We start from the raw sequence: 456,624 nt of genomic DNA, 5'->3' as shown, positions 1-456,624 counted from the left end.
CGGGCGGCGTCGGCCACCGGCCAGGCGGGTCGACCGCCCCTTTACCATGGGCCGTTCACCCGGAGCCCGCCCCCGGCGACAGCCGGAACGGGTCCTGGTCCGCCGACGACCGAGAGGTGTGAGCCTCCGCCCATGTGCGAGCCTCGCCGCACGAGCACCGACAGCCGCGGATATCGCGCCGCCCGCCACCCCCTGACCGATCATGGGACGGAGGTGACCCGATGACCGAAGTTCTCCTGCTGCTGGTGGCCGTGCTGCTCGCGCTGGCCTGTGGGGCCTTCGTCGCCGCCGAGTTCTCCCTCACGACGGTCGAGCGTGGCGACCTCGAACGGGCGGTCGAAAGCGGCGAGCGTGGTGCGGCGAGCGCCATGAAGGCCGTACGCAGCCTCACCTTCCAGCTCTCCGGCGCCCAGTTGGGCATCACGGTGACCAATCTGGTCGTCGGCATGCTCGCCGAGCCGTCCGTGGCGAAGCTGATCCGCGGCCCCGTCGAGGCGGTCGGCTTCTCGCCGTCCGTGGCGTCGTCGCTGGCGCTGGTCATCGGTACGGCCCTGTCGACCGTCGTCCTGATGGTGGTCGGCGAGCTGGTCCCGAAGAACTGGGCCATCTCCTCGCCGCTGGCGGTCGCCAAGGTGGTCGCCACGCCGCAGCGCGTGTTCACGGCGGCCTTCCGGCCGTTCATCAGCCATCTCAACAACACGGCGAACCGTCTCGTACGGCGGCTGGGCCTGGAGCCCGCCGAGGAGCTGGCCTCCGCCCGCGGCCCGCAGGAGCTGGTCGCGCTCGCCCGGCACTCCGCCAAGGAGGGCGCGCTGGAGGCGGACACCGCCGAGCTGTTCGTGCGGACGCTCAATCTCGCGGAGCTGACCGCGGAGAACGTGATGACGCCGCGCGTACAGGTCACCGCGCTCGACGTGCGGGCCACGGCCGAGGACGTCGCCAACGCGACGCGTGCCACCGGCCTCTCCCGTTTCCCCGTCTACCGCGACAGTCTCGACACCGTCGTCGGCGTCGCCCACATCAAGGACGTGCTGGCGGTCCCCGACGAGCGCCGGGGCCGTACGGCGGTGTCCGAGCTGCTGCGTGAGCCCCTGCTCGTACCGGAGTCGCTGACCGTGGACCGGCTGCTGGACCGGCTCTCCGGCAACCGCACCATGGCGGTCGTGATCGACGAGTACGGCGGTACGGCGGGTGTGGTGACGCTGGAGGACATCGTCGAGGAGGTCGTCGGCGAGGTACGCGACGAGCACGACCCGCACGAGACGTCCGATCTGGCCCGCGCCGGGGAGGACGCGGACGGCCGCGACCTGTGGTCGGCGGACGGCGCCGCGCGCTTCGACCAGCTGTGGGACATCGGGCTGCGGGTGCCCGAAGGGCCGTACGAGACGCTGGCCGGTCTCGTCGCCACCGAGCTGGGGCGGATCCCGGTCGAGGGCGACCGCGTCGAACTGGGCGGCTGGCGCGTCGACGTGGTCGACGCCGCCGGGCGGCGCGCCGCCCGCGTACTGCTGCACGCGCCCCTCCCGGCACCCGACACGGGGTTGGACGACGACCACGGCAAGGACAGCGGCGAGGACCACGGCAAGGGTCGTGGCAAGGACCATGGCAAGGGGGCGGGACGATGACCGTGATCCAACTGCTCGTCGGGCTGCTGACCCTGGTCGTGAACGCCTTCTTCGTCGGGGCCGAGTTCGCCCTGATCTCGGTGCGCCGCAGCCAGATCGAACCGGCGGCCGAGGAGGGCGACCGGCGCGCCCGCAGTGTCCTGTGGGGCCTGCGCCATGTGTCGGCGATGCTCGCCGCCGCCCAGCTCGGCATCACGCTGTGCACGCTGGTGCTCGGCATCGTCGCGGAGCCGGCCATCGCCCATCTGCTGGAGCCCGTCTTCGACGCGGTGGGCGTGCCCCACGGGGTGGTGCACCCGATCTCGTTCGTCATCGCGCTCGCCGTGGCGACCTATCTGCACATGCTGCTCGGCGAGATGGTGCCCAAGAACATCGCCCTCGCCGAACCGGTGCGTACGGCGCTGATCCTCGGCCCGGCGCTGGTGGGGCTGGCCCGCGCGCTGCGTCCGGTGATCTTCACGATCAACGCGTTCGCCAACGTGCTGCTGAAGCTCCTGCGGGTGGAGACCAAGGACGAGGTGTCGGCGACGTTCTCCGACGCCGAACTGGCCCGGATGGTCACGGACGCCGGTGACGCGGGGCTCCTCGACAACCGCGCCGCGGAGCGGCTGCACGACGCGCTGGAGCTGGGGCACCGGCCGGTGCGGGACGTGGTCATGCCACTGGAGCGGGTGGTGACGGCGCGGGTGGGGATCACGCCCGTGGAGCTGGAGGCGCTGGCGGCCGAGTCGGGCTTCTCCCGTTTCCCGGTGGTGGACGGGTCCCGGCGGATCCTCGGCTACCTGCATGTGAAGGACGCCCTGGACGCGATGCCGCGCGACGAGGCGTTCGCGGTGTCCGGGATGCGGGCGATCGCCCAGGTGCGGGCGGAGACCCCGATGGACGACGTACTGACGGCGATGCGCCGCAGCCGTACGCATCTGGCCGCCGTGCTGGACGAGGACGGCAAGCTGGAAGGTCTGGTGACAATGGAGGACGTGCTGCGTGAGCTGGTCGGGAGGCATACGCAGGGGACCTGAGGCGCGGTCGCGGCGGGGTCCGGGCGCGGCCGCGGCCGGGGCCGGGGCACGCGATACGATCACCCGGCCATGGAGAACAACGCCACATACACCAGCCTCGTCGCCCTCGGGGACTCGTTCACCGAGGGCATGTCGGACCTCCAGCCGGACGGGTCGTACCGGGGCTGGGCCGATCTGCTCGCCGCCCGTCTCGCCGTCCGTACGCCCGGTTTCCGCTACGCGAATCTCGCCGTACGCGGCAAGCTCATCGGCCAGATCCTCCACGAGCAGGTGGACACGGCAGCCGCGATGCGCGCGGACGTGGTGACGCTGGTCGGCGGCCTGAACGACACGCTGCGGCCCAAGTACGACGCGGGGCGGGTCCTGGGGCAGCTGGAGGAGTCGGTGGAGCGGCTGGCACCGACCTGCGGACGGCTGGTGCTGATGCGCAGCCCGGCCCGCCGGGGTCCGGTGATGGAACGTTTCCGGCCGCGCTGGGAGCAGCTGTTCTCCTTCATCGACGAGCTGGCCGCGCGGCACGACGCGGTGGTGGTCGATCTGTACGGGGCGCGGGTCCTGGGCGAGCAGCGCATGTGGGACGTGGACCGGCTCCATCTGACGGCCGACGGCCACCGCCGGGTCGCCGAGGCCGTGTGGCAGGCCCTCGGCCTGGAGCCGGCGGACGACTGGCACGCACAACTGGCGCCCGAGCTGCCGGTGGGGTGGCTGATGCGGCGTACGGGGGACGCGCGGTTCGCGCGGCGGTATCTGGGGCCGTGGATCGGCCGCCGGCTGACGGGCCGGTCGTCGGGTGACGGCCGGGCGCCGAAGCGGCCGGAGCTGTTGCCGTACGAGCCGCTGCCGGGCGACGCGGGCACGCGGCAGGAGCGGGCGTAGCCGCTTCCCGTACCAGGAAGGGTGCGACAAGGCCGCGGCGCGGACCGGCGGGAACCGCCACGTAGAATCAGCTCACGTGACTGCTGCGTCTGTGAAGCCCCGTATCCCCAATGTCCTCGCCGGCCGCTATGCCTCGGCGGAGCTGGCCGTGCTCTGGTCCCCCGAGCAGAAGGTGAGGCTGGAGCGGCAGCTGTGGCTCGCCGTGCTGCGGGCCCAGCGGGATCTCGGTATCGAGGTGCCCGGGTCCGCGCTCGCCGACTACGAGCGGGTGCTCGACCAGGTCGATCTGGCGTCGATCGCCGAGCGCGAGAAGGTCACCCGCCACGACGTGAAGGCGCGGATCGAGGAGTTCAACGCGCTCGCCGGTCATGAGCAGGTCCACAAGGGCATGACATCGCGGGATCTGACGGAGAACGTCGAGCAGTTGCAGGTCCGGCTGTCGCTGGAGCTGATGCGCGACCGTACGGTGGCGGTGCTCGCGCGCCTGGGGACGCTCTCCGGTCAGTACGCGGAGCTGGTCATGGCGGGCCGCTCGCACAATGTCGCCGCTCAGGCGACCACGCTCGGCAAGCGCTTCGCGACGGCGGCCGACGAACTGCTCGTCGCATACGGCCGTCTTGAGGATCTGCTCGCCCGCTATCCGCTGCGCGGGATCAAGGGCCCGGTCGGTACGGCGCAGGACATGCTCGACCTGCTCGGTGGTGACGCGGCGAAGCTCGCGGACCTGGAGGGCCGGATCGCGGGGCATCTGGGCTTCGCCCACGCCTTCACCTCGGTCGGCCAGGTGTATCCGCGTTCGCTGGACTACGACGTGGTGACCGCGCTGGTGCAACTGGCGGCCGGTCCCTCGTCGGTGGCGAAGACGATCCGGCTGATGGCCGGGCACGAGCTGGTCACCGAGGGGTTCAAGCCGGGTCAGGTCGGCTCGTCGGCGATGCCGCACAAGATGAACACCCGCTCCTGCGAGCGCGTCAACGGACTGATGGTGATCCTTCGCGGCTACGCGTCGATGACGGGCGAGCTGGCCGGTGACCAGTGGAACGAGGGCGACGTGTCGTGCTCGGTCGTGCGCCGGGTGGCGCTGCCGGACGCGTTCTTCGCCTTCGACGGACTGCTGGAGACGTTCCTGACTGTGCTCGACGAGTTCGGGGCTTTCCCGGCGGTCGTGGCCCGCGAGCTTGACCGTTACCTGCCGTTCCTGGCGACGACGAAGGTGCTGATGGCCGCCGTACGCGCGGGGGTCGGCCGGGAGGCCGCGCACGAGGTCATCAAGGAGCACGCGGTCGCCTCCGCGCTCGCGATGCGCGAGCGGGGCGCGGAGCGCAACGAGCTGCTGGACAAGCTCGCGGCGGACGAGCGGATGCCGCTGGACCGGGGGCAGTTGGACGCGCTGATGGCCGACAAGCTGTCGTTCACGGGCGCGGCCGGCGACCAGGTGGCCGCCGTGGTCGCCCGGATCGAGGAGATCGTGAAGCGGCACCCCGAGGCCGCCGGATACACGCCAGGCTCAATCCTCTGAGGGCGGCGAAGTGAGGCCCGAGGAACTGGCCGCCGCCCGCGACCGCGTCATCCCGGACGTGGCGGCGGCCGGTCTGGGGGTGCTGTTCTGCGGGATCAACCCCGGTCTGATGTCGGCGGCGACGGGGCACCACTTCGCCCGGCCGGGAAACCGCTTCTGGCCGGTGCTGCGGCTCTCGGGCTTCACCCCGAGGCAGCTCGCGCCGTCCGAGCAGGACGAGTTGCTCACCTACGGCCTGGGCATCACCAACGTCGTGGCACGGGCGACGGCGCGGGCCGACGAAGTGAGCGACGAGGAGTTCCGCGAGGGCGGCCGGAACCTGGTGGCGCGGGTGGAGCGGCTACGGCCCCGCTGGCTCGCGGTCGTCGGCATCACCGCGTACCGCACGGCGTTCGGCGAGCGGGGTGCGGCGATCGGCCCGCAGACGCGGACGATCGGCACCACCCGGATCTGGGCGCTGCCCAACCCGAGCGGTCTGAACGCGCACTGGACGGCGGAGACGATGGCCGAGGAGTTCGGCGCACTGCGCGTGGCGGCGGACATGCCGGACCTGGCGGGCCGATAGCCGGCCCGGCGGCCGTACGGACCCCAGGAGATGTCTTGTCGATCAGGCCGGGGCGTCTGGTGCGGTGCGTCGTAAGGCGGAGATCAGCGTTGTGGATGGCCCGGCCGTACTCGCATGACTGAAGACAACGCGGCGAGGTGCCGTGCCAGGCGTCCCGGACCCCCGAAGATCCGCCGGACAGACCCTAGGGCGGGTCGATCTCCGTGACGGCGGCCAGTAGTTGGAACGGCTGCTGCTCGCCCTGCCAGGACACGCCGACCGCGACCCAGCGGCCGCCGGTGCGCCAGAGGTGCGCGTGAGCGACGCCGGCGGACAGCTCGCGCCACGGGGCCGGTATCTCCTCGCCCTCGCCGCCGCGCACGCGCGTGCTCCAGAGGCTGACGAGCTGCGGCTCGCCCCACCGGGCGGCCAGCACCGCCGCGAGCGCGGCGCACTCGGCCTCGTACTGCTCCGCCTCCGCCGCGCGGCGTGACCCGTCGTCCTCCCAGAAGCTCTCGCCGCTCGCCAATTCCGCCAGGTGGTAGCCCGGTCCGCTGGTCCCCACATCGGATCCGGCGTGCTCGGCGGGGAAGGACCGGGCACACAGCAGATCGATGGTGGCGACGTGCCGTGCGGTGCTCATGACTCCAGTAAAGCGCCCGGCACTGACAATTGGCACGCCGTCAGGCGTCCCCCGCCGCCCGGTCGCTTCCCGCCGTCGACGGGACCAATGCGCCACAGTGTGGTTCCCGTGTCGCCGACTGTCAGCGGCCCCGGCGTCCACCGAGTACCATCCGGCAGACACGCGCACGAGCTGGGAGGACATACCGTGGGGCGGCTGACCGGCGGGGACCCTTCCTTGTTGCGGCGGATCAACTCCGCAGTGGTGCTGCACGCCCTGCGGGGCGCCGACGCCCACACCTTCACGGATCTGACCCGGATCACCGGTCTGTCCCGGCCGACCGTGGAAGGCGTCGTGGAAGGGCTGATGGAGATCGGCCTGGTCGTGGAAGCGGCGCCGGGCGAGGGCGAGGCCCGCAGACAGGGCCGTCCGGCGCGGAGGTTCCGGTTCCGGGCCGAGGCCGGGCATCTGCTGGGCATCGAGATCGGACCGCACCGGGTCGCCGCGCTGCTGTCGCGGCTCGACGGCCGGATCATCGGCTCCAGTTCGCGCGAGACCACCGAGACCGCGTCGGCGGACGAGCGGCTGGACCGGGTGCGGGTCGTCGTCGCCGATGTGCTGCGTCGCGCGGGGGTGGCGCGCAGTTCGCTGCGGGCCGTCGGGGTCGGCAGCCCCGGCATCGTGGAGGCGGACGGGACCGTACGGCTCGGTACGGCGCTGCCCGGATGGACGGGCCTGGCGCTCGGTGAGCGGCTGCGGCGTTCGTTCCGATGTCCGGTGCTGGTGGAGAACGACGCCAACGCGGCCGCCGTCGCCGAGCACTGGAAGGGCGCGGCCACCGATTCGGACGACATCGTCTTCGTCCTCGCGGGACTCAGCCCGGGGGCCGGCTCGCTGATCGGCGGGCGGCTCCACCGCGGCTTCCACGGCGCCGCCGGTGAGATCGGGGCGCTGCATCTGCTGGGCCGCGAGGTGACGCCGGAGAAGCTGCTGTCGACGACCGACGAGCCGCTGCATCCGCTCGACGAGCGGGCCGTGGCCCGTGTGTTCGCGCTGGCGAAGCAGGGCGACTTCGGGGCGGAGCAGGCGATGGAGCGGTTCACCCAGCGGCTGGTCCACGACGTGGCCGCCCTGGTGCTGGCGCTCGACCCCGAGTTGGTGATCATCGGCGGCTGGGCGGCCGGTCTCGACGGCGTACTGGATCCGCTGCGCGACGAGCTGTCCCGTTACTGTCTGCGTCCGCCGCGAGTGACGCTGTCGCTGCTGGGCGAGGCGGCGGTGGCCACGGGTGCGCTGCGCCTGGCGCTGGACCATGTCGAGGAGCAGCTGTTCGCCGTCGAGGGAACGGTGACGGCCCGCCGTTGAGACGGAGGCGGCGGGCCGGTGGTGGGGTACGAGGACGCGGAGGTCAGGAAGCCCTGCGCTCGCCGGTGTGGTGGCCACTCAACTGCGTGCGCAAAGCCCACCGGAGCACCGAACAGCTGACGTTCGGACCATCACCGCGACACGTTCGAAGACCGGTCCAAGCCACCGGCGGCAAGCAGTGCCTCGTGCGGGAGCTGCCCGCGATCGAGGGCCTGGCCCGGGTCGATGTCGTTTGCATCGACAAGACGGGCACGCTCACCGACGCCACCCGACTCCTCCGGATACGCGTCGATGATCGCCTGGAGGCTGACGTTGAGCCGGGCCGGACGCGCCGAGGGCGCCGAGGGCGCCGAGCACCTTGCGCACGTAGCCCTCGTCCGTGCCGATCAGCAGCCGCAGCTCCGTGACGTCCATGCCGCCCTTTCCGCTGCGGGCTGACCCGGCCGAAGACTGACGCCGAGTCGAGCGCCTGCGCCATCTCGTCGCGGTAGGCGGGCAGTTGGCGCGCGTCGACCGTACGGTCCGCGCCGGACATCCCGAGCTTCGCGGCCACGGCACCGACCGGGACCGCATTTGGGCATCGCCGCGCCGCAGATCGGCATCGGTCGTGCCGTCGCCGCCGTCGTCCCACCCGGCGAAGCCCCGGCCCGATCGAGCTGCTCAATCCCAGCGTTGCCGAGTCACCGGCGGAGGCCGACCAGCAGTACGAAGGGTGCCTGTCATTCTTCGACGTGCGCGGCCTCGTCCCCGTTCCCGGACCGCTCCACATCGTCATCGCTCACACGGACATCGACGGGGCACCGCGGCTCACCCGCTTCGAACACGGCCTGGCCCGCCTGGTCCTGTACGAGATCGACGACCTCGACGGCAAGCTGTACCGCACCCGTATGAGAGCCGGTGTCAGTGGGGTGCCGACGTTCGGCGCAGACCCGACGGTGCTGGGCACGCTCGTTGCAGGATGCGCACGGTGCGCGGGGCGGGGCTTCGGCCCACACCATGACCGGCTGGGGTCCGCCGCCTGCGGCACGGTGCGTGCACGGTCCCTGAGCGAAGCCTGGTGTCGCACACGCCTTCAGCAGGCCTTCAGCACGCACGCTGTGCGCAGTATCGGGCCGGTGCGATCGCCCCGTACGGGCGGCTGTGCGCGACACCGGAGGCGGCCGAGCGCGGTCTGGTCGGCTGGGTGTTCAGCGCGGGGATGCCCGCTGTGTGGGACCACCGCGCGCTGGCCCACCTCGCCCTGCGACCGGTTTCGCAGGCGGTCTCCGAGAGCTACGAATTGGGAGTTGTCGCCCACGGTCCAAGCCGTGAGCGGCTTTGCCCTCCAACTGGCTGATGCCGTCCGTCGCTTCGACCGGCAGGCCAGGCACTCTGAGCCCGTTGTGCGTGCCTACTGGCGCGACGACCCCGAGATTCCCGGCGGGGTGCGTGCCGACAAGCCAAGCACGTGCTTGACGATCGGCTGAGAAGTGGGGCCCGCCCCAAGTGGCCGAGCCCGACAATCCGCGCCGTCCGGTCCGGCGGGAGGCTGAGCACGTCCACTGCGGGCAGCCCCCGCCGTTTCGTGCGGAGGCTGGTGCGGCCCGCCGGCAATTGTTGTTGCCGCACCGGTTGTGGCCTGGTCCTCAGCGCGTTCGTGTCAGATCATCGTCTGGTCGGCTGTGCCGTGGCCGGTGTCCGGGATCACGGCGGCGCCCGTGAGGGTGGCGAGCATGGCGCGGACGTTGGTCAGCTGCGCGTTGATGCTGTCGCGGCGGTTGGCGAGCGCGGCGAGTTCGCGTTCGGATTCGCCGCGGACCCGGTCGGCCATGGTGTTCGCTTCAGAGATGATGTCGTCGCGTCGGTGCTGCGCGTCTTGTGTGCTCTGACGGGCTTGGTGCTCGGCGTCTCTGCGCCGCTTCTCGGCTTCCAGGCGCAGTTGCTCGGCGCGTTGCTGGAGCTGGTGGAGCCGTTCCTCACCTTCGGCCTGGCGGGAGGCGAGGTCGCTCTGCGCCTGTTGGCGGTGTTTGGCGAGCTTGGCCTCGAAGTCGGCCGCGGCGTGTGCCGCCCTGGCACGGGTGTCCTCGAAGAAGCCGTCGGCATCATTACGTGCGGCCTGCGCGCTCGCGTGTGCTTCGGTGTGCAGCCGGGCGGCCTCCGCCTGGGCCGTGTCTGCGATCCGCGTGCCTTCTCGATTGCTGGTGGCCTTGAGCCCGGCCGCGTACGCGGCCGCTTCGGCTTGTATCCGTTCGGCCGCATCGCCGACGACCTTGTGGTGGTCTCGGGCAGCCTCGCGAGCTTCATCACCCAGCTCCGCGGCCTCTTCCTCGGCCAACCGAAGGATCTCCTCCACGCGGGCACCGAGGCCTGCGAAGGACGGGGCGTTTTCGACGAAGTGTGTCTGGGCGTTCCCCGTCTCGGCGGTCAGCTCTTTGACGCGTTGCTCCAGGGCGGTGATGCGGGCCAGAGCCTTGTCCCGGTCGCCGACGACCTGGGTGACGAGGTTGTCCACCTGTTCGCGGTGGTAGCCGCGGCGCACAAGCTCAAAGCGGACAGAGGTGTCGTTCATGGAGTTCCTGTTCGAGACAGAGAGGGATGGGCGTCGCTGACACTCCAACTCCCGTTGGTGCGCGGCACCGGGGGCTGTGTCGATCCGTTCGGCCGGCAGAGGCCGATTTCCCCATGTCAGGTATTCGCGTAATACGCGGGCAGCGTGGTGCTTTCGCCACCCGACGTCGCCGGGTGAGCTGTCAGGACTGTTCTGGTCTGTCACGGTGTGGCCCTGTCGGCGATCGGATATCTGCGCATGGGGGGTCGCTCCAGCGCGCAACGCCGGCTGGGGCGGCAGTCGGAGACGATTACATGATCGTAGCGTCCTGCAATCAGAGAACTGCAACGGGTAGCGCTCCGGGTGAAGCCTCACGCACACGCGTGCGCCAAGTTTGACCCACGGCGCGCCGGACCACATCGATACTTCGTCCGACCGCCAAGCGCGGTACGCAGAGCCGCGTCAGTGGGTCGGTATGCGTCTCCAGGTTCAGAGAGAAGCGGTTTTCGGCCTCTGATACCCAAGGAGGCTACGGCGGGAGCACCCGGTGTTTCACCCCAGGAAAGCGCCTCAAACCGGCCCCGGACACTTCGTCCGGGGCCGCGTCTCCCCCACCCCAGGTCGCACTCGACGGGGTGGTGGTGGGCGTAACTGCCCTCGTTTCTGAGGTGAGGGGGATGGTGATCCAGGCTCAGCACCTGCAATTCGCAGAGTGGTGCAACAGTTCCTCAGTCTGAAATCTTGACGGGCTCCAGCTCGATACTGAAATGACGAAGGATCGGTGACTGGCCTGTGATGCGATATCCCCGCACCGATTCGGGATCCTTGGCAATATCCGCCAGGATGTCGGCGACGTGGTCGTAATGACTGCGGGTGTAAACCCGCCGCGGGAGTGCCAGTCGTACGAGTTCGAACGGCGCGGTCTCTACGCTGTTGCCCTGGGCGTCTTCCTTGCCGAGATACAGCGAGCCCAGTTCCGCCGAGCGGATGCCTCCGCGCAGATAAAGTTCGCAGGCCAGCGCCGTGCCCGGGTACTGGTGCGGCGGGATGTGGGGCAGAAGCCGCCCGGCGTTGAGGTAGAGGGCATGCAATCCGGCTGGTTCAACGATGTCGACGCCGGCATCGCGGATGCGCCCTGCCAAGTAGCGGGCAATGTCCGCGCGTTCTGCGAGATAGGTCGGTTCGGTGACTTCGGTGAGTCCTCGGGCCATCATGTCGAGGTCCCGTCCCGCGAGGCCCCCGTAGGTGGTGAAGCCTTCGGTCGCGATGAGCAGGCCCTGGCACCTCTCGGCGAGTTCAGCGTCCTTCAGCCCGATGAAGCCGCCGATGTGAACGATGCCGTCCTTCTTGGCGCTCATGACGCATCCGTCGGAGAGGCGGAAGGCTTCCTCGGCGACTTGACGGGGCGTGTGGTCCTGATAGCCGGGTTCGCGGCGGGTCACCAGCCAGGCGTTCTCGGCGAAACGCGCGGCGTCCAGAATCAGGGGCACGTCGTGGCGGCGGCACAACTCGGCGGTTTGCCGCAGGTTTTCCATGCTGACCGGCTGTCCGCCGCCGCCGTTGTTGGTGACGGTCATCAGGACGGCGGCCACGGGTGACTGGTGCGCGTTGCGCAGTGAATGCTCAAGAGCGATCAGGTCGATATTGCCCTTGAAGGGGTAGTCGCTGTCGAGGTCTTTGGCTTCGGCGCAGGGCAGGTCGTGTGCTTGGCAGCCGGTCAGTTCGACGTTGGCACGGGTGGTGTCGAAATGGGTGTTGGACAGCACGCTGGTGCCTGGTGTGAGGAGTGAACCGAACAGGATGCGCTCGGCGGCCCGCCCCTGGTGGACCGGCAGGATGTGGGGATAGCCGGTAAGTTCGGTGACGACCTCATGCCAGCGGTAGTACGAGCGGCTCCCCGCGTAGGACTCGTCGCCGTTCATGCCGGCGGCCAGCTGTTCCGCCGAGATCGCGCCGGTTCCGGAGTCGCTGAGCAGGTCGATGGTGACCTCGTCGGCGCGCAGGCCGAAGGGGTTGTAGGCAACCCGCTTCAGTGCTTCCTCGCGCTGGGGCCGGGTGGTGAGGGGGATGGGTTCCACAACTTTGATGCGGTAGGGCTCCACGTGACTTCCTTCTGGCTATCGTGATGGCCGGAGTGCCTGGTGGCGCTGCGGCGAGGGTTCGGGGCGCGTCACGCCGGGCCCGGTCAGCGGGGGCCGGACGGCGTAGGCCTCCGAGGAGAGGTAAGCGGTGATGCGGGGTTGCCGATTTCGCTCATACGCGAGAGCCAGGTAGGCGATCAGCCCCGCACCGTCAGCGAGTTGTCGCTGGGTGAGGGCACACAGAGCCCGGTCCAGTACCGAGGTGTCCATGCCGAATTGGGCCAGCAGGGCCTTCGCCCGCGCGGATGCCTCCTCGTCGTCGCGGACGTAGTCCCTCACAGGGATGTGCAGCGTAAAGCCACTCGGACCGACTCCCCTGTCGCTGAAGGCATGGCAGGTGAGTGCCGGCCGTCTCAGAAGCCGCAGTACGTTCCAGGCGTCCGGCCCGGCGGGCGGGACCGATCCCGCGGCCGCGTGGAAGAAGTCCTTGACGTCGGCGTCCGAAAGACCCGAGGCAGTACGGCTCAGCGCACAGGCGTCGTCTGCCGACATACGCGGGTGGCTCACGTACACCTTGACGCGCGGCTTCTTCCAGCTTCCCAGGTCCAGTGCGACGAACGGGTACCCCGCACCGTCGGGGAGTTCTCCGAAGCCCTGGCCGTAGCCGAGTCGGCGCAGTGCTTCCCGCACTGTTCGAGCCGCTTGTCCGGAGCCCGCGGCCGAGGGGTTCAGATAGACCTTGATTCCGGGTACGCCGCCCGGGCGGAGCTCAAGTGCGTACCACAGCGCCAGCGGTCCCTCGGCGTCAGTGGGGAAGAACAGGTCTTCCAGTGCGTCGAGTTGGTCGGTGGAGAAGTCCCAGCGGCCGGCCATGGCGCGGATGACCCCGAGGCCGGCGCGAGCGCTGTCTGCCATGTCCGCGTGGGCGCAACCGGGCTCTACGAGTACCCGCAGTACCGGATCGGCGTTCGCTGTGCAGGCGAGGGAGAACTCGACCGGGGTGTGGTCGTCGGAGAGGAAACTGGGCGAGGCCGGCGGTAGGGACAGTGGCCGTCGCGCGGTGTCGGAGAGTGAGTCGAGCAGGATCTGCCCGTACAGCGCCGTGTCCGCCTCCCGCAGCCCTACCACGGCGCCCAGGCGCAGCAGTTGGCCGTGAACGTGGTCGCCGAGCGTTGTCCCACTGAGGCCCGCAGCCGGCATGTCCTGCTCCGGCAGAGTGCTCATCGTGCCTCTCTCGTCGCGAGAGGCGGGGAGCACTGGTGTATTCCGGTCGTGCCGGGAGGTGCTGCGCCGTCCGACGAGGGGGCAAAAAGATACCCGCCGGGAGCAGCGGGTATCCGGCCACGCGGTTCGCCAGGGTCAGCGCCTATATATGGGTTCCTTCTCCTCAAAAAAGTGCGCCGCAGCGCGGGTCGCCTGGCGGCAGAACGTTGGGCGGCGGTTGTTGTGGCCCCCACTACCTCTCCTTCACCGTGTGACACTCCAGTCACTCCGCGCAGTCCTACCCCATTGTTTGAACTGTCATGCAGGCGGCAAGAACTCCGTGCCGCCTGCATCACAGCGCGATCCGCCGCTACTCCCCCTTCCACCAGCTCAGGAAGCCGCTCCAGCCACCGCGTCCCGTCTTGCCCTTATGGGCCTGAGACATCGGAGACGTGGGCGTCACGGTCGGCCGCGTTTGATCGTGCTGTGGCTCCGAACGCTTGGGCTGTGCGGCGGGACGCGGTTTGACCGCACCGAAGCGAATGGGCAGGGACACCAGTGCCCGGTTGAAGGGGCCAGGCCGCCAGGCGAGGCTGTCCGCGGGGACCGCGAGTTCGACATCGGGCAACTCGCTGAACAGCGTTTCAAGGGCCGTCAAGGCGATGAGCCGGGCCGGGCCCTTGGAGGGGCATGAGTGGGGGCCCGCGCTCCAGGCCAGGTGCCCGCGGGTGTTGGCGCCCCGGTCCGCCAGGGCCGTGTTGGCGGCACCGAAACTCACCAGTACCAGTTCACCGGCGTGCACCTTGTCGCCGGCCACATCCGTATCGGCGGCCGGATAGTGCGGGGCGTAGTTCGACATGGGCGGATTGCGCCACAGCGTGTCGTCGAGCGCCTTGTCGAACTGGCCGTTGCGCACGTACTGCTCATCGGTCAGCATCGTGTAGAAGGCGTTACCGATGAGGTTGCGTTCCGGCTCGCCGCCCGCGCCGAGAAGGAGCACCAGCGTGTGGACCAACTCCTCGTCGGTCAGTTCCGCCGAATGCCCCATCAGGTGGGACGTGATGTCATCACCCGGCTGTGCCCGCTTCAACGCCACCAGTTCACCGACGGCCTGGACCAAGACCTGGTTGGCCTGCTCGGCGTTGACTCCGTCGAACATGCCGGAGATACCGAACAGCACCCGGTCGCCGATCTCCGCCGGACAGCCGAAGAGTTCGTTGAACACGAACAGGGGCAACTGCTTGGCGTAGTCGTTGAGGAGGTCGGCCGAGCCGCGGGCGCTGAACTGGTTGATGAGGAAGAGGGCGGCCCGCTGGGTGATCTGGCTCAGCCGGCTGCTACTGACCTGGGCAAAGCTGCCGGTGATGGCCTCGCGAAGCCGAAGATGCTCCGCGCCGTCCGTGAACATGCAGTTGGGCCGGTAGGCCAGCAGCGGCAGAATGGGGCTGCCGGGGCTGATACGGCCCTCGTTCAGGGCACGCCAGCGGCGCGAGTCCTTGCGGAAGGTGCTCGGATCCTGCAGCAGTTCGAGTGCCGCGCTGTAGTCCGTCACGAGGGTCGCCTCCACACCGGGAGCGATGGTGACGGGCGCGGTGGGGCCCAGCTGGTGCATATAGCGATAGAAAGCCTGTGGGTCGGCGGCGAACTCCGCCGTATCGAGGGGTATTCGTTGCCCGCTGCCGTGTGCGGGGCAGCCGGGCGGAGGTACGGGGGGCGTTGTCATGCGTGCTCCAGAGCGGCGCGTTCCTGCAACCAGCGCACCAAGGTGATCAGTGCGTTTACTGACGATGTCTTGTCGCGTGCGTCGACGGCGACGACCGGGGTGTCGGGAAGCAGGTCGAGCGCTTCCCGTATCGCTGCTTCCGTGCGCTCCGGGGAGCCGTCGAACCGATTGATGGCAACAGCGAAGTCGAGGCCGTAGGCCTCGATCAGATCCATGACGTCGAAGGAGTCGGCCAGCCGCTCGGGATCCACCAGGATCAGAGCCCCCAACGCTCCACGGGCCATGTCCTCCCAAAGGTTGACGAATCGCTGCTGTCCCGGTGAGCCGAACAGGTAAAGCACGATGCGGTCACCGAGTGTCAGCCGGCCGAAGTCCAGGGCGACGGTGGTGGTGGTCTTCCCCTGGACGCCCTTGAGATCGTCCACCGTCTCGGAGGCGCTCGTCATGTCCTCCTCGGTGGACAACGGCGCGATCTCGGAGAGAGAACCGATCAAGGTGGTCTTACCGACCGCGAAGTGCCCGACGACCAGGATCTTCACCGCGGTCTGCTCCGCGCCGCCACGCACGTACGCGTCCTCAGCCAGAGTGGGTCCGGAGCCCATCGAGCACCTCCTGAAGAAGATTGACATCGGCGAGACGAGCCCGGGGCACCGGCACACGGGCGAGCAGGTACCCCCCCTCTTTGAGGGAACTGAGCAGGACCTTGAGGACCCCGAGAGGAAGCTGGGCGTGCCCGGCGATCTCGGCAACGGAGAGGTAGCCTCCCGAGCACATCTCCAGGAGGTGCTGCTCCTCGGGGGAGAGCCGCCTTGGGCGCTGTCGCTCGTCGGTCGCCGTCGTGACGAGCGTGATGAGCGAGAACTCGTCCTGGGCGGGGAGGGCACGTCCACGGGTGATGACGTAGGGCCGGACTAACTCGGCGGCTTCGGGCTCGGACTGAGGGCGGCCGTCGTCAGTCATGAGCGGTGACCGACTTCTTCGCGGAGGTCGGCCGACAGTTCCTTGCCCAGTTGGCCGACAAGCTGCTGCATACGGAAGGTGATGGCTCCCATGTCGACGTCGGAGGACGCCGCTACCGCGAGGTAGGCGCCGTCGCCCGCGGCTATCAGGAAGACCCAGCCGCCGTTGAACTCGATGAGTGTCTGACGCCACTGCACGCTGGAGTCACCGCAGAAGAACGCGACGGTCCGGCTCAGGGACTGCAGTCCGCTCGTCGCGGCGGCGACCTTGTCCGCGTCGTCGCGGCCGAGGTCCGCTGTGCGGGACATCGACAGACCGTCGCCGGAGACCAGGACCGCGTGCAGGGCTCCGGGAATCTCCAGCGCGCTGGCGAGCATCCAGGACAGGTCTTTGTTACTCACGGGGCATCAGGTCCTTTGTATGCGTCGGCGGAGCTGGGCTTGTGCTCGGTGGCCGGCACCACCGCACCTCGGCCGGTGACAGTGCCGCGCTGAAAGGCGCCCATGACCGCTGCCCTCTCCTCGTTCGACCGGGCGGCCGGCGGGGGGGAGAGGTGATTCCCGTCGCGCACGACTGCCATGGACCGCCTGCGCCTGCGTTTGGGCAACCCATCGGATGTGGTTCCCGCAGGACCCTGTTCGCTGCCGTGCAGGTCAGGATCGGTCGATACGGCCGCAGTGGGCATCTTGGGTGCCGGCGTGGTGGTGAGCAGGTCCTCCGGCACCAGCACCACCGCGCGAACTCCCCCGTAAGGAGAGGTGGTGTCGATCGCCACCGTGAAGCCGTAGCGAGCGCACAAGGCGCCGATCACCGCGAACCCGAACTTGGGAGGGTTGCCCAGCTCGGCAACACTGACCCCGGCTGAACCGGACAGGAGAGCCGAGGCGTTGGTCTTCTCTTCCTCGCTCATGCCGACGCCCGCGTCGTCGATCACGATGCAGATGCCCTTGGGCACCGTTCGCACGTTGATCTCGACCATGGCTTCCGGCGCCGAGTAGCTGGTGGCGTTGTCGAGCAGTTCGGCCAACGTCAACGCGACCGGCTCGACGGCACGGCTGGCCACCGCGAAGTCCACCTGCGAGAGAACGTCAACGCGCTGGAAGTGCCGGATCTTCCCCTGGGCGCCACGGATCACGTCGTAGACCGATGCCGCCTCCCGCTGCCTGCCGAGCCAGCCGTCGCACAGCACGGTGATGGACTGCGCGCGTCTGTTGAACTGGGCGTTCATGTGGTCGACGTCCAGCAGATCCTTCAGGATGGCCGAGTCGCCGTACTTGGTCTGCAGATTGGAGATGACCCGCTGCTGCTCGGCCGCAAGGCCCTGAATCGTCTGCATGGCAGACTTCAGCACGGTCTTCGTGGCGTTCTCCGCCTCCTCCTTGGCCTGCCGGACAACCTCGTCGTAGCTGCCCCGCAGCTCATCGAGGGTGGATTCGACGTGGGCGTGGCGGCTCTGCAGTTCGACCAGCGAACCTTCGAGACCTTGCTTCTGTTGGCGTAACGCTCTGATCGTCCCTCGCTGCCGGAAGACGACCGTGGTCGCGACAGGGGCGCCGACAGCGAGCGCCCAGACTGTCGGGTCCTGCCAAAAATTCGTCATGTGACTCTCTTTGAGCGGCTGAGGTCCAGCTCCCGGAAACCTATCCATGCGGGCCCTCGACTGACGGCGGTATTCGCCACCTGGAGGACCTCTGACTGTAGGCATCGTCTAAGAGAAAAACCCACCTGGCATGTGCCGGAAATCATATCACCGGCCAGCACTGACGCTCCGTCAAGTCATCGTCTCCGTATCCGACTTGACAGAGACCGGCGAGGGTCTCGGTGAAGGAATTGTGGCCATGCTGTGGAGGCTCGAATCGCCTGGTGCTTCCCGAATGACCCCCTCTATACCGAGAGGCGGAACGCCGGCATCGCCGCTCTCTGCGGTGCGACCGGCCAGAAGCGGACTGACCGCAACATCCGTGCGGAATGCCGCCTCCGCAACGTCCCGTTCGCTTGCGCCCAACCTCTTGGGCAGGCCCGCAAGCTCCGCCACGCCCGCCCAGCCCTCGTTCCCAGACCGCTCCACATCGCCATCACCCACCCGGACACCGACGGGACACCCGGTTCGCGTACGGCCTGGCCCGCCTGGTCCTGCACGAGATCGACGACCTCGACGGCAAGCTGTACCGCTCCCGCGGCCGGCTGTCGATGCGGCCGGCGTACATTCCCAGGCTGGTCGTGAAAGCGGCGACGAGATCGTCCCTTTTCGTTCCGTTGCCGATCTCCTCAAAATCCTCGGCTGTCACGTCGAAGGTGCCGGTGAGTCGTTCGGCGAGTCAGCGCACACCGGATGCCACAGAAGGAAATCCGGCCCGCCATACGAATCCTCTGGAGCGTGGCCGGCTGAACTGGACAAATTTGGATCCTTCGAATTGGGCAGGGGCTTGGGCGTTCATGCCGTCTCGCCCAGCGCTCGGCGGGTGGCCGCAAGGGCTGGTGGCACGAGTGTGAGGGGTGTCGGGCCTCAATGACGCGGCCGGTTCCCCCGCACGCGCCCCTCCTGCGGGCAATTCCCCTCCGACCGGCGCGACCAAGCGTCAGGGCTCAACGCCCCACGGCGGAGGGGGGCGAGAACTGTCTCACGGTTGTACCCCGTCAACGGCGCTCGGCCGCCGCCCGAGGAGAAGGCGGGCCTGGCTGGTCTCGGTGATCCTCCCGGAGGGTTCCCACGAGGGTTTGAGGTGTCCGGGCCACCGGTGCGACAGCAGGGCGACGGCCCCTTCGGGCGCCACACGCCGGTCCACGCCTACCGCGCCCGGCGCGACACCCGACACCGCCGGGGGCGAGCCGCACCACCCCCTGCACCCGCCCACCCCATTCGTGCGCGCCCTGCCTCCAGGCTGTGCAAGCCGGAGCCGGCCGCGTACCCGCATCGAACGGATCATCATGGCAGCACGTATCGAGGACTACGGGCTCATCGGCGACACGCACGCTGCGGCCCTCGTGAGCCGGGACGGCAGCGTCGACTGGCTGTGCCTGCCCCGTTTCGACTCCCCGGCCGTATTCGCGGATCTGCTGGGGACCGACGACCACGGCCTCTGGCGCATCGCCCCCCTTAGGGCGTGTTGCGAAAGTCCCGCCTGGCCGACGACGCCTGGCACGCGCACTCGCCGCGTTGTCGGAATCATCCAAGTACGTCCAGTACGAGAACGATCCTCCGCCTTGCGATCGCACGCACCAGACGCCGTCGGCCCCGCCCTTCGGGCGGACGGCGCTACTCTCGCAACACGCCCTAAGGGCCACGAGCGATGAGACCGCCGGCCGCCGCCGCCAGTACCAGGACGGCACACGGATCCTTGAGTCCTACTGGACCATGGCCGAAGGCACCGTCCCAGTCACCGACTTCATGCCAACCCGTGGTCAAGACGTCGGTCGACGGGCGGACTTGCGCCGTGCCCGGCTCTCATGCCCGGTGGCTGGACACCGACGGCCCAGCTGAGACCACCATCGGTCGTTCCGAGTTCACCGTCTCCGAAGGCGACCAGCACTGATCACGCTCAAGGCCCTCACCTACGCGCCGACCGGCGCCATGGTTATCCGCACGTCGCCGGTGTCCCCGAAGGTGAGCCGGCAGGTGTCGGCCCGGTAGGTCGCCACCGAGACGGCCGCCGTGCGGCCCCCGGCCAGGTAGCGGGTGGTGACGACGAGCACGGGCGCGCCGGGCAGCCGGTCGAGCTCCTTGGCGTCGTCCGCGCGGGCCGAGCCCAGTTCCACGGCGCGGTCCTGGCCCTCCATGCCGAGCCGCTGAAGCTCCCGCAGCACGCTGCGTGCGCGGGCGGGGCCCGAGGGGATGTCCATGGCGGGCAGCTCGGGCACCGAGCCCACGGGGACGTACAGCAGTTCGGCCGCCACGGTCTGGCCGTGGGTCACGCGGGTCCTGCGGACCGTGTGGACCTGGTCGGCCGTGTCCGTACCGAGCATCTTGGCCACGGCCGCGGGCGTCGCGGCGAGCACCGAGTCGACGGGCTGCCAGGCGTCCGGGTCCGCACCCGGCCACTCCTGCTGGGTCGTCGACACGTCGACACCCATGCGCGGCGGCGCGACGGTCGTACCGACGCCGCGGCGGCGCTGCAACCGGCCTTCGAGTTCGAGCTGTTCGAGTGCCTGGCGGAGCGTGGCGCGTGCGACTCCGAAGCGGGCGGCGAGGTCGCGCTCGTTGGGCAGCACCTCCCCGACCGCGAAATCGGAGTCGAGTGCCTCGCCCAGAACGGTCTTGAGGTGCCAGTACTTGGGCTCCGGCACCGTTTCGAGCTGCGTGGTCCCCACCGTGATCCTCCGCAATCGCCGTGTCCCCGGCGGCTTTTCCATGCACTTGTTTATTAAAGGTTCCTGCACTAACTCTTCGAGAGTAGGACGGCCGACCGTGTTGGTCAAGACCAATCCTGCGGGCACGGCTCCGAGGAATCGCACTCTGCCACAGTTCGTTCACGCAGAGTTCGCGGAGTTGGCGTGAAACGGCGGCGTCGGCAGGTGACAGACCCGGGGGTGGGCGGCCGTGTATGTCGGGACAGACACATACGGGCACGTCAGGGGGTGGTCACGGGTTCCTTCCCGGCGACCCGGCGGGCGGCGGCGCGCGCTTGGAACGCTCCGGAGCCGAGTGCCACGCCGATGCCCACGAGCAGGCTTCCGGCTGCCTGGGCGGGGCCGTACGCCCCGGTGCCCACCAGGGGCGCGGTGAGCGCCGCCGCCACCGGGATGAGGCCGGAAAACAGCGTGGCCCGTTCCGCGCCGATGCGCTGCATGGCCATGTACCAGCAGATGAAGCCGATCACCGTCACCACCGCCGCCTGCCAGCCGAGCGCGAACGCCTCCTCGCCGGTGGGCATACGGACGAACCCGGCGCCGTCCAGGACGAGTCCGGCGATCGTGGACTCGATCGCGGCGACGCCGGCCACCGTCGCGGAGAGCAGCTTGGGCCCGAGCGGACGCAGCACCGGTACGGCCAGTACGGCGAAGCCGACCTCGCCGGCGAGCGCGGCGACCGACCAGGCGAGGCCGGCCCCGTCCGTGCGGCCCCAGCCCTGGACGGTGAACGCGCCGACGGCGACCAGCAGCGCGCCGTACACGACGGCGCGGGCGGGGCGGCGGCGGCTCAGCAGCGGGAACAGGACGGCGACGACGACCGGCGCGCAGCCGACGAGGACGCCCGGGACGGCGGGTTCGGCGGTGCGCTCGGCGGCGATGACGGACAGGTTGAAGCCGACCATGCCGACGGCGGCGACGGCGGCGAGCCGGCCCCACTGCCGCCGGGTGAGGGCGCGCAGCGGCGCGGCGGCGCCCCGGGCGACGAGCGGGAGGAGCAGCAGGCAGGCGATGCCGTAGCGGACGGCCTGGCCGCCGGCGTACGGGTAGTCGCCGAGGACGCTGTTGGCGGTGAAGGAGGCGCCGACGAGTGTGCAGGCGAGAGCGGCGAGGAGCATCCCGGCCAGGGGGCCGCCGGAGGAAGTGGCTTTCATGAGGACGACGCTAGGGATCGAGGTGGTCCCGTTTAAGGTCCACTTTCATGACGGTATCGGGAACCACTTCGGGTGATCGGGTGCCCCGTGCGGGGGACGCCGGGGCGCGGACCGCGTGGACGGAGACGTGGGACGTGCTGCTCGCGTCCGCGCCGGCCCGGCGGCGTGGGCGTGTGCTCCAGTCGGCGCTGCGTGAGGCGGTGCGGTCGGGGCGGCTGGCGGCGGGCACCCGGCTGCCGTCCAGCCGTGAACTCGCCGCCGATCTCGGCGTGTCGCGTGGCCTGGTCACCGACGCGTACGAACAGCTCACCGCCGAGGGCTATCTGCGCAGCGGGCACGGTTCGGGGACCTGGGTGGGCGATTCCGTACGGGCGGCGGCACCGGCGGCGCGTGACCGGGCGCCCCACACACCGGGCGCGCGGGCCGACTTCGTGCCGGGCACGCCGGATCTGTCGCTCTTCCCGCGAGCCGCGTGGGGCGCCGCGCACCGGGCCGTGCTGGCGCGGTTGCCGCACCGGGCGCTGGGCTATCCGGATCCGCGGGGGCTGCCGGAGCTGCGTACGGCGCTGGCGGCGCTCCTCGTGCGGCGGCGCGGGGTGGTGGCCGATCCGGAGCGGCTGCTGGTCTGCTCGGGGGTGGCGCAGGCGATGACGCTACTGGGGTTCGCGCTGCACCGGCGCGGGGCGCGCACCGTGGGTCTGGAGGATCCCGGCAGCCCCGAGAACATCGCGGTGCTCGGCTCGGCCGGGCTGCGGTCGGTGCTGCTGCCGCTGGACTCCGACGGTCTGGTGCCGGGCGCGGCGGCGCGGGCGGGAGTACGCGCGGTGGTGGCGACCCCGGCGCATCAGTACCCGACGGGTATCGCCTATTCGGCGGCGCGCAGGACCGAACTCCTCGGCTGGGCGCGGTCGGTGGACGGTTTCGTGCTGGAGGACGACTACGACGGGGACTTCCGTTACGACCGGGCCCCGGTCGGCGCGTTGCAGGGTCTGGACCCGGAGCGCGTCGCGTACATGGGGTCGGTCAGCAAGTCGATGGCGCCGGGGCTGCGGATCGGCTGGCTGCTGGCGCCGGAGGAGCTGACCGAGGAACTGGTCGAGCGCAAGCGCACGATGGATCTCGGCAATCCGGTGCTGGAGCAGGCGCTGCTCGCGGACTTCGTCGAACAGGGCGGCTACGACCGCCACTTGCGCCGCTGCCGACTGGCGTACCAGCGGCGCAGGGACACGCTGATCGCGGCGCTGGACGAGCACTTCCCCGGCACGGAGGTCAGCGGGATCGCGGCGGGCCTGCACATCATCGCTCTGCTCCCGGCCCGTTACGGTCCCGAGGCGCGGTTCCTTCAGCGGGCGGCGGGTGCCGGTGTCGCGCTGCGCGCGCTGGCGTACCACGGCACGGCGCGGCCGGACGACGGCCGGGTGCGGCTGGTCATGGGGTACGCGCACCAGTCGCCGTCCGACATCACGCGCGGGGTGCGGCTGCTGGCGCGGGCGGTCGGCCGGGGCTGATTCGCGTGTGGTGGTGGGCAGGTTGTTCATCCGGGGTTCGTGTGCCGGCCGTCGCCGGGCGCTACGTATGGCACGGCACACCGTCCCCCGGGTCACGGTCCCGCCGATCACTCGCCCAGTCCGACGCAGGAGGCACATCGATGACGTACAGCTCCCGGAATCCCGCCACCGACCGCCGTACCGTACTGCGCGGCTCCCTCGCCGCCTCCGCCGCACTGGCCCTGCCCACGACGGCCGCGGCCGTCGCCGGGACGGTCGCCGGCGCCGCGCCCGCCCAGGCGCTCTCCGGCCGGCCGAGCGCCGGCTGGGGTGTCCAGACGGGCGACGTGACCTCGTCGTCCGGCCTGGTGTGGGTCCGCTCCGACCGGCCCGCGCGGATGGTGGTGGAGACCTCGGCGACCAACTCCTTCCGCCGTGCGCGTACCTGGCACGGCCCGCTCCTCGGTCCCGGCACCGACTTCACGGGGACGACGCCGCTGCGCGGACTGCCCGCCGGCGAGCAGGTGCACTACCGGGTGACGCTCGCCGATCCCGACGACCCGCGGCGTACGGGCGAGCCGGTGTACGGCACGTTCCGTACGGCTCCGGCGCGACGACGGCAGGGGGTGCGGTTCCTGTGGTCGGGCGACATCGCGGGCCAGGGCTGGGGCATCAACCCGGACATCGGCGGCTATCGCGCGTACGACGACATGCGCGGGCTCGACCCTGACTTCTTCCTGTGCAGCGGCGACACCGTGTACGCGGACGGGCCGCTGCTGCCGTCGGTGACGCTGGCGGACGGGCGCGTGTGGCGCAACCTCGTCACCGAGGAGAAGTCGAAGGTCGCCGAGACGCTGGACGAGTACCGGGGCCAGTTCCGATACAACCTGCTCGACGACAACGTCCGCCGGTTCAACGCGCAGGTGCCGACGATCGTGCAGTGGGACGACCACGAGGTGCGAAACAACTGGTATCCGGGGCAGATCCTGGACGACGTCCGCTACCAGGAGAAGGACGTCGACGTGCTGGCGGCCCGCTCGCTCCAGGCGTTCGGCGAGTACTTCCCGGTGCCGACGCTCCGGGCGCGTGGCGAGGACCGGCGGGTGCACCGGGTGGTGCCGTACGGGCCGCTGCTCGACGTGTTCGTACTGGACATGCGCTCGTTCCGGAACGCCAACTCCCCCGGCCGGCAGGCCGACGACACGACGGGCATTCTCGGCGTCGATCAACTCGATTGGCTCAAGCGCGAGTTGTCGCGCTCGCGGGCGGTGTGGAAGGTGATCGCGGCCGATATGCCGATCGGTCTGGTCGTGCCGGACGGTACGGCGAACATCGAGGCGATCGCGCAGGGCGACCCGGGCGCGCCGCTGGGGCGGGAGCTCCAGATCGCCGACCTGCTGCGGTACATCAAGCACCGGCGGATCACCGGCACGGTGTGGCTGACGGCGGATGTGCACTACACGTCGGCGCAGCACTACGCGCCGGAGCGGGCGGCCTTCAAGGACTTCGCGCCGTTCTGGGAGTTCGTGTCGGGTCCGCTGGCGGCGGGCGGCTTCCAGGCGAACGCGCTGGACGCGACGTTCGGGCCGGACCGTGTCTTCGTCCAGGCCCCGGACCGGGCGAACGTCTCGCCGATGGAGTCGCCGCAGTACTTCGGCGAGGTCGACATCGACGGCGGGAGCGGGGAGTTGACGGTGCGGCTGCGGGCCGAGGGGAACAGGGTGCTGTTCAGCAAGGTGCTGAAGCCGGGCCGGGTGGGCCAGTAGGGCCGCCTCCTCACGCGCTCCCCTTCCCCCGGCTGCCTGCCGCGCCTCGCTCACCCACTCACTTACTTGCAACTTTGGAAAGTAGATGCAAGAGTGGCACTTGCTGGCATTTCCAGCAACGGTGTGAGATCCGGGGGAAGTCATGACCGAACACATTGACGCCGTGGGCGCGTTGAGCCGGGCGAGCAGCGTGGAGGGGGCCGCACGCCGCGGGACGCGCTGGTACGCCCGGTATCTGGGCGTCTTCGCGGTCGGCCAGTTGGCACTGGTCCCGATGGCCGTGCTCTGGCACGGAGTCACGGCGGCGATCACCTTCGGGATCACCAACGTGCTGTTGGTGGGCGGGCTGAGTCTCTACGCCGCGAGCCGACGTGTCGTCAGCCGCCACTTCGGCGTCCTGCACGGCTCCCTGGTGGGCACCTGGGCGGTGCTGTTCGCGGTCACCGTCGCCCTGTCCACCGGCCCCTTCCGGGACAGCGTGCCGTTCGCCGCGGTCGCCGCCCTGATCTGCGCGTCCCCGATGGCCGTGGGCGCGTGGTGGGAAGTCCGGCGATCGTCATGACCGACGCCGGCAGGCATCCCCGCCACGCGCTCGCGCCGCTGCTCAGCTCTCCCGTACGGCTGTCGGTGGTCGCCGCCCTGGCGCCCACGGACAAGGCCGAGTTCGCTTTCGTACGGGATCTGGTGGAGGTGACGGACTCGGCGCTCTCCAAGCAGGTAGCCTCGCTGGAGGAAGCGGGCCTCGTCTCGGTCACCAAGGGCAGGATGGGGCGCAGGCCCCGGACTTGGCTGGCACTGACCAGCGAGGGGCGGGCTGTTTACCGACGCCATCTGGACGCGCTGCGTGCCATTTCGGGCGGCTGAGCCAGGCCTGGGGGATCACCACCGGTCGCGCTCCTCCAAGTTCGTGGACAACTCGCGCCATAAATCAACCAAAAGTAGTTGATAGGCGAACAGAAACATCTTTTACCCATCAGTCACAGTACGTTCGTGATCGCGCAACACCATTGGGCCACAGTGAGGTCATGACCGATGTGACTTCATCGAAGAGTGCCCGCCGCCCCCACCACTGGCGCCGGGATCTCGTCGAACTGGCCGCCCTGTTCACCGCGGTGGCGGTCGCCGACGCTGTCGCGAACATGATCGCGCACGGGCCGGACGGACCGTTCCTGCTCGTCGCCTCCGCGATCGCCCTGATCATCACGGCCGGATTCCACACCTGGTGGTCACGGCACCACGGCCACGCGCCCCCGGCCGGCGCCCCGTCGGGCACGGCCGGGGACGCCTCGGCCGAGACCGGCGGGACGACCGACACGAACACTCCCACCGCCACCGGCACGCAGACCAGCACCAACATCAGCACCGCCACCGCGCTCTGGCGCATGCGCGCCACCGTGCGGGACGCCCCCGGTTCGCTGGCCGCCGTGTGCACGGTCCTCGCCCGCCGCCGGGTGGACATCCTCACCCTTCAGACGCACCCGCTGGCCGCCGGCACCGTCGACGAGTTCCTGCTGCGCGCGCCCGCCGCGCTGCCCGCGCGGCAGCTCACCCGTGAGATCTCCCTCGCGGGCGGCAGTGACATCTGGATCGAGCGCGCCGACACGCACGACCTCGTGGACGCGCCGACCCGGGTCCTGGGCCTGGCCACCCGTACCGCCCTGGACGCCGCCGAACTCCCTCTCGCCCTGAGGCAGTTGCTCGGCCGCTGCACGATCCATTCGCTGCCCGCCGTCTCTCCCACCGGCCGGCCGACCGGTGAGAGCGCCCCCGTCGAGGGCATCCTGGAGGGCACAACGATGCGCATGCGCGACCCGAACGGCGGCGTGATCACCGTCGAGCGGCACCATCTGCCGTTCACGCCCACCGAGTTCGCCAGGGCCCGCGCCCTGGTCGAACTCGACGCGCGCCTCGGCCCGCGCGTCCCGCGCGGCCGCGACGTCCTGACGCTGCCCGAAGGCAAGATCACCGTGCGCCGCGCCGACCGGAGCGACGTCGACGCGGCGTCGGCGATGCACGAGCGCTGCTCGGAACAGACCCTGGGCCTGCGCTACCACGGTCCGGTGGGGGACGCGGACCGCTATCTCGACCATCTGCTGAGCCCGCGTCACGGGCGGACCCTCAAGGTCCAGACGGCGTCCGGGCGCCTCGTCGCGCTCGGCCATCTCCTGTGGGACGGCGACGAGACGGAGGTCGCGCTGATCGTCGAGGACGCCTGGCAGCGGCGCGGCATCGGCTCCGAACTTCTCGGCCGGCTGGTCGCGCTCGCCGTCGAGGCGGGCTGCGCGAGCGTGTACGCCGTCACCCAGGCGTCCAACACCGGCATGGTCGCCGCCATGCGCGGACTCGGCCTGCCGCTCGACTACCAGATAGAGGGTGGCACGCTGGTCGTGACCGCCCGCCTCAAGGGGACGCACGACCGGCAGGACGACCGGCAGGACGACCGGCGGCAGGCGCCCGCCACGGACGAGACGCCGTACGGAACGCCGTACGGCAGCCCGCGCGGAACGCGGCGGGGAGCTACCTACGGGACCCCGCACGAGGCGCCGTACGGGACTCCGGAGATCGCGGTGCGCGACCAGGCCGGGCGCTGAGCGCCTCGGTCAGATCCCGCCACAGATCCTCGACGTCCTCCAGACCGACCGACATCCGCAGCAGCCTCTCGCTCACCCCGGCCGAACGCCGGTCGCCCTCGGCCACGATCCGGTGGCTGATGGACGCCGGGTGCTGAATGAGCGTGTCCACGCTGCCGAGGCTGACCGCCGGGGTGATCAGCCGTACGCCGGCGATCACCTCGTGCGGGTCGCCGTACACCTCGAAGGAGACCATCGCCCCGCCGATGCTCGGGTAGTGGACGCGGGCGATACGCGGGTCGGTGGCCAGCCTGCGGGCGAGGTCGGCCGCGGTGGCGGAGGCCGCCCGGACCCGCACCGGCAGCGTGGACAGACCGCGCAGCAGCAGATATCCGGCCATCGGGTGCAGCACACCGCCGGTCGCGAACCGCACCTGGCGCAGCTTGCGCGCGAACTCCTCGTCGCACGCCACGACACCGCCGAGTACGTCGCCGTGCCCGCCGAGATACTTCGTCGCGCTGTGCAGGACGAGCCGCGCGCCGTGCTCGACGGGCCGTTGCAGGACGGGCGTGGCGAAGGTGTTGTCGACCAGCAGCGGTATCGAGCCGCAGGCGTGGGCGACGGCGGCGATGTCGACCTCGGCGAGGGTCGGGTTGGCGGGGGTCTCGACCATCACGAGGCCGGTGTCGGGGCGGATCGCGTCGGCGATGCCCGCGGGGTCGGTCCAGGTGACCTCCGTACCGAGGAGCCCGGCGGTCAGCAGGTGGTCGCTGCATCCGTACAGAGGCCGTACGGCGACGACATGGCGCAGTCCCGCGCCCGAGCGGACGAGCAGGACGGCCGTCAGCGCCGCCATGCCGCTGGCGAAGGCCACCGCGCTCTCGGTGCCCTCCAGCCGGGCGAGCGCCGTCTCGAACCGGGCCGTCGTCGGGTTGTCCAGGCGCGCGTAGACCGGCGGCCCGTCGGGGCGTGCGCCGGTGGCGGCGAACTCGTCGATCCGCGCGGCCTCGCCACGGGTGTCGTACGAGGGGTACGTCGTCGACAGGTCGATCGGCGCGGCGTGCACACCGAGCCGGGCGAGATCCTCGCGCCCCGCGTGCACGGCCTCGGTCGCGAGCGCGCGGGGAAGGGCCTGGGGACGGTCCTGAAGGAAGTCCCGGGGGAAGTCCTGGGGACCGGGTACGAGTCCGGGTGCGGTCATGCCATCGGCATCCATGGGGTCCATGCACGCACTGTGAACATTCGGCGGGATTCGCCGGGAAACCTCCGTGCTACGTTCGCCGGATGAGCGAGTCCGTCGTACTTGACGCGGTCGATCTGCACATACTGCGCCTGTTGCAGAACGACGCACGGACCACCTACCGGGAGATCGCCGCCGAGGTCGGGGTGGCCGCGTCGACGTGTCTGGACCGGGTGGGCAGGCTGCGGCGTTCCGGGGTGATTCTGGGACACCAGTTGCGCCTCGATCCGGCCAAACTCGGCCGTGGACTCCAGGCGTTGCTGTCCGTGCAGGTCCGGCCGCACCGCCGCGAGCTGATCAAGCCATTCGTGGAACGGATCCGGAGCCTGCCGGAGTCCCGCGCGCTGTTCCATCTGACCGGACCGGACGACTATCTGGTCCATGTGGCCGTCGCGGACACTGCGGATCTTCAGCGGCTCGTGGTGGACGAGTTCACCTCACGGCCCGAAGTGGCCCGTGTCGAGACGCGGCTGGTCTTCCAGCAGTGGGACTGCGGACCGCTGATGCCCCCTTCATCAGCCATTCCGCCGACGACGCGGCCCTGAGGTGGGGTGACTCGCGGTCCGCGCTCGGAGAGGATGTCGCCATGCCAGACACTTCCAGCAGCGCGCTGCCCCGCCAGGTCGCCGACGCCTATGTCGACGCACTCATCGAACTCGATCCGATCACCGGTACCTTCCTGGGCATCGCGGCCAGCTCCGGCCGTCTCCCCGATTTCTCGCCGGACGGAGCACGGGCGGTCGCCGACCTCGCCCGCGCGACCCTCGCCAAGCTCGACATCGCGACGAAGCTGCCGGGGGCCGACAGCGACCAGGAGCGACGCTGCGCCAGGCTGCTCCACGAACGGCTGACCGCCGAACTCGCCATCCACGACACCGATGAGCACCTGCGCGCGGTCAGCAACATCCACTCCCCCGCCCATCACGTCCGCGACATCTTCACCGTGACACCGACGGCGACGGACGAGGACTGGGCGGCTGTGGCCCAGCGCCTGCGTGCCGTACCGGCCGCGCTGGGCGGGTTCCGCGAGTCGCTGGCCCTCGGTCTGGAGCGGAAGCTGCCGGGCGGGCCGCGGCCGACCGCGACGTTCATCGGCCAGCTCACGGAGTGGGCGGGCGACGGCCGGGGCTGGTTCGAGGAGTTCGCGGCGGCCGGGCCCGACTCCCTCCGTGCGGAGCTGGACGCGGCGGCGGGTGCCGCCACCGGCGCCGTCGTCGCCCTGCGCGACTGGATGCGGGACGTGTACGCGCCGGCCGTCGAGGACGCGCCCGACACGGTGGGCCGCGAGCGTTACGCCCGCTGGTCGCGCTACTTCAACGGCGCGGACCTCGATCTCGACGAGGCGTACGCATACGGCTGGTCCGAGTACCACCGGCTGCACGCCGAGATGACCACCGAGGCCGACAAGATCCTCCCCGGCGCGACCCCCTGGGAGGCGCTGGCCCATCTCGACAAGCACGGCGAGCACATCGAGGGGGTGGAGGAGGTACGCAAGTGGCTCCAGGCCCTGATGGACGAGGCCATCGAGGCGCTGGACGGCACGCACTTCGAACTCGCCGAGCGGGTACGGAGGGTGGAGTCCCACATCGCTCCGGCGGGCGGCCCGGCGGCGCCGTACTACACCGGCCCCTCGGAGGACTTCTCCCGCCCCGGCACCACCTGGCTGCCGACGATGGGCGAGACCCGATTCCCGGTGTACGACCTGGTGTCGACCTGGTACCACGAGGGCGTTCCCGGCCATCACCTCCAGATCGCGCAGTGGACCCATGTCGCCGACCAGCTCTCGCGCTACCAGGCGTCCGTGGGCGGTGTCAGCGCGAACGCGGAGGGCTGGGCGCTGTACGCGGAGCGGCTGATGGACGAGCTGGGCTTCCTGCCGGACGCGGAGCGCAGGCTCGGCTATCTGGACGCGCAGATGATGCGGGCCTGCCGGGTCATCGTGGACATCGGTATGCATCTGGAGCTGGAGATCCCGGCGGACTCCGCGTTCCACCCGGGTGAGCGCTGGACGCCCGATCTGGCTCAGGAGTTCTTCGGGATGCACAGCGGCAGGCCGGCGGACTTCGTGGAGAGCGAACTGACCCGCTATCTGTCGATGCCGGGCCAGGCGATCGGCTACAAGCTGGGCGAGCGGGCGTGGCTGCTGGGCCGCGCGAACGCCCGCGAACGGCACGGCGACACGTTCGACGCCAAGGCGTGGCACATGGCGGCGTTGTCCCAGGGCTCGCTGGGGCTGGACGATCTGGTGGACGAGCTGTCCAAGCTCTGAGCGGGGGCGTGGCGCCCGGCGTGCCGATGCCGGGCGCCTGCCCGTTCGCGGCCTCTCGGTCACGGCACGGACGGATCGGAAGAGCGTGTCCGAGACTGCTCAGGCGAATGATCCGCCGTGGGTCAGGCGCCGTCGGCGGCGGCCCGGTCGCGGGCGGCGCGGCGCATGCCGATGATCTCGGCGACCGAGTCCAGCCAGCGGGCGGCGCCCGCCTCACCCTCCGGCGTGGCGGCGGCCTGTGCGGCGTTTTCCAGCCAGTCGCGCAGGAGCGCCGCCGCGTCGGGCCGGGGCAGGGGCTCGGGCAGCTCCGCGGCGTACACGAGGCCACCGGCCCGCACGACCTCGGCGACGAACGCCACCGAGCGAGGGACGACGCCGAGCCGGTCGAGAGTGATGGCGGCGGCGATGGCGCCGTCACCGGACAGGGCGGTACGGAAGGTGTCCTGGGTGAGGCCGTAGCGCAGGAGGATGGGGATGTCGGTGGCGGCGACGAGTTCGTCGTCGGTGCGCGGGCGGGTGCTGGGGACGGGTGGCATGGGGCCCTCGGCTTCCGAATTCCGGTCCGGATCGGGTCAGGTCGAGTCGAGTCAGGTCAGGTCAGGTCAGGTCAGCGGACGGTGATCTCGTACAGGAAGTACTCCACCCGCTCATTCGGTGCGCCGGTCGCCGTGGGAATGGGGCCGCGAAGGGGGTCGGCGGTGGAGTCGGACGAGGGCCCGGCCGCGGCCTCGGCAGCGCTGTGGCAACGACCGCCCGGGCAGTGCACCAGCTTGACCGTGGCCTTGCCGGACTTCACCGCCGTGAAGTCGAAGTACTCCTCGCCGTCGTCGCCGGCGTCGTTGTCCTCTCGCTTGCCCCCGTAGTCGAGGATGTCCTCGGCCGGCTTCGGGTCGGCGATGTACCAGTTGTCGCCCATGGCCGAACTGGCGGGGACGTTCAGCGTGAACTCGTCACCGGCGTCGACCGTGAGGGTCCGCTCCCGCGTGCCGTACTCGGTCGGCCCGAAGAATCCACAGCCGGTCAGCACGACCGTGGCGAGGAGGGGGAGCACGGCAACTGCCGTGCGGCGGGAAGCTGTTGTTGTCCGTATGGTGCGCATGGTCAGTCCTGGTCGATGTAGACGCGGTTGACGTTGTCGAAACGGTCGTCGCTGGCCGCGCTGAGGTCTCCGTTGATGAAGTCCTCCTCGCTGACCCAGGTGGTGGTGCCCCAGGGGTTGTAGATCTGGAGCATGCCGCCCTCCTGTCCGACGATCATCACGCCGTGGCCGACCCATTCGCCGTCGGTCTCGCCCTCGATGTTGATGGGGACGGGCTTGCCCTCGGCGACGGACTTGTTGATGTCGGTCAGCACATCACGGCGGTCGTTGGCATTGTCCATGTCACGCGACTCGTAGCTGTCGCCGGTGTGGGGGCTCAGCTCCTTGTTGGAGATGTCGACCTGGCCCTCGTCGTCCATGCCGGTCGGCTTGCCCTCCTCCCAGAACCAGCCGTCGTTGGATCCGTCGCCCTCTTCGTGCAACCGCAACTGCTCGTCGGTGAGCCGCTCGCGGAAGGCCGCCGGGTCGTTCTCCTGGCCGCTGGGGCCGCCGGTGAGCCCCAGAGCGTAGACGGGGTCGACCATGGCGCGTGCGGTGACGGTGGAGGAGGGAACACAGGTGAGGCCGTCCTGGCTCCAGGACCGGTCGCCGAACTTCTGGTCTTCCTGCCCGGTCTCGGAATTGGTGGTGACCGGCGAAAGGTACTCGCTCAGCCACGCCGGGTCCTTGCCGTGGATCTTCCCGCCGAACTCCGAGACCTCGTCCACGGAGTAACCCGCGGCGAGGGCCTTCATGAGATACGCCTTCTCCTGTGGCGTCGACGCGTTCGCCAGGAGCGTTTCCATCCGGGCGCTCTCGGCCGGCGACAGTTTCTCCATGGCCCGGCCGGCCCGTTCGAGGTCGTTGGCGCTGAGGATCTCGTTCAGATCGGGATCGCCGCCCACGTTGCTGGTGTCGGCGAGCATGAGACGGTCGACGGCGGTCAGGTTGTCGGTGTCCATCTTCCCGGTGCGGGCCTCGGCCGCCCACTTGTTGAGATCGCGGGCCGCGGCACGCGCGGCGTCGTCGGCGGAGACAGCGGCCGTACGCCTCAACTCGACCCCGTCGGCGGCGACGGTGCGCGCCCTCAGCCGGGCGGACTCCTCACCGTCGTCCTCGTGCCAGTTGTCGAAGGTCCCGTCTCTGCCGCCGAGCGACGTCCTCGCGTCCCGCAACTTGGCTCGGCCGTCGCCGTCCTGCTGCTGGGCGACCCTGACCGCGTCGGCCAGCGCGGTCAGCGCCCGGGCACCGCCCTGGAACGCCTCCGCCAACTGCGACGCCGCCCGCGACGCGGCACTGACCGCGTCCGAGGCCAGCACACTCGTATCACCGGCCCAGACCTCCGGCAGCCCCTTGCGGGCCACCCTGCCCACCCGGTCGTACAGGTCACCCGCCTCGTCGACCTGCGTGCGATACCGCTTGCCCAGCGACTTAAGCGTCGCCGGATCGCCCTCCGGCGCGGCCACCCCGAGCGCCTGGTCGATCAGTTCCAGCAGGCCGTTCTTGCTCCCGGCCTTCGGGATGCTCTCGCACAACCCCTCCAACCGCGCACGACGCTCGGTCGTGGACTCCGCCATCGGGCACCCCCTCAGTACTCGGACAGAGCCGACGGACGGTCGGCATAGGTCGGCATGTTGGTGAGGTGGCTGTCCCCGCTGGGCGCCGGCATCGTGGTCAGGGAGTCGCCTCCCACCTGAACACTGTTCGTCTCCATCTTGACGAGCTCATCACTTCCCGCGTACGCCCCCTTGGCGAGGCGGACCTTGTCCGCCAGCTCGTGCAGGGCGTCCCGCAGTGTGGCGGTCTCGGCCACCCAGGCTTCCGCGAAATCGTTGAACGCCGTCGCGGCGTCGGAACCGCCGAGCACGGACTGCGCGTAACACATCACGGGGTCGACGGCTTTGCGGATCTTCTCCGCGTCGTCACCGGATCCGTCCAGCTCATTGGCTGGTCGGGACATCTTCGCGGTCGCTACTTGATAGCCCTGTCCAACAGACATCCTCGCCCCCCGTACCCCGGATGCCGGCGGCGTCAACGCGCCCTCTGCGCACCCGGCATCGCGACTACCCTCGCAACCGACCAAGTCGCGGGGAGACTAACACCCGACCGCTGTCCACGGCCCACGGATCACGGGCCCCACGCACGCCTCCCACATGGTGTCCACGCCGCGCGGCCTAGGGTCTTTCGTTTGGATCGGGCCGGATGAGGGGGCGGGGTCTGGTGCCGTGGATCGCGAGGCGGAGGAGGGAGGCATGGCGGGAGCCGTGCCTGCCCTTCCGCCATCAACGCGGCGAGGCGCGGCACCAGACCCCGCGAGCCCGGCAAGATCCAAACGAAAGACCCTAGGTCCTGCCGGCGGATCTTCGGGGGTCCGCCGGCCGCTCGTGGGGCCGGGGATCATGCGGGACAGGCGTGAAGTGCCCCCGCCCAGGGTGAATCCGCCCTCGGAGTTGATGACCTGGCCGGTGATCCACTCGGCCTCGTCCGTGGCGAGCCAGGCGATCAGCCTCGCCGGGTCGTCCGGCATCCCCCAGCGTCCGGCCGGGAACATCCCGGCGATCTCGTCGTAGGCCGCGCCGGTGAGGTAATCGGTGTCCACGGGGCCGGGGTTGACAGTGTTGACCGTGATCCCGAGGCTCGCGAGGGAGGCGGCCAGGGTGTGGGTCGCCGAGGCGAGCGCGCCCTTGGACAGGCTGTAGGCGATCTCCTCGGGCATGCCGGACCGGAGGTTCTGGCCGGAGGTCATCATCACGACGCGACCGCCGCGCCGCATCCGGACCGGGTCGGCGGCCCGCGCCCTGGCGTACTCCTGGATCAGCAGGACCACGGAGCGGGTGTTGGTCGCCCAGTGCGCGTCGAGCATCGCCGCGTCGATGTCCTGCAGGGCACCGTCCGAGCCACTGAGGGCGTGATTGGCCACCAGGATGTCGACCTCGCCGCCGAGTGCTTCACGGGCCGCCCCGAAGAGTCGGGCGGGACCCTCGGGGTCGGACAGGTCACCTGGTCCGTGCGCGACGTGCGCGCCCGGATGTCCGAGGGCTTCGCGCACCGCGGCGGCGACCCCCTCGGGGCCGTCGGGATCCGCTCCCCAGGGCTTGGCCCGGTCGTGCGGCACATGGTGGTGGAGGTAGACGCTCGCGCCGTACGCGGCGAGCCGGCGGGCGACCGCGTACCCGATGCCGCCCCGTCTGCTCGCACCGGTGACGAGGGCGGTACGACCCCGCAGGGGCAGGTGCTCGCGGCGCAGGGATTCGCCACTGGGGTCGGGGAGTTGAGGCATGGCCCCGATGGTGACCGACCGTCCGACCGCTGTCACTCGGTTTTCCGCGCGGCGCGGTGGACCGTCCCCGCTCAGCCGTCGGCGCCCCCTGTGCGGAGGCTGACCGTCGAACCCCGGCGGGACTTGGTCACCTCCAGCTGGGTCGGGATCCGCCGGCGAAGGTCCGCGACATGGCTGACTATGCCGACGCTGCGGTCGCGTTCGCGCAGCGAGTCCAGCACGTCCAGCACCTCGTCCAGTGTCTGGTCGTCCAGGCTGCCGAATCCCTCGTCGATGAAGAGGGTGTCCAGGCGCGCGCCACCCGCCTCGTCGGTCACGACGTCCGCGAGGCCCAGCGCGAGCGCGAGGGACACGAAGAACGTCTCCCCGCCGGACAGGGTCGCCGTGTCCCGCGCGTTGCCCGTCCAGGAGTCGAGCACGTGCAGCCCGAGTCCGGACCGCTTCACTCCGCCGCTCCGCGCGTCCGAGTGGACCAGGGTGTAGCGGCCCGAGGACATCCGCAGCAGCCGCGCGGTGGCCGCCGCGGCGACCTGTTCGAGCCGGGCGGCCAGGACATACGACTCCAGGCGCATCTTGCGGTCGTTGTCGGTGGAGGTGCCTGCGGTGAGCGTGGCGAGTCGGGCCACCCGTGAGTACTCCGTACGGAGGGGGCCGAGGCGCCGCACCTCTTCCTCGGCCTGGCGGGAAAGCCTGGCCAGCTCGCCGTTTCGCTCGCGGGCGCCCGCGAGCGCGGCGGACGCGGCGCGCAGGGCGGTCTCGGCCGCCTCGTGGGACAGCAGCGCCGTGTCGAGCCGGGCGGGCGGCTGTTCGGCTGCCTCGCGTGCGTCGGGCTCGGCGAGCCGGTCGGCGACGGTGGCGGCCTCGGCCTGCCAGTCGTCCATCCGGTGGGTCAGATCGCGTTGTTCCGGGCCGGACAGCAGGGCCGCGGCCGCCTCGCGCGGGGTGTCGAACCCCGCCCGGAACGCGGCGCTCGCGAGCCGGTCGTCGCCGTCCTTGAGCCGCTGGGCCGTGGTGTCGAAGTCCCGCACCGCGTCGGCCGCCTCTGCGAGCAGCCGTGCCCGGCCCGCCAGCCGTTCGGCGTGCGCGGCGACGCTGTCGGCGCCGCCGCGGGCGCGGGCCAGTTCCGCTTCGAGGCCGGTCTGTTCGCGGTCGAGCGCCTCGCGCCGTGAGGTACGGGCCGCTACGCGGTTCTCGGCCGACCGCTGTGCGGTGAGCCGGTCCTCCCGCTCCCGTTCGGCGCGGGCCAGCGCCTCGCGGGCGGCGTGCGTACCGGCGGCGAGGCGGTGCGCCGCCCCGTGCTCGCGGCCCAGCCGCTCGGTGAGCGCGGCCAGTTCGGCGAGGGTGGATCCGCCGGCGGCCGACCGGGCCGCCGCGTACTCCTCCCGTACCGAGGCGTGCTCGCGCTCGGCGTCCGCGACGGCCGCCTCGGCCCGGCGGGAGGCGGCGGACGCGGCGTCCTCCGACGCCTGGTCGACCTGGCCCGCCGCGGCCCGCGCGGGCGCGGGGTGGTCGGCGGAGCCGCAGACCGCGCAGGGCTCACCCGTGACGAGGCGGGCGGCGAGTTCGGCGGCGATGCCGCGCAGCCGTCGCTCGCGCACGTCGAGCCAGGTCTGCTTGGCGTCGTTGGCGCGCTCGCGGGCGCTGTTCAGGAGGCGTTGCGACGCGGCGGCGCGGGCGTCGAGCGCGTCGCGTGTGCGGGCGGCGTCGAGCTGCGCGCGGGCCGGTTCGAGCTGTCCCGCGAGCTGTTCGGCGCGGGTCGCCGCCTCCTGGGCCGTCTCGACGCGTTCCTGGTGTGCCCGGCGGGCGCTCTCCCAGCCGGCGAGCCAGCCCGCGGCGTCGGCCAGCAGCTCTTCGTCGGCGCGCGCCTGGCGGTCCAGGTCGGTGCGTTCGCGGCTGATCTCGGCGCTGCGCCGCTCGGCGCCGCGGGCGGCGTCGACCCGGCCAAGCTCCTCCAGCATCTTCCGCTCCAGCGCGGAGAGATGGTCGGCGCCGGAGTCGGTGAGGTCGGCGGGGAGCCGGGCGCGGGCCCGGTCGCGGTCGGTGGCGGCCGTGCGGTGGGCGCGCTCGGCGTCCGCGCGCAGGGCGAGCGCGGGGGCGACCTGGTCCGCCTTGCGTGCCCGCTCCAGTCGGGCCCGCGCCGCCTCGTACGCCGGGCGGCGGGCTTCGAGCGCGTCGGCGCGTCGCCGTCCGTCGGCGAACCGCTGTTGCAGCCGGGCCAGTTCACGTTCGGTGTCGAGCAGCCGGCGCGCCGCCGCCTGCCTGCTCCCGGCGCCCGCGAGGGCCGCTTCGGCGATGTCCCGGCGTTCGTGCGCCGTGGAGCGGGCGACGGCGGCCCACGCCAGGACGGCGGGGGCGAGGCCCGGATCGCCCGGCTGCCGTGCGGGCAGCGGCTGTTCGACGCCGGCGCCGGCCGCCTGGGCGATGCGCTGCGCGACGCCGAGCAGCCGCTCGTCCCCGGCCCGCACCTGTTGTTCGGCGCCCCGGCGCAGCTCGGCGAGGCGGTCCTCCACCGCGGCGAACCGGCGGGTGTCGAAGAGGCGGCCGAGGAGCTTGCCGCGTGCCTCGGCGTCGGCGCGCAGGAAGCGTGCGAAGTCGCCCTGCGGCAGGAGGACGACTTGGCAGAACTGCTCGCGGCTCATCCCGAGGAGCTGGCCGATCTCCTCGCCGATCTCCTGGTGGGACTTGCTCAAGGCGCGCCGGTCGCCGCTGGCGGGGTCGTACTCGCGCAGCCGGCTCTGGGCCTTCTCGGTGGTGACGCCGGTGCCGCGCTTCTTGGGACGTGTCTGCGCGGGGCGCCGGGTGATCTCCAGCCGCCGTCCGCCGACGGTCAGTTCGAGGCAGACTTCCGTGTACGTGCCCGCCGGGGCGTGGTCACTGCGCAGGGAGGCGTCCTTGGTGGCGCCGCCCTTGATCTGACGCGCTCCCGGCACGGCGTCGTACAGCGCGTAGCAGACGGCGTCGAGCACGGAGGTCTTCCCGGCGCCGGTCGCGCCGTGCAGCAGGAAGATCCCCGCGGCGCACAGGGTGTCGAAGTCGATCTCCTGGGTGTCGGCGAAGGGGCCGAAGGCGGTGATGCTCAGCCGGTGCAGTCTCATCCGGTCACCTCGCGCACGGCGGTGTCGACCCGTACGTGGTCGAAGGCGCCGCGCAGCACGGTCCGTTCCCGGTCGTCGGGCCCGGCGCCGCCGCGCACGTGCGCCACGAAGTCCTCGGCGATCTCCTGGTCGCTGCGGCCTTCGAGGCGCTGCGCGTAGGACGCGATCTGGTCCTCGTCGCCCCGGTCGGGGTCGAAGACGAGGCTGAGGGTGTGCGGGAACCGTTCGGCGAGGCGTGCCATGGGGTCGGCGGGTCGTACGGGGTCGGTGAGTGTGGCCTCGGTCCACGCCTGTTCGTGGCGGGTGAGCGCCGGGTCGTCGAGGAGGTCGGCGAGGGTGCCGCGGAGGCGGGCGAGGGGGCGCGGCACGGGGCAGTCGACGCGCTCGGCGTCGATCTCGCCGCCGGGGCCGAGGTCCACCAGCCACATCGTCTTGCGGTGGCCGGTCTCGGAGAAGGAGTACGCGAGGGGCGAACCGGAGTAGCGGACGCGCTCGGTGAGGGCCTGTGCGCCGTGCAGATGGCCGAGGGCCGCGTAGTCGACGCCGTCGAACGTCCCGGTGGGCACGGCGGACACGCCGCCGACGGTGATGTCGCGTTCGCTGTCGCTGGCTGCGCCGCCGACCACGAAGGCGTGCGCGAGGACGACGGACCGGGTGCCGTCGGGCCGTTGTGCGAGGTCGGCCCGTACGCGGTCGAGCGCGGCGGAGAGGACGGCTTCGTGGCTCGTCCTCGCCGCCTTGAACTCGTCGCGGACCAGGGCCGGTTCGAGGTAGGGCAGCCCGTAGAGGGCGACGTCGCCGTGGGCGTCGCGGAGCACGACGGGGGTGGCGCAGCGGGCCGGGTCGGTGCGCAGGTGGATCCCGGCGTGGTCGATGAGGCCCGCGCCGACGCCGAGCCGGCGGGCCGAGTCGTGGTTTCCGGAGATCATCACGGTCGGTACGCGGGCCTCGGCGAGCCGGTGCAGCGCCCGGTCGAACAGCTCGACGGCGGACAGCGGCGGCACCGCCCGGTCGTACACGTCACCCGCGACGAGGACAGCGTCCACCTCGTGCGCCAGGGCGGTCGCCACGAGGTGGTCGAGGAAGGCGGCCTGTGCGTCGAGAAGGCTGACCCGGTGGAAGGACCGTCCCAGGTGCCAGTCCGACGTGTGCAGGAATCTCATGATCCTTGAGAGTAACGGTGGGGTCGGACATCGCGGGTGGCCACCGGTACGGCGCCGGTGGGGCACGGGGCCGCCGGGCGGTTCCGGTGCGGACGGGGGGCGTCAGATGTCGCCGTACGCCTCACCGCCCAGTGCCAGTACGGCTGTTCCGGCCGTGGTGTCGGCGAGCCAGGCGCGGAAGGCGTCGACGTCGGCGTCCGGCAGTCCGATCCCGATGGTCACTATCTCCGCGTACGTGACGTCGCGTACGGTGCGGCCGGTGGCCCGCAGTTCGTTCTCCAGCTTTCCGGCCCGCTGGTGGTCCACGATGATCGTGGCCAGCCGGTGGCGCTGGCGGGTGACGGTGCCGAGCGCGTCGAGGGCTTCGCCGACGGCGCCCCCGTACGCGCGGATCAGCCCGCCCGCGCCGAGCTTGATGCCTCCGTAGTAGCGCGTGACGACGGCGACGACGTAGCGCACGTCGCGGCGGATCAGCATGGGCGGGCCGGCGGTGCCGCCGGGCTCTCCGTCGTCGCTCGCCTTCTGTACGGAGGCGTCGGCGCCGATGACGTAGGCGAAGCAGTTGTGCGTGGCGGTGGGGTGTTCCCGGCGGACGTCCGCGACGAAGTCCCGCGCCTCCTCCTCGGTGGCGGCGGGCGCGAGTGCGCAGAGGAAACGCGACCGGTTGACCTCGGTCTCGTGGATTCCCTGGCGGGCGACGGTGCGGTACTGCTCATGCATCGCGCCACCCTAGGCTCTGCCGCCACCGCGCCCGCATGGCGGGTCGTCGCCACGAGGGCCGGCGGGGGAATTGCCGGGCCGTGCCGTCCGTTGTCCGGGCATGTACGCAGACGATGAGACGATCCGCGGGATTCTGACCTCCACGGGCGACACCTGGGCGGTCGTGGGACTGTCCGGCAACCGGTCGCGGGCGGCGTACGGCGTGGCGGCCGTGCTCCAGCGCTTCGGCAAGCGCGTGGTGCCGGTGCATCCCAAGGCGGAGACGGTTCACGGCGAGCGGGGGTACGCGTCGCTGGCGGAGATCCCGTTCCCCGTCGATGTGGTGGACGTGTTCGTCAACAGCGAGCTGGCGGGGCCGGTGGCCGACGAGGCCGCCGCGATCGGCGCGAAGGCGGTCTGGTTCCAGCTCGGGGTGATCGACGAGAAGGCGTACGAGCGCACGCGGGCCGCCGGTCTCGACATGGTGATGGACCGCTGCCCCGCCATCGAGATACCGCTGCTGGGCTGAGCGGTCCGGGAGCCGTACCCACCGCCGTCGACACCGCCGTCCCCACCGCCCTCCGCACCGCCGCAGGCGTCGACGCTTTCAGCCAGTGGCGATGCCCAGGCCGTCGATGACCACGGCGCCGGGCAGGGCGGCGAAGGTCTTGCCGGGCACGATGAGCTTGCCCCGGCGCCGTCCGCTGCCGATCAGCACCCACTCGGTGTCCACGACGGCGGCATCCACGAGCAGGGTCCAGTCGGCGGGCAGGCCGATCGGGGTGATGCCGCCGTACTCCATGCCGGTCTCGCCGGTCGCGGAGTCCATCGGGGCGAACGAGGCCTTGCGCGCGCCGAGTTGTCTGCGTACGGCTCCGTTGACGTCGACGCGGGTGCGGGAGAGCACGAGGCAGGCGGCGAGCGTGGACTCGCCGCCGCGCTTGCCCGCCACGACGACGCAGTTCGCGGACCTGTCGAGCAGTTCGGCCCCGTGGTGCTCCACGAAGGCGGCGGTGTCGGCGATGTCCGGGTCTGTGTCCACGTAGAGGAGTTGGTCGGCGGGCACGTCGCCCTGCCAGGCCCGTACGGCGGCGGCGACCGGCTCCGTGAGCAGGTCGAGGCAGTCGGGGGCGGGCCGGGCGTTGTCGAAGTCTCCGATGGGCGCGCGCATGGGCGTCAAGCTAACAGGCGGGCGGACGGCCGGGAACGGCCGTCTCGACGGATGAACGCGACCACGGCGGACGGCCGCTCAGCGCGCGGGCGGGATGGAGACGGCCATGGTCATCTCGACGGTCGTCGCGCCGTCGTTGCGGTAACTGTGCGGCAGGTTCGCCTCGTAGACCGCCGACGAGCCTTCGGCCACCTGGTGCGAGGCGCCGTCCACGACGAGGGTCAGTTCGCCGGCGGTGACGTGCAGCAGTTCGGTGGTGCCGTCGGGGTGGGCGTCGGAGTCGCTGTGTTCGCCGGGCATCAGTTTCCAGGACCACAGTTCGAGCGGGCCGCGTGATTCGGTCCCGACCAGCAGCACGGTGGCACTGCCCGCCTCGGTGGACCACATGCGGACGGCCTGGTCGGCCGGTACGACCCTGACCTGCGGGCCCTGTTCGTAGTCGAGGAGCGTGGTGATGCTGATGCCGAGCGCGTCGGCGAGCTTGACCGTGGTGCCGACGCTGGGATTCGTGCGGGCCTGCTCGATCTGGATGATCATGCCCCGGCTGACCCCGGACCGGGCCGCCAGAGCGTCGAGGGTGAAGGCTCTCTCGCCGCGCCACCGTTTGAGATTGCGGGCGAGCGACTGGGTCAGCTGATCGAGGTCCGACACATTCCGTCCAATATATTCAATGACACAGTTCAATGGACTGCACTACGGTGTGGTGCACCAACCGTCCATCACACTGTACTGGCGAGGTTCGCGTCCATGACCGCACTGTTCGCGCTGGCCACCAGCCTGCTCTGGGGTCTGGCCGACTTCGGGGGCGGGCTGCTCACCCGGCGCATGCCCGCCCTGACCGTGGTCGTGGTGTCCCAGTCGATCGCCGTCGCCGTCCTCGGTGTGGTCGTCGTCGTGACCGGCGCCTGGACCGAGGCCGGACCGCGGCTCTGGTACGCGGTCGCCGCCGGAGTCGTCGGCACCGTCGCCATGCTCGCCTTCTACAAAGCGCTCGCGCTCGGCCCGATGGGCGTCGTCTCCCCACTCGGCTCGATCGGCGTGGCGGTCCCCGCGGGAGTGGGCATCGTCGTCGGCGAACGGCCCGGACTCATCCAGGTAGCCGGGATCGCCGTGGCCGTCGCGGGCATCGTGCTGGCCGGCGGCCCCGAGCTGCGCGGGGCGCCGGTCCGGCGCCGGGCGATCGCGCTGACGCTGCTCGCCGCGTTCGGGTTCGGCGCGGTCATGGCCCTGATCGCCGAGGCGTCGACCTCGCTCACCGGCCTGTTCCTGGCGCTGTTCGCGCAGCGCGTCGCCAACGTCGGCGTCGGCGGGACGGCGCTGTACGTGTCGGTGAAACGAGGCGCGCGTGCCCTGCCCGAGGAGGGCGGGTTCCAGGTGATCCGGGCGGCCCTGCCGGCGCTGGCGTTCGTCGGCCTCGCGGACGTGGCCGCCAACGGTACGTACGCGATCGCCGCCCAGTACGGTCCCGTCACGGTCGCCGCAGTCCTGGCCTCGCTGTATCCGGTGATCACGACGGTCGCCGCGCGGGGCGTGCTGAAGGAGCGACTGCGCGCCGTCCAGGCGGCGGGCGCCGGGCTCGCGCTGATCGGCACGGTCCTGCTGGCCGCCGGCTGACCGCGCGTACGCCCTGTGAGGCCTACGTCCGGTCCGGATCCAGCTCCGCGAGCGCCAGCAGTTGCTCCGGTGTGACGCCCTCCGGGATCGGCACGGGCGCGGGCGTACGCAACGGCGGCTGCCAGCCCCGCTCCGGGTCCCAGCTCCGTACGACCCGCGCGGGCGCCCCCGCCACCACCGCGTGGTCGGGCACCTCCCCGCGTACGACGGCTCCCGCCGCCACCACCACGTTGCGCCCCAGCCGCGCCCCCGGAAGGATCACCGCGCCGGTGCCCAGCCAGCACCCGGGCCCCACCGACACCCGCTCCGTGCGGGGCCACTGCTTGCCGACGGGCACCTGCGGATCGTCGTAACTGTGGTTCGTCGACGTGATGTAGACGTACGGCCCGCAGTACGTGTTCGAGCCGATGGTCACCTCCGTGTCGGCGACGACATGGCTGCCGCGGCCGAGGACGACGCCGTCGCCGAGCCGCAGGATCGGCTCCGCGCCCAGGTCGAGGCCGGGCATCATCCCGGCGGTCAGGGTGACGTGTTCACCGATGACGCAGTGGTCGCCCAGCTCGATCCACGGCTCACCGAAGACCGTGCCCTGCGGGAAGGCGAGCCGGGTACCCGCACCGATCCGGCCGAAGCGGAGCCTGCCGGGCTGCTCGGCGCTCACCGCGCCCGCCTCCTGGATCCACCGCCAGCCGCCCTGGACGGCGCGCGAGACGAGGCGGCGGCGCCAGGCGGTCAGTGAGGGATACGTGTCTCTGCTCTTCGGCACCCGCCCACGGTATCGGCGGGGGCGGGCCGGGCCGGCGCCGCGTGCTGTGACGTTCACCCCACGGCGCCACTCCCTCCCGCCAATCCCTTTCTCGCGCATTTACCACGACTTCGCCCACCACGGGGGCGAGTTCGCCGCCAACTCCCTCGTTGGTGGGCACTGCCCCGTGGTGGCCCCGTTCCCCCACCCCTCGTGAGTAGCGTGAGCCCCACACGGCCCGGAAGACCACCGTTCCCGTCGGCGACCGGCGCCGCCCAGCACGGCCGACGCGCGCCGGTCGGCCGGTCTGTTTCCCCCGCACTCGAATACCCGAGGGACCGCGGAATGTCAGTGCCTGTCGCACCGAGCCCCCACCGCGTACTCAAGACGCGCCCCCTGTCGCTCGCCGGGCCGCCCGCCCTGCTGCTGGTGGCGGGAGCCGCGGCCGGCGCGGCGGTCGCGACCGCCCCCACCGCCGCACGCGCCTGGGCGTTGACGACGCTCGCCGTCGCCTGGGCGATCCTCGCCTGCGCCGTCGTCGGCGCCGGGCTGCTGCTGCGGCGCCACCGCCGTGGCTCCGTGGCCGCCGGCGGCGAGATCCAGGCCCTGCACGCGCGACTGGCCAGGAACGGCGCGGAGTCGGCCCACCTGGCGAACGTCACGCTCCCCACCGTGGTCAAGCGGCTCCGCGACGGGGCGGGCACCGAGGAGACGCTCGCCGCCGCTCCCCAGCCGTCCGACCCTCAACTCCAGCGGGTGCTGCGGACGTTCGCCGAAGAAGTCGCGCTCGGCGAGCACCGCGCGGCCACCGCGATCGCCGGCCACGAGACGGCGGTCGCCGGGCTCGGCCGGATCGCCGACGATCTGGACCTCCTGTCGACGGTGACGCTGCCCACCGCACTCGGCGCTCTCCGCGAGGGCCGGGGCGCCGACACCGTACTGGCCGATCTGAAGCGTCCGTCCGATCCCCGGCTGCGCGTCCTGACCGACGCGGTCGTACGGGACTTCGCCATCAGCGAGCGGCGCGGCTCGGCCGCCCAGGCGGCCAGCGCCAAGGCCCTGAGCCGCGTACAGGCGAAGGCCGTGAGCATGCTCGCCGATCTCCGCGAGATGCAGGAACGTCACGGCGAGGAGGTTTTCGGCGATCTCCTGAGGCTCGATCACAACACCTCGCAGCTCGGGCTGATGACCGACCGGCTGGCGCTGCTGATGGGCGGCCGGGCGAGCCGCGCCTGGAACAAGCCCATCGGCATGGAGAGCATCCTGCGCGGCGCCGTCGGCCGGATCGCGGCCTATCAGCGGGTACGGCTGCACTGCTCCAGCACCGCGTCCGTCGCCGGATTCGCCGCCGAGGGCGTGATGCACCTGCTGGCCGAACTGATGGACAACGCCGCCAACTTCTCGCCGCCGATCGACGAGGTGCACGTCTACGTGGAAGAGCGGTCCGCCGGCATCGTGGTGACCATCGAGGACAGCGGCCTGAAGATGGCCGACGCGGCGATGCGGCGCGCCGAGGAGTCGGTGTCGGGACGCTCCAACGACCTGGCGTCCCTCCAGGGCACCCGCCTGGGCCTGGCCGTCGTCGGACGGCTCGCGGCCAAGTACCACCTGAGTGTCAACTTCCGTCCCTCCTCACGCGGCGGCACCGGCGTCGTCGTGCTCTTCCCGCCACAGCTCCTCGCCCAGCGGCGGAGCGCCGCGTCCGGCCTGCCGGGGCGGCACGCCGCGCCCGTACCGGCGGGCACGGTGAGCGAGCCGGCCGTCACACCCCCGTCGGTGCCACTGCCGGCGGTCCTGCCGTCGCCCGCCGCACCGGGCGACGGCCCCCGGGTGGCGACTCCGGGCGGGCTGCCCGTACGGCCGCCGGGGCGCACCATGGCGGCGGCGGACCGCGACAGGCCACCCACGGACGGCGCGGGCGGCACCGGCGGCACGGGCGGCACGGGCGGCACACGGAACGGCACCGGAGGCACCGGCGACGCGTCCCGTACGCGCAACGGCGCGGCACGCGCGGCCATGCCCCCCGGCCGCGACGCCGGATCGCAGTTCGGCGCCTTCCACCGGGCCCGGCTCTCCGTGGACGGCCCCCCGGCGAGCAGGAGCCGGAGCCGGAGCCGGAGCCGAAGTCCGGCGACACCTCCTGAGGTGCCCCTCGTTCCCCGTACGGCGCCGGGAGCACAGGCACCGCCGCCGCCCAGCCCACCCCCGTCAGCGAACGTGCGCAACGCGAGAACCGTGATTGGAGGCACGGGCCGGTGATCCGCTTCCCCCGGCGGACTCCGCCCCACGCAACCCATGCATTCCACGCACCCCATGCCAACGACCGACAACAGCCTGACCTGGCTCCTGGAGAGCCTGCTGGAGCGCACCCCCGGCACCCGGCACGCCCTGGTGCTGTCCCGCGACGGGCTCAAGCTCTGCTGGAGCCGTCATCTCACGCTCGACCAGGCCGACCAACTGGCCGCGATCTGCTCCGGAATCCAGGCGCTCGCGCAGGGCGCCTCCGTCGAGTTCGGCAACGGCACCGGCGGCGTACGCCACTCGATGACGGAGTTCCACGGCGGCCTGCTGTTCATCGTGGAGGCGGGCGACGGCGCGCATCTCGCGGTGGTGGCCGAGGACGGCGCCGACCCGGGTGTGGTGGGCCATCAGATGACCGAGCTGGTCGACCAGATCGGCGAGCATCTGCGGGCCGAGCCCCGGGCCGCGGCGTCCCCCGAAGTCGCCCCGTCATGACCCGCGAGCCGGTCGACACCGGCCGTCCCGACCGGCTGTACATGGTCACCGGCGGCCGCAGCCGTGCCGACCACGACACGTTCGACCTGGTGACGCTGATCGTCAGCGAGTGCGCGCCGACCCCGGGGACGCAGTCGGAGCACCGCGCGATCCTCGAACTGTGCCGCCACCCCACGGCGGTCGTGGAAATCTCGGCGGAGCTGCGGCTTCCCGTGACGGTCGTACGGATCCTGCTCGGCGACCTCCGGGCGACGGGCCGGATCACCGCCCGCCATCCGCGCGTGGCGCGGTCCGTCTCCGCACTGCCCGACCCGGCCCTCTTGAAGGAGGTGCTCCATGGACTCCGCAACCTCTGAACTGCCCGCCCGTACCCCGCTGAGCGACGCCGCCGAGACCGGACTGAAGATCGTGATCGTGGGCGGCTTCGGGGTCGGCAAGACGACCCTGGTGCGGTCGGTGAGCGAGATCCGCCCGCTCAACACGGAGGAGGTGATGACACAGGCCGGTGTCGGTGTGGACGAGACCGCCGGACTCACCACGAAGACCACGACGACGGTCGCCTTCGACTTCGGCCGGATCAGCCTCACCGAGCGGGTGGTGCTCTATCTGTTCGGCGCGCCCGGCCAGGAACGGTTCTGGTTCCTGTGGGACCGCCTCTTCTCGGGCACGCTGGGCGCGGTCGTCCTGGTCGACACCCGGCGGATGAGCGAGTCCTGGTACGCCATCGACCGGCTGGAGCATCACAGGACGCCGTTCGTGGTCGCGGTCAACCGGTTCGACAACGACATCTCCGCGTTCTCGCTGGACGAGATCCGGCAGGCGCTGTCGCTGCCCGCGCACGTCCCGCTGATCAACTGCGACGCGCGGGTCCGCTCGTCCGGCAAGAACGTCATGATCGCCCTCGTGGACCACCTGTACGAACTGGCGATGGCACGGGAGTTGACGCCATGACCGATCCCCGCACACCCTGCCCCGAAGCCCTCGGCGCGCCGGGCGCGCCCCTCGACGCCCAGCCGCCACCCGGCTGCCCCGCCGCCCCTCACGACTCGGTGCCCCTGAGCGGACTCGAATTCCAGCAGACTCCGTCCCAGCTGTACCGCAGCCTGCGCCGGGCGCACGGCCCGATCGCCCCCGTCCTGCTGGACGGTGGTGTCCCCGCGTGGCTGGTCCTCGGCTACTCCGAGGTCAGCTATGTCACCAGCCACGACGAGCTGTTCGCCCGGGACTCGCGCCGCTGGAACCAGTGGGCGGCGATCCCCGCCGACTGGCCGCTGCTGCCGTACGTCGGCTACCAGCCGTCCGTGCTGTTCACCGAGGGCGCCGAGCACCAGCGACGCGCCGGTGTGATCACCCAGGCCCTCGAAGCGGTCGACCAGTTCGAACTGGCCCACGACTGCCGGCAGATCGCCGAACAGCTCATCGACGCGTTCGCGGGCACCGGGGGCGCCGAACTGATGGCCTCGTACGCCCACGCGCTGCCCATGCGGGCCGCCGTCCAGATGTGCGGCATGCCGGCCGGCGGCGCCGACACCGAGGCGCTGGTGAGCGACCTGCGGATGTCGCTGGACGCGGCGGAGGGCGACGACCCGGTGTCGGCGTACCTGCGGGTGCAGGAGCGCATCCAGCGGTTGGTACGGGACAAGCGCGTCCGGCCCGGCTCCGACGTCACCTCGCGGATGCTGGGGCATCCGGCGGGTCTGGCGGACGACGAGATCGTCCAGGACCTGATCTCCGTCATCGCGGCGGCGCAGCAGCCCACGGCCAACTGGATCTGCAACACGCTGCGTCTGCTGCTGACCGACGACCGCTTCGCGCTCAACGTGTCGGGGGGCCGGCTCAGTGTCGGGCAGGCGCTCAACGAGGTGCTGTGGCTGGACACCCCGACGCAGAATTTCATCGGCCGATGGGCGGTCCGCGACACGCAGTTGGGCGGTCGGCACATCAGGGCGGGCGACTGCCTGGTCCTGGGGCTCGCGGCGGCCAACACCGATCCGCAGATCTGGCCGGAGGGTCATATCGGCGCGGAGAACGCGGCGCACCTGTCCTTCGGCAACGGCGAGCACCGGTGCCCGTATCCGGCTCCGCTGCTGGCCGACGTCATCGCCCGTACGGCGGTCGAGACGCTGCTGGAGCGGCTGCCGGATGTCGTACTGGCCGTGGAGCCGGGCGAGTTGAGGTGGCGGCCGTCGATCTGGATGCGCGGTCTGACGGCACTGCCGGTGGAGTTCACCCCGGTGGTGCGGTGAGCCACCGCCGTTGTCATCGGTCGTCGGGCGCGCTGTGGCGCGCCCGCCCGACGACCGATGAGCCGCCCGGCGCTGTCAGTCCGCGACGGGGGTGAACTGAACCGGCAGCGACCGCGGGCCGCGCGTGAACACCCCCTGCTCGACCGGGTCGAACCCGTCCGCCGGCCGCAGGCCGGGCATCGCGTCGAGCAGTTGCCCGACCCCCACCCGTACCTCCGCCTTGGCCAGCAGCGCGCCCACGCAGAAGTGGCGCCCGAGCGCGAAGGCCAGATGGTCCGCGGCGGCGGAGAACGCGGTCGTCGTCGTCAGGTCGTCCCGGAAGAGGTTGAAGGTGTCCGGCTCGGCGAAGCGGTCACCGTCCCGGTTGGCGGCGCCGATGAGGCAGGTGACGGTGGCGCCGGAGGGTATCGTGCCGCCGCTGAGCGTGACCTCTTCGGAGGTCTGCCGCATGATCATGTGCACCGGCGGTGTGTACCGCAGGGTCTCCGCGAACGCCCGGTCCACCAGGCTCCGGTCCTCCTGTACGGCGGCGAGCTGGTCCGGGTGGAGCAGCAGGTTCGCGAAGATCGAGGCGATGGCCTTGTCGGTGGTCTCGCCGCCCGCCGCGAGCAGCAGGCTGCAGAACGCCTTGATGTCCTCGTCGCTCATCCGCACCCCGTCGACCTCGGCGGCGCACAGCGTGGAGAGCAGGTCGTCGCCCAGGTTCTCCCGGCGGGCCCGGATGATCGGGATCATGTACTCGGCGAACTCGATCCGGGTCCGTTCGCCCGCCGCGGTCACCTCGGGGTCGCCGGACAGATTGCCGAGGAAGGCGATCACGGTGGTGTACCAGCCGTGGAAGCGGGCGTGGTCCGCCCGGTCGAGCCCCAGCATCTCGGCGATGACGTTGACGGGGAAGCGGGTGGCGAAGGCGTCCACCAGGTCGACGCTTCCGGTGTGCCGGAAGTCGTCTATGAGGCGGCGGGCGTTGCTCTCGATGACCGGCAGGAACTTCTCCTCCAGGTCGCTGCCCCGGAACGCGGGAGCGACGAGCGCGCGGCGTACGGCGTGCTCCCGGCCGCTCAGTTGGAGGATCGTCCTGCCGTGCACGGGCTCGATCTGCCAGTGGTAGTTCTCGGTGGTGAACGCCGACGCCTTGTCCTTGAAGGCCCGTTCCACGTCCTCGTACCGCGAGATGATGTAGCTCTTGGTGGCTTCGTGCCAGATCAGCGGCGCGCTGTCGCGCATCTGGCGGTAGGCGGGATACGGATTCTCGGCGAACTCCGCCGACAGGATGTCGGGGACCTGCTGTGCGGTGGTCATGGCGCTCCCTCGGTCGAAGCGACGGCAACATTCGACTCGCACCAGGTTATTGACCGGCCGTCGGTTCAGACAGGGTGTGTCCTGGCCGACCTGGTGCCGGAGCGTGGCCGCCCGTCGCCTACGGTTCCGGTACGCGCACGGCACACGGCACACGAGGAGACGGCATGACACAGCGGGCGTTGATCGCGGGTGTGGGCGGACAGGAGCCCGCGATCGATCCGACGGCGTTCGTGGCGCCGACGTCGGTGGTGCTGGGCGAGGTCAGCCTGGCCGCCGGTTCGAGTGTCTGGTACCACACGGTGCTGCGGGCCGACGGGGGCCCGATCGCCATCGGGGCCGACAGCAACATCCAGGACAACTGCACCGTGCACGTCGACCTGGGCTCACCCGTCACGATCGGCGAGCGGGTCTCGGTGGGTCACAACGCGGTGCTGCACGGCTGCACCGTCGAGGACGACGTGCTGGTCGGCATGGGTGCCGCCGTCCTCAACGGGGCGCACATCGGGGCGGGTTCGCTCGTCGCGGCCCAGGCGCTGGTGCCGCAGGGCATGCGCGTACCGCCGGGTTCGCTGGTCGCGGGGGTGCCCGCCAAGGTGAAGCGGGAGCTGACGGAGGAAGAGCGCGAGGGAATCAAGGTCAACGCGGCGGTCTATCTGGAGCTGGCCAACCGCCATCGGGCCGCGCACGAGGACTGACGGCAGGGAGCCTGTCGGGCGTCAGTCGGTGACGGGTACCGGCTCCGGCGTCTGCCCGTGCGCCTGCGTCTGCGTCTGCGCCGAGGCTTTCTTCGCCCGATTCTTGATGACGAGCATCGAGGTGAGGCCGATCAGCACGGCGAGGACGAGACCCAGCCAGGAGAAGCGCTTCAACCATGCCTCCGCGACGACACCCACCGAGTAGATGACGGCGGTGGTGCCCCCGGCCCAGACGATTCCGCCCAGGACATTGGCGACGAGGAACTTCCAGTAGGGCATCCGCAGCACGCCCGCGAGCGGCCCGGCGAAGATCCGCAGCAGCGCGACGAAACGGCCGAAGAAGACCGCCCACATGCCCCACTTCTGGAACGACCGCTCGGCCAGGGCGATCTGCGCCTCGCCGAAGTGGTGCGGGAACTTCCGGCCGAGCCGGGTGAGCAGCGGTCTGCCGCCCTTGCGGCCGATGGCGTACCCGATCGAGTCACCGATGATCGCGCCGGCGGTGGCGCACGCGCCGAGGACGTACGGATTGATGTCGCCGTGCTGCGAGGCCAGCAGCGCCGAGCTGACGAGGACGATCTCACCCGGCAGCGGGATACCGAGGCTTTCGAGCCCGATCACCACTCCGACCAGGACGTACACGCTGATCGCCGGTACGGTCTCCAGCCACTCCTGGACGTGCAAGACCGGTACCTCCTGTGTCGGATGTGCGGCTGCCCGGCGTGCGCCTTCCAGGCGCACGCCGGGCAGCCTACCTGGGCGCGATGCCCTCGCATGACAGCCCCGGTACCGGCCCCGCCCGCCGGTACCGGTCCCGTCCCGTCAGGCGTTGAGCCGCAGCGTCCAGACGTTGGTCATCTCACCGGTGACGGCGCCGTCCTCGCGGGTGAAGACGACGGTGACGGGGATCTCCGGGCGCCCGCCCTCGTCGAGTTCGGCGATGACCTCCGCCACCGGGCGGTCCACGCTGGCGGTCGCCGTGATGACGCCCATGGCGAGCTTCTTGTAGCCGATTTCCGCCTTGACGACGAGCGGTACGGCGCGGGAGAGCTGGTCGCCGAAGGCGGCGAGCACGATCGCCCCGCTCGCGCTCTCGCCGAGTGTGAACATCGCGCCGGCGTGCGGGCCTCCCACGTGGTTGTGGAAGGCGGCCTGGTCCGGAAGCCGTACGACGGCGCGCTCGGCGGTGGTTTCCAGGAACTCCAGGTCGAGGGTCCGCGCCATGGGAACGGTGGCGGCGAGCAGCTCGCCGACGGTCATCTGATCAGAACTCATACGGCGCGATATTACCCGCGAGTAGAGTCAGTTGCCATCCTGCGACAGGGCGGCGTAGCAGTGCGGGGACGACCCATCTATCGTTACTCGCCATGTGGCCAGGACAGCAGCCGCCCGGGGGCGAGCAAAACCCGCAGGATCCGAATTCGAACCCGTACCAGCAGCCGGGGTACCAGCAACAGCCGAATCCCTACCAGCAGCCGGGTTACCAGCAGCAGCCCGGCCACCCGCAGCAGCCGGGACACCAGCAGCCCAACCCGTACCAGCAGCCGACCAGGCCGCAGTACGCGGTCCCGGACCAGGTCGGTGGGTACGGCGGCCCCAGCGGCCCCGATCCGGATCAGGACAAGAAGCGCACGAGACTGGTCGCGATCATCGCCGCCTCGGCGGTCGTCGTCGCGGCGGCGGCCACCGGCTTCTTCGTGATGGGTGACGACGACGGGAGCAAGAACGTCGCCGACGACCCCAAGGCATCCGCGTCGAAGAAGCCGAAGCCGAAGGAGACGCCGCAGGACAACCCGCGCGACGGCTCGGGCACCGGCAAGCCCACCATCGCGGGCTGGAAGGTCGTGACCAACCCCAATCACGGCACGCAGTTCGATGTCCCCGCCGACTGGGCGGTCGCGTCGCCCGACACGTTCTCGGGCTTCGCGGACGCCGAGAAGGGTGACGGCTCGCCCGCCATCACCTTCTCCGCGCCGGCCTTCCTGAAGTCCAACTGGTGCGAGCAGGACAGCGACAAGGACGGCACGATGGAGGATGTCAGCCTCGGCGGCACGGGTACCAAGGGCGGCCAGGGCGCCAAGGACACGGCGACCGGCGCCAGCAACGAGGCCGGCAGCTGGGTCTGGGCCGGGTACGCCCAGGAAGCGACGGACGCACAGGCCAAGAAGGCGATCGAGGTCCAGAAGTCCAAGCCCTACACGACCGAGGCCGGTCTCAAGGGGCACTACTCGACGGCCGCGAGCACGGGCCTGCCCAAGAAGGACAAGTGCGACACCGACGGCAAGTCGATCGCCTTCACCTTCACCAACGCCAAGGGCGACTACACGTCGTGGATCGTGTACGGCGCCAAGGGCGTCGACGACGAGATCCCGGACGAGACTCTGATGAAGATCATGAGCACCGTCCGGCTGGCCAAGTAGTCCGGACCGGCGGACGGTTGAGCCCCACGTGCGCGCGGGACTCAACCGATGCCGAACGCTCCCTCGGGCGGCTCGGGCGACGCCACCGCGCCGGCGTCCCGTACGACCGGCGCGGCTGCGGTGAACCGCCGCAGCGACGCCCCGTGTTCGACGCGCGCCGCGAAGGCGTCCGACGCGGTCCGGCGGGCCAGGGCCACCGTGTCGATGGGCATGTGCGAGGCGAGGAGTACGGCGTTGCCGAAGCGCCGTCCGCGCAGCACCGACGGCTCGGCGATGAGCGCCAGCTCCTCGAACACCGAGGCGAAGGTGGCCAGTTGGGAGGCCAGGAAGGTGAAGGGCGCGCCGTCGGCGAGATTGGCCGCGTAGAGGCCGCCGGCCCGCAGCACCCGTTCGGCGAGGCGTGCGTACTCCACGGACGTCAGATGGGCGGGCACCCGCGAGCCGCCGAAGACATCGGCGATGAGCAGATCCACCGAGCGGGCCGGTGCCGAGGCGAGCCAGGCGCGGGCGTCCGCGTCGTGCACGGCGATCCCGGCCCCGCCGTCCGGGAGCGGCAACTCCTCGGCGACCAGTGCGAGCAGCGCCCCGTCGGCGTCGACCACGTCCTGCGCCGATCCCGGCCGGGTCGCGCTCACGTAGCGGGGCAGGGTGAGGGCCCCGCCGCCGAGGTGCAGCACGGCGAGCGGATCGCCCTCGTCGGCGGCGAGGTCGACGACGTGCCCGAGGCGGCGGGTGTACTCGAATTCGAGATGGGTCGGGTCGTCCAGGTCGACGTACGACTGGGGCGCGCCGTCGACCGTCAGCAGCCACGCCCGTTCGCGGTCCACGTCGGGCAGCAGTCGGGCGGTGCCGTGGTCGACGGTACGGATGACGGGGATGGCTTCGCTCACGGTCCCATTGTGCGTGCCGTGCCGCACCGGGCCGACCGCGCCCGTCTCCCCCCGGAGACGGGCGCGGCGGCCCGAAGGTGGTCAGATCAGCCCGGTCACCGTGCCCGCGCCGACCGTGCGTCCGCCCTCGCGGATCGCGAAGCCGAGCCCGGACTCCAGCGGCACGTCCCGGCCCAGCTCCACGGTCAGGGAGACCGTGTCACCGGGGCGCGCGACGGCCGACTCGCCGAGGTCGATGTCCCCGACCACGTCCGCCGTACGGATGTAGAACTGCGGCCGGTAGCCGGTCGTGACCGGCGTCGTACGTCCGCCCTCCTTGGCCGACAGGACGTACACCTGCGCGGTGAACCGCCTGCTCGGTACGACACTGTCCGGCGCGGCCACCACATGGCCCCGGCGGATCGCGTCGCGCGGCATGCCACGCAGCAGCAGGGCGACGTTGTCGCCCGCCTCGGCGGACTCCATCGGCTTCCCGAAGGTCTCCAGCGAGGTGACCGTACTGAGCTGCGGCCCGGACTCGGCACCGAGCACCTCGATCCGGTCGCCCACGCGTACCGTGCCGCGCTCGACGGCGCCGGTGACGACCGTGCCGCGCCCGGTGATGGTCAGGACGTTCTCCACCGGGAGCAGGAAGGGCGCGTCGGTGTACCTGACGGGGATCGGCACATACGTGTCGACCGCGTCGAGCAGCGCCCGTACGGCCTCCGTCCAGCGCGGGTCGCCCTCCAGCGCCCGGAGCCCCGAGACCCGGACGACGGGGACGCTCTCCCCGCCGTACCCGTGCGCGCTCAGCAGTTCGCGCACTTCCAGCTCGACCAGGTCGGTCAGCTCGTCGTCGCCCGCGTCGGCCTTGTTGAGGGCGACGACGATGTGGTTGACGCCGACCTGGCGGGCGAGCAGCACGTGCTCGGCGGTCTGCGGCATGATCCCGTCGAGCGCGGACACGACGAGGATGGCGCCGTCGAGCTGCGCCGCGCCGGTGACCATGTTCTTGATGTAGTCGGCGTGGCCGGGCATGTCGACGTGCGCGTAGTGCCGGGTGTCCGTCTCGTACTCGACGTGCGCGATGTTGATGGTGATGCCGCGCGCCGCCTCCTCGGGCGCCCGGTCGATCCGGTCGAACGGCACGAACGTGCCGGTCCCGCGCTCGCTGAGGACCTTGGTGATGGCCGCGGTCAGAGTGGTCTTGCCGTGGTCGACATGGCCCATGGTGCCGATGTTGAGGTGCGGCTTGGTGCGCACGTATGCCGTCTTGGGCATGGCTGACGTGTTCCTTCCAGGAACTCGAAGCGTGAAGGGGACCCCGGGGCCTTGCCGACCCTCCCCCTGTGGGGTCCGCCGGACGATCCGGGAAGGGTCAGCTTCGGGCGCCGTCGAGGGGCGCTGCCGCTGCTGCGGCGGCCGCCGCGTGCGCAGCGAGGAATGCGGCAGCCTTCGGCGCGTCCGCGACTGCGGACGGCGCTGCGTGGAAGGCGTACCGGAACATGTCGTCGATGATGTCCGACCGGCGCGGGGGCGTCGACAGGTTTTCCGCCGGGTGCCGCTCAGAGGTTCTTCAGGGCCTCGCGTACGGAGAGCGGGGAGAGCCGGTCGTGGGCGCCCGCGACGAAGTCCCGGACGGCGGCGGGGTCCATCTTGGCGTACTCGCGCAGGGACCAGCCGATCGCCTTGCGGACGAAGAAGTCGCGGTGTCCGGACTGCCGGAGGCAGTAGTCGACCAGCCGCTCGCTGTCGGTCGCCTGCTTGTAGGTGAGCTGGTGCAGCAGCGCGGTGCGCGCGATCCAGAGGTTCTCGTCCTCGATCCAGGCGTCCATCTCGGTCACGAGCGCGCGGTCGGCGGCAACGAGGCCGCCGGCGAGATGGGCGGCGAGTGCGTCGACGGTGTCCCACCAGGAGACGGTGGACACGAGGTGCCGGACGACGAGGAGGAAGCCGGACGACAGGCGCCGGACGTGACGGCGGAGGTAGTCGACCGCGAAGTACTGATACTCCCGCTCGGGCAGCTCCCAGCAGCGCAGCGCGATCGCGGCGCAGTCCGTCTCGTCGGGGGGTGGCAGCGGGTCGAGCACCTGCCGTGACAGCGCGCGGCGTTGGGGCGCGGGGATGCCGAGGAAGGGGGCGACGCCCTTGAGATACGCGGCGGACCGCTCGGCCCGTGCCGGATCGGTGGCTGTGGCGTACCCGACGGTGAGCCGGTCCAGCACGGTGTCGGCGAGCGCGCTGGGCGGCGGTGCGAGGGTCATGACGTGCAGGTTACGCACCGCCACCGACAGTCCCCCGGCGGGCCGCGTACGTCCCGGACAGGCCGGGCGAGCGCCCGAGTGGCGGTTGTCTCGCGGCTCTTGACGACGCTCACAACTCGTCGTCGGTTAGTCTCCCCGAATGCTCGACCCTGTCGACAGGCCGTCCGCCGGCCTCACGGTCCGCTGTACGAGGGTGCTGCTCTCACCTTGGTCCAGGCTCTCTCTCCTCGTGCTCCTTCTGGCGTGCGCGGGGACCGCCGTGCTGGTCTACGAGCCACAGAGATTCCTCTCGGCCGGCTGGCCGCAGCTCAGTGGCGGCGCCGCGGTGGTGCTCTTCGCCGCGGCCTACGGGGTGTGCACGGCGGCCTTCGTGCCGCGTCCGCTGCTGAACCTCGCGGCGGGCGCGCTGTTCGGTACGCAGCTCGGGCTCCCGGCGGCGGTCGCGGGGACGGTGCTGGGCGCGGGCATCGCCTTCGGACTGGGCCGCTTCCTCGGTCAGGAGGCGCTGCGCCCGCTGCTGCGGGGCCGCTGGCTGACGGCGGCGGACGGGCAGTTGAGCCAGCACGGCTTCCGTTCGATGATGGCGGTGCGGCTGTTCCCCGGGGTGCCGTTCGTGGCCGCGAACTACTGCGCGGCGGTGTCGAAGATGGGCTGGCTGCCGTTCCTGCTGGCGACGGCCATCGGGACGATCCCCAACACGGCGGCGTACGTGGTCGCGGGGAGCCAGGCGGGGTCGCCGACATCGCCGGCGTTCCTGATCGCGATGGGGTTCATCGTGCTGACGGGCACGGGGGCGGCGGCGCTGGCCTGGCACAAACGCCACCGGCTGCGCGCCGCGAGCCCGACGCCGACGGAGACCCGGGTCCCTGAACCGGTGGCGTAGCCGGGGCCTGGCCCTGTCCTCAACCGCCGGGCTTCTTAAGCCCGTCCGGCGCTTGAGGACGCCTTTCAGCCCACCCGGCGTTTGAGGGCACCTTTCAAGCCCGTCCGGCGATTGAGGGCAAAGAACAGCCCGCCCGGCGCTTGAGGGCACCCGTCACCGCCCGAGCCCCAGGTCCCCACCCACCGGCACCGCCGAGAAGCCGGCCACGTCGGCCGCAGTGACCGCCGACAGCTCCCCCGGCACCCACCCCGGCATCCGGTCCTTGTCGATCACCTGCGCCCTGATCCCCTCCACCAGGTCCGCCGTCCGCAGTGCCGCGCACGACGCCCGGTACTCCTCGTCCAGCACCTCCTCCAGCGTCCCCAGGCGCCGCGCGCCGCGCACCGCCGCCAGCGTCGCCTTCAGCGCGGTCGGTGACTTCGTGAGGATCGTCTCCGCGGTCTGCTTGGCCGCGTGGTGCCCGCTGCCGAAGAGCCGGTCCACGATCTCCTCCACCGAGTCCGCCGCGTAACACGCGTCGATCCACTCACGGTCGTCGGCCAACTCCCCGACGGGCGGGGCCGATGCGTGGCGCCGGACGGCCAACGGCACTTCCGTGTCGGCGAGTTCGGCCGCCAGTCCGGGCAGCCGCGCGGAGTGGACGAAGTGGTCGGCGAGTCCGCACAGGATCGCGTCGGCCGCGCCGACGGCCGTGCCGGTGAGGGCGAGGTGCGTGCCGAGTTCGCCGGGCGCCCGGGAGAGCAGGTACGTGCCGCCGACGTCCGGCACGAGGCCGATGCCGGTCTCGGGCATCGCGACCCGCGAGCGTTCGGTGACGATCCGGACGTCGCCGTGCGCCGAGACGCCCACGCCGCCGCCCATCACGATGCCGTCCATGAGGGCGACGTACGGCTTCGGGAAGCGCGCGATCCGGGCGTTGAGCCGGTACTCGTCGCGCCAGAACGCGGGCGACGCCGAGCCGCCCGTGCGCGCGTCCTCGTAGATCGCCCGGATGTCGCCGCCCGCGCACAGGCCGCGTTCGCCGGCGCCGTCGATGACCACCGCGTGTACGGACGGGTCCTTCTCCCACCCGGCGAGCGCGGCGTCGACACGCCGCACCATGGCGTGGGTGAGGGCGTTGAGCGCGCGTGGCCGGTTGAGCGTGAGCCGCCCCATGTACCCGTCGCGCCGTACGACAACGTGCGCGTCCTCCGTAGGAGGGTTGTCCGTCATCGTCCCTCTCCCTCGACGTCGGCGGGCAGGTCCAGTGCCTCGACGATCCGTTCGGCGGCCAGCGTGGCCGTCAACGAGCCCTCCCGTACCGCCTGTTCGAGCGTGGGAGCCAGACCGCGGACGCCCGGATGGCTCCGCAGCCGGTCCAGCAGCTGGTCCCGGACCATCGACCAGGTCCAGTCGACCTGCTGGTCGCTGCGCTTGCGCTGGAGGCGGCCACTGGTGTCGAGGACCTTCCGGTGCTGCTCCAGGCGCTCCCAGACGGTGTCGAGCCCCGTGCCGTCGCGGGCGCTGCACGTCAACACCGGCGGTGTCCACGCCGCGTCGGCGGGGTGCATCAGGCGCAGCGCCCCGGCGAGTTCACGCGCGGCGGACTTCGCGTCCCGCTCGTGCGGCCCGTCGGCCTTGTTGACGGCGATGAGATCGGCCAGCTCCAGCACGCCCTTCTTGATGCCCTGGAGCTGGTCTCCGGTGCGGGCGAGGCTCAGCAGGAGGAAGGAGTCGACCATGTTCGCGACGGCGGTCTCCGACTGGCCGACGCCGACGGTCTCGACGAGGACGACGTCGTAACCGGCCGCCTCCATCACGATGATGGTCTCGCGGGTCGCCTTGGCGACGCCGCCCAGGGTGCCCGCGGTGGGTGAGGGCCGGACGAAGGCCGCCGGGTCGACGGCCAGGCGCTCCATGCGGGTCTTGTCACCGAGGATGGAGCCACCGGTCCTGCTGGACGACGGGTCGACGGCCAGGACGGCGACCCGGTGCCCGAGGCCGGTGAGCATGGTGCCGAGGGCGTCGATGAAGGTGGACTTGCCGACGCCGGGTACGCCGCTGACGCCGATCCTGCGCGCCGCGCCCGAGTACGGCAGCAGGGCGGTCAGGAGCCGTTGTGCGAGCTCCCGGTGGTCGGCCCTGGTGGACTCCACGAGGGTGATGGCGCGTGCGACGGCCGACCGGGAGCCGTCGAGTACACCTTTGGTGTAGGTGTCGATGTCGATGCCGATTCGACGGTTCACCGGCTCACCGCTCGTGGCCGAGTGCGGCGGTCAGGGTGGTGAGCAGGTCGTGCGCGGCGTCGGGGATGACCGTGCCGGGCGGGAAGACGGCCGCGGCGCCCGCGCGGTGCAGTTCGTCGATGTCGCCGGGCGGGATGACGCCGCCGACGACGATCATGATGTCCTCGCGGCCCTCCCGGGCCAGTTCCTCACGCAGGGCGGGGACGAGCGTGAGGTGCCCGGCGGCCAGCGACGACACCCCGACGATGTGCACGTCGGCCTCGACGGCCTGCCGCGCCACCTCACCGGGGGTCTGGAACAGCGGGCCGACGTCGACGTCGAAGCCCAGGTCGGCGAAGGCGGTGGCGATGACCTTCTGGCCGCGGTCGTGGCCGTCCTGGCCCATCTTGGCGACCAGGATGCGTGGGCGCCGTCCCTCGGCCTGTTCGAACTCCTCGACGGCGGCCCGGGTCCGTTCGACGGCCGGTGACGTGCCGGCCTCGTTCCTGTACACACCGGAGATCGTACGGATCTGGCCGGAGTGCCGCCCGTACACCTTCTCCAGGGCGTCGGAGATCTCGCCGACGGTGGCCTTGGCGCGTGCCGCGTTCACGGCGAGGGCCAGCAGGTTGCCGTCGAGTCCCTGGGCCGAGCCTGCCTCGGCCGCGCCGGTGAGGGCACGCAGCGCGTCCTGGCACACGGCCTCGTCGCGCTCCTCGCGGAGCCGGCGCAGCTTGGCGATCTGCCGCGTCCGTACGGAGGAGTTGTCGACCGATCGGACCTCGATCCGCTCGTCGGTCTCCACCAGGTACTTGTTGACGCCGATGACCGGCTGGCGCCCCGAGTCGATCCTGGCCTGGGTGCGGGCCGCCGCCTCCTCGATGCGCAGCTTGGGGATGCCCTCCGCGATGGCCTGCGCCATGCCCCCGGCCGCCTCGACCTCCTCGATGTGCTGCCAGGCGCGGCGCGCGAGGTCGTACGTCAGCTTCTCCACGTACGCGCTGCCGCCCCACGGGTCGATGACGCGGCAGGTGCCCGACTCCTGCTGGAGCAGGAGTTGGGTGTTGCGGGCGATGCGCGCGGAGAAGTCGGTGGGCAGTGCCAGTGCCTCGTCCAGGGCGTTGGTGTGCAGTGACTGGGTGTGGCCCTGGGTGGCGGCCATCGCCTCCACGCAGGTGCGCGGGACGTTGTTGAAGACGTCCTGGGCGGTGAGCGACCAGCCGGAGGTCTGCGAATGGGTGCGCAGGGAAAGGGACTTGGCGTTCCGCGGGTCGAACTTCTTGACGAGCCTGGCCCACAGCAGCCGCGCCGCGCGCAATTTGGCGATCTCCATGAAGAAGTTCATGCCGATGGCCCAGAAGAAGGAGAGCCGGGGGGCGAACGCGTCGACGTCGAGGCCCACGTCGAGTCCGGCGCGCAGATACTCGACGCCGTCGGCGAGGGTGTAGGCCAGCTCCAGATCGGCCGTCGCGCCGGCTTCCTGGATGTGGTAGCCGGAGATGGAGATGGAGTTGTAGCGCGGCATCCTCTTCGAGGTGTACGCGAAGATGTCGGAGATGATCCGCATCGAGGGGGCGGGTGGATAGATGTAGGTGTTGCGGACCATGAACTCTTTGAGGATGTCGTTCTGGATGGTCCCGGCCAGCTTCTCGGGCGGTACGCCCTGCTCCTCGGCCGCGACGATGTAGAGGGCGAGTACGGGCAGGACGGCGCCGTTCATCGTCATCGACACGGTCATCCTGTCGAGCGGGATGCCGTCGAAGAGCTGGCGCATGTCGTAGATCGAGTCGATGGCCACGCCGGCCATGCCGACGTCGCCGGTCACGCGCGGGTGGTCGCTGTCGTAACCGCGGTGTGTGGGCAGGTCGAAGGCGACGGACAGGCCCTTCTGCCCGGCGGCGAGGTTGCGCCGGTAGAAGGCGTTGGACTCCTCGGCGGTGGAGAATCCGGCGTACTGACGGATCGTCCAGGGCTGGTTGACGTACATCGTCGGGTAGGGGCCGCGCAGATACGGCGCGATGCCGGGGTACGTCCCGAGGAAGTCGAGCTCCGCCAAGTCCCGCTCGGTGTACAGGGGTTTGACGTCGATGCCCTCGGGGGTGTGCCAGACGAGGTCGTCGTCGCCGCGGCCGGTGCTCTCCTTGACGGCGGTGCGCCACTGGTCCTCGTTCGCGTTCGCCCCGGTGGCCGTGGCGGGCCCCAGGTCGATGCCGGTGAAGTCGGGGACGGTCATCGCGCCACTCCCATGTGGTCGAGGGCGGAGGTGAGTTGGGCGACGGCGTCGTCGCCTGCGGCGACGAACTCGTCGACTCCGGCCCGGCTGAAGGTCTCGCGCAGCTCGCCGGGGCGTCCCGCGAGGTACACGCGGGTGGCGCCCGCCGCGGTCAGTGCCGCGGCGGCCCGTTCGGCCTGCTCGGCGTAGAGCGGATCGCTGGAGCAGAGGCAGGCGATGGCCGCGCCGCTGCGGGTGAAGGCGTCGGCGGCGGTGGCGGGGTCGACGGTGACCGGGTCGTGGACCGGTTCGATGCCGCCGGACTGGAAGAGGTTGGACGCGAAGGTCACCCGCGCCGTGTGCGCGGCTGCCGGGCCGAGGGCGGCCAGGAAGACGCGGGGCCGGGCGCCGGTCGACGCGAGATGCGCGTCGGAGCGCGAGCGCAGACTCTCGAAGGCGTCGTCGCGGTGGACGGTGGGCAGTCCGCCGGTCGCGGCGGGCGGTGGCGCGTCGCGTACGACGGGTGTCTCGGCCAGTTGGGGGAACTCGCTGACCCCGGTGACCGGTTCGCGCCTGCGGGCCAGCTTCTCGGAGCGGGCGGCCCAGGTCCCGGCGAGGCGTTCGGCGACCAGGCCGGAGCGCAGCGCGGCGCGCTGGCCGCCGTCCCGTTCGATCTCCTGGAACCAGGCCCAGGCGGCGTGCGCGAGGTCGTCGGTCAGCCGCTCGACGTACCAGGAGCCGCCGGCCGGATCGATGACACGCCCGAGGTGGGACTCCTCGATGAGGATGGTCGAGGTGTTACGGGCGATCCGCCGGGCGAAGGCGTCCGGCAGCCCGAGGGTGTGGTCGAAGGGCAGCACGGTCACGGCGTCGGCGCCGCCGACCCCGGCGGCCAGCGAGGCGACCGTGGTGCGCAGCATGTTCACCCACGGGTCGCGCCGGGTCATCATCACCGACGAGGTGACGGCGTGCTGGCGCTGTGCGGCACCGGCCGGTCCCGCTCCGCTGACCTCGGCGACGCGCGCCCACAGCCGGCGCGCGGCGCGGAGCTTGGCGATGGTCAGGAACTGGTCGGCGGTGGCGGCGTATCTGAACTCCAGCTGCCCGCAGGCCGCTTCGGCACTCAGCCCGGCGGCGTCGAGGTCGCGCAGCGCGGCGACCCCGGCCGCGAGGGAGCAGCCGAGTTCCTGCGCGACCGAGCCGCCGGCCTCGTGGTAGGGCAGGGCGTCGACGACGAGGGCGCGCAGTCCGGGGTACTCGCGGTGGCACAGCTCCGCGAGTTCGGCGGCGGCGTCCTGGAGTCCGGGGGTCTCGTCGCCGGTACGGGCGAGGCGGCCGAGCGGGTCGGCGCCGAGGGTGCCGCGCGCCTCCCCGTGCGGGACGTCTCGTTCGTCGTACAGGCGCAGCAACTCGGCTGCGGCGGCGGGGAATTCGTCGCCCGCGTCGAGCGCGACGGGGGCGAGGTCGAGATAGACGCCGGCGAGGGCGTCGGCGAGGCCGGCGACGGGTACGCCCGTCTCGCCCACGGCCAGCCACAGCGAGGTGGTCCCGTTGGCCAGGTCGTCGAGTACGGCTTCGTTGGTGCGCGCCGGGTCGGTCCGCGCGTGGCGCTGGCGTACGTCCCAGCCGCCCGGCGCGGGGCCGCCGGGGGTGCCGCCCCGGGTGAAGGGGGCGAAGCCCGGGAGGCCGCCGTCGCCCGGGGAGTCGTCGGAGGTGTAGAGGGGACGGGTGGTCAGTCCGTCTTCGATCGTGGCGGAGAGTGCGTCCTCGGCGGCGGTCCCCGAGACGTTCCGACCGGATTTCCGCAGTACCCCTTCCACCAGACCCTGCCACTGCTCATGGGTCGGTTCGGGGAACTCGGCAGCCAGCGAAAGCCCGCTATCGGGCAGGAGCGTCATGCCGAGATGTTAGGGCAGGGCCTTCGGCGGCCATCAGGTCGAACCGATGTGACCTTGACCTCGCCGCCACACACCCTCTGCGCACCCCCTGCGCGCCCCCTGCGCGCCCTCCGACACGCGCCTCGGCCCGGGTGTTCCTGGCCTCTCCCGAACCTCCCCCGGACCTCCCCCGGACCGAGCCAGGCCCGAGCCAGGCCCGAGCCGGGACCTGACCCCGTCTCGTAACCCGCAGCGGCTACGCTGCCCCCGACCGGCGCGCGACCACCCCTTCCAGGTCCGGGAGGGGCTGTCTGTCGCGCCGTCGGCACCGCACCGCCATCCCTTTCGAGCACCTCTTCCGAGCAGTGATGAGTCCGCGTGAGCACATCCCCGACCCACTCCATATGAACGACTCCGCGCCCCACCCGTCGGCCCACAATCCGCCACCGGCCCGCGTCCGCACCGGCCGGTGCACGAACTTCTCCTGGATGGCGTAGCACCCAATGTCTTGGTTCGAATCACTCATCCTCGGACTCGTCCAGGGGCTGACCGAGTTCCTGCCCATCTCCTCCAGCGCGCATCTGCGGCTGACCGCCGCCTTCGCCGGCTGGCACGACCCGGGAGCGGCGTTCACCGCGATCACCCAGATCGGTACGGAGGCGGCGGTCCTCATCTACTTCCGCAAGGACATCGCCCGGATCGTCTCGGCCTGGTTCCGCTCGCTGACGGACAAGGCGATGCGCTCCGACCACGACGCGAAGATGGGCTGGCTGGTGATCGTCGGTTCGATCCCCATCGGTGTGCTCGGGCTCGTGTTCAAGGACCAGATCGAGGGGCCGTTCCGTGATCTGCGGCTGATCGCGACGACGCTGATCGTGATGGGCGTCGTCCTCGGCATCGCGGACCGGCTGGCGGCGCGTGACGAGACCGGCGGCAAGCACCGGTCCGTCAAGGAGCGCAAGTCGCTGAAGGAACTGGGCGTCAGGGACGGTCTGATCTTCGGGTTCTGCCAGGCCCTGGCGCTGATTCCGGGTGTCTCGCGGTCGGGTGCCACGATCAGCGGTGGTCTGCTGATGGGCTACACCCGCGAGGCGGCGGCGCGTTACTCGTTCCTGCTGGCCGTCCCGGCCGTACTGGCCTCCGGGGTCTTCGAGTTGAAGGACGCGGGCAGCCAGGGCCATATCTCGTGGGGACCCACGATCTTCGCGACGATCATCGCCTTCGCGGTCGGCTACGCCGTCATCGCGTGGTTCATGAAGTTCATCACCACCAAGAGCTTCATGCCGTTCGTGATCTACCGGATTCTGCTCGGTGTGGTGATCTTCTTCCTCGTCGGTACGGACGCCCTGAGCCCGCACGCGGGCGAATCCGGCGGCTGACCGGACCGCGAAGGCCGCGCGGGGGCACACACTGAGGGCATGAGCAACTACCAGGGACCGGCGACCCTCATCGTCGGCGACACCGAGATCTCGGTCGTGGCCACACTGAGCGGTGACCGGTCCGGCGCCCTCGGCGCATGGGGCGGCAGCGTCCAGACCGAAGGGGCCGCGGACGGTCTCTACGAGCCCACCGCCGACGACGGTATGAGGATCCGGCTGCCCGACGGACGGGAAGGCAGCGTCCTGGCGACGCGTACGGCCATCGGCAGCGGGAGGATGCGGATCTCGGGAAGCGGCGACATCCCCTTCTGACGGGTTGTGTACGCATCCGACCGGCGTTGTGTACGGACGGTGTGCTCAAGGACACGTTTGCCGCTCGCCCCGTGTCCGATTGCCGGGCGGCGGCCGAAACCCTTGGGGGAACTGGGCTCATAGCTGACGCACCGTTGGGTTGCCCTCTCGGCGTGTGAGCTATGCCGCTCCCGGAACGGCGCGGGAGGCCTACGGCGGCCCGTACCGTTGCCGTATGTCCACAACTTCCTCCCCCGCTCCCGCGGCGTCCGGCGCCGTCGCGGCCAACGAGCGCATCCGCGCCCTGGTCGACGCGGCAGACGGCACGTGGCCGGCCGAGGAGTACGAAGGCCTGCTGCTCGAATGGGCTGCCGCTCTGCACGACACGGTCGACGAGGCCGCTTAAGGGGCACGTCAAGACCGTCAAACATCAGGCCCGGCCACGCGGTGACACCGCGCGGCCGGGCCTTTCCCGTGAATCCGACGAATCCACTGGGCCGTACGGTCGCCGGGCCAACGCTGACCGCCCGCTGACCGATCGACCGGATGATCGACCCGGATGATCGACAAATCCGCACGGGCCTTGGCCTGGGGCCGCCACTGCCCGAGACTGACCGGATGACGCAGCGTGTGGATCTCGCGACCGTGATGGACCGACTGGCCATCGATGAGGTGATCAGCGGTTACGCGATGGCCGTGGACGATTCCGACTGGCCCGGCTTTCTGGCCCTGTTCACCCCGGACGGGCGGGCCGACCACCGCGCCGCAGGGGGTATCGAGGGATCGGCCGCCGAGATCGCCGACTGGCTCGCCGGTGTCCTGGGCCGCTTTCCCGTGCGCCAGCACCTGATCGGCAACCGCCGGCTGGCCTTCCAGGATCTCGGCGGCTATCCGGGCGACCGCGCCGAGGTGCGGGCCGACTGCCTGAGCACACTGGTCCCGGAGTCCGGCGAACGGACCACCGCCGTCAGCCGCTACACCTTCGGCCTCTCCCGTACGGGCGACGGCTGGCTGCTGCACAGCGTCGTGGCGCGGGAGGCCGTGGCGCGGGAGCAGGCGCCGGACGGGGCGGGTGGCACGGTCGAGGGCTGACGCGGCGCCGGCTGACGTACCGACGACTGACGCGCCGGGTGCGCTCTGTCGTCCGGCACCCTGTCTCGCGCACACTGATCGGGAAGGCACCGCTCACCGGCAGCACCCCGCTCGGGGGCACCGCTGACCGGTGCCGATCCGATCTGCACCGCTCACGAGCGGGACGAGGGGGCGCGGCATGCGGGTTCCGGCCGGCGGGCGGGCGATCTGGGTCCGCCGCTCCACGTCGCCGGTGTGGCGCGGCGTCGTGGCTGTCGCCGCCGGGGCGCTGCCCGCGCTCACCTTTCCCGCGCCGGGCCTGTGGTGGCTCGCGTACGGGGCGCTCGTGCCGTGGATGCTGCTGGTACGTGCGGCTCCGACGGGCCGGCGCGCGGCGCTGGACGGCTGGCTCGGCGGGCTGGGCTTCGTACTCGCCGTCCATCACTGGCTGATGCCGAGCCTGCATGTGTTCACCGTGGTGCTGGCCGCGCTGCTGGGGCTGCTGTGGGCGCCGTGGGGGTGGCTGGTCCGCGCGATGCTCGGCGGGCGCCCGTCTCCCCGGCGTACGGCCGCCGCGCTGGCGGTGGTGCCCTCGGGCTGGCTGATGATCGAGACGGTGCGGTCCTTCGAGGGGCTGGGCGGTCCGTGGGGGCTGCTGGGCGCCGGTCAGTGGGAGGTCGCCCCCGCGCTGCGGCTGGCCTCGGTGGGCGGCGTGTGGCTGGTGAGCCTGCTGGTGGTCGCCGTGAACACCGCGCTGACCGTGCTGCTGACGCTGTCCTCGGCGCGTACGGTCGCCGCCGCGGGGTTGGTGGCGTGCGCCGTCGCCGTGAGCTGCGCGTGGGTGTGGGCGCCGCGGCCGGAGCACTCGGGGCAGGCGCGTGTCGCGGTCGTCCAGCCCGGTGTCTTCGCCGGTCCGGACGGCGTCGAGCGGCGTTTCGAGCGCAGCGAGGAGCTGACCCGCTCGCTGGCCGGGCGGGATCTCGATCTCGTGGTGTGGGGCGAGAGCAGTGTCGGCCACGATCTCGCCACCCGGCCGGATCTGGCGGCGCGTATCGCCGTACTGTCCCGGCTGGTCGGCGCCGACGTCCTGGTCAATGTGGACGCTTCCGGCACGGACGCGGCGGGGCGCACGGGGATCTTCAAGAGCGCCGTGCTCGTGGGTCCGAACGGCCCGACCGGCGACCGGTACGACAAGATGCGGCTGGTGCCGTTCGGCGAGTACGTCCCGGCGCGTGCGGCGCTCGGCTGGGCGACGTCGGTGGGCAAGGCGGCGGGCGAGGACCGCAGGCGCGGCACCCGCCAGGTCGTCATGGTGCTGCCCGGCGAGGGGCGCGGCGGGCTGCGGCTGGGCCCGCTGATCTGCTTCGAGACGGCGTTCCCCGACATGAGCCGCCGGCTGGCCAGGGACGGCGCGCAGCTTCTCGTCGCACAGTCGTCGACGTCGTCGTTCCAGCACAGCTGGGCCCCTGAGCAGCACGCCTCACTGGCCGCGCTGCGGGCGGCCGAGACGGGCCGCCCCACGGTGCACGCCACGCTCACGGGCGTCAGCGCGGTGTACGGCCCGGACGGCGGGCGGGTCGGTGCGCCGCTCGGCACGGCGAGCAGCGCCGGTGCCGTGTACGAGCTGCCGCTGGCGCGCGGCACCACCGCGTACGTCCGGTACGGCGACTGGCCGCTGTACGGCGCGTCGGCCGTGCTCGCGGCCCTCTGCGCCGCCGAGGGCGCGCGGTCGCTCAGACGGCCTGCGCCCGCGCCTCCAGGACCACCCGTTCACACAGCTCGTGCGTCAGCAGAGCGTCCCGAGCGCTGAGCGTCCTCCCGGCGCGTACGGCGTCCAGGAACGCCAGCACGCACTGCTCGATCCCGCGCTGGCGGGCCACCGGCACCCAGTCGCCGCGCCGGCGGACGCTGGGCTGGCCCTTGTGGTCGACGATCTCGGCGATCTGGTGGACGGCCCGCTTGGTGTCCTGTCCGGAGACTTCGAGGATCTCCTCGGTCGAGCCGTTCATCCGGTTCATCATGCCGATGGCGGTGAAGCCGTCGCCGGAGAGCTGGAGCACCACGTGGTGTGCCAGGCCGTCGCGCGTACGGGCGCGGACGTCGATGTGCTCGACGGCGCCGGGGACCAGGAAGCGCAGGGTGTCCACGACATGGATGAAGTCGTCCAGGACCAGGGTGCGCGGGTCCTCGGGCAGGCCGACGCGGTTCTTCTGCATGAGGATCAGGTCGCGCGGATGTTCCAGGCACTGGGCGTACGCGGGCGCGAAACGCCGGTTGAAACCGACGGCCAGGCTCGTCCCGCGCTCCACGGCGAGGGCCACCAGGCGTTCGGAGTCGGCGAGTTCGTACGCGAGGGGCTTGTCGACGAAGGTCGGCACCCCGGCCTCCAGCAGCCGGGTGACGATCTCGGCGTGGGCGGCGGTCGGCGCGTGGACGAACGCGGCGTCCAGGCCCTGGGCGAGCAGCGAGTCGAGGTCGGCGTGGCGCCGCTCGGCGGGGATGTGGTGCCGCTCGGCGACCCGCGCGAGGGTGGCTGGGGTGCGGGTCTGGAGGTGCAGCTCCGTCCCGGGCAGGGTGGTGAGCACCGGCAGATATGCCTTCTGTGCGATGTCGCCGAGCCCTACGCAGCCGACCTTCACGTACGTCTCCCTGTCGCCTCGCCGCAGTCCCGCTCTTAAGCGCCGGAGCGCTTCTGGGCAGCATACGGGCGCTGCGGGGGCCGCCATTCGGCGACGTCGGCGAAACCGCGCAGCGGGACGCCGGGACCCAGCAGGGAGACGGCGGCGATGAGGGTGTTCCGCGCGGCGACGGCCACGGGGTTGCGCAGGGAGGTCATCCGGCCCGTCCGGGCGGACCGCTGGACGAGCGCCGAGGTGCGCGGGAGCCGTGCCTCGGTGTACGCGGCGAGTCCGGCCGCGAGATCGGTGCCGTCGCCGGCGTGGCCCACGTGGTGCGCGAGGACGACGGCGTCCTCGACGGCCTGGTTGCCGCCCTGGCCGAGCGTCGGCAGCATCGCGTGCGCGGCGTCGCCGAGCAGGGCGACGCGGCCGGCGTGGTGGGCGGGCAGGGGGACGACCATGTGGTGGACGTCGTAGCGCAGGACACCGTCGTCGTAGGCCGCCGCGATGATGCCGGGCACGGGGTGGTGCCAGTCGCCGAACCGCCTGAGCAGCTCCGCCTTCTCCCCATCGGGTGCCCGGTCGCCTTCGGGCGCGGGGGCCATGGCGTACGCGTAGACGCGGCCGTCCTTGAGCGGCTGGCTGCCCCAGAGCGCGCCCCGGCCCCAGGTCTCATGGGGTGCGAAGGGCCGGTCGGGCGACGGGACCACGACGCGCCAGGTGGTGAGTCCGGAGTGGCGCGGGCCCGGGTGGCCCGGGAAGAGCACGCCGCGTACGCCGGAGCGGACGCCGTCGGCGCCGATGACGAGGTCGGCCTCGATGTCGCCGTCGGGGGTGCCGACGACGGCCGCGCGGTCGGGGCCGCCGGGGTCCCTGAGCGCGCCGTCCACCCCGGTCCGTACGGCGTCCGGGGGCAGCGCCGAGGTGAGGATGTCCACGAGTGTGGCGCGGTGCAGCAGGACAACCGGCCCGCCGAACCGCTCGGTGGCGGCTCGGGAGTTCGTACGGGAGAGCCAGCGCCCGCCCGGCGTACGCAGGCCGCCGTCGCCCTGCCACGCGGACAGGTCACGGACCTGGTCACCGAGGCCGACGACGTCCAGTGCGCGCTGCGCGTTGGGGGTCACGCTGAGGGCGGCTCCCACGGGGGTGAGGGCGTCGGCGCGCTCCAGGACGGTGACGGCCCAGCCCCGCCGGCGCAGGGCCACCGCGGCGGTCAGTCCGCCGATTCCACCGCCGACGACAACGGCTCGGGTCCGGTCCATGGCTTCTCCCGACAACGTGAACTACACCTGTAGTGACACGGGCAAGCCTACCTCATTCCTCACTACACTTGTAGTGAGGACGTAGATTGGCCCCATGCCCACACGCTCTACCGGCTCCTCCCGCGCCGATCTCATCGCCGACGCCGCCCTGACGCTGCTCGTGGAACGCGGTATGCGCGGGCTGACCCACCGGGCGGTGGACGAGGTCGCCGGACTGCCCCAGGGCTCGACGTCCAACCACGCCCGCACCCGGCAGGCTCTGCTGGAGACGGCGCTGCGCCGGCAGACCGAGCGCGAGATCCAGGTGCTGGAGCCGGACGAGATGCCCGCCGCGGGCAGCGGGGGCACGGGGGTCGTCGACGCACTCGCCCTCGCCCTGGACCGCAATCTCAGTGAGCACCCCGAACTGCTGGTCTCACGCTACGAACTGGCGCTGGAGGCGACCCGGCGCCCCGAGCTGCGGGCGTACTACGACACGGCGGGTGCGCGCTTCCGCGAGCCGCTGGTGGCGATGATGAGGGCGGCCGGCTCCACCGACCCGGAGCGGCACGCGCTGTCGCTGGTGGCCTGGTGCGAGGGGTTGATGTTCTCCTGCGCGGTCGGCGCCTACCACCAGGCGGTCCCCACCCTGGAGGAGCTGCGCACAGGCTTCGCCGAACTGCTGCGCGGCATGCTCGGACCCGACGCCGACGACCCACATCGCCGGAGCGGCGGCAAGAACAGCCCGTCCGTCGATTGAGGACGAACCGGCCACCGCCCGGACCCGGCCACCCCGCCCGGACACCCTCTAGCCGTCCAGCAACTCCCGCTCCAGCCTTCCGATCGCGGTCCGTACGCCGTCGTTCCCGTACCCGTCGTCCCCGAGCGCGTTCACGGCGGAGCGGGCCCAGGAGAGATGGAGCCGCGCCGCGTCGGGGCGCTGGAGTCTTGCGTAGTCGGCGGCCAGGTTGAGGTGGAGCGAGGGGTAGAACGCCCGTACCGCCGATGACGAGCGTGTCGTGGCCGGCTCCTGCGCGGCGGCCAGGGCGCGCAGGTCCCAGGCCAGTTCGTCGCCGGGGTCGTCCTGCGTGTCCGCCATGTAGTGCGCGAGCGTGCAGCGGTGGAGCGCGTCGCCGGACTCGCCGATCTCGGCCCACAGCTCGCCGAACCGATTGCGCGCCTCCTCGCGGTCGCCGCCGTGCAGCAGCATGACCGCCTGCCCGATCCTGGTCAGGACGGCGTCCTCCGACACCTCGCGCTGCTCCATCGCTGCCGCCTCCCGCGCCCGTCCGGTCGATCCCGTCCGCTCGACGCTAACCGCAGCGACCGGCGATCCCGCACAGGCTCACCCGCCCGGCGCGGACCGCCGGGCGGGTGCCCGCGCGGGCCGCACCGGGCGTGGACCGGGCGGCGTGGACCCGGCGGGAGCCGGTCAGCCCAGGTCGGGGATGCGCCAGTCGATCGCCTTGTGCCCCTGCGCGGCGATCGCCTCGTCGATCTGTGTGAACGGACGCGAGCCGAAGAACTTCTTCGCCGACAGCGGCGACGGATGCGCGCCCTTCACCACCACATGTCGCGTCTCGTCGATCAGCGGCAGCTTCTTCTGCGCGTAGGCACCCCAGAGCACGAAGACCGCGGGATCCGGCCGGGCGTCGACCGCGCGGATCACCGCGTCCGTCACCTGCTCCCAGCCCTTGCCCTTGTGCGAGTTCGCCTCGCCGGCCCGCACCGTCAGAACGGCGTTGAGCAGCAGCACGCCCTGCTTGGCCCACGGCATCAGATATCCGTTGTCCGGCACCGGGTGGCCCAGCTCCTCCTTCATCTCCTTGTAGATGTTCCGCAAGGAGGGAGGCGTGCGCACGCCGGGCCGCACCGAGAAGCACAGACCGTGGCCCTGCCCCTCGCCGTGATACGGATCCTGGCCGAGGACCAGGACCTTCACCTCGTCGTACGGCGTGGCGTCAAGCGCGGCGAACACCTCGTCGCGCGGGGGGTAGACCGGTCCCTTCGACCGCTCTTCCTCGACGAACTCGGTGAGCTCCTTGAAGTAGGGCTTCTGCAGTTCGTCGCCGAGGACGCCGCGCCAGGACTCAGGCAGCATGTCGGTGTCGGTCACGTCAACAACCTCCGGTAAGCGATCAGTTGTGCCACCGCTGAACCTACCGGTGACCACTGACAATCGCGGCCGCCGACGGCCGCCGACTGCTTCCGGCGGCTACCAGCTGGCCTTGCGGCTGAGCTCCCAGAGCTGCATGACCGTCTGCGGGTCGAGCGCCCGCTCGCCGCCGCTGATCTCCTCCGACGCCGCGACGTAGAGCTTGCCCTGCCACAGCGGCAGCAGCCGCACATCGTTGACGAAGATCTCCTGGGCGCGCTCGAACTGCTGGATCACCGCGCCCCGGTCACTCTCCCGCCGCGACTGCGGAAGCAGCTCCGTGGTGATCTCGGGGCTCTCGTAAGGGGTGCTGAGCGCGTTGTTCTTGCCGACGAAGGGAGCCACGAAGTTGTCCGGGTCCGGGAAGTCGGGGAACCAGCCACGGCCGAAGACCGGGTACTCGCCCTTCTGGAAGCCCGCCTGGAAGTCTTTCCACGGCTTGCTCTTCAGCGTGATCTTGAAGAGGCCGGACGCTTCGAGCTGGCGCTTGAGTTCCGCGAACTCGGCCACCGTGCCGGAGCCGTAACGGTCGGTCGTGAACCAGAACGTCAGCGGCACCGGGGTGTCGATACCGGCGTCCTCAAGAATCGTGCGCGCCTTGCCGACATCCGGGTCGCCGTACTTGTCGAAGAAGCTCGTGGCGTGCCCGGAGATGCCCTTGGGGACCATCGAGTACAGCGGCTCGGCCGTGCCCTGGTAGACCTTGGCCACCAGCGCGTCACGGTCGATCACCTGGGCCACCGCCTGCCGTACGGGCAGCTTCGCCGCCGCCTCGTCCTTGGGGTTGAACACCAGGTAACGGATGTCGGCGCCGACCGTCTCGATCAGTTGAAGGTGCTCGTTCTCTTCCTTCTTCTGTTCGAGTTCGACGACTTCCTCCGAGGTCAGGCCCCGGTATATGACGTCGATCTCCTTCTTCTTCAGGGCGCCGAACATTTTGTCGGAGTCCTGGAAGTAATGGATCTTGACGGCCTTGTTCTTGCGGTCGGCGAAGCCCTTGTAGCTGGTGTTCTCGGACAGTTCGGCAGCGCTGCCGGCCGTGTACGACTCCAGCGTGTAGGGGCCGGATCCGGTGAGCTTGCCGTCTTCCCTGAGCTTGTCGGCCGGGTACTCCTCCGGGTCGACGATGGACATCGCGGGGGCGGCGAGAACGAACGGGAACGTGGCGTCCGGCTTGTTGAGGTTGAACGTGACGGTCAGTTCGCCGTCCGTGGTGACGCCGTCGAGGGACGCGAGGAGTCCGTTGGGACCGCCGTTCGCGTTGATCTTCACGATCCGGTCGAAGGAGTGCTTGACGGCGTCGGCGTCGAGCTTGTGCCCGTTCGAGAAGGTCAGCCCGTCGCGGAGCGTGCAGCGGTAGACCTTGTTCGTCGAGTCCGTGAATTTGCAGTTGTCGGCGGCGTCGGGCTGTGGAGTCGTGCTTCCGGTGGGGAACGCCACCAGGGTCTGGAAGACGTTGCGGTACAGCTCCCACGAGTTGTCCCACGCGGCGGCCGGGTCGAGCGTGCTCGGCTCACTGGTGGTGCCGACCGTGATCTTCTGATCCCCCTCGGCGCCGTCCGCCGAGAACAGGCCACATCCGGCCACCAGGGATATGGACGCGAGGGCTGCAGCCGCCTGCAGACTGGTCCGGTTGAACACGTGCACGCTCCTTGTTCAGCCACGAGTCGGCCGACCATACCGCAGCGCCCCATCGGTGCAATATGCAAGTCCGATGGGGCACTTGAAGCATTTACTGACAAAACATGTCAGTGCACACCAGCGTTGAGGAAAATTCCGCCGTCGACCACCAGGGTCTGGCCCGTGATCCAGTCGGACTGGTCGGACGTGAGGAACGCGGCGGCGCCTCCGACGTCCTCCGGCATCCCGAGGCGTCCCAGTGGGTAGGAGGCCGCGGCTTCCGCCTCCCGCCCCTCGTAGATCGCCTGCGCGAACCTGGTCTTGACGACGGCCGGCGCGATGGCGTTGACGCGCACGGCGGGCGCGAACTCGTGAGCCAGCTGGAGGGTCAGATTGACCATCGCCGCCTTGCTCATCCCGTACGCCCCGATGAACGGTGAAGCCGACACCCCGGCGACCGAGGCGATGTTCACGATCGCACCGCCGTGCTCCTTCTGCCAGGCACGCCAGGTCAGCTGCGCGAAGCCGAGGGCCGAGATGACGTTGGTCTCGTACACCTTGCGCGCCACGTTGAGATCCAGATCGGCCATCGGGCCGAACACCGGATTCGTCCCGGCGTTGTTCACCAGATAGTCGACGCGGCCGAACTCCTCCATGGTCCGCCCGACCGCGGCGGCCTGGTGTGCCGCGTCGTGGGCCTTGCCGGGAAAGCCGATCACCCGGTCCGCGCCGAGGCGCTCGACGGCCTCCTTGAGCGCGTCCTCGCCCCGTCCGGTGATGCACACCCGGTCGCCGCGGGCGACGAACGCCTCGGCGATGCCGTATCCGATACCGCGGCTGGCGCCCGTGATCAGTGCGACCTTGCCGCTGTCGGGCAGGGGGTCGCCCTTCGGCTGCTTCGTCATGTCCGCCACTCTCCGGTTCAGTTGAGGGGTCCGCCGGCGACGTACAGCACCTGGCCGGAGACGAATCCGGCGTCCTCGCCCGTGAAGAAGGCGATCGCGTTCGCGATGTCGTCGGGGACGCCGACCCGCTGCACCGGGATCTGGGTGGCCGCGGCCGCCTGGAAGTCCTCGAAGCCCATGCCGACGCGGGCGGCGGTCTGCGCGGTCATCTCGGTGACGACGAAACCGGGGGCCACCGCGTTGGCCGTGACACCGAACTTGCCCAGCTCCTTGGCCAGGGTCTTGGTGAAGCCCTGGAGACCGGCCTTGACCGCGGCGTAGTTGGCCTGGCCGCGGTTGCCGAGCGCCGAGCTGGACGACAGGTTGACGATACGGCCGAACGCGGCGTCCACCATGTGCCGCTGGCAGGCGCGGGCCATCAGGAACGCGCCCTTGAGGTGCACGTTCATCACGGTGTCCCAGTCGGACTCGCTCATCTTGAACAGGAGGTTGTCGCGGAGAACGCCCGCGTTGTTGACGAGGATCGTGGGCGCGCCCAGCTCGGCGGCGACCCGTGCGACGGCGGCCTCCACCTGGGCGGCGTCGGAGACGTCGCAGCCGACGGCGAGCGCCTTGCCGCCCGCGGCCGTGATCGCGCCGACGGTCTGCGCGCAAGCCGCCTCGTCCAGGTCGAGTACGGCGACGGCCCGGCCCTCGGCCGCGAGACGTACCGCGGTCGCGGCGCCAATGCCCCGCGCCGCCCCGGTCACGACGGCGACACGCTGCTCGGTGGTGGACATGCTGCTTCTCCTCGCCCTTGGATCGCGGCGCCGGCACAACTGCTGAGCGACCGCTTAGTAGTCAGCTGCCGTGACGCTAGAAGCCCTGCCACCCGGTGTCAACGGCCCACGGGGCGCCCGACCGTATGTCACACCCCGAACACCCGCCGGGCCGCCGCCCGGCCCTACCGCACCAGCAGATCGAGCAGTCGCTCGATCTCGGCCGCCGGGTCGCGCGTCAGCCCCGTGTGTACGGGACCGGGCTGGACGACCGTCGAGCGCGGCGCGATCAGCCAGCGGAACCGCCTCCCGGCGTCGTCGGGCGCGGCCTGCCCGGCGGGGTCCCCGCCGGCGCAGACACCCTCGACGGCGCGCAGCGCGGCCCGTACCCCCGCCACATCGGCGTCCGGCGCCAGCGCCTTGAGCCGGGACTCGTCCAGATGCGTACGGGCGGCCACGAACGACCTGGCGCGGCAGTAGACCAGCACGCCCGCGTTGATGAACTCCCCGCGCTCGACCCTCGGTACGACGCGCAGCGGCGCGTACTCGAACACCTCGCGTCCGCTCACCGGCCCTCGCCTCCGCCGTTCTTCGTGGGATGCGGCCAGGGCGTGGCGTGTTCGGTCAGCCAGCCGGGGGCCTGGGAGGGGCGCACCTTGGTGGGCGCGTCGATGGTGAGGCGTTCGTGGATGGTCGCCGCACGCGGCAGCAGCGCCGCCACGTAGGCGCGGCGCAGCGCGTCGGTCGAGTCGAACCCGGGCTCGTCCACGAGCCATTCGTCCGGCACATCGGCGGCGACCTCGGTCAGCAGTTCCTCGGTGACCAGCGGGGCGAGCTCCGCGGCGGCCGAGGCGATGTCCGGGCGGAACGGCGCGAGGACATGGTCGGACGCGTCGTACGGCTTCGCGGCCGAGGCCTGGGCGCCGAGCCAGTGGTGGTGCCAGATCATGGTGGCGCCGTGGTCGATGAGCCACGGATCGCCGTGCCAGACAAGCATGTTGGGGTTGCGCCAGGACCGGTCGACGTTGTTGATGAGCGCGTCGAACCACACGACCCTGCCGGCCTCGGCCGGACCCACCTCGTAGGCGAGCGGATCGAAGCCCAGCGATCCGGGCAGGAAGTCCATCCCGAGGTTCAGCCCGCCGCTCGCCTTGAGCAGCTCCTGCACCTCCTGGTCGGGTTCTCCGAGCCCGATGACGGGGTCGAGCCGCATGGCCACCAACTCCGGCACCCGCAGCCCGAGCCGCCGCCCCAACTGCCCGCAGATGACCTCCGCGACGAGCGTCTTGCGGCCCTGTCCCGCGCCGGTGAATTTCATGACGTACGTGCCCAGGTCGTCGGCCTCGACGATCCCTGGGAGTGATCCACCCTCCCGCAGGGGCGTGACATAGCGGGTCGCTACGACTTCTTGCAACACTTTCCGAGGCCACCCATCTCTTCAGCCTTACAATCAACGGAGGGCTACTGCCGGGCGCGGAGGCGAAAATCGCCGGTCGACGGCGCTGGGGAGAATCTGGGGAGTTTCGGCTAGCGAGCCGATGCCCCGCCCTTCCCAAGCAGACCGTCGATGGTGCCGCGCCCCTTGCCGCCAGCCTCCGGCATGAAGTGGGCATAGTAACCGAGAGTGATCACTGGCGAGGAATGTCCGAGCCACCGCGCCAAGGTCACGACGGACTCTCCGGCTTCCAGCATGATCGAGGCGTAGGTGTGCCGAAGCACGTGGAAACCGTCCTTCGGGGCCGCCGCCCACTGCCAGGCTTTCGCCCCCTCGGCGCGTGGCGGGATGACACCGGCCTTGGCCAAGGCCGGCTTCCAGGTGTAGGTGTTTCCATGTGTTCACCGCGATGGCGTTGCCGAAGCGCGTGGTGAGCAGCAGGGAGGACTTCTTCCTCTCCCCCTCCGGCTTCCCCCACGGCAACTCCACCTCAACTGGCGGAAACGCTTCAATGTGACGTTTGAGTGAACCGTTCCGGGTTCGCTAGAGACTTCAGCTGTCGAATGCGGTGCGCACGTCGGTCTGCGTGGGTATTCTCACGTTCCGCCTCTCGTGGTCGCCGGTCCCGTGTTCTCGGTCGGATGCCCGCTTCTGGCGTTACGTATCGCGGTTGTTCTCCCCCTGCTGGTGCTGGACGTGGCCGCGGAGATACTCGGCGGTGACGGAGTCCTCGGCGTCCAGGAGGGCGGCGGGCGGGCCTTCGAAGACCACCCGGCCGCCGTCCTGGCCGGGCCCCGGGCCGAGGTCGATGACCCAGTCGGCGTGCCGTACGACGTCCAGGTCGTGTTCGACGACGACCACGGTGTTGCCGCCGTCGACCAGCCGGTCGATCAGGGTGAGGAGGCCGATCACGTCCGCCATGTGCAGCCCGGTCGTCGGCTCGTCGAAGAGGTAGAGACCGCCCTGCTCCCGCAGCCGGCCGGCCAGCTTCAGCCGCTGGCGTTCGCCGCCCGACAGGGTGGACAGCGGCTGTCCGAGGGTGAGATAGCCCAGCCCGGCTTCCTGGAGCGCGTACAGGCGGTCCGCGATGTTCCGCTCGGCGGAGGCGTGTTCGGCGAAGAACTCCCGCGCGTCCTCGACGGTGAGCGCCAGGACCTCCACGACGTTCAGCGGGCCGAGCCGGTGGGTCAGCGCCTCCGGGCGGTAACGCAGTCCTTCGCACACCTCGCAGGTCACGGTGACCGGGTCGAGGAAGGCCAGGTCCGTGCGGATGACCCCGCGGCCGCGGCAGGCGGGGCAGCCGCCTTCGGAGTTGAAGCTGAACAGGCTCGCGTCCACGCCGCCCGCGCGGGCGAACAGCTTGCGCACGGTGTCCATGATGCCGAGATACGTGGCGGGGGTGGCGCGGGACGAGATGCCCGTCGCGGACTGGTCGACAAGGACGGCGTCGGGGCACTGGGCGGCCAGGACGCCGGAGATCAGGGTGCTCTTGCCCGAGCCCGCGACGCCCGTGACGACGGTGAGTACTTCGGTGGGCACGTCGACGCTCACATCCCGCAGGTTGTGCAGGCCCGCGCCGCGGATGCTGATCGCCCCGTGTGCCGTACGCGGATCCTTGTTGACGTGCGGGGTCTGGCGCCGGCACCGGCCGGTGACGGTGTCGGCGTCCCGCAGTTCCCGGGGCGTGCCTTCGAAGACGATGTGGCCGCCGCGTGCTCCGGGTCCTGGGCCCAGCTCGACCACGTGGTCGGCGGCGTCGAGCACCGCGCGGTCGTGCTCGACGACCAGGACGGTGTTCCCCTTGTCACGCAGGCCGTGCAACAGTCCGGTCAGCCGGCTGATGTCGCGCGGGTGCAGGCCGGCGCTGGGCTCGTCGAAGACGTACACGATGTCGGTGAGGCCGCTGCCCAGGTGACGCACCGTCTTCAGCCGCTGTCCCTCGCCGCCGGAGACCGTGGAGGTCCCCCGGTCCAGGCTGAGGTAGCCGAGGCCGATCGACTCGATGTGCCGCAGGATCTCCAGGGCCGCATGCGCGACGGGCTTGGCGACCGGGTCGTCGATGCCTTCCAGAACGCCGATGAGGTCGCCGACCTCCGTGGCGCAGTAGTCGGCGAGGTTGTGAGGACCGATACGTGAGTCGAGCGCGGCGGGGTTGAGGCGGGTGCCGCCGCAGTCCGTGCAGGGGCCCTGGGAGACGACGCGCTCCACGTTCTCGCGCTCGCGGGCCCGCAGGGGCGTGTCGCGTTTGATGAAGCGGCGGGTGAAGCGGGTGACCACGCCCTCGTACTCGTTGCGGAACACGCTGTGCTTCGTACGGCGCTGCACGGACAACCCGCTGCCGTGGAGCAGCAGTTCGCGCTCCTCGGCGGTGAAGTCGGCGATCGGCTTGTCCGGGTCGAAGAGGCCGGACTCGGCGTACTGCTGCCACTGGGCGGTGCCGACGGCGAACGCGGGGAAGGTCAGCGCGCCCTCGTTGAGCGTCTTCGTATCGTCGACGAGAGCCTCGGGTTCCACGGTCGTGATCCGGCCCAGGCCCTCGCAGCGCGGGCACATACCGTGCGGGTCGTTGAAGGAGTAGGCGTTCGACGGTCCGGCGCAGGGCTCGCCATGGCGCGAGAAGAGCACCCGGAGAACAGGATTGACCTCCGTCATCGTGCCGACCGTGGAGCGCGAGTTCTCGCCCGGGGGCCTCTGGTCGACGACGACGGCTGTCGACAGGTTCTTCAACGCCTCGGCCTTCGGCCGCTCCAGGCGGGCGAGCCGGCTGCGGACGAACGAGGGGAACGTCTCGTTGAGCTGGCGCTGCGATTCCACGGCGATAGTGTCGAGAACGAGCGAGGACTTTCCGGAGCCGGATACACCGACGAAGGCGGTGAGTGCCTTCTTGGGGATGGTGAGCGAGACGTCCTTGAGGTTGTTCGTACGGGCACCGATCACCACGATGCCGCCGTCCGCATGCTCCATGGGATCCATACGGCTACCACCCTTCACGCATCGCAGTTCGAGCAGCTACAGGACCTACCGTACCCAGATAATTTCCAGAGAGCAATCATTCGGCTACGCTTGCCGTGTCGAATTCCCAATAGAGGTGGTCATCATGTGGACCTATGAGTACAGCGTCACCGCGAACTGCACCCCACAGGACGTCTGGGCCTGCTACGCGGACCCTTCGGTGTGGCCCGAATGGGACGCGGAGATCAAGGAGTTGACCCTGGTAGGACCCTTCGCGGCGGGTGTCGCCGGCACCATGTCGCTGCACCACCTGCCGCCGATGGCCCTCACGGTGACCGTGGTGCTCCCGCACGCGGAATTCCGTACGGAAACACGCATGCCGGACGGCACTCTCATCCGTTTCGTTTATCTGCTGGCGGCGCCCGACGGCGGCGGCACCCGCATCACGCACCGTGTCGAGATCGAGGGCCCGGCGGCCGGGACCGAATTCGGCGATTCGGTGGCGGCCCCGGTCCCGGACACCCTGCGAAAGCTGGCCCGGGTCGCCGACGCCCGCGCCCGCCGGGCGTGAGGCGGGCTCCGTCACGGAGGTGACGGGCGCGTGACGGCGGCGGCGCGGGGTCAGACGCCCTTCTCCGCCGTCACCTTCGCGGGGCTCGTCGGGCACCCCTGCCGGGAGGCGAGCACGGCCGGCAGGACGGCCGCGAGCGCCGCGAGCGCCATCCCGCAGCCGATCCACAGGGGCGAGACGGTGCCGAGCCCCGCGTCGATGGCCTGGCCGCCCGCCCACGGGCCGAGCACCACGCCGACGTTGATCGCGGAGGCGTTCACCGTGTTCACCAACGGCCCCGGATTGGCGATCTTGATGACCCGGGTGCTCAGCACCGGACTGAGCGGCAGCCCGATGAGCCCGAGCAGCGCCACCGCGACCAGCGTCGGGCCCTGGTGCTCGGCGACCAGCGCGAACGCCGCGAGGACCGCCGCCGTGGCGGCGAAACCCCAGCCGAGCATCGGCATCGTGTAGCGGTCGGAGAACCGGCCCATGACGAGGTTGCCGATGATCGTGCCGACGCCGAACAGGCCGAACAGCCAGGGAACGGTGCCGGGCGAGAACCCGGTGACGTCCACGAAAATCGGTGAGAAGTAACTGTTCGCCGCCATGATCGCCCCGATGACCAGGGCGTTCGTGCCGTAGGCGACCCACAGCCGCCGGTTGCGGAAGACGCCGATCTCCGTCCGTACGTCGATGCCCTCCTCGGCCGGAGTCCGGGGCACCAGCCGGGCCACCGCCAGGGCGCTCAACGCCGCGAGGGCGGCCACCGCCCAGAAGCTCGCCCGCCAGCCGAAGTGCTGGTCGATCAAGGTGGCGGCGGGCAGTCCGACGACGTGCGCGGTCATGAGACCGGCGAAGAGCGTGGACAGCGCCCGTCCCCGCCGCTCCGGCTCGACGAGCTGCGCGCTGACCGCCATGGCGATGCCGAAGAACGCGGAGGCCGCCAGGGCCGTGATGACGCGCGCGACGACGAGCACCCAGAACTCCTGCGCCGTCGCGCCCAGGACCTGCCCCGCCACGAACACCGCGAGCAGGCCCAGCAGGGAAATCTTGCGCGGCAGGCGCAGCAGCGCGACGGTGAGGACCGGGCCGCCCACCACCATGCCCAGCGCATAGACGGAGATGAGCAGGCCGACCGTACCGACGGAGACGCCGAACTCGGAGGACAGGCTGGGCAGCAGGCCCGCGACCATGATCTCCGTGGTGTTGAGGCTGAAGATGGCGATCCCGAGGACAGGGATGGCGAGAGGCATGTTGTTCGCTTTCCTGGGATGCGGCCGGGCGGGCCGCGCGGCTGTCAGTGGACGGAGGAGCGTACGTCCTCTATGTGGCGCGCCAGCTTCTCCGCGCTGTTGTGCACGAAGATCTCCTCCACCCCCATCCCCACCCCGAAGACCACCTTGAGCTGGGAGGCGAGCTGTATGAAGTGCGGTGAGGTGCCGCCCTGTTCGAGGAATCCGTCGGAGACGGCGCAGCTTCCGGAGCGGTCGCCGTCGGAGCCGAGGACACCCGTCCACAGGTGGACCACGGCGGTCTCCAGGGGGCTGCGCGCACCGTCTTCCGCGGCCGTGCCGGGCTCGCGCGCCGGTACGGTCAGCCGGCTCCGGTCGATCTTCCCGTTCACGTTCACGGGCAGCTCGTCGAGACGGTGGAAGGCGGACGGGACCATGTAGTCCTGGACGAGCTCCCGCAGGTGCCGGTGGAGTTCGCCGGAGTCGGGCCGGGCGTCGCCGCGTGCGGCGTAAAAGGCGACCAGCCTCTTCTGCCTCTCGGCCCCGCCGGTGGCGATGACGGCTTCCTGGCCGATGTCGTGGTGGGCCCGCAGCGCCAGTTCTACGGCGCTCGTCTCGACCCTGAATCCCCGGATCTTGACCATCCCGTCCGCGCGGCCCAGCAGGACGATGTCACCGTCGGGAGTGGTGCGGGCCCGGTCACCGGTGCGGTAGATCCGCTCGCCGTGCGGGCCGGGCACGAACTTCTCCTCGGTCAGCGCCGGTTCGTCGACGTAGCCCAGGGCGATCCCGGCACCGCCGACGCACAGTTCCCCGGCGGTGCCGGGCGGGCAGGGCTCCAGTTTCTCGTCGAGGACCTCGGCGATCATGCCCGGCATTGGGCGGCCCACCGGCAGCGGCTCCGTCGCACTGAGGGTCGCGCTCAAGGGGGCCCGCACCCGGTGGACGGCGACCAACGACGAACCCTCGGTGCAGCCGTAGCAGTTGTAGATGCGGGCCGAGGTCGCCGCGACGGCCGCCTCGATGTGGCGGGGCGAGGGGAAGTCTCCGCTGAGGGTGACGACCCGCAGGCCCAGGAGGCTGCTCGGCTCCTGGTCGACCAGGAGGTTGAACAGGCCGCCGGGAAGGCTGAGGAAGGTGACGCCGTGCCGTTGGACGGCCTCCGTCAGCTCCTGGAGCGTGGGCAACTTGGGCGGCAGGATGGCCAGCTTCGCCCCGTGCAGCAGGCTCTGCCAGATCTCGATGGTGGAGGCGGCGAAGGAGAACGCCGCCTGTTGCAGGAAGCAGTCGTCCTGGGTGATCCGCAGTTCGTCGCTGTGCTCCGCGAGCCGGGAGAGGCCCCGGTGCGCGATCCGGACGCCCTTGGGGTTTCCGGTGGAGCCCGAGGTGAACATGATGAACGCGGCGTTCTCCGCGTCCTCGCACAGGTCCACGGCGTCCGCCGGGCACTGTGCCGCGTCGGCGATCAGCTCGTCGGCCACGACGGTGCGCGCCCGGTCGCCGAACCGGTCGGCCGCGTCCGCTTCCCGACGTACCACCAGGTGCGCCCCGGACTCCTCGACGACGCGGCGCACGACGGCCGACGGGTGCGCGGGATTGAGCGGGACCACGCAGCCGCCCGCCTTCAGCACGCCCAGCATCAGCACGAACAGGTCGGCCGAGCGGCCGAGATGGAGGCCCACGGCCGCGCCGGGCGTCACGCCGCGGCGGCCGAGGGCGTGCGCCGCTCGGTTGGAGCGGCGGTCCAGCTCCGCGTAGGTGACGCGTTCCGCTGCCGTCTCCAGTGCTGTCCGGTCGGCGTGCAGGTCCACCACATCGGCGAAGGCTCGCGTGAGGGTGCGGGCGCTGCGAACGTGCGTCGGTGTCGTGGGAAGCATTCCTGGTTCCTTTCCGTTTGCCGTCGGCAGGCTGGAATCCTGACGTCCGGAGTCAAAATCATCTAGTTTCCTAAGAGAAACTACCTTCGCCCCATGCGTGATTGCTGTCAACCCCGTATGAAGCAGCGGACCTCTTGAATCGCATAGCACGTGGAACAAGATGAGCGTGACCATGATCGCGGTCACACATGTTAGCATTCGATTTCCCCACAGAAATTACATTCGGAGGTGCGTCGGCCTGGGTACCGCCGCGTCGCAGGTCTGCGTGAGATGTCGCACCTGGCCTACACGGAGTTCGAGATCCGGGGGCGCGGAGTCAAGGAGGTGGGCGAGGTCCTCAGCCGCACCATGTTCGCCGCGACCGTCACCGGCAGTCCACTCAAGAGCGCGTCCCGCGTGATCCGTGCGCACGAGCCGTCCGGCCGCGGTTACTACGCGGGCGCCCTGGCCCTGTTCGGCCAGGACGCCTCGGGGCAGCGCTGGCCCGACTCGCCGATCACGATCCGTACCGCCGACATCACGCCCGACGGCGCCCTGCGCATCCCCGTCGGCGCGACCCTCGTACGTGACTCGGACCCGCGCTCGGAAGTCGCGGAGACGCACGCGAAACTCGCGGGCGTGCTCAGCGCGTTCGGCGTCACCCCGGCACGGGACGCGGCCGCCAGACCGGCCCCCGGGGCCTCGCTGTGCACTCCCGAGGTCCTCGCGGCCCTCGGCGGCCGTCGGCGGAACCTGGCGCCCTGCTGGCTCGACCCCGACCTGCACGGGTCGCTCAACGACCGGACCGACCACGGTTGCAAGCGCCTCAAGGAGGTGCTGGGCGTGGGCGCCGAGGACGACTTCACCGCGATGCCGGCGCACCTGCTGCAGGCGGCGGGCCTGGGCACCTCCGTGGTCCCGTACGACCACCCCGGCCTGCGCGAGGCACTGCGGCACCACCGGGGCCCGGTCCTGCTCGGGCCGGGGCCCGGCAACCCGAACGACGCCGCCGACCCGCGCATCGGCGCACTGCGGGAACTGACCGCCGAACTGCTCGGCGAGGCGCGCGGCGGCGGCAACCCCCTCGTCGGCGTGTGCCTCGGCTTCCAGTTGCCGTCCGGGGCGCTCGGACTGCCCGTGCTGCGCGGCGAACGCCCCTACCAGGGAACACAGCGCGTCGTGGAGTTCTTCGGCCGCCCGGTGACCGCCGGTTTCTACAGCTCCTTCCGCGTACACGCGGATCCCGGACAGACATCCGCACTCCTGGCGAAAGGAGTGGAGATTTCCCGCGCCCCGGCCACCCACGAGGTGACGGCCCTTCGGGGGCGGGGCATTTCCGGCGTCCAGTTCCATCCCGAGTCGGTGCTCAGTCTCTCCGGCCCGGAAATCCTGCTCGAGCTGCTCAGAAAAGCCGTCGGCCGAGCCCCCGTTGCCGCCTCGCGGAAGGTGTCCGGTCTCCGGCATTGAACCCCGCAGGGGGTGTGCGCACGCGCACACCCCCTGCCAGCCGTAACAAACGGACCGGTCCGGGAACCGGCCTGCTGCGGTAACCTGGTTTCTGTTCGGAAACGACATTCGACTTGCCGCGAACACACCTTGCGCCCCGCACCGCACCGGGGAGAGAGTTCCGACCGCACCAAGGACTTGGGATGGGAGAAGCCCAGATGACCCGATCGCCATCGGCTCCGGCGAAAACACTGGGCCCGCCCCCCAGCCTGGAGGACGCCCTGTCCTTCCTCCAGTGCACCCTGATCGCACGGCGCACGAGCACCACCCCCGAAGCGATCAGCTGGACGCAGTACGACGTGCTGGAGATGCTCCGCATCAACGGCAACATGAGGCCGTCGACGCTCAGCGACTCCCTCGGGATCTCGCGGGCGAGCGTGTCCAAAGCCCTGCGCGTGCTCAAGGACCTCGAACTGATCGCGCAGGCGGCACTCGGCGAGGACAGGCGCGAACAGACCACGACGCTCACGCACCAGGGCCACCTCTTCCTCGCCCGTGCCGCCAAGGGCCGCCGCGAGAACGCCCGGGCGGCCCTCTCCGTACTGAGCGAGGAAGAACAGGACGCCTTCGCGGAAATGTGCCAGCGGGTCGCCACCGCCGTTACGGGTTTGCTGCACGAACGGCCGGACGCGCGGGGCTGAGGCCCTGCTGCCAGTGCGCCGCGACCGCGACGGCCTGGCGCATGTTCAGCCGCGGGTCGCACAGCGTCCGGTAGCCGGGTCCGCGGACGGGGACCGTGCCCGCGCACTCGGCGATGTTCTGGGGCGAGGCCTCCTGGTGTACGCCGGCGCACACTCCGCCGCCCCGCCGGACCGCCGACAGGAAGCCGCGTACCTCCGTCATGATGTCCTCGAGCCGCCGTATCTTGAGGCCGCAGGCATCCTTGACGGTGTTGCCGTGCATGGGGTCGCACATCCACAGCACCGGGTGACCGGCCCGGCCCACTTCCTCCACCAGGGGCTGCAGCCGGCCGATCCTCGCGGTGCCGAAGCGGCGAATGAGCGTCAGGCGTCCCGGCACCCGGTGCGGATCCAGCAGGGCGCACAGCTCCCTGACTTGGGAGGCCGTCGTGTCGGGACCCACCTTGCAGGCCACGGGGTTTTCCAGCCGGGCCAGTAACCGCACGTGCGCACCGGCCGGTTGACGGGTGCGCTCGCCTATCCACGGCCAGTGCGTCGAGGTCAGGTAGTGGCCTCCCGTACCGGTCGGGCGGACCAGGGGGACCTCGTAGTCGAGGAGCAGTGCCTCGTGGCTGGTCCACACCCGCTTCAGCGGATCGGCGCCGGGCCCCCGGCCGAGTTCTTCCAGTGCGCTGCGGGTGCGTCCCGCAGCCGTGTGGCAGGCGAGCATCCGGTCGGGGTCCGCCCGCCGCGCGCTCCGCGTCGCCTCGGGCCCGTTGACGATCGGCCCGCGGAACACCGGGAGCCGGACACCGTCCACGGCTTCGTACGGCTGCGAGCGGGGCTTGGCGAACTGGCCGGCCAGCCGCCCCACCCGTAGGACGGGCCGGTCGGCGCCGACCCGCATGATGCCGCCCAGGACGTCGAGCATCTCGGCTGGCTAGGTAAGCGTCTTCGGGAGGCGTTTGTTGCCCGCTACGGACGGCGTTGTGCGCAGGAGGCCGACACCCGGTGCACCGCCTTGCCCGAGTACGACAGACGCAGCGAGAACAGGTAGCAGCGGGTCGGCACGCCTGCCAGCACGACGTGGACGTCACCGAAGTCGACCTCCGCCTCGTCGCCGGGCATGTGGGTCTGCGGGACGAACATCTCCTCCGGTCCGCGGCCGGCTTCCCAGCGGACATCCATGCGGCGCACCGCCACGTCACCCCGTACTTGCGCTCCAGAGCGCGCATCGAGAGGCCCGCACGGTGGTCACGGCGCATCGCCGCGTACAACTCGACCTTGCTTGTCGATCTGCGCATCCAGCCCCCAACGGGAGAAGCACACCGATCGTCCCACCGCAAGGTCCCAAGTGCCTTCAAAACCAGGGAACATCACCCCACCCGGTACGAAGCCGCCTCCCGCACCGAGCAACAAACGCCTCCCCTACTCACTGATGTAGCCACACGCCCGCCCTCACGGCCCCTCCGGGGAGAATCTGGGGAGTGTCGACGGTCCTGGGGAGCGCGTGGGGAGAATCGACCACGTAACGCAGCAAGATCCCGAAAGAGCTGAAAGACATGTCCGCGCAGGCCAGGGGCGGGTACAGCCGCATCGGTGCAGGTCAGTGCCACCCGGTAGACAACTTCATGACATACGTCCCGAGATCGTCGGCCTCGACGATGCCCGGGAGCGAACCGCCCTCGCGCAGGGGCGTGACATAGCGGGTCGCGATGACCTCACTCAACATTTTCCCAGGCCACCCATCTCATCAACCTTGGAAACAACGGACACCATCAGGGGATGGGGAGCGGCGGAATCCTCCGTCGACGACCCTGGGGAGAAGCTGGGGAGTTCCGTCTGGCATGCCGTTTCCCCCACCTCCCCATCAGCCCGTCGATCGCGGTGCGCCCCTTACCACCGGCCTCCGGCATGAAGTGAGCATTGCAACCGAGGGTGATCGCCGACGAGGAATGCCCGAGCCACCGCGCCAAGGTCACGACGGACTCCCCCGCCTCTGGGGCGTGTAGCGTCGCGGACTCGCGGCGCCGTCTCCAACGGCCAGGCGTCACGGCGCTACGCGGACTTGATCGGGTGATGTCGGATCGTGCCAGGAGCGGGGGTTCTCGCCGATGAGGCGGCGGGCCATGAGGTCGGTCATCGCGAGGTGAATCATGGCTTCGGAGCGGGCGGGGAGGGTTTCGTAGTAGCGGGCCAGCCGACGGTGGATCATGAGTCAGCCGTGGAACTGGGGTTCCAGGCCACGGGGAGCATGGCCGGTTTGGTGAAGAACAGGTCCAGTTCCCAGGGAATGTCGTACTCGGGGACGGCAAGCAGCAGGGTGGGGAAGCGGGCGAAGAGGGCCTGATAGGCGGTGTGGAGGAACATCCGGGACAGCGAGGCGCCCAGGCAGAAGTGCGGGCCGGCGCCGAAGGTCGCGGTGCCGCCCGTGCGGCGGTGGATGTTGAACTTGGCGGGGTTGCGGTAGTGCGCCGGATCCCAGGTCGCGCCCAGCATCGGGGTGCACACGCCGTCGCCCTTGGCGATGCTCACGTCATGGAGGCGTACGTCCTCGGTGGCGATCCTCGGCATGCCCAGCACCCCGTTGTGGTGGTAGCGCAGGAGTTCCTCGACGGCCTTGGGCCACAGGGAGGGGGCGTTGAGGCAGTCCCTGAGTTCGAGGGGGTTGACGAGCAGGGTGACGACTCCGGTGCCCAATGGTGAGACGAGAGGTTCGGAGCCGGTGACGAACAGGTAGGCCACCGTGCCTTGCAGTTCCGTCTCGCTGATCTCCTCGTCCGCCGTCGCCTGGATGAGCGCCTCGATCGGTCCTTCCGCCCGGTTCTCCGTCTTCGTTCGCCGCTTGGCCTCGATGACCTCGCCGGTGAATTCGATGACGGCCTTGGTGGCCGCGGCGACTTCCTGAGGGCTGACCGCGAGGTTGGTCTGGGTCCGGAAGAAGGAGTGGTACGTCTCCCTCTGCTCCACCGGCACGCACAGGATCTCCGAACTCACCTCCAGCGGTAACGGCGCCGCGTAGGCGGGGACCAGATCGGCGGGGTTGGGGCCCTCGGCCATGGCGTCGAGGAGCCGGTTCGCGTGCCGCCGAACCATGGGCCGGTACGCCTCCACGCCGGCCCGGGTGTAGAAGCGACTGATCACGTGCCGCACGCGGGTGTGGTCGGGCGGATCCAGGTTGAAGATCCCGCCGGCCATGGAGGTGAAGTCCTCACCGACGAACCGTGGTGCCCCTTCATGGACAAGGTCACGGGAGAACCGCGCGTCGGTGAGGATCCGCGTGATGTCGTCCTTTCGGGTCACCATCCACACCTGAGTACCTGACGGCAGTCGTACCGGGCAGACGGGCCGGTGCTTGCGCGCCCAGTCCAGAACCGGCGGCGGGGTCCCCAACTCCCCCGGCGTAAAGGGGTATTGCAGAGGCAGGGCCGGGTCGGACACCGTGCTCATGAGTGCGCTCCTCGCTGATCGCTCCCGGCGGGGGTCACCACCGCGTAACCCTGCCCGGGGGCCGGACGCAGGTGGGTGGCCTCGCCAGTGAGAAGAGGTTCGATGAGGTCCATCCGGCGGTGGTAGACGAACACCGAGCTCTCGGTCCGGAGCACCGCGGGTCCGTCGACGACCAGCGGCAGTTCGGCGATCGGGTAACTGACCGCCTGGTCGACCTGCGCCTCGGTGGGATCCTGCCCCGAGGCGTGCCGCACCGCGCCGCGGGCGGTGTCACGGCACGACCGACGTATCGCCGGATCGGTCCGGTACGCCTCCTCGACGCGGGCCCGGGAGGCCGTGTACTGCGGACGATCGGCCAACCGGGTCCAGGTATGGAGATGCCCGTCCGGATCGGCGACACCGGCCAGCGCCAGTGCCTGGCGGGCGGGAGCGCGCAGTTGGCCCACGGCCCGGCGGGCACGGTGTACGGCCTTGGGCGCGGGGAGGCCTGCCGCAGTGAGGGTACGGGCGGCCTCGTAGCCCGGAACGAGGACGTCCACCTGTTTGAAGGACGAGCAGGCCCAGCCGATCAGCGCTTTGATGTTGCGGGGCTTGTAGTAGCCGTTCCACGGGGACAGGCCCAGCAGCACGTGCTCGGCCCGCTCCACCAGCAACTCGCTCTGCGGCGAGCAGGGTTGGACAACGAAGTCTGACTTCATGACGGTGAATCCCTTACTGAGTGTCGGGGGCGGACGGGTCGACCTGCGGGCCGGCCTCCGCCTGGATGATCAACGCGTGCGGGCAGGACAGGTAGTCGGCCCAGTAGCCCTCGCCGTACTCCTCGCGGCCCTTCTCGGAAACCTCGGGCCGGATCCAGGAGATTCGGTCGAAGCCCGCTGCCCGCAAGGCTTGTTCGTGTGCCGCGGCCGACCAGCAGAAGAAGTCCACGTCCAGGACCTCTTGTCCCACCCACGCCGTCATGTGCCCCGAGGAGCCCTCGCGCCGGGGCCGCCGCGCACTGAGCCGCATGCCGTGGGGCAGGTAGTACTGGGGATCTGGTGAGAAGCCGGGGTTGAGAACCGCGGCCACGAACCGCCCGCCCCGCTCGCGCAGGGCGCGTCGGGCCGTCGCGCAGAAGGCCGCCAGCGCCGCGAGGGTGGGGGCGTAGGGAAGTACGTACACGGCCGTGACCACGTCGAACTGCCCGTCGAGTTCCGTCGAAGCGAGGGAAGTCGGCTCCGAGGCGTCAACGGCGAGATATTCCACGCCCAGCCTCTCGCGCTCCTCACGACGGCGCGCGTACTCCACCATCGCCGTCGACTCGTCCATCCCCACCGCCCGTGCCGCGCCCTCGCGGCGCAGCCGACGGGCATAGGCTCCGCTGCCACACCCCAGGTCGAGCACATCGCGTCCGGTGACACCGCCGACCGCCCGTAAGAAGCTGTACGCCTCGATATGTTCGCGGAACGGCATCGCCTCGACGCTTTGCTCGTACGCCGCCACCGCTGTGTCGAACTGGGACTTCACATCTGCCTCCTCGATTTCCGCGCATCCGATTCGCGGGCGGCACGGCCGGGCGCCAGTGGGAAGGGGACAATCCCGTCGGAGCCCTTCCGGCCCGGATACCACTGCCACGTACCGTTGGGGTACGTGCGGTGAGGTTGCAGGGAAGGCCCTTCGTGCTTCTGGGCAAGGCGTGAGGGCCTGGGCGACGGTGCCGTCGCACTCGCGTCGTCGAACTCGACCCCGGTGCGGTCGTCCGAGCCTTGGCAGAGCCTTCGAGCCGGACCGTTGTGCGTCCGGTCGTCCCACCCGCGGATTTCTCTCACCTGTCTCCACCATCGGGGTTACGAGGCGGGTCCGGAAGGGGGTGCGCGGACGGAGCCGTTGCGTGCGTTGCGAGCTTGCGCGCTTGTGAGTCGGCGTCGTCCGTGACGTCATCCCCGGGGGATGGTGATGTCGCGGACACAAGTCCCGGTCCGTACCGCTCCATCCACGGCGTCAGGCCTGCTGTCGCTCCGATCAAACGGGGGCTTCGGAAAACGATTCTTCGGGTGAACACCTACCGCTTGCGTCATCCGTGCGCCGGATCGCGGCCCGGCCCGGACTAGACACCAGTCATGGATGATCCGTTCGCTCTGAGTCCCGTGAACCCACCCAAGAAATCCGGGGCTTCTCGCGGAGAACAGCAGGCAGGACAGAAGCCCCGGAGAAGGACCGTCCGGCTGTGGTGGCCGGCCGTGTGGGCTCCCTGGTGGCCGGGACATACCAAGCGTTCCGGGGGCGCCCGTCGCTGAGTCCCATCTGCCGTCGTGTGTACGACCCTGTGCGGCAGCGAGCGTGAACGGCGCCTGGTCTCAGAGAGTCGCGGCCTCCTCCGTCAGCAGGGCGACACCAGGGTGGGTGCTGTACGGGCGCAGTGACTGACGCATGGTGGTGAGAGAGGCGGTGGCACGGGCTGAGCGCAGACCTGGGTAGTCGATGATGAACCGTTTCCAGGTGGTGATGGACTGTTCGAGGTTTCCCTGGAGAAGCTGTGATTCGGCCAGGAGGGCTGTCGTCAGCGCCCTGGCTCGGCGTGCCTGCGGGGAGCGGGCGCTCAAGGAGGCGTTGAAGGCCCGGTCGGCCGCCCGGTGGTCCCGGAGCGCCGTCAGCGTCCGGGCCCGCTGGTAGTACAGGGCCGCGGTCGGGTAGTTGCCGAAGGGATCGGACGGATCCTGGTCCGCGCGGTTATGGAGTTCCTCCGCGGTGTGCAGGGCCCGGAGCGCCCGAGGTCGGTCGTCGGCCCGTGCGTGGGCCAGGGCCAGGTGGGACTGGGTGAAGGACTGGGTCAGGGGTGAGGAGTGGCGGGTGGCGGTGGTGGCTGCCTGCTCGGTCAGGGTGAGCGCGGGCTGCCCGTGCCCCAGTTCCAGCGCGTGGGAGGCGAGCGCTCTGAGGGCGATGGTGTACGTGTGGGGATCGTCGGCTTCGGCTGCCAGGTGGGCGGCCGTTCGGTGGTAATGCTGGGCCAGGGCGTCGGCGCCGTCGTCGGCGCACATGTTGCCCAGGAGGACGGTGAGTTGTGCCGTTTGCGTGAGGAGTTGTCGGTGCACCTCCTCGCCGGCTTCGGCGAGGAGCCAGGGCGTGACGTCGTCGGCGAGATAGGTGGTGAGTGCGGTACGGGCGTGGCCGCCGCCGAATGCCCCGGTCAAGGACGCGAAGAAGACGGTCATGCCCTGAAGTGCCTCCACCTCCGCGCGTCCCACATGCCGTCCGACCACGGCTCCGGCGCGGCGCGCCGTGGCCCGCGCGAGATGGTCCTCCCAGTCCGGCACCGTGAGGGCGGCGAGACTGTAGACGTCCACGCCCAAGAGCTTTCCCCGGTCGGGGTCCAGTTGGCTGCTGGTGAGCTTGGCCAGTCGGCGCACGGGATGTGCCTCCCAGGTCCAGTCCGGTACGGGGGCGGGGGCTTGGGTGAGCCCGGTGTCGACGGCGGCCAGCGGCCTGCCCAGGCGCCGGACGAGCGCCTCGACCAGGTAGGCCGGCGCGGGGGGACGAGGACGGGTGCCCGCGAGCCAGCGGGTTACCGTCGAGCGGTTCACTGTGAGGTCGTGACCGTGTTCGGACGCGACCGACGAGACGGCATAGGCCAGTTGGGCCGCGTTCCATCCCGCCTCCTCAAGAAGCCGCGCGAGCCGTACGTTGGGTTGCCGAGAGGACACCGCTTCCCCCGTTCTCAGCCCTAGTACTGCAACCGCGTTTGCAGTGACGACGTGACGTCGTGGTCGTTGTGCTTGTCATGGGTGGGGACCTCGAAATCGGTGACGTGCGGCGGTGGGCGGTGGGGCTGGAAGAGGTGCACGAGCGGTTTGTGCACCGTTTTCAGCGTTCGGAGCCCCGCGAGTCGGCGCTGGCTTACATGCGCGGGTTGGTGTCGTCGCTGGAGCGGAAGAACGCGTGGACGGTCGCTGAGCGCGCGGGGCATGACCGGCCGGACCGTTTGCAGAGGCTGCTCAATACGTGTGACTGGGATGCCGACGAAGTCCGCGACGATGTGCGGGAGTTCGTGATGGAACATCTCGGTGACCGGCAGGCGATCCTGGTCGTGGACGACACCGGGTTCTTGAAGAAGGGGGTCCGCTCGGCCGGTGTCCAGCGCCAGTACACGGGCACGGCGGGGGCCTGTGTCTGAATAACTGTCAGAGTTGATCTGCGCAGGTGTCGCCGTGTGACGGTAGGCGGGCTCGGAGTTGGGACAGGGTGCGGGCCGGGGTTCCGGGTAGCGGTGTGACCGCGATGCGGTGCAGGTCCAGAAGGCGGTGACCGTCTTGGAATTGGTTGGACAGGTTGGTGCGGGTGACGTTCAGGAGCTCGGCCAGAAGGGTGCTGGTGACGGCTCGGCGGCGCCGTAACAGGGCAGTCAGTAGGCGGTGGTAGTGGTCGAGGCTGCTGATCTGTGGGTGGAGGTAGCTGCGTGGGCGGTGGAAGCGTCGTTGGAATGCTGCCTCGGCCAAGGCGTCCCAGTACGGTTCCGAGACTGTGACCAGGAGGTCGAACGCGGATCGTGACATCCCGGTCAGGGCCGGGTCGCTGAGCATTGCCGTCAGGGCGGGATCGATCCGCTGTCGGCTCGGTGCCGGCTCGGGAAGCCGGGGTGCGACCGGTGCCAGAGTGTAGTTCCAGCCGCCGTGGAAGGCGTGGGGTGTGATCGGCAGCGCATGGAACTCGGCGGGTGGCACTTCGGTGCCCAGGTCATATCGGCCCGTGTCGAGTTCGGCGCCGATTCTGAGCCCGGCGCGGGTGGTCGTGGCGGCGATCGTCTCGATGACGGTCTTGTAGCTGGTCAGGGGCCTGCCACGCCAGTTCGCGGTGATGTGGCAGAACATCCGGTGTTCGATCTTGTTCCACTTCGATGTGCCGGGTGGGAAGTGGCAGACCGTGATCTCGAGCCCGCTTTCCAAGGCGAAGGCGGCGAGGTGCTTCTTCCATGTCCAGCGGCGGGGGTCGTTGGAACCACCGCAGTCGGCGGTGATCAGCAGCCGGGCGGCGTCCGGGTGGTCGTCCCGTCCACGTTGCCGCCACCAGCGGCGGATGGATTCCACCGCGAACTCGCCCGTGTCGTGGTCGGTCCCGACGTTGACCCAGCCAGTGTTGCGAGCGATGTCGTAGATTCCGTAGGGGATGACCACGGGCTGGTCACTGGTGATGAACGTGTGGCAGTCGACACGGATGGGGTTCTTGCCTGGCCGCCAGGTCCGTCCGGGTCGATCACGGCTACCGAGCCATTCCTTGGCCTTGGTGTCCACGCTGATCACTGGCTGGTCGCCCTCGAGGAACGCCGCGGCGGTGGCGTTGATGTGCGTGAACTGGGCATCACGGTCCGGATGACTGGCGCCTTCCGTGGTCTTGGCGGTGCCCTGCAGGCTGTATCCCAGAGAGTGCAGCAGGCGTCCGACGGTCGCCGCGCCGACCGGGTGGTCCTGCATGGTCAGCGCAGAGGCCAGCGAACGGAGTGAGAGCGTGGTCCAGCGCAACGGCGAGACCGGATCACCCCGGGTGTGCGGCTCGATCAGAGCTTCGAGCGCGGGCAGTAGACCGGGGTCGGTGACCGTCAGCGGTTTGCGGCCGGCTCCTGGAGCCCGGATCCGCCCGGATGGCAAAGGGTGCCCGGACAACTCGGCGATCCCGCGTGCGACGGTGGCCGCACTGGCACCAGAAGCGGCCGCCACCAACGCGATCCCGCCGTGGCCAAGCGCGGCAGCTTCGCTGGCCAGGTAGATCCGCCGGCGTCGCTCATCGAGATGAGGAAGGAACTGGTCGAACTTCGCCCTCAGAGCCACAACCGAAGCCTGAGCAGCCGCACACGCAGTCACGCCTCAGTGTCCCGCCAACACCCGTTCACCGAGCAGTAATTGAAATACAGGCCCCCGGCAGGATCGAGAACAGCCAGGTCGGCACGTTCCTGGCCTACGCCACCGAGGTCGGCCACACGCTGATCGACCGGGAGCTGTACCTGCCCGCGTCCTGGACCGAGGACCGGGACCGCTGCCGCACCGCGGCGATCCCCGACGAGGTCACCTTCGCCACGAAGATCGAGCACGCCAAGGCCATGATCGAACGGACCCTCGCAGCCCGGGTGCCGTTCGCGTGGCTGACGGCCGACGAGGCATATGGGCAGGTCAAGGGGTTGCGCTACTGGCTGGAACAGCGTGGGGTGTTCCACGTGCTGGCCACCCGTCGGACCGACACTGTCGTAACCGCCTCCCGCATGGACCATGTCGTGGAGGAACTGGTGGCGGGCCTGCCCCGACAGGCATGGAAACGCCGCTCGTGCGGGTCGGGCGCCCACGGCGAGCGGGTCTACGACTGGGCCCGGGCACCGATCCGGCCCTGGCGTGAGGAGGGCGTCGAGCACTGGGTTCTGGCCCGTCGCAGCGTCACCGATCCCACCGGGATCGCCTACTACGTGTGCTTCGCACCCGAGGGCACCACCTTGAACACACTGCTGGTGGTGGCCGGCCGCCGGTGGACGATCGAGGAATGCTTCCAGACCGCGAAGAACGAGTGCGGCCTGGACCACTACCAGGTCCGCAAGTACCACGCCTGGTATCGGCACATCACGCTGGCCATGGCGGCCCACGCCTACCTGGCAACGGTCCGTGCGCAGGAGCTGAAAAAGGGGCTCACGATCCGCTGACCAGTACCTTGTCCCACTGAGCCTGCCCGAAATCCGCCGCCTGACCGCCCACCTCACCGCACGCCTCCTGCCCTCACTCGCCCAGGTCCTGCACTGGTCCCACTGGCGGCGACGAGCACAGCACCGAGCACGCGTCAGCCACTACAAACGACGAGGCCACAGCCCGTGACTAAACCATCGTCACAGCAAACACGGTTGCAGTACTAGGACGTGCCTTCGAAGTCCCGTTTGGCCCGGAGGCCCGACGACTCCACTTCCACGACTCGCTCCAGCCAACGTGACGCCGGTACGCCGCCCTTGACGAGAACACACGGATGTACGGCGTCCAGCGCATCCGCTCTCCACCACCCCTAAGAGAGCGCGGAGCCGCAGATCCGCTGATTGGGAGTTACCCGCCCTGATCGGTCACTCAATCCCGGCACGCGCCACGAGGGGTCTCGAAGCCGAATACCGGCTCGCCCGAGCTCGACGCGACTCCGGCGGTGCTGCTCGCGGCTCTCCAGGGCCGGGGGCGGTGGCGATGGCCGCGGCGAGTTCGGCTGACCCCAACTGGGTCCAACCACGGTTGGGCCGGCCGTCCCCGGTGGATGTCGGGGACGGCCGATCAGGCCGGCGCGGCACGTGTCTTGTGGCTGTTCTCCAGGCAAGGGCTTCGTGGCCGTTGTGCGCGGGCGGGGGGTAGCGCGACGAAGCCGGCGACGCGCTGACGTCTTCGATGCCAGGTGGCCAACAGGCCAGTGGCCAGAACAGCCAGCCCAAATGGTGTGCGCCCTGCGCGCTTGGGTGAACCGCCGGATTGGCTTGTACCTTCACGCCGTTCGCGCAGCGCCCGTACGAACGGCCACCTCATGGGCGTCCCGCGTCTTGCTGTCACCGCCCCCCTCGCGTCCGGCGCATGCCGGGTTCAGCGGCTATCGCGCCGGTCGTGAGGCGGGAACGTGACGCCGTGGAGCGGATTGCGCTCCAGGCGGTGGTGGAGGCAGCGCGGGAGCCGCACACCCACGTCGCGCAGGTGCTGGTTGGCGGCTCGGCACGGGGATTCCGGGGCCTCGGTGCCATATGCCCAGGTGACGGGTCTGCGCCTCGTCGGTGACGCCGCGCCGACGCCGGCCGGTCAGGAGCGCGTCCGTGAACTCACTCCTCCAGATCGCCCGCCTTCTCCTTCCCCTCGCGGGTGTACAGCAGCAGGAAGGCGAAGACACCGGCCAGGCCGGCCAGGACACAGGCGACATCGGCGACATCGGAGCCGAAGGTCGTCATCAGTGCGGCGGAGCCGACCGCGATCGCCGCCGTCTGGCCCACGACCACCACGAATCCGCCGATCAGGAAGAGAACGACGAGAACGCGGGTGGCGTTCAGGCAGAACGTATACATCCTCGTACTCCTTATCCGGGAATCCATATCGCTCCCACCACGATCAGGACGCCCATCAGATATGACGGCACGAGGTAATAGAGCGTCACAGGGACAAAGATCCGCACCGGATTGATGGAGGCGATTCCGGCGGCCACGTACAACGGTGCGGCGCCCGGTGGTGAGCAGCCTTCGGAGGAGGCCCACACGATGACGGCGGCGAAGGCGATGTACGGCGGGACGTCGGCCGCCGTCAGGGCAGCGAAGGCGACCGGACCGACAGCCGCGAGGGTGGAAGTGGTGTTGAGCGGGCCCGCGACGATCACGACGATCAGTCCCACCACGAGGGCGGCGACGATCTGCGGCACCCCGTCCAGGCGGTTCAGGTAGGGGGCGAGTTGTTCGCCGATCCCCAGCGTCTCCAGCACGTTGGAGGCCGCGAAGGCCGCGACCATCGTGACGCCGATCAGGCCGAGCTTGGGGCTGATCTCCGACAGCAGCTTCCACCACTCTCCGCCGCCGCGCGGGAGCGCGCCGCGCTCGACGACCAGTCCGGCGATCAGCATCACCACCGGCAGCCAGAGCAGCAGCGGTACGGCGTCGGCGACGTCCAGCCCGCCCAGCCGGTCCCCGATGATGTCGCTCGTCGGGGACGCCGTCAGGACGATCGGTACCGCGATGGCGGCGAGAACGATCAGCGAGGTCCAGCCGGCCGCGAACGTCCGGCGCAGCGGATGGATGTCTTCGGGTGCCATCGCGCCCACGCCGCGCCGTTTGACGATGACGTAGGCGATGACCAGCCGCATCGCGACCATCCAGATGCCCGTGACGAAGATCGTGCCGACCACGTCCCGCGCGCTGAGGACGGGCAGTACGGTCGGCGCCGCGAGCAGGATGAAGAAGGCGCCGCTGAAGGGGAAGGTGGCGCCGACGCCCGCGTTTCCGGCCAGGACCAGTGCCGCGGTCTCGCCGCTCGCCTTGGAGCGCTTCATCCAGGGAATGGTGATGGATCCGATGGTCGCGACGATCGCCGCGCCGTTGTGCGCGACGGCACCGAAGAGACCGGCGGAGACCGTCGCCGCGTAGGCGGAGCCGCCCTTGCGGCGGCCCAGCAGCGAGCTGAGGATGTCGATCATCCGCTGCACCAGGCCCGTTCTCGTCAGCAGTTCGCTGACGACGACGAAGGCCAGTGCGGCGAAAGTGATGTCCGACTTCAGCCCCTCCACGAGGCTGTCCCAGGCGACACGCGGCGCGTCCGTGCCGGCGAACGCGGCGCAGGCGAGGAAGCCGACGACCATCGCCTCGCCGATGTTCCGCTTGACCCATACGTTCCACACGAGGATGGCCCCGATGAAGGCGACCAGGGCGAATATCGCGTTCATGGGCGACACCGGGGGGCGCGGCAGGGCAGCCGGAGCGGGCCGTCGGCCGCGTACGGCTCAGTCCAGCGGTGGGACGTCGAGTCCCGCTTTGCGGTACGCATCTCTGGCCTCCTCTCCGGTGAGGAACGTGTGCAGTTCGCGGGCCCAGCTCCGTCCGGCGCCGGCCGTGCCCAGCGCGACGGAGAACTCGGTGATGTGCTGGGCCCCCTGCGGCAGCGGTCCCACGACCTCGGCCTCGGGAACGAACAGCAGCTCGCTCATCTGCTGTACGGCCAGATCGGCCCGGCCGTCGACCACGGCGAGCGCGGTGAAGCCCTTCTCCACGATTGTGGCCCGCGCGTTCACCTCTTCGGCGATACCGAGCCGCTCCAGCAGTCCGGCGAAGTAGACCCCACTGGCGCCCGTGCGTGAGTAGGCGACGGAGCGGGCCGAGCACAGCGCGGTGACCAGTGCGTCGACCGTATCGATCGCGGGCGGTTCGGCGCCGGGCGGCATGGCCAGTCCGATGCCGGACCGGGCCACGTGCCGCGGCGAGGACCCGTCGATCACGCCTGCCTCGACCAGGGCCGGGAACGAACCGGTCACCCCGACCATGACGTCGGGCCGGGCGCCCGCCTCGACTCTCTTCAACAGCACGTTCGTCGGGTCGTACACGCCTTCCACGGCGATCCGGGTCTGCTGGGTGAACGCCGCGAGGAGCACGTCGTCGAGGGCTTTCTTCACCGCGAGCGCGCTGAAGAGGGACACCGTGTGCGGTGTATCCGGGGACATCTTTGTCCTTTCAGATGGATGGTGGACAGGCCCGGGGAGCTGATCCGGGCAGGTGGCATCGGACCGGGGAGATTCCCGGTCGGCGAAGGGGTTTTCGGGGGTCAGGAGAACGCCGGGCGCAGTGCCCGGCGCTGGGGCGGCGTCAGCGGTCGGGTGGCGGAGCCTCGCAGCAGGAGGAAGATCTTCGCTGTCTCCTCGATCTCCTCGGCCACCTCCAGCGCGCGCTCCGGATCCGCCGCGGCGGCGACCGGCCCGTGGTTGCTCAGAAGCAGCGCGGCGTGCTCGCCGGCCAGCGCTTCGGTGGCGGCGGCCATCCGGCTGTCGCCGGGCGGGAAGTACGGCACCATGGGCAGGCGCCCGACGCGCATCGCGTAGTACGCGGTCAGCGGCGGCAGGACGTCGTCGCGGTCGACGTCGGACAGGCACGAGACGGCCGCCGCGTACGTGGAGTGGGTATGCACCACGGCCGCGTCGCGCGGTCGGGCGCGCAACATCGCCGCGTGCAGGAACGCCTCCTTGGACGGCTTCGCGCCGGACACGGGGTTCCCGTCGGCGTCGATGACCGACAACTCCTCGGCGCGTACGGTGGCCAGGCTCGATCCGGTGGGTGTCACCAGGATGCGCTCACCGGCGCGTATCGAGACATTGCCGGTGCTGCCGTGGGTCAGCGAACGGGCGGCGATGGCCCGCGCGGTGGCGATGAGGCGGTCCCGCTCGCGGTCGTCACTCCGGCCACTCACGCTGTCCGTCCCGGATCTTGAGGGGAGGCGGAGACGTCGGTGAGCAGGTCGGGGCCGCCGAAGTTGCCGGACTTGAGCAGCAGCGCGAGTGGCCGACCGTCCAGAGGGTGGATCCACGGCACCCCACGCGCGGCCTCCGCGCCGACACGTGCTCCGGTGAGCCCGAGTGCGGCGACCACCGCGCCGGAGGTCTCTCCCCCGGCCGCGATCAGCCGGCGCACGCCGCGTTGGGCCAGCCCCAACGCGATGAGCCCGGTCGCCTCCTCCAGCACGGCCGCCGACCGCTCCCCGCCCAGCGCGCGCTGTACCTCACGCAGCCGTTCGGGAGCGACGGAGGAGTACAGCACAGGCGCGCCGGCGCCTGCGGGCAGCGCGTCGTACCAGTCGAGCGCGGCGTCGGCCAGCGCCCCCGGCTCCGGTGCGGCGACCGCGTCCAGGTAGTACATGGGCCTGCCCGCGCCCGCGAGCACCGCGAGTTGCTCCAGGGTGCGGCGCGAGCAGCTTCCGCTCAGTACGGCGGCCGGCCCGCGTGGCGCGTCCCCGGTCTCCTCGGCCGCCTCTCCGCCGGCGGCCCGGTACCACTCGGTGCTCGGCGCGCGGTACGTGCCTGGTGCGAGGCTGCCGTCCGACGTGCGCCAGGCGCTCGATGGGTGCCCGGCGCGATCCTCGGCGTAGGCGTGCGCCAGTCCCGCGGCCAGCCCCGCGGCGCCCGCGACCAGCGGTGCGCCCACGACGGCCCGGCCCAGCGTGCGCAGGTCGCTCTCGTCGATCCCGTCGGCCAGTACGTAGCGCGCTCCCCGCTCTCCGGCGTCCGTGAGCGCGGCGCGTACCACCGCGGGTCCCTGCCGTACCGTGCCGAGCCCGATCAGGGCCACCTGCCCGGACGTCTGCGCGCGCAGCAGCCGGGGCAGATACGAGTCCGTCATCGGGGTCACCGGGTGGTCGCGCATATGAGACTCACCGAGCAGGACGTCGTCCACGAACAGGCAGCCCTGGTACTGCGTCCGCAGGTGTTCCGGCGAACTCGGCGTCAGTGTGACGGGGCCGGCGCCCGTCGCCTCGGCCAGCGCGTCCAGGACCGGGCCGATGTTGCCGCGCGGCGTCGAGTCGAATGTCGAGCAGAACTTGAAGTAGATCTGCCCCGTGCCCTGTCCGCGCAGCCACCGCAGGGCGGCCGTCGAGGACGCGACGGCGTCTGTGGCGGGCATCATCCGGCTCTTCAGCGCGACGACCAAGGCGTCGTGCTCGGGCAGTTGGGACGGGTGGGGCGCGTGAGCCCCCTCGCTTGTACCATCCGGCACGCCGAAGAACAGCAGCGTCCTCAGCCCGGCGCGGCGCAGCGCCACCGCGACGTCGGTCGCGCCGGTGAAGTCGTCGGCGATGACTCCGAGCGGTGCGGTCCCTCCGACCGGTGCGGTCCCTCCGACCGGTGCGGTCCCTCCGACCGGTGCGGTCCCTCCGGCCGGTGCGCCGGCGCCGGCCAAGTCCCTTGACTGGTAGCTGCCCTGACGCTCACTCATGCTCGCCTCCCGGTGAGAGCGGATCGCAGGGCCGCGGCCGCGGCCTGCGGACCGGACACGACGGGCAGACCCAGCGCGGTGGCCAGTGGCGCGGCGGCGGGCGCCAGCGAGTACTGGGCGAGCAGCACCGCGTCGGCCTCGGCCGCGTACGGCAGACACACCTTCCGCAGCGCCTCGACCAGTGCGGGGGTGTCGTTCCGGCGGGCCGCGCCGAAGGCGTCGGGTGCCACCACACCGACCGCCCGCGTCGGCGAGCCGGCCGTGTCGGCGGCTGCCGAGAAACGGGTCACCGAATCGCGCATCGCGGCCTCGAAGGAGGCGACCACCAGTACGCGGCCGAAGCCCGATGACAGCGCCCGCTCGAACGCCGCCGTATCGGGTGCCAGCAACGGGACCGGCGTCTCGAACGTGTCGGTGACCGGTCCGTACAGCGAACAGGTCAGCAGCACCCCGTGGGCCCCGCCGGTCAGCGCGTACCCGATCAGCCGGCGCATCCGGTCCACGAGGACGGGCGGCAGGGGCCCTTCGGCCGGCGCGTCGGCCAACAGGCGGTCGTCCAGCAGGTTCCACGGCTCGGCCGCCGGGAACTCCTCGGCCAGTCCCGCGACCGCGGGCGCGACGGCGGTGGGCGTGGCACTGATCAGCGCGATCCTCGGCGCCGGGCCCGGGGTCGCCTTCCCGTCGTTCATCGGGGCACCTCCGCAGAAGTGCCCGCTGCCGCGGTCAGCCCGGCGAGCCAGGACAGCCCGTTCACCGTGCCGTCGGCCGGGCGGTACTCACAGCCGATCCAGCCCGGGTACGAGGCGTCCAGCAGCGTGCCGAAGACTCGCGGCCAGGAGATCTCGCCGCTGCCCGGCTCCGTCCGGTCCGGCGGGTCGGCGATCTGGATGTGCCGCACCCGGGGCAACTGCTCGCGCAGCGTCGAGATGAGGTCACCTTCCTGGACCTGTAGGTGGTAGACGTCGAGGAGCAGCCCGAGTCCGTCCCCGCCGAGCGCCTCCACGACGGCGGCGGCCCGCGCCTGTGTGTCCAGCAGGAAGCCGGGCGCGTCGCGGCCGTTCTGCGCCTCGATGACCAGGCACACCCCCGTGTCCCGCGCCCGCTCGATCGCCCAGGCGAGGTTGGTGACCAGGGTGGCGAGGGCGCGGTCGTGGCTGACACCGGGCGGCCGTACACCACCCAGTACGTGCAGGAAGTCGCTGCCCAGCTCGACCGCGTATTCGAGGCCGCGCTCCAGGTCGGCGCGGAAGCTGTCCGCGCGGCCAGGCAGACACGCCACGCCCGCCCGCTCCGCTGAACCAGGCTCGCCCACCGGTGTGTTGATCAGCACCTGGTGCAGCCCCGCATCGACGAGGCGCCCGCGCAGCCGGGCGGCCGGGTACGGGTAGGGGTCTGCGTACTCGACGCCGGTGAAGCCGGCGGCGGCCGCGGCGTCGAACCGCTCCTCGAAGGGGACTTCGGTGAACAGCCACTTCAGATTCGCGTCGAAGCGCAGCCCGTTCGGCGCCCGCATCAGCGTGCTCCGGCGCCGACCGCGGCGCTCACGTAGCCGGGGTTGACCAGATTCGCCGGATCACGCCCGGCGAGCAGATCGATCACCTGTGCGGCGGCCATGGCTCCGGACCTGGCGCGGGCCTCCACGGTGGCGGCGCCGATGTGCGCGGTCACGAGGACATCGCCGAGCGCCCGCAGCCGGCTGCCGGTCGGCAGTGGCTCGCTCTCGACCACGTCCAGCGCGGCGCCCGCCAGCCGGCCGGCCTCGATCGCGTCGGCGAGCGCGTCCTCGTCCACGACCCCGCCCCGCGCGGTGTTGATCAGGTACGCGTCGGGCTTCATCCGGCGCAGCGCGGCGGCGTTGATCAGATGCCGGGTGGTCACGTCCAGGGAGATGTGCAGGGTGAGGAAGTCCGCCTCCGCGAGCACCCCTTCCAGGGGCCGCGCCTCGACACCGGTCTCCGCCAGGAAGTCCTCGTCCAGCCGGGGGTCGTGGGCGACGACCCGCATGCCGAGCGCGAGTGCGGCGCGGGCGACGGTCTTGCCGATGGAGCCAAGACCGACGACGCCGAGCGTCGTGCCGTACAACTCCCGCCCGCTGTCCTGCGTCCAGCCGCCTTCGCGCACGGAGGCGAGGTTCTGGGGTATGCGCCGGGCGCAGTTCAGCATCAGCGCCAGGACGTGTTCGGCGACCGATATCCGGTTGGCGCCCGGTGTGAACGTGACCGCGACGCCCTGCCGGGTCGCGGCGGCCACGTCGATGTTGTCGTAACCGACGCCGCAGCGGCCGAAGACCCTCAGTCCCGGCGCCGCCTCGATGACCTCGGCAGGGAAGGCGTCGGTGCCGGCGACGACGCCCGCCACGTCCGCGACGCAGTCCGCCAGGGTGCGCCCGGTGGCCTCCCGATCGGCGCGCCGGGCGAAGACCGTCTCCAGGCCGGCGTCCTGGAGCATCCTGTCGACCGCTCCGCCGGGTTCGAGATACGGCGTGGTCACGAGCACGCGGGGCGCACGTTTCTTCGGGGGCTGCTGTGCCATGAGGAGTCCTTTGTGGTCTGCGTTCTCGCGTCGGCGGTCCATCTCCAACCCTCGGAACTATAATATAGGATTCATTCAAATACTATAGCTCTGCACATCTGTGTGTGATTACGAAGAGAGGGTCGCGCTACCATCGGGCGACGAAGGAGGCTCGCATGGCTAGGCGCCCGTCCGACCGGCAGCCGTTGGCCGACCAGATGTACGACGTGCTGCTCGGGCAGTTCATGGACGGACTGTGGTCACCAGGGCAGTCGCTCAACATCGGCGCTCTGACACGCGAGTTGAACGTCAGTCAGACCCCCCTGCGCGAAGCTCTCGCCCGGCTCGAACACACCGGTCTGGTACGCCGCGAGGCGCTCAAGGGCTACCGGGTCGCCCCCCTCTTCAGCGAGACCGAGCTGATCAAACTGATGGACGCGCGGCTGGTGCTGGAACCGACCCTCACGTACGAGGCGGGCCGCCGTACCACCCCCGAATTCCTCCAGGACGTCGCCGCGAGCATCGAGGAGTTGCGCCACTGCGCGGAGGGGGACGGCTCAAAGTCGGTGCGCGCCTACCTGTCGGCCGACGAACGCTTCCACTTCCTGATCGCCCGGCAGTCGGCCAACCCCTTCCTTGAGTCGGCCTACCGCTCGCTGGGCGGCCATGTGCAGCGCTTCCGCCTGTTCACCGAACTCGGCTCCTCCGACGCGGAGTCACCCGCGCACGACCACACCGCCGTGTATGACGCCCTGGCCGCCGGAGACGCGGAGGGCGCCGCGGATCGCATGCGGCAGCACATCGAGAACGCGAAGGCGCGCGCTCTGAAGGACCGCCAGGCCGTCACGGTCGACTGACGGCCGAGCGACGCCGGCGCAGCGGTCTTCACCATGAGCATGCGCTCCGCACCGGGCCACGGTCCCCGCCGCCCGGTGCGTGGCCGGCACTCATCGGCCGGGAGGACGTTGACCGTCCGCGCGGCGGACGCCTCGCTGGACTCGCCTGTTCGCAGGCACCCGCACGCATGGACCGCGGCGATGCGCACACTGTCACTGTCGGTGTCCCGCAGGGTCGAGGTCGTCGTGTTGACCGCCCACACGCCCGCGTAGGACTTGAACGGCGCTCCGGCCTGCCGGTCCGTGCCGTCGGAGGGGCGGTAGTGGTAAGTGACGGACAGCTTGGGCTGATTGGCCGTGTTGTTCGCGGAGTTGACCCGCTTCCACGCCCTGGTGACGGCGGTGGCCGCGGGTGGCCTTCCCGGACGCCCAGGACTGGACGAGGGTGTCGATGTCCGCGTTGATCCAGCCGTCCGGCTGGGTGGCGGTGCAGTCGGGGTTGCCCATGTCGAGTTCGACGTCGCTCGACCAGTCGACCGTCTCGCCCTGCTGCACATAGGTGTCGAAGGCGTTCGCCAACAAGAAGGCCGAGGGGGGCGACAGTGACCGGGGTGGCGACCAGGTCGACCTGAACGTTCCCCTTGTCGATCACCTTCATGTCGGCGCGGACACGGTTGGTGTGCTCGCCCGAGCGCTTGTCGACCGCAAGGACTGGATGGAAAGCGCCCGCTTCGGCGAGGTGACGGGCTCCCATGGTCTCGGTATCGCAGAACGTGGCGATCGACTGCGCGGATGCCTACGAGTCGGCCCGGTTCCGGAGCGGTGTGATCTGCGCAGCGCGTCCGACCGAGCGGCCGTGGATTCCTGACGCGTTGGTCACCGCGGGTCGACGGGCGCCTGCCCCCGCACGGCCCTCGCTCACCGGCGTCATGGACGCCTACGCCCACGCCCTGCTGAGTTCCTTCGCCGGCAGCGGCCTCTTCCCCGAGTTGCCGCGCGCCCGGGGAACCAAGCCCCTGGACCGCGGGGCCCGCACCATCACCGAGATCCACCGCCTCCTGCTCGAAGCGGCAGCCCCCTACACCGATCAGATCCGGTGCTCCGACCCGAGGACGGCGCTGGACACCGTGGCCCGCGCCGTTCTCGGCGCCTGCTTCCACAACTCCGTACGCCCGGACCCCGCCGCCGGTGAGACGGCCAGGCGCCGGTACGCGGCCGAACTCAGCGACATGGCCATTGCCTATCTCCTCACCCCCGACCGCCACCGCACACACCTGAGCCGCCCACGCCCACGGTGCCGGGTGATGGCGGCTAATACGTCGCGGACGGCGGGTCAACGGTGTCAACGGCCTTGTGCGGGGCGCTCGGCGCGACGGCGACCGCGTGCCCGGCGCCACGGCCGTCCGCGCGTGCCACGATCAGCCCGTCACGTACCCGGATCGCGACCTCCGTGGCGTCGTCCACGCGGTCGCGGCCCATGGCCGTGGCGACCGTGCCCCCGTCGTCGAACACGACGCGCGGCGCGGGTAGTTCACCGGCCGCGAACACCCGTCGCAGACAGGCGACGAGATCGACGATCCGCAGTCGGGCCAGTCGACCGGTCTCGGAGGGGTCGCTCGTCACGACGACGAGCGTCACCTCGTCGCGCAGGCGCGCCGAGCGCACCGCCTCGCCGGCCGCCGACAGACGTCCGACGCCCAGCACGACGACCACGCCGTCGTCACCGAGGTTGACCGGGCGGCCGTTGATCTCGTCGTACAGTCCGCGGGGCGCCGCCCACCGGTCGTCCGCGGTCCGTGCCGGCGCGACGAAGGGCAGGTGCGGCGGCCCCGCGTCGTCGATGAGCGTGATGGCGGCCAAGTGCTCGGCGGCGCGGGCCAGGTCGAACGGGTCGCCGACGCCGGGGGCGTTCTCCGCGAGAGCGGCGGCGCCGTGGAGCAGGGTCAGTGCCAGCCCTGCCAGGCGCACCGTCCGGGTGCGCACAGCGCGGTCCGGTTCGAGGGCGAGAGCGAGCAACAGGGCTTCGAAGCAGACGAGTTCGGCCAGCGCGGCTCGGGCCGGCTCGGTGTCGAGTACTCCGGACAGCGAGCGCAGCTGGAGATGCCCGCTCCCCGGTGTGTCGCCGGCGAGGGGAAGTCGTTCGAGCCAGACCCGGGCGAAGGCGCCGAGTGCTCGCGCGACGGAGTCGGGGGATTCCGGCGGGGGTTCGGCGGAGGCCCGGGCCCGCTCGACGGCGTCGGCGAGCACCGCGAGGTAGAGCGCGCGCTTGCCGGCGAAGTTGGAGTAGACCGCTCCCCTGGTCAGTTCCGCCCGCTCGGCGATCCGGTCGATCTTGGCCTCGCCGTAGCCGTACTCGGCGAACTCCCGCCGGGCCGCGACCAGCACCGCCGCGCGGGTCCGTTCCTGCTGCTGCGCCCGGGTGAGCCGCACCATCGTGTCTCCTTCCGCTCCCGCCGTGCCATGATACAGCTACCATCCAGATGTTGACGTCATCGGAAAACTTTGAGCATTGGAGATTTGGCGTGCGTGACACCGGGTTCGAGATCGACGGGCTTCCCACGAAGCGGGACCGCACAGAGGGAAGCAACACATGAACCGGCCCGACACCCACCCGACGTACACCAATCTGCTGGTGCTGCACGCTCTGCGCTGTGTCGGCGCCTCCGGCCCCACCCGCCTCCACCTGGTCACGGGGCTCGACGAGTCCGATGTCGAGTCCGAGCTGATCGATCTCGGGGCCGCGGGTCTTCTCACGTACACGCCCGGAGCCATGGGTGGTTGGTGGCTCACGGACGCCGGCCGTGCGGCGGACGCCGAGCGGATCACCGCCGAACTGGAGTCGGCCGATGCCCGGGGGGTCGTGGGGGCGGCGTACGACCGGTTTCTCGTGCTCAACCCGGAGCTGCTCGACCTCTGCTCGGCATGGCAACTGCGTACCGTCGACGGCATCGTGATCGCCAACGATCACGGTGAACCCGCCTACAACTCCCGGGTCCTCGGCCGATTCGCCGATCTCGACCGGCGCGCCGCCGCCGTCTGCGCCGAGCTGTCCGCGGCACTGCCCCGGTTCGGCCGCTACCGCGACCGCCTCGCCACAGCCCTCGACCGCGCCGTGTCGGGCGAGTTGGAGTACGTGACCGACAGCACCGCGTCGTACCACACCGTGTGGGCGGAGCTGCACGAAGACCTGCTCGCCACGCTCGGGATGCCGCGATGAGATGGATTCGTACGCTCTCCGGCCGAGTCGAGGAGACGGCGGACATCCTGGGCGGCAAGGCGGTCGGCCTCGTCCTGCTGCACCGTCTCGGGTTGCGGGTGCCGGCCGGATTCGTCGTCACCACCGAGGCATGCCGCGCTCTCCTGCGAACAGGACGCCTTCCCGACGGACTCGACGCCGAGCTGGCGACCGCCGTCGCCTACCTCGAACTCTCCACCGGGCGCGCCTTCGGCGGACCGCACAGACCGCTGGCGGTGTCCGTCCGCTCCGGAGCCGGCGTGTCGATGCCCGGCATGATGAGCACGATCCTCAACCTCGGTCTCACGACCGAAGCCACCGCGGGCCTGGCCGACGAGACGGGCGACCGGCCCTTCGCGCTGGACTCGCGCCGGCGCTTCCTGTCGAGCTTCGGCTCCGCGGTCACGAACGACGTCGCGGACATGGACATGGACGATGGTGCGGGAGGCGGTCAGCCGATTCCGGACGACGCGACACGCCAGTTGGAGCGGGCGGTCCGGGCCGTGTTCTCGTCCTGGGACACCCCACGCGCCCAGACCTACCGTGTGTTGAACGACATCCCGCACGACCTCGGCACCGCCGCGATCGTCCAGACGATGGTGTTCGGGAACCGCGACGAGCACAGCGGCAGCGGAGTCGCGTTCAGCCGCGATCCCAACACCGGTGAGAACGTCCCGTTCGGCGAGGTCCTGTTCGAGCGCCAAGGGGAAGACGTCGTCTCCGGCCGGTCGACGACCCTGCCGCTGCGCGAACTCGCCGAACGGGAACCGTCCGTCTGGACAGAGCTGCTCGACGCTCTGATCCGGATCGAGGGGCACTACCGTGACGCCTGCTACGTCGAGTTCACGTACCAGAGCGGCGAACTCTGGATCCTCCAGGTCCGGCCCGGCCGGTTCGTCGGGGCTGCCGCCGTCCGGGTGGCCACCGAACTCGTCGACGCGCGGGTCATCGACCGCCGCGCCGCGCTGCTCAGGGTCTCGCCGCGGCAGCTGCGGCACGTCCGCACACCACGCATCGCCTCACCCCAGGAGGCCGACGTCTTCGCCCGGGGGCTCGGCGCCTGTCCCGGCGTGGCGGTCGGCCGCGTGGCGACCACCTCGGACACGGCGGTACGCATGGCCCGGCACTCCCCCGTCGTCCTGGTACGCCCGGAGACCTCCCCGAACGACATGCGCGGCCTCGCCGCCGCCGCCGGAATCGTCACCGCCCGCGGCGGGCCGGCCAGCCATGCCGCGGTCATCGCGCGGGCCATGGGGAAACCCGCGGTCGTGGGCGTCGCCGGCCTCACCGTCGGCATCGGCGACGGCGACGGCTCGGTGACGGCAGGATGTCGCACCGTCGGCGACGGCACCCTCGTCACCATCGACGGGACCAGTGGCGAGGTCGTTCTCGGCACTCCGCGCGTCGTCACGGACGCGGCCGGTGACCAACTCCACCGGTTGCTCGCCTGGGCGGACGACATCTCGGGGGACCACTCCGAACGCGAGGAATCCCAGCGCCTCGACGCCGCCCACACCGCGCTGCGCCTTCCCGGGCGGCCCGGCTGACGCCGATCCGCCTCATGACAACGAACCGGTCCTGGAAAGGAATTGACGATGGCAACTCGGCACGTATACCTGCTACGGCACGGAGCGGCGGACCCGTTCGGCGAGCTGACCGACGCCGGGCAGCGGCAGTCGGAACTGGTCGGGCGGCGGCTGGCCGGCCTTCCGGTCGACGTGGTGTGGCATTCGCCCCTTCCCAGGGCGGTGCGGTGCGCGCGGATCGTGGGCGGGTATCTGCCCGGCGTCCCCGTACGGGAAGCGGCCGAACTGGTCGATCACGTACCGCACATACCGGACGAGGCGCCGTCCGCGTGGGCGGCGTTCTTCGACGGGTACAGCGCGGCGGAGGCCGCGGAGTCGGACCGCATCGCCGCTGCCCTGACGGACAGGTTCGCGCGTCCCGCCGAGACCGAGACCCATGAGGTCCTGGTCACCCACGCCTATCCGGTGGCCTGGCTGGTGCGGCACGCCCTCGACGCGCCACCGGCGCGGTGGCTCGGTCTGAACTGCGGGAACACGGCGCTGACGGCGATCGAGTACCGCGACGGTACGGAGCCGACGGTGCTGATCTACAACGACATGGGGCATCTGCCGGCCGATCTGCGCTGGACGGGGTTCGGGGCCGGGACGCTGCCGTGAGGTCGGTGCGGTCATAAGGGCGACGCGGCGGTACGGCGGCGGTCGGCGGTCGGCGGTCGGCGGTCGGCGGTCGTTCAGGGCGTACCACCAGCGATCATTCCCCTTCCGCCTCGGCCACCACTTCCTGCGCGATCGCGAAGGCCGCGTTCGCCGCCGGTACACGGCGGTAGACCGCCGTCTGACGCGCCACATGAGCCCCAGCGAGGAGGGCGCCCGCCTCACCCGGCAACTGATCGACCTGTACGAGGAGGTGGTGCCCGGCACCCTCCTCGACCCGGTGGTCTCCGCGCTCATCAGGCATCTGATCGGTGACACCTCCGCCGACTGGCTGGAGGTGCCCCGCACCCGGTGGGACACGCTCGTCAAGGCGGTCCCCGTGCTTCTGAACGTACTGGAGACCGTCGAGGACCACTCCCCCATCGGAGCCTGGGCCCTGGACCGCCTCGGCCACCTCACGACCATGCTCGAACTCTCCTCCCTGACCCGTGGCCGGGTCATGCACTACGCGATCCCGGAGCAGCTCAAGAAGGAGTACGGCCTCTCCTCCGCCGTCCCGCGCACCCGGCGCTGGACTCCCCCGGGCCCGACTGCCACTTGATCCACCTGGCGGTTCGTCCTGACGGGTACGGTCGAGCGGACGGGGCACCAGGGTGGAGACGCGGACGGCGAAGGGCGCATCGGGTCCGCCCGAACACGGGGCGGGACAATCGGGCCACCGGCCTGCCCACACACCCCAGGGAGATCCGCCCCATGGCACATCCGTATCCGCTGTTCGAGCACCTGGACGCCAAGCCGGTGGAGATCAGCACCCCGGCGGCGAGGGGCTACACCTTGCTCCGCTACCGCGATGACGAGAACCATCGAGGACCGGTGTTCCTCGGGCGGAACAATGCCGTCTTCGCGTTCCGGTCAACCGCCAACCTGGTCGCCTTCCTGCACAGCGGAGAGCCGCACGACCTGGTCGACACCCCGGACTGGGAACCACCCGACCGGGAGGAGGTCCCGCTGGTGGCGGACATCGGGCTCACCCACATCAGGCACGAGCAGTTGGAGGTCTGCCGGCTCGACAACGTCGCCCAGATGTTCGGCGCACGGGCCTCGACAGTTGATCTCGACGGAGCGGAACACGTCTGGGAAACACCGCCGATTCTGATTCATCCGTCGACGGATGTCGTCCTGGACCTGCTGCAGACCCAACGCGTCGCCCGCGAACTCGCCGAATACGCGCTGCTCGCCGAGGTGGTGGACGCGCTTGCTCCCGAGTCGTCACTGGGAACGTTCGAACGGGAGCTGGCGGCAGCCCATTTCACGAAGTCCGGCGACCGCCGGCGGCTGTCTCGTCATGACACGGACCTGCTCGCGGCTCTCTGGTCCGAGTTGGTCGCCAAGATCGTGCCGGTCGTCCACTTCCGCGACTGACATCATCTCGGCACGGGAACCCATACCGACGGCTCGAACACGGCCTGCGCCGCGGCGAGTAATCGGCTTGTTTCGGAGGTCGTTTTCCCCAGGAAGTCCTTGAAACTTTGAGAAAGTTTTTCCGGGGCTTGAACACCGCGTCCCAGCGGTGCGTACCCCCCGCAAGAACCGGCCGCCGGAGCCGGGCACGGACAGGGAGCAGACATGACGGGAACGCAGGGCACCGCGCGGCCGGCCACGGGCCGGACAGTGGCACGCCGTACGGTCGTCGCGGCGGCGGGCGCCGTCGGCCTCGGCGCGGCACTCGTCGCCTGCGGCTCGGACGACTCGCCGGAAGCCGCCGCGGGGAAACCCGCGGACAACAGCGGGGCTGACAACGGCGGCGCGGACGACGGCGCCAACGGCGACAGCGGGGCCGACGGGCAGGGAGAAGTGCTCGCCAGGACCGCCGACATCCCGGAGGGCGGCGGCAAGGTCTTCGAGGCCCAGGGCGTCGTGGTCACCCAGCCGGCGGCCGGGCAGTTCAAGGCCTTCTCCTCCGAGTGCACGCACTCGGGATGCACGGTCGGGAACATCTCCAACGGCACCATCACGTGCCCCTGCCACGGCAGTCAGTTCGACGCGTCGGACGGCAGTGTGAAGAAGGGCCCCGCCACCCGGCCGCTGGGAGCCGCGTCGATCTCCGTGGAAGGGGACGAGATCAAACTCGCCTGACCACGCGGCCCCGGGACACGTACTACGCCATGGCCGCCGCCTTCACCACCCGCGCCCCTTCCTCCAGCGCCTCGACCGCCGCCCTGATCGACGGGCGGCGGTCGGCGTCGGCGCGCCACACCGCGTAGACGTGCCGGAACATCTTCTGCCGTACGGGCACCGCCACGACGCCGTCGGGCAGCCGCCCGCGCCCCATCCGAGGCGCGACGCAGACCCCCAGTCCCCCGCGGACCAGCTCCAGTTGGGTGTGCTGCTCACCGGCCATGTGCTCGATCCGCGGCTCGATCCCCTTCGAACGCAGCGTGAACATCAGCCACTCGTGGCAGAACTCGCCCGTCGGCCAGGACACCCACGAGTCGTGGGCGAAATCCTCCAGATCGATCACCCGCCGGTCCGCCAGCGGGTGATCGGCCGGCATCGCCACATCGGCGGCGTCCTCCAGCAGAGAGGCGGTCGCCAGCCCGCCGGGCACCGGCAGCCGTTTGTTGTTCCAGTCCAGGACGACGGCGAGATCGAGATCGCCCCGCAGGACCTGGCGGATCGCGCTGTCCGGCTCCAACTCCAGTGAGCGCACCCGCAGATCGGGATGCGCCTTGCGCAACGAGGGGAGCGCGACGGGGAACAGGCCGCGGGCGGCCGTGGGGAACGCCGACAGCCGCACCTCGCCCACGGCGTGGCCGCGCTGCGCCTCGATGTCCGACTGGGCCAGCTCCACCTGGGAGATGATCCGCGCGGCGTGGTCGGCGAGCAGCCGCCCCGCGTCGGTGAGCCGCACGCCGCGCCCGTGCTTGGCGAGCAGTTGCTGGCCGACCTCCCGCTCCAGTTTGGTCATCTGCTGCGAGACCGCCGACGTGGTGACATGGAGGCCGTCGGCGGCGCCGCTCACAGAGCCGTGCCGGGCGAGCGCGTCGAGGATCCGCAGTCTCTCCAAGTTCAACATGTAAGCAATGCTACGCGAACGGGTCGAGAAATTCTCGCTTGTCCTAAGAGATTCCAGCCCTCATCGTTGCCGTATGACCACAGCGACCCCGCCCCGCACCGGACGTACCGGACCCACCACCGGATCCTCCTCGGCCACCCCGCCCAAGGCGCCGGCCGGCGCCCCGGCGCCGACGACGGCCGGCGGGCCCGCCCCCGCCGCGGGCCACCGCTCCGCGATCGACTGGCGCATCCGGTTCGGCGTGCTCTCGCTGATCTGGGGCTTCAGCTTCCTGCTCATCAAGGTCGGCACCCACGGCTACGCGCCGTTCCAAGTGACCTTCGGCAGGCTGTTCTTCGGTACGGCGGTGCTGGCCGTCGCGATGCTGGTACGGCGCGAGCGACTGCCCCGGTCCATCCGCACCTGGGGCCATCTCACGGTGGCCGCGTTCATCCTCAACGCCGTGCCGTTCTCGCTCTTCTCCTACGCCGAGCTGACCATCCCGTCGTCCCTCGCGGGCATCTGCAACGCCACGACACCGCTGTGGGGCATGGCGCTGTCGCTCGTCGCGCTCTCCGAGGACCGCCCCACCCGCCGCCGCGTCGCCGGTCTGGGGCTCGGCTTCATCGGTGTCCTGACCGTGCTCGGCGCCTGGCAGGGTTTCTCCGGGCTGGACTTCTCCGGTACGGCCATGGCTCTCCTGGCCTCGCTCAGCTACGCCGTCGGCTGGATCTACGTACGCCGCACCTTGGCGGGCAGCGACAGCTCGCATCTCTCGCTCACCGGAGCCCAGTTGTTCATGGCGACGATTCAACTGGCCGTGGTCACCCCGCTGTTCACCGACCTGCCGACGTCCTTCCCGGTGGTTCCGCTGCTCGCTGTGGTCGCGCTCGGCAGCCTGGGAACGGGCCTGGCCATGCTGATCCAGTACGGTCTCGTCGCCGAAGTGGGCCCGACGACCGGTCAGATGGTCACGTACTTCGTCCCCGTCATCGCGACGGCCGCCGGGGTGGCCGTCCTCAGCGAGCCGCTGCACTGGAACACCCCGGTCGGCGCGGTCATCGTGCTCGCCGGCGCCGCGCTCACCCAGCGCGGGAGCAGCGGCGCCACGCGGAAGTCCGCACCATCAACAGAGCCGGAGCCGAAGCCGGTGCGGGCACCCGCGGCCACCCCAACTCCCGCCCCCACCCCGGCCGATCAGCCGTAACTACGCGCCGGCGCGGCCCCCGCCGCGTCGGCCACCGCGTCCGCGACCGCCTCGATGTCGTCCGCCGTCATGGCCGAGACCGTCAGCCGCACAGCGGGACCCGCCGCCAACCGGAAGCGCGCCCCCGGCGCGACCGCCCAGCCCGCGTGCAGCAGCCGCGCCACCGCGCCCGTCTCCTCGGCCACCGGCACCCACACGTTCATCCCGCTCCGCCCGTGCGCCTCGACCCCCCGCTCGGCCAGTGCCCGCACCAGCGCGTCACGCCGCTCGCCGTACGCGCGTGCCACCGCCCGCGTGTCGACCGCGCCCGCCGTCCACAGCTCCACGACCGCCCGTTGCAGCAGCCTGCTGACCCAGCCGGGCCCGAGCCGCTGACGCCCCGTCACCCGGTCGACGGTCACGGCGTCCCCGGTCAGCACGGCCAGTCGCAGATCGGGGCCGTACGCCTTCGCCGTGGACCGGACGAGCGCCCAGTGGTCCGTGACCCCGGCCAGCGGATTCAGCGGCTCGTCGACAATGCGGTGACCGTGGTCGTCCTCGATGAGGAGCACGTGGGGATGGGCCGCCAGCACCGTACGCAGCTCCCGCGCACGGGCCGCGCCCACCACCGCCCCCGTCGGATTCTGCGCCCGGTCGGTGACGACGACCGCCCGCGCCCCGGCCCGTAGCACCCGCTCCAGCTCACCGGGCAGCGGCCCGTCGTCGTCCAGGGCCATCGGCACGGGCCGCAGCCCGAGCGCGGGCACCAGATCGAGCAGGGCGCCCCACCCCGGATCCTCGACGGCCACGGCGTCCCCCGGCCGCAGATGCGCCGCCAGCACCCGCTCGATCGCGTCCAGCGAACCCGAGGTGACGGCCACCGGCCCGGCGGGCACGCCGTCCTCGTCCAGCCCGGCACGGGCGAGCCGGGCGAACTCGGGCAGGACGGCGGCGTCCCCGTACCGCCCCGGCCGCCGCGCGTGCTCCCGCGCGGCGACCGCGAACGCGTCGTGCAGCGCCGGCAGCAGGGCCGGATCCGGATTGCCGTCCGACACCTCCCGCACACCGGCGGGCGCCTCGACCCCGATCGAGCCGCGCGGCGTACTCGACGGCCGCGCACGTACCCGGCTGCCCCTGCGGCCCGCCGTCTCGATCACGCCGCGGTCGCGCAGCGTGCGGTACGCGGCGGCCACCGTGTTCGGGTTGACCCCCAGCTCCGGCGCCAACTCGCGAAGAGGTGGCAGCAGTTGGCCCGGAGCCAACAGACCCGCGCCGATCCCCCGCTCCACGCTCGCGGCGATCTCGGCGGCACGCCGCCCTTCGATCCGATACTCTCCTAGCACAAAGAACACTATGCACTAGTACATAGGAGAGCGCAATGCCGGAGCCCACGTCCTCCGCCGCCTACCGCCCCACCGACCGCACCGTCCCCACCCGCTCCGCCGACCGCGCCTCGTACGACCGCGAGTCGGTGCACGGAATACTCGACGAGACCTACCTCTGCCATCTCGGATTCGTCCGCGACGGCGCGCCCGTGGTCCTCCCCACCCTCTACGCCAGGGTCGGCGAGACGCTGTACGTCCACGGGTCGACCGGCTCCCGGCCGCTGCGGATGGCCGGCGACAAGGCGGACCCGGGGCTGGCGGTCTGTCTGACGGTCACCCATGTCGACGGCCTGGTGCTGGCGCGCTCGGCCTTCCACCACTCGATCAACTACCGCTCCGTCGTGGTGCACGGCACCGCCTACCAGGTGACCGACCTCGAAGAACGGCGCGCCGCGCTCGACGCCGTGGTCGACCACGTGGTGCCCGGCCGCTCCCACGACTCGCGGCCCGCCAACGCCAAGGAACTGGCGGCGACCGCCGTGCTGCGCCTCGATCTCGCCGAGGTGTCCGCCAAGATCCGCACCGGCGGCCCGAACGACGAGCCCGAGGACCTGTCGCTCCCCCACTGGACCGGTGTGGTGCCCGTCGTACGCGGACACGGCACACCGGTCCCGGCCGACGACCTGGACCCGGCCGTCGAGCTGCCCGACTACCTCTCGGTGCTCTGACCCCGGGGCCGCCCGTCGCGCGGTGGGGTCACCCGCGGCTCACGCGTGGCCTACGCGGGGACGGCCGCCTTGCGCCGGTCCGACGCGAGGCGTGCCTCCGCCGTGGCGAGCCCCACCACGGCGGCGAGCAGCAGCAGCGTCCCCACCACGGTCGCGGCCGTGAGCTGTTCACCCAGCAGACCGACCGCGATGACCGCCGCGCTCACCGGCTCCAGCAGCATGATCACCGAGACCGTCGCGGACCGTACGACGGCCGCGCCCGCGAAGTACAGGGCGTACGCGAGGGCCGTCGGCACCGCGGCGACGTACAGCAACAGCCAGAGCACCTGGGCCGGTTCGGCCATGTGCGGCAGCAGTCCCTCGCCGGCCGCGAGCGGCAGCACGCACAGCGCCGCGACGGCGAAGGCCCAGGCGGTGGTGGTGAGCGAGTCGGCCTGGCCGCCGTCGCGGCCGAGCCGGCGGGTGAGCAGGGTGATGGCCGCGTAGCCGGCAGCCGCCAGCACCGCGTACGCGATGCCCACGGGGCGCACCGTCGCCCCGTCGCCGCCGAGTACCAGGACGGCGAGGCCGGCGAGGGCGCCGACGACGGCGATCAGGCCACTGCCGCCGAGCCGTTCGCCCATGGTCACTCGCGCGCCGAGCGCGATGACTACGGGTCCGGCGCCGAGGGTGACCACGGTGCCGACGGCGAGCCCGGTCTCCTCGACCGCCGCGAAGTACGCGCTCTGGAAGACGGCGAGACCGACGCCCGTACCGAGGACGCGGATCAGCCAACGGCGGCGCGGCTCGGCGCCGGCCGTCAGCGCGCCGGGCGTCGCCGCGGCAGCCGCCGCCACGCGCCCGCGGCGCAGTGCCAGCGCGCCGAGCAGCAGCACGAGCCCGCCGACACAGCGCCAGAAGGAGAGGGAGAGCGGACCGATGTCGCTGACGCGGTAGACCAGCGCGGCGGCGGCGCCGGCGGTCCCCCAGGCGACACCGGCGACGACGAGATAGAACAGGCTGCGGCCGACCGACAGGCCGGGAACAGCGGAGGATGCGGAAATCGACACGTGACTTCTCCGTGTGAAGAACGGGTTGGTGGTCGCTCACTGCGTCTCGCGGGCAGCGACGAGCCGCTCGGGGACTGCCCGAGCCCGGTCTTCGTCAGCGGATGGCCGCCCGCGCTCAGGCGGCGGGAGGCGGAAGCACAGTCAGATGCATGATCGGCAGCCTATGTCGTCGTCCGCCCGGCGGACAACCCGCCCTCCTCGCCGATCACTTCGGGCACCTCGGTCTCGTCAACCCCTTCAGCCGTGCCGGCCCCTTCAGCCACCTCGATCGCGTCGCCGGCCCGCACCGCCGCCGCCGGCGTGGACGTCTGGGCGATGAACGCGCCGACGAGCACCACGAGACCGCCCAGGATCTGCGGTGCAGACAGGTGCTCGCGCAGCAGGACCCACGCCAGCACCGTCGCGATGACCGCCTCCAGACAGGCGACGACCCCCGCCACCTGCGGCGAGAGCCTGCGGACGCTGACGACGCCGGTGCCGTACGCGAGCACGGTCGCCACGAGCACGATCCACCCGAGCAGCAGCGGCGCGGCGACCGGTGACCCGCCCATGTCGACGTCCCCGGCCAGCAGCGACCAGTCCATGCCCCAGGGCCGGGCCACGGCGGTGAGGACGAGCGTGCCGATGAGCAGCCCGTACGCGATGACCCCCAGCGGATCGACGGCGTCGGCCGGGTCCACCGGGTCACCACCCTGGTCGGACAGCAGGAAGTAGCCAACCTGGCAGCAGGCCGCGGCAAGTGCCAGCAGCAGGCCGATCACATCGAAGGAGAGCCCCGCCCAAACCTCCACCACACAGGCGAGTCCGCCCACCGCCAGGACGACGCCGACGGCGGCGGCGCGGGTGACGGGTTTGCGCCGGACGAAGCGCACCCAGAGCAGGACCAGCGCCGGTGCCAGGTACTCGACGAGGAGCGCCACTCCGACGGGGATCCGGGAGAGCGAGGCGAAGTAGAAGGCCTGCACGCCCGCCACGGCGAACAACCCGAAGCCCGCCAGCAACGCGGGCCTGCGGCGGACGAGGTCACGGTGGCGCCACGCGAGAGGCAGCAGGACCAGCGCGGCTCCGGTGATCCGGAGCCAGACCACATGCAGCGGATCGAGCCCCGCTTCGATCAGCGGCTTGGCCGCGACACCTGATCCACCGAACGCGAAGGCCGACACAAGCGCGAGTCCCAGGCCGACGCTTCTCCCCTGAGACGCGTGCATGGACGCATCATGCCAGTCGCCGTCAGGAGCATCAGCACTTTCACGCCTGTCGAGACAGGCTGTGGCTGTCGATGGGCCGCTCCGTCACACTCCGTGAGCCGCGTCCTCGATACGGCTGGTGAGCGCCCCCGCGTCCACGCCGGCCCGCTCCAGCACATCGACCGCTCGGCAGGCCCGGTCGGATGCGAGCGCGGTGAGCAGATCGAGACCGCGGGCCCGCCGCTCGCCGCGCCGCCGGGCCCGCTCGATCGCGCCTTCCATGACGGTGACGCCCGAGGGCGACCAGCCCGCGACCCCGGGAGCCGATACGACGGGGACCGCGCCCGAGTCCTCCACCGTCCCCTGCCAGCGCAGCCCGTAGCCAATGCTCCGCTGGACGAGATAGCCGAGGACACGGGCGACCTGCGGCCCGCCGTCGAACGCGGCGCGCACCTCGGGATCCGACTCCAGCAGCGAATGGAGCAGATGGGCGGTGTCGATCTGCCGGTCGCCGTCGCGGTGCGCCCTCCTGCGGGCCCCTGAGACGACGACGGCCAGCTCGGCGGAGAGTCCGGCGTCGATGTCCGCGCGGATCGATACGGCGGAGACAACGGTCGAATCGGACTGTTCGGGCAACCACGGGATAGGGCTCTGCACACTCCCACCTCATCAGCCGGCCGGTGGCGAAAGCATCCCCGGCGGGGAGCATTCGAGCATCCCACCGAAGGTGGGCACAGCGGTGCGGCGTCTCCTCCTTACGAATGAGATCCGGCCACACCGCGCCCGAGGGGCGCGCGCCGCCTTGCCTCACGCCCACGACGCAACCGCCACGCGGGGCCGCTCGTCCCTCTGGTACAACGATGCCGCGACGACCGCCGGGGGGAGATCCGATGTACTGGATGGTCGCCCTGCTCGCGGTCGACGGGCAGCAGTACGTCTACCGGGTGTACGCGCCGGCCGACGCCCTGCGCGGTGACATCTTCTGGGCCGCGTTCCACTGCCACGACGAGGGGCCGCACCCACGGGCGAGCGACCGTTTCGACTCGGCGGAGTTCTGGCGGCTCCTGCCGGCGGCCCGGACCTGACACCTGGCATGACACCCGGACATGACGAAGGGCCTCATGACGATCAAGGTGATCGTCACGAGGCCCCACAGGGCTTACACGGCCCAGGCCCTGTCCGGACCCAGTGCTGTGGCCGGGAGCGTTGACCGCGTTGCGCGGCCCGCAGGCCGCGCTTGTCCTCAATCGCCGCACGGGCTGCAATTGCAGCCCGTGCGGCGATTGAGGACGAACCGGCCCACCGGACGGACTCGGTGAACCCTTCCGGTCACAGCACCAGGCGCCCGTCACTCAGCCCTCGTCGTCGGCGAGGATCAGGTAGAGCTTCTTCCGGGCGTCGTTGATGACGGCGACAGCCTTCTGTCGCTGGTCGGCGGAGCCGGTCTTCCAGACCTGTCCGAACGCCTCCATCAGACCGAAGCCGGCCTGCCGGATCTCGTTCATCGTCTCCCAGTCGACACCGCGCCCGGCCTCTTCCCACGGGGCGTCGGGCCCCGATTCGGCCTCGGTGCGGCCGGCCTCGGTGAGGGTGAAGAGATTCTTGCCGCCCTCGCTCCGGCTGGCGATGAGACCTTCGTCCTCCAGAAGCTGGAGGGTCGGGTAGACCGAACCGGGGCTGGGGCGCCAGGCGCCTCCGCTGCGCTCGCCGATCTCCTGGATCATCTCGTAGCCGTGCATCGGCCGGTCCTTCAGCAGCGCCAGGATCGACGCGCGCACATCGCCGCGCCGTGCTCTGCCCCTGCCTCCACCGCGGCCTCGGCCGCCACCCCCGAAGGGGGGTCCGAAGTTCGGCCCGAACGGCCCGAAGGCCGCACGGCGCCCCTGGAAGTCGCCCCAACCTCGATGGCCGGGTCCGCACTGCCCATGTCCGTGATCTTGCTCGTGTCCATGTGAACGCATCGCTACGCTCCTTCCATCGTTGATCAGTCGCGAATCTATCGCGATGGGTCAACGATATATCGGAACAGTTCGTTTGGCAACCACCTTCGAGTCCAGTGCTCCCGGATTGGCCTTGGCCTGCGGCTTCCGCCCTCTTCTACGGTCAGGGGCATGCGCATCCGAATCGTCGACGCCTTCACCGACCGCCCCTTCGCCGGCAATCCCGCGGGGGTGCTTGTCCTGGAGTCCGGGCCGTTCCCCGACGACACCTGGCTCCAACGGGTCGCCAGGGAGGTGAACCTCTCGGAGACGGCGTTCGCCCATCCCCTGCCGCCCGGCGGCGACGCCGACTGGGCGCTGCGCTGGTTCACACCGGCGGCCGAGGTCGACATGTGCGGGCACGCCACACTCGCCACCGCCCACGTGCTGCACCACGCGCGACTCGCGACCGGCCCGATCCGCTTCGCCACGCGCAGCGGCGTACTCGGCGCCACGGCGCACGACGCAGGCCGTCTGACGCTCGACTTCCCGACGTCGTCGCTGACCCCGGTCACCATCCCGGACGGCGTCCCCACGGCCCTGGGCGCCGTCCCGGTCTCGGTGCACGACACCGCCGCCCACATCGGGGACCTGCTGGTGGAACTGGCCGACGAGCGGACCGTACGGGAACTGACCCCGGACATCCGGTCGATCGCCGCCCTCTCCCGGCGCGGCATCATCGTCACCGCGGCGGCCGAGGATCCGGAGCGCGGCTACGACTTCGTCTCGCGCGGCTTTTTCCCGAACGTCGGCATCGACGAGGACCCGGTCACGGGCAGCGCGCACACGGCGCTCGCCCCGTTCTGGTCGGCGCGGCTGGGCCGTACCGAACTGACGGGCCTCCAGGGCTCCGTCCGCACCGGCCTCGTCGCCACGTCACTGCGTGGCGCGCGGACCCTGCTCACCGGCCACGCGGTCACCGTCATCGACGGCGAACTCCTCGCGGCCCCCTGAAGCTCGCCGCCCCAGGTCTGCCGCTACGGCGTCGGCAGCCACCCCACATGTCCGGCGAGCAGCGCGTATCCGACGAACGCCACGATGTCGAGCAGCGCGTGCGCCACCACCAGCGGCCCGACCCGCCCCCAGCGCCGGTAGGCAAGTACGAACACCACGCCCATCACCATGTTCCCGATGAAGCCGCCGATGCCCTGGTACAGGTGGTACGACCCGCGCAGCACCGAACTGGCCACCAGGGCGGCCATCGGTGTCCACCCCAACTGCCCGAGTCTGCGCAGCAGATACCCGACGACGATGACCTCTTCGAGTACGGAGTTCTGCACGGCGGACAGGATCAGCACCGGGAACTTCCACCACACCTCGGGCAGCGATTCCGGCACCACGGTCAGATTGAACCCGGCCGCACGCGAGGCGATGTAGAAGGCGAGTCCGGCGCTGCCGATGCCGGCGGCGAGCAGCGCCCCGCGGCTGAGATCGGGCCACGGCCGGCGCCGGTCGAACCCCAGGTCGCGGAGTCCACTGCCCTCCCGGAGCAACAGATGCGCCACCAGTACCACAGGCACCAATGAGCTGGCGATGCCGAACAGTTGCCAGGCGAGATCCAGCCAGGGGCGTCCCGGCGCGTGCGAGCCGTTGAGCGTGGCCGCCTGATCGCTCAGCCCGCCGGGCCTGGTGACCGACCCGACAAAGCTGATCAGCGCCGACACTCCACTCGCCCCCAGCGAGAGCGCCAGGACGATCAGCACCTCGGACCGCAGCATCCTGCGCGACAGGCCCTTTTGGGGAAAAGAATCGGCCACGCCGCCCGCCTCCGACTGCACAGCTGCCTCCAGTTGACTAATAGCGCCTCAAGCCCCTTCCCGTCCCGCTAGGGTCTCGAATGCGGGTACGAAGATCGCGCGACAGGCCGGGGGACGGGCGTCATTCAGCAGGCCGAGGTCCCCCATTTTCCTTGTTCAGGCCAAGGAGGGGCACCACCGCCATGGAACGTCACAGCTTGCCCGACGACGGAGCGACGGACAGCACCAGGGGCCGCCGTCCGCGCCGACGCAACGTACTGATCGCCACGGCACTCGTGCTGAGCCTGGCCGCCGGAACGGGCATCGCGGCGGCGAGCGGTCTGCTGTCCTTCGCCGCCGGCTGTACGGGCTCCGCCGTACGGATCGACCTGGCGGCCTCGCCGGACATCGCCCCCGCCGTGCGGGCCGTCGCCGACGACGCCCGCAGGAACGACGTCACCTCGGACGGCCGCTGCGTCGACGTGCGGGTCGACGCCCGCGAGAACTACGAGATCGCCGACGACCTCGCCACCGGCACGAGCGCACCGGACTACGAGCTCTGGCTGCCCGACTCCGACGTATGGGTCGAGCGCGCGCAGGACGTGGGCGACGACATCGCGCTGACCCCCGCGGGCAACGCGGCGACCACACCGGTGACCCTGGCCGTGACCCCCTCCGCCGGCACGGCACTCGGCTGGCCCGAGAAGACGTACACCTGGGCGGAGTTGACCGCGTCCGCCGCCGGCCAGGACGCGGTACGGCTCGGCGCGGCCGATCCCGCCCGCAGCGCCACCGGGCTGCTCGCCTTCAGCAGCGTCGTCGCGTCCACGCGGAAGGCGGAGCCGGACAGCGACACCCAAATCGCCGCCACCGCCGAGGCGCTGGCCGGGCGCGTGTCCGCATCCGATGCCCAGGTGGTCCGGTCCCTGGCGCGCGGCACGGCGGACAGCGCGCGGGGCAACGAAGCGGTCTTCCTCACCGAACAGGCCGCGTTCACCCACAACTCCGCCGCCGGCCCCGCCGACCTCCAGCTGTTCTATCCGACGGACGCGGCCCCGGTTCTGAACTACCCGCTGAACCTCGTCAACGAGCCCGAGCTGACCACGCGGGAGAGCCGCGCCGCGATGCGGTTCATCTCTCTCCTCAACGAGCAGGGGGCCCAGCGCACGCTGGCGGAGCACGGATTCCGTACGGCCCACTCCATCGTGCCGGGCGGCCTGGTCCGTGCGGCGGGCGGTCGCGCTCCGCAGCCGTACGCCCTGACGAAGGCGGCGCCCCCGACCACGGAGATGGTCGGGGAAGCGCTCGGCATGTGGACGGTCACCGTGCAGGACGCCCGGCTGACCGTCGTCGTCGACACCTCGGACGCGATGGCGGGGCCCGTACCGGGCCGCGGCGGCGAGTCCCGGATGGACGTCACGAAAGCCTCGATGCTCCAGACGCTGGCCCGGTTCACACCGCAGGACGAGGTCGGCCTGTGGGACTTCGCGGCCGATCTCGACGGCTCCAGGGACTACCGCAAGCTGGCGGACACCGCGCCACTGGGCGAGCGGGCCAAGGACGGTGCCACGCACCGCGAAAGCCTCTCCGACGCCGTCTCCGCGCTGGCGACCGTCCCGGCGGGTTCGGCGGCGGCGACCGGTCTGTACGACACGACGCTGGCCGCCTTCAAGGAAGCCCAGTCGTCGTACGTGAGCGGCAAGTGCAACGCCGTCGTCATCCTCACCGGCGGTCCGGACACGGACGGCGCGGCGCGTACGGCCCTGATGGCCGAGCTGCGGAAGCTCGCCGACCCCAGGCGCCCGGTCCCGCTGATCGCGATCGCCGTCGGACCGGAGGCGGACCGTGCGCAGATGGACGAGGTCGCCAGGATCACCGGCGGCGCGGGCTACGAGGTGAGCGACCCGGCCGACATCCAGTCGGTGATGATCGAGGCGATCATGTCGGTGGGCACCGAGCGGTAGCCCGCCGGGCGCCCCCTCGTGTGCCGTCAGGCGCCAGGCGTCCGGCCTCGGGCGGAAAGGTCCGGCATCCGCACCGGAGCCGGGAAGCCCACCGGCCAGGTGTGCACCGGCTCGCCCTGGTGCATCAGCTCGGCGTAGCGCCGGGTCGTGGCGGCGAGCGCCGCCTCCCGGCGGAGCCCCGCCTCCCGGGCCCGGTGGTAGGTGTCCACCTGCCACGAGGCACCGTTCACGCGGCGCTCGCAGCGCCCCTCGATGACCCCGAGGTAGAAGTCGCGGTCGGCCGGTTCCACGTTCCACGCGTCGAGCCCGGCCGCCGCGAGGGGCAGCAGTTCGTCGCGGACGAGCTGGACCGCCGACACCTCGGCGACTCCGTTGCCCACGCGGCCGTTGCGCGGCCACCGGAGCCGGGCCTCGATACCGTCGCGGCACGCGGTCTCGAAGTTCCGCTCGGCGGTGGCGAACGGCAGCCGGGTCCAGACGGGCCTGGGCTCCTCGGCGAGCGCGCGCACCAGACCGTAGTAGAAGGCGGCGTTGGCGACGACGTCGGTGACGGTGGGGCCGGCGGGCAGTACCCGGTTCTCGACCCGCAGATGGGGCAGACCGTCGGCGACGTCGTACACGGGCCTGTTCCACCGGTAGACGGTGCCGTTGTGGAGGATCAGCTCCGCGAGGCGCGGCGTACCGCCGTTGTCCAGGACCTGGAGCGGATCCTCGTCGTCGCTCATCGCCAGCAGCGGCGGGAAGTAGCGCAGATTCTCCTCGAAGAGGTCGTACGCGGAGTCGATCCAGCGCTCCCCGAACCAGGTCCGGGGCCGGACACCCTGCGCCTGGAGCTCCGGCGGCCGGGTGTCGGTCGCCTGGAGGAAGAGCGGCGGCCGGGACTCGCGCCACAGCTCCTTCCCGAACAGGAAGGGCGCGTTGGCGCCGACGGCGATCTGTACGGCGGCGACGCACTGCGCGGCGTTCCACACGTCGGCGAAGCGGTCGGGGGTGACCTGGAGATGCAATTGCACGGACGTACAGGCGGCTTCGGGCGCGATCGAGGGTGAGCTGCACGTGAGCCGTTCCACCCCGTCGATGTCGAGCGCGAAGTCCTCGCCCCGCGCGGCCACCATCTGATCGTTGAGGAGTGTGTAGCGGTCCGCGTCCGAGAGGTTCGTCGAGACCACGTCATCGAGGGAGAGCGTCGGCAGAATGCCGATCATCACGATCCCGGCGTCGACCTCATTCGCTTTGCGATGGGCATATCCGAGACCCGTACGCAGTTCCTCGGCGAGCTGGTCGAGAACGCGTCCGTCGAGTCGGTGCGGGGCGATATTTACTTCCAGGTTGAACATTCCGAGTTCCGTCTGGAAATCACGACTGGCGATCCGCTCAAGTACTTCCGCATTCATCATGCGCGGCATCCCGTCGGGACCGGCGAGATTCAACTCGATCTCCAGACCCATCAGATTCCGGGGGCGATCGAACCGCTTCTCCCCCAGGAGCCGCCCCAGCACCGCGAGGCACTGCTGGAGCTTCCTGCGGTAATTCTGCCGATCGGACAGGCCGGTACCGCCCGATTCGACCTTCTCCCCCATCGGAGGATCCTTCCTTCACGTCGGCGCCCCGGCGGCCCCAGGGCATCGCTTCACGATCGATAGTGCCCAGACTGAGTGATCCATAACGCCCCGTTTGCGCGCCGCGCCCGGTAGAGTCGGCAGAACGGCCTCGCGGCACATTCCTTCGACATGGGGCCAGTGAGCAATTTCACTGTCCGCACGGTCGCGAAAAACGCCGACGAGTTTCGGCCTACCGCGCGAGCTGAATCATCCCAGGCCAGAAGCCTGCGTTCACCGTTCATCTCAGGGTTCATCGATGGCGATTACGTACGAGATGGACCGGATACGACCTTGCAGGCAATGCGTGTGACAGCTAGCAGAAACATTCTGTGAACACGCATCGTATAAACTGTGTGCGAACCAGGCAGAGAGTCGGAGCCCGGCCACGGCCTTGGGCCCTCCTCTGACCACGTCCGACCCACGCGCGCCGACAGCGACGTCTGCACCCGCACCCGCACCACCGACGCTTCACTGTGCCTACTGAGCGAGAGGCAACCCACCATGCCGCTGCATGTCCCCCTGGCTCCAGCGCCCGCCCTGCGCAGCGTCCTCGCGGCACTCGGTTCTCCCACCGCCGTGCGCGAGGCCCGTACACCCGCTCTCCGGTCCGTCCAGGGACCGCTGAGCCCCGAACTGCCCCTTCCGGTACACGTACTGGAACAGATCGCCCCGAGCAGCGACGCGCCACAGACCCGGCTGGCCGGCTGGCGCTTCCTGATCCACAGCGGCGATCGCGCCGTCGCGGCGGCCGACACGATGCTCACCCCGGACGGCTGGGCGTTCTCGCGCTTCTTCGAGGGCCCCTACATCTCCGCCACACAACGGGCGCTGCGCCAGGCCGAGACGCTGAAGTCCCCGTACCAGCCACGGCTGCTCTCCGTGCCGGGGCTCTACATGCTCACGCTCTGGCTGCATCAGGACATCGGCGCGGACGCCTCGGCCGGCGCACCCGCCCCGGCGGACCTGCTGATCCCGCTCGCTCCCGCGCCGCCGGGCATCGTGGCCCACCGGCCGCACCGTGTCGCCGACCTGCTTCCGATGATGGGTCTGCGCCTGACCTCGGGTCTCTCGGCCACCTCGGCTTCGTCCGTAGCGACCGCCCCGCTGCTGCGCACCCCCGCCTGAGCGGTGCCCGCGGTCCGTCGTCGGCCCCGTCCCGGGAGCCGCCGGCGGATCCGCCGGCGTCCGGACCGTCTCCCGGCCGCCCCACGCGCCTTACACTGCCCCGTGACCTCTCAGCGGTCACGGGGCTCTGTGTTGGCCCGCGCGGACTAGTCCGTACGGGCCACCCCGAACCACCCGAAGGGACAGCCAAGTTGGGCTGAACCGTTCGGGCGGGTGACACGTCCTTAAGCAGAGAGCAAGCGCTGCCGCGAAATCCCTGCGGATCGACGCCCGTGGGGCAACACTGGGGTACGGATCAATAGAAATCGGGGGGCGGCCATGAATCCATCGAGCCGCAGGACACTCACCACGACGCAGCGAAAGAACCCAGCCATGTGCCAGCACCAGCCAGCCTGCCCGACAGCCGACTCAGCCGACCGGGAAGCCGCCCGGCTCGCGGCTCACCACCCGGAACAGGGCTGGAGCCTGCTGTGCAACGGCGTCCTGCTCTTCGAGGACACCGGTGAGCTGCTGCCCGACGGCCAGATCATCGCTCCGCACCGGCCGTCCGGGAGCGGGCAGGTGAAGACGGCGGCCTGACGCCGTCCGTACGAAGGGGGCCGGCCCGGAGAGTTCACTCCGCACCGGCCCCGACGCATAGGTGCCGTACGTGCCGCTGTTGCCGTACGCGCCGTACGTGTCCCGCCCCGAACCGAGCCGGCCCGGGTACGCCGTCCGTCCGCGCACCGTCCGGCCCGGCGGCCGTACGCAGTCCGTCAGTTGTCGTACTCGTCCAGCGGCGGGCACGAGCACACGAGATTGCGGTCGCCGAACGCCCCGTCGATCCGGCGGACCGGCGGCCAGTACTTGTCGGCCGCCGAGACCCCGGCCGGGAAGACGGCCTCCTGACGGCTGTACGCGTGCTCCCACTCCCCGCCCAGCGCGGCGGCCGTGTGCGGGGCGTTGCGCAGCGGATTGTCGTCGGCCGGCCAATGACCGGACGCGACCTTCTCGATCTCGGCACGGATCGCGATCATCGTCTCGCAGAACCGGTCCAGTTCGGCCAGATCCTCGCTCTCGGTGGGCTCGATCATCAGCGTGCCGGCCACCGGGAACGACATCGTCGGCGCGTGGAACCCGTAGTCGATGAGCCGCTTGGCGATGTCGTCCACGCTGACGCCGGTCGCCTTCGACAGCGGACGCAGGTCCACGATGCACTCGTGGGCCACGAGCCCGTGCGGACCCGCGTACAGGACCGGGAAGTGCGGCTCCAGACGCTTGGCGATGTAGTTGGCGGCCAGGACGGCGACCTGTGTGGCGCGCTTCAGGCCCTCGCCGCCCATCAGCCGGACGTAGGCCCAGGAGATCGGCAGGATCCCCGCCGAGCCCCACGGAGCCGCGGAGATCGGCCCGACGCCCGTCGCGGGTCCCGCGGCGGGCTGGAGCGGGTGGTTGGGCAGGTACGGGGCGAGGTGGGCGCGTACGCCGACCGGGCCGACACCGGGACCGCCGCCGCCGTGCGGGATGCAGAAGGTCTTGTGCAGGTTCAGGTGCGACACGTCCGAGCCGAACCGGCCCGGCTTCGCCAGCCCCACCAGCGCGTTGAGGTTCGCGCCGTCGACGTACACCTGACCGCCGGCGTCGTGCACGGCCGCGCAGATGTCGGTGATGTGCTCCTCGAACACGCCGTGCGTGGACGGGTAGGTGACCATCAGGACGGCCAGTTCGTCGCCGTACCGCTCGATCTTGGCGTGCAGGTCCTCGACGTCGACGTCGCCGTCCTCGCGGGTCTTCACGACCACGACCTTCATGCCCGCCATGACCGCGCTCGCGGCGTTCGTACCGTGCGCGGACGACGGGATGAGGCAGACGGTGCGGCCGGTGTCGCCGTTGGCGCGGTGGTACGCCCGTACGGCCAGCAGCCCCGCCAGTTCGCCCTGGGAGCCCGCGTTGGGCTGGAGGGACACCGCGTCGTAGCCGGTGACCTCCGCCAGACGCTCCTCCAGCTCACGGATCAGCGTGAGATAGCCCCCGGCCTGATCGGCCGGCGCGAAGGGGTGCAGCGCGGCGAACTCCGGCCAGGTCACCGGCTCCATCTCGGTGGTCGCGTTGAGCTTCATGGTGCAGGAGCCGAGGGGGATCATGCCGCGGTCCAGCGCGTAGTCCCGGTCGGCGAGCCTGCGCAGATAGCGCAGCATCGCGGTCTCCGAGCGGTGCTGGTGGAAGACCGGGTGCGTGAGGTAGTCGTCGGTGCGCAGCAGGGTGTCCGGGAGCGCGTCACGGGACGCGGCGTCCAGAGTCTCGATGTCGCCCTTGACGCCGAAGGCGGTCCATACGGCGGCGAGTTGGGCCCGCCCGGTGGTCTCGTCGCAGGCGAGCGAGACGAGGTCGGCGTCGACGAGGCGGAGGTTGACCCCGCCCTCGCGGGCGGCGGCCACCACGTCGGCGGCCCGGCCCGGGACCCGTACCGTCAGCGTGTCGAAGTAGGCGTCGTGCACGACCTCGACGCCGCCGGCGCGCAGGCCGTCGGCGAGGACGGTCGCGTAGCGGTGGGTGCGCTCGGCGATCGCGCGCAGCCCGTCGGGGCCGTGGTAGACGGCGTACATTCCGGCCATCACGGCGAGCAGCACCTGGGCGGTGCAGATGTTGCTGGTGGCCTTCTCGCGCCGGATGTGCTGCTCGCGGGTCTGCAATGCCAGCCGGTACGCCTTGTTGCCGTCGGCGTCCACGGAGACCCCGACGAGCCGGCCGGGCAGGCTGCGGGCGAACTTCTCACGTACGGCCATGAATCCGGCGTGCGGTCCGCCGAAGCCCATGGGGACGCCGAACCGCTGGGTGGTGCCGACGGCGATGTCCGCGCCCAGCTCGCCGGGTGAGGTGAGCAGCGTGAGGGCCAGCAGGTCGGCGGCGACGGTGACGACGGCGCCGAGTTCGTGCGCCTGGTCGATGACGGGCTTGATGTCCCGTACGGCACCGGAGGCGCCGGGGTACTGGACGAGCACGCCGAAGACACCGCGCTCGGCGGCCTCGGCCGGAATCCCGTCGGCCAGGTCGGCGACGACGACGTCGACGCCGGCCGGCTCGGCCCGGGTGCGGATCACGGCGACGGTCTGCGGCAGCGCGTCGGCGTCGACCAGGAAGACGCCGCCCTTCACCTTGCCGACCCGGCGGGCGAGCGCCATGGCCTCGGCGGCGGCCGTGCCCTCGTCCAGCAGGGAGGCGCCGGACGTCGGCAGACCGGTCAGATCGGCCACGACGGTCTGGAAGTTGAGCAGCGCCTCCAGACGGCCCTGGGAGATCTCGGGCTGGTACGGCGTGTACGCGGTGTACCAGGCCGGGTTCTCCATCACGTTCCGCAGGATCACCGGCGGCGTGAACGTGCCGTAGTAGCCCAGACCGATCATCGGGGCGAGCACCTGGTTGCGGTCGGCGAGCGACCGCAGCTCGGCCAGCACCTCGGCCTCCGTGCGCGCGGCGGGCAGCCGCAGGGCCTCGGTGCTCTTGATCACGTCGGGCACCGCGGCGGCGGTCAGCTCGTCGAGCGAGCCGTAGCCGACCTGCGCGAGCATCTTCGCCTGCGCGGCGGCGTCGGGGCCGACATGGCGCCGCTCGAAGGGGGTGCCTCGCTCCAGCTGGGAGAGCGGCGTGCGGTGGGCTGTCATAACGGGAGGCCTCCTGGTCTGGCGCGACCTGCGAGGGGCACCGATACACGGGTGCCCGGACGGCCTCCCCCTCTGTCACATCAACCTGAGAGTTTCACCGGTCCACCGCGAGGCGGGCCGACTTTCACCGTCGGTGAGAGCCGATGCCGTCCGACACCTGCTCTGCTTTCCAGAGTGACCTCGTCCATGCGGTACGGGGGCCTGAGAGTTTCCGGGGAGGATTTGCTCCTTCGGCGCCTCCGGCAGACTCACCGGACGGCTCTCCCGCACGGGGTCGACAGCCACTGGCCAGCCTACCAGCGAGGTCTCGCCATGGAGTTCGAGTGGCCGATACCCCGGATGTGCCCTTTCGTAGGGTGAGGGAGCATGTGCGACCAGTTGGAGGGACCGTGCAGACCGACATCGATCCGCGCAGCCTGATCGGCCGCAAGGCGTACGACCGCGACGGGCACAAGATCGGCACCGTCGACGAGGTGTATCTGGACGATGCCACGGGCGTGCCGGAGTGGGCGGCGGTACGGACCGGGCTGTTCAGCCGGGACGCGTTCGTGCCTCTGGCCCCCAGCACCTACCGCAACGAGTCCCTGCACGTCCCGTACGAGCGGGGCCTGATCAAGGACGCCCCCGACTTCGGTGTCGGCCGCCATCTCTCCCCCGACCAGGAGATCCAGCTCTACCACCACTACCAACTGGCCCTCCCGGCGCCGGCGGCCCCGGAGCGCCCGCCCCACCCGGCCGACCGCGACTTCGGCCACGTGGCTGGCCACGACAATTCAGGCCCGTCCAGCGACTGAGGACGAACCGGCCGCCGGACGGACCCGGCGCTCCCGACCCGGCCCCTCACGAGGACGACGGCCCCACCAGAGGCACCAAAGGCAGCGGCTCCGAAAGCTCCAGGTCGGGATCGTCCGTACGGAACGTCCGCACCCGCCCCGGGACCACCGACGTGGGCTCCTCGAACCGTACGGTGACCCGCCCCACCCCGCTGCCCTGCACCCACCCCGCGCCGAACTCGGCATGGCGCACGTCGTGCCCGGCGGGCCAGTGCCGCTCGACAACGGCGGCGTCGTCGGACTCCGGCAGCGGCTCCTCCGACGCCTCGGCGGCCTCGGGCTCGGGAACGACGCCCCCGCCGTCCGCGTCCGCTTGCGCTTCCGCCGCCGCCTGCGCGAACAGATCCTCCTGCGTGTAGTCGGTCAGCCCCGTCACCCCCACCCCCAGCAGCCGCACCCCTCCGGTGGTGTCCAGGGACTCCAGCAGCCTCCCCGCGGCCTCTCGCACCACGCCGGGGTCGTCCGTGGGCCCGCGCAGCGTCTCGGAGCGGGTGAGTGTCGAGAAGTCGTACCGCCGCACCTTGAGGACGATGGTCCGGCCCGAGTGCCCGGACTGCCGGAGCCGCTGGACACACCGCTCGGCCAGCCGGTCCACCTCCGTCCTGACCCGCACGCGGTCGTGCAGGTCGACGTCGAAGGTGTCCTCGACGGAGACGGACTTGGTCTCGCGCTCGGCCACCACCGGCCGGTCGTCGTGCCCCGACGCCATCCGGTAGAGCGACGTGCCGTGCGCCTTACCGACGAGCCGCACCAGCTCGTCCTCGCCGGCCTCCGTCAGATCGGCGATGGTGGTCATCCCTGCCCGGCGCAGATGCTCGCCGGTGGCCGGCCCCACGCCGGGCAGCGTCCGTACGGTCATCGGCCCCAGCAGCTCGCGCTCCGTGCCCGGCTCCATGAGCACCAGGCCGTCGGGTTTGGCCTGCTCGGAGGCGATCTTGGCAAGCATCTTGGACCCGGCGAGACCCACCGAGCCGGTCAGGCCGGTCACCGCTCTGATGTCGCGGCGCAGCCGCTCACCCGTCGCCCGCGCGGAGACCGAGTCACGAGCCGAGCCGCCCGCCTCCAGATCGACGAACGCCTCGTCGAGACTCAGCGGCTCCACCAGCGGCGACAGCCGGCCGAGCAAGTCCATCACCTGCTCGCTGACCGTGCGGTAGAGGGTGAAGCGCGGCACCAGATACGCCGCGTTCGGCGCGAGCCGCCGCGCCTGCGCCATCGGCATGGCGGAGTGGATGCCGAACCGCCTCGCCTCGTACGACGCCGTCGAGACGACCCCGCGCGGACCCAGACCCCCGACGACGACCGGCTTTCCGCGCAGGCTCGGCTTCGCGGCCTGCTCGGCGGCGGCGAAGAAGGCATCCATGTCCAGATGCAGGATGGTCGGTGCGGGTCTCACCCCACCGATGCTCCCCTACGGCACTGACAATCGCCCCGGACCAGGGGTTCAGACGGCCCGGTCACGGCGCCGGCGGGCCAGTTCGTCGGCGGGGTTGTGGCCGATCAGGGTCTCGCCGGTGTCGACGCGCTCCCCGTGCAGCTGCGAGAGCGCCGCTTCGACGTCCCGCCACACCACCCCGACGGCGATCCCGAAGATGCCCTGGCCGCCCTGGAGGAGATCCACCACCTCGTCCGGCGACGAGCACTCGTACACGGTCGCGCCGTCGCTCATGAGCGTCATGCGCTCCAGGTCCCGGACCTCCCGCCCGCCCAGATGCTGGACGGCCGCCCGGATGTTCTGAAGGGCGACACCGGTGTCCAGGAAGCGCTTCACGATCTTGAGGAAGACGACGTCCCGGAAGCTGTAGAGCCGCTGGGTGCCCGATCCCTTCGCGGGGCGCACACTCGGCTCGACCAGCCCGGTGCGCGCCCAGTAGTCCAACTGGCGGTACGTGATGCCCGCCGCCGCGCACGCGGTCGGCCCCCGGTAGCCGACCGTGTCGGTGGTGGGGTCGGACGTACTGCCGTGAAGCGGGTACGGGCCGTTCGCCGTACCGTCGCCGCTGCTTCTCACACCGACCTCCGTCCTTGACCTGCCCCGTCGACGGTAAGCAGTCCCTCCAGGTGCGTCAACGATCGCCACGCTAGGCACGCCGAGTGATAATCACCCTGAGAGTGGTTTCGCGTGTCCCGTTGCCGGGAAAGGCTGATCGAATGCGCGGACAGAGTCCGATATGGCCGGTATGACGGTCTTCGACCGTGCACCGCTCACTGGCTGTTGGTCCCGAAATCCTCCGGAGAGATCTGGTCGAGGAATTCGCGGAACTTCTCCACCTCGTCCTCCTGCTCGTCGGGGATGGCGATACCCGCATCGTCCAGCACCCCGTCGCTGCCGTAGATGGGCGTGCCGGTGCGCAGGGCCAGCGCTATGGCGTCGGACGGCCTGGCACTGACCTCCACACCGCTCGCGAAGACCAGCTCCGCGTAGAAGACTCCTTCGCGCAGGTCGGAGATGCGCACCTGCGTGAGTTCCTGGCCCACTGCCTCAAGGACGTCCTTGAAGAGGTCGTGGGTCAGTGGTCGGGCCGGTGCCATGCCCTGTTGGGCGAAGGCAATAGCGGTAGCTTCCCCAGGCCCGATCCAGATGGGAAGGTACCGGTCGCCTCCCACTTCACGCAGGAGCACGATCGGTTGGTTGGAGGGCATTTCCACCCGGACACCCACGACGTCGAGCTCGTTCACACAGCAACCCTAGGACGTGCCCGGTCGGTTTGGGTAGTCGGACTCCCCCAAGATCAGGTAAGCCGCACTCCGAGAGCCGTCTGCACCAGTGCCGCGTGCAGGCGCACCGAGAGCGCGGCGAGCTCCTTCGTCGCCGCCTCGGCATGTGCTCTGGTCTGCGGATTGCGGTGCCGGCGCAGGGGAGCGACGACCTGCTCGACCAGTCCGGCCTCGCGGTCGGCGGCGGCTTTCACGGCTCGCAGATGCCTTGGTTCGAGTCCGAATCTTCCGAGTTCCGCGACAAGTCTCGCCACGGTCACGGTCTCGGAGTCGTAGCCGCCCTCCGCCATCGGGGCGATGAGACCGTACGACTCCCACTCGTCCAGCTCGCTCTCGCCCGCCCCGGTGGCCGCCAGCAGCTCCGCGCGGCCGATCCTCGGGGCGGTGGGCAGCTCGGGCTCCGCGTCCCACGTGGAGCCGAGGTGCTTGCGCTGGGCGCCCTGGGACGCCTGTGCGGGCAGCGGGAGCCGTTCACCGCGTGCCACGGCGTCGAGATGCTCCCTGATGACCTTGAGGGGCAGATAGTGGTCCCGCTGCATGCGCAGGACCTGGGCGAGGCGCTCGACATCCTCGGGGCTGAACTTCCGGTACCCCGACGGGGTACGCCGGGGTTCCACGAGGCCCTCGGCCTCCAGGAACCGGATTTTGGAGATGGTGACCTCGGGGAACTCGTCCCTGAGCTGGTTCAGCACCATGCCGATGCTGGCCAGACGGTCACCCGTGGGGGCGGTGCCGTGACCGGCACCGCCCGTCGGTGGTCGCAGCATGGACCTTCCCTGAAGGGTCACACGCCCCGCTGGCTCGCGTAGAAGACCAGCCGGTACTTGCCGATCTGGACCTCGTCGCCGTTCGACACGGCGACGGCGTCGATCCGCTCCCGGTTGACATACGTGCCGTTGAGGCTGCCGACGTCGGAGACCGTGAAGTGACCTTCCGGGCTCCTGCGGAACTCGACATGCCGCCGGGACACGGTGACGTCGTCCAGGAAGATGTCGCTCTGCGGATGCCTTCCGGCCGTCGTCAGGTCGCCGTCCAACAGGAACCGGCTGCCCGAGTTGGGGCCGCGGCGCACGACAAGCAGCGCGGAACCGAGCGGCAGCGCGTCCACCGCGGCCTGCGCCTCCGGCGAGAGCGAGGGAACGGCCGTCTGACCGGTGGCTTCCGCCTCGTACGCCTCAAGGCCCGAGATGGAGATGGTCGAGGTCGTCTCCGAAGGACGCTCCGCGGGGGCTCCGGCCCTCAGCGGCGCACCACAGTTGGAGCAGAACCGACTGTCCTGGGTGTTGCGGTGCCCGCACCTCGTACAAACCGGCAAGGCCGACATGGACGGACCCTCCTGAGCGGGGGAAAACCCTCCACCCGTACTTGAGGTTGATGGTCCACCGAAACCTATTCCGCCTGAACTGGCGGGGTCAACAGACGACGCGCCGTGACCGCCCGGATTGTCCCCACCGGGGCTGCCGACCTCGTCGCGGAAGAGCGGACGCTCGCCGCCCTGCTCCGCCTCCTGGCCGTGGCGCGGTGCGCGATGCCGGGCGTTCCCGCCGTCCTCGCGTGCACTCCTGCCGAACAACTTTCCAAACAACTTCACGGGCGATTCCCCTTGACCTGAACAGACCCGCCCGTGGGGCAGGACGAACCCTGAATGAACACACCTGCCGACTCGGACATCTTCACAACGTCCGTATCCACCAGACAGTTTCCACCACGCACCACGCGGAATGTGCGCCGACCCCCCGGAACCTTCTGCCCTGGTCCCCCGGTCCGCATGCGCCCCCGCCCCACTACGACGACGACCGAGCGTAGTCAGGCCGAAGCGCCGGTCGCAAGGCGTCGACCACGATCTCGTCGGCAGCCGCCACCGTGGCCGTGGCCTGCTCTTTCTCCAGTGTCTGCACCACACCTCCAGGGATGTTGAGCGCCGGCTCCAGATCCTGCGGTTTGCCGATCACCTTGAAACGGTACGGCGCGCTGATGCGTTTCCCGTCCACCTCGATGTCGCCGTCACTGCCGGAGAAGTATGTCGCGGCGACCACCCGGACCCCGTTCACCTGGATCGCCTCGGCGCCGGCCGCCCGCAGCTCCTGGATCGCGTCGAGCAGCATGTCGGAGTCGATCGAGCCGCCGTCGTCCTGGACCGTCAGCGTGATGCCGGGGCCCTGAGCGGCGACCGTACCGGCCAGGATGCCGAGCTGCTGCTCCTTCTCCCGCGTCTGCTTACGCGCCTCCTCGGCCTGGTCGGAGCTGGTCTCCAGCTCCGTCTGCTGATCGTCCAACCGCTGCTTCTCGTCCTCCAGCCGCTCGGTGCGGCCGTCCAGCTCGTCCAGGATCCGTACGAGGTCCTCCTGGCGTGCGCCGCGCAGGGCGCTGTCGTCGTTGGTCGACCGGACCTGGATGGCGAGACCGAGTCCGAGCACGAACAGCAGGACGGCGACGATGAGTTGGGCCCGGGTGACTCGCGGCGGCCACAGCCCGGCGGCCAGGCGCTGACGGCCGGTCAACTGCGGCGGCTCGGGGGCCCGCTGGGACTGCTGAGGCTCTTCGCTGTTCATCGGCCTCACGCCCGGAAGACGTGTCGGCGGATCGCGGCGGCGTTGGAGAAGATCCGGATACCGAACACCACGACCACTCCGGTGGACAGCTGCGCGCCGACACCGAGCTTGTCACCGAGGAAGACGATGAGCGCGGCCACCACCACGTTCGACAGGAACGACACGACGAACACCTTGTCGACGAAGATCCCGTCGAGCATGGCCCGCAGTCCCCCGAAGACCGCGTCGAGAGCGGCCACGACGGCGATCGGCAGATAGGGCTCGACCACCGCCGGCACTTCGGGTCGAACCAACAGTCCGACCACGACTCCCACGACGAGGCCAAGTACCGCGATCACGATGTGCCCTTCCCTGTGTCTGCCGTGGCCGCTGCGTCGCCCTTCCCCGGGTCGGCGGCCTTCGGCTCTGCTGTACGTACGATCAGGCTCGGCGCGGCAGGAAGGCGCACCGTCTCCTGGTCGGAGATGCTGGTACGGACACCGAAGTTCTCCTGCAACGAGTGCAGGTACTGCCCGTCGGCACTGTCCTGGAACGCGGTGCTCAGGTTTTTCCCGTCCCCCACGGCCAGCACCGTGTACGGCGGCACCAGCGGCTTGTTGTCGACCAGTATGGCCTCACCGGCGGCCCTGATCGCCGAAAGGGCCGTCAGACGCTGGCCGTTGATGGACACCGCCTCGGCCCCGGACTCCCACAGACCGTTGACGATCTGCTGCATGTCCCGGTCCCTGACCCGGCCCGTGTCCGAGAAGTTGGTGCTTTCACGGGGGCCGCCGGCACTCTCGTCGGCGGACTTGGCGTCGTCGACGACCAGCTTCACGCCCGGCCCCTCGACCTCCGTGGCACCCGACAGGAGGGCCACCAGCTCACCCTGTTCGCCCCCGTGGTCACGCAGCGCCTCGCGCTGCTGGGCGCCCACCTCGTCACGGAGCTTGTCCACCGTGCGTTCGAGGGTGTCCGCCGAGGACGTCTCGGCGTCGATCCGGTCGATCAGCTCTTCGCGTTCCTTGGCGACGACCGGCGCCGCGATCCGCGCCTCGGCCGCACCCACGGTCACGACCAGCGCGGCCAGTACGAGCCCCGCAGCCAGGCCGAGCTTGGCGCGGAGTGTGCGGGGCAGCCCGCCGTCCTCGGCGTCCCTGCGGGCCGCCGCCTCGGCGTAACCGTCGTCCAGGCTGTGGTCCATCACGTTGTTCAGCAGCGACATGGACGCGTCGGGACGCCGGGGTGGTGAAGGTGTGCTCCGAACGGGTGGGGGCTGCGGCATGCCGCACATCGTCGCACGGCGCGGGCGCTACCGCCGAATGGCCCCACCGGTGTGCCGAAGGGCCTTGGCCAAGCGCCTTCGGCACACCGTCATCAGGTCACTGACCTGCGCTGTCCACAACCGCCGACCACTCGTCGAGCAGCGCCTGAGCGGAGGCGTCGTCCGGTCCTTCGGCCCACAGATGGGTGACAGCCTCGGCGGGCGCGGGAAGCACCATCACCCACCGCCCGTCGGCCTCCACGACCCGGACGCCGTCGGTCGTGTCGACATCCCGCTCACCGGCCGCCTCCACGACCCGCCGCATGACGAGCCCCTTCACGGCCCAGGGGGTCGCCAGATCCCTGCGCAGCACATGGGCGCGCGGAATACGGGCGTCGATCTGGCTGAGCGTGAGCTGCGTACGGGCGACCAGACCCAGCAGTCGTACGAAGGCGGCCGTGCCGTCCAGGAGACTGCTGAACTCGGGAACGATGAACGCGCCTCGGCCGTCGCCGCCGAAGATCGTGGAGTCCTCACGGCCGACCCGGGTCAGATCGTCGGGCGATGTCGTCGTCCACTCCACCTGGGTCCCGTGGTACGCGGCCACCTGCTCGGCGATCCTGGTCGTCGTCACGGGCAGTGCCACCCGCCCGCTGCGCCGCTCGGCGGCGACCAGGTCGAGCAGCACCAGCAGAGCGCGGTCGTCCTCGATGATCCGCCCGCGCTCGTCCACGAGCGACAGCCGCTCACCCACGGGGTCGAACCGCACCCCGAACGACGCCCGCGCCGACGCCACGATCTCGCCCAGCCTGACCAGGCCGGACCTGCGCGACTCGACGGTCTCGGTGGGCCGCGCCTCGTCGAGACCGGGGTTGATGGTCAGCGCGTCCACGCCGAGCCGCCCGAGCAGACTGGGCAGAACGAGCCCGGCACTGCCGTTGGACGCGTCGACCACGACCTTCAGCCCGGCCTCGGCGATCCCCGTCGTATCGACGTTCCTGAGCAGTGAGCCGGTGTACGAGTCGAAGACGCTCGCCGGGAAGTGCAGGTCCCCGATCTCGCCCGGGAAGGCCCTGCGGTACTCCTGCCGCGCGTACACCCGGTCCAACTTGCGCTGCCCGCCCTGCGACAGGTCGGCGCCCCGTTCGTCGAAGAACATGATGTCGACGGAGTCGGGCACACCGGGCGTCGTCCGGATCATGATGCCGCCGGCGCTGCCCCGCCCTGTCTGCTGCCGGGCGACGGGCAGCGGGACGTTCTCCAGGTCGCGTACGTCGATGGCACTGGCCTGGAGCGCGGAGATCACCGCTCGTTTGAGAGCCCGCGCACCACGCGAGTGGTCGCGCGCCGTGGTGACCGTGGAGCCCTTCTTGAGCGTCGTCGCATACGCGCCCGCCAGCCGCACGGCCAGTTCGGGCGTGATCTCGACGTTGAGGATCCCGGAGACCCCGCGCGCTCCGAAGAGGTGCGCCTGTCCTCTGGACTCCCAGATCACCGAGGTGTTGACGAACGCGCCGGCCTCGATGGTCTTGAACGGATACACCCGGACATTGCCCTGGATGATCGATTCCTCGCCGACAAGGCACTCGTCACCGATGACCGCGCCGTCCTCGATACGGGCGGCGCGCATGATGTCGGTGTTCTTGCCGATCACGCAGCCACGCAGATTGCTGTGCTGCCCGATGTACACGTTGTCGTGCACGACGGCCCGATGAAGAAACGCCCCCGTCTTGACGACCACGTTGGACCCGATGACGGTGTGCTCGCGAATCTCGGCGTCCGCCTCGACCTTGGCGTAGTCACCGATGTAGAGCGGGCCGCGGAGAACGGCGTCCGGATGGACCTCGGCGCCCTCGGCGACCCATACGCCGGGGGAGATCTCGAAGCCGTCGAGATCGACGTCGACCTTCCCCTCCAGGACATCCGCCTGGGCCTTCACATAGCTCTCGTGCGTCCCGACGTCTTCCCAGTAGCCCTCGGCGATATAGCCGTAGATGGGCTTGCCCTCCTTCATGAGCTGGGGGAAGACATCGCCCGACCAGTCGACCGAGGTGTCGGCCTCGACATAGTCGAAGACTTCGGGCTCCATCACGTAGATGCCCGTGTTCACCGTGTCCGAGAACACCTGACCCCAGGTGGGCTTCTCCAGGAAGCGTTCGACCTTCCCCTCTTCGTCCACGATCGTGATGCCGAATTCCAGTGGATTCGGCACCCGAGTCAGACACACCGTGACCAGCGCGCCCTTCTCCTTGTGGAAGGCGATGAGGTCCGTCAGGTCGAAGTCGGTGAGAGCGTCACCGGAAATGACGAGAAAAGCGTCGTCCTTCAGCGCCTCTTCGGCGTTCTTCACACTCCCCGCAGTGCCGAGCGGCTTCTCCTCATTGGCATAGGTGAGCTCCATTCCAAGCTCTTCGCCGTCACCGAAATAGTTCTTCACGAGGGAGGCGAGGAACTGTACGGTGACGACGGTCTCACTGAGCCCGTGCCGCTTGAGCAAACGCAGCACATGCTCCATGATTGGCCGATTTGCCACCGGCAACAACGGCTTGGGCATGCTTGAGGTCATGGGACGAAGACGAGTGCCTTCGCCGCCAGCCATCACGACGGCCTTCATGTCGGAAGCGTCCTCCTTGAAGAGACGGTCTCGCCGACGTCACCCATCTGGACAGGCCGTATGGCAGGCATCAGGTGCGGGCCGGCGACTCTGCACGGCACCACATCGACGAGCTCAATCGGCCACTCTGTCCGCTCTGACGAGCCGGCGGACCTGGACCACGTAGAGGATCCCTGCCCACCAATAGAGAGTTGTACCCCATCCGGCGAACGCCCATCCGAAAACTTCGGCGAGTGATGCAAGCCATCCGCTCCCGTCACTGAGTAGCAGCAACGGGAAGGCATACATCAAGTTGAAGGTAGCCGCCTTTCCCAGGAAGTTCACCTGGGGAGGCGGATAGCCATGCCGGCGGAGGATTCCCACCATCACCAGCAGCATCAGCTCACGAGCCAGAAGCGCCGCGGTCAGCCACAGGGGCAGGATCTCGCGCCAGGTCAGGCCGACCAGGGTGGAAAGGATGTACAGCCGGTCGGCCGCGGGGTCCAGGAGGCGTCCCAGGCGGCTGATCTGGTTCCAGCGGCGAGCAAGGTAGCCATCGAGGTAGTCGGTCACCCCGCTGAGCATCAGGACGAGCAACGCCCAGCCGTCGCTGTTCGGCCCCCCGAACTCCGGACGGAGGATGAGCCACAGGAAGAGCGGCACGCCCAGGAGGCGAGCCATGCTCAGGATGTTGGGGATGGTGAACACCCGATCCGTCTGGACGCGGGTCTCCTGAACCTCCACCCGGGGGCCTCCTGTGCGGGTATGTGCCGACGATGCCCCCTGACCCTACCTGGGCCGACCGCCGGCGAACGCCGTGGGGTTTGGGGTCGGTCCGCCCGTCGTGAAACGGCCCCTGAACGCAGAAATGCCTCAGCCCCCGGACATGGTCCGGGGACTGAGGCTAAAGATTGTTCGGCGGCGTCCTACTCTCCCACAGGGTCCCCCCTGCAGTACCATCGGCGCTGAAAGGCTTAGCTTCCGGGTTCGGAATGTAACCGGGCGTTTCCCTAACGCAATGACCACCGAAACACTATGAAACTGCTGAACAACCGGATGATGTCACGGACTGTTCGTTGTCTCAGAACTAACACAGTGGACGCGAGCAACTGAGGACAAGCCCTCGGCCTATTAGTACCGGTCAACTCCACACCTCACGATGCTTCCATATCCGGCCTATCAACCCAGTCGTCTACTGGGAGCCTTACCCCATCAAGTGGGTGGGAGTCCTCATCTCGAAGCAGGCTTCCCGCTTAGATGCTTTCAGCGGTTATCCCTCCCGAACGTAGCCAACCAGCCATGCCCTTGGCAGGACAACTGGCACACCAGAGGTTCGTCCGTCCCGGTCCTCTCGTACTAGGGACAGCCCTTCTCAAGACTCCTGCGCGCGCAGCGGATAGGGACCGAACTGTCTCACGACGTTCTAAACCCAGCTCGCGTACCGCTTTAATGGGCGAACAGCCCAACCCTTGGGACCGACTCCAGCCCCAGGATGCGACGAGCCGACATCGAGGTGCCAAACCATCCCGTCGATATGGACTCTTGGGGAAGATCAGCCTGTTATCCCCGGGGTACCTTTTATCCGTTGAGCGACGGCGCTTCCACAAGCCACCGCCGGATCACTAGTCCCGACTTTCGTCCCTGCTCGACCCGTCGGTCTCACAGTCAAGCTCCCTTGTGCACTTACACTCAACACCTGATTACCAACCAGGCTGAGGGAACCTTTGGGCGCCTCCGTTACTCTTTAGGAGGCAACCGCCCCAGTTAAACTACCCATCAGACACTGTCCCTGATCCGGATCACGGACCCAGGTTAGACATCCAGCACGACCAGAGTGGTATTTCAACGTTGACTCCACCTGAACTGGCGTCCAAGCTTCACAGTCTCCCACCTATCCTACACAAGCCGAACCGAACACCAATATCAAACTGTAGTAAAGGTCCCGGGGTCTTTCCGTCCTGCTGCGCGAAACGAGCATCTTTACTCGTAGTGCAATTTCACCGGGCCTATGGTTGAGACAGTCGAGAAGTCGTTACGCCATTCGTGCAGGTCGGAACTTACCCGACAAGGAATTTCGCTACCTTAGGATGGTTATAGTTACCACCGCCGTTTACTGGCGCTTAAGTTCTCAGCCTCGCCACACCGAAATGTGACTAACCGGTCCCCTTAACGTTCCAGCACCGGGCAGGCGTCAGTCCGTATACATCGCCTTACGGCTTCGCACGGACCTGTGTTTTTAGTAAACAGTCGCTTCTCGCTGGTCTCTGCGGCCACCCCCAGCTCACACCGTAAAGATGATCACCAGAAATGGCCCCCCTTCTCCCGAAGTTACGGGGGCATTTTGCCGAGTTCCTTAACCATAGTTCACCCGAACGCCTCGGTATTCTCTACCTGACCACCTGAGTCGGTTTAGGGTACGGGCCGCCATGAAACTCGCTAGAGGCTTTTCTCGACAGCATAGGATCATCCACTTCACCACAATCGGCTCGGCATCAGGTCTCACCCTCAACAAGAGACGGATTTGCCTATCTCTCGGGCTACACCCTTACCCCGGGACTACCACCGCCCGGGCTGGACTACCTTCCTGCGTCACCCCATCGCTTACCTACTACAAGTCTGGTCCGACGGCTCCACCACTCCCCTTTGCCCGAAGGCTCCAGGACGGCTTCACGGTCTTAGCATCGCCTGATTCGATACTGGGCGTTTCAAAGCGGGTACCGGAATATCAACCGGTTGTCCATCGACTACGCCTGTCGGCCTCGCCTTAGGTCCCGACTTACCCTGGGCAGATCAGCTTGACCCAGGAACCCTTAGTCAATCGGCGCACACGTTTCCCACGTGTGTATCGCTACTCATGCCTGCATTCTCACTCGTGAACCGTCCACCCCTCGCTTCCGCGGAGGCTTCACCCGGCACACGACGCTCCCCTACCCATCCGCACGCCCGTTGAGGCTACATGTACGAATGACACGACTTCGGCGGTACGCTTGAGCCCCGCTACATTGTCGGCGCGGAATCACTTGACCAGTGAGCTATTACGCACTCTTTCAAGGGTGGCTGCTTCTAAGCCAACCTCCTGGTTGTCTCTGCGACTCCACATCCTTTCCCACTTAGCGTACGCTTAGGGGCCTTAGTCGATGCTCTGGGCTGTTTCCCTCTCGACCATGGAGCTTATCCCCCACAGTCTCACTGCCGTGCTCTCACTTACCGGCATTCGGAGTTTGGCTAAGGTCAGTAACCCGGTAGGGCCCATCGCCTATCCAGTGCTCTACCTCCGGCAAGAAACACACGACGCTGCACCTAAATGCATTTCGGGGAGAACCAGCTATCACGGAGTTTGATTGGCCTTTCACCCCTAACCACAGGTCATCCCCCAGGTTTTCAACCCTGGTGGGTTCGGTCCTCCACGACCTCTTACAGCCGCTTCAACCTGCCCATGGCTAGATCACTCCGCTTCGGGTCTTGAGCGCGCTACTATGTCGCCCTGTTCGGACTCGCTTTCGCTACGGCTTCCCCACACGGGTTAACCTCGCAACACACCGCAAACTCGCAGGCTCATTCTTCAAAAGGCACGCAGTCACGACTGTATGCGCAAGCACATACAGCGACGCTCCCACGGCTTGTAGGCACACGGTTTCAGGTACTATTTCACTCCGCTCCCGCGGTACTTTTCACCATTCCCTCACGGTACTATCCGCTATCGGTCACCAGGGAATATTTAGGCTTAGCGGGTGGTCCCGCCAGATTCACACGGGATTTCTCGGGCCCCGTGCTACTTGGGAAATACGCAAGAGAGCCGCACAGATTTCAGCTACGGGGGTCTTACCCTCTACGCCGGACCTTTCGCATGTCCTTCGCCTACCTGTACGGTTTCTGACTCTCCGACCAGCCGGCAGACTGATCAAGTGCACTCCCACAACCCCGCATGCGCAACCCCTGCCGGGTATCACACACATACGGTTTGGCCTCATCCGGTTTCGCTCGCCACTACTCCCGGAATCACAGTTGTTTTCTCTTCCTGAGGGTACTGAGATGTTTCACTTCCCCTCGTTCCCTCCACACTGCCTATGTGTTCAGCAGCGGGTGACAGCCCATGACGACTGCCGGGTTTCCCCATTCGGACACCCCCGGATCAAAGCTCGGTTGACAGCTCCCCGGGGCCTATCGCGGCCTCCCACGTCCTTCATCGGTTCCTGGTGCCAAGGCATCCACCGTGCGCCCTTAAAAACTTGGCCACAGATGCTCGCGTCCACTGTGCAGTTCTCAAACAACGACCAACCACCCGCCACCCCACCGCATACACAGTGAGTTCACCGGGGCCGGCAACCGAAGACACAAGCGATAAAGCCCGTACCCTCAGACACCCAACAGCGCGCCCGGCCCAGCAAACCCACCGCATCCACTTTCCACGCCCCCGAAAGGGCAGTACTCGCAAACACCACAGACTCACTGTGCCGAATAGTCAACGTTCCACCCATGAGCGACCACCGTCGGACAGGTGCCGACGAAATGGTTCCTGGACCACCCGACCCAAGGGGTCCGATGGTCTAGATGCTCCTTAGAAAGGAGGTGATCCAGCCGCACCTTCCGGTACGGCTACCTTGTTACGACTTCGTCCCAATCGCCAGTCCCACCTTCGACAGCTCCCTCCCACAAGGGGTTGGGCCACCGGCTTCGGGTGTTACCGACTTTCGTGACGTGACGGGCGGTGTGTACAAGGCCCGGGAACGTATTCACCGCAGCAATGCTGATCTGCGATTACTAGCAACTCCGACTTCATGGGGTCGAGTTGCAGACCCCAATCCGAACTGAGACCGGCTTTTTGAGATTCGCTCCACCTTGCGGTATCGCAGCTCATTGTACCGGCCATTGTAGCACGTGTGCAGCCCAAGACATAAGGGGCATGATGACTTGACGTCGTCCCCACCTTCCTCCGAGTTGACCCCGGCGGTCTCCTGTGAGTCCCCATCACCCCGAAGGGCATGCTGGCAACACAGAACAAGGGTTGCGCTCGTTGCGGGACTTAACCCAACATCTCACGACACGAGCTGACGACAGCCATGCACCACCTGTACACCGACCACAAGGGGGGCACCATCTCTGATGCTTTCCGGTGTATGTCAAGCCTTGGTAAGGTTCTTCGCGTTGCGTCGAATTAAGCCACATGCTCCGCTGCTTGTGCGGGCCCCCGTCAATTCCTTTGAGTTTTAGCCTTGCGGCCGTACTCCCCAGGCGGGGAACTTAATGCGTTAGCTGCGGCACCGACGACGTGGAATGTCGCCAACACCTAGTTCCCAACGTTTACGGCGTGGACTACCAGGGTATCTAATCCTGTTCGCTCCCCACGCTTTCGCTCCTCAGCGTCAGTAATGGCCCAGAGATCCGCCTTCGCCACCGGTGTTCCTCCTGATATCTGCGCATTTCACCGCTACACCAGGAATTCCGATCTCCCCTACCACACTCTAGTCTGCCCGTATCGAATGCAGACCCGGGGTTAAGCCCCGGGCTTTCACACCCGACGTGACAGACCGCCTACGAGCTCTTTACGCCCAATAATTCCGGACAACGCTTGCGCCCTACGTATTACCGCGGCTGCTGGCACGTAGTTAGCCGGCGCTTCTTCTGCAGGTACCGTCACTTTCGCTTCTTCCCTGCTGAAAGAGGTTTACAACCCGAAGGCCGTCATCCCTCACGCGGCGTCGCTGCATCAGGCTTTCGCCCATTGTGCAATATTCCCCACTGCTGCCTCCCGTAGGAGTCTGGGCCGTGTCTCAGTCCCAGTGTGGCCGGTCGCCCTCTCAGGCCGGCTACCCGTCGTCGCCTTGGTAGGCCATTACCCCACCAACAAGCTGATAGGCCGCGGGCTCATCCTGCACCGCCGGAGCTTTCAACCGTCCCCCATGAGGGGCACAGTATTATCCGGTATTAGACCCCGTTTCCAGGGCTTGTCCCAGAGTGCAGGGCAGATTGCCCACGTGTTACTCACCCGTTCGCCACTAATCCACCCGAAGGCTTCATCGTTCGACTTGCATGTGTTAAGCACGCCGCCAGCGTTCGTCCTGAGCCAGGATCAAACTCTCCGTGAATGTTTACCCGTAATCGGGTGACACCACGAGAGCGGAACAGTCGACCGGAATAAGGCCAACCGTTCACAGCGTCCTCGCTGTGTTTCTATCAAAGGAACCTCAACCCAATCCACAACAGTGGACGAGGTCGGGGTATCAACATATCTGGCGTTGACTTTTGGCACGCTGTTGAGTTCTCAAGGAACGGACGCTTCCTTTGTACTCACCCTCTCGGGCTTTCCTCCGGGCTTCCCTTCGGTCTTGCGTTGCAAACACTATCAGGACTTTCCGCCTTCCCTGACCACACCTTCCGCAGGCATGCGGAAGTCATAATCCGGGAGAGTTTCTGACTTGATAGATGCTGCCGACCGGCGGCTGAAAGTCGCGTAAGGGCCAGGCAGGAGTACGACAGTACACGTCGCCCCGTCTGGCAGGCAAATCATTTTCGGCTCGGCGCAGGGCCGCCAACTGGCAGCTCTCGGGCGGAACCGTCACTTCATATGACTTACGCTTCTGAACGGTACGCCGTCCATGACAGGTAGTGACGGCGGCAGACGAATCTCCGCCCCCTGGGAGGCTCCCCATGACCAGCGTGACGTCCCCACTTGCTGGACGCGCCATCGGACTCGCGGCTGTGCCGGATCCGGTGTTCTCCGATGCGATGGTCGGGCCAGGTACCGCGATCGACCCGGTGCGTGAGCTGTCCGAGGCCGTATCGCCGATCGACGGGACCGTCGTCTCCCTGCATCCGCACGCTTTCGTCGTCCTCGACTCCGAGGGGCACGGGGTGCTGACACACCTGGGTATCGACACCGTCCAGCTGAACGGCGCCGGGTTCGAGCTTCTTGTCGGTAAGGGGGACACCGTGACGCGTGGTCAGGCAGTCGTGCGCTGGGACCCCGCCGCCGTCGAGGCCGCCGGGAAGTCGCCGGTCTGCCCGGTGGTGGCGCTGGACGCGAGTGTCGACGCGCTGTCCGATGTCGTCCAGGACGGCGAAGTGAAGTCCGGCGACGCGCTCTTCGGCTGGAAGTGACCTCCCCGACATAGTCGTTACGGCCGTCGGCCGTCTTGACCGACGGTCCAGTTCATCAACCGCGGCGATCCCGTCGGTCGCCGCACAACCGGAGACGGGTGCAATGCAGACAACGCTGCGAGGCGTCGGCGTCAGCCACGGGGTGGCTGTCGGCGAGGTTCGGCACATGGGTACAGCGGTTCTGGAACCGCCGGCCAAGCAGATCCCGACCGAGGAGGCCGGGCGCGAACAGGGGCGTGCCCGCCAGGCCGTCGAGGCCGTGGCCGCCGACCTGATCGCTCGGGGCAATCTGGCCGGCGGTGAGGCGCAGGGGGTGCTCGAAGCGCAGGCCATGATGGCCCAGGACCCGGAGCTCATGTCCGACGTGGACCGGCGTATCGCTGTCGGGAGCACGGCGGAGCGTGGCGTGTACGACGCGTTCGCGTCCTACCGGGCCCTGCTCGCGAACGCCGGTGAGTATCTGGCGGGGCGGGTCGCCGACCTGGACGACGTGCGGAACCGGATCGTGGCGCGGCTGCTCGGGGTGCCGATGCCCGGCGTACCCGACAGTGACGAGCCCTATGTACTGATCGCGCGTGATCTGGCCCCCGCCGACACGGCGCTGCTGGATCCGACGCTGGTGCTCGGGTTCGTGACCGAGGAGGGCGGGCCGACCAGCCACAGCGCGATTCTCGCGCGCCAGCTCGGAGTGCCCGCCGTGGTGGCGCTGCCCGGTGCCGGTGAGCTGGCCGAGGGCACGATGGTCGCTGTCGACGGCAGTACCGGTGAGGTCTTCGTCGAGCCGAGCGCCGAGAAGCGGGCGGAGCTGGAGGAGTCGGCGGCGGCGCGGCGGGCCGCGCTGTCCGCGTCCTCCGGGCCGGGCGCGACCTCCGACGGGCACAAGGTGCCGCTGCTCGCGAACGTGGGGGGTCCCGCCGATGTGCCGGCGGCCGTCGAGGCGGGCGCCGAGGGTGTGGGGCTGTTCCGTACCGAGTTCCTGTTCCTCGACGACAGCAAGCAGGCGCCGTCGGAGGAGAAGCAGATCGCGGTGTACCGGCAGGTACTGGAGGCGTTCCCCGAAGGCCGGGTGGTCGTACGGGTGTTGGACGCGGGTGCCGACAAGCCGCTGGACTTCCTGACCCCGGCCGACGAGCCGAATCCGGCGCTGGGCGTGCGGGGGCTGCGGAGCCTGCTCGATCACCCGGATGTGCTGCGGACGCAGCTCACCGCGCTTTCGAAGGCCGCCGCCGGCCTGCCGGTGTATCTGGAGGTCATGGCGCCGATGGTGGCCGACCGCACCGATGCCAAGGCGTTCGCCGACGCGTGCCGCGAAGCGGGGCTCAACGCCAAGTTCGGTGCGATGGTGGAGATTCCGTCGGCCGCTCTGCGGGCGCGCTCGATTCTTCAGGAGGTCGAGTTCCTTTCGCTGGGAACCAACGACCTCGCCCAGTACACCTTCGCCGCCGACCGGCAGGTGGGTGCGGTGTCACGGTTGCAGGACCCGTGGCAGCCGGCGCTGCTCGATCTGGTGGCGATGGCGGCGGACGCGGCCGGTGCCGAGGGCAAGAGCTGTGGTGTGTGTGGTGAGGCAGCCTCCGATCCGCTGCTGGCGTGTGTGCTCACCGGGCTCGGTGTGACGTCGTTGTCGATGGGCGCCGCGTCGATCCCGTACGTGCGGGCGACGCTGGCGAAGTACTCCCTGGCGCAGTGCGAGCGGGCAGCCGCCGCCGCGCGTGCGGCCGACACCGCCGACGGGGCGCGGTCGGCCGCCCGTGCGGTGCTGTCCGGCGAGTGACCGGTCCGTATGGGGAGGAGCTTCCCGCCGTACCCCGGCGGGAAGCTCCTCTCGTTCAGCGGTGGGTGTCCGCGTCCTCGATGCCGAGGTCGAAGCCCGCGCGATACTCCACCCCCGGCTCGGGGGAGAGTGGCTCGCCCGTGTCGGCGTCGGTGCAGTAGGCGCTGAAGACCTGGCCCTCGCTGAGCGGTACGAGGCCGCTGTCCCTGAGCCGCCAGCCGTGGAGCCGGTCCGGGGTGCCGGGTCCTGTCGTACGGAGCACGACGCCTCCGTGGCTGTCGAGCGCGATGCCGGCGGCGAGGACGGTGACGAACTCCGCGCTCTCGGACGCGTCGAGCCGGGCGGGCCCGGTGTCGGGCCGGTCCACATGGAGGGCCGCGAGGAGTTGTTCGTCCGGCGCCGGGATGCTGCACACGAGATGGTGCGTACCCGGTCCGACCCGCTCGATCAGATGGGTCAGGAGCCGTGAGGCGCGGTCGAACGAGGCGCGTCCGATGTCCACGCCGCAGTCGGCGCAGTCCCCGAGGTCGGCGAGGACCATCGTGGCGTACTCCCATGTGGCCCTGCGGACGGCGGTGTTGATGAGTTGCGGGACGAGTCGCTCCACGGACTGTCCGGTGTAGGGCACGGCGGCGCCGCCCGTCGCCGCGATCCGTGCCGTGAAGCGGCCCCGGCTGACGGCGTCGTCCGGGTCGATTCCGGTCTCCGCGCAGTACTCGGCGAACTCCTGCGGGTCGAAGAGCGCGACCGAGGTGTGCGCTCCCTCGGTGGCGAGGGAGCGGAGCAGTCCGTCGATGCGCCGTAGATATCGCTGGTGGTCGTCGAAGGTGAAGGTGCGGTAGCGCCGCATGGTGGTGAAGTCCTGCTCGTCGGCGAGCAGGCCGACGGTGCGGGGCACTTCGCGGCGTAGTGCGCGCAGTTCGCTCCGTGCGCGCCGCGACGTGCCTGCCGGGCCGGTCCGGCCGGGCCGTTCTGCCCGTCCCATGGTCCTGCGGTGTTTGCGGTTGGTGTGTGCCATGACTCCCCCTGAGCACTGTCGATCACTGCTCACTCAGAGTAGTCGGGGGGTCTGACAATGGCGTCTCGGGCCAGGAACCGCGAGCCCGGCAAGATCCAAACGAGAGGCCCCTAGTACTCCAGCCGTAGATCGTGATCTTGTGAGTGGGGGCGCCGCTGATATGGCGCGGCCACCATTGACCATCTCGACGAGACCGGCCGCGCCATCGGCGGCGTCCATCCCTCTGTGCCTACTTGAGTCCACCGAGACGAAGGGCATCCTCGATCTCGCTGAGCTTCGCGGACGGCAGGACGCCCGCCTGCCCGATCAGGTCTTCCCTGGCCAGGGTGACCAGCCAAGTGCAAGGGATGAAGTCGGGACGTGGAAGTGCGACTCTCAGGACGCCTTCGAGAGGCAGTCCTTCGGGGGCACCTACTGCCACCTCAACGGCCACGCCGCTGAGATCGGTGCCCGCGGGAGCGACGACCTGCATCGCCAAGAAACCGGACGTCTCTTCTCCCGACAGCAGTACGACTGCCCGCTGCTCGTTGAAATCTGCCCACCAGACTTCGCCACGTCGCATATGTCCTCCTGATACGGGACGGCGCGCCTGCGTCGCCCCTTCGACCGCCGCCTACTCCAGGCACAGATCGTAATGTTGGCTGGTCAGGGCCGACGATAAGACGGCTGCGGCCACCGTTGATCATCGTGAGTTGTGTGGACTGACGAAGAGACGGTGGCCGCAGGTCACAGCATAGAACCCGCCCGTTGGCGGGACGCGTTCGAGGGTCTGATGGGCCGGATCGCGGGGCGCTTCGCGCGGGTCGAACCCCGGCGCAGGGCGGCGCGGTTGGTGCTCGGTCTATTGGCCGACCTGCCACGCAAGAACTGCTGGACAATCGCGGAGTGGGCCGGCGAGACCACTCCGGACGGTATGCGGCACCTGTTGGGCCGGGCCAAGTGGGATGCCGATGCGGTACGCGATGACGTACGGGAGTACGTGGTGGAGCATCTGCACGACGACCGGGCGGTACTGGTGGTCGACGAGACCGGGGACGTGAAGAAGGGCACCAGCACGGTCGGGGTGCAGCGCCAGTACACCGGCACCGCCGGGGCCTGTATTTCAATTACTGCTCGGTGAACGGGTGTTGGCGGGACACTGAGGCGTGACTGCGTGTGCGGCTGCTCAGGCTTCGGTTGTGGCTCTGAGGGCGAAGTTCGACCAGTTCCTTCCTCATCTCGATGAGCGACGCCGGCGGATCTACCTGGCCAGCGAAGCTGCCGCGCTTGGCCACGGCGGGATCGCGTTGGTGGCGGCCGCTTCTGGTGCCAGTGCGGCCACCGTCGCACGCGGGATCGCCGAGTTGTCCGGGCACCCTTTGCCATCCGGGCGGATCCGGGCTCCAGGAGCCGGCCGCAAACCGCTGACGGTCACCGACCCCGGTCTACTGCCCGCGCTCGAAGCTCTGATCGAGCCGCACACCCGGGGTGATCCGGTCTCGCCGTTGCGCTGGACCACGCTCTCACTCCGTTCGCTGGCCTCTGCGCTGACCATGCAGGACCACCCGGTCGGCGCGGCGACCGTCGGACGCCTGCTGCACTCTCTGGGATACAGCCTGCAGGGCACCGCCAAGACCACGGAAGGCGCCAGTCATCCGGACCGTGATGCCCAGTTCACGCACATCAACGCCACCGCCGCGGCGTTCCTCGAGGGCGACCAGCCAGTGATCAGCGTGGACACCAAGGCCAAGGAATGGCTCGGTAGCCGTGATCGACCCGGACGGACCTGGCGGCCAGGCAAGAACCCCATCCGTGTCGACTGCCACACGTTCATCACCAGTGACCAGCCCGTGGTCATCCCCTACGGAATCTACGACATCGCTCGCAACACTGGCTGGGTCAACGTCGGGACCGACCACGACACGGGCGAGTTCGCGGTGGAATCCATCCGCCGCTGGTGGCGGCAACGTGGACGGGACGACCACCCGGACGCCGCCCGGCTGCTGATCACCGCCGACTGCGGTGGTTCCAACGACCCCCGCCGCTGGACATGGAAGAAGCACCTCGCCGCCTTCGCCTTGGAAAGCGGGCTCGAGATCACGGTCTGCCACTTCCCACCCGGCACATCGAAGTGGAACAAGATCGAACACCGGATGTTCTGCCACATCACCGCGAACTGGCGTGGCAGGCCCCTGACCAGCTACAAGACCGTCATCGAGACGATCGCCGCCACGACCACCCGCGCCGGGCTCAGAATCGGCGCCGAACTCGACACGGGCCGATATGACCTGGGCACCGAAGTGCCACCCGCCGAGTTCCATGCGCTGCCGATCACACCCCACGCCTTCCACGGCGGCTGGAACTACACTCTGGCACCGGTCGCACCCCGGCTTCCCGAGCCGGCACCGAGCCGACAGCGGATCGATCCCGCCCTGACGGCAATGCTCAGCGACCCGGCCCTGACCGGGATGTCACGATCCGCGTTCGACCTCCTGGTCACAGTCTCGGAACCGTACTGGGACGCCTTGGCCGAGGCAGCATTCCAACGACGCTTCCACCGCCCACGCAGCTACCTCCACCCACAGATCAGCAGCCTCGACCACTACCACCGCCTACTGACTGCCCTGTTACGGCGCCGCCGAGCCGTCACCAGCACCCTTCTGGCCGAGCTCCTGAACGTCACCCGCACCAACCTGTCCAACCAATTCCAAGACGGTCACCGCCTTCTGGACCTGCACCGCATCGCGGTCACACCGCTACCCGGAACCCCGGCCCGCACCCTGTCCCAACTCCGAGCCCGCCTACCGTCACACGGCGACACCTGCGCAGATCAACTCTGACAGTTATTCAGACACAGGCCCCCGGCAGGATTGAGAACTCCCAAGTCGCTGTCTATCTGGTCTACGCAGGTCAGCGCGGCCACGCCGCCGTGGACCGGGAACTCTACGTTCCGCGCTCCTGGACCTTGGACCCCGACCGCTGCCGGGCTGCGGGCCTGGACGAGGACACCGTCTTCGCGACCAAGCCGGAGCTGGCCACTCGTATGGTCGCCCGGTTCCTGGACGCCGGCCATCAGGCTGCCTGGGTGGCGGGGGACGAGGTCTACGGCGGCAACCCGAAGCTGCGAACCGCACTGGAGGAACGCGGCACCGGCTACGTCCTCGCGGTGGCCTGCTCGCACGAAGTCACCACCGGTGCGGGGAAGTTCCGTGCGGACATCTTGTCCAAGAAGGTGCCCAAGCGGGCCTGGCAGAAGCTATCGGCAGGGGCCGGGGCCAAGGGGCACCGCTTCTACAACTGGGCAGTCATCGACCTCGCCGACCCCCGCCCCGGGAGTCGTCAGCTGCTGATCCGCCGTAACCGCAGCACCGGTGAACTCGCCTACTACCGCTGCTACTCGCCCGCGTCCGTGCCGTTGGCCGTGCTGGTCAGAGTCGCTGGATCAAGATGGCGGGTGAAGGAGTTCTTCCAATCCGGAAAGGGCCTGGCCGCACTCGACGAGCACCAGGTTCGCCGCTATACCTCCTGGTCTCGCTGGGTCACCCTCGCCATGCTCGCTCACGCCTTCCTCGCCGTCGTCCGCGCCGACGAACACGCACGCCATCCCGCCCCGGACGAGCTGATCCCGCTCACCTGCAACGAGATCCAGCGACTGTTCACGACGCTGATCGTCCGGCCCGTGCACGATGCAGCCCACCGGCTCCGCTGTTCCGCCTGGCGCCGCCGCCACCAGGCCCGAGCCCAGGCCAGCCATTACCGCCGACAAGCCGCGAATCAGACATGAAGATCACGATCTACGGCTGGAGTACTAGCCGCGGGCCTCGCGGCGCTGCTGTGCCAGGGTCTCGTAGAAGTGGAGCAGTTCGAGATTGTCGACGGATCCGGGGTTGACCGCCTTGGCCAGCTCCGTGCCCTGGAGCAGGCGCTTCACCGGGACCTCGATCCGCTTGCCGGTGAGCGTGTGGGGGACCGCCGGGACCTCGATGATCGTGTCCGGGACATGGCGTGGCGAGAGTTCCCGGCGGATGGTCGTCTTGATCCGGGCGCGCAGGGTGTCGTCGAGTACGGCGCCTTCGGCGAGATGGACGAAGAGCGGCATCCAGTAGCCGCCGTCGGGTTCTTCGAGGCCGATGACCAGGGATTCGCGGATCTCGGGGAGGCGTTCCACGGCTTCGTAGATGTCGGCCGAGCCCATCCGTACGCCCTGGCGGTTGAGGGTCGAGTCCGAGCGGCCGTGGATGACGACCGAGCCTCGGTCGGTGAGGGTAATCCAGTCGCCGTGACGCCAGACGCCGGGGTACATGTCGAAGTAGCTGTCGTGGTAGCGGCTGCCGTCCGGGTCGTTCCAGAAACTGACGGGCATCGACGGCATGGGGTTGGTGACGACGAGTTCGCCGACCTCGTCGATGACGGGTTCACCCTGCGCGTCCCATGCCTGGAGGTCGGTGCCGAGGCAGGCGGCCTGGAGTTCGCCGATGTGGACCGGGAGGGTGGGGACGGCTCCGGCGAAGCAGGTGCACACGTCGGTGCCGCCGCTGACGGAGGCGATCCACAGGTCGTCGGCGACCTCGTCGTGGAGCCAGCGGAAGCCGTCGGGCGGGAGGGGCGATCCGGTGGTGGCGACGCAGGCGATCTTGGAGAGGTCGTGGTCGCGTGCGGGGTGTACGTCCGCCTTGCGGCAGGCCATCACGTACGCGGCCGAGGTGCCGAACAGGGTGGCTCCGGTCTGTTCGGCGATGGCCCACTGGGCTCCGGTGCCGGGGTAGCCGGGGCTGCCGTCGTACAGGACGATCGTCGTGCCCGTGAGCAGGCCGGAGACGAGGAAGTTCCACATCATCCAGCCGGTGGAGGTGTACCAGAAGAAGCGGTCGCCGGGGCCGAGGTCGCAGTGGAGGCCGAGCTGCTTGAAGTGTTCGAGGAGGATGCCGCCCTGCGACTGGACGATGGCTTTGGGGAGGCCGGTGGTGCCGGAGGAGTACAGGACCCAGAGCGGGTGCGCGAACGGCAACTGCTCGTAGACCGGTTCGGTGTCGGCGGAGGTGAGGGCGGACCAGTCGAGCGCGCCCTCGGGGGCCGGGGTGCCGAGCAGCGGGATGTGAACGACGGCGCGCAGGGTGGGCAGTTCGGCGCGGAGTTCGGCGACGGTCCCGGTGCGGTCGTGTTCCTTGCCGCCGTAGCGGTAGCCGTCGACGGCGAACAGGACGACGGGCTCGATCTGCTGGAAGCGGTCGAGGACGCTGCGGGCGCCGAAGTCGGGTGCGCAGGAGGTCCAGACGGCTCCGACCGCGGCGCAGGAGAGGAAGGCGACGACGGCCTGCGGGACGTTGGGGAGGTAGCCGCTGACGCGATCGCCGGGGCGTACGCCGATGGCGCGCAGTTCGGCGGCGAGTGAGCCCACCTGGCGGCGCAGTTCCGCCCAGCTGAGCGGCGTCGGTCCGTGCGTCTCGTCCACGTGCAGCAGCGCGGGTTCGTCGGCGCGCGCAGGGTCCTCGGCGGTGCGCAGTGCGTGCTCGGCGTAGTTGAGGGTGGCGCCGGGGAACCACTCGGCGCCGGGCATGGCGCGTGAGCCGAGTACGCGTTCGTACGGGGTGGAGAACCGTACGTCGAACCAGTCGGCGACAGCCGCCCAGAACGTCTCCAGCTCCGTGACCGACCAGCGGTGCAGCGCCGCGTAGCCGCCGTCGGCGGGGGCGCCGTGGCGTTCGGCCGCCCACGCCTGGAACCTGGTCACGTGCGCCGCCGCGATGCGGTCGGTGTCCGGCTGCCACAGTGGCGCTGGGCTGGCTGCTGAGGTCATGCGGTGGCTCCCGGGCTGGCTCGACGCGTGTGTGCGTGGGGCGCGCACGTGAGAGGTGCGCCCCGGCTCCCACGGACGATGCCATGTGATCGTCTTTCGCACCAGATGTCCCGCTGACGTGCCCGGAAGCGGCCTCGGCGACATGTGGCCCCACCCCGGGTGAACGGGAGTTGAACGCGGCCCGTTCGCTCGCCGCCGAATGGCAGGCTGAGCGGCATGGACGGTCGTGAGCTGCTGCGCTCGATGAAGAATGCCGGTTCGGTACGGGGATTGCGGACGGTGCGGTCGGCCTGGCGCCGGCGGCGTGCGGACGAGCGGGATCTGCCGGCGCGTGGCGCGGAGCGGGCCAGGGTGCCCGGACCGGTGAGCGGTGCGGAGCCGTTGGCGGGCGGGGGGATCGTCCGGTTCGCGCGGGCCGAGCTGCGGGTGTGGGTGGCGGTGGGCGGCGCCGTCTTCTGGGGCTGGGACGGTGACGGCCCCGCGCCGTCGTACGCGCTGGCGGGCGATCCGCCCGAGCCGGATCCGCGGGCCGTGCTGGAGCCCGACACGGACGGCGGCTGGCGGGTGGTGTCGGAGCGGGTGACGGTGGTGGTCTCCCGGCACGGTGGTGTGGAGGTGGCGACGCCGGGTGGTGTCGTGCTGCGCCGTGAGCTGCCGCCGCGCTGGTGGGAGCCGGTGGACGGGGGCGGGGCCGGCCCCGCGCGGTGGGCGCAGCGGACCGAGGTGGCCGCCGACGCGCGCTTCTTCGGGCTCGGCGGGCGGGCGTCGGGGCCGCGGCTGCGCGACGGCGTGTACCGGCTGTGGAACACCGATCCGCGGGGCGGCTTCGGTCCCGGCGACGATCCGCTGTACCTCACGATGCCGGTGCAGTTGGTGGTGGCGGACGCGGGCACGCACCTCGCGTTCTACGACAACTCGTGGGACGGGCGCGTCATCCTTAAGGAGGGTGAGGAGGGCGCGGGTTCCGGTCATGACCGGCCGGGCACGTCCGAGTTGCGGATGGACGGTGGTCCGCTGCGCTGCTGGGTGCTGGTCGGCGCGCCCGCGCGGGTGCTGCACGGCTGGACGTCGCTGACCGGTGTGCCGGCGCTGCCGCCTTCGTGGGCGCTGGGGCCGCAGCACGCGCGGTGGGGTTTCGGCAGCGCGGACGAGGTACGGCGGATCGTGGCGGGCTACCGCGAGCGGGGGCTGCCGCTGTCCGCGCTGCATCTCGACATCGATCACTACGACCGGCATCAGGTGTTCACCGTCGACCGGCGGAACTTCCCCGATCTGCCCGCTCTGGCCGAGGAGTTGCGGACCGAGGGGGTGCGGCTGGTCTCGATCGTCGATCCGGCGGTGAAGGCGGAGCCGGGGAACGAGACGTACGACAGTGGCTCGGCGGCCGGTGCGTTCGTGCGGGACGCGCGGGGTGACGACGTACGGGGCGAGGTCTGGCCCGGCGAGTGCGTCTATCCGGACTTCACCGATCCGGCGGTGCGTGAGTGGTGGGGCGGTCTGTACGAGGAGCGGCTGGCGCAGGGTTTCTCGGGGGTCTGGCACGACATGAACGAGCCGGTGTCGTTCGCGCCGTTCGGGGACATGACGCTGCCGCGGTCGGCCAGGCACGCGCTCGACGGGCGTGGTGGCGATCACCGGGAGGCGCACAACGTGTACGGGCTGACGATGGCGATGGCCGGGTACGAGGGGCTGCGGCGGCTGCGGCCCGGCGAGCGGCCGTTCCTGTTCTCGCGGTCCGGGTGGGCGGGGATGCAGCGGTACGGCGGCACCTGGTCGGGCGATGTGGAGACCGGCTGGCCGGGGCTGCGCGCGTCGCTCGCCCTCGTGCTGGGGCTGGGGCTGTGCGGGGTGCCGTACTCGGGTCCGGACGTGGGTGGCTTCACCGGGAGTCCGTCGCCGGAGCTGTATCTGCGCTGGTTCCAACTGGGCGCGTATCTGCCGCTGTTCCGTACGCACGCGTCGATCGACGCGGGCCGCAGGGAGCCGTGGGAGTTCGGTGTCGAGGTGCTGGGGCACGCGCGGGCGGCGCTCGTGGAGCGGGAGCGGCTGGGGCCGTACTTCATGACGCTGGCCCAGTTGGCGCGGCTGACGGGTGCGCCGTACGCCCGTCCGGTGTGGTGGGGCGCGCCTGAGGACCGGGCGCTGCGGGACTGCGGGGACGCGTTTCTGCTCGGGGACTCGCTGCTGGTGGCACCGGTGCTGGAGGCCGGTACGGACCGGCGCGCGGTGCGGCTGCCGCGCGGGCGGTGGTACGACACGGCGACCGGGGCCGCGTACGAGGGTCCCGGTCAGGTGCTGCTGGACGCGCCGCCCTCCCGGATTCCGGTGCTGGCGCGGGCGGGGGCGGTGATCCCGGTCCGGGGGCGGGCGGGCGGCGGGGCAGGTGGCGGGGCGGAGGCCGGCGGGGCGTTCGGGGGTGTCGAGCTGGAGGTGTGGCCTCCGGCGCGGGGTCGTACGGGTGGCGGGCTGGTGGTGCGGGACGCCGGGGACGGGTGGGCGCGTCCGGAGGTGGAGCGGTACACGTCGCGGCTGGTGGGCGACGAAGTGGTGGTCGAGCGGGTGACGGACGACGGGGTGGTGCCGCCGGAACTGCCGGTGCGGGTACGGGGTTAGGTCCTGTCCGGCGGGGCGGGGCTGCGGCCGGGCAGGGTCAGGCGCGGCGTGCCGGAGGTTCCGGGGCGGTGTCGTACCGGCCGGCGAACCAGGACCGTACCGCCTGTGTGTGCAGCGGGAACGCCAGCTCGGCCGGGGCCCGCAGCAGATGCCAGCCCGTCGTCTCGTCGGTGGGCACCGAATCGGGCAGTTCGGCGGCGGGGCGTTCGGGCAGCAGCGCGAAGAGCAGCAGATGGCCGTCCGGCGCGCTGATGGCGTCGGCCAGTCGGACGTCCCGCACGGCGGCCTCGATGCCGCTCTCCTCCCGCAACTCGCGTACGGCGGCGTGCCGCCAGTCCTCGGCGTGGTCGACGAAGCCGCCGGGGAGGGCGACGTGGCCGCGCCGGGGTTCGATGGTGCGGGTGATGACGACGAGCGCGGTGCCTTCGTCGTCGGTCACGGGCAGCAGGGTGACCGCGACCGGCCGGGGGTTGCGGTAGGCGGTGGCGCCGCAGACATGGCAGGTGCGGGGCCAGCCGACGCCGGCGGGGTAGCGCGAGCCGCAGCTGTCGCAGTGCGAGTTCTTCACGAAGTGGTTCTTGGGGTCGGCCACTCGCGGACTGTAGCCGATCACCCTTTCCCGCCGGCCGTGGAACTGATAGACGGTGTGCCCATGACACGACTCGCTTCCGCACTCCGCACGCTGGCCGCCACCGCGGCCACCCTGCTCGCCGTGACCGCCGCAGCCCCGGGGGCGTCCGGCGCGACCGGGACCTCCGGGGTGAGCAAGGGCTCCCGGACGGCCGGAACCACCGCACCCGAGGAGTTCGTGGCGCTGCCGACCGTGGCACCGACGATCATCCACGACATGCGCTACCTCACCCCGCACAACTTCATGGGCGAGCGGGTCGACGGTTACGACCAGCCGCTCTGCATCCTCACGCGCCCCGCCGCGCGGGCTCTCGCGCGGGCGCAGTGGAAGCTGCTGCTGAAGGGCTACTCGCTCAAGGTGTACGACTGCTACCGCCCGCAGCGGGCGGTCGACCACTTCGTCCGCTGGGCGAAGGATCTTCAGGACGAGAGGATGAAGCCGGAGTTCTACCCACAGGTCGACAAGTCGAGGTTGTTCGCCGACGGCTACATCGCCGAGAAGTCCGGGCACAGCCGCGGCAGCACGGTGGACCTGACGATCGTCGAACTCCCTGCCAGGCCGACCCGGCCGTACGTGCCGGGCGAGAGGCTGATGCCCTGCTACGCACCGCAGGGTGAGCGGTTCCGGGACAACTCCATCGACATGGGGACCGGTTACGACTGCTTCGACACGCTGTCGCACACCGACGACCCCCGTGTCCAGGGCGAGCAGCGGGCGAACAGGCAGCTGCTGAAGAGCACGCTGGCCGATGTCGGTTTCACCAACCTCCCGGAGGAGTGGTGGCACTTCACCCACAAGCCGGAGGTCTTCCCCGACACCTACTTCGACTTCCCGGTGTCCTGGCGCGCGGTCGCCGGTCACTGACGGCGCGAGACCATCAGCAGGTGATGGGCCGGTGATCGGCCGGCCGGGACCACCCCCGTGGGCTCCGGCCGACCGCTCACTACTCTCGGACGCGTGGCGCCCGTTTCTGGTTCTCCTCCTGCCCGTTTCGGGTTCCTGGCGGAGCCGTTACGGTGCCCGTATGGCAACGGAGACCACGCAGACATACGAGTCGTACGACGAATTCTGGCCCTACTACGTGGCGATGCACTCCCGCGCGGCGACCCGCTGGGGGCATCTGACGGGGACGCTGACCGGCCTCGCCGTCAGCGTCTACGGGCTGGCGCGCGGCCGGAAGCGGTACGCGGCGGCGCTGCCGTTGATCGGCTACGGAACGGCCTGGCCCGCGCACTTCTTCATCGAGAAGAACAACCCCGCGAGTTTCGGGCATCCCGCGTGGTCACTGCGCGGCGACGCGCGGATGATCCGGATGATGCTGGCGGGGCGGGACGCGGAATTGGCCGAGATCGCGGCGAAGTGGCTCGCCGAGAACCGGTGAGCCCCCACACCGATGACTCACCGACGGACACGTGGTGTCCGCGCCCCGCGGGAGGGCTGGGGCGGGCGGTAGTCGGAGCCGTACATCTGTGAACTCTCCGAGAACTCACGGTCCGTACCCCTGTCGGCGGGGGTACGGACCGTGTTCCGTGCGTGTCTTCGGCCGGCGGCCCGTCAGGTGGTGACCGCGGGCTCGCGCTGTCGCCGGGCGCGGACCATCGCGTGCTCCACGACCGCGACCAGGACGTCCTTGACGGACTCGCGGCGGCGCGCGTCGCACATCATCAGCGGCACCTCCGGGTCGAGATCGAGCGCCGTGCGGACCGTCTCGGCGGGGAAACGGGCCGCGTCCTCGAAGCAGTTGACGGCCACGGCGAAGGGGATGTCCCGGCGCTCGAAGTAGTCGACCGCCGCGAAGGAGTCCTCCAGCCGCCGGGTGTCGGCCACGACGACCGCGCCGAGCGCGCCCTGCGCCAACTCGTCCCAGAGGAACCAGAAGCGGTCCTGGCCCGGCGTACCGAACAGGTAGAGCACGAGGTCGTCGCGGAGTGTGATGCGCCCGAAGTCCATGGCGACGGTGGTGGTGGTCTTGCCCTCGATGCCGGCGATGTCGTCCACGGGCCGGCCCGCCTCGGTCAGCAACTCCTCGGTGCGCAGCGGTTTGATCTCGCTCACCGCGCCGACGAGGGTGGTCTTGCCCACCCCGAAGCCGCCTGCCACCAGGATCTTCAGCGTCACCGGCTCGATCGGCCGCTGTCCACGGCTAGAGCGCCCGAAGACCATTGATCACCTCGCGGAGAATGTTCACGTCCGGCAGTTCGGCCGGCGGAACGGGACGGGTTACGTGCACCAGTTCGCTCTCGACCAGGTCTCCCACGAAGACTCTGACCACCCCTACGGGGAGGTCGAGGCCCGCGGCGAGTTCCGCGATCGACTGGGGGCTGGCTCTGCAGAGTTCGACTATCTCCACATGCTCGGGAGACAGTGTCCGGTCACCGGCCGGGTCGTCGGCGGCGGGCGCCGGGATGACGATGGCGATCAGGTCGAGCCGGTGCCGGGTCGCGCTGCTGGTCCGGCCGCGTGTCATGGCGTACGGGCGCACCACCGGTCCGGCGTCGCCATCGAACCAGTGCTTGGGATCCTCGCCTGTTTGGCTCATGACATTCAACTCACCCTGCGGTGGGCTGTCCGGCGCGGGGTGCGGCACCGAGGTGGACGCCGACGCGCTTGACCATGAGCGTCATCTCGTAGGCCACCTGCCCGACGTCGGAGTCGGAGTCGGAGAGTACGGCGAGGCAACTGCCGTCGCCCGCCGCCGTCACGAAGAGGAAGGCGTCGTCGAGTTCGACGACGGTCTGGCGGACCTTGCCCGCCTCGAAGTGGCGTCCGACGCCCTTGGCGAGGCTGTGGAAGCCGGAGGCTACGGCGGCGAGATGCTCGCCGTCCTCGCGGGTGAGTTCCTTGGACGTGCCCGTGGCGAGGCCGTCCCCTGAGAGGACGATCGCCTTACGTATGCTGCCGACCCGTTCCACCAGCTCGTCCAGAAGCCAGTTGAGGTCGCCAGGAACGGATCCGCGGCGCGCGGAATCGGATGCTGCGGCTTTCGGTGCGGTCATCGACCGTCCCCCTCCGGTGTCGTTCCTGTGGTGTCGCCGGGGCCGTTGATGCCATCGGTGCCATCGGTGTCTTCGGCGCTGTTCTGTTGACGGCCACGCTGCCAGCCCCGTTGAAGGGAGGCCATACGGTTGCGGACTTCGTCCGCGTCCCGCTCGTAGTCCCGCTCCGTCGCGTCGGCCGGCGGCGCCTCGACGTCTTCGCGTACGGCGTCCTTGAGCTGCGGCGCGAGGCTGGCCTGCCGGACGCGCCGGGGAAGGCCGCCGAGCGGGGCGGCGGGATCGTGAGCGGGATCGGCGGGCGACGGTGGCGAAGACGGTGTGTCCGAGGGCTCGGTCGGCGACGGCGACGGCGCGGGCGGTGAGGTTTCGGACGCCGGGTGGGCGCCGCCCCGCTCGTCCAGGCGCTTACCGTGGTCGGCGACCAGCTTCGGGGTCTTGCGGCTGCGGCGGGGCAGTTGCGCCGGGAAGTCGAGCGAGTCGTCGTCACGACCGTCGCGCCCGTCACGACCGTCGCGCGCCTCGCGACCGTCACGGCCCGGTCCGTCCTCGTGGGCGGTCTGGCGGTGCTGCTCGTGAAGGTCTCCGGCACCGGCGCCGCGCGGAGCGCGCGGCAGGCCCGCCTCGCGCGCCTCGTGTCCGCGGGTGCCGCGGCCGGTGTCACGCAGATGTTCACGGGCGCGGAAGATTCCGCCGCGCTCGCTCTCCGTGTCCTCCAGGTCGGCGCTGCCGAGATTACCGAGGTCACCGAGCTCGGTGACGGCGTCGATGGAGTCGAGGGAGTCACCGAGGGTGGGCCGTTCCTCGAATTCCCGTCCGGTGAGCGGCGGTTCGAGCTCGATGGGGCCGTCGAGCACGGAGCGGTTTCCACTGAGCCCGGTGGGAACCTGCGACAGCGAGGCCAGCCTGCCGTCGGCGCGCCCACGGCCGTTCTCGGCCGGGAGGTTCTGCCGGTCCAGCCGGAACCCGGAGCCCTGTGTCTCGGGCGCCTCGGTGAGCAGGGCGGCCGGCAGGAACACGATCGCGGTCGTGCCTCCGTACGGAGACGGCTGGAGCGAGACCCGGACGTTCTGCCGCTGCGCGAGCCGGCTGACGACGAAGAGGCCGAGGCGGTCGGTGTCGGAGAGCTCGAACTCGGGCGTCTCCGCGAGCCGCAGATTCGCGTCGAGGAGGTCGTCGGAGTTCATGCCCAGGCCGCGGTCGTGGATCTCCAGGGTGAAGCCGTTGGCGACGCGTTCGCCGTGGACCTGCACCGCCGTGTGCGGGGGCGAGAACACCGTGGCGTTTTCGAGGAGTTCGGCGACGAGGTGGGTGAGGTCCGCGACGGCGGGACCGCCGACCCCGATCCGCGGCAGCCTGCGGACCTCGACGCGCTCGTAGTCCTCGACCTCGGCGACCGCGGCCCGTACGACGTCCATGAGCTGGACCGGCTTGCGCCACTGGCGGGACGGCGCGGCTCCGGAGAGGATCACCAGGCCCTCGGCGTGGCGCCGCATGCGGGTGGTCAGATGGTCGAGGCGGAACAGGTCGGCGAGTTCGTCGGTGTCCTCGGTACGGCGCTCCATGGTGTCCAGGAGCGTGAGCTGGCGGTGCAGCAGGACCTGGTTGCGGCGGGCGAGGTTGACGAACACCTCGGAGACTCCGTGCCGCAACTCGGCCTGTTTCACGGCCGCTTCGACGGCGGCGCGCTGGAGTGTGTTGAGCGCCTGGCCGACCTGGCCCAGTTCGTCGCGCTCGTAGTCCAGTCGCGGGGCTTCCGTCTCGACGTCGACCTGCTCGCCCGCCGCGAGGCGGCGCATGACGCTCGGCAGCCGGACACCGGACACCTCGTGGGCCTCCTTACGGAGGCCGGAGAGGTCGCGGATGAGGCTGCGGCCGACGCGTACGGAGACGATCAGGGAGACGAGCAGCGCGAGGAAGCCGAGTACGCCGGCGATTCCGGCCAGTACGAGGACGTTGAACCCGGCCGGTTCGACCCGGTCCTGGTAGCGCTCGTCGGCCGCCTCGCTCTCGCGGGCGAGGCCTTCGAGGACCGGATCGGCCATCTCCTGCCAGCGTGTGGCGTCCAGCGACGCCAGGTCCTTGCCCGGGCCGGCGGCGATGAGCTGTTCCTCCGCCTCGCGGAGCGGCTGGGTCCCGGGGCCGCCCCAGTACTGCTCGAAGATCTCACGCTCGGAGGCGGGCAGGACGTCGAGGTTGGTCTCGTAGAGCAGGGTGCGGTTGGCCACCAGGTCGGAGACCAGGCGGATCTCGTCCGATGTCGTACGGCGTGTGATCAGCGAGGAGACGACCAGCGCGTCCTCACGGGAGAGCATCTCCTGGGCGCGGTCGACGCCGACCAGCGCGCGGGCCTGCTTGTCCAGGTCCACGTCCTCCAAGGCGTGCAGCGTGGAGAGGAAGCTGTGGCAGGGGTCGACGAGTCTGTTGTAGAAGTCGAGCGCCTGGCCGCGGGTGACGGTGCTCTTCTCGACGGAGCGGCGCAGCGCGCCGAGGCCGTCGAGCGCGTCGGTGAGCGAGGTCAGCCGTGCGGAGGTGGTGTCGCTCATCTCGTCGCGGACCGAGGGGTTCTCGGCGTTCGCCTTGATCTTCGTGACGGCGCGGTCGGTGGCCGCGCGCTGTCGGCGCAGTTCGGCGAGGGAGTCGGAGTCACGGGGGTCGGCGAGGTAGATGAGGGTCTGGCGGCGTTCCCGCTGGACCACTCGGACCGTGTTCTCCACGGGGTCGCCGACCTTGTCGATGATGTAGGCGACGTCGAGGAGCTGGTTGGCCTCGCGGCCGGTGAGTGTGGTGGCGAATGCCCACAGAGCCGTGAGGGAGACGAGCGGCACAAGGAGCAACGCCACGATCTTCCGGCGGATGGACTTCCCGCGAAAGCGCATGGCCTCCCCCAGCTCGACCTTCCACCCGATGTGGAAGGCGTCTTCGTCAGAATCGACAACCTCGTCAACAAACGGCGCGAGCCTACTACTGCCACACCTGCAACTCGAAGACACGTCCGGGCGAATTTCGGCCCCAACCAGGCGAGTTGTTCACGAGTTGTCCCGGTATCGACTGATACCACTTTCGCCGCTGTGGCGCACAGTACCTGGCGGGAGGTCAGTTGTCGCAATCGATCAGATGGCCGGAACCGTATGCGTGCGGGAATCTTCCGGATCTGTCGCTCGTCTATGTGTATGGGTACTGACGTACGGAAGTACCGGCTCAGGGTGGGGAATTCGGGGCGAGGGACAGGGCGGGCGGAGAGCGTTGCGGCGCTGTTCGCCACACATTCGGTGCCATGGTTCGCGTGAAGCGGCCGGGGCCGGGCAGTCACCCTGATGTCGGACAGTGGTGGGGAGTTGCGGTCCATGAACACGAAGTCGGACACGTCGAACGCGTCGAACGCGGAAGCGGTTACGAAGGCGGGCAAGAAGGCACAGGCACGCGCGGCGGGGCGCGAGAACGACAAGGCAACGACGCGGGCGCCCGCGGAGGTCGAGGTCGAGCTGCCGGCCCCGCGCGGTACGGGCCTCTCGCGACGGCTCTGGGTGGAGGAGCCGGCGATACGGCGCCGGATGCCCGACCCGGTGCGGACGGCGGCGGTGCGCGCCGTGATCATCGCGTCGGTGACGCTGACGCAGGCGATGGTGGCGTTCTTCTGTACGCTCGCGGGCTCGTGGCTGGCCTTCCCCATGGTGCTGAGCAGCGTGGGCAGCACGGTGGTCGCGACATGGGGGGTGCTGGACGTGTGGGTGACGCGTCAGGTGTGGAACCAACGCCATGGCGTGGTGTCGGTGCCGAGCAGCACGGCACGGCAGTTGCGCCGGGAGCGCCGCAGGGCGAGGCGTACGGCGCGGACGGCGGAGCGTGACGGCGCGCGGATACGACGCCGGGGCGCCGGCAGGCTCTCCGAAGCCTGAACGCGTGTGCTGAGCCCGTCCGGCGATCGACGACCGGCCGGACCCGGGCGGGTCCGGCCGGTGCCTACTCCTCGTCCGGTGACGGGGCTGTCCTCGCCGTGGCGGTGCTCGCGGCCGTCGCCGTGGGCGTGGCCGTCGCCGTGGGCGTGGTCGCGGCCGTCGTCGCGGACTGGCTGCGTTTGAACATGCGCGTCGCCGTGATCTCGCCGTGCACCGTCTCGCCGTCCGGGTCCTGTTGGGGAAGCCCCGGCCGCAGATGCTCCTCGACGCTGATGTATTTGAGTCCCGCCCGCAGATCGGCGTCGTTGCGCAGCCGGATCACCAGGGGGAATTCGGCCAGTGCTGTCGTGTCGAAGAGGCCGGTCGTGTAGAGGAGTTGGACGCCCAGCGCGTCGGAGACGGCGCGCTGGAGCTCCAGCAGATAAGTGGCGTTGGCGCGGCCGATCGGATTGTCGAGGAAGAGCGTGCCGGCGTGCCGGTGCTTGTCGCGGCCCCGGTCGTTGCTGCGCAGCGCGGCCATCGTGCAGTAGAGGGCGATCGCGGCGGTGAGCAGCTGGCCGCCGGAGAAGACGTCGCCCATCTGCCCGACCGGGACCCGCTCGGCGCGCAGCACGGCGTCCGGCTTGAGGATCTCGACGGCGATGCCCTTGGGCTGGAGGGCCGCCTGGACGCCGCGCAGGAGCAGGGACATGCCGTCCCTGCGGAGGTCGGAGTTCTTCTTCAGGGCGGCGCGGGTCGCCTCGTCCACGACCTCGCCGAGCCGTTCGGTGAGGGTCGCCTGGTCGGGTTCCTCGAAGCGGATCCGGAGGAATTCCTGGCCGGACCACTCCCCCAGCCCTTCGGGCAGCCGGGACAGCCGCTGCGCCGAGCGCAGGGTCGTGAGCGCGGATTCCACCAGTCCCCGCAGCCGGTCGACGATGGAGTCGCGGTTGCGTTCCAGCTGCTCCAACTCGTCGGTGAGCACGCGCAGCCGGGGCGCGAAGGCGCCGGCCCACTTCGCGGCGTGGTCGGGCAGCGCCGCCGCCGGCAGTTCGCGGATCTGCTGGCGGGCGGGGGTGCGTACCTGCTCGTAGCGGGTGGCGTTGGCGTGCCGTACGAGAATGTCGCTCGCCTCTCGGACGGCTGCCTCGGCGGCGGACAGGTCCGTGGCGCAGCCGCGCAGCGAACGGCGGGCCTCGGCTGCGGCGTTCCGGGCCTCTTCGATCGTTCCCGGGTAGGGCTCCGGCTCTTGAGGCGCCTGGTCGGTGTCCTCGTCGGCCGAGCCCCTGAGCAGATCGCTCAGGAGGGCCGCCGTCTCGTCGAAGCCGCCTGTCGCGTCCTCGGCGGTGCGGTGGGCGTGCAGCAGTTCGCCGTGCGCGGCGCGGGCGGTGTCCAACGCGTCGGTGCGGGTGGCGAGTTCGCCGGTGGCGGTACGGAGCAGGGTCTGGGCCTGTTCCACATCGGTGGGGACCTGGCTGTCGGGCAGGTCGGTGTGCGTCCCGCCGTCGGCGGGGGCGAGCCGCTCGGCCTCGCCGCGCAGCCGCCCCAGGTGCTCGCTGGCGGCCGAGGCGCGTGACTCCAGCATCTGGACGAGCGATTCGGCGCGGGCCGCCGCGGCCTGCCGGGACGGCCCGTCCGCGCCGTCCGTGCTCTCCAGGAGCTGGGCGGCGCGGGTACGGACCTTGTTGCTGAGCCGGTCCAGTTCGGCGAGGGCGGCGCCTTCGTCGCTCTCGGCGTGGGCCTGTTCGGCGCGCAGGTCGGCGCCGACGCCGACCTTCTCGTACAGCTGCGAGGCGGCGCGGTAGGCCTCGCGCAGCGCGGGCAGAGCGGTACGCGGCGCGTCTCTGTCGGGCTCCGGCAGATTCTCGGGCGCGCCGGCGATCTCGGCGCGTTCGGCCCGCAGCGCGCGGGCCGTACGGCGGGCGTCGTCGGCGGCGCGCTGGGCGGCGCGGCGGTCCTCGTCGGCGGCGCGGGCCCGGTCCAGGCAGGCGGTGGCGCGGGCTTCGGACTCCGCCGTGTCGTCGGCCAGCGCGCGGAGCTTGACCTGCCAGCCGGCCCGTTCACGCAGCCGGAAGGCGAGGCCCGCGAGTGCGTCGGCGACCCGGCGGGCGCGCTGGGCGGCCTCTTGGCGTTCGTCGCGTGCCCGCGCGGTGTCGGCGGCGGCCTCGTCCGCCTCCGTCCGGACCGTACGGGCCTCGGCGAGCTCGGCCCCGGCTGTCCGCGCGACGTCGTCGGCCGTCCGCGCGGTCTCGGCGAGTTCGGTGAGTCTGCCGGGCGCGCAGGTGGCCCGCCAGGAGCCGAGGCGCGCGGCGATGGCCCGGTCGGCGGAGAGCCGGGCCGACAGGGTGCGGATCTCCTCGTCGCGTGCGGTCGACTTGGTGCGCAGGGACTGCCGTTCGGCGTCGGCCGCGTGCTCGTCGTGCATGGCCGGGTTGGGCGGGACGAGGAAGACGCCGGTGTCCTCGCCGCCGGCCTCGCCGCCGTACGGGCCGGGGCCCGGCACCGGCGCGAGCAGCGCCGCCGCCGTACCGACGGCGACGGTCGAGCGCGGCAGGAGGGCGGCGCCGGAGAGGACTTCGCGTGCGCGGGCGTGCGAGGCGGGTTCGGTAATGACGACGCCGTCGACCAGCTCGGGCCGGGCGGCGAGGACGGCGGCGTGGTCGGCTGGGTCGACGGCCTGGGCGAGATAGCGCCAGCCGGGGAGGGCCGGGATGCCGTGTTCGCCGAGATATTCGACGGTGGCCAGTACGTCGGGGCCCGGCGGCAGCAGTCCGCCGTCGCCGAGCGCGCCGAGGATGCGGGAGTCGTCGGCGGCGGCCGTACGCAGGTCGAACAGCTGGCGCTCGGCGGCGGCGACGCCCTGGTCGAGGAGTTCGCGCAGTTCGTCGGCGTACCTGTCCAATTCCTCGGCGGTGAGGGGTCCTTGACCCGTGTGGGCCGGCGCGCCGGCCGTCCGGGACAGTTGCCCGACCGCGGTGCCGGTCCCGTCCGTGGTACCGGTCCCGTCCGGTCGCTTCGTGCCGCCCGTACCGCCGCTGCCCTGTGGGGCCGCTTCCGAGGAGGCGCCGGCGCCCGGTCCCGCGGCGGGACCGGGCGGGCCTTCCGCGCCACCCTGGGCGGCGCTGCGCGGCCCTGGAACGCCCGCTCGTGGTGGTGCGCCGGGCAGGCCGAGGAGTTCGGTGAGGCGTTCCTCCTCGGCGATCGACTCGGCGGTACGGCGCTCCGCCTCGTACTCGTGCTCGGCGGCGCGGGCGGCGTCGACGGCGCGGGCCTCGGACAGTTCGGCGCGGGACTCGGCCGCCGCCGCTTCCCTGGCCCGGTCCGCCGCCGTACGCGCGGCCTCCCTGGCCGTGTCCCAGGCGGCGACCGTGGACTTCTCCGCGTCGCTCGCCGCGAGCGCGGCGCGTGCCGGGTCGGCGTCGGGGGCGGTGTCGTCGAGCCAGCCGGCCCGTACCGCCTCGGCGGTCTCCTGCTCGACCTCGGTCAGCCGCTGGCGCAGATGGCCGGTCTCACTGCGGGCGCGCTGCGCCTCGGTGGCCGCCGCCGTCGCGTCGCGGTGCGCGGCCTCGCCGACCTCCTGGAGGGCGGCGGAGCGCTCCTCCTCCTCGTTGGCCAGGCTCTCGCCGTCGGCGGCGGCGGAGTGCAGCGCGCGGACGAGGTCGGCGGCGGCGGTGGCGCGGGCGGCCAGGGCGGGCGCCGCGTCGCGCTCGGCCTCGCGGATCGCGACGGCGACGCGCGCCGAGCGGTCGGCGGCGGCACGGTGCCGCAGGACGTTCTCGGCGGCCTGCCAGGCGGAGTGGAGCGTCCGGGCGTCGCTCAGCTCACGCCGCTGGGCCGCGGCGGCCTTCTCGGCGACGGTGAGGGCCAGGGAGGCATGCCGGTAGGCCAGTTCGGCGGCGATGAGCGCGCTGCGACCGCGCGCCCGGTCGGCCTCGGTGACGGTGTGGGCCGCGGCGGTGACCTGTTGGGCGAGGTCGCCCACGCGGTCGCGTTCGACGGCGGCGCGGGCCGTGAGCCGACGGGCGAGCGTGCGGGTGCGGCGCTCGGCACCGGCATGGATGTCGCGGGCGCGGGAGCGGGAGTCGGCGGCGTCGACGATCCGGCCGAGCAGATCGACGGAGCCCGCCGTGAAGTCCCGCTCGGCGGTCAGCTCGGCGCGACGGCCCAGCTTGTTGCCGAAGCCGCCGACGAGGTCGGCGAGCCCGTCCGTGTCGCGGGTGTCGGTGACGGCGCGCAGCAGCAGATCGGTGAAGTCGGAGTCCTTCTTCACCGCGAAGAGCCCGGCGGCCTCGCCCTCGTCGGCGTTCATCTCCCGCTGGTAGCGGAACAGTTCGGGGTCGAGGCCCAGCTCTCCGAGGTGCTCGATCCAGCGGTCGTGGATCTCTTCCCAGTGCACGTCCAGGTGCGGATACGCCTTGCCCGCCTCGGTGATGGCGTCCCGGAACCCCTTCATGGTGCGGCGCCGGCCCTTCGCGCCGGAGACGCCCTCCACCGGCCTGCGGACGGCGGTCGACTCGGCGACCGGCAGCGAGTCGAGGCTCAGCCCGGGGCCCGGCCGGAAGGAGTACCAGGCCTCGGCGAACTTGCGCGGGTCGTTGGACACCTGACGGCCGCGCCACTCGCTGGCCTTGCCGACGACGACCAGCTCACCGGTGAGGGTGTGCTGCCATTCGAGGGCGACGTGGCCGCAGTCGTCGGCGAGCAGGAACTTGCGCAGGACGCCGGAGCTGGCGCCGCCGAGGGTGTTGCGGTGGCCGGGCAGCATGACCGAGAAGATCAGCTTGAGCAGGACGGACTTGCCGCCGCCGTTCTCCAGGAAGAGCACACCGGCCGGGGCCGGGCGGCGCGGCGGGCCGACCGGCTCGTCCTCGAAGAACTCCGCCTGGGTGGGGGCGGGGTGGGGCACCGGCTCGCCGACTCCGCGCAGGTCGAGCACGGTGTCGGCGTAGCGCGCACCGGCAGGCCCGATGGAGTAGAGGCGGACCCGGGACAGCTCGTACATGGCGGCGGACTCTCGTCGTGGTCAGGGCCGGATGATGACCGGCGGGGTGGGGGCGGGGGCTGCTGGGCCGCGGCGCTGCCGGGCCGCTCAGGAGTGGAACGGCAGTCCGGCGTCGGCGACCAGGTCGAGGTCGTCCGGGTCGGGTGGGGGGAGCAGCGTGGCCGAACCGTCGGTGACCGGGACGACGCCCAGGGCGAGCAGTTCGGCCATGGCGGCGCTGCCTGCCATGTCGCGGACCTGGAGCTGGTAGCGGGCCGTGGTGCGGTACGCGCCTCCGGCGTCGTCGCCGGTGCGGTGCAGGAAACCGGAGTCGGTGAGGAAGGCCATGGCCTTGCCGATGATGCCGGTGGTGGAGCCGGCGAGGCGGCGCGCGTCCTTGGTGGCGCCGGTCGCGCTGCGGCGCGCGTAGATGCGCCAGGCCGATTCGAGGCCGGGGGCGTCGGTCGCCGGGTCGGTGTTCTCGCCCTGTTCCTCGGCCTGTTCCTCCAGCCTGCGGCAGGCCTGCCGTACGAAGGCGTCGACGCCGTTGACGGTGATGCGGCCGATGTACCCGTCGTCGGCGAGATCTTCGGGACGGGGGAAGGCCATGGCGGCGACGGCGAGATGTGCCAGGCCGTGCAGGAATCGGTCGGCGGAGTCGGTCGAGGCGCGGCGGGCGTAGTCGCCCATACGGACGGCGAACACGGAGTCCTCGCCCGCCGTCACGGCCATTCCGGCGCGCGGCGAGACTTCGAGGACGACGAGACCGAGGCCGGTGGCGACCGCGTCGGCCAGCCGCGCGAAGGCCGGCTCCTCGCGGTAGCGGCGCAGCAGGTCGGCGTATTCGGCGTCACGCGCGGGCAGCAGTTTGGGCTGGAGTCCGAAGGAGACGAGGCGGGCGGCGTCGGCCGCGTCGGCGGGGGTGACGGCCCCGCCCGGCGCGGGGACGGCCGCTCGGGCGGCCTCCGTGCTGCCCGGCTCGCCCCACGCGGCGGCGTGCTCTGCCTGGTGGTCGCTCACGGGCGGTGCTCCTTGCTGAGGGTGGTCCTGTCGCGTTTGGTACCAGGGCCGGGCCGGGGGCCGGGGGCGGTACCGGCTTGCGTCGCACGGGGCACGACCGGGCCGGCCGGCCCGGTGCGCGTCATGCCGCCTCCGTACGGTCGGCCGTCATGCCCGCGGCGTCCAGCAGAGCCGTGCCCACTATCAGGTCGGCACCGCCGAACTCCTCGTCGTCGAGGGGAGTGCCGTCGTCCACGGCGAACAACAGCCGCTCCTCGCCCTGCCGGTAGGCCGTACCGACCGGCGGACTGGCCGCGTGGATCGCGAGCAGCGCGACCAGGTAGGGCAGGTCGGGATCGCGGCGGCGGGCCTCGGCGAGCAGGCCGGAGAGTCTGCGCGGCGCGTCGTGCTCCAGGTCGAGCAGCTCCATCGCGCCCGCCAACTGCTCCTCGCTGAAGCGGCTGTCGTCGGGTGTCGCGATCAGATCGGGCTCGGGCATCTCCGCGCCGAGGTGCTCCCGCTCCACGGGAGGGGTGAGCAGCAGGTCCACGAGGTCGCCGACCCGCACGGACGCGGGCGTGCGCAGCCCGGTGCCACGGGCGAAGAACGCGTCGGTGACCCGGCTCGCCCGGTCGACCGACAGCGGGAGGAGCGGGGCGACGAGTTGGCCGTACAGATCGAGCCCCGTGCGGGTCGTGGGCTCGGCGAACGCCTGGCGGTCCTGCTCGGCGCGGAACAGCGGGCCGGCCTCCAGCAGCCGGGACTGGAGCTGGGTGTGTCTGCGGATGCAGTCCTTGACGATGTCGACCAGCTCGGCGGCACGCCGCTTGTGCTCGGCCGTCTTCGGGTCGGCGCCGGTCTCCGCCTCGTCACGGGACTTGCGGATGTTGTTGAGGATCGCGTTCTCGTGGCGGTAGCGGTCGGCGACATGGTCGAGCGCTTCGGCGATCATGTCGGGCACGGCGTTGAGCCAGTCGACCGCGCGGACGTTGCGCCGGGTGGCCTCCAGGGTCCTGCGCAGCGTCTCCGCGTACTGCACGGTCCGGTACCGGGCCTGTTCGGCGGCGAGTTGGGCGTCGGCGAGCCGCCCTCTGTTGATCAGCACCTCCAGCTTGACCTCGGCGGCGATCTGCGCGCTGGTGACATCCGTGTCCAACGCGCCCACCAGCACGTTCACCGCCTCGTCGGTGGTGCGCAGATAGACGCTGCCGCCGTGGCCGGGGACTTCCTCGATGAGTTTGAAGTCGTAGTCGCGGCGGGTGTAGACGCCGTCGGCGCCGAACGTGCCGTACACGGCGCGGAATCCGCGGTCGACGCTGCCGACGTTGATCAGATTCTCCAGCACCCAGCGGGCCACCCGCTCGTGCTCGGTGGCCGGGCGGTGCGGCGCCTGGGCGGCGACGCGCGGCAGGAGTCTGGCCACTATCTGCTCGTGGTCCGCGCCGGTGTCGAAGTCCATGTTGAGCGTCACGAGGTCGATCGCCGAGAGCGCGACCTCCGCCATCGCGTAGACGGAGTACTCCCCCGCGAGATTGGCCTTGCGGGTGTCGAGGTCGTGCAGCGGGGCGGTGCACGCGAGCGCGCGCAGTCGCCGCGCCAGCCCTTCGTCGGCGGCCGGGCCCTGGGCGAGCCGCGGCCCCGCGCTGAGCTGGGGCGGAACGGGGTCCGTCGAGGCAGGCGAAGTCACGTTGCACAGATTAGGTCCTCGGACTGACAACGGTCGAAACGACGCAGAAGCCCCAGCGACTCGCGCGGTCGGCCCGCGGTGCGGGCGACCGGCCACCGGCCCGCCGTATCCCGCGAGTTCACTCCGGCGTGCCGTATCCCCCGCCGCCCGGGGTGCGCAGCACCAGTACGTCGTCCACGGCCACGGCCACCGAGTCGACCCCCCTCAGCGGCATCCGGGTCCCGTCGGCCCGCTCCACCTCGTTGCCGCCCACCTCCCCGGGTTCGCCGCCCGCCATGCCGTACGGCGGAACCGTGCGGTGCCCGGTCAGCAGCGTGACCGTCATGGGCTCCAGGAAGCGGATGCGCCGTACGACTCCGTTGCCGCCGGTCCAGCGGCCACGGCCGCCGCTGCCGTCCCGGACGGCGAACGCGTCGACGCGCACCGGATAGCGCCATTCGAGTACTTCGGGGTCGGTGAGACGGGAGTTGGTCATGTGGGTCTGGACCGCGTCGGCGCCGTCGAAGCCCTCCCCCGCGCCCGATCCGCTCGCCACCGTCTCGTAGTACTGGACCCGTTCGTTGCCGAAGGTGAGGTTGTTCATCGTGCCGGAGCCTTCGGCCTGCACGCCCAGCGCCGCGTACAGCGCTCCCGTCACGGCCTGCGAGGTCTCCACGTTGCCGGCCACCGTCGCCGCCGGGAACGCGGGCGACAGCATCGAACCCTCGGGCACCCGCACGTCCAGCGGCGCGAGACAGCCGCTGTTGAGCGGGATGTCGTCGGCGATCAGTGTCCGGAAGACGTACAGGACCGCCGCCATCACCACGGATTTGGGCGCGTTGAAGTTGCCTTCCTGCTGCGGTGAGGTGCCGGTGAAGTCCACGACCGCGCTGCGGGCGTCGCGGTCGACGCGCACGGCGACCGCGATGACGGCGCCGTTGTCGGTCTCGTAGCGGTAGGTCCCGTCGCTCAGCCCGGTGATGATGCGGCGTACGGACTCCTCCGCGTTGCGCCGTACGTGCCCCATGTAGGCGTTGACGACGTCGTAGCCGAACTGCTCGGTCATCCGGCGCAGTTCGGCGATGCCCTTCTCGTTGGCGGCGATCTGGGCGCGCAGGTCGGCGAGGTTGGTGTCCGGGTCGCGGGAGGGGTACGGCGCGGTGGCGAGCAGTTCGCGTGTCTCGGTCTCACGGAGCCTGCCGTCGCGGACGAGGAGCCAGTTGTCGAAGAGCACGCCCTCCTCGTGGATGGTCCGGCTGAAGGCGGGCATCGAACCCGGCGTGATGCCGCCGATCTCGGCGTGGTGGCCGCGCGAGGCGACGAGGAAGCGCAGGTGTTCGCCCTGTTCGTCGAAGACGGGTGTCACCACGGTCACATCGGGCAGATGGGTGCCTCCGTGGTAGGGGTCGTTGACGGCGTACACGTCGCCGGGACGGAGCGAGTCCTTGTCGCGCTTCAGCACCTCCTTGATGGATTCGCCCATGGAACCGAGGTGGACGGGGATGTGCGGCGCGTTGGCGATCAGGTTGCCGTCGGCGTCGAAGAGTGCGCAGGAGAAGTCGAGCCGCTCCTTGATGTTGACGGAGTGGGCGGTGTTCTCCAGCCGTACGCCCATCTGCTCGGCGATGGCCATGAAGAGGTTGTTGAAGACTTCGAGCAGTACCGGGTCCACGTCCGTGCCCGCCGCGACCCTGCTGGGGCGGGGGCGTACCCGGGTCAGGAGCAGGTGCCCGAGGTCGCCGACCGCCGCCTGCCAGCCGGCGTCCACCACGGTCGTGGCGTCGGCCTCGGCGATCATCGCGGGGCCTTCGACGGTGTCGGTGGGCCGCAGGTCGGCGCGCCGGTGGAGCGGGCAGTCGCGTTCGGTGCCGTCGACGAACATCCGTACCCGCGCGGGCGGCGCGGACCCGTCGCCGCCTTCTACCGAGGTCGCCTCTTCCGCTGACTCTTCCGCTGACGTCGCCCCGGCCGCGTACGTACCGTGCGACTCGGCCTTCCCGACGGCTTCGACCGACACGGCCTCGACCACCAGGGGCTTGTCCATGGTGAAGGCGTAGCGCGAGCGGTGTTCGCTCTCGAAGGCCGCCGTAATGTCGGCGACGGTGCCGAGGGGCACCGCCAGGCTCGCGTCCGTCCCGGCGTACCGGAGCAGCACACGCGCGTGGGTGGTGATCGCGGCATCCGGGACGGAGTCGGCGCGCAGTTCGGCGCGGGTGCGCTCCGCGAGGGCGGCGCACATGTCACGTACCCGGCCGGGCGTGTCACCGTCCACGCCGCCCTCCCCGGCGCCGAGTTCGGCCTCCACCGACTGCTCGCGCATGGCGGTGGCGTCGGCGAGCCCGATGCCGTACGCGGAGAGGACCCCGGCGAGCGGCGGCACGATCACCGTGTCGACGCCGAGCGCGTCCGCGACGGCGCACGCGTGCTGGCCGCCCGCGCCGCCGAAGCTGGTGAGGGCGTAGCGGGTGATGTCGTGGCCGCGCTGGACGGAGATCTTCTTGACGGCGTTGGCCATGTTCAGCACGCCGATCTCCAGGAAGCCGGCGGCGACCTGGGCCGGTTCGCGCCGTACGCCGGTGGCCTTCTCGACCTCGTCGGCGAGCGCGGCGAAGCGCTCACGCACCACGTCGGCGTCCAGCGGCCGGTCGCCGTCCGGGCCGAACACCGCGGGGAAGTGGTCGGGTTGCACCCGGCCGAGCATCACGTTGGCGTCGGTGACGGTGAGCGGGCCGCCCCTGCGGTAGCAGGCGGGGCCAGGCACGGCGCCGGCCGAGTCGGGGCCGACGCGGTAGCGCTGGCCGTCGAAGTGCAGCACGGAGCCGCCGCCGGCCGCGACGGTGTGGATGTTCATCATGGGCGCCCGCATCCGGACCCCGGCGACCTGGGTGCCCAGCTCGCGCTCGAACTCCCCGGCGTAGTGGGAGACATCGGTCGAGGTGCCGCCCATGTCGAAGCCGATGACACGGTCGAAGCCCGCCTGTCCGGAGGTACGGGCCATGCCGACGACGCCGCCGGCCGGTCCGGACAGCACGGCGTCCTTCCCACGGAAGTGGGCGGCCTCGCGCAGCCCTCCGTTGGACTGCATGAACATCAGCCGGATGTCGCGGAGTTCGGAGGCGATCTCGTCGACGTAGCGCCGCAGGATCGGGGAGAGGTACGCGTCCACGACGGTGGTGTCGCCGCGCGGCACCAGTTTGATCAGGGGGCTGACTTCGTGGGAGGAGCTGACCTGGGTGAAGCCCGCCGCGCGGGCCGCTTCGGCGACGGCGCTCTCGTGGCCGGGGTGACGGTAGCCGTGCATGAGGACGACGGCGGCACTGCGGAAGCCGTCGTCGTACGCCTCCCGCAGCCGCGCGGCGACGGCCGCCGTGTCCAACGGCCGCACGGTGGCGCCGTGCGCGTCGACACGTTCGGGAACCTCGATGACGCGCTCGTAGACCGCTTCCGGCAGCACGATGTGACGGTCGAAGAGACGGGGGCGGTTCTGGTAGGCGATCCGCAGCGCGTCGCCGAAGCCCTCCGTGACGAGGAGGACGGTCGGCTCGCCACGGCGCTCCAGCAAGGCGTTGGTGGCGACGGTGGTGCCCATCTTGACGACGTCGATCCGGTCGGCGGGCACCGGATCGTCCGGTGCCACGCCGAGCAGCAGCCGGATCCCGGCCACCGCCGCGTCGTCGTACCGCTCCGGGTCGTGCGAGAGCAGCTTCCGTGTGACGAGACGTCCGTCGGGCCGCCGCCCCACCACGTCGGTGAAGGTGCCGCCACGGTCGATCCAGAATTCCCAGCGCCCAGTCATCCGCCCATTCTCGCAAGCGGAGCGTCCGGCGGCAGCGCTGCCGGCGCGCGGGACCGGGTGTGCTCGGCGCGCGGGACAGGCTGTCTCCCCCGTGGTGTCGCCGCCCCCGCCCGGTGCGTCCGGGCGGGGGGCGCTGTCAGACGGCGGGCGCGTCCGGCCCGATCCGGCTCCGTACGGCGGTCTGCACCTCGGCCTCCTCGGCCGGATCCGCGGCGAGCCGCCGCAGCCGGTCGGCCACCCGCACGTCGCCGGTCTCGGCGTGGAGCGCGGCGACCTCTCTGGTGGTCTCCTCGCAGTCCCAGAGGCATTCGACGGCGAACCCCGTGGCGTACGAGGGGTCGGTGGCCGCCAGTGCCCTGGCCGTACGCCCGCGCAGTTGTGAGGAGGCCGTCTCCCGGTACACATGTCGCAGTACGGGTGCGGCGCAGCCGATGCCGAGCCGTCCGGTGCCGTCGACGAGGGTCCACAGCCGGGGCGCGTCGGGTCCGTCGGACCGTACGGCCTCGCGCAGTGCGCCGAGGACGAGTTGGGTGTCCTGCGCGCCGCCACGGGAGGCGAGGACACCCGCCGCAGAGGCGCCGAGGGCGTCGGGCCGGTGCACCCAGCCGCGGGCCCGGTCGACAGCCGCCTCGCCGCACATCCGCTCGAAGGCGGCGACGGCGGCTTCGGCGAGGGACTGCGACGGGTCGGTCGCCGCGGTCTCGATCAGGTCCAGCACGGCGGGGTCGCGGGCCTCGGCGAGATAGTGCAGCGCGGCCGAGCGTGCGCCGTCGGGGGCGCTGCGGCCGGCTTCGACGATCGCGGCGCGGTCATCGGGTCCGGCGACCGCGGTCAGGCAGCGGGCGGCGGGTACGTGCAGGGTCGTGCCCCGTTCGAGGCCGTCCTGCGCCCATTCGAAAACGGCCTGGACGCTCCAGCCGGGGCGCGGTCCGGTCGGCCGCATCTGCTGCTGCCACCGGTCGAAGGAGCCCTGTTCCTGGGCCGCCCTGACGCGGGTGGCGACCGCCTCGCGCGGGTCGTCGGCCCAGAGCCGCCAGGGCCGGGGCTCGAAGGCGCCCTGGACGGCGGTCGCCAGCTCCGCGTCGCCCTCGGCCGTCGCGGGGAATCTGGCGAGGATCGGCGGGGCGAGCGACCGCAGACCCGCGTCGTCGTCGCGCAGCGCCAACTCGTCGAGCGCCCAGGTCCAGTTGGATCCCGACCTGGCGTACCGGCGCAGCAGCTCCAGGGCGTCGTCTCTTCCGTAGGAGGCGAGGTGGCCGAGTACGGCGAGGGTGAGCCCGGTGCGGGATTCCTCCGTGTCGAAGTGGTCCTCGACACGGAAGAGGTGGTGTTCGAGCGGTTCGAGATCACCGTGGAGGTCCAGGTAGAGACGTGCGTAGTAGAGGGAGCGGTTCTCGACCTGCCAGTCGTGGCGCGGGTCGTTCATCACGCAGTGGTTGAGGGCGGTGAGCGCCTCGGCGCGGGGTGCGGCCAGCGCGTGCAATGTGCCGTCGCCGCGCCCCCTTTGCAGCAGGCCGAGCAGCGTGCCGCTCGGCGCTATGACTGGATCGAACATGGGGAGTGCCTCACATCAAGCTGTCGACGCAACCGGAGGGTGGGGATGCCTAGGCTGCCTAGGCCCTGTCGTCGAAGTCCCGCCTGGCCTGCGGGCGGACGGCGCTACTTCGAAGACAGTGCCTAGGCCGCGCGACAACATCGCTCGACCGTCGTCTCCTGCTTGGTGTAGACCATCTTCCTCTGCCTCTCGTCGGTGGCCCTTTCCGGACCCGACGTCATGATGACCCACCCATTTCGCCACCGCGACCACATTTACGACGCCTCCTTTCACCGTGCTCCGAACAGCTCCAGCAGGTCCGTCTTCCCGAACATCCGCGCTGTATCCACGGCGGAGGGTGTTCCGGCCGCCGGGTCGGCCCCGCCGGTGAGCAGCGCGCGGATCACGGCGTCCTCGCCCTTGAAGACCGCGCCGGCCAGTGGCGTCTGCCCGCGGTCGTTGGCCCGGTCGGCCTCGGCTCCGCGCGCCAGCAGCGCCGCCACGGCGGGTGCGTGGCCGTGGTAGGCGGCGAGCATGACCAGTGAGTCGCCCCGGTCGTTGGTGAGGTTCGCGGGGACGCCCGCGTCCACGTAGGCGGCGAGCGTCTCGGTCTCGCCGCGGCGCGCGAGGTCGAAGACCTTCGTGGCCAGTTCGATGACATCGCTGTCGGGAGCCTCACCGTGGGAAGCATCACCTTCCGGTGCCGCGTCGGCCGGGGCCGCGTCGTCCGGTGCCTCGCTCATCGGTGAACCGCCTCTCACGCCGTTGACCTGGGACGCACGGCTGTGGAGCCGTACGAGTGAATCGACAGATTACTGCCCTGTGGACCGCTCCGGGGCGACGGAGGCCGCACTAAGCGGTACGCGGGCTTCCGCTGTCCGCCGGTTCAGTGAAATTCGACGGATTTCACCCACTTGCACCTTTTATCACATAGATACTTACTGTGAGCATGGAAGAACTCATGGTGACTGTCCCCCTCGACCAGGAGAACCCCTCATGATCCTGTCCATGTCAGGCGTCGTGCTGCTCGGAATCATCGTCTTCCTCTTCTTCAGGAAGGACGGACTCAAGGCGTCCCACGCGCTCGTCTGCGCACTCTTCGGCTTCTATCTCGCGGGCACAGCCATCGCCCCGAGCATCACGGCCGGAGGCGCCAGCCTCGCCGGCCTGCTGGGCGGGATCAAGTTCTGACCGCTTTCCACCCCTCCAGCACCTCCAGCACCTTTCGCACCTTCAGGAGACAGACGTGGCCCGGCGACCACTCCCCCGCATTCTGAGCAGCGGCAGCGCTCACATCGCTCGCAGCCGAGAGATGGCCCGCTCGGCCGCCGACAGCGCCACCGACGTCCTCCATCCGCTGATCACGATCACACGTGGTCTGCGTCTGCTGGCCGGCACCGGACGGCAGAAATGGGCCGCTACGCCCAAGGACCGGCGTGGTCCCGCGCTGTTCCTGGTCGCGGCCTGCGTCCTGGTGGTCGCGCTCGTCCCGAACGGACCACTGCTCGCCCTCATCTCGGTGATGGCGGTGGCCGGCTGGAAGGGCCGCGACCGTACGCCGGTGCGCACCGGGCCCGACGACGCGGAGCTCCAGCGCCTGCGCTCTCTTTACGAGGCGCTGGTGCCGTACTTCTCCGTGCCCGAGGACCCGAGTCCCCTCTTCGCCCACGGCGGCGAGTGGGACAAGGCGTTCGACGAGTACGAATTCGACGCCGACGGGCGTCTCACCCGGCTGCGGGTGTCGTACCCGCCGTACTTCCCCGACGGTGAGGACTCCTCCCGTGTCCGGATCGAGCACCTGCTGTACGCGAAGTCCGGGCGCGGCCGGGAGTATCTCTTCGACTGGAACGAGGAGGGCAACGTGCTCGTCATGAGCGTGCTGCCGCCGCTTCCCACCGCCATCGCCGCCCAGCGCTTCGTCACCGCCCCCGGCGAGACCGTGCTCGGCTTCACCGACGCCGACGCGGTCCGGCGCACCGTGCCGGTCGTGGAGGGCGACGAGACCCGTGACGCCCCTCCGGTGGTCTGGCGTACGGGAGCCCGCTCGACCGAGCCCCATCTGCTCGCCGTCGGGCGCCCGGGGAGCGGCACCACGAGTCTGCTCCGCTCGATCGCCCTCCAGGCGCTCGCGCACGGCGACGTCGTGATCGTGGAGGGCAACGGGACCGGCGAGTACGCCAGCCTCAGTGGGCGTACGGGCGTCCTCGCCGTGGAGTGCGGGCTCTCGGGCGCGCTGTCCGGTCTCGAATGGGCCGCCAACGAGACCGAACGGCGGCTGATCGCCGCCAACCGCGCCCGGCAGTCCGGTCACGCCGTGCCCGAGGACACCAAACGCCCGCTGTGGCTCCTGCTGGACCGGCCGAGCGCCTTCGCCCATCTGGCGGCCGCCGACGGGCGGCCCGATCCGCAGGAGCTGCTCCAAGTGCCGTTGCGGCACGGCCGGGCCGCGAATGTGACGGTGGTCGTGGCGGAGCAGTTCGACACCCTGGACGCGCTCAGCGAGACCGTACGGACGCACACCCGCGCCCGGGTCGTGCTGGGCGCCGCCACGCGCGAGGAACTGGCGGCGGTCCTCGGAGCGCCGCCGCACACGACTCCCACGCCGGAGATCCCGACCGGCCGGGGTTACGCGCGGCTCGGCACCGGACCGGTGCTCAGGCTCCAGGTCCCGGCGACACCCGATCCGTACGACGACGCCACGAGCGACGCGCACCGCCGGGCGGTGCTGGATCTGCTGCCGGAGCGGCACACGCCGCTCGACGGAACGACGGCCACCGCCGCCGGAGCGCCGGAATCGGACCCGGAGTCAGACCCGGAATCCGGCCCACCGGCCGAGGACGAGACGCAGGCGCACGCTCACGTCCAGGTGCAGCCGCAGCCGCAGCCGCAGCAACCGCGGCAGAGCCCCGCGCCGATGCCCGCCGCCGTACCGGCCGAGGGCTGACCGCCCCAAGCCGCACACGCGCCGCGCCCCGGTCAGGCGACGAACGTGCGCGGCATGTCCGTGCCGGCCCGCGCCCCGCTCTCCACGAGGCGGGCCGCCGCCGCCAGCCGGACGGCCGCCTCGTCGGCGACGGGGCCGCCGACGGTGAACGGCAGCCGCACGTACCCCTCGAAGGCCCCGTCGACCCCGAAGCGCGGCCCGCCCGGCACCCGTACACCGACCCGCTCGCCCACCTCGGCGATCCGCGAGCCGGACAGTCCGCCGGTGCGCACCCACAGCGTCAGCCCGCCGCGCGGCACGTCGAACTCCCAGCTCGGCAGCTCCCTGCGGACGGCGGTCACCAGCGCGTCCCGGTTCTCCGCGGCCTGGGCGCGCCGGATGCCGACCGCCTGCTCCCAATCACCGCCGCCCATCAGCCAGTTGATCGCGAGCTGTTCCAGCACGGGGGTGCCGAGGTCGGCGTAGGCGCGGGCGGCGACCAGGGAACGGATGACCTCGGGCGCGGCCCGTACCCAGCCGATGCGCATGCCCGCCCAGAACGCCTTGCTGGCGGAACCGACCGTGAGGACCGTGCTGCCCGCGGGGTCGAACGCGCAGACCGGCGGCGGCAGTTCGTCGCCCGGCCGGTCGCCGTCCACCTCCCCGTCCAGATACAGCTCGGACATCGTCTCGTCGACGACGAGCACGGTCCCCGCCGAACGCGCCGCCTCCACCAGTTGTCTGCGCTGGTCCTCGGTGGCCAGGGCGCCCGTCGGGTTGTGGAAGTCGGCGACGACGTAGGCGAGTCGGGGCGCCGCGTCCCGCAGCACCTGGCGCCAGCGCGGCAGGTCCCAGCCGGCCAGTCCCTCGGCCATGGCGACGGGAACGAGCCGGGCGCCCGCCTCGCGCATCAGTTGGAGGATGTTCGCGTAACTGGGCGACTCGACGGCGACGCGTTCACCGCGCCCGGCGAAGAGATGACAGATGGCGTCGATCGCGCCCATCGCGCCGGTGGTGACCATGATCTGCTCGGGCATGGTCGGAATACCGTGCGCCGTGTACCGGTCGGCGAGCGTCTGGCGCAGCGCGGGCAGCCCCGCCGGGTAGTCGCCGTGGGTGTGCGCGTACGGCGGCAGCTCCTCCAGCGCGCCCCGCACGGCGCGGGTGAGCCAGGGCTCGGGCGCGGTCAGGGCGGCGCAGCCGAGGTCGATCATCGAGCCGAGGGAGTCCGGCGGCAGCGGTTCGAGGCCGCGGGCGGGCAGCGGGTTCCCGGCCGGTACGGAGGTCCAGCTGCCGGCGCCCCTGCGTGATTCGAGAAATCCCTCGGCGCGCAGGGCCTCGTAGGCGGCGGCGACGGTCGTACGGCTGACGGAGAGCGCGAGGGCCAGCTCGCGTTCGGCGGGGAGCCGCGCGGCGACCGGCACGCGGCCTTCGAGGACGAGCAGCCTGACGCCGTCGGCGAGGGCCCGGTAGGCGGGCGGTTTGCGGGTGCCGGGGCCGGCGGATCGCGGCTGCTGGGCGTTGAGCTGCCGCGCGAGCTGTGCCGCTCCGACCGCCGAAGTCCACTGCGTCATCGAAATCAGTCCACCTTCCCCAAATTGGCCATGGTCGGCCTTCGCCACCCCGCCACAGAGTGACACGGACCAGTCCACTCGTTCCACTCCTGGAGGACAGCGCCTTGTCCATCACGCCCGCTCTCCGTGGGAAGCGGCTCCCCCGCCGGCTCGTCCAGCTCTACATCGGTCTGACGCTGTACGGCGTGAGCGCGGCCCTGCTGGTCAGGGCCGGTCTCGGGCTGGAGCCGTGGGGTGTGCTGCACCAGGGCCTGTCCGAACTGACCGGTCTGACCATGGGCGTCGTGTCGATCGTGGTCGGCGCGGTCGTGCTGCTCCTGTGGATCCCGATCCGGCAGCGTCCCGGGCTGGGCACGGTGTCCAACGTGTTCGTGGTCGGCATCGCGATGGACGGCGCACTGGCCCTCGTCCCGGCCGGCCACGGCCTCGCCGTACAGATTCCGCTGCTGATCGCCGGCATCGTCCTCAACGGCGTGGCCACGGGTCTCTACATCGCCGCCCGGTTCGGCCCCGGCCCCCGCGACGGTCTGATGACGGGGCTGCACCGGCTCACCGGCCGGTCGGTGCGGCTGGTGCGGACCGGGATCGAGGTGGCCGTCGTCGCCACCGGTTTCGTTCTCGGCGGTTCCGTCGGGGTCGGCACGATCGTCTACGCGCTGGCGATCGGGCCGCTCGCCCAGTTGTTCCTGCGCGTCTTCGTCGTCCCGCCGGCGGACGACGGCGGCACGGCCGTCGCCGGGGACTCCGCGGAGCGGGCCATACTTCGGCCGTGACTCCCGTACACCATCCCTATCTGGACCATCCGTCGCCGATCCCCTTCGCCCACCGGGGCGGCGCCGCCGACGGGATCGAGAACACGGCGGCTGCGTTCCGGCGCGCCGCCGGACTCGGTTTCCGCTACTTCGAGACCGATGTGCACACCACGGCCGACGGCCGGCTCGTCGCGTTCCACGACGCGACCCTCGACCGGGTCACCGATCTGCGCGGCCGGATCCGCGAGTTGCCGTGGAGCGAGGTGAGCCGGGCCAGGGTCGGCGGACGTGAACCGCTCGCGCTCTTCGAGGATCTTGTGGAGGAGTTCCCCGACGCCCGCTGGAATGTCGACATGAAGGCGGAGCCCGCCCTGCGCCCGCTGATCGAGCTGATCCGGCGGACGGACAGCTGGGACCGGGTGTGCGTGGGCTCGTTCTCGGAGGCTCGGGTCGCGCGGGCGCGCCGGCTGGCGGGCCCCCGGCTCGCCACTTCGTACGGCGTGCGCGGGGTGCTCGGCCTGCGGCTGCGCTCCTACGGAGTACCGGCGCCCGTCCGCGAGGGCGCCGTCTGCGCGCAGGTCCCGCCGGACCGGAGCGGTGTACGGGTGGTCGACGAGCGCTTCCTGAGGACGGCGCACGCCCGCGGTCTGAAGGTGCACGTCTGGACGGTCAACGAGGCGGATCGGATGCGGGCCCTCCTGGACCTCGGCGTGGATGGCATCATGACCGATCAACTGGATACGCTGCGCGCGGTGTTCACCGAGCGCGGGATCTGGCACTGACGGGTACGGATGCCCCCTACGGGGACGAATGAGGGGGCGCGGGGTGACCGCCGACACCGCGGACCTGACCGACGACGAGACGGGCCGCATACGTGAGCAGCGCGGCTGGTACTTCTACGACTTCGCGTGCTCCGTCTACTCGACGAGCGTCGTCACCGTCTTCCTCGGCCCGTATCTGACGTCCGTGGCGAAGGCCGCCGCCGACGCCGACGGTTTCGTCCATCCGCTGGGCATCCCGGTGCGGGCCGGTTCGGTCTTCGCGTACTCGGTGTCCCTCTCGATCGTGCTGGCCGTACTGCTGATGCCGCTGGCCGGCGCGGCGGCGGACCGGACGGGGCGCAAGAAGCCGCTGCTCGCCGTCGCGGCGTACGTTGGTGCGGCGGCCACGGCGGGCATGTTCTTCCTGGGCGGTGACCGCTATCTGCTGGGCGTCGTCCTGCTGATCGTGGCGAACGCCTCGCTGTCGGTGTCCATGGCGCTGTACAACGCCTATCTGCCGCAGATATCCACGCCCGGGGAGCGCGACGCCGTGTCCTCACGGGGCTGGGCGTTCGGCTACACCTCGGGCGCCTTCGTCCTCGTACTCAACCTGATTCTCTACACCGGCCACGAGTCGTTCGGCGTCTCGGAGTCGACGGCCGTACGGATCTGCCTGGCCTCCGCCGGTGTCTGGTGGGGCGCCTTCACGCTGGTGCCGCTGAGCCGGCTGCGCGACCGGCGGGTGGCGAAGGACGGAGGCGGCGCGGGCGAAGGATCGATCGGCACGGGCTGGCGCCAGTTGACGGCCACGCTGCGCGACATGCGCCGCCACCCCCTCACGCTCTCCTTCCTGCTCGCCTATCTGATCTACAACGACGGCGTGCAGACGGTGATCTCCCAAGCGTCGATCTACGGCTCCGAGGAGCTGGGGCTCGACCAGACGACCCTGATCACGGCCGTCCTGCTGGTGCAGATCCTGGCGGTGGTGGGCGCGCTCGGCATGGGCCGGCTGGCGCGGATCCACGGGGCCAAACGGACGATTCTCGCCTCGCTGGCCGTCTGGACGGCGATCCTGGGGGCCGGGTACTTCCTGCCCGCCGGGTCTCCCGTGTGGTTCTTCGGTCTGGCCGCCGCGATCGGCATGGTGCTCGGCGGGAGCCAGGCGCTGTCGCGTTCGCTGTTCTCGCATCTGGTGCCGCGCGGCAAGGAGGCCGAGTACTTCGCCGCGTACGAGATGAGTGACCGCGGGCTGAGCTGGCTGGGCCCCTTGGTGTTCGGCCTCGCCTATCAGGTCACCGGCAGCTACCGGGACGCGATTCTCTCCTTGGTGATCTTCTTCGTGATCGGGTTCGTGCTGCTGGCGAGGGTGCCGGTCCGCCGGGCCGTCGCCGAGGCGGGAAACCCCGTGCCGGAGCGGATTTAGACGTTGAAGTGAAAGCGCGGTAGTGTACGCCGTTGGCCTGTCAGCCGGACCGTTACTGCGTGTCACAGAAACGACAACGTCGGCTGACATCCAGCACCAGATGTGACAAACCGGGCGCTGGTGGGTACAACAAGGGGCGGCACGACGGCGACGTATGACCCGCGACGGGAATCTTTACCGCCGACCGGACGTTGACCGGATGACGACGACAGCGACACCTGTCCTGTGGGCGACAAGCCCGGGAGGCACGATTCATGAGTGAGCGAGCTCTCCGCGGCACGCGACTTGTGGTTACCAGCTACGAGACGGACCGCGGCATCGATCTGGCCCCGCGCCAGGCGGTGGAGTACGCATGCCAGAACGGCCATCGATTTGAGATGCCGTTTTCGGTAGAGGCGGAAATTCCGCCGGAGTGGGAGTGCAAGGCGTGTGGCGCCCAGGCACTCCTGGTGGACGGGGATGGTCCCGAGGAGAAGAAGGGCAAGCCTGCGCGTACGCACTGGGACATGCTCATGGAGCGGCGCACACGCGAGGAGTTGGAGGAGGTGCTGGCCGAACGGCTGGCCGTCCTGCGCTCCGGCGCCATGAACATCGCGGTGCATCCGCGGGACAGCCGAAAGTCGGCCTGACCCGCTCGGTACCGCCACAACAGCACATGCGAGAAGCCATGGGCCGCGACACACACAGTGTCGCGGCCCATGGCTTTCCGTGACTCTCCCCTGCGCTCTCCCGTTCGTGGCTCTCAGGGCGTCAGGGGCGGGCGGGGTCCGTCCTGGTCCGGGCCGCGGGGTGGCCGCGGCTCGTCGTTCTTGATGACCTCGCCCTGTACGACCTTGCCGTCCGGGCGGTTCATCCTGGCCTGCTGAGCCTGCTGGAAGGCGTCGCCGAGCCCGCCGGGCCCGGCGGCGCGCATACGGCGCTCCAGCGACCGCTCGGCCTTCCGGCTCAGTATCGACCGCACCGGCGGCAGCAGCAGGACCAGACCGACCGCGTCGGAGATCAGCCCAGGCAGCATGATCAGCAGGCCGCCCAGCATCAGGAAGCCGTTGCCTGAGCTGGTGTTCGCGCTCTCGTCGGCGTTCTCGGCGGCGCCGGGGTTCTGCTGCTGCCGCTGCGCCTGCTGAAGGGTCTCGGTGAGATTCCGGAAGGCCCGGCGGCCCGCCCGCTTCACGACCACCGAGCCCAGGATGCCCGCGCCGACCAGCAGCAACAGCACGGTCAGCCCGTTGGTCGCGCCGGCCACGACGGTCAGCAGCCAGATTTCGAGCACCAGCCAGAGAGCGATGCCCAGAGGGACAATTTTTCGAGCGCGTGAGCGCTGCGGAGCCACGGGGGGCGTTGCGCCGGTCGTCATGATTCCAGTGTGCCTGGGAGCCGCCCGCGTTGTCGTACGAAGGGTGGCCGGAATCAGCGGATTCAGAGGGGCTTTCGGCCGAGCATGCGGTTCGCCCGCGTCCCGACGCCCCATGCGGTGACCCGCCAGAGCGCCTCCACGAGGATGTCCCGGCTCATCTTGGAGTCGCCCAGCTCGCGGTCGACGAAGGTGATCGGCACTTCCACGACATGGCAGCCGGCCTCGACGGCGCGGCGGGCGAGGTCGACCTGGAAGCAGTAGCCCTGGGAGGCGACCTCGTCCAGGCCGAGCCGGTCGAGCGTCTCCGTACGGAAGGCGCGGAACCCGCCGGTGATGTCGCGCAGTGGCAGGCCGAGCAGCGCCCGTGAGTACGTGCTGCCGCCGCGGGAGATCATCTCCCGGGTCCTCGGCCAGTTCACCACCCGGCCGCCGGGCACCCAGCGCGAGCCGAGCACGAGGTCGGCGGCCTTGAGCGCGGTCAGCAGCCGGGGCAGTTCCTCGGGCTGGTGGGAGCCGTCGGCGTCCATCTCGACCAGAACGCCGTAGCCATGCTCCATGCCCCAGTGGAAGCCCGCCAGATAGGCCGCCCCCAGCCCTTCCTTGCCCTTGCGGTGCAGGACGTTGACCTGGCTGTCGTCGGCGGCGAGTTCGTCGGCGACCTTTCCGGTGCCGTCGGGGCTGTTGTCGTCGGCCACGAGGATGTCGGCCTCCGGGACCGCCGCGCGCACGCGGCTGACGGTCCGTTTGATGTTCTCCGCCTCGTTGAAGGTCGGGATGATCACCAAGGCTGCGCCGAGCGGGCCGTACTGCCTCTGACCACCGTCGTTCACAACTGCCCCTTAATCGCCGTACGCAGAAGTACCACCTTAGCGAGCACGGGAGGGGTGACGGTCCACACAGCGGTGGGGTGTCGTACGGGGAAACGACGCGGACGGCCGGAATCCGACCGTGGGCCGGCCGGGCAGCAGATCCGGGGTCTGCGGATCGGGTCCCGGCGTCCTTCGGGCCGACCTGGGACCCGCCGGCTGCGAGTCGACCGAAAGCCGTTGTCTACTGAACGCCGGGGCCCTACCCGGGTCGCACCCGCCGGCCGGCAGAAACCTTCCCTCGCCCCCGAGGCGCGGGCGCTGAACCTGGCTCCCAGTGGTGGTGCGCCGGTGCGGCACACCACCCCATGACCCAGCGGCGTTCGACGACTGCGTGGGAGTTGCCGGTCGGACGTCCTTTGGTGGACCCGGCCGAACCTACCGGCCCGTGTGTGCTTGCTGTCAATACTCCCCCGACCTGCGGCAATTACCTGTTTCAGCAGGTCAGCGGGGAAGATCCGCTGGTCGCGACAGTGGCTGGGAAGCATCGGTCGGCGGTACGGAAACGCGGGTACATCACTCGTTCGGTCGCACGAACACCGTTCGTCCGCCCACCACGGTCCGCAGACAGACCGGCAGGGCGGCGCCCGGGGTGAGATCGGGCAGGCCGGGCGTGCCCGAACGCGGGTCCGTGGACCAGCGGGAGACCCGGTCGTCGGGGGCCTGGACGATCAGCTCCTCGGTGCGCCAGAGCGCGTAGTCGGCGGGCGCGCCGGGCACAAGCACCCCCGTGTCGTCCCGGCCGACGGCGCGCCCGCCGCCGCGCGTATGGGCGGTGAAGGCGGCGCGTACGGAGATCCGGTGAGCGGGGGTGCGGTGGAAGGCGGCGGCCCTGATCGTGCCCCACGGGTCGAGGGCGGTGACCGGGCTGTCCGAGCCGAAGGCGAGCGGGACGCCCGCGCGCAGCAGGGCGGCGTACGGGTTGAGCGTGCCGGCGCGCGCCTGGCCGAGCCGGTCGGCGTACATGCCCGCCGTACCGCCCCACGCCGCGTCGAAGGCGGGCTGGACGGAGGCGGTGAGGCCGAGTTCGGCGAAGGCGGCGACGGTCTCGGGGGTCAGCATCTCGGCATGCTCGACCCGGTGGCGGGCGGCCCGGATCCGGGCGAGGCCGAGCGTCTGGGCGGCGGTGCGCGTCCCGGCGACGACCGCGTCGATCGCGGCGTCCCCGATGGCGTGAAAGCCGGCCTGGAGCCCGGCCTCCGTGCAGGCCGTGACATGGGCGGCGATGTCGGCCGCGTCGAGATGCGCGGCGCCGGTGTGGGGCGCGTCCGCGTACGGCTCGCGCAGCCAGGCGGTGTGCGAACCGAGGGAACCGTCCACGAAGAGGTCGCCCGCCGCGCCGACGGCGCCGAGTTCGCGGATCCGTGCCGCGCCCTTGGCGTCGCTGATCCGCTCGGCCCAGTAGCCGTGAACGCGCGGGCCCGGCTCGTCCTCGGCGAGCCGGAGCAGCCCGGTGAAGTCGTCCTCGGCGGAGATGTCGGGGCCGGCGCACTCGTGGAGCGTGCCGACGCCGAGCGACGCGGCGCGGGCGCGGGCGACGCGCTGCGCCTCGGTGCGCTGGGCGGGGGTCACGGCGGCGTGTGCGGCGGCGCGTACGGCGTGGTGGGCGTCGCCGGTCAGCGGTGCGTCCAGATGGAAACCGGCCAATTCGGTGATGCCCGGCACCCGGTCGAGGAGCGCGGTGGTCACCACGGCCGAGTGGACGTCGACGCGCGTCAGGTAGAGCGGCCGGCCGCCGGCCGCCTCGTCCAGTTCGGCACGGGAGGGGGCACGGCGCTCGGGCCAGCGCGCGGCGTCCCAGCCGTGTCCGAGGAGCACCCGGTCGCCGGGGTGCGCGGTGTGGTGGGCGCGTACGAGGGCGAGCGCGTCGCGGAGCGTTCGGGCGCCGGACAGGTCGAGTCCGGTGAGGGCGAGGCCCGTGGCGGTGGTGTGGACGTGCGCGTCGGTGAACGCGGGGGTGACGAGGGCGCCTTCGAGGTCGACGGTCTCGTCCACGCCGGAGGCGAAGGAGTCGGCGGCGCCTTCGGAGCCGACCCAGGCGACGTGGCCGCGTTCGACGACCATCGCCGTGGCGAAGGGATCGGCGGGGCTGTGGACGTCTCCACCGCGCAGCAGCACGGTGCGGGGTTCGCTCTGGGGGGCGGCGCGATCGTTCATGCCGACCAGTCTCCCGCCTCGCGGGACGTGCGGGGCACGCAGGGGTACGACGTGACCGGGTCCGCCCGGTGGGCGGTTTCGCCCTCGAACGCGGGACGGGCCGGATCTGCCCGCCTGCGAGTCCCCCCGGCGAGTGAGCCGAGGGCCAGGCGCCCCGGCGAGTGAGCCGAGCCCCTAAAAGTGCGGCCCCCTCGCCTCGTACGGGGTGGACAGGACGACCGTCGTACGGGTGGAGACGCCGGCCAGCGTGCGGATGCGGGACAGCAGGTTTTCCAGGTCCAGCGGCGTGGCCACCCGCACCTTCAGGATGTAGTTCTCCTCACCGGCCACGCTGTGGCACGCCTCGATCTCGGGGATCGGGGCGAGCCGGTCCGCGATGTCGTCCGGCGCGCTGGGGTCGAACGGTTTGACCGAGATGAACGCGGTCAGCGGCAGGCCGACGGCTTCCGGGTCGACGACGGCGGCGTAGCCCCGTACGACTCCGCGCTGCTCCAGCCTGCGGACGCGCTGGTGCACCGCCGAGGTGGACAGGCCGGTGGCCTTGCCCAGGTCGGTGTAGCTCATCCGCCCGTCCTTGACGAGCAACTCCACGATCTGACGATCCAACTCCTCCATGCGGATCAACCTATTGCCCGAGGTCGCTTCCGGCACAGTCGACGGCGTACCGGATCGTCACCCGCGCCGGTCATGTGACGAACACCACAGGCATGTCACGGGGTCGGTCGAGACCTCACGGTTACCCGCGTCGCGCGACGGGAATTGCTTGCTGTGGTCGAGGCCGCACGTGGCTGGTCGGCCCACCCGAGGGGGAGTGTCTCCATGCAGAGCCTGAAGCGCGCCGGACGTACCGAACCGGAGCCCGTTGATCCCGTCGAGGCCGATGAACTCGACTTCTACGACACCTTCGAGATGTTCCGGGTCGTGTGCCCGGACTGCTCCCAGCCGATCGCCCTGCTGGCGGACGAGGACAGCCTGCCGGAGCACGCGCTGTGCCCCAGCCCGTGGAATCCGTTCGTGCTCACCGTGTGCGCGGGTACGGGCCGTTCGGCCGCGGACGCCCGGCCGGCCGACGAATCGCTCGATGCCCAGGAGCAGGACACCGCGCTGCTGCTGACGCTCCCTCAGGGCCTGGACTGGCGGACGCAGCCGTTCTCCCATGCGGGCGGCCCGAGTTCACGCCCGTTCAAGATGCCGCAGCCGCTCAGGCACGCCGCCTGACGCCCCATCACCTGCCGTTCGAGCTGACCACTCGTCAACCCACCTGATCCGTCCGCCGGTTGACCGCGACCGACGGACGGGGCCGGTATGGCTGACGGGAGTTCAGCGGGTCTCGGGCGGCCCCGTGAGGTGCCGGGCGATCACCATGCGCTGGATCTGGTTGGTGCCTTCGACGATCTGGAGCACCTTCGCCTCGCGCATGTAGCGCTCGACGGGGAAGTCGGCGGTGTAGCCGTAGCCGCCGAGCACCTGAATGGCGTCCGTGGTGACCTGCATCGCGGCGTCCGTGCAGAACAGCTTCGCCATCGCCGCCTGCCGGGAGAACGGCAGGCCCGCGTCGCGCAGTCGCGCCGCCGCGAGGTACAGGGCCCGCCCCGCCTCGATACGGGTGGCCATGTCGGCGAGCATGAAGCGCAGCCCCTGGAAGTCGGCGATGGGGCGGCCGAACTGCCGGCGTCCCGTCGCGTACTCCACGGCCTCGTCGAGGGCCGCCTGGGCGACGCCCACGGCGCAGGCGGCGATCCCGAGGCGGCCCGAGTCCAGCGCGGAGAGGGCGATCGCGAATCCCTGCCCCTCGTCGCCGATCCGGCGGTCGTCGCCGATCCGGACGCCGTCGAAGTGGAGTTGGGCGGTGGGTGAGCCCTTCATGCCCATCTTCTTCTCGGGCGCGGCGGCGACCAGCCCGTCCGCGTCGCCGGGCACCAGGAAGGCCGAGATACCGCCGGCGCCCTGGCCCCCGGTGCGCGCGAGCACGGTGTAGAAGTCGGCGACGCCGCCATGGGTGATCCAGGCTTTGGTGCCGGTGATCACCCAGTCGTCGCCGTCCCTGACGGCCTTCGTGGACAGGGAGGCCGCGTCGGAGCCGGAGGCGGGCTCGGAGAGGCAGTACGCGCCGAGCAGGCCGCCGCCCAGCATGGCGGGGAGGTGCTTGGCCCGCTGGCCGGGGGTGCCGTACGCGGCGAGCGCGTGGCAGGCCAGCGAGTGGACGCTGACGCCGAGGCCGATGGTGAGACGGGCCGCGGCGAGCTCTTCGAGGACCTGGAGGTAGACCTCGTACGGCTGGTCGCCGCCGCCGTGTGCACCGTCGTACGGAAGGCCGAGCAGACCCGATTCGGAGAGGAGGGAGAAGTTCTCCCGGGGGAAGTGCCCCGCCTCCTCCTCTTCGGCGGCCCGGGGGGCGATCTCCCGCTCAATGATGTCGCGTACGAGTGCGAGCAGGTCCCTGGACTCCTCGGTGGGCAACTGACGTTCCACCGGTCGCGGGGCGCGGTCGGGCATGGCGGCGCTCTCCTCCCTGTCGGGCACTACGGCGGTCGCGCACGCAGGGTGTGGCGGCGCCGCCGGTCGGGGCCCGGGGGTGTCCCCGGACCGGGAATACTGCCCAGCCGATGCTGCCTTCCCGGATCACGGGCGCGGCTGACCAGCGGCTGTGGCGCGTTGAGTATGCCCGATCGGCGGGGTGCAGTCACGGGAGGCCGGTCCTCGCCCCTGCCCTCGCCCCGGCTCCCGGGAAATTGGTCCGAACCATTGACCCACTGGTCTAGTCCTTCTACCGTCCCCGTGAACACATTTCGCGTTCATGCCAAGTCAATGGCATGGACCTCGTTCTCCCTCCCCACGAGGAGACCTCATGTTCGGACCCCACCGTCCCCGCGCCCGTTTCCGGGCGCTCATCGCCGCGGCGTGTACCGCCGTTCTCGGCGTGTCCCTGCTCGCCGGCGCCGGTACCGCGGCGGCGGACCAGGAGAAGGCCCCGGCGGCCCCCACTGCCGCCGGCGAGAAAGTCATCGGATACTTCGCCAACTGGGGTGTTTACAACCGCAATTACCACGTCAAGAACATTCAGACCTCCGGGTCGGCCGCCAAGCTGACGCACATCAACTACGCGTTCGGCAACGTCCAGGGCGGCAAGTGCACCATCGGTGACGCCTTCGCCGACTACGAGAAGTCCTACACCGCCGACCAGAGCGTCGACGGAGTCGCCGACACCTGGGACCAGCCGCTGCGCGGCAACTTCAACCAGCTGCGCAAGCTCAAGGCCGCGAACCCCGGCCTCAAGGTGATCTGGTCGTTCGGCGGCTGGACCTGGTCCGGCGGCTTCGGCGAGGCGGCGAAGAACCCCGCCGCGTTCGCCAAGTCCTGCCACGACCTGGTCGAGGACCCGCGCTGGGCCGATGTCTTCGACGGCATCGACATCGACTGGGAGTACCCGAACGCCTGCGGCCTGACCTGCGACACCAGCGGGCCCGACGCCTTCACGAACATGGTGTCGGCGCTCCGTACGCAATTCGGCGGCGCCAGCCTGGTCACAGCGGCCATCACCGCCGACGGGTCCGAGGGCGGCAAGATCGACGCCACCAACTACGGCGCGGCGGCCCAGTATCTCGACTGGTACCTGCCGATGACGTACGACTTCTTCGGCGCCTGGGCCGCGCAGGGTCCGACGGCTCCGCACTCGCCGCTCACCTCCTACCCGGGCATCCCGCAGGAGGGCTTCAACTCCGACGCGGCGATCACCAAGCTGAAGGCCAAGGGCGTTCCCGCCGAGAAGATGCTGCTCGGCATCGGCTTCTACGGGCGCGGCTGGACCGGGGTCACCCAGTCCGAGCCGGGGGGTACGGCGACGGGCGCGGCTCCCGGCAAGTACGAGGCGGGCATCGAGGACTACAAGATCCTCAAGAACAGCTGCCCGGCCAACGGCACCGTGGCCGGTACGGCGTACGCGCACTGCGGCAACAACTGGTGGAGCTACGACACCCCCGCCACCATCGGCACCAAGATGCGGTACAAGAACCAGCAGGGCCTGGGAGGCACCTTCTTCTGGGAGCTCAGCGGCGACACGGCCGACGGTGAGCTGATCAAGGCGATCAACTGACCTGACAGGTCAGCTGTCCCGTCCTCGGGCGCCGGACGGGCTCATCGCCCCGTCCGGCGCTCGGCCACGCACCGGTCACCGGCCCGTGTACGGGTGGAAGTCCGGGTCCGGCGGGGGTGCGGGGCACTCAGGCGCGAACTCCGCGATCGTGTCGAGCGTGTGCCGCAGCATCCGCACCAGCAGATCGCGCGGGATCTCCCGGGTCAGCTCCTCGCGGTGCTCCAGCCATTCGAGAGTCAGCCACTCGACGCTGCTGAGCCAGCCCAGCAGGGCGAGTTCGGCGATCGTCGGGATCTCCTCGCGGCCGTACGCGCCTTCGACGACGGTGGCGACCAGTCCCGTACGCACCGTGTCGCGGATCGCCTGCACCTCGGTGTCGAAACCGACGCCACCGGTGACGATCGTCCGGTAGGCGGCCTCGTTGAACTCGGCGAAACGCAGATACGCCTCGACGGTGCGCCGTACGCGCTGGGTGGTCGGCAGGTCGCCGCCACCCGACGCGAGCGAGACCAGCTCCAGCACCGAGTCCTCGATGATGGCGAGGTAGTAGCCGCGCTTGCTCTTGAAGTAGTAGTAGATCAGCCCTTTGGCGACGCCCGCGTGCTGGGCGATGTCGTCCATCGACAGCGCGTCGTACGACGTGTTCGCGAACAACTTCCGGCCGGTGGCGATGAGTTCGGAACGGCGCTGCTGCGCCCGCTCGCTCTCGCCACGCCGCTGCCTGTCGCTCACGTCCGCGTGTCCCAAGTCTCGTCCGGCACAGAGGATCCGAAGTATCGCAGACCGCTGTCGGCGGCCGGCCCGGCCGGCGCGGAGAAGCCGGACCGGCCGGGCTGGTGGGACGGCTCGCTCAGCGCACGCCGACGGCCTGAAGCGCCTTGCGCTGCGCGGCGGTGGGCTCCACGGGCCAGTAGAGGTAGCAGACGCCGCCGGTGCCGGACACCACCTTGCCCGAGGCGTTGTACCGCTTGGTCCGCAGCCAGATGTTCTCCCACTCGCGGCGTTTGTAGACCCTGCGTACGGCCGCGTTGCTCGGCGAGGCCGGGTCGTTGGCGATCACGTCGCCGGCGGCCGTGAAGCCGATCACGGTCATCAGGTGGCCGGAGGTGCCGTAGCCCGCGCCGGTCAGCTCGGCGGCCAGGAAGGACTGCGAGGTGATGACCGGGATGCCCGCGCGGATCAGCCGCTCGACGTCGGTGAGCGAGCCGAGCCGGGTCACGACGGCGTTCATGTCCTTGTAGCTCGTCGCGTACGCGGCGTTGAACGGCCAGTTGCCGCAGCCGTCGTACTGGTAGTCGAAGGTGTAGCGGGCCGCGTGGCAGACCTGCGGATCGGCGAAGTCCGGGTTCACCCACGCCAGATCGGCGGCGGTGGGCTTCCGGCCCCAGTACTCGATGATCATCTGCGAGGAGGTGGGGCTGCACCAGGCCTCGCCGCCGTTGTCGTACTCCGGATACTGGCCGATGTGCGTGTTCTGCGAGTAGCGCGGCACGGTCAGCTCGCGCGCCATCTGGTGCGCGGCGGCCGGGACGGTGAAGCGGTCGGGGATGTCCGAGGCCATCGCGCCGACCCGCCGGACCGTGGGCGTGAGCGTCGTGCCCGGCTTGCGGTGGAGCGTGAGGCGGAGCTGGTACGACGCGAGGCGAAGGCCGCTCGCGACGTCGTCGATGCCGAACGTGTCGGTCCAGATGGTGCTGCGGTCGTCCGTCTGGCCGTCGACGGACGTACGGCGGATGTCGCCGTCGCCGGACGCCCAGCGGCCCATGACGTACCAGGGGGTCGCCGTGCCGTCGGAGTAGGTGCCGCGCAGCTCGGTCTGGATCCAGGTGCCCGCGGGGGTCTCCGCGTTCCAGGAGGCGATCGCCTCGGTGGCCGGGACCTTGGAGCGGTGGACGGGCGAGGTCCAGGTCGCGTACTCCCAGGTGCTGGTCTTCCCGGTGTGCGGGTCCAGGTAGTCGGTGCTGCCCGCGGGGGTGGCGATGACCAGGCCGGACCGGCTGCCGGAGAGGACCTTCGTACCGTTGGCCTTGCCGCCGCGCCAGTCGGTGTACGAGCTCCAGAACCGGTTGTCCACGGGGGTGCCCGCTCGGTGGTGGGCGGCCGGAGGGCCGGAGCGGGCGGGCGGTGCGGAGGGCGCGGCGGCCAGGGCGGGCGCGGCGGCGGAGAGCGCTCCGGCGCCGGCCGCGACGAGGGCGGTGGCGAGCACCGTACGGCGCGACGCCGGGCCGTTCGGGGAGGAAGCTGGACTGTTCATGGGACCCCCGGGTCACTGGTCTGGTGCACGACAGTTCCGTCAACTATCGCGGGTCCCGGACGGCTTCGGCCAGCGATTCGTCTCGCGTCGCCGGACCAATATTGGTCTCCACCATTGACATGCACACACCTCATGAGCCCGCGCCGGACCGCGCCTGACGGCCACCGATCCCGGGCCGCCCGGGTCCCGGCCCGCCCGTGCGTAGGGTGGGCCGGGTGGACGACCTCACCGAAGCCGCCCTGACCCTGCGTGCGCTGCCGCCCTCCTGCGGCCCGGTACGGATGGTCGCGGTCGACGGCCACGCCGGCTCGGGGAAGAGCACCTTCGCCGCGCGGCTCGCCGCCGCGCTCGGCGGCGCACCCGTGCTGCACCTGGACGACCTGGCCACACACGACGCGTTCTTCGACTGGACGGAGCGGCTCGCCGACGACGTGCTCGGTCCGCTCGCGCGGGGCGCGACCGCGCGGTACGCGCCGTACGACTGGACGCTGCGGCGCTTCCGTACGCCCCGCCCGCTGCTTCCCGCGCCGGTCGTGCTGATCGAGGGGGTGGGCGCGGGCCGGGCGGCGGTGCGGCCGTGGCTCGCGAGGCTGCTGTGGATGGACCGGGGCGCCGAGGAGTCCTGGCGGCGGGGCCGCGAGCGCGACGGATCGGACCTGTCGGCCTTCTGGGACGGCTGGACGCGGGCGGAGACGCGCCATTTCGCGGCCGATCCCTCGCGTCCGTACGCGGATGCTCTGGTGCGTGAGTGGCAGCAGGGGTACAAGTGGCTCCCTGGAACTCCTGCGATAGCGCCACAGGTTGAACCTGTCACCTACGGTGACCGGTTGTCCCCACCGTACTGAGCAGTCGGAAATCAGCCTCGAAGGTGCCTCAACTCGGCTTGACCAAGGGGTGGGACAGGTCTTACGTTCTCAATGTGCGGCTTTTCGGAGCCGCCCCCAGACGCGAAGCCCCCGGTTGTTCCCCCGTGATCGGGGGCTTCGTTCTGCCCTCTTCGCCTCCTCCCGGCGCCGTCTCCCACTCAGCGATCACCCTGGGTCACCGGTGCGGGCGGGACGGCCGCTCCCTTAGTCGCGCACCCTCTGCGCAGGTACGATGCCGCTTGGTGGGTTGGTCAGGGTCAATTCCCGTCCACGACAAGGTGGTTCAGCACGCTCTGCCGACGGGCGCCCGCCCGGCGGGACATCACGGGGGCATGGTTTGTGGGGGGCCGGATGGACATCGGCACGCAGGGCGCTCAAGCCCCGGCCGATCTCGCGTGGGTGCGTGGTGTGGATGCCTACACGATGGGGGCGTATCCACAGGCGGAGGAGGAGTTCCGGGAGGCCGTACGGCTCGATCCCGGAATGGCCGACGGCTGGCTCGGGCTGCACGCGCTCCGGGTCGACACCACGACCGCGCTGCTGCACATGTACCGCCACCGTGACCGCTTCGGCGAGCAGCGCTCGCGCCACCGCCGCACGCTCAACTCCTGGTACTGGCTGGGCTGGTGGGTGCAGCCCGTGCTGGAGAGCCGGCGCGATCTGCTGCTCGCGCACGCCTCGCACTGGCTCGACGGCCGGCATGTGCCCGAGCTGGACCGGGCACTCGCCGGGCTGCCGCCCGTGGACGCCGACCCGCATGTGCGCTTCCTGCACGCCTGCCGCGCCTATCTGGTCAAGGACTGGGACCAGTTGGTGCGCCACACCGAATCCCTCGTCAACGACCCGCTGCTGGGCATCGAGGCGGGCCTCTTCGGCGGTATGGCGCGGGTCCGGCTTGAGATGTACGGGCAGGCCGAGCCGCTGCTCTCGACCTCGCTGATGCGCTGCCGCAGCGAGCAGCCGCAGCGCAAGGAGCTGCGCTACTGGCTGGCCCGCGCGCACGAGGGGACGGGGCGCAGCGCCGCCGCGCTGCCGCTGTACCGGGCCGTGCACCGTATCGACCCCACCTTCATGGACACCGCCGCCCGGCTCGCGGCTATCACCGACTCCGACGGGTACGACGGAGCGGACGAGTCGGCCGGTCTCGCGTCGGTCGCGCCCGCCCGCTTCGGTCAGGACACACTGGACGCGCAGGCCGACGGCGAGTTCCCGCAGAACCCCGACCCGAGGCCGGGCGTCGACAGCCAGTCCCCCTTCGGGGTGGGTGTCCCGGCGGATCCGGTGGACCCGGCGGACGGGATACGCGAGAAGGCGGTCGTACCGGCGCAGCCCGCTCCCCCGCAGTTCCCCGACCGCCCGACCGACCCGGCCCTGCTCGCCGAGGCGCTGGCCGAGCTGGAGCGGATGGTCGGGCTGGAACCGGTGAAGCGCCAGGTCAAGGCGTTGTCCGCACAGCTCAACATGGCGCGGTTACGGGCCGGCCAGGGGCTGCCCGTGCAGCCGCCGAAGCGGCACTTCGTCTTCTCCGGGCCCTCGGGCACCGGCAAGACGACCGTCGCGCGCATCCTCGGCCGGGTCTTCTACGCGCTCGGGCTGCTCGGCGGTGACCATCTGGTCGAGGCCCAACGGGCCGATCTGGTCGGGGAGTTCCTGGGCCAGACGGCGGTGAAGGCGAACGAGCTGATCGACTCGGCGATCGGCGGGGTGCTGTTCGTCGACGAGGCGTACAGCCTCGCCAACTCCGGTTACAGCAAGGGCGACGCGTACGGCGACGAGGCCCTTCAGGTGCTGCTGAAGCGCGCGGAGGACAACCGGAACCATCTCGTGGTGATACTGGCCGGCTACCCGGAGGGCATGGACCGGCTGCTCGCCACCAACCCCGGTCTCTCCTCCCGCTTCACGACGCGCGTCGACTTCCCGAGCTACCGGCCCCTCGAACTGACCGCGATCGGCCAGGTGCTGGCCGCCGAGAACGACGACGTGTGGGATGAGGAGGCGCTGGACGAGCTGCGCAGCATCAGCGGCCACGTGGTCGACCAGGGCTGGATCGACGAGCTGGGCAACGGCCGCTTCCTGCGCACGCTGTACGAGAAGAGCTGCGCGTACCGCGATCTGCGGCTCTCGGGCTACAGCAGCACACCGGGCCGCGACGATCTGGCCACGCTGCGGCTGCCGGATCTGATGCAGGCGTACGGCGAGGTGCTGTCGGGCCGGGGGCCGGCCGGCCGGGGGCGCGGGCCGGTGGATCCGCCGCCCCCCTGACCCGGGGGCCGAGAAGGGCGGCGGGCGCTCAGTGCGCCAGGACCTGGTCCGACGGGTCGGGCGGGCCGGCGGTACCGGCGGTGCGCAGCGGCACCGGCCGTGCCGCCGCCCGGTGGGACGGGTCCCGTACCTCCCCTACGAGCGTTTCCAGTACGTCCTCCAGCGCGACGAGCCCCAGCACCCGGCCCGACGCGTCGGCGACCTGGGCGAGGTGGGTGGCGGCCCGGCGCATGACGGTGAGGGCGTCGTCCAGCGGCAGCTCGGCCCGCAGGGTCGTCATCGGCCGCCAGACGTGCTGCGGTACGGCGCGCTCCCGCTCCTCCAGGTCGAGGACGTCCTTGACGTGGACGTACCCCATGAAGACCCCGGTGTTGTCGGCGCAGACCGGGAAGCGGGAGAAGCCGGTGCGTACCGTCAGCTCCTCGATCTCGCGGGGTGTGACGGCGGGCGTGACCGTCACCAGTCCGGCCCGGGTGAGCAGGACGTCGGTGACCGGCCGGGAGCCCAGCTCCAGGGCGTCCTCCAGCCGCTCCTGCTGCGCCGGTTCGAGGAGACCGGCCTGGCCGGAGTCCTCCACGAGGCGGTTGAGCTGTTCGCTGGTGAAGACGGCCTCCACCTCGTCCTTCGGCTCGACGCCGAAGGCCCGCAGGACCAGGCCGGCGCAGGCACCGAGGGCCGCGGTGACGGGGCGGCAGAGCCGGGCGAAGCCGACGAGACCGGGGCTGAGCCAGATCGCGGTCTTCTCCGGCGCGGCCATGGCGAGGTTCTTCGGGACCATCTCGCCGATGACGAGGTGCAGGAAGACGACCGCGGCGAGGGCGACGAAGAAGCCCAGCGGATGGATCAGGCCCTCGGGCACATGGGCCGCGTGGAAGAGCGGTTCGAGGAGACGGGCCACGGTGGGCTCGGCGACGGCGCCGAGCGTCAGGGAGCAGATGGTGATGCCGAACTGCGCGGCGGCCATCATCTGCGGAAGGTTCTCCAGACCGTGCAGCACCTGCCGGGCGCGCGCCGAACCCTGGGCGGCCAGGGGTTCGATCTGGCTGCGGCGTACGGAGACGAGCGCGAACTCGGCTCCGACGAAGAATCCGTTGGCGAGGACGAGCAGGACGGCGAAGAGAAGCTGGAGGACGCTCACCGGGCCGCCTCCGCCTTCGCCGGGGCGGGTGCGGAAGGGAGTGCGGAAGCGGGGGCGACCGTCGCGGCGGCGGCCGCTGTGACCGTCGCCGTGGCCGGGACTCCGGCCGGGGTCGGCGGGGGTTCGGCCGATACGGCGGCCGACGCGGCCGAGGCCGCGACCGGGACCGGGACCGGGATGTCGCCGGTGCGCACCATCCGCACCCGCTCCGCCCGGTAGCGCCCGACCTGCCGGACGGACAGCCGCCAGCCGGGCAGCTCCGCCCGGTCGCCCGGCGCGGGGATACGGCCCAGCAGGTCGGCGACCAGTCCGGCCACCGTCTCGTACGGCCCGTCGGGCACTTCGAGCCCTATCCGCTGGAGGGTGAGGACGCGGCAGCTGCCCTCGGCGTCCCACGTGGGGCGTCCGTCGTCGGTGGCGACGGAGGCGAGTTCGGGCCGTCCGTCGCCCTCGCTGTCGTGCTCGTCCAGAACCTCGCCGACCAGTTCCTCGATGATGTCCTCAAGGGTGACGACTCCCGCCGTACCGCCGTACTCGTCCACGACGACGGCGATGGGCTGTTCGCTGCGCAGCCGCTCCAGGAGCTGCTGCACGGGCAGCGTCTCGGGCACGAGCTGGGCCTGCGCACAGATCCGGCCGACCGGCACCCGCTGCCGCTCGTGCGCGGGAACGGCGAGCGCGTCCTTGAGGTGGGCCATGCCGACGATCTCGTCGATGCGCTCGTGGTAGACGGGGAAGCGCGACAGACCGGTGGCGCGGGTCAGGTTGAGTACGTCGGCCGCGGTCGCGTCCGACTGGAGCGCTATGACCTTCACGCGCGGGGTCATGACGTGCTGGGTGGTGAGGTGGCCGAGGGACAGGGTCCGTACGAACAGGTCCGCCGTGTCCTGTTCGAGGGCGCCGGCCAGCGCGGAGTGGCGAGCCAGCGAGACCAGTTCACCGGGGGTACGGGCCGAGGCCAGCTCGTCGGTCGGCTCGACGCCGAACAGCCGCACCAGCCGGTTGGCCACCGTGTTGAGCAGGGTGATCACGGGCCGGAAGACGGTGGCGAACAGGTGCTGCGGTCCCGCGACGAAGCGCGCGACCTGCAACGGCCGGGAGACCGCCCAGTTCTTCGGTACGAGTTCGCCGATGACCATCTGGACGGCGGAGGCGAGAAGCACGCCGATCACCACGGCGACACCGGGCACGGCCCCTTCGGGGAGACCCGTGGCCGTGAGCGGGCCGTCGAGCAGCCGGGCGAGCGCGGGCTCGGCGAGCATGCCGACGACGAGTGAGGTGATGGTGATGCCGAGCTGGGTGCCGGACAGCTGGAAGGACAGCTCCCGCAGGGCGCGGACGACGGCGCGGGCGCGGCGGTCGCCCGCCGCCGCCGCGCGCTCGGCGTCCGGCCGGTCCACGGTCACGAGACCGAACTCGGCCGCCACGAAGAATCCGTTGGCGAGGATGAGAAGGAATGCCGCGGCGAGCAGCAGAAGGGGGATGGTCATGCCGCCGCCTCTTCGAAGGCGGCGGCGCAGGTACTACCGGATGATCCGTCCATTGCTGGAGGGAGTCACTCCTCGGGTCGCAGGATGCCCCGCGGGCCGGTACTCACGGCCGTCGGATGCGGGGCGGGGCGCGCTCGGCGCCTCCGTCCCCAGGGTAGCCACTGGGACGGGCACCGCAATGTTCACGCGGGACCGGTGTCCGTGGCGGTGTCGGTGGCGCTGTCGGTGTCCGCCGCCTTACCCGCGCCGGTACCGCGCGACTCCGCGAGGGCGCGCAGGGTCCGCGCGTCGCGTACCGCCTTCTGCTTGGCGACACCTGGCTGGATGCCGAGCGCGGGCAGACTGGTGCCGTCACTCAGGTCCAGGAAGACCCACGCGTCGCCGACCCGCAGATTGACGCGGACGATCTCCGCCCACTCCAGCCGCCGGGTACGGGTGAGATTGACCACGGTGACGCCCGTGTCGTCGGCGACGACCTTGGGGCGGCTCAGCAGGACCAGCACGCCGAAGAAGAGCAGCCCGACGAAGACGAAGCTGACGCGCTCGCCCGCGTTCAGCTTCTCCAGCAGCAGGGACATCGCCGTGATGACGACGAGCATGACCGTGCCGACGGACAGCAGGACGGCCCGGGTGCCGTTCGGCCGGAACGTCACGGGCAGGGCGGGCAGGGCGGGGAGTTCGGGGCGGGGGGCCGGCACGGGCATCAGGTCGGTGTCCTTCACAGGCGGCAGGCGTGGATGGCCGTGGTGAGGATGGCGCGGGCGCCCAGCTCGTACAGGTCGTCCATGATCCGCTGCGCCTCCCTGGCCGGGACCATCGCGCGGACGGCGACCCAGCCCTCGTTGTGCAGCGGCGAGATGGTCGGCGACTCCAGGCCGGGTGTGAGGGCGACGGCGCGCTCCAGGTGCTCGGCGCGGCAGTCGTAGTCCATCATCACGTACGTACGGGCGACCAGGACGCCCTGGAGGCGGCGCAGGAACTGCTGGACCTTCGGATCGTCGGCGTCCGCGCCGTTGCGGCGGACGACGATCGCCTCGGACTTCATGATCGGCTCGTCGACGACTTCGAGTCCGGCGTTGCGCATCGAGGTGCCGGTCTCCACCACGTCGGCGATGATCTGCGCGACGCCCAGCTCGATCGCCGTCTCGACGGCGCCGTCGAGGTGGACGACGGAGGCGTCCACGCCCTTGTCGGCGAGGTACTTGACGACGATGCCTTCGTAGGAGGTGGCGATCGTCAGCCCGCCGAAGTCGGCGACGGAGCCGGCCGTGCCGGGCTTCGCCGCGAAGCGGAAGGTGGAGCGGGCGAACCCGAGCGGCAGGATCTCCTCGGCGCCGGCGCCCGAGTCGAGCAGCAGGTCACGTCCGGTGATGCCGATGTCGAGCCGGCCGGAACTCACGTAGATCGCGATGTCACGCGGGCGGAGGTAGAAGAACTCGACCTCGTTCTCGGGGTCGACCAGGACGAGTTCCTTGGACTCCTTGCGCTGCTGGTAGCCCGCCTCATGGAGCATCGCCGACGCTGCCCCGGAGAGTGATCCCTTGTTGGGGACGGCGATACGCAGCATGAGAGCGGCTTCCTTACGTATGCGTGGCAGCGGGGGAACGAGCGCACGGTGAACGGTGATCGGGGTGGGACCCGGGCGGCGCGGCTGTGCGCCCGCGCGCCCGGAGCCGTACGTCGATGAGGGTGGTGCTCAGAGATGGGAGTAGACGTCGTCGAGCGAGATCCCGCGGGCGACCATCATCACCTGGACGTGGTACAGCAGCTGCGAGATCTCCTCGGCGGTGGCTTCGGGGCCCTCGTACTCGGCCGCCATCCACACCTCGGCGGCCTCTTCGACGACCTTCTTACCGATGGCATGCACTCCCTTGTCCACCAGTTCGGCGGTGCGGGAGGTGCTGGGGTCGCCCGTGGCGGCCTTCTGCTGGAGCTCGGTGAAGAGCTCCTCGAACGTCTTCGACATGGTGACGCCTAGCCTACGCGGTCCGGCCGGGCCGTCAGCGCCAGGGTTCGGCGACGGTACGCAGGGTGGCCGCCGTGGCGACGGCGGCGGTGACGGCCTCGTGCCCCTTGTCCTCGCGGGAGCCCTCCAGTCCCGCCCGGTCCAGCGCCTGTTCCTCGGTGTCGCAGGTCAGTACGCCGAATCCGACCGGGACCCCGGTGTCGATCGAGACCTTGGTCAGGCCGTGGGTGACGCCCTGGCACACGTAGTCGAAGTGGGGGGTTCCGCCGCGGATGACGACGCCGAGGGCGACGACGGCGTCGTAGCCGCGGTCGGCGAGGACCTTGGCGACGACGGGCAGCTCGAAGCTGCCGGGGACCCTGAGCAGGGTCGGCTCGTCGATGCCCAGTTCCCGCAGCGCGCGCAGGGCGCCGGCGACGAGTCCGTCCATGACCTTCTCGTGCCACTGGGCCGCGATGACCGCAACCCGCAGGTCGCCGCAGTTGCGGACGGACAGTTCGGGTGCACCCTTGCCGCTCATGTCTCTCCTGTTGTTCCGGTACTTCGATGGGGGCTGGTGGTTACTGGTTGCCGCAGGCCGAGGTGGCCGCCGGGTCCAGCCAGGGCAGTTCGTGCCCCATCCGGTCCCGCTTGGTCCGCAGGTAACGCAGGTTGTGCTCGCCCGCCTGGACGGGCATGGGCTCGCGGGCTGTCACGTCAAGGCCGTGCCGGGTCAACGCGTCGATCTTGTCGGGGTTGTTGGTCATCAGCCGCAGGCTGCGCACGCCGAGGTCGTCGAGGATCCGCGCCCCGGCCGCGTAGTCCCGCGCGTCGGCGGGCAGACCGAGTTCCAGGTTGGCGTCGAGGGTGTCGCGCCCGCGCTCCTGGAGTTCGTACGCGCGCAGCTTGGACAGCAGGCCGATACCGCGTCCCTCGTGGCCGCGCAGATAGACCACGACGCCGCGGCCGGCCTCCGTGACGCGCCGCATCGACGCCTGGAGCTGCGGGCCGCAGTCGCAGCGCTGCGAGGAGAAGATGTCGCCCGTCAGGCACTCGGAGTGGACCCGGACGAGCACATCGGCGCCGTCGCCGATGTCGCCGTGGACGAGGGCGACGTGTTCGACGCCGTCGACGGTGGACCGGTAGCCGAACGCGGTGAACTCGCCGTACGCCGTGGGCAGACTGATCTCGGCCTCGCGGCGGACGGTGGGCTCCGCCGTACGCCGGTACGCGATCAGGTCCTCGATGGAGATGATCGTCAGACCGTGCTTGCGCGCGAACGGGATCAGCTCCGGCAGCCGGAGCATCACGCCGTCCTCGCCGGCGATCTCGACGACCACCCCGGCCGGGCGCAGCCCCGCCAGGCGCGCCAGGTCGACCGCCGCCTCGGTGTGGCCGTTGCGGGCGAGCACCCCGCCGGGCTTGGCGCGCAGCGGGAAGATATGGCCGGGGCGGACGAAGTCACCGGGTCCGGCGGCGTCGCCGGCGAGCAGGCGCAGTGTGGCGGCGCGGTCGGCGGCCGAGATGCCGGTGGTGACGCCGTGGGCCGGTGTCGCGTCCACGGTGACGGTGAACGCGGTGCGCATCGACTCGGTGTTGTGGTCGACCATCTGCGGCAGTTCGAGCCGGTCCAGGTCCGCGCCGTCCATGGGGGCGCAGATCATTCCGCGGCACTCGCGCATCATGAAGGCGACGATCTCGGGGGTCGCCTTCTCGGCGGCGATCACGAGGTCGCCCTCGTTCTCGCGGTCCTCGTCGTCCACGACCACGACGGGCCGGCCCGCCGCGATGTCGATGATCGCGCGTTCCACGGGGTCGAGGGCGAAGTCCTCGATGTTGTCGGTGGAGTACCAGGTGGGCTGTGCGGTCATGCTGCTGCTCCTTCCAGAGCCGGGGCGGAGACGCGGGTGCGCAGCCACCAGTCACGCAGTCCCCACAGGACGAGGCCGAGGTAGACGACGTACACGAAGCCGGAGAAGGCGAGTCCGCTGCTGAAGGCGAGCGGTACGCCGACGAGGTCGACCAGGAGCCAGGCGAACCAGAACTCCACCAGGCCGCGTGCCTGGGCGACCATCGCGGTGAGGGTGCCGACGAAGATGTACGCGTCGGGCCAGGGGTTCCAGGACAGGTCGGGTACGGCGGTGAACAGGGCGCCGACGGCGAGGGTGCCCAGTGCCGTAGCGCCGAGGAGCAGCCAGCGCTCGGGCCAGGTGGCGAACCGTACGGCGATGGTGCCGATCGAGCCGTCGGTGTCTCGCTGCCTGCCGCGCTGCCACATCCGCCAGCCCCACAACGCCACGCCGATGACGAGGAGTTGTTTGCCGACGCCGCCGCTGAGGTGTGCCGAGGCGTAGGCGGCGACCAGGATGAGGCCGGACAGGAGCTGCGCGGGCCAGGTCAGGATCGAGCGGCGCCAGCCGAGTGCGAGGGCGATCAGGCCGATGGAGTTGCCGATCATGTCGGACCAGATGATGTGCTGGCCGAAGGCCGTGAACGCCTCCGCGTTCAGCCATGGCAGGTCCGGCCAGGAGGGCAGGGCGCTCACCGGACCGGCCCCTGACCGTCCGGGGCGGGGAAGGTCAGCAGCCGCTCCACGTACTTGGCGATGACGTCGACTTCGAGGTTGACCGGGTCGCCGGGCTTCTTGATGCCGAGGGTGGTCAGCGCGAGGGTGGTGGGGATGAGGCTGACGGTGAAGTGGTCCGCTCGCGCGTCGACCACCGTGAGGCTGACGCCGTCGACGGTGATGGACCCCTTCTCGACCACGTAGCGGGTGAGGTCGGCGGGCAGCGAGATCGTGACGATCTCCCAGTGCTCGGACGCCGTGCGGTCCACGACCGTGCCGGTGCCGTCGACATGGCCCTGGACGATGTGTCCGCCGAGCCGGCCGCCGACGGCCATGGGCCGTTCCAGGTTGACCCGTGAGCCGGGGGCGAGCGCGCCGAGGCTGGAGCGGTCGAGCGTCTCGGCCATCACGTCGGCGGTGAACTCGCCCTCGGCGAGGTCGACCACGGTGAGGCAGACGCCGTTGACGGCGATCGAGTCGCCGTGTTTGGCGCCTTCGGTGACGGCGGGGCCGCGCAGCCGGAAGCGGGAGGAGTCGCCGAGGTTCTCGACGGCGGTGACCTCACCCAGTTCTTCGACGATTCCGGTGAACACTCAACGCTCCTTGGGAGTTGACACGGCCGTTGTTCCGGCGACGGCCGCCGGGACGGATTCGGGTGTGGCGGTGACGCGGAGATCGGGGCCGACGCGCACGGTCTCGGTCATCCGCAGACGCAACGCCCGCGTGAGGGTGGTGATTCCGGCGTCGCCGAGAGCGGCGGGTCCCGCGCCCAGCAGGACGGGCGCGAGATAGCCGACGACCTGGTCGACGGCCCCGGCCGCGACGAAGGCACCGGCCAACGTCGGTCCGCCTTCGAGGAGTACGGAGCGGACGCCGCGGGCGTGCAGCTCGGCGAGCAGCGCGGGGACGGACAGACCCCGCTCGGCGCGCGGCAGCCGTACGACGTCCACGGGTTCCCCGCCGGGCGGCCCGGCGGCCTTGAGGTGCGTCGTGTCCGCGTCGTCGGCGACGGCGATCAGGGTGGGCGCGGCACCGTCCAGGACGCGGGCTCCCGGCCGTACGGCGGTGGCCTCGGTGTCCACGACGACCCGCAGCGGCTGGACGGCGCCCTCGACGCCGCGCACCGCGAGGTGCGGGTCGTCCGCGCGTGCGGTGCCCGAGCCGACGACGACCGCGTCGGACCCGGCGCGCAGCCGGTGGACGTCGGCGCGGGACTCGGCGGAGGTGATCCAGCGGCTGGTGCTGTCGGCCGCCGCGATCCGGCCGTCGAGCGTGGCGGCGTACTTCCACCGGACGTGGGGGCGGCCGAGCCGTACGGAGGTGAGCCAGGCCGCGTTGCCCGCCTCGGCCTCGTCGGCGAGCAGCCCCCGCTCGACCCGTACGCCGGCCGCCCGCAGGGTGTCGGCGCCGCCGGTCGCCCGGAGGTCCGGGTCGCCGACCGCGTACACGACGCGGGCGATCCCGGCCGCGATGAGCGCCTGGGAGCAGGGCCCGGTGCGGCCGGTGTGGTCGCACGGTTCGAGGGTGACGTACGCGGTGCCGCCGGCGGCCCGGCCGCCGGCCGCGCGCAGGGCGTGGACCTCCGCGTGCGGGCCGCCGGCCCGCTGGTGGAATCCCTCGCCCGCGGGCTGTCCGGCGGCGTCGAGGATCACGCATCCGACGACCGGATTGGGGCTGGTGGCGCCGAGTGCGCGGGCGGCGAGCGCGATCGCTCGGCGCATGGCGTCCATGTCGGCCGTGGTGGTGGCCACCGGGTCCTCCCTGCCTCTGGGGCACGGACTCCGGGGCCTGTCGATGACGACAGAGAAACGGGCAGCGCACACGGCGACGCCAAGACCGGTGAACGGAACGCCCGAGGACGATCCGCCGACGGCGGCATACCGGTGACGGCCCGCCGCGCACTGCCTCCCATCCGGACTTTCACCGTCGGTCCAGGAGTTTCACCTGGTCAACCGGCCGCTGGAAGCGGTCGGGTCGCGGACTGTAACCGCCGGTTCGGAATTGCACCGACCCCGGAGTGCGCTGCTGCTGGTACGCGACCAGTGTGCCACGCCTGATCGCCGGCCATCGAGGGCCGGTCTGTGCCCTGACTCACAGACGCCGGGCGGCGGGGGCGGACGATCCGGACACGGAGCGGACGGGCGTGACCTGGCGCCGCGGCGCGGAGTCGCACCCTGTCGTCGCCCGGTGCGTCACACGCTGGCAGGCTTGGGCCATGGCAACAATCCTCGTGACCGGTGGTACGGGAACAGTCGGCAGACAGGTCGTGGACCGGCTGCGCACGGACGAGCACAACGTCCGGGTGCTGAGCCGCAGTTCACAGCCGTACGCCGTCGATCTGCGCGACGACGACAGCAGGAGGCTGGACGAGGCGCTGAGGGGCGTGGACGTGGTCGTCCACTGCGCCTCCTCGCAGCGCGGCGGTGACGACAGGGCGGCGGCACATCTGGTGGAGGCGGCCGTACGGGCGGCGATTCCGCATCTCGTCTGCATCTCGATCGTCGGGGTCGACCGGCTGCCGCTCGGCTACTTCCGGACCAAGCGGATCGTCGAGCGGATGATCGAGGATTCGGGGCTCGGCTGGACGATTCTGCGCACGACCCACTTCCACGACCTGGTGCTGCGGATGCTGGAGGGCGCGACGAAACTGCCGCTGGCCGCCCTGCTGCCCGCGCAGGTCAGTCTCCAGCCGATCGGCTCGGCGGAGGTCGCTTCGCGACTGGCGGACCTGGCCACGCGCCCGCCGTCGGGCCGGGTGCCCGACCTCGGGGGGCCCGAGGTCCGCACGCTCCAGGACCTGGCCGAGGCGTATCTGCGGGCGACGGGCCACCGGCGACGGCTGCTGGCGATGCCGCTCTTCGGCAAGGCGTACGCGGGCTACCGCCGGGGCGATCATCTGACGCCCGAACGGGCCGTGGGCAAGGAGACGTTCGAGGACTTCCTGGCGACGCGGAAGGTGTGAGCGCAAGGTGTGAGCGCAAGGTGTGAAGGGGGGATCCGGGTGGGCCGGTTCGGGGTGGCGGAAGGACGCCGCCGCCGTCAGACCGGTGGGGCGAACAGCTCGTTCTGGGCCGCGTCCCGCGCCGTGAGCAGCGCCCCGCGCAGCACGGCCGCGCCTCCCAGGGAACTCGCCACAACCTCCGTACGGAGGGGGGACATCTCCGCCAGGCGGGCCTCGACGCGCGATGCCAGCGCCGCACCGCCCGCCTGGCCGACCTCGCCCCCCAGGACCACCCTGCCCGGGTCGAGTACGGCGCTGATGGCCGCGACGCCGACCGCGAGCGACGCGGCGAGGGCATCGAGGAAGGCGTCGCCCGCGGCGCCCGCCGTGAGCGCGGCGCGCACGACGGCCGCGGCGGGCGGCTCCTGCGGGCCGGGGGCGGCGAACAGACCGTGGCGCGCGGCGAGTTCACAGATGGCCGCCGAGCCGGCGAGCGTGTAGAACCCGCCGTCGCAGCCGGTGGCCGAGGGCAGCGCCGAGGTCCCCGGCACGGGCAGGAAGCCGATCTCGCCGGCGCCGCCCGACGCGCCTCGCCGGACCTTGCCGTCCAGCACGAGCGCGGCGCCCACGCCGAAGCCCAGCCACAGCAGTACGAAGGTGCCCGCGCCCTGATCGCGGGCGGCGCCGACGCGCTGTTCGGCGACGGCGGCGAGATTGGTCTCGTTCTCCACGAGGACGGTGGCGGGCAGGCGTTCCTGGAGCGCGGCGACAAGTCTGCGGTGCCAGGCGGGCACTCCGGTGGATTCGCGGAGTTCGCCGGTCACCGGGTCGATCAGGCCGGGCGCGCCGATGCCGACGCTGTGCAGCCGTACGGCGCCCGCTTCGCGGGCCGTGCGCTCCAGCAGGGCCGCCGCGCCCTCGACGGCCGGTTCGATGCCGGTGTCGCTGCCGATGGGGAGCACCGCCTCGGCGAGGGTCGCCCCGAGGAGGTCGCTGACGACGACGGCGACGCTCTGCGTCCGTACGTCGAGCGCCGCGAGGTGGGCCCGGTCGGCGACCAGCCCGTACAGGCGCGCGTTGGGGCCGCGGCGGCTGCCGCCGGCCTCGCCGACCACCCTGACCAGGCCGGAGCCTTGCAGCCGCTCCACGAGGTCGGCGACGGTGGGCCGGGAGAGCCCGGTGAGTATCTTGAGCTGCCCCGCCGTCAACGGGCCTTCGTCCTGGAGGAGTTCCAGGGCGAGGCGGTCGTTGATGGCCCGTGCAGTGCTCGGGGATGCGGCCATGCGTGGATCCTTCCAGATCGCTGCGGATCTCATTGCCCATACTGCCGCCTATTTATCAGGCAGGGTTCCTGATAGTTTACTGCCGCACTGTTGGAACGGCGCCGGCGCGCCATACGGGGAGGACGATTCCGCATGCCGACTGGACCTCCGGTCTTCGACAAACAACGACTGCGTCAGGCGCGGATGGCCGTGGCCGCGGTCTTCTGTGTGCACGGCTCCGTCACCGGCAGCTTCGCGACCCGCATCCCCTGGATCCAGGACCACGCGAGCCTGAGCGCGGGGCAGTTGGGCCTCGCGCTCGCCTTCCCGGCGATCGGCGCCTCGATCACGATGCCGCTGGCCGGCGCGATCAGTCACCGCTTCGGCGCCCGTACGGCGCTGCGCGGACTGCTCGCCCTCTGGACGCTCGCCCTCACGCTGCCGTCCCTCGCCCCGAACCTGCTGACGCTCTGTCTGGCGCTCTTCGTCTACGGCGCCACGGCGGGCATGTCGGACGTCGCGATGAACGCGCTCGGTGTGGAGATCGAGAACCGGCTCGACAAGTCGATCATGTCCGGCCTGCACGGCATGTGGAGCATGGGCGCCCTGATCGGCTCCGCCGGCGGCACGCTCGCGGCCCACATGGACAGCGACGCACGCGTGCACCATCTGATCGCCGCCCTCGTCCTCACCGCCGCGGGCCTGATCGCCTGCAAGTGGGTGCTCGACCTGCGCAGCACGCCGGACGACGAGCCACCGCCGCGCTTCGCCCTGCCGCCCAAGTCCGCTCTGTTCATCGGCGCCGTGGGCTTCTGCGCGGTCTTCGCGGAGGGCGCGAGCCTCGACTGGTCGGCGGTGTATCTGGAGGACGTACTGGACACATCCCCCGGTCTCGCCGCCGCGTCCACCACGGCCTTCGCGCTCACCATGGCCATCGCGCGGCTGCTCGGCGACCGGGTGGTCGACCGGTTCGGCGCGGTGCGGTGCGTCAGGGTGGGCGGCGTCTCCGCCACCCTCGGCGGCGCGTTGGTGGTCCTCGCGCCCGGTCCGCTGGTCGCCATGGGCGGGTTCGCCCTGGTCGGGCTGGGGGTGGCGGTCGTCGTACCGCTGGCCTTCGCCGCCGCCGGGCGCAGCGGGCCCAATCCCAGCCAGGCCATCGCGGGCGTCGCGACCATCACGTACACGTCCGGGCTGATCGCCCCCTCGGCGATCGGCGCGGTGGCCGACGCGACGTCGCTGGTGGTCTCGTTCAGCCTGGTGACCCTGCTGGCCTTCGGGCTGGTGCTGGGTGCGAGCGTGCTGAGGACCGGGGACCGGCGGGTGGCTCCGGCGGCCGGTGCGGGCTCGGGGGAGCCCGCACCCGCCGTGCAGCAGGACTGAACGTCCCCGAGGTGGTGGTGCGGTGACCGGGTGCGGCGATTGGGTGCGCGGCCCGAAGGGGGCCGGACGGCGCCTCAGCGCTCGGGTGCGCGGCCGGGGTCGCGCTCGGGTTCGTGCTCGTGCTCGGGTTCGTGCTCGCGGAGGTACGCCTCCAGTTCCGCGGCCCCGGTCAGCATCGCCCGCCCCCGGGCGGAGAGCCGGCCGCGCCAGTCGCGCAGCGCGGCCTCCAGCGGCTCCAGACCCCCCGCCGCCCGCACCTGGGCGAGCAGCGGCGCGATCCGCTCCAACAGGTAGCCGCCCCGCCGGAGTTGGTGGGCCAGCCGGGCGTCCCGTACGTCGGCCTCGTCGTAGACCCGGTATCCGGTCAGCGGGTCGCGGCGCGGGCGCACCAGCCCTGCGCGCTCCCATTTGCGCAGCGTCGCGGGCCGGATTCCCAGCTCCGCCGCCAGCGGACCGATGAACGTGCCGCCGGGCCTGGACACCGCGGCGCCGGACACCGCGGCGCCGGGTTCCGGCGCGGTGGGTTCCGGCGCGGTGGGTTCCGGCGCGGTGGTCCTCGCCAGGTCGCGCAGGGCGCTCTCCACGGCCTGGAGTGTCCGCCGGTCGTCCAGCAGTTGGGCGTGGCTCTCGTCGATGAGGCGGAACGCCTCGTCGGCCGCGCCCTCGTTCACGGCCCGCATGATCGACGTCGCCGTCCGGTGGCCGTGGCCGGGCACCAGGGCCAGGAACGCGCCCAGGGCCCGCGCGTGCTGCGGGGTGTAGGTGCGGTAGCCGTGCGGGGTGCGAGCGGCGGCCGGCAGGATGCCGTCCTCCTCGTAGTTCCTGACGGCTTGCGTGGACAGACCGTGCCCGCGCGCCAGGTCGATCGGCCTCAGCTGCCCGCCGTTTTGAAGGTTTTGTGCCACAGGACCCACGATATCCTGGATCCTGCGCGGAAAAGTCTCAACCGGGTGTTCAACGATACCGTTTAAGGCATGGTTACAGACATCAAGAACGCCGTCCATGCCGTCGAGGCCGCCGCCGTCATGGGGCTGCTTCCGCTCCGGCCGCGGCTGCTCGCCCTGGGCGAGCCCACCCACGGCGTGGACGCTCCGCTCGACCTTCGCAACGAACTCTTCCGGCAGCTCGTGGAGGAGGAGGGTTACCGGACCATCACGATCGAGAGCGACTGTGTGCGGGGCCTGGTCGTGGACGACTACGTCACCCGGGGCACAGGCACCCTCGACCACGTCATGGAGCACGGATTCAGCCACGAGTTCGGCGCGTCCGCAGCCAACCGTGAACTCGTGCGCTGGATGCGGGACCACAACGTCCGCGCCGACAACGAAGGACGGCCCGCGTCCGAGCGGCTCCGCTTCGCCGGTTTCGACGGCCCGCTGGAGATCACCGGCGCGGAGAGTCCCCGGAAGGCCCTCACCGCACTCCACGGCTACCTCACGGCCCAGTTGGACCCGGAACTGCTCCCCTGCACCGCTCAATCGCTCGACCGCCTGCTCGGCGCGGACGGCCGGTGGACCGATCAGGCCGCGATGACGGACCCGTCCGCGTCCACGGGGGAGTCGGCCGAGGCGTACGAACTGCGGCTGCTCGCCGACGATCTGGTGGCGCTGCTCGACGCGCAGACGCCGCACCTGATCGCGGCGACCTCGCGGGACGACTGGGACCGGGCGCGCCTGTACGGGCGTACCGCCATCGGCCTGCTGCGCTACCACTTCTGGATGGCCGACTCCTCGCCCGGCCGCATGACGCGGCTGCTGGGCGTGCGGGACCAGATGATGGCCGACAACCTCCTCGCCCTCGCCGAACGGAGCCCGGTGCTGGTCCACGCCCACAACGCCCATCTCCAACGGGAGAAGAGTTCGATGCGGATGTGGCAGGGGCCGGTGGAGTGGTGGGGCGCCGGCTCGATCGTGAGCGCCCGGCTGGGCGAGGAGTACGGCTTCCTGGCCATGGGCATCGGCACGATGCGGCACCAGGAGGTGGACGTACCGGCGCCGGACACCGTCGAAGGACTCCTGTACGCGCTCCCGGAGGACCACTGCCTCGTCGACACCGCCCTGCTGGCCGACACCATCGGCGAGACACCGCCCGCCCCCCGCGTGTCCCCCTACTTCGGCTACTTCCCGCTCGACCCGGCCCACCTGACCTCGTACGACGGGATCGTGTTCCTCAAGGACGTCCCACAGAGTTAGGGCCTGTCGGTTGGCACCCACCCGAGACCGGACGGCAGCGGGCCGGCCCATACCATGACGCTGGTCTTTTCTGCGGCGGAATCGGAAGTGGAGCCACCCTCATGAAGCTCGGTGTGCGCTGGACCCTGCACGGCGACGGGCGGACGCCCGCGCCCGGCGCCGTCGTACGACCCGACGAACGGCTCTCCTGGCCCCGTACGGCCGGGCTCGGCGCCCAGCACGTGGTCGCGATGTTCGGCGCGTCGTTCGTCGCGCCCGTCCTGATGGGCCTCGACCCCAACCTCGCGATCATGATGTCCGGCGTCGCGACGATCATCTTCCTGCTGGCCACCCGTGGGCAGGTACCGAGCTATCTCGGCTGCTCACTGTCGTTCGTCGGGGTCGCCGCCACCGTCCGGGCGTCGGGCGGCGACAGCGCCACCGTCACCGGCGCGGTGTTCGTCGTCGCCGTCGTGCTGTTCCTCTCGGGGCTGGCCGTACGACGGTTCGGCGCCCGGATCATCCACGCCGCGATGCCGCCCGTCGTGACGGGCGCGGTGGTGATGCTCATCGGGTTCAATCTGGCGCCCGTCTCCGCCAAGACGTACTGGCCGCAGGATCAGTGGACCGCGCTGCTGGTGATGGTGTTCACCGCGCTGGCCGTCGTCTGTCTGCGCGGCTTCTGGTCACGTGTCGCGATCTTCCTCGGGCTGCTCTTCGGCTACGGCGTCTCGTGGGTCTTCGACACGGTCTTCGGCAAGATCCACTCCCCGGCGGGCGGCGCCGAGGCCGTGGACCACTGGCGGCTGGACCTGTCCCTGGTCGGGGACGCCGACTGGATAGGGCTCCCCGACTTCCACGCGCCGAGCTTCGAGTGGTCGGCGATCCTGGTCGCGCTGCCGGTCGTCATCGCGCTGATCGCGGAGAACGCCGGGCATGTGAAGGCCGTCGGTGAGATGACCGGCGACTCCCTCGACGGCAAGCTGGGTACGGCGATCGCCGCCGACGGCGCGGCGTCGATGCTCTCCACCGCCGTCGGCGGGCCGCCCAACACCACGTACTCCGAGAACATCGGCGTGATGGCCGCGACCCGCGTGTACTCGACCGCGGCGTACTGGGCCGCCGCCGGCTTCGCCCTGCTCTTCGGACTCTGCCCGAAGTTCGGCGCCGTCGTGGCCGCGATACCCGGCGGAGTGCTCGGCGGGATCACCGTCATCCTCTACGGCATGATCGGCCTGCTCGGCGCGCAGATCTGGATCAACGCCGGGGTGGATCTGCGCAATCCGCTCAATCTGGTGCCCGCGGCGGCCGGCATCATCATCGGCGTCGGCGGCGTCAGCATGAAGTTCACCGACAGCTTCGAACTCGGCGGCATCGCGCTCGGCTCGCTCGTGGTCATCGTCGGCTACCACGTGCTGCGCGCCTTCGCCCCGCCGCACCTGAAGGGCGACGGACCGCTGCTCGACTCGGGTACGTCCACGTACGACAGCGGGAACGAGGACGACCAACCGCCGGCCGCGAAGCCGTAATCGGCGGGACGCGCCTTTCCCCGTTCCCCTCGCCGCTTCTTTCCCCCGTTCTGACGAAGTCCCGGTCCTCCGGCACCTGCCGGGCTCCCGGGCTGGGACGCTCCCCCCATGGCGGAGATCCAGCTGTTCGCGGCCCGGCCCGACGACGACACACGCTCACCCGATTCCGCGTGGCGGCGGATGCGGGCGCTGCGTTCCGCGTGGCCGGAAGATGACGGGGTGGCCGTGTTCAACCGGCTCCGCGTGTCGGCCGTTGACGACATCGAGGCGCCGTACGGAGGCGGATACGCCGCCACCCGGGACGCGTTCGCGCTGCACGGCGCACTCGTCGAGCGGTATCTGGCGGCGGTCGACGCGGTGGCCGTGGGCGGGCGGGCACCGGCCGGCTGGCGGCCCCTCTTCCAGTACCGGCGCCATCCGGGCGTACGGCCCGCGCAGTTCGCGCTCGCGGGCGTCAACGCGCATGTCGGGCACGATCTGCCGCTCGCGGTGGTGGACCTCTGCCGGACGCGTCCCTGTGAACCGGCCGCGCTGGAAGCGGCGTTCGCACGGGTCGGCGACACGCTCGCGCTCCTCGCGGAGCGCGTCGGCGACGAAGGCCCGGCCGAGGCGGACACCCTGCGGATCGAGGACCCGCTCACGCATCTGCTCGGTTCGTGGAATCTGGAACGGGCGCTGGAGTCGGCCTGGTCGTCGGCGCTGGTGCTCTGGGGGCTGCGCGAAGTGCCGCCGCTGGCCGAGGAGTTCAGGGAGCGGATGGACGCGGGGGTGGGACTGGTGGGGCGGTGCCTGCTCACGCCGTACGGCTGAACCGCCCCACGTACACCCCCAGCGCCCCCACGCCCCCGCACCCCCCAGGCCCCCGACAAACGCTCAGTCCTCGGGCAGTTCGACCGGCGCGATCTCGTCGTACACATCGCCCGGCCCGGGATTCGTCGCGTCCGTGGCGCCGCCGAAGTGGGTCATCACACCCCACACGGCGTTGAGCGCGGTCTGTACGGCGCCCTCCGCCCACCCCGCCGTCCACGAGATGTCGTCGCCCGCCAGGAAGATCCCACGCTTGTCCGCAGGCAGCCGGTCCTGCATGAAGTGGGCGAACAGGCGGCGCTGGTAGCGGTAATGACCAGGCAGGTTGGCCTTGAACGCGCCCATGAAATACGGCTCGTTCTCCCACGACACCGTCACCGGGCTGCCGATGACATGGTCGCGGATGTCCACCTTCGGATAGATCTCGCCGAGCGACTTGAGCATGACCTCCATCCGCTCGTTCGCCGACAGCGGCAGCCACTTCAGGCTGTCGTCGCACCAGGTGTAGGAGAGGCAGATGACGGCCGGCTTGTCGGGGCCGTTGTCCAGGAGGTAGGTGCCGCGGGTCATCCGGTCGGTGAGGGTCATCGACATCGTGTCGCGGCCGGTCGGGTCACCCCTGTCGTCGACGGCCTCGTCCAGCCAGAACGGCCGGTCCACCGGCACGAACAGCTTGGACGACTCCATGTAGTGGGTGCGCTCCATCGCCGTCCAGTGGTCGATCGGGAAGAGCGAGTCGGCGCAGTCGATCTTCGACAGCAGCATCCAGGACTGTGCGGTGAAGACGGCGGCTCGGTAGGTGCGGATGTCCCCCGAGGCGTCGGTGACGGTGATCCGGTCCCCCGCCGTGCGGCGCAGCCGGGTCACGGCGCCGCGCGGCTCGCCGCCGTGCAGGGAGGAGAGCGAGGTGCCGAGGGGCCAGTGCGTGATCTTGGCGGGTTCGCGTTCCCAGAGCCGCAGCGGCAGTTGGCTGCTGCCGCCGACGATGCCGCGGTGGTGGTCGTCGGCCTCGGAGTAGACGACGCGCAGGATCTCCAGGATGGAGTTGGGGAAGTCGGTGTCCCAGCCGCCCGTCCCGAAGCCGACCTGGCCGAAGATCTCGCGGTGCCGGAAGGAGGTGAAGGCGTCGGAGTCGCAGAGGAAGCCGTAGAAGGTCTGGTTGTCGAGCTTCGCCACCAGCCGCGCCCAGATCTCCCGGATGCGCGGTACGTCGCGTTCGCGCATGGCGCGGTTCATGCCGGAGAAGTCGGCACCCTCCTCCAGGCAGGTGTTCCAGGCGTCCATGACGTCGCGGTAGACCTGCGGCAGGTCGTCGATCGTCCGCGCGTAGTGCGACTCGCCCTTGAGGTCCACGACGGTCGAAGGGGTGCCGGGGGCGAGGGGGTTGGGGAACGGCTCGGTGACCAGGCCCACCAGGTCGATGTAGTGCTGGAGCGCGGTGGACGACGGCGGGAAGCGCATCGCGCCCAGCTCGGCGGTCAGTTCGGGATCGCAGCCGTCGAAGCCGACGGTACGCAGCCGGCCGCCGATCCGGTCGGCCTCGTACACGACCGGCCGCAGGCCCATCTTCATCAGCTCGTACGCCGCGACGATGCCGGACAGCCCACCGCCGATGACCGCGACCTCGGCACCGTGCTCGGTCGCGGGCACCTGGCCGATGCCCGCGGGGTGGGCGAGGAAGTCGTCGTACGCGTAGGGGAAGTCCGGGCCGAACATGGTGATCGGCGGCAGGCCGGCTGGCGGCTGCGCCTCGGTGTGCGGGACGGAGGTGGGCACCGTGGACGTCATGGGGTACGGGCTCCTTGCGGGAAGAGCGGACGCGGGGTCGGGGTCGGTGGCCGCCGCCTCACGAGCCGGGCAGACCGGAGCTCCGGTGCGGGGCGGTACGCGACGACGGCATGGCAGACCTCGGGACGTCATGGTGTTCGGGGGGACATCCAGACGGTACGGCTCCGACTTCCGCCGCGACAAGGCGCCTGTGTTGCGTGTGGGCGGGGCAATCGTTGCGTCTTCGGGGCCGTGGGCGGCGATTCGTTGCGCCGCTGCTCGCATCGGGCTCCGCGCCGTGCGGCGCGGTGGGTGCAGCCGTGGGTGGAGCCGTGACAGGGCGGGACGGGGCACCCGGCGGTCTCAGCCGGGCGCGCCCGACGAGAAGCGCCTGAGCAGGGGCGAGAGCACCAGCACGGACTTCGTGCGTTCCACGTACGGCTCCCCCGCGATCAGTTCGAGCACCCGCTCGAAGTGGCGCATGTCGGAGGCGAAGACCTGGACCACGGCGTCGGCGTCACCCGTGACGGTCGACGCGGCCACCACCTCCGGGTAGCGCGAGAGGCCACGCCGGATGTCCTCGGGCGAGGTCTTGTGGCGACAGTAGATCTCGACGAAACCCTCGGTCTCCCAGCCGAGCGCCGCCGGGTCCACCCGTACGGTGAAGCCGGTGATGGCGCCCTCGGCGCGGAGCCGGTCGACCCGCCGCTTCACGGCGGGCGCCGAGAGGCCGACCTCGGAGCCGATGTCCGCGAAGGAGCGGCGGGCGTCCTGGGCGAGGGCGTGCACGATGCGTTCGTCGAGCTTGTTCAGTCGCACTGCGGGTGGATCACTTCTCTGCGGGTGGTGGTCCTGCCGTGGCCGGCCGGGCGCGACGCGCCCCGTATCCGAAGTAGACCACGGTGGAGGGGACGGCCCGGAAACCCGGGCCGTCCCCTCCACCGTGCGTCGTGCGTGGTCGCGCCCGGCGACCGGCCGGTCACTCGACGGCCAGCATGCCTTCCCGCAGCCGTCCGGTGATCCGCGACAACAGGCGCGACACATGCATCTGCGAGACGCCCAGTTCCTGCCCGATCTCCGACTGCGTCATCTCCGCGCCGAAGCGCATCTGGAGGATCCACTTCTCGCGCTCGTCCAGCTCCTCGATCAGCGGCTTGAGCGCCTGCACGTTCTCCGCCGCCTCCAACTGCGCGTCGGGCGCGCCGAGTCGGTCGGAGAGCGGCGAGGAGGACTCGGCGGTGTCGTCGGACGGCATGTCGATCGAGCCGGCCGTGTAGCCGTTGCTCGCGACGACGCCTTCGATGATCTCGTTCTCGTCGAGGTCGAGGAACGCGGCGAGTTCGGCCGTCGTCGGGGCGCGGTCCAGCCGCTGCGACAGTTCGTCCGTCGCCTTGGCCAGGTCGATCCGCAGCTCCTGAAGGCGGCGCGGCACGTGCACGGCCCAACTCGTGTCACGGAAGAACCGCTTGATCTCACCGACGATGTACGGGACGGCGAACGTCGCGAACTCCACCTCACGGCTCAGCTCGAAGCGGTCGATCGCCTTGATGAGGCCGATGGTGCCGACCTGGACGATGTCCTCCATCTGGTCCGAGCGGTTACGGAAGCGCGTCGCCGCGTACCGCACCAGGGCCAGGTTCAGCTCGATCAGGGTGTTGCGCACGTACTGGTGCTCGTGGGTGCCTTCCTCCAGCTCCGCCAGCCGGACGAAGAAGAGGCGCGAAATCTCCCGGGCGTCCTTGGGTGCCACATCTCCCGGGCACTCCACATACGGAAGTCCCAGTTCCGCCATGTCGGCCTGGTGGGTTCCGTACTGCGTGCTCTCGGTCGGGACCGTGATCGCCGTGGACACTGTGTCCTCCCCTTGCTCTGTTGACAGTGCACAGCCCGTGTACCCAGACGTAACCCGGTCATGTCTCCCGGATCCCGACCGGAATATGCCGCTCCCGGTCGCCGCGGCCGCGGCAACCGGGGACAGCGTCTCGCGTACGACGGAAGAATGCCTGGTCACAGGGGTGCGAGCGGCCCGCAGACGACCGTCACGGGCCGACGTCGCAACGGGGCGGATCCCGGAAAGATCCGCGAAGATAGGCCGGACAGGCCCTAACTCCAGCTCGCGTGCAGGGGCTTGCCCTCCGCGTAACCCGCCGCGCTCTGCACCCCGACGATGGACTTCTGGGCGAACTCCTCCAGCGAATTGGCCCCGGCGTACGTGCACGCGGAGCGGACCCCGGCGATGATCGAGTCGATCAGGTCCTCGACACCCGGCCGGGAGGGGTCCAGGAACATCCGCGAGGTGGAGATGCCCTCCTCGAAGAGCGCCTTGCGGGCCCGGTCGTACGCCGACTCCTCGCTGGTGCGGTTGCGCACGGCGCGTGCCGACGCCATACCGAAGGACTCCTTGTACAGACGTCCGTCGGCGGCCTGCTGGAGGTCACCGGGCGATTCGTACGTACCGGCGAACCAGGAACCGATCATCACGTTCGACGCGCCGGCGGCCAGGGCCATCGCGACGTCGCGCGGGTGGCGGACACCGCCGTCCGCCCACACGTGCTTGCCGTACTTCTTCGCCTCGGCGGCGCACTCCAGGACGGCGGAGAACTGCGGCCGGCCCACGCCGGTCATCATGCGCGTCGTACACATCGCGCCGGGGCCCACACCGACCTTGATGATGTCGGCGCCGGCCTCGATGAGATCGCGTACACCCTCGGCGGCCACGATGTTGCCCGCGACGATCGGCACCTTCGGGTCGAGCGCCCGGACGGCCCTGACGGCCGCGAGCATCGACTCCTGGTGGCCGTGCGCGGTGTCGACGACGAGCGTGTCGACGCCCGCCGCGAGGAGCTGCGCGGCCTTGCCCGCGACGTCGCCGTTGATGCCGACGGCGGCGGCGATACGCAGCCGGCCGGACGCGTCGGTGGCCGGGGTGTAGAGCGTGGCGCGCAGGGCGGCCTTCCGGGTCAGGATGCCGACCAGCTTGCCCTCGGCGTCGACGGCCGGGGCCAGCTTGCGGTTGGCGCCGTCGAGCCTGTCGAACGCCTCGCTCGGGTCGATGTCCGCGTCGATGAGCAGCAGATCCTTCGACATGACCTCGGACAGCTGGGTGAAACGGTCGACCCCGGTCAGATCGTGGTCGGTGACGATCCCGACCGGACGCAGGTCGCCGTCGACCACGACGCCGGCCCCGTGCGCCCGCTTGTGCAGCAGGGACAGGGCGTCACCGACGGTCTGCGTCGGCGCCAGGATGATCGGGGTGTCGAGCACGAGATGCCGCGTCTTGACCCAGGAGACGACCTCGGTGACGACCTCGATCGGGATGTCCTGGGGGATGACGACGAGGCCACCGCGCCGGGCGACGGTCTCCGCCATCCGGCGGCCCGCGATCGCCGTCATGTTGGCGACGACGAGGGGGATGGTGGTGCCGGTGCCATCGGGGGCGGCGAGATCCACGCCCTGCCGGGAGCCGACGGCCGAACGGCTCGGCACCATGAACACATCGTCGTACGTGAGGTCGTACGGCGGCTTCAGATCATTGAGGAAACGCATGCTAACTCTCTCACCAGCAGGTATACGTACAGGGCGGGTGGGAAGTCAGCACCGAACCAGCAATGGATCGGGCTGCGGCTCCTAGGCCATCATCGCCGATGCCACCCCGTCCCAGCGAACCGGCACCCCTTCTGTGTAGCATCCGCCAACCTTCGGCACCGGCGCCTGTACGTTCGACCGTCGTACGGGTGACAGTTGATCGCTAAGGTGTGCGCCATGCCAGGACCCGCCGAACTCCCGCGCGCTCCGGGGCTGTCCCTGCACCTCCTCGGCGGGTTCGGGGCGGTCCGTGACGACGGCGTGGAGATCCCCGCCGGTGGCGGCGCAGCACCGCGCGGACCTTGGTGAAGTTGCTGGCGGTGGCTCCGGGGCTGCGCCGTCATCGCGAAGAGGTGATGGACCTGCTGTGGCCGGACGCCCCCATGGACGCGGCGGTACGGAACCTTCGCGTCACCCTCCATGCCGCACGCCACGCGCTGGAGCCGGAGCTGGTGCCGCGGGTTCCTTCCTCCTGTCTGGTGGCGGAGGGCGATCTGCTCTTCTCTGGCCCCGGACCGGGTGCGGGTCGACGCCGACGAGGCGGAGGAGGCCGGGCGCGCCGCGCTGGCTTCGGGGGACGCCGACGCGATCGGCGGGGCGCTGGAGACCCTGAGCCGGGAGTTCCTGCCGGAAGACAGGTACGCGGACTGGGACGGGGAGCGCCGTCGCCGTATCGAGGTACTGCGCGAGCAGCTGGTCCCGGCCCTGGCCGGGCGGCTGTTGGCCGACGGTCGCGCCGATGAGGCGGTCGGTGTGCTGTGCGACGCGGTGGACCGCTCCCCCGCCGACGAGTCCCTGAATCTGCTGCTGGCCCGCACCTGGTGCGACATGGGCCGGCCGCGTCAGGCCATCCGTCAGTATCACGCCTGCCGTGAGGCGCTCACCGATGAGCTGGGGGTGCGTCCCGGTGCCGGGCTGGAGGAGCCGCACCGTACCGCCCTGTCCGCACTGGACGCTCTCGGCGCCGCGCCGATCGCCCGGAGCGTGCCGCAGCCCGCACCGTTGCCTCCCGCGATCCGCCGTCCCGAACGGCTCCCGCTGTTCGGCCGCGAACGCCCGCCGGCGCTGCTCGCCGAGCATGCCTCGGCGTCGGCCGGGGGCACCGCGCTCGTCGTCGTGCGAGGTGAGGCGGGCATCGGCAAGACCCGGCTCGTCGCGGAGGCGGCGCGACGAGCGGCGGCGCGGGGTGTGTGCGTGCTCTGGGGTACGAGCCACGAGGCGGAGGGGCAGACGCCGTACGGGATGTTCGCGGACGCGCTGGACGGGCACCTCGCGGGGTGCGGCGTCCAGGAGCGTTCCCGGGTCGGTGCCGAACACGTTGGCCTCGCCGCCCTGTTGCCCTCGCTGGGCGGCGGGCCGCCGGCCGCCGCGAGCCCGGAGGAGGAACGCGCCCGGCTGTTCCGGGCCGTCGCCGGTGTCCTCACCGATCTCGCGGCCACCCGGCCGGTCCTCGTCGTCCTCGACGATGTGCACACCGCCGACCCGGGTTCACCGAGCCTGCTCCTTCACCTGGTGCGGACCGCGCAGGCCAGGCGCTGGCGGTTCATCGCCACCTGCCGCGACGACACTCTTGAGTCCGACGACGTCCGGCGGCAGGTGCTGGACGTCATCCTGCGGCAGCGGATGGCGGTGGAGATCGATCTGCCGCGTCTGAGCCGCGCCGACCGCGCGGGGCTCGCCACGGCGGCAGCCGGCCTCGACCGGCGTGCGGAGGGCCGCCACACCGCCTCTCGTATCCTTCAACTCTCCCTCGGAAACCCCCTGTTCGCCCTGGAGCTGACCACCAGCCCGGAGGCGGACCTGGAGCACATGGAGCCGCGCCACCGCACCACCGCCGAGCCGGACGGCGACGCCGTTCCGGACAGCATCCGCCGGCTGATCGCCGGCCGGCTGGCCCGGCTGCCCGGGGACGCCCGGCGCACGCTCGCCGCGCTGTCCGTCGCGGGCGGCACCGCGGTCTCGCTCACCGAGCTGGAGGCCGTCGCCTCCGGCGGTCTGTATCCACGGCTGGCCGCGCCGGAGGTCACCGCGGCGCTCGACGCGGCGGGCCGGCGGCTCCACCAGTCGTACACCGACACGGTGCTGCGGCTGCGGCCCGACGCCCTCGTCTTCCCTATGACGGTGGCCGACCCTATGACGGTGGCCGACGACGAGCGGCCCCGGTCTTCCTGCGCGCCGCCGCCGACCGGGCCCGCCGCCCTGCTGGCCCAGGAGCACCCTGACTGGCCCCCGGAGCAGCTCAAGCACACGCTGACGGGCACCGCGTCGGCCCTGCGGGCCGGCCAGACGGTGCACGACGTCGGCAGTGGCGTGGTGAACCTTCCGGCCGCCCTGAAGCAGACCGTCGTCGCCGACACCGGCGCCGTCGACTTCGGGCGGCTGGACGCGTCCGGCGGCACCGCCACCCGTACCGTCGAGGTCACCAACAAGGGCGGCGCGGCCGTGACGCTGGACCTCAAGGGCACGCTCGCCACGAACGGTGGAGCCACACCGGACGGTCTGCTGAAGGTGCCCGCCTCCACCGTGGCGCTGGCCGCCGGTGAGACCACCGAGGTCACCCTGACCGTCGACGCCACGGGCACCGCGACCGGTACCTGCAGCGGCGCGCTGACGGCGCTCCCCACCGATGGTGGCCAGGCGCTGCGCATCCCGCTGCTCCTGGACCGGGCACAGACCGTCAAGGTCACCACGCTCGACCGCGCGGGCAAGCCCGCGCCCGCTCAGATATCCCTGCTCAACGCGGACAGCGGCGCCGCGATGAACGCGGAGATCAGGGAAGGCACCCGAGACCTCCGGGTTCCCGATGGCCCCTACCTGGGCCTGGCGATGATCCGGATGAACATCGACGGAGCCCGGTCGCGTTCAACGAGCGCTGGCGCCTCGCGGACGCCGACAGTGACATCACTGTGGGTGATACCGACACCCTCTACGACGTGGCCTACGCCCAGGACAAGGTGAGCGGCGACGCGGAGCGCAAGGTGACGCGCGGCGAGATCAGGAAGCTCGCCAAGGTCCGCATGACGTACAAGGGCATGAACGAGAAGCTCCGCTACCAGGAAGGCGCCACGGTCTACGCACGGGCCTCAGCGGTCTCAACACGACCTCGCCGTCCTACCTGACCGTTCCCAAGGAACGCACCGAGTACATCCAGGCCGAGGGCACCACCTGGATGCGGTTCACCTACCGTCATCTGTCAGGTGTGGAGATGGACTACGCCCCGCGCGTCATCACCTACAAGCCGGGCCGCTCCACCAAGGAGACCTGGTTCACCGGCCCGTTCTCGGTCGCCGCGAAGGGACAGCCCACCGGCGCCCGGCTTCAGTTGAGGATCGACGACAACGTCGACCCCAAGGGACTCGTCGGTGAGTACGCCGACGTCAACTTCCCGATGCGCCTGACGGGCACGACGCAGCTCCACCGCGACGGTGTGCTCGTCGCCGACCGCGGCACCACGATCGACAAGAACTTCGAGGACGCCGAGAAGGCCTCGTACGAGTTGAAGCGCACCTGCGCCTCCGCCGGGATCTTCCCGATGGGCGGCGAGGCCACCGCCAAGTGGCGCTTCACGGCGGGTGGTACGGGTGACACGCCGACATCGGTGAAGCTGCTCAACGTGGCGTTCGACGCACCGCTGAACGACCTGAACCAGGCCCGCGCGGGCCGTTCCCTGACCATGACGGCCGACGTCTCGGGCGCGGTCGGCGGGCTGCGCGACGTGCGCGCCTGGGTGACCTCGGACCTCGGTGCCACCTGGCAGCAGGTGTCGGTGCACCGTGACGACGACGGCGAACACCGTTTCACGGCGCCGCCTTCCGCGCTCAAGTCCGGTGGTTTCGTGGGCGTCCGCGTGACGGCCACGAACCGGCGGGGCAACACCGTGGACTCGACGCTCCCCCGGGCGGTCCCGGTCGGGTGATCAGGGCCGGCCACCTGACGGTGCCACCGCCTCTCCGGGGGCGGTGGCACCGCGGCGTCCGATCGACGGGAGACGTCGCACGGCCGGTGTGAACATTCATGCCGGCCGTCCCCACCGGTCCCGCTACGATCGGCCGTCCGTGATCTTCGCGGACCGGCCGATCCGCCGCGGGTACTGGAGGAACGCACCCATGAAGCACGCCCCGAAGCCCCGGGAAGACGATCAGGAGGGCAATCCCGCGCGGCTCGAAAGGGGACATCCGTTCCGTCAGTGGAAGACCTGGCGGATACCCGGCACCACGTTCACCCTCACCGGCTACTCGCGTGCGAACGACAAGACGTTCTTCCACATCCCCGAGCTGCGGTGCGGCTTGGACGCGGGGCTGTGCGAAGGGCGTCAGGTGGACACCGTGCTGCTCACCCACACCCATCACGACCATGCGAAGGATCTGGACTTCCTCGCCTCCCGGGCCGGTACCGACATCTATCTGCCCGCCGACACCGTGCCGTACGTGGAGGCGTTCCTGCGGGCGTCGGCGGAGCTGAACCACGGCGCGGGGTACGACCCGGCCCTCGGTGGCGGCCACCGCTTGCACGGGGTGCGGCAGGACGACGAATTCACCTTCGGCCGGCGGGCGCACCGTGTGCGGGTGGTGGAGTGCGAGCACAAGGTGCCCTGTGTGGGATACGCCGTGTCCGAGGTGGGCAAGGCGCTGCTGCCCCGGTACGAGGAACTGCGCCGCTCACTGGTCGAGGAGGGGCGGGGCGGCGAGTTCGGCCGGATCATGGCGCGAGAGCGCGAAGAGGGCGTCGAGGTCGAACAGGAGGTGCAGCGGCCCCTGTTCGTGTTTCTCGGTGACACCGACGTCACCGTGTTCGAGCGCAATCCATGGTTGTTCACGTATCCGGTGGTCATCACCGAATGCACGTTCCTGCACGACAGCGAGCTGGGACGGGCCGACCGGGACGGGCATACCGTCTGGAGCCGCCTCAGACCGGTGGTCGAGGCACATCCCGAAACCTTGTTCGTCCTGACCCATTTCAGTCTGCGCCACTCGGAGCAGGACATCCTCGACTTCTTCGAGAAGGAAGGCACGAGTTCCGGCGGCGGGCGTCCGGACAACGTCCTGCTGTGGGCGCACCCGGAGAGTCTGCTCCCCGAACAGCACCAGCACAGCGGCACAAGAGCCGGGTAACGGGCCGTCGCCGGAAATACCTCCGGGCCGAGAACCCCAGGCCGCGCCTACTCGCTGTCCGGGTCCGCACGCTCCAGGGCCGGGCGCGGACCTGGCGCGAAGTCGTGCAGCAGGAAGTCGGCGGCCGCGGTGTCGGTGACCAGGCTCGTGACGAGTCCGGATCTCAGTACGGCTCCGATGGCCGCGCCCTTGCGCTGTCCGCCCGCGATGGCGACGACCTCGGGGATACGGCGCAGCCGGTCGGCCTCGACGGTGATGCACCGCTCGCCCAGGTCGCGGCCGACCCGCCGGCCCTCCGCGTCGAAGAGGTGCGCGGACATCTCGGCCTCGACGCCGAGCGAGGCGTAGTGTGAGCGCTCCTCGTCGGTGAGCATGTCGTGGACCGTGGAGATCCCCGCCTCCCAGGAGCCGATGGACACCGCGGCGACGGTCACCTTGTCGAAGTACTCGAAGGCGCGGGCGATACCGGGCTGGCCGCGCAGCGCGGCGGCCGTCGCCGGGTCGGGCAGCAGCATCGGGGCGTAGATCGGGTGCGCCTCGCCGCCGGAGACCTGGGCGGCGCGCCGTACGGCCTCGACCGAACCGCGCTCGGCGGTGCCCGCGTCGTACACGCCGGTCAGCTGGACGACGGTGCACGGCGGCAGCCGGTCGAGGGCGGCGGCCATGTGGATGGTGGAGCGGCCCCAGGCAAGGCCGAGGACATCGCCCTCGACCACCAGTTCGCCGAGGAGGTCGGCGGCCACCTCGCCGAGGTTCTCGGGGTCGGGCGACTCGTCGGCGGCCTCGGCGGGCGACTCCACGACGACGGCGTGCCGCAGGCCGTAGCGGGCGCGCAGGGCGTCGGAACGCTCGGCGTCCAGCTCGGCGGGGACGCGGATCTCGATCCGCACGAGGTCACGTTCGAGCGCGGTCTCCAGGACCCGGGCCACCTTGAAGCGGCTGACGCCGAACTCCTCGGCGATCTGGATCTTGGACTTGCCCTCCAGATAGAAGCGGCGGGCCATGGCCGCGGCCTGCACCAATTCCGCGGGTCCCATGCGCAGGGCCGGCCGACCCGCCGACATACCAGACACCGCGATCTCCTCACTGCTGTTCACACTCTGGACGCGCTCTCATCCTGTCAGATTCGGGCGGTCCTTGATCAGCCCGGTTGGGCGGCGTTCATGTAGCTGTGGCCCGGTGGCCCGTGTGCGGTCGCGCGCTCAGTGGGCGCATGCCCAGCCGGCCGAGGCGGTCGCCTCGTCGGCCTGGTGGCGCAGCATCCGTACGGCGGCTGCCGGGTCGTCCGTCCCGTACACCGCCGAGCCCGCGACGAAGACGTCGGCGCCCGCGTCGGCGCACCGCTCGATGGTTTCGGCGGAGACACCGCCGTCGACCTGGAGCCACAGCTCCAGGCCGTGCTTGGAGATCAGCTCCCGGGTACGGCGGATCTTGGGCAGCATGATGTCCAGGAAGGCCTGACCGCCGAAGCCCGGCTCCACCGTCATGATCAGCAGCATGTCCAGCTCGGGAAGCAGATCCTCGTACGGCTCGACGGGGGTCGCCGGCTTCAGCGCCATCGAGGCGCGCGCACCCTTGGCGCGGATCTCGCGGGCCAGCCGTACGGGGGCCGCCGCCGCCTCCGCGTGGAAGGTGACCGAACCGGCTCCCGCCTCCACGTACCGCGGCGCCCAGCGGTCGGGCTCCTCGATCATCAGATGGCAGTCCAGCGGGATCTCCGTGGCGCGGGCGAGCGCTTCGACCACCGGCACGCCGAGGGTCAGATTGGGCACGAAGTGGTTGTCCATGACGTCGACGTGGAGCCAGTCGGCGCCTTCGGCCGCTGTCGCCTCCTCGGCCAGACGTGCGAAATCGGCGGACAGGATGCTGGGGTTGATCTGAGCCATGTGCCAAGCCTGCCATGCTCCGGGCGACTTCCCCGCCTCGATGCGCGTCATCGGGCCGGCGGGAGGGGCACAGTCCGCGCAATCCTCGCGTTTCCGCTCCGTCGGCGATGGCGGCGGGCGCTCCCACCGCCCTGCCGCCGTCGCCGTGCCACCGTCCCCCTGCCGCCCGATGCCTCTCAGGCGGTGCGCCGCAGCAGCGCCAGATACATCGCGTCCGTGCCGTGGACATGCGGCCACAGCTGGACGTCGGGGCCGTCCCCCAGCGCCGCGACACCGGGCATCAGCGGCCGGGCGTCGACCCACTCGGCCTCGGCGGCGGGGCCGCCCCTGCCCTTCAGCACGTCCTCCACGACGGTGCGCGTCTCGGCCAGGTGCGGGGAGCACGTGGCGTAGCCGACCACTCCGCCCACGCGCACGGCCTTCAGCGCCTCGCGCAGCAGTGCCCGCTGGAGCGGCGCGAAGCCCTCCAGATCCTCGGGGCGCCGCCGCCAGCGGGCCTCGGGGCGGCGGCGCAGGGCGCCCAGTCCGGTGCACGGGACGTCGACCAGGACGCGGTCGAAGACGCCGGGCCGCCACGGCGGGCGGGTGCCGTCGGCGGTGATCACCTGGTACGGGCCGGGGTTGCCGGTGAGCGCGCGCTCGACGAGGCGCGCCCGGTGCGGCTGCTTCTCGGAGGCGAGCAGCCACGCGCCGCGCTCGGCGGCCAGCGCGGCGAGGAGCGCCGCCTTGCCGCCGGGCCCCGCGCAGCCGTCGAGCCACCGGGTGTCGCTGCCGTCCAGCGGCGCGTTGGCGAGCGCCACGGCGACGAGCTGGCTGCCCTCGTCCTGGACTCCGGCCCGGCCCTCGCGTACGGCGTCGATGGCGCCCGGTTCGCCGCCCTCGGTGAGCCGGACCGCGTACGGGGACCAGCGTCCCGGCAGTGCGGACTCCTCGCCCAGTGTGTCGAGGAGTTCGCCGGCCGTGGCCCGGCCGGGGCGCGCGACGAGTGTCACCTCGGGGCGTTCGTTGTCCGCTTCGAGCAGATCCTCGATGCCGGCCCGGCCGCCGCCGAGCGCGTCCCAGAGCGCGGAGACGATCCAGCGGGGGTGCGAGTGGACGACGGCGAGGTGGTCCTCGGCGTCCTCGTCGTACGGCGGCGCGACCCGCTCCAGCCAGGCGTCGAGGTCGTCCTTCGAGATCTTCCGCAGGACGGCGTTGACGAATTTCGCCCGCCCGTCGCCGAGCACGACGCGGGCCAGCTCCACGCTGGCCGACACGGCGGCGTGGGTGGGGATACGGGTGCCGAGCAACTGGTGCGCCCCGAGGGCGAGTACGTCGAGCACGGGCGGGTCGACCTGCTTCAGCGGCCGGTCGATACAGGCCGAGATGATCGCGTCGTACGTGCCCTGGCGGCGGAGCGTGCCGTAGACGAGTTCGGTCGCGAGCGCCGCGTCACGGGTGTCGAAGTCCCCCGCCTCCCTGGCCTTCTTGAGGAGGGGCGGGAGGACGAGGTTGGCGTAGGCGGCGCGCTCGTCGACGGCCCGCAGTGCCTCGAAGGCGAGGATCCGCACGGGATCCTTCTTGGGACGGCGGTAGTTCTTGGAGGGACGGCGACGGGCCTGCTCGTTCAAAGGTGCTCCGCAAAGGTTCTACGCGTGAAGGGTGGCGCTTGCTGGAAGGTCGGACGGTTTCCGGACGGTGTCAGCGTACGTCCGCGGCCCCGTCGACCGCGCCGAGCCGCTCGCCACGGGCGATCCGCACTCCGCGTGCCCAGTCGGCCGCGCGCATGGGCTTCTTGCCCTGCGGCTGGACCCAGAGCAGTTCGACGGCGTACGAGCCGGTGCCGACATGTACGGAGTTCTTGCCGACGGCCGGTTCCCCGGGGGCCAGATCGGTGCGGTCGGCCGTCGGCGAGAGCTGGACCAGCTTGAGGCGTTCGCCGCGGAAGACGGTCCAGGCGCCGGGCGCGGGGGTGCAGCCGCGGACGACACGGTCGACGCGCAGCGCGGGCGCCGACCAGTCGACCCGGGCGTCCTCGACGGTGAGTTTGGGGGCGAGCGAGATGCCTTCGGCGGGCTGCGGTACGGCCTTGAGCGTGCCGTCCTCGATACCGTCCATGGTCGCGGCGAGCAGCCCGGCACCGGCGAAGGCGAGCCGGGTCAGCAGGTCGCCGCTGGTGTCGGTGGGCCGTACGTCCTCGGTGATCACGCCGTACACCGGTCCCGAGTCCAGCCCTTCCTCGATGAGGAAGGTGGCGGCGCCGGTCGTGCCGTCACCGGCCATGACCGCGTGCTGCACGGGGGCGGCGCCGCGCCACGCGGGCAGCAGCGAGAAGTGCAGATTCACCCAGCCGTGCGCCGGGATATCGAGCGCGACGCGGGGCAGCAGCGCCCCGTAGGCGACGACGGGGCAGCAGTCGGGCGCGATCTCCCGCAGCCGGGTCAGGAAGGCTTCGTCGCGGGGCCTGGCGGGCCGCAGGATCTCGATGCCGGCCTCTTCGGCACGCTGCGCGACGGGGCTGGCGACGAGCCTGCGGCCCCGGCCCGAGGGTGCGTCGGGGCGGGTGACGACGGCGGCGACCTCGTGCCGGTCGGAGGCGATCAGTGCGTCCAGGGCTGGTACGGCGACCTCGGGGGTGCCTGCGAAGACGAGCTTCACTGCGGGACTTCCTCGCTCTCTCGTGCGGCTTCCGATCCGTCGCGGCCGGGCGGGCGGCGGGCACCGGCGCGGCCGATGACGGACAGCGCACCAGTCTATGGGCCGGGACGGCAGGGGGCGTACGGGAGCCCGCGCGCCCCGCGCATATGCGCATACGCCCCCGCAGCGTGACCACAACGGCGGGTGGCGCGTTGTCAAGGGAGATTGACCCCAATCGGGCCGCCCGGTGCGGCCCGATCCGTTTCAACGCCGGTTCGAGAGGCTTGTTCATGGCCGACCACGCAACCCACGACGCACAAGCCCGGGCAAATCTGCACCTGTTGGTGCGGGACATCGAGCGCGTCCGCCGGCAGGTGGACGCACTGCGCACTCTCACAGCCCAGTTGGGCAACGTCTACCGCCCGCGCCGCTCAGGCCCCTCGACGGGCTTCGTCGTCTACGGCCGGGCGCCAGCCCCGACCGTCCGTCTCGCGCAGGAACTGCGGGACAGTGTCGAGAGCCTGGTGACGGCGGCCGTGGACTTCGATCGCTCGCTGGGCTTCTCGTGGGACGCGGTCGGCTCGGCGCTCGGTGTCACCAAGCAGGCGGTGCACCGCCGTTACGGCACGAGGCGCGCGGCCCAGCAGGCCGCCGCCGCGGAGGGCGACCGTCCGCAGGAAGCCGCGCAGCCACGCACGCTGGGCGGCCCCGTGCCGGGTGTCCCGGCCGTACCCGCCGTACCGGCGGCCCGGTCGATGCCACCGCAGCCGACGGTGGCCGCGCAGCCGCTCCGCGAGGAGGCGCGCCCGGGGGCGTTCCCGGGGCCGCGCAACGGCTGACGAGGCGAGTCGTGGCCCCCGCCGGACGGGGGCCACGGGTACGGGCCGTCCGACGCGCGGGGACGGGGCGGCCCGCGCTGCGCCCGGCAACGCGGCGGGCGGCCCGTCAGCCGATGTCGGGGGGATCGATCCGGATACGCACCGGGTCGCCGCCGCCCCGGGCCAGCCGGCCCGCCTGGGCCGCCTTCAGGGCCGCCGCCAGTGCGGCACCGCTGCCCGGCGGCACCCGCAGCAGCGCGCGCTCCCACACCTCGCCCGGCGGCGCGTCACCGGGCCTGCGGGGCCGGGCCGGGTCCGTGACCGGCAGCGGGACGGGGCCCAGCACCTCGGCGTCGGGCGGCAGTTCGGCGGCGGCCAGGAACGCGGTCACCGCGTCGGGCCCGCCGGTCACCGCCGCCATCCGGGACACCGGCGGAAAACCCAGCTCCGCCCGCTCCGCCAGCTCACGCTGGGCGTGGCCCACGGGGTCCCACCGCACGAGGGCCTGCACGGGCCGCAGCGTCGGCTCCGCCACGACCACGACCGTGCCGCCGTCGCCCTGCCCCCGGACCAGCGACGCGGCGTGCAGCCAGCGCCGTAGCGCCTCCTCCCCCGCCCGCAGGTCGGGCCGGCCGAGCATCGCCCAGCCGTCGAGGAGCAGCGCCGCCGCGTAGCCGCCTTCGGCGACGGGCTCGGCACCGGGCGTGCTCACCACCAGCGCGGGGCGGCCGGGCACCGTGTCGAGGATGTGGTCGCGGCCCGACGTGCGCACCGGGACCGCCGGGAACGCCCGGCCCAGCTCCTCCGCCGTACGCCGCGCCCCCACGACGCTGGCGCGCAGCCGCGTGCCGCCGCACTCCGCGCAGCGCCAGGCGGGCTCGCCGCGTCCGCACCACGCGCAGTGCAACTCCCGCTGCTCGGGCGCCTCCAGGGGACCCGCGCAGTGGCGGCAGCGGGCGGGCGTACGGCAGCGCTCGCACCCGAGCCGGGGCACATAGCCGCGCCGGGGCACCTGCACCAGGACCGGGCCGGTCTTCAGTCCGTCCCTGACGGCCTGCCAGGCCAGGCTCGGCAGCCGGGCCGCGCGGGCGGCCCCGTCGCGCGCCAGCTCACCGTCCCCGACCGTCCGCACCAGGGGCGCGGCCGTACGCAACCGCTCCCGGTCGGCCGTCATGGGCAACGCCCAGCCCGTCTCGACCAGTTGGGCCGCCTCGACGGTGCAGCCCGTACTGCCCAGCAGGAAGGCGCACTTGTCGTGCGCGGCGCGCAGCAGCAGAACCTCGCGGGCGTGCGGCAGCGGCGCGTGCTGCTCGCTGTGGCTGGAGTCGCCGTCGTCCCAGATGGCGACGAGCCCGAGATCCCGTACGGGGGCGAACATGGCCGCGCGGGTCCCCACGACGGCCCGCACCGCGCCGCGCCGGACGGCGAGCCACTGGCCGTACCGCTTCTGCGGACCCGCCTCGGCGGTGAGCAGCGCGTGGTGTCCCTCGCCGAGCAGGGCGGTGAGCGCGGTGTCGACGCGCGCCGCGGCCCGGCCGTCCGGGACGACGACGAGCGCCCCGCGCCCCGACGCGAGCGTCGCCCCGACGGCCCGCGCCAGCTCGTCCGCCCAGTGGGGGCCGGGCAGCGCGGTCCACACGGCGCGCGGGGCGCCGCCGTCGGCGAGCGCGTCCAGGAAGGCCGCGCCCCGCGCGTACCGCTCCCAGGTGGCCGTCCGGGGTCTGCCCGGCGCGGGCAGCGGGTCGGGCGACGGCTTGGCCTCCGCTCGCGCGTTCCTCGGCGGCACCGCCAGTTGCAGTACGTCGGCGAGACTGCCCGCGTAACGGTCGGCGACGGCCCGCGCGAGCCCCAGCAGCTCGGCGCTGAGCACCGGCTCCGGCGACACCACCCCGGCCAGCGCGGCGAGCGGCCCCGCGTAGTCCGACTCGGCCCGCCGCTCGACGACGAACCCGTCGATCAGCCGCCCGCCCTCGCGCCGCCCACCCCGCACCTGATGCGCCCCGGCCCCGAATCGCACCCGCACCCGCACCCCCGGCTGCGCGGCCTCGGCCAGCTCCTCGGGCACGGCGTAGTCGAAGAACTGGTCAAGATGCAGCACCCCCTTGTTCACCACGACCCGCGCGACGGGCAACTCCCCCGCCAGCGGCGCCCCCCGCCACGTCCGCGGCTTCGCCCGGGGCACCTTGGCGGCCCGCACGGTCTCCCGAATGAGCGCGAGCTGCTCCGGCCCACCGTCCCCGGCGGACTCCTCGGGCTGCTCGTCGTCGCTGCTCACAGCCAAATTCTTACCAGACACCACTGACACCCGGCTGCGGACCGAGCGCCCCGGGATCTTGGTGCCGACCGGCGCGGCGGGCGAGCCGGCCGGTGCCGATCCCTCCGGTCCGACAGCCTGATTGACTGTGCGGCGTGGCTGAGATGATCAACCTTCCCGACCCGGAGACCGATTGGGCGCCCGCGACGTCCCCGCAGACCGAGGGAGGCAATCCGGCATGGCAGTGCTCGATGTTCCGGGCGGCGACCGAGCCGCTGATCTCGCTGGCGTTGCTGGCGGTGGAGCTGGACGCGGTGGCCCGGCGGCTGAGGTTGACGGTCGAGGAGTCGTGGGACGGGCACGGAGCCGTGCGTGCCGCGTTCTTCACGCTCGGTGGGACGGACTTCGTCGTCACCGGTCACGAGGGTGACCCGCCGGGGACATACGTCTGGGTGAGGAGGTCCGGACCTGTCGATCCGGCGGCACGCATGGCGGTGCTCCTCAGGGCGCTCGGTGTGGGAACGGAGGCGGTGACGTACTCCACCTGGGGTGTCGGCACGGACCTGTCCCGGCTGCCGGCCGCCTGGACACGGCCCCGGAGCAGGCCGGTCGAGTCGCACCAGAGGTTCTGGGAGGGCTTCAGGACACGCACGGGCATGTATCTCGGTCGCGTCACCTACGAGGCGGTGGCGGCCTACCTCGACGGTTACGACCATGCCTGCGGCGGCGCGCTGTTGACCGGACTGCGGGAGTGGCTCGCGGACACGCATGGGGCCGGCCGCAATCTCGTCTGGTCCGCCCAGGTCGTCCAAATCACCTTCCCCGAGGGCCGTCCGGAGAGTCCGTGGTCACCGGACGAGCAACGGCAGGCCGTCGACGGGCTCTTCACCCTGGTGGAGGAGTTCTTCCAGCACCTCGCGGACGGCAACGTCCCCGCCCCGTCGGCCGGTTGACGTATATCGACGGGGCGGACCCCGGACACCGGTGGTGTCCGGGGTCCGCCCCGTCGATATACGCGCCGAACGCCTTACAGACCGGCCGCCGCGCGCAGTGCGTCCACGCGGTCCGTGCGTTCCCAGGTGAAGTCCGGCTCCTCGCGGCCGAAGTGGCCGTACGCCGCCGTCTGGGCGTAGATCGGGCGGAGCAGGTCCAGGTCGCGGATGATCGCGGCCGGGCGGAGGTCGAAGACCGTGGCGATGGCCTGCTCGATCTTCTCGACGTCGACCGAGGCCGTGCCGAAGGTCTCGACGAACAGGCCCACCGGCTCGGCCTTGCCGATCGCGTACGCGACCTGGACCTCGCAGCGCGAGGCGAGGCCGGAGGCCACCACGTTCTTCGCGACCCAGCGCATCGCGTAGGCCGCCGAGCGGTCCACCTTGGACGGGTCCTTGCCGGAGAAGGCGCCGCCGCCGTGCCGGGCCATGCCGCCGTACGTATCGATGATGATCTTGCGGCCGGTGAGGCCGGCGTCACCCATGGGGCCGCCGATCTCGAAGCGGCCGGTGGGATTGACCAGCAGGCGGTAGCCCTCGGTCTCCAGCTTGATGCCGTCTTCGAGGAGCTGCTTGATCACGTGCTCGACGACGAACTCGCGGATGTCGGGCGCCAGGAGCGAGTCCAGGTCGATGTCCGACGCGTGCTGCGAGGAGACGACGACCGTGTCGAGACGGACGGCCTTGTCGCCGTCGTACTCGATGGTGACCTGGGTCTTGCCGTCGGGGCGCAGGTACGGGATGGTCCCGTTCTTGCGGACCTCGGAGAGCCGGCTGGAGAGCCGGTGGGCGAGGTGGATCGGGAGCGGCATCAGCTCGGGCGTCTCGTCGCAGGCGTAGCCGAACATCAGGCCCTGGTCGCCGGCGCCCTGCTTGTCGAGCTCGTCGTCCTCGCCGCCGACCCGCTTCTCGTAAGCGGTGTCGACGCCCTGGGCGATGTCGGGGGACTGCGCGCCGATGGACACCGAGACGCCGCAGGAGGCGCCGTCGAAGCCCTTCTTCGACGAGTCGTAGCCGATTTCGAGGATCTTGTCCCGGACGAGCTTGGCGATGGGCGCGTAGGCCTTGGTGGTCACCTCACCGGCCACATGCACCAGGCCGGTTGTGATCAGGGTCTCGACGGCCACCCGGGAGGTGGGGTCCTCCCGCAGGAGTGCGTCGAGAATGGTGTCGCTGATCTGGTCAGCGATCTTGTCAGGGTGACCTTCGGTCACGGACTCCGAAGTGAACAGACGGCGCGACACATCGCTCCCTGGGGTTGCAGCGGCTGCTGGCTAGATCCTTGGCGGAACGACCGGGGAGCTGCGCCCCGCGACGTTCCTCTGCCAGTTTATCCGGCCGACGGCTCGGAAGGTCCAGACGTCTCGGACTGTGGGAGTGGAGTTAGGGGTGTCACTCCGTCCTGCGATACGACGATCACCCCCCGTCCGGACCAGGAACACCGGGTTTGCGCTGTTTTTGTCCACCCGGGAGGGCGAATGAAGAATTAACTTCCCGTTCGTCTAAGCGGAGCCGAGTGCGGGTACGACCAGGTCCCAGACGGTGTCGGCGAGCGCTTCTTTGGGGCCGTACGGCACCGGTGTCTCGCCGCCGTCCGCGGCGAGGATCACCGCTTCGCTCTCCTCGGCGCCGAAGGTCTTGCGCTCCCCCACCTCGTTGACGACCAGCAGGTCGCAGCCCTTGCGGCGCAGTTTCGCGCGGCCGTTGGCGAGCACGTCGTCCGTCTCGGCGGCGAATCCGACGATCACCTGTCCGGGCCTGGCGCGCGCCGCGCCGATCTCCGCGAGGATGTCCGGGTTGCGGACCAGCACGATCGGCGCCGGCTCCTCGCCGTCCTTCTTCTTGATCTTGCCTTCGGCGTAGGAGGCGGGGCGGAAATCGGCCACGGCAGCGGCCATGACCACGGCGTCGGCGTCGGCCGCCGCCTTCAGCACCGCCTCGCGCAGTTGTACGGCGGTGCCGACGCGCACCACGTCGACGCCGGCCGGGTCCGGCAGTCCGGTGTTGGCCTCGATGAGGGTGACGCGGGCGCCGCGAGCCGCCGCCGTACGGGCCAGGGCGTATCCCTGCTTGCCCGAGGAGCGGTTGCCGAGGAAGCGCACGGGGTCGAGCGGTTCGCGTGTCCCACCGGCGGAGACGACGACATGCCGCCCGGCGAGGTCGGGCGCGGTCACGCCGCGCGCCAGCACCCGGCGGCAGGCCTCGAAGATCGCGTCGGGGTCGGGCAGCCGCCCCTTGCCGGTGTCGACTCCGGTGAGGCGGCCGACCGCGGGCTCGATGACGACGGCTCCGCGCTCGCGCAGGGTCGCGACGTTCGCCCGGGTGGCGGGGTGCTCCCACATCTCGGTGTGCATGGCCGGGGCGAAGACCACCGGGCAGCGGGCGGTGAGGAGCGTGTTGGTCAGCAGGTCGTCGGCCATGCCCTGGGCGGCCTTGGCCAGCAGGTCGGCGGTGGCCGGGGCGACGACGACGAGGTCGGCGGACTGGCCGATGCGCACGTGCGGCACCTCGTGGACGTCCGACCAGACCTCCGTGGAGACGGGGTGGCCGGAGAGCGCGGACCAGGTCGCGGCGCCGACGAAGTGCAGGGCGGACGCGGTCGGCACGACCCGTACGTCATGGCCCGACTCGGTGAGGCGGCGCAGCAGCTCGCACGCCTTGTACGCGGCGATCCCGCCGCTCACCCCCAGGACGACCTTGGGCCTGCCGCCCGTCTTCCCCGGCTGCCCCGTCTGCCCCGTCTGCCCCGACCGCTCCGCCTGGTCCACCGTGTCTCCCGCGTTCGGATGGATACGTCTCCCCTATGACACACCACAGGCCCGGCAGTCACGCTGCCGGGCCTGTGGAAAAGAGAACTGTCGCCGTTACTGCGCCGGGCCGTCGATGGCCTCGGACGTCAGCAGACCCGCGTTGATCTCGCGCAGCGCGATCGAGAGCGGCTTCTCGTGCACGTGCGTGTCCACCAGCGGACCGACGTACTCAAGGAGGCCCTCGCCGAGCTGCGAGTAGTACGCGTTGATCTGACGCGCCCGCTTGGCCGCGTAGATCACGAGGCTGTACTTCGAGTCCGTGGCCTCGAGCAGCTCGTCGATCGGCGGGTTGATGATGCCCTCGGGCGTGGAAATGGAAGAGGACACTCTCTTGCCTTCCGAAGATAAATCAGGGAAATACAGGAAATACCGGGTGCTACCGACGGCTGCGCGAAAGCAGACAGAGGTCAGGCAACTGCCATCAAGGCTAGCAGCTCGCGCGCCACGTCCTCGACGGAGGTGTTCACCAGGCTGATGTCGAACTCCGACTCGGCGGCCAGCTCCACCTTCGCGGCCACCAGCCGGCGCTCGATCACCTCGGGTGACTCGGTGCCCCGGCCGGTCAGCCGGCGGACCAGCTCGTCCCAGCTCGGCGGGGCCAGGAAGACCAGCCGCGAGTCCGGCATCGAGTCCTTGACCTGCCGCGCGCCCTGGAGATCGATCTCCAGGAGCACGGGCTCACCCGCCTCCAGGCGTTCGAGCACCGCGCGACGCGGCGTGCCGTAGCGGTTGCCCGCGAACTCCGCCCATTCCAGCAGCTCGCCGTTGGCGACCAGCTTGTCGAACTCCTCGTCGGTGACGAAGAAGTACTGGACGCCGTGGCGTTCACCGGGACGCGGTTTTCTGGTGGTGGCCGACACCGAGAGCCATACCTCGGGGTGGACCTTGCGCATATGCGCGACGACCGTGCTCTTGCCGACCCCCGAGGGGCCGGAGAGCACGGTCAGCCGCGGACGTACCTCTGGTGCCATGCACCGATTATCCAGGTTCCCGGGAGTGCCCGGGAACGTCAGGCGGGACCGCCGCCGAACTCGCGTTCAAGCGACGCGATCTGGTTGGAGCCGAGACCCCGGACACGGCGGCTCTCGGAGATGCCGAGTCGCTCCATGAGCTGCTTGGCGCGCACCTTGCCCACGCCGGGCAGGGATTCAAGGAGGGCGGAGACCTTCATCTTTCCGATGACGTCGTTCTCCTGGCCCGACTTGATGACCTCGTGGAGGGAGGCGCCGGAGTGCTTGAGTCGATTCTTGACCTCGGCCCGCTCCCGGCGAGCCGCGGCGGCCTTTTCGAGCGCGGCTGCGCGCTGTTCAGGGGTAAGGGGCGGAAGAGCCACGCCTACGTCACCTCGGATGTCGAACTGTCGGATACGGACCGGTGAGGAACTGGTTCGCCCCACACCAGGTGAGCAACGAGCGAAGGTTCCACGCGTTGACTCTCGACGGAGACTAGCGGTGAAGACCGCTCTCGTCAGCGAGAACAGCCGAAAAGTCCTGGTCAGCATCGCTCGACCGGGACATATCCGGCAAAACAACCCGCTTTTCTTTCTGGATCCGCGCTCGATCCGCGTCAGCGCGCTCCGTGAGCGTCCCCGACCGCCGTCCGGACCTCGTCGCTGAACCGCTCCGCCGCCGCACGCAGGGCGTAAACATCCGGACCATGACGGAGTACTCCCCGGCTGACGCTCGGCACCACATTGCCGACGGCCGCGCCGAACACCCCGGGAAGATCCGCGGGGGTCGCGCCCTGCGCCCCGATGCCGGGGGCGAGGAGCGGGCCGTTGATCGCGAGATCCACCCCGGTCTCACCCAGGGTCGCCCCGACGACGGCCCCGACCGAACCGAGCGGCGTCGCACCGGCGTTCTCCTGTGCCGCGTGGTCGAGCATCACCTGCGCGACCGGGACACCACCTTCGGTGGTGGCCCGCTGGACCTCGGCGCCCTCCGGGTTGGAGGTGAGCGCGAGCACGAAGAGACCGGCCCCACTGACGCGCGCCGCGTCCAGGGCGGGGCGCAGCGAGCCGAAGCCGAGGTACGGCGAGACCGTGACGGCGTCCGAGAAGAGCGGGCTGTCCTGGTCGAGGTACGTCGCCGCGTACGCGGCCATGGTGGAGCCGATGTCGCCGCGCTTGGCGTCCATCAGGACGAGCGCTCCGGCGGCCCGCGCCTCGGCGACCGCCTGCTCCAGGACGGCGACACCGCGCGAACCGAACCGCTCGAAGAACGCCGACTGCGGCTTCAGCACGGCGACTTGGCCGGCCAGCGCATCGACGACCGTCCGGGTGAAGGCCGTCAGGCCCGCGACGTCGTCGCTCAGGCCCCAGGCGTGCAGCAGCGAGGCGTGGGGGTCGATGCCGACGCAGAGCGGCCCCCGGGTGTCCATGGCGCGGCGCAGGCGCGCCCCGAAGGGCTCGGGCTCCGTGTCCGCGCCGACGGCACCGACGACTGCGGCGTTCATGCGTGCACCTTCCTGGTGTCGGCGCCGACGGCCTCGGCGAGAGTCGCGTACTCGCTGGTGGCCAGCCGCGCGGCGAGCCCCTTGTGGATGGAGCGGCTCCAGAACGGGCCCTGATAGATGAAGGCGCTGTAGCCCTGGACGAGCGTCGCGCCCGCCAGGATCCGCTGCCAGGCGTCCTCGGCGTTCTCGATGCCTCCCACGCCGACCAGGGTGATCCGGTCGCCCACACGCCCGTACAGCCGCCTCAGGACCGCCAGCGAGCGCGCCTTCAGGGGTGCTCCGGACAGTCCGCCGGCCTCGGCGAGCAGCGAGGGGGCCGTCTTCAGGCCGAGACCGTGGCGCGCGACGGTGGTGTTGGTGGCGATGATGCCGTCCAGGCCCAGCTCCACGGCCAGGTCGGCGACGGCGTCGATGTCCTCGTCGGCGAGGTCGGGGGCGATCTTGACCAGCAGCGGGACCCGACGGCCCGTCACGACCCGGTCGGCGGCCTCGCGTACGGCGGTCAGCAGCGGGCGCAGCTGGTCGACGGCCTGGAGGTCGCGCAGGCCGGGGGTGTTCGGCGACGAGACGTTGACGACGAGGTAGTCCGCGTGGGCGGCCAGGCGCTCGGTCGACGTCACGTAGTCGCCGATCGCCCCGTCGTCCGTCACGGCCTTGGTCTTGCCGATGTTGACGCCGACCGTCGTACGGAAGATCGCGCGGCGGGTGGCCAGCCGCAGGGCGACGGTGGCCGATCCGTCGTTGTTGAAGCCCATGCGGTTGATCAGCGCCCGGTCGGCGGGCAGGCGGAACAGGCGCTGGGGCGGGTTGCCCGGCTGCGGCTGCCCGGTGACCGTGCCGATCTCGACGTGGTCGAAGCCGAGCATGGTCATGCCGTCGACGGCGACGGCGTTCTTGTCGAAGCCGGCGGCGAGACCGAAGGGGCCGTGCATCCGCAGCCCGAAGGCCTCGGTGCGCAGCTCCTCGTAACGAGGAGCGAGCGCCGCGGCGACGAAGGTGCGCAGCACCGGGACGCGGACGACGCACCGGATCCAGCGGAAGGCCAGGTGGTGCGCCTGCTCCGGGTCCATCCGTCGGAAGAGGAGCTGGAAGAGGAGTCGGTACATGGAGGTGGGCTCTCCTAGGGCGTGTGGCGAAAGTGGCGCCGTCCGCCCGAAGGGCGGGGCCGACGGCGTCCGGTGCGTGCGACCGCAAGGCGGATGATCGGCGTTGTGGATGGCCCGGCCGTACTCGGATGCCTTCGAGAACGCTGTCAACGCGGCGAGGGCGCGTGCCGGACCCCGCTCCCTGATCCGGCCTGATCCAAACGAAAGACCCTAGTCCTCGCGGGCGGCGATGAGGTGCTGGGCGTGCTCCTGGAGTGAACGGACGCCGACGTCGCCGCGGTTGAGGGCGTCGATGCCCTGGACGGCCGCCGCGAGCGCCTGCACCGTGGTCAGGCAGGGGACGCCGCGCGCCACGGCGGCGGTGCGGATCTCGTAGCCGTCGAGCCGGCCTCCGGTGCCGTACGGGGTGTTGACGATGAGGTCGACCTCGCCGTCGTGGATGAGCTGGACGATGGTCCTCTCGCCGTTCGGTCCGGTGCCCTCGAACTGTTTGCGTACGACCGTGGCTTTGATGCCGTTGCGGCGCAGGACCTCGGCGGTGCCGGAGGTGGCGAACAGTTCGAAGCCGTGCGCGACCAGTTCACGCGCCGGGAAGATCATCGAGCGCTTGTCGCGGTTGGCGACGGAGATGAAGGCGCGGCCCTTCGTGGGAAGCGGACCGTACGCCCCCGCCTGCGACTTGGCGTACGCCGTGCCGAAGACGGAGTCGATGCCCATGACCTCGCCGGTGGAGCGCATCTCCGGGCCGAGGACGGTGTCGACGCCGCGCCCGTGGATGTCGCGGAAGCGCGACCACGGCAGCACGGCCTCCTTGACGGAGATCGGCGCGTCCATGGGCAGGGTGCCGCCGTCGCCGTTCGCCGGCAGCAGGCCCTCCGTACGGAGGTCGGCGATCGTGGCGCCCAGGGAGATCCGGGCGGCGGCCTTGGCCAGCGGCACGGCGGTGGCCTTGGAGGTGAAGGGCACGGTGCGCGACGCGCGGGGGTTGGCCTCCAGGACGTAGAGGATGTCCCCGGCCAGCGCGAACTGGATGTTGATCAGGCCGCGGACGCCGACTCCACGCGCGATGGCCTCGGTGGAGGCGCGCAGCCGCTTGATGTCGAAACCGCCAAGGGTGATCGGGGGCAGCGCGCAAGCCGAGTCGCCGGAGTGGATGCCTGCTTCCTCGATGTGCTCCATGACGCCGCCGAGGTACAGCTCCGTGCCGTCGTAGAGCGCGTCGACGTCGATCTCGATGGCGTCGTCCAGGAAGCGGTCCACCAGGACGGGGCGGGTGGGGCTGATCTCGGTGGACTCGGCGATGTACGAGGAGAGCCTGGTCTCGTCGTACACGATCTCCATGCCGCGTCCGCCGAGGACGTACGAAGGCCGGACGAGGACCGGGTAGCCGATCTCGTCCGCGATCGCCTTGGCCTCGTCGAAGGTGGTGGCCGTGCCGTGCTTGGGCGCGGGCAGGCCCGCCTCGGCGAGGACGCGGCCGAAGGCACCGCGGTCCTCTGCGGCGTGGATCGCCTCCGGGGGCGTGCCGACGACGGGGACGCCGTTGTCCTTGAGCGCCTGGGCGAGGCCGAGCGGTGTCTGGCCGCCGAGCTGGACGATGACGCCCGCGACGGGACCGGCCAGGGTCTCCGCGTGGACGATCTCCAGGACGTCCTCCAGGGTCAGCGGCTCGAAGTAGAGCCGGTCGGAGGTGTCGTAGTCGGTGGAGACGGTCTCCGGGTTGCAGTTGACCATCACGGTCTCGTACCCGGCGTCGCTGAGCGCGAAGGACGCGTGCACGCAGGAGTAGTCGAACTCGATGCCCTGGCCGATGCGGTTGGGGCCGGAGCCGAGGATGATCACGGCGGGCTTCTCGCGCGGCGCGACCTCGTTCTCCTCGTCGTAGGAGGAGTAGAAGTACGGGGTCCTGGCGGCGAATTCGGCGGCGCAGGTGTCGACCGTCTTGTAGACGGGGCGCACGCCGAGCGCGTGCCGTACCTCGCGTACGACGTCCTCGCGCAGCCCCCGGATCTCGGCGATCTGGGCGTCGGAGAAGCCGTGGCGCTTGGCTTCGGCGAGGAGTTCGGGGTCGAGCCGGCCGGCGGCGGCCAGCTCGTCCGCGTACTCCTTGATCAGGAAGAGCTGGTCCACGAACCACGGGTCGATCTTCGTCGCGTCGAAGACCTCCTCCGGGGTGGCGCCGGCGCGGATCGCCCGCATGACGGTGTTGATCCGGCCGTCGGTGGGGACCTTCGCCAGTTCCAGCAACTCGGCCTTGGTACCGAGGTCACCGGGATCGCCGCTGAAGGAGAACTGGCTGCCCGTCTTCTCCAGCGAGCGCAGCGCCTTCTGCAGCGCCTCGGTGAAGTTACGGCCGATGGCCATGGCCTCGCCCACGGACTTCATGGTGGTGGTGAGGGTGGCGTCGGCGGCGGGGAACTTCTCGAAGGCGAAGCGCGGGACCTTCACCACGACGTAGTCGAGGGTCGGCTCGAAGGACGCCGGGGTCTTCTCGGTGATGTCGTTGGGGATCTCGTCCAGCGTGTAGCCGACGGCGAGGCGCGCGGCGATCTTGGCGATCGGGAAGCCGGTGGCCTTGGAGGCGAGCGCGGAGGAGCGCGAGACGCGGGGGTTCATCTCGATGACGATGATCCGGCCGTCGGCCGGGTCGACCGCGAACTGGATGTTGCAGCCGCCGGTGTCGACGCCGACCTCGCGGATGATCGCGATGCCGATGTCGCGCAGCCGCTGGTACTCGCGGTCGGTGAGGGTCATCGCGGGCGCGACGGTGATGGAGTCGCCGGTGTGGACGCCCATCGGGTCGAAGTTCTCGATGGAGCAGACGACCACGACGTTGTCGTTCCGGTCGCGCATCAGCTCCAGTTCGTACTCCTTCCAGCCGAGGATGGACTCCTCCAGGAGCACCTCGGTGGTCGGCGAGAGCATCAGGCCCTGTCCGGCGATCCGGCGCAGCTCGTCCTCGTCGTGGGCGAAGCCGGAGCCGGCGCCGCCCATGGTGAAGGAGGGGCGTACGACGACGGGGTAGCCGCCCAGCTCATCGACGCCCGCAAGGATGTCGTCCATGGTGTGGCAGATGACGGAGCGGGCGGACTCGCCGTATCCGATCTTCGCCTTGACGGCTTCGACGACGCCCTTGAAGAGGTCGCGGTCCTCGCCCTTGTTGATGGCCTCGACGTTGGCGCCGATCAGCTCGACGCCGTACCTCTCCAGGACGCCGTTGTCGTGCATGGAGATCGCGGTGTTGAGCGCGGTCTGGCCGCCGAGGGTGGGCAGCAGCGCGTCGGGGCGCTCCTTGGCGATGATCTTCTCGACGAACTCGGGGGTGATCGGCTCGACGTAGGTGGCGTCGGCGATCTCCGGGTCGGTCATGATCGTGGCCGGGTTGGAGTTGACGAGGATGACGCGCAGGCCCTCGGCCTTGAGGACGCGGCAGGCCTGGGTTCCCGAGTAGTCGAACTCGGCCGCCTGGCCGATCACGATCGGACCGGAGCCGATGACCAGGACGGACCGGATGTCGGAGCGCTTAGGCATGCTGGCCCTCCATGAGGACGGTGTTCATCAGAGACGTGAAGCGGTCGAAGAGGTATGCGGCATCGTGCGGGCCGGCCGCCGCCTCGGGGTGGTACTGGACGCTGAAGACCGGCCGGTCGAGCAGCCTGAGCCCTTCGACCACGTTGTCGTTGAGACAGACGTGGGAGACCTCGGCGCGGCCGTAGGGGGTGTCGGTGATCTGGTCGAGCGGGGCGTCGACGGCGAACCCGTGGTTGTGCGCGGTGACTTCGACCTTACCGGTGGAACGATCCTGCACCGGCTGGTTGATGCCGCGGTGCCCGTACTTGAGCTTGTACGTGCCGAAGCCCAGCGCACGGCCCAGGAGTTGGTTGCCGAAACAGATGCCGAAGAGCGGTGTGCCGCGCTCCAGTACGCCCTTGATCACGGTCAGGTCGGCGGTGGCGGGGTCGCCGGGCCCGTTGGACAGGAACACGCCGTCGGGCGCGACCGCGTACACGTCGTCCACCGTGGCGGTGGCGGGCAGGACGTGCACCTCGATCCCGCGCTCGGCCATCCGCCGGGGGGTCATGCCCTTGATACCGAGGTCGATGGCGGCGACGGTGAACCGCTTGGTGCCGACGGCCGGGATGACATACGGCTCGGTGGTGGCGACCTCGGCGGAGAGGTTCGCGCCCTTCATCGCGGGCGCCTCCCGCACACGTGCGGTCAGCGTCGCGTCGTCGTTGAGGGCGCCGTCGGCGAGCGCGTCGCCGGAGAAGATGCCGACGCGCATCGCGCCGCGCTCGCGCAGATGGCGGGTGAGCGCGCGGGTGTCGACCCCGCTGATGCCGACGATGCCCTGCCGGACCAGTTCCTCGTCCAGGGAGCGCCGGGAGCGCCAGTTGGACGGGAGGCGGGCGGGGTCGCGTACGACGTAGCCGGCGACCCAGATCCGGGCGGACTCGTCGTCCTCGTCGTTGACGCCGGTGTTGCCGATGTGCGGGGCGGTCATGACGACGACCTGGCGGTGGTACGAGGGGTCGGTGAGGGTTTCCTGGTAGCCGGTCATGCCGGTGGAGAACACCGCCTCGCCGAAGGTCTCCCCCACGGCCCCGTAGGCACGGCCGCGGAAGCTCCGGCCGTCCTCCAGGACGAGTACGGCGGGAGCTTTGGCGGCTCCCCGGGTGGAGAGGGTCATCGTGCGGTGCCTTCCGTCGTGAATGGTGCGTCGTTGGTCGCGGCGGCCGACGCGTCGGTGGTCGGCGCCTCGGTGGTCGGCGCGGCGTTCGTGGCCGTCGCCTGGTTCATGAGGTTGACCGCGTCGACCCAGGCGGTGTGCTCCGCCGCGCGGTCGGAGCGGAAGCCGGAGTCGAGCAGCCGGTCGCCGTGCTGCCAGGTGAGGATCAGCAGCCCGCCCTCGGCGAGGACCTTGCCGGCGATGCCCTTGTCGAGCCGGGCGGCGCGCAGTCGGCCCGCCGGGACGAGGAAGTCGGTGGCCCCGGGTCGTACGACGGCCACGCCCGCGTCGGTGAGCGTCAGCTCCACCCGGCTGCGGACGCCCAGGCCGTGCGCGACGATCCGGTCCAGCCACTGACCGGCGGTCGTGGAGCCGTGGTACCTGCCGCTGAGCCGCAGCGTCACGTCCCCTTCGGGGACGGCCGTCCCGGGGATCGCCGGCAGCTCCGGCAGATCGGCCTGGAGGCTTCCGCGCCACTTCCAGCCCTGGCGCATCAGCCAGTACACGAAGGCGATGAACACAAGCAGACCCACCACCCAGCCGATGCGGGCGGCCCAGTCGGTCACGTCGGCCGACTTCTGCTCGGCGGCGATATTGATCAGTACAGCGCTCACGCAAGAATCCCGTCGACGACCGTGGCACGGCCCCGCAGGAAGGTGTGGGTGACGCGTCCCGGCAGCTCACGGCCCTGGTAGGGGGTGTTACGGCTGCGGGAGGCGAAGCCCGCGGGGTCCACCACTCCACGGTAAGCGGGATCGACGAGCGTGAGGTTGGCGGGCTCACCTGCCGAGACGGGACGGCCGTGACCGGTGAGCCGGCCGATCTGCGCGGGCCGCACCGACATGCGGTCGGCGACGCCCGCCCAGTCGATGAGACCGGTGTCGACCATCGTCTGCTGGACGACGGACAGCGCGGTCTCCAGACCGACCATGCCCATGGCCGCCGCCGCCCACTCGCAGTCCTTGTCCTCGTGCGGGTGCGGCGCGTGGTCGGTGGCGACGCAGTCGATCGTGCCGTCCGCCAGGGCCTCGCGCAGCGCCAGGACGTCGGCCTCGGTGCGCAGCGGCGGGTTCACCTTGTAGACGGGGTTGTAGGACCGTACGAGCTCGTCCGTCAGCAGCAGGTGGTGCGGGGTGACCTCGGCGGTGACGTTCCAGCCCTTCGACTTGGCCCACCGCACGATCTCGACCGAGCCGGCCGTGGAGAGATGGCAGATGTGGACGCGGGAGCCGACGTGGGCGGCCAGCAGCACGTCGCGGGCGATGATCGACTCCTCGGCGACGGCGGGCCAGCCGCCGAGCCCCAGCTCCGACGAGACGATGCCCTCGTTCATCTGGGCGCCCTCGGTGAGCCGGGGCTCCTGGGCGTGCTGGGCGACGACACCGTCGAACGCCTTCACGTACTCCAGTGCCCGGCGCATGATCACCGCGTCGTCCACGCACTTGCCGTCGTCGGAGAAGACCCGCACACCGGCGGCCGATTCGTGCATGGCGCCGAGTTCGGCGAGCTGCTTGCCCTCCAGGCCGACGGTGACGGCGCCGACGGGCTGTACGTCGCAGTAGCCGGACTCCCGGCCGAGCCGCCAGACCTGCTCGACCACGCCGGCGGTGTCGGCGACGGGGAAGGTGTTGGCCATGGCGTGTACGGCGGTGAAGCCGCCGACCGCCGCCGCCCTGGTGCCGGTGAGGACGGTCTCGGAGTCCTCGCGGCCGGGCTCGCGCAGATGGGTGTGCAGGTCGACCAGGCCGGGCAGCAGGATCTGCCCCGCCGCCTCCACGACGGTGGCGTCGCCCGCGTCGATGCCCGTGGCCACCCGCTCGACGACCGCGCCGTCGATGAGGACGTCGCTCACTTCGCCGCCGAGCACCTTGGCGCCACGGATCAGGATCTTGCTCATGGTTACTTGCTCTCCTCGGTGGCGGACGCCGGGCGGGAATGGGTGACGGCGGGTTCGTTGCCGCCCAGAAGCAGATACAGGACGGCCATGCGGGTCGAGACGCCGTTGGCGACCTGTTCGACGGCCGTGCAGCGGTCGGAGTCGGCGACCTCGGCGGTGATCTCCATGCCGCGGTTCATCGGGCCGGGGTGCATCACGATCGAGTTCCCGGGCATCCGGGCCATCCGCTCGCCGTCGAGCCCGTAGCGCCGTGAGTACTCGCGCTCGGTGGGGAAGAACGCGGCGTTCATCCGCTCGCGCTGGACGCGCAGCATCATCACGGCGTCGGACTTGGGCAGCACCCGGTCCAGGTCGTACGACACCTCGCACGGCCACTCCTCGACGCCGATCGGCACCAGGGTCGGCGGGGCGACGAGTGTGACCCGCGCGCCGAGCGTGTGCAGCAGCAGGACGTTGGAACGGGCGACGCGGCTGTGCAGGATGTCGCCGACGATCGTGATGCGGCGGCCTTCGAGGTCCCGGCCGATGCCCGTGTCGGCGCCGACCAGCCTGCGGCGCATGGTGAAGGCGTCGAGCAGCGCCTGGGTGGGATGTTCGTGCGTGCCGTCACCCGCGTTGATGACGGCGCCGTCGATCCAGCCGGAGTTGGCGAGCCGGTAGGGGGCGCCCGACGCGCCGTGCCGGATGACGACGGCGTCGGCGCCCATGGCCTCCAGCGTCAGCGCGGTGTCCTTGAGCGACTCTCCTTTGGAGACCGACGAGCCCTTGGCCGAGAAGTTGATGACGTCGGCGGACAGGCGCTTGGCGGCGGCCTCGAAGGAGATCCGGGTGCGGGTCGAGTCCTCGAAGAAGAGGTTGACGACGGTGCGGCCGCGCAGCGTCGGCAGCTTCTTGATGGGCCGGTCGGCGACCCTGGCCATCTCCTCGGCGGTGTCGAGGATCAGCACGGCGTCGTCGCGGGTGAGGTCGGCGGCGGAGATGAGATGGCCGGGGGTGCGGGGGCTTGCCCCGGTGAGGCGCAGCATCGGGTGTGCTCCGTTGTGTGGAGGCGGTTCTGGGTTCCCGGGTCTCCCCGGGCTGGCGTGGCGGCTTCGGGGCGCGCCGACGCGCGGCCGTGTGCGGGCCTGTGGCGTACGGAGGGCCGGACGACGGCCCGCTACTGCTCGCCGGCCGGGGCGGGCTTCCTCAGGCCCAGCAGCACGGTGTCACGGCCGTCCTCCTCGGCGAGCTGGACCTTGACCGTCTCGCGCAGCGACGTGGGGAGGTTCTTGCCCACGTAGTCGGCGCGGATGGGCAGTTCGCGGTGGCCCCGGTCGACGAGGACGGCGAGCTGGACGGCGCGTGGCCGGCCGATGTCGCCGAGCGCGTCGAGGGCGGCGCGGATCGTGCGGCCGGAGAAGAGCACGTCGTCCACGAGGACGACGAGCCGCCCGTCGACCCCGTCGGGCGGGATCTCGGTACGGGCCAGCGCGCGGGCGGGCCGCATGCGCAGGTCGTCGCGGTACATGGTGATGTCGAGGGATCCGACCGGGATGCTGCCGCCGGTGATCTCTTCGAGCTTGTCCGCCAGCCGTCGGCCCAGGAAGACGCCACGGGTGGGGATGCCGAGCAGAACCACGTCGTCGGCGCCCTTGGCACGTTCGACGATCTCGTGGGCGATACGGGTCAGTGCCCGTGCGATGTCGGGTGCCTCCAGCACGGGGCGGGCGACATCAGAGCTGTGCGTGTCCATAAGAAACGGACCTCCTTCTCCGCCTCACGGGACGGACGTTAAAGGACGTCGGATTTGCGCCGTCGACATTACCAGGTCCGGCGGCCTTTTCCGGACTTGTGGAGGGGTGGGCGCGGACCATTCGGCTTGACGCATCCAAGTCACGCTGCGTAACCTCACAGTGAGTTACCAGCCACGCGGCGGAGCCGCAGATTGTCCCAGCGTCCGGGGAGCCTTATGTCCAGCGAATACGCAAAGCAGCTCGGGGCCAAGCTCCGCGCCATCCGCACCCAGCAGGGCCTCTCGCTCCATGGCGTGGAGGAGAAGTCACAGGGCCGTTGGAAGGCCGTGGTGGTGGGGTCGTACGAGCGCGGTGACCGCGCGGTGACCGTGCAGCGCCTCGCCGAGCTGGCCGATTTCTACGGGGTTCCGGTGCAGGAGTTGCTGCCGGGCACGACACCGGGCGGAGCGGCCGAGCCGCCGCCGAAGCTCGTCCTGGACCTGGAGCGGCTCGCCCATGTCCCGCAGGAGAAGGCCGGCCCGCTCCAGCGTTACGCGGCGACCATCCAGAGCCAGCGTGGCGACTACAACGGCAAGGTGCTGTCGATCCGCCAGGACGACCTGCGCACCCTCGCGGTCATCTACGACCAGTCGCCGTCGGTCCTCACCGAGCAGCTGATCAGCTGGGGCGTGCTGGACGCGGACGCGCGCCGCGCCGTGGCCCACGACGAGGGCTGACAGCCCGGTACAGAACAGCAGAAACGTCACATCCGGAAGGGGCGGACCGCAGCCGGCGGGCCGTCCCTTCCGGGGCGTCCGGGCATCCGGACACTGCCGCCGGCCGTCCGGCGGCAGCGGGGGCGTCAGGCCGCGCCCGCGTCGTACAGCCTGCCGATGACCTCCGGGAGCAGCCGCTCCGTCAGGCGGGGCGGCAGCGCCTGGAGCACGGCGAGCACCGGCGCCATCCGCTCCGGCAGCCGCCCGTCGGCGCCGATGCCCGCGAGCCCGAGGGCGAGAGCCACCTCGTCGGGCCCCAGGAGGTCCGGGTCGAGCAGCGCCGCCGCCCGGACCAGACCGGGGTCGACGCGGGCCGGTCCGTGCCGTACGGCGGCGCCCACGGCCCGCTCCAGGGCGGCGAGCAGCAGCCGTACGGTCTCCGGGTCGGCGACCGCCGCCGTCACCGTCAGATGGAGGTTGGCGGGCGAGCCCCCGTAGGCGGGCTGCGGCTGGAGATACCACCCCTGGCTCCGCATCTCGTCGCCCACCACGAACGGGTCGACGCGCGGGTCGTCGGCGGCCAGCGCCAGCAGCGACGCCTCGGGGCGGGCCAGCAGCCGTACGCCGTCGATGCGGTCGATGCCCTCGGCGAGGGCCGTGGTCGCCCCGTGCACGCGCGTGGCGAGCGCCGCGTAGCCGTCGGTGCCGATCCGCTCCAGGACCGCCCAGGCGGCGGCCAGCGGCCCTGCGGGCTTGGTGCCCTGGAGGGTCGCGTTGACGACCGGGTAGCCGGGCCAGGACGCGTGGGCGAACCAGCCGTGCCGGCGCAGCTCCGCGTCGCGCGTCAGCAGCACCGAGGCGCCCTTCGCCGTGTAGCCGTATTTGTGCAGATCGACCGAGAGAGATGTCACTCCCCGCACCGACAGGTCGAACGCGGGTACGGCCGGTCCGGCGGGCGGCCCGGGCCACGCGTCACCCGGACGGCCCAGTCGCAGATGACCGAGGTACCAGCCGCCGATGCACGCGTCCACATGGCACAGCACCCCGCGCCGGTCGGCCGCCGCCGCCACGTCGGCCACCGGGTCGACGACACCGTGCGCGTACGAGGGCGCGGAGACGACCGCCAGCGCCGTGTCGTCGGTCAGGGCGGCGGCCATCTCGTCGGCGCGCACGCGGTACGTGGCCGGGTCGACCGGCACCACCACGGTCCGCAGCCCGAAGAGCTTCGCCGCCTTGTGGAAGGCGGGGTGCGCGGTGCTGGGCAGGAGCAGTTCCGGGGCGGTGACGCCACGGGTGTGCCGGGCGTGCTCGCGCGCCGTGAGTACGGCGAGCAGGCAGCTCTCGGTGCCGCCGCTGGTGAAGGTGCCCGCGGTACGGTCGTCGCCGCCGAGCAGCCGGGCGGCGCGCGCCACGATGTCGTTCTCCAGGGTCACGACGCTGGGGAAGGCGGTCATGTCGAGCCCGTTGACCCCGGCGAAGCGGGCGGCGGCCTCGGTGGCCAGCTCCTCGATGCCGTCGAGGCCGGAGTCGTAGACGTACGCCATGGTCCGGCCGCCCCGTACCGGCAGATCCCCGGCGCGCAGGGCGGTGAGGCGCGCCAACAGGGCTCGCGCGTCACGGCTTTCGGGGTCGGACTCGGGCTGGTGTGCGGCGCTCACGGCTGCTCCACGGTCGGTACGGACAGGTCGCCGCGGTTGTCGGGATCATCGCGGTCATCGCGGTCATCGCGGTTGTCGAGGTCGTCGGGATCGTCGTCGCGTGCCGCCGACTCCTCGCGCAGCCGCACCAGTTCGGCCTCGGGCAGCCGGTAGCGGCCCAGCAGCGGCAGGCTGACGAGCAGCAGGAGCGCCGGCAGGGCGCCGAATCCGACGACGATCGCCGTGAGCGCGGAGCCCGGCTGGTCGACGCGGTGGGTGGCGTCCGAGGAGACGAAGCCCCCGATCGACAGGACGAGCCCGAACAGCCCCGGCCCGACGGCGAGTCCAAGGGTCTCCCCCGCCGTCCACAGCCCGGTGAAGAGCCCGGCCCTGCGCCGACGGCCGGTGTACGCGTCGGCGGCGACGGCGTCCCCGAGCATCGCCATCGGCAGCATCTGCATGCCGGCGTAGCCCACCCCGGCCAGTGCCACGCCCCCGTACACCGCGACTTCGGGCAACTCCCTTGCCAGCGAGGCGAGTACCGCTCCGGCGAGGAAACAGCAGGACGCGGCGACGGCGGCGGCCCGCTTGCCGGTGCGCCGCCCGGCCGCCAGCCACAGCGGCATCGCGAGCAGCGACGGCACGATCAGGCAGGCGAACAGGAGTGTGGTGGCGGCGGGCCGGCCGAGGATGTACGTGGCGAAGTACTGGGCGCCCGCGAGCATCAGGCCGGTCGCCGCCGCCTGCACGACGAACGCGGCGAGCAGCCACAGGAACGGCCGGTTGGACCGGGCGGCGCGCAGTTGGGCGACCAGTCCGCCGGGAGCGCCGGTGGTGGTGCGCAGCACGTCGGGCGTACGGGCGGTGGCGGCGAACGCGGCGAGCATCCCGGCGCAGAGCAGCGCGCCGATGACGACGCCCATCAGCCGGTAGCCGCCCGGCGTGCCGGGGCTGTCGGCGGTGGAGCCCGCGATGAGCGGCGCGACGGCGCCGGACAGCAGGATCGCCGCGCCGAGGAAGGCGACGCGCCAGGACATGACGCGGGCGCGTTCGTCGGGGTCGGCGGTGAGTTCGGCGGGCAGCGCGACGTACGGGACCTGGAAGCAGGCGTAGCCGGTGGCGGTCAGCAGGAAGAGGACGGCCACGTAGCCGGCGGCCCAGCCGCGTTCCAGGTCGGGCGCCGCGAACATGGCGGCGAAGCAGACCGGCATGGTGAGCGCGCCGGCGAGCATCCAGGGGCGGCGGGGTCCCCAGCGGTGCCGCGTACGGTCGGAGAGGCTGCCGATCCAGGGGTTGAGCGCCACGTCCCACGCCTTGGGCAGGAAGACCAGCAGACCGGCGATCCCGGCGGCGACGCCGAGGATGTCGGTCAGGTAGTAGAGCAGCATCAGCCCGGGGACGGTGCCGAAGGTGCCGGTGGCGAACGACCCGAGCCCGTAGCCGATCCGGACCCGGGCCCTCAACGCGGCACTTCCCGGGCGCGGTTGGTCCATGCGCGGCAACTTAGGCCACAGCTCGGAACGGGCACCAGGCCCGAAGCAGAAGAATGTTCATCTTCGCCGGGTCCCCCTCAAGCGCGATACGGGCCGCCCAGACGGGCCGCGCGGCGCTTGGGGGCAGACCTGCGGCGCCTGTCCTCAATTGCCGGACGGGCCGCATGCGCGGCCCGTCCGGCGCTCGATGAGGAACCGGCCACCGCGCTAGTCGGCGCGCAGCAGGCTCGGCTTGAGGTCCTTGAAGCGGCCGAGGAGGCCGTTCACGAAGGACGGTGACTCGTCGGTGGAGAACTCCTTGGCGAGCTGTACCGCCTCGTCTATCACCACGGCGTCGGGCGTCCCGTCCACCCATACCAGCTCGTACGTGCCGAGCCGGACGATGTTCCGGTCGACGACCGGCATCCGGTCGAGCGTCCAGCCCACCGAGTAGGTGGAGATGAGCTCGTCGATCCGGTCCGCGTACCGCGCGTACCCCTCGACCAGCTCCATCGTGTATTCGCTGACCGGCGGCTGGCGGTCGTCGGTCCGGGCGTGCCGGAGCCAGTCCGCGAGGACCGTCTGCACGGGCGCCCCGCGCTGGTCGGCCTCGAAAAGGATCTGGAAGGCGCGCTTGCGGGCCTTGTTGCGGGCAGCCACGGTTAGCTGTTCACCCGGCCGAGGTACTCACCGGAGCGCGTGTCGACCTTGATCTTCTCGCCGGTCGTGATGAAGAGCGGGACACCGATCTCGTAACCGGTCTCCAGCTTGGCGGGCTTGGAGCCGCCGGTGGAGCGGTCGCCCTGCACACCGGGGTCGGTGTGCTCGATGACCAGTTCGACGGCGGCGGGCAGCTCGACGTAGAGCGCGTTGCCCTCGTACATCGCCACCGTGGCCTCGAAGCCCTCCAGGAGGAAGTTCGCGGCGTCGCCGACGACCTCCCGGCTGACGTGGATCTGGTCGTAGGTGCCCATGTCCATGAAGACGAAGTACTCGCCGTCCATGAATGAGAACTGCATGTCGCGGCGGTCGACGCTGGCCGTCTCGACCTTCACGCCGGCGTTGAAGGTCTTGTCGACGACCTTGCCGGAGAGCACGTTCTTCAGCTTGGTGCGGACAAAGGCGGGGCCCTTGCCGGGCTTGACATGCTGAAACTCGACGACGGACCAGAGCTGGCCGGAGTCGAGCTTGAGAACCATGCCGTTCTTGAGGTCGTTCGTGGAAGCCACGGTTGCGGAATCTCCTGGACTGAAGCGGGGTGGGACCACGGGTGCGCGCCACCACCGCGACCGGCGAAAAGCTTGCCGGAGCACTAGAGCGCGAGCAGTTCCTTGGTCGTGATGGTGAGTAGCTCGGGTCCGCCGTCCGCCTCGGGGCGGACGACGAGCGTGTCATCGATCCGGACACCGCCCCGGCCCGGGAGGTGAACCCCCGGTTCGACGGTGACCGGCACACAAGCGTCCAGTTTACCCATGGCGGTGGGTGCCAACTGCGGGTCCTCGTCGATTTCGAGTCCCACACCGTGTCCGGTACGGGCCGCGAGCCCCTCCCCGTACCCCGCCGACTCCAGCGGGCGGCGGGCCGCGCGGTCCACGTCGCGGTAGGCGGTACCGGGCGTCAGAGCCTCCCGACCTGCCCGTTGTGCGGCGAAGACCAGGTCGTACAGCTCGATCTGCCAGTCGGCGGGCGACGATCCGATGACGAAGGTGCGGCCGATCTCGCAGCGGTATCCGTGGTAGTTGGCACCGAGCCGTACGGAGAGGAAATCCCCCTCCTCGACCCTGCGGTCCGAGGGCCGGTGGCCGGGGCGGCCCGCGTTCGGCCCGGTGGCGACCGAGGTCCGGAAGGCCGGTCCGTCGGCGCCGTGGTCGACCAGGCGCCGCTCCAGTTCCAGCGCGAGATGCCGTTCGGTGCGGCCGACGAGGATCGATTCGAGCAGTTCGCCGAGTGCCTGGTCGGAGATCTCGGCGGCGATCCGCAGCTGGGAGATCTCCTCCTCGTCCTTGACCGTCCGCTGCTGTTCGACGGTGCGGCCGAGGTCGGCGAGGAGCAACCGGGGGGCCACGGAGCGCATCGCGCGGTGGCGGGCGACGGTCAGGTGGTGTTCCTCGACGGCGAGGGTCCGGGCCGTGGACGGGTCGATGAGGTCCGCGGCGGCGACCGCCGGATCGCCCGTCGCGGTGGGCAGCACACTCAGGCGCAGCCCGTCGTCGGGGCGGCCTTCGGCGGGGTCGCCGGTGGGGGTGCGGGGGCAGAGCAGTACGTCGCGCTGGTCGGCGACGCCGAGCAGCAGGACGGCGCCCGGCGGGGCGCCGCCGGCGAGATAGCGGACGTTGGCGGGGAGTGACACCAGGGCGGCATCGCTGCCGGCCGCCGAGCACCGGTCGCGCAGCCGCCCGCGACGGACCGCAAACACCTCAGACATGTATCGAGCCTATGAGCGCGGGCCCGGCTCGGCGCGGCCGACGCGGCCGACCGGGGCGGCGGGGCGGGCGCGGGCAGCCGCCCGGCGGCCTGCGGGCGCGGCCCCCGGCGGGCCGCCACTACCAGTTCGGCGGGCTCGCGATCGACCGGGCGAGGACGTCGTCCAGCACGCGGGCCGTCGTCTCGACGTCGTACTTCGAGTTGTCGATGATCGGCAGTCCGGAGCCGTACCAGCCGGCCATCCGGCCGTGGATGCCCGCCACCTCCTCGTCCGAGAGCCTGCGGTTCCCGCTGCGTTCCGCGTTCCGCTCCAGGACGATCTCCAGGCCGGGCAGCAGGACGACGGGCAGCAGACCGGGGCCGACGTGGCGCTTCCAGCCGCCGAGTCCGACGACGGGGCGGTCGGGGAAGACCGCGTCGTCGAGGATGCAGGAGATCCCGTTGGCGAGGAAGTTACGGGCGGCGAAGCCGCAGGTGCGGCGGGCGAGGCGGTACTGCGCCTCGGAGTGCTCGTTCCACCCCGACTGGGGGTCGGCGAAGCCGGAGCAGACCCATTCGCGTACGTCGTCCAGACTGATGTGCGCGGTGGGGACCTGCCGGCGGGCCGCCCAGTGCCGGGCGACGGTCGTCTTGCCCGCGCCGGCGGGACCGATCAGCAGGACGGCGAGCGTGGCGGCGCCCGTACCGCTGTCGGCGAGATGCGGCACGGGCAGCGGAACGGGCCCGCCCGGCGGCAGCTGGATGTGCCCGGTCGAGTCCGGCGGCGGCGCCGGGGGTCCCTGCTGGGGCACGGGGGTCTGCTGCCGCACCGGCGGTATCCGCTGCGGTCCGCTGGGGCGTCCGCCGCCCGGCGGCGGACCCGGATGCGGCGGGCCGTGCGGGGGCGGACCGTTGTGCGGTGGTGGGCCGTTGTGCGTGTGCGGCCCCGGCTGTCCGCCGGGCACCGGCGGTGCGCCGTACGGCGCACCGCCCGGGACGGGCGGGTGCCCGTGGGGCGCGGGAGGGCCTGGTGGCGGGCCGGAGTGCGGTGCGCCGTGCGGGGGCGGACCGTGGGGCGGGGAGCCGTGCGCCCACGCGCCCGCGCCCTGTCCGCCCGCCCCGTGCGCCGAACCATGGGGAGGCGGAAACGGAGCCCCCACTGCGTGCTGCATCCGGTGCCACTCCGTCTCGTACGTCTGACGCTGATCGCTCGGCCGCCCGGCCGACTTGCATTCGAACGGTACCGTCCCCGGCCGTCCCCGGAAGAACGTCAGAAGCCCGCCCCGAGTGCCCGCCGCCCGTTCGGGATTTCCCGTCAGCCGTCGTCGGCCCGCGTCAGCCGTCCAGTTCCTCGGCGACGGCGCGCAGCGCCAGTCGGTACGAGCCGATGCCGAACCCCGCGATCGTGCCACTGGCGACCGCCGCGACGACCGACGTGTGGCGGAATTCCTCGCGGGTGTACGGGTTCGAGATGTGCACCTCGATCAGCGGCGCGGTGCGCTGCGCCGCGGCGTCCCGCATTCCGTACGAATAGTGGGTGAAGGCCCCCGGGTTGAGCACGACGGGGATCGATCCGTCGGCCGCCTCGTGCAGCCAGCGGATCAGCTCGCCCTCGTCGTTCGTCTCGCGCACCTCGACGGCCAAGTCCAGCTCCTTGCCCGTCGATTGGCAGGTCTCCACAAGACCGGCGTACGAGACGGAGCCGTAGACGTCCGGTTCGCGTGAGCCGAGCCGGCCCAGGTTGGGGCCGTTGAGCACCAGCACCCGACGCGTCACTCGGACACCTCCCCGTACGCGGCGAGCAGCACCGCCGGGTCGGGTCCCTCCAGCACGGTCGGCTTGGCCAGACCGTCGAGGACGATGAAACGCAGCAGGTCACCGCGGGACTTCTTGTCGACCTTCATCGTTTCGAGCAACTTGGGCCACTGGTCGCCGCGGTAGGTCAGCGGCAGACCGACGGACTTCAGGACGGCGCTGTGCCGGTCGGCGGTGGTGTCGTCCAACCGGCCCGCGAGACGCCCCAGTTCGGCGGCGAAGACCATGCCGATGGAGACGGCCGCGCCGTGCCGCCATTTGTAGCGTTCGTTCTTCTCGATGGCGTGGGCGAGCGTGTGGCCGTAGTTCAGGATCTCGCGTACGCCGGACTCCTTGAGGTCGTTGGACACGACCTCGGCCTTGACGCGGATGGAGCGCTCGATCAGCTCGGCGGTGTGCGGTCCGGCGGGCGAGCGCGCGCCTTCGGGGTCGGCCTCCACCAGATCGAGAATGGCCGGATCGGCGATGAAGCCCGCCTTGATGATCTCGGCCATGCCGCTCACGTAGTCGTGCACGGGCAGCGAGTCCAGCGCCGCGAGGTCGCAGAGCACCCCGGCGGGCGGGTGGAAGGCACCGACGAGGTTCTTGCCCTCGGCGGTGTTGATGCCGGTCTTGCCGCCGATCGCCGCGTCGACCATGCCGAGGACGGTCGTCGGTACGGCGATCCACCGCACCCCGCGCAGCCAGGTCGCCGCGACGAAGCCCGCGACGTCGGTGGTGGCGCCGCCGCCGACGCCGACGATGACGTCGCTGCGGGTGAAGCCGGTCTGGCCGAGCGCCTTCCAGCAGTAGGCGGCGACCTCGACGGTCTTGGCCTCCTCGGCGTTCGGCAGCTGGATGGCGACCGCCTCGTACCCCTGGTCCGCCAGATCCTGGCGCAGTGTCTCGCCGGTCTCGGCGAGCGCTTCGGGGTGCAGCACGGCGACGCGCTTGACCCGGGGGCCGATGAGTACGGGCAGCTCGCCCAGCAGTTGGCGGCCGACCAGCACCTCGTACGGGTCGTGGCCCGCGGTGCCGCCGACCTGGATGCGGGTGACCGGCTGGGCCTGGTCCGTCGTCATGCCTGGTTCTCCTTGCCGGGGGTGATGGACGGATCCGCGCCGGGAATGGCCGCCGCGCCCAGCTCCAGCGCCTCGATGACGGCTTCGGCGACCTCTTCGGGCGCCCGCTCGTCGGTCGGGACGACCGCGCGTGCGACCTCCGTGTACAGGGCGCGGCGCTCCTCCATCAGCAGCTTCCACTGCTGGCGGGGGTTGATGGCGAGCAGCGGGCGGGCGAGGCCGAGGCCGGTACGCCGAACCGCCTCGTTCGCCTCCATCGAGAGGTAGACGACGGGGAGACCGGCGAGCAGTTCGCGGGTGTCCTTGTCGAGGACCGCGCCACCGCCGAGCGCGAGGACGCCGGCGTGTTCGGCGAGCGCGCCGCGTACGGCGGCCCGCTCCAGGTCGCGGAAGTGCTGCTCGCCGTCGTCGAAGAAGATGTCCGAGATCTCGCGGCCCTCGGCGGCGACGATGTCCGCGTCGGTGTCCCGGTAATCGGTGTCGAGGCGTTCGGCGAGCAGCGCGCCGACGGTGGTCTTGCCGACCCCCATGGGGCCGACCAGGACGATCAGCGGGCCGCTCATCGGATCACCAGGTTCTCAAGGTACGACTCGACGTTGCGCCGGGTCTCGGGGACGCTGTCGCCGCCGAACTTCTCGGCCACGGCGTCGGCGAGGGTCAGCGCGACCATGGCCTCCGCCACGATGCCCGCAGCGGGCACCGCGCAGACGTCGGAGCGCTGGTGGTGCGCCTTGGCGGGCTCGCCGGTGGCGACGTCGATGGTGGCGAGCGCGCGGGGCACGGTCGCGATGGGCTTCATCGCGGCCCGTACGCGCAGCGGTTCGCCGGTCGTCAGACCGCCTTCGGTGCCGCCGGAGCGGCCCGAGGCGCGCCTGATGCCCTCGTCGGTGATCATGATCTCGTCGTGCGCCTGGGAGCCGGGCACCCGGGCGAGACCGAAGCCGTCGCCGACCTCGACGCCCTTGATGGCCTGGATGCCCATGAGGGCGGCGGCGAGCCGGGCGTCGAGCCTGCGGTCCCAGTGGACGTGCGAGCCGAGGCCGACCGGCACGCCGTACGCCAGCACCTCGACCACGCCGCCGAGGGTGTCACCGTCCTTGTGGGCCTGGTCGATCTCGGCGACCATCGCCTCGCTGGCCTCGGGGTCCAGGCAGCGCACCGGGTCGGCGTCGAGCCGCTCGACGTCGCCGGGAGCCGGGTAGACGCCGTACGGGGCCTTGGCGGTGGCCAGTTCGACCACGTGGGACACGATCTCGATCCCGGCCGTCTCCTTCAGATACGACCGCGCGACCGCGCCGAGCGCGACCCTGGCCGCCGTCTCCCGGGCGCTGGCACGCTCCAGGATCGGCCGGGCCTCGGTCGCCCCGTACTTCTGCATGCCCGCGAGGTCGGCGTGGCCGGGGCGCGGCCGGGTCAGCGGCTCGTTACGGGCGAGCCCGGCCAGGATCTCGGGGTCGACCGGGTCGGCCGACATGACCTGCTCCCACTTGGGCCACTCGGTGTTGCCGACCATGATCGCGACCGGCGACCCCATGGTCAGGCCGTGCCGGACACCACCGAGGAAGGTCACCTCGTCGCGCTCGAACTTCATGCGCGCGCCACGTCCGTAGCCGAGGCGCCGCCGGGCGAGATGGTCGCCGACGATCTCCGTGGTGATCGGTACACCCGCGGGAAGGCCCTCCAGGGTCGCGACGAGTGCGGGTCCGTGCGACTCCCCCGCGGTCAGCCAGCGCAACCTGCTCAACGGTGCTCCTCGGTAACTCTCGACAGCTTCGACGGTACGACTGCGGTACGCATCCTCGGGCCCCGATCCTGCCATGACCGGCCACCCGCCCCGCGACTCCGTCCAGCCTGCGGATACGAACCTGGATACGGAACCGGACACCGACCCGGACAGGGCCTAGTGAGCTCCGAGCGCCTGTTCGCCGGCCTTGCGCATCACGGCGAGCGGCGCGGGCGCCCGGCCGGTCATCCGCTCGACCTGGAGGACGGCCTGGTGCACGAGGAGGTCGAGGCCGCCGACCACCGGGCCGCCCCGCGCGGACCAGCCGGCGGCGAGTGGGGTGGGCCAGGGGTCGTACAGCACGTCGAAGAGAGTGCCGGGGCGGTCGGGGAGCCGGTGCGCCAGCGTGTCGGTGGCTCCGGCGGGGGTCGTCGCGATCACCAGCGGCGCGCCGAGCGCGTCGGCCGCCCGCGACCAGTCGGCGGTGCGGACGTCGACACCGAGGCGGGTCCCCCAGCCGCGCATCTCGGCGGCGCGGGCCTCGCTGCGTACGTAGGCGGTGACCGGCCCCGTGCAGACACGCGAGAGCGCGGCGAGCGCGGACGACGCGGTCGCGCCGGCGCCGAGGACGGCCGCCGACTCCACCGTGCCGACGCCGCGCTCGCGCAGGGCGGCGAGCATGCCGGGGATGTCGGTGTTGTCGCCCGTACGCCGGCCGTCGCCGTCGATGACGACGGTGTTGACGGCCTCCACCGACGCCGCCGTCCCGCTGACCTCGTCGAGCAGCGGGATGACGGCGCGCTTCAGCGGCATGGTCAGGGAGAGCCCCGCCCAGGACGGATCGAGGCCGGTGAGGAAGGCGGGGAGCTGGGCCTCGGTCACTTCGAAACGGTCGTACGACCAGTGGGTGAGGCCCAGTTCCGCGTATGCCGCCCGGTGCAGTACCGGGGAGAGGGAGTGCGCGATGGGCGAGCCGAGGACGGCCGCCCTGCGTTCGGTGGTCCTACTCGTCCGCATTCTTCTGTCGATCGTTGAATTCCTTGACCAGCTTCTCGTGCTCGGCCAGGGTCTTGGTGAATTGGGTGGTCTTGCCGTCGATGGAGATGAAGAACATCCAGGCACCCGAGTCCGGCGCCTTCGTGGCATTCAGCGCGTCGGCCCCCGGATTTCCGATCGGACCTGGCGGAAGACCCTTGTGGAAGTACGTGTTGTACGGGTCGGAGTTGCCCCTGATCTCCGCCGTGGAGATATCGATCTCGCTCTCGTTCTTCAGATAGTTGAACGCCGAGTCGAATTCGAGCTTCTGATTGGTGGCCGTGTTCGTCGGCTTCAGCCTGTTGAAGACGACGGCCGCCATCTTCTTGAAGTCGTCGTGCGTCATGCCTTCGGCCTGCACCAGGCTGGCCACGGTGACGACGTCGAGCGGCGAGTCGAGGCCGAGATCCTTGGCCGTTTTTTCCAGGTCGTACTTCTTGTACTCCTGGTTGGAGCGCGCGACCATCTGCTTGAGGATGTCCTCGGGCTTGGTCTTCTCACCGATGTCGTAACGCGCGGGGTAGAGGAATCCTTCGAGCGGATCCTTTATGTTCTTGTCGTCGTCGGCCCACTCGGGCAGGCCGAGTTTGCCGGCCTTCGCCTTGGCGACATCCGCGGTGGTACCGGGGTCGAGCTGGAGCTTCGTGTCGATGAATCCGTACACCGTGACAGCACGCGTGCCCTCGCCGATGGTCAGCGAATTCAGATTGGCCGGGTCGGTCATCAGGTCGACCGCCGACTTGGCCGACATCTCCTTCTTCAGCGGATAGACGCCGGGCTGGATCGCCTTGCCCTTGGGGTGCTCACCCGCCGCGTCGATGAACGCCTGCGCGCTCTTGACCACACCGGCCTTCTTGAGCAGATTGCCCATTTCGGCGAGGCCGGCGCCCTTCGGGATCTCGACCTGGACGGTGCCCGTACCGGCACCCGCGAAGTCGGCGGGGGGACCGAAGCGTTCCTGCCAGAACTGGTAGGCGTAGTACCCGCCGCCGGCCACTCCTGCGACGAGGACGAGGGAGGCCACCAGACAGGCGCCGCCGCCGCGGCGCTTCTTCTTCGACTTGCCGCGGCGGTCACGTCCGCCGCCTCCGCCGCGCCGGCCGTCACCCGAGTCGTCGTAGTCGTCCCGGTCGTCCCGGTCGTCGCGGTCATCCCGGTCGTCAAGAAGACGGGGCCGGTCGTCGTCGCGGTCCTCGCCGGTGAAGAACGGGTGCGTCTCCTCGGGCTGCGGGCCGTCCCAGTCGCTCTCGGGCTGTGCCGGGGACGGGGGCTCGGCCTGGCGGTGTCCCGGCGGGCGCGGCGGCGGGTACGCGTCGGAGGTGCCGTACCGGTCCGGGTTCTCGCCGCCGTAGCCACCGCTCTGCTGGCCGGCGTAGGGGTCGCCCGGATTCTCGCCGTACGGCATGGCCGCCTGCTGGCCGGTGTCCCAACCGCCGCCGTACTGGGGGTCGTTGGGATGCCCGCCGGTGTAGGGCCGCTGGTTGCCGTACTGCTGCTCGTTGTACTGCTGCTGCGGGTACTGGGACTGCTGATGCTGGGGGTCGTACTGCTGCTGCGAACGCTGTTGCTGCTGATGCTGGGGGTGCTGCTGGGGCTGGTGCTGCTGGACGTACTGCTGCCCCGTGTCCCAAGCGCCCCCGTCGTACTGGGGGTCGTACTGCTGCTCCGGGTGCTGCTGGGGGTGCTGTTGCTGGGGGTGCTGTTGCTGGGGGTGCTGTTGCTGCGCGTACTGCTGCTGACCCGTGTCCCAGCCACCGGTGTCGTACTGGGAGTCGTACTGCTGCTGCGGGTGGGGCTGCTGCGGCTGAGCCTGCGCGTCGTAAGGAGGCCGGCCGTCGGCGGCCTGCTGCGCTCCCCACCCCTGGTCCCCGTACAAGGGGTCCTCGGGGTGCCACGGTTCAGGGCCTCGGCCCTGGCCATAGTCAGTCATCGATCCCCTAGAGCCGCGAGGCGCCCGGTGCCGGGCGCGGATGGCCCGGTGTCCGTAACGCCTCTCTCTGTGCGGCAGTTGTTCGAATCCCACCGCATCGCGCGGAACGTTACCGTATCGCGATCAGACAGCCGCCATCCACGCACACAGATAACCGTAAGTATGTTCCGCTTTCGCCCGATTGGGCGTCTCAGGTCTGAACCCGCACACCCTCACCGGGCGGTGCGCCCGAGGCTCGCTCCGACTCCAGCGCGTTCTGCAGAATGATGACGGCCGCCACCTGATCGATGACGGACCGGCCCTTCTTGGCCTTCACACCCGACGCACGCAGGCCTTGACCTGCGGACACCGTGGTCATTCTCTCATCCACGAGGCGTACCGGGACGGGCGCGATACGACGCGCCACCTCCTGCGCGAACGCCCGCACCTTGACCGCCGCCGGCCCCTCGCCGCCGCTGAGCGACCGCGGCAGACCGACCACGACCTCGATCGGCTCGTACTCCTCAACCAGTTGCGCCAGCCTCCGGTGGGCAGCCGGCACATCGCGTCCCGGAACGGTCTCCACCGGTGTCGCGAGGACCCCGTCGGGGTCGCACGAGGCGACCCCGATCCGGGCGTCCCCGACGTCGACGGCCAGTCTGCGGCCCCGGCGCGCGAGCGCCGTCACGCCGTCACGTCCTCGGCCACGTCCTCAGGCCGTCTCGGCGACAAGGCGCTCGACAGCGGCCACGGCGTCGCCGATGGCCGCCGGGTTCTGACCGCCGCCCTGGGCGACGTCCGGCTTGCCGCCGCCTCCGCCGCCGAGGGTCTTGGCGGCGGCGCGCACCAGGTCACCGGCCTTGAGGCCACGCTCACGGGCGGCCTCGTTGGTGGCGATGACCGTCAGCGGGCGCCCGTTGGCCGTCGTGAACAGCGCGACGACCGCCGGCCGGCCGGCGGTGATCCGGCCACGCACGTCGAGTACCAGCTTGCGCAGGTCATCGGCCGACGTGCCGTCCGGCACCTGGCCGGTGACCAGGGCCGTACCCCGTACGTCCTTGGCGCCCTCGACCAGTCCGGCGGCGGCGGCCAGCACCTTCTCCGCGCGGAACTTCTCGATCTCCTTCTCGGCGTCCTTCAGCTTGCCGAGCATGCCGGCGATCTTCTCGGGCAGCTCCTCGGAGCGGCCCTTGACCAGCTCCTGGAGCTGGGCGACGACGGTGTGCTCCCTGGCGAGGAAGTTGTAGGCGTCCACACCCACCAGCGCCTCGATACGGCGCACCCCGGAGCCGATCGAGGACTCGCCGAGCAGCTTCACCAGACCCAGCTGGGCGGTGTTGCGCACATGCGTGCCGCCGCACAGCTCCTTGGAGAAGTCGCCGATGGTGACGACACGGACCCGCTCTCCGTACTTCTCGCCGAACTCGGCGATGGCGCCCTGCTTCTTGGCGTCCTCGATGGACATGACCTCGGCCTGGACGTCGAGTTCCCGGGCGAGGACTTCGTTGATCTTCTGCTCGACGTCGGTGAGAACCGTGCCCGGTACGGCGGCGGGCGAGCCGAAGTCGAAGCGGAAGCGGCCCGGCGAGTTCTCGGAGCCGGCCTGGGCGGCCGTGGGGCCGAGCGCGTCGCGCAGCGCCTGGTGCGTCAGATGGGTGGCGCTGTGGGCGCGGGCGATGGCCCGGCGGCGGTGCGTGTCGATGGCGACGAACGCGGCGGAGCCCACCGTGACCTCACCGACCTGCACGGATCCCTTGTGCACCGAGACGCCGGGGACCGGCTGCTGAACGTCGCGCACCTGGATGACGGCGCCGGTGTCGAGCTTGATCCGGCCCTGGTCGGCGAGCTGGCCGCCACCCTCGGCGTAGAACGGGGTGCGGTCGAGTACGACCTCGACCTCGTCGCCCTCGGTGGCGGCGGGCGACGGCACGCCGTCCACGAGCAGGCCGACGATCCGCGACTCGCCCTCGGTGCTGCCGTACCCGGTGAACTCGGTGGAGCCGGAGGTGTCGGCGACCTCGCGGTAGGCGGAGAGGTCGGCGTGGCCGGTCTTCTTGGCCTTGGCGTCGGCCTTGGCCCGGTCCCGCTGCTCCTTCATGAGCCGCCGGAAGCCGTCCTCGTCCACGGCGAGGCCCTGTTCGGCGGCCATTTCGAGGGTGAGGTCGATCGGGAAGCCCCAGGTGTCGTGGAGCAGGAACGCCTTGTCGCCGGCCAGGACCGAGCCGCCGGCGGCCTTGGTCTCGGTGACGGCGGTGTCGAGGATGTTGGTGCCGCCCTTGATGGCCTTGAGGAAGGCTGCTTCCTCGGCGATGGCGACGGTCTCGATGCGCTTGCGGTCGGTGATCAGCTCGGGGTACTGCTCACCCATGGACCCGATGACCACGTTGAGCAGATCGTCGACGACCGGTCCGGTGGCGCCGAGCAGCCGCATGTTGCGTACGGCACGGCGCAGGATACGGCGCAGGACGTAGCCGCGGCCCTCGTTGCCGGGGGTGACGCCGTCACCGATGAGCATCACGGAGGTGCGCATGTGGTCGGTGACGATACGCAGCGAGACGTCCGAGGCGGGGTCGGCGCCGTAGCGGACGCCGGTCAGCTCGGTGGCCTTGTCGATGACGGCCATCGACGTGTCGATCTCGAACATGTTGTTCACGCCCTGGAGAACCATGGCGAGGCGTTCGAGGCCGAGACCCGTGTCGATGTTCTTGGAGGGGAGATCGCCGAGGATCTCGAAGTTCTCCTTGCCCTCACCGGCGCCGCGCTCGTACTGCATGAAGACCAGGTTCCACAGCTCCACGTAGCGCTCGTCGTTGACGGCGGGGCCGCCCTCTTCGCCGAACTCGGGGCCGCGGTCGTAGAAGAGCTCCGAGCAGGGTCCGCAGGGGCCGGGCATGCCCATGGACCAGTAGTTGTCCTTCTTGCCCAGGCGTTGGATCCGCTCGACGGGGAAGCCGACCTTGTCGGTCCAGATGCCGGCGGCCTCGTCGTCGTCCAGATAGACCGTGACCCACAGCCTCTCCGGGTCCAGGCCGTAGCCGCCGTCGGCCACGGACTTGGTCAGCAGCTCCCAGGCGAGCGGGATGACCCCTTCTTTGAAGTAGTCACCGAACGAGAAGTTGCCGCACATCTGGAAGAACGTGCCGTGCCGGGTGGTCTTGCCGACCTCTTCGATGTCCGGCGTACGGACGCACTTCTGAACGCTGGTCAGGCGCGGGGCGGGCGGCTTGACCTCACCGAGGAAGTACGGCTTGAAGGGCACCATGCCCGCGGGGACCAGCAGCAGAGTCGGGTCGTCCGCGATGAGCGACGCCGAAGGCACAACGGTATGCCCGCGCTCCTCGAAGAAGCTCAGCCAGCGGCGGCGGATTTCAGCCGACTCCATCAGTGGTCCTCATTCCGGTTGTGCGGTGTACGCGAGTTGAATCTGTCGCTGTGGTCGTGGTCGTGCTCGTCGGACCGCCGCCGCGCTCGGGCCTCGACGGCGAGGCGGCGGCCTGCGGGGAGTTCGGGGTCGGCGGGTGCGTCGAGCCCCAGCACCTCGCCCAGTTCGGACTCGCGCTGGGCCATGCCCGCCCGGACGTCGAGTGCGAAATCCTTGAGCCGGTGTCCGGCGTCGACGGCCTTGTCGGCCGCCTGCGCGGCAAGACTCTCGGGCGTCAACTGCCGGAGCTTGGTGTGGACCTTGGTGGTGGCCCACACGCCGGCCGCCGCACCCGCGGTGAACCAGAACGTACGGCGGAACATCGCTGCCTCAACCCTTCTGCTTCCTGCTGCGTCGGGCGGACGGAACGGTCCTGCCCACGATGACGGTGCGGCGAACGCGCGCCGCCCGTGCCGGTGCCTCGCGGTCGGCGGGTGCCTGCTCGGCCGGGGCCTTGCGGCCCATCGCCCGCCGCACGCCGTAGCCGAAGGCCGCGACCTTGACCAGCGGGCCGCCGAAGGTCGACGCCACGGTCGTGGAGAGCGCCGACGCGTTGGAGGTGACCTCCTGGACGTCCGTCGCGATGGCGTCGACCCGGTCGAGCTGGGTCTGCGCCGCGCGTACGGTCGCAGACGCGTCCGCCAGCAGCGGTACGGCCTGGTCGGTCACGTCCGCCACGAGTCTGGTGGTCGCCTTGAGCGTCTGGGCCAGCCTCACCAGCACCACGGCGAGAAGGGTGACCAGAACCGCCCAGAAGACGGCCACCAGGATCCCGGCAACCTCTCCACCGGTCACGCTGCACCGCTCTCTGCCGGACCATCCCCGCGGGGTACGGGGAACAAGTCGTTGTCGGCCGACTCAGAACCGGGCGATCCTGGTCGGTCTTGAAAGTCGTCCCTCGACCTTATCGCGCCCGGAGTGGCTCCCCATACCGCTTTACGGCGGTCGCGGACCATACCTCATCGGCCGGGGTACGGAGGGGGAGTTGCCGCAGCTGATTGTACGCAGCGCTTTCGGATGAGTACTGTGCGTGTCCCATGCGACCTGTCCCCGGCAATCTCCCCGCGGAGCTGAACCGGTTCGTGGGCCGTGCCGACGAACTGGCCGAGCTGACGCGTCTTCTCACCGAATTCCGGCTGATCACCCTGGTGGGTGTGGGCGGTGTCGGCAAGACCCGGCTGGCCGTGCACGCGGCCGGCCGAATCCTGCCGTCACCGGACCTGAAGAAACGCTACTGCGACGGTGTCTGGCTCGCCGAACTCTCCGCGATCCGCGACCCCGGGCTGCTCGACCACGCGTTGGCCGACGCCCTGCGCATCACCGACCACAGCGGCCGGCCGCCCCGTGAGGTGCTGCGCACCCACCTCGCCGACCGCCGGCTCCTGCTGGTGCTGGACGGTTTCGAGCAGTTGGTCGACGCCTGCGCCGAGCTGGTACGGGATCTGCTGAGGCGCTGCCCCGGCCTCCAGGTGCTGGCCGTCGGCCGCCGGCCGCTGCGGCTGGCGGGCGAACGGACCTTCCCGCTGGCCCCGATGTCCGGGACCGACGCGGCGCGGCTCTTCGCCGACCGGGCCGTCGACGTGGCGGCCGGAAGCCGGCTCTCCTACGAGCACGGCGAACACCGCGACGCCGTAGGGGAGTTGTGCCGCCGCCTCGACGGCATCCCGCTGGCGCTCGAACTGGCCGCGGCCCGGCTGCGCGCCCTGTCCGTCGAACAGATCCTGCGGCGGATCGACGACCGCTTCCAGCTGCTCACCGGGGGCGCACGCGGCGAACTTCCGCGCCACCGCACGCTGCGTACCGCGATCGGCTGGAGCCACGAACTGTGCACCCCCACCGAGCGGTTGCTGTGGGCACGGCTCTCGGTCTTCGCCGGACCCTTCGACCTGGAGGCCGCCGAGTACGTGTGCGCCGGCCCCGATCTGCCGGACGAGAGCGTCCTGGACGTACTCGGCGAACTGATCGCCCAGTCCCTGGTCGTACGCGAGGAGACTGCCGCCGGGCCGCGCTACCGGATGCTGGACACGGTGCGCGCGTACGGCGCCGAGTGGCTGGACGCCCTGGCGGACAGCGACCGGATGCGCAGAAGACACCGCGACTGGTACATGGGCCTGGCCACCTGGTGCGAACTGGACTGGTTCAGCCCGCGGCAGGCGGAGATCGCCGCCTGCGCCGACAGCGCGCTGCCCAATCTGCGGGCCGCCATCGAACTCTGCCTGGAGACGGAGGGCGAGGCGTATCTGGGCCAGTATCTGGCGGGCACGCTCTGGTTCTACTGGGCCGGCTGCGGACGGCTCACCGAAGGGCGGCACTGGCTGGACCGGGCCCTCGACCCGGCCGCCCGGCCCGACGACCCGCCGCCCGAGGGGTCGCGGCACGACGAGTCACGGCTCAAGGCTCTGTGGGTGCTGGGCTATGTGGCGATCCTCCAGGGGGACAACGCCGCCGCGGTGGGCGCGCTGTACGAGTGCCGGGAAGAGGCCGACCGGACGGGAAACGCCCTCGCGCACGCGTACGCGGTGCACCGGCTGGGCTGTCTCGCGCTCCTCACCGACGACATGCCGCGCGCCGAGCGGCTGCTGCGCTCCGCGCTCGGCTCGTACCGCGAGCTGGGCGAGATCAACAGCAATGTGCTGATGGGCCAGGCGGAGCTGGCTCTCTCGCTCGTCTTCCAGGACGACCTGGACGCGGCCGTGGCGCTGTGTGCCGATGTGCGGGAGATCTGCGAGGACAGCGGCGAGCGCTGGGCCCGTTCGTACGCGCTCTACGTCCACGCGTACGCGGCCTGGACACGCGGCCGGCTCACCGAGGCGCGCGCCCTGCTGGCCGAGGCCATCACCATCCACCACACCTTCAACGATCTGGTCGGCCTGGTGCTGGCGATGGAGCTGATGGCACTGGTGACGGCGGGCGAGGGGGACCCGGCGGAGGCCGCGGTGCTCCAGGGCGCGGCCGGCCGGCTCTGGCGGGCGGTCGGGACGCCGCTGTTCGGCTCCGCCGCCTTCGGGGCACCGCACGAGGAGTGCGAACGGCGGGCGAGGGAGGTGCTGGGGGCCGAGCGGTACGGCGCCCGGGTGGCGGAGGGGCACGCCCTGCCACCGGCGGCGGCCGTCGAGCGGGTGCTGGCCGGGCCGCGTGGGGCGTCCGTGCCGCCGGGCCGGCCGGCGGGCGACCGCAGGCCGGCGCCGGACCGGGCGACGGCACCGGAGACGGACCGGGAAGCCACGCGGGAAACGGGCCTGGAGACAGATCGGGAAACGGGTCGGGAAACGGGTCGGGAAACGCGAGAGCCCGCCGGCTCCCCCGGCCAGATCGGCGGGGAAGCGGCGGGCTGAAGCGCGGTCGCTCGCGCGAACTACCCCTGGATCAGCGGGCGTAGTACTCGACGACGAGCTGCTCGTCGCAGATGACCGGGATTTCCTTGCGCAGCGGGTCACGGTCCAGACGGAACGCCAGCGCCTTCAGGTTGACCTGGAGGTAGCGCGGGGTCTCGCCGTCCGTGTCGTAGCCACCCTCGCGGGCGACCTGGAAGGGAACCTTCTCGCGGCTGCGCTCACGGACCATGATGACGTCGTCGGGACGGACGCGGAACGACGGCTTGTCGACCTTGCCGCCGTTGACCTCGATGTGGCCGTGGACGACCATCTGACGGGCCTGGTAGATGGTGCGGGCGATGCCCGAACGCAGGACCAGGGCGTCGAGACGACGCTCCAGCTCGACGACCAGGGCCTCGCCGGTCTTGCCGCCGGCCTTGCGGGCGCGGTCGTAGGCGCGGGCCATCTGGCGCTCGCTGATGTCGTACTGGGCGCGCAGCCGCTGCTTCTCGAGCAGACGGACCTTGTAGTCACTGTTCTGCTTGCGGCCGCGGCCGTGCTCGCCCGGCGGGTAGGGACGGGCCTCGAAGTACTTCACGGCCTTCGGCGTCAGCGCGATGCCGAGCGCGCGTGACTTCTTGACCTTGGGACGCGACTGGTTAGGCACGTTCTCCAGACCTCCGTTGTAGGTTAGGTTAGGCTCACCTTACTCAAAGGAGATCGCATGTCTCGTCGCCCTGGGAACACCACACGCATCACAGACAGTCTCGACGCGCAGGGCATCGATACGACGGAGGTCCGATCAGCTCATGGTCAGCCGCGTCCCAGCGGGCTTGAAATCGCGCGGATGCCGTCAGCAGCCGAGCGCACACGAACTCTCGTACAGAGTACATGCTCAGCGGTGCTGCTCGTCCCGGGCCTGGACGCCCTGCGACCCGACCAGTTGATGCCCGACGCGCGGACCGTGGACACCGACGGTGACGTGCTGCTGGCCTTCGCCGCGGAGTCCCCCGTCGTCAGGGCGGCGACGCACGCGCAGGCCGACGAGCTGGCCGCGGTGCTGGAGGTCACCGATGTCGCACCGGTCTCCGTGCCCCACCGTATCCGGGGCCGGGCCTGGGTCTCCGGCTGGCTGACGCGCCTTCCGCACGTGGCCGAGCCCGGCCGGACGACGCTGCGGCTGGAGGTCGGCGAGGCGTACGTGGACGACCTGTGGGGCGCGGAGCCGGTGGAGGCGGACGAGTTCACCGCTGCCGTACCGGACCCGCTGTCGGAGCACGAGGCCGAACTGCTCCAGCATCTGCACGCCGCGCACAGCGCCGAGGTACAGACGCTGCGCTCGCTGCTCGGCGAGCGGACCGGCGGGACGGCGGCCGTACCGGTCGGCGTGGACCGCTTCGGACTGCGGGTGCGCTTCACGGGCGTCAACTGCTTCGACGCCCGCTTCGACTTCCCCGAACCGGTGCGTGACGTGACCGAACTGCGCCACGCCATGCACGCGCTCTTCGAGGCCGCGAGCAGCTGAGGCCTCCCCACCGGGCGCTCAGTTCGAGAGGGCGTCGCCGCGCAGGCGCTCGCGGACCTTCTCCACCACGTCCGCGTAGCGCGCCTCCGCGCCGTACCGCGTCGGTTCGTAGTACCGCTTGCCCCGCACTTCGTCCGGGGCGTACTGCTGCGCGGCGATACCGCCCGGCACATCGTGCGGGTACACGTACCCCTGCGCGTGACCGAGCTTGGCCGCGCCCTTGTAGTGACCGTCGCGCAGATGTGGCGGTACGGAACCGGCCAGGCCCTTCTTCACATCCTCCAGCGCGGCGGAGATCGCGAGCGTCGCCGCGTTCGACTTCGGGGCCAGCGCCAGGGCGATGGTGGCGTGGCTCAGGGTGAGCGCGGCCTCCGGGAAGCCGATCATCGCCACAGCCTGGGCCGCCGCGACGGCGATGGGCAGGGCCGTCGGGTCGGCCAGGCCGATGTCCTCGCTGGCCGAGATCATCAGCCGGCGGGCGATGAACCGGGGATCCTCGCCCGCCTCGATCATGCGGGCCAGATAGTGCAGGGCCGCGTCCACGTCGGAGCCGCGGATCGACTTGATGAGGGCGCTCGCCACGTCGTAGTGCTGATCGCCGTCGCGGTCGTACTTCACGGCGGCGCGGTCGACCGTCTCCTCAAGAGTGCCGAGGCTGATCTCCCGCTCACCCTTGGAGATCGCGGCGCCCGCCGCCGCCTCCAGGGCGGTCAGGGCCCGCCGGGCGTCGCCGCCCGCGATCCGCAGCAGATGCGCCTCGGAGTCGTCGGGCAGGGAGACCGCGGCGCCGAGCCCGCGCTCCTCGGTGAGCGCGCGCCGCAGCAGGGCGCGCAGGTCGTCGTCCGTCAGCGGCTCCAGCGTCAGCAGGAGGGAGCGCGAGAGGAGCGGGGAGATGATCGAGAAGTACGGATTCTCGGTGGTGGCCGCGATGAGCGTGATCCAGCGGTTCTCGACGGCGGGCAGCAGGGAGTCCTGCTGGGCCTTGCTGAAGCGGTGGATCTCGTCCAGGAAGAGGACCGTCTCCTTGCCGAAGCCGCCGGAGGCCCGCCGGGCGCCGTCGATGACGGCGCGGACCTCCTTGACGCCGGCGGTGATCGCGGACAGCTCCACGAAGCGCGCGTCGGTCGCCTTGGAGACGACATAGGCGAGGGTCGTCTTGCCCGTGCCGGGCGGGCCCCAGAGGAGCACCGACGAGGGGCCGGCCGGTCCCCTGCCCCGGGCGGCCTGTTCGACCAGTCGCCGCATCGGGGAGCCGGGCTTCAGCAGATGCCGCTGCCCGACGACCTCGTCGAGGACGCGCGGGCGCATCCGGACAGCGAGCGGGCTGCTGGACGGGTCCTTCTCCTGGCGGTCTTCGGCCGCTGCCGTAAAGAGGTCGGGCTCCACATCCGAACCCTATGTCAGCCCACTGACAGCGCTACCGGCGCCGTCAGCTGGTCCAGAAGTCCCACCAGCGGGTCAGGATGAGCATCCCGATGATCCCGATCCACAGCACCGGCGGCACCCAGTGGAACTCCCCCACCGCGGTGCGCAGTCCGGCGGGCGCGGGAAGGATCCGGTGCGTGATGTTGTGCGTGGTGACGTAGCTGAACATGACGATCGTCGCGACCCAGGCGAGACAGCACCACAGGCACAGTGAGCTGATGTTGTACAGCGACTGGTACTGGAGCCAGGTGCAGAAGCCGACGCCGAACAGCATCCCGGCGTTGAGCCCCAGCCAGAACCACCGCCGGTAGCGCGCCCCCGCCAGCAGCCCCGCGCCGACGCACACCACGATCCCGTACGTCACCAGCCCCAGCATCGGGTTGGGGAACCCGAAGGCCGACGCCTGCTCGCTGGTCATGATGTTCCCGCACGACACCACCGGGTTCAGACTGCACCCCGGCGTGAAACCCGGATCCTCCAGCAACTTGAACTTGTCGATCGTGATCACCCACGACGCCAGCACACCCGCCGCACCCGTCACCACCAACAACCACGCCAGCACCCGCCCCGCCCCGAAGAGGCCCGGGGTGCCGTACCCCTCCCGGTCGGCGGTCACGTCGTCCAGCGCTGCACTCGTCATATCGCCGTTCCATCAGTCGTGGCCCGCACCTTGCGGAGCGCTCGGTCATTCTGCCGCACCCGTACCCGTGTCCACCGTTCGATGGACATAAGGAGGTACGGACGGTCGTCCCGGAGCCGCCGGTTCCGCACGAGGCTCGATGACATGACGAAAGCAGTGACAGCGAGACCACCGACGGGGGATCTCGCGGTGAACGTGACCGGGCTCCGTAAGCGGTACGGCGACGTGACGGCGGTGAAGGACCTGGACCTGCGCATCGGTCGCGGCGAGGTCTTCGGCCTCCTCGGCCCCAACGGCGCGGGCAAGAGCACGACGGTGGAGATCCTTCAGGGCCACCGCGACCGGGACGGTGGTGAGGTGACGGTCCTCGGGGCGGATCCCGCCACCGGCGGCAGGCTGTGGCGGTCCAGAATCGGCATTGTGTGGCAGGACGAATCCGCGCCCGCCGAGTTGACGGTCCGCGAGACCGTGTCCCATTTCGCCGCCTATTACCCGACGCCGCGCGACGTCGGGGAGGTCATCGACCTGGTGGGCCTCGGCGCGAAGGCGACGAGCCGGGTCAAGGGCCTGTCCGGCGGGCAGCGGCGCCGGCTGGACGTGGCGCTCGGCGTGATCGGTGGCCCCGAACTGCTGCTTCTCGACGAGCCGACGACCGGTTTCGACCCGGCGGCCCGCCGGCAGTTCTGGGAGCTGATCCGCAGGCTCGCGGACGAGGGCACGACGATCATCCTCACCACGCACTACCTGGACGAGGTCGAGGCACTGGCCGACCGGCTCGCCGTGATCGCGGCCGGCCAGGTGGTGGCCGAGGGCACGCCGTCCGGTCTGCGCGCGGAGTACGACGCGGCGGCGACGGTCGCGTGGACGGAACCGGACGGCTCGCCGCGCACCGAGCGGACGACGACCCCGACCCGTACCGTCGGCGAGCTGACGCGGCGCTTCGGCGGCGAGATCCCGGGCCTGCTGATCAGCAGACCCACTCTGGAAGACGTCTATCTGCGGCTCATCGGACAGGAGGCCGCGTGATGACGACCGTCACCGACCGGATCGGCACCACCCGCACCAACGGCACCGGCGCGGCGGCGCTGCCCGGCGCCTGGACACTGGGGCTGCGGCGCGGCGGCCTGGAGCTGCGGCAGTTCTTCCGCCAGCGCGACCAGGCGATCTTCACCTTCGCCTTCCCCATCGTCTTCCTCTTCCTGTTCGCCTCGATCTTCAGCAACGACGTCGAGGGCGCGGGCATCACCGCCTCCCAGCTCTACGTCCCGGCGATGATCGCCGCGGGCATCATGTCGACGAGCTTCCAGTCGCTGGGCATCTCCATCGCGATCGAGCGGGACGACAAACAGCTGCGGCGGCTGCGCGGTACGCCGATGCCGCCCGCCTCGTACTTCCTCGGCAAGGTGTGGCTCGTCCTGGTGACCGGGCTGCTGGAGACGGTGGCGCTGCTCGCGGTCGGCGTGGTGTTCTACGGCATCGAGCTGCCCACCGGCGCGGTCGACTGGCTGAACTTCGGGTGGATCTTCGGCCTCGGACTGACGGGGTGCGCGCTGCTCGGGATCGCGATCAGCAGCGTTCCGAAGACCGGGCAGAGCGCGTCGTCCGTGGTCGTACTACCGTTCCTGGTGCTGCAGTTCATCTCGGGGGTGTACATCGCGATCGACACCATCCCCGACTGGCTGCTGAACATCGGCGCGCTGTTCCCGCTGAAGTGGATGTGCCAGGGGCTGCGCGGGGTGTTCCTGCCCGAGACGGCCGCCGTGCTGGAACAGGCGGGCGGCTGGGAGTACGGACGGATCGCGCTGGTACTGGGCGCCTGGTGCATCGGAGGACTGGTGCTGTGTCTGCTGACCTTCCGGTGGAAGAGCCGGCGCGAAGGGTGAGCGAGCCGCCGGGCGGGGCGCTCGACGCGGACGTGTGGGACCGCAGTTTCCGGCCCTGGGACCTGTACTTCGGTGTCGTGTGGGCGGCGATGCTGGTCTTCACGATCGCCGCGCCGAACTCGGCGCCCGTGCGGGCGACGGCGTTCACGCTCTTCGCCCTGTTCGCGCCCTGGTACATCTGGGTCGGGCGCCCGGAGCTGATGCGAACGCCCGATTCCCGGCGGTCGCTGTACTACATCGTCGGCGCGGTCCTGCTCTTCCTGCCGCCGGCGATCCTGTTGGGCGAGATGCGCTCCGCGGCCTTCGCCCTCGTACCGCAGTGCTTCATGCTCCTGTCGATGTCCCGTGCCCTGTGGGCGGTGACGGTGCTCAACGTCGTCCCGGTCGCCGGGTGGGCGCTGGTGTGGCGGCCACCGGCCGAGGCGATCTTCTTCAACGCGCTGTTCTCGGTGGTCACTCTCGCCTTCTCCGCCGTGCTCGGGAGCTGGATCATCCGGATCATCGCGCAGAGCGCCGAACGCGCGGATCTGATCGCCGAGTTGGAGGCGAGCCGGGAGGAGGTCTCGCGGCTCTCGGCGGAGCGGGGTGCGCTGGCCGAGCGCGAGCGGATGTCCCGGGAGATCCACGACACGCTGGCCCAGGGCTTCACGAGTGTGCTGATGCTCGTGCAGGCCGTGGACGCCGAGCTGGAGCGGGATCTGCCGGGCGCCCGGCGCCATCTGGATCTGATGGCGGACACGGCCCGGCGGAATCTCGCCGAGGCACGTGCCCTGGTGGCCGGTGGGGCGCCCGCCGACCTGCACGGGAGCTCGCTGCCCGACGCGCTGCGGCGACTCGCCGCCCGGCACGGTCCCGGTCCCGGTCCGGCCGAGGTGTCCGTGTCCGTCGAGGTGACGGGCGAGGCCCGGCCGCTGGCCCCCGCGCTGGAGGTGGTGGCGCTGCGGACGTGCCAGGAGGCGCTGTCCAACACCGCCAGACACGCGGGGCCGGGCGCGACGGCCGCCATCTCGCTGGCGTACACGGACGCCGCGCTGTGTGTGGAGGTACGGGACACGGGCCGCGGCTTCGACGCCTCGGCGCCGTCCGACGGGTACGGGCTCAGCGGACTGCGGGCCCGCGCGGTGGAGGTGGGCGGCAGCGCTGAGGTGCGCACCGATCCGGGCGGGGGCACGCTCGTCGCCGTACGCCTGCCACTGCCACCGACACCGACGGCGCCGCCGACACCGCCGCCGTCATCGCTCACCGGGAGTCCCGCATGATCCGCGTCCTGCTCGCCGACGATCATCCCGTCGTACGTGAGGGGCTGCGCGGGATGCTCGGCGCCGAGCCCGATCTGACGGTGGTCGGCGAGGCGTCGAGCGGCCCGCAGGCGGAGGCGCTGAGTGCCGAACTGAGCCCGGACATCGTGCTGATGGACCTGCGGATGCCGGGCGGCGGAGGTGTGGAGTCGATCGGCCGGATGCGCGCGGCGGGGCTGCCCTGCCGGGTCATCGTGCTGACGACGTACGAGACGGACACCGACATCCTGCGGGCGGTGGAGGCGGGCGCGGCCGGCTATCTGCTGAAGGATCTGGCGCGGGCGGAGCTGGCGGACGCCGTACGGGCCGCCGCCCGGGGTGAGACGGTGCTGGCGCCTTCGGTGGCCGCGCGGCTGGTCGACCAGCTGCGCAGCAGGCCGGAGCGGCCGAGGCTGTCGCAGCGCGAGACGGCGGTGCTGCGGCTGGTCGCCGAGGGGTGTACGAACGCGGAGATCGGGCGCCGGCTGTTCATCGGCGAGTCGACGGTGAAGACCCATCTGCTGCGGATCTTCGGCAAGTTGGGCGTGGACGACCGGACGGCGGCCGTGACGAACGCGATGCGGCACGGGCTGCTGGCCGACTGAGCGCGGGCGCCGACACCCCGAATGCCCCGGACGCGTGAAGCGTCCGGGGCATTCGGCCTTGTCGGCCGGAGTCAGACGAGCTTCGCGGTGAGGTCGGCCACCAGCGCGTCGAGCGGTACGGGCTTCTGCTCGCCGCTCTCCATGTCCTTGACCTGGGCCACGCCCTCGGCGAGATCGCGCTCACCGGCGACGATCGTGAACCGCGCGCCCGAGCGGTTGGCGTTCTTCATGGCGCCCTTGAGCCCCTTGCCGCCGTAGCTGAAGTCGGCCGCGACCCCGGCCCGGCGCAGCTCGGTGACCACGCCGAACAGCAGCCGGCGCGCCTCCTCGCCCAGCGGCACCGCGAACACACTGGTGGCGGGCGGCAGTTGGAGCGTGATGCCCTCGGCCTCCAACGCCAGCACCGTACGGTCCACGCCGAGCGCCCAGCCGACGGACGGCAGCGCGGGGCCGCCGATCATCTCCGAGAGCCCGTCGTAGCGCCCGCCGCCGCCCACCGCGGACTGCGCGCCGAGGCCGTCGTGGACGAACTCGAAGGTCGTGCGGGTGTAGTAGTCCAGTCCCCGTACGAGCCGTTCGTCGTCCTCGTACGCGACACCCGCCGCGGTCAGCAGGTCGCGCACCTCCGCGTGGTACTCCCGGCACGCGTCGCACAGGTGGTCGCGCAGCTTGGGGGCGTCGGTGAGCTGGCTCCGCACCTCCCGGCGCTTGTCGTCGAGGACCCGCAGGGGGTTGATCTCGATGCGCCGGCGGGTCTCGTCGTCCAGGTCGAGATCGCGCAGGAAGCCCTGGAGCGCCTCCCGGTAGGCGGGGCGGCACTCTTTGTCGCCCAGGGAGTTCAGCAGGATAAGGAAGCCGCGTAGTCCGAGCGAGCGGTAGGCCTGGTCGGCGAGGATGATCAACTCGGCGTCGAGCGCCGGGTCCTCGGCGCCGATGGCTTCCGCGCCGACCTGCGAGAAGTGCCGGTAGCGGCCCTTCTGCGGGCGCTCGTAGCGGTAGTACGAGCCCGAGTACCAGAGCTTGACGGGGAGGTTGCCGGCCTTGTGCAGGTTCGCCTCCAGCGCCGCGCGCAGCACGGAGGCCGTGCCCTCGGGGCGCAGCGCCAGCTCGGAGCCGCCCTTGGTGGTGAGGGTGTACATCTCCTTGGTGACGATGTCGGTGGACTCGCCGACGCCGCGGGCGAAGAGTTCGACGTCCTCGAAACCGGGCGTCTCGATGTAGCCGTAACCGGAGTTCTTCAGCGGTGCGCAGATCGCGTCGCGCACCGCGAGGAACACCGCGGAGTCCGGCGGAAGCAGGTCGTACGTGCCCTTGGGGGCCTGAAAGCTGTTCATGGGATTCGCCGCGTCACATTCCTCGTCGCGGAGCGGCGCTGTGGCCGCTTCCGTGGCCGGGAGCCGCCTCCCGCAGATACGGGTTGGTGGCTCGCTCCCGGCCGATGGTCGTCTGGGGGCCGTGGCCGGACAGCACCACGGTCGAGTCGTCGAGCGGCAGGCACACCCGGCCCAGCGATTCGAGCAACTCGGCCGGATCGCCGCCAGGCAGGTCCGTACGTCCTACGGAGCCGGCGAACAGCAGGTCACCCGAGAACAGGACGGGCGGAATGTCCGCCGCCTCGGGCATCCCGAAGGTCACCGACCCCTTCGTATGGCCGGGTGCGTGCGCGACGCCGAACCGCAGTCCCGCCAGCTCCAGTTCGGCGCCGTCGCCCAGCTCCTTGACGTCGTCGGGCTCCCCCACGGTCAGCTCGCCCATCAGCGGCATCCCGATGGAGCGGCCGAGGGCCTTCTCGGGGTCGCTCATCATGTACCGGTCCGACGGGTGGATCCACGCGGGCACGTCATGGGCACCGCAGACGGGGACGACCGACGCGACGTGGTCGATGTGGCCGTGGGTGAGGATGACGGCGACGGGCTTGAGACGATGCTTCGCGAGGGTCTGCTCGACGCCCTCGGTGGCCTGGTGGCCGGGGTCGATGATCACGCACTCCTCGCCCGCGGCGGGGGCGACCAGGTAACAGTTGGTCCCCCAGGCCCCGGCGGGGAACCCGGCAATAAGCACGATCGTCCTCAAATGTCGTCCGTCGGGAGATTGCGGCAGACCAGAGCCTACCGGCGCTCCTCATTCCACAGGTAACCCATATACCGTACGGGGCTAGTCAGGCGTTCATAGGACTTGGTTCCGAGCACCGCCTCAGCAGCGCCTTCAACAGGGCCCACGAAGACACGAGGAGACGACCCGGTGGTCAACAGCGAGCAGCGCCGGCGCCAGCTTGCCAGGGAGAAGTTCGAGCGGCAGCAGCAGCGCCGGGCGGAGAACCGCAACAAGGCCAGGCGCCGTAACGCGGTCATCGCCGCGGCGCTGGCCGTCGTGGTGGCGGCGGGCGGCGGCGCGTACGCCATCGCGGGTCTGACGGACGACGGCGGCAAGAAGGACAGCGCGGCGGACAATCCGTCGGCGCCGCCGTCCCCGAGCGAGAGCAAGCCCGCCGGGCCGAAGATGACGATCGACGTCAAGGCCAAGTACACGATGTCCCTCAAGACGAACGAGGGTGACATCGGGATCGCGATGGACGCGGCGAAGACGCCCGAAACGGTGAACTCCTTCGCGTCGCTCGCCGGCGAGAAGTTCTTCGACGGGACGAAATGCCACCGCCTGACCACGGAGAACATCTTCGTCCTCCAGTGCGGCGACCCCAAGGGTGACGGCACGGGCGGTCCCGGCTACACCATCGCGGACGAGAATCTCGACGCACTCGGCAAGCCCGGCGCGGACGGCGCTGTGACCTACCCCGCGGGGTCGGTGGCGATGGCGAATACCGGCCAGCCGAACAGCGGTGGCAGCCAGTTCTTCCTTGTGTTCAAGGACACCAAGCTGCCGCCCTCGTACACCCCGTTCGGGACGATGGACGCCGAGGGCCTGAAGACGGTCAAGGCCGTGGCGGCGGCGGGTGTCGCCGGTGACACCAAGGGTGACGGTCCGCCGAAGAAGACCGTCACGATCGAGAAGGGCACCGTCGACAAGACGTGACCGCAGGTGACCGGCGGCGCGGCGGGTGGCGCGCCCCTCGGCGCACCCCGCCGCCGGAGCCCGCGAATTTCGGCCGTGCGGAGTGCGGACAGCCGGGCCGCCGGTCACCTAGATTGGCGTTGTGCGGCGCGCGGATCGGCTTCGGCGGATCGGCTCTCGCGTCGCGGAAGACGGGCGAGGCCCGTCCAGGAAACTGTGGACGATGCCCGGGGGGCACCCCTCGCAGGCATCAGGTGGAGGAGGCGCTGTGAGCAGCGACCCGTGGGGCCGTGTCGACGAGACAGGCACCGTGTACGTGCGCACGGCCGAGGGCGAGCAGGTCGTCGGATCGTGGCAGGCAGGCTCTCCCGAGGAGGCACTGGCCTACTTCGAGCGCAAGTACGAGGGCCTGGTGGTCGAGATCGGCCTTCTCGAACGGCGGGTGAAGACCACCGATCTCTCGGCCAAGGACGCGCAGACCGCCATCGATCATCTGCGGACGCAGGTGGACGAGCATCACGCCGTGGGGGATCTCGCCGCGCTGCGTACGCGTCTCGACGGGCTCGTCGCCACGGTCGAGGCGCGCCGCGAGGAGCGCAAGGTCCAGAAGGCCAAGCAGACGGACGCCGCGCGTGAGTCGAAGCAGGCTCTGGTCACGGAGGCCGAGGAGCTGGCGGGCAGCGACCAGTGGCGGGCCGCCGGTGAGCGGCTGCGCGCGCTGGTGGACATCTGGAAGGGCCTGCCGCGGCTCGACCGGAAGTCCGACGACGAGCTGTGGCACCGGTTCTCGCACGCGCGCTCGGCGTTCTCCAAGCGCCGCAAGGCGCACTTCGCCTCGCTCGACGCGCAGCGCGAGGAGGCCCGTAAGACCAAGGAGAAGCTGGTCACCGAGGCCGAGTCACTGTCGGGCTCGACGGACTGGGGCGGGACGGCGGCGCGGTACCGCGAGCTGATGACGGAGTGGAAGGCCGCGGGCCGCGCGCAGCGCGAGGCCGAGGACGACCTGTGGAACCGCTTCCGCGGCGCTCAGGACGTCTTCTTCGCCGCCCGTGGTGAGGTCTTCGCCGAGCGGGACGCGGAGCAGACCGAGAATCTGAAGCTCAAGGAGGAGCTGGCGACCGAGGCCGAGCGGCTGCTCCCGGTGAAGGATCTGAAGGCGGCCCGTGCCGCGTTCCGGACCCTCAACGAGCGCTGGGAGGCGATCGGGCATGTGCCGCGCGACGCCAGGCCCCGGGTCGAGGGCCGGATGCAGACGGTCGAGCGGGCGCTTCAGGAGTCCGAGGAGAACGAGTGGCGCCGTACGAACCCGGAGGCGCTGGCGCGTGCGACGGGTCTGACGGGCCAGCTCCAGGCGGCCGTCGACAAGCTGCGTACGCAGATCGACACGGCACGCGCCGCGGGCAACAACGCCAGGGCGGACAAGCTGGCGAAGGAGCTGGAAGGCCGGCAGGCGCTGCTCGACCAGGCGCTGAAGGGTCTCCAGGAGTTCGGCGGCTGACACGCGGCATACGGGGAGCGGCCCGGCGGTGGAATCACCGCCGGGCCGCTCCCTTGTGACGTATGCCTTACGGCCTGCGGGCGGACGTGACCCGGTAGACGTCGTACACGCCCTCCACGCCCCGTACCGCCTTCAGCACATGCCCCAGGTGCTTCGGGTCGCCCATCTCGAAGGTGAACCGCGACGTGGCGACCCGGTCGCGGGACGTCTGGACGGCCGCCGACAGGATGTTGACGTGCTGGTCGGACAGGACGCGGGTGACGTCGGACAGCAGCCGGGACCGGTCCAGCGCCTCGACCTGGATGGCGACGAGGAAGACGGACGACTGGGTGGGCGCCCACTCGACTTCGAGGATCCGCTCCGGCTGCTGCGACAGCGAGTCGACGTTGACACAGTCCGCGCGGTGCACGGAGACGCCGCTGCCGCGTGTGACGAAGCCGATGATCGGGTCGCCCGGGACCGGCGTACAGCAGCGGGCGAGCTTCACCCACACGTCGTCGACGCCCTTGACGACCACACCGGGGTCGCTGCTGGAGCGGCGCTTGGAACGTCCGCGCGAGGGCGGCGCGCTCTCGGCGATGTCCTCGTTGGCGGCCTCCTCGCCGCCGAGCGCCTGCACGAGTTTCTGTACGACGCCCTGCGCGGCGACATGGCCCTCGCCGATCGCCGCGTAGAGGGACGAGATGTCGGGGTAGCGCATCTCGTGCGCGAGCGTGACGAGCGAGTCGCCGGTGAGGATCCGCTGGATCGGCAGGTTCTGCTTGCGCATCGCCTTGGCGATGGCGTCCTTGCCCTGTTCGATCGCCTCGTCGCGGCGCTCCTTGGAGAACCAGGCGCGGATCTTGTTCCTGGCTCGGGGCGACTTGACGAAGCCCAGCCAGTCCCGCGAGGGTCCCGCCCCCGACGCCTTGGAGGTGAAGACCTCCACCAGATCGCCGTTGTCGAGGGTCGATTCGAGGGGGACGAGCCGCCCGTTGACCCGCGCTCCTATGGTGCGGTGGCCGACCTCTGTATGGACGGCGTAGGCGAAGTCGACGGGGGTGGCCCCGGCCGGCAGCGCTATGACGTCGCCCTTGGGCGTGAAGACGAAGACCTCGTTGCGCGACAGGTCGAAGCGCAGGGACTCCAGGAACTCGCTGGGGTCCTCGGTCTCCTTCTGCCAGTCGAGCAACTGCCGCAGCCACGCCATGTCGTTGACGGTGTCCTGGCCTGCGCCCTTGCCGACGTTCTTCGGGATGTCGGTACGGACCTTGGACGCCCCGGCGACGGCCTCCTGCTTGTACTTCCAGTGCGCGGCGATGCCGTACTCGGCGCGGCGGTGCATGTCGAACGTACGGATCTGGAGCTCGACGGGCTTGCCGCTGGGTCCGATGACCGTCGTGTGCAGCGACTGGTACATGTTGAACTTGGGCATCGCGATGTAGTCCTTGAACCGCCCCGGTACCGGATTCCACCGGGCGTGGACGGTGCCGAGCGCCGCGTAGCAGTCGCGGACCGTGTCGACGAGGACGCGAATGCCCACCAGGTCGTAGATCTCGGCGAAGTCCCGGCCCCGCACGATCATCTTCTGGTAGACGCTGTAGTAGTGCTTGGGCCTGCCGGTGACGGTTGCCTTGATGCGGGCGGCGCGCAGATCGGACTGGACCTCGTCGGTCACTATGGCCAGATACTCGTCACGCTTGGGCGCCCGCTCGGCGACGAGCCGGACGATCTCGTCGTACATCTTGGGGTAGAGGATCGCGAAGGCGAGATCCTCCAGCTCCCACTTGATGGTGTTCATGCCCAGGCGGTGGGCCAGCGGCGCGTAGATCTCCAGCGTCTCGCGGGCCTTCTTCTCCTGCTTCTCCCGTTTGAGATAGCGCATGGTGCGCATGTTGTGCAGCCGGTCGGCGAGCTTGATGACCAGGACGCGCGGGTCCTTGGCCATGGCGACGACCATCTTGCGTACGGTCTCGGCCTGGGCGGCCTCGCCGAACTTGACCTTGTCGAGCTTGGTGACGCCGTCGACCAGGAGGGCGACCTGGTCGCCGAAGTCCTTGCGCAGTGTTTCCAGGCCGTACTCGGTGTCCTCGACGGTGTCGTGGAGCAGCCCCGCCATCAGCGTGGCCGGGTCCATGCCGAGCTCGGCGAGGATCGTCGTCACGGCGAGGGGGTGCGTGATGTACGGGTCGCCGCTCTTGCGCTTCTGGCCGCGGTGCCAGCGCTCGGCGACCTGGTAGGCGCGCTCGATCTGGCGGAGTGTGGCGGTCTCGATCTTGGGGTCGTTGATGCGTACGGTCCGCAGCAGCGGTTCGAGGACCGGGTTGTACGGGGACGAGCGCTGGACGCCGAGGCGGGCCAGCCGGGCTCGTACGCGGTTGGAGGAGCCACCGGAGCGCGAGGGGGCGGCGGGGGCGGGCTTGGGGGCGGTGACGGGGACCGGGAGCGTGCTCTTCGCGGTCGTGGAGCCAGGGGTGGGGGGCGCGGCGGGGCGCGACCCCGGGGCAGGGGCCGAGTTGGTCGCGGGGTCGGCCGGCTTCGACGCCGGGCTCCGCTTCGGATCGGACCCGTTGGTTCCGGACCCGTTGGTTCCGGACCCGTTGCTCGCGGACCCGTTGCTCGCGGCGGGCGGCTGCGCGGCCGTCCTCGCCCCGTCCGCCGGCTTCTGCGGCGTGGCAGGCGCCACCGTGGCCCGGTCCGCGTGCGGATCGGGCTGGGCGGCCGCGAGTGGCTGGGCCTCGTCTGGCAAGAGCGCTCCTCGTGCTTTCCGGGTCCCCCGGTCAGGTCCGGAACAGCCATGGTATCGACCTCGTGGCGCCGGTGCTCACGAGACCGGTGCCCCGCGCGAGCGGGCGGGGACACCGGAGGGACCGCGGGCGGACGAATTCCGGGGTGATGGACGGAAAACGCGGACGCTCCGGGTGGAATTCCCGGAGCGTCCGCTTTCGTCACGTTTCGGTGCACGCGAGCGCTGGTCAGACCTTGATCAGTGCCTCCAGCGGAGCGCCCCGCAGGTGCGGCTCCAGATGTGCCCTTCCGTCGAGGAAGCCCAGCTCCAGCAGGACGGCCACGGCCACCACCTCGGCGCCGGCCCGGCGCACCAGCTCGACCGAGGCCCCGGCGGTGCCGCCGGTGGCGAGTACGTCGTCGATGACGATGACGCGGTCGCCCTCCTGAAGGTCCTCCGCGTGGACCTCCACCTCGGCGCTGCCGTACTCCAGGTCGTACGTCTGCGACAGCGTCGCACCGGGCAGCTTCCCCGCCTTGCGGATGGGGATGAAGCCGATGCCGGCCCGGACCGCGACCGGCGCGGCCAGGATGAAGCCGCGCGCCTCCAGACCGACGATCTTCGTGGCGCCGTGCCGCACGGACAGCTCCGCGAGCGCGTCGGTCAGCGCCGTGAAGGCCTTCGGATCCGCGAGCAGCGGCGTGATGTCCTTGAACATCACGCCCGGCTTCGGATAGTCGGGCACATCACGGATCCGGCTGAGGAGCAGTTCCCTCGTGCTGTCGTCGGTCATCGACGCTTCCCCGACGGACGGCCCCGGCCACGGCCGCCGTGGCTCCGGGGACCCGCGACAGCGGCGGCCGGCGGGGTCTCCGCGGGCGCCTCGTCGTCGTCCGGCTCGGCGTCCCTGGGCGCGTCCGCGCCTTCGTACGCGAGGTCGGGCGACTCGCCCTTGGCCGCGGCGGCGGCCCGCTTGGCGAGCACGCGCTTCCTCAGCGCCTTGATCTGCGGCTCGCGCTCCTTGAGGTCCGCGACCAGCGGGGTGGCGATGAAGATCGACGAGTACGCGCCGGCGGCGAGGCCGACGAACAGCGACAGCGAGATGTCGTTCAGCATGCCGGCGCCGAGGACACCGCCACCGATGAACAGCAGACCGGCGACCGGCAGCAGCGCGACCACGGTGGTGTTGATGGAACGCACCAGGGTGGAGTTGATGCTGCGGTTGGCGACCTCGCTGTAGGTGAAGCGCGTCTGCTTGGTGATGTCCTTCGACCCCTCCTTGAGGCTGTCGAAGACCACCACTGTGTCGTAGAGCGAGTAACCGAGAATGGTCAGCAGACCGATCACCGTGCCCGGTGTGACCTCGAAGCCGACCAGCGCGTACACACCGACCGTGATGGTGAGGTCGTGGATCAGGGCGATCAGCGCGGCGACCGCCATTCTCCATTCGAAGGCGATCGCGAGATAGATCACCACCAGGACCATGAAGATCCCGAGTCCCATCCACGCCTTGTTGGCGATCTGCTTGCCCCAGCTCGGACCGACCAGGTCGGCGTTGATCTTCTCCTGGGGGATGTTCAGATCTTTGGCGAGCTGGTTCTGCACCTTGTCGGCCTGCGCCGTGTTCAGCTCGGTGACCTGAATACGCAGTCCGCCGTTGCCGAGCTTCTGGACGATCGCGTCGTGGCCGGAGGCCTTCTCCGCGTGCTCCTGCGCCGCTGCCACGGAGACGCTCGTCTTCGGGGTGTTGAAGACGGCACCGCCCTTGAACTCGATGCCCATGTTGAGCCCCTGCACCGCGAGGCCGGCGATGGCCGCGATGGTGATGAGGATCGAGAGCGCGTACCAGAACATGCGCTTCCCGACGAAGTCGTAGCCGACTTCGCCGCGGTAGAGCCGGGCGCCGAGATCTCCGAGTCGCGACATCTCACGCCTCCTTCGGGTCGGTGGGGGCGCTGAGACGGCGGGGGCTGCGGCGCAACGGTGGTTTGGCTCCGAGGCGCTTCGGGTCGAGACCGGACCACGGACCACCGCCCGAGAAGAACTTCGTGCGGGCGACCAGAGTCATTATCGGCTTCGTGAAGAAGAACACGACGACGACGTCGAGCACCGTGGTCAGGCCGAGCGTGAAAGCGAAGCCCTGCACCTTGCCGACGGTGACGGTGAACAGCACGGCCGCGGCGAGGAACGACACGAAGTCGGACACCAGGATCGTGCGCCGGGCCCGCGGCCAGGCCCGTTCGACGGCGGGCCGCAGCGTACGGCCCTCTCTGATCTCGTCACGGATCCGTTCGAAGTACACGATGAACGAGTCCGCGGTGATACCGATCGCGACGATCGCACCACAGACCGCGGGCAGGTTGAGGGCGAAGCCGATACCCGGTCCGAGCAGCGTCATGATCGCGTACGTCATGCCGGCCGAGGCCAGCAGGCTGATGATGGCGATCAGCGCGAGACCCCGGTAGTAGAGCACCAGGTAGATGATCACCAGGATGAGTCCGATGGCGCCGGCGATCAGACCGGCCTCCAGCTGCTCGCCGCCGAGCGCGGCGGTGACCGTGGTGACGGTCTCTTCCTGGAAGGTCAGGGGCAGCGCGCCGTACGACAGGATGTTGCCCAGGTCCTGCGCGGACTCCTGGGTGAAGTTGCCGGAGATCTCGGCGTTGGCGCTCAGCGTCTGGCGCACCGAGGGCGCCGAGACGACCTCACCGTCGAGGACGATGGCGAACTGGTTCTGCGGGGCCTGCTGCTGCGAGAGCTTGCTGGTGATCGCCTGGAACTTCTTCGAGCCACCGCCCGTGAAGTCCATCTGGACGATCCACTGGCCGGTCTGCTGGTTGATGGTGGCGTTGGCGTCGTCGACGTCCTTGCCGCCCACCTCGGCCGGGCCCAGGATGTACTTTTCCCACACGCCGTCGTTCTCGCCGCAGGCGAGCGTCGGCTCACCCGGCTTCGCGTTGTCGCCGAGGGCACCCCTGACCTTCTTGTTCGTGCAGTCGAGCGCGGCGAACTCGGCCTGGAGCTTCTCGGTGGCGGGATCCACGGGCGGCGTCGCGGGCTCGCTCGGCGCCGGGCTGCCGGAGGGGTCGGGCTTGCCGGTGGCCGAGCCGCTGGGAGTGGGCGTCGCGTCGGCCTTCAGGTCCTCCGTCAGGGCGCGGCCCTGAGTGGTCTCCGAGGGGCTGGGAGCACCGGCCGGCGGGTTGGCCGTCTCCTCGTTCGGCTTGTCGCTGCCGGAGGGGCTGGGGCTCTTGGACGAGTCGGCGCTCGGCGCCGGGCTCGCGTCCGGCGGCGGCTGCTGCGCGGCGGGGTCACCCGGTCCGAGGGTCAGGACCGGCCGGAAGTACAGCTGGGCGGTGGTGCCGACCTGCTCGCGAGCCTGCTCGGAGTTCGTGCCCTTGGGGATGTTGACAATGATGTTGTCGGATCCCTGGGTCTGAACCTCCGCCTCCTGAACGCCGAGACCATTGACACGGCGCTCGATGATGCCGACCGCGGTGTTCATGTTGGTCTCGTTGACCGCGTTCGCCTGGCCCGGCGAGCTCTTGGCCTTGAGCGTGATGGTCGTACCGCCGGCGAGGTCGATGCCGAGGCGCGGCGTCAGCTCGCCCGCCCCGAACATGCCTGCGACGAGGGCGATCAGCGCGATCAGGAACAGAATCAGGGTGCGCCCCGGCTTTCCCGGGGCCCCCGTCTGCCTTCGGCCCTTCTGAGGTGCTGCCACCTTTTCGTTTCTCCCTGTCCAACCGCTCCACGCCGGGTGAGCGACGGAGCGGCAACGAAGTGTTGTGGGGACCTGCCCACGCGAATGTCGGCATGGTCCGGGAGCCGCGGTGCGCTCGGGGGCGCGTCGCGGTGCCGGACGTGACTACTTCGCGCCGCTCTCGCCGTCGGCCTTGCCGGCGGTGTCGTCGGAGCCGGCCTTCTCGGCGTCCGCGTCGGCCTTGGCGTCGGCCTTGGGCGCGTCGACGTCGGTCGCGTCGGCCTCGGGCGCCTCGGCGGTGGCAGCGGCGTCGGCGTCGTCCTTCTTGCCCAGGTCGATCTTCGCGGCGTCGGCGTCCTCGGTCAGCGAGGAGGCGTCGTCGGGGACGACGGGAGCGTCGTCCTCCAGCTCCTCCTCGTCGCCGTGCACGATGCGGTTGTACTCCGCGTCGGTGAGGACCGCGCCGATGGAGTTCTTCGCGTACACGGCGTGGACGGCCGGGGCGACCTCAAGGAGGACCGTGTCGTCGTGAACTTCCTTGACGGTGGCGTACATGCCCCCGATCGTCCGGACACCGGTGCCGGGCTGCATCTCATTGCGCATCTGCGCAGCCGCCTGCTGCTTCTTCTTGGCGGACCGGGTCATCAGGAACATGGCCCCGATGAGCACGATGAAGGGGAGGAGGGTCACGAGACTCACGGGAGGGAACTTCCTTCGCACGACCGCTGTCGAGCGGCCTGATATACGGGGGTGGGTAGCCGTCCTTTAAGGGCGGCATCGGCGGAGTCTAAGCGAGTCCGCATCATTGGAACAACGCCCAGCATGGCACCGGGGTTCCTGCCGGGGCGAGTGTCCGCGCGCTCACGCCCCGAACAACCCCGGTTGTCCGCTTGCGCCCGGCCCCGGCCGGGGCGGCGTGAGCCCCAGGTGCGCCCAGGCGGCGGGGGTCGCGACCCGGCCGCGCGGAGTACGGGCGAGCAGGCCCTCCCGTACGAGAAACGGCTCGGCGACCTCCTCGACCGTCTCGCGCTCCTCCCCCACCGCGACGGCAAGGGTCGACAGACCGACCGGGCCCCCGCCGAACAGCTTGAGCAGGGCCTGGAGCACGGCCCGGTCGAGGCGGTCGAGGCCCCGTTCGTCGACCTCGTACACCCGAAGGGCTACGGCGGCGATGTCGCGGTTGATGTAGCCCTCGGCCTTGACCTGCGCGTAGTCACGGACCCGGCGCAGCAGACGGTTGGCGATACGGGGCGTGCCCCGGGAGCGCCCGGCGATCTCGGCGGCCCCGTCCACGTCGATCTCCAGGTCGAGCAGGTGGGCGGAGCGGTGGATCACCCGTTCCAGCTCGACGGGCTCGTAGAACTCCATCTGCGCGGTGAAGCCGAAGCGGTCGCGCAGCGGGGGCGGCAGCAGTCCGGCCCTGGTGGTGGCGCCGACGAGGGTGAACGGCGGCAGCTCCAGCGGGATGGCCGTGGCGCCGGGGCCCTTGCCGACGATGACGTCGACCCGGAAGTCCTCCATGGCCATGTAGAGCATTTCCTCGGCGGGCCGGGACATCCGGTGGATCTCGTCGAGGAAGAGGACCTCGCCCTCCTGGAGGGAGGAGAGGATCGCGGCGAGGTCGCCCGCGTGCTGGATGGCGGGGCCCGAGGTGATGCGGATCGGGGCGCCCATCTCGGCGGCGATGATCATGGAGAGGGTGGTCTTGCCCAGGCCGGGGGCGCCCGAGAGCAGGACATGATCGGCGGTGGCGCCACGGGCGAGAGCCGCCTTCAGGACGAGGTCGAGCTGTTCGCGTACGCGCTCCTGCCCGACGAACTCGTGGAGCGACTTGGGCCGCAGCGCCGCCTCGACCGCCTGGTCCTCGCCGTCGGCCGACGCGGCGACGAGCCGGTCGGGCCCGTCGGCGCCGTCCGCCGGCGGCGGGCCGCCTCCCGGCGTCCCGTTGCTGCTGTCGTCCCAGTTCACTGTGATTCACCTCGTGGAATCGGGGCGTCGGTGGACGTCCCGTGGAGTTCGGCCCCGGCGCGGGCCCGCCCGCGCGTGCGTGCGGGTCGATGTGTGCGGGTCGACGTCTGCGGGTCAGCGTGTCCGGTTCAGCGACTGGAGCGCGGCGCGCAGAAGTCGCGGTACGGCGGGCGCCTCGCCCGCCTCGATCGCCGCCTCGGCCTGGGGCGCGACCAGCGCGACCGCCTCGTCGGCCTCCCTCGTCGCGTACCCGAGACCAATCAGCGCCGAGTGGAGCTGATCGTTCCAGGAGGCGGAGACGGGGGCGCCGACGCCCTGTCGGCCGATAGGGGTGCCGAGCGGTTCGCCGAGCCGGTCCTTCAGCTCCAGCAGCAGCTTCTGGGCGCCCTTCTTGCCGATGCCGGGGACGGCGGTCAGCGTCTTCTCGTCCCCCGTGGCGACGGCGACGCGCAGCGTGTCCGGCGGGTGCACCGCGATCATCGCCTGGGCGAGGCGCGGACCGACGCCGCTGGCGGTCTGGAGCAGCTCGAACGTCTGGCGCTCGTCGTCGTCGGCGAAGCCGTACAGCGTGAGCGAGTCCTCCCGGACGACCAGCGACGTGGCGATCTTCGCCTCCTCGCCGATCCGCAGCCCGGCGAGGGTGGCCGGGGTGCACTGGACCAGCATGCCGACGCCGCCGACCTCGATCACCGCGGAGGTCGGGGCGAGGGCGGCTACCGGGCCGCTGACGAAGGCGATCATCGGGGGACCTTCCGTACGGATACATGGCTGGAGGGGCGGGCCGCCTTGGCCGCGGCGTGCGCCTGCTGGAGGCGGTTGGCCGCGGGGGCGCGCCAGATGTGGCAGATGGCCAGGGCGAGGGCGTCCGCCGCGTCGGCCGGTTTGGGCGGGGCGTCCAGCCGCAGCAGCCGGGTCACCATGGCACCGACCTGTGCCTTGTCGGCGCGCCCGCTGCCCGTGACGGCGGCCTTGACCTCGCTGGGTGTGTGCAGGGCGACGGGGATGCCGCGGCGCGCGGCGCAGAGCATGGCGACGGCGCTCGCCTGGGCCGTCCCCATCACCGTACGGACATTGTGCTGGCTGAACACCCGCTCCACGGCGACCAGTTCGGGCCGGTGCTCGTCCAGCCAGGCTTCCACGCCCTGCTCGATGGCGACCAGGCGCGATCCGAGGTCCGCGTCGGCTGCCGTACGCACCACACCGACGCCGAGCATCGTCAACGGCCGCCCCGCGACACCCTCGACGACGCCGACACCGCACCGCGTCAGTCCGGGGTCCACGCCCAGTACCCGCATCGCGCCCCTCCCCCTCACACTCTCGGTCCCGCTCGATCACGCGTTCTGCCGACGAGTCAGAACCCCTGATCAGCACAGTATCGGTCGGCACCGACAACACGGCGGGCCGACGGGGGGTGTGTCCCCGTCGGCCCGCCGCGTACAGCCGAGTTGACGCCGGCGACCATGCGCCGGCGCACCCGCGGATCAGGCGTCGACCTTCTCCATGACGTCGTCCGAGACGTCGAAGTTGGCGAAGACGTTCTGTACGTCGTCGCTGTCCTCCAGCGCGTCGATCAGCTTGAAGATCTTCCGTGCGCCGTCCTCGTCCAGCTCGACCTGCATGGTCGGCACGAAGTTGGTGTCGGCCGAGTCGTAGTCGATGTCGGCCTGCTGGAGCGCCGTGCGGACCTCGACCAGGTCCGTGGCCTCGCTCAGTACCTCGAAGGACTCACCGAGGTCGTTGACCTCTTCGGCGCCCGCGTCCAGGACCGCGCCCAGGACGTCGTCCTCGCCCAGCTCGCCCTTGGGGACGATCACGACGCCCTTGCGGTGGAACAGGTACGACACGGAGCCGGGGTCCGCCATCGAGCCGCCGTTGCGGGTCATCGCGACGCGGACGTCGGACGCGGCGCGATTGCGGTTGTCGGTGAGGCATTCGATGAGCACGGCGACACCGTTGGGTCCGTAACCCTCGTACATGATCGTCTCGTAGTCGGCGCCACCGGCCTCCAGGCCGGCACCGCGCTTGACGGCCGATTCGATGTTCTTGTTCGGCACCGAACTCTTCTTCGCCTTCTGGATGGCGTCGAAAAGGGTCGGATTGCCGTCGACGTCGGCGCCTCCGGTGCGGGCCGCGACCTCGACGTTCTTGATCAGCTTCGCGAAGAGCTTGCCGCGCTTGGCATCGATCACGGCCTTCTTGTGCTTCGTCGTAGCCCATTTAGAGTGGCCGGACATCTGCCTGTCTCCTTCGCGTAACCAAATCCTGCTCCGTTCGGCAGAGATCCTACCGGGATCCCCTCACCGCGCGGAGCGCACCATCTCGGTGAAGAAGCCGTGCAGCCGGTGGTCGCCGGTGAGTTCCGGGTGGAACGCCGTCGCGAGGGCGTCGCCCTGTCGTACGGCGACGACATGCCCGCCGTGCTCGGCGAGCACCTCCACCCGGGCGCCCACGGACTCGACCCACGGCGCCCGGATGAAGACCCCGTCCACGGGGCCCACACCCGCGACGTCGACGGCCGCCTCGAAGGACTCGTTCTGCCGTCCGAAGGCGTTCCTGCGGACGATCATGTCGATGCCGCCGACGGTCTCCTGACCGGAGCGCGGGTCGAGGATCTTCTCGGCGAGCAGGATCAGGCCGGCGCAGGTGCCGTAGACCGGCATCCCGGCGCGTACCCGCTCGCGCAGCGGCTCCAGCATCCCGAACAGGACGGCCAGTTTGGACATGGTCGTGGACTCGCCGCCGGGGATCACCAGGCCGTCGACGGCGGCCAGTTCGTCCGGCCGCCGTACGGTCGTGGGCACCGCGCCGGCCGCCGCGAGGGCGGTCAGGTGCTCGCGTACGTCGCCCTGGAGGGCCAGGACGCCGATCAGCGGGCCGCTCGCGGCGCCCTGGTCACCAGCCACGGTTCGCGTAGTGCTCGGACTCGGGCAGGGTGTCGATGTTGATGCCGACCATGGCCTCGCCGAGGTTGCGTGAGGCGTCCGCGACGATCTTCGGGTCGTCGTAGAAGGTGGTGGCCTTGACGATGGCGGCGGCGCGCTTGGCGGGGTCGCCGGACTTGAAGATGCCGGAGCCCACGAAGACGCCCTCGGCGCCGAGTTGACGCATCAGCGCGGCGTCCGCCGGGGTGGCCACGCCGCCCGCGGAGAACAGCACGACGGGCAGCTTGCCCAGCGCGGCGACCTCCTTGACGATCTCGTACGGGGCACGCAACTCCTTCGCGGCGGCGTACAGCTCGTTGTTGTCGTAGCCACGCAGCCTGGCGATCTCGTTCTTGATCTGGCGCAGGTGACGGACGGCCTCGACCACGTTGCCGGTACCGGCCTCGCCCTTGGAGCGGATCATGGCCGCGCCCTCGGCGATACGGCGCAGGGCCTCGCCCAGGTTGGTCGCGCCGCAGACGAACGGCGTGGTGAAGGCCCACTTGTCCGCGTGGTTGACCTCATCGGCCGGGGTCAGCACCTCGGACTCGTCGATGTAGTCGACACCGAGCGACTGGAGGACCTGGGCCTCCACGAAGTGGCCGATGCGGGACTTGGCCATCACCGGGATCGAGACGGCCTCGATGATGCCGTCGATCATGTCGGGGTCGGACATCCGCGCGACGCCGCCGTCCTTACGGATGTCGGCGGGAACGCGCTCCAGCGCCATCACGGCGACCGCGCCGGCGTCCTCGGCGATCTTCGCCTGCTCGGGCGTGACGACATCCATGATCACGCCGCCCTTGAGCTGCTCGGCCATGCCACGCTTCACGCGTGCGGTGCCGGTCTCGGGGGTCTGGCCGGGGGTGGAGAGCGTGCTGGACATGGTGACGACCTCACTGGGAACTGGGACGGGAGCGGTTCGACAGGCCGAGCAAACCTCTGCGGACCAGTCCACAGCAAGGGCCAATGGAAGGCCGGTGGATCGTTCTCGCGGGCCGGCCCCTACGTACCGGGCCGGTCCGCGAGGGCGACCGGCGGCTCGTCGTCCATCTCGAAGGCCAGCGGGAACGGCGCGTGGCCGGCCAGCCGGAACCAGCGGACCGTACGGTGCCGGCGCAGGGCGCGGGCCGCGCGTACGGAGTCGTTGTGGAAGCGCCGGGCCATGGGCACGCGGCGTACGGCGGCGGCCAGCTCGGTGGCGGCCTCCTCGCCGCCCGGCGCCGCCCGTACCGCCTCGACCTGCGCGACCTCACCGAACACCGCCCGCAGGGCCTCGCTCAGCTCGCTCTCGGCGACCTCGCGCTGCTCCTCCTCGGCCTGGCGCGCGGCGTGGGCGCCCTGGTAGAGCACGATCGAGGCGGCGGGATCGAGGACACCGGCGGTGGCCAGCTCCTGGGCGACCGAGGCGCGGCGCAGCAGTTGGGCGTCGAGGGAGGCGCGTGCGGCGTCGATCCGCGAGTGCAGTCGGTCGAGGCGGCCGGCGGTCCAGCTGAGGTAAAGGCCGATCGCCAACAGCCCGGCGAAGATCCAGATCAGGGTTTGGGTCACGACCGGCAGGCTACTGCCGACGGGACCCGCTCCCCCCACCCCGCCCCTTCCCCAAACCAGGGGCGGACGGGCTGAAAATCAGCCCGTCCGGCGATTGAGGGCACAGGAACCAGCCCGTCCGCCGCTTGAGGACCCGGCCTTCCAAAGAGGCAGGCACGCGCCGGCTCAGTCCCGGGGCGTCAGGCCGAAGCGGGCACGCAGCCCGACGCGCTCGTCCGTGGCCACCGACGCCGCCCCGTCGGTCACCGTCTCGTAGACCGCCAGAATGTCCGCGCCCACGGTCGACCAGTCGAAGCGCCGCACATGCGCGCTGCCGCGCCGGCGCAACTCCTCGCGGCGCTTCGGGTCCCCCAGGAGCCGTATCGCCGCCTCGGCGAGCGCGTCCGCGTCCTCGTTGGCGAACAGTTCGCCCGCCGCGCCCTGGTCCAGGACCTGGGAGAACGCGTCCAGGTCGCTCGCCAGTACCGGCGCGCCCGCCGACAACGCCTCGACCAGGATGATGCCGAAGCTCTCGCCCCCGGTGTTGGGCGCCACGTACACGTCGACACTGCGCAGCAGGCGTGCCTTGTCCTCGTCGCTCACCATGCCGAGGAATTCGACGCGCTCACGCATCTCCTTGGGAAGCGACTCCACGGCTTCCTTCTCGTCGCCGCGCCCGGCGACCAGCAGCCGCGTCCGCGGGAAGGCTTCGAGGATCTTCGGCAGGGCCTTCATCAGGACGGGCAACCCCTTACGGGGTTCGTCGATGCGCCCGATGAAGCCGATCGTGCCGCCCTGCCAGTCGGGATTGGCCTCGGCCCCGGCGAAGAAGCCGACGTCGACGCCGTTGGGGATGACGACCGCGTCGCCGCCCAGGTGCTCGACCAGCGTGCGCCGCGCGTACTCGCTGACCGCGATCCGCGCGCTTATCTTCTCCAGCGCCGGCTGGAGGATCGGGTACGCCGCGACCATCGCACGCGAACGCGGGTTCGACGTGTGGAACGTCGCGACGATCGGACCCTGCGCCGCCCAGCAGGTGAGCAGCCCGAGCGAGGGCGCGGTGGGCTCGTGGATGTGGATGACGTCGAAGGTTCCGTCGTGCAGCCACCGGCGTACCCGGGCGGCGGACAGGAAGCCGAAGTTGAGCCGGGCGACGGAGCCGTTGTACGGGACGGGCACGGCCCGCCCGGCGGAGACCACGAACGGCGGGAGCGGCGTGTCGTCGTCGGCCGGCGCGAGCACCGAGACGTCGTGGCCCAGCCGGATCAGGTGGTCCGCGAGATCCCTGATGTGGAACTGCACTCCGCCCGGTACGTCCCAGGAGTACGGGCAGACGATGCCGATCTTCACCCGGTCCCCCCGTCGCTGTCGGCCGGACGTGGTTCGAGGTCGGCGAGCCAGAGACGTTGCAGCATGTGCCAGTCCTCCGGATGCTCCGCGATGCCGGCGGCGAACACGTCCGCCACGGCCTGTGTCATCACGGACGACTTCTCGGCCCGTCTACCCGTCTGCGGTACCTCGACGGCCGGATACACCTGCCCGCGCATGAACGCCGGCCCGTCGAAGTGGAGCGTCACCGGGAACAGCAGCGCCCCGGTCTGCTGCGCCAGCATCGCGGGGCCGGCCGGCATCCGGGTCTTCTCGCCGAAGAACGTCACCTCGACGCCCGACGCCGACAGATCCCGGTCGGCGACCAGACACACCAGGCCACCGGCCCGCAGCCGTCTGGCGAGCGTCCCGAAGGCGCTGCCCCCGGTGTGCGGCAGCACCTCCATACCGAGGCTCTCGCGGTACGCCACGAAGCGGTCGAAGAGCGACGCGGGCTTGAGCCGTTCCACGACGGTGGTGAAGGGAACGCCCATCCCCCGGGTCAGCCACGCCCCGGCCAGATCCCAGTTGGCCAGGTGCGGCAGGGCCAGCACGACGCCCCGCCCGCTCTCAAGGCCCTCCGTCAGCAGGTGGATGTCCTTGATCTCGACGCTGTCGCGCACCCGGTCCGCGCTCCAGACCGGCAGCCGGAACGACTCCATCCAGTACCGCATGTAGGAGCGCATCCCGGCCTTCGACAACTCCGCCAGGCGCTCGGGGCCCGCGTCCGGCACCACTCGGGCCAGATTCGATTCGAGCCGCAGCACATTCGCGCCGCGCCGCTTCCACACGGTGTCGGCGATGGTCCTGCCGAGTGCGGTGGCCGCCGGTTCGGGGAGCTTCTTGACCGTGCTCCAGCCGACCCCGTACAGCCCGTCGACCAGCCGGTCCCGCGCGCCGCTCATGAGGCGGACTCCCGCGCGCCGGCCGCGTCCGCCTCGGCGGACTCGCGCCGTACGGTCACCACGCGCTGCCCGAGTGTGACCAGACTGCCCACGGCCACCACCCACAGCGCGATCGGCAGCAGGATGTCGATTCCGGGAACGCCGAACGCGTGCAGCCCCGCGAGGCCCGCCGCCACCAGCGAGATGACCAGCCGCTCGGCGCGCTCGATGAGCCCGTTGACGGCCACCGGCAGGCCGATGGACTCGCCGCGGGCCTTCGTGTACGAGACGACCTGGCCGCTCGCCAGGCAGAAGATCGACACGGCGCACAGCACGTTGTTGTCGCCGCTCCCCGCGTACCAGAGCGCGAATCCGCCGAAGACGGCGCTGTCGGCGACCCGGTCGAGCGTGGAGTCCAGGAAGGCCCCCCACCGGCTGGAGATCCCGGCCTGGCGCGCCATGTTGCCGTCGACGAGGTCGGAGAAGACGAAGATCGTGATGACGATGGTGCCCCAGAAGAACTCTCCGCGAGGGAAGAAGAACAGCGCGCCCGCCATCACTCCCGCCGTACCGATGAGCGTCACAGCGTCGGGACTCACCCCCCGGCGGAGCAGAAACGCGGCGAACGGGGTGAGGACACGCGTAAAGAATGCACGCGCGTACTTGTTCAGCATGGCCTTCCCGACGGTCGGTGGCCCGGCGGCCCCATCGGCCGCCGGCTGGCCCATCGTAGCCAGGACGGAGGCCCTCCACCGCCGGGGCGCCCACGTGGTGCCACCGCCGGGAACGTCGGCCGTTCACGCGGCTCGTGACCGCGCCCGTCCTCGGTCGCCGTACGGAACGTGGTGGTGGTCCCCGACGAGTACATGGGCCCCGTGATGAGCGACCTGTCGGGGCGGCGCGGCCGGGTGGTCGGCACCGATCAGGCGGGGCGGGGCCGGACGGTCGTACGGGCCGAGGGGCCGGAGATCGAGATCGGCCGGTACGCGATCGACCTGCGGTCGGTGTCGCGCGGCACGGGCCGGTTCAGCCGTTCGTACACCCGGCACGAGGCGATGCCGTCCCACCTGGCCGACCGGTTCCGCGAGGGCGCCGGGGCGTGGTGGTGGCCTGAACCCGTGAGACGGTACGGTGCCTGGTCCGGTTTCTCCCTGACGCGGAGCGTGTGCCCCGGTTACGCTGTGATGCGCCCCCAGCTCAGCAGGTGTGCGGGGCGCGGTAGTTGGGAACAGGGCGCAGCAGCGGATGCTCGCGGCGATGGGGGCGGACAGTGGCGCACGAAGGATTCGATTTCTCTCCTGGGGCTCAGGTTCCGCTTCAGGGGTCGGCGGGTCAGACGGCGGCGACGCATGCCCTGGCCTCGGCGGCGTACCGCGACAGTCCGGTGGAGGAGATCCTCAAGGCGGACAGCGAGTGGCACAAGTCCTCGGTGAGCAAGGGCAAGGCGTCGCTCTTCGAGCCGAATCTGGGCGAGGCGTTCTCGCGTGCGGTGCAGACCCGGATGCTGGGCGGCGGCCGTGGTGACCTCATCCAGTCCTTCGGCATGGAGCCGCAGACGGTGGTCGAACACGCGCTGGCGGCGTCCCGCATCCGTAAGGAGCGTGACATCCGGCTCACCCTGGTGACGGTCGTGTTCGGCTTGCTGTTCCTGCCGGGCACGCTGCTGTGGATCGGTGTCTTCCAACTGCGCAGGACACTGGCGGGGGCGAAGGACAAGAAGGCCGGGGCGATCGGTGGCGCCCTGTTGCTCGGTGTCGCAGCGCTGGCGGTGGTCTTCTTGGTCGCGCTGCCGTTCACGGGCTTCCTGGGCTGGTATCTGCGCGGCGTGATCGTCGCGCCGGTCCTCGGCTGGCTGCTCGCCAAGCAGATCTGCGAGACGACGGCGAAGGATCTGCGGCTGCGCTGGAGCGACTTGCTGTCGGGCGGCGGTCTCGGCGCCAAGGTGCCCGAGGCGGTGCCGGGGCATCCCGACGAGACCGCGCGGGAGGAGCTGCGCAGCGGGCTGGAGAAGCTGACGGCGGAGCAGCGCTCCAACGCGGTCTTCTACGCGGGCCCCAAGGGCATATTGGGCATGGGCACCCGTTGGGGCAGTTGGCAGCTCGCGGAGGAGCTGGTTCCCAAGGAGGCCGGCAAGGAGATCCACCAGTTCCGCAGCTACGACGTGATACGGGCGATGCACGACCAGCTGAAGATGCTGGAGCGCGGCCCGCTCAACTCCGGTGGTTTCCCCAAGCCCGAGGTGAAGCACTGGATCGTGCGGCCGGTCGGTGAGAACGCCGGGTCGGTGAGCCGGCCGGAGGGCCAGGACGTCGAGGCGTACCAGGTGAAGCCGCACGAGATACAGCGGATCTGCAACCACCAGCAGTTCGGCGCCGGGGACCGGCACTATCTGGGCGTGCAGTTCGTGCTGTGGGACGGCCAGTTGATCATCACGATGATGATCACGGTGACGGTCCTGCACGAGACGCTGCGCATCGAGGTGACCGGTCACGCCCTGGGTCCTGTGCACTCCCTGTTCACCTCGAAGCCGTCGCCCAAGACGGTCACGACGGCCAAGACGGTCCGGTTCTGGGAGACCAAGACCCGCAGCCTGCCGCTGGTGGAGCCGCGTGAGGCGGTACGGCTCGCCGTCCGCGCCCCGTTCACCTGGTATCCGCCGATCCTCGACTTCCTCGGCGGGAAGCTGTCGCTGCCCGAGCCGTTCGGCCTGCGGCACGCCTGGGCGGAGAAGCCGTGGCGGCACCGCTTCATGGCGGACGACGCGATGCGGGCGGCCACGCCGGTGCTGCGGGTGGCGCACACGGCGGCGCTGCGCGTGCTGAGCGACAACGGCGTGGACACCGACCGCTTCGGCAGTCGCTCCTCGTCCCTCAGCGGCGCGGTCCAGGACCCGTCGCCGAGGAAGGTCGACGTGTACGACGCGTAAGCGTGGGGGCGGCGGCTGCGAGCGTTCGCCGACTCGCTCGTCCGCAGGCGCCGGTCGGGCTCTTCCGGCGCCTGCGGACACGACAGGGACGGCTACTGCGCCGGCCAGGCGTCCGCCAGCATCTCCCAGGTGTCCGCGAGCAGTTGGGGCAGCACCCGGGTGTGCGCGATGACCGGCATGAAGTTCGCGTCGCCGCCCCAGCGCGGCACCACGTGCTGGTGCAGATGCGCGGCGATGCCGGCGCCCGCCACGGTGCCCTGGTTCATGCCGATGTTGAAGCCGTGCGCCCCGGAGGCCGTACGCAGCGCGGTCATGGCCCGCTTGGTGAACGCGGCCAGTTCGACGGTCTCGGCGGCGTCCAGCTCCGTGTAGTCGGCGACGTGCCGGAAGGGCACGACCATGAGATGGCCGCCGTTGTACGGATAGAGGTTGAGCACCGCGTAGACCGACTCGCCGCGGGCGATGACGAGCCCGTCCTCGTCGGACTTGCGCGGGATGGAGCAGAAGGGACAGCCGTCGTCCGCGTTCGGGCCGGTGGGCTTGTTCTCGCCCCGGATGTAGGCCATCCGGTGGGGCGTCCACAGGCGCTGGAACGCGTCCTGGGTACCCACTCCGATCTGCTGCTCCGGATCACTCGTCATGCTGTGCAGCATATGACTTCGGCCCGGTGGAGCGTGTCGCCGGGCCTGGTCCGCGCACGTCCCGGCCATGCTGGCGCGATGCATGTCCGGAACCGAACCGACCGGCTGCGCGAGTGGGAGCGGCGCGTCGAACTGCCGCTGCTCGTCGCGTCGCCGCTCTTCCTCGCCTGTTACGCGGTGCTCGTGCTGAACGACAGCCGCGACCCCGCCGTGGGCGACGCCGCGCTGTCCCTCCTCGTCGCGATCTGGGCGCTGTTCGCGGTGGACTACGCGGTGCGGCTGTGGCTGAGTGGGCAGGGCGCGCACTTCGTACGGACGCACTGGCTGGACACGGTCGTCCTGCTGCTGCCCCTGCTGCGCCCGCTGCGGATCGTGAACACGTACGTGACGCTCCAGCACCGCCGCGACCGGCCCCGGCTGAGCCTGTACGGGCGGGTGATGGCGTACGCGGGGATCACGGCCGGCCTGCTCAGCTTCGCCTCGGCCCTCGCGGTGTACCAGCAGGAGCGCGGTGCGCCGGGCGCCACCATCCGGACGTTCGGGGACTCGGTGTGGTGGGCCTGCTCGGCGATCACCACGGTCGGGTACGGCGACGTCACCCCGGTGACGCCGCTCGGCCGGCTGTTCGCGGTCTTCCTGATGGTCTGCGGGCTGGCGCTGCTGGGCGCGGTGACCGGCTCGTTCTCGTCCTGGCTGATCCAGGTCTTCGGCCGGGAGGACCGGGCGAGCGGGGGCGAGCGGCCCCCGGACGAGTCACGGCCCCCGGGAAGCTGACGCCTCCCCGAGGGCCCCTCCCCGAGGGCCGTGAACGGACGCGCCTCAGACCTGTACGCGGCGCTCCACGACGTCCAGCAGCTCGGCCAGCGCCTCGTCGGCGGGGATGCCGTTCTTCTGCGTCCCGTCCCGGTAGCGGAAGGACACCGCGCCGTTGGCGACGTCCTCGTCACCAGCGATGATCATGAACGGTGTCTTGGCCTTCTGGTGGTTGCGGATCTTCTTCTGCATCCGGTCCGCGGACGCGTCCACCTCGACCCGCAGCCCCTTGGCCTTCGCCCGCGCGGCGAACTCCCGGAGGTAGGGCACGTGCGCGTCGCCGATCGGGATGCCGACCGCCTGGACGGGTGCCAGCCAGGCCGGGAACGCGCCCGCGTAGTGCTCCAGGAGCACGGCGAAGAAGCGCTCGATCGAGCCGAACAGCGCCCGGTGGATCATGACGGGCTGCTGCTTGCTGCCGTCCGGCGCGGTGTACTCCAGCTCGAACCGCTTCGGCTGCTGGAAGTCGACCTGGATGGTGGACATCTGCCAGGACCGGCCGATGGCGTCCTTGGCCTGTACGGAGATCTTGGGACCGTAGTACGCGGCGCCGCCCGGGTCCGGGACCAGCGGCAGGCCCTGCTTGTCGGCGGCGGCCTGGAGCGCCGCCGTGGCCTCCTCCCACTCCGCGTCCTCGCCCATGAACTTGTCGGACTCCGGGTCGCGGGTGGACAGCTCCAGCTCGAAGTCGGACAGGCCGTAGTCCCGCAGCAGATCGAGCACGAAGGTGAGCAGGGAGTCCAGCTCCTGCGGCATCTCCTCCTTCGTGCAGTAGATGTGGGCGTCGTCCTGGGTGAAGCCGCGCGAGCGGGTGAGGCCGTGCACGACGCCGGACTTCTCGTACCGGTAGACCGTGCCGAACTCGAACAGGCGCAGCGGCAGCTCTCGGTAGGACCGCCCGCGCGCCTTGAAGATCAGGTTGTGCATCGGGCAGTTCATGGCCTTGAGGTAGTAGTCCTGGCCGTCGAACTGCATGGGCGGGAACATGCCGTCCGCGTAGTGCGGCAGGTGCCCCGAGGTCTCGAAGAGCTTCTTCTTCGAGATGTGCGGGGTGTTGACGAACTCGTACCCGGACTCCTCGTGGCGGTGGCGCGAGTACTGCTCCATCTCCTTGCGGATCACCCCGCCCTTGGGGTGGAAGACCGCGAGACCGGAGCCCAGCTCGTCGGGGAAGGAGAACAGGTCCAGCTCGCTGCCCAGCCTGCGGTGGTCGCGGCGCTCGGCCTCGGCCAGGAAGTCGAGGTGGGCCTTGAGTTCGTCCTTGGACGGCCAGGCGGTGCCGTAGATCCGCTGGAGCTGCGGGTTCTTCTCGCTGCCGCGCCAGTAGGCGGCGGCGGAGCGCATCAGTTTGAAGGCCGGGATGTTACGGGTGGTGGGCAGGTGCGGACCGCGGCACAGGTCCTTCCAGCACAGCTCGCCGGTCTTGGCGTCGAGGTTGTCGTAGATCGTCAGCTCACCGGCGCCGACCTCGGCCGACGCGCCCTCGGCGGCGTCGGCGGCCTTGCCCTTGAGCCCGATCAGTTCGATCTTGTACGGCTCGTCGGCCAGCTCGATCCGCGCGTCCTCGTCGGTGGTGACCCGCCGGGAGAACCGCTGGCCGCGCTTCTGGATCTCCTGCATCTTCTTCTCGACGCGCTTGATGTCGTCGGGGGTGAAGGGCTCGGCGACGTCGAAGTCGTAGTAGAAGCCGTCCTTGATCGGCGGGCCGATACCCAGCTTGGCCTCGGGGAACAGCTCCTGGACGGCCTGCGCCATGACGTGCGCGGTGGAGTGGCGCAGGATGTTCAGGCCGTCCGGGGAGGACATCTCGACGGGCTCGACGCTCTCGCCGTCGGCGACCTCGTAGCTGAGGTCCTTCAGCTCGCCGCCCACCCGGGCGGCGATCACGGTGCGCTCGCCGGGGAAGAGCTCGGCCGCCGTAGTGCCCGTCGTCACCACGCGCTCTTCCCGCTCGGAATCGCGTTCGATGGTCACGCGGACATCTGACACCGGTCTCTCCTTCACTCATGGGGCGCGCACGCTCGTTTCCGTACGCGACGCGAATCGTACCGAGCCGGAGGGGCCACTCGCTAAACGGTTGAATTGTGCCGTCGTCTGCGGCGTACGCCGCGAAGGGCGCGGGTATCACCGATGCGGGCGGTCGGCCTGATGCCATCTGCCAAGCGTGCGCGAGGAGTTCAGGGATGACGCACTGGTACGAGGGCCCCCTGGCCGCATTCGACATCGAGACGACGGGCGTCGACACCGAGCGGGACCGGATCGTGTCGGCCGCCCTCGTCGTGCAGGACATCTCGGGCGCCCGCGCCCGGGTCACCCGCTGGCTGGTCAATCCGGGCGTCCCGGTGCCGGTCGAGGCGACCGAAGTGCACGGCCTCACGGACGCGTTGGTGCAGCGCTCCGGCCGCTGGCCGGCGCCGGTGATCGAGGAGGTCGGCCGGGCGCTGGCCGAGCAGTGCACGGCGGGCCGGCCGCTGGTGGTGATGAACGCGCCGTTCGGCCTGACGCTGCTCGACCGCGAGATGCGGCGCCACCGCGACTCGTCACTGGCCCGCTATCTGGAGAACGCCCCGCTCTGTGTGCTGGATCCGAGTGTCCTGGACCGGCATCTCGATCCGGTCCGCAAGGGCCGGCGACGGCTGGTGGATCTCTGTTCGCTGTACGGGGTGGTGCTGGACGGCGAGCACGACGCCGTGGCCGACGCGGCGGCGGCGCTCGAAGTGGTCCGGTCGGTGGGGCGCCGGTTCGCGACCACGACGCAGCAGTTCAGCGTGGCGCAGCTGCACGCGCGGCAGGCGGTCTGGCACGCGGCGCGGGCGCGCGGCCGACAGGAGTGGTTCGCCCGCGGCGGCCCACGGGCGGCGGTCGACCCGGCATGGCCGCTGCGACCCCAAATACCGGCCGTGGCCTGACCGTTGGGCCACCGGGCGGCCCGGACAGCGACCCCCGGCCCGGACAGCGGCAAGGCCGGTCCGTCATCGACGGACCGGCCCTTCCCGGTGGGCGATACTGGTTTCGAACCAGTGACCTCTTCGGTGTGAACGAAGCGCTCTCCCACTGAGCTAATCGCCCGGGAACGGACTGAACCATACAGGTCTCGGCGGGTTTCGTTCAAACCGAATGAGAGCGTGCGAGCACCTTCCGCAGCCCCCGCCGCCCGGCCCGCATCATCAGCGCGTGATTGGCGAGGAAGAAGGGCCGCCCGGCCACGGCGAGGCGCCGCAGCAGCGGCTTGTTGATGTCGACCTCCTGCTCGTACAGGGCGCGTGTGCCGCCGCCTTGGGCGCTCAGGGTCCAGCGCGCCCAGCCTTCGAGGTCGCCGGCCATCTCCACTTCGAGGACACGGGCGCGCGGGTCGTTGCGGCTCTCGCGGGCGCGGACGACGAGGTCGTACGGAATCACGGACCGGAACCGCGCGGTCCCCGTCCGCTCGTCGACCGGGGTCACCTCCCGGACCTGAGGCCACCAGTCGGGGTACTCACCCGCCCGCTCCAGCACGCCGAACACGACGTCAGGGTCGGCGTCGAGCTCCCAGACGCTGCGGAAACGGTAGTGATACCAGTCCATGGGCCAAGTGTGCGCCCCGCGCACATACTCACCCGGGTATCTGAGTACGAGAGCCGATGGCCCGTCCTGTGGCACGGACCACACTCCGGACCATGGAGAACGTTCCGCGTCCGGCCGAGGAGCTCGCGGTCCTCGATCGCGAGCTGGCCCAAATCGAGTCGCGCAGGGCGCAGTTGCTCGCCCGCAAGTCCTATCTGTTGACGCTGCTGACACCGCCGGTTCCGCCGGTTCCGCCGGTGCCGTGGACCGCCGCCCGCACGCCCGAGACGTCCCCGCCGAGCGTGCAGAACGCCCTGCTCGCGCTGGGCGGTGTGCTGCTGACCATCGCGGCGATCGCCTTCACCGTGGTCAGCTGGGGCGCCATGGGCATCGGCGGCCGGTCCGTCGTACTGGGCACCGTCACCGCCGCCGCGCTCGCCGCCCCGGCCGTCCTGCCGCGCCGCGGTCTGACCTCCACCGCCGAGGCCGTCGGCGCGCTGGCCCTGGTGCTGACCGTCCTCGACGCCTACGCCCTGCACCGGGTCGCGCTCGCCGGCACGGACCCGCTCGGCTACACGGCCGCCGCGTGCGCCGTACTGGCCACCGGCTGGGCCGCGTACGGGCTGCTCCTCGGCCGGCTCCGTACGCCCCTGCCCGCCGCCGTCCTCACCGCCCAACTCCCGCTGCCGCTCTGGGCGCTGGCCGCCGACGCGAGCCTGGTCACGCTCGCGTGGGCGCTGCTCGTGACGGCCGTCGCGGACACGGCCATCGCGCTGTGGGCGAAGCCCGCGCCGGCCCGGTCGATCGCGGGTGTCACCGCCTGGGTGACGGGCGGCTCGGCACTGCTGATCGCGGGCGGCCTCTCGGTGACCGCCGACTCCCCGCTCGACGCCGCCTGGCCCGGCGTGCCGCTGCTCGCCGGGGCCGGTCTCGGTCTGTTCGCCGCCGTCCGCGTTCCCGGCGTCTCGTTCGCCGGTGCGGCGGTGGCCGGTCTGGCCGCGGTCACCGCGACCGGCGGTGTGGTGCGGCCCTCGGTCCCGCTCAGCTGGGCCGTCGTCGGGTATCTGCTGTGCGGCGCGGCCCTGTTGACGGCCGTACGGGCTCCGCTGCCCCGCGCGGCGGTGGGCGGGCTGTGCACCGCCGCCGGGGCCGTCGTGGCCGGGGCCGCCCTGTGGGCGCTGCGCCCGGTGGTCGTGGCACTGCTCGGCCCCCTCTCCCGGGTGGGCGACATCTGGGCGGGCACACCGGCCAGCGCGCGGGAGGCGCTCGGGACGGATCCGGGGTGGTCGGAGACGACGACGGCGCCGCTGGTACTGCTGATCGCCGCCGGACTGCTCGCCGTCGCGTACCGCCAACTGCCCGCCGCCGCACGAGCGGCCGCGCTGTCGGGTGCGACGGTCCTCGGCTGGGCCGCCGTGCTGGTGCTTCCGGCGGCGCTGGACCTCGGGCACGCGGTGGACGTGGCGACGCGCCTCGCGCTGACGGCGACCATGCTGACGCTCGCGGTGTACGCGCACCTGCCGGCCGCGCGGCGGCGTCCCGGGCTCGCGGCGCCGCCCGCGGTCTCGACGGCGGCCATGATCTGCGCGTCGGCGGGCGCGGCCGCTGTCTCGGTGCTGGCCCTGGCCACCGAGACGACCACGCTGGTCACCCTCGGAGTGCTGCTCGCCCTGCTCTGCGCCGCCGCGGTGGTCCTGAACGCCGCCGTGAGCGAAGCGGAGGCCGACAGTGGCACGGAGGTCTCCCCCGAGGCGCGGGCCGCGTTCCAGGTACGCGCCTTCCAGGCCGTCCTCACCTGCGCCGCCGTCGTGACGGCCGTCGCCCTCCTGTGCGCCCTCTGCGCGTCGGCCGGGCTGCCGCGCGAGCACATCGCCCTGGTCGTCCTCGCGGTACCCGCCGCCTGCGCGCTGCTCGGAGCGCGCCTGCGCCGCCATCCCGTGGCCCTGCCGATGGAACTGACGGCGGCCGGAGCCGGTCTGCTCGCCGTCGGCCTGGCCTCCGGCCACCCGCCGACCGTCGCCCTCGTGCTCGCCCTGAGCGCGGCGGTCGCGGCGGGGACCGCGCTGCGACCGGACCGCCGCCCGGCGGCCGGGTATCTCGCGGCGGCGCTGTTCGTCCTGGCCACCTGGGTGCGGCTGTACGCCTCCGACGTGTCCACCCCGGAGGCGTACACCCTGCCGGTGACCGTCCCGGCGCTCGTCGTGGGTGTCCTGCGGCGTCGCGGCGACCCCGAGGCGTCGTCCTGGACGGCGTACGGCCCCGGCCTCGCCGCGACGCTCCTGCCGAGCCTCGCGGCCGCCTGGGGCGACACGCAGTGGCCGCGCCCGCTGGCGCTGGGGGTCGCCGCGCTCCTCGTCACCCTCGTCGGCGCCCGGCTGCGGCTCCAGGCACCGCTGGTCCTCGGTGGCGCCGTGCTCGCCCTGGACACGCTGCACGAGCTGGCGCCGTACCTCGTCCAGGTCGTGGGCGCCCTGCCGCGCTGGGTGCCGCCGGCGCTCGCCGGACTGCTGCTCCTGGCGGTGGGCGCGACGTACGAACGGCGCCTGCACGACGCCAGACGGCTCCGGAAGTCCCTGGGCCGGATGCGCTGACGGGCCGGGCGCCCGGGAATCACGTACCGGAAACGACCGATGCCCCGGAGACGGTGAAGTCTCCGGGGCATCGATTCCGGGTGGGCGATACTGGGTTCGAACCAGTGACCTCTTCGGTGTGAACGAAGCGCTCTCCCACTGAGCTAATCGCCCGGGCGCGGGGCAAACATTACCCCATGCCCGTACCCCCACCGGACCGCTCCCCGCTCACGCGTCGATCTTCCAGGGCATGGCCAATCCGAACTTCCAGAGGTAAATGGCGCACAGTACGGCGATGATCACGACACCGATGGTCGTGAGGATGACGTTGCGCCGCCGCACCTTGGGATCGAGCGCTTTCTGCGCCGCTTCGGTGACCTTGCGCCGCGTCCACCGGAGCACCAGTTGGGCCCAGACGAATTCGGTCGCCCAGATCGCCATACCGCCGAAGATCACGAGCCAGCCGGGACCGGGCAGCACCAGCATCGCCGCACCCGCCACGACCACCGCGAGCCCGACGACGAATACGCCGACCTGCCAGCTCATATGGAGCGTCTTCGATCTCTTGATAAAGCGTGGAGCACGTGAGCCGAGCTCACGCTCCGCCCGCTCCGCCGTCATTTCCTCAGCGGTCTTCTCTGCCGTCGGTACGACGACATCCCCCCGCTCGTCACTCTCCGCATGCATGTCACCCAACCTACCGGACGGCGAGTCGTCACCGGAATGGCGGCATAAGCCGAAGTTACACGCCGCTGTACGAGCTACCTGAAGGATCACAAAACAGACAGAGGGGTTTACAACGACACCGTAGGTGGCATGTCGATTTCGCCGACGTGCGAATCCCCGAGCGCACACTGAGCGAAAGGCCCTGGCGCTTATGAACACCACGGTCAGCTGCGAGCTGCACCTGCGCCTCGTTGTATCGAGCGAGTCCTCACTGCCTGTACCCGCGGGCCTGCGGTATGACACGGCCGATCCTTATGCCGTGCACGCCACCTTCCACACCGGAGCCGAGGAGACGGTCGAGTGGGTGTTCGCCCGCGACCTTCTGGCCGAGGGGCTGCACCGGCCCACCGGCACCGGCGACGTCCGAGTCTGGCCCTCACGCAGCCAGGGCCAGGGCGTCGTCTGCATCGCGCTCAGCTCTCCGGAGGGAGAAGCCCTGCTGGAGGCCCCGGCGCGAGCCCTGGAATCCTTCCTCAAGCGAACCGACGCCGCGGTGCCACCCGGCACCGAGCATCGCCACTTCGACCTCGACACAGAGCTGTCTCACATCCTGGCCGAGAGCTGAGCCAGGCCGAGAACTGCTCGGCGCCGTCCGACTCGGGGAGACGGCGCCGCGCGGACAACCACATACGGCGGACAGCGACGCCGTCGCCGCGGAAACCACCGCGACGACGGCGTCGTCACGCTCACGGACCCCCCGGGCCACGAACACGTCCTTAGGGGGTGTCTTGTCGGTCTTGCCGGGCTCGCGTTCCCCGGCACCGCGCCTCGCCGCGTTGACGGCGGAAGGGCAGGCACGGCTCCCGCCATGCCTCCCTCCTCCGCCTTGCGATCGCACGCACCAGACCCCGCTCCCCGCTCCCTGATCCAGCCTGATCGGCAAGACACCCCCTAGGATCTGCGGAACCCGGCGGGCACCGGTCCGCAGCAGGCCAGGGAGCGAATCGTGCAGATCCCCCACGACACCCGCATCGCCCTAGAGACCGTCGTCAGTCTCGTGAACACGATCCCCGAGGCCGACGGCCCGGACGGACTCGCCGACGTCGAGGCCCTGCACGGCTTCGCACGGACCCATCGGGTCAGTGGCGTCGGCGACCTGGGCCCCCGCGATCTGCGGGCCGTACGGGAGGTACGTACGCGACTGGCCGAGGTGTTCGCCGCGCCCGGTCCCCGCGCGGCCTCCGAGCTGATCAACCAGCTGGTGGCCGCCGCCGGGACGACCCCGCAGCTCACGGACCACGACGGCTACGACTGGCACGTGCACTACTTCGCGCCGGACGCGTCGGTGGCCGACCATCTCGCCGCCGACTGCGGCATGGCGCTGGCGTTCATCGTGGTGGCGGGCGAACAGGAGCGGTTGCGGCGCTGCGAGGCGCCGGACTGCGGGCACGCCTTCGTCGACCTGTCGCGCAACCGCTCCCGCCGTTACTGCGACAGCCGCACCTGCGGCAACAGGCTGCATGTGGCCGCCTACCGGGCACGCCGCAAGGAAGCGGCCGGCTGAGCGTCACAGCAGGAACAGATCATGGACCGCCGCCATCAGCAGCAGGGTGCCGATCACCGCCAGGAAGATCATCAAAGGCGGCTGGGAGAGCGCGAAAAGACAACCGCGCGGCTCTTCGGTGGGTGCGGGATTTGAGCCCCGTGAGGTATCGAGCATCTCGGGGTGATCATGACGCAGGCGGCGGTCCGCCGAACAACCAACACGCGTCCCGATGAGGCCAGTTCGTCAGATTCCCGGCAAACGTCCACCCCCTGAGACGGACCGGTCTCCGGGAGCCTTCCGGTCAGATGCCGTGCTTCTTGAGGATGGCCTCGACATCGCTGAAATCGTCACCGGAGTCGGCGCCGTGGGACTTCTTCGCCTTGGTCGCCTTCGGCTGCGCCACGGGGGCCGCGGACGCGCCGAGCGAGGGTGCGGAGGCCGCCGGTGCGACCGCGTCGCGCTGCGCCGCCTTGGCCGCCGCCCTGCGTTCCCTACGGCTGACGCCGCCGCGCCGCTCCACCATCCGTGTCGTCATGAACAGCAACCAGGAGACGCCGAGGAGCCCGACACCGATCCAGGCGGCCGGGCTGAACGCCTTGTCGGAGACCCACTGGACCACTCCGGTCATCACGAGCGCGACCGGCACCAGCGAGTAGGCCGCGATCCGGGTCGCCGTCAGGAAACGCTTGCGGTACGCGGTGATCGCCGCGATACCGAGGCCGGCAGCGGACACCGCGGAACAAATGGTCTCGGCAATCATCCGGTCCTCCAGGCGTGGGCGCCGTCGTCGTTCAGAGCAGTTCTCGTCGCGCATGTCGGTGTGCACCGGCATGCCGACCCCTTCCATCCTGCACCTACCGGCGGGGTGGAGGCCACGGTCCGGGGGCACCTCAGGGAGATCTCGGGGGTTCGTCTCCTCCCCAGGTCCCGGTCGGGAGCGGGTACGGGGACCTGGGAGACTGCCCCCATGAGTGACTCCCCCCTCGCCGGCCCCGTCGTCCTCGACGTCTGGTCCGAGCTCCAGTGTGCCGACTGCCACACCGCCCTGGCGGACCTGCGCGCGCTGCGGGCGCGCTACGGCGACCGGCTGGACGTACGGCTGCGGCACTTCCCCCTGGACAGGCACCAGCACTCCTTCGCCGCCGCGCAGGCGGCCGAGGAGGCGATGGAGCAGGGCCAGGGCTGGGCCTACGCGGAGGCCGTGCTGGCCCGCCACGCGGAGCTGACCACCCGGGGCGAACCCGTGCTGCTGGATGTCGCCCGCCAACTGGGCCTGGACGACGAGGAGTTCGACACCGCGCTGATCGACGGCCGGCACACCCTGATCGTCGACGCCGACCATGCCGAGGGCAAGGCGATCGGCGTGACCGGCACGCCCACGTACGTCATCGGCGGCGAACGGCTCGACGGCGGCAAGAGCCAGGACGGGCTGCGCGAGCGCGTCGAGGAGATCGCCGACCGGCTGCTCGCCGAATCCTGAACACTCGCGCCTGGGTGTTTCGTCAGAGCAGCGATTTGAAGACGTTGCGGTGCGTGGTCGTGTACCCGAGGGATTCGTAGAGGCGGATCGCCGGGGTGTTGCCCGCGAAGACGTGCAGGCCCAGCACGCCGCTCCCCGCCCCGTGGGCGATCCGCTCGGCGTGCAGCATCAGCGCGCGGCCGTAGCCCTTGCCGCGCCGCTCCTCGGCCACCTCCACGTCGTAGACGAACGCGCCGACCACACCGGGGCTCACCTCGCGGCTGCTCACCCACACATGGCCGACCACGTCCCCGTCGTGGACCAGGACGTCGATCGAGACGCCGGGGGTGGCGAGGCCGTTCGGCAGGTTCTCCAGGCGTCCGGACTCGGCTTTGGCGTCGGCCTGGTCGGGCGGCAGTCCCCGGTCGATCCAGCTCTGCCGGAAGCCGTCGCGCGAACGCTCCTCCCAGACCGCGTACTCCGGCTCGTCCATCCGTCTGCCGACGAGTCCGGGCGGCAGGGCCGGCGCCTCCCGGCCCAGATCCTTGAGCATGTTGCTGCTGCGTTGGGTGTAGCCCAGGGCCTGAAGCAGCCGCAGCGCGCCTTCGGCCTCGGCCGGGACCGAGGCGATCACCTGGCCGCAGCCCCAGCCGCGCAGCACCTCCTCGGCGGCCAGGGCGGCGATCGTGCCCCGGCCGCGGCGCCGGACGCCCTCGTCGATCCGCAGTTGGCGCAGGACACCCGCCGGGGTGCCGAAGGCGCCGTCCGTGCCGAGTTCGATCGCGCCCACGGGACGGCTGTTGTCGCACACGTCGTAGCTGCGTGACGGCATGCCGTCATCGGTCCGGTGAAGCGGCCCGGTCGGCCGCAGAGTCGTGGTCATCAGGGGAGGTGTACCCATCTCACCGCCCCGCGGCATCTGGTTTCACGGATCGAGGTCGGCCGCCGCGCGCTCGTCGAAGACGCGCATGGCCTTGGCGGTGACCGGCCCGGGGGCGCCGGGCAGCCCACGGCCGTCGACGCGGTGAACGGCCTGTACGTCGCGCAGTGACGACGTCACGAAGATCTCGTCGGCCCGGTCGAGCGCGTCGAACGGCAGCCGGGTCTCGTGCGCTCCCGTCCACTCCACCGTCAGGGCCCGGGTGATACCGGCCAGAGCGCCCGAGGAGACGGGCGGGGTGTGGAGTTGTCCGTCCAGTACGACGAAGACGTTGGAGCCGGTGCCCTCGCACAGGTCCCCCACCGTGTTGGCGAACAGCGCCTCGGAGGCGCCCTGTTCACGGGCGCGGGCGAGGGCGACGACGTTCTCGGCGTACGACGTCGTCTTGAGCCCGGTCAGCGCGCCGCGTTCGTTGCGCGTCCAGGGGACGGTGATCACCGCGGTGGTGTCGGGACGGCGCGTGGTCTCCCCGACGGCCACGACCAGCGTCGGGCCGGCTTCGCCGCGGTCCGAGCCGAGCGGCGACAGACCGCCGGTGTACGTGATCCGCAGCCGGCCCATGTCCACCGGGTTGGCGTCCAGGACGGCGGCGCAGGCCGCGCGTACCTCGTCGTGGTCGGGGTCGGGCAGTGCGAGACCGCGCGCCGAGCGGGTCAGCCGGTCCAGATGCCGGGTGAGGGCGAAGGGCCGCCCCTGGACGGACTTCACCGTCTCGAAGATTCCGTCGCCCACGGTCAGCCCGTGGTCGAGCACGGACACCTGCGCGGCGTCGGCCGCCCGCAGTCCGCCGTTGACCCAGATCATCATCTAGCCGGTCCTTCCCGTCGCCTCGTACACTCCCGACGCTACCGCCAGCAGCCGCGACGCCTTCAGTTCGGTCTCCCGCCACTCGCGCTCGGGGTCGGATCCCCAGGTGATGCCCGCGCCGGTGCCGAAGCGGAGGACGGGGCCGCTCGGCGGGTCGCGTTCGATCCAGAACGTCCTTATGCCGACGGCGAGTTCGGCCGTCCCCCGGTCGGCGTCCACCCAGCCGACGGCGCCGCAGTACGGCCCGCGTGGTGTGGTCTCCAGCGCCTCGATGATCTTCAGCGCACTGGATTTCGGGGCGCCGGTGACCGAGCCTGGCGGGAAGGTCGCGGCCAGCAGCTCCGGCCAGCCCGTCCCTTCGGCGAGTTCGCCGCGCACCGTCGACACCAGGTGGACGAGTCCGGGGTGGGGCTCGACGGCACAGAGGGCGGGCACGGTCACCGACCCGGTGGCACAGACCCGGCCGAGGTCGTTGCGGACGAGGTCCACGATCATCACGTTCTCGGCGTGGTCCTTCTCCAGCAGGTCGGCGGCGGTACGGCCGGTGCCCTTGATGGGCCCGGACTCCACGGTGCGGCCGGTACGCCGCAGATAGAGCTCCGGCGACGCGGTGGCGATCTCCACGCCGTGCGCGGGGAGCCGGATCGTGCCGGCGTACGGGGCGGGGTTGCCGCGCGCCAGGAGGGCGGTCAGCGCGTCGATGTCGGAGGCGTCCGGGTCGGGCAGCGGGGCCGTCAGGACGCGGCAGAGGTTGGCCTGGTAGACCTCGCCCGCCGCGATGAGTTCGCGGACGCGGCGTACGCCGGAGACGTACGCGGCACGGTCGAGCGACGACGTCCAGTCGCCCGCCTCGGGGGTCGGCCCCCGCCACTGTCCGGGGACGGGCGCGGGGACCGGTTCGGGGCGCACGTCGCCGAACCGGGCGCAGGTCAGACGGCCCTCGAAGTCCATGGCTACGGCCCAGAAGCCGGCGGAGTCCAGGGCTTGCGGGTCACGGGTGACATCGCGCAGATCGGTGGCGACGAGGCCACCGAAGCGGGCCAGCGGAGGAAGGTCGGGCACGATGCCGAGTCTAGGACGGCTCAGCGGACGCGCCGCGAACGTGTCATGAGGGTGTCGCGAAGGTGCCGCAGTGTGAACGCACGGCAGCACGCTGCACAAACGCGTTTTTGTGCTGGCCCCGTAATCCGCTAGAGTTCACCACGTCGCCGGGCCGCGCAGTACGGACCGGGAAACGGCACGCGGACGTAGCTCAGTTGGTAGAGCGCAACCTTGCCAAGGTTGAGGTCGCCAGTTCGAACCTGGTCGTCCGCTCGATATGGGGGATTCATTCCCGGCCCCCGTACTCCTGGTGGAGTGGCCGAGAGGCGAGGCAACGGCCTGCAAAGCCGTCTACACGGGTTCAAATCCCGTCTCCACCTCCAAGGACGATTAGCTCAGCGGGAGAGCGCTTCCCTGACACGGAAGAGGTCACTGGTTCAATCCCAGTATCGTCCACACAGATCAGGGGCCGTTTCCCATTACGGGAAACGGCCCCTGATGCATGCTGCGTAACTAATTGCGTGACTGTCCCGGCGGATCATCGTCAAAGATCCGGTCCATGGTCACAGCTCCAGTCTGGATCACCGGACGAATCTGCTTCCGATAGATCCGCTCCGTGACGGACGTGCCCGAGTGACCGACCAAGCGCGAGATGTCCTCGATAGGCACTCCGCTGTCCGACAGCAGCGACACGAAGCTATGCCGAAGTTCCCGAGGCGTCCAGTCGGCAGCGTCGATGCCATCCACATCTGCCAGCACGCGGCGGAAAGCCCGGCGGACGTTGGCCGCGTCCAGTTCGGTGCCAGCGTCCGAGGCGAAGACGAGCCCGTGTTCCCCCCACCTGTCCCCCGCAGCGAGACGGTCCCAACCCTGGTCTTCCCAGTGCTGCCAAAGCGCCCCCACGCACCGCACGGGCAGCGCGAGCGTCCGCCGTGACTTCCGGGTCTTGGTGTCTCCCCCGGCCCGCACAGAGCGCCACACAGCCATGTAGGGCGGGACCGCAGGGACCGCGTCCGCGTCCCCCGTCAGATACACGTGATCCCAGGTGAGCGCTCGCAGCTCCTCAGTACGCGCACCCGTGAGCAGAGCCACCACGATGTAGGCGTGCATGGGCGAACCGGCAGCGGCCTCAAGCACCGCCTCTGCCTGGACGAGGTCCAACGCCTTGGACGGTCGCCCGGATCGGCCAGCGGGGATCGCGCAGAGCTCCACGACGTTCCGCTTCACCTTGTCGCGGGCCATGGCGCGCTTCACGGCACGGTTCAGGCACGATCGGATCACTTGGAGCGTGCTGGTACTGAGCGTCTTGGCCTTGGCGACAAGCCACTTGTCCACGTCATCGGCGCTGAGGTCACGGAGCTTCCGGGCGCCCAAGGCCGGGATGATGTGGGACCGGCACAGACTCGTGTACTTGTTCATGGTCTCCTCATCCAGCCCGGCCAGACCGTAGGCAAGCCAGTCGTTCACCGCGTGCGCGACCGTGTAGCTGGCCGGGGCAATGGCGAGACCATCCTCATGGTCCCGCATCACCTCCTTAAGCTTGGCTTTCGCCTCCGTCTTGGTCTTGCCGCTTCCACGCTTGACGATCCGCTTGCCAGCCGGGCAGTACCCGAGTGTCACGCTCGCGATCCAGCGTTCCCGCGTCTTGTCCCAGTGGAGACCGCCATCACCACGGCTACGACGTGCAGTCACCGCACTCCCCCGGCCTCGCGCTCAAGGAGTGCCACGTACTCCCGGAGTGCCGACACCGGGATGCGACAGGCCCGCCCCTGATGGACCGTGCGAAGACGCCCCGCGCGAATCTGCTCATAGATCACAGTCCGACTCAGGTTGAGCACCTCCATGGCGCCCTCGATCCGGTAGAGCAGGAACTCGCCTGCCTGTCCCCCTTCAACCGCAGTCGCCATGGTCACCACTCCCCCTCGTCGTCTTGCAGGTCGGCCAGCACTTCGCGGGCCATGTCGCGGTTGGTTCGGATGTCGCGCGCCATGTTGGCGGCGAGCCAGGACTCTCCCGGCGTGTGGCCGTGTCCGGCGTAGGTCCAGTGCGCGAGGACCAACATGGAGCCCTCCGGGGCGTCGTCGGGGTCGGGCAGGCCCCGTGTCTGGCGTTCCTGGCGGGCGCGGTAGTCGGCCCGCACCTGGCGCAGGGCACCGAGGGTGGTGGAGTAGCGGCGGGACTTGGTGGAGAAGTGGCCCCGGAAGCCGAGCATGTGCGCCCACTGCCAGAGCTTCCGCTCCGGGTACGTCTCGTCCAGGCGGTAGCAGGCTTCGATCAACTTCCGTGCGTGCTGCGGTAGTTGGGTGAGCTTGTCGAGTTCGGAGAGTTCCCCGATCCGCCGGTCCACCGTGCCCGTCGTCTCGGCCGCTTTGGTGGCGTACTTCGCGACGTACGCGGCCACCGCTTCCTCGCTCAGCTCCTGCCCGTCATCGGTACCGATGGGGCGCACGTCGACCTGGGCACCCCAGCGCAGTTCGCGGGCGGGCTGCGAATCGGCCGGCACGACCGGCACCGAGACACGGGCAGCCGCAGCCTGGATCGCATCGGCCAGCAGCTCGACACCGGCCCACGGCGGCGGAATGTCGTCCGGGCCTTCGGGACCATCCAGGCGCACGATGGCGTGGAAGTGGACCGCACCGCGCTTCTGGAACTCCGCGACCTTCCCGAACGACACCCGGCAGACCTCCGTGAGAGCCGCTTGCGTGAGGCCCGCGCGGTGGGCGATCTCGCGGCGGAGGTAGATGGTGAAGCGGCGCCACAGGTCCCCGGCATGGTTGTTCCACAGCACCGCACCCGCGTAGTCGTACGTCGAGGGGTCCAGCGCCGTCCCCAGCTCCGGGGCACCGTCCGCGTGGGAGCTCCCGCAGCGGCAGCGGCCCGAAGCCGGTTGGTTGTGGACCGGACCGAACGACGGAGCCGTCAGCGTCGCGAACACCTTCGGATGCGCCCGCACCGTCACCGGGGTGCCCTTACGCGGGTCACCCGTCAGCCCGGCACGGATCAGGTGGAAGGTGTCCCCCGCGTACATCCAGGCGCACGAGGGGCAGCGCGAGGCACGGCGGTTTCCGCACGCCACCCGCAGCGACCCGCCCGGCTCACCCTGCGTCGAGTACGAGTAAAGGAGGGTGCCGGTACGGGCATCACGCGTCGTCGTCATACCCTGCAACCGGATCGGATCAGCACACCCACCAGTACGGCGTACCTGCTCCTGCCACCGGTCGAAACCAGGCTCGTTCGCCACCCGCAACAGGTCGGCGAGGGTGGTGGGGTCAACCCCGACCGAGGCAGCCACCGGGGCCACCCCAGCCGGGGACACGGGGAACACGCTCACGCGTAGTCCTCCCTCGGGTAGCCGTGCCCCAGAGACGGGTAGAGGCCCCGGAGCTTCGCGTCGTCCTCCGCGAACAGCGCGTCATCCACCACGGCGTAAAAGGCCGTGTACGGGCGGACGTCGTGGCGGTCCAGCCACACGGTGATCCGCTCCGAGCGCTCCTCATCGGCCGCTTCATGCGCGTGCAGAGGGTCGGGAAAGTACGTCACGCCGCCACCGCCACGGAAGCCACACGCGTACGCAGGCGGACGACGTGGCCCGCGTGACGGGCCTTCGCGCGGTCGCTGACACCCCCGGCAGGCAGGCTGTAGGGCCAGTACTCGACCAGGCCCGAACCGGCGCACCCCTCGCAGAAGAGGGACAGCGAGCCCTCTTCGGACCATCCGGAGCCGTCACACTGGTCACAGTCCGCCCACACGTTGACCATCAGGAAGTGCAGGCACTCGGCGGGGTTGAAGCAGTAGGAGTCAAGACAGGCCGGGCAGCCACGACCCGAACGCACCAGGCGCACCGGCCCCGGAAGCGGAACGGACACCGGGGCGACAAGCGCGAGAACGACAGAAGCAGGCATGATGGAAGCTCCCTCTATGGGATCAAGGGAGCGGCGCGACTACTTGGCGGTGGGAGCGCCGCTCCCGGCTTGTCACCCCCGAAGGGGCAACCTCTTATCCTCTTTAGGACTTCCATCAATGTAACCGACCGGGCTCAAGTCCTCAATAGGACATGAGGATAAATCTTCATGAGGTCGTTAGGTAGGCGTAGCATGCTCTTGAGGTCAGGAGGAGCGGATGACTGAGACCGCCGCCGGGGTCCCGAAGTACCACCGGTTCGCCAACGCGCTACGCCAAGCCATTCAAGAGGGCACCTACGGTGCTGGGCAGAAGTTGCCCCCCGAAGACCAGTTGGCCCAGCAGTACCGCATGAGTGTTCCGACGATTCGCCAGGGGCTGGGCGTTCTGGTGGCGGAAGGTCTGATCGACCGCCAACACGGCAAGGGCACGTTCGTCAAGAACGAGCGCCCGCTCTTGCGGAAGTCGCGGAACCGCTACGGGCGCGCTCGGCATGACTCCAAGCTCTTGACTCGCGATCTCCGGCACTCGATCACCTTCGCTGGACGAGCGCCAGTGCCGACCTCGGTCGCGGAAGCCATGGGGATCGAGCCGGACGCAGAGGTAGTCATCCGTCGACGCTTGCTGTCGGACCGCGAAAGCGGACGCCCCGAAGAGGTCGGAGCAAGCTACCTCCCGATTGAGGTGGCAGGCGGAACGTACCTTGAGGAGCCAAAGGTGGTTCCCAAAGCCCTATTCTTGTGCGTCGAAGAAATCAGCGGAAAGCGGTACCAGGAAGCGCGCGATCTTTGGCGCTCTAGAATGCCGACACCCGAAGAGGCGGATGCGCTAGAGATTCCTACGGGAATGGCTGTCATGCATGTAATGCACACGGCCTATTCCGGCGATGGTGAAGTGCTTGAGGTGTCAGAGTCAATCTGGCCAGCCGACCGCATCATTGTGGTAGACGAATACGCTATTGAGCAGGACGCAACCGAGCTCGACTCTCCGTCTGGAGTCTGAACATGAGCTACGTCGATCTAGCGCCAGGGACGCACGCCGAGCGGATGCATGACCACTGGTGGTGGCGGCCGGGATGGCATGTTGGCCAGCGTGCGTACACCTGGCACATCACGTTCGAGGGTCAGGAGAAACTACACGAGATCGCTCGCCAGTACCAAGGCGCCCTGTCGAGCACTCCGAACCTCGACCCCATTCCGTTGGAATGGCTACACCTCACCATGCAGGGGGTGGGGTTCCTGGGGGAGATTGGAGAGGAGGAAATCGAGCGAGTGATTGAAGAGGCTCGGCTCCGCCTTGCTGAATTGGGAACTCTTGATCTGGCCTTCGGTCCGGCAATCGTGGCAGACGAAGCGATCGTGCTCCCTGCCAAGCCGGAAGGTGCAGTAGAGAGTCTCCGGAAGGCGCTTAGGCGAGGGATTAGCGATGTGCTGGGTAACGAAAGGCTTAGTGAAGACCCGGAGCGTTTCCGTCCACACGTCAGCGTGGCCTATAGCAGCGGAGACCATGACGCTCGGCCGCTCATTGATTTGCTAGAACGTAACTTGGCCCAACCAGTGACGATCCCTGTCCCTAATGCGTCCCTGATCGCCATTCACCGTGATCACCGCGTCTATCAGTGGCACATCGTTGAGCAAGTGCCGATCGGTCGATGACTCCGCATCGGGAAGCCTGTTACGGGTTTCTCTACCTCATCAAGCCCCACCCTGCGGGTGGGGAGGGGGAGGGGACGCTCCGGGAGCTCCCGCGCGGGTGGGCCGCTGATTCGGGACCATCGGAGCCCGGCGCGCTGCGGACGGTCAACACGGACCCCCCCCCGTGGATCGTGGGGGCGAATCGGCCGGCGGGCACCCGAGCACCACCACGGGGAAGGTCGACGGGGAAGCCGCAGGCGCCTTCGGCCTCCAGGGTCTGCTGGTGGTTCGGGGGCTCCTGCCCTGTCGGGCATCCGGCACGCAGGCCACGTCTTCTCGCAGAAGCCGCCGCTACGGAAAACACCCAGTCGGCCCGTCTCCGGGCCGCTTGGGGCTCGGGGCTGGGCGCCGCTCCTGCCTTCGGCCCGCTCCGCCCGCCCCGGCCCCGCGCCGCGATGCGACACGAGGTATCCCGCTTCACGCTTCGCCTGTAAACCGCCGCACCGGACTCCGAGAACGGAAACCCCACCACCACACAACCCGTGCGCCTGCACACCCAGGCCCACCGAACCACCCCAGGACAGCAGGAACACACGGCCAGGCGCACACAGCCCAGGGGACAGGACCTCTCCCGGCGAGAACCCGAAGACGGCAAGGAAGGTGATGGGGAGAGAGGGAAGGAGAGTAGGGGCGGGGGTCCAAGCGGGGCGCGGGGCTGGGGCGGTCGGCTCCACGGCTTTAGGCAGCCACCATGGGGCGAGCCTCTAAGATCATGGCCCCAGATCGGGCTATTGCGGGCAGGTCCAGGGACTGCCCGATTCGCGGCCAGCGTAAGGGGCCATAATCTCTCGCCCCATGGCAGCTCCCGCCCAAAGCCGCTCCACCAACCTCACACCGTGCCCAACCTCAGCGCCGACGCGGCAAGGAGGTTGGAGGGGGAGAGTGTGAGGGTCGTGGTGCCTCGCCGTGGGCCAGATCGACCGTGAGGAGACCCTGCGGGTGAGTGACTACCTGAGTGACAACCACGACGCACAACGGCGAACACCCACGGACGTTCACGGATTTGCGATGCAGGCCAGCGGCATGTCAATATCTGTCCACCGGCCGAACAAGCCGCCTGCGCGATTAGCTCAGCGGGAGAGCGCTTCCCTGACACGGAAGAGGTCACTGGTTCAATCCCAGTATCGCGCACAACCCGAAGCCCCCGGCCTTTCCGGCCGGGGGCTTCGTCGTGCGTGCGGGGTGCTCAGGACGAGAAGAGCATCCGGCCGAAGCCCTTCTGGCGGTGGTGACCGCCGTGGTGACCGCCGTGCGGCGCGCCCCACGCGGGAGCCGGCGCCGCCTGGGCGGGATAGCCGGGGGCCCCCTGGGCGGGGTAGCCGCCGGGGGCCGCGGGCGGGGGCGGGGCCTGCTGTCCCCACTGCGCCTCAAGACGGGTCAGGGACTCCAGCTCGCCGTAGTCGAGGAAGATCCCCCGGCAGCCGCTGCACTGCTCTATCTGGACACCGTTTCGGTTGTATGTGTGCATCGCTGCGTGGCACTTGGGGCACTGCATCGGTCGGCTCAGCTCCTCGCCGTTCGGTCGGCATCGCCGGAATGCCTTCCGGCGACGGTCCGTTCACCTTACGACGACGGCCCGGCCGCCAACTCCGTTGGGAGTACGGCAATTCGGGCGCAGCTCTCGATCATCGTCCCCTCCACCTCGTCCAGTTCACGGCCCTGCTCGGCCGACTTGGCGACGGCCAGCGCGGCGGTCTGGACGGTGAGGGCGCGGGCGGCGACGTCGAGCCGGGGCCACGGGTCGCCGGCGGGCGGTACGGCGGGACCGCCGGCCGCCCGGTAGGCGCCGAGGAAGCGCCGCCACTCGTCGGGGGCGAGCAGTCCGGCGGCGTACCAGGCGGCGGGGCGGGCCAAGTCCCAGGCGGCGTCGCCGAGTCCGAGGTCGTCCACGTCGATCAGCAGCCAGGGGCCGTCCGTCGCGGGGTGCCGTACGAGCTGGCCGAGGTGGAGGTCGCCGTGGCACAGCGCCCCGCCGGCCGGTGCGGGCGCCTCGCCCCTGGCCCAGGCGGGCAGGCCCGCCCAGGCGCGCTCCACGTCGGCGGCGGCCGGGTGGCATCCGGCGGCCCGCATCCGGGAGAGGGCCTGTGCTGCCTTGAGGGGGCCGCGCACGGGCGGGACGGACAGCGGCGCGAGGGCGGCGGGCGGTACGGCGTGCAGCCGGGCCAGCAGGGTCGCCGCCGCCTCCCAGGGCGCGTCGTCGGGACGGTCGGGGTCGACGGGGCTGCCGTAGGGCCAGGTGGTGACGGGCCGGCCCGCGATGTGCCGGGGGGCCGCCGGGAGCGGTGGCAGCAGGATTCCGGCGAGCAGCGGATGCGCGGCGACGGTGAGCCGGGCGCGGTGTCCGGCCGGGTCGGTGGCGGGCGCGTGGGCCTTGGCGACGGCGGCCCCGTGCCGTACGACCACGCCGTCGGACCGGTCGGCCAGCACGGTCTCGTCGCGCCCGCAGGCGCGGCAGGGGTGTGGGGGTCCGGTGGGTGGGCGGGCGGTGTCGGGGTGGGCGGCGTGCCGGGCGGCGACGGTGAGCGCGCGTACGACGGACGCGGTCGTGGCAGTGGTCGCGGATGTGGTCACGGCGGTGTCCCCCGGTGCGGTGTGTTTCCCGCCGGGAGCCTACGCGCGGCGCGTCGGCGAGAGGGTCGGATCGGTCACGGAAACGGGTCCGGACAGCGCGATGGCCGGTCAGCTCCCCAGCTGACCGGCCAAACGCTGCCGTCCGCCGCACCCCCGTCCCCACGGGGTTGTTGGCCGGATGTCTTGGCCCGGGCCGCTCTCCCGAACCTGGGGCACCGCTCAGCGCCCCAGCATCACGCCCACGGACGACGCTTGTGTGACCACTGCTTCCCAGCCGCCGAATACGACGACCAGCAGGGCCGCGAGAGGCAGGACCATGACTGTCGCCACCAGGGGGTGGCGCGAACCGGAATTCCGCCCGCCGAACGCGTCGAATGCCCTGCGTCCCTGCGTGCGGATCATCGCTCGCGATGCCGTGTCGGCCATGGTCCTTCTCCTGTCGTGATCTGGCAGCGGCGAGTGTGTGACCTCGGGGGACGAGTGCTGCACTCGCCGCTTGAGAACAACCTTAGGGACGCGCCGCGCCCGGGTCGTCATGCCCGCGTACCGATTGCCGGGCCTCCCGGAGGATGAGCGGTACCCCCAGCGCGTACTCCCCTGGGTGGAGAGGAGGGTCTAGGCCTTGGGGTCTTCCCGGAGGGGACGCTCCGAGAGCTCCTCCCTGGGCACCGGTTGTTCGACCAGAGCGAGCACGCGCGTGGCCATGAAGCGCGCCGTGCGCACCACCGAGCCGTTGCGGGTGACTTCACTCACTTCCACCACTCCTCGACGCACCGCCGTCTCCACCCGGCGGCCTGCCCGACTTGCCACGACTTCGTACGTACGCGTCGTGTCACCCGCGTCCACCACTATCTCCACGCGGTCACCCTTCATCGATCCAATCCCCCTTCTGCGACGGACCTTTGAGATCTCGCACGGGCCTGGGGACCTTGGATCCGCGGTCCCCTGACCACCCCTCAAGTTTCTCACCCGGCACTGACAATCGATCGGTTCGCGAGGGCGCGGCCTATGAGCGCCCCGGGGCGTGGGTACGTAAGCTGTGCCACGTCACACGGACGACCGGGCAGCGGGGATGGACATGGCGATGATGCGGCTCCGGCGCGAGGACCCGCGTGTCGTCGGTTCGTTCAGAATTCACCGGCGGCTGGGCCAGGGCGGCATGGGCGTCGTGTATCTGGGTTCCGACCGGCGTGGGCAGCGGGTCGCGCTGAAGGTGATCAGGCCCGATCTCGCCGAGGACCAGGAGTTCCGCTCCCGGTTCGCCCGCGAGGTCTCGGCTGCCCGGCGGATCCGCGGGGGCTGTACCGCCCGGCTGGTGGCCGCCGATCTCGACGCGGACCGGCCGTGGTTCGCCACCCAGTACGTTCCGGGACCGTCGCTGCACGACAAGGTGGCCGAGGACGGCCCGCTGTCCGCCGCCGAGGTCGCCTCCGTGGGAGCCGCCCTCGCCGAGGGGCTGCTGGCGGTGCACGAGGCCGGGGTCGTCCACCGCGATCTGAAGCCGTCGAACATCCTGCTCTCCCCCAAGGGCCCGCGCATCATCGACTTCGGGATCGCCTGGGCGACCGGGGCGAGCACGCTCACGCACGTCGGTACGGCGGTCGGGTCGCCCGGTTTCCTGGCGCCCGAGCAGGTGCGCGGCGCGGCGGTGACACCGTCGACCGACGTCTTCGCGCTCGGCGCCACGCTTGCCTACGCCGCGACGGCCGACTCGCCCTTCGGACACGGCAGTTCGGAAGTCATGCTCTACCGGGTGGTGCACGAGGAGGCGCAGCTGTACGGGGTGCCGGACGCGCTGGCGCCGCTGGTGCGGGCCTGCCTGGCGAAGGACCCCGAGGAGCGGCCGAGCACGCTCCAGCTGTCGATGCGGCTGAAGGAGATCGCGGCGCGGGAGGCGCAGGGGCTGCCGGACGGACGGCCTCCGGCGCAGCGGGAGCGGACCGGGCACGACGTACCGACGGGCCGGATGCCGGAGCGTACGGCGCGGATGCCACAGCGGACCGAGCGCACCGAACGTGCGGAGCGGGCCACTCAGGGCCGTACGGCGGGCGGGCCCGACTCCCGTGCGCACGGCTCGCGTGGTTCGGCGCCGCGCACGGGTGGTGGCGGGCGTCCGCCGAGGCCCCGTGAGGGCTCGCGTACCGGTTCACGTAACGGTTCGCGTACCGGCGGCGGTCGTCAGGGCAGCAGGCCCGGGGCGCGTGCGACGTCGGGTGGGCGCGGCGGGCGCGGCGGGCGCAGGCCGGCCAATCCGCGGCTGCTGCGGCAGCGGCTGATCGTGTTCGTGGTGGTGACGCTGATCGTCGCGCTGGGGATCGCGGCGGCGCAGAAGCTGTAGGGCCGATCAGGCGCGGGGCCGCGTCATGGCAACGTCATGGCCGGGTCATGTAGAAGGCGACGGCCGAGGTGGCGGCGACGTTGAGGGAGTCCACTCCGGCGTCCATCGGGATACTCACCCGCAGGTCGGCGGTGGCGAGGGCGCCGGCGGTCAGCCCGTCGCCCTCGGTACCGAAGAGGAGCGCGAGCCTTTCGTGGCGCTGCGCGGCCAACTCGTCGAGGGTGATCGACTTCTCGTCCAGGCAGAGGGCCGCGGTGACGAATCCCGCCGCGCGCAGCAGGTCCGCGTCCTTCGGCCAGGACTCCAGCCGGGTCCAGGGGACCTGGAGGACGGCGCCCATCGAGACCTTCACGGCCCGGCGGTAGAGCGGGTCGGCGCAACGCGGGGTGAGGAGGACCGCGTCGACGCCGAGCGCCGCCGCGTTACGGAAGGCGGCCCCGAGGTTGGCGTGGTCGACCATGTCCTCGAAGACGGCGGCGCGGCGTGCCGTGCGCAGCAGGTCGGCGGGCGGCGGCAGGGGCTTGCGGCGCATGGAGGCGAGCGCGCCGCGGTGGACGTGGTAGCCGGTGACGCGTTCGGCCAGGTCCGGGGCGACCTCGTAGACGGGTGCGGTGGTCCCGTCGATGACGTCCCGCATGACGTCGGTCCACTTCTGCGTCAGGAGCATGGACCGCATCTCGTAACCGGCCGCCACGGCGCGGCGGATGACCTTCTCGCCCTCGGCGATGAACAGGCCCTCGGCGGGCTCGCGGCGGCGGCGGAGTTCGACGTCCGTGAGGTCGGTGTAGTCGGCGAGACGGGGGTCGGCGGAGCCGTCGGGGGCCGCTTCGACGGTGATGGTCTCAGCCACGGTGGACGCTTCCGGGGCCGACGGGGACCACGTCGCCGATGACGATGACGGCCGGGGGCCGTACGTCCTGGGCACGGACGGCTTCGGCGGCCGTTTCGAGCGTCGCGTCCACGCGTCGCTGCGTCGCCGTGGTGCCTTCCTGGATCAGCGCCACGGGGGTCGACGGCGGCTTGCCGTGGGCGATGAGGGTCCGGGCGATGGCGCCGATCTTGTCGACGGCCATCAGCAGGACGAGCGTGCCGCGCAGCCGGGCGAGCGCCGGCCAGTCGACCAGCGAGCGCGGGTCGCCGGGCGCCACATGGCCACTGACCACCGTGAACTCGTGTGCCACGCCCCGGTGCGTGACGGGGATACCGGCCGCGCCGGGCACGCTGATGGAGCTGGAGATACCGGGCACGACGGTGCAGCCGATGCCCGCATCGGCGAGCGCCTGGACCTCCTCCATGCCGCGGCCGAAGACGAAGGGGTCGCCGCCCTTGAGCCGTACGACCGCCTTGCCCGCCCTGGCGTGCTCGATCAGCGCGTGGTTGATCGCCTCCTGGGCCATGTAGCGGCCGTACGGGATCTTCGCCGCGTCGATCACCTCGACGTGCGGCGGGAGTTCGTCGAGGAGGTCGCGCGGGCCGAGGCGGTCGGCGATGACGACGTCGGCCTCGGCGAGGAGGCGCCGGCCTCGTACGGTGATCAGCTCCGGATCGCCGGGGCCGCCGCCGACGAGGGCGACGCCAGGGGTCCTGGTGCGGTGGCGGGGGGCGGCGAGGGTGCCGTCGCGCAGGCCCTCCACGATGGCGTCACGCACGCCGGCGGAGCGGCGCGGGTCGCGCCCGGTGAGGACGGCGACGGTGACGCCCTCGCTGCGGCCGGTGGCCGGGGTCCAGGCGGTGGCGGCGTCGGCGTCGTCGCTCCGTACGCACCAGGTCCTGTTCCGCTCGGCCTCGGCGGAGGCACGGGCGTTGGCCCCGGTGTCGCTGGAGGCGACCAGGACGTACCAGGCGTCGCTCAGGTCGCCGTCCGCGTACGGGCGCCGTTCCCAGCGGAGTTCGCCCGCGTCCGCCATGGCTTCGACGGAGGGGGTCGCGGACGGCGACACGAGCACGATGTCGGCGCCGGTCGCGATGAGGGCCGGCAGCCGGCGCTGGGCGACCTGCCCGCCCCCGATGACGACGACGCGCCGACCGGCCAGACGGAGTCCGACCGGGTACGCGGGATGCTCGGCCATGGCGCTGCGGGCTCCTCTGACGGGTGGGGTGAAAGGGCTGGTGGGACGCGGTTCCAGCTTAGTGGGGGGGGCGTGGGGGGCTCGGGTCGGCGCCTGTCGCCGGGGTGGGCCGGGCGTCACCGTCCGTACCCGGTGTGCGGGCGGGGGGCTGTTCCCCTACCCGCCCCTTCCCACAACCGGGGCTCCGCCCCGGACCCCGTACGGCAACGGCCGTGCCCTCAAACACCGGGCGGGCTGGGATTCGGGGCTCCGCCCCGGACCCCGCGCCTCAAACGCCGGCGAGGCTGGATGTGGCGCCGGAGAGACTGAAGAATGCCCGACCCCGCGCCTCAAACGCCGGGGGGGGCCGGATGTCGCGCCGGAGGCGCTGGAGATGCGCGGTTCGGCTACTTCTCCGTCACTCCCGCCGAGTCGAACGTCGCCACCTCGTGCATCGCCCGCGCCGCGCTCTGGACCACCGGGAGCGCCAGCAGGGCGCCCGTGCCCTCGCCCAGGCGGAGATCCAGGTCGACCAGGGGCCGCAGGCCCAGCTTGTTGAGGGCGGCCACATGGCCCGGTTCGGCGCTGCGGTGGCCCGCGATACAGGCGGCCAGGGCCTCGGGGGCGATCGCCCGCGCGACGAGGGCCGCCGCTCCCGCGCTCACGCCGTCGAGGATGACCGGTGTACGCAGCGACGCGCCGCCCAGCAGGAAACCGACGAGCGCCGCCTGCTCCAGGCCGCCGAAGGCCGCGAGGACACCGATCGGGTCGGCGGGGTCGGGTCGGTGGAGTTCGAGACCGCGCCGGACGACGTCGATCTTGCGGGCGTGCATCTCGTCGTTGATGCCCGTGCCGCGCCCGGTGACCTCGGCGGGGTCCAGGTCCGTGTAGACGGAGATCAGCGCGGCGCAGGCCGTGGTGTTGGCGATGCCCATCTCGCCGGTGAGCAGGCCCTTGTTGCCCGCCGCCACCAGATCGCGGGCGGTCTCGATGCCCACGTCGATCGCGGCCAGCACCTCTTCGCGGGTCAGCGCGGGCCCGGTCGTGAAGTCGGCCGTGCCGGCGCGCACCTTGCGGGGCAACAGGCCGGGGGTGGCGGGCAGTTCGCCCGCGACGCCGACGTCGATGACACAGACCTCGGCGCCGACCTGATTCGCGAAGGCGTTGCAGACCGCGCCGCCGCCGAGGAAGTTGGCGACCATCTGCGCCGTCACCTCCTGGGGCCAGGGGGTGACGCCCTGCGCGTGCACACCGTGGTCGCCCGCGAAGACCGCGACGGCCGCGGGCTCCGGGATCGGCGGCGGGCACATCCGGGACAGACCGCTGAGCTGTGCGGAGATGATCTCCAGCATGCCGAGCGCCCCCGCGGGCTTCGTCATCCGCTTCTGCCGCTCCCACGCCTCGCCGAGCGCCTTGGCGTCGAGCGGGCGGATACCGGCGATCGTCTCCTTGAGGAGGTCGTGCGGCTCCTCACCGGGCAGGGCCCGGCGGCCGTACGTCTCCTCGTGGACGACCCAGGACAGCGGGCGGCGCTTGGACCAGCCCGCCTGCGTCAACTCGGGCTCCTCCGGGAACTCGTCGACGTACCCGACGCACAAATACGCCACGACGTCGAGGTGTTCGGGGAGGCCGAGCGCGCGGACCATCTCGTGCTCGTCGAAGAAACTGACCCAGCCGACGCCGAGTCCCTCGGCGCGGGCGGCGAGCCACAGGTTCTCGACGGCGAGGGCGGAGGAGTACGGGGCCATCTGCGGCTGGGTGTGGCGGCCGAGGGTGTGCCGGCCGCCGCGCGTGGGGTCGGCCGTGACGACGATGTTCACCGGGGTGTCGAGGATGGCCTCGATCTTCAGTTCCTTGAACTGCTTGGCCCGGCCCTTGGGGAGCGACTTGGCGAACGCGTCCCGCTGGCGCTGTGCCAGTTCGTGCATGGTCTGCCGGGTCTCGGCGGAACGGATGACGACGAAGTCCCAGGGCTGCGAGTGGCCGACGCTGGGAGCGGTGTGCGCGGCTTCGAGGACGCGCAGCAGCACCTCGTGCGGGATCGGGTCGGAGCGGAAGCCGTTGCGGATGTCGCGGCGTTCGCGCATCACGCGCAGGACGGCCTCGCGCTCGGCGTCGTCGTAGCCGGGGGCGGGGGGTGACGCGTCGTCGGCGACGGCGGGGGGCTCGGGCTCGGCGTCGGGCACCGGAGTGGGGGGCGGGGGCGTGCTCAGCGCCTCGACGGGAACGGCTGCGGGGGTGGGATTGGGATTGGGATTGGGAGTTGGGGTGGGGGTGGGGTTCGGGGAGGGTGCGGGGTCCTCCGCCGCTGCCTCCGTCTCCGCGACCGGTACGGGCTCCGGCTCGGGCTGTACGGGCGCGGGTTCCGGCTCGATGACCGCCACCGGCTCGGCCGGTGCGGGCGCCACCGGGTCGGCGCCGGGCAGCGCTATCGGCTCGCGCTTCTCCTCCGCCTCGACGGGCTCGACCGGTTCGGCAACCGGGGCCTCGGCCACGACCACCGCTTCGGGCACGGGGACGGGCTCGGGCTCAGGCGCGGGCTCGGGATCCGCAACGGGCTCCTCGGCGGCCACCGGCTCAGGCGTCGGCTCGGGCTCGGGCTCGGGAGCCTGCTCGGCCACCGCGTCGAGCACCGGTTCGGCTTCCGGCTCCGGTGCCTGCTCCGGTGCCGCTTCCTGCACCGGCACGGGCACGGGCTCCGGAACCGGCTCCGGAGCGATCTCCGGTCCGGCATCGGGGACGACCGTTTCTGCGGAGGCCTCGGGAACGGCTTGGTCCACCACCTCGGCGACGGCTACCGCGACCGCGGCCTCCGCCACCGGTGTCTGCGACTGCGGCGGCACCGAGGCCCATGGGTCCGCGCCCTGCACGGGAATGGCGCCGAGTTGCGGCCCCGGCAGCGCGGCGGCCTCCTCGCTCGGGATGTCCAGATACTCAAGGCCGGCCGTGGGCGGCCCCTGTGTCCGTACCCGAACCGGGGTCGGCGGCGCACTTGTAGGACCGCGATCGGCGAGCGAACGCACCACCCCACCCGTGGAGTCGGGCATCGGCGGACCCATGTGCAGGGGGCGACGCGCGGGGGGCGGGGTCGGCGTGGACGTGGCGGTCGGGGCGCGTACGGCACCGAGGTCGACCGAGCCCGAGTCCCGGCCGCCCGCTTCGTGCGCGCCCGGCTCGGGCACGGGCGCCGGCGCTTCCCGAACCGCCGCCGCCGGCTCCGGCTCCGCCGCCGGCTCCGGCTCCGGCTCCGGCTCCGGCTCCGCGACAGCCTGCGGCGCGGGGGCCTCGGCGACCTCCTGCGGAGCCGCCGCTTGCACGGCCTCAGCCGTCAACTCCGGGGCCGGTTGCGGCACGGCCTCCGGAGCCGGGGTCTCCACCACGGGCTCCGCCGGCGCGTAAGCCTGGGCCACGGGCTGCACGGGCTGCACCTGCATATGGGCCATGTCCGGCGCCGGATACTCCGGCAGACCCTCGGGTCCGGGCGCCGACTGGTACTCGGGCGGTGGCTGGTACGACACCGGTCCCTGGCCCGGGGCATCGGACTGGTACTCGGGCAGCGAGTACGTCGCGAGCTGAGACTGCGGCTGTGCCTGTTGCTGGGCCTGTGCCTGTGGCGCGAACTCGGCCTGTCCCACCTGCTGCGGGATCTGCGCGGCGGGTACGGGCTCCGGCTCCGGTACGGGCACGGCATGGGCGGCGGGCGTGAGCGGATCAGCCGGAGGCACCGGCTGTGGATCGCCCCACGCGCCCTGCGAACTCGGCATCAGCAGAAGGTCGTCGTCCTCGGAACCACTCTCGGAGGGGCCCAAGTAGGCATAGGAGTCGGCAGCGGGGTCGCCCGGCTGCTCCACCATGCCCGCGTTCTCAGGCAGTCCCTCGCCCGGGACCTGGCCGGTGTCAGTCATGCGTACCCCTCGCCCATTGGTTGTGCTCCTTCGGCCCTTCGACCGGGGCGCCCGATTCGGCGGCGCGTCCGGCGCCCGTCAATGACAACGAGCGTGGGCGCCGCGCGGCACGAATCGAGCCGCGGCCCACACGTATTCTCGTGGCCGTTCGAGATCAGCACACGGTGATCTGCGGCGGCCTTCTGTGGGCTGCGCCACGTTGCGCGTCCCCCGTTGCGGCCATACCACATGAGGGTCCAAAACGACCATCTTTTCCGGACATTGACGAACGAAGCGACGAACGACCGGCTGCGGTACAACGATCGGTCAGCCTACCTCGCACCCCTGACAACGGGGTCAGGGGGCGCGGTCCGGCCGCCGCCCGGAGACCAGGAAAACCACGGAGCGTTCGCGCTCCGACCACGCTCCGGTGTCCATGCCGACGGACTGGAGCAGCACGCACTCCACCACGTAACCACCCTCTCGGAGGGCGGTACAGATGGCCTCGGCCTCGTCCCGCGTCGCCGCGTGGGTCACGATGTGCGCGGGCCTGCGGTCGGCGCAGGCGATGACGACGTCCACTCCCCCGCCGCCGATCCGTACGACGTCGGGCTCGGGAAGATTCTCCAGCACGTGGGGCGCGCGGCCTTCCACGACTTCCAGTTGTACGCCGGCGCGCCGGGCTGCTGCGGCCGTGCTCGCGCACGCCCCCGGCTCCGCGTCCACGGCGATCACGGCGGCGCCGAAGCGCCCCGCCTCGGCGGCGAGTGCGCCGCTGCCGGACCCGATGTCCCAGACCAGGTCGCCGGTACGGGCTCCCAGGCGGGCGAGTTGGGCCGCGCGCAGCCAGGTCGACTCGCCCTCGTCGAGGTCGACGCCGTACTCCTCGGAGGGCAGCGCCCACCCTCTTACGGAGGGTGGGTACTCGGGGTCGTGGCCCGCGATCCAGCCACCGGTACGGACGGGTGCGGTGCCGGTTCCGCCGACGACGATCACCACGTTGGGGTCGCGCCAGACGTGGTCGGCGGCCTTGTCGGAGGTGAGGACGGTGACCTGTTCGCGGTCGGTGCCCAGCTCCTCACAGATCACGAAGGTGCGGTGAACTCCCTGGAGCAGCAGGGCGAGTTCGGCGGGCCCGGCGCCCGGGGAGGTGAGGACGGCGACTTTGGTGTGCGCCCGGCATACGTTGACGGCGCGACGCAGTGTGCGCTGGTGGGCGACCACCACCTGTGCGTCGTCCCACGGCATTCCGGCGCGGGCGAAGGCGGTGGCCACCGCGGAGACTGCGGGAACGACTTCGACCTCCAGTCCGTGCTCGGGGGCGCGCAGGGTGCGTACGACGCCGAAGAAGCCGGGGTCGCCGTCGGCGAGTACGACGGCGCTGCCGCGGTGCCCGGCGATCCTGCGGGCGGCGAGGTCGACGCTGCCGAGGCGGATGCGTTCGGCGGCCGGCGGGACCTCGGGGAGGTCGAGATGGTGGGCGGCCCCGGCCACCAGGGTGGCGGCGGCGAGGGCGGACGTGGCCGCGGGCGCGAGGGGCGAGCCGTCCCAGCCGATCACCGTGACGCGGTCGGCCATCGTCGTCAGTCTCCCCAGAGTTCGTCAGGTCTTTGTGTCGCGGGTCTTTGTGTCGCGGGTCGTTCTGCCGCAGGCCGGATTCGCCGCGGATCGTGTGTGCCGTGAGGGGGTCCGCACCGGGGCGGTGCGTGTGAGCGTACCCGTCGCGCCGTCGCGCCGTCTGCCGGGGCCGGAGGCCGGGGCGGGACAGTCACTGGGTGTCGCGGGCCGCCGCGGGGTCAGTTCCAGTCGGTGAACGACGCGTAGCCGCCCGCGTCCGCCATCTGTTCGGCCACGCCTTCGAGGTCTTCGGGCAGCAGGCTCCAGACAATGAGGTCGGTCCGGATCTCGATCCAGCCGCCGGCCTCGGTCTGCGTACGCGCTATCCACGCGTTGCGCAGAACACCCTCGCTGATGCAGCCGGCCTTCTGCGCGACCTGCTGGGCCGCCGTGTTGTCGGCGGCGGTGCGCAACTCGACGCGCTCGAAGGACTGGTCGCGGAAGAGCCACTGCGCGATGGCGAGCACCGACTCGGTGGCGTAGCCCTCGCCGCGCGCCCAGGGGGCGGTGATGTAGGAGATCTCGGTCGCGCGGGTGCGCCAGTTGGTGTTCGTCAGGCGGGCGAGACCGACCAGGCGCTGAGTCAGGAACTCGGTGACGGCGAGGACCAGTCCGTGCCCCTCGGTGCGTTCCGCCGGGGCGATCGCGCGTACCCATTCCTCGGCGTGCTGGGTGGTGTACGGCTGCGGCGTCGACGTCCACGCGATGACCGGCTCGTCGTTCATCATCTCGATGTGCGCCGGGATGTCCGCGGCCTCGAACGGGCGCAGCACCAGCCGCTCGGTGCTGATGGAGACGTCCGGAAAGGTGGTAGTCATGCGCAGCTCCATGCCTCAGTCCGTCGTAAAGGCACAGCATGCAGCATCGGGCAGGTGGTGCGCATGGCCGGGTCCGTACGGCCCCCACGGTCGTGGGAGCCGTACGGGCGCGGGCAGTTGACTACTCGGCGGCGCCGAAGGCGGGCGCGACCGAACCCTGGTAGGTGTCCTCGATGTACTTCTTGACCTCCGGGGAGTTGAGGAGCTTCGCGAGCTTCTCGACGCGGGGGTCGGTCTCGTTGCCTTCCTTGACGGCGAGGAAGTTGGCGTACGGGTTGCCCTCGGCCCTCTCCAGCGCCAGCGAGTCATCGGCGGGCTTGAGGTCGGCCTCGATGGCGAAGTTGCCGTTGATGACCGCCGCGTCGACGTCGTTCAGGGCGCGGGGCAGTGTGGCGGCCTCCAGCTCCTTGAACTTCAGGCCCTTGGCGTCCGCGACGTCCGCGAGCGTGGCCGCGGCACCGACGCCGTCCTTGAGGGTGATCAGGCCGTTCTCGGCGAGCAGGTTGAGGGCGCGGCCTTCGTTGGTGGTGTCGTTGGGCACGGCGACGGTCTGGCCGGGCTTGATGTCCTTGATGTCCTCGACCTTCTTGGAGTAGAGGCCGAGCGGCTCCAGGTGGACGTTGACGACCGGCACGATGTGGGTGCCGTTCTTCTTGTTGAAGTCGTCGAGGTACGGCTTGTGCTGGAAGAAGTTCGCGCCGACCTCACCGGACTCGGTGGCGGTGTTCGGCAGGACGTAGTCCGTGAACTCCTTGATCTCCAGCTCGAGACCGGCGTCGTCGGCGAGGTTCTTCTTCACGTACTCCAGGATGTCGGCGTGCGGTACGGGCGACGCGGCGACGACCAGTGGCTTTGACTCGGCCTTGGCTCCGGAGGCGGCCTTCGCCGGGTCGGAGTCCGTACCGCAGGCGGTCAGGCCCAGCGCGAGGGCGGCGGTGGCGGCGGCAGCGGTGATCTTGACGATGGTGCGCACGAAGAGTGCCTCTTTCCGGTGTTGCGGTGGTGGGCCCGGACAAGGAGTGCGGGCCGGTGGTGGGTCGGGTGGTCTGCGGGTCCGCAGGTCTGGTAGTCCGTGGGTCTGCGGGTCCGCAGGTCTGGTGGTCCGTGGGTCTGGTGGTCCGTGGCTCGGCGGGTGTACGAGGCGGCGGGACCGGGACGGGTCAGGAGCTGGTACGTCCCCGGCGTGCGAGGAGCCGTACGGCTCCGTCGCCCAGCAGCTGGACGACCGTCACGACGGCGATGAGGATCACGACCGTGGCGAGCATGAACTCGTTCTCGAAGCGCTGGAATCCGTAGGAATAGGCCTTGGACCCGAGCCCTTCGCCGCCGACCGCGCCCGCCATCGCCGAGTAGCCGATGAGCACGATGACGGTGGTGGTGACGGCGGAGACGATCGACGGCAGGGCCTGCGGCAGCAGCACCTTGCGGACGATGGTGGGGATCGAACCGCCCATCGCCTGGACGGCTTCGACCAGGCCCTGGTCGACCTCCCGTATCGCCGTCTCGACGAGGCGGGCGAAGAACGGGATCGCGCCGATGGCGAGCGGCACGATCATCGCGGTGGGGCCGATGAAGGTGCCGACGACGAGGGTGGTGAAGGGGATCAGCGCGATCAGCAGGATCATGAACGGCAGCGAGCGGCCGATGTTGACGATCACACCGACGACCTTGTTGACAGCGGCGTTCTGGAGCAGGCCGCCCTTGTCGGTGAGGACGAGCAGGACACCGAGCGGCAGCCCGCCGACGACAGTGACGAGCGCCGACCACAGCACCATGTAGAGGGTGTCGATCGTCCCCTGGCTGAGCAGTGGCTGCATTTCGGACCAGGTCACTTGGCACCTTCCTTGGTGAACGCGACGGGAACCTCGACAGCGGCCGGCTCGGCTCCGGGCTCGACCACCTCGACCTGGAGTCCCTGTTCGCGCAGGAAGCCGACGGGCACGACGTTCTCCTCGAAGAGGCCGGGCAGTTCGATGCGCATCCGGCCGATCTGGCGGCCCCCGACGGTGTCCATGGCCGCGCCGAGTATCGAGATGTCGATGTTGTAGATACGCGACAGCTGGGAGATGACCGGCCGGGTGGCCGCCTCGCCGTGGAAGGTCACGTCGACGACCGTGCTGCCGGGGCCGGTCCCGGCACCGTCCACCGGGAACAGCTCGTGTGCCAGCCGGGAGCCGGGGGTGGCGAGCAGTTCGCCGACCGTGCCGGATTCGGTGACCCGGCCCCGCTCCATGAGCGCGGCCGAGTCGCAGATCGTCTTGACGACCTCCATCTCGTGCGTGATCAGCAGGACGGTGAGGCCGAGCTGCTGGTTGATGTCGCGCAGCAGTCGCAGGATGGAGCGGGTGGTCTCGGGGTCGAGCGCGCTGGTGGCCTCGTCGGAGAGCAGCACCTTCGGGTTGCCGGCCAGGGCGCGTGCGATGCCGACGCGCTGTTTCTGGCCGCCGGAGAGCTGGGCGGGGTAGGCCTTGGCCTTGTCGGCGAGGCCGACGAGGTCGAGCAGTTCCCGTGCCCTGCGGGAACGTTTCTGCGCGGAGTGGCCGAGGATCTCCAGCGGCAGTTCGATGTTGTCCTGGACGGTGCGCGAGGACAGCAGGTTGAAGTGCTGGAAGACCATGCCGATGGAGCTGCGGGCCCGGCGGAGTTCCCTGCCGGCCCGTCGGCCGCGCCCCACGAGCGCGGTCAGGTCGGTCCCGTCGACGGTCACGGTGCCGGCCGTGGGGCGTTCGAGGAGGTTGACGCAGCGGATGAGCGAGGACTTTCCGGCGCCGCTGCGGCCGACGACTCCGAAGACCTCGCCCTCGCGTACGTGCAGGTCGACGCCGTCCAGAGCGGTGACCTCAGGGCCGCGCGACCGGCCGGGCCGGCCGGCCCGATAGACCTTCGTCAGACCAGTAGTGGTGATCACAGGGGGTTCCGTCACTGTCGGGTGCGCGGCGCGGTGGCCGCCGGGGCGGGGGGAAGTCGGGGAGGTGCCGACAGGGCGTGGCGCGCCGCGGCGCGCCGGCTCACGGCCGGTCACGTGTGGTGCGGTGGGAAGCCGTGCGGCGCTGTGCGCGGGCTGGCGTCATCCGCGTGCGTGACGTACGTACGGGAGGTACGAGGCGTACGAACGGACGCGGCGCCGCTTCTGTCAGGTCTCGCTTCGGGGCGCGAGGCTCAGGCAGGGGCCCTCAGTGGGCGCACATTCGGCACAGACAGCGAGCACCGGGCGTCGTGATCGCCTCGGTCGCAAGGATGCGGCTGCTCGTCGTGGTCATGTCGGCAAGTAAAGCAGACACCTATCCGCACTCCGGTCAGCCGTCCGAATACCGGATACACCTTCCGGGCTTTTCGTGAGGTGCGGCAGTGCGGTCAGACAGCGATGCCGATCTCCAACTCCACTCCTCTGACCTGCACGGATATGGCAGCGAGGTCGGCGACGACCACGTCTCCGGTCAGCTCCGAGCGGTCGTGCGTTGTGGCCAAGGCCACGGTCCGCATGCCCGCCGCCGCTCCGGAGCGCAGTCCTGCCGGGGCGTCCTCGAAGACCACGCAGCGCGCCGGGTCGACGCCGAGGCGGCTCGCCGCGAGCAGGAACGGCTCGGGGTCGGGCTTGCCTCGGGTGCTGTCGTCGGCTGCGATGAGCGTCTTGGGGTGGATGCCGACCTCGGCGAGCCGGGCTTCGGCGAGCCGCCGGGAGGCGGAGGTCACGACGGCCCAGCGACCTGCGGCGGCTTCGGGAGCCGGCTGACAGGGGTGAGCGCGCCGGGGCGGGCGCACCGGGCCCTTCGGGCCGTAATACTCTCGTCGTCATGCTTGTCGCCCTGACGGTCGCGGTCTCCGTGGCCGCTCTCGCCCTCGCCGCCTGGTGCGGTTTCGCCGCGTACCGGGACCAGCCCACCAAGGACTGGCACTTCGTCGGCATGGCCGTGGTCACGGTGCTGGCACTGGCCCAACTGATCGTCGGGATCGTTCAGTTGGCGCGCGGCGAGGAGCCGGCCGAGGGCTCGGTGATCTTCGTCTCGTATCTGATCGGCGCGGTCGCCGCCGTGCCCGCGGCCGGGTTCCTGTCCCTGGCCGAGCGGACCCGGTGGGGTTCGGTGACGGTCGCCGCGGGCGCCGTCGTCCTCGCCGTACTCGAAGTGCGGCTGTACGACATCTGGGGAGGCTGACGGTGGAAGCCGGGGCGGGGACAGGGGCGGACACGGCGGGCCAGGACGAGCGGCCGGAGAAACGGCCGGACGAGCAGCCGACCGGGCGGACCAGGCTGGTCCAGGGACCGGGACTGCTGCTGGTGTGGCTGTACGGGGTGATGTCGGTCGGCGCGGTGTCGCGGACCGCCTTCGAGATCTCCACCAAGTTCGACCGCGCACCGCTGGCGTACACGCTGTCGGCCGTCGCCGCCGTCGTCTACGTGTTCATCACGTACACGCTCGTACGGGGCGGCGAGACGGCCCGCAAGGCGGCGCTGGTGTGCTGCGCGGGCGAACTGGTCGGCGTGCTCACCGTCGGGACCTGGACGATCGTGGACCCCTCGGCCTTTCCCGAGGCCACGGTCTGGTCGGGATTCGGCTGGGGGTACATCTTCATTCCCGTCCTGCTGCCGGTCACGGGAATGCTGTGGCTGCGCAGGTCCCAACGGGGTTGAGCGGGTAGGGGCGTGCGTCGCTCGCGCCGTCGGAGGTCAGGCGCTGGCGACGAAGGCTCCGGTGGCCGCCTCCTTCTCCAGCGTCACGAGCGTGAGACCGGGACCGGCCGCCTCGCTGGCCACCGGCGCGTACCCCTTGCTCCGGTACAGCCGCAGATTGCCCTCGCTGCGCTGGCCGGTGAAGAGCTGGAAGCGCTTGGCGGCCTTGTCGCCGGCGAAGCTTGCCTCTATCGCGTCGAGCAGCCGGCCGCCGAGCCCGTGGTGCCGCATCCGCGGATGGACGATGAGCTTGCCGATCCTGGCCGTGCCCTCGGTGTCGACGACGCCCCGCACGGAGGCGACGACTTCGCCGCCGAGCCTGGCCACCAGCGCGTGGCCGCGGGCGATTTCGTCCGTGAGGTCGTCGAGGGTCTGGGTCAACGGTTCGATGGTGTAGTCACCGTAGAGCTCGGCCTCGCTCTGGTAACACAGGTACTGGAGCTTGAGGATGTGCTCCGCGTCCTGCGCACCCGCTGCTGAGATGGTCACGCTCATGCCCATGTGTGCATGCCTCCCGCTCACCTGCTGCCGCCGGTTGTCTACCGCTCCTTTCCCCGGAGTTCAGGAGCTGCAACCTCTGTGGTGAGCATTCTGCTCAGGCTTCACAGCCATCGGGAATGTACCGGCCCCGAACTCCGCTGTGAGATACCCAACTCTCCTGCGAAATCACGGCTGCTGGGGCGTTGTGGCGACAACTTCGCAGCCGACGGGCCCGGGCGGCGGCCAGGTGTACGTTCCGCCGCCCCACGCCCAACTCGCGCTCCCCCGCGACCTGTTGTGCCCCGGCCGCACCAGCCGGACGGAACGAGCCGGGCGGGGCGGGGCACGACAGGGCGGGCACAATCGAGTACCCGCCCGGCGGACTCAGTCCTTGGTGAAGTCGGCGGCGGCCAGCAGACCCGTGTCCGGGTTGTCGGTGAAGATGCCGTCGATGCCCTGCTCGAAGTAGACCTGGAAGGCTCCGAAGGCGTCGCCGTACGCGTCCGGATCCGTACCGATCCGGAACTCGGCCGGCAGGAAGCTGTTCTCGTTGCGCATCGTGTAGGGGTGGAGGATCAGGTCCTTCGCATGGGCGTCACGCACCAGCGTGGTCGGCTCGCCCAGCCTGCCGTCCTCGTCCCTCGGAATGATCAGGTCCACCCACGGGCCGATGCCCTGCGCGAACGACGCGATCCACTTCAGACCCTCGGGCGTGACGAGGTCGGCGACGAAACGCGGGTCGCCCGACTCCTTGAAGTCCCACGGCTGGGTGTCCGCCGCGTCGAACAGCACGACGCGCGGCGTCGAGACCAGCTTGGCCATGCGCCGCATGCTGGTCGGCTCGAAGGACTGGAGGAGGAGCGGGGAGTCGTGGCGGTCCCTGCCGTACCGCCGCAGCAGCTTCGCGAGCCGCTCCTCCAGACCGAGGCCCAGGCCCCGGAAGTAGGTGGGGTGCTTCGTCTCGACGTACAGCCATACGGGCTCACCCCGGCGGCGGCCCTCGTCGTCGGCCCAGCGCAGCACCTCATCGAAGGTGGGGATCTCCCAGCGGCCGTTGTAGAGGGTGTTGTGCTGACGGATCTGCGGGATGCGCTCCGTGGCGCGCAGCGTCTTCAGCTCGGCGAGGGTGAAGTCCTCGGTGAACCAGCCGGTGAGGCTGACCCCGTCGACACTCTTGGTCGTCCTGCGCCCGGCGAACCCGGGGTGGTCGGAGACGTCCGTGGTCGCCGTGATGTCGTTCTCGTGACGGCAGACGAGATGGCCGTCCTTCGTCGGCACGAGATCCTGCTCGATGACGTGCGCGCCGAGGTCGAGCGCGTGCTGGTACGAACCGAGGGTGTGCTCGGGCCGGTATCCACTGGCGCCGCGGTGTCCGACGATCGTGGGCACGGGCAGGCGCTTGTACGGCGGGCGGGGCCGGCCGCCGCGCCCGTCGGGCTGCGCCGCCCGCGCCGTACCGGCCGTACCCGCGGAGAGACCGAGTGCCGCCGAGCCGAGCACCGCCGCTCCCAGTACGGTCCTTCGTCCCGGGATGTTTCCCGCACCCTGTGTCATGAACGCTCCTTCATGTGTCTCACGCGAAGTCCCTGTGCTGTCCCGCACCTGTCAAGCGAGGGCTTGATCGTAGGCAGTCACCCCCTACAGGGGGCAGACCCGGCGCGAACACAGCGGAAACTCGTGTCAACACCGCGTATCCGATCGATGAACCCGATGTGCGCGGGGCACCGACCCGCGAGTATCGTCCTCACCTGCAGAGAGTTAGTCGGCTCGAACACGACCGCTCACCAACCGGAGGACCCCGTTGTCCCGCTTTGCACTCGTCAAGGCAGTGCTCGGACCGATCTTGCGTCTGATGTTCCGGCCACGGGTGGAGGGCGCCGAGAACATTCCGGGGACCGGTCCGGTGATCCTCGCCGGCAACCACCTCACCTTCATCGACTCGATGATCCTGCCGCTGGTCTGCGGCGGCCGTCAGGTCTTCTTCATCGGCAAGGACGAGTACGTCACCGGCAAGGGGCTCAAGGGCAGGCTGATGGCCTGGTTCTTCACCGGCTGCGGCATGATCCCGGTGGACCGTGACGGCGGGCACGGCGGCGTCGCCGCGCTGATGACCGGCCGCCGGGTGCTGGAGGACGGCCATATGTTTGGCATCTACCCGGAGGGCACCCGTTCCCCCGACGGGCGGCTGTACCGGGGCCGTACGGGCATCGCGCGGCTCACGCTGATGACCGGCGCGCCCGTGGTCCCCTTCGCGATGATCGGCACGGACAAGATCCAGCCGAACGGGTCGGGCATGCCGCGGCCGAGCAAGGTGACGGTCCGCTTCGGCGCGCCGATGGAGTTCTCCCGGTACGACGGCATGGACCGCGACCGCTATGTGCTGCGGGCGGTGACCGACTCCGTGATGACCGAGGTCATGCGGCTCGGCGGCCAGGAGTACGTGGACATGTACGCCACCAAGGCGAAGGCGGCCTGACCCGGGCGGACCCGGCCCGGGACGGGTGCGCCGGGCCGGCCGGTCGTCGGGTCGTCCTCCATCGCCGGACGGGCTTACGCCGGCTCCTCCGGGCTCTCCTCCAGCTTCTGGCCGCGCAGCAGGAACCACGCCACCACCGAGGTCGCGAGCAGCACGACCGCCCCGGCGCCCGCCGCGATGCGCAGGCCGTGGACGAAGGCTTCCTGTGCCGCGGCGAGCAACTCCGCGGCCTGGTGGGCGGGGATGCCGCCGGCCGCGTCCACCGCGCCGCCCAGTGACTCGTGCGCGGCGGCCGCCGTCCCGGCCGGTACGCCCGCCGGGGTGTGGAAGCCCTGGTAGACGCTAGTGACGATGGAGCCGAGGAGCGCGATGCCGAGCGCGGCGCCCAGTTCGTACGCCGTCTCCGACACCGCCGACGCCGAGCCCGCCTGTTCCTTGGGGACGCTGGAGAGGATCACGTCCGCCGTCACGGTGAAGGAGAATCCCGCGCCGACGCCGACGACGAGCAGCACGGCGCCGAGCATCGGGTAGGCGGTGTGCTCGGTCAGGACGACGAGCGAGGCGGTCGCCAGGCCGACCCCGGCGAGGCCGCCGGCCACCACGAGCCGTACGGAGAACCGCCGAGCGGCCCGGCCGGCCAGCAGGCCCGCCGTCACGGCGCCGATGGCGGCGGGCAGTTCGGCGACGCCCGCCTCCAACGGGCCGCGCCCCTGGACGAGTTGCAGATACTGGGAGAGGAAGAAGACGAGCCCCGACAGGCCGAGGATGGTCAGCAGATCGGCCAGTACGGCTCCGGAGAAGCCCCGGTTGCGGAACAGCCGCATGTCGAGCAGCGGGAAGCGGATCGTGAGCTGTCTGCGGACGAACCAGACAAGCGCCCCGACGCCGACGACCGCCGAGGCGGCGATGTCCCAGCGCAGCCCGTGCGCGGCGGCTTCCTTGATGGCGTACACGACGCCGACGATCCCGGCGAGGGACAGCACCACACTGAGCACGTCCCAGGGGCCGGGCTCGGGGTTCTTCGACTCGGGCAGGAGTTTGGCGCCGACGACGACGAGGACCGCCATGACGGGCAGGTTGATCAGGAAGACCGAGCCCCACCAGAAGTGCTCCAGCAGGAATCCGCCGACGACCGGCCCGACGGCCGCGCCCGCCGACGCCGCGGCGCCCCAGATGCCGATGGCGAGGCTGCGCTCCTTGGGGTCGTGGAAGATGTTGCGGATCAGGGCCAGCGTGGACGGCATCAGCGTCGCGCCCGCCACACCCAGCAGCGCCCGCGCGATGATCATCATCTCCGGGCTGGTCGCGTAGGCGTTGAGTACGGAGACGGCCCCGAAGGCGACCGCGCCGGTCAGCAGCAGCTTCTTACGGCCGATCCGGTCACCGAGGCTGCCCATGGAGACGAGCAGGCCGGCGATGACGAACGAGTAGATGTCGCCGATCCAGAGCAGTTGGGTGCCGGACGGCTTGAGGTCCTCGCTGAGGAACGGCGTGGCGAGGCCGAGCACCGTGGCGTCGACCGCCACCAGCAGTACGGCCAGGACGAGCACGGACAGGGCGAGCCAGCGCCCGGGGCGGGGCCGTGGGTCCGTCTCCGTCGCCGGCCGTTCGGTCCTGATCATTGCTCCACGCTCCGTCGTGCGCCGCCGAGCAGCAACTCGGCGATCATGTACTGGAAGTCCTTCGCGGCGACCCGTCCGTCGTGAACGGACCAGAAGCCGGAGCTGACGAGTCCGTAGAAGGCGTCGGTGAGCCAGGCGGGGCTCAGGTCGATGCGGAACTCGCCCCGCTCCTGTCCGCGCCGGAAGAGCACGGCCACGCGGGTGTCGAGCCGGTCCCAGCCTTCGTTCATCTCGCCCTCGAAGAGCTGGTTCTCGGTGACGAGGAAGGCGAGAAGCCCGGCGGACGGCTCGATCTCGGTGATGAGCCGGCGTACGGCGTCGCTCGCGGCCCCCTCGTCGGTCCTGGCCGCGTCGAGCGCCGCTTCGAACTCCTGGATGCCCAGCTCCTCCAGGGCCCTGACCAGCGCGTCGCGTCCCGCGAAGTGCCGGTGCAGGGTGGCCCGGCCTATGCCGGACGCCCGCGCGACCTCGTCCATGGTGGCGGTGGCCTTGCGGGTGAGGAGGGCGGCGGCCGTGCGCAGCACCTGGTCCCGGTCGACTGTCATGAGACGACCATAGACCGAATGAGACGCTGTTGTCTCATTCAATACGAGTGGCGCTCATCTCGGACAACGTCAGGCCACTTGGGACTGCTTCCGACTACTTCGGACCACTTCGGGCCACTGTCGAGCGCGACCTGGCGAGGAGATATCTTGATGTCGAGCAATGTTGCAGACGTGGAGCGGAGCACCCGGTGACAGACTCGACCATCATTTACACGCATACCGACGAGGCCCCGGCCTTGGCTACGTACTCATTCCTGCCTGTGGTCGAGGCCTATGCCTCGACGGCCGGGGTCACGGTGGAGCGCCGTGACATCTCCCTGGCGGGGCGGATCATCGCCGGTTTCGCCGACCGTCTCGAAGAGGGACAGCGGATCGATGACGCGCTCGCGGAGCTGGGCGCCCTCGCCAAGACCCCCGAGGCGAACATCATCAAGCTGCCGAACATCTCGGCGTCGATCCCGCAGCTGAAGGCGGCGATCACCGAGCTCCAGCAGCAGGGCTACGCGCTGCCCGACTACCCGGACGACCCGAAGTCCGACGAGGACAAGGACGTACGGGCGCGCTACGACAAGGTCAAGGGCAGCGCCGTCAACCCGGTGCTGCGCGAGGGCAACTCGGACCGCCGCGCCCCTGCCTCGGTGAAGAACTACGCCAAGGCGCACCCGCACCGGATGGGCGCCTGGACGCCCGAGTCGAAGACGAACGTCGCGCACATGGACGCCGACGACTTCCGTTCCACCGAGAAGTCCGCCGTGATCGCCGAGGCCGGCTCGCTGCGGATCGAGCTGGTGGGCGACGACGGGAACACCACCGTCCTGCGCGAGTCGGTGCCCGTGCTGGCCGGCGAGGTCGTGGACGTGTCCGCGATGCGCGTGGCCGCGCTGCGTGAGTTCCTCACGGCGCAGATCGCCCGTGCCAAGGCCGAGGACGTGCTGTTCTCGGTGCACCTGAAGGCCACGATGATGAAGGTCTCCGACCCGATCATCTTCGGTCACACGGTGCGCGCCTTCTTCCCCAAGACGTTCGCGGAGCACGGCCACACGCTCGCGGCGGCCGGACTGACCCCCAACGACGGTCTCGGCGGCATCCTCAAGGGCCTTGAGTCGCTGCCCGAGGGATCGAAGATCGCCGAGTCCTTCACCGCCGAGCTGGCCGAGGGCCCGGCGCTGGCGATGGTCGACTCCGACAAGGGCATCACCAACCTGCACGTGCCGAGCGATGTCATCGTCGACGCCTCCATGCCGGCCATGATCCGCACCTCCGGCCACATGTGGGGCCCGGACGGCGGCGAGGCCGACACGCTCGCCGTCATCCCGGACAGCAGCTACGCGGGCATCTACCAGGTCGTCATCGACGACTGCCGCGCCAACGGCGCCTACGACCCGTCGACCATGGGCTCGGTGCCCAACGTCGGCCTGATGGCGCAGGCGGCCGAGGAGTACGGCAGCCACGACAAGACCTTCGAGATCCCCGCCACCGGCACGGTGCGCGTCGTGAACGCGGCGGGCGACGCCGTACTGGAGCAGACGGTCAGCGCCGGCGACGTCTTCCGGATGTGTCAGACCAAGGACGTGCCGATCCAGGACTGGGTCAAGCTGGCCGTCAGCCGCGCTCGCGCCACCGGAAACCCGGCCGTGTTCTGGCTGGACGAGGGCCGCGCGCACGACGCCAACCTGATCGCCAAGGTGAACGCGTACCTGCCCGAGCACGACACCGACGGTCTGACCATCGAGATCATGACGCCCGTCGAGGCGATCGCGTTCTCGCTGGAGCGCATCCGGCGCGGCGAGGACACCATCTCGGTGACCGGCAACGTCCTGCGTGACTATCTGACCGACCTCTTCCCGATCCTGGAGCTCGGTACGAGCGCCAAGATGCTCTCGGTCGTACCGCTCATCAACGGCGGCGGGCTCTTCGAGACGGGCGCGGGCGGCTCGGCTCCCAAGCACGTGCAGCAGCTCGTCAAGGAGGACTACCTCCGCTGGGACAGCCTGGGCGAGTTCCTCGCGCTTGCCGTCAGCTTCGAGCACCTCGCGACCACCACGGGCAACGCGCGCGCCCAGGTGCTGGCCGACACGCTCGACCGCGCCACCGGCACGTTCCTGAGCGAGAACAAGTCGCCCAGCCGCAAGGTCGGCGGCATCGACAACCGCGGCAGCCACTTCTACCTGGCGCTCTACTGGGCGCGGGAGCTGGCGAAGCAGACCGAGGACGCGCAGCTCGCCGACGCGTTCGCGACGCTCGCCACGACGCTGGCCGAGCAGGAGCAGACGATCGTGGCCGAACTGGTCGCCGTGCAGGGGGCGCCGGTCGACATCGGCGGCTACTACCAGCCGGACCCGGCCAAGGCCGAGGCAGTGATGCGGCCGTCGAAGACGTTCAACCAGGCGATCTCCACGCTGGGTTGATCCTGATGCGCGTATGAGAGTGCCGGGCGGGCCGCTTCCGCGGCGCGCCCGGCCTTCTCGTACCCGCTACTTCTTGGCCGTCGCCCACGCGTGCTGGATCGCCAGGTCCGTCTTCACCTCGGCGAGCTGGACCGCGACCGCCGAAGGCGCCGTACCGCCGCGGCCGTCGCGGGAGGCCAGCGCGCCGGAGACGTTGAGGACCGTACGTACTTCCGGTGTCAGATACGCGGAGATCGACGCGAACTGATCGTCCGTCAGATCAGCCAGCTCGATCCCCTCCTTCTCGCACACCTTGACGCACTCTCCCGCGACCTCGTGCGCGACCCGGAACGGCACACCCTGCCGCACCAGCCACTCGGCGATGTCGGTGGCCAGCGAGAAACCGGCCGGGGCCAGCTCCGCCATCCGCTCCCGGTTGACGGTGAGCGTCGCCATCATCCCGGTGAACGCGGGGAGCAGGACCTCCAGTTGGTCGCAGGAGTCGAAGACCGGCTCCTTGTCCTCCTGGAGATCGCGGTTGTACGCGAGGGGCAGCGCCTTGAGCGTGGCCAGCAGCCCCGTCAGATTGCCGATCAGCCGGCCCGACTTGCCGCGCGCCAGCTCGGCGATGTCCGGGTTCTTCTTCTGCGGCATGATCGACGAGCCGGTGGAGAACGCGTCGTGCAGCGTGACGAAGGAGAACTCCTTCGTGTTCCAGATGATGACCTCTTCGGCGATGCGCGAGAGATTCACGCCGATCATCGCGGTGATGAAGGCGAACTCGGCAGCGAAGTCCCGTGCGGCCGTGCCGTCGATGGAGTTGGCGGCGGAGCCGTGCTCGAAGCCGAGGTCCGCGGCGACCGCCTCCGGGTCGAGACCCAGCGACGACCCGGCCAGCGCGCCGGAGCCGTACGGGGAGACCGCCGTCCGCTCGTCCCACTGCCGCAGCCGCTCCGCGTCCCGCGACAGGGCCTGCACATGTGCCAGCACATGGTGCGCGAAGAGCACCGGCTGGGCGTGCTGGAGATGCGTACGGCCCGGCATGGCCACGTCCGGGTGCGCCTCGGCGAGACCGACGAGCGCCTCCTGGAGGTCGGCGATCAGCGCGCCGATGATCCGCGCGTGGTCGCGCAGATACATCTTGAAGAGGGTGGCGACCTGGTCGTTACGGGACCGGCCGGCGCGCAGCTTGCCGCCGAGGTCCGCGCCCAGCTGTTCGAGGAGCCCGCGTTCCAGGGCGGTGTGGACGTCCTCGTCGGCGACGGTCCCGGTGAAGGAGCCGTCGGCGACGGCCGCCTCCAGCCGGTCGAGCCCGGCGAGCATCCGGTCCAGCTCGTCCTCGTCGAGGAGATCCGCCTTGTTGAGCACGCGCGCGTGCGCGCGGGAGCCCGCGATGTCGTACGGCGCGAGGCGCCAGTCGAAGTGCACGGACGCCGACAGCTTGGCCAGGGCCTCGGCGGGGCCGTCGGCGAAACGGCCACCCCAGAGCCGGACGTCACCGGTGTTGCTGCTACTCACTGCTGGGTCGCTCCTTGCGTGCGGTCACAACTATGGGCGGGGTGAGGGATTCTCTCCCCTGCCCCGCCCCTTCCCGAAATCGGGGCTCCGTCCCCGAGCCCGTCCTCGGCCCCGCCCCGAGCCCGTCCTCGATCGCCGGACGGGCTCAAGGTGATCAGGCCTGGTCGCGCTTGGCGGCGATCTTCGCGGAGAGGCCGAACAGCTCGATGAAGCCCTGCGCCTTGGACTGGTCGAAGGTGTCGCCCGAGTCGTACGTCGCCAGGTTGAAGTCGTACAGCGACTCGTCCGAGCGCCGACCGGTGACGACGGCACGGCCACCGTGCAGCGTCATCCGGATGTCGCCGGTGACGTGCTGGTTGGCCTCGTTGATGAAGCCGTCCAGGGCGCGCTTGAGCGGGGAGAACCACAGGCCGTCGTAGACCATCTCGCCCCACCGCTGCTCGACCTGCCGCTTGTAGCGGGCCAGTTCGCGCTCGACGGTGACGTTCTCCAGCTCCTGGTGGGCGGTGATCAGCGCGATCGCGCCCGGGGCCTCGTACACCTCACGGGACTTGATACCCACGAGCCGGTCCTCGACCATGTCGATCCGGCCGATGCCCTGGCCGCCGGCCCGCTCGTTGAGCTGCTGGATCGCCTGGAGGACCGAGACGGGCTTGCCGTCGATGGCGACCGGGACACCCTCCTTGAAGGAGATGACGACCTCGTCGGCCTCGCGGTGCTCCGCCGGGTTGGAGGTGTACTCGTAGATGTCCTCGATCGGACCGTTCCAGATGTCCTCCAGGAAGCCCGTCTCGACGGCCCGTCCGAAGACGTTCTGGTCGATGGAGTACGGGGACTTCTTGGTGGTCGCGATCGGGAGGTTCTTCTCCTCGCAGAAGGCGATCGCCTTGTCCCGGGTCATCGCGTAGTCGCGGACCGGGGCGATGCACTTCAGCTCGGGGGCGAGGGCGACGATGCCGGCCTCGAACCGGACCTGGTCGTTGCCCTTGCCGGTGCAGCCGTGGGCGACGGTGTCGGCGCCGTGCTTCTTGGCGGCGGCCACGAGGTGCTTGACGATCGCCGGCCGGGAGATCGCGGAGACCAGCGGGTAGCGGTCCATGTAGAGCGCGTTGGCCTTGATCGCCGGGAGGCAGTACTCCTCGGCGAACTCGTCCTTGGCGTCGGCGACCTCGGCCTCGACGGCACCGCAGGCGAGCGCGCGCTTGCGGATGACGTCCAGGTCCTCGCCGCCCTGACCGACATCCACGGCGACGGCGATGACCTCGGCGCCCGTCTCCTCGGCGATCCAGCCGATGGCGACGGAAGTGTCCAGGCCTCCTGAGTAGGCGAGTACGACGCGCTCGGTCACGGGTTTCTCCTTACGGTGCATACGCTGATGGGTATAACTATGCAGTGCACCGTATGTTTTGTCAACGTGACCCCTGAGTGGTCCCTCAGCCGCTCTCCGTGATCTCCGTGGCCAGCACCAGGGGGTGGCTGTGCTCCAGGTCCTTGGTGGCCGTGAGCAGTGTGAGCGTGCCCTCGGCGGCCAGCGTCCGGAGGCGTTCCAGGGCATCGGAGGCGGCCGATCCGGGCTCCGCCAGCTCGGCCCGGTAGCGGTCGGCGAACGCCGCGTACCGGCCCGGATCGTGGCCGTACCACTTCCGCAGCTCGGCCGAGGGCGCCGCGTCCTTCAGCCAGTCGTCGAAGACGGCGGCGCTCTTGGCGAGCCCGCGCGGCCAGAGGCGGTCGACCAGCACCCGTGTCCCGTCGTCCGGCGCCGCCGCCTCGTAGACCCGGCGGACCCGTACCTCGTGTGTGGGCTTCGTCCTGTCCGTCATGCCTTCCGCCCCTCGGAAACATCTCGACGTGTGCGAGCGTCGGCGCCGACAATAGATGCCATGGGAAAGCACTACGAACGGATCGACGGACGTATTCGCACCTTCATCGAGGAACAGCCCGTCTTCTTCACCGCAACGGCCCCACGCGCCGACGACGGTCACGTCAACGTCTCGCCCAAGGGACGCTCCGGCAGTCTCGTCGTGCTGGACGAGTCGACGCTCGCGTATCTCGACTTCGGCGGCAGCGGCGCGGAGACCATCGCCCACCTGCGGGAGAACAGCCGCATCACCCTCATGTGGTGCGCGTTCGACGGCCCGCCGAAGATCGTGCGGGTGCACGGGCGCGGGGAGCCGGTGTTCCGGGACGACCCGCGCTGGGGGGAGTACATCGCGCGCTTCGCGGACGCGGACGGGCCGAGCGCGCGGGCGATCATCCTGGTCGGCGCGGTACGGATCAGCGACTCCTGCGGGTTCGCCGTCCCCTTCATGGAGTACCGAGAGGAGCGCACGCAGCACGCCCAGCACTTCGCCAGGAAGAGTGACGAGGAGTTCGCGGCGTACTGCGAGAAGAAAGAGCACGTGGGCGTGAGCCTGGACGGGCTGCCCGCGCTCCCCCTGCCGCTGCCCGCGCGCCCCGACCTGCCCGCCGAGGTCACCGAGATCGCCCGTTCGGCTTAGGTCCTGTCCGGCGGAGCCGGGACCTGAGAGGCCGTCACCCGGTGACCGGCATACCGTCCGAGCATGCGCACCCTTCTCTCGCTCGGCTCGGTCCTGCTCGCCGTCGTCGCCACCGTCGCGGCCGGGCCGGTCGCGCCCGCCGAAACCTCCGCGCCGCTCCCCGAGCGGATGGCCGACACCGGCGGCGGCAGCCAGCTGATCACCGCCGAGGCCGCGACCACCGGCGCGACCACCGGCCGCGTCACCTGGTGGGACCGGCGCGGGGACCGCTGGGTGGCGGCGGGGTCGGCCGACGCGCGGTTCGGCGCCGGCGGGCTGGTCCGGGGCGGCGCACGCGAGCAGGGCACCTCGACCACGCCGACCGGGCTGTACGACCTGCCGTACGCCTTCGGCATCCGGCCGGCGCCGGCCGGGACCCGTTACGCGTACCGCCCGGTGACCGACCGGTCCTGGTGGTGCCAGGACAACGACTCGCGTGCGTACAACCGCTGGGTGGAGGGGCTGCCGGCCGACTGCCGCGCGGCGGAGGCCGAGAAGCTGACCGATTACGGCACCCAGTACGCGCACGCCCTGGTCATCGGCTTCAACTACGACCGGCCCGTACGCGGCCGGGGCGCCGGGATCTTCCTGCACGTCAACGGCAAGGGCGCGACGGCCGGTTGTGTCTCCGTGCCGGCCGGGGCGATGAGCCGCATCCTCGCGTGGGCCGACCCCGGGCGCGCACCGCACATCGCGGTGGGCACGGCCTCGGGGCGTACGGCGATCACCAACTACTGACCGGCCCCGCGAGGTGTCAGCTGTCCTTCTGGGCCAGCCGCAGCAGGTGGTCCGCGAGTGCCTGCCCGCCCGCCGGGTCGCGGCTGATCAGCAGCAGCGTGTCGTCCCCGGCGATGGTGCCGAGGATCGGCCGCAGTTCGGCCTGGTCGATGGCCGAGGCGAGGAACTGGGCGGCGCCCGGCGGCGTACGGAGCACCACGAGGTTGGCGGACGCCTCGGCGGAGATGAGCAGTTCGCCGGAGAGGCGCCGCATCCGCTCCTCCTTCGCCGACTCGCCGAGGGGGGCGTGCGGGGTGCGGTAGCCGCCCTCGCTGGGGACCGCGTAGATCAGTTCGCCGCCGGTGTTGCGGATCTTCACGGCGCCCAGCTCGTCCAGGTCGCGCGAGAGCGTCGCCTGGGTGACGTTCAGACCGTCGTCGGCGAGGAGCTTGGCGAGCTGGCTCTGGCTGCGGACCGGCTGCCGGTTGAGGATGTCCACGATCCGGCGGTGCCGTGCCGTGCGCGTCTGCGGGACGGAGGGGCCGATGTGCTCGGCCCCGCCGCTCGTCCCGGTCGCTCCGTTCGCGCCGTCCGTGTCGATCCCGTTGTGCTCGGGTGCCTGCGCCTCGGTCATCGTCGTCTCATTCCCCGGTTCGTCCGTCCCCGTTGGTCCCGTGGGCGGTGTCGAGGACGCCGGGCAGGGCTTGGAGGAACGTGTCCACCTCGTCGTCGCCGATGATCAGCGGTGGCATGAGCCGTACGACGTCGGGAGCTGGCGCGTTCACCAGGAGACCGGCATCCTGAGCCGCCTGCTGCACCTGTGGCGCGAGCGGCTCGGTGAGCACGATACCCAGCAGCAGTCCCGCGCCGCGGACATGCGAGACCAGCGGGTGCCCGAGCGCCTCGATTCCGTCCCGCAGCCGCTCCCCCAACCGCTTCACGTGGTCGAGCGCGCCGTCGGCGCCGAGTGTTTCCAGTACGGCGAGTCCGGCCGCGCACGCGACGGGGTTGCCGCCGAAGGTCGTGCCGTGCTGACCGGGCTTGAGCAGGTCCGCCGCCGGGCCGAACGCGAGCGTCGCGCCGAGCGGCAGACCGCCGCCGAGGCCCTTGGCGAGCGTCACGACATCGGGCTCGACGCCCTGGTGCGCCTGGTACTCGAACCAGTGCCCGGTCCGGCCGACACCCGTCTGGACCTCGTCGAGCACCAGCAGGGTGCCGGTGGCGCGGGTGATCTCCCGGGCCGCTTCGAGATAGCCCGCGGGTGGCACGACCACGCCGTTCTCCCCCTGGATCGGCTCGATGATCAGCAGCGCGGTCTCCTCGGTGACGGCCGCCCGCAGCGCGTCGACGTCTCCGTACGGAATGTGGGTGACGTCGCCGGGCAGCGGCAGGAAGGGCTCCCGCTTGGCCTGCTGGCCGGTGAGCGCGAGCGCGCCCATCGTGCGGCCGTGGAAGCCGCCCTCGGTGGCGACCATGTGACGGCGGCCGGTGAGCCGGCCGATCTTGAACGCGGCCTCGTTCGCCTCGGCGCCCGAGTTGCAGAAGAAGACGCGGCCGGGGCGGTCGGCGAGGGCGATGAGCCGTTCGGCGAGGGCGATGGGCGGGCCGGCGACGTACAGGTTCGACACATGCCCGAGGGAGGCGATCTGCCGGGAGACGGCGTCGACCACGGCGGGGTGGGCGTGGCCGAGGGCGTTCACCGCGATACCGGCGACGAAGTCGGTGTACGCGGTGCCGTCGGCGTCCCAGACTGTGGCCCCCGCGCCGCGCACGAGGGACAGCGGCGGGGTGCCGTAGTTGTCGGCCATGACGTGCTGCCAGCGCCGCGTGAACTCCTGGTTGCTGTCGTCGGTCATGCCGCTCCCCCTGTCGTGGTCTCCGGTGTGCCCGCCGTCCCGTCGGGGACGACCATCGTGCCGATGCCTTCGTCGGTGAAGATCTCCAGCAGGATCGAGTGCTGCACGCGGCCGTCGAGTACGCGGGCGGTGTTGACCCCGTTGCGTACGGCGAACAGACAGCCCTCCATCTTCGGCACCATGCCGCTGGACAGCTCGGGCAGCAGCTTCTCCAGCTCGGTGGCCGTGAGCCTGCTGATCACGTCGTCGTTGTTCGGCCAGTCCTCGTACAGACCCTCGACATCGGTGAGGACCATCAGCGTCTCGGCCCCGAGCGCCGCGGCGAGCGCGGCGGCGGCGGTGTCTGCGTTGACGTTGTAGACGTGTCCGTCGTCGGCGCTGCGCGCGATGGAGGAGATGACCGGGATACGGCCGTCGGCGAGCAGTGCCTCGATGGCGCCCGGGTCGATCGCGGTGATCTCGCCGACCCGGCCGATGTCGACCAACTCGCCGTCGATACGCGGCCGGTGCCGGGTCGCCGAGATGGTGTGCGCGTCCTCGCCCGTCATGCCGACGGCGAGCGGGCCGTGCTGGTTGAGCAGTCCGACGAGTTCGCGCTGGACCTGGCCGGCGAGCACCATCCGTACGACGTCCATCGCCTCGGGGGTGGTGACCCGCAGCCCGGCCTTGAACTCGCTGACCAGCCCGTGCCGGTCGAGCTGCGCGCTGATCTGGGGGCCGCCGCCGTGCACGACGACCGGCTTGAGGCCGGCCTGGCGCAGGAAGACGACGTCCTGGGCGAAGGCGGCCTTGAGGTCGTCGTCCACCATGGCGTTGCCGCCGAACTTGATGACGACGATCCTGCCGTTGTGGCGGGTGAGCCAGGGCAGCGCCTCGATGAGGATCTGCGCCTTGGGCAGCGCGGTGTGCTTGCGGGCGGTGTGTTTGGGCGCGATGTGCTCGGGCGCGGTGTTCTCGGGCGCGGTGTTCTCGGGCGTGGTCATGAGCTGTACGCGCTGTTCTCGTGGACGTAGTCGGCGGTGAGGTCGTTGGTCCAGATGACGGCCGACTGCGGACCGGCGGCGAGATCGGCGGTGATCCGCACCTCCCGGAAGCGCATGTCGACCAGGTCACGGTCCTCGCCGACTGAGCCGTTCTTGCAGACCCAGATGTCGTTGATCGCGACGTTGAGCTGGTCGGGGTCGAAGGCGGCGGAGGTCGTGCCGATCGCGGACAGGACGCGGCCCCAGTTGGGGTCCTCGCCGTGCAGCGCGCACTTGAGGAGATTGTTGCGGGCGATCGAGCGGCCCACCTCGACGGCGTCGTCCTCGGTCGCCGCGTTGATCACCTCGATCCGGATGTCCTTGCTGGCGCCTTCGGCGTCGCCGATGAGCTGGCGGCCCAGGTCGTCGCAGACCGTACGGACGGCTTCCGCGAACTCCTCGTATCCGGGCGTCACTCGGGAGGCGCCGGAGGCGAGCAGCAGCACGGTGTCGTTGGTGGACATGCAGCCGTCGGAGTCGACCCGGTCGAAGGTGGTCCGGGTGGCGGCGCGCAGGGCAGAGTCGAGCGCGGGGCTGTCGACATCGGCGTCCGTGGTGAGCACGACGAGCATGGTGGCGAGGCCGGGGGCGAGCATGCCCGCGCCCTTGGCCATACCGCCGACGGTCCAGCCGTCGCCGCCCGCGACGGCCGTCTTGTGCACGCTGTCGGTGGTCTTGATGGCGATGGCGGCCTTCTCGCCGCCGTGCGGGGAGAGTTCGGCCGCGGCCTTCTCGACGCCGGGCAGAAGCTTGTCCATCGGGAGGCTGATACCGATGAGCCCGGTGGAGGCGACGGCGATCTCGCCGGGGCTGTGGTCACCGGGGGCCGTGGAGTTGAGAACCTCGGCGACCTTCTCGGCGGTGGCGTGGGTGTCCTGGAAGCCCTTGGGGCCCGTACAGGCGTTGGCACCACCGGAGTTGAGGACGACGGCGGAGATCTGGCCGCCCTTGACGACCTGTTCCGACCACAGGACGGGTGCGGCCTTGACGCGGTTGGAGGTGAAGACGCCGGCGGCGGCGCGGCGCGGGCCGGTGTTGACCACGAGGGCCAGGTCCGGGGTGCCGCTGTCCTTGATCCCGGCGGTGATGCCCGCCGCCGTGAATCCGCCTGCTGCCGTGACGCTCACTGCATCTCCTTGGTCGGGTGGAGCTTCGGGTGGGGGTGGGTGTCCTGCGCCGCGGGGCCGTGCGGGGGCCGGTTCACGGTGCGACGCCGGTGGCCGGGAGGCCGGTCTCCTCGGGCAGCCCGAGCGCGATGTTCATGCTCTGGACCGCGCCGCCGGCCGTACCCTTGGTGAGGTTGTCGATGGCGCTGATCGCGACGACACGCCGGGCGTTCTCGTCCAGGACGACCTGGACCTGTACGGCGTTGGAGCCGTACACGGACGCGGTGGCCGGCCACTGCCCCTCGGACAGGAGCCGCAGATACGGCTCGTCGGCGAACGCCTTCTCGTACGCGTCGCGCACGTCCGCCGCGGTGACGTCCGGCCTCGCCTTCGCCGAGCAGGTGGCGAGGATGCCGCGCGACATGGGCGCGAGGGTGGGCGTGAAGGAGACGCCGACACGCTCCCCCGCCACCGCGCTGAGGTTCTGGATCATCTCGGGGGTGTGCCGGTGTCCACCGCCGACGCCGTACGGGCTCATCGAGCCCATGACCTCGGAGCCGAGCAGATGCGGCTTGACCGCCTTGCCCGCCCCGGAGGTGCCGGTGGCGGCGGTGATCACCGCTTCGGGCTCGACCAGGCCCGCGCCGTACGCGGGGAAGAGGGCGAGCGAGACGGCAGTCGGATAACAGCCGGGCACCGCGACCCGCCTGGAGCCCTCCAACGCGGCGCGGGCGCCGGGCAGTTCGGGCAGGCCGTAGGGCCAGGTGCCGGCGTGGGCGGAGCCGTAGAACGCCTCCCAGTCGGCGGCGTCCCGCAGCCGGAAGTCCGCGCCCATGTCCACGACGAGCACATCGTCACCGAGCCGCTCGGCGACGGCGGCGGACTGTCCGTGGGGCAGGGCGAGAAAGACCACGTCGTGCCCGGCGAGCACATCGGGGGTGGTCGGCTCCAGAACACGGTCGGCCAGCGGCCCGAGGTGCGGCTGAAGGGCGCCGAGGCGCTGGCCGGCGTTGGAGTTCCCGGTGAGGGCGCCGATCTCGACGCCGGGGTGCCCCAGGAGCAGCCGGAGCAGTTCCCCACCGGCGTATCCACTGGCTCCCGCCACCGCTGCACGTACTACCATCGAAGCCCTCCTCGTCGATGGCATGACTATACGTAGCTTCGCAGCTTTATGCAATGACAGGGGAGCCAGTGCCCGCGCCGGTTGCACCGAAGCCGATCACCAGGCTCCGCGTCATGACCAGTGATCTCGGATTCGCCTGCTCGTGCTGCGGCGCGCACCACCCTGAGCTGCCCATGAACTACACGGCCGAGGCCCCAGCTGTCTGGGATCCGACCTTCACCGACGCCGACGACTGCCTGCTCTCGTCGGACCGGTGCGTGATCCAGGCGCGTGGCCGGGTGCCGGCGGGCGCCGCGGTGAGCGTTGTGCCCCTGGTGGGACGCGGCGGGTGGGCATGTATGGCGGGCTGCGGTGTCGGCGGAGGCCGGGTTTCTTGACCTGGTAGCTGCTGTGGCGGGCGCGTTTGACCGCGCGGGGGCAGCCGCGGTGCCGGCGGGGTGGGTTGAGCCTGACGGTGATCTCGCCGTGCACAGCCGGCAACGCGCTCGTCCGGTCCTCAGGGGAAAGGCCCGCCGTCCCGGTCGGCGTCGACATCAGTGGCCTCGGCCGCCCGGGTGATCAACGCCGCCCCGGCGTAGTGGACGATCAGCCAGGCCCAGGTCTCCTGATACGAGCGCGCTGCCGCCGGTCGATGCGCGTCTGCGCCCGCACAGCCGAAGCCGGTGCGATGTCAGCAACCGGCGCGGCTCAGCGGGTCCGGTAGCGCGCGTAGATCAGTCCGCTGTCGAAGGCACGTTCCTCGACCAGCTCAAGTTCGAGGCGTACGCCGTCGGGCAAGAACCGCTTGCCGCCGCCGACCACGCTCGTGGTGATGAACAGGTGGTACTCGTCCACGAGGCCGGCCGCGATTGCCTGGGCCGCGAGGTTCGGGCCGTCGACGGGTGTGGGACACCGGCAGAACGTGGAGGGGGCGGTGGACGAAGGTGGTGCCGGGGCGGAGAAGGCCGAGGGCGGGAGGATCCCAGCCGTCGAACAGAGCCAGCAGACTCGATCGCACCGCCTCGGCGTCGGCCAGGTCCACGCTCGTGGCCCAGTCCAGCGGTGCGCGGAACTGGGCGTACACCTTGACGTGGCCGCCGCTGTTGCGCTGGGCGACGAGCGCTCGGTTCACGCCGTACACAGCCACCGAACCCGTCGCCGATCAGCCGGGCGAGGTCGGGGTGGCGGGTGTCGACGTCGTCCAGGGAGGTCTCGACGAAGGTGACGCCGGTGTAGTGCGGCGGCACCGGCGAGACCGCCGGGCGGACCCGGGACCAGGCGCCGTCCGCACCGATCACGAGGTCGAACGTCTCCCGCCGCCCGTCCGCGAAATCGACGCGTAGCGGCGTGGTCGGCGGAGGTTGCCGCTGACGCGGCCGGAGTCGCGGGGGGCTGGGGCCAGACCGGCGTAGCCGGCGAGGCGGTCGGCGCTGCCGAAGGCGTCCATGTCGCCGCCGGTGGCCGCGATGAACACGGACCCCATCCGCTTGCCCATGCCGGGCAGGCTGAGGATCACTTCGGCGTGCGGGTGCTCGCGAAACCGGGTCTCGATGAGGGCGTCGGTTTCGGCGATCTCCTCATCGAGGGTCATCACCCCCTTCGCGAGGCGGGCCACCATGGAGGCGGCCAGCTTCTCGCCGGGCAGGCCGGTGTGCTGGGCCTCCGCGGCCTCCACCGGATTTCCCGGCCCCGTGCGGCGTGCCGCGTTCCGGCGGGCCGGTCCGGCGTGGTGCGGCCTGGTGCGGCCTGGTGCCGTCTCCGAATGCCGCCGGGCATAAGGTCGTCGACGGTGGAAGACCCAGGACGGGGCGGGGACAATGACGACGCATCACGCGATGGACGGACTGGCCGGCAATCCGGCGGCGCCCGCCGACGTACTGCTGCGCCTGCTGGCGCTGAACGACGACTGGATCATGAGTCGGCTCTCGTGGCGCGCGGCGCTGCCCGAAGAGGTGGCCGAGGCCATGCTCACCCATCCCGACCGCCGGGTGCGTCACAAGCTCGCCGCGAGCGCGTCAGCCGACCCCGAACTGCGGGCGCGGCTGCTCGACGGACCGGCGTCGGACGCCGCCGCGGTGGCCTGTGGCCCGACGGTGTACCGGATGAAGGCGCCGCCTCTGCCGGACTGGGCGTACGAGCGGCTGCTCAACCACGAGCGTGGCATCGTCTGGTCCGAGACCCTCAACGCACCGGGCGTACCGGAGCACATCCTGGTCCCGCTCGCCGGGCACGCACACCCGCCGTTCCGGGTGGCGGCCTGCCGCCGTGTCTGGGACGCGCTCACCGACGACGTACGCGCCGCGCTCCTGGACGACGAGGACCAGACGGTGCGTCAGGCCGCGGCGTTGCAGGTCATGCGGGACGACGAGGAGCGCACCACCGAGCTGATCGAATCGCTCGCGGACAAGTGGACGCTGGCGCGGGTGGTGGAGCACGGCCGACTCGGGCGGGCCGTGGCCGAACGTCTGCTGGCCGCGGGGGAGATGCCCATACTGCTCGCGCGCAACCCCACCTTCCCGGCCGACCTCGCGTCCCGGCTCGCCGACCACGAGCAGCCCGCGGTGCGGCTCGCGGTCTCCGCCCGCCCGGAACTGTCGGAGGAGGAACGCGCCGCGATCGACTGGGAGGTCGGGCCCGAGGACCGCCTGGACACCCTGCGCTGGGTGTGGGACGCGCGCAAGGACGCGGAGGTCATGCGCCGGTGCGCGACGTCCGCGCACACCTGGCTGCGGCGCAGCGCCGCCGTATGCCCGGAACTGCCCGTGGACTGTGTGCAACTGCTCGCGGGCGACGAGGACTTCGCCGTACGGCTGCTGCTCGCCGAGTTCCACCCTGAGGCGCCGCCGGAACTGCTGCTCGATCTGTATCTGCACGGCACGCACCGGGCGGTCTCCATGCTGACCGCCAAGCCGCGATTCCCCGCGGCGGGCCTCGCGGCCCGTTTCGCGCGTACGCCGGACCCGCGCGCCCGCGCACTGGCCGTACGCGACCCGGACGCGACACCCGAACTCGTGGAACGGCTGAGCCACGACCCCGCCCCGGAAGTACGGGCAACAGCCGCCCGGGACCCGCGACTGCCGGTGCGCCGACTGGTGGAACTGCTGGAGGATCCGCGGGCGGGTTCGGCGGCCGCCGCCAACCCGTCCCTTCCGGTCGCGGAGATGACGGCGCTCCTGGACCGGGCGGGGGTGCCTGGCTGAGGGCACGGGGCGGCGCGGCGCCGCCGTGCGGGTCCACCTCGATCAGTGCCCGCCTCTGGCCACGGCTGTCCAGGGACCGGATCGCCCGGGCGGCGGTGGAGTCGCTGGACGCCGAGGGGGTGGCGGGTCTGTCCATGCGCCGCCTGGCGGCCCGTCTGAATGCCGGAGCGATGTCGCTGAACGAGTACGTCGGCGGCAAGGAGGACGTACTCGATCTCGCGCTCGACGAGGTCATGGGAGAGATCGAGCCGGACGACACGGCGCTCCCCCACGACATCCCGTGGCGTGCCGCCCTCACCCGACAGCCCGTCCGGGCCAGGGACGCCATGCGGCGCCACCCGCGGCTGCCCGCCCTGATGGCCACGCGCCCGCTGCTCGGCCCCAACTCCCTCGCGCGGGCTGAGTACCTCTACTCCGTACTCGATTGCGCCGGGCTCGAAGGCCCCCGGCTCACCGCCGGCACGCCCGCCCCGCGGACGGCGACTTCGACGGCTCGTTCACGCTCGGTCTGGAGACGCTTCTCGACGGAATCGAGGCTCGACTCAGCCGCTGACGGACGCGGCGGGCGATGTGGTACGGAATCGGGCCCGGTAGGCGGTCGGGGCGACGCCCAGGGTCTGCTGGAAGACGCGTCGCATCGTCTCGGACGAGCCGAAGCCGGACACCTCTGCCACCGTGTCCACGGTGTCGTCCCCCGATTCGAGGAGCGCCCGGGCGGCTTCCAGCCGTACGGATTCCAGATACTGGCCGGGCGTCGTACCGGTCTCGCCCCGGAAGAGCCTGCTGAGGTGGCGGGCGCTGACCCCGGCGGTGGCCGCCAGGGACTCCAGGCTGTGCGGGGCGGCGGGGTCGGCGCCAACGGTGTCCAGCACCCGCCGTACCACCGGCTGCTTCGCCTCGTGCGGCGCCAGGCGCGCGCTGAACTGCGACTGCCCGCCGGGGCGGGCCATGAAGACGACCAGTTCGCGGGCCACGTCGCGCGCCACCCCGGCGCCGTGGTCGTCCTCGACCAGGGAGAGCGCGAGATCGATACCGGCGGTGACACCGGCGGACGTGACGACGTCGCCGTCCTTCACGAACACCGGATCGGACTCGACGCGCACCCGTGGGTACGCCGTGGCGAGTTGCCCGGCCAGCCTCCAGTGTGTCGCGGCGCGCCGCCCGTCCAGTGCGCCCGTCTCCGCCAGGACGAATGCGCCGGCGCACACCGAGGTGATCCGCCGGGAGCGCCGCCGCAGGTCCTCTACGAGGTCGATGAGCGGCCGGTCGGCGACCGCTCGCCGCCAGTCGCTCCGGCCGGGCACGACGAGCGTGTGCGGCCGGGCGGGCAGCGTCCGCGGCCCGCCGTCCACGCCGACGCGCAGCCCCGACGACGTACGGACGTCCGCACCGTCCGGGGAGACGATCCGGACGTCGTAGCGGGCACCGAACATGTTGGCCGTGGTGAACACCTCGGCCGGGCCCGTGACGTCGAGAAGCTGCACCCCGTCGAAGGCGACCACGGCCACCACCACGACAGCGGGGGCGTGTGCGGGTGCGGGGGCGTGTGCGGGGGCGTGTGCGGGGGCGTGTGCGGCAGCGGTCACTCGGGCCACGGGGAGTCCAGGATCGTGCGCACGAAGTCGCCGCGCTCGAAGCCGGGCACGTAGTGGGCGAGGACGTCGGCCTTGACGTTGCCGAAGGTGGTCTCCGGCTTGTGCCGGACGCCGTCGGTGAACGCGCCGAGGATGCGCTGCTTGAAGCCGGGGCGCGGGTGCAGCGCGACGACGGCGGTACGGTCGGCCTCGTCGATGTCGTGGTAGCCGATGCCGAGCACGTCGTACTCGACGCCCGCCGTCACCAGCGCCACCTCCGGCTCCATGAACTCGGGCACGCCGGGGGTCGTGTGCAGGGCGATGGCGGTCCACACCCGCCGGACGCTGTCTTCCGGCACCTGGTGCGACCGGAGGAAGCGGCGCGCCTCGTCGGCGCTGTCCACCTCGAAGCGCCGCCCGCTGCCGTGGAAGGGCTCGCCGAGGCCCAGATCGTGGAACATGGCCCCGATGTACAGGAGTTCGGGGTCGAAGCTGAGATCCCGGTCGCGCCCCTGGAGGCTGCCGAAGAAGTAGACGCGGCGGGAGTGGTCGTAGATCAGCTCGCTCACGGTGTCCCGTACGAGTTCGGTCGCCGCCCGTGCCAGTTTCGTGTCCGGTACGGGCACGCCCGCCGGTGCGGAGAGGTCGTCGGTCATCCTCATCACCTGATCCTTCGGTTCGCCGGCCGATGTGTCCGCCGGTGACTCGCCGGTCTCTCCGGCGGCTCCTCCAGTCTCCGGAGCCATGGGCCGGTGTGCCATGGCCACAGGGCCGTATGACCCACAGATACGGACATCCGTACCGCCGCACGGTGGACGGAGCCAGAGAATTCGTGCCGGATCTCCTCCGCGTGTCGATCCGAGACCGGGCCGTCCGAGACCGGGCCGTCCACGATCGAGCGCGTCTTCCGTACGGAGTACGGCCGGGCGGTGTCCGTCCTGGTCCGCGTCTTCGGCGACATCGACATCGACATCGCCGAGGAGGCGGTCCAGGACGCGTTCACCACGGCGGTCCTGCGGTGGCCGGTCACCGGGGTGCCGCCGAGTCCGGCGGGCTGGATCATCACCACGGCGCGCCACCGGGCGATCGACCGGCTTCGCCGGGAAGCCTCCCGGGCGGACCGGTACGCGCAGGCCGCGCTCCTGTACGCCCCCGACGAACCGGCCGGGGATGGCCGCCCCGTGCGCGACGACAGGCTCCGGCTGAATCTTCACCTGCTGCCACCCCGCGCTCGCCCCCGCGGCCCGGGTCGCCCTCACCCTGCGGCTGCTGGGCGGGCTCACCACCGCCGAGATCGCCCGCGCCTTCCTGGTGCCCGAACCGACCATGACGCAGCGGCTCGTACGCGCCAAGGGCAAGATCCGCGACGCCGGGATCCCCTACCGGATCCCGCGCGACGCCGATCTGCCCGACCGGCTCGACGCGGTCATGTCCGTCGTGTATCTGATCTTCAACGAGGGCTATACGGCCGGTTCGGGCGACCGGCTCGTACGCGACGACCTCTGTACGGAGGCCCTCCGCCTCGGCCGGCTGCTGGTCGGCCTCATGCCCGACGAACCCTCACAGGTCGGGCAGGTTCTCCCGTACGTACTGCTCCGTCCACCGCGCGTCGCGCCCACCGATGTCCACGCTCAGCACGTGCCAGTCCGTCCGGGCCAGCAGGCGCACCGTCAACTCCTCTTCCCGGCGAAGGTGTTCGGCCGCCGACGCGAGATCCTTGACCGACCGGGAGCCGGGCGAGCCGCCGAGTTTGGTGACGAACCAGTCCACCCAGTCCGGCCCTTCGCGCTCGACGGCGCGCCGCAGAGCGGTGTCCGGGTCGTCCCGCAGATAGACCACGGTCACCCGGGTCGGCCGGACCGCGTCCGCCAACTCGGCCAGGACGGCTGCGATCGCGCTCTCCTCGTGGCCCCAGGCGACCAGTGAGGGGATGAAGGGCAGCAGCGCGTCGGTGATCAGGACGTCCACGCCTTCGGCGCGCGCCTTCGCCACGTATTCGCGGGTGGACTCCACCAGCGTGCCGGGCCGCACGCTGCCGCTTCCGTCGGCGAACTCCTCGGCGACGGGGCGGAAGGACGGGCGGCTGAGGATGTCCGCCTCCTCGAAGTGGTCCACCGTGGCGCCCGATTCGGCAGCCCGGCGGGCGAGGGCGCGGCAGAGGGTCGACTTGCCGACTCCGGGGCTGCTGCCGACGACTGCGATCAGATGTCCGGTGGCCATGGTCATCCCGGCAGTCTCGCACGCGGGTCACGATGGGTCACGACGGGTCAGGAGGGTCACGGGGTGGTATGCGCCACCGTCACGACGCGCGGGCGTCGAGGCAAAGGCTCCAGCGGCCGGGGCCGCCCATGAGGGTGACCGTGGAGAGCGGGCGGACGTCCACGTTCCAGAAGGCCGGGGCGGGGGCGTGCAGCGCGTAGACGAGCGCCGCCCTGATGACCGCCGGTTCGGCGACGGCCACGATGGCCCCGATGTCGTCGGCCGGGCGGGTGTCCAGCCAGCCGCCTATGCGGGAGATGAACGCCAGCAGCGGCTCGCCGCCGTGCGGGGCCGAGCGCGGGTCGGCGAGCCAGGCGTCCACGGCGGCGGGTTCACGGGCTGCGACGTCCGCGAACGTACGGCCACGCCAGCGGCCCATGTCGCAGTCCCGGAGCGCCGGCTGGACGAGGGGCGCGTAGCCGAGGGCTTCCCCGGTGGCGCGGCTGCGCGCGGTGGGCGAGCAGTAGCGCAGGTCGGCGGCGGCCAGCGGCACGAGCGCGTGCGCGACGAGCTGCACTTCGTGCCAGCCGGCCTGGTCGAGGGGGCGGTCGTCGTCGAACCGTTCGGCAAGTGGGGCTGAGCTGCGCGCGGCGGCGACCAACGTGACCCGAACACTCATGCCGGGATGGTGCGGCCGAAAGCCGCACAGGTCAAGAGGGGCGCTGAAGGTCCAGAGTCATCCACATCCCGGGGTTTTCGAGCGGCTTGAACCCCACCTTCGCGTAGACGCCGTGGGCGTCCTCCGTGGCCAGCATCATGCGGCGCAGCCCCAGCGGAGCGAGGTGGTCGCGTGCGGCGACGACCAGTTCGGTGCCGAGCCCCTTGCCACGGGCGCCGGGGTCGACGTACACGTCGCAGAGCCAGGCGAAGGTGGCGTGGTCGGTCACGACGCGGGCGTAGGCGACCAGTTCACCCGACGCGGCGTCGTAGACGCCGAAGTTGAGTGATCCGGCGATCGCCCTGTCCTGGACGTCGCGGGCGCGGCCGAGCGCCCAGTACGCGTCCGTGGACAGCCAGCGGTGGATCCGTTCCGCGTCGAGGCGTGCGGGGTCGGTCGAAATCTCGTACGCGGCGAAGGTCGGCATCTTGGTCATGGCGGAAGGTTGCCAAATGGCGGGCCGATTGTCAGTGGCGGATGCCACGATCGGCTCATGTGGTCAACTCGGACAGGTCAGTCAGCTCGGACAGGCCGGTCAGCTCGGGCAACTCGGGCAGGCCGGTCAGCTCAACACCTCGTCGCAGGCGGTGCGCAGGCGCCGCACGCCGTCGGCGATCTCCTGCGCTCCCGCGACGGCCGCGAAGCCCAACCGCAGGTGGCCGGCGGAGGGTTCGGCGCAGAAATAGGGACGGCCGGGGGTGACGGCGACGCCCGCGCGCAGCGCGGCGGAGACCAGGGCCTGTTCGTCGGTGCCGTCGGGCAGGCGCAGCCACAGGTGGTAGCCGCCGGGCGGGATGTGCGGAAGGGCCAGTTCGGGGAGGTCCCGGCGGACGGCGGCCGTCATGACTTGCCTGCGGTTCTTCAACTCCCTTGAGGTGAAGCGGAGATGACGGTTCCAGGCGGCGGAGCCGACCAGTTCGAGAGCGGCTTCCTGGAGGGGGCGGGCGACGAAGAAGCAGTCGACGACATGGATGGCGCGGAGCCGTTCGAGCACTGGGCCGCGGGCGGCCAGCACCCCCACCCGGAGGCTGGGTGAGGTCGCCTTGGTGAGGGAGCAGACATGGACGACGACTCCGTCGGGGTCGTCCGCGGCGAGGGGGCCGGGCAGCGGGCCCGCGTCCTCGTGGATGAGGCGGCGCACGAAGTCGTCCTCCACGACGAAGGCTCCGGCCTCGCGGGCGATACGCAGCACCTCGGGCCGGCGCGCGGCGGAGAGGATCGCTCCGGTGGGGTTCTGGATGAGGGGCTGGCAGACGAACACCCGTGCGCCGGTGGCCCGGAAGGCGTGGGCGAGGAGTTCGGGGCGTACGCCGTCGGGGTCGACGGGTACGGGGACGGGCCGCAGTCCGGCGGCCCGTGCGATGGCGAGCATGCCGGGATAGGTGGGTGATTCGACGAGGACGGGCGCGCCGGGCGGGGCGAGCGCGCGCAGTGCGGTGGTCAGGGCGCTCTGGCCGCCGGAGGTGACGAGCACGTCGGCGGCCGTCCAGGTGTCGCCGATGCCGCGGGCGAACCATTCGCGGAGTTCGGGCAGTCCGTCGGTGGGCGGGCGGCTCCAGGCGCCGGGGCGTCGGCCGGCGCGGGCCAGGGCGGCGGCCATGGCCTGTTCGGGCTGGAGGGAGGAGTGGAGATAGCCGCCGTTGAATTCGATGACTCCGGGCGGCGGCTCGGCAAGGGTCATCAGTACGGCGGAGGAGTCGACGCTGCGCGGAACGAGTTCGGTGGTGGCGTCGGCGCTGAGGGCGACCTCCTGCCAGGAGGTGTCCCCGGCCCGCGGGGTGCCGGGGCGGGCCGGTGCGCGGAAGGATCCGGCGCCGGGGCGGGTGACGACCAGCCCTTCGGCACAGAGCCGGGCCAGCGCCCGGGAGACGGTCACCGGAGAGACCCGGTGGCGCTCGACCAGTTCTCTGCTGGATGGCAGCTTTCCACCTGGTGAGTAGCGGTTGAGCTCCGCCCGGAGAGAATTCGCCAGTTCAACCACACTGCTACGCTCTTGCATGACAGCACAGGATAGCGCTACTCGTCCGGCTCCGATAGCGGTCACCGGCGGCACCCTCCTCGCCGCGGCGGGTGTCCTCGCCTTCTCGCTCACCTTCCCCGCGACGGTCTGGGGGCTGGAGAGTTTCGGCCCCTGGTCCCTGGTGGCGATCCGCAGCGTGCTCGCCGCGCTGATCGCGGGCGGCTTCCTGCTGGCGGTGCGCGTACCGGTCCCGGAGCGGCGGCACTGGGGCGCCGTCGCCGTGGTGGCCGCCGGTGTGGTCCTCGGCTTCCCGATGCTCACGACCCTGGCCCTCCAGACGTCGACCACGGCGCACGCCGCCGTCGTGGTGGGGCTGTTGCCGCTGAGCACCGCCGCGTTCTCGGCGCTGCGTACCGGCAGGCGCCCTTCGGTCACGTTCTGGTGCGCGGCGCTCGCGGGCGCGGCCGTGGTGATCGTCTTCACCCTCCAGCAGAGCGGCGGGGCCGTCTCGACGGGCGATCTGTATCTGTTCGGCGCGCTGCTGGTGTGCGCGGCCGGCTACACGGAGGGCGGCAGGCTGGCGCGGCTGATGCCGGGCTGGCAGGTGATCGGCTGGGCGCTGGTCGCGTGCCTGCCGCTCAATCTGGTGGTCGCGGCCGTCGCCCTGCCCTTCGAGCCGGTACGGCTGACGGCCCAGGGCGTGACCGGCCTGGTGTGGGTGGCGGCGGGGTCGACCTTCTTCGGTCTCTACGTCTGGTACCGGGGCATGGCCGCGATCGGCATCGAGAAGGCCAGCCAGCTCCAGCTCGCCCAGCCGCTGCTGACGCTGGTCTGGTCGGTGCTGCTGCTCGGGGAGGGGCCGGCGACGGCCGCGCCGTTGGCGGCCGTCGCCGTACTGCTGTGCATCGTGGTCACTCAGCGCGCCCGCGCGTAGCGGGTGTCCGCGAGCGCCGTACGGGCCCATGGAGCCCGTACGGCGCTCGCGGACGTAAGGCCCGCGGCCGGTGTCAGCCCTGGCGCGGCGGGCGTACCCGCGACTTGTAGTGGTCGGCCACCGCCTTCGTGAACGCCCCGTTCTTGTCGTGCACGCACTCCAGCGCGGAGAAGTAGCAGTGTCCGCGCACTTCGCGGTACTGCTTCGCGAAGGTCAGATGGCGGGAGACCTCCGCCACGTCCTGCCACGGCGCGGGCTGGGCGGGGTCACCCGCCTTGTAGAGGGCCTCACCGATGTAGAGGTCGACGTCCGTGCCCTTGACCACCTCGCTCCACCAGGGCACGAGCTTCGCGTAGTCGGCGGCGGCGAAGCCGATGTTCCAGTAGACCTGCGGGGTGATGTAGTCGATCCAGCCCTTCTTGACCCACTTCTTGGTGTCGGCGTACAGGTCGTCGTAGGTCTGCACACCGGCCTTGGTGTCGGAGCCGGCCGGGTCGGTGGCGATGTTGCGCCACACCCCGAACGGGCTGATACCGAAGGCGACATGCTTCTTGATCTTCTTGATCCGCTCACCCGTCTCGCGCACCAGCCGGTCGGTGTTGTCGCGTCGCCAGGCGGCCTTGTCCGGGAAGCCCGCGCCGTAGCGCGCGTACTGCGCGTCGTCGTCGAAGACCTGACCGGCGACCGGGTACGGGTAGAAGTAGTCGTCCCAGTGCACGGCGTCGATGTCGTAGCGCCGTACGGCGTCGAGCATCGCGTCCTGGACGAACTTCCTGACCTCCGGGATGCCCGGGTTGTAGTACAGCTTTCCGCCGTACGGCAGGATCCACTCCGGGTGCTTGCGCGCCGGATGGCTCGGGATGAGCCGGGAGGGATCCGTGTGATTGGCCACCCGGTACGGGTTGAACCAGGCGTGCAGTTCGAGACCGCGCTTGTGCGCCTCCTTCACGGCCGTGCCCAGCGGGTCCCAGCCCGGGTCCTTGCCCTGTACGCCGGTCAGACACTCGGCCCACGGCTCGAACGGCGAGGGCCACAGCGCGTCGGCGGTCGGCCGGACCTGGAAGATGACCGCGTTCAGCTTCCGGTCGACCGCGGTGTCCAGGAACTTCAGCAGCTCCGCGCGCTGTTGGGCGACGGGCAGTCCGGGCTTCGACGGCCAGTCGCGGTTGACGACCGTGGCGAGCCACATCCCGCGCAGTTCACTGCGCGCGCTGTGCCGGCCACCGGACCCGGCGGCGCCCTCCGCGCCCGCCGCCGCTCCGGTGGTGGCGACGGCGTCGCCCGCTGTCGCCAGTGCCGTGAGCGCGCCCGCCGTGACCGCCACGAACCCTCTTCTACCGATTTGCCGCATTTACTGACCCCTCGTCGGTGATCTCGGACTGAACGTTGCCGCACAGCATGCCCGCCCCGGCCCGTCCTGCACACACCTGCGCGGAGTAACGTCGGGGGCCGAAGCGGGCGCCGGAATCACCCGGAGGCCCGCGGAACAGGGACCAGCGAAAGGCACGGTGTGACCGACATCGAACGCGTCGGAGTGGTGGGCTGCGGCCAGATGGGTGCGGGCATCGCGGAGGTGTGCGCCCGCAGCGGCCTCGAAGTGATGGTCGCCGAGACCACCGGCGAGGCCCTGGAGATAGGGCGTACCCGCCTCTACAACTCCCTCTCGAAGGCCGCCGAACGCGGCAAGATCTCCGAGGAGGAGCGCGACGCGACGCTCGGCAGGCTCAACTTCACCACCGACCTCGGCGAGTTCGCCGACCGCGATCTGGTGATCGAGGCGGTCGTCGAGAACGAGCAGGTCAAGACGGAGATCTTCCAGGTTCTCGATCAGGTCGTGACACGCCCCGACGCGATCCTGTCCTCCAACACCTCCTCCATTCCGCTGGTGAAGCTGGCCGTCGCGACGTCCCGTCCCGACCAGGTCATCGGCATCCACTTCTTCAACCCGGCACCGGTCCAGCAGCTGGTCGAGCTGATCCCGGCACTGACCACGTCCGAGGAGACGGTCAAGCGCGCCGAGGCCGTCGTCCAGGACGTGCTGGGCAAGCACGCGATCCGCGCCCAGGACCGGTCCGGTTTCGTGGTGAACGCCCTGCTCATTCCGTATCTGCTCTCGGCGATCCGGATGTTCGAGTCCGGCATCGCGAGCCGTGAGGACATCGACAACGGCATGGAGATGGGCTGCGCCCACCCCATGGGCCCGCTCAAACTCGCCGATCTGATCGGCCTGGACACGGTGGCCTCGGTCGCCGATTCGATGTACGCGGAGTACAAGGAGCCGCTGTACGCCGCTCCCCCGTTGCTCCAGCGCATGGTGGACGCGGGGCGCCTCGGCCGTAAGACGGGCTCGGGCTTCTACCCGTACGGCTGACCCCCGGACAGGGCGTACGGCATCGGCGACTACCCGCCGCCCAGGCGCAGGTGATGGAGCATCAGCAGACCGGCCGCCATGTTGGCGGCCGGCACCTCGCCCCGCGCGATCATGTCGGGGACGAGCTTGAGCGGTATCCACTCGCGGCGCGAGGACTCGAAGTCGTCCTCGGGGTGGCCGGTGTAGCTGGCCGTCTCCGACCAGTAGAGGTGGTGCCGGGAGTCGGTCAGTCCGTTGGACGGCTCGACGGTGAGCAGATGCCGGAGGCGGCCGGGGCGCCAGCCGGTCTCCTCCTCCATCTCCCGCGCCGCCGCGTTCTCGACACACTCGCCGTCCTCGACGACGCCCGCGGCGAGTTCCCAGCCCCAGCTGTCGGTGATGAAGCGGTGCCGCCACAGCAGCAGCACCTCGTTGGCCTCGTTGACCGCCGTCGCCACGGCCACCGGGCGGAGCCGGATGAGGTAGTGGTCCAGATGCCGGCCGTCGGGGAGTCGGACGTCCGCCAGATTCACCTGGAACCAGCGATTCTCATACATGGTCTGTTCGCCTAAGTTCGCCCACTGCACGGTTTTGCCACCTTCCGATTGGGAGTTGGCAATATGGCAGCAAGCGCCTCCTCACAGGGGAACGCGCAGGGCCCGCGCGATGAATCCGGCCACTTCCGTCGCGTCCGCACAGCCGCTCTCCAGCAGCCCCAGCCGCACCACGGTCATCCGGTCCCTGAGCCGCAGGGACTCCATTCCCCGGGCCCGCTCCGCCATCTCCCGCGCGGTACGGGCCGCCCGGTCCGGCTCGCCCTGACGCAGCTCGATCTGGCTGAGCATCGCGAGCCGGTGCACCCGCCCCCGGTCGTGCGCCGGGGCGCCCACCGCCTCGGCGGCGTACGTCCGCGCGGCCGTCAGGTCACCGAGCCCGAGCAGCGCCTCGGCCACCCGCACACTGACCAGGCCGGGCTCCACATAGCCCGTCTCGTCCGGCTCCTGGCCCGGCCTGATCCGGCCCGCCGCCGCCTCCGCCCGTCCGATGCACGCCCGCGCGCCGCTCCCGTCCCCGAGCAGGGCGTACGACTTGGCCTGCATCGCGTACAGATCGGCGGCCAGCGCCGGGGTGATCGCCCGGCCCGCCGTGCGCAGCGCCGCCTCGGCGAAGGCCACCGCCTGCCGGTACTCCCCCATGAACAGCGACTGGTTGACGAGCAGCGCGATGGCGTACGCGCCAAGTCCGGTGTCCCCACTGGCCTTTGCCAGCCGAAGCGCCTGGTGGAAGTAGCGCTGGGCGAGCCCCTGGGCATCGGAGTCGTACGCACAGATACCGGCCACCGCCACCAACCCGCCCGTGGCACGGTGCAGTTGGCGGCCCATCGGGTCGCTGTAGCCGCCGCGCAGCAGGGGCGCCGTCTGGGCGCTGAGGAAGCCCACAACCCTGGCGTGGGTGGCGAGACCGCCCGCTCTGCGGTACATCAGCTCGTAGTGCGTCCTGGCCGTCCGCAGCAGTTCGACGTCCGCCGGGCCGACACGGTGGTGGCCGCCGCGTGAGACGTCCGCGTCCCCCGGCGGGTTCTCCCACTCCCAGACCGGCATCACCGCGTGCGTGCCGGTCACGGCGGGCGCCGCCACGACATGGCCCCGCCGCTGCTGGTCGGAGCGCCACAGCGCGGTGGCACGCTCCACGTAGACCGAGAGCGTGACATCGCGGCCCGGCGACCCTGGGGTCGCGCCGAGGCCGATGTCGTCCAGCGTGAGGGTGCGACCCAGCCGGTCGCCCAGCACCTGGCAGATCAGCTCGGGCACCGGGCCACGCGGTCGCTGGCCCCTCAACCACCGCAGCACAGAGGTGTGTTCGTACCGCAGCCCGAGTCCGCGCGACCGGCCGGCCCTGTTGACCCGGGCGGCGAACCCGGCATGGGACATGCCCGCCTCGTCGATCAGCGAATCCAGCAGGGTGTTGGGCTGCATGTGCCCCTCCGGAAGCTCGGCGACCTCAGCGTAGTGGAGCGGGACATCGCACGGGGTGTGAACCTAATGCCCGGATCGGTCCGTTGTGCACCCTGCCGGGCCGGGCGCCGGGCCGGTTGACTGGGTGGTCTCGCAAGGAGCGGCCGGGCCGTCGCACTCCCCCTCGTGCGGTACGGCGGCCCACACCGCGTCGTCCGTTCCGCCCACCTGCCCGACACTCCGCGGGCGGGACGGACGGCGCACGGCCGACAACCGATGCCGGCAGCGGCGAACAGGAGGTCGCGAGGCGGATCCACGGCGCAGTGTTCGTCCCCCCGGCCTGCGCCGTATCCGCGCGGGTCCCGCCCTCGGACGCGGCGATTGGCACGACCCGCCCGCCCGCACCGGTCCGCTGTACGCCCTGCCGCGCCCAGGGGGTGTCCTGCCGACCGTGCCGGGCTCACGGCCCCAGGCACCGACGTGTCATCAGCCGCTCAGCGGCAGGCAGAGCACGCTACGTGTCGGACACGGCAGAGGGGCGTCACCGGCCCTGAAGCCGGCGACGCCCCTCGGTCCCGTGCGCTCAGCCGCACGCGGCTCACGCCCCGCGCAGCACCGCCCCGGTGCGCTCGGCGGCCAGCGCCACTGCGGCGTCGCGTGCGGCGGACGCCTCGTCGACGGTCAGGGTCCGGTCGGCGGCGCGGAACCGCAGCGCGTACGCCAGGGACTTGCGCCCCCCGCCCAGCTGCTCACCGGTGAACACGTCGAACAGCCTCACCGATTCGAGCAGTTCACCGGCGCCCTCACTCAGCGCCCGCTCCACGTCGGCGGCCGGCACGTCCTCGGCGACCACCAGCGCCACGTCCTGGGTGGCGACCGGGAAGGTCGAGATCCGCGGCGCCCGCAGCGCGCCGGTGCCCGCCCGCTCCACGAGATCCAGCTCGATCTCCATGGCGCAGGCGCGCTCCGGCAGGCCGTACGCCTTGATGACGCGCGGGTGCAGCTCACCGGCGTGGCCGACGAGGGTCCGGTCGCCGTCCACCGTGGCGTACAGCGCCGCGCAGCGGCCCGGGTGCCACGGCGCGTGCTGATCGGCCTCCACCGTCAGCTCGACGCCCGCCTCGGCGGCGACCGTACGGGCCGCCTCGACCGCGTCCGCCCAGTCGGTGGGACGGCCCGCGCCCCACCAGCCGGCCCGCTCGCGCGCACCGGCGAGGACGGCGGCGACACGGCGCGGCTGCCGGGGCAGCGCGGCGTCGAGCGCGGCGATCTGCTCGTCCGTGGGCCGCCGGTCGACGGGCAGCCGGACCGGCACCCGCTCCTGGCCCGTGGGCCGGAAGACCAGGCCGCTCTCGTACAGCGCCAGATCGTGCGAGCCACGGCCGTCGTTGCGGCGCAGCGCGCCGAAGAGACCGGGCAGCAGCGTCGTGCGCATCGCGGGCTCGGTGTCGGCGAGCGGGTTGACGAGCGTGACCGTACGGCGCCGGTCGTCGTCGGCGGGCAGCCCGAGCTGGTCGAGCTGCGCCGCACCGATGAACGGGTAGTTCAGCGTCTCGACATAGCCCGCGCCGGCCAGCGCGCGGCCGACCCTGCGGTGCAGCCGCTGCCGCTCGGTGAGCCCGCGTCCGGCCGGGGGCCGGGGCAGCGTGGAGGGCAGGTTCTCGTACCCCTCCAGGCGAATGACCTCTTCGGCGAGGTCGTTGATCTCGCGCAGGTCGGGGCGCCAGCTCGGGACGGTGACGATCAGCTCGTCCTGTCCGCGCACGTCGCAGCCGACCTGCTGGAGGCGGCGCACGACGGTCTCCCTGCCGTACCCGAGACCCGCCACCTTGTCGGGGTGGTCGGCGGCCATCGTGATGGTGTGCGGCCCGGCCGGGGCCACCACCTCGGTGACGCCGGCCTCCGCCGAGCCGCCCGCGAGCAGCACCAGCAGATCGACGGTCCGCTGCGCCGCGGCGGGCGCGGCGTGCGGGTCGACACCGCGCTCGAAGCGCTTGGACGCCTCGGAGGGCAGCTTGTGCCTGCGCGCCGTGCGGGCGATGGAGATCGGGTCGAAGTGCGCCGCCTCGATGACGACTTCGGTGGTGCCGCGCGCCGCGCGCTCGGCGGCGGACGAGGACAGCGGGCTCGCCACGATCTCGCCGTCGGCGATCTCGGTGTCGGCGCCGCCCATCACACCGGCGAGACCGATCGGCCCCCGGTCGTCGGTGATGACGAGGTCGGCCGCGTCCAGGACGCGCTTGACGCCGTCGAGCGTGGTCAGCTCCTCGCCCTGCTCGGCACGCCGGACACCGATCGCCCCGTCCACCCGCTTGCGGTCGTACGCGTGCAGCGGCTGGCCGATCTCCAGCATCACGTAGTTGGTGATGTCGACGGCCAGCGAGATGGGCCGCATCCCGGCCTTCTGGAGCCGGCGCTTGAGCCAGATCGGGGAGCGCGCCTCGGGGTCGAGCCCGGTGACCGTACGCGCGGTGAACGCGTCGCAGCCCACCGGGTCGGCGATCTCCACTCGGTGGCCGTACGAGTTGGGCGCGGGCACGTCCAGCAGCGCCGGGTCGCGCAGCGACAGCCCGTAGGCGATGGCGGTCTCGCGGGCGATACCGCGCATCGACAGGCAGTAGCCGCGGTCGGGGGTGACGGCGATGTCGAGGACTTCGTCGACGAGCTGGAGCAGTTCGACGGCGTCGGTGCCGACCTCGTACTCCGGCGGCAGGACGATGATGCCGCCGCTGCCGTCGTCGCCCATGCCCAGCTCGCCGCTGGAGCAGATCATGCCGTGCGAGGTCCGGCCGTACGTCTTGCGGGCGGAGATCTCGAAGCCGCCGGCCAGGACGGCGCCGGGCAGGACCACGACGACCTTGTCGCCGACGGCGAAGTTCCGCGCGCCGCAGATGACTTCCTGCGGCTCGCCGGTGCCGTTGGCGTCGCCGACGTCGAGCGTGCAGAAGCGGATCGGCTTCTTGAACTCGGTCAGCTCCTCGACGGTGAGAACCTTGCCGACGACGAGGGGGCCCTTGAGGCCGGCGCCGAGCTGTTCGACCGTCTCGACCTCAAGACCGGCGGGGACGAGCCTGGCCTGCACATCGCGGCCGGTCTCGGTGGCCGGCAGGTCGACATACTCACGCAGCCAGGAAAGCGGGACGCGCATCAGATCTCCATCCCGAACGGCCGGGTGAACCGGACGTCACCCTCGACCATGTCTCGCATGTCCTCGACGTTGTGACGGAACATCAGCATCCGCTCGATGCCGAACCCGAAGGCGAATCCGCTGTACTTCAGGGGGTCCACACCGCAGGCGACGAGCACCTTCGGGTTGACCATGCCGCAGCCGCCCAGCTCGATCCAGCCCTCGCTGCCGCAGGTGCGGCAGGGCCGGTCCGGGTTGCCGACGGACTCACCCCGGCACACGTAACAGACCATGTCCATCTCGGCGGACGGCTCGGTGAAGGGGAAGAAGTTCGGCCGCAGCCGGGTCTTCATGCCCTCACCTCCGAACAGCTCCTGGACCATGTGATCGAGGGTGCCTTTGAGGTCGGCCATGGTCAGGCCCTCGTCCACGGCGAGCAGTTCGACCTGGTGGAAGACCGGGGTGTGGGTGGCGTCCAGCTCGTCCGTGCGGTAGACGCGCCCCGGACAGATGACATAGACGGGCGGCTCACGGTCGAGCAGGGCGCGCGCCTGGACCGGCGAGGTGTGCGTACGCAGCACGACTCCGGACTCGTCACCGGACGTGCCGTCCGGGCCCTGGACGAAGAACGTGTCCTGCATCTGGCGGGCCGGGTGGTCGGGCACGAAGTTCAGGGCGTCGAAGTTGAACCACTCCGCCTCCACCTCGGGGCCGTCCGCCACCGCGTAGCCCATGGCCGTGAAGATGTCGGCGACGCGCTCCATCAGGGTGGTGAGCGGGTGCCGGGCGCCGGGCGGGACACGGTCGTAAGGCAGGGTGACGTCCACCGCCTCCTCGACCAGCACCCGCGTGTCACGCTCGGCCTCCAGCTCCACCTGCCGGGCGGCGAACGCCTTGTTCACGGCGCCGCGGGCCTGGCCCACGCGCTTGCCCGCCTCGGCCTTGGCCTGCGGCGGCAGCGCGCCGATCTCGCGGTTGGCGAGCGACAGCGGTGAGGTGCCTCCGGCGTGCGCGGTCTTCGCGTGAGCGAGCGCGTCGAGGTCGCCCGCGGCGGCGAAGGCGGCGAGCGCCTCGTCCCGCATGCGCTCGATCTCTTCCGGTTTCAGCGCCTCGACCTCGACTGGGTCGTACGACTTGTTGGGTGCCGACATCTCTTCCCGTACTTCCGGTTAGCTGGGCGAAAACGACCCCGCTCGATGGCCGAGGACGCAAAGGTGCCAAGGGTCGAGTCTAAAGGCCGTACGGAGTGCGGAAGCCCGTGGGCTGCCGGGGCCTGTCCTAGGTCAGGTAGGCCGGGGCGCCGACGGGCAGGATAAATCGGAACTGGGCACCGCCGCCGGGTCCGCGGCCGACGGTGATCGTCCCGCCGTGCGCCTCGACGATGCCCTTGACGATGTACAGCCCGAGGCCGGTCCCACCGCGCTTGCTCCCCCGCCAGAAGCGGGTGAAGACACGGCCCATCGACTCCTCGGGGATACCGGCGCCTTCGTCGCTCACGGTGACCGCCGTTCCTTTCGCGCCGCCGTCGGCATGGGTGTGCTCCGCGTTGGCGTGTTCCGCGTGCGCGTACTCCACATGCTTGACCTGCGCGGGCGCCACCTCGATGGTGACGGTTCCCGCGCCGTGGCGCACCGCGTTTTCCAGCAGGTTGCCGAGTATCTGGTCGATCTTGTCGGGATCGGCCCACAGCGCGGGCAGCGGCTGCTGGATCCGTACGAGGAAACGGTCCGGGGACTGCCCGGACGCGGTGATCGACTGGATGTGCCGGCCGACGGCGGTGCCGATGTCGACCGGCTGGCGGCGCACCTCAAGGCGTCCGGAGTCGATCCGGGAGATGTCGAGCAGCTCGGCGATCAGCCTCGTGACGCGGTTGGCGTCGGCGTCGACGGTCTCCAGCATGAGCCGCTTCTGGTCGTCGGTGAAGCGTTCCCACTTGGCGAGCAGCGTCGCGGTGAAACCCTTCACCGAGGTGAGCGGGGAGCGCAGTTCGTGGGCGACCGTGGCGATCAGCTCGGCATGGCTGCGCTCGGTACGGCGGCGGGCCTCGGTGCCGCGGATGCTGATGACGAGCCTGCGTACGGGCCCCTGGGGGTGCGCGCGCACGTAGCGGACGGAGACCAGGACCTCACGGCCGCCGGGCAGCAGCAGATTGCGCTCGGGCTGGCCGACGCGGGTGAGGAGACCGCCGTACGGATCGGTGAGCGCCCACCAGCGGCGGCCTTCGAGGTCTTCGAGGGGCAGCGCGCGCTCCAGCGGGCTGCCGACGGCCTCGGCGGCGACGACGGCGGTGATACGGGCGGCGGCGGCGTTGAAGCAGATCACGCGGCCCGTCTCGTCGGCGACGACGAGACCGTCGGGGAGGTCGTCGGGATCGATCCCGAAGTCCTGACCGAGGTCCTGACCCAGATTCTGACCCAGATCCTGACCGAGGTCCGCGTGTCCGCCGGCGACGCGATCGCCGGGATCGGGCCTGACGAGTCCCCGTGTGATGGCCGACCCGCTCGCCCCGACCGTCATGCCCGCATCCCACCTCTTCCGAAGAGCACAGTGGGCCCCCGAGTTTCCGGTCACCCTACTCGCTCTCATCGCTCAAGGTGACTGCGCGGACCCCCTCAGCTCGCGGTGCGCACACGCTGCGCCCGAGCCGAGGCGTAGAGACATACGGCTGCGGCGGTCGCCAGGTTCAGACTCTCCGCCCTGCCGTGGATCGGCACCCGTACGACGGCGTCCGCCAGCGCCCGCGTCTCGGCGGGCAGCCCCCACGCCTCGTTGCCGAAGATCCAGGCGGTCGGACCGCCCATGGTGCCCGCGTCCAGCTCGTCGTCGAGGTCGTCCTCGCCCGCCCCGTCCGCGGCCAGGACCCGTACTCCCACACCCCGCAGGCCCGCCACGGCCTCTTCGACGGGGACGCCGACGGCGACCGGCAGGTGGAAGAGCGAACCGACCGACGCCCGGACCGACTTGGGGTTGTACAGGTCGACGGACGCGTCGGTGAGGACGACGGCGTCGGCGCCCGCCGCGTCGGCGCAGCGCAGCACGGTGCCCGCGTTGCCGGGGTCACGTACGTTCGCGAGGACGGCGACGAGACGGGGCCGCGCCCGCAGGATGGACTCGAACGGCGAGTCCAGGAAGCGGCAGACGCCGAGCAGGCCCTGCGGGGTGACGGTCTGCGAGACGTCGGCGACGACATCGGCGTCGGCGAAGTGCACCCGGACCCCGGCGGCGCGGGCGGCGTCCACGATGTCGGCGTACCGCTCGGCGGCCTCGACGGTGGTGAACAGCTCGACCAGCGTCGGGACACCGTCCTCGCCCCGGTGCTCGACCGCTTCGCGTACGGCCTGCGGGCCCTCGGCGATGAACCGGCGTTCCTTGCCGCGGAAGGCCCGCCTGACGAGCCGCCGGGCGGCGGTGACACGCGGGGAACGCGGAGAGATCAGCTCGGGGGTGCCCATGGGCGGCGGCTCGCTTCTCGTGCGGACGTGGCGGACGTACGTGTGGTGGAACGCGGTACGGGGGTGGAACGCGCCGGACCCGCAGGCGGTGTGCCTGCGGGTCCGGCGGGAAGTGCTGTGATCCGTGATCCGGCAGGGGATCAGGCAGCGGCCTTCGGGGCGTTGACGTCGCTCGGGAGCGCCTTCTGGGCGACCTCGACCAGCGCGGCGAACGCGTTGGCGTCGTTGACCGCGAGCTCGGCCAGGATCTTGCGGTCCACCTCGATGTTGGCGGCGTTGAGACCCTGGATGAGGCGGTTGTAGGTCATGCCGTTCTGGCGGGCGGCGGCGTTGATCCGCTGGATCCACAGCCGGCGAAAGTCGCCCTTGCGCTTCTTGCGGTCGTTGTAGTTGTAGACCAGGGAGTGGGTGACCTGCTCCTTGGCCTTGCGGTACAGGCGCGAGCGCTGGCCGCGGTAACCCTTGGCCTGCTCCAGAATCGCCCGGCGCTTCTTGTGGGCATTGACTGCCCGCTTGACGCGTGCCACTTGTTAACTCCTTGTAGCTGGGTCACGGGCGTTGACGTGACCCGAGAACGGCGTGGTCGGTACGGCGGCTGGAGCCCCGCGCTCGGCGGGGCTCGCGCCTACAGGCCGAGAAGCTTCTTGGCCTTCGCGGCGTCACCCGGAGCCAGCTGCACCGTGCCGGCGAGACGGCGCGTCAGGCTGGACGGCTTGTGCTCCAGGTAGTGGCGACGGCCCGCACGCTGGCGAAGGATCTTGCCGGAGCCGGTCACGCGAAAGCGCTTCTTCGCACCGCTGTGCGTCTTGTTCTTCGGCATAACGCCGTTCTCCTCATCAGTGGCACTCCCCACCGGCCGAGGCCGCTGCGCGGGAGCGTCAAATCGCTATGTATGGAATCCGGACGGGACTCCGGGGGCGCCTGGCCGGCGGCCCGTGGATCACGCCTCGGAGGACGACTCGGCCGGAGCCTCCGCGTCGGCGCCCGCTTCGGCGTCCGCGTCCGCACGGGCCTTCGCGGCGTCCGGGGACTCGTCCACGTGGTCGTCGGGCGCGTAACCCTGGCGCTCCGCCTTGCGGGCCGCCTGGGCCTCGCGGGCCTCGGCCATGGCTTCGGTCTTCTTCTTGTGCGGGCCGAGCACCATGATCATGTTTCGGCCGTCCTGCTTCGGGTTCGACTCGATGAAGCCGAGCTCCTCGACGTCCGAAGCGAGACGCTGGAGCAGCCGGAAGCCCAGTTCGGGGCGGGACTGCTCGCGACCACGGAACATGATCGTGATCTTGACCTTGTCACCCTGCTTGAGGAACCGGACGACATGACCCTTTTTGGTGTCGTAGTCGTGCGGGTCGATCTTCGGCCGGAGCTTCATCTCCTTGATGACCGTGTGCGCCTGGTTCTTGCGCGCCTCACGGGCCTTCATGGCCGACTCGTACTTGAACTTCCCGTAATCCATGAGCTTGCACACGGGCGGACGGGCGGTCGCCGCGACCTCGACCAGGTCCAGGTCGTACTCCTGCGCGAGCTCCAGGGCCTTCGCAAGCGGCACGATGCCGACCTGCTCGCCGCTGGGACCGACAAGGCGGACCTCGGGAACACGAATCCGGTCGTTAATGCGGGGCTCAGCGCTGATGGATCCTCCTCGGTAGCACCACACGGCCGCCTGGCAGACAGCCGCGTAACGTCTGTTTCGTCAGACCAACCGCAGGGGGAACGGAAAAATGCCCCGGACGGGACACAGGCGGGAGCTCCATGAATACCGGAACACCGCCGCGTCGAACCACGGGGCGTATCGGGCGGCTCCATCGTCCGTACGGAACGATGGGGACCACCTGACCGGTGACCCGCCACCCCGAGGGGCGGCCAGGTGGGAGAACGGAGCCTCCACTTGTGGGTCGGCCACACACGTGTCCGACCGGTCGTAACGCAAGGTTAGCAGTTCCCGCGCGGGTGAGCTAACCGGCTGTCTCCGCCTCCGGCGCCGGGGCCTATCGTGTGCGGAATGAGCGACACGACCCCTCCCCAGGAACCAGCCGACTTCGACGCCATGACCCGTGACATCGCGGAGGTACCGGCCGTCGAGGTGATCGTGACGGTCGCCGTCAATCTGATGAGCGCCGCCGCGGTGAAGCTCGGTCTCACGGAGGACGGCGACGCGCACAAGGACCTGGACGAGGCCCGCAAGCTGGTGCACGCGCTGGCCGGACTGCTGGACGCGAGCGCGACGGAGATCAGCTCCTTCCACGCGGCGCCGCTGCGCGACGGCCTGAAGTCGCTCCAACTCGCCTTCCGCGAAGCCTCGATGGTCCCGGACGAGCCGGGCCAGGGCCCCGGCGAGAAGTACACGGGGCCGGTCTACGGCAAGCTCTAGGGTCTTTCGTTTGGATCAGGCCGGATGAGAGAGCGGGGTCTGGTGCCGTGGATCGCGAGGCGGAGGAGGGAGGCATGGCGGGAGCCGTGCCTCCCCTTGCGCCATCAACGCGGCGAGGCGCGGTGCCAGGGACCGCGAGCCCGGCAAGATCCAAACGAGAGGCCCTAGGGTCCGTCGGGTCCGTCGCGTACGAACAGGGGCTCGCCCGGAGGTGAGGCGCCGGCCGGCAGCAGTGCCAGGTCGAGACCGCGCACCAGGCGGGCCCTCAGCACGTCGTGAGCCGCCAGCGCGGAAGCGATCCGCCGGACCGCGTCCGCCGGGGCGGCGTCCGGCAGCAGGACGAGCGCGAGGGTGCCGTCGGCCTCCCCCGGGCCGAGATGCGCCCTCAGTACGGAGGGCTCGGCGGCGGCCACCTCCTCAACGGCAGCGACGACGGCCGGGTCGTCGAGCGGGTCGGTGCCGATGCGCCCCTCGGCGAGCGCGAACAGGGCCGGTCCGGCGAGTTCGTACGGCACGGGCCCCGCCAGGTCGATGACGACCGTGTCGGCCTTCTCGTGCGCCGCCGCGCTCAGTGCCTGGTGCAGCGGTACGGCGACGGGGCGCGCGGCGGGGTCCCAGCGGGCCAGCGAGGCGGTCGAGGTGAAGGCGGGCAGGGCGCGCCGGCCGCCGGCCCGCAGTGTGGGGACGGCCATGTCGCTGCTCTTCTCGCGCCGCAGCCCCCGCTCGTCCTCCTCACTCTCGCCGAGCACGGCGACGACGGGGACCAGCAGCCGGGCGCCCTTGAGGGCGGCGAGGACGCGCGGCTCGGCGGACCGGTCGGCGGACCAGGCGGCGAGGGCGTCCGTGAGGGCGGGGTCGGCGGTGCCGTCGTCGTCGGAGAAGCCGGAATCGGGGATGTCCTTGAGAGCCACGGGGCGAGCCTAGTGGGCGTGGTCGCCGCTCAAGCGCCGGGCTGTTCTCGAAGCCCGTCCGGCGATTGAGGGCAGAATCAGGGGCGGGACCGAAGGGGGACGCCATGCAGGCGCGCAGGGAACCGCTCGTCGACGCCGCCGACGCGAACGTCACGTACAGCGTCGCCGTCCGCGACACGGCCACCGGCCGTACCACGGCCCACCACCACGGCCCGGACCCCACCCACCCCTCCGCCAGCGTCGTCAAGGTCGGCATCCTCGCCGCGCTGCTCCTGCGCGCCCAGGACACGGGCCGCGAGCCGACCGCCCGGGAACGTGGATGGGCCGCCGAGATGATCGAGCGCAGCGACAACGACGCCGCCACCGCGCTGTGGCAGGTGATCGGCGGAGCAGACGGACAGGACGAGGCCCACCGGCGGCTCGGTCTGCGCGAGTCGGCCGCGACCCCGGACTGGGGGCTCTCGCGTACCACCGCGACGGATCAACTGACGCTGCTGGACGCCGTGTTCAACGGCGGTGCGACGCCTCTGGACGAGCGCTCGCGCGCCTTCGTGGCGGATCTGATGACGCGCGTGGTGGCGGACCAGGCGTGGGGCGTCTCGGCGGCGGGAGGCGCACCGGCGCTCAAGAACGGCTGGATGCCGTTGAGCGCCACGGGGCTGTGGGTCATCAACTCGGTCGGCCGGGTCACCGCCGGGGGCCGTGACCTTCTCGTGGCCGTCCTGTCGGGCGGACATCCTACGAAGGACGCGGGCATCGCCCTGGTCGAGGCGGCGGCGCGGGCCGCCGTCAGCGCGGTCGGCGGCGCCCGATGACCGGTCCGCCGCGCCAGAGCACCACCGCGCCGGCCAGCAGCAGCGCGCCGAGGCCGCCGGCGAGCGGGGCGAGCCAGGCGGCCGGCTCCGATCCTCCGGAGGCGTTGTCGGGGCCGCGGCCGAAGTACTCCTTCGTGTAGCCGGCCGTCTCGCTCTTCGCGTCGGCGGTGTCGGGGCTCAGCCTTCCGCCCGCCTTGATCGCCGCGGCCGGATCGACGATGCCGTAACCGGTGGAGTCGTCACGGCCGTTGTCCGGGGCGTCGCGGGCGGTGTCGGCGAGCAGTTTCTTGATCTGGGCGGGCCGCAGTTCGGGGTGGGCCGCGCGGACGAGGGCGACGGCGCCGGAGACGAACGCGGAGGCGGCGCTGGTCCCCCAGCCTTCGTAGTAGCGGCGGTCGGGGTCGGCGATGACGACGTCGACGCCTGGCGCGCTGACGGTGGCGTACCAACGCCGGGTGGAGAACGCGGCGTGCGTGCCGTACCGGTCGACGGCCGTCACGGCGATCACGCCGGGGTACGCGGCCGGATACGAGACGCGGTCGCCCTTCTCGCCGCCGTTGCCGGCCGAGGCGACGAGGACGGCTCCCTTGGACAGCGCGTACTGGACGGCGGCGTCCTCGCCGGGCTCGGGGTGGGCCGACTCGCTGTCGTCGCCGAGGGACATGTTGATGACGTCCGCGCCCTGGTCGGCGGCCCAGCGGATGCCGTCGGCGAGTGAACCGCCGCGCGACTTGCGGGCCTTGGCCCGGTCGGGGTCGGTGCCTTCGAGGATCACGCGGACCGGCAGGATCTTTGCCCGGGGGGCGATCCCGAGGACACCGGCCTCCTGGCCGGGGCCGTGCCCGCGACCCGCGATGATGCCCGCCATGGCCGTGCCGTGCCGGGCCCAGGCGCGGTCGCCGCTCTTGGCGCCGAAGCCGATGAGGTCCTTGCCGGACAGCACTTGTCCGGCGAGGTCGGGGTGCGTGGGGTCGACGCCGGTGTCGAGCACGGCGACGGTGATGCCGTCGCCCTTGGTGGTGCGCCAGGCGTCGTCGGTGTGCATCGCTTCCAGTGCCCACTGCTGGGCGCGGATGACGTCCGCGTGGGCGGGTGTCGCGGGGACGGCGGCCAGGAAGGAGGCGGCGGCGAGGGTGGCGGCAACGCGGCGCCCGCGGCGCCGTGACGTCGGCGTCGGCGTCCGCGTCGGCGTCCGCGTCGGCGTCCGCGTCGGCGTCGGCGTCGTTCGCGTGGCCGGTGTCGGGGGCGTCGTCATCGGGGCGGCTCCGTTGCCGTGCTGACTGATGTGCGCAGACCGCGTTCGACCCGGTCGGCGATCCCCTTGGCGTCGTGGCCGAGCCCGGCCTGGGCCGCCGCCGTCTTCGCACCGTCGGCGGTGGCCTTGGCGACCGGCTGCGGGTCGGGGACCCGGCGTGCGTCGGCGAAGCCGGAGACGGCGTACACGACGACGGGAGCCTCGGTGAGGACGTTCACCGTCCAGCTCGCGCGCTGTCCGTCGCCGAAGCCGGCGGCCACGGTGCCCTTCACCGGATAGGTGCGGGGCATCAGGTCGGTGCGCTCGGTGAGCTTCTCGCCGGTGAACCGGGTGTCCAGCGCCTTCATGCCCGACGGTTCGCCTTCCGTGAAGACGAGGCCGACGGTGGTGACGGTGCTCTGGGTGGCGTCCACGTAGGTCGCCCGCAGGACCCGCTCGCAGCCGACCGGACGCAGCGTCTTGAGGAGGAGTGGATCGAGCGCCCGCGCGCAGGTGCTCTCGGGTGCCACGGCGACCCTGGTCCAGGTGCGGTCGGCGCCGCCGGGACCCGCGCCGTCGCCCTTGAGGGTGCGCGGGAAGAAGGTGTCGACGGGGGTGCTGTGCCACAGCGTACGGAGCGGTGCGTAGCCGGCGCCCGACGCGGGGTCGGCGGAGGAGTCTCCGGTCAGCCAACTGCCGGTGACGGCGCCGCCGATCAGGCCGAGGCCCAGGACGACACAGCCGATCGCGGCGGCCGTCCTGCCGGGGTGGCGGGCGGGCACGGGACGCAGCCGGGTGGTCGTCTCGGCCGGGGTCTCGGGAGGCACGGCCGGCCGGTGGTAGGGCGGCAGCGGGGCGGAGAACCCGGCGGGGCGCCGGGGGACGTCTCGCGCCGCCTTGAAGGCGGGAGGTGGTGGCGGCAGCCGGGGGGCCGTGCCCGTGGCGGTGAAGGTCGGCGCCGACAGCGGTGGTGCTGGTGTAGGGCGCCGGGTGGGCCGGGGCGGGACCGGGGCGGCCGGTGGGGCCGGGGGGACGGGGCGCAGGCGGGCGGTGTCCTCGTCGGGAGGCACGGTGGATCGCGGGGCCGCACGGCGCGGGGCCGATTGCTGTGGGGCGGTTCGCTGTGGGGGAGGTCCGGCCGGGTGCGGGGGTATGGCGGGCTCCCCGCCCGACGACCCGCCCGATGACCCGTCCACCGAGCGGCCAGATGTCCCGCCGGGCGTCCTGGTTTCGGCGGTTCCGGCGCTTTCGGCGGTTCCGGCCGGCTTCGGGGCCGGCGTTCCGTTGTTCCTGTCGTCGCCGCGCCGTTCGTCCGGCGTACGAGGGCCGTCCGGGGCGGGCGCGGGGCCGCCACCGGTCGATTCGGCGAGGGCGGCGGGCTGTGCGATCGGGGGTCCCGACGGCGGTGGTGGCGGTGGTGGTCCTGCGGGGCGGGGTGGCACGGGCGCGCGCCGCGCTTCGGTACTCATCCGCCCCCCTGTGATCACGGCCTTGTCCACGGCGGATCGCCGCCCGGGGCAGGCCCGTTCGTCGCCGCGTGGGCGTCACTCTACGGGCTTCGGAGCACCCCGCGGGAACAGCTCCGCAGGTCGGGGCGGATCTGACCAGAACGTCCCCCTACCGTCGGGTAGGCCCGTCTGGCAAGCTCGGACGATGACTCCCCGCGCCGCCGACCGGGCCCGGTACGACCGGGCCACCGCCCATCTGGACGCCCCGCTCGCCGTGGTCGATCTCGACGCCTTCGACGCGAACGGGGACGATCTCGTCCGCCGGGCGGCGGGCAAACCGATCAGGGTGACCAGCAAATCGGTGCGCTGCCGCGCGCTGTTGGAGCGGGTTCTGGCGCGCGACGGTTTCGCGGGCGTCATGTCGTTCACGCTTGCCGAGTCGCTGTGGCTGGCGCGTGCCGGTTTCGGGGACGTGCTGCTCGCCTATCCGTCAGCGGACCGGGGCGCGTTCGCCGAACTCGCCGCCGATCCGAAGCTGGCCGCGGCCGTGACGGTGATGGTCGACGATCCGGCGCAGCTGGATCTCGTGGATCTCGCGCGGGCGGGCGGCACGGAGGAGATCCGGGTCTGTCTGGAGCTGGACACCGCGTTCCGGTTGTTCGGCGGGCGGGTACGGATCGGGGCCCGGCGTTCGCCGCTGCGTGAGCCCGCGCAACTGGCCGAGCTGGCCAGGTCGATCGCCCGCAGGCCCGGATTCCGGTTGGTGGGGCTGATGGCGTACGAGGGGCATGTGGCGGGTGTCGGTGACTCGGTCGCCGGCCGGCCGCTGCGCTCGCGTGCGGTGCGGCTGATGCAGTCGGCGGCGCGCAAGGAGCTGGCGGAGCGGCGGGCGGCTGTGGTGTGCGCGGTGCGGCTGGTGGCGCCGGAGCTGGAGTTCGTCAACGGCGGTGGCACGGGCAGTGTGCAGCACACGGCGGCCGACGGGTCGGTGACGGAGATCGCCGCCGGTTCGGGGCTGTACATGCCGCGGCTGCTCGACAACTACACATCGTTCACGGGCCGTCCGGCCGCGCTGTTCGCGCAGCCGGTGGTGCGCAGGCCGGGTGTCGGCGTGGTGACCGTGCTCGGCGGCGGCTACCCGGCGTCGGGCGCGGCGGGCCGGGACCGGCTGCCTGAGCCGTATCTGCCGGAGGGACTGCGGTACGACCCGCTGGAGGGCGCAGGCGAGGTGCAGACCCCGCTGCTCGGGGCCGCCGCCGACGATCTGCTGATCGGCGACCGGGTGTGGTTCCGGCACGCGAAGGCCGGGGAGCTGTGCGAGCGGTTCGACGAGCTGCTGCTGATCGAGGGCGACCGGGTGACGGCGGCGGTGCCGACGTACCGGGGCGAGGGCCGTACGTTTCTCTGAGGCGCCCGCACCGCCCCGGATCCGGATGGGGACCGCACGGGGCCGGGTCGGGGCCGGGGCGGGCTCAGGAGGGGCCGATGGAGCTGCCGACGCCGCCCGTCGAGTCGCCGATCGCCCGGATGCCCTTGGTGATCGTGTCCATTCCGCCGAGCGGTGGACCCTTGGGTCCCGCGTCGAAGGCGAACCGGACGACGATCAGCGATTCGGCGCCGATGGTGGAGGGGAAGGCCAGCGACTGGACGTAACCGCCGGGCCCCGAACCTGTCTTGACCTTCCAGCGCACGAGATATCCGGTGCGTCCGGCGACGGTGACGCTCGCGGACTTCTCCACGGTGTGCGAGGTGACACCTCCGTAGAAGGAGGTGCCGAGGGAGTCCTCGTCGTACAGGGAGTCGGACGCGTCCTGGATGTCCTCCTTGGCGAGGGCTTCGGGGGTGGCCGCGTCGGTCTGGGTGGCGGTGGCGGACATGACCCGGCCGTGCTGGCAGTACCGGTTCTTCTGGCCGGGGCACTCGTAGTCCCCGGCCGTCGTCATGGTGACCGCCCGGTCGACCAGGCTGTCCGACTTCTCCCAGCCGTCCGGGATGGGCAGCGTGATGCCGTTCAACTGGTCGACCAGCACGTCCGGGTCCTCGCTCGGATCGGGCGTGGGGCTCGCGTCGTCGGTGGCGCCCGTCGGGCCGGGAGCGGGCTCGGTGGGAGTTCCGGTGGGCCGGGGCGCGGCCTTCGTGCCGTCGTCGCCGAGCAGCGTGACACCGGCGACGATCGCGGCTACGACAAGCCCGGCGGCGATGGCGGCGACGGCCCGGCCCCGGCCGCCACCGCGTCCACCGCCCCGCCCGCCGTGCGGCGCGAGCGGGACGGCGGGCGCCGACCGCGGTTGCTGGTAAGGGTGTTGGTACGGCTGCTGATAGCCCTGCTGGTACGACGGCTGCTGTTGGATCGGCTGGGGCTGCTGGATCGGCTGCGGCTGCGGCTGCGGTAAGGGAGCCGCCGCGCCGAGCGGCCGGGTGTGCGCGGTCCAGGCGTTCCCGTCCCACCAGCGCTCGGTGGCGGGCACGCCCGGATCCGCGTACCAGCCGGGCGGGGTCGACATGCTCATCCCGTCACTCTAGGCCGGTGGCCGGACTACAGCGGGGTCACGTACGCCCCGCCGATGCCACCGTCCACCATGAAATCCGTCGCGTTGACGAACGACGCGTCGTCGCTGGCGAGGAAGGCCACCGCCGCGGCGATCTCCTCCGCCTCCGCGAAGCGCCCGCCGGGAATGTGCACGAGTCGCCGCGCGGCCCGCTCGGGGTCGCTCGCGAACAGTTCGCGCAGCAGGGGGGTGTTGACCGGCCCCGGGCAGAGCGCGTTGACGCGGATGCCCTCGCGGGCGAACTGCACGCCCAGCTCACGCGACATGGCGAGCACGCCTCCTTTGGAGGCGGTGTACGAGATCTGGCTGGTGGCCGCGCCCATGGTCGCGACGAACGACGCGGTGTTGATGATCGAGCCGCGCTTCTGCTGCCGCATGTAGGGGATGACGGCCTTGCAGCACAGATACACGGAGGTGAGGTTGACCTCCTGGACGCGGCGCCAGGCGTCGATGCCGGTGGTGAGGATCGAGTCGTCCTCCGGCGGTGAGATGCCCGCGTTGTTGAACGCGATGTCGACGCTGCCGTACGTGTCGAACGCCGTCTTGAAGAGGGCGTCGACCTGTTCCGCGTCGGTGACGTCGACCCGTACGAAGGTGCCGCCCACCTCGTCGGCCACCGCCTGGCCCGCCGTCGCGTCGATGTCGCCGCAGACGACGTGCGCGCCTTCGGAGGCGAGCCGGCGCGCGGTGGCGAGACCGATGCCGCTGCCCGCGCCGGTGATGACGGCGGTGCGGCCGACCAGCCGGCGGCAGACGGGGCTCTCGGCGTTCTGGTTGATCTCGTCGGGCATGGGTCAGGCCTCCGTACTGATGAAGATGTTCTTGGTCTCGGTGAACGCGGTGAGGGCGTCGGGACCCAGTTCACGTCCGACGCCGGACTGTTTGTAACCGCCGAACGGGGTCGAATAGCGCACGCTGCTGTGGGAGTTGACGGACAGGTTGCCCGCGGCGACGGCGCGCGAGACGCGCAGCGCGCGGCCGAGGTCGCGGGTCCACAGGGAGCCGGAGAGGCCGTACTCGGTGTCGTTGGCGAGGCGGATCGCGTCCTGTTCGTCGTCGAACGGGACGACGACGGCGACCGGCCCGAAGATCTCCTCGGTCACGGCGGGGTCGTCGGCGGCGACATCGGTGAGGACGGTCGGCGGGAACCAGAAGCCGGGCCCCTCGGGGGCGGTGCCCCGTACGGCCGCCCGGTCCTCGGGGACGTACCCGCGTACGCGCTCCAGTTGGGCGCGCGAGATGAGCGGTCCCATCTGGGTCCTGTCGTCCGCCGGGTCGCCGACGACCACCGACCGCACGGCGGGGGTGAGGAGTTCGAGGAACCGGTCGTACGCGGTGCGCTGGACGAGGATGCGGGTACGGGCGCAGCAGTCCTGTCCGGCGTTGTCGAGGAAGGCCATCGGGGCCTCGGCCGCCGCGCGCTCGATGTCGGCGTCGGCGAAGACGATGTTGGGGCTCTTGCCACCGAGTTCAAGGGTCACGCGCTTCACGAGCCGCGCGCCCCTGGCCATGATCTCCTTGCCGACGCGGGTCGAGCCGGTGAAGACGATCTTGGCGACGCCGGGGTGCTCGACCAGTGCCCGGCCCGCGATGTCCCCGGCGCCGGGCAGCACCTGGAACAGGTGCTCGGGAAGGCCCGCCTCCAGGGCGAGTTCGGCCAGGCGGAGCGCGGTCAGCGGGGTGGTCTCTGCGGGCTTGAGGAGTACGGCGTTGCCTGCCGCGAGGGCCGGTGCGGTGCCCCAGGCGGCGATGGGCATCGGGAAGTTCCAGGGGGCGATGACCCCGACGACACCGAGCGGTTCCAGGAGGGTGATGTCGAGGCCGCCGGCCACCGGGATCTGCCGGCCCGTCAGGCGTTCCACTCCCCCGGCGGCGTAGTCGAGGAGGTCGCGGACGTTGCCCGCCTCCCAGCGGGCGTTCCCGAGGGTGTGGCCCGCCTCCCTGACCTCCAGCCGGGCGAGTTCTTCGAGGTGGTCGTCGACCGCGGCGGCGAAGCGGCGCAGCAGCCGCGCCCGGTCGGCGGGGGCCGCGGCGGCCCACCGGCGCTGGGCGGCGGCGGCCCGTGCGACGGCCGCGTCGACCTCGGCGGCGCTCGTCGCCGGGACGGTGGCGATTACCTCCTCCGTCGCCGGGTTGAGGATCTGGTGGGCAGAGGGCCGGTCTGCGGTCTGGTGGGCAGAGGGCCGGTCTGCGGGGGGCTGGTCGGGCACGTCTCGATTCCTCACATGCGTTCGAAGGAGCGGCGAAGCTCCCAGTCGGTCACGACGGCGTCGAAGGCGGCCAGTTCGACACGCGCCAGATTGAGGTAGTGGGCGACGACCTCGTCCCCGAAGGCGGCCTTGGCGATGGGGCTGTGCTCCCAGAGGTCGGCGGCCTCGCGCAGGGTGGTGGGGACCTGCTCGTACGCGGAGGTGTAGGCGTTCCCGGCGCAGGGCTCGGGGAGTTCGAGCTGGTGCTCGATGCCGTAGAGCCCCGCCGCGACCAGGCCCGCGACGGCCAGGTGGGGGTTGACGTCGCCGCCGGGCAGCCGGTTCTCGAAGCGCATGGAGCGGCCGTGACCGACGACCCGCAGGGAGCAGGTGCGGTTGTCGTTGCCCCACGCGACGGCGGTCGGGGCGAAGGAGCCGGGCGCGAAGCGTTTGTAGGAGTTGATGTTCGGCGCGTACAGCACGGAGAAGTCGCGCAGCGCGGCGAGCTGGCCGGCCAGGAAGTGGCGCATCACGGGCGACATGCCGTGGGCGTCGTCGCCCGCCATGACGTTCGTGCCGGGTGCGTCGGCGGACTGGAGCGAGAGGTGGATGTGGCAGGAGTTGCCCTCGCGCTCGTTGTACTTGGCCATGAAGGTGAGCGAGACGCCTTCTTGGGAGGCGATCTCCTTGGCGCCGGTCTTGTAGATGGCGTGCTGGTCGCAGGTCAGCAGGGCCTCGTCGTAACGGAAGACGATCTCGTGCTGTCCCGGATTGCACTCGCCCTTGGCGGACTCGACGGTCAGACCGGCGGCGGTCATGTCGTTGCGGATCCGGCGCAGCAGGGGCTCGATACGGCCGGTGCCGAGGACGGAGTAGTCGATGTTGTACTGGTTGGCGGGGGTGAGGCCGCGGTAGCCGCTGTCCCACGCCTGCTCGAAGGTGTCCTTGAAGACGATGAATTCGAGTTCCGTGCCGACATGCGCGGTGTAGCCGTGCTCGGCGAGACGCTCAAGCTGGCGACGCAGGATCTGGCGGGGCGCGGCGACGACGGGTGAGCCGTCGTTCCAGGCGAGGTCGGCGATGAGCATCGCCGTCCCCTCGTTCCAGGGGACGCGGCGCAGGGTGGCGAGGTCGGGGCGCATGGCGAAGTCGCCGTAACCGCGGTCCCAGGAGGACATCGCGTAGCCGTCGACGGTGTTCAGCTCGACGTCGACGGCGAGGAGGTAGTTGCAGCCCTCCGTGCCGTGTTCCAGTACGTCTTCCAGGAAGAACGGCGCGGCGAACCGCTTGCCCTGGAGTCTGCCCTGCATGTCGGGGAAGGCCAGGACCACGGTGTCGATCTCGCCGCTCGCCACGAGGGCGCGCAGCTCCTCGACGGAGAGCGGGGGTGTGCGGTCTGCCACGGGACAACTCCTCCATCGGCCAGCCGGGGACCTTAAGGTATTCCGGGAGACCATTGCTTGGGAAGGGGAAACGGCGACGTGGCGAAGAAGGATGCGGCGAAGAGGAGTGAGCCGGCCGACCGGCTGACGCCCGTCCTGCGCCCCGTGCGCGCGGGCAACGGCTTCGAGGAGGCGCTGGAGCAGATCATGCAGGTGCTGCGCCTCGGTCTGGTCGCGGGCGGCGAACGGCTGCCCGCCGAGCGGGAACTGGCGGAGCGGCTGCGGATCAGCCGGGTCACGCTGCGCGAGGTGCTGAAGGTCCTCACCGACCAGGGGCTGGTGGAGAGCAGACGGGGGCGCTACGGCGGCACGTTCGTCCGGCCCCGGCCCGACACCCCGCCGCAGGGGGTCGGGGAGGAGCTGCGCCGCCGGGTCTCCGGGGTCGACATCGAGGACGTACTGCGCTTCCGCGAGGTGCTGGAGGTCGGCGCGGCGGGCCTGTGCGCGGCGCACGGCCTCACCGCGCGGGAGGCGGCCCGGCTGCGCGGGGCGCTCGCGGCCACGCACGACGCCCCGCTGGGCGACTACCGCCGACTCGACACACTGCTGCATCTGACGCTCGCGGAGCTGTCCGGCTCGGCGCGGCTGACCGAGCAGTACGCGTCGGTCCGCGCGACCGTGAACGACCTGCTGGACTGCATCCCGCTGCTGGTAAGGAACTTGGAGCACTCCCAGCAGCAGCACACGGCGCTGGTGGAGGCGGTCCTGGACGGCGACGCGGACGCGGCGCGCGAGGCGATGCGCGAGCACTGCGGCGGGACGGCGGCGCTGCTGCGGGGATTTCTGGCCTGAGAGCCGATCGAGCCCGACCGGTGACCGGGGACGGCCAGTGATCGGGAACGCGGCACCGGGCCGGGCCGGGTCGGGTCGGGTCGGGCTCGTAACAGTCGCTTAACGCACAGGGCTTGCGCGCGGGCGATTCCGGCCGCAATGGTGTGGCCTCACACCTTTACCCGAGGCAGGAGCGGCTCATGGCCGAAGGCACGGACTCCCGTATCCCACCAGCCAAACCGTCGGGTCCGGCGGGTCCCGCGGGTCCCGCACCGGGCGGCTCCGCCGACGACACGGCCTATCTGAGCCGCCGTACGCTCAAACGCGGCAGCGCCGGCTGGCTGCTGCTGACCGGCCTCGGCGTCGCCTACGTCGTCTCCGGGGACTTCTCCGGCTGGAACATCGGCCTCTCCGAGGGCGGCTTCGGCGGGCTCGCCATCGCGACCCTCCTGATGGGCGCGATGTACGCCTGCCTCGTCTTCTCGCTCGCCGAGCTCTCCGCGATCCTGCCCACGGCGGGCGGCGGTTACGGCTTCGCCCGCCGCGCGCTCGGCACCTGGGGCGGGTTCCTGACCGGCACGGCCATCCTCATCGAGTACATCCTGGCGCCGGCCGCGATCTCCATCTTCATCGGTGACTACGTCGAGTCGCTGAACCTCTTCGGACTGGACGCGGGCTGGCCGGTCTATCTCGCCTGCTTCGCCATCTTCATCGGCATCCACCTCTGGGGTGTCGGCGAGGCGCTGCGCTTCAGCCTGGTCGTGACGGCCATCGCCGTCGCCGCGCTGCTGATCTTCGCCGTGGGCGCCTTCACCGAGTTCGACAGCGGCGGCCTCAACGACATCCCCGTCCAGGAGGACGCCTTCGGGTCCAACTCCTGGCTGCCGTACGGCCTGCTGGGCATCTGGGCCGCGTTCCCGTTCGGCATGTGGTTCTTCCTGGGCGTCGAGGGTGTGCCGCTGGCGGCCGAGGAGGCCAAGGACCCGGTGCGCTCGATGCCGCGGGCTCTGTCGATCTCCATGGGCGTGCTCGTCCTGCTGGCCCTGATCACGTTCTTCGCCGCGACGGGCGCCCGCGGCTCGGCCGCCGTCATGGAGGCGGGCAATCCGCTGGTCGTCGCGCTTCAGGGGGACGGCGAACCCACGGCGCTCAGCCGGTTCGTCAACTACGCGGGGCTCGCCGGACTGGTCGCGTCCTTCTTCTCGCTGATCTACGCCGGTTCCCGGCAGTTGTTCGCCCTCTCCCGCGCCGGCTATCTGCCCCGCTTCCTCTCACTGACCAGCAGCCGCAAAGCGCCATATCTCGGCCTGCTGATACCGGGCGCGATCGGCTTCGCCCTCGCCGCCGGCAGCGGCAACGGCGGGCGGATGCTGAACGTCGCGGTCTTCGGCGCCACCATCTCCTACTCCCTGATGGCTCTGTCGCACCTGGTGCTGCGGCGCCGCGAGCCCGATCTGCACCGTCCGTACCGGACACCGGGCGGCATGGTCACCTCCGGTGTGGCGTTCGTGCTGGCCCTGTCTGCGCTGGTGGCGACCTTCCTGGTGGACAAGGACGCCGCGTTCATCGCCCTCGGCGTCTATGTCGTGGCTCTCGCCTACTTCGCCTTCTACAGTCGGCACCGGCTGGTCGCCGCCGCGCCCGAGGAGGAGTTCGCCGCGCTCGCGGAGGCGGAGGCGGAGCTGAAACGGGACTGAGCCGGAGAGGCACCACGGCAGGACAGCACGACAGCACGAGCACAGCACCACAACGGAGGAACTTTCGGTGAAGCCACTCATCGGCGTCAGCACGTATCTGGAGACGTCGGCCAAGTGGGGCGTCTGGGACCTGCCCGCCGCTCTGCTGCCCACCGGGTATCCCCGGCTCGTCCAGCGCGCGGGCGGCCTCGCCGTCATGCTCCCGCCGGACGAGCCGGCCACCGCCGCCTCGGTGGTCGCCCGGCTCGACGGGCTGGTGATCGCCGGTGGTCCGGATGTGGAGCCCGTACGGTACGGGGCCGAGCCCGACCCCCGTACCGGACCACCCGCCAGGGAGCGCGACGACTGGGAACTGGCCCTGATCGAGGCGGCGTTGGCGTCCGGAACGCCGCTGCTCGCGATCTGCCGGGGGATGCAGCTGCTGAACGTCGCGCTCGGCGGGACGCTGATCCAGCATCTGGAGGGCCATACGGCGGCGACCGTCGGCGTGTTCGGCGAGCATCCGGTGAAGCCGGTACCGGGCACGCGGTACGGCACCGCCGTGCCGGAGGAGTCGGCGGTGCCGTCCTCCCACCACCAGGCGGTGGACCGGCTGGGCAAGGGCCTGATCGTCTCGGCGTACGCCGGCGACGGAACGGTGGAGGCGGTGGAGCTGACGGACGAGCGGTGGGTGCTGGGGGTGCAGTGGCATCCGGAGATGGGCGAGGACGTCCGCGTGATGACGGCGCTGGTGACGGCGGCCACGCGTGAGACCCTGCCCGGCGGATCTTCGGGTCTCAGCGCGTGCCCGTCGCGGAGCGGCTGATGTGACGCTGGCGCGATGCGGTGCGAGGCGCGGGGATCGACGTTGCGGATGGCCCGGCCGTTCGTGGCCGACTGACGACAACGGGGGCACCTCCCGTGGCCCCCTCGGGCCTACGGGAAGGGCGCCGGGCCGGGCGTCCGGTGCGTGCGATCGCAAGGCGGAAGAGGGAGACAGCGCGGAAGGGGCACCGCCCGTGCCCGAAGGGCCAGGTCCTGTCCGGCGGATCTTCGGGGATCAGCCGGGCGTCTGGTGCGGTGCGTCGCAAGGCGGAGGATCGTGCTCGTACCGGACGTACTCGGATGCCTTCGAAAACGCTGTCAACGAAGCGAGGTGCCGTGCCAGGCGTCCCGGACTGATCCCCGAAGATCCGCCGGACAGGGCCTGTTCGACGTCCACGTCTGCGCGTGGCGGCCCGCCCTCCGGGCGGCGCAACCGGCTACGGTCCGCCCGCCGCCTAAGTCCTGTCCGGCCTGCGCGCCTTGCCACGTTCCTGGCCCCCGGACGGGCCGGGCCAAATCGGCCGTGTTCGATCCCCACACCGCCGGTCGGCGGAAGGACACGACCGGCCGGACGAATCTGCTCTTCGAGCAGGCTTGGTCTTCGGAGGTGCGAGTGACGGCGTGCGACCAGCCCGAGCGAGCCTGACGGGCGCCGCTGGCCGCAGTGCCGTCCGACACGCAGACCTGACCGAACGCGTGTGACCGCCCGGCGAGCGTGGCCGACGCGCGAACAGTCCGCCCCAGCCGGCCTGACGACTGTGGCTGCGGACGGGCCCGACCGCCCGGCAGGCCAACGCCGTCCTCACTCGCCCGGCACTTCCGCTCCCCCGTCGCCGCGCGTCAGCGACAGGAGTTCGCGCGCCGGGCCGCTCGGCCGGTGGCCCGTCGGCCAGACCGCCCGGAGGTCGCGGCGCAGTGACACTCCCGTCACCGCCACCTCCGTCAGCCGGCGCGATGCCAGCTCCTCCCCCACGGCGAGTTCGCTGAGTACCGAGGGTCCCGCGCCGCTGACCACCGCCGCCTTGACCGCCGTCGTCGAGGACAGTTCGAGCAGCGGCGCGGCGAGGCCTCCGTAGGAGGCGAGTGCCGCGTCCAGCACCTGGCGGGTGCCCGAGCCCTCCTCACGGAGGATCAGCGGGGCGGCTGCCAGCTCCTCGGGCGTCAGGGCCGTACGGCGTCCCCACGCGTGCGCCGGCGCGACCACGACCACCAGCCGGTCACGGCCGATCACCGTGCCGTCCAGCCCGGTGGGCACGGCCAGGCCCTCCACGAAGCCGAGATCCGCCTCGCCGCCGATCAGCCGCGCGGCCACGGCGCCCGAGTTTCCGGCGAGGAGCGAGACGGCCGTGTCCGGTCGGGCCGCGCGGAGTGCGATGAGCCAGCCGGGCAGCAGATACTCGGCGATGGTCATGCTCGCGGCGACCCGCAACCGTGAGTCGCGCCGGTCGCGCAGCGCCTGCGCGCCCGCGTCGAACGCCTCCGCCGCCTCCATGATGCGCCGCGCCCAGTCGGTGACGAGCGCGCCGGCGCCGGTGAGCCGGGAGCCGCTCGGTGACCGGTCGAAGAGGCTGACGCCGAGCTGTCGTTCGACCGACCGTATCCGGCTGCTCGCCGCGGGCTGGCTGATGCCCAGCTCACGGGCCGCCCCGCCCATGCTGCCGTGCCGGGCCACGGCGATGAGCAGTTCCAGCGCGCCCAGTTCGGGCACCCGGTGGGCGAGGGACACAGCGGGCTCGTCAGTCATACATGCAGGTTATGGCCTCATAGAACCAAGGGGCCTGGTGAGGAGGGCGCGGAGCGACGAGGGTGCCGATATGGCCACCCTCGCCACCACCCCGACCACCCCGACCACCCCGACCGCCTCGGTCACCCCGACCGCACCGCACGCCGCGCCCCAACCCCGGCGCTTCCCGGCCCTGCGCCATGTCGGACCCAACTGGTACGCGAGCGTGATGGGGACCGCGATCGTCGCGAGCGCGGGCGCCACTCTGCCCGGGGACCCGGCGGGGGTCCCCGGACTGCGCGCCGCCTGCGTCACCGTCTGGGCGCTGTCGGCGGTGATGCTCCTGCTCGTCCTGGCGGCCCGCGCCGGGCACTGGATCCACCACCGCGACCAGGCGCGCGCCCATCTGCTCGACCCGGCGGTGGCGCCCTTCTACGGATGTCTGGCGATGGCGCTGCTCGCGGTCGGCGGCGCCACCCTCACCGTGGGCCGGGAGGTGATCGGCGAGCGCGCGGCCGTGGCCGTGGACGCCGTCCTGTTCACGACGGGCACGCTCGTCGGCCTGGTGGCGGCCGTGGCCGTCCCGTATCTGATGGTGGTACGCCACCGGGTACGGGCCGCCGACGCGTCCCCGGTGTGGCTCCTGCCGGTGGTGGCGCCCATGGTGTCGGCGGCGCTCGGCCCGGCGCTGATCCCGTATCTGCCCGCCGGGCAGTGGCGCGAGTCGCTGCTGCTGGCCTGTTACGCCCTGTTCGGTCTGAGCCTGCTCGCCACGCTCACCCTGCTGCCGCTGATCTTCGGCAGGCTTGTCCTGCACGGTCCGTTGCCGCTCGCCCTGACGCCCGCGCTCTTCCTCGTCCTCGGCCCGCTCGGGCAGTCCACGACGGCGGTCGGCCATCTCGCGCGGGAGGCGCCCACGGCGCTCGGTGCGGACGCTCACGTCTCCGCCCTGGACGCCTTCGCCGTGCTGTACGGCGTCCCGGTGCTGGGCTTCGCGCTGTTGTGGCTGGCGCCGGCGGTCGCGATGGTGGTGCGGGCGGTCCGGCGCGGGATGCCGTTCTCGATGACGTGGTGGGCCTTCACCTTCCCGGTCGGTACGTGCGTGACCGGCGCCGCCGGGCTCGCCCGAGCCACGGGGCTGACCGCCCTGGTCTGGCTGGCGCTCGCCCTGTTCGTCCTCCTGACGGCTGCCTGGGCGGTGGCGTGGACCCGTACCGTCCACGGTGTGATCAGCGGAGCGCTGCCCGCAGCGCCGCCGGCGCCCCGGCCAGCGACGGCCCGTACCACGTGAGGAACCGCCCGTCGACCAGCGCCGCCGGCAGGCCGGGAAACGCCTCGGGCCCGTCGTCGGCGGTGAAGCGGTACGGCTCGTCGGGCAGGACGACCAGGTCGGCCCCCGAGGCCCGCAGCTCGTCCAGCGGGATGCGCGGGTAGCGCTCGGCCCGGTCCGCGTAGACGTTGTGCACGCCGAGCCTGGCGAGCAGGTCGCCGGCGAAGGTGTCGCCGCCGAGCACCATCCACGGCCTGCGCCAGATCGGTACGACCGCCCGGCGCCCGTCTCCGTACGGAGAAGGAGACGGGCGCTGAGACTGGGACGGCACCGCCGCCCAGGCGTCGCGCGCCTCATCGAGCCAGCGCGGCACGGCGAGCCCACAGCCCGTCACGAGCATCCGCTCCAGTTCGGCGAACGCCTGGTCGAGGTCGCGCACCTCGGTGACCAGCACCTCGATGCCCGCAGCCCGCAGCGCGGCGAGATCCGGCTCACGGTTCTCCTCCTCGTTGGCGACGACGAGGTCCGGGCGCAGCGCGGCGATCGCGCCGACGTCGGGATTCTTGGTGCCGCCGACGCGTACGGCGTCGAGGTCGGCGGGGTGGGTGCACCAGTCGGTGGCGCCTACCAGGAGTCCGGGCGCGGTGACCGCGACGGCCTCGGTGAGCGAGGGGACGAGCGAGACGATCCGGGGTGCGGCGGTCACGGCGCGCGGCCCGCCACTCAGCGCCGGGTGTCGAACGTCGCGTCGATGTGTTCGGCGACGGCGACGACCAGGATGCGGGTGCCGGGCTCGGTGGCGCGCCAGCGGTGCCTGACCCCTCCGGAGAGGTACAGCGTGTCGCCGCGCTCCAGGCGGTACGCGCGGCCTTCGGCCTCGACCTCCACCGAACCGTCGGCGATGTACATCACCTCGTCGTTGCGGTGCTGGTACTCGCGCCCGGTGTCCTGCTCGCCGGTGTACTCCTTGGCGTGCAACTGGTGTCCGCCGCGGGCCACCCTGCGGACGCCGGGGCCGCCGCCGTCGGCCCGTACGACGTCGACCGTGCGCGCCGAGTCGGCCGCCGCGTGCAGCGCGGCGATGGTGGTCTCCAGGGCGCCCGCCACCCGCTCCAGGGAGCGGGCGCTCGGCCGGGCGCGTTCGTTCTCGATCTGGCTGAGGAAGGGCACGGACAGCCCACTGCGGTCGGCGACGGCCGCGAGCGTGAGGCCGAGGGACCTGCGCCGCCTGCGGACGGCCGCGCCCACCCTGAGCGCTTCCTTGTCGTCCATGTCTGGGCTCCCTCCCGGCCGGATCGTCATCTTCTCAGAGTTGACCGCCGTACAAGGGCGGTCTGCCTCACCCGCCGCCGATCCGCGCCCGGTGCGAACAGGCGGGCGAGCGGCGCGACGGAGCGATCCTGTTACCGACCCGTAGGGTCACACGGTCCAACCTACGACGCGCGGGCGTCGAACGCGCCCGCGAGCGGGCATCGGAAAATGGGCGGGCACTGTGGCGACAGGTCGCGCACCGTGGCGACAGGGCGGGCACCGTCACTCACGGTGCCCGCCCTGTTGTCGATGCCGCCGGGCGGCGGCTCTCAGGCCGTTACTGCGGGGCGATCTGTTCGTCGATGCCGGGGTTCTCCGCCATCCAGGCCCTGACCGCCTCTTCCTCGTGACCCGTGCCGCGCTTCTGGATCTCGTTCTCCAGGCCGGCGAGTTGTTCCTCGCTCAGCTTGAAGTCCTTGAACCACTCGGTCAGTTGCGGGTAGTTCTCGGGGAAGTCCTTGTTGGCCACGGTGTGGAGCCGGTCCCCCTCGCCGAATGCCTTCCGCGGGTCCTTCAGCTTCGTCAGCTCGTACTCGTTGTAGGCCCAGTGCGGGGTCCACAGCATGACCGCGATGGGCTCCTTCTTGGCGTACGAACGCTCCAGCTCGGCCAGCATGCCGGGCGTGGAGCTCTCGACGATCTTGTACTCGCCGTCCAGGCCGTAGCCCGGCAGCACCTTGTTCTTAAGGATGTTCATGGTTTCGGTGCCGGGCTCGATGCCGACGATCCGGCCCTTGAACTCGTCCCCGCGGCCCTTCAGGTCCGCCAGCGAGTCGACGCCCTTCACATAGGAGGGCACGGCGATCTCCAGTGACGTCGGCCCGTACCAGGAGCCGAGGTCGGAGAGTTTGTCGCTGTACTTGTCCCAGTATCTCTTCTGCGTGTTGGGCAGCCAGCCGTCGAACTGGACGTCGATCTGCCCCCGGGCCAGCGCCGTGTACATCGGACCGACCTCGAACTGCTTGAGGTTCATCTTGTAGCCCCGGTCCTCCAACACCGCCTTCCACAGATAGGTGGCGGCGATGTCCTCCTCCCACGGGAACCAGGCGACCTCGATGGGCCGTTCACGCTCGTCCTTGCCGTTCGCGCCCTTGCTGACGCCGGTGACCGGGGCCCACTTGTCGGCCAGTTCGGGGTTGTCCTTCAGCCAGGCGCGTACGGCGTCCTGTTCCTTGCCCTTGCCCGCGCCCTGGATCTCGGCCTCAAGGCTGGTGAGTTGTTCCTCGGTCATCTTGAAGTTCTTGAGCCACTTGGCGATGCCGGGGTTCTCGGCGGAGAAGCCCTTTCGGGCGAGCATGTGCACGCCGTCGCCCTCGCCCCAGGTGCCCTTGGGGTCCTTGAGCTTCTTCAGGTCGTAGGTGTTGTACGCCCAGTGCGGGGACCAGAGCGTGACGACGACCGGTTCCTTCTTCTCGTACGCGCGCTTCAGCTCGGCCAGCATGCCGGGTGTGGAGCCGTCGACGACCTTGTACTCGCCTTCGAGGCCGTACTCCTTCAGGACCTTGTCCTTGAGGATGCCCATCTCACCCGCGCTGGGCTCGATGCCGATGATGCGGCCCTTGAACCGGTCGGCCTGGCCCTTGAGGTCCGCGAGGGAGTCGACGCCCTTCACGTACGAGGGTACGGACAGCTCCAGGGACGTCTCGTCGTACCAGGCGCCCATGTCCTCCAGCTTGTCCTTGTACTGCTCCCAGTAGGTGGCGTGGGTGGTCGGCAGCCAGGAGTCGGTCTGGAGGTCGATCTGGCCGTTCGCCTGGCCGGTGTAGAGCGCCCCGGCCTCGTACTGGGTGGCCTCGACCTCGTAGCCGCGCCGCTCCAGCAGTTCCTTCCAGAGGAAGGTGGAGGCGATGCCCTCGTCCCAGGGGATGTAGCCCATGCTGATCTTCTTGCCCTTGCCGACGTCGCCGTCGGTGGCGACCGTGGCGGACTTGTCGGCGCCGAAGATGCTCATGCCGCCCGCGACGAGCGCGAGGACGACCACGCCGACCACGGCGACCGAGGGGCGCGGGCGGTGGTCCGAGATCTTCCACGAACCGCGCAGCGCCTGCGCCTTGGCCAGCGCGCGGCGGCCCAGCGGCGAGACCTGCCGGCCCAGCGCGCCGGTGAGCCGGTCCAGGTACATCGCCAGGATGACGATGGAGATGCCCGCCTCGAAGCCGAGCCCGATGTCGACGTTGCCGATGGCGCGGTAGACGGCGCCACCGAGGCCACCGCCACCGACCATGCCCGCGATGACGACCATCGACAGGCCCAGCATGATCACCTGGTTGACGCCGGCCATGATCGTCGGGAGCGCGAGCGGAAGCTGGACGCGCAGCAGGGTGTTGCGCGGGCTGGTGCCGAACGCCTCGGCGGCCTCGACCAGTTCGGCGTCGACCTGCCGGATGCCCAGTTCCGTCATACGGACGCCGGGCGGCAGGGCGAAGATGATCGTGGCGATGATGCCGGGGACCACGCCGACGCCGAAGAAGATGATGCCGGGGATGAGATAGACCATCGCGGGCATCGTCTGCATGAAGTCGAGCACGGGCCGGATGACGGCGCTGACGGTGGCCGAGCGCGAGGCCCAGACGCCGAGCGGTACCGCGATGACCAGGATGACGATCGTCGCGACGAGTACCAGCGAGAGCGTCGACATCGCCAGTTCCCACAGCTCGATCGAGTCGATGAGCGCGAAGCCGACGTAGGCGAGGCCGGCCGCGAGCAGCCCGCGCAGCCACCAGGCGAGCACGGCGAGGATGCCGGCCAGGAGAAGCGGTTCGGGGCCGTTGAGCACGGCGTCGACGACGTCGTACATGCCGGTGACGAGCGAGCTGATCGCGTCGAACAGCCAGGAGAGGTGCTTCTGGAGGAAGTCGACTCCGCTGTCGACCCATTCGCCGAGCGGGAGCCTAGGCACTGGCGGCCTCCTTGCCGACGGACAGCGTTGTCGGACCGGCGTCGGCCACGGGTGGTGACGTCTTCGCGAGGGCATCGGCGGGGGCGTCGGCGGGGGTCATCGGCTCGCCGAGCACGGCGAGGAGCCTGGCGCGCGGTACGACTCCGACCAGCCGCCCCTCGTCGTCGGTGACGGCCACGGGGACCGAGCTGGTCGAGCACGGGGTGAACAGCTCGATGATCGGGGTGCCGACGGTCACGGTGGCGGGCGCCGCCGCGAGCACGTCCTCGTCGGTACGCAGCTCCTTGCCGTCGTCCGTCCGGCTGCCATGGGCGGTGTCGGCGTCCGCCATGATCGCGCCGGCGGTCAGGACACGCGAGCGGTCGACGTCCTGGGTGAAGGAGGCGACGTATTCGTTGGCGGGGGTGACGAGGATGTCCTCGGCGGTACCGAGCTGGACGATCGCGCCGTCGCGCATCACGGCGATCCGGTCGCCGAGCCGCATGGCCTCGTTGAGGTCGTGGGTGATGAAGACGATGGTCTTCTTCAGCCGCTTCTGGAGCTCCAGGAGCTGGTCCTGCATGTCACGGCGGATCAGCGGGTCGAGCGCGCTGAACGACTCGTCCATGAGCAGCAGGTCCGCGTCGGTGGCGAGCGCGCGGGCCAGGCCGACGCGCTGCTGCATACCGCCGGACAGCTCGTCGGGCCAGGCCTTCTCCCAGCCGGCCAGCCCCGCGAGTTCAAGGGCCTCGGTGGCCCGTCTGTCGCGCTCGCGGCGTGGGACGCCCTGGACCTCCAGGCCGTATCCAGCGTTCTCCAGGACGCTGCGGTGCGGGAAGAGCGCGAAGTGCTGGAACACCATGCTGATCTTGGTGGAGCGCACGGTGCGCAGCTCGGCCGCGCTCAGGGCGGTCAGATCCTGACCGTCGAAGAGCACCCGTCCCGCCGTCGGCTCCAGCAGGCCGTTCAGCATGCGCAGCAACGTGGACTTGCCGGATCCGGAGAGGCCCATCACGACGAATATCTGACCGGGATCGACGGAGAACGAGGCATCGATCACCGCTGCGGTCGTACCGTCGGCGCGCAACGCGTCGCGGTCCGTGCCGCTTTCGAGCTTCCGCACCGCTTCACCGGGTCGTGCGCCGAACACCTTGTACAGGTGTTCCGCCGTCAGCCTGGACACATATACCTCACGCCGTCGAAACGAGAAACGGCCCGCCACCCCCGCCGGCGGGCCGTGGAGCGGTACGGGTTCGGCCCGCGTGGCCGGTCGACGGTCTGTGGGTGTCCGCGCCCGGGTCCGCTCCGAGTCCGCGCCTGCCCTCGGGGGCATGGACCAAACATTTGTGTGGTCCACACCACTCGGGCGTACCGCCCCGCAGGTCAAGCGGGGGCCGGCGGTGACGGGGCGCCGTTGTCCGGCCGCTGTCAGTGGGATGCGGCATCATCGGGGATGTGACGCGACGCCTGATGCTCCTCGACACCGCTTCCCTCTATTTCCGTGCCTATTTCGGGGTCCCCGACTCGGTGCGGGCTCCCGACGGCACGCCCGTCAACGCGGTCCGGGGCCTGCTCGACTTCATCACCCGGCTCGTCCAGGACCACCACCCGGACGATCTCGTGGCCTGCTGGGACGCCGACTGGCGGCCGCAGTGGCGGGTGGATCTGATCCCGTCGTACAAGGCGCACCGCGTGGCGGTCGAGACGCCGGAGGGGCCGGACGAGGAGGAGACCCCGGACACCCTCGCTCCGCAGGTGCCGATCATCGCGGCCGTGCTGGACGCGCTGGGCATCGCCCGGGTCGGTGTGGCGGGGTACGAGGCGGACGACGTGATCGGCACCCTCACCGGCCGCGCGTCCGGCCCGGTGGACATCATCACCGGCGACCGCGATCTCTACCAGCTGGTGGACGACGCCCGGGGGGTGCGGGTGCTGTATCCGCTCAAGGGGGTCGGTTCGCTCCAGGTGACGGACGAGGCGTGGCTGCGCGAGCGGTTCGGGGTGGACGGCTCCGGCTATGTCGATCTGGCGCTGCTGCGGGGCGATCCGAGCGACGGACTGCCCGGCGTGCCCGGCATCGGCGAGAAGACGGCGGCCAAGCTGCTCGACGCGTTCGGCGATCTGGCGGGGATCATGGCGGCGGTGGACGATGCGCGTTCCGCGCTCACCCCCTCGCAGCGCAAGCGGCTGGACGAGTCCAGGGCCTATGTGGCGGTCGCGCCGACGGTGGTGCGGGTCGCCGGGGACGTTCCGCTGCCGGAGTTCGACCCGGTGCTGCCCGCCGAGCCGCTCGATCCGGAGACATTGGAGGCCCTGGCCGAGCGGTGGGGTCTGCACAACGCGCTGCACCGGCTGCTCACCACGCTCGGGAAGTGACGGCGGGGGCTGATGGGACGGGAACGCCAAGGGGTGCGGGCGACGGCAGAGTGTTAGGTTAGGTAAACCTAAGCAACGCCTGCCCGTTGAGGGGCGGCCGTTACGAGTCAGGGGAGACCGCCGTGGCAGCACAGCCGGCCCGCAAGTCACCGAAGGTCCATGAGGCGCGGGTGATGCGCAGTCGGCGCATCACGCCGCACATGGTGCGCCTGGTCCTCGGCGGCGACGGACCCGCCGGGCTCGACGCGGGCGAATTCACCGACCACTACGTGAAGTTGCTCTTCGCGCCCGAGGGTGTCAGCTATCCCGAGCCGTTCGACATGGACCGCGTCCGCGCGGACTTCCCTCGCGAGCAGTGGCCCGCCACCCGCACGTACACGGTGCGTGAGTGGGACCGGGCCGCCGGGGAGATCACGATCGACTTCGTGGTGCACGGCGACGAGGGCCTGGCGGGGCCGTGGGCGGCTGCCGTACGCCCCGGTGATCCGGCGCTGTTCCTGGGTCCCGGCGGGTCGTACGCGCCCGACCCGGCCGCCGACTGGCATCTGTTCGTCGGGGACGAGAGCGCGCTGCCCGCGATCGCCGCGTCGGTCGAGCAGGCTCCCGAGGACGCCACGATCCACGCCTTCATCGAGGTCGAGGGGCCGGACGAGGAGCAGAAGATCGCCGCTCCCGCCGGGGCCGAGATCGTCTGGCTGCACCGTGGGAGCCGTCCGGTCGGCGAGGCGCTGGTCGCCGCCGTACGGGCACTGGAATTCCCCGCCGGTGACGTGCACGCGTTCGTGCACGGCGAGGCCGGTTTCGTGAAGGAGCTGCGCCGCCATCTGCGGCACGACCGGCAGATCCCGCGCGAGCGGCTGTCGATCTCCGGCTACTGGCGGCTGGGTCAGAACGACGAGGCGTGGCGCGCGGTCAAGCGCGAGTGGAACGAGCAGGTGGAGCGCGAGCAGGAGGACACGAAGGGCTGAGGCCGGGACTGTCCTCGGTGGCCGGACGGGCCGCGTACCCGACCCGTCCGGCCACCGCTGTCCAGACGGCCACCGCTGTCTCACCCGGTCGTGGCACGATGGCGTAACGCACCAATCCGCCGTGGCTCCTGTTCCGAATACCAGGTGAAACCGTCCGCCACCCCGGACGGCACGCCCGCCGCACCGTGAAGGAACAGCCGCGTGAAACAAGCCGTACATATCGGCGGACCCGCTTCTGCCGGGCCGGACCTGCAGGAATTGCTGGGCCAGGTGGCCCGGGGCGACCAGGAAGCGTTCGCCCGGGTGTACGACATGGTCTGCGGGCCCGTCCTGGGGCTCGTCCGCTCCGTACTGCGTGATCCCGCCCAGTCGGAGGAGGTGGCCCAGGAGGTGCTGCTCGAAGTCTGGCGCAGCGCCCCGCGCTTCCAGGCGTCCCGCGGCAGCGGCATGACCTGGGTGCTGACCCTCGCGCACCGGCGGGCGGTGGACCGGGTCCGCTCGGCCCAGGCGTCCAGCGACCGCGAGCACCGGGCGGCACTGCTGGACCGGACACCGGCCTTCGACGAGGTCACCGAGCAGGTCGAGTCCCGGCTGGAGCGCGAGCAGGTGCGGCGCTGTGTCCGTACCCTCACCGAACTCCAGCGCCAGTCGGTCACGCTCGCCTACTACCAAGGGCTCGCGTACCGGGAAGTGGCCGAACTGCTCGCCGTGCCGCTCGGCACGGTCAAGACACGACTGCGCGACGGGCTCATCCGGCTGCGCGACTGCCTGGGGGTGAGCGCATGAGCACCGCTGAACTGCACACGCTGACCGGCGCGTACGCGCTGCACGCTCTGGCGCCCGACGAGCGCGCCGAGTTCGAGAGGCATCTGGAGGTGTGCCCGGCCTGCGCCCAGGAAGTCCGCGAACTGGCCGCCACCACCACGCGGTTGGGGCTGGCCGCGGCCGTCACGCCGCCACCCGAACTCAAGGCGCTGGTGATGCGGCGGATCGCCACCGAACGCCAGGAGCCGCCCAAGGTGACGCGGGAGTCCCGCGGCACGGGCGGAGGAGGGGCCAAGGGGCGCGCGCTGTCGCGCTTCGCGCTGGCCGCCTGCCTCGCCGCCGCGGCCGGCTTCGGCGGGATCGCCGTGTGGCAGCAGCAGGAGGCCCAGGACGCCCGCGCGCAGGCCCAGACCTCGCAGCGGCAGTCCGAGGCACTGGCCGCCGTACTCGCGGCGCCCGACGCAAAGATCAGGACGGGCGGGCTGACCGACGGGGCGACCGGCACGGTCGTCGTGTCGCGCGACCGGGACAAGGCGGCGTTCATCGCGTCCGGCATGCCGAAACCGCCGAGCGGCAAGGTCTACCAGCTCTGGTTCAACGACGACGGCACGATGCGGGACGCCGGTCTGATGGATCCCTCCGCGACGTCGGACTCGGTGCTGATGGCCGGTTCCGTCGGGGCGGCGTCGGGCATGGGCATCACCGTCGAACCGGCGGGCGGCTCTGCGCAGCCGACCTCCGACCCGTTGGCGCTGATGAACTTCCCGACCTGAGCTGCCCTGAGCAGACCGCGTGGGAGCGGCCCGCACCGGACAGCGAGGGTGCGGGCGTTCCCACCCGGTCTGCTCAGGTCGCCTTGCGCGGCGGGCGCGGAAAGAAGCCACTCGTACGGGCGGCGTACGCGGCGTAGCCCGGCCGCGCCGCCATGTGCCGCTCCAGCAGCCGTTTCCCGCTGCCGTTGACCAGCAGAGAACTCATCACGAGCGGGCTCACCAGAGTCGCCGCCGCGACCGCCGGATCGTCGCAGACGATCAGGAACAGCCCCCACCAGACACAGAAGTCACCGAAATAGTTGGGATGCCGGGTCCAGCTCCACAGACCGCGGTCCATGATCCGGCCCTTGTTCGCCGGATCGGCCTTGAACCGGGCGAGTTGGGCGTCGCCGACCGCCTCGAAGAGCAGGCCGACGAGCCAGAGGGCGCAGCCCGCGAACGCGACCGGCCCGAGGGGGCCGGGCAGGTACTGCGCGGCCTGTACGGGCAGCGAGACCAGCACGACCAGCAGCCCCTGCGGCAGGTACACCATGCGCAGCGCGTACAGGTTCCGGGCGCCCGGCGCCCTGGCGAGCATCGCCTCGTACCGCGCGTCCTCGCCGTGCCCCCGCCCGCGCCGGGCGATGTGGCCGGCCAGCCGCAGCCCCCACACGGCGGTCAGTACGGTCACCAGCAGCCGCCGCGCGTCGTCCCCCTGCCCCGCCGACACCGCGTAGCCGGTCACGGCCACCGCCGTGAAGCCGATCCCCCACGCGATGTCCACGATCCGGTGCAGACCCTTCGCGACAGCGATCGCGAAGGTCACGAGCATGACGGCCAGTGCGGCGAGCGCCGCGAAGCCGATCCCCTGGCCGAACGCGCCCCAGGGATATCCGTTCACCGCGTGTCCCCTTCTCCGTACCAGTGCCGCGGGGTGGGCGGCAGGTCACCGCGCCCCCGGTCCGTGGGGCGTACGGCCAGGATCTGGTCCACGCCCATCCTGCCCTCCTCGAACGCGAGGGCACTGCCCACCAGGTACAGCCGCCAGACGCGCGCCGTCTCCTCGCCCACCAGAGCACCGAACTGCGCCCAGCGCTCCTCCAGCGTGCGGTGCCAGGCCCGGATCGTACGCGTGTAGTGCTCGCGCATCGCCTCCACGGCCCGCACCTCCAGACCCGCGCCCTCCAGCAGCGAGACGGTGTCGCCCAGCGGGCGCATATGCATGTCGGGCGCGATGTACGACTCGATGAACGCGCCGCCGCCCGGCGCCACCGCGCCCCGCGACATCTGCTGCACCAGCACCCGGCCGCCGGGGCGCAGCATCCGGTGGAGCGTGGCGGTGAAGCCGGGGTACTCGGCGTCGCCGACGTGCTCGCCCATCTCGATGGTCGACACCGCGTCGTACGAACCGGCCTCGATGTCCCGGTAGTCCGACAGCCGCACCTCGACCAGCTCCGTCAGACCGCGCGCCGTCACCTGCTCGGTCACGTACCGCGCCTGCTCGGCGGCGAGCGTCACGGCGGTGACCCGCGTCCTGTACGTCTCGGCGGCGTACAGGGTGAGCGATCCCCAGCCGCAGCCGATGTCCAGCAGCGTCGAACCGGGTCGGAGGCCCAGCTTGCGGCAGACCAGCTCCAGCTTGTCGCGCTGGGCGTCGGCGGAGCCGTAGCCGGCCGCGCCGCCCTCGCCCTCAACCTCGCCCTCCCCCGTGGTCCAGTAGCCGCAGGAGTACGCCATCGTCTCGTCGAGCAGCAGGGCGTAGAAGTCGTTGGAGAGGTCGTAGTGGTGGCTGATCGCCGCCCGGTCCCGTGCCTTGCTGTGCAGGGCGCCGCCGAGCCTGGCCTGCGAGGACGGTACGGGCGGGCGCGGGCCGATCGCGCCCAGCCGCAGCATGGTGCCGACGGCGCGGGCCCGGTCGGCGAGGGTGAGCTCCGGCGGACGCGGGCCGCGCTCGCGCGCCGCGCCCCACACGGTGCGCAGCCCGTCGGTGAGGTCGCCGTCGATGTCGAGATCGCCGGTGATGTACGCCTGGGCCAGGCCGAGTTCGTCGGGTTGCCAGACCAGTCGGCGCAGCGCGCGGCGCGAGCGCAGGACGACCACCGGGGCGCCCTCGGGGCCGGCGGTGCTGCCGTCCCAGGCGCGCAGCCGCAGCGGCAGCCGGGCGCCGAGGATCTGTTCGGCGAGCGGCAGGAGCTGGTGGGCGGCGCCGGTGCCGGTACCGGTGCGCCGCCGTGGCGGCCGGCCGGCCGTCGCCGGTCGGATTCCCGTCATCGGGTCGTTCCTTCCCTGGCCAGCACCATCTGCTGGACGTCGAGATAGCCGGAGCGGAACCCGGCCTCGGAGTAGGCGAGATAGAAGGTCCACATGCGCCGGAACGTCGCGTCGAACCCCAACGCGTCGACCTCCGCCTCCTGTTCGGTGAACCGCTCGCGCCACAGGCGGAGCGTCTGCGCGTAGTGCGGCCCGAAACCGTCCCGCTCGACGACGCGCAACGACGTGTGCGAGGCGGTCAGTTGCTCCATCACCTCGACCGAGGGGATCAGTCCGCCGGGGAAGATGTACTTGCCGATCCAGGTGTGGGTGGTGCGGGAGGCGAGCAGCCGGTCGTGCGGCATGGTGATCGCCTGCAGCGCGATCCGGCCGCCGGGCGCCAGCAGCCGGTCCAGCGTGGTGAAGTACTCCGGCCAGAACTCCTCCCCCACCGCCTCGATCATCTCCACGCTGACCACGGCGTCGAAGGTGCCGCGCACCCGCCGGTAGTCGCGCAGTTGTACGGTCACTCGGTCCTCCAGGCCGGCCGCCCTGATCCGTTCCTCGGCCAGGGCCAACTGCTCCCGCGAGAGCGTGACGGTGACGACGCGCGCCCCGCGCGCCGCCGCCCGGATCGCCAACTCGCCCCATCCGGTGCCGATTTCGAGCAGTCGCGTGCCTGGTCCCACCCGCGCCTCGTCCAGCAGCCGGTCGATCTTGCGGTGCTGGGCGGCGGGCAGCAGCGACGCGTCGGCGGGGAATCCCCGGAAGAGGGCGGCGGAGTACGACAGGGTCTCGTCCAGGAAGAGCGAGAACAGCTCGTTCGACAGGTCGTAGTGGTGGCTGATGTTGTCGCGCGAGCCCTCGGGGGTGTTGCGCTGCGCGTCGGGACGCTTCAACGCCCAGACCCGGCGCAGCCGTTGGAGCGGCGCGGGGACGAGAACGGGGGCGTTCTCGGCGAGGACGGTCAGGACGGCGACGAGATCGTCGGCCTCCCACTCGCCCGCCATGTACGACTCGCCGAAGCCGATCAGGCCGGTGGCCCCGATCCGCCGGAAGAACGCGTGGGGATCACGCACCACCATCAGCGGCCCGCCGAGGCCCAGCGTCTCGCCCTCCCCGAGCCTGACCCGCAGCGCCAGCCGGGTCAGCGCGTGGCGGACGACGCGCTCGGCGAGGGCCGTACGCAGCCACGAGGCGCGCGGCAGCCGGGCCACGTCCGGCCAGCGCCGCGCGTCGACGGCGGAGGCCGCCGGGGAGACCGGGGCCGCCGGGGACGAAGGGGCCGCCGGGAACGGCGACGGCGACGACGACGGCGACGGCGACGGCGACGACGGGGACGACGGGGACGACGGCGGGGAGACGTGCACGCTCATTTCACACCCTCCTGGGGGCGGTGTCGGGGACGCGGCCGCACGGGAAGCCCGCGCAGGTGGAGACGGATGCCGTGGTAGCGGATGCCTGCGGAGACGACGGCGGTCGACAGCGGGTGGCGCAGCGCGGCCCGCAGCACCGTCCAGGGGGTGGCCGCGCGCCGCTCGCCGCGTACGGTCGCGGTGAACGGCCGCCCCCCGTCGCGTTCCAGATGGACCGTCAGCTCCAGCCGCGCCGCCGGCTCGGGCAGCCGCATCCGGTAGCCGCCGTCGACGGGGAAGAACGGCGAGACGTACAGCTCCTTGTCCACCCAGAAGGTGTTCTCGTCCGCTCCGGCGGCCCGGTCACCGGGCCGCAGCAGGTAGCAGTGCCGCTCGCCGTACGTGTTGTGCACCTCGGCCACGACGCACAGCGGTTCGCCGCCGGGTCCGTGGCACCAGTAGAGCGTCAGCGGGTTGAAGACATGGCCGAGGACCCGGGCGTGCGCGAGCATCACCACCCGCCCGCCGCCCAGTTCCACGCCGTGCGACGCGAGGTACCGGTCCAGTCCGGCGCGGATGGTCGGCGACGTACCGCCGAAGTGGTCGCGGGCGTCGAAGCCCGCCAGCGGACGCAGCACCCGGGGCAGCACTGGCGGGCGGTCCGGGTCGATCAGCCACATGTAGGTGCGCAGCCGCAGGCCGTAGCGGAGCGGCGCGGTCCGTACATGCGTGACGGTGCACGGGTACAGCGCGGGAACGGGGGCGGTCACGGTGCTCACCACGGCACCCCCAGCGCGGCGGCGGCCTCGACGCCCGAGCGGCAGCCGTCCTCGTGGAATCCCCATCCGTGGTACGCCCCCGCGTACGCCGTGACGGGTCCGCCCAGTCCGGGCAGCCGGCGCTGGGCGGCCACCGACTGAGGTGTGTAGACGGGGTGTTCATACGTCATCCGGGCGAGGACGCGGTCCTCGGCGACACGGTCGGCGCCGTTCAGCGACACCACGAAGTTCTCGGGGGCGTCCAGGCGTTGCAGCCGGTTCATGTCGTAGCTGACCCGTACCCGGCCGGCGTCCGCCGCGCAGGACGGCATGGTCAGGTTCCACGAGGCGCGGGCGCGCGGGCTGCGCGGCAGCACGCTCGGGTCGGTGTGCAGCAGGGTGGCGTTGCGCGAGTAGCGGAAGGCGCCGAGCACCTGGCGTTCGTCGTCGGTCGGGTCGGCGAGCAGCCGCAGGGCCTGGTCGGGGTGGACGGCGATGACGACCGAGTCGTAGCGGCGGGTGGTGCCGTCGGCGGTGGTCAGCTCCACCCCGCGCGGGCCGCGCCGTACGGACCGCACCGGCGCCGCCGTGTGGACGGCGTCGAGTTGCCCGCAGACGCGGTCGACGTACTCGCGGGAGCCGCCGCTGACCGTGCGCCAGACCGGTGAGCCGCTGACGGACAGCAGGCCGTGGTGGTCCAGGAAGCGGAACAGGTAACGGGCCGGGTAGCGCAGGGCCGTTCCGGCGTCGCAGGACCAGACGGCCGAGACGAGCGGTGTCAGGAAGTGGGACACGAAGTACGGCGAGAAGCCGCCGTCCGCGACGAAGCGCGCCAGCGTGGTGTTCTCGTCGGCACCGGCACCGGCACCGGCACCGGCACCGGGCGCGGTCGCGAGTGCGGTGTCCGTCTCGTCCGCGAGCAGCCGTCGCGCCCGGCGGTGGAAGGCCGGCACTTCGGTGAGCATCCGCAGATACCGCCCGCGCAGGACATGTCCGGGGCGCGGGAACAGCCCGGACAGCCCCCGGGCACCGGCATACTCCAGCCCGCAGCCGTCGCACCGTACGGACATGCTCATCTCCGACTCCTGGGTGGTCACACCCAGTTCCCGGAACAGCCGCAGCAACAGCGGATAGGTACGTTCGTTGTGGACGATGAACCCGGAGTCGACGCGGTGCGCCCGGCCGTCGGACGACGCGAGGTCGTGGGTGTGGGCATGACCGCCAAGACGCTCGTCCGCCTCGTACAGCGACACCTCGTGCGAGCGCCGCAGCACGTACGCGGCGGTCAGGCCGGCCACTCCACCACCCACGACCGCGGTACGCCGGCGTTCGCCTTCCCCGCTCATAAAGCTCCCTCCGATGCGGCTTGGGGCACAGCCCCTCATGGAGGATTCGAGCCACACCGGCCGACGGATTGGTGTCGGGAGCGATCTTTCTTCCAGCAGTCGTACTTTTAATTCTTACGGGTGACAGACCAATCCGCCTTGCATCTCGCACCGAATGGCCGGTGTGAGCGAAGATCAGCAAGATCCGAAGAGCGAGGCCGGCCATGGGCCGCGTGGCGTACAAGTGGTGCGCGGCACCCTGGCCGCGCTCAGCGGGTTGATCGCCGGGCTCGCGGCGCTCTGCGTCGCCGAGCTGGTTTCGGCGGCCGTACGGCCCGAGGCGAGTCCCGTCACCGCGGTGGGCGGCGCGGTCATCGACCGCACACCGGCACCGGTGAAGGACTTCGCCGTCCGCAATTTCGGGAACGACGACAAGCTGGTCCTGCAACTGGGCATCCTGGCCCTCCTGGCGCTTTTCGCCATGACGGTCGGAGTGGCCTCGCTGCGGTACCGGAAGGTCGGCGCGGCGGCGGTCCTGGTCTTCGGCGCGATCGGGGCATGGGCGGCGGTGGAGCGGCCCGACGGCCGCGTCCCCGATGCCCTGCCCTCGGTCGTGGGCGGACTGCTGGCCTGCGGAGTGCTGTATCTGCTGGTCGGCAGGCTGACCTCCCGTCCGTCCCCGCATGGGGATGCGGGGACGGACGGGACCACCACGGAAGCCTCGGCGACATCCGCCGACAGGCAGGACGCAGACGGGCAGCAGGACGCCGGCGAGCAGGACGCCGACGGGCAGGACCCAGGCCGCCGGGGCCCCGGCGCCTTCGACCGGCGCGGATTCGTCATCGCCGCGACGGCCGCCGCCGCGGCATCGGCGGGAGCTGGCCTCCTCGGGCGGCGGTTGAACGCGTCAGGGGCGGCCGAGGCCGCCGCCTCACGCCGCACGGTCGTCCTGCCCACCCCGGCCTCACGGGCCCGTGCGATACCGGCGGGAGCGGATCTGAAGATCCGCGGCCTGAGTTCCTTCGTCACCCCCAACAAGGACTTCTACCGGGTGGACACCGCCCTGGTCGTGCCCCGTGTGGACGCCGACAGCTGGCGCCTGCGCATCCACGGCAAGGGCGTCACCCGGCCGCTCACCCTCAGCTTCCAGGATCTTCTCCAACGGGAGCTGATCGAGCGGGACATCACGCTGACCTGTGTCTCCAACGAGGTCGGCGGCCCGTACGTCGGCAACGCCCGCTGGATCGGTGTTCCCCTGGCGGGCCTGCTGCGCGAGGCCGGGGTGCGGCCACCGTCGAAGGGCGGTCCCGCCGACCAGTTGGTGTCCCGCTCCGTGGACGGCATGACCATCGGCACCCCTGTCGACGCGGTCATGGACGGCCGCGACGCGATGCTCGCGGTCGGCATGAACGGCGAACCCCTGCCGTTCGACCACGGCTTCCCGGTCCGGATGGTCGTCCCCGGCCTGTACGGATACGTGTCGGCGTGCAAGTGGCTGGAAGACCTCGAACTGACCACGTTCGCCGACTACGACGCGTACTGGGTCAAGCGCACCTGGTCCCGCCAGGCGCCCATCAAGACCCAGTCGCGGATCGACACCCCGCGCCCCTTCGCCTCGCCCAAGGCGGGCCGGGTGCCCGTCGCCGGAGTGGCGTGGGCGCAGCACCGCGGTGTCGAGCGGGTCGAGGTCCGGGTGGACGGCGGGGACTGGAACCCGGCCCAGCTGGCCGCCGAGGACAGCGAGGACACCTGGCGCCAGTGGCGGTGGGAGTGGCCCGCCACCTCCGGCAGCCACACGCTCGAAGTCCGCGCGACGGACCGGGACGGCAACACCCAGACGGACAAGCGCGTGGGGACCGTACCCAACGGCGCGACCGGCTGGCACTCGGTGGTGGTCGCCGTCGACTGAGCCCTCTCCACCGCGTAGCGCACGTCACCGCTTGTCAACAGCACCACCTTCCAAGGAGATTCACATGAAGATCACCCGTTTCCAGCGTGCCGCCGTCACCGTCGTCGCCGCCGTCGCCCTCCCGCTGGCGCTGACCTCCTGCTCCAGCGACGACAGCAAGGACACCAAGGCGGAGTCCTCGACCGCCGCCGAGGAGAAGGCCCCGGAGGACACGGCCGACGACGCCGCGGGCGACACCACGGACGCGCCGTTCGGCCCGGCCTGCGCCTCGGTGCCCAAGACCGGCCCCGGCAGCTTCGACGGCATGGGCCAGGCCCCGGTCGCGACCGCCGCGTCGAACAACCCCGAGCTGTCCACCCTGGTCACCGCAGTGAAGAAGGCCGGTCTGGTCGACACCCTCAACACCGCCGAGAACATCACGGTGTTCGCGCCCACCAACGACGCCTTCGCCAAGATCCCGAAGGCCGACCTGGACGCCGTCCTCGCCGACAAGGCCATGCTCACCAAGATCCTCACCTACCACGTCGTGGGCGAGAAGCTGGCCAAGAAGCAGCTGGCGAGCGGCACGTACGACACCCTCCAGAAGAGCACGCTCACCACGGCCGGCTCGGGCGACTCGTACAAGGTGAACGACGCCGCCAGTGTCGTCTGCGGTGACGTCCCGACCGCCAACGCCACGGTGCACATCATCGACACGGTGCTGATGCCGAAGTAGTCCCGCACCCACGGGCGTTGTCCGGCCTCCCTATCCTGGCCGGATGACCCCCGTGGATCCGCTGTCCCCTCGGGACGGCACAGCTCGACACGACCGGGTGCTCGGAGCGGTCGTCGGCTCAGCGGCCGGCGACGCGCTCGGAGCACCTTTCGAATTCGGCCCCGCCGGTGTGTTCACCGCCCGTTTCCCCGACGGCGTGGGCGAGATGTGCGGAGGCGGCGGCTGGGATCCGGGCGAGGCCACGGACGACACGCAGATGGCCGTACTGATCGGCGAATCGCTCCTGGAACAAGGCGGCCTCGACCTGCCCGACATCTTCGGCCGATTCCGTCACTGGGCGGCGGCCGACCCCAAGGACATCGGGCTCCAGACCGAACAGGTCCTGATGAGCGGCGACGCGTGGGATCTCGCCGCCCCGATCCACTTCCGGCGCTCCGGACGGGCCGCCGGCAACGGCTCGTTGATGCGCGCCGCCACCCCCGCCGTGCACTTCGCGGCGGCGGGCCGCGAGGCCACCATGTCGGCCGCCCGCCGGATCGCGGCGCTCACCCACGGCGACGGCGCGGCGTGGGAGGGCACGGCGGTACTGCACGAGCTGATCCGGGTGGCGCTGGACGGCGGCGATCCGGTGGCCGCCGTGCCCGGCGCGCTGCGTGCCGTACGTGAGGAGCACCGGCCGCGCTGGGCCACCGTGCTCGACCCCGGCTGGCACCCCGACGACGCGACGGAGTTCAACGGAGCGGTCTGGCCCTGCCTGGGCTCGGCGCTCTGGGCGCTGCGGACCACCGGCTCGTTCGAGGCGTCCCTGGCGGCGGCGATCGATCTGGGCGGCGACACGGACACGGTCGCGGCGGTCACCGGCGCGCTCGCGGGCGCCGTCCACGGCCTCACCGCGATCCCCCGCCGCTGGACGGACCCGCTCCATGTGCCCCTGCCCGGATACGGCGACCGGGTGCTGCGTACGCCGGAACTGGCCCGCCTCGCGGAGCGGTTGACGGCCTGACGCCGATGCCCGGCACGGCGCGGGGTCCGGACATCCGATGTCCGGACCGCGCGTCGGACTCCCCGAGGGGCCGCCCGCCGTCACCCCACCGAGCTGTACGCCACCACCCCGCGCAGCACCTCGTCGACCGCCTTGCGGGCGTTCTTCGCGACCGTGCTGTTCTCGCGGGGCGCCGCCGCGGCGATCTGCCCGAGAACGTCGATCACCTGCTTGCACCAGCGGACGAAGTCACCCGCCGGCATCTCGGCGTCGCGCAGCACCTCGTCGAGGCCCTTGCCCGACGCCCACATGTGCACGGGCCAGGCGAAACCGAGGTCGGGTTCCCGCTGGCCGACACCCTCCGCCTGATTGATCGCGAAGTCCTCCTCCAGCGCGTCGAGCCGGCCCCAGATACGGACCATCTCGCCGAGCGCGGCCTTCACCGCGCCGCTGGGCACCCGGGGCGCCACCGCGTCGTCCGACTGGCGCGCCTCGAAGACCAACGCCGAGACGCACGCGGCCAGTTCAGCAGGAGAGAGCCCTTCCCACACGCCTTCGCGCAGACATTCGCTGGCGAGCAGGTCCAACTCGCCGTAGAGCCGGGCGAGCCGCTTGCCGTTGCCCGTGACCTCGTCGCCGCGCAGATAGTCCATCTCCGTAAGGAGGGCGACGATACGGTCGAAGGTGCGGGCGATGGTGTTCGTACGGCCCTCGATCCGCCGCTCCAGCTGACGGGTGTCCCGGTGCAGCCGGTGATAGCGCTCGGCCCACCGCGCGTGGTCCTCACGCTCGTCGCACCCGTGGCACGGGTGCGCGCGCAACTCCGCGCGCAGCCGGGCGATCTCGCGGTCGTCGGCGGCCGGCGCGCGCCCCTTGCGGTGCCGCTCCGGCACCAGGTGACCAGCCTTCGTACGGAGCGCGGACGCCAGGTCGCGGCGCGACTGCGGCGAGCGCTGGTTGAAGCTCTTGGGGATCCGCATCCGGTCCAGCGCCGCGACCGGCACGGGGAAGTCCATCGACGCGAGCCGCTTCACCTGCCGCTCGGCGGTCAGCACCAGCGGCCTCGGGCCGTCGTGATACTCCACGCCCCGGTGGCCGTTGGCCCGCCCGGCCGGCAGTCCGGGATCGAGCACCAGCGCGAGACCGGCGAACTTGCCGGTCGGGACATGGATCACATCGCCGGTCCTGAGCTTCTCCAGCGAGGACGCGGCGGCGGCCCGCCGCTGCACCGCCCCCTGCTTGGCCAGCTCCGTCTCGCGGTCCTTGAGGTCGCGGCGCAGCCGCGCGTACTCCTCGAAGTCCCCCAAGTGGCAGGTCATGCCCGCCCGGTAGCCGTCCAGCCCCTCTTCGTTCTTCTGGACCTGCCGGGAGATCCCGACGACCGACCTGTCCGCCTGGAACTGCGCGAATGACGTCTCCAGCAGCTCGCGCGAGCGGTGCCGGCCGAACTGCTGCACCAGATTGACCGCCATGTTGTACGACGGCCGGAAGCTGGAGCGCAGCGGATACGTGCGGGTGCCCGCGAGGCCGGCGAGCCCGCCCGGGTCCATACCGCGCTGCCACAGGACCACCGCGTGACCCTCGACGTCGATGCCGCGCCGGCCCGCCCGGCCGGTGAGCTGGGTGTACTCACCGGGTGTGATGTCCGCGTGCTGCTCGCCGTTCCACTTGACGAGCTTCTCCAGGACGACCGACCTGGCGGGCATGTTGATCCCCAGCGCCAGGGTCTCCGTGGCGAACACGGCCTTGACCAGACCCCGTACGAACAGCTCCTCGACGACTTCCTTGAACGTCGGCAGCATGCCGGCGTGGTGGGCGGCGATGCCGCGCTCCAGGCCCTCCAGCCACTCGTAGTACCCCAGGACATGCAGATCCTCGGTGGGGATGGACGCGGTGCGCGCCTCCACGATCTCGCGGACCCTGGCCCGCCTCGCGTCGTCGTTGAGCCGCAGCCCGGCGTACATGCACTGCTGTACGGCGGCCTCGCAGCCGGCCCGGCTGAAGATGAAGGTGATGGCGGGCAGCAGATCCTCGGCGTCGAGCCGCTGGATGACCTCGGGCCGGCTCGGCGTCCAGATCCGGCCGCGCTGTCGGCGCTCGCGCTCCCGGTCGGCCTCGCGGACCATCTTGCCGCGGCGGCGGTCCCGGGGGTTGTACGTCTTCTGGTTCTCCATCCGGGCCAGCCGGACGAGGTCGGGGTTGACCTCGCGGCGCGCCCCACCGCGGCCTCCGTGGTCGGTGCCCTCCTCGAAGAGGTCGTACATCCGGCGGCCCGCGAAGACGTGCTGCCACAGCGGCACGGGGCGGTGCTCGGAGACGATCACCTCCGTGCTGCCACGGACGGTGTCCAGCCAGTCACCGAACTCCTCGGCGTTGGAGACCGTCGCCGACAGGGACACCAGGGTCACGGACTCGGGGAGGTGGATGATCACCTCTTCCCAGACGGCGCCGCGGAAGCGGTCGGAGAGGTAGTGCACCTCGTCCATCACGACATAGCCGAGTCCGGTCAGCGACTGCGAGCTCGCGTAGAGCATGTTGCGCAGGACTTCGGTGGTCATGACGACCACCGGGGCATCGGAATTGACGCTGTTGTCGCCGGTGAGCAGGCCCACCTTGTCGGCGCCGTAGCGCTTCGCCAGGTCCGCGTACTTCTGGTTGGACAGCGCCTTGATGGGGGTGGTGTAGAAGCATTTGCGGCCCTCGGCGAGGGCCAGGTGCACGGCGAATTCACCGACGATCGTCTTGCCGGAGCCGGTGGGCGCCGCGACCAGGACGCCCTTGCCGGACTCCAGCGCCTGGCAGGCCTCGATCTGGAACGGGTCGAGGCCGAATTCGTACATCTCGCGGAACGGCGCGAGTGCGGTGGCCTGCTCGGCTGCGCGGATCCGAGCTGCGGTGTAACGCTCGGCCGGTGTGAGGTCCTCTGTCATCTTGCTCACGAGCCTACCCGCCACCTCTGACAGTCAGGCGATCTTTATTGCCGGGGGCAGGGGGGCCGTCAGGGGCCTGGTGTGAGTACCCGTACGGCCCCGGCGACGCACCGCGCGGTAAGCGGCAGCGGGCCGAGCGGCTCCCCGTCCGCGTAGCCGGTGAGACCCGGGGCGGCGAGGGTGATCTTCGAGGTGCGGTGGACGGTGACCTTGGGGTGGCTGAGATGCGTGCCCCGGTAGACGCGCGGAAAGACCTTCAGCAGCGTGGCGCGGCTGCAGTCACCGACGACGGTCACGTCGAAGAGCCCGTCGTCCAGGGCGGCGCCCGCGCAGATCCGCATGCCGCCTCCGTAGGAGGGGCCGTTGCCGACGGCTATCAGGGTCGCCTCGATCCCCCGCTCGGTGCCGTCGTCCAGGGTCACGCGGTAGGGGACGGGCTTGAAGGCGGCGAGTTCGGCCACCATCGCCAGGTCGTACTTGACCCGGCCGCCCGGCCACCGCATGCGGTTGCCCCGGTCGTTGACGCGTGAGTCGAAGCCGGAGGCCAGGACGGTCCCGAACCACCGCCCCGCGGCCCGCCCCAGGTCCACGTCCCGGATCCCGCCGTGCTTCAGCGCGTCGGCGGCGATCCGGCCGGCCGCCGCCGGGTCCCGTACGGGCAGGCCGAGCGCCCGGCCGAAATCGTTGCCGGTGCCGACGGCGACGACGCCGAGCGGGGTGTCCGTACCGGCCACGGCCTGGAGGGCGAGGGAGACCAGACCGTCCCCGCCCACGGCGATCAGCGCGCCCGTGCCCGCCGCGACGGCCTCGCGTGCGCGCCGCAGCGCGTCCTGGGCGTCGGACCCCAGCACCGTACGGACGGAGTACCCCGCGTCCCTGAGCGCGCGGGCGGCCGGCTGCGCGGCACGGGCGCCCCTGCCGCGCCCCGCGGTGGGATTGACGAACAGGGTGATCTCACCGGTCACGGTCGGGCTCGGTCCGATCGGGGATCAGGTGATGTCGTCGTAGCCGTTGACACGGCTGGTCCGGCTGCTGTCCGCCTGCTCGGGAAGGGCGGGCACCGCGGCGACCGTTTCGACACTCCCCACGCTCTCCGGGGTGTGGTCCAGATCGGACGCCTCGTCGTCGTCCAGCCCGGCGTCGGGGTTGTTGCGGCGCCTGCGCCGGTCGTTGATGAGCGAGAAGCCGACCGCGCCGAAGTAGAGGACGATGATGGGTCCGGCCAGCGCGATCATGCCCACGGGATCGGTCGTGGGGGTGATCACCGCGCCGAAGACGAAGACGCCCATGACGACGCCGCGCCACCATCCGACCATCCGGCGGCCGGTGACCATGCCGGTCATGTTGAGCATGACCAGGATCAGCGGCAGTTCGAAGGCGAGACCGAAGACCAGCACCATGCGGGTGGTGAAGTCCAGGACCTCGTCCAGCGAGACAAGGTTTCCGGAGCCGGTCGGCGTGAGGCTGATCAGGACCTTCATGCTGATCGGCAGAATGATGTAGGCGAGGTACGCACCGGCCGTGAAGAGCGGCACGGCGGTCGCGACGAACGCGTACGTGTACTTCTTCTCGTTCTTGTGCAGGCCCGGGGCGATGAACGCCCACAGCTGATAGAGCCACACCGGGCTGGCCACGATGATGCCCGTAGTGAGGCTGATCCGGATCGTCGTGGTGAACGGCGAGGTCAGGGTGTTGAACACGACATCCGCACAGTTGCCGCCGTCGCTTTCCTCGCCCTTCCCGCACTTGGGCACCGACTCGGAGAGGAACGACATGATCTGCTCGCTGTAGAACACGGCCACGATCGTCACCACGACGATCGCGAGCAGCCCCTTCGACATCCGGTTGCGCAGCTCACGAAGATGCTCCACGAGCGGCATACGCCCCTCGGAATCCTTCTCTTCTGTGCGGGCAGACTTGGGCAACCCACGTCCTCATCTCGTGCGGCAGGCCGTCACCGTGCCCGGTGCGTGCATCGGCCCAGGGGTCGGATCAGCGCTTCGTGGTCGAGTCGGTGGGCTCGGCGACGGGCCGCGAGCTGGTGACATCGCCGGGCGCCGCCTGGATGGTCCTGGGCGCGGGCTGGTCCGGGTCGGCGGAGGCGGTCGGCGGGTCCGTCGGAGCCGTGCCGGTCTTGGTCTCGTCGGACTTCATCGCCTTGGCCTCGCTCTTGAGGATGCGCGCCGACTTGCCGAGCGAACGGGCCATGTCGGGAAGCTTCTTGGCGCCGAAGAGCAGGATGATGACGACGAGGATAAGGATGATCTCGGTGGGGCCGAGCCTACCCATAGCATTACCTTCTTCACCGAGGCGACAGAGTCTGGAACGACAGCCGGACAGTTGTCTGACCGTCGCGCTGGCAGCGATCGTAACCCGCAGGGGTAAACGCAGGGCAATGCCTGTGCGTACTCCGTACGACGGCCCCCGCCCCCAGCCCGAGACCGCTTCGTCACCCTACCGCCCGAACTGGTGATGGAGGGAGGGTGCATTCATTTATCGGATGGCGTCGCCGGTCTTCGCGAGATGGGTGGCGGCCAGCTCCAGCTCCTCGGCCGCCCGATTGATCCGCCGCGTCGTGGAGGCGACCTGGTGACCGAGGCGCTGGGCCTCGACGAAGACACGGATCGCGAGGACGCCGAGTACGGCGATCCCGCAGAACCCGAGGGCGATGGCGAGCATGGGCCAGAACATGGAGGAGCCTTTCCGCTGGATCGTCCGGGTCGCCTAGATCGTCGAATGCAGGCGCAGTGTCCGGACGCCGCCCCCGCTGAGCAGTTCGACAATGCGCTCACCCGCGGGTTTGCGCACCGCGCTCTCGCACTCGGGGCAGGTGAACGAGTAGAAGGTCGTACGGCGGCTGGCGCCGATCGCGAGCCGCAGCGCACCGGCCGACAGCTCGAAGCGGGCCCGGCACTCGGGGCAGGCAGCCCGGAAGAGGACCGGCACCATGGATGCCGACGCAGAGAAACCACCCATACGGACATATCCCCCAAATCCTCTAGTTCTGGTGGTCCGTAACGTCACGGTCGTACGCCGCCAGCGCCTCGCGTGCCGCCAGCCGCGCGCTCTCCGCGAGATCCCGCGGGGCAGCGATACGCCCGTCCCGGCCCAGCCGCAGCGCGAGCCGCCGCAGCGAAGCCGGCGCCGGCGTGCGCAGCGTGATCCGCAGCCCACCGTCGGCAAGCTCCTGCGCACTGTCGTGCGGGTAGTACTCGGCGACCCAGCGCCCACCAGGACCGACATCGACCACCACCTCGGGATCGTCCGCCGACGGCTGCACCAGCCCCTCCGACAGATCACGCAGCTCCAGCTCCGGCGGCGACGACGGCTCGTCCAGCAGCTTGATCTCGGCGACCCGGTCGAGCCGGAACGTACGCCGCGCCTCGGACAGCCGGCACCACGCCTCCATATACGTATGGCCCACCGCGAACAGCCTGATCGGGTCGACCTCACGCTCGGTCAGCTCGTCCCGCGCCGGAGAGTAGTAACGCAGCCAGAGCCTGCGCCGCTCCGAGATGGCCCGGTCCACATCGGCGAAGACACCACCCTCCGACTCGAAGGTCACCGACAGCCGGGAACTGGCGCCCGCCGCCTCCCCGGCCGCGGCCTCCAGCTTGGCCGTCGCACGCAACAACGCCTGCCGGTCGCTCTCCCGCAGCCCCGGCAGCGTGGCGACCGCGCGGGCCGCCACCAGCAACGCCGTCGCCTCGTCCGCCGCCAGCCGCAACGGCTCGGCCACATCGTCCGGGTTGTGCCACCAGATACGGTCGCCGTCGGTGTCGATGTCGAGAAGGTCACCCCCGCGGAAACTCGTCCCGCACATGGGCAGGACATCGAGGTCGGAGATCAACTCGTCCTCGGTGATCCCGAAAGCACGGGCGACATCACTGACGTGCGCGCCGGGGCGCTCCCGCAGATAGGTCACCAGCGAGAGCATCCGGCGGGTCTGATCGATGGCGTTGGCTGCCATGGTGTGTACGAGTTCCCCTCAAACCTTGGCCACGGCGCGCAGCCGGTCCACGACATCGGCCCGCAGATCCGCGGGCTCCAGCACGACCACGTCGGGGCCGAACTCCACCAGCCAGGCGTCCAGACCATGGCCGTACGGGATCTCCAACTCGTCCCAGCCGTCCCCCAGTTCCCGCGACGACACCGCCCTGGCACGCAGCGGGTAACCGCAGCCGGAGCGCAGCCGGATCAGCGCCGAACGCGTCGCCGTCTCCCCCGCCCAGCTCTCGACCGTCTCACGCACCGTGACCACATCGGGCACGGGAGCGGTGAACCCGCCCGTCCGGGACCGGACCCGACCGGTGATCCGCGAGAGCCGGAAAACCCGCTCGGCCCGGCGCTCCCGGTCCCAGCCGGCCAAATACCAGTGACCGCGCCAGCACTCCAGGGTCCACGGCTCGACCTGACGCTGCTCGGGCTTGGCGGCATTCGCCTTGCGGTAGTCGAAGACGACGGCCCTGCGGTCACGGCAGGCGAGCATCAGCGGCTCGAACGCGGCCTCATGGACCGGGATACGAGGTTCGAGGGCGCTGTGGTGCGCCTCGTACGAGTCCTCCGCCTCCGGCATCCCCGCGGCCCGCAGTTTCTGGAGCGCGCCACTGGCGGCCCCCGCCAGCCGGGCCTGCTGCCAGACCTTGGCGGCGAGCCCGAGCGCGGCGGCCTCCTCGGCGTCCAGCGTGATGGCCGGCAGCCGGTTGCTGTCACGGCGGGCGACGTAACCGGTCTCGCCGTCCAGATTCTCCACCGTGTCGATGACCAGCCCGAGTTCGCGCAGATCGTCCTTGTCCCGCTCGAACATCCGGTTGAAGCCGTCATCGGAACCGGCTTCCAGATATGCCTCGATGGACTCGCGCAACTCGCGCTTGCTGAGCGGGCGCCGGGTACCGAGCAGGCACAGCGCGAGATTCATCAACCGCTCGGCCTTGGCAATGGCCATCGACGCCCTACACCTCATTTGCTAGTGCCGGATCCGCGCGTCGACCGTACCGCCCGGGGGTCCCGCGGTAAAAGCCGAGGGCCCACGCCGAACAGCATGGGCCCTCGGTGTGTCCGTGTGTGATCGGACAACGACATCGATCGGTCGACGATGTCGACAACGACATCCGTCAGACAGCGACCAGATCACAGACGAAGATCAGCGTCTCGCCCGGAGCGATCGCGCCACCACCCGCGCCGTGCTCGCCGTAGGCGAGGTGCGAGGGAATCGTCAGCTGACGACGACCGCCGACCCTCATGCCCTGGACACCCTGGTCCCAGCCGGAGATGACCTTGCCCTGACCGAGCTGGAACTTCAGCGGCGTACCGCGGTTCCAGGAGGCGTCGAATTCCTCACCGGTGGAGAACGCCACACCCACGTAGTGGACGGAGACGGTGTCGCCCGACTTGGCCACGGCACCCTCGCCCTCCCAGATGTCCTTGATCTCCAGGTCGGCCGGCGGCTCGCCACCCGGGAAATCGATCTCGGGCTTCTCGATGCTCACTGAACTGCTCCTCTAAATGATGAACGGGGCAACCGGGACAGTCTTACACCTTCGCCAGGATGTCCACGGCGAACACCAGAGTGGAGCCCTTCGGGATGCCCTGCTGCTCCTTGTCACCGAACGCCTCGGCCGGCGGAATGACGACCAGCACACGGCTGCCGACCTTCTTGCCGACGACGCCGTCCTTCAGCCCCTTGAGGGCGAGCTGCGGCAGCGGGAACGTCACGGTCTTGCCGTTCTTGTACGTGCTGTCGAACGTCTTGGCGTCCTTCCACAGCAGCGCCTCGTAGTTCAGCACCACCGAGTCGGTGGCCTTGACGACCTCGCCCTTGCTCTCCAGCACGTAGTTGGACACGAGCTTCTTCGGCGGGTCCGTCTTCGGGATCGTGACCTTCGGAGCCTTGCCGTCGGTGTTGACCCCGACCTTCGGCAGGTCGATGTTGTCCTGCGCGACCTCACTGCCCTTGGCCGAGGTCAGAACCTGAGTCGCCTTCAGGATGTCGACGACGAAGACGAGTGTGGAGTTGGGCTTGATGTCGCCCTGCCCCTGCGCGCCGTAACCCAGGTCCGGCGGGATGACCAGCTCGACACGGCTGCCGACCTTCTGGCCCTCCAGGCCCTTGTCCCAGCCCTGGATGACCATGCCCGCGCCGAGCGTCAGATCGAAGGGGGCCTTGCGGTCGTAGCTGTTGTCGAACGGCTTGGTCGAGTCCCAGGACTGGCCCAGGTAGTTCACCTGGATCGCGTCACCCTTCTTCAGCTTCGCGCCGTCACCCTCACTGATGACGTCGGTCTGCAACTCCTTCGGCGGGGTCCCCTCGCCCTTCGCCAGAGTCGGCTTCTCACCGAACTTGGCACCCGCGGTGATCTCGGGAAACCCGCTCTTGGACGAAGTGGAGTCGGTGCCTCCGTCGTCACCACAGGCCGCTGTGGACAGCAGCAGTAGGGGGATGACGATGAGGCCGGCAAGTCGGCGCACGAATTCCTCAGATCTCAGACGGAAGGTTAAGTTCCACGACACTCTAGGGCGTGGCAAGGGCCCCGCACGAAGAACGTACGGGGCCCGAGTCGCGTTCCGGACGACAGATGTCGACCGTCGGCGATCACATACCGGCGATCAGCTTTTCGACCCGGTCGTCCACCGAACGGAACGGGTCCTTGCACAGCACGGTGCGCTGCGCCTGGTCGTTGAGCTTGAGATGGACCCAGTCGACGGTGAAGTCCCGCCGCTGCTCCTGTGCCCGCCGGATGAAGTCACCGCGCAACCGTGCCCGAGTCGTCTGCGGGGGCACGGACTTGCCCTCGAAGATCTTCATGTCGTTGCAGATCCGGGCCGCCTGGCCACGCTTCTCCAACAGGTAGTAGAGCCCGCGGCGGCGGTGGATGTCGTGGTAGGCGAGGTCTATCTGGGCGACCCGGGGATGGGACATGGTCATGTTGTGCTTGGCCCGGTAGCGCTCGATGAGCTTGTACTTCATGACCCAGTCGATCTCGGTGCCGATCCGGTCCAGATCCTCGGCCTCGATGGCGTCGAGCGTACGACCCCACAACTCCAGCACCTGCTCGACGGTGCCGGTGCGGATGCCCCGGCGGTCGACGAAGTCCACGGCCTTCTCGTAGTACTCCCGCTGGACCTCGATGGCCGACGCCTCGCGCCCGCTGGCCAGACGCACCTTGCGCTGACCGGTGATGTCGTGACTCACCTCGCGGATCGCCCGGATCGGGTTCTCCAGGGTGAGATCGCGCATCACCGTGCCCGCCTCGATCATGCGCAGCACGAGATCCGTGGCGCCGACCTTCAGGAGCATGGTCGTCTCGGACATGTTCGAGTCGCCGACGATGACATGCAGCCGGCGGTAGCGCTCCGCGTCGGCGTGCGGCTCGTCACGGGTGTTGATGATCGGACGGGAACGGGTGGTGGCGGAACTGACGCCCTCCCAAATGTGCTCGGCGCGCTGACTGACGCAGTAGACCGCGCCACGCGGAGTCTGCAGCACCTTTCCGGCACCGCAGAGCAACTGCCGGGTGACGAGGAACGGAATGAGGATGTCCGCGAGCCGGGAGAATTCCCCATGACGGGCGACGAGATAATTCTCGTGGCAGCCGTAGGAGTTTCCCGCCGAATCGGTGTTGTTCTTGAACAGATAGACGTCGCCCGCGATTCCCTCCTCGTGCAGGCGGCGTTCGGCGTCGACGAGCAGGCCTTCGAGAATGCGCTCGCCCGCCTTGTCGTGCGTGACCAGTTCGGTCACGTTGTCGCATTCGGGTGTCGCGTATTCCGGATGCGATCCCACGTCGAGGTAGAGGCGGGCGCCGTTCCGCAGGAAGACGTTGCTGCTGCGGCCCCATGACACAACACGGCGGAAGAGGTAGCGCGCCACTTCGTCAGGTGACAGCCGGCGCTGTCCCCTGAAGGTGCACGTGACGCCGTACTCGTTCTCCAGCCCGAAAATGCGGCGGTCCATGTCTGAACATTACGCCTGATGGCCTGAGCTGAAACCGTGTTGGGCCGCACCGTTGCGATCATTTTCGTAACCGGCCTCCCCGGTGACGTCACCTCCGGCGTCACCGCCGGGAACCGCGAGGACCCGCTGGGTGGCCAGCAGAACGAGCAGCGCGGCGACACCACCCGCCCCCGCGACGGCGAAGCTCGCCGATGTCCCGGCGAGTTCGATGGCCGGGCCCGCCGCCCCCGTACCGAACGCGGCACCGACACCGAAGGTCGTCACCAGCCAGGAGAACGCCTCCGTGACGGTGCCGCGCGGGGCGTGCCGGTCGACCACGACGAAGGCACAGGCCAGCGCGGGCGCCAGGAAGACACCGGACAGGGCGGCGAGCGCGGTCATCGCCACGACGCCGGGGGTGAGCATCAGGGGCAGATAGCCCACGGCGAGCAGCGCGGTGATCCACAACAGCCTGCGCTCGGGCGTACCGGTCCACTGCCTGGCTCCGTACCCGAGGCCACCCACCAGCGCGCCGAGCCCCAGGGCCGCCATCAGCCAGCCGTACACGGACTCACGGCCCTGATCGTCGGCGTACGCGACGCCGGCGACGGTGATGGAGCCGAGCGCCAGCCCGATGAAGAGGAAGGCGGCGAGGAGCGCGAGGAGGCCCGGTGAGCGCAGGGCGCCGAGCCAGTGCGCCTCCCGCGGTGCCGAGCGCCAGGCACGCGAGGGCTTGGAGAGCACGACCGTGAGCGCGCCGAGGACACCGATGGCGTTGATCACCAGCAGGGCGGCGCTCGGCGACCGGACGGCGACGAGGAGCGTGACCAGCAGCGGGCCCGCCGTGAACATCACCTCCTGCGCCACGGCGTCCATGGCGTACGCCCGGTGCACCCGGTCCTCCCGGCCGAGCACACTGGGCCACAGCGCCCGCAGACCGCCTTCGAGCGGCGGGGTGAAGAAGCCGGCGACGACGACCGCCGCGTAGGCGAGGATCAGCGGGTCGATTCCGGTGACGGCCAGGAACACCATGCCCAGAGCGGAGAGGAACGCGGCGGGGAGCTGTACCCGCGGCTGGCCCACCAGGTCCACGGCGCGGCCGAGCAGCGGCTGGCCGATCGCGGTGGAGAGCCCGTAGACGGCCGCCAGGGCCCCCGCGAGGGTGTAGCTGCCGCCCGCGTCGCGGGTGAACAGGACGATCGCGATGTGCCCGGTGGCGCTGGGCAGCCGTCCGACGAGCGTGCCGGTGAGCAGTCGTGCGGCGTGCGGTGCCTTGAGAATGTCCACATAGCCTGCGGCCATGACTCCCCTTCTCTTCCCCCGGTTTCACCCGGCACAAGCAAGTTTTACGTATAACTTCGAGCGTCATACGTACCATGACCGCAGCCCGCGGGTCCACCCCCTTCAGGGGCGCACGGCCCGGTGCCCCCACCCGCGACAGCCACCACGGAGGACGACACCCATGGCACAGCCGCCCGGCACGGACCGCCCCGGCCCCGGCACCGCCGCCCGCCCCGCCCGGCCCACCAGCAAGGACGTCGCACGCGTCGCCGGGGTCTCGCAGGCCACCGTCTCCCTCGTACTCGCCGACAAATGGCCCGGCCGCGTCTCCGAACGCACAGCAGAACTCGTCCGGGACACGGCACGCGAACTCGGCTACCGGCCCAACCTCGCCGCCCGCAACCTCCGCCTCGGCCGCACCAGGACCGCACTCCTCGTGGTCCCCGCACTCACCAACGAGTTCTTCGCCCGCGTCTACACCGGCGCCGCGACCGTCGCCGCCGAGCACAGCTTCGGCGTGGTCCTCTACCCGTCACCCGAAGGCATCGGCCCCGCCAAGGACCCGTTCTCGTCGGCACGCGCCGCACTGGACGGAGTGATCGCCTCCTCCATGGCGACCGAGGCGCTCGCCACCATCCGGGGAGCCGACCTGCCCCTGGTCATGCTCGACAGCGACCCCACCGGATCCGGCGCCGCCGCACACGTCAACCTCGACATCGCGGACGCCATGCGGCAGGTGACAGACCATCTGCTCGCCCTGGGCCACCGCCGCATCACCCACCTCGCCTCCGCCGTGACCTCCTGGACCTTCACCGTGCGCGCCGACACACTGGCCGAAGCGGTACGCGACATCCCCGGGGCACTCGTACGCACCGTGCCCTCCCCCCTGGAAGTGCACGCGGCACGCGCAGCGGCCGAACGGGCCCTCAGCGGCCCCGGCCCCCGACCCACCGCCCTGATCTGCGACAGCGACGTCCTGGCGGCGGGCGCCGTCAAAGCCGCACGGAAACTCGGCCTGCGAGTACCCGACGACCTCTCCGTCACCGGCTTCGACGACCTCGCCCTCGCGACAGCGGTGGAACCGGAACTGACCACCGTCCGACTGCCCGCCGAGCAGGTCGGCGAGCACGGGATGTCGGCGCTCCTGTCCATCCTCGACGGACAAAGGCCCGAGAACACCGTCCTGCCCGTCTCGCTGGTCCTCCGCGGCTCGACCGCACCCCCACCGGCCTGAGCACGGGCCTCGCCACCCCGGACAGACCGGTGCCCCGAACCCCGCGCAGGCGGTTCGGGGCACCGTCACAGACCGCGCCACTCACTCCTCGGCGTCGCCGGACTCCTCCGACCCCTCGATGTCCGAGGGAGCGTCCGTCGGCGTGGACGCCGCACCGTCCGCCTCCAGCAACCGGGCAAGCTGCCGGCCCACGACACGCTTGAACTTGCGCTGCTGCGGCCGAGTGCGATCCAGGACCGCCACCTCCAGCCGCTCCGCGGGGATCTCCCGCTCACTCCCGTTGGTGTCGCGGGACAGGGCCTGGACCGCCAGCTTCAACGCCTCGGCGAGCGACATCCCGTCGCGGTGCTGCTGATCCAGGAACGTGCTGATCTGCTCCGAGCTGCCACCGACAGCCACCGAGCCGTGCTCGTCCACGATCGACCCGTCATGCGGCAACCGGTAGATCTGGTCGCCGTCGGCCGTCGGACCCACCTCGGCGACAACCAACTCCACCTCGTACGGCTTCTCACCGGCACTGGAGAAGATCGTGCCGAGCGTCTGCGCGTACACATTGGCGAGCCCACGGGCCGTCACATCGTCACGGTCGTAGGTGTATCCACGCAGATCCGCGTAACGGACACCACCGATGCGCAGATTCTCGTACTCGTTGTACTTACCGGCGGCGGCGAAACCGATCCGGTCATAGATCTCGCTGAACTTGTGCAGCGCGCGGGACGGGTTCTCACCGACGAAGACGATGCCGTCGGCGTACTGCAGCACAACCAGGCTGCGACCGCGGGCGATGCCCTTACGGGCGTACTCCGCCCGGTCGGCCATGGCCTGCTGGGGTGAGACATAGAACGGCGTCGACACCGGCTATCCGTCCCTTCCTGTCAGTGACATGTCTATTCAGCGGGGACCGGCGTCAGAGCAGTTCGGCGCGCGGGCCGTCGGGCTGCTCCAGCCGGCGCTCGATGATCGTGCGGGCGACCCGGGACGACTCCTCATCGGTCACCCTGCGGAAACCCTCGTCGCTCATGATGTTGACGATCGGATAGATCTTGCGGGCGACATCCGGACCACCGGTGGCCGAATCGTCGTCAGCCGCGTCATAGAGCGCCTGGATGACGAGAGTGATGGCCTGCTCCTCCGTCAGCCCCTCACGGAACAGCTTCTTCATCGCACCACGCGCGAAGAGCGAACCCGACCCCGTGGACGCGTACCCGTGCTCCTCGGAACGGCCGCCCGTCACGTCGTACGAGAAGATGCGGCCCTTCTCCCGGTCCACGTCCCAGCCGGCGAAGAGCGGAACGACGGCCAGCCCCTGCATGGCCATCGCGAGATTGCCGCGGATCATGGTGGACAGCCGGTTGGCCTTGCCCTCGAACGAGAGCTGCGCGCCCTCGACCTTCTCGAAGTGCTCCAGCTCCAGCTGGAAGAGCTTGACCATCTCCACGGCCAGACCCGCCGTACCCGCGATGCCCACGGCCGAGTACTCATCGGCCGGAAAGACCTTCTCGATGTCGCGCTGCGCGATCATGTTGCCCATGGTCGCCCGCCGGTCACCGGCGAGGATGACCCCACCCGCGAACGTCACGGCGACGATGGTCGTCCCGTGCGGCGCCTCGATCGCACCCTGGACGGGCGGCAGCACCCGGTTGCCGGGCAGGATCTCCGGCGAGTGGACGGACAGAAAGTCCATGAACGAGGCCGACCCGGGCGTCAGGAAGGCAGCCGGTAGACGCCCGGTGCTACGAGTGTTGGCTTCCACGCGTTTCCCTCCAGGTATGCGATGGCACGGCGCAGGGTGTCGGGATCATCGCCCAACTTGCCAATGGCCGAATTGCAGTTGAAGCACAGTACGCCCCGGACCCTACCCGTCTCGTGGCAGTGATCCACATGTGCGGCGGGGGCGGACAGACAGATGACGCAGATGCCCATCTGCGAGGCGATCATCTCGTCGCGCTGGGCCTCGGTGATGCCGTACTGCCGCTTGAGGTGGCCCGCGCGACCTTGGGCTGCCCGGCATGACTTGCACCGCGTGGACAATCCGTCCGACGCGCTGGAATTTCGGTGCCATTCGCTGTGCGGTTTGACCACGCCGCAAATCCAGCAAAGCTTGTGGCCCGTAGGCACGTCCACCTTCTCGCGGACGACCTTGCCTTCGGCCTGCTGGCGGCGCCGGTAGCGCATGGCGCTGTACTCCGCCACACACTGCCGACACCGCGTTTGGAGACCGTCCCGCCTATTCCTGTCCGCCGCGAAGGAGCTGAGTCGCAGGGTGCGGCGACAACCCGCGCACTGCTTCTCGTCCGGCGGATCGCCCATCGTTCACTCTCCGCCTTTTTGTACGAAGCTTCGAACAAAGTCCTCGGCATTCTCCTCGAGTACGTCGTCGATCTCGTCCAGCACGGAGTCCACGTCGTCCGACAGTTTCTCCTGGCGTTCCTTGAGGTCCTCGGACTGCTGTACGTCCTCGGTCTGCTCCTCGACCTCCTCGGTGGAACGCGTCGCCTTCTGCTGCCCGCCGTCGGTGTCCTTGGTCGCCATAACCCTCACCCCGCTCGGTTCGCCCCGCTCGATGTGACCTTCAAGATCCGACCCTACAAGCAGGGTCCGACATCGGCCCCGCAGTTCGTACAACGTCCGGGGGCCATCTCCATGATTCCCGGGCCGGGACCATTTCAGCCGCCCGAGAGCACCCGGACCAGGTCTTCGGCCGTACGGCACCGGTCCAGGAGCGCTTTCACGTGGTTACGGGTGCCCCGGAGAGGTTCCATGGTGGGCACCCGCTGGAGGGAGTCCCGGCCCGGCAGGTCGAAGATGACCGAGTCCCAGGAGGCCGCGGCCACGTCGTCCGCGTACTGCTCCAGGCAGCGGCCGCGGAAGTAGGCGCGGGTGTCCTCAGGGGGCTTCGTCTCGGCCCGTTCGACGTCCGGTTCGTCCAGGAGCCTGCTCATCTTGCCGCGGGCCACCAGGCGGTTGTACAGGCCCTTCTCGGGGCGTACGTCCGCGTACTGGAGATCCACCAGATGCAGCCGTGCCGCGTCCCACTCCAGGCTGTCGCGGCGGCGGTAGCCCTCCAGGATCTCCTTCTTGGTGACCCAGTCCAGTTCGCCCGACAGGCTCATCGGGTCGTTCTCCAGCCGGTTGAGCGTGTCTTCCCAGCGGCCGAGGACATCCCTGGTCTGCTCGTCGGCGTCGGCGCCGTAGCGCTCCTCGACGTATTTGCGCGCCAGTTCGAAATACTCCATCTGGAGCTGCACCGCGGTGAGTGTCCGGCCGCTGCGGAGAGTGATCAGACGGGCCAGGGACGGGTCGTGCGAGACCTGGTGGAGCGTGCGCACGGGCTGGTCCACGGCCAGGTCGACGTTGATGAACCCGTCCTCGATCATGGACAGGACCAGCGATGTCGTCCCGAGCTTGAGATAGGTGGAGATCTCCGAGAGATTCGCGTCGCCGATGATCACGTGGAGCCTGCGGTATTTCTCGGCGTCCGAGTGCGGCTCGTCCCTGGTGTTGATGATGGGCCGTTTGAGGGTGGTCTCCAGGCCGACCTCGACCTCGAAGTAGTCGGCCCGCTGGCTGATCTGGAAGCCGTGTTCGTGGCCGTCCTGGCCGATGCCCACCCGGCCGGCGCCGGTGACGACCTGTCGCGAGACGAAGAACGGCGTGAGGTGGCGCACGATGTCCGAGAACGGGGTCTCCCGCTTCATCAGGTAGTTCTCGTGCGTGCCGTACGAGGCGCCCTTGTTGTCGGTGTTGTTCTTGTAGAGGAGGATCGGCTGGGCGCCGGGGAGTTGTCCGGCGCGCTCGGCGGCCTCGGCCATGACGCGTTCGCCGGCCTTGTCCCACAGGACGGCGTCACGCGGGTTGGTGATCTCCGGGGAGCTGTACTCGGGGTGCGCGTGGTCGACGTAGAGCCGCGCGCCGTTGGTGAGGATCACATTGGCCAGCCCGATGTCCTCATCGGTGAGCTGGCTGGACTCGGCGGCCTCACGGGCGAGGTCGAAGCCTCGTGCGTCCCGCAGGGGGTTCTCCTCCTCGAAGTCCCAGCGGGCGCGGCGCGCCCTGTGCATCGCCGCCGCGTAGGCGTTGACGATCTGGGACGAGGTGAGCATGGCATTGGCGTTCGGTTGGCCGGGGACGGAGATGCCGTACTCCGTCTCGATGCCCATTACTCGCCGTACGGTCATGCGGCCCTCCTTGCCCGGCGGCGCTCCCCTTCGGGAACGGCGCTCAAGTACCGCTGTCTCTCCGGTGCGTGTGCGGTGCCCGTCCCCGCACTGCGCGACGCGGCGGTACCGAAGAGCCTAGAACGCCATTGCACTGGTGGGGAGATCGTTTCCGTCATTGCCCTGGTGTCGTGAAAGGAACGGGGAAAGCAGCCGGCTGCGGATGCCCGTCCGGACATCCGCAGCCGGTCTGTGTCTTACAGGTACTGTCCGGTGTTCGCCACGGTGTCGATGGAGCGTCCGGTGTCCGCGCCTTGTTTTCCGGTCACCAGGGTGCGGATGAAGACGATCCGCTCGCCCTTCTTGCCGGAGATGCGGGCCCAGTCGTCGGGGTTGGTGGTGTTGGGCAGGTCCTCGTTCTCCTTGAACTCGTCCACGCAGGCCTGGAGGAGGTGGGCGACGCGGAGTCCTCGTTGGTTCTCGTCGAGGAAGTCCTTGATGGCCATCTTCTTGGCCCGGTCGACGATGTTCTGGATCATCGCGCCGGAGTTGAAGTCCTTGAAGTAGAGGACTTCCTTGTCGCCGTTCGCGTAGGTGACTTCGAGGAAGCGGTTCTCCTCGGACTCGGTGTACATCCGCTCGACGACCGACTGGATCATGGCCTGGACGGTGGAATCGGGCGAGCCCTTGTGTTCGGACAGGTCGTCCTCGTGCAGGGGCAGGGAGGAGCGGAGGTACTTCGCGAAGATGTCCTTCGCCGCCTCCGCGTCGGGACGCTCGATCTTGATCTTCACGTCGAGTCGGCCCGGCCGCAGGATCGCGGGATCGATCATGTCCTCGCGGTTGGAGGCGCCGATGACGATGACGTTCTCCAGGCCCTCCACACCGTCGATCTCGGCGAGAAGCTGGGGGACGATGGTGTTCTCCACGTCCGAGCTGACGCCGGAGCCGCGGGTGCGGAAGAGGGATTCCATCTCGTCGAAGAAGACGATGACGGGGGTGCCTTCGCTGGCCTTCTCGCGGGCGCGCTGGAAGACCAGGCGAATGTGCCGCTCGGTCTCGCCGACGTATTTGTTGAGGAGTTCGGGGCCCTTGATGTTGAGGAAGTAGCTCTTCCCCGCGGGCCTGCCGCTCACCTCGGCGACCTTTTTGGCAAGGGAGTTGGCGACGGCCTTGGCGATGAGGGTCTTGCCGCAGCCGGGGGGGCCGTAGAGCAGGATGCCCTTCGGTGGGCGCAGTTCGTGCTCTTTGAAGAGGTCGGGGTAGAGGTAAGGGAGCTCGACGGCGTCGCGGATCATTTCGATCTGGCCGCCGAGACCGCCGATCTTGCTGTAGTCGACGTCGGGGACCTCTTCGAGGACGAGTTCTTCGACCTCGCTCTTGGGAACCACTTCGTAGACGTAGCCGGAGCGTGGTTCGAGCAGGAGGGCGTCGCCGGAGCGGATGGTGATGTCCAGCAGCGGCTCCGCGAGCCGTACCACCCGTTCTTCGTCGGTGTGCCCGACGACCAGGGCGCGCTCGCCGTCCTCAAGGATTTCCTTGAGGGTGACGATGTCCCCGGCCCGCTCGAATTCCATGGCCTCGACCACGTTGAGGGCCTCGTTGAGCATGACTTCCTGGCCGCGTCGGAGCTCTTCGAGCTCGACGCCGGGGCTGACGTTCACCCGGAGCTTGCGGCCCCCGGTGAAGATGTCGGCCGTACCGTCCTCGTTGGCGTGCAGGAAGACTCCGAAGCCGGCTGGCGGCTGTGCGAGCCGGTCGACCTCTTCCTTGAGGGCCACGATCTGGTCGCGGGCCTCACGGAGCGTGTTGGCGAGCCGCTCGTTCTGCGCGGACACGCCTGCCAGGTTTGTCTGCAGTTCGACGATCCGCTCTTCGAGAATTCTCGTATGACGCGGAGAGTCGGCGAGCTTACGTCGCAGGACGGCGATTTCCTGCTCGAGATAGGCAACCTGGCCGGCTGGGTCTTCGGACCCCCGCCCGGGCCGGATGCCGCGGTTGATGTCGTCGTCGTGGGCTGCCACGGTCCTCACCTCCTCCAAGGGGAGCTGGACGCTTCCTGACCCTACCTGGGTAGGTGGTGATTAAAACCCCTAGATCACAAAGACTGTCGGGGTGTGTCCGATCTTCACCCTTGCGCTCTCCCTCACGCCAGGGGAATACCCACCGTTCAACATCGGAAAGCGGCCGGTTGTATCGTCGGAGTGTTCAACACCCGTCAGGGCTGGCGCGACTTGCCCCAGATTGCCTCACCCCACGCAGGAAACGGCAGGAGATATGACCGTGCAGCAGCAGGCTCCGACCGACGCCGTCACCGAGGGCGGCGAGCCGCTTGAGGTATGGATCGACCAGGACCTGTGCACCGGGGACGGGATCTGTGCCCAGTACGCGCCCGATGTCTTCGAGCTGGACATCGACGGGCTCGCTTATGTGAAGAGTGCCGACGACGAGTTGCTTCAGTCGCCCGGTGCCACTACGCGGGTGCCGCTGCCGATCCTCAAGGACGTGGTCGACTCGGCGAAGGAGTGCCCGGGTGACTGCATTCATGTACGGCGCGTCTCGGACAGTGTCGAGGTGTACGGTCCCGACGCCGAGTGACGGGTCAGACGGGGCGTGACGCGTTCTGGGCGCTCCGTGTGAAGCCGCCGTTCTTCCATTCCCAGGTCAGGCGCCGGTCCTCGTCGGGGCAGCAGCCGGGTACGTCCGGTCCTGAGTAGCCGAGGAGCCGTGCCTGGACGAGGCCGTCGCGTATGTCCAGGTCGGTGACGCTCTGCCGGTCGGCGGGGTCCACGAGGGTGGCGACGATGCGGGGCGCGCCCGCGTCTTTCGTCGCGGTGAGTACGTAGAGGCCGCTGGGCGGGGTGCCTGATCCGGCGTCGCAGCGGGCGGCTGCCACGGTCTCGGGGTGGCCGTCGCCGTCGAGGTCTCCGGTGGCTTCCTTCGTGACCAGTGCTTTCGCGCCACCGCATGCGAGTGGGAAGTCGACGGTGGTGGTGTCGGGCGCGGGTGGTGGTGCCGTGTTCGGGGTGGTGCGTGCGGTGGTCGTGGAGCCGGGCTGGTTGGCGGTGGCGGCGTCGGGCTGGAGCAGGCCGGCGGCGGCCACGACGGCGGCCATCGCGGTGGCTGTGGCGAGCCAGTGCACCGGGCGCGGGCGGGTGTGCGCGAGGTCCGGGAGGTCGGAGATCTGCACGCGGTGTCTCCTGTGAAGGCGTTGCCGGTGGGGGTGGCGAGAATGGTGCCACACGTCACAGTGCGGCGGAACAGCGGGGTCCGTAAGGCCAACGTGAAGATGCCGCCGCCGAGTTCGCGTTGGGCGGACGTGAACTGGGCGGCGGCGCTGAGGTGTTGTGGTCGTCCGGGCTTTCGGGCCGGGCGGTGACGCCGGCTCAGGTTCGGGAGCCGCTGCCGCTCCCCGGGCCGTCGTAGTCGTCGCCGTAGGCGCCCTTGGAGGGGCGGCGGCGGCGCAGGGGCGGCTCGACGCCGTCGGCGAGGCGGCGGGCGGTGATCAGGAAGCCGGTGTGGCCGATCATGCGGTGGTCGGGGCGTACGGCGAGTCCTTCGACGTGCCAGTTGCGGACCATCGATTCCCAGGCGGCCGGTTCGTTGAACGAGCCGTGTTCGCGGATCGTCTCGACGGTGCGGGCGAGCTGGGTGGTGGTGGCGACGTACGCGCAGAGGATGCCGCCGGGTACGAGCGCCTTCGACACCGGTTCGACGCATTCCCACGGCGCGAGCATGTCGAGGATGACCCGGTCGACCTCGGTGTCGCTGAGGTTGTCCTGGAGGTCGCCGACGGTGAGCTGCCAGGCGGGGTGCGGGCCGCCGAAGTAGCGTTCCACGTTCTGCTGGGCGATGTCGGCGAAGTCCTGCCGGCGCTCGTAGGAGTGCAGCATGCCCTGGTCGCCGATGGCGCGCAGCAGGAAGCTGCTGAGCGAGCCCGATCCCACTCCGGCTTCGACGATGCGGGCGCCGGGGAAGATGTCGGCGAAGGCCAGGATCTGGCCCGCGTCCTTGGGGTAGACCACGGCGGCGCCGCGGGGCATGGACAGGACGTAGTCGGGGAGCAGGGGGCGCAGCGCGAGGTAGGCGACGTTTCCCGTGGTGCGGACAACACTGCCCTCGGGAGCACCGATCAGCTCGTCGTGGGGGAAGGAACCCTTGTGGGTGTGGAAATTCTTCCCCGCTTCGAGCGTGAAGGTGTAGTGGCGTCCCTTGGGGTCGGTGAGCTGAACCTGGTCCCCGACCTTGAAGGGGCCGCGACGACGGGCGGCACCGGTCGGTTCGGACATGCGGTCAGACTACCTGCTCCATTTGGGGCTTCCTCACCTGGCGTGGGGGGCCTTATTTGGCGTCGGGCCTGGCCATGGCGGCGACGAAGGCGCGTTCGACGTCGGCGGTGGACAGGACTCCGTAGATCTCGCCGGTGTCTTCGACGACGAGGTATTCGGTGGCGGGGTTGGCGCGGAGGCGGTCGAGGAGTGCTTCTCCGGCGAGTTCGGCGGGGACTTTCATGCCGTCGGTGAGGTCGTGGGCGAGCCCGCTGACGGCGACCCAGGGGCGGCGGTGGGGTGGGACGCCGACGATGGCCGCCTCGCGGACCAGGGCGGTCGGTTCGCCTTGTCCGTCGACGACGACGAGGGCGCGGGCGCCGGCTTCGTTGGCGCGGCGCAGTGCCTCGGAGAGGGGGGTGGCCGATTCGACGGGGACGGCGCGGCGGGTGAGGGCGCGGGCCTGGAGTTCGGGCAGGTGTTCGCGTAGGCGGGCCATGCGCAGGCTGTTGCCGGCGCCGGTCCAGATGATGGCGGCGAGGATGGCCGCGAGGAGTGCGTCGGTGACGGTCTCCATGCCGCCGATGTCCTTGGTGGAGTTGCCGAGGGCGCCGGTGTGGGTGAGCAGCGGGAGGCCGATGAGGACGGCGACGGCGAGGGCTCTGCCGACCCAGGCGGCGGCGACGGTGCCTGCCATGGGTTTGCCGGTGATCTTCCAGACGACGGCGCGCAGCATCCGGCCGCCGTCCAGTGGCAGGCCGGGCAGCAGGTTGAAGGCGGCGACGATGAGGTTGGAGATCATCAGGCCGGCGAGGAGGACGCCGGGGACGGTGCCGGGTTCGACGGCCGCCATCGTGAGGTAGAAGAGGCCGGCGAGGACGAGGGAGAGCAGGGGGCCGACGAAGGCGAGTACGAATTCGCGGCCGGGGGTCTCCGATTCCTTCTCGATTTCGGAGACGCCGCCGAAGAACTGGAGCTGGATGCGGCGTACGGGGAGTCCGTAGCGCAGTGCGACGACGGTGTGGGCCAGTTCGTGGACGAGTACGGAGGCGTAGAAGGCGACGGCGAAGAAGAGTGCGACGAGGTAGCGGAGGTTGCCGAGTTCGGGCAGGACGCGGTCGAGCTGGCCGCCGAAGACCCAGGTGATGAGGGCGGCGACCAGGAACCAGCTGGGGGCGACGTAGACGGGTACGCCGAAGGGGCGGCCCATCAGGATCCCGCCGCCGGGGTCTTCGGGCCGCTTCCGCTTGCCGCCGGGGGGCGCGTCCTCAGGACCGGACCGCGGCCTCTTGCTCTCGCCGCTCTCGTCGTCCTTTTTCACGTCTTCCCTTCGTTGCGGCGCCGTCGCTCGCTCGATCATGCTGTGTGCGAGGGTCTTGCGTCGATGGTATTCCGCTCGCTGTCGGTGGCGGGCCGTAGGGTCTGCGTCATGAGTACGAGTCAGCAGCCCACGTCGCTGTCGCCGTCGCGTGCGAGTGACTTCATGCAGTGCCCTCTGCTGTACCGGTTCCGGGTGATCGACAAGCTGCCGGAGAAGCCGAGCGAGGCGGCGACGCGCGGGACGCTGGTGCACGCGGTGCTGGAGAGGTTGTTCGACGATCCCGCTGTCGAGCGTACGGCGCCGCGGGCCAGGTCGATGGTGCCCGGGCAGTGGGACCGGCTGCTGGAGTCGAGGCCGGAGCTGGGTGAGCTGTTCGCGGGGGACGAGGGCGGTGAGCGGCTGACGCGCTGGTTGTCGGATGCCGAGCGGCTGGTCGAGCGGTGGTTCTCGCTGGAGGATCCGACGCGGTTGGAGCCGGCGGAGCGTGAGTTGTTCGTGGAGACGGAGCTGGAGTCGGGGTTGCGGCTGCGGGGGGTGATCGACCGGGTGGATGTGGCGCCGTCGGGTGAGGTGCGGATCGTGGACTACAAGACAGGAAAGGCGCCGCGTCCTGAGTACGCGGAGGGCGCGCTGTTCCAGATGAAGTTCTACGCGCTGGTGGTGTGGCGGCTGAAGCGGGTGGTGCCGCGGCGGCTTCAGCTGGTCTATCTGGGCAGTGGTGATGTGCTGACGTACGACCCGGTGGAGGCGGATCTGGAGCGTGTCGAGCGGAAGCTGCTGGCGCTGTGGGACGCGATCAGGCAGGCGACGGAGACGGGCGACTGGCGGCCCAGGCCGACGAAGCTGTGCGGCTGGTGCGACCATCAGGCGGTGTGTCCGGAGTTCGGTGGTACTCCCCCGGTGTATCCGTTGTCGGTGCCGCCGGCGCAGGACGCGGAGCCGGTTCCGGCCGCCGGGCCGGTCGTCTCCGCCGAGCCGGCTCGGGGGGTGTAGCGGGGGCGGTGTGTGCCCGCCGCGTCCGTGGACGGGTGCTCAAGGCAGAATGGATCGGGATCGGTCTACCGAAGGAGATCCCGTGGCGATCCGCGTCCTACTGGTCGATGACCAGCCGCTGCTGCGTACCGGCTTCCGGATGATCTTGGAGGCCGAGCAGGACATCGCGGTCGTCGGCGAGGCCGGTGACGGCCTCCAGGCGATCGACCAGGTCCGGGCGCTTCAGCCCGATGTGGTGCTGATGGACATCCGGATGCCGCGGATGGACGGTGTCGAGGCGACGCGTCAGATCACCGGTCCCGGTAAGGACGGCCCGGCGAAGGTGCTGGTGCTGACGACGTTCGATCTGGACGAGTATGTGGTGGAGGCGCTGCGGGCCGGGGCGAGTGGCTTTCTGTTGAAGGACGCGCCCGCGAACGAGCTGGTGCAGGCGATCCGGGTGGTGGCCGAGGGTGAGGCGATGCTGGCGCCGAGCATCACGCGCAGGCTGCTCGACAAGTACGCGGACCATCTGCCGTCCGGCGACGAGCAGGTGCCGGACACGCTGCACACGCTGACCGAGCGCGAGGTCGAGGTGCTCAAGCTGGTGGCGCGCGGGTTGTCGAACGCGGAGATCGCGGCGGACCTGTTCGTCAGCGAGACGACGGTGAAGACGCATGTGGGTCATGTGCTGACCAAGCTGAGTCTGCGTGACCGCGTCCAGGCGGCCGTGTACGCGTACGAGAGTGGTCTGGTGCGCCCCGGCGCCCAGTCGTAGGCGTCGGCAGCGCGTAGGAGCTGTACGGGAGAGGTCCCCGGCATCACATCGATGCCGGGGACCTCTGTCCGACTGCCGGTACTTGCTGTCGGGCCGGTCAGACGGCGCTGCCGGTGCCCAGTTCCCAGACCAGCAGTTCACCGGAGGGGTTGAGGGCCCATTCCACGCCGGAGATGTCGTCGGCGGCGGCCACGTACTGCTTGCCCTGCCACAGGGGCAGCACCGGCACGTCCTCGGCGACGATGTCCTGTATCCGCGCGAAGTCCTTGGCGGCGGCGCTGCGCTCGGCCTCGCTGCGTGACTGCGGGATGAGGTGCCCGCTGACCTGCTTGTTCACGTACGGCGCGTTGAGGAAGTTGTCCTCGTCGAGGAACGGCGCGATGTAGTTGTCCGGGTCGGGGAAGTCGGGGAACCAGCCCATGCCGTAGACGGTGTAGTCGCCGCGTGTCTGGGCGGGGCGGAACTTGGACCATTCGGTGCCCTTGATGTCGACGTCGAACAGTCCGCCGGCGTTGAGTTGCCTCTGGAGTGTCTCGAACTCCTTGGCGGTGGCTTCGCCGTAGTGGTCGGTGGTGTAGTTCAGGGTGAACTTCACGGGTGTGTCGACACCGGCGTCTTCGAGGAGCCGCGCGGCCTCGGCCCGGTCGGGCTCGCCGTACTTGTTGAAGAACGAGTTGGTGTGGGAGGTGATGGTCGCCGGGATGAGCGAGTAGAGCGGTTCGGCCGTGGAGCCGTACACCTCGGAGGCGATCTGGCCGCGGTCGACGAGGGAGGCGACGGCCTGGCGTACGGCCTTGTCCTTGACGACGGGCTCGTCGGTGTCGAAGGCGAGGTAGCGGATCTCCAGGCCGGGCATCTCGGTGAGTTCGACGCCGGCCTTGGGTTCGGCGGACATCTCCTCGATCTGGCCGGGTGACATGGTGCGGGCCATGAGGTCGATCTCGCCGGAGTCGAGTGCCTTGCCCATGGCCGCCGCGTCGGGGTACGAGCGCAGTTCGACCTTGTCGTTGCGGAGTTTGAGGTCGCCCTTGTACGAGGTGTTCTTGGTGAAGACGGCCTTGACGACGCGGTCGCCGTCGACTTCGGACGTGACGTGGTACGGGCCGGAGCCGTTCACGTCGAAGCCGTCGCGGAGTTTCCTGCCGTCGTACGAGGCGGGGTCGACGATGCCGGTGACGGGTGTCGAGAGCTTGTACGGGAACGTGGCGTCGGGGGTCTTGAGGTGGAAGATGACTTCGGAGTCGCTGGGTGTCTCGATGGTGTCGATGTTCTTGAGCAGGCCCACCGCGCCGGCCTCGGAGTTGATGTCGATCACGCGCTGGATGGAGAACTTCACGTCCTGCGAGGTGATCCCGGCGCCGCCGACGAACTTCAGCCCCTGGCGCAGCTCGCAGCGGTAGCTCTCGTTCTGGTTGTCCGAGAAGCGGCAGTTGGAGGCGGCCTCGGGGACGGGGGCGCCGCCGCCGCGCGGGATGTGCATCAGTGTCTGGAGGGACTGGCGCAGGACGTTCCAGGCGCCGGTGTCGTAGGCGAACGCCGGGTCGAAGGGTGCCGGGGAGTCCGCGGTGGCGGTGAACTGGTCCGTGGTGCCGACGACGATCACGTCACCGCTGCCGGACGCGCCGTCCGAGCCGCCGCAGGCGGCGAGTAGCGGGGCGAGCAGACCGGCCGCTACCGGCAGCACGAGACTTCTGCGCTTCATCCTGGACGCACTCCTCATCCGAACACCCTTGGATACAACGGTGGTTGAGAAATTCGCGACGTGATTGACCGTCGGAACAACACACCGTTGAGGCGGTGAACGTGTAGCGAAGTTCTCGCGAGGAGATTAGTCGGCGGGTGCTGATGTGATGAACGGGGTCGACTTCGGGCGTAATCGCAAGGCGATCAGGAATGGTCATGAAGCGGCATCGGCGCGCCGGAATGACTCGTACATCAGGCCATGAAACCGGACAGATCACTGCCCGTTTCGGCGCGGTGAACGGGCGGGTCGGGAGTGCGGGACGGGCGTGGTCACCTTCGGTCGCGGCGTGAGGGTGATAAAGGTCACCCGCGTTTCCGGCCGGCCTTTCATGATCACTTCTCGATGATCACTCGGCGGCCACCGAATTCGCGTACCGCAATACCCCGGACTTTCGATAGTTTCACAGGCCACGCTCTGTGGGTCTAGGAACGCCGGTGCGTAATCAGACCGCGCAGGAACAGCAGATCGACCTCTTCGAGGGAGTTCACGATCACCCTGCCCGCGGCGGCGGCGATCGGCGCGACCGAGGGCACGGCCACCACCCGGCAGCCCGCCGCCTCGGCGGACGCCACGCCGGTCGCCGTGTCCTCGATGACGGCGCACCGGGACGGGGCGGCGCTCAGCCCGCGTGCGGCGAGCAGGTACGGGTCGGGGTGCGGCTTGGTGTTCGCCACCTCGTCACCGGCCACGGTGAGCGTGAAGTGGTGGCGTCCGACCGATTCCAGCACCCGGTCGATGATGCGCCGGTGGGAGGCGGAGACCAGGGCCGTGGGCACGCGGTGGTGGGCCAGCTCGGCGAGCAGCCTGGCGGCTCCCGGCATCAGCGGTACGTCCCGGCCGATGCGCTCCTCGAAGCGGTCGTTGAGCAGCACGGTCAGCTCGGCGAGGGTGATGTCGGCGCCGGTCGCCTCGATGAGGTAGCCGGCGCTCCTGGTCATCGGCCCGCCGACGACGATGTCGCGCCAGGCGTCGTCCAGGGGGTGGCCGAGATCCTTGAAGACCGCGACCTCCGTGTCCCACCAGAAGCCCTCGGTGTCCACCAGGGTGCCGTCCATGTCGAGCAGAACGGCCTGAAGGGCCGATCCTTCGGCCGTACGGGTCAGGGACACGGGAACCGTACTGGTCATCCGGCACACCTCCGAGAGGGACGAGAAGGCCGGTCGCCTTTCCTGACGGGATTCCCGCCGGGTGCGGCGACCGGCCTGCACTGGACGGACAAGTGTACGACTCGTCCGGGGATGGCGCGCGGTGGGCGCTATCGCGCGTTGAAGTACTTCGCCTCCGGGTGGTGGATCACGATGGCGTCGGTGGACTGCTCGGGGTGCAGCTGGAACTCCTCGGAGAGTTCGACGCCGATCCGGCCGGGCCGCAGGAGGTCGGCGATCTTCGCGCGGTCCTCCAGGTTGGGGCAGGCGCCGTAGCCGAGCGAGAAGCGGGCGCCCCGGTACTTCAGGGCGAACATGTCCTCGACCTCGGAGGGGTCCTCACCCGCGAAGCCCAGCTCGGAGCGGACGCGGGCGTGCCAGTACTCGGCGAGGGCTTCGGCGAGCTGGACGGACAGGCCGTGGAGTTCGAGATAGTCCCGGTAGGCGTTGCGCTCGAAGAGTTCGGCGGTCGCGCCGCCGATCTTCGAGCCGACGGTGACGACCTGAAGGCCCACGACGTCCGTCTCGCCGGACTCCTCGGGGCGGAAGAAGTCCGCCAGGCAGAGCCGCCGGCCCCGGCGCTGGCGGGGGAAGGTGAAGCGGGTCCGCTCCGAGCCGTCCTCACCGAGGAGGATCAGGTCGTCGCCCTTGGAGACACAGGGGAAGTAGCCGTAGACCACGGCGGCCTCCAGAAGGTTCTGGGTCTGGAGCTTGTCCAGCCAGCCCCGCAGATGCGGCCGGCCCTCCGACTCCACCAGTTCCTCGTACGACGGCCCGCCCTTGCGGGCCTCCTTCAGGCCCCACTGGCCCTTGAACAGCGCGCCTTCGTCCAGCCAGGAGGCGTACTCCTTGAGCTGGATGCCCTTGATGACGCGGGTGCCCCAGAACGGCGGCTCGGGAATCGGGTTGGTGGTCGACACGTCGGAGCGGGCGGCGCCTTCCTCGGGGTGCTCCTCGGTCACCGTGGCGGTGGCGACCGGCTTGACCCGGCGCTGCTTCAGCTCGGGCAGTACGGCTCCGGGGACGCCGCGTTTGATGCCGATCAGCGCGTCCATCAGCCGCAGGCCCTCGAACGCGTCGCGGGCGTAGCGGACTTCACCCTCGTAGATCTCGTGCAGGTCCTGCTCGACATAGGCGCGGGTGAGGGCGGCGCCGCCGAGGATGACGGGGAAGTCGGCCGCCATCTTGCGCTGGTTGAGCTCCTGAAGGTTCTCCTTCATGATCACCGTCGATTTCACCAGCAGTCCCGACATGCCGATGACGTCCGCCCGGTGTTCCTCGGCGGCCTCCAGGATCGCGGAGACGGGCTGCTTGATGCCGAGGTTGACCACGGTGTAGCCGTTGTTGGAGAGGATGATGTCGACCAGGTTCTTGCCGATGTCGTGGACATCACCGCGGACGGTCGCCAGGACGATCGTGCCCTTGCCGACAGCATCTTCGCCATCCGCGACTTTCTCCATGTGCGGTTCGAGGAAGGCGACGGCCTTCTTCATGACCTCGGCCGACTGGAGTACGAACGGCAGCTGCATCTGGCCGGAGCCGAACAGCTCGCCGACGACCTTCATGCCGTTCAGCAGGGTGTCGTTGACGATCGCCAGCGCGGGCCGTTCGGCGAGGGCGGCGGTGAGGTCGTCCTCCAGGCCGTTCTTCTCGCCGTCGATGATGCGCCGCTCCAGGCGCTCGTTCAGCGGCAGCGCGAGCAGTTCCTCGGCCCTGCCGTCCTTCATCGACTTGGTGTTGACGCCCTCGAACAGCTCCATCAGCCTCTGGAGCGGGTCGTAGCCTTCTTCGCGCCGGTCGTAGATCAGGTCGAGGGCGACCTTGACCTGCTCCTCCTCCAGCCGGGCGATCGGCAGGATCTTCGACGCGTGCACGATCGCGGAGTCGAGTCCGGCCTTGACGCACTCGTCCAGGAACACCGAGTTGAGGACGATGCGGGCGGCCGGGTTGAGCCCGAAGGAGATGTTCGACAGGCCGAGCGTGGTCTGTACGTCGGGGTGGCGCTGCTTCAGCCGCCGGATCGCCTCGATCGTCGCGATCCCGTCCTTCCGCGACTCCTCCTGGCCCGTGCAGATGGTGAAGGTCAGGGTGTCGATGAGGATGTCCGACTCGTGCACCCCCCAGTTGCCCGTCAGGTCCGCGATCAGCCGCTCGGCGATGGCGACCTTGTGCTCGGGAGTACGGGCCTGGCCCTCCTCGTCGATGGTGAGCGCGATCAGCGCCGCACCGTGCTCCTTGGCCAGCCGGGTGACCTGGGTGAAGCGGGAATCCGGCCCGTCACCGTCCTCGTAGTTGACCGAGTTGATGACGGCGCGCCCGCCGAGCTTCTCCAACCCCGCCCGCAGGACGGGCAGTTCGGTGGAGTCCAGCACGATGGGCAGGGTGGAGGCGGTGGCGAATCGGCCCGCCAGTTCCGCCATGTCGGCGACGCCGTCGCGGCCGACGTAGTCCACACACAGGTCGAGCAGGTGCGCGCCCTCGCGGATCTGGGCGCGCGCCATCTCCACGCAGTCGTCCCAGCGGCCTTCCAGCATGGCCTCGCGGAACTTCTTCGACCCGTTGGCGTTCGTCCGCTCGCCGATCGCCAGGTACGACGTGTCCTGGCGGAACGGCACGCTCTGGTAGAGGGAGGCCGCGCCCGGCTCCGGCTGCGGCACCCGCTCCGTGATGCCCGCACCGCGTACCCGCTCCACGACCTGCCGCAGATGCTCCGGGGTCGTACCGCAGCAGCCGCCGACCAGGGAGAGGCCGTAGTCACGGACGAAGTTCTCCTGGGCGTCGGCGAGTTCGCCCGCGGTCAGCGGATAGTGCGCGCCGTTCTTGCCCAGGACGGGCAGGCCGGCGTTGGGCATGCAGGACAGGGGGATACGCGAGTGGCGGGCCAGATAGCGCAGGTGCTCGCTCATCTCGGCGGGGCCGGTGGCGCAGTTGAGGCCGATCATGTCGATGCCCAGCGGCTCCAGCGCCGTCAGTGCCGCGCCGATCTCGGAACCGAGCAGCATCGTGCCGGTCGTCTCGACGGTCACCGAGCAGATGATCGGCAGCTTCGTGCCGGTGGAGTCGAGCGCGCGCCGGGCGCCGAGGACGGCCGCCTTCGTCTGGAGCAGGTCCTGGGTCGTCTCCACCAGCAGCGCGTCGGCGCCGCCGGCGATCATGCCCTCGGCATTGCGCTGGTAGGCGTCGCGCAGCGTCACGTAGTCCACGTGCCCGAGGGTCGGGAGCTTCGTGCCCGGTCCCATCGAGCCCAGTACCCAGCGCTGCTGTCCGGTGGAGAGAGTGAACTCGTCGGCGACCTCGCGGGCGATGCGCGCGCCGGCCTCGGAGAGTTCGAAGACCCGCTCGGAGATGTCGTACTCGGCCAGCGCGGCGAAGTTCGTACCGAAGGTGTTCGTCTCCACGCAGTCGACGCCGACCGCGAAGTACTCCTCGTGGACCGAGCGCACGATGTCCGGGCGGGTCACATTGAGGATCTCGTTGCAGCCTTCCAGATCCTGGAAGTCCTCCATGGTCGGGTCCTGCGCCTGGAGCATGGTGCCCATCGCCCCGTCGGCCACCACCACGCGGGTGGCGAGCGCCTCGCGGAGGGCTTCGACTCGGGTCCGGCTGTCGGCGGAAACGCTGGAGGACGGGGCCATGAAAATACTCCCGGGGATGCGACGGCTGTCGGCTTTGCGCCTTCCGGTGGAAGGGGCACCCGGCCAGGGTAGCGGTGCCCGGCTCCGTGCGGCGTTCCGTTTCACGGGGCGGACGGTCGCGCCGTGGGCGGGGGTGGAATCGGCTGTCCGTAACACCGAGTCGGCATGGGCCGATATTGTTCAGCATTGTCGAACAACTGCGTCAGGGAGGTCCGGGCCGATGGCGAAGAGCATTCAGTCGCTCCAGCGCGCGGCGGCGGTGCTGCGGCTCCTCGCGGGCGGCGAGCGCAGGCTCGGCCTGTCCGACATCGCCTCCTCGCTCGGTCTGGCCAAGGGCACGGCGCACGGCATTCTGCGGACCCTCCAGGAGGAGGGGTTCGTGGAGCAGGACGCCGCCTCCGGGCGCTACCAGCTGGGGGCCGAGCTGCTGCGGCTCGGCAACAGCTATCTGGACGTCCACGAGCTGCGGTCCCGCGCCCTGGTGTGGACGGACGATCTGGCGCGGTCCAGCGGCGAGAGCGTGCATCTGGGCGTGCTGCACCTGGAGGGCGTACTGATCGTGCACCATGTCTTCCGGCCGGACGACAGCCGGCAGGTCCTCGAAGTGGGCGCGATGCAGCCGCTGCACTCCACCGCCCTGGGGAAGGTGCTCGCGGCGTACGACCCCGTGGCCCGGGGCGAGGCCGTCAGGGGCGCCCGCCGGGAGCTGACCTCGCGCACCGTCACCGATCTGGAGCAGTTCGAGAAGATTCTCGAACTCACCAGGTCGCGCGGCTGGGCGACGGATGTCGAGGAGACCTGGGAAGGGGTGGCCGCGGTGGCCGCGCCGATCCATGACCGGCGGCGGATGCCGGTGGGGGCCATCGCTCTCACCGGTGCGGTGGAACGGCTGTGCGAGGGTGGCGAGGTCCGCCCGGAGCTGATCACGGCGGTGCGCGAATGTGCCCGTTCGGTGTCCAGGGATGTCGGCGCCGGGCGCTTCTGAGCCGCATGGCCGATGATCTGAACAGAACGAGGTTCCGGCTACGGAACCCTTGACTGCGTATCCACCCCAGGATGACACTGCCGTTCAGCGGTCGGCATTGTCGAACATTGATCGACGGGTCATCTTGTGTGCACGACAACGCCAAGGGCCGGCAACGCCCTCACCTGAGGGCGCGGACCAACGGCGCGAGCCGCGGGTCCGCCTTTCCCTGGACGAAGGAGTCTCGGGTGTCTCACTTCGACATCTTCATCGGCGAGACCGTAGGTACGGCCCTGTTGATCCTGCTCGGTGGTGGCGTGGTCGCCGGCGTTGTCCTCAAACGCTCGAAGTCGCAGAACGCGGGCTGGCTCGCCATCAGCTTCGGCTGGGGTTTCGCCGTCCTCACCGGCGCGTATCTCTCCGCCGGCGTCTCCGGCGCCCATCTGAACCCCGCCGTCACCCTCGGTCTGGCGATATCCGGCGGGACCGAGTGGGGCGACGTACCGCTCTACATGGCCAGCCAGATGCTCGGCGCCGTCATCGGCGCCTTCCTGGTCTGGGTGGCGTACATGGGCCAGTTCAAGGCCCATCTGACCGACCCGGAGATCCTCGCCGCGCAGCCGGCGATCGAGGGCATGGTCGACCAGGAGTCCGCGCCGAAGGCCGGTCCGGTCCTCGGCATCTTCTCGACGGGCCCGGAGATCCGGCACACCGCGCAGAACGTACTCACCGAGATCATCGCCACCTTCGTGCTGGTGATCGCGATCCTCACCCAGGGACTGAACGACGACGGCAACGGCCTCGGCGTCCTGGGCGTGCTGATCACCGCCCTGGTCGTCGTGGGTATCGGTCTGTCGCTCGGTGGCCCCACCGGATACGCCATCAACCCGGCGCGCGACCTCGGTCCCCGTCTGGTCCACGCGCTGCTGCCGCTGCCCAACAAGGGCGGCTCCGACTGGACGTACGCCTGGATCCCCGTCGTCGCCCCGCTGATCGGCGGCGCCGCCGCGGCCGGTCTCTACAACTGGGCCTTCAAGTAGGCGCGGATGATCCGCCGAGAGTGCGCGATCCCTCGCCGCTTCCCCTCCGCCTTCCGTCCGCCTTTCCTCCGCACCGAGCAGGAGCAGACACCGTGAGTGACGCACAGAGCACCGGGACTTCCTCCCACGGCACGGGACCGTTCATCGCGGCCATCGACCAGGGCACGACGTCCAGCCGCTGCATCGTCTTCGACGTCGACGGGCGCATCGTCGCCGTCGACCAGAAGGAGCACCAGCAGATCTTCCCCAAGCCCGGCTGGGTGGAGCACGACGCCAAGGAGATCTGGACCAACGTCCAGGAAGTCGTGGCGAACGCCATCGAGAAGGCCGGCATCACCAAGGGCGACGTCCTGGCGATCGGGATCACCAACCAGCGCGAGACCACCATGCTCTGGGACAAGAACACCGGTGAGCCCGTCCACAACGCCATCGTCTGGCAGGACACCCGCACCAGCGGCCTCGTGAAGGAACTCGGCCGCAATGTGGGCCAGGACCGCTTCCGGCGCGACACCGGACTGCCACTGGCGACCTACTTCGCCGGGCCGAAGGCCCGCTGGCTGCTGGACAACGTCGAGGGGCTGCGCGAGCGCGCCGAGAGCGGCGACATCCTCTTCGGCACCATGGACTCCTGGGTGATCTGGAATCTGACCGGCGGCGTCGACGGCGGTGTGCACGTCACGGACGTCACCAACGCCTCGCGCACGATGCTGATGCGCCTCGACACCCTGGAGTGGGACCCGAAGATCTGCAAGTCGATCGGCGTCCCGATGGCCATGCTGCCGAAGATCCGTTCCTCGTCCGAGGTGTACGGAACGGCCAAGGGCGGCCCGCTGAACGGGATCCCGGTCGCCTCGGCGCTCGGTGACCAGCAGGCGGCCCTGTTCGGCCAGACCTGCTTCGCCGAGGGTGAGGCCAAGTCCACGTACGGCACCGGCACGTTCATGCTGATGAACACCGCCAACAAGCCCATCAACTCCTACAACGGCCTGCTGACCACGGTCGGTTACCGCATCGGGGACCAGCCGGCGGTGTACGCCCTGGAGGGCTCGATCGCCGTCACCGGCGCGCTGGTGCAGTGGATGCGCGACCAGATGGGCCTGATCAACTCCGCGCCCGAGATCGAGACGCTGGCCTCCTCCGTGGAGGACAACGGCGGCGCGTACTTCGTGCCCGCCTTCTCCGGGCTCTTCGCACCCCACTGGGACTCGGCGGCCCGCGGCGTGATCGCCGGTCTCACCGGCTATGTCACCAAGGCGCACATCGCCCGCGCCGTGCTGGAGGCCACCGCCTGGCAGACCCGCGAGATCAGCGACGCGATGACCAAGGACTCCAAGGTGGAGCTGACGTCACTGAAGGTCGACGGCGGTATGACCGCCAACAACCTGCTGATGCAGACGCTGTCCAACGTCCTCGACGCGCCCGTGGTGCGGCCGATGGTCGCGGAGACCACCTGTCTCGGCGCCGCCTACGCGGCGGGGCTCGCCGTGGGCTTCTGGCCCGACACCGACGCGCTGCGCGCCAACTGGCGCAGGGCCGCCGAGTGGACACCCGACATGGACGCCGCCCGGCGCGACCGCGAGTACAAGAACTGGCTCAAGGCCGTCGAACGCACCAAGGGCTGGCTGGAGGACGACGACAGCTGACCGGGCTGTTCCGTCACGGCTGAGCCGTCACAGCTGAGCGAGGAGACACCATGACCACCCTGCACAGCGGTCCCGCCCTGGGCACGCACCCGGCCGGCGGCTCCCTCCCGAGCCGCGCCGAGACCCGGGAACAACTGTCCCGCGCCACCTACGACCTGCTGGTCATCGGTGGCGGCATCCTGGGCATCTCCACGGCCTGGCACGCCTCCCAGTCGGGACTGCGGGTGGCCCTGGTGGACGGTGGCGACTTCGCGGGCGCCACCTCCTCCGCCTCCTCCAAACTGCTCCACGGCGGTCTGCGCTACCTCCAGACCGGCGCCGTGAAGCTGGTCGCCGAGAACCACTTCGAGCGCCGCGCGGTCTCCCGCCGGGTGGCGCCCCATCTGGCGAACCCGCTCACGTTCTATCTGCCCGTCTACAAGGACGGGCCGCACAGCGCGGCCAAGCTGGGCGCCGGTGTCTTCGCGTACTCGGCGCTCTCCGCGTTCGGCGACGGTGTCGGGCATCTGCTGAGCCCGGCCAAGGCGCGGCGGGCGGTGCCCGAGCTGCGGACGGACAATCTGCGCGCCGTGGCCGTGTACGGCGACGACCAGATGAACGACGCGCGGATGGCCGTCATGACGGTCCGTGCCGCCGTCGAGTCGGGCGCCGCCGTCCTCAACCACGCCTCGGTGACCGGGCTGCGGTTCACCGGCGGGCGGGTGACGGGCGCCGACCTCAAGGACGCCCTGGACGGTACGGAGTTCGGGGTCGACGCCCGGCTCGTACTGAACGCCACCGGCCCGTGGGTCGACCATCTGCGCAAACTGGAGGACCCGCGGTCCGAGCCGTCCATCCGGCTCTCCAAAGGCGCGCACCTCGTGCTGCGGCGCACCGCCCCGTGGAACGCGGCGCTCGCGACACCGATCGACAAGTACCGCATCACCTTCGCCCTCCCCTGGGAGGACATGCTGCTGCTCGGCACGACGGACGAGGTGTACGAGGGCGACCCGGCGGACGTGGCGGTCACCGACGCGGACATCCACCAGATCCTGGACGAGGCGTCGCTGTCCGTCCGGGACCAGCAGCTCTCGCGCGAGCTGATCACCTACTCGTTCGCCGGTCTGCGGGTGCTGCCCGGCGGTCCCGGTGACACGTCCACCGCCAAGCGCGAGACGGTCGTCACCGAGGGCAGCGGGGGCATGCTGTCGGTGGCCGGCGGCAAGTGGACGACGTTCCGCCATATCGGCCGTACGGTGCTGGACAAGCTGGAGACGCTGCCGGGCCGTCCGCTCGGCTCCGACATCGAGCCCACGTCACGGCTGCCGAAGATGCTGCCGCTGCCCGGCATCGCCAACCCGCACGCGGTCACGCACCGGCTGCTGATCGACGGCGGCGCGCACGGCGACGGCATCGCACGCGACACCGCGCACCATCTGGCCACGCACTACGGGTCGTTGGCGTTCGACATCGCCCGGCTGGCGTACGAGCGGCCGGAGCTGGGCGAACGTATCCACCCGGACGCGCCGGAGATCTGGGCGCAGGTGGTGTACGCACGCGACCACGAGTGGGCGCAGACCGCGGACGACGTGCTGCGGCGCCGTACGACACTGACGATCCGCGGTCTCGACACGGACGGGATCCGGGACCGGGTCGAGGAGCTGCTGAGCCGGCGGGACACCTGACGGGACACCTGATGTCACGCCTCGAATCAACTTCCGAAACACGGCGGGGAGAACTCCGGTGGAACGGGGCGCCGGGCGCGTACGGAGACGCATAATGGAGACCGATACATCGGATGTATGGAGGTCGCCCATGGCTGTCACCGACGAGGCCATCGAGAAGATCAAGGGAATGATCGTCTCGGGCGCGCTGCGCCCGGGGGACCGCCTTCCCAAGGAGAGCGAGCTCGCCGCCGAACTGGGCCTGTCGCGCAACTCGCTGCGCGAGGCGGTACGCGCCCTGTCGCTGATCCGCATTCTCGACGTACGGCAGGGCGACGGGACGTACGTCACCAGCCTCGATCCCCAACTGCTCCTCGAAGCGCTGAGTTTCGTCGTGGACTTCCACCGCGACGACACGGTGCTGGAGTTCCTGGCGGTACGCCGGATCCTGGAGCCGGCCGCGACGGCGATGGCCGCGTCCCGGATCAAGGACTCCGAACTGGACGTGCTGGGAGAGCAGTTGGACGCGCTGGGGGCGGATCCCTCGGTGGAGGAGCTGGTCGCGTCCGACCTGGATTTCCACCGCGGCATCGTGCAGTCCTCGGGCAACTCGGTGCTCTGCTCGCTGCTTGACGGTCTGTCAGGGCCGACCACGCGGGCCCGGGTGTGGCGCGGGCTGACCCAGGAGGACGCGGTCAGCCGCACCCTGCACGAGCACCGGGCGATCCTGGCGGCGCTGCGCGACCGGGACGCGGAGGCGGCCAGGTCGTGGGCGACGGTGCACATCGCGAGCGTGGAGCAGTGGCTGCGGTCGACGCTCTGACGGTCCCACGCACCACCACGGATACGGGCCTCCCGGGAGATGAATCCATCCCGGGAGGCCCGCGTCCGTGGTGGTGCGGGTGGCCGTCAGTCCTGCTTCTCGCCGCTCGCGAACCGCGAGATGACCAGGGCGACGATGATGATCGCGCCGTTCAGGAACTGGTTCCAGAGCGCGGGCACCCCGCCCAGCGTCATCACGTTCACCACCAGCTGGAGCGTCAGCACACCCGTCAGCGCGCCGAAGAGCGTGCCACGCCCGCCCTTGAGGCTGATGCCGCCGATCACGGCGGCGGCGAAGACCTGGAAGATCCAGCCGTTGCCCTGGGTGGCGGCGACGGAGCCGTAGTGGCCGGTGTAGAGGATGCCGGCGAAGGCCGCGAGGACGCCGCCGACGGCCAGCACGATCCAGGTGATCCGGTCGACCCGGATACCGGCGGCGCGCGCCGCCTCCGGGTTGCCGCCGATGGCGTACAGCGAGCGTCCGTGCCGCAGCCAGGCGAGGGTCGCGCCGCCGATGGCGAACAGGGCCAGACAGATCCAGACGGCGGCGGGTGCCCCCAGCCAGTCGGTCTTGCCGAGGTAGCGGAAGGACTCCGGGACTTCGGTGATCGACTTGCCCTCGGTGATGCCGATCTGGAGGCCGCGCAGCATCGTGAGCATGCCGAGAGTGGCGATGAACCCGTTGACCCGCAGTTTCAGTATCAGGAAGCCGTTGACGACGCCGACGATCATGCCGACCAGCAGACACGCCGGGATGGCCATCCAGACGGGCAGCAGATCGAGCCCGGCGAACCGGCCGCCGTCGCTCGGCAGCACCATCCACATGGCGATGACCGGCGCGATGCCGATCGTCGACTCCATCGACAGGTCCATCCGGCCGCAGATCAGGACCAGTGCCTGGGCGAGCACCAGCAGGCTCAGCTCGGACGACTGCTGAACGACGCTGATCAGGTTGGTGGAGGTGAGGAAGACCGGCGAGACGATGAAGCCGATCACCATCAGCACCAGGATCACCGGCACGAGCGAGAAGTCGCTCCATCGGATGAGCTTCAGCCGGCTCAGCGGATGGTCGTCGGTGCCCTCCTTGTCGAGCACCGGCGGTCGTATCGTCTCGGTCATCGGCTCTCCCCCACACCTTCCATGGCGGCGACCAGTTCCCGGTCGGTCCACCCGCTCCCGAACGTTGCCACCACTCGCCCGTGGAACAGGGCCAGTACGCGGTCGCAGACCCGTAGATCATCCAGCTCGTCCGAGATGATCACGGCCGCGTTTCCTTCGTCGGCCACCCGGCGTACGACGCCGAGCAGCGAGTCCTTCGACTTGACGTCGACGCCCGCCGTGGGGCGCAGGGCCACCAGCACGCTGGGCGCGCGGGCCAGCGCCCGTGCGACCACCACCTTCTGCTGGTTGCCGCCCGACAGGCCCGAGACCGGCTGCTCGGGTCCCGTCGTCTTGATGTCCAGCGAGTCGATCATGGACCGGGCGAACTCCCGCGTACGCGAGGGCAGTACGGTCCCCCACGGGCCGAGCTGGTCGGCGACCGTGAGTGTGGCGTTCTCGGCGACGCTGCGGTTCAGTACGAGCCCCTGGAGGTGCCGGTCCTCGGGGATGTAGCCGATCCCGGCGTCCAGCGAGTGCGGGACGCTGCCCGGCCGCACCGTCCGGTCGCGTACCGCGATCCGGCCCGCCGTCGCCTTGCGCATTCCGACCAGGGTCTCGCCCAGCGCGGTGTTGCCGCTGGCCGCGGACCCGGCCAGGCCGAGGACCTCACCGGGCCGCACTTCGAGGTCGAGCGGTTCGAACTCGCCCTCCAGGGACAGTCCTTCGGTGGTGAGTACGGGCTCCGCGGCCCGGTCCGGCGCCACCGCGCGCACGGCGTGCCAGTCGGCGGCCGAGCTTGCCGCGTCACCGGTCATGGCCGTCACCAGGTCCGCCTTGGCCAGCTCGGCGACCGGTGCGGTCAGGACGTGGCGGGCGTCGCGGTAGACGGTGACGGTGCTGCACAGCTCGTACACCTCCTGGAGGTGGTGGGAGATGAAGAGGAACGCCACCCCCTGGCTCTGGAGGTCGCGGAGCTTGTCGAAGAGGCTGTCGATGCCGCGGGCGTCGAGCTGGGCCGTGGGCTCGTCGAGGATGATCAGCCGGGCACCGAACGACAGGGCGCGGGCGATCTCCACGAACTGCCGCTGTTCGACGGCGAGATCCTTGGCCCGGGCGTTCGGGTCGACGCTGACGCCGTACTCGGCGAGCAGTTCCTCGGCGCGGGTACGGAGCCGGCGCCAGCTGATGAGGCGACCGCCGGTCCCCGAACGGCCCTTGCCCAGGCCGTAGTTGTTGAGGAAGAGGTTCTCGGCGACGGTCAGGTCGGGCACTACCATCGACTTCTGGTAGACGCAGGCGACCTTGGACTGCCAGGCCGAGATGTCACCGAAGGCGGGCGCCGGTTCGCCGCCGAAGCTCACCCGGCCCGCGTCGGCCTCGTGAAGTCCGGTGAGAACGCTGACGAGGGTGGATTTGCCGGCGCCGTTGCGACCGACGAGTGCGTGGGACTCGCCGGGCGCGACGGTCAGCCGGACCCCGTCGAGCGCCACGGTGGGACCGAAGCGCTTGACGATGCCTTCCGCGTGCACGGCGGGCGCCTGGGCGGGGGCGGGGTCGTGATGCATGGCTAGCTCTTCTTCTCCAGCTGGTTGGCCCACAGCGCCTTGTCGTCCACGTTCTCCTTGGTCACCAAGGGCGCGGGGAGCTGGTCCTCGTAGCCGTTCGGGATCTTGATGATGTTGGAGCCGTGGTCGGTCGGGCCCTCCTTCGGGGTCTTCCCGGCCAGCGCCTCCTTCGCGTAGTACAGCGCGTACTTGGCGTACAGGTCGGCCGGCTGCGAGATCGTGGCGTCGATCTTGCCCGCCCGGATGGCGTCCAGCTCCTCCGGGATGCCGTCGTTGGAGATGATCGTGATGTGGCCCTTCTCCCCCGGCGC

Annotated in this window: 400 protein-coding genes, 6 tRNA genes, 3 rRNA genes, 18 pseudogenes and 2 riboswitches (1 of these 429 only partly in view); of the genes and pseudogenes, 142 read left to right on the top strand and 285 right to left on the bottom strand. The window is 70.8% G+C overall.

All coding sequences use genetic code 11. The annotated features are described in order from the left end of the window. The first annotated feature begins 221 nt into the window (after positions 1–221). From OG700_RS34570 to mug, 5 genes are all read left to right on the top strand, one after another. The gene (locus OG700_RS34570; RefSeq protein ID WP_405620550.1) at positions 222–1,625 is read left to right on the top strand and encodes a hemolysin family protein; all 1,404 of its coding nucleotides are present in this window, start codon (positions 222–224) and stop codon (positions 1,623–1,625) included. Then, entirely contained in the window at positions 1,622–2,644 is a 1,023-nt protein-coding gene (locus OG700_RS34565; RefSeq protein WP_405620548.1) for a hemolysin family protein, read from the top strand. The genes OG700_RS34570 and OG700_RS34565 overlap by 4 nt, the downstream gene beginning before the upstream one ends. A gap of 69 nt (positions 2,645–2,713) precedes the next feature. After that, positions 2,714–3,520, top strand: coding sequence for an SGNH/GDSL hydrolase family protein (locus tag OG700_RS34560; protein WP_405620546.1), 807 nt, complete (start codon positions 2,714–2,716; stop codon positions 3,518–3,520). Between the two features lie 76 nt (positions 3,521–3,596). Beyond that, positions 3,597–5,039, top strand: coding sequence for an adenylosuccinate lyase (gene purB / locus OG700_RS34555; protein ID WP_405620544.1), 1,443 nt, complete (start codon positions 3,597–3,599; stop codon positions 5,037–5,039). Between the two features lie 10 nt (positions 5,040–5,049). Continuing rightward, positions 5,050–5,604 (top strand): G/U mismatch-specific DNA glycosylase, encoded by a 555-nt coding sequence (gene mug / locus OG700_RS34550; protein ID WP_405620542.1) that lies wholly within the window; start codon positions 5,050–5,052, stop codon positions 5,602–5,604. A gap of 184 nt (positions 5,605–5,788) precedes the next feature. Here mug and OG700_RS34545 read toward each other — a convergent pair whose 3' ends face one another. Then, a complete protein-coding gene (locus tag OG700_RS34545; RefSeq protein ID WP_405620540.1) occupies positions 5,789–6,226 on the bottom strand; it encodes a hypothetical protein in 438 nt (145 codons plus the stop codon). 186 nt (positions 6,227–6,412) lie between these two features. Here OG700_RS34545 and OG700_RS34540 point away from each other — a divergent pair, with 186 nt between their 5' ends. After that, on the top strand, positions 6,413–7,570 hold the full coding sequence (locus OG700_RS34540) for an ROK family protein (RefSeq protein ID WP_405620538.1): 1,158 nt from the start codon (positions 6,413–6,415) through the stop codon (positions 7,568–7,570). A 255-nt stretch (positions 7,571–7,825) separates the two neighbouring features. On the opposite strand, the gene OG700_RS34535 is transcribed toward OG700_RS34540, so the two are convergent. Beyond that, complete coding sequence (locus tag OG700_RS34535; RefSeq protein ID WP_405622286.1) at positions 7,826–7,984, bottom strand: hypothetical protein; 159 nt, start codon at positions 7,982–7,984, stop codon at positions 7,826–7,828. A 119-nt stretch (positions 7,985–8,103) separates the two neighbouring features. Here OG700_RS34535 and OG700_RS34530 point away from each other — a divergent pair, with 119 nt between their 5' ends. Next, the gene (locus OG700_RS34530) at positions 8,104–9,036 is read left to right on the top strand and encodes a peptide deformylase (protein WP_405622191.1); all 933 of its coding nucleotides are present in this window, start codon (positions 8,104–8,106) and stop codon (positions 9,034–9,036) included. A 173-nt stretch (positions 9,037–9,209) separates the two neighbouring features. Here OG700_RS34530 and OG700_RS34525 read toward each other — a convergent pair whose 3' ends face one another. The 8 genes from OG700_RS34525 to OG700_RS34490 all read right to left on the bottom strand — a co-directional run bounded on the left by OG700_RS34525 (position 9,210) and on the right by OG700_RS34490 (position 17,664). Then, positions 9,210–10,118 (bottom strand): cellulose-binding protein, encoded by a 909-nt coding sequence (locus tag OG700_RS34525; RefSeq protein WP_405622189.1) that lies wholly within the window; start codon positions 10,116–10,118, stop codon positions 9,210–9,212. A 707-nt stretch (positions 10,119–10,825) separates the two neighbouring features. After that, complete coding sequence (locus tag OG700_RS34520) at positions 10,826–12,199, bottom strand: tryptophanase (protein ID WP_405620536.1); 1,374 nt, start codon at positions 12,197–12,199, stop codon at positions 10,826–10,828. Between the two features lie 15 nt (positions 12,200–12,214). Beyond that, positions 12,215–13,402, bottom strand: coding sequence for a tryptophan dimethylallyltransferase family protein (locus OG700_RS34515; RefSeq protein ID WP_405620534.1), 1,188 nt, complete (start codon positions 13,400–13,402; stop codon positions 12,215–12,217). 349 nt (positions 13,403–13,751) lie between these two features. Then, the gene (locus tag OG700_RS34510) at positions 13,752–15,104 is read right to left on the bottom strand and encodes a cytochrome P450 (RefSeq protein ID WP_405620532.1); all 1,353 of its coding nucleotides are present in this window, start codon (positions 15,102–15,104) and stop codon (positions 13,752–13,754) included. Next, a complete protein-coding gene (locus OG700_RS34505; protein ID WP_405620530.1) occupies positions 15,101–15,706 on the bottom strand; it encodes a GTP-binding protein in 606 nt (201 codons plus the stop codon). The genes OG700_RS34510 and OG700_RS34505 overlap by 4 nt, the downstream gene beginning before the upstream one ends. After that, entirely contained in the window at positions 15,681–16,064 is a 384-nt protein-coding gene (locus OG700_RS34500; protein ID WP_405620528.1) for a DUF742 domain-containing protein, read from the bottom strand. The genes OG700_RS34505 and OG700_RS34500 overlap by 26 nt, the downstream gene beginning before the upstream one ends. Further along, a complete protein-coding gene (locus OG700_RS34495; RefSeq protein WP_405622187.1) occupies positions 16,061–16,441 on the bottom strand; it encodes a roadblock/LC7 domain-containing protein in 381 nt (126 codons plus the stop codon). Before OG700_RS34495 ends, OG700_RS34500 begins: the two co-directional genes overlap by 4 nt. Positions 16,442–16,461: 20 nt before the next feature. Beyond that, positions 16,462–17,664 carry an ATP-binding protein gene (locus tag OG700_RS34490; RefSeq protein ID WP_405620526.1) on the bottom strand — a complete coding sequence of 401 codons (1,203 nt, stop codon included), beginning with the start codon at positions 17,662–17,664 and terminating at the stop codon, positions 16,462–16,464. A gap of 1,328 nt (positions 17,665–18,992) precedes the next feature. On the opposite strand from OG700_RS34490, the pseudogene OG700_RS34485 reads away from it, so the two are divergent. Then, positions 18,993–19,169: pseudogene (locus tag OG700_RS34485) on the top strand (trehalase-like domain-containing protein); the annotation flags it as partial. 447 nt (positions 19,170–19,616) lie between these two features. Here the strand turns inward: OG700_RS34485 and OG700_RS34480 are convergent. Further along, on the bottom strand, positions 19,617–20,372 hold the full coding sequence (locus tag OG700_RS34480; RefSeq protein ID WP_405620524.1) for a GntR family transcriptional regulator: 756 nt from the start codon (positions 20,370–20,372) through the stop codon (positions 19,617–19,619). A 260-nt stretch (positions 20,373–20,632) separates the two neighbouring features. Continuing rightward, entirely contained in the window at positions 20,633–21,565 is a 933-nt protein-coding gene (locus tag OG700_RS34475) for a DMT family transporter (protein ID WP_405620522.1), read from the bottom strand. Between the two features lie 47 nt (positions 21,566–21,612). Between OG700_RS34475 and OG700_RS34470 the strand changes: the two genes are divergently transcribed. The 5 genes from OG700_RS34470 to OG700_RS34450 all read left to right on the top strand — a co-directional run bounded on the left by OG700_RS34470 (position 21,613) and on the right by OG700_RS34450 (position 27,409). Beyond that, entirely contained in the window at positions 21,613–23,073 is a 1,461-nt protein-coding gene (locus OG700_RS34470) for a PLP-dependent aminotransferase family protein (protein ID WP_405620520.1), read from the top strand. A 140-nt stretch (positions 23,074–23,213) separates the two neighbouring features. Further along, positions 23,214–24,818, top strand: coding sequence for an alkaline phosphatase D family protein (locus OG700_RS34465; RefSeq protein ID WP_405620518.1), 1,605 nt, complete (start codon positions 23,214–23,216; stop codon positions 24,816–24,818). A 142-nt stretch (positions 24,819–24,960) separates the two neighbouring features. Next, on the top strand, positions 24,961–25,380 hold the full coding sequence (locus OG700_RS34460; protein ID WP_405620516.1) for a hypothetical protein: 420 nt from the start codon (positions 24,961–24,963) through the stop codon (positions 25,378–25,380). After that, positions 25,377–25,682 (top strand): winged helix-turn-helix domain-containing protein, encoded by a 306-nt coding sequence (locus OG700_RS34455; RefSeq protein WP_405620514.1) that lies wholly within the window; start codon positions 25,377–25,379, stop codon positions 25,680–25,682. The genes OG700_RS34460 and OG700_RS34455 overlap by 4 nt, the downstream gene beginning before the upstream one ends. A gap of 161 nt (positions 25,683–25,843) precedes the next feature. After that, positions 25,844–27,409, top strand: a complete 1,566-nt coding sequence (locus OG700_RS34450) for a GNAT family N-acetyltransferase (protein ID WP_405620512.1) — start codon at positions 25,844–25,846, stop codon at positions 27,407–27,409. Here OG700_RS34450 and OG700_RS34445 read toward each other — a convergent pair. After that, a complete protein-coding gene (locus OG700_RS34445; RefSeq protein WP_405620510.1) occupies positions 27,336–28,613 on the bottom strand; it encodes a trans-sulfuration enzyme family protein in 1,278 nt (425 codons plus the stop codon). The genes OG700_RS34450 and OG700_RS34445 overlap by 74 nt on opposite strands. A gap of 59 nt (positions 28,614–28,672) precedes the next feature. Here OG700_RS34445 and OG700_RS34440 point away from each other — a divergent pair, with 59 nt between their 5' ends. After that, a complete protein-coding gene (locus OG700_RS34440) occupies positions 28,673–29,173 on the top strand; it encodes an Lrp/AsnC family transcriptional regulator (RefSeq protein ID WP_405620508.1) in 501 nt (166 codons plus the stop codon). Positions 29,174–29,214: 41 nt separating this feature from the next. Beyond that, positions 29,215–30,897 (top strand): DUF885 domain-containing protein, encoded by a 1,683-nt coding sequence (locus OG700_RS34435; RefSeq protein WP_405620506.1) that lies wholly within the window; start codon positions 29,215–29,217, stop codon positions 30,895–30,897. A 122-nt stretch (positions 30,898–31,019) separates the two neighbouring features. Here OG700_RS34435 and OG700_RS34430 read toward each other — a convergent pair whose 3' ends face one another. From OG700_RS34430 to OG700_RS34395, 8 genes and pseudogenes are all read right to left on the bottom strand, one after another. After that, positions 31,020–31,433 (bottom strand): hypothetical protein, encoded by a 414-nt coding sequence (locus OG700_RS34430; RefSeq protein ID WP_405620504.1) that lies wholly within the window; start codon positions 31,431–31,433, stop codon positions 31,020–31,022. 71 nt (positions 31,434–31,504) lie between these two features. Next, positions 31,505–31,996, bottom strand: coding sequence for a hypothetical protein (locus OG700_RS34425; protein WP_405620502.1), 492 nt, complete (start codon positions 31,994–31,996; stop codon positions 31,505–31,507). A 2-nt stretch (positions 31,997–31,998) separates the two neighbouring features. Next, a complete protein-coding gene (locus tag OG700_RS34420) occupies positions 31,999–33,552 on the bottom strand; it encodes a peptidoglycan-binding protein (RefSeq protein ID WP_405620500.1) in 1,554 nt (517 codons plus the stop codon). Between the two features lie 11 nt (positions 33,553–33,563). Beyond that, positions 33,564–33,935: a hypothetical protein gene (locus OG700_RS34415; protein WP_405620498.1), complete on the bottom strand. Its 372-nt coding sequence runs from the start codon at positions 33,933–33,935 to the stop codon at positions 33,564–33,566. Positions 33,936–34,409: 474 nt separating this feature from the next. Next, positions 34,410–35,255 (bottom strand): annotated as a pseudogene (locus OG700_RS34410) (SDR family oxidoreductase); the annotation flags it as partial. A gap of 71 nt (positions 35,256–35,326) precedes the next feature. Then, positions 35,327–38,350 carry an AAA family ATPase gene (locus OG700_RS34405; RefSeq protein WP_405620497.1) on the bottom strand — a complete coding sequence of 1,008 codons (3,024 nt, stop codon included), beginning with the start codon at positions 38,348–38,350 and terminating at the stop codon, positions 35,327–35,329. Then, entirely contained in the window at positions 38,347–39,513 is a 1,167-nt protein-coding gene (locus OG700_RS34400) for an exonuclease SbcCD subunit D (RefSeq protein ID WP_405620495.1), read from the bottom strand. Before OG700_RS34400 ends, OG700_RS34405 begins: the two co-directional genes overlap by 4 nt. A 102-nt stretch (positions 39,514–39,615) precedes the next feature. After that, the gene (locus OG700_RS34395) at positions 39,616–40,233 is read right to left on the bottom strand and encodes a YigZ family protein (RefSeq protein WP_405620493.1); all 618 of its coding nucleotides are present in this window, start codon (positions 40,231–40,233) and stop codon (positions 39,616–39,618) included. Positions 40,234–40,333: 100 nt separating this feature from the next. On the opposite strand from OG700_RS34395, the gene OG700_RS34390 reads away from it, so the two are divergent. Beyond that, positions 40,334–40,741, top strand: coding sequence for a CoA-binding protein (locus tag OG700_RS34390; RefSeq protein WP_405620491.1), 408 nt, complete (start codon positions 40,334–40,336; stop codon positions 40,739–40,741). Between the two features lie 78 nt (positions 40,742–40,819). Here the strand turns inward: OG700_RS34390 and OG700_RS34385 are convergent, their stop codons facing one another. Then, complete coding sequence (locus OG700_RS34385; protein ID WP_405620489.1) at positions 40,820–41,383, bottom strand: YbaK/EbsC family protein; 564 nt, start codon at positions 41,381–41,383, stop codon at positions 40,820–40,822. Between the two features lie 78 nt (positions 41,384–41,461). Continuing rightward, positions 41,462–42,034, bottom strand: coding sequence for a helix-turn-helix domain-containing protein (locus tag OG700_RS34380; protein ID WP_405620487.1), 573 nt, complete (start codon positions 42,032–42,034; stop codon positions 41,462–41,464). 96 nt (positions 42,035–42,130) lie between these two features. Here OG700_RS34380 and OG700_RS34375 point away from each other — a divergent pair, with 96 nt between their 5' ends. Then, a complete protein-coding gene (locus OG700_RS34375) occupies positions 42,131–42,997 on the top strand; it encodes an EamA family transporter (RefSeq protein ID WP_405620485.1) in 867 nt (288 codons plus the stop codon). Between the two features lie 22 nt (positions 42,998–43,019). Here the strand turns inward: OG700_RS34375 and OG700_RS34370 are convergent, their stop codons facing one another. After that, positions 43,020–43,763, bottom strand: coding sequence for an acyltransferase (locus tag OG700_RS34370; RefSeq protein ID WP_405620483.1), 744 nt, complete (start codon positions 43,761–43,763; stop codon positions 43,020–43,022). A 324-nt stretch (positions 43,764–44,087) separates the two neighbouring features. Here OG700_RS34370 and OG700_RS34365 point away from each other — a divergent pair, with 324 nt between their 5' ends. From OG700_RS34365 to OG700_RS34345, 5 genes are read left to right on the top strand one after another with little or no spacing between them, the layout of a single operon-like run. Then, entirely contained in the window at positions 44,088–46,001 is a 1,914-nt protein-coding gene (locus OG700_RS34365) for an ATP-binding protein (protein WP_405620481.1), read from the top strand. 54 nt (positions 46,002–46,055) lie between these two features. After that, on the top strand, positions 46,056–46,478 hold the full coding sequence (locus OG700_RS34360; RefSeq protein ID WP_405620479.1) for a roadblock/LC7 domain-containing protein: 423 nt from the start codon (positions 46,056–46,058) through the stop codon (positions 46,476–46,478). Then, on the top strand, positions 46,475–46,834 hold the full coding sequence (locus OG700_RS34355) for a DUF742 domain-containing protein (protein ID WP_405620477.1): 360 nt from the start codon (positions 46,475–46,477) through the stop codon (positions 46,832–46,834). Before OG700_RS34360 ends, OG700_RS34355 begins: the two co-directional genes overlap by 4 nt. Beyond that, positions 46,815–47,429 carry a GTP-binding protein gene (locus OG700_RS34350; protein ID WP_405620475.1) on the top strand — a complete coding sequence of 205 codons (615 nt, stop codon included), beginning with the start codon at positions 46,815–46,817 and terminating at the stop codon, positions 47,427–47,429. The genes OG700_RS34355 and OG700_RS34350 overlap by 20 nt, the downstream gene beginning before the upstream one ends. Then, entirely contained in the window at positions 47,426–48,724 is a 1,299-nt protein-coding gene (locus tag OG700_RS34345) for a cytochrome P450 (RefSeq protein ID WP_405620473.1), read from the top strand. Before OG700_RS34350 ends, OG700_RS34345 begins: the two co-directional genes overlap by 4 nt. Before the next feature lie 75 nt (positions 48,725–48,799). Here OG700_RS34345 and OG700_RS34340 read toward each other — a convergent pair whose 3' ends face one another. Continuing rightward, positions 48,800–50,026: a cytochrome P450 gene (locus OG700_RS34340; RefSeq protein WP_405620471.1), complete on the bottom strand. Its 1,227-nt coding sequence runs from the start codon at positions 50,024–50,026 to the stop codon at positions 48,800–48,802. Positions 50,027–50,190: 164 nt separating this feature from the next. Here OG700_RS34340 and OG700_RS34335 point away from each other — a divergent pair, with 164 nt between their 5' ends. Then, on the top strand, positions 50,191–50,721 hold the full coding sequence (locus OG700_RS34335; protein ID WP_405620469.1) for a gamma carbonic anhydrase family protein: 531 nt from the start codon (positions 50,191–50,193) through the stop codon (positions 50,719–50,721). Between the two features lie 21 nt (positions 50,722–50,742). On the opposite strand, the gene OG700_RS34330 is transcribed toward OG700_RS34335, so the two are convergent. Next, positions 50,743–51,405 (bottom strand): DedA family protein, encoded by a 663-nt coding sequence (locus OG700_RS34330; RefSeq protein ID WP_405620467.1) that lies wholly within the window; start codon positions 51,403–51,405, stop codon positions 50,743–50,745. A gap of 138 nt (positions 51,406–51,543) precedes the next feature. After that, on the bottom strand, positions 51,544–51,996 hold the full coding sequence (locus tag OG700_RS34325) for a DUF4442 domain-containing protein (protein ID WP_405620465.1): 453 nt from the start codon (positions 51,994–51,996) through the stop codon (positions 51,544–51,546). A 92-nt stretch (positions 51,997–52,088) separates the two neighbouring features. On the opposite strand from OG700_RS34325, the gene OG700_RS34320 reads away from it, so the two are divergent. Further along, positions 52,089–53,141 carry a hypothetical protein gene (locus OG700_RS34320; protein WP_405620463.1) on the top strand — a complete coding sequence of 351 codons (1,053 nt, stop codon included), beginning with the start codon at positions 52,089–52,091 and terminating at the stop codon, positions 53,139–53,141. A 41-nt stretch (positions 53,142–53,182) separates the two neighbouring features. Here OG700_RS34320 and OG700_RS34315 read toward each other — a convergent pair whose 3' ends face one another. The 3 genes from OG700_RS34315 to OG700_RS34305 form a co-directional block, all read right to left on the bottom strand. After that, a complete protein-coding gene (locus tag OG700_RS34315) occupies positions 53,183–54,031 on the bottom strand; it encodes a spermidine synthase (RefSeq protein WP_405620461.1) in 849 nt (282 codons plus the stop codon). Positions 54,032–54,112: 81 nt separating this feature from the next. Then, complete coding sequence (gene tuf, locus OG700_RS34310) at positions 54,113–55,291, bottom strand: elongation factor Tu (RefSeq protein ID WP_405620459.1); 1,179 nt, start codon at positions 55,289–55,291, stop codon at positions 54,113–54,115. Positions 55,292–55,575: 284 nt separating this feature from the next. Then, positions 55,576–56,274 (bottom strand): DNA alkylation repair protein, encoded by a 699-nt coding sequence (locus tag OG700_RS34305; RefSeq protein ID WP_405620457.1) that lies wholly within the window; start codon positions 56,272–56,274, stop codon positions 55,576–55,578. Positions 56,275–56,413: 139 nt separating this feature from the next. Here OG700_RS34305 and OG700_RS34300 point away from each other — a divergent pair, with 139 nt between their 5' ends. Further along, positions 56,414–57,157 carry a TVP38/TMEM64 family protein gene (locus OG700_RS34300; protein WP_405620455.1) on the top strand — a complete coding sequence of 248 codons (744 nt, stop codon included), beginning with the start codon at positions 56,414–56,416 and terminating at the stop codon, positions 57,155–57,157. 153 nt (positions 57,158–57,310) lie between these two features. Here OG700_RS34300 and OG700_RS34295 read toward each other — a convergent pair whose 3' ends face one another. From OG700_RS34295 to OG700_RS34280, 4 genes are read right to left on the bottom strand one after another with little or no spacing between them, the layout of a single operon-like run. Then, entirely contained in the window at positions 57,311–58,369 is a 1,059-nt protein-coding gene (locus tag OG700_RS34295; protein WP_405620453.1) for an enoyl-CoA hydratase/isomerase family protein, read from the bottom strand. Then, complete coding sequence (gene meaB, locus OG700_RS34290) at positions 58,366–59,382, bottom strand: methylmalonyl Co-A mutase-associated GTPase MeaB (RefSeq protein WP_405620451.1); 1,017 nt, start codon at positions 59,380–59,382, stop codon at positions 58,366–58,368. The genes OG700_RS34295 and meaB overlap by 4 nt, the downstream gene beginning before the upstream one ends. 4 nt (positions 59,383–59,386) lie before the next feature. Beyond that, positions 59,387–61,594, bottom strand: a complete 2,208-nt coding sequence (gene scpA / locus OG700_RS34285; RefSeq protein WP_405620449.1) for a methylmalonyl-CoA mutase — start codon at positions 61,592–61,594, stop codon at positions 59,387–59,389. Further along, a complete protein-coding gene (locus OG700_RS34280) occupies positions 61,591–63,471 on the bottom strand; it encodes a methylmalonyl-CoA mutase family protein (protein WP_405620447.1) in 1,881 nt (626 codons plus the stop codon). The genes scpA and OG700_RS34280 overlap by 4 nt, the downstream gene beginning before the upstream one ends. 482 nt (positions 63,472–63,953) lie before the next feature. On the opposite strand from OG700_RS34280, the gene OG700_RS34275 reads away from it, so the two are divergent. The 5 genes from OG700_RS34275 to lnt all read left to right on the top strand — a co-directional run bounded on the left by OG700_RS34275 (position 63,954) and on the right by lnt (position 68,001). Continuing rightward, positions 63,954–64,829: an undecaprenyl-diphosphate phosphatase gene (locus OG700_RS34275; protein ID WP_405620445.1), complete on the top strand. Its 876-nt coding sequence runs from the start codon at positions 63,954–63,956 to the stop codon at positions 64,827–64,829. Between the two features lie 39 nt (positions 64,830–64,868). After that, positions 64,869–65,141 (top strand): DUF4873 domain-containing protein, encoded by a 273-nt coding sequence (locus tag OG700_RS34270; protein WP_405620443.1) that lies wholly within the window; start codon positions 64,869–64,871, stop codon positions 65,139–65,141. Between the two features lie 214 nt (positions 65,142–65,355). Beyond that, positions 65,356–65,526, top strand: coding sequence for a hypothetical protein (locus OG700_RS34265; RefSeq protein ID WP_405620441.1), 171 nt, complete (start codon positions 65,356–65,358; stop codon positions 65,524–65,526). A 212-nt stretch (positions 65,527–65,738) separates the two neighbouring features. Next, positions 65,739–66,212 carry a nuclear transport factor 2 family protein gene (locus tag OG700_RS34260; protein ID WP_405620439.1) on the top strand — a complete coding sequence of 158 codons (474 nt, stop codon included), beginning with the start codon at positions 65,739–65,741 and terminating at the stop codon, positions 66,210–66,212. Positions 66,213–66,390: 178 nt separating this feature from the next. Beyond that, positions 66,391–68,001 (top strand): apolipoprotein N-acyltransferase, encoded by a 1,611-nt coding sequence (lnt, locus tag OG700_RS34255; RefSeq protein ID WP_405620437.1) that lies wholly within the window; start codon positions 66,391–66,393, stop codon positions 67,999–68,001. Here the strand turns inward: lnt and OG700_RS34250 are convergent. Together OG700_RS34250 and OG700_RS34245 are read right to left on the bottom strand one after the other, a co-directional pair. Beyond that, positions 67,925–68,830, bottom strand: coding sequence for a Gfo/Idh/MocA family protein (locus tag OG700_RS34250; protein WP_405620435.1), 906 nt, complete (start codon positions 68,828–68,830; stop codon positions 67,925–67,927). The genes lnt and OG700_RS34250 overlap by 77 nt on opposite strands. Positions 68,831–68,865: 35 nt before the next feature. Then, positions 68,866–70,071, bottom strand: a complete 1,206-nt coding sequence (locus OG700_RS34245; RefSeq protein ID WP_405620433.1) for an FAD-dependent monooxygenase — start codon at positions 70,069–70,071, stop codon at positions 68,866–68,868. A gap of 94 nt (positions 70,072–70,165) precedes the next feature. On the opposite strand from OG700_RS34245, the gene OG700_RS34240 reads away from it, so the two are divergent. Then, positions 70,166–70,810 (top strand): TetR/AcrR family transcriptional regulator, encoded by a 645-nt coding sequence (locus OG700_RS34240; RefSeq protein WP_405620430.1) that lies wholly within the window; start codon positions 70,166–70,168, stop codon positions 70,808–70,810. 48 nt (positions 70,811–70,858) lie between these two features. Here OG700_RS34240 and OG700_RS34235 read toward each other — a convergent pair whose 3' ends face one another. From OG700_RS34235 to OG700_RS34195, 9 genes are all read right to left on the bottom strand, one after another. After that, positions 70,859–71,317: a hypothetical protein gene (locus OG700_RS34235; protein ID WP_405620428.1), complete on the bottom strand. Its 459-nt coding sequence runs from the start codon at positions 71,315–71,317 to the stop codon at positions 70,859–70,861. 165 nt (positions 71,318–71,482) lie between these two features. Next, positions 71,483–72,166, bottom strand: a complete 684-nt coding sequence (locus OG700_RS34230) for a uracil-DNA glycosylase (RefSeq protein ID WP_405620427.1) — start codon at positions 72,164–72,166, stop codon at positions 71,483–71,485. Positions 72,167–72,265: 99 nt separating this feature from the next. Then, the gene (locus OG700_RS34225) at positions 72,266–73,846 is read right to left on the bottom strand and encodes an ABC transporter substrate-binding protein (protein ID WP_405620425.1); all 1,581 of its coding nucleotides are present in this window, start codon (positions 73,844–73,846) and stop codon (positions 72,266–72,268) included. A gap of 107 nt (positions 73,847–73,953) precedes the next feature. After that, a complete protein-coding gene (locus OG700_RS34220; RefSeq protein ID WP_405620423.1) occupies positions 73,954–74,730 on the bottom strand; it encodes an SDR family oxidoreductase in 777 nt (258 codons plus the stop codon). Between the two features lie 17 nt (positions 74,731–74,747). Next, positions 74,748–75,509, bottom strand: a complete 762-nt coding sequence (gene fabG, locus OG700_RS34215; protein WP_405620421.1) for a 3-oxoacyl-ACP reductase FabG — start codon at positions 75,507–75,509, stop codon at positions 74,748–74,750. Between the two features lie 164 nt (positions 75,510–75,673). Then, on the bottom strand, positions 75,674–76,057 hold the full coding sequence (locus OG700_RS34210; protein ID WP_405620419.1) for a DUF3037 domain-containing protein: 384 nt from the start codon (positions 76,055–76,057) through the stop codon (positions 75,674–75,676). Next, entirely contained in the window at positions 76,054–76,905 is an 852-nt protein-coding gene (locus tag OG700_RS34205; RefSeq protein WP_405620417.1) for a HipA family kinase, read from the bottom strand. Before OG700_RS34205 ends, OG700_RS34210 begins: the two co-directional genes overlap by 4 nt. Before the next feature lie 110 nt (positions 76,906–77,015). Beyond that, complete coding sequence (locus OG700_RS34200; protein WP_405620415.1) at positions 77,016–77,291, bottom strand: tyrosine-type recombinase/integrase; 276 nt, start codon at positions 77,289–77,291, stop codon at positions 77,016–77,018. Between the two features lie 289 nt (positions 77,292–77,580). Beyond that, positions 77,581–79,887, bottom strand: coding sequence for an ATP-binding cassette domain-containing protein (locus tag OG700_RS34195; RefSeq protein WP_405622185.1), 2,307 nt, complete (start codon positions 79,885–79,887; stop codon positions 77,581–77,583). Positions 79,888–80,020: 133 nt separating this feature from the next. Here OG700_RS34195 and OG700_RS34190 point away from each other — a divergent pair, with 133 nt between their 5' ends. Beyond that, complete coding sequence (locus OG700_RS34190) at positions 80,021–80,446, top strand: SRPBCC family protein (protein ID WP_405620413.1); 426 nt, start codon at positions 80,021–80,023, stop codon at positions 80,444–80,446. 50 nt (positions 80,447–80,496) lie between these two features. Here the strand turns inward: OG700_RS34190 and OG700_RS34185 are convergent, their stop codons facing one another. Further along, a complete protein-coding gene (locus tag OG700_RS34185) occupies positions 80,497–81,681 on the bottom strand; it encodes an MFS transporter (protein WP_405620411.1) in 1,185 nt (394 codons plus the stop codon). 44 nt (positions 81,682–81,725) lie between these two features. Next, on the bottom strand, positions 81,726–83,537 hold the full coding sequence (locus tag OG700_RS34180; protein WP_405620409.1) for an amino acid adenylation domain-containing protein: 1,812 nt from the start codon (positions 83,535–83,537) through the stop codon (positions 81,726–81,728). A gap of 228 nt (positions 83,538–83,765) precedes the next feature. On the opposite strand from OG700_RS34180, the gene OG700_RS34175 reads away from it, so the two are divergent. Both OG700_RS34175 and OG700_RS34170 read left to right on the top strand, forming a co-directional pair. Beyond that, complete coding sequence (locus OG700_RS34175; RefSeq protein WP_405620407.1) at positions 83,766–84,983, top strand: glutamine amidotransferase-related protein; 1,218 nt, start codon at positions 83,766–83,768, stop codon at positions 84,981–84,983. Between the two features lie 197 nt (positions 84,984–85,180). Next, on the top strand, positions 85,181–85,663 hold the full coding sequence (locus OG700_RS34170; protein WP_097967645.1) for a MarR family winged helix-turn-helix transcriptional regulator: 483 nt from the start codon (positions 85,181–85,183) through the stop codon (positions 85,661–85,663). Here the strand turns inward: OG700_RS34170 and OG700_RS34165 are convergent. The 8 genes from OG700_RS34165 to OG700_RS34130 form a co-directional block, all read right to left on the bottom strand. Next, a complete protein-coding gene (locus tag OG700_RS34165) occupies positions 85,623–86,573 on the bottom strand; it encodes a 3-deoxy-7-phosphoheptulonate synthase (RefSeq protein ID WP_405620405.1) in 951 nt (316 codons plus the stop codon). The two genes, OG700_RS34170 and OG700_RS34165, sit on opposite strands and share 41 nt — an antisense overlap. 44 nt (positions 86,574–86,617) lie before the next feature. Continuing rightward, positions 86,618–86,830 (bottom strand): hypothetical protein, encoded by a 213-nt coding sequence (locus tag OG700_RS34160; protein WP_405620403.1) that lies wholly within the window; start codon positions 86,828–86,830, stop codon positions 86,618–86,620. Positions 86,831–87,248: 418 nt separating this feature from the next. Next, positions 87,249–87,374: a hypothetical protein gene (locus tag OG700_RS34155; RefSeq protein ID WP_405622284.1), complete on the bottom strand. Its 126-nt coding sequence runs from the start codon at positions 87,372–87,374 to the stop codon at positions 87,249–87,251. A 318-nt stretch (positions 87,375–87,692) separates the two neighbouring features. Continuing rightward, positions 87,693–87,857 carry a hypothetical protein gene (locus tag OG700_RS34150; RefSeq protein WP_405620402.1) on the bottom strand — a complete coding sequence of 55 codons (165 nt, stop codon included), beginning with the start codon at positions 87,855–87,857 and terminating at the stop codon, positions 87,693–87,695. After that, positions 87,854–88,702, bottom strand: a complete 849-nt coding sequence (locus OG700_RS34145; RefSeq protein WP_405622183.1) for a cytochrome P450 — start codon at positions 88,700–88,702, stop codon at positions 87,854–87,856. The genes OG700_RS34150 and OG700_RS34145 overlap by 4 nt, the downstream gene beginning before the upstream one ends. Positions 88,703–89,088: 386 nt before the next feature. Further along, entirely contained in the window at positions 89,089–89,790 is a 702-nt protein-coding gene (locus tag OG700_RS34140; protein ID WP_405620400.1) for a tRNA-dependent cyclodipeptide synthase, read from the bottom strand. Between the two features lie 13 nt (positions 89,791–89,803). Then, complete coding sequence (locus OG700_RS34135; protein WP_405620398.1) at positions 89,804–90,913, bottom strand: class I SAM-dependent methyltransferase; 1,110 nt, start codon at positions 90,911–90,913, stop codon at positions 89,804–89,806. A 515-nt stretch (positions 90,914–91,428) separates the two neighbouring features. Beyond that, positions 91,429–92,772, bottom strand: coding sequence for a hypothetical protein (locus tag OG700_RS34130; protein ID WP_405620396.1), 1,344 nt, complete (start codon positions 92,770–92,772; stop codon positions 91,429–91,431). A gap of 77 nt (positions 92,773–92,849) precedes the next feature. Here OG700_RS34130 and OG700_RS34125 point away from each other — a divergent pair. Further along, positions 92,850–93,230, top strand: a pseudogene (locus OG700_RS34125) (transposase); the annotation flags it as partial. Positions 93,231–93,477: 247 nt separating this feature from the next. Here OG700_RS34125 and OG700_RS34120 read toward each other — a convergent pair. Further along, positions 93,478–94,923: pseudogene (locus tag OG700_RS34120) on the bottom strand (ISAzo13 family transposase); the annotation flags it as partial. Positions 94,924–94,979: 56 nt separating this feature from the next. Between OG700_RS34120 and OG700_RS34115 the strand changes: the two are divergent. Then, positions 94,980–95,747 (top strand): annotated as a pseudogene (locus OG700_RS34115) (IS701 family transposase); the annotation flags it as partial. A 1,134-nt stretch (positions 95,748–96,881) separates the two neighbouring features. On the opposite strand, the gene OG700_RS34110 reads toward OG700_RS34115, so the two are convergent. From OG700_RS34110 to OG700_RS34075, 8 genes are all read right to left on the bottom strand, one after another. Further along, positions 96,882–97,121, bottom strand: coding sequence for a hypothetical protein (locus OG700_RS34110; protein ID WP_405620394.1), 240 nt, complete (start codon positions 97,119–97,121; stop codon positions 96,882–96,884). Between the two features lie 11 nt (positions 97,122–97,132). Then, positions 97,133–98,482 carry a TRAP transporter large permease subunit gene (locus tag OG700_RS34105; protein ID WP_405620392.1) on the bottom strand — a complete coding sequence of 450 codons (1,350 nt, stop codon included), beginning with the start codon at positions 98,480–98,482 and terminating at the stop codon, positions 97,133–97,135. 57 nt (positions 98,483–98,539) lie between these two features. Next, entirely contained in the window at positions 98,540–99,229 is a 690-nt protein-coding gene (locus tag OG700_RS34100; RefSeq protein ID WP_405620390.1) for a substrate-binding domain-containing protein, read from the bottom strand. Positions 99,230–99,354: 125 nt separating this feature from the next. After that, entirely contained in the window at positions 99,355–99,993 is a 639-nt protein-coding gene (locus OG700_RS34095) for a class II aldolase/adducin family protein (RefSeq protein ID WP_405620388.1), read from the bottom strand. Beyond that, entirely contained in the window at positions 99,990–101,513 is a 1,524-nt protein-coding gene (locus OG700_RS34090; protein ID WP_405620386.1) for a four-carbon acid sugar kinase family protein, read from the bottom strand. The genes OG700_RS34095 and OG700_RS34090 overlap by 4 nt, the downstream gene beginning before the upstream one ends. Beyond that, the gene (locus OG700_RS34085; RefSeq protein ID WP_405620384.1) at positions 101,510–102,202 is read right to left on the bottom strand and encodes an aspartate/glutamate racemase family protein; all 693 of its coding nucleotides are present in this window, start codon (positions 102,200–102,202) and stop codon (positions 101,510–101,512) included. Before OG700_RS34085 ends, OG700_RS34090 begins: the two co-directional genes overlap by 4 nt. Continuing rightward, complete coding sequence (locus OG700_RS34080) at positions 102,199–103,026, bottom strand: hydroxypyruvate isomerase family protein (protein WP_405620382.1); 828 nt, start codon at positions 103,024–103,026, stop codon at positions 102,199–102,201. Before OG700_RS34080 ends, OG700_RS34085 begins: the two co-directional genes overlap by 4 nt. After that, on the bottom strand, positions 103,026–104,045 hold the full coding sequence (locus tag OG700_RS34075; RefSeq protein WP_405620380.1) for a phosphoglycerate dehydrogenase: 1,020 nt from the start codon (positions 104,043–104,045) through the stop codon (positions 103,026–103,028). The genes OG700_RS34080 and OG700_RS34075 overlap by 1 nt, the downstream gene beginning before the upstream one ends. A 155-nt stretch (positions 104,046–104,200) precedes the next feature. On the opposite strand from OG700_RS34075, the gene OG700_RS34070 reads away from it, so the two are divergent. Next, positions 104,201–104,881: a GntR family transcriptional regulator gene (locus OG700_RS34070; protein WP_405620378.1), complete on the top strand. Its 681-nt coding sequence runs from the start codon at positions 104,201–104,203 to the stop codon at positions 104,879–104,881. A 188-nt stretch (positions 104,882–105,069) separates the two neighbouring features. Here OG700_RS34070 and OG700_RS34065 read toward each other — a convergent pair. Further along, a pseudogene (locus OG700_RS34065) lies at positions 105,070–105,563 on the bottom strand (hypothetical protein); the annotation flags it as partial. A 49-nt stretch (positions 105,564–105,612) separates the two neighbouring features. Here OG700_RS34065 and OG700_RS34060 point away from each other — a divergent pair. Continuing rightward, a pseudogene (locus tag OG700_RS34060) lies at positions 105,613–105,688 on the top strand (VOC family protein); the annotation flags it as partial. A gap of 259 nt (positions 105,689–105,947) precedes the next feature. On the opposite strand, the gene OG700_RS34055 reads toward OG700_RS34060, so the two are convergent. Further along, positions 105,948–106,097, bottom strand: a complete 150-nt coding sequence (locus tag OG700_RS34055) for a hypothetical protein (protein WP_405620376.1) — start codon at positions 106,095–106,097, stop codon at positions 105,948–105,950. Positions 106,098–106,171: 74 nt separating this feature from the next. Next, entirely contained in the window at positions 106,172–107,293 is a 1,122-nt protein-coding gene (locus tag OG700_RS34050) for a TetR family transcriptional regulator (RefSeq protein ID WP_405620374.1), read from the bottom strand. Positions 107,294–107,450: 157 nt separating this feature from the next. Between OG700_RS34050 and OG700_RS34045 the strand changes: the two genes are divergently transcribed. The 6 genes and pseudogenes from OG700_RS34045 (at position 107,451) to OG700_RS34020 (ending at position 112,411) form a co-directional block, all read left to right on the top strand. Then, complete coding sequence (locus OG700_RS34045) at positions 107,451–108,077, top strand: transcriptional regulator (protein WP_405620372.1); 627 nt, start codon at positions 107,451–107,453, stop codon at positions 108,075–108,077. Continuing rightward, positions 108,074–109,642: a pyruvate, phosphate dikinase gene (locus OG700_RS34040; RefSeq protein ID WP_405620371.1), complete on the top strand. Its 1,569-nt coding sequence runs from the start codon at positions 108,074–108,076 to the stop codon at positions 109,640–109,642. The genes OG700_RS34045 and OG700_RS34040 overlap by 4 nt, the downstream gene beginning before the upstream one ends. Before the next feature lie 48 nt (positions 109,643–109,690). Continuing rightward, positions 109,691–110,278, top strand: a complete 588-nt coding sequence (locus OG700_RS34035) for a histidine phosphatase family protein (protein WP_405620370.1) — start codon at positions 109,691–109,693, stop codon at positions 110,276–110,278. A 178-nt stretch (positions 110,279–110,456) separates the two neighbouring features. Then, positions 110,457–110,876 (top strand): annotated as a pseudogene (locus OG700_RS34030) (DUF2236 domain-containing protein); the annotation flags it as partial. Between the two features lie 152 nt (positions 110,877–111,028). After that, positions 111,029–111,697 (top strand): hypothetical protein, encoded by a 669-nt coding sequence (locus OG700_RS34025; RefSeq protein WP_405620368.1) that lies wholly within the window; start codon positions 111,029–111,031, stop codon positions 111,695–111,697. A gap of 204 nt (positions 111,698–111,901) precedes the next feature. Then, positions 111,902–112,411 carry a Rieske (2Fe-2S) protein gene (locus OG700_RS34020; RefSeq protein ID WP_405620366.1) on the top strand — a complete coding sequence of 170 codons (510 nt, stop codon included), beginning with the start codon at positions 111,902–111,904 and terminating at the stop codon, positions 112,409–112,411. 22 nt (positions 112,412–112,433) lie between these two features. On the opposite strand, the gene OG700_RS34015 is transcribed toward OG700_RS34020, so the two are convergent. After that, positions 112,434–113,351, bottom strand: coding sequence for a LysR family transcriptional regulator (locus tag OG700_RS34015; protein ID WP_405620364.1), 918 nt, complete (start codon positions 113,349–113,351; stop codon positions 112,434–112,436). Between the two features lie 73 nt (positions 113,352–113,424). On the opposite strand from OG700_RS34015, the gene OG700_RS34010 reads away from it, so the two are divergent. After that, the gene (locus OG700_RS34010) at positions 113,425–114,537 is read left to right on the top strand and encodes a DMT family transporter (RefSeq protein WP_405620362.1); all 1,113 of its coding nucleotides are present in this window, start codon (positions 113,425–113,427) and stop codon (positions 114,535–114,537) included. Here the strand turns inward: OG700_RS34010 and OG700_RS34005 are convergent. Beyond that, on the bottom strand, positions 114,528–115,859 hold the full coding sequence (locus OG700_RS34005) for an aminotransferase class I/II-fold pyridoxal phosphate-dependent enzyme (RefSeq protein WP_405620360.1): 1,332 nt from the start codon (positions 115,857–115,859) through the stop codon (positions 114,528–114,530). The genes OG700_RS34010 and OG700_RS34005 overlap by 10 nt on opposite strands. 35 nt (positions 115,860–115,894) lie before the next feature. On the opposite strand from OG700_RS34005, the gene OG700_RS34000 reads away from it, so the two are divergent. After that, positions 115,895–116,569 (top strand): pyridoxamine 5'-phosphate oxidase family protein, encoded by a 675-nt coding sequence (locus OG700_RS34000; RefSeq protein ID WP_405620358.1) that lies wholly within the window; start codon positions 115,895–115,897, stop codon positions 116,567–116,569. A gap of 50 nt (positions 116,570–116,619) precedes the next feature. On the opposite strand, the gene OG700_RS33995 is transcribed toward OG700_RS34000, so the two are convergent. The 3 genes from OG700_RS33995 to OG700_RS33985 form a co-directional block, all read right to left on the bottom strand. Beyond that, entirely contained in the window at positions 116,620–117,618 is a 999-nt protein-coding gene (locus OG700_RS33995; RefSeq protein ID WP_405620356.1) for a DMT family transporter, read from the bottom strand. A 161-nt stretch (positions 117,619–117,779) separates the two neighbouring features. Beyond that, positions 117,780–118,826 (bottom strand): EamA family transporter, encoded by a 1,047-nt coding sequence (locus OG700_RS33990; RefSeq protein ID WP_405620354.1) that lies wholly within the window; start codon positions 118,824–118,826, stop codon positions 117,780–117,782. Positions 118,827–118,910: 84 nt separating this feature from the next. After that, on the bottom strand, positions 118,911–119,462 hold the full coding sequence (locus OG700_RS33985; protein ID WP_405620352.1) for a Clp protease N-terminal domain-containing protein: 552 nt from the start codon (positions 119,460–119,462) through the stop codon (positions 118,911–118,913). A gap of 233 nt (positions 119,463–119,695) precedes the next feature. Here OG700_RS33985 and OG700_RS33980 point away from each other — a divergent pair, with 233 nt between their 5' ends. Then, on the top strand, positions 119,696–119,890 hold the full coding sequence (locus tag OG700_RS33980; RefSeq protein WP_405620350.1) for a hypothetical protein: 195 nt from the start codon (positions 119,696–119,698) through the stop codon (positions 119,888–119,890). A gap of 267 nt (positions 119,891–120,157) precedes the next feature. On the opposite strand, the gene OG700_RS33975 is transcribed toward OG700_RS33980, so the two are convergent. After that, positions 120,158–120,766: a PadR family transcriptional regulator gene (locus OG700_RS33975; protein WP_405620348.1), complete on the bottom strand. Its 609-nt coding sequence runs from the start codon at positions 120,764–120,766 to the stop codon at positions 120,158–120,160. A gap of 150 nt (positions 120,767–120,916) precedes the next feature. On the opposite strand from OG700_RS33975, the gene OG700_RS33970 reads away from it, so the two are divergent. Continuing rightward, positions 120,917–121,738, top strand: a complete 822-nt coding sequence (locus OG700_RS33970) for a PhzF family phenazine biosynthesis protein (RefSeq protein ID WP_405620346.1) — start codon at positions 120,917–120,919, stop codon at positions 121,736–121,738. Between the two features lie 23 nt (positions 121,739–121,761). Here OG700_RS33970 and OG700_RS33965 read toward each other — a convergent pair whose 3' ends face one another. Continuing rightward, complete coding sequence (locus tag OG700_RS33965) at positions 121,762–122,562, bottom strand: CPBP family intramembrane glutamic endopeptidase (protein ID WP_405620344.1); 801 nt, start codon at positions 122,560–122,562, stop codon at positions 121,762–121,764. A gap of 161 nt (positions 122,563–122,723) precedes the next feature. Between OG700_RS33965 and OG700_RS33960 the strand changes: the two genes are divergently transcribed. Beyond that, positions 122,724–124,484 carry a substrate-binding domain-containing protein gene (locus OG700_RS33960; protein WP_405620342.1) on the top strand — a complete coding sequence of 587 codons (1,761 nt, stop codon included), beginning with the start codon at positions 122,724–122,726 and terminating at the stop codon, positions 124,482–124,484. Between the two features lie 26 nt (positions 124,485–124,510). On the opposite strand, the gene OG700_RS33955 is transcribed toward OG700_RS33960, so the two are convergent. Next, entirely contained in the window at positions 124,511–126,064 is a 1,554-nt protein-coding gene (locus tag OG700_RS33955; RefSeq protein WP_405620340.1) for a glutamate--cysteine ligase, read from the bottom strand. Positions 126,065–126,586: 522 nt separating this feature from the next. Between OG700_RS33955 and OG700_RS33950 the strand changes: the two genes are divergently transcribed. Both OG700_RS33950 and OG700_RS33945 read left to right on the top strand, forming a co-directional pair. Next, positions 126,587–127,210, top strand: coding sequence for a hypothetical protein (locus OG700_RS33950; protein WP_405620338.1), 624 nt, complete (start codon positions 126,587–126,589; stop codon positions 127,208–127,210). Positions 127,211–127,582: 372 nt separating this feature from the next. After that, positions 127,583–127,789: a DUF5999 family protein gene (locus OG700_RS33945; protein ID WP_405620336.1), complete on the top strand. Its 207-nt coding sequence runs from the start codon at positions 127,583–127,585 to the stop codon at positions 127,787–127,789. A gap of 176 nt (positions 127,790–127,965) precedes the next feature. Here the strand turns inward: OG700_RS33945 and gcvP are convergent, their stop codons facing one another. Next, positions 127,966–130,851: an aminomethyl-transferring glycine dehydrogenase gene (gene gcvP / locus OG700_RS33940; protein WP_405620334.1), complete on the bottom strand. Its 2,886-nt coding sequence runs from the start codon at positions 130,849–130,851 to the stop codon at positions 127,966–127,968. Positions 130,852–131,030: 179 nt separating this feature from the next. Then, positions 131,031–131,128, bottom strand: a riboswitch (glycine riboswitch). Between the two features lie 112 nt (positions 131,129–131,240). On the opposite strand from gcvP, the gene OG700_RS33935 reads away from it, so the two are divergent. Further along, positions 131,241–131,645: a PRC-barrel domain-containing protein gene (locus OG700_RS33935; RefSeq protein WP_405620332.1), complete on the top strand. Its 405-nt coding sequence runs from the start codon at positions 131,241–131,243 to the stop codon at positions 131,643–131,645. 46 nt (positions 131,646–131,691) lie between these two features. Here the strand turns inward: OG700_RS33935 and OG700_RS33930 are convergent, their stop codons facing one another. From OG700_RS33930 to OG700_RS33870, 13 genes are all read right to left on the bottom strand, one after another. After that, the gene (locus tag OG700_RS33930; RefSeq protein ID WP_405620330.1) at positions 131,692–133,080 is read right to left on the bottom strand and encodes a DNA polymerase IV; all 1,389 of its coding nucleotides are present in this window, start codon (positions 133,078–133,080) and stop codon (positions 131,692–131,694) included. A 48-nt stretch (positions 133,081–133,128) separates the two neighbouring features. Then, the gene (locus OG700_RS33925; protein WP_405620328.1) at positions 133,129–133,695 is read right to left on the bottom strand and encodes a MerR family transcriptional regulator; all 567 of its coding nucleotides are present in this window, start codon (positions 133,693–133,695) and stop codon (positions 133,129–133,131) included. A gap of 194 nt (positions 133,696–133,889) precedes the next feature. Then, a complete protein-coding gene (locus OG700_RS33920) occupies positions 133,890–134,363 on the bottom strand; it encodes a bifunctional nuclease family protein (protein WP_405620326.1) in 474 nt (157 codons plus the stop codon). Between the two features lie 53 nt (positions 134,364–134,416). Then, complete coding sequence (locus OG700_RS33915) at positions 134,417–135,169, bottom strand: MerR family transcriptional regulator (protein ID WP_405620324.1); 753 nt, start codon at positions 135,167–135,169, stop codon at positions 134,417–134,419. A gap of 17 nt (positions 135,170–135,186) precedes the next feature. Next, positions 135,187–136,101: an FHA domain-containing protein gene (locus OG700_RS33910; protein WP_405622181.1), complete on the bottom strand. Its 915-nt coding sequence runs from the start codon at positions 136,099–136,101 to the stop codon at positions 135,187–135,189. Between the two features lie 85 nt (positions 136,102–136,186). After that, positions 136,187–136,954 (bottom strand): DUF881 domain-containing protein, encoded by a 768-nt coding sequence (locus tag OG700_RS33905; RefSeq protein WP_405620322.1) that lies wholly within the window; start codon positions 136,952–136,954, stop codon positions 136,187–136,189. Between the two features lie 5 nt (positions 136,955–136,959). Beyond that, positions 136,960–137,292, bottom strand: coding sequence for a small basic family protein (locus OG700_RS33900; RefSeq protein WP_023543062.1), 333 nt, complete (start codon positions 137,290–137,292; stop codon positions 136,960–136,962). After that, on the bottom strand, positions 137,289–138,218 hold the full coding sequence (locus OG700_RS33895) for a DUF881 domain-containing protein (protein WP_405620319.1): 930 nt from the start codon (positions 138,216–138,218) through the stop codon (positions 137,289–137,291). Before OG700_RS33895 ends, OG700_RS33900 begins: the two co-directional genes overlap by 4 nt. 97 nt (positions 138,219–138,315) lie before the next feature. Further along, entirely contained in the window at positions 138,316–140,811 is a 2,496-nt protein-coding gene (locus OG700_RS33890) for a sugar phosphate nucleotidyltransferase (RefSeq protein ID WP_405620317.1), read from the bottom strand. 114 nt (positions 140,812–140,925) lie between these two features. After that, positions 140,926–141,534, bottom strand: coding sequence for a CDP-diacylglycerol--glycerol-3-phosphate 3-phosphatidyltransferase (gene pgsA, locus OG700_RS33885; RefSeq protein ID WP_405620315.1), 609 nt, complete (start codon positions 141,532–141,534; stop codon positions 140,926–140,928). Positions 141,535–141,703: 169 nt separating this feature from the next. Then, positions 141,704–141,820 (bottom strand): 5S ribosomal RNA (gene rrf / locus OG700_RS33880). Between the two features lie 81 nt (positions 141,821–141,901). Beyond that, positions 141,902–145,025 (bottom strand): 23S ribosomal RNA (locus OG700_RS33875). A gap of 327 nt (positions 145,026–145,352) precedes the next feature. After that, a 16S ribosomal RNA gene (locus tag OG700_RS33870) occupies positions 145,353–146,876 on the bottom strand. Together the 16S, 23S and 5S rRNA genes form the textbook arrangement of a ribosomal RNA operon. 562 nt (positions 146,877–147,438) lie before the next feature. Here OG700_RS33870 and OG700_RS33865 point away from each other — a divergent pair. Together OG700_RS33865 and ptsP are read left to right on the top strand one after the other, a co-directional pair. After that, positions 147,439–147,888, top strand: coding sequence for a PTS glucose transporter subunit IIA (locus tag OG700_RS33865; protein ID WP_405620313.1), 450 nt, complete (start codon positions 147,439–147,441; stop codon positions 147,886–147,888). Between the two features lie 103 nt (positions 147,889–147,991). Beyond that, complete coding sequence (gene ptsP, locus OG700_RS33860; RefSeq protein WP_405620311.1) at positions 147,992–149,662, top strand: phosphoenolpyruvate--protein phosphotransferase; 1,671 nt, start codon at positions 147,992–147,994, stop codon at positions 149,660–149,662. Positions 149,663–149,717: 55 nt separating this feature from the next. Here ptsP and OG700_RS33855 read toward each other — a convergent pair whose 3' ends face one another. Both OG700_RS33855 and OG700_RS33850 read right to left on the bottom strand, forming a co-directional pair. Further along, on the bottom strand, positions 149,718–150,680 hold the full coding sequence (locus OG700_RS33855; RefSeq protein WP_405620309.1) for a hypothetical protein: 963 nt from the start codon (positions 150,678–150,680) through the stop codon (positions 149,718–149,720). 229 nt (positions 150,681–150,909) lie between these two features. After that, positions 150,910–151,242: a type II toxin-antitoxin system PemK/MazF family toxin gene (locus OG700_RS33850; RefSeq protein ID WP_405614621.1), complete on the bottom strand. Its 333-nt coding sequence runs from the start codon at positions 151,240–151,242 to the stop codon at positions 150,910–150,912. A 210-nt stretch (positions 151,243–151,452) separates the two neighbouring features. Here OG700_RS33850 and OG700_RS33845 point away from each other — a divergent pair. The 3 pseudogenes from OG700_RS33845 to OG700_RS33835 form a co-directional block, all read left to right on the top strand. Then, positions 151,453–151,773, top strand: a pseudogene (locus tag OG700_RS33845) (transposase); the annotation flags it as partial. Between the two features lie 52 nt (positions 151,774–151,825). Next, positions 151,826–153,271: pseudogene (locus tag OG700_RS33840) on the top strand (ISAzo13 family transposase); the annotation flags it as partial. A gap of 239 nt (positions 153,272–153,510) precedes the next feature. Then, positions 153,511–154,443: pseudogene (locus OG700_RS33835) on the top strand (IS701 family transposase); the annotation flags it as partial. 24 nt (positions 154,444–154,467) lie between these two features. Here the strand turns inward: OG700_RS33835 and OG700_RS33830 are convergent. After that, a complete protein-coding gene (locus tag OG700_RS33830) occupies positions 154,468–156,456 on the bottom strand; it encodes an acetoacetate--CoA ligase (RefSeq protein WP_405620307.1) in 1,989 nt (662 codons plus the stop codon). Between the two features lie 216 nt (positions 156,457–156,672). Between OG700_RS33830 and OG700_RS33825 the strand changes: the two genes are divergently transcribed. Next, the gene (locus OG700_RS33825) at positions 156,673–159,069 is read left to right on the top strand and encodes a TIM-barrel domain-containing protein (protein ID WP_405620305.1); all 2,397 of its coding nucleotides are present in this window, start codon (positions 156,673–156,675) and stop codon (positions 159,067–159,069) included. A gap of 37 nt (positions 159,070–159,106) precedes the next feature. On the opposite strand, the gene OG700_RS33820 is transcribed toward OG700_RS33825, so the two are convergent. Continuing rightward, positions 159,107–159,661: an NUDIX domain-containing protein gene (locus OG700_RS33820; protein ID WP_405620303.1), complete on the bottom strand. Its 555-nt coding sequence runs from the start codon at positions 159,659–159,661 to the stop codon at positions 159,107–159,109. 60 nt (positions 159,662–159,721) lie between these two features. Between OG700_RS33820 and OG700_RS33815 the strand changes: the two genes are divergently transcribed. Next, a complete protein-coding gene (locus tag OG700_RS33815; RefSeq protein WP_405620301.1) occupies positions 159,722–160,564 on the top strand; it encodes a M15 family metallopeptidase in 843 nt (280 codons plus the stop codon). A 160-nt stretch (positions 160,565–160,724) separates the two neighbouring features. Continuing rightward, positions 160,725–161,081, top strand: coding sequence for an Mpo1-like protein (locus tag OG700_RS33810; protein WP_405620299.1), 357 nt, complete (start codon positions 160,725–160,727; stop codon positions 161,079–161,081). A 173-nt stretch (positions 161,082–161,254) separates the two neighbouring features. Here OG700_RS33810 and OG700_RS33805 read toward each other — a convergent pair whose 3' ends face one another. Genes OG700_RS33805 through OG700_RS33790 form a run of 4 tightly spaced genes read right to left on the bottom strand, consistent with a single transcriptional unit; the run spans position 161,255 to position 165,572 of the window. Further along, positions 161,255–161,863, bottom strand: a complete 609-nt coding sequence (locus OG700_RS33805) for a GTP-binding protein (protein ID WP_405620297.1) — start codon at positions 161,861–161,863, stop codon at positions 161,255–161,257. Beyond that, positions 161,844–162,239: a DUF742 domain-containing protein gene (locus OG700_RS33800; RefSeq protein ID WP_405620295.1), complete on the bottom strand. Its 396-nt coding sequence runs from the start codon at positions 162,237–162,239 to the stop codon at positions 161,844–161,846. Before OG700_RS33800 ends, OG700_RS33805 begins: the two co-directional genes overlap by 20 nt. A gap of 10 nt (positions 162,240–162,249) precedes the next feature. Beyond that, positions 162,250–162,696: a roadblock/LC7 domain-containing protein gene (locus tag OG700_RS33795; protein WP_405620293.1), complete on the bottom strand. Its 447-nt coding sequence runs from the start codon at positions 162,694–162,696 to the stop codon at positions 162,250–162,252. Beyond that, the gene (locus OG700_RS33790) at positions 162,693–165,572 is read right to left on the bottom strand and encodes a nitrate- and nitrite sensing domain-containing protein (protein ID WP_405620291.1); all 2,880 of its coding nucleotides are present in this window, start codon (positions 165,570–165,572) and stop codon (positions 162,693–162,695) included. The genes OG700_RS33795 and OG700_RS33790 overlap by 4 nt, the downstream gene beginning before the upstream one ends. Before the next feature lie 468 nt (positions 165,573–166,040). Here OG700_RS33790 and OG700_RS33785 point away from each other — a divergent pair, with 468 nt between their 5' ends. Beyond that, entirely contained in the window at positions 166,041–166,592 is a 552-nt protein-coding gene (locus OG700_RS33785; protein ID WP_405620289.1) for a hypothetical protein, read from the top strand. Positions 166,593–166,656: 64 nt separating this feature from the next. Here OG700_RS33785 and OG700_RS33780 read toward each other — a convergent pair whose 3' ends face one another. From OG700_RS33780 to OG700_RS33755, 6 genes are all read right to left on the bottom strand, one after another. Then, positions 166,657–171,573, bottom strand: a complete 4,917-nt coding sequence (locus OG700_RS33780; RefSeq protein ID WP_405620287.1) for a hypothetical protein — start codon at positions 171,571–171,573, stop codon at positions 166,657–166,659. Between the two features lie 87 nt (positions 171,574–171,660). Then, a complete protein-coding gene (locus OG700_RS33775) occupies positions 171,661–172,572 on the bottom strand; it encodes a hypothetical protein (RefSeq protein WP_405620285.1) in 912 nt (303 codons plus the stop codon). A 121-nt stretch (positions 172,573–172,693) separates the two neighbouring features. After that, positions 172,694–174,238 carry a hypothetical protein gene (locus OG700_RS33770; RefSeq protein ID WP_405620283.1) on the bottom strand — a complete coding sequence of 515 codons (1,545 nt, stop codon included), beginning with the start codon at positions 174,236–174,238 and terminating at the stop codon, positions 172,694–172,696. Between the two features lie 118 nt (positions 174,239–174,356). Continuing rightward, positions 174,357–178,013, bottom strand: coding sequence for a hydantoinase B/oxoprolinase family protein (locus tag OG700_RS33765; RefSeq protein WP_405620281.1), 3,657 nt, complete (start codon positions 178,011–178,013; stop codon positions 174,357–174,359). Positions 178,014–178,149: 136 nt separating this feature from the next. Next, entirely contained in the window at positions 178,150–179,568 is a 1,419-nt protein-coding gene (locus tag OG700_RS33760) for a HEAT repeat domain-containing protein (protein WP_405620279.1), read from the bottom strand. 269 nt (positions 179,569–179,837) lie between these two features. After that, the gene (locus OG700_RS33755; RefSeq protein WP_405620277.1) at positions 179,838–180,290 is read right to left on the bottom strand and encodes an ankyrin repeat domain-containing protein; all 453 of its coding nucleotides are present in this window, start codon (positions 180,288–180,290) and stop codon (positions 179,838–179,840) included. Between the two features lie 253 nt (positions 180,291–180,543). On the opposite strand from OG700_RS33755, the gene OG700_RS33750 reads away from it, so the two are divergent. Both OG700_RS33750 and OG700_RS33745 read left to right on the top strand, forming a co-directional pair. Then, on the top strand, positions 180,544–180,738 hold the full coding sequence (locus tag OG700_RS33750; protein WP_189109156.1) for a hypothetical protein: 195 nt from the start codon (positions 180,544–180,546) through the stop codon (positions 180,736–180,738). A gap of 55 nt (positions 180,739–180,793) precedes the next feature. Beyond that, positions 180,794–182,491, top strand: a complete 1,698-nt coding sequence (locus OG700_RS33745) for a hypothetical protein (protein WP_405620274.1) — start codon at positions 180,794–180,796, stop codon at positions 182,489–182,491. 32 nt (positions 182,492–182,523) lie between these two features. On the opposite strand, the gene OG700_RS33740 is transcribed toward OG700_RS33745, so the two are convergent. Beyond that, positions 182,524–184,044, bottom strand: coding sequence for a PLP-dependent aminotransferase family protein (locus OG700_RS33740; RefSeq protein WP_405620272.1), 1,521 nt, complete (start codon positions 184,042–184,044; stop codon positions 182,524–182,526). A gap of 104 nt (positions 184,045–184,148) precedes the next feature. Here OG700_RS33740 and OG700_RS33735 point away from each other — a divergent pair, with 104 nt between their 5' ends. The 4 genes from OG700_RS33735 (at position 184,149) to OG700_RS33720 (ending at position 187,609) form a co-directional block, all read left to right on the top strand. Next, on the top strand, positions 184,149–184,817 hold the full coding sequence (locus OG700_RS33735; protein WP_405620270.1) for a YitT family protein: 669 nt from the start codon (positions 184,149–184,151) through the stop codon (positions 184,815–184,817). Continuing rightward, complete coding sequence (locus OG700_RS33730; RefSeq protein ID WP_405620268.1) at positions 184,814–185,578, top strand: glycerophosphodiester phosphodiesterase; 765 nt, start codon at positions 184,814–184,816, stop codon at positions 185,576–185,578. The genes OG700_RS33735 and OG700_RS33730 overlap by 4 nt, the downstream gene beginning before the upstream one ends. Before the next feature lie 43 nt (positions 185,579–185,621). Beyond that, positions 185,622–186,980 (top strand): MFS transporter, encoded by a 1,359-nt coding sequence (locus OG700_RS33725; RefSeq protein ID WP_405620266.1) that lies wholly within the window; start codon positions 185,622–185,624, stop codon positions 186,978–186,980. A gap of 254 nt (positions 186,981–187,234) precedes the next feature. After that, on the top strand, positions 187,235–187,609 hold the full coding sequence (locus OG700_RS33720; protein ID WP_003959706.1) for an RNA polymerase-binding protein RbpA: 375 nt from the start codon (positions 187,235–187,237) through the stop codon (positions 187,607–187,609). Positions 187,610–187,722: 113 nt separating this feature from the next. Here the strand turns inward: OG700_RS33720 and fxsA are convergent, their stop codons facing one another. From fxsA to OG700_RS33700, 4 genes are all read right to left on the bottom strand, one after another. Further along, positions 187,723–188,334 (bottom strand): FxsA family membrane protein, encoded by a 612-nt coding sequence (gene fxsA, locus OG700_RS33715; protein WP_405620264.1) that lies wholly within the window; start codon positions 188,332–188,334, stop codon positions 187,723–187,725. 62 nt (positions 188,335–188,396) lie between these two features. After that, positions 188,397–189,164 carry a polyprenol monophosphomannose synthase gene (locus OG700_RS33710; RefSeq protein ID WP_405620262.1) on the bottom strand — a complete coding sequence of 256 codons (768 nt, stop codon included), beginning with the start codon at positions 189,162–189,164 and terminating at the stop codon, positions 188,397–188,399. Between the two features lie 552 nt (positions 189,165–189,716). Beyond that, positions 189,717–191,357: an amidohydrolase gene (locus tag OG700_RS33705; RefSeq protein ID WP_405620260.1), complete on the bottom strand. Its 1,641-nt coding sequence runs from the start codon at positions 191,355–191,357 to the stop codon at positions 189,717–189,719. Positions 191,358–191,531: 174 nt separating this feature from the next. Further along, positions 191,532–191,972, bottom strand: a complete 441-nt coding sequence (locus OG700_RS33700; protein WP_405620258.1) for an Lrp/AsnC family transcriptional regulator — start codon at positions 191,970–191,972, stop codon at positions 191,532–191,534. A 204-nt stretch (positions 191,973–192,176) separates the two neighbouring features. On the opposite strand from OG700_RS33700, the gene OG700_RS33695 reads away from it, so the two are divergent. Then, the gene (locus OG700_RS33695) at positions 192,177–192,575 is read left to right on the top strand and encodes a hypothetical protein (protein WP_405620256.1); all 399 of its coding nucleotides are present in this window, start codon (positions 192,177–192,179) and stop codon (positions 192,573–192,575) included. Positions 192,576–192,677: 102 nt separating this feature from the next. On the opposite strand, the gene OG700_RS33690 is transcribed toward OG700_RS33695, so the two are convergent. Continuing rightward, a complete protein-coding gene (locus tag OG700_RS33690) occupies positions 192,678–193,853 on the bottom strand; it encodes an acyl-CoA dehydrogenase family protein (RefSeq protein ID WP_405620254.1) in 1,176 nt (391 codons plus the stop codon). A 352-nt stretch (positions 193,854–194,205) separates the two neighbouring features. Between OG700_RS33690 and OG700_RS33685 the strand changes: the two genes are divergently transcribed. Beyond that, the gene (locus tag OG700_RS33685; RefSeq protein ID WP_405620252.1) at positions 194,206–195,450 is read left to right on the top strand and encodes a glycoside hydrolase family 18 protein; all 1,245 of its coding nucleotides are present in this window, start codon (positions 194,206–194,208) and stop codon (positions 195,448–195,450) included. A gap of 75 nt (positions 195,451–195,525) precedes the next feature. On the opposite strand, the gene OG700_RS33680 is transcribed toward OG700_RS33685, so the two are convergent. Together OG700_RS33680 and OG700_RS33675 are read right to left on the bottom strand one after the other, a co-directional pair. Continuing rightward, positions 195,526–196,182 carry a TetR/AcrR family transcriptional regulator gene (locus OG700_RS33680; protein WP_405620250.1) on the bottom strand — a complete coding sequence of 219 codons (657 nt, stop codon included), beginning with the start codon at positions 196,180–196,182 and terminating at the stop codon, positions 195,526–195,528. 118 nt (positions 196,183–196,300) lie between these two features. Further along, entirely contained in the window at positions 196,301–197,704 is a 1,404-nt protein-coding gene (locus tag OG700_RS33675) for a peptidase C39 family protein (protein ID WP_405620248.1), read from the bottom strand. Positions 197,705–197,919: 215 nt separating this feature from the next. Here OG700_RS33675 and OG700_RS33670 point away from each other — a divergent pair, with 215 nt between their 5' ends. Together OG700_RS33670 and OG700_RS33665 are read left to right on the top strand one after the other, a co-directional pair. Then, on the top strand, positions 197,920–198,549 hold the full coding sequence (locus OG700_RS33670; RefSeq protein ID WP_405620246.1) for a uridine kinase: 630 nt from the start codon (positions 197,920–197,922) through the stop codon (positions 198,547–198,549). 372 nt (positions 198,550–198,921) lie between these two features. After that, on the top strand, positions 198,922–200,832 hold the full coding sequence (locus OG700_RS33665) for an AAA family ATPase (RefSeq protein WP_405620244.1): 1,911 nt from the start codon (positions 198,922–198,924) through the stop codon (positions 200,830–200,832). A gap of 28 nt (positions 200,833–200,860) precedes the next feature. On the opposite strand, the gene OG700_RS33660 is transcribed toward OG700_RS33665, so the two are convergent. From OG700_RS33660 to ribD, 10 genes are all read right to left on the bottom strand, one after another. Beyond that, complete coding sequence (locus tag OG700_RS33660) at positions 200,861–201,970, bottom strand: hemolysin family protein (protein ID WP_405620242.1); 1,110 nt, start codon at positions 201,968–201,970, stop codon at positions 200,861–200,863. Beyond that, the gene (locus OG700_RS33655; protein WP_405620240.1) at positions 201,967–203,460 is read right to left on the bottom strand and encodes a hemolysin family protein; all 1,494 of its coding nucleotides are present in this window, start codon (positions 203,458–203,460) and stop codon (positions 201,967–201,969) included. Before OG700_RS33655 ends, OG700_RS33660 begins: the two co-directional genes overlap by 4 nt. A 182-nt stretch (positions 203,461–203,642) precedes the next feature. Next, positions 203,643–204,164: a PH domain-containing protein gene (locus tag OG700_RS33650; protein ID WP_405620238.1), complete on the bottom strand. Its 522-nt coding sequence runs from the start codon at positions 204,162–204,164 to the stop codon at positions 203,643–203,645. 14 nt (positions 204,165–204,178) lie between these two features. After that, positions 204,179–205,027, bottom strand: a complete 849-nt coding sequence (gene hisG, locus OG700_RS33645) for an ATP phosphoribosyltransferase (protein WP_405620236.1) — start codon at positions 205,025–205,027, stop codon at positions 204,179–204,181. A gap of 129 nt (positions 205,028–205,156) precedes the next feature. Further along, on the bottom strand, positions 205,157–205,426 hold the full coding sequence (locus tag OG700_RS33640; RefSeq protein ID WP_078079905.1) for a phosphoribosyl-ATP diphosphatase: 270 nt from the start codon (positions 205,424–205,426) through the stop codon (positions 205,157–205,159). 34 nt (positions 205,427–205,460) lie between these two features. Next, the gene (gene ribH / locus OG700_RS33635; RefSeq protein WP_405620233.1) at positions 205,461–205,946 is read right to left on the bottom strand and encodes a 6,7-dimethyl-8-ribityllumazine synthase; all 486 of its coding nucleotides are present in this window, start codon (positions 205,944–205,946) and stop codon (positions 205,461–205,463) included. Positions 205,947–205,986: 40 nt separating this feature from the next. Then, positions 205,987–207,276: a bifunctional 3,4-dihydroxy-2-butanone-4-phosphate synthase/GTP cyclohydrolase II gene (locus OG700_RS33630; protein WP_405620231.1), complete on the bottom strand. Its 1,290-nt coding sequence runs from the start codon at positions 207,274–207,276 to the stop codon at positions 205,987–205,989. After that, on the bottom strand, positions 207,273–207,863 hold the full coding sequence (locus tag OG700_RS33625; RefSeq protein WP_405622179.1) for a nicotinamide riboside transporter PnuC: 591 nt from the start codon (positions 207,861–207,863) through the stop codon (positions 207,273–207,275). Before OG700_RS33625 ends, OG700_RS33630 begins: the two co-directional genes overlap by 4 nt. An 83-nt stretch (positions 207,864–207,946) precedes the next feature. Next, entirely contained in the window at positions 207,947–208,564 is a 618-nt protein-coding gene (locus OG700_RS33620) for a riboflavin synthase (protein WP_405620229.1), read from the bottom strand. Next, positions 208,565–209,701 (bottom strand): bifunctional diaminohydroxyphosphoribosylaminopyrimidine deaminase/5-amino-6-(5-phosphoribosylamino)uracil reductase RibD, encoded by a 1,137-nt coding sequence (gene ribD, locus OG700_RS33615; protein ID WP_405622177.1) that lies wholly within the window; start codon positions 209,699–209,701, stop codon positions 208,565–208,567. It lies immediately after the preceding gene. A gap of 164 nt (positions 209,702–209,865) precedes the next feature. After that, a riboswitch (FMN riboswitch) is annotated at positions 209,866–209,996 on the bottom strand. A gap of 190 nt (positions 209,997–210,186) precedes the next feature. Between ribD and OG700_RS33610 the strand changes: the two genes are divergently transcribed. After that, the gene (locus OG700_RS33610; RefSeq protein ID WP_405620227.1) at positions 210,187–210,933 is read left to right on the top strand and encodes an SDR family oxidoreductase; all 747 of its coding nucleotides are present in this window, start codon (positions 210,187–210,189) and stop codon (positions 210,931–210,933) included. Between the two features lie 77 nt (positions 210,934–211,010). Here the strand turns inward: OG700_RS33610 and OG700_RS33605 are convergent, their stop codons facing one another. After that, positions 211,011–212,195: an ROK family transcriptional regulator gene (locus tag OG700_RS33605; RefSeq protein WP_405620225.1), complete on the bottom strand. Its 1,185-nt coding sequence runs from the start codon at positions 212,193–212,195 to the stop codon at positions 211,011–211,013. Between the two features lie 132 nt (positions 212,196–212,327). Here OG700_RS33605 and OG700_RS33600 point away from each other — a divergent pair, with 132 nt between their 5' ends. After that, positions 212,328–213,554, top strand: a complete 1,227-nt coding sequence (locus OG700_RS33600; protein WP_405620223.1) for an MFS transporter — start codon at positions 212,328–212,330, stop codon at positions 213,552–213,554. Between the two features lie 74 nt (positions 213,555–213,628). Here the strand turns inward: OG700_RS33600 and OG700_RS33595 are convergent, their stop codons facing one another. Further along, positions 213,629–214,459, bottom strand: a complete 831-nt coding sequence (locus tag OG700_RS33595) for a TioE family transcriptional regulator (protein ID WP_405620221.1) — start codon at positions 214,457–214,459, stop codon at positions 213,629–213,631. Between the two features lie 69 nt (positions 214,460–214,528). On the opposite strand from OG700_RS33595, the gene OG700_RS33590 reads away from it, so the two are divergent. The 3 genes from OG700_RS33590 to OG700_RS33580 all read left to right on the top strand — a co-directional run bounded on the left by OG700_RS33590 (position 214,529) and on the right by OG700_RS33580 (position 218,064). Then, entirely contained in the window at positions 214,529–215,746 is a 1,218-nt protein-coding gene (locus OG700_RS33590) for an erythromycin esterase family protein (RefSeq protein ID WP_405620219.1), read from the top strand. 101 nt (positions 215,747–215,847) lie between these two features. Beyond that, a complete protein-coding gene (locus OG700_RS33585) occupies positions 215,848–217,254 on the top strand; it encodes a uracil-xanthine permease family protein (protein ID WP_405620217.1) in 1,407 nt (468 codons plus the stop codon). Between the two features lie 108 nt (positions 217,255–217,362). Then, complete coding sequence (locus tag OG700_RS33580; RefSeq protein ID WP_405620215.1) at positions 217,363–218,064, top strand: DUF5995 family protein; 702 nt, start codon at positions 217,363–217,365, stop codon at positions 218,062–218,064. A gap of 63 nt (positions 218,065–218,127) precedes the next feature. Here the strand turns inward: OG700_RS33580 and OG700_RS33575 are convergent, their stop codons facing one another. The 4 genes from OG700_RS33575 to OG700_RS33560 all read right to left on the bottom strand — a co-directional run bounded on the left by OG700_RS33575 (position 218,128) and on the right by OG700_RS33560 (position 223,374). Next, on the bottom strand, positions 218,128–219,849 hold the full coding sequence (locus OG700_RS33575) for a flavin monoamine oxidase family protein (protein ID WP_405620213.1): 1,722 nt from the start codon (positions 219,847–219,849) through the stop codon (positions 218,128–218,130). A 342-nt stretch (positions 219,850–220,191) separates the two neighbouring features. Further along, positions 220,192–220,647, bottom strand: coding sequence for an Lrp/AsnC family transcriptional regulator (locus OG700_RS33570; protein WP_405620211.1), 456 nt, complete (start codon positions 220,645–220,647; stop codon positions 220,192–220,194). A 160-nt stretch (positions 220,648–220,807) separates the two neighbouring features. Beyond that, positions 220,808–221,620 (bottom strand): RNA polymerase sigma factor SigF, encoded by an 813-nt coding sequence (locus OG700_RS33565; protein ID WP_405622175.1) that lies wholly within the window; start codon positions 221,618–221,620, stop codon positions 220,808–220,810. 311 nt (positions 221,621–221,931) lie between these two features. Further along, the gene (locus tag OG700_RS33560; protein ID WP_405620209.1) at positions 221,932–223,374 is read right to left on the bottom strand and encodes a GuaB1 family IMP dehydrogenase-related protein; all 1,443 of its coding nucleotides are present in this window, start codon (positions 223,372–223,374) and stop codon (positions 221,932–221,934) included. Between the two features lie 216 nt (positions 223,375–223,590). Between OG700_RS33560 and OG700_RS33555 the strand changes: the two genes are divergently transcribed. The 5 genes from OG700_RS33555 (at position 223,591) to OG700_RS33535 (ending at position 228,524) form a co-directional block, all read left to right on the top strand. Continuing rightward, a complete protein-coding gene (locus OG700_RS33555; RefSeq protein ID WP_405620207.1) occupies positions 223,591–223,722 on the top strand; it encodes a hypothetical protein in 132 nt (43 codons plus the stop codon). A 210-nt stretch (positions 223,723–223,932) separates the two neighbouring features. Continuing rightward, on the top strand, positions 223,933–226,371 hold the full coding sequence (locus tag OG700_RS33550; RefSeq protein WP_405620205.1) for an AAA family ATPase: 2,439 nt from the start codon (positions 223,933–223,935) through the stop codon (positions 226,369–226,371). Continuing rightward, complete coding sequence (locus tag OG700_RS33545; protein WP_405620203.1) at positions 226,347–226,532, top strand: hypothetical protein; 186 nt, start codon at positions 226,347–226,349, stop codon at positions 226,530–226,532. The genes OG700_RS33550 and OG700_RS33545 overlap by 25 nt, the downstream gene beginning before the upstream one ends. Before the next feature lie 86 nt (positions 226,533–226,618). Next, positions 226,619–227,329 carry a hypothetical protein gene (locus tag OG700_RS33540; RefSeq protein WP_405620201.1) on the top strand — a complete coding sequence of 237 codons (711 nt, stop codon included), beginning with the start codon at positions 226,619–226,621 and terminating at the stop codon, positions 227,327–227,329. Positions 227,330–227,519: 190 nt separating this feature from the next. Further along, positions 227,520–228,524 (top strand): MBL fold metallo-hydrolase, encoded by a 1,005-nt coding sequence (locus tag OG700_RS33535; protein WP_405620199.1) that lies wholly within the window; start codon positions 227,520–227,522, stop codon positions 228,522–228,524. Between the two features lie 47 nt (positions 228,525–228,571). On the opposite strand, the gene OG700_RS33530 is transcribed toward OG700_RS33535, so the two are convergent. The 4 genes from OG700_RS33530 to fmt form a co-directional block, all read right to left on the bottom strand. Beyond that, positions 228,572–229,621: a sugar-binding transcriptional regulator gene (locus tag OG700_RS33530; protein ID WP_405620197.1), complete on the bottom strand. Its 1,050-nt coding sequence runs from the start codon at positions 229,619–229,621 to the stop codon at positions 228,572–228,574. A gap of 105 nt (positions 229,622–229,726) precedes the next feature. Then, entirely contained in the window at positions 229,727–230,410 is a 684-nt protein-coding gene (gene rpe, locus OG700_RS33525; RefSeq protein WP_405620195.1) for a ribulose-phosphate 3-epimerase, read from the bottom strand. Positions 230,411–230,586: 176 nt separating this feature from the next. Beyond that, positions 230,587–232,020: an RsmB/NOP family class I SAM-dependent RNA methyltransferase gene (locus tag OG700_RS33520; RefSeq protein WP_405620193.1), complete on the bottom strand. Its 1,434-nt coding sequence runs from the start codon at positions 232,018–232,020 to the stop codon at positions 230,587–230,589. A gap of 70 nt (positions 232,021–232,090) precedes the next feature. Beyond that, positions 232,091–233,047 (bottom strand): methionyl-tRNA formyltransferase, encoded by a 957-nt coding sequence (gene fmt, locus OG700_RS33515; RefSeq protein WP_405620191.1) that lies wholly within the window; start codon positions 233,045–233,047, stop codon positions 232,091–232,093. A gap of 269 nt (positions 233,048–233,316) precedes the next feature. On the opposite strand from fmt, the gene OG700_RS33510 reads away from it, so the two are divergent. Next, on the top strand, positions 233,317–233,865 hold the full coding sequence (locus OG700_RS33510) for a hypothetical protein (protein WP_405620189.1): 549 nt from the start codon (positions 233,317–233,319) through the stop codon (positions 233,863–233,865). 106 nt (positions 233,866–233,971) lie between these two features. Here the strand turns inward: OG700_RS33510 and OG700_RS33505 are convergent, their stop codons facing one another. Then, complete coding sequence (locus OG700_RS33505; protein ID WP_405620187.1) at positions 233,972–236,119, bottom strand: primosomal protein N'; 2,148 nt, start codon at positions 236,117–236,119, stop codon at positions 233,972–233,974. Positions 236,120–236,253: 134 nt separating this feature from the next. Between OG700_RS33505 and OG700_RS33500 the strand changes: the two genes are divergently transcribed. After that, positions 236,254–237,051, top strand: a complete 798-nt coding sequence (locus OG700_RS33500; RefSeq protein ID WP_405620185.1) for a hypothetical protein — start codon at positions 236,254–236,256, stop codon at positions 237,049–237,051. Between the two features lie 74 nt (positions 237,052–237,125). On the opposite strand, the gene metK is transcribed toward OG700_RS33500, so the two are convergent. The 13 genes from metK to pyrR all read right to left on the bottom strand — a co-directional run bounded on the left by metK (position 237,126) and on the right by pyrR (position 251,818). Then, on the bottom strand, positions 237,126–238,334 hold the full coding sequence (gene metK, locus OG700_RS33495) for a methionine adenosyltransferase (RefSeq protein WP_405620183.1): 1,209 nt from the start codon (positions 238,332–238,334) through the stop codon (positions 237,126–237,128). 258 nt (positions 238,335–238,592) lie between these two features. Continuing rightward, positions 238,593–239,780, bottom strand: coding sequence for a bifunctional phosphopantothenoylcysteine decarboxylase/phosphopantothenate--cysteine ligase CoaBC (gene coaBC / locus OG700_RS33490; protein WP_405622173.1), 1,188 nt, complete (start codon positions 239,778–239,780; stop codon positions 238,593–238,595). A gap of 174 nt (positions 239,781–239,954) precedes the next feature. Then, positions 239,955–240,227 carry a DNA-directed RNA polymerase subunit omega gene (gene rpoZ / locus OG700_RS33485; protein WP_023542989.1) on the bottom strand — a complete coding sequence of 91 codons (273 nt, stop codon included), beginning with the start codon at positions 240,225–240,227 and terminating at the stop codon, positions 239,955–239,957. 80 nt (positions 240,228–240,307) lie between these two features. Next, entirely contained in the window at positions 240,308–240,871 is a 564-nt protein-coding gene (gmk, locus tag OG700_RS33480) for a guanylate kinase (RefSeq protein ID WP_405620180.1), read from the bottom strand. Positions 240,872–240,909: 38 nt separating this feature from the next. Then, positions 240,910–241,233: an integration host factor gene (locus OG700_RS33475; RefSeq protein ID WP_405620178.1), complete on the bottom strand. Its 324-nt coding sequence runs from the start codon at positions 241,231–241,233 to the stop codon at positions 240,910–240,912. 233 nt (positions 241,234–241,466) lie between these two features. Then, positions 241,467–242,354 (bottom strand): orotidine-5'-phosphate decarboxylase, encoded by an 888-nt coding sequence (pyrF, locus tag OG700_RS33470; protein WP_405620176.1) that lies wholly within the window; start codon positions 242,352–242,354, stop codon positions 241,467–241,469. After that, positions 242,351–243,460 carry a quinone-dependent dihydroorotate dehydrogenase gene (locus OG700_RS33465; protein ID WP_405620174.1) on the bottom strand — a complete coding sequence of 370 codons (1,110 nt, stop codon included), beginning with the start codon at positions 243,458–243,460 and terminating at the stop codon, positions 242,351–242,353. The genes pyrF and OG700_RS33465 overlap by 4 nt, the downstream gene beginning before the upstream one ends. 210 nt (positions 243,461–243,670) lie before the next feature. Then, entirely contained in the window at positions 243,671–246,991 is a 3,321-nt protein-coding gene (gene carB, locus OG700_RS33460) for a carbamoyl-phosphate synthase large subunit (RefSeq protein WP_405620172.1), read from the bottom strand. Continuing rightward, complete coding sequence (gene carA, locus OG700_RS33455) at positions 246,984–248,150, bottom strand: glutamine-hydrolyzing carbamoyl-phosphate synthase small subunit (protein ID WP_405620170.1); 1,167 nt, start codon at positions 248,148–248,150, stop codon at positions 246,984–246,986. The genes carB and carA overlap by 8 nt, the downstream gene beginning before the upstream one ends. Next, the gene (locus OG700_RS33450; protein WP_405620168.1) at positions 248,147–248,803 is read right to left on the bottom strand and encodes a hypothetical protein; all 657 of its coding nucleotides are present in this window, start codon (positions 248,801–248,803) and stop codon (positions 248,147–248,149) included. The genes carA and OG700_RS33450 overlap by 4 nt, the downstream gene beginning before the upstream one ends. Continuing rightward, positions 248,800–250,086, bottom strand: coding sequence for a dihydroorotase (locus tag OG700_RS33445; RefSeq protein ID WP_405620166.1), 1,287 nt, complete (start codon positions 250,084–250,086; stop codon positions 248,800–248,802). Before OG700_RS33445 ends, OG700_RS33450 begins: the two co-directional genes overlap by 4 nt. 2 nt (positions 250,087–250,088) lie before the next feature. After that, positions 250,089–251,111, bottom strand: coding sequence for an aspartate carbamoyltransferase catalytic subunit (locus OG700_RS33440; RefSeq protein ID WP_405620164.1), 1,023 nt, complete (start codon positions 251,109–251,111; stop codon positions 250,089–250,091). A gap of 131 nt (positions 251,112–251,242) precedes the next feature. After that, a complete protein-coding gene (gene pyrR, locus OG700_RS33435; RefSeq protein ID WP_405620162.1) occupies positions 251,243–251,818 on the bottom strand; it encodes a bifunctional pyr operon transcriptional regulator/uracil phosphoribosyltransferase PyrR in 576 nt (191 codons plus the stop codon). 216 nt (positions 251,819–252,034) lie between these two features. Between pyrR and bldD the strand changes: the two genes are divergently transcribed. Next, positions 252,035–252,535: a transcriptional regulator BldD gene (gene bldD / locus OG700_RS33430; protein ID WP_023542978.1), complete on the top strand. Its 501-nt coding sequence runs from the start codon at positions 252,035–252,037 to the stop codon at positions 252,533–252,535. Positions 252,536–252,660: 125 nt separating this feature from the next. Here bldD and OG700_RS33425 read toward each other — a convergent pair whose 3' ends face one another. The 16 genes from OG700_RS33425 to OG700_RS33350 all read right to left on the bottom strand — a co-directional run bounded on the left by OG700_RS33425 (position 252,661) and on the right by OG700_RS33350 (position 269,785). Continuing rightward, positions 252,661–254,172, bottom strand: coding sequence for a pyridoxal phosphate-dependent decarboxylase family protein (locus OG700_RS33425; RefSeq protein ID WP_405620160.1), 1,512 nt, complete (start codon positions 254,170–254,172; stop codon positions 252,661–252,663). Beyond that, a complete protein-coding gene (locus OG700_RS33420) occupies positions 254,169–255,644 on the bottom strand; it encodes an MFS transporter (protein ID WP_405620158.1) in 1,476 nt (491 codons plus the stop codon). The genes OG700_RS33425 and OG700_RS33420 overlap by 4 nt, the downstream gene beginning before the upstream one ends. Positions 255,645–255,851: 207 nt before the next feature. Continuing rightward, positions 255,852–256,283, bottom strand: coding sequence for a transcription antitermination factor NusB (nusB, locus tag OG700_RS33415; protein ID WP_405620156.1), 432 nt, complete (start codon positions 256,281–256,283; stop codon positions 255,852–255,854). Positions 256,284–256,285: 2 nt separating this feature from the next. Beyond that, positions 256,286–256,852 carry an elongation factor P gene (gene efp, locus OG700_RS33410; RefSeq protein ID WP_405620154.1) on the bottom strand — a complete coding sequence of 189 codons (567 nt, stop codon included), beginning with the start codon at positions 256,850–256,852 and terminating at the stop codon, positions 256,286–256,288. Positions 256,853–256,935: 83 nt separating this feature from the next. Then, positions 256,936–258,048 (bottom strand): aminopeptidase P family protein, encoded by a 1,113-nt coding sequence (locus OG700_RS33405; protein WP_405620152.1) that lies wholly within the window; start codon positions 258,046–258,048, stop codon positions 256,936–256,938. Positions 258,049–258,166: 118 nt separating this feature from the next. Further along, positions 258,167–259,198 (bottom strand): AAA family ATPase, encoded by a 1,032-nt coding sequence (locus tag OG700_RS33400; RefSeq protein WP_405620150.1) that lies wholly within the window; start codon positions 259,196–259,198, stop codon positions 258,167–258,169. A 163-nt stretch (positions 259,199–259,361) separates the two neighbouring features. After that, positions 259,362–259,802, bottom strand: coding sequence for a type II 3-dehydroquinate dehydratase (aroQ, locus tag OG700_RS33395; protein WP_405620148.1), 441 nt, complete (start codon positions 259,800–259,802; stop codon positions 259,362–259,364). Then, complete coding sequence (aroB, locus tag OG700_RS33390) at positions 259,799–260,902, bottom strand: 3-dehydroquinate synthase (protein WP_405620146.1); 1,104 nt, start codon at positions 260,900–260,902, stop codon at positions 259,799–259,801. Before aroB ends, aroQ begins: the two co-directional genes overlap by 4 nt. Continuing rightward, positions 260,899–261,465, bottom strand: coding sequence for a shikimate kinase (locus tag OG700_RS33385; RefSeq protein WP_405620144.1), 567 nt, complete (start codon positions 261,463–261,465; stop codon positions 260,899–260,901). The genes aroB and OG700_RS33385 overlap by 4 nt, the downstream gene beginning before the upstream one ends. Then, a complete protein-coding gene (aroC, locus tag OG700_RS33380; RefSeq protein WP_405620142.1) occupies positions 261,462–262,646 on the bottom strand; it encodes a chorismate synthase in 1,185 nt (394 codons plus the stop codon). Before aroC ends, OG700_RS33385 begins: the two co-directional genes overlap by 4 nt. Positions 262,647–262,802: 156 nt before the next feature. After that, complete coding sequence (locus OG700_RS33375; RefSeq protein WP_405620140.1) at positions 262,803–263,642, bottom strand: shikimate dehydrogenase; 840 nt, start codon at positions 263,640–263,642, stop codon at positions 262,803–262,805. Next, positions 263,629–265,590, bottom strand: coding sequence for an endolytic transglycosylase MltG (gene mltG / locus OG700_RS33370; protein WP_405620138.1), 1,962 nt, complete (start codon positions 265,588–265,590; stop codon positions 263,629–263,631). Before mltG ends, OG700_RS33375 begins: the two co-directional genes overlap by 14 nt. 190 nt (positions 265,591–265,780) lie before the next feature. Next, positions 265,781–266,257: a Holliday junction resolvase RuvX gene (gene ruvX, locus OG700_RS33365; protein ID WP_405620136.1), complete on the bottom strand. Its 477-nt coding sequence runs from the start codon at positions 266,255–266,257 to the stop codon at positions 265,781–265,783. A gap of 24 nt (positions 266,258–266,281) precedes the next feature. Next, complete coding sequence (alaS, locus tag OG700_RS33360) at positions 266,282–268,951, bottom strand: alanine--tRNA ligase (RefSeq protein ID WP_405620134.1); 2,670 nt, start codon at positions 268,949–268,951, stop codon at positions 266,282–266,284. Beyond that, positions 268,951–269,313, bottom strand: a complete 363-nt coding sequence (locus OG700_RS33355) for a DUF6167 family protein (protein ID WP_405620132.1) — start codon at positions 269,311–269,313, stop codon at positions 268,951–268,953. Before OG700_RS33355 ends, alaS begins: the two co-directional genes overlap by 1 nt. Positions 269,314–269,320: 7 nt before the next feature. Further along, entirely contained in the window at positions 269,321–269,785 is a 465-nt protein-coding gene (locus OG700_RS33350) for a DUF948 domain-containing protein (RefSeq protein WP_405620130.1), read from the bottom strand. A 242-nt stretch (positions 269,786–270,027) separates the two neighbouring features. On the opposite strand from OG700_RS33350, the gene OG700_RS33345 reads away from it, so the two are divergent. Beyond that, entirely contained in the window at positions 270,028–272,325 is a 2,298-nt protein-coding gene (locus OG700_RS33345) for an ATP-binding protein (protein ID WP_405620128.1), read from the top strand. A 31-nt stretch (positions 272,326–272,356) separates the two neighbouring features. On the opposite strand, the gene rpsD is transcribed toward OG700_RS33345, so the two are convergent. Continuing rightward, entirely contained in the window at positions 272,357–272,971 is a 615-nt protein-coding gene (gene rpsD / locus OG700_RS33340; protein WP_023542962.1) for a 30S ribosomal protein S4, read from the bottom strand. Positions 272,972–273,151: 180 nt separating this feature from the next. Here rpsD and OG700_RS33335 point away from each other — a divergent pair, with 180 nt between their 5' ends. Next, positions 273,152–273,829 carry a DUF2470 domain-containing protein gene (locus OG700_RS33335; RefSeq protein ID WP_405620125.1) on the top strand — a complete coding sequence of 226 codons (678 nt, stop codon included), beginning with the start codon at positions 273,152–273,154 and terminating at the stop codon, positions 273,827–273,829. Positions 273,830–273,847: 18 nt separating this feature from the next. Here the strand turns inward: OG700_RS33335 and OG700_RS33330 are convergent, their stop codons facing one another. Next, positions 273,848–275,215, bottom strand: a complete 1,368-nt coding sequence (locus OG700_RS33330) for a replication-associated recombination protein A (protein ID WP_405620123.1) — start codon at positions 275,213–275,215, stop codon at positions 273,848–273,850. Between the two features lie 43 nt (positions 275,216–275,258). Further along, positions 275,259–275,894 (bottom strand): vitamin K epoxide reductase family protein, encoded by a 636-nt coding sequence (locus OG700_RS33325; protein ID WP_405620121.1) that lies wholly within the window; start codon positions 275,892–275,894, stop codon positions 275,259–275,261. A 144-nt stretch (positions 275,895–276,038) separates the two neighbouring features. On the opposite strand from OG700_RS33325, the gene OG700_RS33320 reads away from it, so the two are divergent. The 4 genes from OG700_RS33320 to OG700_RS33305 are packed head-to-tail and all read left to right on the top strand — an operon-like array spanning position 276,039 to position 279,659. After that, positions 276,039–276,920: an ABC transporter ATP-binding protein gene (locus OG700_RS33320; RefSeq protein ID WP_405620119.1), complete on the top strand. Its 882-nt coding sequence runs from the start codon at positions 276,039–276,041 to the stop codon at positions 276,918–276,920. Further along, entirely contained in the window at positions 276,920–277,777 is an 858-nt protein-coding gene (locus OG700_RS33315) for an ABC transporter permease (protein ID WP_405620117.1), read from the top strand. Before OG700_RS33320 ends, OG700_RS33315 begins: the two co-directional genes overlap by 1 nt. After that, entirely contained in the window at positions 277,774–279,036 is a 1,263-nt protein-coding gene (locus tag OG700_RS33310; protein ID WP_405620115.1) for a sensor histidine kinase, read from the top strand. Before OG700_RS33315 ends, OG700_RS33310 begins: the two co-directional genes overlap by 4 nt. Beyond that, the gene (locus OG700_RS33305) at positions 279,033–279,659 is read left to right on the top strand and encodes a response regulator (protein WP_405620113.1); all 627 of its coding nucleotides are present in this window, start codon (positions 279,033–279,035) and stop codon (positions 279,657–279,659) included. The genes OG700_RS33310 and OG700_RS33305 overlap by 4 nt, the downstream gene beginning before the upstream one ends. A gap of 71 nt (positions 279,660–279,730) precedes the next feature. Here the strand turns inward: OG700_RS33305 and hisS are convergent, their stop codons facing one another. Both hisS and OG700_RS33295 read right to left on the bottom strand, forming a co-directional pair. Beyond that, entirely contained in the window at positions 279,731–280,993 is a 1,263-nt protein-coding gene (gene hisS, locus OG700_RS33300) for a histidine--tRNA ligase (protein ID WP_405620111.1), read from the bottom strand. Positions 280,994–281,006: 13 nt separating this feature from the next. Further along, the gene (locus OG700_RS33295) at positions 281,007–281,720 is read right to left on the bottom strand and encodes an MBL fold metallo-hydrolase (RefSeq protein ID WP_405620109.1); all 714 of its coding nucleotides are present in this window, start codon (positions 281,718–281,720) and stop codon (positions 281,007–281,009) included. A 180-nt stretch (positions 281,721–281,900) separates the two neighbouring features. On the opposite strand from OG700_RS33295, the gene OG700_RS33290 reads away from it, so the two are divergent. Next, entirely contained in the window at positions 281,901–282,689 is a 789-nt protein-coding gene (locus OG700_RS33290) for a peptidylprolyl isomerase (protein WP_405620107.1), read from the top strand. Positions 282,690–282,936: 247 nt separating this feature from the next. After that, the gene (locus tag OG700_RS33285) at positions 282,937–284,166 is read left to right on the top strand and encodes a DUF349 domain-containing protein (protein ID WP_405620105.1); all 1,230 of its coding nucleotides are present in this window, start codon (positions 282,937–282,939) and stop codon (positions 284,164–284,166) included. Positions 284,167–284,233: 67 nt separating this feature from the next. Here OG700_RS33285 and OG700_RS33280 read toward each other — a convergent pair whose 3' ends face one another. From OG700_RS33280 to pgsA (OG700_RS33210), 15 genes are all read right to left on the bottom strand, one after another. After that, positions 284,234–286,894, bottom strand: coding sequence for a RelA/SpoT family protein (locus tag OG700_RS33280; RefSeq protein WP_405620103.1), 2,661 nt, complete (start codon positions 286,892–286,894; stop codon positions 284,234–284,236). A gap of 226 nt (positions 286,895–287,120) precedes the next feature. After that, positions 287,121–287,666, bottom strand: a complete 546-nt coding sequence (locus tag OG700_RS33275) for an adenine phosphoribosyltransferase (protein WP_405620101.1) — start codon at positions 287,664–287,666, stop codon at positions 287,121–287,123. Beyond that, a complete protein-coding gene (secF, locus tag OG700_RS33270) occupies positions 287,663–288,799 on the bottom strand; it encodes a protein translocase subunit SecF (RefSeq protein ID WP_405620099.1) in 1,137 nt (378 codons plus the stop codon). The genes OG700_RS33275 and secF overlap by 4 nt, the downstream gene beginning before the upstream one ends. Position 288,800: 1 nt before the next feature. Continuing rightward, positions 288,801–290,594 (bottom strand): protein translocase subunit SecD, encoded by a 1,794-nt coding sequence (secD, locus tag OG700_RS33265; protein WP_405620097.1) that lies wholly within the window; start codon positions 290,592–290,594, stop codon positions 288,801–288,803. A 144-nt stretch (positions 290,595–290,738) separates the two neighbouring features. Beyond that, positions 290,739–291,272: a preprotein translocase subunit YajC gene (gene yajC / locus OG700_RS33260; protein ID WP_405620095.1), complete on the bottom strand. Its 534-nt coding sequence runs from the start codon at positions 291,270–291,272 to the stop codon at positions 290,739–290,741. A 162-nt stretch (positions 291,273–291,434) separates the two neighbouring features. Next, entirely contained in the window at positions 291,435–292,541 is a 1,107-nt protein-coding gene (gene ruvB, locus OG700_RS33255; RefSeq protein WP_405620093.1) for a Holliday junction branch migration DNA helicase RuvB, read from the bottom strand. Between the two features lie 114 nt (positions 292,542–292,655). Beyond that, entirely contained in the window at positions 292,656–293,282 is a 627-nt protein-coding gene (gene ruvA, locus OG700_RS33250) for a Holliday junction branch migration protein RuvA (protein WP_405620091.1), read from the bottom strand. Beyond that, positions 293,279–293,836 carry a crossover junction endodeoxyribonuclease RuvC gene (ruvC, locus tag OG700_RS33245; protein ID WP_405620089.1) on the bottom strand — a complete coding sequence of 186 codons (558 nt, stop codon included), beginning with the start codon at positions 293,834–293,836 and terminating at the stop codon, positions 293,279–293,281. The genes ruvA and ruvC overlap by 4 nt, the downstream gene beginning before the upstream one ends. A gap of 186 nt (positions 293,837–294,022) precedes the next feature. Beyond that, a complete protein-coding gene (locus OG700_RS33240; protein WP_405620087.1) occupies positions 294,023–294,775 on the bottom strand; it encodes a YebC/PmpR family DNA-binding transcriptional regulator in 753 nt (250 codons plus the stop codon). Between the two features lie 63 nt (positions 294,776–294,838). Further along, positions 294,839–295,411, bottom strand: a complete 573-nt coding sequence (gene pdxT / locus OG700_RS33235) for a pyridoxal 5'-phosphate synthase glutaminase subunit PdxT (protein ID WP_405622171.1) — start codon at positions 295,409–295,411, stop codon at positions 294,839–294,841. 22 nt (positions 295,412–295,433) lie between these two features. Further along, positions 295,434–296,348, bottom strand: coding sequence for a pyridoxal 5'-phosphate synthase lyase subunit PdxS (pdxS, locus tag OG700_RS33230; protein WP_078078299.1), 915 nt, complete (start codon positions 296,346–296,348; stop codon positions 295,434–295,436). 119 nt (positions 296,349–296,467) lie between these two features. Continuing rightward, a complete protein-coding gene (locus OG700_RS33225; RefSeq protein WP_405620085.1) occupies positions 296,468–297,013 on the bottom strand; it encodes a hypothetical protein in 546 nt (181 codons plus the stop codon). Positions 297,014–297,178: 165 nt separating this feature from the next. Next, positions 297,179–298,342, bottom strand: a complete 1,164-nt coding sequence (locus tag OG700_RS33220; RefSeq protein ID WP_405620083.1) for a glycosyltransferase family 4 protein — start codon at positions 298,340–298,342, stop codon at positions 297,179–297,181. Further along, positions 298,339–299,265, bottom strand: a complete 927-nt coding sequence (locus OG700_RS33215; RefSeq protein ID WP_405620081.1) for a phosphatidylinositol mannoside acyltransferase — start codon at positions 299,263–299,265, stop codon at positions 298,339–298,341. Before OG700_RS33215 ends, OG700_RS33220 begins: the two co-directional genes overlap by 4 nt. Next, positions 299,262–299,972 carry a phosphatidylinositol phosphate synthase gene (pgsA, locus tag OG700_RS33210; RefSeq protein ID WP_405620079.1) on the bottom strand — a complete coding sequence of 237 codons (711 nt, stop codon included), beginning with the start codon at positions 299,970–299,972 and terminating at the stop codon, positions 299,262–299,264. Before pgsA (OG700_RS33210) ends, OG700_RS33215 begins: the two co-directional genes overlap by 4 nt. A 117-nt stretch (positions 299,973–300,089) precedes the next feature. On the opposite strand from pgsA (OG700_RS33210), the pseudogene OG700_RS33205 reads away from it, so the two are divergent. Then, positions 300,090–300,338: pseudogene (locus OG700_RS33205) on the top strand (elongation factor G-like protein EF-G2); the annotation flags it as partial. Positions 300,339–300,514: 176 nt separating this feature from the next. Further along, entirely contained in the window at positions 300,515–302,170 is a 1,656-nt protein-coding gene (locus OG700_RS33200; protein WP_405620077.1) for a hypothetical protein, read from the top strand. A 92-nt stretch (positions 302,171–302,262) separates the two neighbouring features. On the opposite strand, the gene OG700_RS33195 is transcribed toward OG700_RS33200, so the two are convergent. Further along, on the bottom strand, positions 302,263–302,823 hold the full coding sequence (locus tag OG700_RS33195) for an HIT family protein (RefSeq protein WP_405620075.1): 561 nt from the start codon (positions 302,821–302,823) through the stop codon (positions 302,263–302,265). 66 nt (positions 302,824–302,889) lie between these two features. Here OG700_RS33195 and OG700_RS33190 point away from each other — a divergent pair, with 66 nt between their 5' ends. Then, positions 302,890–303,585: a potassium channel family protein gene (locus tag OG700_RS33190; protein ID WP_405620073.1), complete on the top strand. Its 696-nt coding sequence runs from the start codon at positions 302,890–302,892 to the stop codon at positions 303,583–303,585. A 45-nt stretch (positions 303,586–303,630) separates the two neighbouring features. Here OG700_RS33190 and thrS read toward each other — a convergent pair whose 3' ends face one another. Further along, positions 303,631–305,613 (bottom strand): threonine--tRNA ligase, encoded by a 1,983-nt coding sequence (gene thrS / locus OG700_RS33185; protein ID WP_405620071.1) that lies wholly within the window; start codon positions 305,611–305,613, stop codon positions 303,631–303,633. 194 nt (positions 305,614–305,807) lie between these two features. Here thrS and OG700_RS33180 point away from each other — a divergent pair, with 194 nt between their 5' ends. Continuing rightward, positions 305,808–306,533 (top strand): exonuclease domain-containing protein, encoded by a 726-nt coding sequence (locus OG700_RS33180; RefSeq protein WP_405620070.1) that lies wholly within the window; start codon positions 305,808–305,810, stop codon positions 306,531–306,533. An 88-nt stretch (positions 306,534–306,621) separates the two neighbouring features. On the opposite strand, the gene OG700_RS33175 is transcribed toward OG700_RS33180, so the two are convergent. Both OG700_RS33175 and OG700_RS33170 read right to left on the bottom strand, forming a co-directional pair. Beyond that, positions 306,622–306,693, bottom strand: a tRNA-Val gene (locus OG700_RS33175). A 39-nt stretch (positions 306,694–306,732) separates the two neighbouring features. Beyond that, a complete protein-coding gene (locus tag OG700_RS33170) occupies positions 306,733–307,188 on the bottom strand; it encodes an SRPBCC family protein (RefSeq protein ID WP_405620068.1) in 456 nt (151 codons plus the stop codon). Between the two features lie 92 nt (positions 307,189–307,280). Here OG700_RS33170 and OG700_RS33165 point away from each other — a divergent pair, with 92 nt between their 5' ends. Beyond that, a complete protein-coding gene (locus tag OG700_RS33165; RefSeq protein ID WP_405620066.1) occupies positions 307,281–309,758 on the top strand; it encodes an SCO7613 C-terminal domain-containing membrane protein in 2,478 nt (825 codons plus the stop codon). Between the two features lie 81 nt (positions 309,759–309,839). Here the strand turns inward: OG700_RS33165 and OG700_RS33160 are convergent. Then, positions 309,840–309,911 (bottom strand) — tRNA-Val (locus OG700_RS33160). 54 nt (positions 309,912–309,965) lie between these two features. Continuing rightward, positions 309,966–310,424 carry a TIGR02611 family protein gene (locus OG700_RS33155; protein WP_405620064.1) on the bottom strand — a complete coding sequence of 153 codons (459 nt, stop codon included), beginning with the start codon at positions 310,422–310,424 and terminating at the stop codon, positions 309,966–309,968. A 190-nt stretch (positions 310,425–310,614) separates the two neighbouring features. Here OG700_RS33155 and OG700_RS33150 point away from each other — a divergent pair, with 190 nt between their 5' ends. Both OG700_RS33150 and OG700_RS33145 read left to right on the top strand, forming a co-directional pair. Continuing rightward, on the top strand, positions 310,615–311,028 hold the full coding sequence (locus tag OG700_RS33150) for an SsgA family sporulation/cell division regulator (RefSeq protein ID WP_023542925.1): 414 nt from the start codon (positions 310,615–310,617) through the stop codon (positions 311,026–311,028). Between the two features lie 381 nt (positions 311,029–311,409). Then, entirely contained in the window at positions 311,410–311,967 is a 558-nt protein-coding gene (locus OG700_RS33145) for a CGNR zinc finger domain-containing protein (protein ID WP_405620062.1), read from the top strand. A 3-nt stretch (positions 311,968–311,970) separates the two neighbouring features. On the opposite strand, the gene OG700_RS33140 is transcribed toward OG700_RS33145, so the two are convergent. After that, complete coding sequence (locus tag OG700_RS33140; protein WP_405620060.1) at positions 311,971–312,123, bottom strand: hypothetical protein; 153 nt, start codon at positions 312,121–312,123, stop codon at positions 311,971–311,973. Positions 312,124–312,250: 127 nt separating this feature from the next. Then, positions 312,251–312,709, bottom strand: coding sequence for a hypothetical protein (locus OG700_RS33135; RefSeq protein WP_405622169.1), 459 nt, complete (start codon positions 312,707–312,709; stop codon positions 312,251–312,253). A gap of 207 nt (positions 312,710–312,916) precedes the next feature. Between OG700_RS33135 and OG700_RS33130 the strand changes: the two genes are divergently transcribed. Continuing rightward, positions 312,917–313,429, top strand: a complete 513-nt coding sequence (locus OG700_RS33130) for a DsbA family protein (RefSeq protein WP_405620058.1) — start codon at positions 312,917–312,919, stop codon at positions 313,427–313,429. 22 nt (positions 313,430–313,451) lie between these two features. Here the strand turns inward: OG700_RS33130 and OG700_RS33125 are convergent, their stop codons facing one another. From OG700_RS33125 to OG700_RS33115, 3 genes are read right to left on the bottom strand one after another with little or no spacing between them, the layout of a single operon-like run. Beyond that, the gene (locus OG700_RS33125; RefSeq protein ID WP_405620056.1) at positions 313,452–314,291 is read right to left on the bottom strand and encodes a GNAT family N-acetyltransferase; all 840 of its coding nucleotides are present in this window, start codon (positions 314,289–314,291) and stop codon (positions 313,452–313,454) included. Between the two features lie 42 nt (positions 314,292–314,333). Beyond that, the gene (locus OG700_RS33120; protein WP_405620054.1) at positions 314,334–315,155 is read right to left on the bottom strand and encodes an aminotransferase class IV; all 822 of its coding nucleotides are present in this window, start codon (positions 315,153–315,155) and stop codon (positions 314,334–314,336) included. Next, positions 315,156–316,217 (bottom strand): chorismate-binding protein, encoded by a 1,062-nt coding sequence (locus OG700_RS33115; protein WP_405620052.1) that lies wholly within the window; start codon positions 316,215–316,217, stop codon positions 315,156–315,158. Between the two features lie 179 nt (positions 316,218–316,396). On the opposite strand from OG700_RS33115, the gene OG700_RS33110 reads away from it, so the two are divergent. From OG700_RS33110 to OG700_RS33100, 3 genes are all read left to right on the top strand, one after another. Continuing rightward, positions 316,397–316,469 (top strand) — tRNA-Gly (locus OG700_RS33110). A gap of 36 nt (positions 316,470–316,505) precedes the next feature. Then, a tRNA-Cys gene (locus OG700_RS33105) sits at positions 316,506–316,579 on the top strand. Between the two features lies 1 nt (position 316,580). Further along, positions 316,581–316,652 (top strand) — tRNA-Val (locus OG700_RS33100). A 57-nt stretch (positions 316,653–316,709) separates the two neighbouring features. Here the strand turns inward: OG700_RS33100 and xerC are convergent. The 5 genes from xerC to OG700_RS33075 are packed head-to-tail and all read right to left on the bottom strand — an operon-like array spanning position 316,710 to position 320,098. Continuing rightward, a complete protein-coding gene (gene xerC, locus OG700_RS33095; protein WP_405620050.1) occupies positions 316,710–317,888 on the bottom strand; it encodes a tyrosine recombinase XerC in 1,179 nt (392 codons plus the stop codon). Then, positions 317,885–318,103 carry a helix-turn-helix domain-containing protein gene (locus OG700_RS33090; RefSeq protein WP_405622167.1) on the bottom strand — a complete coding sequence of 73 codons (219 nt, stop codon included), beginning with the start codon at positions 318,101–318,103 and terminating at the stop codon, positions 317,885–317,887. The genes xerC and OG700_RS33090 overlap by 4 nt, the downstream gene beginning before the upstream one ends. Before the next feature lie 2 nt (positions 318,104–318,105). Next, on the bottom strand, positions 318,106–319,497 hold the full coding sequence (gene repSA / locus OG700_RS33085; protein ID WP_405622165.1) for a replication initiator protein RepSA: 1,392 nt from the start codon (positions 319,495–319,497) through the stop codon (positions 318,106–318,108). 26 nt (positions 319,498–319,523) lie between these two features. Beyond that, positions 319,524–319,736, bottom strand: coding sequence for a hypothetical protein (locus OG700_RS33080; protein ID WP_405620048.1), 213 nt, complete (start codon positions 319,734–319,736; stop codon positions 319,524–319,526). Continuing rightward, positions 319,733–320,098 carry a hypothetical protein gene (locus OG700_RS33075; RefSeq protein ID WP_405620046.1) on the bottom strand — a complete coding sequence of 122 codons (366 nt, stop codon included), beginning with the start codon at positions 320,096–320,098 and terminating at the stop codon, positions 319,733–319,735. The genes OG700_RS33080 and OG700_RS33075 overlap by 4 nt, the downstream gene beginning before the upstream one ends. Before the next feature lie 217 nt (positions 320,099–320,315). Here OG700_RS33075 and OG700_RS33070 point away from each other — a divergent pair, with 217 nt between their 5' ends. From OG700_RS33070 to OG700_RS33060, 3 genes are all read left to right on the top strand, one after another. Then, positions 320,316–321,098 carry a GntR family transcriptional regulator gene (locus tag OG700_RS33070; protein WP_405620044.1) on the top strand — a complete coding sequence of 261 codons (783 nt, stop codon included), beginning with the start codon at positions 320,316–320,318 and terminating at the stop codon, positions 321,096–321,098. A gap of 2 nt (positions 321,099–321,100) precedes the next feature. Further along, positions 321,101–321,751: a 2'-5' RNA ligase family protein gene (locus OG700_RS33065; RefSeq protein WP_405620042.1), complete on the top strand. Its 651-nt coding sequence runs from the start codon at positions 321,101–321,103 to the stop codon at positions 321,749–321,751. A 1,098-nt stretch (positions 321,752–322,849) separates the two neighbouring features. Next, positions 322,850–322,921: transfer RNA gene (locus OG700_RS33060), tRNA-Val, on the top strand. Positions 322,922–322,976: 55 nt separating this feature from the next. On the opposite strand, the gene OG700_RS33055 is transcribed toward OG700_RS33060, so the two are convergent. The 4 genes from OG700_RS33055 to OG700_RS33040 form a co-directional block, all read right to left on the bottom strand. Next, on the bottom strand, positions 322,977–323,285 hold the full coding sequence (locus tag OG700_RS33055; RefSeq protein ID WP_354606192.1) for a zf-TFIIB domain-containing protein: 309 nt from the start codon (positions 323,283–323,285) through the stop codon (positions 322,977–322,979). Between the two features lie 68 nt (positions 323,286–323,353). Continuing rightward, positions 323,354–324,361, bottom strand: a complete 1,008-nt coding sequence (locus OG700_RS33050; protein ID WP_405620039.1) for a phosphotransferase family protein — start codon at positions 324,359–324,361, stop codon at positions 323,354–323,356. A gap of 219 nt (positions 324,362–324,580) precedes the next feature. After that, a complete protein-coding gene (locus tag OG700_RS33045) occupies positions 324,581–324,787 on the bottom strand; it encodes a hypothetical protein (RefSeq protein ID WP_405620037.1) in 207 nt (68 codons plus the stop codon). Positions 324,788–324,976: 189 nt separating this feature from the next. Beyond that, the gene (locus tag OG700_RS33040; RefSeq protein ID WP_405620035.1) at positions 324,977–325,234 is read right to left on the bottom strand and encodes a hypothetical protein; all 258 of its coding nucleotides are present in this window, start codon (positions 325,232–325,234) and stop codon (positions 324,977–324,979) included. Between the two features lie 205 nt (positions 325,235–325,439). On the opposite strand from OG700_RS33040, the gene OG700_RS33035 reads away from it, so the two are divergent. Further along, a complete protein-coding gene (locus tag OG700_RS33035) occupies positions 325,440–326,699 on the top strand; it encodes a serine/threonine-protein kinase (RefSeq protein ID WP_405622163.1) in 1,260 nt (419 codons plus the stop codon). A 34-nt stretch (positions 326,700–326,733) separates the two neighbouring features. Here OG700_RS33035 and OG700_RS33030 read toward each other — a convergent pair whose 3' ends face one another. The 9 genes and pseudogenes from OG700_RS33030 to OG700_RS32990 all read right to left on the bottom strand — a co-directional run. Then, positions 326,734–327,549 carry a TrmH family RNA methyltransferase gene (locus OG700_RS33030; RefSeq protein WP_405620033.1) on the bottom strand — a complete coding sequence of 272 codons (816 nt, stop codon included), beginning with the start codon at positions 327,547–327,549 and terminating at the stop codon, positions 326,734–326,736. After that, complete coding sequence (cobA, locus tag OG700_RS33025; protein WP_405620031.1) at positions 327,542–328,768, bottom strand: uroporphyrinogen-III C-methyltransferase; 1,227 nt, start codon at positions 328,766–328,768, stop codon at positions 327,542–327,544. Before cobA ends, OG700_RS33030 begins: the two co-directional genes overlap by 8 nt. 386 nt (positions 328,769–329,154) lie before the next feature. Beyond that, on the bottom strand, positions 329,155–332,652 hold the full coding sequence (gene cobT / locus OG700_RS33020) for a nicotinate-nucleotide--dimethylbenzimidazole phosphoribosyltransferase (protein ID WP_405620029.1): 3,498 nt from the start codon (positions 332,650–332,652) through the stop codon (positions 329,155–329,157). Between the two features lie 336 nt (positions 332,653–332,988). Continuing rightward, the gene (cbiE, locus tag OG700_RS33015) at positions 332,989–334,209 is read right to left on the bottom strand and encodes a precorrin-6y C5,15-methyltransferase (decarboxylating) subunit CbiE (protein ID WP_405620027.1); all 1,221 of its coding nucleotides are present in this window, start codon (positions 334,207–334,209) and stop codon (positions 332,989–332,991) included. A gap of 218 nt (positions 334,210–334,427) precedes the next feature. Then, positions 334,428–335,066: a GNAT family N-acetyltransferase gene (locus tag OG700_RS33010; RefSeq protein WP_405620025.1), complete on the bottom strand. Its 639-nt coding sequence runs from the start codon at positions 335,064–335,066 to the stop codon at positions 334,428–334,430. A gap of 121 nt (positions 335,067–335,187) precedes the next feature. After that, entirely contained in the window at positions 335,188–336,039 is an 852-nt protein-coding gene (locus OG700_RS33005; RefSeq protein WP_405620023.1) for a MetQ/NlpA family ABC transporter substrate-binding protein, read from the bottom strand. Between the two features lie 187 nt (positions 336,040–336,226). Beyond that, the gene (locus OG700_RS33000; RefSeq protein ID WP_405620021.1) at positions 336,227–336,898 is read right to left on the bottom strand and encodes a methionine ABC transporter permease; all 672 of its coding nucleotides are present in this window, start codon (positions 336,896–336,898) and stop codon (positions 336,227–336,229) included. Further along, positions 336,895–337,974 carry a methionine ABC transporter ATP-binding protein gene (locus tag OG700_RS32995; RefSeq protein ID WP_405620019.1) on the bottom strand — a complete coding sequence of 360 codons (1,080 nt, stop codon included), beginning with the start codon at positions 337,972–337,974 and terminating at the stop codon, positions 336,895–336,897. Before OG700_RS32995 ends, OG700_RS33000 begins: the two co-directional genes overlap by 4 nt. Before the next feature lie 446 nt (positions 337,975–338,420). Next, a pseudogene (locus OG700_RS32990) lies at positions 338,421–338,777 on the bottom strand (HAD-IA family hydrolase); the annotation flags it as partial. 83 nt (positions 338,778–338,860) lie between these two features. On the opposite strand from OG700_RS32990, the gene OG700_RS32985 reads away from it, so the two are divergent. Together OG700_RS32985 and OG700_RS32980 are read left to right on the top strand one after the other, a co-directional pair. Next, complete coding sequence (locus OG700_RS32985; RefSeq protein ID WP_405620017.1) at positions 338,861–339,220, top strand: hypothetical protein; 360 nt, start codon at positions 338,861–338,863, stop codon at positions 339,218–339,220. A 140-nt stretch (positions 339,221–339,360) separates the two neighbouring features. Further along, positions 339,361–339,696, top strand: coding sequence for a hypothetical protein (locus tag OG700_RS32980; protein ID WP_405622161.1), 336 nt, complete (start codon positions 339,361–339,363; stop codon positions 339,694–339,696). Between the two features lie 36 nt (positions 339,697–339,732). Here OG700_RS32980 and OG700_RS32975 read toward each other — a convergent pair whose 3' ends face one another. Next, the gene (locus tag OG700_RS32975) at positions 339,733–340,236 is read right to left on the bottom strand and encodes a GNAT family N-acetyltransferase (RefSeq protein ID WP_405620015.1); all 504 of its coding nucleotides are present in this window, start codon (positions 340,234–340,236) and stop codon (positions 339,733–339,735) included. A gap of 363 nt (positions 340,237–340,599) precedes the next feature. Next, positions 340,600–341,769 (bottom strand): glycerophosphodiester phosphodiesterase, encoded by a 1,170-nt coding sequence (locus tag OG700_RS32970; RefSeq protein WP_405620013.1) that lies wholly within the window; start codon positions 341,767–341,769, stop codon positions 340,600–340,602. A 298-nt stretch (positions 341,770–342,067) separates the two neighbouring features. Between OG700_RS32970 and OG700_RS32965 the strand changes: the two genes are divergently transcribed. Continuing rightward, entirely contained in the window at positions 342,068–342,691 is a 624-nt protein-coding gene (locus OG700_RS32965) for a lysophospholipid acyltransferase family protein (RefSeq protein ID WP_405620011.1), read from the top strand. Positions 342,692–342,765: 74 nt separating this feature from the next. Here the strand turns inward: OG700_RS32965 and OG700_RS32960 are convergent, their stop codons facing one another. Further along, a complete protein-coding gene (locus OG700_RS32960) occupies positions 342,766–344,313 on the bottom strand; it encodes a DHA2 family efflux MFS transporter permease subunit (protein WP_405620009.1) in 1,548 nt (515 codons plus the stop codon). Continuing rightward, on the bottom strand, positions 344,310–344,858 hold the full coding sequence (locus OG700_RS32955) for a TetR/AcrR family transcriptional regulator (RefSeq protein WP_405620007.1): 549 nt from the start codon (positions 344,856–344,858) through the stop codon (positions 344,310–344,312). The genes OG700_RS32960 and OG700_RS32955 overlap by 4 nt, the downstream gene beginning before the upstream one ends. A 188-nt stretch (positions 344,859–345,046) precedes the next feature. Here OG700_RS32955 and OG700_RS32950 point away from each other — a divergent pair, with 188 nt between their 5' ends. Beyond that, a complete protein-coding gene (locus tag OG700_RS32950; RefSeq protein ID WP_405620005.1) occupies positions 345,047–347,266 on the top strand; it encodes an NADP-dependent isocitrate dehydrogenase in 2,220 nt (739 codons plus the stop codon). A 66-nt stretch (positions 347,267–347,332) separates the two neighbouring features. Here the strand turns inward: OG700_RS32950 and argH are convergent, their stop codons facing one another. From argH to OG700_RS32935, 3 genes are all read right to left on the bottom strand, one after another. Then, positions 347,333–348,763 carry an argininosuccinate lyase gene (gene argH / locus OG700_RS32945; protein ID WP_405620003.1) on the bottom strand — a complete coding sequence of 477 codons (1,431 nt, stop codon included), beginning with the start codon at positions 348,761–348,763 and terminating at the stop codon, positions 347,333–347,335. 154 nt (positions 348,764–348,917) lie between these two features. Next, positions 348,918–350,111 carry an argininosuccinate synthase gene (locus OG700_RS32940; RefSeq protein ID WP_405620001.1) on the bottom strand — a complete coding sequence of 398 codons (1,194 nt, stop codon included), beginning with the start codon at positions 350,109–350,111 and terminating at the stop codon, positions 348,918–348,920. An 85-nt stretch (positions 350,112–350,196) separates the two neighbouring features. Continuing rightward, positions 350,197–350,583 carry a DUF488 domain-containing protein gene (locus OG700_RS32935; RefSeq protein WP_405619999.1) on the bottom strand — a complete coding sequence of 129 codons (387 nt, stop codon included), beginning with the start codon at positions 350,581–350,583 and terminating at the stop codon, positions 350,197–350,199. A 60-nt stretch (positions 350,584–350,643) separates the two neighbouring features. On the opposite strand from OG700_RS32935, the gene OG700_RS32930 reads away from it, so the two are divergent. Together OG700_RS32930 and OG700_RS32925 are read left to right on the top strand one after the other, a co-directional pair. Continuing rightward, the gene (locus tag OG700_RS32930; protein WP_405619997.1) at positions 350,644–351,261 is read left to right on the top strand and encodes a pyridoxamine 5'-phosphate oxidase family protein; all 618 of its coding nucleotides are present in this window, start codon (positions 350,644–350,646) and stop codon (positions 351,259–351,261) included. A 63-nt stretch (positions 351,262–351,324) separates the two neighbouring features. Further along, on the top strand, positions 351,325–352,038 hold the full coding sequence (locus OG700_RS32925) for a L,D-transpeptidase (RefSeq protein WP_405619995.1): 714 nt from the start codon (positions 351,325–351,327) through the stop codon (positions 352,036–352,038). Positions 352,039–352,054: 16 nt separating this feature from the next. Here the strand turns inward: OG700_RS32925 and OG700_RS32920 are convergent, their stop codons facing one another. The 5 genes from OG700_RS32920 to argC form a co-directional block, all read right to left on the bottom strand. Next, a complete protein-coding gene (locus tag OG700_RS32920) occupies positions 352,055–352,651 on the bottom strand; it encodes an arginine repressor (RefSeq protein ID WP_405619993.1) in 597 nt (198 codons plus the stop codon). 7 nt (positions 352,652–352,658) lie between these two features. Further along, positions 352,659–353,873 (bottom strand): acetylornithine transaminase, encoded by a 1,215-nt coding sequence (locus OG700_RS32915; protein WP_405619991.1) that lies wholly within the window; start codon positions 353,871–353,873, stop codon positions 352,659–352,661. Continuing rightward, positions 353,870–354,856 carry an acetylglutamate kinase gene (gene argB, locus OG700_RS32910; RefSeq protein ID WP_405619989.1) on the bottom strand — a complete coding sequence of 329 codons (987 nt, stop codon included), beginning with the start codon at positions 354,854–354,856 and terminating at the stop codon, positions 353,870–353,872. The genes OG700_RS32915 and argB overlap by 4 nt, the downstream gene beginning before the upstream one ends. Continuing rightward, entirely contained in the window at positions 354,853–356,022 is a 1,170-nt protein-coding gene (argJ, locus tag OG700_RS32905) for a bifunctional glutamate N-acetyltransferase/amino-acid acetyltransferase ArgJ (RefSeq protein WP_405619987.1), read from the bottom strand. Before argJ ends, argB begins: the two co-directional genes overlap by 4 nt. A 73-nt stretch (positions 356,023–356,095) precedes the next feature. Next, positions 356,096–357,124: an N-acetyl-gamma-glutamyl-phosphate reductase gene (gene argC, locus OG700_RS32900; RefSeq protein ID WP_405619985.1), complete on the bottom strand. Its 1,029-nt coding sequence runs from the start codon at positions 357,122–357,124 to the stop codon at positions 356,096–356,098. Between the two features lie 113 nt (positions 357,125–357,237). Here argC and OG700_RS32895 point away from each other — a divergent pair, with 113 nt between their 5' ends. Continuing rightward, positions 357,238–357,501 carry a DUF2199 domain-containing protein gene (locus OG700_RS32895; protein WP_405619983.1) on the top strand — a complete coding sequence of 88 codons (264 nt, stop codon included), beginning with the start codon at positions 357,238–357,240 and terminating at the stop codon, positions 357,499–357,501. Positions 357,502–357,811: 310 nt separating this feature from the next. Here OG700_RS32895 and OG700_RS32890 read toward each other — a convergent pair. From OG700_RS32890 to OG700_RS32880, 3 pseudogenes are all read right to left on the bottom strand, one after another. Then, positions 357,812–358,003 (bottom strand): annotated as a pseudogene (locus OG700_RS32890) (dihydrofolate reductase family protein); the annotation flags it as partial. Between the two features lies 1 nt (position 358,004). Beyond that, positions 358,005–358,440: pseudogene (locus OG700_RS32885) on the bottom strand (FAD-dependent oxidoreductase); the annotation flags it as partial. A gap of 2 nt (positions 358,441–358,442) precedes the next feature. Continuing rightward, a pseudogene (locus OG700_RS32880) lies at positions 358,443–358,772 on the bottom strand (transposase); the annotation flags it as partial. Positions 358,773–358,920: 148 nt separating this feature from the next. On the opposite strand from OG700_RS32880, the gene OG700_RS32875 reads away from it, so the two are divergent. Then, positions 358,921–360,303, top strand: coding sequence for a hypothetical protein (locus OG700_RS32875; RefSeq protein WP_405619981.1), 1,383 nt, complete (start codon positions 358,921–358,923; stop codon positions 360,301–360,303). A gap of 134 nt (positions 360,304–360,437) precedes the next feature. Beyond that, positions 360,438–360,737 (top strand): annotated as a pseudogene (locus tag OG700_RS32870) (TetR/AcrR family transcriptional regulator C-terminal domain-containing protein); the annotation flags it as partial. Positions 360,738–360,845: 108 nt separating this feature from the next. On the opposite strand, the gene OG700_RS32865 reads toward OG700_RS32870, so the two are convergent. Then, entirely contained in the window at positions 360,846–361,889 is a 1,044-nt protein-coding gene (locus tag OG700_RS32865) for a GlxA family transcriptional regulator (protein WP_405619979.1), read from the bottom strand. Continuing rightward, on the bottom strand, positions 361,886–362,533 hold the full coding sequence (locus OG700_RS32860; RefSeq protein WP_405622159.1) for an HD domain-containing protein: 648 nt from the start codon (positions 362,531–362,533) through the stop codon (positions 361,886–361,888). Before OG700_RS32860 ends, OG700_RS32865 begins: the two co-directional genes overlap by 4 nt. A 237-nt stretch (positions 362,534–362,770) precedes the next feature. On the opposite strand from OG700_RS32860, the pseudogene OG700_RS32855 reads away from it, so the two are divergent. Then, a pseudogene (locus OG700_RS32855) lies at positions 362,771–363,444 on the top strand (RNA polymerase sigma factor); the annotation flags it as partial. On the opposite strand, the gene OG700_RS32850 reads toward OG700_RS32855, so the two are convergent. The 4 genes from OG700_RS32850 to OG700_RS32835 form a co-directional block, all read right to left on the bottom strand. Then, the gene (locus tag OG700_RS32850; RefSeq protein ID WP_405619977.1) at positions 363,438–364,103 is read right to left on the bottom strand and encodes an ATP-binding protein; all 666 of its coding nucleotides are present in this window, start codon (positions 364,101–364,103) and stop codon (positions 363,438–363,440) included. The pseudogene OG700_RS32855 and the gene OG700_RS32850 sit on opposite strands and share 7 nt — an antisense overlap. Before the next feature lie 73 nt (positions 364,104–364,176). Further along, a complete protein-coding gene (locus OG700_RS32845; protein ID WP_405619975.1) occupies positions 364,177–364,755 on the bottom strand; it encodes a histidine phosphatase family protein in 579 nt (192 codons plus the stop codon). A 31-nt stretch (positions 364,756–364,786) separates the two neighbouring features. After that, entirely contained in the window at positions 364,787–365,230 is a 444-nt protein-coding gene (locus OG700_RS32840) for a GNAT family N-acetyltransferase (protein WP_405619973.1), read from the bottom strand. A gap of 126 nt (positions 365,231–365,356) precedes the next feature. Beyond that, positions 365,357–366,793, bottom strand: a complete 1,437-nt coding sequence (locus tag OG700_RS32835; RefSeq protein WP_405619971.1) for a PLP-dependent aminotransferase family protein — start codon at positions 366,791–366,793, stop codon at positions 365,357–365,359. Between OG700_RS32835 and OG700_RS32830 the strand changes: the two genes are divergently transcribed. Continuing rightward, positions 366,792–367,688, top strand: coding sequence for a DMT family transporter (locus OG700_RS32830; RefSeq protein ID WP_405619970.1), 897 nt, complete (start codon positions 366,792–366,794; stop codon positions 367,686–367,688). The two genes, OG700_RS32835 and OG700_RS32830, sit on opposite strands and share 2 nt — an antisense overlap. Before the next feature lie 73 nt (positions 367,689–367,761). Here OG700_RS32830 and OG700_RS32825 read toward each other — a convergent pair whose 3' ends face one another. After that, a complete protein-coding gene (locus OG700_RS32825) occupies positions 367,762–369,039 on the bottom strand; it encodes a glycoside hydrolase family 10 protein (RefSeq protein WP_405619968.1) in 1,278 nt (425 codons plus the stop codon). Positions 369,040–369,198: 159 nt separating this feature from the next. Between OG700_RS32825 and OG700_RS32820 the strand changes: the two genes are divergently transcribed. After that, positions 369,199–370,059: a 3-hydroxybutyryl-CoA dehydrogenase gene (locus OG700_RS32820; protein WP_405619966.1), complete on the top strand. Its 861-nt coding sequence runs from the start codon at positions 369,199–369,201 to the stop codon at positions 370,057–370,059. Positions 370,060–370,088: 29 nt separating this feature from the next. Here OG700_RS32820 and OG700_RS32815 read toward each other — a convergent pair whose 3' ends face one another. From OG700_RS32815 to infC, 9 genes are all read right to left on the bottom strand, one after another. Then, positions 370,089–370,595, bottom strand: coding sequence for an NUDIX hydrolase (locus OG700_RS32815; protein ID WP_405619964.1), 507 nt, complete (start codon positions 370,593–370,595; stop codon positions 370,089–370,091). An 81-nt stretch (positions 370,596–370,676) separates the two neighbouring features. Beyond that, complete coding sequence (locus tag OG700_RS32810; RefSeq protein WP_405619962.1) at positions 370,677–372,014, bottom strand: transcriptional regulator; 1,338 nt, start codon at positions 372,012–372,014, stop codon at positions 370,677–370,679. A gap of 577 nt (positions 372,015–372,591) precedes the next feature. Beyond that, positions 372,592–375,141 carry a phenylalanine--tRNA ligase subunit beta gene (gene pheT, locus OG700_RS32805; RefSeq protein ID WP_405619960.1) on the bottom strand — a complete coding sequence of 850 codons (2,550 nt, stop codon included), beginning with the start codon at positions 375,139–375,141 and terminating at the stop codon, positions 372,592–372,594. After that, the gene (gene pheS, locus OG700_RS32800; protein WP_405619958.1) at positions 375,141–376,271 is read right to left on the bottom strand and encodes a phenylalanine--tRNA ligase subunit alpha; all 1,131 of its coding nucleotides are present in this window, start codon (positions 376,269–376,271) and stop codon (positions 375,141–375,143) included. Before pheS ends, pheT begins: the two co-directional genes overlap by 1 nt. A gap of 127 nt (positions 376,272–376,398) precedes the next feature. Further along, the gene (locus OG700_RS32795) at positions 376,399–377,637 is read right to left on the bottom strand and encodes an ATP-binding protein (protein WP_405619956.1); all 1,239 of its coding nucleotides are present in this window, start codon (positions 377,635–377,637) and stop codon (positions 376,399–376,401) included. Between the two features lie 95 nt (positions 377,638–377,732). Then, a complete protein-coding gene (locus OG700_RS32790; protein WP_405619954.1) occupies positions 377,733–378,572 on the bottom strand; it encodes a TrmH family RNA methyltransferase in 840 nt (279 codons plus the stop codon). A gap of 140 nt (positions 378,573–378,712) precedes the next feature. Then, positions 378,713–379,099 carry a 50S ribosomal protein L20 gene (gene rplT, locus OG700_RS32785; RefSeq protein WP_023542860.1) on the bottom strand — a complete coding sequence of 129 codons (387 nt, stop codon included), beginning with the start codon at positions 379,097–379,099 and terminating at the stop codon, positions 378,713–378,715. 98 nt (positions 379,100–379,197) lie between these two features. Beyond that, entirely contained in the window at positions 379,198–379,392 is a 195-nt protein-coding gene (gene rpmI, locus OG700_RS32780; protein WP_405619951.1) for a 50S ribosomal protein L35, read from the bottom strand. Between the two features lie 120 nt (positions 379,393–379,512). Then, entirely contained in the window at positions 379,513–380,226 is a 714-nt protein-coding gene (gene infC / locus OG700_RS32775; protein ID WP_405619949.1) for a translation initiation factor IF-3, read from the bottom strand. Positions 380,227–380,571: 345 nt separating this feature from the next. Between infC and OG700_RS32770 the strand changes: the two genes are divergently transcribed. Then, the gene (locus OG700_RS32770) at positions 380,572–380,940 is read left to right on the top strand and encodes a DUF1844 domain-containing protein (RefSeq protein ID WP_405619947.1); all 369 of its coding nucleotides are present in this window, start codon (positions 380,572–380,574) and stop codon (positions 380,938–380,940) included. 164 nt (positions 380,941–381,104) lie between these two features. On the opposite strand, the gene OG700_RS32765 is transcribed toward OG700_RS32770, so the two are convergent. Then, on the bottom strand, positions 381,105–381,851 hold the full coding sequence (locus OG700_RS32765; RefSeq protein WP_405619945.1) for an SseB family protein: 747 nt from the start codon (positions 381,849–381,851) through the stop codon (positions 381,105–381,107). A gap of 104 nt (positions 381,852–381,955) precedes the next feature. Here OG700_RS32765 and OG700_RS32760 point away from each other — a divergent pair, with 104 nt between their 5' ends. Then, complete coding sequence (locus OG700_RS32760; protein WP_405619943.1) at positions 381,956–382,666, top strand: serine hydrolase; 711 nt, start codon at positions 381,956–381,958, stop codon at positions 382,664–382,666. Here OG700_RS32760 and mycP read toward each other — a convergent pair. Together mycP and OG700_RS32750 are read right to left on the bottom strand one after the other, a co-directional pair. After that, on the bottom strand, positions 382,641–383,921 hold the full coding sequence (gene mycP, locus OG700_RS32755) for a type VII secretion-associated serine protease mycosin (RefSeq protein ID WP_405619941.1): 1,281 nt from the start codon (positions 383,919–383,921) through the stop codon (positions 382,641–382,643). The genes OG700_RS32760 and mycP overlap by 26 nt on opposite strands. Next, a complete protein-coding gene (locus OG700_RS32750) occupies positions 383,918–384,727 on the bottom strand; it encodes a hypothetical protein (protein WP_405622157.1) in 810 nt (269 codons plus the stop codon). Before OG700_RS32750 ends, mycP begins: the two co-directional genes overlap by 4 nt. Before the next feature lie 826 nt (positions 384,728–385,553). Here OG700_RS32750 and OG700_RS32745 point away from each other — a divergent pair. Beyond that, positions 385,554–386,756, top strand: a complete 1,203-nt coding sequence (locus OG700_RS32745) for an amino acid deaminase/aldolase (RefSeq protein ID WP_405619939.1) — start codon at positions 385,554–385,556, stop codon at positions 386,754–386,756. 64 nt (positions 386,757–386,820) lie between these two features. On the opposite strand, the gene OG700_RS32740 is transcribed toward OG700_RS32745, so the two are convergent. The 4 genes from OG700_RS32740 to OG700_RS32725 all read right to left on the bottom strand — a co-directional run bounded on the left by OG700_RS32740 (position 386,821) and on the right by OG700_RS32725 (position 391,489). Next, positions 386,821–387,858: a DUF2510 domain-containing protein gene (locus OG700_RS32740; protein WP_405619937.1), complete on the bottom strand. Its 1,038-nt coding sequence runs from the start codon at positions 387,856–387,858 to the stop codon at positions 386,821–386,823. 26 nt (positions 387,859–387,884) lie between these two features. Beyond that, positions 387,885–388,688: a 3-oxoacyl-ACP reductase gene (locus OG700_RS32735; protein ID WP_405619935.1), complete on the bottom strand. Its 804-nt coding sequence runs from the start codon at positions 388,686–388,688 to the stop codon at positions 387,885–387,887. A gap of 3 nt (positions 388,689–388,691) precedes the next feature. Beyond that, positions 388,692–390,038, bottom strand: a complete 1,347-nt coding sequence (locus OG700_RS32730) for an aldehyde dehydrogenase family protein (protein WP_405622155.1) — start codon at positions 390,036–390,038, stop codon at positions 388,692–388,694. An 80-nt stretch (positions 390,039–390,118) separates the two neighbouring features. Continuing rightward, on the bottom strand, positions 390,119–391,489 hold the full coding sequence (locus OG700_RS32725) for a glutamine synthetase family protein (protein WP_405619933.1): 1,371 nt from the start codon (positions 391,487–391,489) through the stop codon (positions 390,119–390,121). Between the two features lie 78 nt (positions 391,490–391,567). Between OG700_RS32725 and OG700_RS32720 the strand changes: the two genes are divergently transcribed. The 3 genes from OG700_RS32720 (at position 391,568) to OG700_RS32710 (ending at position 394,801) form a co-directional block, all read left to right on the top strand. Continuing rightward, positions 391,568–392,320 (top strand): FadR/GntR family transcriptional regulator, encoded by a 753-nt coding sequence (locus OG700_RS32720; protein ID WP_405619931.1) that lies wholly within the window; start codon positions 391,568–391,570, stop codon positions 392,318–392,320. Between the two features lie 179 nt (positions 392,321–392,499). Then, complete coding sequence (gene eat / locus OG700_RS32715; RefSeq protein WP_405619929.1) at positions 392,500–393,996, top strand: ethanolamine permease; 1,497 nt, start codon at positions 392,500–392,502, stop codon at positions 393,994–393,996. Between the two features lie 67 nt (positions 393,997–394,063). Further along, positions 394,064–394,801: a gamma-glutamyl-gamma-aminobutyrate hydrolase family protein gene (locus OG700_RS32710; protein WP_405619927.1), complete on the top strand. Its 738-nt coding sequence runs from the start codon at positions 394,064–394,066 to the stop codon at positions 394,799–394,801. 801 nt (positions 394,802–395,602) lie between these two features. Here the strand turns inward: OG700_RS32710 and OG700_RS32705 are convergent. Continuing rightward, positions 395,603–396,544: a LysR family transcriptional regulator gene (locus tag OG700_RS32705; protein ID WP_405619925.1), complete on the bottom strand. Its 942-nt coding sequence runs from the start codon at positions 396,542–396,544 to the stop codon at positions 395,603–395,605. 70 nt (positions 396,545–396,614) lie between these two features. Here OG700_RS32705 and OG700_RS32700 point away from each other — a divergent pair, with 70 nt between their 5' ends. Further along, positions 396,615–397,814 (top strand): TDT family transporter, encoded by a 1,200-nt coding sequence (locus OG700_RS32700; RefSeq protein ID WP_405619923.1) that lies wholly within the window; start codon positions 396,615–396,617, stop codon positions 397,812–397,814. On the opposite strand, the gene OG700_RS32695 is transcribed toward OG700_RS32700, so the two are convergent. From OG700_RS32695 to OG700_RS32680, 4 genes are all read right to left on the bottom strand, one after another. After that, the gene (locus tag OG700_RS32695; RefSeq protein ID WP_405619921.1) at positions 397,753–398,499 is read right to left on the bottom strand and encodes a helical backbone metal receptor; all 747 of its coding nucleotides are present in this window, start codon (positions 398,497–398,499) and stop codon (positions 397,753–397,755) included. The genes OG700_RS32700 and OG700_RS32695 overlap by 62 nt on opposite strands. Positions 398,500–398,516: 17 nt before the next feature. Further along, the gene (locus tag OG700_RS32690) at positions 398,517–399,065 is read right to left on the bottom strand and encodes a helix-turn-helix domain-containing protein (protein ID WP_405619919.1); all 549 of its coding nucleotides are present in this window, start codon (positions 399,063–399,065) and stop codon (positions 398,517–398,519) included. Between the two features lie 316 nt (positions 399,066–399,381). Beyond that, complete coding sequence (locus OG700_RS32685) at positions 399,382–402,003, bottom strand: ABC transporter permease/substrate binding protein (protein WP_405619917.1); 2,622 nt, start codon at positions 402,001–402,003, stop codon at positions 399,382–399,384. Beyond that, positions 401,996–403,165, bottom strand: a complete 1,170-nt coding sequence (locus OG700_RS32680; protein ID WP_405619915.1) for a glycine betaine/L-proline ABC transporter ATP-binding protein — start codon at positions 403,163–403,165, stop codon at positions 401,996–401,998. The genes OG700_RS32685 and OG700_RS32680 overlap by 8 nt, the downstream gene beginning before the upstream one ends. Before the next feature lie 287 nt (positions 403,166–403,452). On the opposite strand from OG700_RS32680, the gene OG700_RS32675 reads away from it, so the two are divergent. From OG700_RS32675 to OG700_RS32660, 4 genes are all read left to right on the top strand, one after another. Then, the gene (locus OG700_RS32675) at positions 403,453–404,358 is read left to right on the top strand and encodes a 5'-3' exonuclease H3TH domain-containing protein (RefSeq protein WP_405622153.1); all 906 of its coding nucleotides are present in this window, start codon (positions 403,453–403,455) and stop codon (positions 404,356–404,358) included. 122 nt (positions 404,359–404,480) lie between these two features. Further along, on the top strand, positions 404,481–405,326 hold the full coding sequence (locus OG700_RS32670) for a siderophore-interacting protein (protein ID WP_405619913.1): 846 nt from the start codon (positions 404,481–404,483) through the stop codon (positions 405,324–405,326). A 201-nt stretch (positions 405,327–405,527) separates the two neighbouring features. Beyond that, positions 405,528–406,112 (top strand): sigma-70 family RNA polymerase sigma factor, encoded by a 585-nt coding sequence (locus tag OG700_RS32665; RefSeq protein WP_405619911.1) that lies wholly within the window; start codon positions 405,528–405,530, stop codon positions 406,110–406,112. After that, complete coding sequence (locus OG700_RS32660; protein WP_405619909.1) at positions 406,109–406,864, top strand: anti-sigma factor domain-containing protein; 756 nt, start codon at positions 406,109–406,111, stop codon at positions 406,862–406,864. The genes OG700_RS32665 and OG700_RS32660 overlap by 4 nt, the downstream gene beginning before the upstream one ends. 73 nt (positions 406,865–406,937) lie before the next feature. Here the strand turns inward: OG700_RS32660 and OG700_RS32655 are convergent, their stop codons facing one another. Genes OG700_RS32655 through OG700_RS32635 form a run of 5 tightly spaced genes read right to left on the bottom strand, consistent with a single transcriptional unit; the run spans position 406,938 to position 412,552 of the window. Continuing rightward, entirely contained in the window at positions 406,938–407,744 is an 807-nt protein-coding gene (locus OG700_RS32655) for a DUF1295 domain-containing protein (RefSeq protein ID WP_405619907.1), read from the bottom strand. Beyond that, on the bottom strand, positions 407,741–409,114 hold the full coding sequence (locus tag OG700_RS32650; protein WP_405619905.1) for a class I SAM-dependent methyltransferase: 1,374 nt from the start codon (positions 409,112–409,114) through the stop codon (positions 407,741–407,743). The genes OG700_RS32655 and OG700_RS32650 overlap by 4 nt, the downstream gene beginning before the upstream one ends. Continuing rightward, complete coding sequence (locus OG700_RS32645) at positions 409,111–410,469, bottom strand: class I SAM-dependent methyltransferase (RefSeq protein WP_405619903.1); 1,359 nt, start codon at positions 410,467–410,469, stop codon at positions 409,111–409,113. The genes OG700_RS32650 and OG700_RS32645 overlap by 4 nt, the downstream gene beginning before the upstream one ends. Beyond that, complete coding sequence (locus OG700_RS32640) at positions 410,466–411,227, bottom strand: DUF1365 domain-containing protein (RefSeq protein ID WP_405619901.1); 762 nt, start codon at positions 411,225–411,227, stop codon at positions 410,466–410,468. Before OG700_RS32640 ends, OG700_RS32645 begins: the two co-directional genes overlap by 4 nt. After that, positions 411,224–412,552: an NAD(P)/FAD-dependent oxidoreductase gene (locus OG700_RS32635; protein ID WP_405619899.1), complete on the bottom strand. Its 1,329-nt coding sequence runs from the start codon at positions 412,550–412,552 to the stop codon at positions 411,224–411,226. The genes OG700_RS32640 and OG700_RS32635 overlap by 4 nt, the downstream gene beginning before the upstream one ends. A 226-nt stretch (positions 412,553–412,778) precedes the next feature. Here OG700_RS32635 and OG700_RS32630 point away from each other — a divergent pair, with 226 nt between their 5' ends. The 3 genes from OG700_RS32630 to OG700_RS32620 all read left to right on the top strand — a co-directional run bounded on the left by OG700_RS32630 (position 412,779) and on the right by OG700_RS32620 (position 416,158). Beyond that, positions 412,779–414,440, top strand: coding sequence for a molybdopterin-dependent oxidoreductase (locus tag OG700_RS32630; RefSeq protein WP_405622151.1), 1,662 nt, complete (start codon positions 412,779–412,781; stop codon positions 414,438–414,440). Between the two features lie 64 nt (positions 414,441–414,504). Next, positions 414,505–415,155 carry a fasciclin domain-containing protein gene (locus tag OG700_RS32625; RefSeq protein WP_405619897.1) on the top strand — a complete coding sequence of 217 codons (651 nt, stop codon included), beginning with the start codon at positions 414,505–414,507 and terminating at the stop codon, positions 415,153–415,155. Positions 415,156–415,198: 43 nt separating this feature from the next. Next, positions 415,199–416,158 (top strand): ADP-ribosylglycohydrolase family protein, encoded by a 960-nt coding sequence (locus tag OG700_RS32620; RefSeq protein ID WP_405619895.1) that lies wholly within the window; start codon positions 415,199–415,201, stop codon positions 416,156–416,158. A gap of 80 nt (positions 416,159–416,238) precedes the next feature. On the opposite strand, the gene OG700_RS32615 is transcribed toward OG700_RS32620, so the two are convergent. From OG700_RS32615 to OG700_RS32560, 12 genes are all read right to left on the bottom strand, one after another. After that, positions 416,239–419,067 carry a DEAD/DEAH box helicase gene (locus OG700_RS32615; protein WP_405622149.1) on the bottom strand — a complete coding sequence of 943 codons (2,829 nt, stop codon included), beginning with the start codon at positions 419,065–419,067 and terminating at the stop codon, positions 416,239–416,241. A 68-nt stretch (positions 419,068–419,135) separates the two neighbouring features. Next, positions 419,136–420,032, bottom strand: coding sequence for a diacylglycerol kinase (locus OG700_RS32610; RefSeq protein ID WP_405619893.1), 897 nt, complete (start codon positions 420,030–420,032; stop codon positions 419,136–419,138). A 24-nt stretch (positions 420,033–420,056) separates the two neighbouring features. Next, the gene (gene tatC, locus OG700_RS32605) at positions 420,057–420,947 is read right to left on the bottom strand and encodes a twin-arginine translocase subunit TatC (RefSeq protein WP_405619891.1); all 891 of its coding nucleotides are present in this window, start codon (positions 420,945–420,947) and stop codon (positions 420,057–420,059) included. Positions 420,948–421,059: 112 nt separating this feature from the next. After that, positions 421,060–421,356 carry a Sec-independent protein translocase subunit TatA gene (gene tatA / locus OG700_RS32600; RefSeq protein WP_405619889.1) on the bottom strand — a complete coding sequence of 99 codons (297 nt, stop codon included), beginning with the start codon at positions 421,354–421,356 and terminating at the stop codon, positions 421,060–421,062. A gap of 204 nt (positions 421,357–421,560) precedes the next feature. Then, entirely contained in the window at positions 421,561–421,758 is a 198-nt protein-coding gene (locus OG700_RS32595) for a hypothetical protein (protein WP_399198482.1), read from the bottom strand. 33 nt (positions 421,759–421,791) lie between these two features. Then, positions 421,792–422,043, bottom strand: a complete 252-nt coding sequence (locus OG700_RS32590; RefSeq protein ID WP_405619887.1) for a hypothetical protein — start codon at positions 422,041–422,043, stop codon at positions 421,792–421,794. Positions 422,044–422,065: 22 nt separating this feature from the next. Continuing rightward, on the bottom strand, positions 422,066–423,037 hold the full coding sequence (locus OG700_RS32585) for a helix-turn-helix transcriptional regulator (protein WP_405619885.1): 972 nt from the start codon (positions 423,035–423,037) through the stop codon (positions 422,066–422,068). A gap of 18 nt (positions 423,038–423,055) precedes the next feature. After that, positions 423,056–424,012 carry a helix-turn-helix transcriptional regulator gene (locus OG700_RS32580; RefSeq protein WP_405619883.1) on the bottom strand — a complete coding sequence of 319 codons (957 nt, stop codon included), beginning with the start codon at positions 424,010–424,012 and terminating at the stop codon, positions 423,056–423,058. A gap of 169 nt (positions 424,013–424,181) precedes the next feature. Further along, positions 424,182–424,556, bottom strand: a complete 375-nt coding sequence (locus tag OG700_RS32575) for an FKBP-type peptidyl-prolyl cis-trans isomerase (RefSeq protein WP_405619881.1) — start codon at positions 424,554–424,556, stop codon at positions 424,182–424,184. A 43-nt stretch (positions 424,557–424,599) separates the two neighbouring features. Next, entirely contained in the window at positions 424,600–425,535 is a 936-nt protein-coding gene (locus OG700_RS32570; protein ID WP_405619879.1) for an FKBP-type peptidyl-prolyl cis-trans isomerase, read from the bottom strand. A gap of 124 nt (positions 425,536–425,659) precedes the next feature. Further along, positions 425,660–427,021 (bottom strand): Pup--protein ligase, encoded by a 1,362-nt coding sequence (gene pafA / locus OG700_RS32565; protein ID WP_078078166.1) that lies wholly within the window; start codon positions 427,019–427,021, stop codon positions 425,660–425,662. A gap of 9 nt (positions 427,022–427,030) precedes the next feature. Further along, on the bottom strand, positions 427,031–428,302 hold the full coding sequence (locus tag OG700_RS32560; RefSeq protein ID WP_405619876.1) for an MFS transporter: 1,272 nt from the start codon (positions 428,300–428,302) through the stop codon (positions 427,031–427,033). A gap of 160 nt (positions 428,303–428,462) precedes the next feature. Here OG700_RS32560 and OG700_RS32555 point away from each other — a divergent pair, with 160 nt between their 5' ends. Further along, positions 428,463–429,515 (top strand): LacI family DNA-binding transcriptional regulator, encoded by a 1,053-nt coding sequence (locus OG700_RS32555; RefSeq protein WP_405619874.1) that lies wholly within the window; start codon positions 428,463–428,465, stop codon positions 429,513–429,515. Between the two features lie 81 nt (positions 429,516–429,596). Here the strand turns inward: OG700_RS32555 and prcA are convergent, their stop codons facing one another. From prcA to arc, 6 genes are all read right to left on the bottom strand, one after another. Beyond that, positions 429,597–430,370, bottom strand: a complete 774-nt coding sequence (gene prcA / locus OG700_RS32550) for a proteasome subunit alpha (protein ID WP_405619872.1) — start codon at positions 430,368–430,370, stop codon at positions 429,597–429,599. A gap of 52 nt (positions 430,371–430,422) precedes the next feature. Continuing rightward, a complete protein-coding gene (gene prcB / locus OG700_RS32545; RefSeq protein ID WP_405619870.1) occupies positions 430,423–431,268 on the bottom strand; it encodes a proteasome subunit beta in 846 nt (281 codons plus the stop codon). Next, positions 431,220–431,825, bottom strand: coding sequence for an endonuclease VII domain-containing protein (locus tag OG700_RS32540; RefSeq protein ID WP_405619868.1), 606 nt, complete (start codon positions 431,823–431,825; stop codon positions 431,220–431,222). The genes prcB and OG700_RS32540 overlap by 49 nt, the downstream gene beginning before the upstream one ends. A 3-nt stretch (positions 431,826–431,828) precedes the next feature. Then, positions 431,829–432,047 (bottom strand): ubiquitin-like protein Pup, encoded by a 219-nt coding sequence (locus tag OG700_RS32535; RefSeq protein WP_405619866.1) that lies wholly within the window; start codon positions 432,045–432,047, stop codon positions 431,829–431,831. Positions 432,048–432,181: 134 nt separating this feature from the next. After that, positions 432,182–433,693, bottom strand: a complete 1,512-nt coding sequence (gene dop, locus OG700_RS32530) for a depupylase/deamidase Dop (RefSeq protein WP_405619864.1) — start codon at positions 433,691–433,693, stop codon at positions 432,182–432,184. A 236-nt stretch (positions 433,694–433,929) separates the two neighbouring features. Beyond that, the gene (gene arc, locus OG700_RS32525) at positions 433,930–435,696 is read right to left on the bottom strand and encodes a proteasome ATPase (protein WP_405619862.1); all 1,767 of its coding nucleotides are present in this window, start codon (positions 435,694–435,696) and stop codon (positions 433,930–433,932) included. A 253-nt stretch (positions 435,697–435,949) separates the two neighbouring features. Here arc and OG700_RS32520 point away from each other — a divergent pair, with 253 nt between their 5' ends. After that, entirely contained in the window at positions 435,950–436,270 is a 321-nt protein-coding gene (locus tag OG700_RS32520) for a ferredoxin (protein WP_405619860.1), read from the top strand. Positions 436,271–436,274: 4 nt separating this feature from the next. On the opposite strand, the gene OG700_RS32515 is transcribed toward OG700_RS32520, so the two are convergent. The 3 genes from OG700_RS32515 to OG700_RS32505 all read right to left on the bottom strand — a co-directional run bounded on the left by OG700_RS32515 (position 436,275) and on the right by OG700_RS32505 (position 439,300). Beyond that, on the bottom strand, positions 436,275–436,862 hold the full coding sequence (locus OG700_RS32515; RefSeq protein ID WP_405619858.1) for a hypothetical protein: 588 nt from the start codon (positions 436,860–436,862) through the stop codon (positions 436,275–436,277). A 196-nt stretch (positions 436,863–437,058) separates the two neighbouring features. Beyond that, complete coding sequence (locus tag OG700_RS32510; RefSeq protein ID WP_405619856.1) at positions 437,059–437,961, bottom strand: tRNA (adenine-N1)-methyltransferase; 903 nt, start codon at positions 437,959–437,961, stop codon at positions 437,059–437,061. A 52-nt stretch (positions 437,962–438,013) separates the two neighbouring features. Beyond that, the gene (locus tag OG700_RS32505; protein ID WP_405619854.1) at positions 438,014–439,300 is read right to left on the bottom strand and encodes a site-2 protease family protein; all 1,287 of its coding nucleotides are present in this window, start codon (positions 439,298–439,300) and stop codon (positions 438,014–438,016) included. A gap of 123 nt (positions 439,301–439,423) precedes the next feature. On the opposite strand from OG700_RS32505, the gene OG700_RS32500 reads away from it, so the two are divergent. Together OG700_RS32500 and OG700_RS32495 are read left to right on the top strand one after the other, a co-directional pair. Continuing rightward, positions 439,424–440,254: a RecB family exonuclease gene (locus OG700_RS32500; RefSeq protein WP_405622147.1), complete on the top strand. Its 831-nt coding sequence runs from the start codon at positions 439,424–439,426 to the stop codon at positions 440,252–440,254. A gap of 82 nt (positions 440,255–440,336) precedes the next feature. After that, positions 440,337–441,011, top strand: a complete 675-nt coding sequence (locus tag OG700_RS32495) for a response regulator (RefSeq protein ID WP_405619852.1) — start codon at positions 440,337–440,339, stop codon at positions 441,009–441,011. Positions 441,012–441,108: 97 nt separating this feature from the next. Here the strand turns inward: OG700_RS32495 and OG700_RS32490 are convergent, their stop codons facing one another. The 3 genes from OG700_RS32490 to metH all read right to left on the bottom strand — a co-directional run bounded on the left by OG700_RS32490 (position 441,109) and on the right by metH (position 447,535). After that, positions 441,109–442,713, bottom strand: coding sequence for an ABC transporter substrate-binding protein (locus OG700_RS32490; protein ID WP_405619850.1), 1,605 nt, complete (start codon positions 442,711–442,713; stop codon positions 441,109–441,111). Between the two features lie 464 nt (positions 442,714–443,177). After that, positions 443,178–443,882 carry an HAD family hydrolase gene (locus tag OG700_RS32485; RefSeq protein WP_405619848.1) on the bottom strand — a complete coding sequence of 235 codons (705 nt, stop codon included), beginning with the start codon at positions 443,880–443,882 and terminating at the stop codon, positions 443,178–443,180. Between the two features lie 128 nt (positions 443,883–444,010). Next, a complete protein-coding gene (metH, locus tag OG700_RS32480) occupies positions 444,011–447,535 on the bottom strand; it encodes a methionine synthase (RefSeq protein ID WP_405619846.1) in 3,525 nt (1,174 codons plus the stop codon). Positions 447,536–447,755: 220 nt separating this feature from the next. Between metH and OG700_RS32475 the strand changes: the two genes are divergently transcribed. From OG700_RS32475 to OG700_RS32455, 5 genes are all read left to right on the top strand, one after another. Then, positions 447,756–448,520: an IclR family transcriptional regulator gene (locus OG700_RS32475; protein WP_405619844.1), complete on the top strand. Its 765-nt coding sequence runs from the start codon at positions 447,756–447,758 to the stop codon at positions 448,518–448,520. A 227-nt stretch (positions 448,521–448,747) separates the two neighbouring features. After that, a complete protein-coding gene (locus OG700_RS32470; protein ID WP_405619842.1) occupies positions 448,748–449,539 on the top strand; it encodes an MIP/aquaporin family protein in 792 nt (263 codons plus the stop codon). 92 nt (positions 449,540–449,631) lie between these two features. Beyond that, positions 449,632–451,182, top strand: a complete 1,551-nt coding sequence (glpK, locus tag OG700_RS32465; RefSeq protein ID WP_405619840.1) for a glycerol kinase GlpK — start codon at positions 449,632–449,634, stop codon at positions 451,180–451,182. Between the two features lie 50 nt (positions 451,183–451,232). After that, entirely contained in the window at positions 451,233–452,846 is a 1,614-nt protein-coding gene (locus OG700_RS32460) for an FAD-dependent oxidoreductase (RefSeq protein WP_405619838.1), read from the top strand. Positions 452,847–452,976: 130 nt separating this feature from the next. After that, the gene (locus OG700_RS32455; protein WP_405619836.1) at positions 452,977–453,648 is read left to right on the top strand and encodes a FadR/GntR family transcriptional regulator; all 672 of its coding nucleotides are present in this window, start codon (positions 452,977–452,979) and stop codon (positions 453,646–453,648) included. A gap of 86 nt (positions 453,649–453,734) precedes the next feature. On the opposite strand, the gene OG700_RS32450 is transcribed toward OG700_RS32455, so the two are convergent. The 3 genes in view from OG700_RS32450 to OG700_RS32440 are tightly spaced (at most 2 nt apart) and all read right to left on the bottom strand, a layout consistent with a single transcriptional unit that may run on beyond the window. After that, positions 453,735–454,766: an ABC transporter permease gene (locus OG700_RS32450; protein ID WP_405619834.1), complete on the bottom strand. Its 1,032-nt coding sequence runs from the start codon at positions 454,764–454,766 to the stop codon at positions 453,735–453,737. Beyond that, complete coding sequence (locus tag OG700_RS32445) at positions 454,763–456,313, bottom strand: sugar ABC transporter ATP-binding protein (protein ID WP_405619832.1); 1,551 nt, start codon at positions 456,311–456,313, stop codon at positions 454,763–454,765. The genes OG700_RS32450 and OG700_RS32445 overlap by 4 nt, the downstream gene beginning before the upstream one ends. Positions 456,314–456,315: 2 nt before the next feature. After that, positions 456,316–456,624, bottom strand: partial view of a sugar ABC transporter substrate-binding protein gene (locus OG700_RS32440; protein WP_405619830.1) — the final stretch only. The gene runs 765 nt beyond the window's last position; only the last 309 of its 1,074 coding nucleotides appear in the window; its start codon lies beyond the right edge, outside the window; its stop codon occupies positions 456,316–456,318.

Source organism: Streptomyces sp. NBC_01508 (assembly GCF_045040315.1).
In the GTDB taxonomy this organism is placed as follows: Bacteria; Actinomycetota; Actinomycetes; order Streptomycetales; family Streptomycetaceae; genus Streptomyces.
Note: the sequence above shows the minus strand (reverse complement) of the source record. Positions and strands in the feature narration are given on the sequence as shown.

What these genes read in the sequence shown, in the direction of transcription:
- OG700_RS33975 (WP_405620348.1), bottom strand. Translation starts at nt 120,766, where the DNA reads ATGCGTTCACATGGACACGAGCAAGATCACGGACATGGGCAGTGCGGA.
- pheS (WP_405619958.1), bottom strand. Translation starts at nt 376,271, where the DNA reads ATGTCGGCACCCAACAAGTCGTACGACCCAGTCGAGGTCGAGGCGCTG.
- OG700_RS34570 (WP_405620550.1), top strand. Translation starts at nt 222, where the DNA reads ATGACCGAAGTTCTCCTGCTGCTGGTGGCCGTGCTGCTCGCGCTGGCC.
- OG700_RS34425 (WP_405620502.1), bottom strand. Translation starts at nt 31,996, where the DNA reads ATGCGCACCATACGGACAACAACAGCTTCCCGCCGCACGGCAGTTGCC.
- OG700_RS34340 (WP_405620471.1), bottom strand. Translation starts at nt 50,026, where the DNA reads ATGACCACCGCACAGCAGGTCCCCGACATCCTGTCGGCGGAGTTCGCC.
- OG700_RS33630 (WP_405620231.1), bottom strand. Translation starts at nt 207,276, where the DNA reads ATGACCGCACAGCCCACCTGGTACTCCACCGACAACATCGAGGACTTC.
- OG700_RS34105 (WP_405620392.1), bottom strand. Translation starts at nt 98,482, where the DNA reads ATGAACGCGATATTCGCCCTGGTCGCCTTCATCGGGGCCATCCTCGTG.
- OG700_RS34375 (WP_405620485.1), top strand. Translation starts at nt 42,131, where the DNA reads ATGACCGCACTGTTCGCGCTGGCCACCAGCCTGCTCTGGGGTCTGGCC.
- OG700_RS33305 (WP_405620113.1), top strand. Translation starts at nt 279,033, where the DNA reads ATGATCCGCGTCCTGCTCGCCGACGATCATCCCGTCGTACGTGAGGGG.
- OG700_RS34040 (WP_405620371.1), top strand. Translation starts at nt 108,074, where the DNA reads ATGAGATGGATTCGTACGCTCTCCGGCCGAGTCGAGGAGACGGCGGAC.
- OG700_RS32825 (WP_405619968.1), bottom strand. Translation starts at nt 369,039, where the DNA reads ATGCGGCAAATCGGTAGAAGAGGGTTCGTGGCGGTCACGGCGGGCGCG.
- OG700_RS34140 (WP_405620400.1), bottom strand. Translation starts at nt 89,790, where the DNA reads ATGAAGTCAGACTTCGTTGTCCAACCCTGCTCGCCGCAGAGCGAGTTG.
- OG700_RS34180 (WP_405620409.1), bottom strand. Translation starts at nt 83,537, where the DNA reads ATGCTTCCCACGACACCGACGCACGTTCGCAGCGCCCGCACCCTCACG.
- OG700_RS33720 (WP_003959706.1), top strand. Translation starts at nt 187,235, where the DNA reads ATGAGTGAGCGAGCTCTCCGCGGCACGCGACTTGTGGTTACCAGCTAC.
- OG700_RS32555 (WP_405619874.1), top strand. Translation starts at nt 428,463, where the DNA reads ATGGCACAGCCGCCCGGCACGGACCGCCCCGGCCCCGGCACCGCCGCC.
- OG700_RS34445 (WP_405620510.1), bottom strand. Translation starts at nt 28,613, where the DNA reads ATGGACCCCATGGATGCCGATGGCATGACCGCACCCGGACTCGTACCC.
- ribH (WP_405620233.1), bottom strand. Translation starts at nt 205,946, where the DNA reads ATGAGCGGCAAGGGTGCACCCGAACTGTCCGTCCGCAACTGCGGCGAC.
- OG700_RS34325 (WP_405620465.1), bottom strand. Translation starts at nt 51,996, where the DNA reads ATGAGTTCTGATCAGATGACCGTCGGCGAGCTGCTCGCCGCCACCGTT.
- OG700_RS33400 (WP_405620150.1), bottom strand. Translation starts at nt 259,198, where the DNA reads ATGCAGCACGCAGTGGGGGCTCCGTTTCCGCCTCCCCATGGTTCGGCG.
- OG700_RS33165 (WP_405620066.1), top strand. Translation starts at nt 307,281, where the DNA reads ATGGAGAACGTTCCGCGTCCGGCCGAGGAGCTCGCGGTCCTCGATCGC.
- OG700_RS33275 (WP_405620101.1), bottom strand. Translation starts at nt 287,666, where the DNA reads ATGACCGACGACAGCACGAGGGAACTGCTCCTCAGCCGGATCCGTGAT.
- OG700_RS32615 (WP_405622149.1), bottom strand. Translation starts at nt 419,067, where the DNA reads ATGACAGAGGACCTCACACCGGCCGAGCGTTACACCGCAGCTCGGATC.
- OG700_RS34465 (WP_405620518.1), top strand. Translation starts at nt 23,214, where the DNA reads ATGACGTACAGCTCCCGGAATCCCGCCACCGACCGCCGTACCGTACTG.
- tuf (WP_405620459.1), bottom strand. Translation starts at nt 55,291, where the DNA reads ATGCCCAAGACGGCATACGTGCGCACCAAGCCGCACCTCAACATCGGC.
- OG700_RS34145 (WP_405622183.1), bottom strand. Translation starts at nt 88,702, where the DNA reads ATGGCCGAGGGCCCCAACCCCGCCGATCTGGTCCCCGCCTACGCGGCG.
- OG700_RS34090 (WP_405620386.1), bottom strand. Translation starts at nt 101,513, where the DNA reads ATGAGTGAGCGTCAGGGCAGCTACCAGTCAAGGGACTTGGCCGGCGCC.
- OG700_RS33195 (WP_405620075.1), bottom strand. Translation starts at nt 302,823, where the DNA reads ATGCTGCACAGCATGACGAGTGATCCGGAGCAGCAGATCGGAGTGGGT.
- fxsA (WP_405620264.1), bottom strand. Translation starts at nt 188,334, where the DNA reads ATGACGACCGGCGCAACGCCCCCCGTGGCTCCGCAGCGCTCACGCGCT.
- OG700_RS34415 (WP_405620498.1), bottom strand. Translation starts at nt 33,935, where the DNA reads ATGTCCCGACCAGCCAATGAGCTGGACGGATCCGGTGACGACGCGGAG.
- pyrR (WP_405620162.1), bottom strand. Translation starts at nt 251,818, where the DNA reads ATGGACACGCACAGCTCTGATGTCGCCCGCCCCGTGCTGGAGGCACCC.
- OG700_RS34400 (WP_405620495.1), bottom strand. Translation starts at nt 39,513, where the DNA reads ATGAGATTCCTGCACACGTCGGACTGGCACCTGGGACGGTCCTTCCAC.
- OG700_RS33190 (WP_405620073.1), top strand. Translation starts at nt 302,890, where the DNA reads ATGCATGTCCGGAACCGAACCGACCGGCTGCGCGAGTGGGAGCGGCGC.
- OG700_RS34260 (WP_405620439.1), top strand. Translation starts at nt 65,739, where the DNA reads ATGACGCAGCGTGTGGATCTCGCGACCGTGATGGACCGACTGGCCATC.
- OG700_RS34515 (WP_405620534.1), bottom strand. Translation starts at nt 13,402, where the DNA reads ATGAGCACTCTGCCGGAGCAGGACATGCCGGCTGCGGGCCTCAGTGGG.
- OG700_RS33810 (WP_405620299.1), top strand. Translation starts at nt 160,725, where the DNA reads ATGGCAACGGAGACCACGCAGACATACGAGTCGTACGACGAATTCTGG.
- fabG (WP_405620421.1), bottom strand. Translation starts at nt 75,509, where the DNA reads ATGTCCACCACCGAGCAGCGTGTCGCCGTCGTGACCGGGGCGGCGCGG.
- OG700_RS33055 (WP_354606192.1), bottom strand. Translation starts at nt 323,285, where the DNA reads ATGCAGTGCCCCAAGTGCCACGCAGCGATGCACACATACAACCGAAAC.
- OG700_RS32895 (WP_405619983.1), top strand. Translation starts at nt 357,238, where the DNA reads ATGACCAGTGATCTCGGATTCGCCTGCTCGTGCTGCGGCGCGCACCAC.
- OG700_RS34080 (WP_405620382.1), bottom strand. Translation starts at nt 103,026, where the DNA reads ATGCGGGCGCCGAACGGGCTGCGCTTCGACGCGAATCTGAAGTGGCTG.
- OG700_RS33120 (WP_405620054.1), bottom strand. Translation starts at nt 315,155, where the DNA reads ATGATGATCTGGGTCAACGGCGGACTGCGGGCGGCCGACGCCGCGCAG.
- OG700_RS34020 (WP_405620366.1), top strand. Translation starts at nt 111,902, where the DNA reads ATGACGGGAACGCAGGGCACCGCGCGGCCGGCCACGGGCCGGACAGTG.
- OG700_RS33850 (WP_405614621.1), bottom strand. Translation starts at nt 151,242, where the DNA reads ATGCGACGTGGCGAAGTCTGGTGGGCAGATTTCAACGAGCAGCGGGCA.
- OG700_RS32960 (WP_405620009.1), bottom strand. Translation starts at nt 344,313, where the DNA reads ATGATCAGGACCGAACGGCCGGCGACGGAGACGGACCCACGGCCCCGC.
- pyrF (WP_405620176.1), bottom strand. Translation starts at nt 242,354, where the DNA reads ATGAACGCCGCAGTCGTCGGTGCCGTCGGCGCGGACACGGAGCCCGAG.
- OG700_RS34110 (WP_405620394.1), bottom strand. Translation starts at nt 97,121, where the DNA reads ATGTATACGTTCTGCCTGAACGCCACCCGCGTTCTCGTCGTTCTCTTC.
- cbiE (WP_405620027.1), bottom strand. Translation starts at nt 334,209, where the DNA reads ATGGCCGACCGCGTCACGGTGATCGGCTGGGACGGCTCGCCCCTCGCG.
- alaS (WP_405620134.1), bottom strand. Translation starts at nt 268,951, where the DNA reads ATGGAGTCGGCTGAAATCCGCCGCCGCTGGCTGAGCTTCTTCGAGGAG.
- OG700_RS32485 (WP_405619848.1), bottom strand. Translation starts at nt 443,882, where the DNA reads ATGACCAGTACGGTTCCCGTGTCCCTGACCCGTACGGCCGAAGGATCG.
- OG700_RS34220 (WP_405620423.1), bottom strand. Translation starts at nt 74,730, where the DNA reads ATGACGAAGCAGCCGAAGGGCGACCCCCTGCCCGACAGCGGCAAGGTC.
- OG700_RS34345 (WP_405620473.1), top strand. Translation starts at nt 47,426, where the DNA reads ATGACCGATCCCCGCACACCCTGCCCCGAAGCCCTCGGCGCGCCGGGC.
- OG700_RS34390 (WP_405620491.1), top strand. Translation starts at nt 40,334, where the DNA reads ATGTACGCAGACGATGAGACGATCCGCGGGATTCTGACCTCCACGGGC.
- OG700_RS32845 (WP_405619975.1), bottom strand. Translation starts at nt 364,755, where the DNA reads ATGAGTGTTCGGGTCACGTTGGTCGCCGCCGCGCGCAGCTCAGCCCCA.
- pgsA (WP_405620079.1), bottom strand. Translation starts at nt 299,972, where the DNA reads ATGGGCCAGCCGGCGGCCGATGGGGCCGCCGGGCCACCGACCGTCGGG.
- OG700_RS33760 (WP_405620279.1), bottom strand. Translation starts at nt 179,568, where the DNA reads ATGTTCGATCCAGTCATAGCGCCGAGCGGCACGCTGCTCGGCCTGCTG.
- OG700_RS34470 (WP_405620520.1), top strand. Translation starts at nt 21,613, where the DNA reads ATGACGGTATCGGGAACCACTTCGGGTGATCGGGTGCCCCGTGCGGGG.
- OG700_RS32635 (WP_405619899.1), bottom strand. Translation starts at nt 412,552, where the DNA reads ATGAGCGGGGAAGGCGAACGCCGGCGTACCGCGGTCGTGGGTGGTGGA.
- OG700_RS33385 (WP_405620144.1), bottom strand. Translation starts at nt 261,465, where the DNA reads ATGAGCGGCCCGCTGATCGTCCTGGTCGGCCCCATGGGGGTCGGCAAG.
- OG700_RS34565 (WP_405620548.1), top strand. Translation starts at nt 1,622, where the DNA reads ATGACCGTGATCCAACTGCTCGTCGGGCTGCTGACCCTGGTCGTGAAC.
- OG700_RS32840 (WP_405619973.1), bottom strand. Translation starts at nt 365,230, where the DNA reads ATGACCAAGATGCCGACCTTCGCCGCGTACGAGATTTCGACCGACCCC.
- OG700_RS33600 (WP_405620223.1), top strand. Translation starts at nt 212,328, where the DNA reads ATGCCGACTGGACCTCCGGTCTTCGACAAACAACGACTGCGTCAGGCG.
- OG700_RS32590 (WP_405619887.1), bottom strand. Translation starts at nt 422,043, where the DNA reads ATGGGTGGTTTCTCTGCGTCGGCATCCATGGTGCCGGTCCTCTTCCGG.
- OG700_RS33445 (WP_405620166.1), bottom strand. Translation starts at nt 250,086, where the DNA reads ATGAGCAAGATCCTGATCCGTGGCGCCAAGGTGCTCGGCGGCGAAGTG.
- OG700_RS33465 (WP_405620174.1), bottom strand. Translation starts at nt 243,460, where the DNA reads ATGTACCGACTCCTCTTCCAGCTCCTCTTCCGACGGATGGACCCGGAG.
- mycP (WP_405619941.1), bottom strand. Translation starts at nt 383,921, where the DNA reads ATGACGACGCCCCCGACACCGGCCACGCGAACGACGCCGACGCCGACG.
- OG700_RS34275 (WP_405620445.1), top strand. Translation starts at nt 63,954, where the DNA reads ATGTCTTGGTTCGAATCACTCATCCTCGGACTCGTCCAGGGGCTGACC.
- mltG (WP_405620138.1), bottom strand. Translation starts at nt 265,590, where the DNA reads ATGACTGACTATGGCCAGGGCCGAGGCCCTGAACCGTGGCACCCCGAG.
- OG700_RS32650 (WP_405619905.1), bottom strand. Translation starts at nt 409,114, where the DNA reads ATGACGGGAATCCGACCGGCGACGGCCGGCCGGCCGCCACGGCGGCGC.
- OG700_RS34385 (WP_405620489.1), bottom strand. Translation starts at nt 41,383, where the DNA reads ATGCGCGCGCCCATCGGAGACTTCGACAACGCCCGGCCCGCCCCCGAC.
- OG700_RS32500 (WP_405622147.1), top strand. Translation starts at nt 439,424, where the DNA reads ATGCAGTGCCCTCTGCTGTACCGGTTCCGGGTGATCGACAAGCTGCCG.
- OG700_RS34350 (WP_405620475.1), top strand. Translation starts at nt 46,815, where the DNA reads ATGGACTCCGCAACCTCTGAACTGCCCGCCCGTACCCCGCTGAGCGAC.
- OG700_RS32770 (WP_405619947.1), top strand. Translation starts at nt 380,572, where the DNA reads ATGAGCGACACGACCCCTCCCCAGGAACCAGCCGACTTCGACGCCATG.
- OG700_RS33150 (WP_023542925.1), top strand. Translation starts at nt 310,615, where the DNA reads ATGAACACCACGGTCAGCTGCGAGCTGCACCTGCGCCTCGTTGTATCG.
- OG700_RS33705 (WP_405620260.1), bottom strand. Translation starts at nt 191,357, where the DNA reads ATGAACGATCGCGCCGCCCCCCAGAGCGAACCCCGCACCGTGCTGCTG.
- tatC (WP_405619891.1), bottom strand. Translation starts at nt 420,947, where the DNA reads ATGCCGCTCGTGGAGCATCTTCGTGAGCTGCGCAACCGGATGTCGAAG.
- OG700_RS33170 (WP_405620068.1), bottom strand. Translation starts at nt 307,188, where the DNA reads ATGGACTGGTATCACTACCGTTTCCGCAGCGTCTGGGAGCTCGACGCC.
- scpA (WP_405620449.1), bottom strand. Translation starts at nt 61,594, where the DNA reads ATGACCGTCCCCGACTTCACCGGCATCGACCTGGGGCCCGCCACGGCC.
- OG700_RS32460 (WP_405619838.1), top strand. Translation starts at nt 451,233, where the DNA reads ATGACCACCCTGCACAGCGGTCCCGCCCTGGGCACGCACCCGGCCGGC.
- OG700_RS33755 (WP_405620277.1), bottom strand. Translation starts at nt 180,290, where the DNA reads ATGAGCGAGGCACCGGACGACGCGGCCCCGGCCGACGCGGCACCGGAA.
- OG700_RS33815 (WP_405620301.1), top strand. Translation starts at nt 159,722, where the DNA reads ATGACACGACTCGCTTCCGCACTCCGCACGCTGGCCGCCACCGCGGCC.
- OG700_RS34450 (WP_405620512.1), top strand. Translation starts at nt 25,844, where the DNA reads ATGACCGATGTGACTTCATCGAAGAGTGCCCGCCGCCCCCACCACTGG.
- OG700_RS32965 (WP_405620011.1), top strand. Translation starts at nt 342,068, where the DNA reads ATGTTCCGGCCACGGGTGGAGGGCGCCGAGAACATTCCGGGGACCGGT.
- OG700_RS32735 (WP_405619935.1), bottom strand. Translation starts at nt 388,688, where the DNA reads ATGCCCGACGAGATCAACCAGAACGCCGAGAGCCCCGTCTGCCGCCGG.
- OG700_RS33955 (WP_405620340.1), bottom strand. Translation starts at nt 126,064, where the DNA reads ATGGGGGAGAAGGTCGAATCGGGCGGTACCGGCCTGTCCGATCGGCAG.
- OG700_RS32930 (WP_405619997.1), top strand. Translation starts at nt 350,644, where the DNA reads ATGGGAAAGCACTACGAACGGATCGACGGACGTATTCGCACCTTCATC.
- hisG (WP_405620236.1), bottom strand. Translation starts at nt 205,027, where the DNA reads ATGCTGCGTATCGCCGTCCCCAACAAGGGATCACTCTCCGGGGCAGCG.
- OG700_RS32705 (WP_405619925.1), bottom strand. Translation starts at nt 396,544, where the DNA reads ATGACTGACGAGCCCGCTGTGTCCCTCGCCCACCGGGTGCCCGAACTG.
- OG700_RS34535 (WP_405622286.1), bottom strand. Translation starts at nt 7,984, where the DNA reads ATGGACGTCACGGAGCTGCGGCTGCTGATCGGCACGGACGAGGGCTAC.
- OG700_RS32595 (WP_399198482.1), bottom strand. Translation starts at nt 421,758, where the DNA reads ATGTTCTGGCCCATGCTCGCCATCGCCCTCGGGTTCTGCGGGATCGCC.
- OG700_RS33045 (WP_405620037.1), bottom strand. Translation starts at nt 324,787, where the DNA reads ATGGCCGACACGGCATCGCGAGCGATGATCCGCACGCAGGGACGCAGG.
- carA (WP_405620170.1), bottom strand. Translation starts at nt 248,150, where the DNA reads ATGACCCTCTCCACCCGGGGAGCCGCCAAAGCTCCCGCCGTACTCGTC.
- cobA (WP_405620031.1), bottom strand. Translation starts at nt 328,768, where the DNA reads ATGGCCGAGCATCCCGCGTACCCGGTCGGACTCCGTCTGGCCGGTCGG.
- OG700_RS33960 (WP_405620342.1), top strand. Translation starts at nt 122,724, where the DNA reads ATGGAACGTCACAGCTTGCCCGACGACGGAGCGACGGACAGCACCAGG.
- OG700_RS34235 (WP_405620428.1), bottom strand. Translation starts at nt 71,317, where the DNA reads ATGGAGCAGCGCGAGGTGTCGGAGGACGCCGTCCTGACCAGGATCGGG.
- OG700_RS34305 (WP_405620457.1), bottom strand. Translation starts at nt 56,274, where the DNA reads ATGACCCTCGCACCGCCGCCCAGCGCGCTCGCCGACACCGTGCTGGAC.
- OG700_RS34045 (WP_405620372.1), top strand. Translation starts at nt 107,451, where the DNA reads ATGAACCGGCCCGACACCCACCCGACGTACACCAATCTGCTGGTGCTG.
- OG700_RS32625 (WP_405619897.1), top strand. Translation starts at nt 414,505, where the DNA reads ATGAAGATCACCCGTTTCCAGCGTGCCGCCGTCACCGTCGTCGCCGCC.
- OG700_RS34010 (WP_405620362.1), top strand. Translation starts at nt 113,425, where the DNA reads ATGACCACAGCGACCCCGCCCCGCACCGGACGTACCGGACCCACCACC.
- OG700_RS33690 (WP_405620254.1), bottom strand. Translation starts at nt 193,853, where the DNA reads ATGCCCGACCGCGCCCCGCGACCGGTGGAACGTCAGTTGCCCACCGAG.
- OG700_RS33740 (WP_405620272.1), bottom strand. Translation starts at nt 184,044, where the DNA reads ATGACGCAGTGGACTTCGGCGGTCGGAGCGGCACAGCTCGCGCGGCAG.
- OG700_RS32850 (WP_405619977.1), bottom strand. Translation starts at nt 364,103, where the DNA reads ATGACCATGGCCACCGGACATCTGATCGCAGTCGTCGGCAGCAGCCCC.
- OG700_RS34135 (WP_405620398.1), bottom strand. Translation starts at nt 90,913, where the DNA reads ATGGTGGAGACAGGTGAGAGAAATCCGCGGGTGGGACGACCGGACGCA.
- OG700_RS32985 (WP_405620017.1), top strand. Translation starts at nt 338,861, where the DNA reads ATGCTTGTCGCCCTGACGGTCGCGGTCTCCGTGGCCGCTCTCGCCCTC.
- OG700_RS34075 (WP_405620380.1), bottom strand. Translation starts at nt 104,045, where the DNA reads ATGGCACAGCAGCCCCCGAAGAAACGTGCGCCCCGCGTGCTCGTGACC.
- OG700_RS34510 (WP_405620532.1), bottom strand. Translation starts at nt 15,104, where the DNA reads ATGACAACGCCCCCCGTACCTCCGCCCGGCTGCCCCGCACACGGCAGC.
- OG700_RS33180 (WP_405620070.1), top strand. Translation starts at nt 305,808, where the DNA reads ATGACGCACTGGTACGAGGGCCCCCTGGCCGCATTCGACATCGAGACG.
- OG700_RS32810 (WP_405619962.1), bottom strand. Translation starts at nt 372,014, where the DNA reads ATGCAGCCCAACACCCTGCTGGATTCGCTGATCGACGAGGCGGGCATG.
- OG700_RS32970 (WP_405620013.1), bottom strand. Translation starts at nt 341,769, where the DNA reads ATGACACAGGGTGCGGGAAACATCCCGGGACGAAGGACCGTACTGGGA.
- ruvA (WP_405620091.1), bottom strand. Translation starts at nt 293,282, where the DNA reads ATGATCGCCTTCGTCAGCGGCCCGGTAGCCGCCCTCGCCCCGACCTCC.
- OG700_RS34525 (WP_405622189.1), bottom strand. Translation starts at nt 10,118, where the DNA reads ATGAACGACACCTCTGTCCGCTTTGAGCTTGTGCGCCGCGGCTACCAC.
- OG700_RS33865 (WP_405620313.1), top strand. Translation starts at nt 147,439, where the DNA reads ATGACCAGCGTGACGTCCCCACTTGCTGGACGCGCCATCGGACTCGCG.
- OG700_RS33325 (WP_405620121.1), bottom strand. Translation starts at nt 275,894, where the DNA reads ATGACGAGTGCAGCGCTGGACGACGTGACCGCCGACCGGGAGGGGTAC.
- OG700_RS33075 (WP_405620046.1), bottom strand. Translation starts at nt 320,098, where the DNA reads ATGCCTGCTTCTGTCGTTCTCGCGCTTGTCGCCCCGGTGTCCGTTCCG.
- OG700_RS33905 (WP_405620322.1), bottom strand. Translation starts at nt 136,954, where the DNA reads ATGAACAGCGAAGAGCCTCAGCAGTCCCAGCGGGCCCCCGAGCCGCCG.
- OG700_RS34165 (WP_405620405.1), bottom strand. Translation starts at nt 86,573, where the DNA reads ATGCTCGACGTCCTGGGCGGCATCATGCGGGTCGGCGCCGACCGGCCC.
- OG700_RS33625 (WP_405622179.1), bottom strand. Translation starts at nt 207,863, where the DNA reads ATGATCGGCAACTCCATCGGCCTGATCGCCCTCGCACTCGGCTGGCGC.
- OG700_RS32580 (WP_405619883.1), bottom strand. Translation starts at nt 424,012, where the DNA reads ATGGCCATTGCCAAGGCCGAGCGGTTGATGAATCTCGCGCTGTGCCTG.
- OG700_RS33855 (WP_405620309.1), bottom strand. Translation starts at nt 150,680, where the DNA reads ATGGCACACACCAACCGCAAACACCGCAGGACCATGGGACGGGCAGAA.
- OG700_RS32520 (WP_405619860.1), top strand. Translation starts at nt 435,950, where the DNA reads ATGACCGTGCAGCAGCAGGCTCCGACCGACGCCGTCACCGAGGGCGGC.
- rpe (WP_405620195.1), bottom strand. Translation starts at nt 230,410, where the DNA reads ATGGCTCAGATCAACCCCAGCATCCTGTCCGCCGATTTCGCACGTCTG.
- OG700_RS33560 (WP_405620209.1), bottom strand. Translation starts at nt 223,374, where the DNA reads ATGCGTTTCCTCAATGATCTGAAGCCGCCGTACGACCTCACGTACGAC.
- OG700_RS34000 (WP_405620358.1), top strand. Translation starts at nt 115,895, where the DNA reads ATGCCGGAGCCCACGTCCTCCGCCGCCTACCGCCCCACCGACCGCACC.
- OG700_RS34155 (WP_405622284.1), bottom strand. Translation starts at nt 87,374, where the DNA reads ATGTTGAGTGAGGTCATCGCGACCCGCTATGTCACGCCCCTGCGCGAG.
- carB (WP_405620172.1), bottom strand. Translation starts at nt 246,991, where the DNA reads ATGCCTAAGCGCTCCGACATCCGGTCCGTCCTGGTCATCGGCTCCGGT.
- tatA (WP_405619889.1), bottom strand. Translation starts at nt 421,356, where the DNA reads ATGGGTAGGCTCGGCCCCACCGAGATCATCCTTATCCTCGTCGTCATC.
- OG700_RS33335 (WP_405620125.1), top strand. Translation starts at nt 273,152, where the DNA reads ATGCCGTCAGCAGCCGAGCGCACACGAACTCTCGTACAGAGTACATGC.
- cobT (WP_405620029.1), bottom strand. Translation starts at nt 332,652, where the DNA reads ATGACTGACACCGGCCAGGTCCCGGGCGAGGGACTGCCTGAGAACGCG.
- OG700_RS33695 (WP_405620256.1), top strand. Translation starts at nt 192,177, where the DNA reads ATGCAGAGCCTGAAGCGCGCCGGACGTACCGAACCGGAGCCCGTTGAT.
- OG700_RS32450 (WP_405619834.1), bottom strand. Translation starts at nt 454,766, where the DNA reads ATGACCGAGACGATACGACCGCCGGTGCTCGACAAGGAGGGCACCGAC.
- OG700_RS33130 (WP_405620058.1), top strand. Translation starts at nt 312,917, where the DNA reads ATGAGTGACTCCCCCCTCGCCGGCCCCGTCGTCCTCGACGTCTGGTCC.
- OG700_RS33510 (WP_405620189.1), top strand. Translation starts at nt 233,317, where the DNA reads ATGGCCGACCACGCAACCCACGACGCACAAGCCCGGGCAAATCTGCAC.
- OG700_RS33345 (WP_405620128.1), top strand. Translation starts at nt 270,028, where the DNA reads ATGCGACCTGTCCCCGGCAATCTCCCCGCGGAGCTGAACCGGTTCGTG.
- OG700_RS32795 (WP_405619956.1), bottom strand. Translation starts at nt 377,637, where the DNA reads ATGACGGTCGGGGCGAGCGGGTCGGCCATCACACGGGGACTCGTCAGG.
- OG700_RS32490 (WP_405619850.1), bottom strand. Translation starts at nt 442,713, where the DNA reads ATGAAGCGCAGAAGTCTCGTGCTGCCGGTAGCGGCCGGTCTGCTCGCC.
- OG700_RS33065 (WP_405620042.1), top strand. Translation starts at nt 321,101, where the DNA reads ATGAGCTACGTCGATCTAGCGCCAGGGACGCACGCCGAGCGGATGCAT.
- OG700_RS34195 (WP_405622185.1), bottom strand. Translation starts at nt 79,887, where the DNA reads ATGGAGCATGCGGACGGCGGCATCGTGGTGATCGGTGCCCGTACGAAC.
- OG700_RS34500 (WP_405620528.1), bottom strand. Translation starts at nt 16,064, where the DNA reads ATGACTGACGACGGCCGCCCTCAGTCCGAGCCCGAAGCCGCCGAGTTA.
- OG700_RS32620 (WP_405619895.1), top strand. Translation starts at nt 415,199, where the DNA reads ATGACCCCCGTGGATCCGCTGTCCCCTCGGGACGGCACAGCTCGACAC.
- OG700_RS32445 (WP_405619832.1), bottom strand. Translation starts at nt 456,313, where the DNA reads ATGCATCACGACCCCGCCCCCGCCCAGGCGCCCGCCGTGCACGCGGAA.
- OG700_RS33650 (WP_405620238.1), bottom strand. Translation starts at nt 204,164, where the DNA reads ATGCCCGTGCCGGCCCCCCGCCCCGAACTCCCCGCCCTGCCCGCCCTG.
- OG700_RS33800 (WP_405620295.1), bottom strand. Translation starts at nt 162,239, where the DNA reads ATGAGCCAAACAGGCGAGGATCCCAAGCACTGGTTCGATGGCGACGCC.
- OG700_RS32510 (WP_405619856.1), bottom strand. Translation starts at nt 437,961, where the DNA reads ATGTCCGAACCGACCGGTGCCGCCCGTCGTCGCGGCCCCTTCAAGGTC.
- ptsP (WP_405620311.1), top strand. Translation starts at nt 147,992, where the DNA reads ATGCAGACAACGCTGCGAGGCGTCGGCGTCAGCCACGGGGTGGCTGTC.
- OG700_RS34475 (WP_405620522.1), bottom strand. Translation starts at nt 21,565, where the DNA reads ATGAAAGCCACTTCCTCCGGCGGCCCCCTGGCCGGGATGCTCCTCGCC.
- OG700_RS33675 (WP_405620248.1), bottom strand. Translation starts at nt 197,704, where the DNA reads ATGAACAGTCCAGCTTCCTCCCCGAACGGCCCGGCGTCGCGCCGTACG.
- OG700_RS34085 (WP_405620384.1), bottom strand. Translation starts at nt 102,202, where the DNA reads ATGAACGACGGGAAGGCGACCCCGGGCCCGGCGCCGAGGATCGCGCTG.
- OG700_RS34320 (WP_405620463.1), top strand. Translation starts at nt 52,089, where the DNA reads ATGTGGCCAGGACAGCAGCCGCCCGGGGGCGAGCAAAACCCGCAGGAT.
- OG700_RS33915 (WP_405620324.1), bottom strand. Translation starts at nt 135,169, where the DNA reads ATGCTGCGACCACCGACGGGCGGTGCCGGTCACGGCACCGCCCCCACG.
- OG700_RS33070 (WP_405620044.1), top strand. Translation starts at nt 320,316, where the DNA reads ATGACTGAGACCGCCGCCGGGGTCCCGAAGTACCACCGGTTCGCCAAC.
- gcvP (WP_405620334.1), bottom strand. Translation starts at nt 130,851, where the DNA reads ATGACAGCCCACCGCACGCCGCTCTCCCAGCTGGAGCGAGGCACCCCC.
- OG700_RS33375 (WP_405620140.1), bottom strand. Translation starts at nt 263,642, where the DNA reads ATGCGGACGAGTAGGACCACCGAACGCAGGGCGGCCGTCCTCGGCTCG.
- OG700_RS33040 (WP_405620035.1), bottom strand. Translation starts at nt 325,234, where the DNA reads ATGAAGGGTGACCGCGTGGAGATAGTGGTGGACGCGGGTGACACGACG.
- OG700_RS33125 (WP_405620056.1), bottom strand. Translation starts at nt 314,291, where the DNA reads ATGACCACGACTCTGCGGCCGACCGGGCCGCTTCACCGGACCGATGAC.
- OG700_RS32535 (WP_405619866.1), bottom strand. Translation starts at nt 432,047, where the DNA reads ATGGCGACCAAGGACACCGACGGCGGGCAGCAGAAGGCGACGCGTTCC.
- OG700_RS34355 (WP_405620477.1), top strand. Translation starts at nt 46,475, where the DNA reads ATGACCCGCGAGCCGGTCGACACCGGCCGTCCCGACCGGCTGTACATG.
- OG700_RS32935 (WP_405619999.1), bottom strand. Translation starts at nt 350,583, where the DNA reads ATGACGGACAGGACGAAGCCCACACACGAGGTACGGGTCCGCCGGGTC.
- OG700_RS32745 (WP_405619939.1), top strand. Translation starts at nt 385,554, where the DNA reads ATGACTCCCCGCGCCGCCGACCGGGCCCGGTACGACCGGGCCACCGCC.
- secF (WP_405620099.1), bottom strand. Translation starts at nt 288,799, where the DNA reads ATGTCGCGACTCGGAGATCTCGGCGCCCGGCTCTACCGCGGCGAAGTC.
- OG700_RS33655 (WP_405620240.1), bottom strand. Translation starts at nt 203,460, where the DNA reads ATGACCATCCCCCTTCTGCTGCTCGCCGCGGCATTCCTTCTCATCCTC.
- OG700_RS32560 (WP_405619876.1), bottom strand. Translation starts at nt 428,302, where the DNA reads ATGGCCGCAGGCTATGTGGACATTCTCAAGGCACCGCACGCCGCACGA.
- OG700_RS34245 (WP_405620433.1), bottom strand. Translation starts at nt 70,071, where the DNA reads ATGGACCGGACCCGAGCCGTTGTCGTCGGCGGTGGAATCGGCGGACTG.
- OG700_RS33590 (WP_405620219.1), top strand. Translation starts at nt 214,529, where the DNA reads ATGGTTACAGACATCAAGAACGCCGTCCATGCCGTCGAGGCCGCCGCC.
- metH (WP_405619846.1), bottom strand. Translation starts at nt 447,535, where the DNA reads ATGGCCCCGTCCTCCAGCGTTTCCGCCGACAGCCGGACCCGAGTCGAA.
- OG700_RS33540 (WP_405620201.1), top strand. Translation starts at nt 226,619, where the DNA reads ATGGACTACGCCCCGCGCGTCATCACCTACAAGCCGGGCCGCTCCACC.
- OG700_RS34495 (WP_405622187.1), bottom strand. Translation starts at nt 16,441, where the DNA reads ATGCTCGCCAGCGCGCTGGAGATTCCCGGAGCCCTGCACGCGGTCCTG.
- OG700_RS34280 (WP_405620447.1), bottom strand. Translation starts at nt 63,471, where the DNA reads ATGACGCTCCTGCCCGATAGCGGGCTTTCGCTGGCTGCCGAGTTCCCC.
- OG700_RS33320 (WP_405620119.1), top strand. Translation starts at nt 276,039, where the DNA reads ATGACGAAAGCAGTGACAGCGAGACCACCGACGGGGGATCTCGCGGTG.
- OG700_RS34035 (WP_405620370.1), top strand. Translation starts at nt 109,691, where the DNA reads ATGGCAACTCGGCACGTATACCTGCTACGGCACGGAGCGGCGGACCCG.
- OG700_RS33405 (WP_405620152.1), bottom strand. Translation starts at nt 258,048, where the DNA reads ATGTCTGAGGTGTTTGCGGTCCGTCGCGGGCGGCTGCGCGACCGGTGC.
- OG700_RS34560 (WP_405620546.1), top strand. Translation starts at nt 2,714, where the DNA reads ATGGAGAACAACGCCACATACACCAGCCTCGTCGCCCTCGGGGACTCG.
- OG700_RS33665 (WP_405620244.1), top strand. Translation starts at nt 198,922, where the DNA reads ATGGACATCGGCACGCAGGGCGCTCAAGCCCCGGCCGATCTCGCGTGG.
- OG700_RS33355 (WP_405620132.1), bottom strand. Translation starts at nt 269,313, where the DNA reads ATGTTCCGCCGTACGTTCTGGTTCACCGCGGGTGCGGCGGCCGGCGTG.
- OG700_RS33830 (WP_405620307.1), bottom strand. Translation starts at nt 156,456, where the DNA reads ATGACCTCAGCAGCCAGCCCAGCGCCACTGTGGCAGCCGGACACCGAC.
- OG700_RS32475 (WP_405619844.1), top strand. Translation starts at nt 447,756, where the DNA reads ATGGCGAAGAGCATTCAGTCGCTCCAGCGCGCGGCGGCGGTGCTGCGG.
- OG700_RS34050 (WP_405620374.1), bottom strand. Translation starts at nt 107,293, where the DNA reads ATGGTGCGGCTCACCCGGGCGCAGCAGCAGGAACGGACCCGCGCGGCG.
- OG700_RS33945 (WP_405620336.1), top strand. Translation starts at nt 127,583, where the DNA reads ATGTGCCAGCACCAGCCAGCCTGCCCGACAGCCGACTCAGCCGACCGG.
- ruvC (WP_405620089.1), bottom strand. Translation starts at nt 293,836, where the DNA reads ATGCGGGTACTGGGCGTGGACCCCGGACTGACGCGGTGCGGTGTCGGC.
- OG700_RS33685 (WP_405620252.1), top strand. Translation starts at nt 194,206, where the DNA reads ATGTTCGGACCCCACCGTCCCCGCGCCCGTTTCCGGGCGCTCATCGCC.
- OG700_RS34055 (WP_405620376.1), bottom strand. Translation starts at nt 106,097, where the DNA reads ATGGCCATGTCGCTGAGTTCGGCCGCGTACCGGCGCCTGGCCGTCTCA.
- OG700_RS34070 (WP_405620378.1), top strand. Translation starts at nt 104,201, where the DNA reads ATGGCTAGGCGCCCGTCCGACCGGCAGCCGTTGGCCGACCAGATGTAC.
- OG700_RS33990 (WP_405620354.1), bottom strand. Translation starts at nt 118,826, where the DNA reads ATGCACGCGTCTCAGGGGAGAAGCGTCGGCCTGGGACTCGCGCTTGTG.
- OG700_RS32815 (WP_405619964.1), bottom strand. Translation starts at nt 370,595, where the DNA reads ATGTATGAGAATCGCTGGTTCCAGGTGAATCTGGCGGACGTCCGACTC.
- OG700_RS34190 (WP_405620413.1), top strand. Translation starts at nt 80,021, where the DNA reads ATGTGGACCTATGAGTACAGCGTCACCGCGAACTGCACCCCACAGGAC.
- OG700_RS34435 (WP_405620506.1), top strand. Translation starts at nt 29,215, where the DNA reads ATGCCAGACACTTCCAGCAGCGCGCTGCCCCGCCAGGTCGCCGACGCC.
- OG700_RS33575 (WP_405620213.1), bottom strand. Translation starts at nt 219,849, where the DNA reads ATGACGTCCACGGTGCCCACCTCCGTCCCGCACACCGAGGCGCAGCCG.
- OG700_RS34430 (WP_405620504.1), bottom strand. Translation starts at nt 31,433, where the DNA reads ATGCCACCCGTCCCCAGCACCCGCCCGCGCACCGACGACGAACTCGTC.
- OG700_RS33825 (WP_405620305.1), top strand. Translation starts at nt 156,673, where the DNA reads ATGGACGGTCGTGAGCTGCTGCGCTCGATGAAGAATGCCGGTTCGGTA.
- OG700_RS32835 (WP_405619971.1), bottom strand. Translation starts at nt 366,793, where the DNA reads ATGCAAGAGCGTAGCAGTGTGGTTGAACTGGCGAATTCTCTCCGGGCG.
- OG700_RS34460 (WP_405620516.1), top strand. Translation starts at nt 24,961, where the DNA reads ATGACCGAACACATTGACGCCGTGGGCGCGTTGAGCCGGGCGAGCAGC.
- OG700_RS33610 (WP_405620227.1), top strand. Translation starts at nt 210,187, where the DNA reads ATGGCAACAATCCTCGTGACCGGTGGTACGGGAACAGTCGGCAGACAG.
- OG700_RS32700 (WP_405619923.1), top strand. Translation starts at nt 396,615, where the DNA reads ATGGCCACCCTCGCCACCACCCCGACCACCCCGACCACCCCGACCGCC.
- OG700_RS34160 (WP_405620403.1), bottom strand. Translation starts at nt 86,830, where the DNA reads ATGGATGTCCGCTGGGAAGCCGGCCGCGGACCGGAGGAGATGTTCGTC.
- OG700_RS34265 (WP_405620441.1), top strand. Translation starts at nt 65,356, where the DNA reads ATGTCCACAACTTCCTCCCCCGCTCCCGCGGCGTCCGGCGCCGTCGCG.
- argB (WP_405619989.1), bottom strand. Translation starts at nt 354,856, where the DNA reads ATGACCACGCCCGAGAACACCGCGCCCGAGAACACCGCGCCCGAGCAC.
- OG700_RS33895 (WP_405620319.1), bottom strand. Translation starts at nt 138,218, where the DNA reads ATGCCGCAGCCCCCACCCGTTCGGAGCACACCTTCACCACCCCGGCGT.
- OG700_RS32455 (WP_405619836.1), top strand. Translation starts at nt 452,977, where the DNA reads ATGGCTGTCACCGACGAGGCCATCGAGAAGATCAAGGGAATGATCGTC.
- OG700_RS33440 (WP_405620164.1), bottom strand. Translation starts at nt 251,111, where the DNA reads ATGCTGCGCCTCACCGGGGCAAGCCCCCGCACCCCCGGCCATCTCATC.
- OG700_RS34240 (WP_405620430.1), top strand. Translation starts at nt 70,166, where the DNA reads ATGCCCACACGCTCTACCGGCTCCTCCCGCGCCGATCTCATCGCCGAC.
- eat (WP_405619929.1), top strand. Translation starts at nt 392,500, where the DNA reads ATGGCCGAAGGCACGGACTCCCGTATCCCACCAGCCAAACCGTCGGGT.
- OG700_RS33155 (WP_405620064.1), bottom strand. Translation starts at nt 310,424, where the DNA reads ATGCATGCGGAGAGTGACGAGCGGGGGGATGTCGTCGTACCGACGGCA.
- OG700_RS34270 (WP_405620443.1), top strand. Translation starts at nt 64,869, where the DNA reads ATGAGCAACTACCAGGGACCGGCGACCCTCATCGTCGGCGACACCGAG.
- OG700_RS33315 (WP_405620117.1), top strand. Translation starts at nt 276,920, where the DNA reads ATGACGACCGTCACCGACCGGATCGGCACCACCCGCACCAACGGCACC.
- OG700_RS34360 (WP_405620479.1), top strand. Translation starts at nt 46,056, where the DNA reads ATGCCAACGACCGACAACAGCCTGACCTGGCTCCTGGAGAGCCTGCTG.
- OG700_RS32645 (WP_405619903.1), bottom strand. Translation starts at nt 410,469, where the DNA reads ATGAGCGTGCACGTCTCCCCGCCGTCGTCCCCGTCGTCCCCGTCGTCG.
- OG700_RS32875 (WP_405619981.1), top strand. Translation starts at nt 358,921, where the DNA reads ATGACGACGCATCACGCGATGGACGGACTGGCCGGCAATCCGGCGGCG.
- OG700_RS34185 (WP_405620411.1), bottom strand. Translation starts at nt 81,681, where the DNA reads ATGCCTCTCGCCATCCCTGTCCTCGGGATCGCCATCTTCAGCCTCAAC.
- OG700_RS32740 (WP_405619937.1), bottom strand. Translation starts at nt 387,858, where the DNA reads ATGAGCATGTCGACCCCGCCCGGCTGGTACGCGGATCCGGGCGTGCCC.
- OG700_RS34025 (WP_405620368.1), top strand. Translation starts at nt 111,029, where the DNA reads ATGGCACATCCGTATCCGCTGTTCGAGCACCTGGACGCCAAGCCGGTG.
- aroB (WP_405620146.1), bottom strand. Translation starts at nt 260,902, where the DNA reads ATGACGACGGACCAGGCCCAGCCGGTCACCCGCATCCAGGTCGGCGGC.
- OG700_RS33805 (WP_405620297.1), bottom strand. Translation starts at nt 161,863, where the DNA reads ATGGTCTTCGGGCGCTCTAGCCGTGGACAGCGGCCGATCGAGCCGGTG.
- ribD (WP_405622177.1), bottom strand. Translation starts at nt 209,701, where the DNA reads ATGGACGCCATGCGCCGAGCGATCGCGCTCGCCGCCCGCGCACTCGGC.
- OG700_RS33580 (WP_405620215.1), top strand. Translation starts at nt 217,363, where the DNA reads ATGGCGGAGATCCAGCTGTTCGCGGCCCGGCCCGACGACGACACACGC.
- OG700_RS34150 (WP_405620402.1), bottom strand. Translation starts at nt 87,857, where the DNA reads ATGATCCACCGTCGGCTGGCCCGCTACTACGAAACCCTCCCCGCCCGC.
- OG700_RS33555 (WP_405620207.1), top strand. Translation starts at nt 223,591, where the DNA reads ATGCCAGGACCCGCCGAACTCCCGCGCGCTCCGGGGCTGTCCCTGCAC.
- OG700_RS34395 (WP_405620493.1), bottom strand. Translation starts at nt 40,233, where the DNA reads ATGCATGAGCAGTACCGCACCGTCGCCCGCCAGGGAATCCACGAGACC.
- OG700_RS34405 (WP_405620497.1), bottom strand. Translation starts at nt 38,350, where the DNA reads ATGAGACTGCACCGGCTGAGCATCACCGCCTTCGGCCCCTTCGCCGAC.
- OG700_RS34440 (WP_405620508.1), top strand. Translation starts at nt 28,673, where the DNA reads ATGAGCGAGTCCGTCGTACTTGACGCGGTCGATCTGCACATACTGCGC.
- OG700_RS33535 (WP_405620199.1), top strand. Translation starts at nt 227,520, where the DNA reads ATGAAGCACGCCCCGAAGCCCCGGGAAGACGATCAGGAGGGCAATCCC.
- OG700_RS33640 (WP_078079905.1), bottom strand. Translation starts at nt 205,426, where the DNA reads ATGTCGAAGACGTTCGAGGAGCTCTTCACCGAGCTCCAGCAGAAGGCC.
- OG700_RS32585 (WP_405619885.1), bottom strand. Translation starts at nt 423,037, where the DNA reads ATGGCAGCCAACGCCATCGATCAGACCCGCCGGATGCTCTCGCTGGTG.
- OG700_RS33795 (WP_405620293.1), bottom strand. Translation starts at nt 162,696, where the DNA reads ATGACCGCACCGAAAGCCGCAGCATCCGATTCCGCGCGCCGCGGATCC.
- OG700_RS32920 (WP_405619993.1), bottom strand. Translation starts at nt 352,651, where the DNA reads ATGACCGAGGCGCAGGCACCCGAGCACAACGGGATCGACACGGACGGC.
- OG700_RS32830 (WP_405619970.1), top strand. Translation starts at nt 366,792, where the DNA reads ATGACAGCACAGGATAGCGCTACTCGTCCGGCTCCGATAGCGGTCACC.
- pheT (WP_405619960.1), bottom strand. Translation starts at nt 375,141, where the DNA reads ATGCGCGTCCCGCTTTCCTGGCTGCGTGAGTATGTCGACCTGCCGGCC.
- OG700_RS33090 (WP_405622167.1), bottom strand. Translation starts at nt 318,103, where the DNA reads ATGGCGACTGCGGTTGAAGGGGGACAGGCAGGCGAGTTCCTGCTCTAC.
- OG700_RS33240 (WP_405620087.1), bottom strand. Translation starts at nt 294,775, where the DNA reads ATGTCCGGCCACTCTAAATGGGCTACGACGAAGCACAAGAAGGCCGTG.
- OG700_RS33700 (WP_405620258.1), bottom strand. Translation starts at nt 191,972, where the DNA reads ATGGAGGAGTTGGATCGTCAGATCGTGGAGTTGCTCGTCAAGGACGGG.
- OG700_RS33750 (WP_189109156.1), top strand. Translation starts at nt 180,544, where the DNA reads ATGATCCTGTCCATGTCAGGCGTCGTGCTGCTCGGAATCATCGTCTTC.
- dop (WP_405619864.1), bottom strand. Translation starts at nt 433,693, where the DNA reads ATGACCGTACGGCGAGTAATGGGCATCGAGACGGAGTACGGCATCTCC.
- OG700_RS34015 (WP_405620364.1), bottom strand. Translation starts at nt 113,351, where the DNA reads ATGTTGAACTTGGAGAGACTGCGGATCCTCGACGCGCTCGCCCGGCAC.
- lnt (WP_405620437.1), top strand. Translation starts at nt 66,391, where the DNA reads ATGCGGGTTCCGGCCGGCGGGCGGGCGATCTGGGTCCGCCGCTCCACG.
- OG700_RS34365 (WP_405620481.1), top strand. Translation starts at nt 44,088, where the DNA reads ATGTCAGTGCCTGTCGCACCGAGCCCCCACCGCGTACTCAAGACGCGC.
- OG700_RS32980 (WP_405622161.1), top strand. Translation starts at nt 339,361, where the DNA reads ATGTCGGTCGGCGCGGTGTCGCGGACCGCCTTCGAGATCTCCACCAAG.
- OG700_RS34505 (WP_405620530.1), bottom strand. Translation starts at nt 15,706, where the DNA reads ATGGGCTCCGGACCCACTCTGGCTGAGGACGCGTACGTGCGTGGCGGC.
- OG700_RS34455 (WP_405620514.1), top strand. Translation starts at nt 25,377, where the DNA reads ATGACCGACGCCGGCAGGCATCCCCGCCACGCGCTCGCGCCGCTGCTC.
- hisS (WP_405620111.1), bottom strand. Translation starts at nt 280,993, where the DNA reads ATGAACAGCTTTCAGGCCCCCAAGGGCACGTACGACCTGCTTCCGCCG.
- bldD (WP_023542978.1), top strand. Translation starts at nt 252,035, where the DNA reads ATGTCCAGCGAATACGCAAAGCAGCTCGGGGCCAAGCTCCGCGCCATC.
- OG700_RS33140 (WP_405620060.1), bottom strand. Translation starts at nt 312,123, where the DNA reads ATGCTCGATACCTCACGGGGCTCAAATCCCGCACCCACCGAAGAGCCG.
- OG700_RS33790 (WP_405620291.1), bottom strand. Translation starts at nt 165,572, where the DNA reads ATGCGCTTTCGCGGGAAGTCCATCCGCCGGAAGATCGTGGCGTTGCTC.
- OG700_RS34545 (WP_405620540.1), bottom strand. Translation starts at nt 6,226, where the DNA reads ATGAGCACCGCACGGCACGTCGCCACCATCGATCTGCTGTGTGCCCGG.
- OG700_RS33135 (WP_405622169.1), bottom strand. Translation starts at nt 312,709, where the DNA reads ATGATTGCCGAGACCATTTGTTCCGCGGTGTCCGCTGCCGGCCTCGGT.
- OG700_RS32925 (WP_405619995.1), top strand. Translation starts at nt 351,325, where the DNA reads ATGCGCACCCTTCTCTCGCTCGGCTCGGTCCTGCTCGCCGTCGTCGCC.
- argC (WP_405619985.1), bottom strand. Translation starts at nt 357,124, where the DNA reads ATGGTAGTACGTGCAGCGGTGGCGGGAGCCAGTGGATACGCCGGTGGG.
- OG700_RS33765 (WP_405620281.1), bottom strand. Translation starts at nt 178,013, where the DNA reads ATGACTGGGCGCTGGGAATTCTGGATCGACCGTGGCGGCACCTTCACC.
- OG700_RS34170 (WP_097967645.1), top strand. Translation starts at nt 85,181, where the DNA reads ATGACCCGATCGCCATCGGCTCCGGCGAAAACACTGGGCCCGCCCCCC.
- OG700_RS32505 (WP_405619854.1), bottom strand. Translation starts at nt 439,300, where the DNA reads ATGATCGAGCGAGCGACGGCGCCGCAACGAAGGGAAGACGTGAAAAAG.
- OG700_RS33215 (WP_405620081.1), bottom strand. Translation starts at nt 299,265, where the DNA reads ATGAGCGGCGCGCGGGACCGGCTGGTCGACGGGCTGTACGGGGTCGGC.
- OG700_RS33565 (WP_405622175.1), bottom strand. Translation starts at nt 221,620, where the DNA reads ATGGCGGAACTGGGACTTCCGTATGTGGAGTGCCCGGGAGATGTGGCA.
- OG700_RS32955 (WP_405620007.1), bottom strand. Translation starts at nt 344,858, where the DNA reads ATGACAGTCGACCGGGACCAGGTGCTGCGCACGGCCGCCGCCCTCCTC.
- OG700_RS34300 (WP_405620455.1), top strand. Translation starts at nt 56,414, where the DNA reads ATGCTCGACCCTGTCGACAGGCCGTCCGCCGGCCTCACGGTCCGCTGT.
- OG700_RS32675 (WP_405622153.1), top strand. Translation starts at nt 403,453, where the DNA reads ATGCTCCTCGACACCGCTTCCCTCTATTTCCGTGCCTATTTCGGGGTC.
- OG700_RS34295 (WP_405620453.1), bottom strand. Translation starts at nt 58,369, where the DNA reads ATGACGGACAACCCTCCTACGGAGGACGCGCACGTTGTCGTACGGCGC.
- OG700_RS32790 (WP_405619954.1), bottom strand. Translation starts at nt 378,572, where the DNA reads ATGGGCACCCCCGAGCTGATCTCTCCGCGTTCCCCGCGTGTCACCGCC.
- rpmI (WP_405619951.1), bottom strand. Translation starts at nt 379,392, where the DNA reads ATGCCGAAGAACAAGACGCACAGCGGTGCGAAGAAGCGCTTTCGCGTG.
- gmk (WP_405620180.1), bottom strand. Translation starts at nt 240,871, where the DNA reads ATGGCACCAGAGGTACGTCCGCGGCTGACCGTGCTCTCCGGCCCCTCG.
- pafA (WP_078078166.1), bottom strand. Translation starts at nt 427,021, where the DNA reads ATGGACCGCCGCATTTTCGGGCTGGAGAACGAGTACGGCGTCACGTGC.
- OG700_RS34490 (WP_405620526.1), bottom strand. Translation starts at nt 17,664, where the DNA reads ATGACGAATTTTTGGCAGGACCCGACAGTCTGGGCGCTCGCTGTCGGC.
- OG700_RS33785 (WP_405620289.1), top strand. Translation starts at nt 166,041, where the DNA reads ATGAACACGAAGTCGGACACGTCGAACGCGTCGAACGCGGAAGCGGTT.
- OG700_RS32860 (WP_405622159.1), bottom strand. Translation starts at nt 362,533, where the DNA reads ATGACCGACGACCTCTCCGCACCGGCGGGCGTGCCCGTACCGGACACG.
- OG700_RS32540 (WP_405619868.1), bottom strand. Translation starts at nt 431,825, where the DNA reads ATGGGCGATCCGCCGGACGAGAAGCAGTGCGCGGGTTGTCGCCGCACC.
- OG700_RS33980 (WP_405620350.1), top strand. Translation starts at nt 119,696, where the DNA reads ATGTACTGGATGGTCGCCCTGCTCGCGGTCGACGGGCAGCAGTACGTC.
- OG700_RS32975 (WP_405620015.1), bottom strand. Translation starts at nt 340,236, where the DNA reads ATGGGCATGAGCGTGACCATCTCAGCAGCGGGTGCGCAGGACGCGGAG.
- OG700_RS33605 (WP_405620225.1), bottom strand. Translation starts at nt 212,195, where the DNA reads ATGGCCGCATCCCCGAGCACTGCACGGGCCATCAACGACCGCCTCGCC.
- OG700_RS32690 (WP_405619919.1), bottom strand. Translation starts at nt 399,065, where the DNA reads ATGGACGACAAGGAAGCGCTCAGGGTGGGCGCGGCCGTCCGCAGGCGG.
- OG700_RS34420 (WP_405620500.1), bottom strand. Translation starts at nt 33,552, where the DNA reads ATGGCGGAGTCCACGACCGAGCGTCGTGCGCGGTTGGAGGGGTTGTGC.
- OG700_RS33010 (WP_405620025.1), bottom strand. Translation starts at nt 335,066, where the DNA reads ATGACTACCACCTTTCCGGACGTCTCCATCAGCACCGAGCGGCTGGTG.
- OG700_RS33420 (WP_405620158.1), bottom strand. Translation starts at nt 255,644, where the DNA reads ATGGACCAACCGCGCCCGGGAAGTGCCGCGTTGAGGGCCCGGGTCCGG.
- OG700_RS33780 (WP_405620287.1), bottom strand. Translation starts at nt 171,573, where the DNA reads ATGTACGAGCTGTCCCGGGTCCGCCTCTACTCCATCGGGCCTGCCGGT.
- OG700_RS32915 (WP_405619991.1), bottom strand. Translation starts at nt 353,873, where the DNA reads ATGACCGACGACAGCAACCAGGAGTTCACGCGGCGCTGGCAGCACGTC.
- OG700_RS33950 (WP_405620338.1), top strand. Translation starts at nt 126,587, where the DNA reads ATGCCGCTGCATGTCCCCCTGGCTCCAGCGCCCGCCCTGCGCAGCGTC.
- OG700_RS33970 (WP_405620346.1), top strand. Translation starts at nt 120,917, where the DNA reads ATGCGCATCCGAATCGTCGACGCCTTCACCGACCGCCCCTTCGCCGGC.
- pdxS (WP_078078299.1), bottom strand. Translation starts at nt 296,348, where the DNA reads ATGTCCAGCACGCTCTCCACCCCCGGCCAGACCCCCGAGACCGGCACC.
- OG700_RS33890 (WP_405620317.1), bottom strand. Translation starts at nt 140,811, where the DNA reads ATGAAGGCCGTCGTGATGGCTGGCGGCGAAGGCACTCGTCTTCGTCCC.
- OG700_RS32660 (WP_405619909.1), top strand. Translation starts at nt 406,109, where the DNA reads ATGAGCACCGCTGAACTGCACACGCTGACCGGCGCGTACGCGCTGCAC.
- OG700_RS33585 (WP_405620217.1), top strand. Translation starts at nt 215,848, where the DNA reads ATGAAGCTCGGTGTGCGCTGGACCCTGCACGGCGACGGGCGGACGCCC.
- OG700_RS34335 (WP_405620469.1), top strand. Translation starts at nt 50,191, where the DNA reads ATGACACAGCGGGCGTTGATCGCGGGTGTGGGCGGACAGGAGCCCGCG.
- OG700_RS32760 (WP_405619943.1), top strand. Translation starts at nt 381,956, where the DNA reads ATGCAGGCGCGCAGGGAACCGCTCGTCGACGCCGCCGACGCGAACGTC.
- OG700_RS33035 (WP_405622163.1), top strand. Translation starts at nt 325,440, where the DNA reads ATGGCGATGATGCGGCTCCGGCGCGAGGACCCGCGTGTCGTCGGTTCG.